This is a genomic window from Paenarthrobacter sp. AMU7 (genome assembly GCF_041200195.1).
GTDB lineage: Bacteria > Actinomycetota > Actinomycetes > Actinomycetales > Micrococcaceae > Arthrobacter.
This window is the reverse complement of the sequence record NZ_CP165735.1, coordinates 2,861,832-3,323,204: the sequence shown is the minus strand read 5'-3', so window position 1 is coordinate 3,323,204 and position 461,373 is coordinate 2,861,832. Positions and strand designations below refer to the sequence as shown.

Annotated in this window: 424 protein-coding genes, 5 tRNA genes, 1 other RNA gene, 1 pseudogene and 2 riboswitches (1 of these 433 cut by a window edge); of the genes and pseudogenes, 297 read left to right on the top strand and 134 right to left on the bottom strand. The window is 62.5% G+C overall.

The window, feature by feature from the left end; translation table 11 throughout:
- Positions 1-14 precede the first annotated feature (14 nt).
- The 3 genes from ABQM86_RS15305 to ABQM86_RS15295 are packed head-to-tail and all read right to left on the bottom strand — an operon-like array spanning position 15 to position 2,209.
- Positions 15-263 carry a PspC domain-containing protein gene (locus ABQM86_RS15305; protein ID WP_207594251.1) on the bottom strand — a complete coding sequence of 83 codons (249 nt, stop codon included), beginning with the start codon at positions 261-263 and terminating at the stop codon, positions 15-17.
- A 31-nt stretch (positions 264-294) separates the two neighbouring features.
- Positions 295-666: a hypothetical protein gene (locus tag ABQM86_RS15300; RefSeq protein ID WP_369744824.1), complete on the bottom strand. Its 372-nt coding sequence runs from the start codon at positions 664-666 to the stop codon at positions 295-297.
- 1 nt (position 667) lies between these two features.
- Positions 668-2,209, bottom strand: a complete 1,542-nt coding sequence (locus ABQM86_RS15295) for a PspC domain-containing protein (protein WP_369744822.1) — start codon at positions 2,207-2,209, stop codon at positions 668-670.
- 125 nt (positions 2,210-2,334) lie between these two features.
- Here ABQM86_RS15295 and ABQM86_RS15290 point away from each other — a divergent pair, with 125 nt between their 5' ends.
- Together ABQM86_RS15290 and ABQM86_RS15285 are read left to right on the top strand one after the other, a co-directional pair.
- The gene (locus ABQM86_RS15290) at positions 2,335-3,921 is read left to right on the top strand and encodes a PspC domain-containing protein (RefSeq protein ID WP_369744820.1); all 1,587 of its coding nucleotides are present in this window, start codon (positions 2,335-2,337) and stop codon (positions 3,919-3,921) included.
- Entirely contained in the window at positions 3,918-4,592 is a 675-nt protein-coding gene (locus ABQM86_RS15285) for a LuxR C-terminal-related transcriptional regulator (RefSeq protein ID WP_369744818.1), read from the top strand. Before ABQM86_RS15290 ends, ABQM86_RS15285 begins: the two co-directional genes overlap by 4 nt.
- Positions 4,593-4,705: 113 nt before the next feature.
- Here the strand turns inward: ABQM86_RS15285 and ABQM86_RS15280 are convergent, their stop codons facing one another.
- Positions 4,706-5,935 carry a pyridoxal phosphate-dependent aminotransferase gene (locus tag ABQM86_RS15280; protein ID WP_369744817.1) on the bottom strand — a complete coding sequence of 410 codons (1,230 nt, stop codon included), beginning with the start codon at positions 5,933-5,935 and terminating at the stop codon, positions 4,706-4,708.
- Between the two features lie 253 nt (positions 5,936-6,188).
- Between ABQM86_RS15280 and ABQM86_RS15275 the strand changes: the two genes are divergently transcribed.
- The 9 genes from ABQM86_RS15275 to rplL all read left to right on the top strand — a co-directional run bounded on the left by ABQM86_RS15275 (position 6,189) and on the right by rplL (position 12,729).
- Positions 6,189-6,261, top strand: a tRNA-Trp gene (locus ABQM86_RS15275).
- An 80-nt stretch (positions 6,262-6,341) separates the two neighbouring features.
- Positions 6,342-6,623: a preprotein translocase subunit SecE gene (secE, locus tag ABQM86_RS15270; RefSeq protein WP_024817604.1), complete on the top strand. Its 282-nt coding sequence runs from the start codon at positions 6,342-6,344 to the stop codon at positions 6,621-6,623.
- A 114-nt stretch (positions 6,624-6,737) separates the two neighbouring features.
- Positions 6,738-7,592, top strand: coding sequence for a transcription termination/antitermination protein NusG (nusG, locus tag ABQM86_RS15265; protein ID WP_089595812.1), 855 nt, complete (start codon positions 6,738-6,740; stop codon positions 7,590-7,592).
- Positions 7,593-7,722: 130 nt separating this feature from the next.
- Positions 7,723-8,154: a 50S ribosomal protein L11 gene (gene rplK / locus ABQM86_RS15260; protein ID WP_011775609.1), complete on the top strand. Its 432-nt coding sequence runs from the start codon at positions 7,723-7,725 to the stop codon at positions 8,152-8,154.
- Positions 8,155-8,301: 147 nt separating this feature from the next.
- Positions 8,302-9,009, top strand: a complete 708-nt coding sequence (gene rplA, locus ABQM86_RS15255) for a 50S ribosomal protein L1 (protein WP_090817733.1) — start codon at positions 8,302-8,304, stop codon at positions 9,007-9,009.
- A 106-nt stretch (positions 9,010-9,115) separates the two neighbouring features.
- A complete protein-coding gene (locus tag ABQM86_RS15250; RefSeq protein WP_369744816.1) occupies positions 9,116-10,222 on the top strand; it encodes a GNAT family N-acetyltransferase in 1,107 nt (368 codons plus the stop codon).
- Complete coding sequence (locus tag ABQM86_RS15245) at positions 10,201-11,370, top strand: GNAT family N-acetyltransferase (RefSeq protein ID WP_280623263.1); 1,170 nt, start codon at positions 10,201-10,203, stop codon at positions 11,368-11,370. Before ABQM86_RS15250 ends, ABQM86_RS15245 begins: the two co-directional genes overlap by 22 nt.
- 302 nt (positions 11,371-11,672) lie before the next feature.
- Entirely contained in the window at positions 11,673-12,275 is a 603-nt protein-coding gene (rplJ, locus tag ABQM86_RS15240; protein ID WP_089595808.1) for a 50S ribosomal protein L10, read from the top strand.
- A gap of 76 nt (positions 12,276-12,351) precedes the next feature.
- Positions 12,352-12,729, top strand: a complete 378-nt coding sequence (gene rplL, locus ABQM86_RS15235; RefSeq protein WP_011775604.1) for a 50S ribosomal protein L7/L12 — start codon at positions 12,352-12,354, stop codon at positions 12,727-12,729.
- A 128-nt stretch (positions 12,730-12,857) separates the two neighbouring features.
- Here the strand turns inward: rplL and ABQM86_RS15230 are convergent, their stop codons facing one another.
- Both ABQM86_RS15230 and ABQM86_RS15225 read right to left on the bottom strand, forming a co-directional pair.
- On the bottom strand, positions 12,858-13,340 hold the full coding sequence (locus ABQM86_RS15230; RefSeq protein ID WP_242703355.1) for an aminoacyl-tRNA deacylase: 483 nt from the start codon (positions 13,338-13,340) through the stop codon (positions 12,858-12,860).
- Positions 13,341-13,374: 34 nt separating this feature from the next.
- Positions 13,375-14,574, bottom strand: a complete 1,200-nt coding sequence (locus ABQM86_RS15225; RefSeq protein ID WP_369744814.1) for an acetyl-CoA C-acetyltransferase — start codon at positions 14,572-14,574, stop codon at positions 13,375-13,377.
- Positions 14,575-15,045: 471 nt separating this feature from the next.
- Between ABQM86_RS15225 and rpoB the strand changes: the two genes are divergently transcribed.
- The 8 genes from rpoB (at position 15,046) to ABQM86_RS15185 (ending at position 32,120) form a co-directional block, all read left to right on the top strand.
- Positions 15,046-18,552: a DNA-directed RNA polymerase subunit beta gene (rpoB, locus tag ABQM86_RS15220; RefSeq protein WP_043471397.1), complete on the top strand. Its 3,507-nt coding sequence runs from the start codon at positions 15,046-15,048 to the stop codon at positions 18,550-18,552.
- A gap of 103 nt (positions 18,553-18,655) precedes the next feature.
- Positions 18,656-22,555 (top strand): DNA-directed RNA polymerase subunit beta', encoded by a 3,900-nt coding sequence (locus ABQM86_RS15215; RefSeq protein ID WP_207594242.1) that lies wholly within the window; start codon positions 18,656-18,658, stop codon positions 22,553-22,555.
- 437 nt (positions 22,556-22,992) lie between these two features.
- Positions 22,993-23,367 (top strand): 30S ribosomal protein S12, encoded by a 375-nt coding sequence (rpsL, locus tag ABQM86_RS15210; RefSeq protein WP_009358312.1) that lies wholly within the window; start codon positions 22,993-22,995, stop codon positions 23,365-23,367.
- A gap of 1 nt (position 23,368) precedes the next feature.
- Positions 23,369-23,839 (top strand): 30S ribosomal protein S7, encoded by a 471-nt coding sequence (gene rpsG, locus ABQM86_RS15205; protein ID WP_003803829.1) that lies wholly within the window; start codon positions 23,369-23,371, stop codon positions 23,837-23,839.
- Positions 23,840-23,908: 69 nt separating this feature from the next.
- The gene (gene fusA, locus ABQM86_RS15200) at positions 23,909-26,023 is read left to right on the top strand and encodes an elongation factor G (RefSeq protein WP_026539805.1); all 2,115 of its coding nucleotides are present in this window, start codon (positions 23,909-23,911) and stop codon (positions 26,021-26,023) included.
- A gap of 231 nt (positions 26,024-26,254) precedes the next feature.
- The gene (gene tuf / locus ABQM86_RS15195) at positions 26,255-27,445 is read left to right on the top strand and encodes an elongation factor Tu (RefSeq protein WP_011775598.1); all 1,191 of its coding nucleotides are present in this window, start codon (positions 26,255-26,257) and stop codon (positions 27,443-27,445) included.
- Between the two features lie 156 nt (positions 27,446-27,601).
- On the top strand, positions 27,602-31,966 hold the full coding sequence (locus ABQM86_RS15190; protein WP_369744812.1) for a hypothetical protein: 4,365 nt from the start codon (positions 27,602-27,604) through the stop codon (positions 31,964-31,966).
- A gap of 28 nt (positions 31,967-31,994) precedes the next feature.
- A complete protein-coding gene (locus ABQM86_RS15185; RefSeq protein ID WP_268825391.1) occupies positions 31,995-32,120 on the top strand; it encodes a hypothetical protein in 126 nt (41 codons plus the stop codon).
- A gap of 36 nt (positions 32,121-32,156) precedes the next feature.
- On the opposite strand, the gene ABQM86_RS15180 is transcribed toward ABQM86_RS15185, so the two are convergent.
- Positions 32,157-33,590, bottom strand: a complete 1,434-nt coding sequence (locus tag ABQM86_RS15180; RefSeq protein ID WP_207594240.1) for a GH1 family beta-glucosidase — start codon at positions 33,588-33,590, stop codon at positions 32,157-32,159.
- A 394-nt stretch (positions 33,591-33,984) separates the two neighbouring features.
- Between ABQM86_RS15180 and rpsJ the strand changes: the two genes are divergently transcribed.
- The 28 genes from rpsJ to map all read left to right on the top strand — a co-directional run bounded on the left by rpsJ (position 33,985) and on the right by map (position 52,507).
- Positions 33,985-34,293: a 30S ribosomal protein S10 gene (rpsJ, locus tag ABQM86_RS15175; protein WP_003803825.1), complete on the top strand. Its 309-nt coding sequence runs from the start codon at positions 33,985-33,987 to the stop codon at positions 34,291-34,293.
- Between the two features lie 17 nt (positions 34,294-34,310).
- Positions 34,311-34,961 carry a 50S ribosomal protein L3 gene (gene rplC / locus ABQM86_RS15170; RefSeq protein ID WP_026539807.1) on the top strand — a complete coding sequence of 217 codons (651 nt, stop codon included), beginning with the start codon at positions 34,311-34,313 and terminating at the stop codon, positions 34,959-34,961.
- Positions 34,962-34,965: 4 nt separating this feature from the next.
- Positions 34,966-35,583: a 50S ribosomal protein L4 gene (rplD, locus tag ABQM86_RS15165; RefSeq protein WP_018776684.1), complete on the top strand. Its 618-nt coding sequence runs from the start codon at positions 34,966-34,968 to the stop codon at positions 35,581-35,583.
- Positions 35,580-35,885, top strand: coding sequence for a 50S ribosomal protein L23 (gene rplW / locus ABQM86_RS15160; RefSeq protein ID WP_011775593.1), 306 nt, complete (start codon positions 35,580-35,582; stop codon positions 35,883-35,885). The genes rplD and rplW overlap by 4 nt, the downstream gene beginning before the upstream one ends.
- 29 nt (positions 35,886-35,914) lie before the next feature.
- Positions 35,915-36,754, top strand: a complete 840-nt coding sequence (gene rplB, locus ABQM86_RS15155) for a 50S ribosomal protein L2 (protein ID WP_207594238.1) — start codon at positions 35,915-35,917, stop codon at positions 36,752-36,754.
- 12 nt (positions 36,755-36,766) lie between these two features.
- Positions 36,767-37,048, top strand: a complete 282-nt coding sequence (gene rpsS, locus ABQM86_RS15150) for a 30S ribosomal protein S19 (RefSeq protein ID WP_011775591.1) — start codon at positions 36,767-36,769, stop codon at positions 37,046-37,048.
- Positions 37,049-37,086: 38 nt separating this feature from the next.
- The gene (rplV, locus tag ABQM86_RS15145; RefSeq protein WP_011775590.1) at positions 37,087-37,452 is read left to right on the top strand and encodes a 50S ribosomal protein L22; all 366 of its coding nucleotides are present in this window, start codon (positions 37,087-37,089) and stop codon (positions 37,450-37,452) included.
- Entirely contained in the window at positions 37,453-38,274 is an 822-nt protein-coding gene (gene rpsC, locus ABQM86_RS15140) for a 30S ribosomal protein S3 (protein ID WP_011775589.1), read from the top strand. It abuts the gene before it with no gap.
- Positions 38,275-38,691, top strand: a complete 417-nt coding sequence (gene rplP, locus ABQM86_RS15135) for a 50S ribosomal protein L16 (RefSeq protein WP_003803795.1) — start codon at positions 38,275-38,277, stop codon at positions 38,689-38,691.
- A 2-nt stretch (positions 38,692-38,693) separates the two neighbouring features.
- Positions 38,694-39,014: a 50S ribosomal protein L29 gene (gene rpmC, locus ABQM86_RS15130; protein WP_014922387.1), complete on the top strand. Its 321-nt coding sequence runs from the start codon at positions 38,694-38,696 to the stop codon at positions 39,012-39,014.
- Positions 39,011-39,307: a 30S ribosomal protein S17 gene (gene rpsQ, locus ABQM86_RS15125; protein WP_011775587.1), complete on the top strand. Its 297-nt coding sequence runs from the start codon at positions 39,011-39,013 to the stop codon at positions 39,305-39,307. The genes rpmC and rpsQ overlap by 4 nt, the downstream gene beginning before the upstream one ends.
- Before the next feature lie 353 nt (positions 39,308-39,660).
- Positions 39,661-40,029, top strand: a complete 369-nt coding sequence (gene rplN / locus ABQM86_RS15120; RefSeq protein ID WP_003803789.1) for a 50S ribosomal protein L14 — start codon at positions 39,661-39,663, stop codon at positions 40,027-40,029.
- Between the two features lie 3 nt (positions 40,030-40,032).
- Entirely contained in the window at positions 40,033-40,392 is a 360-nt protein-coding gene (gene rplX / locus ABQM86_RS15115; protein ID WP_062073171.1) for a 50S ribosomal protein L24, read from the top strand.
- Positions 40,392-40,970: a 50S ribosomal protein L5 gene (gene rplE / locus ABQM86_RS15110; RefSeq protein ID WP_207594237.1), complete on the top strand. Its 579-nt coding sequence runs from the start codon at positions 40,392-40,394 to the stop codon at positions 40,968-40,970. The genes rplX and rplE overlap by 1 nt, the downstream gene beginning before the upstream one ends.
- Before the next feature lie 78 nt (positions 40,971-41,048).
- On the top strand, positions 41,049-41,447 hold the full coding sequence (gene rpsH, locus ABQM86_RS15105) for a 30S ribosomal protein S8 (RefSeq protein ID WP_089595798.1): 399 nt from the start codon (positions 41,049-41,051) through the stop codon (positions 41,445-41,447).
- An 18-nt stretch (positions 41,448-41,465) separates the two neighbouring features.
- On the top strand, positions 41,466-42,002 hold the full coding sequence (gene rplF / locus ABQM86_RS15100) for a 50S ribosomal protein L6 (protein ID WP_089595797.1): 537 nt from the start codon (positions 41,466-41,468) through the stop codon (positions 42,000-42,002).
- A 3-nt stretch (positions 42,003-42,005) separates the two neighbouring features.
- Complete coding sequence (rplR, locus tag ABQM86_RS15095; protein ID WP_089595796.1) at positions 42,006-42,389, top strand: 50S ribosomal protein L18; 384 nt, start codon at positions 42,006-42,008, stop codon at positions 42,387-42,389.
- 29 nt (positions 42,390-42,418) lie between these two features.
- Complete coding sequence (rpsE, locus tag ABQM86_RS15090; RefSeq protein ID WP_198318248.1) at positions 42,419-43,090, top strand: 30S ribosomal protein S5; 672 nt, start codon at positions 42,419-42,421, stop codon at positions 43,088-43,090.
- A 2-nt stretch (positions 43,091-43,092) separates the two neighbouring features.
- Positions 43,093-43,299 (top strand): 50S ribosomal protein L30, encoded by a 207-nt coding sequence (gene rpmD, locus ABQM86_RS15085; protein WP_089595794.1) that lies wholly within the window; start codon positions 43,093-43,095, stop codon positions 43,297-43,299.
- On the top strand, positions 43,299-43,781 hold the full coding sequence (gene rplO, locus ABQM86_RS15080) for a 50S ribosomal protein L15 (protein WP_207594235.1): 483 nt from the start codon (positions 43,299-43,301) through the stop codon (positions 43,779-43,781). The genes rpmD and rplO overlap by 1 nt, the downstream gene beginning before the upstream one ends.
- Before the next feature lie 187 nt (positions 43,782-43,968).
- On the top strand, positions 43,969-45,279 hold the full coding sequence (gene secY, locus ABQM86_RS15075; RefSeq protein WP_207594234.1) for a preprotein translocase subunit SecY: 1,311 nt from the start codon (positions 43,969-43,971) through the stop codon (positions 45,277-45,279).
- 5 nt (positions 45,280-45,284) lie between these two features.
- Positions 45,285-45,854 carry an adenylate kinase gene (locus ABQM86_RS15070; protein WP_172324492.1) on the top strand — a complete coding sequence of 190 codons (570 nt, stop codon included), beginning with the start codon at positions 45,285-45,287 and terminating at the stop codon, positions 45,852-45,854.
- A 112-nt stretch (positions 45,855-45,966) separates the two neighbouring features.
- On the top strand, positions 45,967-47,010 hold the full coding sequence (locus ABQM86_RS15065) for a 3-oxoacyl-ACP synthase III family protein (RefSeq protein WP_369744809.1): 1,044 nt from the start codon (positions 45,967-45,969) through the stop codon (positions 47,008-47,010).
- 5 nt (positions 47,011-47,015) lie between these two features.
- Complete coding sequence (locus ABQM86_RS15060) at positions 47,016-47,819, top strand: glycosyltransferase family 2 protein (RefSeq protein ID WP_369746678.1); 804 nt, start codon at positions 47,016-47,018, stop codon at positions 47,817-47,819.
- On the top strand, positions 47,819-49,000 hold the full coding sequence (locus ABQM86_RS15055; protein WP_369744808.1) for a cytochrome P450: 1,182 nt from the start codon (positions 47,819-47,821) through the stop codon (positions 48,998-49,000). Before ABQM86_RS15060 ends, ABQM86_RS15055 begins: the two co-directional genes overlap by 1 nt.
- Positions 48,993-50,738: a class I adenylate-forming enzyme family protein gene (locus ABQM86_RS15050; RefSeq protein ID WP_369744807.1), complete on the top strand. Its 1,746-nt coding sequence runs from the start codon at positions 48,993-48,995 to the stop codon at positions 50,736-50,738. The genes ABQM86_RS15055 and ABQM86_RS15050 overlap by 8 nt, the downstream gene beginning before the upstream one ends.
- Positions 50,735-51,646 (top strand): NAD-dependent epimerase/dehydratase family protein, encoded by a 912-nt coding sequence (locus ABQM86_RS15045; protein ID WP_369744806.1) that lies wholly within the window; start codon positions 50,735-50,737, stop codon positions 51,644-51,646. Before ABQM86_RS15050 ends, ABQM86_RS15045 begins: the two co-directional genes overlap by 4 nt.
- A gap of 33 nt (positions 51,647-51,679) precedes the next feature.
- Positions 51,680-52,507, top strand: coding sequence for a type I methionyl aminopeptidase (gene map, locus ABQM86_RS15040; RefSeq protein WP_369744805.1), 828 nt, complete (start codon positions 51,680-51,682; stop codon positions 52,505-52,507).
- A 77-nt stretch (positions 52,508-52,584) separates the two neighbouring features.
- Here map and ABQM86_RS15035 read toward each other — a convergent pair whose 3' ends face one another.
- The 3 genes from ABQM86_RS15035 to ABQM86_RS15025 all read right to left on the bottom strand — a co-directional run bounded on the left by ABQM86_RS15035 (position 52,585) and on the right by ABQM86_RS15025 (position 55,908).
- Positions 52,585-53,931: an ABC transporter substrate-binding protein gene (locus tag ABQM86_RS15035; RefSeq protein ID WP_369744804.1), complete on the bottom strand. Its 1,347-nt coding sequence runs from the start codon at positions 53,929-53,931 to the stop codon at positions 52,585-52,587.
- Positions 53,932-53,992: 61 nt separating this feature from the next.
- The gene (locus ABQM86_RS15030; RefSeq protein ID WP_369744803.1) at positions 53,993-54,925 is read right to left on the bottom strand and encodes a carbohydrate ABC transporter permease; all 933 of its coding nucleotides are present in this window, start codon (positions 54,923-54,925) and stop codon (positions 53,993-53,995) included.
- Positions 54,922-55,908: a carbohydrate ABC transporter permease gene (locus ABQM86_RS15025; protein ID WP_207594227.1), complete on the bottom strand. Its 987-nt coding sequence runs from the start codon at positions 55,906-55,908 to the stop codon at positions 54,922-54,924. Before ABQM86_RS15025 ends, ABQM86_RS15030 begins: the two co-directional genes overlap by 4 nt.
- Positions 55,909-56,230: 322 nt before the next feature.
- Between ABQM86_RS15025 and ABQM86_RS15020 the strand changes: the two genes are divergently transcribed.
- From ABQM86_RS15020 to ABQM86_RS14985, 8 genes are all read left to right on the top strand, one after another.
- Entirely contained in the window at positions 56,231-57,181 is a 951-nt protein-coding gene (locus tag ABQM86_RS15020; RefSeq protein WP_369744802.1) for a P1 family peptidase, read from the top strand.
- 194 nt (positions 57,182-57,375) lie between these two features.
- On the top strand, positions 57,376-57,597 hold the full coding sequence (infA, locus tag ABQM86_RS15015) for a translation initiation factor IF-1 (RefSeq protein ID WP_011775571.1): 222 nt from the start codon (positions 57,376-57,378) through the stop codon (positions 57,595-57,597).
- A gap of 72 nt (positions 57,598-57,669) precedes the next feature.
- On the top strand, positions 57,670-57,783 hold the full coding sequence (rpmJ, locus tag ABQM86_RS15010) for a 50S ribosomal protein L36 (protein WP_011775570.1): 114 nt from the start codon (positions 57,670-57,672) through the stop codon (positions 57,781-57,783).
- A gap of 196 nt (positions 57,784-57,979) precedes the next feature.
- Complete coding sequence (rpsM, locus tag ABQM86_RS15005) at positions 57,980-58,357, top strand: 30S ribosomal protein S13 (RefSeq protein ID WP_011775569.1); 378 nt, start codon at positions 57,980-57,982, stop codon at positions 58,355-58,357.
- A gap of 51 nt (positions 58,358-58,408) precedes the next feature.
- The gene (rpsK, locus tag ABQM86_RS15000; RefSeq protein WP_014922380.1) at positions 58,409-58,810 is read left to right on the top strand and encodes a 30S ribosomal protein S11; all 402 of its coding nucleotides are present in this window, start codon (positions 58,409-58,411) and stop codon (positions 58,808-58,810) included.
- A gap of 149 nt (positions 58,811-58,959) precedes the next feature.
- Entirely contained in the window at positions 58,960-59,970 is a 1,011-nt protein-coding gene (locus ABQM86_RS14995) for a DNA-directed RNA polymerase subunit alpha (protein WP_011775567.1), read from the top strand.
- A 66-nt stretch (positions 59,971-60,036) separates the two neighbouring features.
- The gene (gene rplQ / locus ABQM86_RS14990; protein ID WP_089595783.1) at positions 60,037-60,597 is read left to right on the top strand and encodes a 50S ribosomal protein L17; all 561 of its coding nucleotides are present in this window, start codon (positions 60,037-60,039) and stop codon (positions 60,595-60,597) included.
- 32 nt (positions 60,598-60,629) lie between these two features.
- Positions 60,630-61,520, top strand: a complete 891-nt coding sequence (locus ABQM86_RS14985; protein ID WP_207594224.1) for a tRNA pseudouridine(38-40) synthase TruA — start codon at positions 60,630-60,632, stop codon at positions 61,518-61,520.
- 133 nt (positions 61,521-61,653) lie between these two features.
- Here the strand turns inward: ABQM86_RS14985 and ABQM86_RS14980 are convergent, their stop codons facing one another.
- The 9 genes from ABQM86_RS14980 to ABQM86_RS14940 all read right to left on the bottom strand — a co-directional run bounded on the left by ABQM86_RS14980 (position 61,654) and on the right by ABQM86_RS14940 (position 69,650).
- The gene (locus ABQM86_RS14980) at positions 61,654-62,532 is read right to left on the bottom strand and encodes a type II secretion system F family protein (RefSeq protein WP_337339354.1); all 879 of its coding nucleotides are present in this window, start codon (positions 62,530-62,532) and stop codon (positions 61,654-61,656) included.
- Between the two features lie 9 nt (positions 62,533-62,541).
- The gene (locus ABQM86_RS14975) at positions 62,542-63,483 is read right to left on the bottom strand and encodes a type II secretion system F family protein (RefSeq protein ID WP_369744800.1); all 942 of its coding nucleotides are present in this window, start codon (positions 63,481-63,483) and stop codon (positions 62,542-62,544) included.
- Positions 63,484-63,485: 2 nt separating this feature from the next.
- Positions 63,486-64,925 carry a CpaF family protein gene (locus ABQM86_RS14970; RefSeq protein WP_337339356.1) on the bottom strand — a complete coding sequence of 480 codons (1,440 nt, stop codon included), beginning with the start codon at positions 64,923-64,925 and terminating at the stop codon, positions 63,486-63,488.
- Positions 64,922-66,118 (bottom strand): AAA family ATPase, encoded by a 1,197-nt coding sequence (locus ABQM86_RS14965; protein ID WP_337339357.1) that lies wholly within the window; start codon positions 66,116-66,118, stop codon positions 64,922-64,924. The genes ABQM86_RS14970 and ABQM86_RS14965 overlap by 4 nt, the downstream gene beginning before the upstream one ends.
- Complete coding sequence (locus tag ABQM86_RS14960) at positions 66,115-66,882, bottom strand: RcpC/CpaB family pilus assembly protein (protein WP_337339358.1); 768 nt, start codon at positions 66,880-66,882, stop codon at positions 66,115-66,117. Before ABQM86_RS14960 ends, ABQM86_RS14965 begins: the two co-directional genes overlap by 4 nt.
- Positions 66,883-66,933: 51 nt before the next feature.
- The gene (locus ABQM86_RS14955; RefSeq protein ID WP_337339359.1) at positions 66,934-67,977 is read right to left on the bottom strand and encodes a Tad domain-containing protein; all 1,044 of its coding nucleotides are present in this window, start codon (positions 67,975-67,977) and stop codon (positions 66,934-66,936) included.
- On the bottom strand, positions 67,965-68,372 hold the full coding sequence (locus ABQM86_RS14950; protein WP_337339360.1) for a TadE family protein: 408 nt from the start codon (positions 68,370-68,372) through the stop codon (positions 67,965-67,967). The genes ABQM86_RS14955 and ABQM86_RS14950 overlap by 13 nt, the downstream gene beginning before the upstream one ends.
- Before the next feature lie 101 nt (positions 68,373-68,473).
- Positions 68,474-68,680 carry a Flp family type IVb pilin gene (locus ABQM86_RS14945; protein ID WP_337339361.1) on the bottom strand — a complete coding sequence of 69 codons (207 nt, stop codon included), beginning with the start codon at positions 68,678-68,680 and terminating at the stop codon, positions 68,474-68,476.
- A gap of 325 nt (positions 68,681-69,005) precedes the next feature.
- Positions 69,006-69,650, bottom strand: coding sequence for a prepilin peptidase (locus ABQM86_RS14940; RefSeq protein ID WP_280623241.1), 645 nt, complete (start codon positions 69,648-69,650; stop codon positions 69,006-69,008).
- A 287-nt stretch (positions 69,651-69,937) separates the two neighbouring features.
- On the opposite strand from ABQM86_RS14940, the gene rplM reads away from it, so the two are divergent.
- The 3 genes from rplM (at position 69,938) to glmM (ending at position 72,447) form a co-directional block, all read left to right on the top strand.
- Entirely contained in the window at positions 69,938-70,381 is a 444-nt protein-coding gene (rplM, locus tag ABQM86_RS14935) for a 50S ribosomal protein L13 (RefSeq protein ID WP_011775554.1), read from the top strand.
- A gap of 39 nt (positions 70,382-70,420) precedes the next feature.
- A complete protein-coding gene (gene rpsI / locus ABQM86_RS14930; RefSeq protein WP_089595774.1) occupies positions 70,421-70,927 on the top strand; it encodes a 30S ribosomal protein S9 in 507 nt (168 codons plus the stop codon).
- Positions 70,928-71,082: 155 nt separating this feature from the next.
- Positions 71,083-72,447 carry a phosphoglucosamine mutase gene (gene glmM, locus ABQM86_RS14925; RefSeq protein ID WP_280623240.1) on the top strand — a complete coding sequence of 455 codons (1,365 nt, stop codon included), beginning with the start codon at positions 71,083-71,085 and terminating at the stop codon, positions 72,445-72,447.
- Between the two features lie 67 nt (positions 72,448-72,514).
- On the opposite strand, the gene ABQM86_RS14920 is transcribed toward glmM, so the two are convergent.
- Entirely contained in the window at positions 72,515-73,318 is an 804-nt protein-coding gene (locus ABQM86_RS14920) for a D-alanyl-D-alanine carboxypeptidase family protein (RefSeq protein WP_280628022.1), read from the bottom strand.
- A gap of 67 nt (positions 73,319-73,385) precedes the next feature.
- Positions 73,386-74,357, bottom strand: a complete 972-nt coding sequence (gene coaA, locus ABQM86_RS14915; RefSeq protein WP_011775550.1) for a type I pantothenate kinase — start codon at positions 74,355-74,357, stop codon at positions 73,386-73,388.
- A 139-nt stretch (positions 74,358-74,496) separates the two neighbouring features.
- Here coaA and glmS point away from each other — a divergent pair, with 139 nt between their 5' ends.
- The 8 genes from glmS (at position 74,497) to ABQM86_RS14875 (ending at position 87,189) form a co-directional block, all read left to right on the top strand.
- The gene (glmS, locus tag ABQM86_RS14910) at positions 74,497-76,380 is read left to right on the top strand and encodes a glutamine--fructose-6-phosphate transaminase (isomerizing) (RefSeq protein ID WP_207594215.1); all 1,884 of its coding nucleotides are present in this window, start codon (positions 74,497-74,499) and stop codon (positions 76,378-76,380) included.
- A gap of 4 nt (positions 76,381-76,384) precedes the next feature.
- Entirely contained in the window at positions 76,385-76,732 is a 348-nt protein-coding gene (locus ABQM86_RS14905) for a holo-ACP synthase (RefSeq protein ID WP_011775548.1), read from the top strand.
- A 17-nt stretch (positions 76,733-76,749) separates the two neighbouring features.
- Entirely contained in the window at positions 76,750-78,327 is a 1,578-nt protein-coding gene (locus ABQM86_RS14900; RefSeq protein WP_369744797.1) for an NAD(P)H-hydrate epimerase, read from the top strand.
- A 69-nt stretch (positions 78,328-78,396) separates the two neighbouring features.
- Entirely contained in the window at positions 78,397-80,676 is a 2,280-nt protein-coding gene (gene glgX / locus ABQM86_RS14895) for a glycogen debranching protein GlgX (protein ID WP_369744796.1), read from the top strand.
- On the top strand, positions 80,673-82,985 hold the full coding sequence (gene treY / locus ABQM86_RS14890; protein ID WP_369744795.1) for a malto-oligosyltrehalose synthase: 2,313 nt from the start codon (positions 80,673-80,675) through the stop codon (positions 82,983-82,985). The genes glgX and treY overlap by 4 nt, the downstream gene beginning before the upstream one ends.
- A 58-nt stretch (positions 82,986-83,043) precedes the next feature.
- Positions 83,044-84,813, top strand: a complete 1,770-nt coding sequence (gene treZ, locus ABQM86_RS14885; RefSeq protein ID WP_369746677.1) for a malto-oligosyltrehalose trehalohydrolase — start codon at positions 83,044-83,046, stop codon at positions 84,811-84,813.
- 81 nt (positions 84,814-84,894) lie between these two features.
- Complete coding sequence (gene mgrA / locus ABQM86_RS14880; protein ID WP_207594211.1) at positions 84,895-85,932, top strand: L-glyceraldehyde 3-phosphate reductase; 1,038 nt, start codon at positions 84,895-84,897, stop codon at positions 85,930-85,932.
- A 171-nt stretch (positions 85,933-86,103) separates the two neighbouring features.
- Positions 86,104-87,189 (top strand): inositol-3-phosphate synthase, encoded by a 1,086-nt coding sequence (locus ABQM86_RS14875; protein ID WP_207594210.1) that lies wholly within the window; start codon positions 86,104-86,106, stop codon positions 87,187-87,189.
- A 287-nt stretch (positions 87,190-87,476) separates the two neighbouring features.
- Here ABQM86_RS14875 and ABQM86_RS14870 read toward each other — a convergent pair whose 3' ends face one another.
- Both ABQM86_RS14870 and mshA read right to left on the bottom strand, forming a co-directional pair.
- Entirely contained in the window at positions 87,477-89,165 is a 1,689-nt protein-coding gene (locus ABQM86_RS14870) for a formate--tetrahydrofolate ligase (protein WP_369744794.1), read from the bottom strand.
- A 103-nt stretch (positions 89,166-89,268) separates the two neighbouring features.
- Complete coding sequence (mshA, locus tag ABQM86_RS14865; RefSeq protein ID WP_369744793.1) at positions 89,269-90,513, bottom strand: D-inositol-3-phosphate glycosyltransferase; 1,245 nt, start codon at positions 90,511-90,513, stop codon at positions 89,269-89,271.
- A gap of 125 nt (positions 90,514-90,638) precedes the next feature.
- Between mshA and ABQM86_RS14860 the strand changes: the two genes are divergently transcribed.
- Complete coding sequence (locus ABQM86_RS14860) at positions 90,639-91,157, top strand: GNAT family N-acetyltransferase (protein ID WP_207594207.1); 519 nt, start codon at positions 90,639-90,641, stop codon at positions 91,155-91,157.
- Here ABQM86_RS14860 and ABQM86_RS14855 read toward each other — a convergent pair.
- Entirely contained in the window at positions 91,138-92,535 is a 1,398-nt protein-coding gene (locus ABQM86_RS14855) for a 6-phospho-beta-glucosidase (protein WP_369744792.1), read from the bottom strand. The two genes, ABQM86_RS14860 and ABQM86_RS14855, sit on opposite strands and share 20 nt — an antisense overlap.
- A gap of 65 nt (positions 92,536-92,600) precedes the next feature.
- Here ABQM86_RS14855 and ABQM86_RS14850 point away from each other — a divergent pair, with 65 nt between their 5' ends.
- The 6 genes from ABQM86_RS14850 (at position 92,601) to tsaD (ending at position 97,936) form a co-directional block, all read left to right on the top strand.
- The gene (locus ABQM86_RS14850; protein ID WP_242703353.1) at positions 92,601-93,695 is read left to right on the top strand and encodes a carbohydrate kinase family protein; all 1,095 of its coding nucleotides are present in this window, start codon (positions 92,601-92,603) and stop codon (positions 93,693-93,695) included.
- 82 nt (positions 93,696-93,777) lie between these two features.
- Complete coding sequence (gene alr / locus ABQM86_RS14845) at positions 93,778-95,031, top strand: alanine racemase (protein WP_207594204.1); 1,254 nt, start codon at positions 93,778-93,780, stop codon at positions 95,029-95,031.
- The gene (tsaE, locus tag ABQM86_RS14840) at positions 95,028-95,612 is read left to right on the top strand and encodes a tRNA (adenosine(37)-N6)-threonylcarbamoyltransferase complex ATPase subunit type 1 TsaE (protein WP_369744791.1); all 585 of its coding nucleotides are present in this window, start codon (positions 95,028-95,030) and stop codon (positions 95,610-95,612) included. The genes alr and tsaE overlap by 4 nt, the downstream gene beginning before the upstream one ends.
- Positions 95,612-96,283, top strand: coding sequence for a tRNA (adenosine(37)-N6)-threonylcarbamoyltransferase complex dimerization subunit type 1 TsaB (gene tsaB / locus ABQM86_RS14835; RefSeq protein ID WP_369744790.1), 672 nt, complete (start codon positions 95,612-95,614; stop codon positions 96,281-96,283). Before tsaE ends, tsaB begins: the two co-directional genes overlap by 1 nt.
- A 13-nt stretch (positions 96,284-96,296) precedes the next feature.
- The gene (gene rimI, locus ABQM86_RS14830) at positions 96,297-96,794 is read left to right on the top strand and encodes a ribosomal protein S18-alanine N-acetyltransferase (RefSeq protein ID WP_089595758.1); all 498 of its coding nucleotides are present in this window, start codon (positions 96,297-96,299) and stop codon (positions 96,792-96,794) included.
- Positions 96,791-97,936 carry a tRNA (adenosine(37)-N6)-threonylcarbamoyltransferase complex transferase subunit TsaD gene (gene tsaD / locus ABQM86_RS14825; RefSeq protein WP_207594201.1) on the top strand — a complete coding sequence of 382 codons (1,146 nt, stop codon included), beginning with the start codon at positions 96,791-96,793 and terminating at the stop codon, positions 97,934-97,936. Before rimI ends, tsaD begins: the two co-directional genes overlap by 4 nt.
- Before the next feature lie 29 nt (positions 97,937-97,965).
- Here the strand turns inward: tsaD and ABQM86_RS14820 are convergent, their stop codons facing one another.
- Positions 97,966-99,120 (bottom strand): glutamate--cysteine ligase, encoded by a 1,155-nt coding sequence (locus ABQM86_RS14820; protein ID WP_207594200.1) that lies wholly within the window; start codon positions 99,118-99,120, stop codon positions 97,966-97,968.
- Between the two features lie 183 nt (positions 99,121-99,303).
- Here ABQM86_RS14820 and ABQM86_RS14815 point away from each other — a divergent pair, with 183 nt between their 5' ends.
- The 3 genes from ABQM86_RS14815 (at position 99,304) to ABQM86_RS14805 (ending at position 101,487) form a co-directional block, all read left to right on the top strand.
- Positions 99,304-100,452: a GTP-binding protein gene (locus ABQM86_RS14815; protein ID WP_369744789.1), complete on the top strand. Its 1,149-nt coding sequence runs from the start codon at positions 99,304-99,306 to the stop codon at positions 100,450-100,452.
- Positions 100,453-100,488: 36 nt separating this feature from the next.
- Positions 100,489-100,611: a type B 50S ribosomal protein L36 gene (gene ykgO, locus ABQM86_RS14810; RefSeq protein WP_011775528.1), complete on the top strand. Its 123-nt coding sequence runs from the start codon at positions 100,489-100,491 to the stop codon at positions 100,609-100,611.
- Between the two features lie 63 nt (positions 100,612-100,674).
- Positions 100,675-101,487 carry a shikimate 5-dehydrogenase gene (locus ABQM86_RS14805; RefSeq protein WP_337339370.1) on the top strand — a complete coding sequence of 271 codons (813 nt, stop codon included), beginning with the start codon at positions 100,675-100,677 and terminating at the stop codon, positions 101,485-101,487.
- 4 nt (positions 101,488-101,491) lie between these two features.
- On the opposite strand, the gene ABQM86_RS14800 is transcribed toward ABQM86_RS14805, so the two are convergent.
- Entirely contained in the window at positions 101,492-102,721 is a 1,230-nt protein-coding gene (locus tag ABQM86_RS14800) for an SAM-dependent methyltransferase (protein WP_369744788.1), read from the bottom strand.
- A gap of 67 nt (positions 102,722-102,788) precedes the next feature.
- Here ABQM86_RS14800 and ABQM86_RS14795 point away from each other — a divergent pair, with 67 nt between their 5' ends.
- The 6 genes from ABQM86_RS14795 to ABQM86_RS14770 all read left to right on the top strand — a co-directional run bounded on the left by ABQM86_RS14795 (position 102,789) and on the right by ABQM86_RS14770 (position 108,769).
- Positions 102,789-103,151 (top strand): hypothetical protein, encoded by a 363-nt coding sequence (locus ABQM86_RS14795; RefSeq protein WP_369744787.1) that lies wholly within the window; start codon positions 102,789-102,791, stop codon positions 103,149-103,151.
- A 193-nt stretch (positions 103,152-103,344) separates the two neighbouring features.
- Positions 103,345-103,641 carry a co-chaperone GroES gene (gene groES / locus ABQM86_RS14790; RefSeq protein ID WP_011775524.1) on the top strand — a complete coding sequence of 99 codons (297 nt, stop codon included), beginning with the start codon at positions 103,345-103,347 and terminating at the stop codon, positions 103,639-103,641.
- Between the two features lie 86 nt (positions 103,642-103,727).
- Entirely contained in the window at positions 103,728-105,341 is a 1,614-nt protein-coding gene (gene groL / locus ABQM86_RS14785) for a chaperonin GroEL (RefSeq protein WP_089595752.1), read from the top strand.
- A 184-nt stretch (positions 105,342-105,525) separates the two neighbouring features.
- On the top strand, positions 105,526-107,151 hold the full coding sequence (locus tag ABQM86_RS14780) for a LuxR C-terminal-related transcriptional regulator (protein WP_369744785.1): 1,626 nt from the start codon (positions 105,526-105,528) through the stop codon (positions 107,149-107,151).
- A gap of 131 nt (positions 107,152-107,282) precedes the next feature.
- Complete coding sequence (locus ABQM86_RS14775; RefSeq protein ID WP_369744783.1) at positions 107,283-107,570, top strand: hypothetical protein; 288 nt, start codon at positions 107,283-107,285, stop codon at positions 107,568-107,570.
- A gap of 68 nt (positions 107,571-107,638) precedes the next feature.
- Positions 107,639-108,769, top strand: coding sequence for a flavin-containing monooxygenase (locus ABQM86_RS14770; RefSeq protein ID WP_369744781.1), 1,131 nt, complete (start codon positions 107,639-107,641; stop codon positions 108,767-108,769).
- On the opposite strand, the gene ABQM86_RS14765 is transcribed toward ABQM86_RS14770, so the two are convergent.
- Positions 108,682-109,659, bottom strand: coding sequence for a DUF389 domain-containing protein (locus ABQM86_RS14765; protein ID WP_369744780.1), 978 nt, complete (start codon positions 109,657-109,659; stop codon positions 108,682-108,684). The genes ABQM86_RS14770 and ABQM86_RS14765 overlap by 88 nt on opposite strands.
- Before the next feature lie 227 nt (positions 109,660-109,886).
- On the opposite strand from ABQM86_RS14765, the gene ABQM86_RS14760 reads away from it, so the two are divergent.
- The 4 genes from ABQM86_RS14760 to ABQM86_RS14745 all read left to right on the top strand — a co-directional run bounded on the left by ABQM86_RS14760 (position 109,887) and on the right by ABQM86_RS14745 (position 117,702).
- Positions 109,887-111,944: an acyltransferase family protein gene (locus ABQM86_RS14760; RefSeq protein WP_369746676.1), complete on the top strand. Its 2,058-nt coding sequence runs from the start codon at positions 109,887-109,889 to the stop codon at positions 111,942-111,944.
- A complete protein-coding gene (locus ABQM86_RS14755) occupies positions 111,941-114,022 on the top strand; it encodes an acyltransferase family protein (protein WP_369744778.1) in 2,082 nt (693 codons plus the stop codon). Before ABQM86_RS14760 ends, ABQM86_RS14755 begins: the two co-directional genes overlap by 4 nt.
- A 170-nt stretch (positions 114,023-114,192) precedes the next feature.
- Positions 114,193-115,704, top strand: a complete 1,512-nt coding sequence (gene guaB / locus ABQM86_RS14750) for an IMP dehydrogenase (protein ID WP_207594189.1) — start codon at positions 114,193-114,195, stop codon at positions 115,702-115,704.
- A 105-nt stretch (positions 115,705-115,809) separates the two neighbouring features.
- Entirely contained in the window at positions 115,810-117,702 is a 1,893-nt protein-coding gene (locus ABQM86_RS14745; protein ID WP_369744777.1) for an ABC transporter ATP-binding protein, read from the top strand.
- 3 nt (positions 117,703-117,705) lie between these two features.
- Here the strand turns inward: ABQM86_RS14745 and ABQM86_RS14740 are convergent, their stop codons facing one another.
- Complete coding sequence (locus ABQM86_RS14740) at positions 117,706-118,356, bottom strand: hypothetical protein (protein ID WP_369744776.1); 651 nt, start codon at positions 118,354-118,356, stop codon at positions 117,706-117,708.
- A 248-nt stretch (positions 118,357-118,604) separates the two neighbouring features.
- On the opposite strand from ABQM86_RS14740, the gene ABQM86_RS14735 reads away from it, so the two are divergent.
- From ABQM86_RS14735 to ABQM86_RS14705, 7 genes are all read left to right on the top strand, one after another.
- Positions 118,605-119,741 carry a GuaB3 family IMP dehydrogenase-related protein gene (locus ABQM86_RS14735; protein ID WP_207594186.1) on the top strand — a complete coding sequence of 379 codons (1,137 nt, stop codon included), beginning with the start codon at positions 118,605-118,607 and terminating at the stop codon, positions 119,739-119,741.
- A gap of 168 nt (positions 119,742-119,909) precedes the next feature.
- The gene (locus tag ABQM86_RS14730; RefSeq protein WP_207594185.1) at positions 119,910-121,664 is read left to right on the top strand and encodes a glycerol-3-phosphate dehydrogenase/oxidase; all 1,755 of its coding nucleotides are present in this window, start codon (positions 119,910-119,912) and stop codon (positions 121,662-121,664) included.
- Between the two features lie 48 nt (positions 121,665-121,712).
- Positions 121,713-122,201, top strand: a complete 489-nt coding sequence (locus tag ABQM86_RS14725) for a PTS sugar transporter subunit IIA (RefSeq protein ID WP_089595745.1) — start codon at positions 121,713-121,715, stop codon at positions 122,199-122,201.
- A 60-nt stretch (positions 122,202-122,261) separates the two neighbouring features.
- The gene (locus tag ABQM86_RS14720; protein ID WP_369744775.1) at positions 122,262-123,128 is read left to right on the top strand and encodes an SURF1 family protein; all 867 of its coding nucleotides are present in this window, start codon (positions 122,262-122,264) and stop codon (positions 123,126-123,128) included.
- Positions 123,125-123,625 (top strand): DUF3817 domain-containing protein, encoded by a 501-nt coding sequence (locus ABQM86_RS14715; RefSeq protein WP_261609457.1) that lies wholly within the window; start codon positions 123,125-123,127, stop codon positions 123,623-123,625. The genes ABQM86_RS14720 and ABQM86_RS14715 overlap by 4 nt, the downstream gene beginning before the upstream one ends.
- A 132-nt stretch (positions 123,626-123,757) precedes the next feature.
- The gene (guaA, locus tag ABQM86_RS14710; RefSeq protein ID WP_011775506.1) at positions 123,758-125,347 is read left to right on the top strand and encodes a glutamine-hydrolyzing GMP synthase; all 1,590 of its coding nucleotides are present in this window, start codon (positions 123,758-123,760) and stop codon (positions 125,345-125,347) included.
- Positions 125,348-125,511: 164 nt separating this feature from the next.
- Positions 125,512-129,675, top strand: coding sequence for an AAA family ATPase (locus tag ABQM86_RS14705; protein WP_207597608.1), 4,164 nt, complete (start codon positions 125,512-125,514; stop codon positions 129,673-129,675).
- A 26-nt stretch (positions 129,676-129,701) separates the two neighbouring features.
- Here ABQM86_RS14705 and ABQM86_RS14700 read toward each other — a convergent pair whose 3' ends face one another.
- The 3 genes from ABQM86_RS14700 to ABQM86_RS14690 form a co-directional block, all read right to left on the bottom strand.
- Complete coding sequence (locus tag ABQM86_RS14700) at positions 129,702-130,505, bottom strand: Flp pilus assembly protein CpaB (protein ID WP_207594181.1); 804 nt, start codon at positions 130,503-130,505, stop codon at positions 129,702-129,704.
- A 70-nt stretch (positions 130,506-130,575) separates the two neighbouring features.
- Positions 130,576-130,839, bottom strand: a complete 264-nt coding sequence (locus ABQM86_RS14695) for an FmdB family zinc ribbon protein (protein WP_207594180.1) — start codon at positions 130,837-130,839, stop codon at positions 130,576-130,578.
- Between the two features lie 136 nt (positions 130,840-130,975).
- Entirely contained in the window at positions 130,976-131,584 is a 609-nt protein-coding gene (locus tag ABQM86_RS14690; protein WP_207594179.1) for a 5-formyltetrahydrofolate cyclo-ligase, read from the bottom strand.
- Between the two features lie 98 nt (positions 131,585-131,682).
- Between ABQM86_RS14690 and galU the strand changes: the two genes are divergently transcribed.
- From galU to ABQM86_RS14665, 5 genes are all read left to right on the top strand, one after another.
- The gene (gene galU, locus ABQM86_RS14685; protein ID WP_198318245.1) at positions 131,683-132,618 is read left to right on the top strand and encodes a UTP--glucose-1-phosphate uridylyltransferase GalU; all 936 of its coding nucleotides are present in this window, start codon (positions 131,683-131,685) and stop codon (positions 132,616-132,618) included.
- A 7-nt stretch (positions 132,619-132,625) separates the two neighbouring features.
- Positions 132,626-133,237 carry a GNAT family N-acetyltransferase gene (locus ABQM86_RS14680; RefSeq protein ID WP_207594178.1) on the top strand — a complete coding sequence of 204 codons (612 nt, stop codon included), beginning with the start codon at positions 132,626-132,628 and terminating at the stop codon, positions 133,235-133,237.
- Positions 133,238-133,382: 145 nt separating this feature from the next.
- On the top strand, positions 133,383-134,264 hold the full coding sequence (locus tag ABQM86_RS14675) for a hypothetical protein (protein ID WP_369746675.1): 882 nt from the start codon (positions 133,383-133,385) through the stop codon (positions 134,262-134,264).
- A gap of 6 nt (positions 134,265-134,270) precedes the next feature.
- Positions 134,271-135,071, top strand: coding sequence for an SDR family oxidoreductase (locus ABQM86_RS14670; RefSeq protein ID WP_369744774.1), 801 nt, complete (start codon positions 134,271-134,273; stop codon positions 135,069-135,071).
- A gap of 37 nt (positions 135,072-135,108) precedes the next feature.
- Positions 135,109-135,181 (top strand) — tRNA-Ala (locus tag ABQM86_RS14665).
- Positions 135,182-135,286: 105 nt separating this feature from the next.
- Here the strand turns inward: ABQM86_RS14665 and ABQM86_RS14660 are convergent.
- Positions 135,287-135,454, bottom strand: coding sequence for a hypothetical protein (locus tag ABQM86_RS14660; protein ID WP_369744773.1), 168 nt, complete (start codon positions 135,452-135,454; stop codon positions 135,287-135,289).
- Positions 135,455-135,631: 177 nt separating this feature from the next.
- On the opposite strand from ABQM86_RS14660, the gene ABQM86_RS14655 reads away from it, so the two are divergent.
- From ABQM86_RS14655 to ABQM86_RS14630, 6 genes are read left to right on the top strand one after another with little or no spacing between them, the layout of a single operon-like run.
- The gene (locus ABQM86_RS14655; RefSeq protein ID WP_089595737.1) at positions 135,632-136,174 is read left to right on the top strand and encodes a PadR family transcriptional regulator; all 543 of its coding nucleotides are present in this window, start codon (positions 135,632-135,634) and stop codon (positions 136,172-136,174) included.
- A gap of 4 nt (positions 136,175-136,178) precedes the next feature.
- On the top strand, positions 136,179-137,891 hold the full coding sequence (locus tag ABQM86_RS14650; protein WP_369744772.1) for an ABC1 kinase family protein: 1,713 nt from the start codon (positions 136,179-136,181) through the stop codon (positions 137,889-137,891).
- Positions 137,892-137,932: 41 nt separating this feature from the next.
- Positions 137,933-138,457: a universal stress protein gene (locus tag ABQM86_RS14645; protein WP_337339382.1), complete on the top strand. Its 525-nt coding sequence runs from the start codon at positions 137,933-137,935 to the stop codon at positions 138,455-138,457.
- The gene (locus ABQM86_RS14640) at positions 138,444-138,887 is read left to right on the top strand and encodes a CrcB family protein (RefSeq protein ID WP_369744771.1); all 444 of its coding nucleotides are present in this window, start codon (positions 138,444-138,446) and stop codon (positions 138,885-138,887) included. Before ABQM86_RS14645 ends, ABQM86_RS14640 begins: the two co-directional genes overlap by 14 nt.
- Positions 138,884-139,255, top strand: a complete 372-nt coding sequence (gene crcB / locus ABQM86_RS14635) for a fluoride efflux transporter CrcB (RefSeq protein WP_369744769.1) — start codon at positions 138,884-138,886, stop codon at positions 139,253-139,255. Before ABQM86_RS14640 ends, crcB begins: the two co-directional genes overlap by 4 nt.
- A 54-nt stretch (positions 139,256-139,309) precedes the next feature.
- A complete protein-coding gene (locus ABQM86_RS14630; RefSeq protein WP_207594172.1) occupies positions 139,310-139,840 on the top strand; it encodes a ferritin in 531 nt (176 codons plus the stop codon).
- Positions 139,841-139,875: 35 nt separating this feature from the next.
- Here the strand turns inward: ABQM86_RS14630 and zapE are convergent, their stop codons facing one another.
- Genes zapE through ABQM86_RS14610 form a run of 4 tightly spaced genes read right to left on the bottom strand, consistent with a single transcriptional unit; the run spans position 139,876 to position 143,038 of the window.
- Positions 139,876-141,048 (bottom strand): cell division protein ZapE, encoded by a 1,173-nt coding sequence (gene zapE / locus ABQM86_RS14625; RefSeq protein ID WP_369744768.1) that lies wholly within the window; start codon positions 141,046-141,048, stop codon positions 139,876-139,878.
- Positions 141,045-142,040 (bottom strand): magnesium/cobalt transporter CorA, encoded by a 996-nt coding sequence (corA, locus tag ABQM86_RS14620; protein ID WP_207594171.1) that lies wholly within the window; start codon positions 142,038-142,040, stop codon positions 141,045-141,047. The genes zapE and corA overlap by 4 nt, the downstream gene beginning before the upstream one ends.
- A 10-nt stretch (positions 142,041-142,050) precedes the next feature.
- Positions 142,051-142,476 carry a DUF1761 domain-containing protein gene (locus ABQM86_RS14615; RefSeq protein ID WP_207594170.1) on the bottom strand — a complete coding sequence of 142 codons (426 nt, stop codon included), beginning with the start codon at positions 142,474-142,476 and terminating at the stop codon, positions 142,051-142,053.
- 10 nt (positions 142,477-142,486) lie between these two features.
- Positions 142,487-143,038: an Lrp/AsnC family transcriptional regulator gene (locus tag ABQM86_RS14610; protein WP_280623203.1), complete on the bottom strand. Its 552-nt coding sequence runs from the start codon at positions 143,036-143,038 to the stop codon at positions 142,487-142,489.
- A gap of 146 nt (positions 143,039-143,184) precedes the next feature.
- On the opposite strand from ABQM86_RS14610, the gene ABQM86_RS14605 reads away from it, so the two are divergent.
- Positions 143,185-144,420 carry an MFS transporter gene (locus ABQM86_RS14605; RefSeq protein WP_280623202.1) on the top strand — a complete coding sequence of 412 codons (1,236 nt, stop codon included), beginning with the start codon at positions 143,185-143,187 and terminating at the stop codon, positions 144,418-144,420.
- A 19-nt stretch (positions 144,421-144,439) separates the two neighbouring features.
- On the opposite strand, the gene ABQM86_RS14600 is transcribed toward ABQM86_RS14605, so the two are convergent.
- The 3 genes from ABQM86_RS14600 to ABQM86_RS14590 are packed head-to-tail and all read right to left on the bottom strand — an operon-like array spanning position 144,440 to position 146,903.
- Positions 144,440-144,946: an Lrp/AsnC family transcriptional regulator gene (locus ABQM86_RS14600; RefSeq protein ID WP_089595726.1), complete on the bottom strand. Its 507-nt coding sequence runs from the start codon at positions 144,944-144,946 to the stop codon at positions 144,440-144,442.
- Between the two features lie 54 nt (positions 144,947-145,000).
- Positions 145,001-145,642: a TMEM175 family protein gene (locus tag ABQM86_RS14595; protein ID WP_369744767.1), complete on the bottom strand. Its 642-nt coding sequence runs from the start codon at positions 145,640-145,642 to the stop codon at positions 145,001-145,003.
- 31 nt (positions 145,643-145,673) lie between these two features.
- Positions 145,674-146,903: an MFS transporter gene (locus ABQM86_RS14590; protein WP_280623200.1), complete on the bottom strand. Its 1,230-nt coding sequence runs from the start codon at positions 146,901-146,903 to the stop codon at positions 145,674-145,676.
- 130 nt (positions 146,904-147,033) lie between these two features.
- Here ABQM86_RS14590 and ABQM86_RS14585 point away from each other — a divergent pair, with 130 nt between their 5' ends.
- The gene (locus ABQM86_RS14585) at positions 147,034-148,008 is read left to right on the top strand and encodes a LysR substrate-binding domain-containing protein (RefSeq protein WP_369746674.1); all 975 of its coding nucleotides are present in this window, start codon (positions 147,034-147,036) and stop codon (positions 148,006-148,008) included.
- On the opposite strand, the gene ABQM86_RS14580 is transcribed toward ABQM86_RS14585, so the two are convergent.
- On the bottom strand, positions 147,983-149,041 hold the full coding sequence (locus ABQM86_RS14580) for a nitronate monooxygenase (protein WP_369744766.1): 1,059 nt from the start codon (positions 149,039-149,041) through the stop codon (positions 147,983-147,985). The genes ABQM86_RS14585 and ABQM86_RS14580 overlap by 26 nt on opposite strands.
- A 41-nt stretch (positions 149,042-149,082) precedes the next feature.
- Here ABQM86_RS14580 and ABQM86_RS14575 point away from each other — a divergent pair, with 41 nt between their 5' ends.
- On the top strand, positions 149,083-150,018 hold the full coding sequence (locus ABQM86_RS14575) for an N-acetylglucosamine kinase (protein ID WP_369744764.1): 936 nt from the start codon (positions 149,083-149,085) through the stop codon (positions 150,016-150,018).
- A gap of 64 nt (positions 150,019-150,082) precedes the next feature.
- Here the strand turns inward: ABQM86_RS14575 and ABQM86_RS14570 are convergent, their stop codons facing one another.
- Positions 150,083-151,114 (bottom strand): pirin family protein, encoded by a 1,032-nt coding sequence (locus ABQM86_RS14570; protein ID WP_369744763.1) that lies wholly within the window; start codon positions 151,112-151,114, stop codon positions 150,083-150,085.
- A 50-nt stretch (positions 151,115-151,164) separates the two neighbouring features.
- Here ABQM86_RS14570 and ABQM86_RS14565 point away from each other — a divergent pair, with 50 nt between their 5' ends.
- The 9 genes from ABQM86_RS14565 to ABQM86_RS14525 all read left to right on the top strand — a co-directional run bounded on the left by ABQM86_RS14565 (position 151,165) and on the right by ABQM86_RS14525 (position 160,772).
- Positions 151,165-152,961 carry a beta-galactosidase family protein gene (locus tag ABQM86_RS14565; protein WP_369744761.1) on the top strand — a complete coding sequence of 599 codons (1,797 nt, stop codon included), beginning with the start codon at positions 151,165-151,167 and terminating at the stop codon, positions 152,959-152,961.
- Between the two features lie 32 nt (positions 152,962-152,993).
- Complete coding sequence (locus ABQM86_RS14560; RefSeq protein WP_280623195.1) at positions 152,994-153,446, top strand: NUDIX hydrolase; 453 nt, start codon at positions 152,994-152,996, stop codon at positions 153,444-153,446.
- A 224-nt stretch (positions 153,447-153,670) separates the two neighbouring features.
- Complete coding sequence (gene rsgA, locus ABQM86_RS14555; protein ID WP_369744759.1) at positions 153,671-154,840, top strand: ribosome small subunit-dependent GTPase A; 1,170 nt, start codon at positions 153,671-153,673, stop codon at positions 154,838-154,840.
- Positions 154,841-154,994: 154 nt separating this feature from the next.
- Entirely contained in the window at positions 154,995-156,089 is a 1,095-nt protein-coding gene (locus tag ABQM86_RS14550) for an ABC transporter ATP-binding protein (RefSeq protein ID WP_278251932.1), read from the top strand.
- On the top strand, positions 156,089-156,829 hold the full coding sequence (locus ABQM86_RS14545) for an ABC transporter permease (RefSeq protein ID WP_280623191.1): 741 nt from the start codon (positions 156,089-156,091) through the stop codon (positions 156,827-156,829). Before ABQM86_RS14550 ends, ABQM86_RS14545 begins: the two co-directional genes overlap by 1 nt.
- A complete protein-coding gene (locus ABQM86_RS14540) occupies positions 156,826-157,569 on the top strand; it encodes an ABC transporter permease (protein WP_207594158.1) in 744 nt (247 codons plus the stop codon). Before ABQM86_RS14545 ends, ABQM86_RS14540 begins: the two co-directional genes overlap by 4 nt.
- Positions 157,566-158,522, top strand: a complete 957-nt coding sequence (locus ABQM86_RS14535) for an ABC transporter substrate-binding protein (protein WP_207594157.1) — start codon at positions 157,566-157,568, stop codon at positions 158,520-158,522. Before ABQM86_RS14540 ends, ABQM86_RS14535 begins: the two co-directional genes overlap by 4 nt.
- Positions 158,523-158,642: 120 nt before the next feature.
- Entirely contained in the window at positions 158,643-159,863 is a 1,221-nt protein-coding gene (locus tag ABQM86_RS14530; protein ID WP_207594156.1) for a pyridoxal phosphate-dependent aminotransferase, read from the top strand.
- Between the two features lie 54 nt (positions 159,864-159,917).
- Positions 159,918-160,772, top strand: coding sequence for a polyphosphate kinase 2 family protein (locus tag ABQM86_RS14525; RefSeq protein WP_369744756.1), 855 nt, complete (start codon positions 159,918-159,920; stop codon positions 160,770-160,772).
- Between the two features lie 42 nt (positions 160,773-160,814).
- On the opposite strand, the gene ABQM86_RS14520 is transcribed toward ABQM86_RS14525, so the two are convergent.
- Together ABQM86_RS14520 and xseA are read right to left on the bottom strand one after the other, a co-directional pair.
- Complete coding sequence (locus tag ABQM86_RS14520; RefSeq protein WP_207594154.1) at positions 160,815-161,066, bottom strand: exodeoxyribonuclease VII small subunit; 252 nt, start codon at positions 161,064-161,066, stop codon at positions 160,815-160,817.
- A gap of 41 nt (positions 161,067-161,107) precedes the next feature.
- Positions 161,108-162,385 (bottom strand): exodeoxyribonuclease VII large subunit, encoded by a 1,278-nt coding sequence (gene xseA, locus ABQM86_RS14515; protein WP_207594153.1) that lies wholly within the window; start codon positions 162,383-162,385, stop codon positions 161,108-161,110.
- A gap of 185 nt (positions 162,386-162,570) precedes the next feature.
- Here xseA and ABQM86_RS14510 point away from each other — a divergent pair, with 185 nt between their 5' ends.
- Positions 162,571-163,428, top strand: a complete 858-nt coding sequence (locus tag ABQM86_RS14510) for a hypothetical protein (protein ID WP_369744754.1) — start codon at positions 162,571-162,573, stop codon at positions 163,426-163,428.
- A gap of 24 nt (positions 163,429-163,452) precedes the next feature.
- A complete protein-coding gene (locus ABQM86_RS14505; protein ID WP_207594151.1) occupies positions 163,453-164,538 on the top strand; it encodes a 4-hydroxy-3-methylbut-2-enyl diphosphate reductase in 1,086 nt (361 codons plus the stop codon).
- An 87-nt stretch (positions 164,539-164,625) separates the two neighbouring features.
- Here the strand turns inward: ABQM86_RS14505 and ABQM86_RS14500 are convergent, their stop codons facing one another.
- Positions 164,626-165,855 (bottom strand): DNA recombination protein RmuC, encoded by a 1,230-nt coding sequence (locus ABQM86_RS14500; protein WP_280623186.1) that lies wholly within the window; start codon positions 165,853-165,855, stop codon positions 164,626-164,628.
- Positions 165,856-165,966: 111 nt separating this feature from the next.
- Between ABQM86_RS14500 and ychF the strand changes: the two genes are divergently transcribed.
- From ychF to ABQM86_RS14475, 5 genes are all read left to right on the top strand, one after another.
- Complete coding sequence (ychF, locus tag ABQM86_RS14495; RefSeq protein ID WP_280623185.1) at positions 165,967-167,052, top strand: redox-regulated ATPase YchF; 1,086 nt, start codon at positions 165,967-165,969, stop codon at positions 167,050-167,052.
- A 317-nt stretch (positions 167,053-167,369) separates the two neighbouring features.
- Positions 167,370-169,052, top strand: a complete 1,683-nt coding sequence (locus ABQM86_RS14490) for an ABC transporter substrate-binding protein (protein ID WP_280623184.1) — start codon at positions 167,370-167,372, stop codon at positions 169,050-169,052.
- A 124-nt stretch (positions 169,053-169,176) separates the two neighbouring features.
- Positions 169,177-170,106: an ABC transporter permease gene (locus ABQM86_RS14485; RefSeq protein WP_089595705.1), complete on the top strand. Its 930-nt coding sequence runs from the start codon at positions 169,177-169,179 to the stop codon at positions 170,104-170,106.
- Complete coding sequence (locus ABQM86_RS14480) at positions 170,096-171,040, top strand: ABC transporter permease (protein ID WP_089595704.1); 945 nt, start codon at positions 170,096-170,098, stop codon at positions 171,038-171,040. Before ABQM86_RS14485 ends, ABQM86_RS14480 begins: the two co-directional genes overlap by 11 nt.
- A 10-nt stretch (positions 171,041-171,050) precedes the next feature.
- Entirely contained in the window at positions 171,051-172,760 is a 1,710-nt protein-coding gene (locus tag ABQM86_RS14475; RefSeq protein WP_369744751.1) for a dipeptide ABC transporter ATP-binding protein, read from the top strand.
- A 98-nt stretch (positions 172,761-172,858) separates the two neighbouring features.
- On the opposite strand, the gene ABQM86_RS14470 is transcribed toward ABQM86_RS14475, so the two are convergent.
- On the bottom strand, positions 172,859-173,701 hold the full coding sequence (locus ABQM86_RS14470) for an SGNH/GDSL hydrolase family protein (protein WP_369744750.1): 843 nt from the start codon (positions 173,699-173,701) through the stop codon (positions 172,859-172,861).
- A 283-nt stretch (positions 173,702-173,984) separates the two neighbouring features.
- Here ABQM86_RS14470 and typA point away from each other — a divergent pair, with 283 nt between their 5' ends.
- From typA to ABQM86_RS14445, 5 genes are all read left to right on the top strand, one after another.
- Positions 173,985-175,901 carry a translational GTPase TypA gene (typA, locus tag ABQM86_RS14465; RefSeq protein ID WP_089595701.1) on the top strand — a complete coding sequence of 639 codons (1,917 nt, stop codon included), beginning with the start codon at positions 173,985-173,987 and terminating at the stop codon, positions 175,899-175,901.
- Between the two features lie 33 nt (positions 175,902-175,934).
- A complete protein-coding gene (locus ABQM86_RS14460) occupies positions 175,935-176,351 on the top strand; it encodes a hypothetical protein (RefSeq protein WP_207594115.1) in 417 nt (138 codons plus the stop codon).
- Between the two features lie 319 nt (positions 176,352-176,670).
- Complete coding sequence (gene fdxA / locus ABQM86_RS14455) at positions 176,671-176,997, top strand: ferredoxin (RefSeq protein WP_024817464.1); 327 nt, start codon at positions 176,671-176,673, stop codon at positions 176,995-176,997.
- A gap of 14 nt (positions 176,998-177,011) precedes the next feature.
- Complete coding sequence (gene dapC / locus ABQM86_RS14450; RefSeq protein ID WP_207594114.1) at positions 177,012-178,160, top strand: succinyldiaminopimelate transaminase; 1,149 nt, start codon at positions 177,012-177,014, stop codon at positions 178,158-178,160.
- Positions 178,161-178,392: 232 nt separating this feature from the next.
- On the top strand, positions 178,393-179,676 hold the full coding sequence (locus ABQM86_RS14445; protein WP_090818059.1) for a citrate synthase: 1,284 nt from the start codon (positions 178,393-178,395) through the stop codon (positions 179,674-179,676).
- Positions 179,677-179,810: 134 nt separating this feature from the next.
- Here the strand turns inward: ABQM86_RS14445 and galE are convergent, their stop codons facing one another.
- Positions 179,811-180,866 (bottom strand): UDP-glucose 4-epimerase GalE, encoded by a 1,056-nt coding sequence (gene galE, locus ABQM86_RS14440; RefSeq protein WP_207594113.1) that lies wholly within the window; start codon positions 180,864-180,866, stop codon positions 179,811-179,813.
- Between the two features lie 80 nt (positions 180,867-180,946).
- Between galE and ABQM86_RS14435 the strand changes: the two genes are divergently transcribed.
- Complete coding sequence (locus tag ABQM86_RS14435) at positions 180,947-181,573, top strand: TetR/AcrR family transcriptional regulator (RefSeq protein WP_369744749.1); 627 nt, start codon at positions 180,947-180,949, stop codon at positions 181,571-181,573.
- 113 nt (positions 181,574-181,686) lie between these two features.
- On the top strand, positions 181,687-182,298 hold the full coding sequence (locus ABQM86_RS14430) for a hypothetical protein (RefSeq protein WP_207594111.1): 612 nt from the start codon (positions 181,687-181,689) through the stop codon (positions 182,296-182,298).
- Between the two features lie 6 nt (positions 182,299-182,304).
- On the opposite strand, the gene ABQM86_RS14425 is transcribed toward ABQM86_RS14430, so the two are convergent.
- The gene (locus tag ABQM86_RS14425; RefSeq protein ID WP_207594110.1) at positions 182,305-183,147 is read right to left on the bottom strand and encodes a hypothetical protein; all 843 of its coding nucleotides are present in this window, start codon (positions 183,145-183,147) and stop codon (positions 182,305-182,307) included.
- A gap of 13 nt (positions 183,148-183,160) precedes the next feature.
- Positions 183,161-184,186 carry a 2,3,4,5-tetrahydropyridine-2,6-dicarboxylate N-succinyltransferase gene (gene dapD, locus ABQM86_RS14420; RefSeq protein ID WP_089595692.1) on the bottom strand — a complete coding sequence of 342 codons (1,026 nt, stop codon included), beginning with the start codon at positions 184,184-184,186 and terminating at the stop codon, positions 183,161-183,163.
- 85 nt (positions 184,187-184,271) lie between these two features.
- Between dapD and dapE the strand changes: the two genes are divergently transcribed.
- Positions 184,272-185,396, top strand: coding sequence for a succinyl-diaminopimelate desuccinylase (dapE, locus tag ABQM86_RS14415; protein WP_207594108.1), 1,125 nt, complete (start codon positions 184,272-184,274; stop codon positions 185,394-185,396).
- 74 nt (positions 185,397-185,470) lie between these two features.
- Here dapE and ABQM86_RS14410 read toward each other — a convergent pair whose 3' ends face one another.
- The 4 genes from ABQM86_RS14410 to ABQM86_RS14395 all read right to left on the bottom strand — a co-directional run bounded on the left by ABQM86_RS14410 (position 185,471) and on the right by ABQM86_RS14395 (position 188,810).
- Entirely contained in the window at positions 185,471-186,364 is an 894-nt protein-coding gene (locus ABQM86_RS14410; RefSeq protein ID WP_089595690.1) for an amino acid ABC transporter permease, read from the bottom strand.
- Entirely contained in the window at positions 186,361-187,011 is a 651-nt protein-coding gene (locus ABQM86_RS14405) for an amino acid ABC transporter permease (RefSeq protein ID WP_280623179.1), read from the bottom strand. The genes ABQM86_RS14410 and ABQM86_RS14405 overlap by 4 nt, the downstream gene beginning before the upstream one ends.
- Positions 187,012-187,103: 92 nt before the next feature.
- Complete coding sequence (locus ABQM86_RS14400) at positions 187,104-187,979, bottom strand: glutamate ABC transporter substrate-binding protein (RefSeq protein ID WP_207594106.1); 876 nt, start codon at positions 187,977-187,979, stop codon at positions 187,104-187,106.
- A 75-nt stretch (positions 187,980-188,054) separates the two neighbouring features.
- Positions 188,055-188,810, bottom strand: coding sequence for an amino acid ABC transporter ATP-binding protein (locus tag ABQM86_RS14395; protein ID WP_026539964.1), 756 nt, complete (start codon positions 188,808-188,810; stop codon positions 188,055-188,057).
- A gap of 163 nt (positions 188,811-188,973) precedes the next feature.
- On the opposite strand from ABQM86_RS14395, the gene ABQM86_RS14390 reads away from it, so the two are divergent.
- From ABQM86_RS14390 to ABQM86_RS14375, 4 genes are all read left to right on the top strand, one after another.
- Complete coding sequence (locus tag ABQM86_RS14390) at positions 188,974-189,813, top strand: TIGR00730 family Rossman fold protein (RefSeq protein ID WP_207594105.1); 840 nt, start codon at positions 188,974-188,976, stop codon at positions 189,811-189,813.
- A 26-nt stretch (positions 189,814-189,839) separates the two neighbouring features.
- Positions 189,840-190,172: a DivIVA domain-containing protein gene (locus ABQM86_RS14385; RefSeq protein WP_207594104.1), complete on the top strand. Its 333-nt coding sequence runs from the start codon at positions 189,840-189,842 to the stop codon at positions 190,170-190,172.
- 77 nt (positions 190,173-190,249) lie between these two features.
- Positions 190,250-191,467 carry a hypothetical protein gene (locus tag ABQM86_RS14380; RefSeq protein ID WP_280628018.1) on the top strand — a complete coding sequence of 406 codons (1,218 nt, stop codon included), beginning with the start codon at positions 190,250-190,252 and terminating at the stop codon, positions 191,465-191,467.
- Positions 191,468-191,693: 226 nt separating this feature from the next.
- Positions 191,694-191,861: a DUF3117 domain-containing protein gene (locus ABQM86_RS14375; RefSeq protein ID WP_089595685.1), complete on the top strand. Its 168-nt coding sequence runs from the start codon at positions 191,694-191,696 to the stop codon at positions 191,859-191,861.
- Between the two features lie 63 nt (positions 191,862-191,924).
- Here the strand turns inward: ABQM86_RS14375 and ABQM86_RS14370 are convergent, their stop codons facing one another.
- A complete protein-coding gene (locus tag ABQM86_RS14370) occupies positions 191,925-192,557 on the bottom strand; it encodes an O-methyltransferase (protein WP_026539968.1) in 633 nt (210 codons plus the stop codon).
- Positions 192,558-192,795: 238 nt separating this feature from the next.
- On the opposite strand from ABQM86_RS14370, the gene sigE reads away from it, so the two are divergent.
- The 3 genes from sigE to ABQM86_RS14355 are packed head-to-tail and all read left to right on the top strand — an operon-like array spanning position 192,796 to position 194,777.
- Positions 192,796-193,419, top strand: coding sequence for an RNA polymerase sigma factor SigE (gene sigE, locus ABQM86_RS14365; protein ID WP_207594103.1), 624 nt, complete (start codon positions 192,796-192,798; stop codon positions 193,417-193,419).
- A 7-nt stretch (positions 193,420-193,426) separates the two neighbouring features.
- A complete protein-coding gene (locus ABQM86_RS14360; protein ID WP_280623178.1) occupies positions 193,427-194,341 on the top strand; it encodes a hypothetical protein in 915 nt (304 codons plus the stop codon).
- Between the two features lie 31 nt (positions 194,342-194,372).
- Positions 194,373-194,777 carry a Sec-independent protein translocase TatB gene (locus tag ABQM86_RS14355; protein WP_207594102.1) on the top strand — a complete coding sequence of 135 codons (405 nt, stop codon included), beginning with the start codon at positions 194,373-194,375 and terminating at the stop codon, positions 194,775-194,777.
- A gap of 36 nt (positions 194,778-194,813) precedes the next feature.
- Here the strand turns inward: ABQM86_RS14355 and ABQM86_RS14350 are convergent, their stop codons facing one another.
- Genes ABQM86_RS14350 through ABQM86_RS14340 form a run of 3 tightly spaced genes read right to left on the bottom strand, consistent with a single transcriptional unit; the run spans position 194,814 to position 197,941 of the window.
- Complete coding sequence (locus ABQM86_RS14350) at positions 194,814-195,941, bottom strand: Mrp/NBP35 family ATP-binding protein (RefSeq protein ID WP_207594101.1); 1,128 nt, start codon at positions 195,939-195,941, stop codon at positions 194,814-194,816.
- Between the two features lie 4 nt (positions 195,942-195,945).
- Positions 195,946-196,677, bottom strand: a complete 732-nt coding sequence (locus ABQM86_RS14345; RefSeq protein ID WP_207594100.1) for a DUF1003 domain-containing protein — start codon at positions 196,675-196,677, stop codon at positions 195,946-195,948.
- Complete coding sequence (locus tag ABQM86_RS14340; RefSeq protein WP_011775428.1) at positions 196,658-197,941, bottom strand: magnesium transporter MgtE N-terminal domain-containing protein; 1,284 nt, start codon at positions 197,939-197,941, stop codon at positions 196,658-196,660. Before ABQM86_RS14340 ends, ABQM86_RS14345 begins: the two co-directional genes overlap by 20 nt.
- Positions 197,942-198,017: 76 nt before the next feature.
- Between ABQM86_RS14340 and ABQM86_RS14335 the strand changes: the two genes are divergently transcribed.
- A complete protein-coding gene (locus tag ABQM86_RS14335; RefSeq protein ID WP_207594099.1) occupies positions 198,018-198,842 on the top strand; it encodes a general stress protein in 825 nt (274 codons plus the stop codon).
- Between the two features lie 101 nt (positions 198,843-198,943).
- Here the strand turns inward: ABQM86_RS14335 and ABQM86_RS14330 are convergent, their stop codons facing one another.
- Positions 198,944-200,518: an aminopeptidase P family protein gene (locus ABQM86_RS14330; protein WP_369744744.1), complete on the bottom strand. Its 1,575-nt coding sequence runs from the start codon at positions 200,516-200,518 to the stop codon at positions 198,944-198,946.
- Positions 200,519-200,598: 80 nt separating this feature from the next.
- On the opposite strand from ABQM86_RS14330, the gene ABQM86_RS14325 reads away from it, so the two are divergent.
- Entirely contained in the window at positions 200,599-201,444 is an 846-nt protein-coding gene (locus ABQM86_RS14325) for a PHP domain-containing protein (protein ID WP_089595677.1), read from the top strand.
- A gap of 13 nt (positions 201,445-201,457) precedes the next feature.
- Positions 201,458-202,066: a MarC family protein gene (locus ABQM86_RS14320; RefSeq protein ID WP_207594096.1), complete on the top strand. Its 609-nt coding sequence runs from the start codon at positions 201,458-201,460 to the stop codon at positions 202,064-202,066.
- 20 nt (positions 202,067-202,086) lie between these two features.
- On the opposite strand, the gene ABQM86_RS14315 is transcribed toward ABQM86_RS14320, so the two are convergent.
- The 4 genes from ABQM86_RS14315 to ABQM86_RS14300 all read right to left on the bottom strand — a co-directional run bounded on the left by ABQM86_RS14315 (position 202,087) and on the right by ABQM86_RS14300 (position 207,517).
- Positions 202,087-202,965: a site-specific DNA-methyltransferase gene (locus tag ABQM86_RS14315; RefSeq protein ID WP_369744743.1), complete on the bottom strand. Its 879-nt coding sequence runs from the start codon at positions 202,963-202,965 to the stop codon at positions 202,087-202,089.
- A gap of 8 nt (positions 202,966-202,973) precedes the next feature.
- Positions 202,974-204,689, bottom strand: a complete 1,716-nt coding sequence (locus ABQM86_RS14310; RefSeq protein ID WP_369744742.1) for a DEAD/DEAH box helicase — start codon at positions 204,687-204,689, stop codon at positions 202,974-202,976.
- 277 nt (positions 204,690-204,966) lie between these two features.
- Positions 204,967-206,463: an RNB domain-containing ribonuclease gene (locus ABQM86_RS14305; protein ID WP_207594093.1), complete on the bottom strand. Its 1,497-nt coding sequence runs from the start codon at positions 206,461-206,463 to the stop codon at positions 204,967-204,969.
- A gap of 112 nt (positions 206,464-206,575) precedes the next feature.
- The gene (locus tag ABQM86_RS14300) at positions 206,576-207,517 is read right to left on the bottom strand and encodes a TM2 domain-containing protein (RefSeq protein ID WP_369744741.1); all 942 of its coding nucleotides are present in this window, start codon (positions 207,515-207,517) and stop codon (positions 206,576-206,578) included.
- A gap of 155 nt (positions 207,518-207,672) precedes the next feature.
- Between ABQM86_RS14300 and ABQM86_RS14295 the strand changes: the two genes are divergently transcribed.
- Positions 207,673-208,341, top strand: a complete 669-nt coding sequence (locus ABQM86_RS14295; protein ID WP_369744740.1) for a ferritin-like fold-containing protein — start codon at positions 207,673-207,675, stop codon at positions 208,339-208,341.
- A gap of 43 nt (positions 208,342-208,384) precedes the next feature.
- On the opposite strand, the gene thiE is transcribed toward ABQM86_RS14295, so the two are convergent.
- Entirely contained in the window at positions 208,385-209,068 is a 684-nt protein-coding gene (gene thiE, locus ABQM86_RS14290; RefSeq protein WP_369744739.1) for a thiamine phosphate synthase, read from the bottom strand.
- A 27-nt stretch (positions 209,069-209,095) separates the two neighbouring features.
- Positions 209,096-209,214, top strand: a riboswitch (TPP riboswitch).
- Here thiE and thiO point away from each other — a divergent pair.
- From thiO to ABQM86_RS14270, 4 genes are all read left to right on the top strand, one after another.
- Entirely contained in the window at positions 209,210-210,475 is a 1,266-nt protein-coding gene (gene thiO / locus ABQM86_RS14285) for a glycine oxidase ThiO (RefSeq protein ID WP_369744738.1), read from the top strand. It overlaps the preceding riboswitch by 5 nt.
- A complete protein-coding gene (thiS, locus tag ABQM86_RS14280) occupies positions 210,472-210,708 on the top strand; it encodes a sulfur carrier protein ThiS (protein WP_207594088.1) in 237 nt (78 codons plus the stop codon). Before thiO ends, thiS begins: the two co-directional genes overlap by 4 nt.
- 4 nt (positions 210,709-210,712) lie before the next feature.
- Positions 210,713-211,510, top strand: coding sequence for a thiazole synthase (locus ABQM86_RS14275; protein WP_207594087.1), 798 nt, complete (start codon positions 210,713-210,715; stop codon positions 211,508-211,510).
- A gap of 33 nt (positions 211,511-211,543) precedes the next feature.
- The gene (locus tag ABQM86_RS14270) at positions 211,544-211,879 is read left to right on the top strand and encodes a 4a-hydroxytetrahydrobiopterin dehydratase (RefSeq protein ID WP_280623169.1); all 336 of its coding nucleotides are present in this window, start codon (positions 211,544-211,546) and stop codon (positions 211,877-211,879) included.
- Between the two features lie 91 nt (positions 211,880-211,970).
- Here the strand turns inward: ABQM86_RS14270 and ABQM86_RS14265 are convergent, their stop codons facing one another.
- From ABQM86_RS14265 to ABQM86_RS14255, 3 genes are read right to left on the bottom strand one after another with little or no spacing between them, the layout of a single operon-like run.
- The gene (locus tag ABQM86_RS14265) at positions 211,971-212,273 is read right to left on the bottom strand and encodes a hypothetical protein (RefSeq protein WP_207594085.1); all 303 of its coding nucleotides are present in this window, start codon (positions 212,271-212,273) and stop codon (positions 211,971-211,973) included.
- Positions 212,274-212,308: 35 nt separating this feature from the next.
- Positions 212,309-212,533, bottom strand: coding sequence for a DUF3107 domain-containing protein (locus ABQM86_RS14260; protein ID WP_026539987.1), 225 nt, complete (start codon positions 212,531-212,533; stop codon positions 212,309-212,311).
- A gap of 50 nt (positions 212,534-212,583) precedes the next feature.
- A complete protein-coding gene (locus tag ABQM86_RS14255) occupies positions 212,584-213,318 on the bottom strand; it encodes a TetR/AcrR family transcriptional regulator (protein WP_207594084.1) in 735 nt (244 codons plus the stop codon).
- A gap of 6 nt (positions 213,319-213,324) precedes the next feature.
- Between ABQM86_RS14255 and moeB the strand changes: the two genes are divergently transcribed.
- The gene (gene moeB, locus ABQM86_RS14250) at positions 213,325-214,527 is read left to right on the top strand and encodes a molybdopterin-synthase adenylyltransferase MoeB (protein ID WP_369744736.1); all 1,203 of its coding nucleotides are present in this window, start codon (positions 213,325-213,327) and stop codon (positions 214,525-214,527) included.
- A gap of 78 nt (positions 214,528-214,605) precedes the next feature.
- On the opposite strand, the gene ABQM86_RS14245 is transcribed toward moeB, so the two are convergent.
- Positions 214,606-215,928 (bottom strand): glutamyl-tRNA reductase, encoded by a 1,323-nt coding sequence (locus tag ABQM86_RS14245; protein WP_369744735.1) that lies wholly within the window; start codon positions 215,926-215,928, stop codon positions 214,606-214,608.
- Between the two features lie 158 nt (positions 215,929-216,086).
- On the opposite strand from ABQM86_RS14245, the gene hemE reads away from it, so the two are divergent.
- The 9 genes from hemE (at position 216,087) to hemL (ending at position 226,035) form a co-directional block, all read left to right on the top strand.
- On the top strand, positions 216,087-217,202 hold the full coding sequence (hemE, locus tag ABQM86_RS14240; protein ID WP_369744733.1) for a uroporphyrinogen decarboxylase: 1,116 nt from the start codon (positions 216,087-216,089) through the stop codon (positions 217,200-217,202).
- A 5-nt stretch (positions 217,203-217,207) separates the two neighbouring features.
- The gene (gene hemG, locus ABQM86_RS14235; protein ID WP_369744732.1) at positions 217,208-218,677 is read left to right on the top strand and encodes a protoporphyrinogen oxidase; all 1,470 of its coding nucleotides are present in this window, start codon (positions 217,208-217,210) and stop codon (positions 218,675-218,677) included.
- Positions 218,678-218,749: 72 nt separating this feature from the next.
- A complete protein-coding gene (hemQ, locus tag ABQM86_RS14230) occupies positions 218,750-219,451 on the top strand; it encodes a hydrogen peroxide-dependent heme synthase (protein ID WP_207594079.1) in 702 nt (233 codons plus the stop codon).
- Entirely contained in the window at positions 219,448-220,671 is a 1,224-nt protein-coding gene (locus ABQM86_RS14225; protein ID WP_207594078.1) for a ferrochelatase, read from the top strand. The genes hemQ and ABQM86_RS14225 overlap by 4 nt, the downstream gene beginning before the upstream one ends.
- On the top strand, positions 220,668-221,666 hold the full coding sequence (hemC, locus tag ABQM86_RS14220) for a hydroxymethylbilane synthase (RefSeq protein ID WP_207594077.1): 999 nt from the start codon (positions 220,668-220,670) through the stop codon (positions 221,664-221,666). The genes ABQM86_RS14225 and hemC overlap by 4 nt, the downstream gene beginning before the upstream one ends.
- 37 nt (positions 221,667-221,703) lie before the next feature.
- Positions 221,704-222,531: a uroporphyrinogen-III synthase gene (locus ABQM86_RS14215; protein WP_369744731.1), complete on the top strand. Its 828-nt coding sequence runs from the start codon at positions 221,704-221,706 to the stop codon at positions 222,529-222,531.
- Positions 222,528-223,508 (top strand): porphobilinogen synthase, encoded by a 981-nt coding sequence (gene hemB, locus ABQM86_RS14210; protein ID WP_280623161.1) that lies wholly within the window; start codon positions 222,528-222,530, stop codon positions 223,506-223,508. Before ABQM86_RS14215 ends, hemB begins: the two co-directional genes overlap by 4 nt.
- Positions 223,508-224,620 carry an LLM class flavin-dependent oxidoreductase gene (locus ABQM86_RS14205; RefSeq protein ID WP_369744730.1) on the top strand — a complete coding sequence of 371 codons (1,113 nt, stop codon included), beginning with the start codon at positions 223,508-223,510 and terminating at the stop codon, positions 224,618-224,620. Before hemB ends, ABQM86_RS14205 begins: the two co-directional genes overlap by 1 nt.
- Positions 224,621-224,715: 95 nt before the next feature.
- Positions 224,716-226,035 (top strand): glutamate-1-semialdehyde 2,1-aminomutase, encoded by a 1,320-nt coding sequence (gene hemL, locus ABQM86_RS14200; protein WP_207594073.1) that lies wholly within the window; start codon positions 224,716-224,718, stop codon positions 226,033-226,035.
- Between the two features lie 98 nt (positions 226,036-226,133).
- Here hemL and ABQM86_RS14195 read toward each other — a convergent pair whose 3' ends face one another.
- The gene (locus ABQM86_RS14195; RefSeq protein WP_242703346.1) at positions 226,134-226,379 is read right to left on the bottom strand and encodes a hypothetical protein; all 246 of its coding nucleotides are present in this window, start codon (positions 226,377-226,379) and stop codon (positions 226,134-226,136) included.
- Here ABQM86_RS14195 and ABQM86_RS14190 point away from each other — a divergent pair.
- Positions 226,351-227,421 carry a glycoside hydrolase family 3 N-terminal domain-containing protein gene (locus ABQM86_RS14190; protein ID WP_242703345.1) on the top strand — a complete coding sequence of 357 codons (1,071 nt, stop codon included), beginning with the start codon at positions 226,351-226,353 and terminating at the stop codon, positions 227,419-227,421. The two genes, ABQM86_RS14195 and ABQM86_RS14190, sit on opposite strands and share 29 nt — an antisense overlap.
- 66 nt (positions 227,422-227,487) lie before the next feature.
- Here the strand turns inward: ABQM86_RS14190 and ABQM86_RS14185 are convergent, their stop codons facing one another.
- The 4 genes from ABQM86_RS14185 to ABQM86_RS14170 form a co-directional block, all read right to left on the bottom strand.
- Positions 227,488-228,225 (bottom strand): amino acid ABC transporter ATP-binding protein, encoded by a 738-nt coding sequence (locus tag ABQM86_RS14185; protein ID WP_207594071.1) that lies wholly within the window; start codon positions 228,223-228,225, stop codon positions 227,488-227,490.
- Positions 228,222-228,986, bottom strand: coding sequence for an amino acid ABC transporter permease (locus tag ABQM86_RS14180; protein ID WP_089595652.1), 765 nt, complete (start codon positions 228,984-228,986; stop codon positions 228,222-228,224). Before ABQM86_RS14180 ends, ABQM86_RS14185 begins: the two co-directional genes overlap by 4 nt.
- A 12-nt stretch (positions 228,987-228,998) precedes the next feature.
- On the bottom strand, positions 228,999-229,949 hold the full coding sequence (locus ABQM86_RS14175; RefSeq protein ID WP_091468676.1) for an ABC transporter substrate-binding protein: 951 nt from the start codon (positions 229,947-229,949) through the stop codon (positions 228,999-229,001).
- Positions 229,950-230,273: 324 nt separating this feature from the next.
- Entirely contained in the window at positions 230,274-230,984 is a 711-nt protein-coding gene (locus ABQM86_RS14170) for a 3'-5' exonuclease (RefSeq protein WP_207594069.1), read from the bottom strand.
- A 66-nt stretch (positions 230,985-231,050) separates the two neighbouring features.
- On the opposite strand from ABQM86_RS14170, the gene ABQM86_RS14165 reads away from it, so the two are divergent.
- The 3 genes from ABQM86_RS14165 to ABQM86_RS14155 are packed head-to-tail and all read left to right on the top strand — an operon-like array spanning position 231,051 to position 238,344.
- Positions 231,051-231,467 (top strand): MGMT family protein, encoded by a 417-nt coding sequence (locus tag ABQM86_RS14165; RefSeq protein ID WP_369744728.1) that lies wholly within the window; start codon positions 231,051-231,053, stop codon positions 231,465-231,467.
- The gene (locus tag ABQM86_RS14160) at positions 231,464-234,814 is read left to right on the top strand and encodes an ATP-dependent helicase (protein ID WP_369744727.1); all 3,351 of its coding nucleotides are present in this window, start codon (positions 231,464-231,466) and stop codon (positions 234,812-234,814) included. Before ABQM86_RS14165 ends, ABQM86_RS14160 begins: the two co-directional genes overlap by 4 nt.
- The gene (locus ABQM86_RS14155) at positions 234,811-238,344 is read left to right on the top strand and encodes an ATP-dependent helicase (RefSeq protein WP_369744725.1); all 3,534 of its coding nucleotides are present in this window, start codon (positions 234,811-234,813) and stop codon (positions 238,342-238,344) included. Before ABQM86_RS14160 ends, ABQM86_RS14155 begins: the two co-directional genes overlap by 4 nt.
- Before the next feature lie 28 nt (positions 238,345-238,372).
- Here ABQM86_RS14155 and ABQM86_RS14150 read toward each other — a convergent pair whose 3' ends face one another.
- The gene (locus tag ABQM86_RS14150; RefSeq protein WP_369744724.1) at positions 238,373-239,656 is read right to left on the bottom strand and encodes a macrolide 2'-phosphotransferase; all 1,284 of its coding nucleotides are present in this window, start codon (positions 239,654-239,656) and stop codon (positions 238,373-238,375) included.
- Between the two features lie 171 nt (positions 239,657-239,827).
- Between ABQM86_RS14150 and nudC the strand changes: the two genes are divergently transcribed.
- Genes nudC through ABQM86_RS14135 form a run of 3 tightly spaced genes read left to right on the top strand, consistent with a single transcriptional unit; the run spans position 239,828 to position 243,554 of the window.
- Complete coding sequence (nudC, locus tag ABQM86_RS14145; protein ID WP_369744723.1) at positions 239,828-240,817, top strand: NAD(+) diphosphatase; 990 nt, start codon at positions 239,828-239,830, stop codon at positions 240,815-240,817.
- The gene (locus ABQM86_RS14140) at positions 240,814-242,946 is read left to right on the top strand and encodes an ATP-dependent DNA helicase UvrD2 (protein WP_207594064.1); all 2,133 of its coding nucleotides are present in this window, start codon (positions 240,814-240,816) and stop codon (positions 242,944-242,946) included. Before nudC ends, ABQM86_RS14140 begins: the two co-directional genes overlap by 4 nt.
- Positions 242,946-243,554: a YgjP-like metallopeptidase domain-containing protein gene (locus ABQM86_RS14135; RefSeq protein WP_337339773.1), complete on the top strand. Its 609-nt coding sequence runs from the start codon at positions 242,946-242,948 to the stop codon at positions 243,552-243,554. Before ABQM86_RS14140 ends, ABQM86_RS14135 begins: the two co-directional genes overlap by 1 nt.
- 60 nt (positions 243,555-243,614) lie before the next feature.
- Here the strand turns inward: ABQM86_RS14135 and ABQM86_RS14130 are convergent, their stop codons facing one another.
- Positions 243,615-245,078 carry a zinc-dependent metalloprotease gene (locus ABQM86_RS14130; RefSeq protein ID WP_369744721.1) on the bottom strand — a complete coding sequence of 488 codons (1,464 nt, stop codon included), beginning with the start codon at positions 245,076-245,078 and terminating at the stop codon, positions 243,615-243,617.
- A gap of 210 nt (positions 245,079-245,288) precedes the next feature.
- Here ABQM86_RS14130 and ABQM86_RS14125 point away from each other — a divergent pair, with 210 nt between their 5' ends.
- The 5 genes from ABQM86_RS14125 to ABQM86_RS14105 all read left to right on the top strand — a co-directional run bounded on the left by ABQM86_RS14125 (position 245,289) and on the right by ABQM86_RS14105 (position 250,973).
- The gene (locus ABQM86_RS14125) at positions 245,289-246,425 is read left to right on the top strand and encodes a PDZ domain-containing protein (protein ID WP_280623150.1); all 1,137 of its coding nucleotides are present in this window, start codon (positions 245,289-245,291) and stop codon (positions 246,423-246,425) included.
- Positions 246,426-246,551: 126 nt separating this feature from the next.
- Positions 246,552-249,548 (top strand): UPF0182 family protein, encoded by a 2,997-nt coding sequence (locus ABQM86_RS14120; protein ID WP_369744719.1) that lies wholly within the window; start codon positions 246,552-246,554, stop codon positions 249,546-249,548.
- 140 nt (positions 249,549-249,688) lie between these two features.
- Positions 249,689-249,762: transfer RNA gene (locus ABQM86_RS14115), tRNA-Met, on the top strand.
- Positions 249,763-249,974: 212 nt separating this feature from the next.
- Positions 249,975-250,048 (top strand) — tRNA-Met (locus ABQM86_RS14110).
- 124 nt (positions 250,049-250,172) lie between these two features.
- Complete coding sequence (locus tag ABQM86_RS14105) at positions 250,173-250,973, top strand: GntR family transcriptional regulator (protein ID WP_369744718.1); 801 nt, start codon at positions 250,173-250,175, stop codon at positions 250,971-250,973.
- Between the two features lie 95 nt (positions 250,974-251,068).
- On the opposite strand, the gene ABQM86_RS14100 is transcribed toward ABQM86_RS14105, so the two are convergent.
- Together ABQM86_RS14100 and ABQM86_RS14095 are read right to left on the bottom strand one after the other, a co-directional pair.
- A complete protein-coding gene (locus ABQM86_RS14100; protein WP_207594058.1) occupies positions 251,069-251,857 on the bottom strand; it encodes a PspA/IM30 family protein in 789 nt (262 codons plus the stop codon).
- A gap of 98 nt (positions 251,858-251,955) precedes the next feature.
- A complete protein-coding gene (locus ABQM86_RS14095) occupies positions 251,956-254,013 on the bottom strand; it encodes a TPM domain-containing protein (RefSeq protein WP_369744717.1) in 2,058 nt (685 codons plus the stop codon).
- 321 nt (positions 254,014-254,334) lie between these two features.
- On the opposite strand from ABQM86_RS14095, the gene ABQM86_RS14090 reads away from it, so the two are divergent.
- The 6 genes from ABQM86_RS14090 to ABQM86_RS14065 all read left to right on the top strand — a co-directional run bounded on the left by ABQM86_RS14090 (position 254,335) and on the right by ABQM86_RS14065 (position 260,903).
- Complete coding sequence (locus ABQM86_RS14090) at positions 254,335-256,080, top strand: trypsin-like peptidase domain-containing protein (protein WP_337339769.1); 1,746 nt, start codon at positions 254,335-254,337, stop codon at positions 256,078-256,080.
- Positions 256,081-256,326: 246 nt separating this feature from the next.
- Positions 256,327-257,130, top strand: a complete 804-nt coding sequence (locus ABQM86_RS14085; protein ID WP_089597514.1) for an electron transfer flavoprotein subunit beta/FixA family protein — start codon at positions 256,327-256,329, stop codon at positions 257,128-257,130.
- A gap of 14 nt (positions 257,131-257,144) precedes the next feature.
- Positions 257,145-258,098 carry an electron transfer flavoprotein subunit alpha/FixB family protein gene (locus ABQM86_RS14080; protein WP_369744715.1) on the top strand — a complete coding sequence of 318 codons (954 nt, stop codon included), beginning with the start codon at positions 257,145-257,147 and terminating at the stop codon, positions 258,096-258,098.
- Between the two features lie 5 nt (positions 258,099-258,103).
- The gene (locus ABQM86_RS14075) at positions 258,104-258,883 is read left to right on the top strand and encodes a PIG-L deacetylase family protein (RefSeq protein ID WP_369744714.1); all 780 of its coding nucleotides are present in this window, start codon (positions 258,104-258,106) and stop codon (positions 258,881-258,883) included.
- 74 nt (positions 258,884-258,957) lie between these two features.
- A complete protein-coding gene (locus ABQM86_RS14070) occupies positions 258,958-259,503 on the top strand; it encodes a gluconokinase (RefSeq protein WP_369744713.1) in 546 nt (181 codons plus the stop codon).
- On the top strand, positions 259,500-260,903 hold the full coding sequence (locus ABQM86_RS14065; RefSeq protein WP_207594052.1) for a gluconate:H+ symporter: 1,404 nt from the start codon (positions 259,500-259,502) through the stop codon (positions 260,901-260,903). Before ABQM86_RS14070 ends, ABQM86_RS14065 begins: the two co-directional genes overlap by 4 nt.
- 83 nt (positions 260,904-260,986) lie before the next feature.
- Here ABQM86_RS14065 and ABQM86_RS14060 read toward each other — a convergent pair whose 3' ends face one another.
- The 4 genes from ABQM86_RS14060 to ABQM86_RS14045 form a co-directional block, all read right to left on the bottom strand.
- A complete protein-coding gene (locus tag ABQM86_RS14060) occupies positions 260,987-261,820 on the bottom strand; it encodes an anti-sigma factor (protein ID WP_207594051.1) in 834 nt (277 codons plus the stop codon).
- Position 261,821: 1 nt separating this feature from the next.
- Positions 261,822-262,538 carry an ECF RNA polymerase sigma factor SigK gene (sigK, locus tag ABQM86_RS14055; RefSeq protein ID WP_369744711.1) on the bottom strand — a complete coding sequence of 239 codons (717 nt, stop codon included), beginning with the start codon at positions 262,536-262,538 and terminating at the stop codon, positions 261,822-261,824.
- A gap of 79 nt (positions 262,539-262,617) precedes the next feature.
- On the bottom strand, positions 262,618-263,085 hold the full coding sequence (locus ABQM86_RS14050; protein WP_369744710.1) for a tRNA (cytidine(34)-2'-O)-methyltransferase: 468 nt from the start codon (positions 263,083-263,085) through the stop codon (positions 262,618-262,620).
- A 46-nt stretch (positions 263,086-263,131) separates the two neighbouring features.
- Complete coding sequence (locus ABQM86_RS14045; RefSeq protein ID WP_369744709.1) at positions 263,132-264,076, bottom strand: J domain-containing protein; 945 nt, start codon at positions 264,074-264,076, stop codon at positions 263,132-263,134.
- Between the two features lie 120 nt (positions 264,077-264,196).
- On the opposite strand from ABQM86_RS14045, the gene ABQM86_RS14040 reads away from it, so the two are divergent.
- The 5 genes from ABQM86_RS14040 (at position 264,197) to ABQM86_RS14020 (ending at position 270,198) form a co-directional block, all read left to right on the top strand.
- Positions 264,197-265,126, top strand: a complete 930-nt coding sequence (locus ABQM86_RS14040) for a diacylglycerol kinase family protein (protein ID WP_337339766.1) — start codon at positions 264,197-264,199, stop codon at positions 265,124-265,126.
- 70 nt (positions 265,127-265,196) lie between these two features.
- Positions 265,197-265,874 carry a hypothetical protein gene (locus ABQM86_RS14035; RefSeq protein WP_242703341.1) on the top strand — a complete coding sequence of 226 codons (678 nt, stop codon included), beginning with the start codon at positions 265,197-265,199 and terminating at the stop codon, positions 265,872-265,874.
- A 90-nt stretch (positions 265,875-265,964) separates the two neighbouring features.
- Positions 265,965-267,197, top strand: coding sequence for a cysteine desulfurase family protein (locus ABQM86_RS14030; RefSeq protein WP_207594047.1), 1,233 nt, complete (start codon positions 265,965-265,967; stop codon positions 267,195-267,197).
- 126 nt (positions 267,198-267,323) lie between these two features.
- On the top strand, positions 267,324-268,463 hold the full coding sequence (mnmA, locus tag ABQM86_RS14025; RefSeq protein ID WP_207594046.1) for a tRNA 2-thiouridine(34) synthase MnmA: 1,140 nt from the start codon (positions 267,324-267,326) through the stop codon (positions 268,461-268,463).
- A gap of 109 nt (positions 268,464-268,572) precedes the next feature.
- Complete coding sequence (locus tag ABQM86_RS14020) at positions 268,573-270,198, top strand: hypothetical protein (protein WP_337339763.1); 1,626 nt, start codon at positions 268,573-268,575, stop codon at positions 270,196-270,198.
- 37 nt (positions 270,199-270,235) lie between these two features.
- Here ABQM86_RS14020 and ABQM86_RS14015 read toward each other — a convergent pair whose 3' ends face one another.
- Positions 270,236-271,063: a caspase family protein gene (locus ABQM86_RS14015; protein WP_207594044.1), complete on the bottom strand. Its 828-nt coding sequence runs from the start codon at positions 271,061-271,063 to the stop codon at positions 270,236-270,238.
- A gap of 247 nt (positions 271,064-271,310) precedes the next feature.
- Between ABQM86_RS14015 and ABQM86_RS14010 the strand changes: the two genes are divergently transcribed.
- The 6 genes from ABQM86_RS14010 to ABQM86_RS13985 all read left to right on the top strand — a co-directional run bounded on the left by ABQM86_RS14010 (position 271,311) and on the right by ABQM86_RS13985 (position 278,440).
- On the top strand, positions 271,311-272,939 hold the full coding sequence (locus tag ABQM86_RS14010) for an ABC transporter substrate-binding protein (protein WP_207594043.1): 1,629 nt from the start codon (positions 271,311-271,313) through the stop codon (positions 272,937-272,939).
- A gap of 128 nt (positions 272,940-273,067) precedes the next feature.
- Positions 273,068-274,159, top strand: a complete 1,092-nt coding sequence (locus ABQM86_RS14005) for an ABC transporter permease (RefSeq protein ID WP_280623141.1) — start codon at positions 273,068-273,070, stop codon at positions 274,157-274,159.
- A gap of 2 nt (positions 274,160-274,161) precedes the next feature.
- The gene (locus ABQM86_RS14000; RefSeq protein WP_242703340.1) at positions 274,162-275,184 is read left to right on the top strand and encodes an ABC transporter permease; all 1,023 of its coding nucleotides are present in this window, start codon (positions 274,162-274,164) and stop codon (positions 275,182-275,184) included.
- Positions 275,181-276,887 (top strand): ABC transporter ATP-binding protein, encoded by a 1,707-nt coding sequence (locus ABQM86_RS13995; RefSeq protein ID WP_280623139.1) that lies wholly within the window; start codon positions 275,181-275,183, stop codon positions 276,885-276,887. The genes ABQM86_RS14000 and ABQM86_RS13995 overlap by 4 nt, the downstream gene beginning before the upstream one ends.
- Positions 276,888-277,012: 125 nt before the next feature.
- Positions 277,013-277,402 carry a chorismate mutase gene (locus ABQM86_RS13990; RefSeq protein WP_207594040.1) on the top strand — a complete coding sequence of 130 codons (390 nt, stop codon included), beginning with the start codon at positions 277,013-277,015 and terminating at the stop codon, positions 277,400-277,402.
- Between the two features lie 3 nt (positions 277,403-277,405).
- Positions 277,406-278,440 carry a hypothetical protein gene (locus ABQM86_RS13985; RefSeq protein ID WP_369744708.1) on the top strand — a complete coding sequence of 345 codons (1,035 nt, stop codon included), beginning with the start codon at positions 277,406-277,408 and terminating at the stop codon, positions 278,438-278,440.
- 51 nt (positions 278,441-278,491) lie between these two features.
- On the opposite strand, the gene ABQM86_RS13980 is transcribed toward ABQM86_RS13985, so the two are convergent.
- The 6 genes from ABQM86_RS13980 to ABQM86_RS13955 form a co-directional block, all read right to left on the bottom strand.
- Positions 278,492-279,217: a DUF4166 domain-containing protein gene (locus tag ABQM86_RS13980; protein WP_207594038.1), complete on the bottom strand. Its 726-nt coding sequence runs from the start codon at positions 279,215-279,217 to the stop codon at positions 278,492-278,494.
- Positions 279,218-279,241: 24 nt separating this feature from the next.
- Positions 279,242-280,534: a DUF58 domain-containing protein gene (locus ABQM86_RS13975; RefSeq protein WP_369744707.1), complete on the bottom strand. Its 1,293-nt coding sequence runs from the start codon at positions 280,532-280,534 to the stop codon at positions 279,242-279,244.
- A gap of 86 nt (positions 280,535-280,620) precedes the next feature.
- The gene (locus tag ABQM86_RS13970; protein ID WP_280623136.1) at positions 280,621-281,736 is read right to left on the bottom strand and encodes a MoxR family ATPase; all 1,116 of its coding nucleotides are present in this window, start codon (positions 281,734-281,736) and stop codon (positions 280,621-280,623) included.
- Positions 281,733-282,935 (bottom strand): DUF4350 domain-containing protein, encoded by a 1,203-nt coding sequence (locus ABQM86_RS13965; protein WP_280623135.1) that lies wholly within the window; start codon positions 282,933-282,935, stop codon positions 281,733-281,735. Before ABQM86_RS13965 ends, ABQM86_RS13970 begins: the two co-directional genes overlap by 4 nt.
- Positions 282,932-283,624, bottom strand: a complete 693-nt coding sequence (locus ABQM86_RS13960; RefSeq protein ID WP_369744706.1) for a DUF4129 domain-containing protein — start codon at positions 283,622-283,624, stop codon at positions 282,932-282,934. Before ABQM86_RS13960 ends, ABQM86_RS13965 begins: the two co-directional genes overlap by 4 nt.
- Positions 283,621-284,736, bottom strand: a complete 1,116-nt coding sequence (locus ABQM86_RS13955) for a hypothetical protein (protein WP_369744705.1) — start codon at positions 284,734-284,736, stop codon at positions 283,621-283,623. The genes ABQM86_RS13960 and ABQM86_RS13955 overlap by 4 nt, the downstream gene beginning before the upstream one ends.
- Before the next feature lie 449 nt (positions 284,737-285,185).
- On the opposite strand from ABQM86_RS13955, the gene mtrA reads away from it, so the two are divergent.
- From mtrA to secA, 7 genes are all read left to right on the top strand, one after another.
- On the top strand, positions 285,186-285,860 hold the full coding sequence (gene mtrA / locus ABQM86_RS13950; protein WP_014922244.1) for an MtrAB system response regulator MtrA: 675 nt from the start codon (positions 285,186-285,188) through the stop codon (positions 285,858-285,860).
- A gap of 199 nt (positions 285,861-286,059) precedes the next feature.
- Positions 286,060-287,865: an MtrAB system histidine kinase MtrB gene (mtrB, locus tag ABQM86_RS13945; protein WP_242703639.1), complete on the top strand. Its 1,806-nt coding sequence runs from the start codon at positions 286,060-286,062 to the stop codon at positions 287,863-287,865.
- A 2-nt stretch (positions 287,866-287,867) separates the two neighbouring features.
- On the top strand, positions 287,868-289,580 hold the full coding sequence (locus ABQM86_RS13940) for an LpqB family beta-propeller domain-containing protein (RefSeq protein ID WP_280623132.1): 1,713 nt from the start codon (positions 287,868-287,870) through the stop codon (positions 289,578-289,580).
- 81 nt (positions 289,581-289,661) lie between these two features.
- Positions 289,662-290,720 (top strand): ComF family protein, encoded by a 1,059-nt coding sequence (locus ABQM86_RS13935; RefSeq protein WP_369744703.1) that lies wholly within the window; start codon positions 289,662-289,664, stop codon positions 290,718-290,720.
- Positions 290,721-290,908: 188 nt separating this feature from the next.
- Entirely contained in the window at positions 290,909-291,637 is a 729-nt protein-coding gene (gene hpf, locus ABQM86_RS13930; RefSeq protein ID WP_207594029.1) for a ribosome hibernation-promoting factor, HPF/YfiA family, read from the top strand.
- 29 nt (positions 291,638-291,666) lie between these two features.
- Positions 291,667-292,956 carry a winged helix-turn-helix domain-containing protein gene (locus ABQM86_RS13925; RefSeq protein ID WP_369744702.1) on the top strand — a complete coding sequence of 430 codons (1,290 nt, stop codon included), beginning with the start codon at positions 291,667-291,669 and terminating at the stop codon, positions 292,954-292,956.
- A gap of 42 nt (positions 292,957-292,998) precedes the next feature.
- Positions 292,999-295,740, top strand: a complete 2,742-nt coding sequence (gene secA, locus ABQM86_RS13920; protein WP_207594027.1) for a preprotein translocase subunit SecA — start codon at positions 292,999-293,001, stop codon at positions 295,738-295,740.
- A gap of 135 nt (positions 295,741-295,875) precedes the next feature.
- Here secA and ABQM86_RS13915 read toward each other — a convergent pair whose 3' ends face one another.
- Positions 295,876-296,298 (bottom strand): Rv3235 family protein, encoded by a 423-nt coding sequence (locus tag ABQM86_RS13915; RefSeq protein WP_242703338.1) that lies wholly within the window; start codon positions 296,296-296,298, stop codon positions 295,876-295,878.
- Positions 296,299-296,449: 151 nt separating this feature from the next.
- Positions 296,450-297,217, bottom strand: a complete 768-nt coding sequence (locus ABQM86_RS13910; protein ID WP_337339752.1) for a hypothetical protein — start codon at positions 297,215-297,217, stop codon at positions 296,450-296,452.
- Positions 297,218-297,366: 149 nt separating this feature from the next.
- On the opposite strand from ABQM86_RS13910, the gene ABQM86_RS13905 reads away from it, so the two are divergent.
- Positions 297,367-297,933 carry a hypothetical protein gene (locus ABQM86_RS13905; RefSeq protein ID WP_369744701.1) on the top strand — a complete coding sequence of 189 codons (567 nt, stop codon included), beginning with the start codon at positions 297,367-297,369 and terminating at the stop codon, positions 297,931-297,933.
- Positions 297,934-297,950: 17 nt separating this feature from the next.
- On the opposite strand, the gene ABQM86_RS13900 is transcribed toward ABQM86_RS13905, so the two are convergent.
- Complete coding sequence (locus ABQM86_RS13900) at positions 297,951-298,172, bottom strand: helix-turn-helix domain-containing protein (RefSeq protein WP_207594023.1); 222 nt, start codon at positions 298,170-298,172, stop codon at positions 297,951-297,953.
- 156 nt (positions 298,173-298,328) lie between these two features.
- On the opposite strand from ABQM86_RS13900, the gene ABQM86_RS13895 reads away from it, so the two are divergent.
- The 4 genes from ABQM86_RS13895 to ABQM86_RS13880 are packed head-to-tail and all read left to right on the top strand — an operon-like array spanning position 298,329 to position 306,694.
- Complete coding sequence (locus ABQM86_RS13895) at positions 298,329-298,973, top strand: SAF domain-containing protein (RefSeq protein ID WP_207594022.1); 645 nt, start codon at positions 298,329-298,331, stop codon at positions 298,971-298,973.
- Entirely contained in the window at positions 298,970-300,280 is a 1,311-nt protein-coding gene (locus ABQM86_RS13890; RefSeq protein WP_207594021.1) for a chromosome partitioning protein, read from the top strand. Before ABQM86_RS13895 ends, ABQM86_RS13890 begins: the two co-directional genes overlap by 4 nt.
- A 57-nt stretch (positions 300,281-300,337) precedes the next feature.
- Entirely contained in the window at positions 300,338-305,194 is a 4,857-nt protein-coding gene (locus ABQM86_RS13885) for an NAD-glutamate dehydrogenase (protein WP_369744699.1), read from the top strand.
- 30 nt (positions 305,195-305,224) lie between these two features.
- Positions 305,225-306,694, top strand: coding sequence for a sensor histidine kinase (locus tag ABQM86_RS13880; RefSeq protein ID WP_280623127.1), 1,470 nt, complete (start codon positions 305,225-305,227; stop codon positions 306,692-306,694).
- A gap of 107 nt (positions 306,695-306,801) precedes the next feature.
- Here the strand turns inward: ABQM86_RS13880 and ABQM86_RS13875 are convergent, their stop codons facing one another.
- Entirely contained in the window at positions 306,802-307,050 is a 249-nt protein-coding gene (locus ABQM86_RS13875; RefSeq protein WP_003804966.1) for a WhiB family transcriptional regulator, read from the bottom strand.
- Between the two features lie 404 nt (positions 307,051-307,454).
- On the opposite strand from ABQM86_RS13875, the gene ABQM86_RS13870 reads away from it, so the two are divergent.
- Entirely contained in the window at positions 307,455-307,790 is a 336-nt protein-coding gene (locus ABQM86_RS13870; protein ID WP_242703637.1) for a hypothetical protein, read from the top strand.
- On the opposite strand, the gene ABQM86_RS13865 is transcribed toward ABQM86_RS13870, so the two are convergent.
- Positions 307,787-311,917: an FtsK/SpoIIIE domain-containing protein gene (locus ABQM86_RS13865; protein ID WP_369744698.1), complete on the bottom strand. Its 4,131-nt coding sequence runs from the start codon at positions 311,915-311,917 to the stop codon at positions 307,787-307,789. The two genes, ABQM86_RS13870 and ABQM86_RS13865, sit on opposite strands and share 4 nt — an antisense overlap.
- A 190-nt stretch (positions 311,918-312,107) precedes the next feature.
- Between ABQM86_RS13865 and ABQM86_RS13860 the strand changes: the two genes are divergently transcribed.
- The 10 genes from ABQM86_RS13860 (at position 312,108) to ABQM86_RS13815 (ending at position 323,391) form a co-directional block, all read left to right on the top strand.
- On the top strand, positions 312,108-312,725 hold the full coding sequence (locus ABQM86_RS13860) for an acyltransferase (protein WP_026540062.1): 618 nt from the start codon (positions 312,108-312,110) through the stop codon (positions 312,723-312,725).
- Positions 312,722-313,813, top strand: coding sequence for a DegT/DnrJ/EryC1/StrS aminotransferase family protein (locus ABQM86_RS13855; protein ID WP_207594016.1), 1,092 nt, complete (start codon positions 312,722-312,724; stop codon positions 313,811-313,813). Before ABQM86_RS13860 ends, ABQM86_RS13855 begins: the two co-directional genes overlap by 4 nt.
- Positions 313,813-314,799, top strand: a complete 987-nt coding sequence (locus ABQM86_RS13850; RefSeq protein WP_089595601.1) for a Gfo/Idh/MocA family protein — start codon at positions 313,813-313,815, stop codon at positions 314,797-314,799. The genes ABQM86_RS13855 and ABQM86_RS13850 overlap by 1 nt, the downstream gene beginning before the upstream one ends.
- Before the next feature lie 185 nt (positions 314,800-314,984).
- Entirely contained in the window at positions 314,985-316,169 is a 1,185-nt protein-coding gene (gene glf, locus ABQM86_RS13845; RefSeq protein ID WP_207594015.1) for a UDP-galactopyranose mutase, read from the top strand.
- The gene (locus tag ABQM86_RS13840; protein ID WP_369744696.1) at positions 316,166-318,169 is read left to right on the top strand and encodes a glycosyltransferase; all 2,004 of its coding nucleotides are present in this window, start codon (positions 316,166-316,168) and stop codon (positions 318,167-318,169) included. The genes glf and ABQM86_RS13840 overlap by 4 nt, the downstream gene beginning before the upstream one ends.
- A 2-nt stretch (positions 318,170-318,171) precedes the next feature.
- Positions 318,172-319,029: an ABC transporter permease gene (locus ABQM86_RS13835; RefSeq protein ID WP_172324331.1), complete on the top strand. Its 858-nt coding sequence runs from the start codon at positions 318,172-318,174 to the stop codon at positions 319,027-319,029.
- On the top strand, positions 319,030-319,761 hold the full coding sequence (locus ABQM86_RS13830; protein ID WP_089595598.1) for an ABC transporter ATP-binding protein: 732 nt from the start codon (positions 319,030-319,032) through the stop codon (positions 319,759-319,761).
- Positions 319,762-319,834: 73 nt separating this feature from the next.
- On the top strand, positions 319,835-321,943 hold the full coding sequence (locus ABQM86_RS13825; RefSeq protein ID WP_369744694.1) for a DUF6541 family protein: 2,109 nt from the start codon (positions 319,835-319,837) through the stop codon (positions 321,941-321,943).
- A 2-nt stretch (positions 321,944-321,945) separates the two neighbouring features.
- Positions 321,946-322,431 (top strand): GtrA family protein, encoded by a 486-nt coding sequence (locus tag ABQM86_RS13820; protein ID WP_207594012.1) that lies wholly within the window; start codon positions 321,946-321,948, stop codon positions 322,429-322,431.
- A 3-nt stretch (positions 322,432-322,434) separates the two neighbouring features.
- Complete coding sequence (locus ABQM86_RS13815) at positions 322,435-323,391, top strand: glycosyltransferase family 2 protein (protein ID WP_089595595.1); 957 nt, start codon at positions 322,435-322,437, stop codon at positions 323,389-323,391.
- Positions 323,392-323,457: 66 nt separating this feature from the next.
- Here the strand turns inward: ABQM86_RS13815 and ABQM86_RS13810 are convergent, their stop codons facing one another.
- Positions 323,458-326,670 (bottom strand): chitobiase/beta-hexosaminidase C-terminal domain-containing protein, encoded by a 3,213-nt coding sequence (locus tag ABQM86_RS13810; protein WP_369744693.1) that lies wholly within the window; start codon positions 326,668-326,670, stop codon positions 323,458-323,460.
- A 439-nt stretch (positions 326,671-327,109) separates the two neighbouring features.
- Between ABQM86_RS13810 and ABQM86_RS13805 the strand changes: the two genes are divergently transcribed.
- The 3 genes from ABQM86_RS13805 (at position 327,110) to ABQM86_RS13795 (ending at position 330,111) form a co-directional block, all read left to right on the top strand.
- A complete protein-coding gene (locus ABQM86_RS13805) occupies positions 327,110-327,928 on the top strand; it encodes a hypothetical protein (protein WP_369744692.1) in 819 nt (272 codons plus the stop codon).
- 86 nt (positions 327,929-328,014) lie between these two features.
- Entirely contained in the window at positions 328,015-328,557 is a 543-nt protein-coding gene (locus ABQM86_RS13800) for a hypothetical protein (RefSeq protein ID WP_207597596.1), read from the top strand.
- Positions 328,558-328,827: 270 nt separating this feature from the next.
- Entirely contained in the window at positions 328,828-330,111 is a 1,284-nt protein-coding gene (locus ABQM86_RS13795; protein WP_369744691.1) for a hypothetical protein, read from the top strand.
- A 72-nt stretch (positions 330,112-330,183) separates the two neighbouring features.
- Here the strand turns inward: ABQM86_RS13795 and ABQM86_RS13790 are convergent, their stop codons facing one another.
- Positions 330,184-332,757, bottom strand: coding sequence for a GH25 family lysozyme (locus ABQM86_RS13790; protein WP_369744690.1), 2,574 nt, complete (start codon positions 332,755-332,757; stop codon positions 330,184-330,186).
- Between the two features lie 452 nt (positions 332,758-333,209).
- Between ABQM86_RS13790 and ABQM86_RS13785 the strand changes: the two genes are divergently transcribed.
- The 14 genes from ABQM86_RS13785 (at position 333,210) to ABQM86_RS13720 (ending at position 344,761) form a co-directional block, all read left to right on the top strand.
- On the top strand, positions 333,210-334,433 hold the full coding sequence (locus ABQM86_RS13785; RefSeq protein WP_369746673.1) for a CpaF family protein: 1,224 nt from the start codon (positions 333,210-333,212) through the stop codon (positions 334,431-334,433).
- Positions 334,433-335,287 (top strand): type II secretion system F family protein, encoded by an 855-nt coding sequence (locus ABQM86_RS13780; protein ID WP_369744689.1) that lies wholly within the window; start codon positions 334,433-334,435, stop codon positions 335,285-335,287. The genes ABQM86_RS13785 and ABQM86_RS13780 overlap by 1 nt, the downstream gene beginning before the upstream one ends.
- The gene (locus ABQM86_RS13775; RefSeq protein WP_369744688.1) at positions 335,284-336,225 is read left to right on the top strand and encodes a type II secretion system F family protein; all 942 of its coding nucleotides are present in this window, start codon (positions 335,284-335,286) and stop codon (positions 336,223-336,225) included. Before ABQM86_RS13780 ends, ABQM86_RS13775 begins: the two co-directional genes overlap by 4 nt.
- 131 nt (positions 336,226-336,356) lie before the next feature.
- Positions 336,357-336,596, top strand: a complete 240-nt coding sequence (locus tag ABQM86_RS13770) for a hypothetical protein (RefSeq protein WP_337339806.1) — start codon at positions 336,357-336,359, stop codon at positions 336,594-336,596.
- Between the two features lie 38 nt (positions 336,597-336,634).
- On the top strand, positions 336,635-337,018 hold the full coding sequence (locus ABQM86_RS13765) for a TadE/TadG family type IV pilus assembly protein (protein WP_207597594.1): 384 nt from the start codon (positions 336,635-336,637) through the stop codon (positions 337,016-337,018).
- Positions 337,005-337,595 carry a hypothetical protein gene (locus tag ABQM86_RS13760; protein ID WP_369744686.1) on the top strand — a complete coding sequence of 197 codons (591 nt, stop codon included), beginning with the start codon at positions 337,005-337,007 and terminating at the stop codon, positions 337,593-337,595. Before ABQM86_RS13765 ends, ABQM86_RS13760 begins: the two co-directional genes overlap by 14 nt.
- Positions 337,592-338,044 carry a pilus assembly protein TadG-related protein gene (locus ABQM86_RS13755; protein WP_369744685.1) on the top strand — a complete coding sequence of 151 codons (453 nt, stop codon included), beginning with the start codon at positions 337,592-337,594 and terminating at the stop codon, positions 338,042-338,044. The genes ABQM86_RS13760 and ABQM86_RS13755 overlap by 4 nt, the downstream gene beginning before the upstream one ends.
- Positions 338,045-338,120: 76 nt before the next feature.
- On the top strand, positions 338,121-339,239 hold the full coding sequence (prfB, locus tag ABQM86_RS13750) for a peptide chain release factor 2 (protein ID WP_207593945.1): 1,119 nt from the start codon (positions 338,121-338,123) through the stop codon (positions 339,237-339,239).
- Positions 339,240-339,429: 190 nt separating this feature from the next.
- Entirely contained in the window at positions 339,430-340,194 is a 765-nt protein-coding gene (gene ftsE / locus ABQM86_RS13745; protein WP_017198501.1) for a cell division ATP-binding protein FtsE, read from the top strand.
- Positions 340,191-341,105, top strand: coding sequence for a permease-like cell division protein FtsX (ftsX, locus tag ABQM86_RS13740; protein WP_207593944.1), 915 nt, complete (start codon positions 340,191-340,193; stop codon positions 341,103-341,105). The genes ftsE and ftsX overlap by 4 nt, the downstream gene beginning before the upstream one ends.
- Before the next feature lie 55 nt (positions 341,106-341,160).
- A complete protein-coding gene (locus ABQM86_RS13735) occupies positions 341,161-342,576 on the top strand; it encodes a M23 family metallopeptidase (RefSeq protein WP_089595581.1) in 1,416 nt (471 codons plus the stop codon).
- A gap of 76 nt (positions 342,577-342,652) precedes the next feature.
- Positions 342,653-343,123, top strand: coding sequence for an SsrA-binding protein SmpB (gene smpB, locus ABQM86_RS13730; RefSeq protein WP_017198498.1), 471 nt, complete (start codon positions 342,653-342,655; stop codon positions 343,121-343,123).
- Between the two features lie 112 nt (positions 343,124-343,235).
- Positions 343,236-343,604, top strand: a transfer-messenger RNA (tmRNA) gene (gene ssrA, locus ABQM86_RS13725).
- A 173-nt stretch (positions 343,605-343,777) separates the two neighbouring features.
- Entirely contained in the window at positions 343,778-344,761 is a 984-nt protein-coding gene (locus ABQM86_RS13720) for a S1C family serine protease (protein WP_369744683.1), read from the top strand.
- A gap of 7 nt (positions 344,762-344,768) precedes the next feature.
- Here the strand turns inward: ABQM86_RS13720 and ABQM86_RS13715 are convergent, their stop codons facing one another.
- Positions 344,769-345,098, bottom strand: coding sequence for a hypothetical protein (locus tag ABQM86_RS13715; protein WP_280628015.1), 330 nt, complete (start codon positions 345,096-345,098; stop codon positions 344,769-344,771).
- A 76-nt stretch (positions 345,099-345,174) separates the two neighbouring features.
- Between ABQM86_RS13715 and ABQM86_RS13710 the strand changes: the two genes are divergently transcribed.
- Positions 345,175-346,629 carry an MFS transporter gene (locus ABQM86_RS13710; protein ID WP_369744681.1) on the top strand — a complete coding sequence of 485 codons (1,455 nt, stop codon included), beginning with the start codon at positions 345,175-345,177 and terminating at the stop codon, positions 346,627-346,629.
- 18 nt (positions 346,630-346,647) lie between these two features.
- Here ABQM86_RS13710 and ABQM86_RS13705 read toward each other — a convergent pair whose 3' ends face one another.
- The 7 genes from ABQM86_RS13705 to ABQM86_RS13675 form a co-directional block, all read right to left on the bottom strand.
- A complete protein-coding gene (locus ABQM86_RS13705) occupies positions 346,648-347,361 on the bottom strand; it encodes a metal-dependent transcriptional regulator (RefSeq protein ID WP_207593941.1) in 714 nt (237 codons plus the stop codon).
- Between the two features lie 9 nt (positions 347,362-347,370).
- Positions 347,371-348,195, bottom strand: a complete 825-nt coding sequence (locus ABQM86_RS13700; protein ID WP_369746672.1) for a class I SAM-dependent methyltransferase — start codon at positions 348,193-348,195, stop codon at positions 347,371-347,373.
- Positions 348,196-348,268: 73 nt separating this feature from the next.
- Complete coding sequence (locus tag ABQM86_RS13695; protein WP_369744679.1) at positions 348,269-349,678, bottom strand: aminotransferase class V-fold PLP-dependent enzyme; 1,410 nt, start codon at positions 349,676-349,678, stop codon at positions 348,269-348,271.
- A 32-nt stretch (positions 349,679-349,710) separates the two neighbouring features.
- A riboswitch (SAM riboswitch) is annotated at positions 349,711-349,824 on the bottom strand.
- 184 nt (positions 349,825-350,008) lie between these two features.
- Positions 350,009-350,821, bottom strand: coding sequence for a histidinol-phosphatase (gene hisN, locus ABQM86_RS13690; RefSeq protein WP_207593938.1), 813 nt, complete (start codon positions 350,819-350,821; stop codon positions 350,009-350,011).
- A 54-nt stretch (positions 350,822-350,875) separates the two neighbouring features.
- On the bottom strand, positions 350,876-351,991 hold the full coding sequence (locus tag ABQM86_RS13685; RefSeq protein WP_369744678.1) for a ribosome small subunit-dependent GTPase A: 1,116 nt from the start codon (positions 351,989-351,991) through the stop codon (positions 350,876-350,878).
- A 2-nt stretch (positions 351,992-351,993) separates the two neighbouring features.
- Complete coding sequence (aroA, locus tag ABQM86_RS13680) at positions 351,994-353,364, bottom strand: 3-phosphoshikimate 1-carboxyvinyltransferase (RefSeq protein ID WP_369744676.1); 1,371 nt, start codon at positions 353,362-353,364, stop codon at positions 351,994-351,996.
- Positions 353,365-353,370: 6 nt separating this feature from the next.
- Positions 353,371-353,886 (bottom strand): DoxX family membrane protein, encoded by a 516-nt coding sequence (locus tag ABQM86_RS13675; protein ID WP_207593935.1) that lies wholly within the window; start codon positions 353,884-353,886, stop codon positions 353,371-353,373.
- A 181-nt stretch (positions 353,887-354,067) separates the two neighbouring features.
- Between ABQM86_RS13675 and ABQM86_RS13670 the strand changes: the two genes are divergently transcribed.
- Both ABQM86_RS13670 and rsrA read left to right on the top strand, forming a co-directional pair.
- Positions 354,068-354,862 (top strand): sigma-70 family RNA polymerase sigma factor, encoded by a 795-nt coding sequence (locus tag ABQM86_RS13670; protein WP_089597498.1) that lies wholly within the window; start codon positions 354,068-354,070, stop codon positions 354,860-354,862.
- Entirely contained in the window at positions 354,859-355,119 is a 261-nt protein-coding gene (gene rsrA / locus ABQM86_RS13665; RefSeq protein ID WP_159707456.1) for a mycothiol system anti-sigma-R factor, read from the top strand. Before ABQM86_RS13670 ends, rsrA begins: the two co-directional genes overlap by 4 nt.
- Before the next feature lie 87 nt (positions 355,120-355,206).
- Here rsrA and ABQM86_RS13660 read toward each other — a convergent pair whose 3' ends face one another.
- The 5 genes from ABQM86_RS13660 to ABQM86_RS13640 form a co-directional block, all read right to left on the bottom strand.
- Positions 355,207-355,281, bottom strand: coding sequence for a 50S ribosomal protein bL37 (locus ABQM86_RS13660; RefSeq protein WP_369299106.1), 75 nt, complete (start codon positions 355,279-355,281; stop codon positions 355,207-355,209).
- A 113-nt stretch (positions 355,282-355,394) separates the two neighbouring features.
- Positions 355,395-356,009, bottom strand: coding sequence for a PadR family transcriptional regulator (locus ABQM86_RS13655; protein ID WP_369744675.1), 615 nt, complete (start codon positions 356,007-356,009; stop codon positions 355,395-355,397).
- Positions 356,009-356,857, bottom strand: coding sequence for a DUF4097 domain-containing protein (locus tag ABQM86_RS13650; protein WP_369744673.1), 849 nt, complete (start codon positions 356,855-356,857; stop codon positions 356,009-356,011). Before ABQM86_RS13650 ends, ABQM86_RS13655 begins: the two co-directional genes overlap by 1 nt.
- Positions 356,858-356,941: 84 nt before the next feature.
- Positions 356,942-357,541: a GDSL-type esterase/lipase family protein gene (locus ABQM86_RS13645; protein WP_207593932.1), complete on the bottom strand. Its 600-nt coding sequence runs from the start codon at positions 357,539-357,541 to the stop codon at positions 356,942-356,944.
- Positions 357,542-357,680: 139 nt separating this feature from the next.
- Positions 357,681-361,478 carry a multifunctional oxoglutarate decarboxylase/oxoglutarate dehydrogenase thiamine pyrophosphate-binding subunit/dihydrolipoyllysine-residue succinyltransferase subunit gene (locus tag ABQM86_RS13640; RefSeq protein WP_207593931.1) on the bottom strand — a complete coding sequence of 1,266 codons (3,798 nt, stop codon included), beginning with the start codon at positions 361,476-361,478 and terminating at the stop codon, positions 357,681-357,683.
- A gap of 489 nt (positions 361,479-361,967) precedes the next feature.
- Here ABQM86_RS13640 and ABQM86_RS13635 point away from each other — a divergent pair, with 489 nt between their 5' ends.
- From ABQM86_RS13635 to ABQM86_RS13615, 5 genes are all read left to right on the top strand, one after another.
- On the top strand, positions 361,968-363,320 hold the full coding sequence (locus ABQM86_RS13635; RefSeq protein ID WP_207593930.1) for a hemolysin family protein: 1,353 nt from the start codon (positions 361,968-361,970) through the stop codon (positions 363,318-363,320).
- Positions 363,317-364,387, top strand: a complete 1,071-nt coding sequence (locus ABQM86_RS13630; protein ID WP_089595567.1) for a hemolysin family protein — start codon at positions 363,317-363,319, stop codon at positions 364,385-364,387. Before ABQM86_RS13635 ends, ABQM86_RS13630 begins: the two co-directional genes overlap by 4 nt.
- A gap of 106 nt (positions 364,388-364,493) precedes the next feature.
- Positions 364,494-365,495 (top strand): metal ABC transporter solute-binding protein, Zn/Mn family, encoded by a 1,002-nt coding sequence (locus ABQM86_RS13625; RefSeq protein WP_369744672.1) that lies wholly within the window; start codon positions 364,494-364,496, stop codon positions 365,493-365,495.
- A 136-nt stretch (positions 365,496-365,631) separates the two neighbouring features.
- Positions 365,632-366,465 (top strand): metal ABC transporter ATP-binding protein, encoded by an 834-nt coding sequence (locus ABQM86_RS13620; protein ID WP_207593928.1) that lies wholly within the window; start codon positions 365,632-365,634, stop codon positions 366,463-366,465.
- Positions 366,466-367,356 (top strand): metal ABC transporter permease, encoded by an 891-nt coding sequence (locus tag ABQM86_RS13615; RefSeq protein WP_089595564.1) that lies wholly within the window; start codon positions 366,466-366,468, stop codon positions 367,354-367,356. It begins immediately after the preceding gene.
- Here the strand turns inward: ABQM86_RS13615 and ABQM86_RS13610 are convergent.
- On the bottom strand, positions 367,353-367,820 hold the full coding sequence (locus tag ABQM86_RS13610) for a Fur family transcriptional regulator (protein ID WP_207593926.1): 468 nt from the start codon (positions 367,818-367,820) through the stop codon (positions 367,353-367,355). The genes ABQM86_RS13615 and ABQM86_RS13610 overlap by 4 nt on opposite strands.
- A gap of 94 nt (positions 367,821-367,914) precedes the next feature.
- On the opposite strand from ABQM86_RS13610, the gene ABQM86_RS13605 reads away from it, so the two are divergent.
- Positions 367,915-368,568 carry an MBL fold metallo-hydrolase gene (locus ABQM86_RS13605; RefSeq protein ID WP_369744670.1) on the top strand — a complete coding sequence of 218 codons (654 nt, stop codon included), beginning with the start codon at positions 367,915-367,917 and terminating at the stop codon, positions 368,566-368,568.
- Here ABQM86_RS13605 and ABQM86_RS13600 read toward each other — a convergent pair.
- A complete protein-coding gene (locus ABQM86_RS13600) occupies positions 368,565-369,647 on the bottom strand; it encodes a PLP-dependent cysteine synthase family protein (protein WP_337339720.1) in 1,083 nt (360 codons plus the stop codon). The genes ABQM86_RS13605 and ABQM86_RS13600 overlap by 4 nt on opposite strands.
- A gap of 71 nt (positions 369,648-369,718) precedes the next feature.
- Here ABQM86_RS13600 and ABQM86_RS13595 point away from each other — a divergent pair, with 71 nt between their 5' ends.
- From ABQM86_RS13595 to ABQM86_RS13585, 3 genes are read left to right on the top strand one after another with little or no spacing between them, the layout of a single operon-like run.
- On the top strand, positions 369,719-370,627 hold the full coding sequence (locus ABQM86_RS13595; RefSeq protein ID WP_369744668.1) for a sulfurtransferase: 909 nt from the start codon (positions 369,719-369,721) through the stop codon (positions 370,625-370,627).
- Positions 370,624-371,772: an NAD(P)-dependent alcohol dehydrogenase gene (locus ABQM86_RS13590; RefSeq protein ID WP_369744666.1), complete on the top strand. Its 1,149-nt coding sequence runs from the start codon at positions 370,624-370,626 to the stop codon at positions 371,770-371,772. Before ABQM86_RS13595 ends, ABQM86_RS13590 begins: the two co-directional genes overlap by 4 nt.
- A complete protein-coding gene (locus ABQM86_RS13585; RefSeq protein ID WP_280623099.1) occupies positions 371,769-372,197 on the top strand; it encodes an HIT family protein in 429 nt (142 codons plus the stop codon). Before ABQM86_RS13590 ends, ABQM86_RS13585 begins: the two co-directional genes overlap by 4 nt.
- Positions 372,198-372,257: 60 nt before the next feature.
- Here the strand turns inward: ABQM86_RS13585 and hrpA are convergent, their stop codons facing one another.
- From hrpA to ABQM86_RS13570, 3 genes are all read right to left on the bottom strand, one after another.
- Complete coding sequence (gene hrpA, locus ABQM86_RS13580; RefSeq protein WP_369744665.1) at positions 372,258-376,211, bottom strand: ATP-dependent RNA helicase HrpA; 3,954 nt, start codon at positions 376,209-376,211, stop codon at positions 372,258-372,260.
- Positions 376,212-376,224: 13 nt separating this feature from the next.
- Positions 376,225-377,217, bottom strand: a complete 993-nt coding sequence (locus ABQM86_RS13575; RefSeq protein ID WP_207593920.1) for a YafY family protein — start codon at positions 377,215-377,217, stop codon at positions 376,225-376,227.
- A gap of 193 nt (positions 377,218-377,410) precedes the next feature.
- Positions 377,411-377,581 (bottom strand): hypothetical protein, encoded by a 171-nt coding sequence (locus tag ABQM86_RS13570; protein ID WP_198318235.1) that lies wholly within the window; start codon positions 377,579-377,581, stop codon positions 377,411-377,413.
- An 81-nt stretch (positions 377,582-377,662) separates the two neighbouring features.
- On the opposite strand from ABQM86_RS13570, the gene ABQM86_RS13565 reads away from it, so the two are divergent.
- Positions 377,663-378,631 carry a GlxA family transcriptional regulator gene (locus ABQM86_RS13565; RefSeq protein ID WP_369744663.1) on the top strand — a complete coding sequence of 323 codons (969 nt, stop codon included), beginning with the start codon at positions 377,663-377,665 and terminating at the stop codon, positions 378,629-378,631.
- A gap of 29 nt (positions 378,632-378,660) precedes the next feature.
- Here the strand turns inward: ABQM86_RS13565 and ABQM86_RS13560 are convergent, their stop codons facing one another.
- The 6 genes from ABQM86_RS13560 to ABQM86_RS13535 form a co-directional block, all read right to left on the bottom strand.
- Positions 378,661-378,963: a protealysin inhibitor emfourin gene (locus tag ABQM86_RS13560; protein WP_207593918.1), complete on the bottom strand. Its 303-nt coding sequence runs from the start codon at positions 378,961-378,963 to the stop codon at positions 378,661-378,663.
- 78 nt (positions 378,964-379,041) lie between these two features.
- The gene (locus tag ABQM86_RS13555; protein WP_242703335.1) at positions 379,042-380,082 is read right to left on the bottom strand and encodes a M4 family metallopeptidase; all 1,041 of its coding nucleotides are present in this window, start codon (positions 380,080-380,082) and stop codon (positions 379,042-379,044) included.
- Between the two features lie 155 nt (positions 380,083-380,237).
- Positions 380,238-380,310 (bottom strand) — tRNA-Arg (locus ABQM86_RS13550).
- A gap of 121 nt (positions 380,311-380,431) precedes the next feature.
- The gene (locus ABQM86_RS13545) at positions 380,432-381,934 is read right to left on the bottom strand and encodes an FAD-dependent oxidoreductase (protein ID WP_369744662.1); all 1,503 of its coding nucleotides are present in this window, start codon (positions 381,932-381,934) and stop codon (positions 380,432-380,434) included.
- Positions 381,931-382,803 (bottom strand): FAD:protein FMN transferase, encoded by an 873-nt coding sequence (locus ABQM86_RS13540; RefSeq protein WP_369744661.1) that lies wholly within the window; start codon positions 382,801-382,803, stop codon positions 381,931-381,933. Before ABQM86_RS13540 ends, ABQM86_RS13545 begins: the two co-directional genes overlap by 4 nt.
- Positions 382,804-382,807: 4 nt before the next feature.
- Entirely contained in the window at positions 382,808-383,299 is a 492-nt protein-coding gene (locus ABQM86_RS13535; protein ID WP_280623095.1) for a hypothetical protein, read from the bottom strand.
- 217 nt (positions 383,300-383,516) lie between these two features.
- On the opposite strand from ABQM86_RS13535, the gene ABQM86_RS13530 reads away from it, so the two are divergent.
- From ABQM86_RS13530 to ABQM86_RS13410, 25 genes are all read left to right on the top strand, one after another.
- Positions 383,517-385,181, top strand: a complete 1,665-nt coding sequence (locus tag ABQM86_RS13530) for an arginine--tRNA ligase (protein ID WP_280623094.1) — start codon at positions 383,517-383,519, stop codon at positions 385,179-385,181.
- A 4-nt stretch (positions 385,182-385,185) separates the two neighbouring features.
- On the top strand, positions 385,186-386,658 hold the full coding sequence (lysA, locus tag ABQM86_RS13525) for a diaminopimelate decarboxylase (protein WP_280623092.1): 1,473 nt from the start codon (positions 385,186-385,188) through the stop codon (positions 386,656-386,658).
- A complete protein-coding gene (locus ABQM86_RS13520; RefSeq protein WP_207593912.1) occupies positions 386,651-387,967 on the top strand; it encodes a homoserine dehydrogenase in 1,317 nt (438 codons plus the stop codon). Before lysA ends, ABQM86_RS13520 begins: the two co-directional genes overlap by 8 nt.
- A complete protein-coding gene (thrC, locus tag ABQM86_RS13515) occupies positions 387,968-389,071 on the top strand; it encodes a threonine synthase (RefSeq protein ID WP_207593911.1) in 1,104 nt (367 codons plus the stop codon). It begins immediately after the preceding gene.
- 2 nt (positions 389,072-389,073) lie between these two features.
- Positions 389,074-390,048, top strand: coding sequence for a homoserine kinase (gene thrB, locus ABQM86_RS13510; protein ID WP_369744659.1), 975 nt, complete (start codon positions 389,074-389,076; stop codon positions 390,046-390,048).
- A gap of 302 nt (positions 390,049-390,350) precedes the next feature.
- Complete coding sequence (gene rho, locus ABQM86_RS13505; RefSeq protein WP_207593909.1) at positions 390,351-392,519, top strand: transcription termination factor Rho; 2,169 nt, start codon at positions 390,351-390,353, stop codon at positions 392,517-392,519.
- 251 nt (positions 392,520-392,770) lie between these two features.
- Positions 392,771-393,844, top strand: a complete 1,074-nt coding sequence (gene prfA / locus ABQM86_RS13500; RefSeq protein ID WP_369744657.1) for a peptide chain release factor 1 — start codon at positions 392,771-392,773, stop codon at positions 393,842-393,844.
- A 33-nt stretch (positions 393,845-393,877) separates the two neighbouring features.
- Positions 393,878-394,750 carry a peptide chain release factor N(5)-glutamine methyltransferase gene (gene prmC / locus ABQM86_RS13495; protein ID WP_369744656.1) on the top strand — a complete coding sequence of 291 codons (873 nt, stop codon included), beginning with the start codon at positions 393,878-393,880 and terminating at the stop codon, positions 394,748-394,750.
- A gap of 12 nt (positions 394,751-394,762) precedes the next feature.
- Entirely contained in the window at positions 394,763-395,608 is an 846-nt protein-coding gene (locus tag ABQM86_RS13490) for an L-threonylcarbamoyladenylate synthase (RefSeq protein ID WP_280623087.1), read from the top strand.
- Positions 395,605-396,393 carry a WecB/TagA/CpsF family glycosyltransferase gene (locus ABQM86_RS13485; protein WP_369744655.1) on the top strand — a complete coding sequence of 263 codons (789 nt, stop codon included), beginning with the start codon at positions 395,605-395,607 and terminating at the stop codon, positions 396,391-396,393. The genes ABQM86_RS13490 and ABQM86_RS13485 overlap by 4 nt, the downstream gene beginning before the upstream one ends.
- The gene (locus ABQM86_RS13480; protein WP_369744654.1) at positions 396,390-397,346 is read left to right on the top strand and encodes a glycosyltransferase; all 957 of its coding nucleotides are present in this window, start codon (positions 396,390-396,392) and stop codon (positions 397,344-397,346) included. The genes ABQM86_RS13485 and ABQM86_RS13480 overlap by 4 nt, the downstream gene beginning before the upstream one ends.
- Positions 397,347-397,628: 282 nt before the next feature.
- The gene (locus tag ABQM86_RS13475) at positions 397,629-398,741 is read left to right on the top strand and encodes an MraY family glycosyltransferase (RefSeq protein ID WP_089595539.1); all 1,113 of its coding nucleotides are present in this window, start codon (positions 397,629-397,631) and stop codon (positions 398,739-398,741) included.
- Between the two features lie 119 nt (positions 398,742-398,860).
- Positions 398,861-399,355 (top strand): hypothetical protein, encoded by a 495-nt coding sequence (locus ABQM86_RS13470; protein ID WP_280623084.1) that lies wholly within the window; start codon positions 398,861-398,863, stop codon positions 399,353-399,355.
- Entirely contained in the window at positions 399,342-399,677 is a 336-nt protein-coding gene (locus tag ABQM86_RS13465; protein WP_207593903.1) for a hypothetical protein, read from the top strand. The genes ABQM86_RS13470 and ABQM86_RS13465 overlap by 14 nt, the downstream gene beginning before the upstream one ends.
- 81 nt (positions 399,678-399,758) lie before the next feature.
- Positions 399,759-400,559 (top strand): F0F1 ATP synthase subunit A, encoded by an 801-nt coding sequence (atpB, locus tag ABQM86_RS13460; RefSeq protein ID WP_017199729.1) that lies wholly within the window; start codon positions 399,759-399,761, stop codon positions 400,557-400,559.
- Positions 400,560-400,636: 77 nt separating this feature from the next.
- Positions 400,637-400,840 carry an ATP synthase F0 subunit C gene (gene atpE, locus ABQM86_RS13455; RefSeq protein ID WP_009356484.1) on the top strand — a complete coding sequence of 68 codons (204 nt, stop codon included), beginning with the start codon at positions 400,637-400,639 and terminating at the stop codon, positions 400,838-400,840.
- 56 nt (positions 400,841-400,896) lie between these two features.
- A complete protein-coding gene (locus ABQM86_RS13450) occupies positions 400,897-401,448 on the top strand; it encodes a F0F1 ATP synthase subunit B (protein ID WP_280623083.1) in 552 nt (183 codons plus the stop codon).
- Positions 401,448-402,275, top strand: coding sequence for a F0F1 ATP synthase subunit delta (locus ABQM86_RS13445; RefSeq protein ID WP_280623082.1), 828 nt, complete (start codon positions 401,448-401,450; stop codon positions 402,273-402,275). Before ABQM86_RS13450 ends, ABQM86_RS13445 begins: the two co-directional genes overlap by 1 nt.
- An 85-nt stretch (positions 402,276-402,360) precedes the next feature.
- Positions 402,361-403,998: a F0F1 ATP synthase subunit alpha gene (atpA, locus tag ABQM86_RS13440; protein WP_207597589.1), complete on the top strand. Its 1,638-nt coding sequence runs from the start codon at positions 402,361-402,363 to the stop codon at positions 403,996-403,998.
- Between the two features lie 76 nt (positions 403,999-404,074).
- Positions 404,075-404,965 (top strand): F0F1 ATP synthase subunit gamma, encoded by an 891-nt coding sequence (locus tag ABQM86_RS13435; RefSeq protein WP_354514911.1) that lies wholly within the window; start codon positions 404,075-404,077, stop codon positions 404,963-404,965.
- An 84-nt stretch (positions 404,966-405,049) separates the two neighbouring features.
- A complete protein-coding gene (atpD, locus tag ABQM86_RS13430; protein WP_089595532.1) occupies positions 405,050-406,501 on the top strand; it encodes a F0F1 ATP synthase subunit beta in 1,452 nt (483 codons plus the stop codon).
- A gap of 1 nt (position 406,502) precedes the next feature.
- Complete coding sequence (locus tag ABQM86_RS13425) at positions 406,503-406,787, top strand: F0F1 ATP synthase subunit epsilon (RefSeq protein WP_026540143.1); 285 nt, start codon at positions 406,503-406,505, stop codon at positions 406,785-406,787.
- 10 nt (positions 406,788-406,797) lie between these two features.
- Positions 406,798-407,229, top strand: a complete 432-nt coding sequence (locus tag ABQM86_RS13420) for a DUF2550 domain-containing protein (RefSeq protein ID WP_207593900.1) — start codon at positions 406,798-406,800, stop codon at positions 407,227-407,229.
- A 5-nt stretch (positions 407,230-407,234) separates the two neighbouring features.
- Entirely contained in the window at positions 407,235-408,536 is a 1,302-nt protein-coding gene (locus ABQM86_RS13415) for an alpha/beta hydrolase (protein ID WP_369744652.1), read from the top strand.
- Positions 408,533-411,034: a bifunctional lysylphosphatidylglycerol flippase/synthetase MprF gene (locus ABQM86_RS13410; protein WP_369744651.1), complete on the top strand. Its 2,502-nt coding sequence runs from the start codon at positions 408,533-408,535 to the stop codon at positions 411,032-411,034. Before ABQM86_RS13415 ends, ABQM86_RS13410 begins: the two co-directional genes overlap by 4 nt.
- Before the next feature lie 166 nt (positions 411,035-411,200).
- Here the strand turns inward: ABQM86_RS13410 and ABQM86_RS13405 are convergent, their stop codons facing one another.
- From ABQM86_RS13405 to nucS, 3 genes are all read right to left on the bottom strand, one after another.
- Positions 411,201-411,404, bottom strand: coding sequence for a cold-shock protein (locus ABQM86_RS13405; protein WP_018776337.1), 204 nt, complete (start codon positions 411,402-411,404; stop codon positions 411,201-411,203).
- 256 nt (positions 411,405-411,660) lie between these two features.
- Positions 411,661-412,914, bottom strand: coding sequence for an N-acetylglucosamine-6-phosphate deacetylase (gene nagA / locus ABQM86_RS13400; RefSeq protein ID WP_369744649.1), 1,254 nt, complete (start codon positions 412,912-412,914; stop codon positions 411,661-411,663).
- A 44-nt stretch (positions 412,915-412,958) separates the two neighbouring features.
- Positions 412,959-413,654 carry an endonuclease NucS gene (gene nucS, locus ABQM86_RS13395; RefSeq protein ID WP_280623080.1) on the bottom strand — a complete coding sequence of 232 codons (696 nt, stop codon included), beginning with the start codon at positions 413,652-413,654 and terminating at the stop codon, positions 412,959-412,961.
- Between the two features lie 57 nt (positions 413,655-413,711).
- On the opposite strand from nucS, the gene ABQM86_RS13390 reads away from it, so the two are divergent.
- A complete protein-coding gene (locus tag ABQM86_RS13390; RefSeq protein WP_207593897.1) occupies positions 413,712-414,056 on the top strand; it encodes an ATP/GTP-binding protein in 345 nt (114 codons plus the stop codon).
- An 18-nt stretch (positions 414,057-414,074) separates the two neighbouring features.
- Positions 414,075-414,869, top strand: a complete 795-nt coding sequence (locus tag ABQM86_RS13385) for an alpha/beta hydrolase (protein WP_369744647.1) — start codon at positions 414,075-414,077, stop codon at positions 414,867-414,869.
- Positions 414,870-414,984: 115 nt separating this feature from the next.
- Here ABQM86_RS13385 and ABQM86_RS13380 read toward each other — a convergent pair whose 3' ends face one another.
- The gene (locus ABQM86_RS13380; protein WP_337339705.1) at positions 414,985-416,277 is read right to left on the bottom strand and encodes an AI-2E family transporter; all 1,293 of its coding nucleotides are present in this window, start codon (positions 416,275-416,277) and stop codon (positions 414,985-414,987) included.
- 202 nt (positions 416,278-416,479) lie between these two features.
- On the opposite strand from ABQM86_RS13380, the gene ABQM86_RS13375 reads away from it, so the two are divergent.
- The 8 genes from ABQM86_RS13375 (at position 416,480) to ABQM86_RS13340 (ending at position 425,978) form a co-directional block, all read left to right on the top strand.
- Positions 416,480-418,237: a hypothetical protein gene (locus ABQM86_RS13375; protein WP_369744646.1), complete on the top strand. Its 1,758-nt coding sequence runs from the start codon at positions 416,480-416,482 to the stop codon at positions 418,235-418,237.
- 37 nt (positions 418,238-418,274) lie between these two features.
- A complete protein-coding gene (locus tag ABQM86_RS13370; protein WP_280623077.1) occupies positions 418,275-419,288 on the top strand; it encodes a tetratricopeptide repeat protein in 1,014 nt (337 codons plus the stop codon).
- The gene (locus ABQM86_RS13365; RefSeq protein ID WP_369744645.1) at positions 419,288-420,388 is read left to right on the top strand and encodes an NADH:flavin oxidoreductase/NADH oxidase; all 1,101 of its coding nucleotides are present in this window, start codon (positions 419,288-419,290) and stop codon (positions 420,386-420,388) included. Before ABQM86_RS13370 ends, ABQM86_RS13365 begins: the two co-directional genes overlap by 1 nt.
- A 41-nt stretch (positions 420,389-420,429) precedes the next feature.
- Positions 420,430-421,323 carry an ATP-binding cassette domain-containing protein gene (locus tag ABQM86_RS13360; protein WP_369744644.1) on the top strand — a complete coding sequence of 298 codons (894 nt, stop codon included), beginning with the start codon at positions 420,430-420,432 and terminating at the stop codon, positions 421,321-421,323.
- A complete protein-coding gene (locus ABQM86_RS13355) occupies positions 421,305-422,876 on the top strand; it encodes a transporter (RefSeq protein WP_369744643.1) in 1,572 nt (523 codons plus the stop codon). Before ABQM86_RS13360 ends, ABQM86_RS13355 begins: the two co-directional genes overlap by 19 nt.
- Positions 422,877-422,963: 87 nt before the next feature.
- On the top strand, positions 422,964-423,746 hold the full coding sequence (gene nagB, locus ABQM86_RS13350) for a glucosamine-6-phosphate deaminase (protein WP_089595520.1): 783 nt from the start codon (positions 422,964-422,966) through the stop codon (positions 423,744-423,746).
- 8 nt (positions 423,747-423,754) lie between these two features.
- Positions 423,755-424,093 carry a DUF3039 domain-containing protein gene (locus tag ABQM86_RS13345; protein WP_089595519.1) on the top strand — a complete coding sequence of 113 codons (339 nt, stop codon included), beginning with the start codon at positions 423,755-423,757 and terminating at the stop codon, positions 424,091-424,093.
- Positions 424,094-424,202: 109 nt separating this feature from the next.
- Positions 424,203-425,978, top strand: a complete 1,776-nt coding sequence (locus tag ABQM86_RS13340; protein WP_089595518.1) for a DEAD/DEAH box helicase — start codon at positions 424,203-424,205, stop codon at positions 425,976-425,978.
- 84 nt (positions 425,979-426,062) lie between these two features.
- On the opposite strand, the gene ABQM86_RS13335 is transcribed toward ABQM86_RS13340, so the two are convergent.
- Positions 426,063-426,689 (bottom strand): isochorismatase family protein, encoded by a 627-nt coding sequence (locus ABQM86_RS13335; protein WP_207593889.1) that lies wholly within the window; start codon positions 426,687-426,689, stop codon positions 426,063-426,065.
- Positions 426,689-428,017, bottom strand: coding sequence for a nicotinate phosphoribosyltransferase (locus tag ABQM86_RS13330; protein WP_207593888.1), 1,329 nt, complete (start codon positions 428,015-428,017; stop codon positions 426,689-426,691). Before ABQM86_RS13330 ends, ABQM86_RS13335 begins: the two co-directional genes overlap by 1 nt.
- 37 nt (positions 428,018-428,054) lie before the next feature.
- On the opposite strand from ABQM86_RS13330, the gene clpS reads away from it, so the two are divergent.
- The 6 genes from clpS to rdgB all read left to right on the top strand — a co-directional run bounded on the left by clpS (position 428,055) and on the right by rdgB (position 432,371).
- Positions 428,055-428,417: an ATP-dependent Clp protease adapter ClpS gene (gene clpS / locus ABQM86_RS13325; protein WP_026540162.1), complete on the top strand. Its 363-nt coding sequence runs from the start codon at positions 428,055-428,057 to the stop codon at positions 428,415-428,417.
- Entirely contained in the window at positions 428,410-428,976 is a 567-nt protein-coding gene (locus tag ABQM86_RS13320) for a DUF2017 domain-containing protein (protein WP_207593886.1), read from the top strand. The genes clpS and ABQM86_RS13320 overlap by 8 nt, the downstream gene beginning before the upstream one ends.
- A 103-nt stretch (positions 428,977-429,079) precedes the next feature.
- Positions 429,080-430,111: a glutamate racemase gene (gene murI / locus ABQM86_RS13315; protein ID WP_369744642.1), complete on the top strand. Its 1,032-nt coding sequence runs from the start codon at positions 429,080-429,082 to the stop codon at positions 430,109-430,111.
- Positions 430,108-430,905, top strand: a complete 798-nt coding sequence (locus tag ABQM86_RS13310; protein WP_207593884.1) for an MBL fold metallo-hydrolase — start codon at positions 430,108-430,110, stop codon at positions 430,903-430,905. The genes murI and ABQM86_RS13310 overlap by 4 nt, the downstream gene beginning before the upstream one ends.
- 48 nt (positions 430,906-430,953) lie before the next feature.
- Positions 430,954-431,712, top strand: coding sequence for a ribonuclease PH (gene rph / locus ABQM86_RS13305; RefSeq protein WP_011775233.1), 759 nt, complete (start codon positions 430,954-430,956; stop codon positions 431,710-431,712).
- Entirely contained in the window at positions 431,709-432,371 is a 663-nt protein-coding gene (gene rdgB, locus ABQM86_RS13300) for an RdgB/HAM1 family non-canonical purine NTP pyrophosphatase (RefSeq protein WP_369744640.1), read from the top strand. Before rph ends, rdgB begins: the two co-directional genes overlap by 4 nt.
- Before the next feature lie 66 nt (positions 432,372-432,437).
- Here the strand turns inward: rdgB and ABQM86_RS13295 are convergent, their stop codons facing one another.
- Positions 432,438-433,199, bottom strand: a complete 762-nt coding sequence (locus ABQM86_RS13295; RefSeq protein WP_369746671.1) for a DedA family protein — start codon at positions 433,197-433,199, stop codon at positions 432,438-432,440.
- 132 nt (positions 433,200-433,331) lie between these two features.
- Between ABQM86_RS13295 and ABQM86_RS13290 the strand changes: the two genes are divergently transcribed.
- The 5 genes from ABQM86_RS13290 (at position 433,332) to ABQM86_RS13270 (ending at position 437,081) form a co-directional block, all read left to right on the top strand.
- Positions 433,332-433,733, top strand: coding sequence for a GntR family transcriptional regulator (locus tag ABQM86_RS13290; RefSeq protein WP_207593882.1), 402 nt, complete (start codon positions 433,332-433,334; stop codon positions 433,731-433,733).
- The gene (locus ABQM86_RS13285) at positions 433,730-434,662 is read left to right on the top strand and encodes an ABC transporter ATP-binding protein (RefSeq protein ID WP_280623071.1); all 933 of its coding nucleotides are present in this window, start codon (positions 433,730-433,732) and stop codon (positions 434,660-434,662) included. Before ABQM86_RS13290 ends, ABQM86_RS13285 begins: the two co-directional genes overlap by 4 nt.
- On the top strand, positions 434,659-435,345 hold the full coding sequence (locus ABQM86_RS13280) for a hypothetical protein (protein ID WP_207593880.1): 687 nt from the start codon (positions 434,659-434,661) through the stop codon (positions 435,343-435,345). Before ABQM86_RS13285 ends, ABQM86_RS13280 begins: the two co-directional genes overlap by 4 nt.
- Before the next feature lie 95 nt (positions 435,346-435,440).
- Positions 435,441-436,451 (top strand): exonuclease domain-containing protein, encoded by a 1,011-nt coding sequence (locus ABQM86_RS13275; protein ID WP_207593879.1) that lies wholly within the window; start codon positions 435,441-435,443, stop codon positions 436,449-436,451.
- A 66-nt stretch (positions 436,452-436,517) separates the two neighbouring features.
- Positions 436,518-437,081 (top strand): DUF4395 domain-containing protein, encoded by a 564-nt coding sequence (locus ABQM86_RS13270; RefSeq protein WP_369744639.1) that lies wholly within the window; start codon positions 436,518-436,520, stop codon positions 437,079-437,081.
- 6 nt (positions 437,082-437,087) lie between these two features.
- Here the strand turns inward: ABQM86_RS13270 and ABQM86_RS13265 are convergent, their stop codons facing one another.
- Entirely contained in the window at positions 437,088-438,158 is a 1,071-nt protein-coding gene (locus ABQM86_RS13265) for an ADP-ribosylglycohydrolase family protein (RefSeq protein ID WP_369744637.1), read from the bottom strand.
- Between the two features lie 82 nt (positions 438,159-438,240).
- Between ABQM86_RS13265 and ABQM86_RS13260 the strand changes: the two genes are divergently transcribed.
- From ABQM86_RS13260 to ABQM86_RS13235, 6 genes are all read left to right on the top strand, one after another.
- Positions 438,241-438,597, top strand: coding sequence for a YidH family protein (locus ABQM86_RS13260; protein WP_207593876.1), 357 nt, complete (start codon positions 438,241-438,243; stop codon positions 438,595-438,597).
- 13 nt (positions 438,598-438,610) lie between these two features.
- Positions 438,611-438,961, top strand: coding sequence for a DUF202 domain-containing protein (locus ABQM86_RS13255; RefSeq protein WP_242703334.1), 351 nt, complete (start codon positions 438,611-438,613; stop codon positions 438,959-438,961).
- Positions 438,962-439,147: 186 nt separating this feature from the next.
- A complete protein-coding gene (locus ABQM86_RS13250) occupies positions 439,148-440,098 on the top strand; it encodes an aquaporin (protein ID WP_369746670.1) in 951 nt (316 codons plus the stop codon).
- Between the two features lie 71 nt (positions 440,099-440,169).
- A complete protein-coding gene (locus tag ABQM86_RS13245) occupies positions 440,170-441,342 on the top strand; it encodes an exonuclease SbcCD subunit D (RefSeq protein WP_280623067.1) in 1,173 nt (390 codons plus the stop codon).
- Complete coding sequence (locus ABQM86_RS13240; RefSeq protein WP_369744635.1) at positions 441,339-444,368, top strand: AAA family ATPase; 3,030 nt, start codon at positions 441,339-441,341, stop codon at positions 444,366-444,368. The genes ABQM86_RS13245 and ABQM86_RS13240 overlap by 4 nt, the downstream gene beginning before the upstream one ends.
- 104 nt (positions 444,369-444,472) lie before the next feature.
- A complete protein-coding gene (locus ABQM86_RS13235; RefSeq protein WP_280623065.1) occupies positions 444,473-445,834 on the top strand; it encodes an MFS transporter in 1,362 nt (453 codons plus the stop codon).
- Between the two features lie 3 nt (positions 445,835-445,837).
- Here the strand turns inward: ABQM86_RS13235 and ABQM86_RS13230 are convergent.
- A pseudogene (locus tag ABQM86_RS13230) lies at positions 445,838-446,816 on the bottom strand (helix-turn-helix domain-containing protein).
- A gap of 235 nt (positions 446,817-447,051) precedes the next feature.
- Between ABQM86_RS13230 and ABQM86_RS13225 the strand changes: the two are divergent.
- Positions 447,052-448,527, top strand: coding sequence for an APC family permease (locus ABQM86_RS13225; protein ID WP_369744634.1), 1,476 nt, complete (start codon positions 447,052-447,054; stop codon positions 448,525-448,527).
- Positions 448,528-448,612: 85 nt separating this feature from the next.
- Here the strand turns inward: ABQM86_RS13225 and ABQM86_RS13220 are convergent, their stop codons facing one another.
- Both ABQM86_RS13220 and ABQM86_RS13215 read right to left on the bottom strand, forming a co-directional pair.
- The gene (locus tag ABQM86_RS13220; protein ID WP_280623062.1) at positions 448,613-449,413 is read right to left on the bottom strand and encodes a MoaF C-terminal domain-containing protein; all 801 of its coding nucleotides are present in this window, start codon (positions 449,411-449,413) and stop codon (positions 448,613-448,615) included.
- A gap of 141 nt (positions 449,414-449,554) precedes the next feature.
- Complete coding sequence (locus ABQM86_RS13215) at positions 449,555-450,301, bottom strand: IclR family transcriptional regulator (RefSeq protein ID WP_369744632.1); 747 nt, start codon at positions 450,299-450,301, stop codon at positions 449,555-449,557.
- Between the two features lie 131 nt (positions 450,302-450,432).
- On the opposite strand from ABQM86_RS13215, the gene ABQM86_RS13210 reads away from it, so the two are divergent.
- Complete coding sequence (locus ABQM86_RS13210; RefSeq protein ID WP_172326041.1) at positions 450,433-451,767, top strand: MFS transporter; 1,335 nt, start codon at positions 450,433-450,435, stop codon at positions 451,765-451,767.
- A 72-nt stretch (positions 451,768-451,839) separates the two neighbouring features.
- On the opposite strand, the gene ABQM86_RS13205 is transcribed toward ABQM86_RS13210, so the two are convergent.
- A complete protein-coding gene (locus ABQM86_RS13205; RefSeq protein ID WP_369744631.1) occupies positions 451,840-452,523 on the bottom strand; it encodes a phosphoribosyltransferase in 684 nt (227 codons plus the stop codon).
- 71 nt (positions 452,524-452,594) lie between these two features.
- On the opposite strand from ABQM86_RS13205, the gene ABQM86_RS13200 reads away from it, so the two are divergent.
- On the top strand, positions 452,595-453,008 hold the full coding sequence (locus ABQM86_RS13200; protein WP_207593862.1) for a MarR family transcriptional regulator: 414 nt from the start codon (positions 452,595-452,597) through the stop codon (positions 453,006-453,008).
- 37 nt (positions 453,009-453,045) lie between these two features.
- On the opposite strand, the gene ABQM86_RS13195 is transcribed toward ABQM86_RS13200, so the two are convergent.
- The 5 genes from ABQM86_RS13195 to ABQM86_RS13175 form a co-directional block, all read right to left on the bottom strand.
- Complete coding sequence (locus ABQM86_RS13195) at positions 453,046-453,873, bottom strand: alpha/beta fold hydrolase (protein ID WP_369744630.1); 828 nt, start codon at positions 453,871-453,873, stop codon at positions 453,046-453,048.
- Positions 453,874-453,877: 4 nt separating this feature from the next.
- A complete protein-coding gene (locus ABQM86_RS13190; RefSeq protein ID WP_017200407.1) occupies positions 453,878-454,207 on the bottom strand; it encodes a biotin/lipoyl-containing protein in 330 nt (109 codons plus the stop codon).
- Complete coding sequence (locus ABQM86_RS13185) at positions 454,200-455,270, bottom strand: alpha-ketoacid dehydrogenase subunit beta (protein ID WP_369744629.1); 1,071 nt, start codon at positions 455,268-455,270, stop codon at positions 454,200-454,202. The genes ABQM86_RS13190 and ABQM86_RS13185 overlap by 8 nt, the downstream gene beginning before the upstream one ends.
- Positions 455,263-456,315 (bottom strand): thiamine pyrophosphate-dependent enzyme, encoded by a 1,053-nt coding sequence (locus ABQM86_RS13180; RefSeq protein ID WP_369744628.1) that lies wholly within the window; start codon positions 456,313-456,315, stop codon positions 455,263-455,265. Before ABQM86_RS13180 ends, ABQM86_RS13185 begins: the two co-directional genes overlap by 8 nt.
- 138 nt (positions 456,316-456,453) lie before the next feature.
- Positions 456,454-457,839 carry an amino acid permease gene (locus ABQM86_RS13175; RefSeq protein ID WP_280623058.1) on the bottom strand — a complete coding sequence of 462 codons (1,386 nt, stop codon included), beginning with the start codon at positions 457,837-457,839 and terminating at the stop codon, positions 456,454-456,456.
- 174 nt (positions 457,840-458,013) lie between these two features.
- Here ABQM86_RS13175 and ABQM86_RS13170 point away from each other — a divergent pair, with 174 nt between their 5' ends.
- The 4 genes from ABQM86_RS13170 to ABQM86_RS13155 all read left to right on the top strand — a co-directional run.
- The gene (locus tag ABQM86_RS13170) at positions 458,014-458,487 is read left to right on the top strand and encodes an Lrp/AsnC family transcriptional regulator (protein WP_207593857.1); all 474 of its coding nucleotides are present in this window, start codon (positions 458,014-458,016) and stop codon (positions 458,485-458,487) included.
- Positions 458,488-458,599: 112 nt separating this feature from the next.
- Positions 458,600-459,319 (top strand): NUDIX domain-containing protein, encoded by a 720-nt coding sequence (locus tag ABQM86_RS13165; protein ID WP_369744627.1) that lies wholly within the window; start codon positions 458,600-458,602, stop codon positions 459,317-459,319.
- Positions 459,316-460,623: a quinolinate synthase NadA gene (gene nadA / locus ABQM86_RS13160; protein ID WP_207593855.1), complete on the top strand. Its 1,308-nt coding sequence runs from the start codon at positions 459,316-459,318 to the stop codon at positions 460,621-460,623. Before ABQM86_RS13165 ends, nadA begins: the two co-directional genes overlap by 4 nt.
- A gap of 42 nt (positions 460,624-460,665) precedes the next feature.
- Positions 460,666-461,373 carry the 5' portion of an L-aspartate oxidase gene (locus ABQM86_RS13155; RefSeq protein WP_369744626.1) on the top strand. Its footprint extends 1,071 nt past the window's final position, so the window shows 708 of its 1,779 coding nt (coding positions 1-708); its start codon is at positions 460,666-460,668; the stop codon falls past the right edge of the window.

Sequence of the window (461,373 nt, the reverse complement as noted above, 5' to 3'; positions counted from 1 at the left end):
TTTGTGACCGGGACTTACCGGGAACGCTGGCTGATGAACGATTCGAGGGCGATCTTGTTGTTCTGGTCCGGCAGGATCAGCCAGCCAAGGATATAGATCACGAACGCGGGTCCCGGCAGCAGGCAGAAGAGCAGGAATGCCACCCGGACGTATGCCACGTCCACCCTGAGCTTGGCCGCGATTCCTCCGCAGATCCCGCCCAACCAGCGTTGCGGTCCACGCTTCAGGCCGAAGCCCCTGACGATGCTGAAGAACTTGTCCATGGCTACAGACTTCCCTGTTGTGGTTGCTTTGTCACTTCGTAGTGGTCACTTTTTTGGAACCTTTGCGGGCGGAGAGGAGTCCTCCCACTACCAAGGCCGCTCCTGCACCGATCATCAGGCCTATCATGACGTACGTGCCGTTCAGTGTGACCCAACCGAGCGTTGAGATGACGATCAAGGCCGCCAGGGCTATCACGATCAACCCCCACACCACGGTGCCGATCCGGGCTTGCCGGGGCTCGTCGTCGTCCGCGTGCTCCACCTGGAAGCTGCGCTCCAGCGGTGGCGTCAGCGGGATTTCCTGGAGCCGTGGCTTGGGCAGGGCCTCGGTGGGGTTGGTTTCTTTGGGCAGGGGCACTGTGGGCTGGGCTTCGTTGGCCTTGCCGGGCTCGTTGGTGCTCATGTCAGTTTCCTTCCTGGATGGTCACGTTGCTGAACGTGCCGTCGATTTCCACCACGAGGTTGGCTCCGGGCTTCCCGGTGTTGTACAGGGTCCGCTCGTCCTGGAGCCGGCCGCCGCGGTCCGAGCCGCGTTCGTTGAGGTTGCCGAAGGTCATGTCCGCCCTGACTTCCACAGGCACGTCGTCGGGAATGATGACCGTCACGTTGCTGGCGGTCGCATCAACGGGGATCAGGACTTCGGAGATCAGCGGGGGATTCATGGTGATGTCGGTCAGGTCCACCACCCCTTGGGCGCCGGTGACGTCGATCCCTTGCCGCGCTTGCTCCAGGGATGTGGGTGCCCAGTTCACGTCGTGGAAAGTGAAACGGTCTCCGTCCCTGGGGACCACGTTGAAGATCCCGGCGATGATGAGGGCAGCCACTGCAAGGAAACCAAGGAACCCTGAGGTCCGGCCGCGGAGCCCCGCGACCAGGATGCCCAGGCCCAGGACTGCGGCACCGGTGGCCCACACCACGGCGTTGGCGGAGTTGCCCAACTCAATGACGTTCCCGGCGTCGAGCGCTTTCAACGTACCGCCGGCCAGCAACGCAGCTCCGGCAGAGACTGCCACGATCGCAGCCCCGGGTCCCTTACGCTTGGGGGCGGCGGGCTGGGGCTGCCAGTCCTGCGGGGGAATGGGGCCCTGCGGCGGACGGGGGCCGGACGGATTGGACGGGCTGTAAGGACCCGACGGCGTGTACGGGCCCGATGGCGGTACGGCGCCGGCGCTGTGACCATGGAGGTTTGTGCCGTGCTGGCCGACGCCGTAGACAGGGACGCCCGTGTTGCCCGCGGTCGAAGTCCCATACGCGGCAGACGGCCCGTAAGCGGTTGACGGCCCGTGGGCCACTGGCGTCCCCGGTGCGGGGGTTCCGTACGCGGAGGTCTTCCCGGGTGCTGCGGAATAGTTCTGCTGACCCATGGGCGGAGTTCCCTTCGAAGCTTTGTTGCGTTGGACCAGGAAGTAGATGAGGTAGAAGATGCCACCCATCCAGAACAGCGTCCAGAACAGGCCAGGCAATCCGTCCCAGCCCCAACCCCAGAATCCCCGGCCCAGGCTCGGGAGTCCGATGATCGTGGTGATCAACGCGCCGGTCATGCCTCCGGACCAGCGGCCGGCAGCTGCTTCCTGGACGTGGATGCGGCCATCGGGCTCCGGCAGGAGGGCCCAGGCAATGCCGTAAAGCAGCACCCCAACGCCGGCGAAGAGCGCCAGGACAATGAAGATGCCCCGCACAATCAGCGGATCGATGCCGAAGCGGTGGGCCACGCCGCTTGCGACGCCGCCAATCCAGCGGTCCGGTCCGCGGCGGATGCCTTGGTTGCGGATCCAGTCGAAGAAGTTCTCCTGGGAAACGGCCGGAGCGGCGCCGGCCGGCGGGTAGTTGCCATTGTCCGGACCAGTTCCCGCGGAAGTGCCGGCGGTGGGTCCTTGCTGTGCGCCGGAGGTGCCGGCAGTGCCTGGCGTTCCGGGTTCCTCTGGATTGATGCTGTTCGCGTTCATACTTCGATCCTGCCGCCCCGCCCGTCCTTCCCTCTACTGGGGGATACCCTGAATGACCCCTGAGGGACCCCCGAACTACGCTGGTTTCCAGTCCGGGTCACCCTTATCCGTGTTTGGATTGGTACATGACTACCGCTGTACAACGCCCCGTGCTGGTTCGCAGCAGCGACCGCATGATTGCCGGCGTCTGCAGTGGGCTGGCAGATCACTTGGGCTGGCCGGTCAAGTTCGTCCGGCTTGGCATGATCCTGGCGTGTTTCGCCGGCGGCGCCGGCGTGGCTTTCTACGCGTGGCTGTGGACCATGGTTCCCACGGCGGATGAGAGCGCTAAGCGCAATGCCCGCCGTCCGGCGTCGCCCATTGCTCCTGCCGTAAGCCTGCCGCCCAGTGGCGGAACCACGCCTGCCGGATTCACACCAGGCGCTGGAAGTCACCAGGCATCGAAAACGTACGACGCCGGATGCCCACCATCGGCGGCCGGCGCACCCCCTGTCCTTGGTTCCGTCCCGGTGGGCGGGCCGTTTCCCGGGGCAGCTGCTGGCCATCCGGTCCCGGGCGGCAGCGACGCCCCGGGCCGTGGTCAGGTTCCCGCTGCTGAACCTGCAGGGTTTGGCAGTCCCACCGCCCCGTGGGACTGGGCGGGCAGCGGCGGTGGGGGCGGCTTGGCATCCTGGTTCTCCTCACGGCGTATCCAATATGGCAAGGAAATCCTTCTCGGCGCGGCCCTGCTCCTGGTGGCCGCCATCCTGATTGCCCGCCAGTTCGGCGTCGACGTTCCCCTGGGGACCCTCATACCGGCTGCTGCCATCCTGGGCGGTGCGGCTATCGCCTGGATGCAGCTCGACGAAACGCGCAGGGCCGGCCTGGTGGACAAGACGAAAGCCGATCAAGCCGGGGGCTGGGTCCGGCTGGCAGCCGGCCTGGCGCTGGTGGTGGCGGGCGTCCTGGTCATGGTGTCCGGCTCGGGATCGTGGGAACAGACCTGGCTGGCGCTGCTGGCGTCCGTGGCCGTCCTGGGTGGGGTTGCCCTGGTTCTGCTGCCCTGGGGACTCAAGTTTTGGAAGGACCTGGAAACCGAACGGGCAGGACGCATCCGGGAGACAGAACGCGCCGAGATTGCCGCCCATCTGCACGATTCCGTGCTGCAGACCTTGGCGCTGATCCAGCGCAGGGCGGGGTCGGAGCAGGACGTCGTACGGCTTGCCAGGGCACAGGAACGCGAACTCCGGGCCTGGCTTTTCAGTGATGCAGCCAAGGAATCAGGGCTCCTGGCCGAGCGCATCAAGGCTGTCGCAGCGGAGGTTGAAGACTCCCAAGGCCATGCGGTAGAAGTGGTGGCGGTGGGCGATACCGACATGACGGAGCGGCACGAGGCCATGGTGCAGGCAGCCCGTGAAGCGATGCTCAACGCCGCGCGGCATGGCGGCGGAGCGGTGTCCGTGTACGTGGAGAGTACTGCGGGCACTACGGAAATCTTCGTCAAGGACCGCGGTCCCGGCTTCGATCCGGAAGCTGTTCCGGACGACAGGCTGGGCGTCAAGGAATCGATCATTGGCCGGATGAAGCGGCACGGTGGCACAGCGACCATCAACAGCAGCAGCGACGGAACGGAAGTCCGGCTGACCCTGCCGTCCGCCAACGGCGACGCGGGCGAACAACGGAACAGTGAAGCCCGGAACAGTGAAGCCCGGAATGGAGAAGCGAAGCAATGAGCACCAACCCCCAGAATGGTCCAGGACGCACGGTGCGGGTGGTGATCGTGGATGACCACACCATCTTCCGGTCCGGGCTGAAGGCCGATCTCGATGCCCGCATGGACGTCGTGGGCGAAGCCGGAACGGTGGAGCAGGCCATCGCCGTCATTGCCGAAGCCCGCCCCGAGGTGGTGCTCCTGGACGTTCACCTTCCCGGCGGACTGGGCGGTGGCGGCCGTGAGGTCATTGCCGGATCGGCCGCGTTGCTGGGAACCACCAGCTTCCTGGCGCTCAGTGTTTCGGACGCAGCCGAGGACGTGGTTTCCGTCATCCGCGCCGGTGCCCGCGGGTATGTCACCAAGACCATCTCCGGCAGAGAGATTTCCGATGCCGTGATCAGGGTGGCCGATGGCGACGCAGTCTTCTCACCGCGGCTTGCGGGCTTTGTGCTGGATGCGTTCGGTACTGCTCCGGCGGATATCGCAGACGACGAACTGGACAAGCTTTCTGCGCGCGAACTCGAAGTCATGAGGCTCATCGCGCGGGGATACAGCTACAAGGAGGTCGCCAAGGAACTCTTCATTTCCATCAAGACCGTGGAAACCCATGTTTCGGCCGTCCTGAGGAAGCTGCAGCTCTCCAGCCGCCACGAGCTCACCAAGTGGGCGGCCGAGCGCCGCCTCCTCTAACGCCCGTTCACTTCCCGTCGGGTTTTCCCGATCGCTCTCTCAGATCCCGCGCCTTAAACGAAAACGCTCTCCCACCTACCGATGGTGGAAGAGCGTTTGCGTTGGCTGGTTGCTTACTTGGCCTTGCCCAGGAATTCCTGAATGCGGCGGACACCCTCGGCGAGGTCTTCGTCGCCCAAAGCGTAGGACAGGCGGACGTAGCCGGAGGGTCCGAACGCTTCACCCGGAACCACGGCTACCTCAACCTCGTCGAGGATGAGGGTGGCGAGTTCAGCAGAGGCGGAAGGACGGACGGGACCGTTCGAAGTCTCAAATTCCTTACCCAGCAGCCCACGGACGTCCGCGTACACGTAGAAGGCGCCGGTCGGCGTCGGGCATTCAACGCCGTCAATCGCGTTGAGTCCGGCGACGATCGCTTTGCGGCGGCGGTCGAAGGCTACCTTCATTTCGTCGACGGCGGTCAGCGGACCCGTGAGGGCAGCGGCGGCGGCCACCTGCATGATGTTGGAGACGTTGGACGTCGCGTGCGACTGCAGGTTGGTGGCTGCCTTGATGACGTCGGCCGGGCCAATCATCCAGCCAACGCGCCATCCGGTCATGGCATAGGTCTTGGCCACACCGTTGAGGATGACAACTTTGTCGCCCAGTTCCGGAGCGGCAGTGGCGATGGAGGTGAACTCCACACCGTCATAGGTCAGGTGCTCGTAGATTTCGTCCGTGACAACCCACAAGCCCTTGGACGCGGCCCATTTGCCGATCTCCGCAACCTGCTCCGGGCTGTACACGGCACCGGTGGGGTTGGACGGGGAAACGAACAGCAGGATCTTGGTCCGGTCCGTCACGGCTGCTTCCAGCTGCTCGACGGTCACCAGGTATCCCTGTTCCGGACCGGCGAAGACCTCAACGGGAACGCCGCCGGCGAGGCGGATGGCTTCCGGGTAGGTGGTCCAGAACGGGGTGGGAATGATGACCTCGTCGCCCGGATCCACCAATGTAGCGAAGGTGTTGTAGACCGCCTGCTTGCCGCCGTTGGTCACCAGTACCTGGGAGGGGTCAACCTGGTAGCCGGAGTCCCGCAGGGTCTTCTCTGCGATGGCCTTCTTCAGCTCAGGGAGGCCGCCGGCGGGGGAGTAGCGGTGGTACTTCGGCTGGCCCGCAGCTTCAATGGCGGCCTGGACAATGTAATCCGGGGTGGGGAAATCGGGTTCCCCGGCACCGAAACCGATCACGGGACGGCCTGCGGCCTTCAGTGCCTTGGCCTTGGCATCAACGGCAAGGGTGGCGGACTCGGCAATGGCGGAGATTCGCTGTGAAATGCGGGCGGTAGTTGTTCCGGCAGACATCTATGTACCGTTCTTCGCAGGCAGCTCGTGGGCTGGATGATGGGATTCGACGTAAACTACCTTATGCTGTTCTGCGGACCTCCCGCGTGCCTGCCGGGCTTTGTGACTGATAATGCTGATCACAGGGTTTTTAGGGCTGGGGGGACCGGAAACGGGCCGGTTCGACTATCGCGAAATTCTTGCGTAGACTGGTTCACCGGTGTTGAAAAGCACCTCAGGCTGAAGTGCGGCCTGAAACATGGATTCGATCCATAGGGTAGTGGCGCAATTGGTAGCGCAGCGGTCTCCAAAACCGCAGGTTGCAGGTTCGAGTCCTGTCTGCCCTGCGCAAGCTGTCCCGGCGGAAACGCCGGGGCAAGCGCAGCAACCATGGCTCTGATCAGAGTCGGGTCAACGACTTTGCAAGGTGAGTGAGGACCAGGTGACCGAAACAGCTGCCAGCAGCTCGAAGGGCCGTCCCGCCAAGAAAGCCGATCGTGGCTTCTTCGCCCGTATTGCTCTCTTCGTCCGCCAGGTCATTGGTGAACTGAAGAAGGTCGTTGCTCCCACCCGCAAGGAACTGATCAATTACACGCTCGTGGTGCTGGTGTTCGTGGCCATCATGATGCTCATCGTCACCCTTCTGGACCTGGCCTTCGGCACGGGAGTCAGCTGGGTCTTCGGTGGGTCAGGGGCTACGGACCGCTAAGCGGATCTGTCCGCAAACTGTGTGAAATTCCTCGGTAATTCAGGAGTTTTGCGGGGTTTGCGGAATTGAGCCATTTAAATAGGCATGTTAGGCAATGAGGAAGCAGGAGACCAAGTGTCTGAGCAGGAGCTCGAGGTAAACGAGACTGAGCTGGAAGAAACTGAGGGCGCTGCAGTTGAGGCTGCGGAAGAGTCCGAGGTTGATTCTGCTGCGCCCGAATCTGCCGACGCCGATGATTCCGAAGAGGACTTCGAAGCTGACGTCGACGCCGAATCTGATGACGCGTCCGGCGATGTTGCAGACGAGGACGACGCTTCGGAAGAGTCCGACGGCGACGACCTGGCAGCCGCCGCTGCTGCAGCTCCGGCCGATCCGGCCGAAGAATTCAAGGGCAAGCTGCGCCGCCAGGAAGGTGACTGGTACGTCATCCACTCCTACGCAGGTTACGAAAACCGCGTGAAGGCAAACCTTGAGACCCGCATCCAGACCCTGGACATGGAAGATTACATCTTCGAAATCCAGGTCCCCATGGAAGAGGTCGTCGAGATCAAGAACGCGCAGCGCAAGGTCATCAACCGCGTTCGCATTCCCGGCTACGTCCTGGTCCGCATGGACCTGACCGACGCCTCCTGGGGCGCCGTTCGCCACACCCCTGGCGTCACCGGCTTCGTGGGCAACGCCCACAACCCCGTGCCGCTGCGCCTTGACGAGGTCTTCTCCATGCTCGCCCCGGTCTTCGAGGAAGAGCAGGCAGAGCAGGGCAAGCCGGTCAACAAGCAGAACCAGGCTCCCGTGGCCGTCGACTTCGAGGTCGGCGAGTCGGTCATCGTCAAGGAGGGCCCGTTCGAGACCCTTCCGGCAACGATCTCCGAGATCAAGCCCGAGTCCCAGACCCTGGTGGTCCTGGTCTCGATCTTCGAGCGCGAAACCCCGGTGACGCTCGCATTCAACCAGGTCACCAAGATCTAGCTGATTCCAAAATTTCGCTCCAGTCCTGCCTGCTTAGCAGTTCGGGAGCGGCCGGCCGCCTCGCCATGGCGGCCAAAAACCTGGGACGCGCTCCTGTGCCCCAGGAAGCTATTGAGAGAAGGACCCTACATTGGCTCCCAAGAAGAAGGTCACCGGCCTCATCAAGCTGCAGATCCAGGCAGGTGCCGCTAACCCGGCCCCGCCGATCGGTCCTGCGCTTGGCCAGCACGGTGTCAACATCATGGAATTCTGCAAGGCGTACAACGCTGCAACGGAATCCCAGCGCGGAAACGTTATCCCGGTGGAAATCACGGTCTACGAAGACCGTTCCTTCACCTTCATCACCAAGACCCCGCCGGCTGCAGAGCTCATCAAGAAGGCTGCAGGCGTCGCCAAGGGTTCAGCTACCCCGCACACCGTCAAGGTTGCCAAGCTGACCCAGGCACAGGTCGAGGAAATTGCTTCCACCAAGATGGAAGACCTCAACGCCAACGACATCAAGGCTGCTGCCCTGATCATCGCCGGCACCGCCCGCTCCATGGGTATCACCGTAGAAGGCTAGTAGTCTTCGAAGGCCATTGCGGCCTTCACCCGCCGGGCAACCGGCATCTGAAACATTTGAAATGTCGCAGGATCCTTGCCGGATCCACGACTGTGGCAGGGCCCAGCGCGGTCCGCAGACCACAACTGCACAAGGAGAAACAGCAGCATGGCAAAGCGCAGCAAAGCATATGAGGCAGCCGTAGCCAAGATCGAGGCAGACAAGGTCTACGCCCCGATCGAAGCCATCACCCTCGCGAAGGACACCAACCCTTCCAAGTTCGACGCAACCGTTGAGGTAGCTTTCCGTTTGGGCGTTGACCCGCGTAAGGCCGACCAGATGGTTCGTGGCACCGTCAACCTGCCGCACGGCACCGGTAAGACCGCCCGCGTCCTCGTTTTCGCAACCGGCGACAAGGCTGAAGCAGCAATCGCTGCCGGCGCCGACTTCGTTGGTTCCGATGACCTGATCGAAAAGATCGCAGCCGGCTGGACCGATTTCGACGCCGCAGTGGCAACCCCTGACCTCATGGGCAAGGTTGGCCGCCTCGGTAAGGTCCTCGGCCCGCGTAACCTCATGCCGAACCCGAAGACCGGTACGGTTACCCCGGATGTCACCAAGGCTGTCAACGACATCAAGGGTGGCAAGATCGACTTCCGCGTCGACAAGCACTCGAACCTGCACTTCATCATCGGCAAGGTTTCCTTCGACGCCAACAAGCTGGCCGAGAACTACGCAGCTGCACTGGAAGAGGTGCTTCGCTTGAAGCCGTCCGCTTCCAAGGGCCGCTACATCCAGAAGGCTACCGTTGCCACCACGTTCGGTCCGGGCATCACCGTTGACCCGAACGTCACCAAGGTTCTCACCGACGCGTAAGCTTCGCGAGCACTGGCTCTGATAAAGGACCGTCCGGCTATGCCGGGCGGTCCTTTTTTGCCTTGTTCCCTGTTCACCGGCAGTGGTGCGCCGTAGGCTGTGGTGCGTGTCGTCGTCGAACCCTTCCATCCCTGGCGGGCTGTCCGTAGAACGGATCCCCGTGCCTGCGCAGCCTGGTGACGATGAGTCGGAATTCAATGCGTTCCATGGGCTGGACATTTCCCACCAGCTGGAGCTCTGGGGCAACCGGGACCGTTGTCCCACGTTGGCTGAAGCAGCTGTCTTTTGGCGGGGGAGTGAGTACGAGGAGCGGCAGGCGTTCCTGGCCTATCTCGATGGTGCCGTGGTGGGACGGGGAACGCTGACACTGCCACTGAGGGAAAACACGACGACGGCGGGCGTGGACGTCATCGTCGCCGCACCTTTCCGGCGGCGCGGGTTTGGATCCGCCATCCTTGGCGTTGTGGAGGAACTGGCACGCGGAAGAGGCCGCATCTCCCTTGACGGGTACTGCGAGGAGCCACTCGGGCCGGCCACGGAACGGGCCCGGTTGCTGGAGGCCAAGTCCGGCACCGGCGGTGTGCCGCTGGATTCCGCATCCACCCTTTTCGCCCTCCATCATGGGTACTCGCTGGAACAGGTTGAAACAAACAGCACGCTGCCCTTCCCCGTCGGGGAGGAGATTCTGCGGGAGCTCGAGGCTGAGGCTGTGCAGCGGGCTGCCGGGTACAGCGTCATCGCCTGGCAGGACCGTTGCCCGGACCATCTGGTGGACGTCTTCGCGCGACTCAAAAGCCTCATGAGCACGGAAGTGCCCATCGCCGGGTTGGGCTGGGAGGGTGAAGATTGGGATGCCGCCCGGGTACGCCAGGAAGAATCCGCCTGGAGGGCGGGCGGTGTTGACCCGGTGGTGGCGGTTGCCCGGCACGACGCCACTGGTGAGCTGGCTGCCTACACAGTCCTGACACATCGCGCAGCCCTGCCTGCAGTGATCTACCAGGAGGACACGTTGGTGGCCCCTGGACACCGTGGCCACCGCTTGGGGATGCTGGTCAAGATCGCCAATCTTCGTCGCGCAAGGGACCTCTGGCCAGACGCCACGTCGGTGATGACATGGAACGCCAATGAAAACCGGCATATGCTGGCCATAAATAACGCCCTGGGATTCAAGCCCTCCGGCTTTGAAGGCGAATGGCAGAAACGGCTGGGATGACTGTAGACGAGGCAAAGACCGTTCACGTCGAGCAGCTGTGGGTGCCTGACACCCTGGACAGCCCCGACGCCGCTGATTTCCTGGACGCTGTGGAAGTAGGCCGACGGGTACGCATGGAGACCTGGGGGAGCGACGACCTCGCCTACACACCCCTGGAGAAGCTGCTGGAGTTCTCCGATCCCTATGAGCGCCAGATCATCCTGGTGGCCAAGGTCGATGGCGCCATTGTGGGCACCGTGGATATTGCCTTGCCCCTGGCCGACAACATGGACCTGGCCGAATTCACCTTGGATATCCTGCCTGAGTATCAAAGCCAGGGCGTCGGACGGCAATTGCTTGAAGCCGCCGAACAACTGGCGCGGGCAGAGGGCAGGACCATGATCCTGGTGGACACCAACCATCCTGCAACATCACTGACTGAGGTCCCCGAGGACCAGCTGATCCCTGGAAGCGGTGCGGGCTTTATTCCCGTGAGCAGCAGGGAAGTGGATTTTGCCAAACGTGCCGGCTACACCCTGCAGCACATTGAGCAGTTCAGCTCCTGCGTCCTGCCCCTCGACTCCAAACTGGTGGGCGACCTGCAGGTGGAGGCCGAGGAAGCCAATGGCGGCCGCTATGTCCTGCACCACTGGACGGACCGCTGCCCTGAACCGTGGCTTGAAGCCGTGGCGGAGTTGGAAAATGCTGCCGGCGAGGTGGTCCGCGATGAGGGGGAAGAAGATGCCCCCGAGGTCGAGGCAAGCGGCATGGTGTTCGATCCCGTCGTCCTGCGTGAAACAGAAGACGCCGCCCTGGCGCAGGGACGACGCACGGTGGTCACCGCCGTCGAGCATAGCGAAAGCGGACGCTTGGTGGGCCTGACCACCATCAGCGTCCTGGCGCACCGCCAGGACGTGGTTTTCCAAGACGACACCTTGGTCCTCCAGGAACACCGGGGCAACAAGCTGGGCCTGCTGATCAAGGTGGCCAACATGGAACGGCTCAGCGAGCAGTTCCCTGATGCCCGGGTGATCTACACGTGGAACGCGCCCGAGAACCGCTACCTCCTCACAGTGAACAAGCAATTGGGATTTACGACGGCGGGCGTCACCGGACTCTGGCAGAAGGAACTTCCCGGACGGGGCAAGGACACGACGTCGTCGGACTAGTACCGCCGTCGATTTGGTTTGGGGAACACTCTCCCGTAACCTTGAAATACCAAAGACCGTCGGTTGATGGGAATCCACTCTTTCGAGCGAAGCTCAATTCTGCAGCTACGCCCTTGAGGCTAAAGTGAATTCCTTGACGAAGGACCCTGAACATAGGGCGGCCGGCGCAGGTGAACGAAGCAAGTCTCCACGGATTCAGTCTGTGTTGAGCCAAGCCCCGTGCATCTGCGCGGGGCGTTTTTAGTTTTAGCTCTCGTGAGCGGGGACCCGGAAGACCGGCTTTATTCCCCGGAAGGAGGGTTATGACAACGCCTAGCAAGATCTCCGCAGTTGCAGAGATCACCAACGATTTCAAGGAATCGAACGCGGCTGTCCTGACCGAATACCGCGGGCTCACTGTTGCACAGCTCAAGGAACTGCGTGTTGCGCTCGGCCAGGACACCAAGTTCTCGGTCGTCAAGAACACCCTGAGTGCCATTGCAGCCAAGGAAGCTGGAGTTGAAGCATTCAACGATCAGCTCGCCGGCCCTACTGCAATCGCCTTCATCAAGGGTGACGCTGTTGCTGCTGCCAAGAGCCTGACGGACTTTGCCAAGGCCAACAAGCAGCTGGTTATCAAGACCGGCGTCTTCGAAGGCAAGGCATTGGACGCAGCAGGAGTTGCCGCACTGGCAGCCCTCGAGTCCCGCGAACTGCAGCTTGCACGCGTTGCTGGTGTCCTCAAGGCTCCCGCATCCGCTGCTGCTCGTATCATCGACGCCCTGCGCCTCAAGCTTGAAGAAGAGGGCGGCGCATCTGCACCGGCCGCTGAAGAAGCTCCGGCTGAAGAGGCTGCTGTTGAGGCTGCTGCTGAAGAGGTTGCGGCTCCGGCCGAAGCCGCTGAAGCTGCAACCGAAGAGAACTAAGTTCTCCCCCCAATCAAACTCCGGTGCATGGAGCGGCCTGGTCCGCATCTGCACCAACTAATGGAAGGACGCCACCATGGCGAAGCTCAGCAACGAAGAGCTCATTGAAGCTTTCAAGGAACTGACCATCATCGAGCTCTCCGAGTTCGTCAAGCTCTTCGAAGAGACCTTCGAAGTTACGGCTGCTGCTGTTGCAGTTGCCGGCCCCGCTGCCGGCGGTGCTGCTGAAGCTGCTGAAGAGAAGACTGAATTCGACGTCGTTCTCGAAGCTGCTGGCGACAAGAAGATCGCAGTGATCAAGGAAGTTCGCGCCATCACCTCCCTCGGCCTCAAGGAAGCCAAGGACCTGGTTGACAGCGCACCGAAGGCTGTTCTCGAAGGCGCCACCAAGGAAGCTGCCGAGAAGGCAAAGGCTCAGCTCGAAGAAGCTGGCGCAACGGTTACCCTCAAGTAACTCGTCTTGCTTGTGGAAGCCCCGCCCGTTCCGACAAAGGAACCGGGCGGGGCTTCCTGCGTTTAACCGCACCCAAGCAGGTGGCAGTTGAGCGCGTTTTGACGGCTCAAAACGCGCTCAATTGCGAGCTAGTTGGGTTCGCTGATGTCCGCCACTACTGCGCCCAGTGCGGCGGTGAGGGCGTCCGCGTCCACGAAAGCGCTCCGGCCGTGCGCACCTGCGCCCATGGAGATGCGACGCCCGCTGATGGTGGCGTCGGCGTACACGGGCCAGGCCGTGGTGCTGCCCAAGGGCGTGATGGTTCCCCGCTCGTATCCTGTGGCGGCCAGAGCGACGTCGGCGTGGGGGAGCGAGAGCTTGTTGACACCCACCAGTGCCCGCAGTTTCGGCCACGAGATCTGGCGGTCCCCGGGAATCAGTGCGAACAGGAAGCTGCCATCCCGGTGTTTGACCACCAATGACTTCACAATATCCGCAGGGCTGATGCCCAGGATTCCGGCAGCTTCTTCGAGGCTGCGCGCTGCGGGACGCTCGACGACGTCAACGTCCAGTCCGCGCGCGGCGGCATCGGACAGGAACCTCTCAGCGCCGTCCGTCACAGGTTCATTCACAACGTTTCCCATCAGTCCTCGTTCGAAGATCGTATTAGTCGCGGTACAGGAGAAGGGCTTCACCCTGGCCGCCACCGCCGCACAGCGACACTGCGGCTTTACCCATACCCCGGCGTTTGAGTTCGTGGGCTGCATGCAGCGCGAGGCGTGCGCCGGACGCCCCGATGGGGTGGCCCAGGGCAATGGCGCCGCCATGGATATTGCACTTCTCCAGCGGATAACGCAGGTCCTTGAGGGATTGGACCGCCACGGAGCCGAACGCTTCATTGATTTCAATGAAGTCCAGGTCCTCTGCCGTCCAGCCGGCCCGTTTCAGCGCTTGGGCAATGGCGTTGGAAGGCTGGGAATGCAGTGAGTTGTCCGGGCCGGCAACCTGGCCGGGCTTCCCCACAACGGCCAGGTATTCCAGGCCGTTGTCTTCGGCGAAACGGCGGCTGGTCAGTACCAGCGCGGAGGCGCCGTCGGACAGTGGAGAGGAGTTTCCTGCCGTAATGGTGCCGTCGGTAGCAAACGCGGCCTTGAGCGGCGCCAGGGTTTCCACTGTCGTGTTGGGGCGGACGCCTTCATCCGTGCTGAGGACCAGAGGATCGCCCTTGCGCTGCTTGACTTTCACCGGAGCAATTTCGACGTCGAACGTTCCGTCCGCGATGGCGGCAGCGGCACGCTGGTGGGAGGCAGCAGCAACCTCGTCCTGTGCCTTGCGGTCAATGCCAAGGGTGAGGTTCTTGGTTTCTGTGGACAAACCCATGGACTGTCCGTCGAAGGCGTCCGTGAGTCCGTCGTGGGCCGCTGCGTCCAAGGCCTGGATTGCACCGTAGGTCCAGCCCTGCCGGGAGCCGGGAAGGAGGTGCGGTGCCCGGGTCATGGATTCCTGGCCGCCGGCCACCACTACGGTGGCGTCACCGCTGCGGATCATCCGCGCGGCATCAATGACGGCAGTGAGCCCGGAGAGGCATACCTTGTTGATGGTCAGGGCTGGAATATTCCAGCCAACGCCCGCTGCAATAGCGCTCTGACGGGCCGGGTTCTGGCCCGCTCCGGCCTGGAGCACCTGCCCCATGATCACGGCGTCCACTTGTTCGGCTTTCACGCCGCTGGCGGCCAGGGCAGCGGTGATGGCATGTGCACCAAGGTCGACGGCGGTGAAGCCCGCCAGCTGGCCGTTGAGTCGACCCTGTGGGGTACGGGAAGCGGCAAGGATGACAACGTCATTGTCGTCAGCGGAGTTGGTCATGGTCTCTCTTCCGATCCGGGAGTGGTGGTGCAAGGCTATCGCGGGGCGTGCGCCAGCCTACCCTTTCAACGGTTGTGCCTTCCGCTGCATTCCATCTCTTTTGCAGGAGCTCGTTCGCGGTGGATGCCTGCTGAAGCTTCGGTTGCGCGGCTGGTGGATGCCTGTGGCGCGCGCCGCTTAGGTGCCTGCAGCAACGGTGCTTGCAATCACGGACGATCTGGGGTAGACAGAAAGGCTGCTTTGCCGTATCGTAGATATTTGCGTCTTCCCTGTTAACCTTCAGCCTTCATATAGCGGTGGGCTTTACCTCTCAGCTGCGCCATTGACGTGCCGTTCCTTAACGTGCATAGCCAATGAGTGGACTGGGTCCGGGTCATATAGCGGAACCGGAATAAGTATCCTGCGGAGCACTCTGCGGGATGCAAACGGGGGAGATCTGAAAACGCCTGAAGGTCTGTGGAAGGATCCCTCTTGGTCGCCTCGAGCACCTCTAATAACGAAACCGCTAACACGGCAAGCACCGATGGTGCCACCCGCCGCCTCTCATTCGCAAAGATTCATGAACCGCTTGATGTTCCGAATCTTCTCGCCCTGCAGACGGACAGCTTTGACTGGCTCGTCGGAAACGAACGCTGGCAGGCGCGGGTAGCGAAGGCTGTCGAGGAGGGCGACCTCAGCGTCGCCACCACCTCCGGACTTGCCGACATCTTCGAAGAGATCTCCCCCATCGAGGACTTCCAGGGCACCATGTCCCTGAGCTTCTCCGAGCCGGAGTTCGCTGACCCGAAGTACACCATGGCCGAATGCAAAGACCGTGACGCCACTTACTCGGCACCGTTGTACGTCAAGGCCGAGTTCATGAACAACAACACGGGCGAAATCAAGCAGCAGACCGTGTTCATGGGCGACTTCCCCCTCATGACTGAAAAGGGAACGTTCGTCGTCAACGGCACCGAGCGTGTTGTTGTCTCCCAGTTGGTCCGTTCGCCGGGCGCCTACTTCGAGCGCACCGCCGACAAGACCAGTGACAAGGACATCTTCACTGCGAAGATCATCCCGTCCCGTGGTGCATGGTTCGAACTCGAAATCGACAAGCGCGACCAGGTCGGCGTTCGCCTCGACCGCAAGCGCAAGCAGTCGGTCACGGTTCTCCTGAAGGCCCTCGGCTGGACCGAAGGCCAGATCCTGGAAGAGTTCGGCCAGTACGACTCCATGCGTGCAACGCTGGAGAAGGACGCCACCGAGACCCGCGAAGACGCGCTTCTGGACATCTACCGCAAGCTGCGTCCGGGCGAGCCGCCCACAGTCGAGGCTGCCCAGTCCCTGCTGGACAACCTGTACTTCAACGCCAAGCGCTACGATCTTGCGAAGGTTGGCCGTTACAAGATCAACCGCAAGCTCGGCATCGACCGCTCCCTTGGTGACAAGGAAGCCTCGGTCCTGCACGTTGAAGACATCGTTGCCATGATCAAGTTCCTCGTCGCGCTCCACGCCGGCGAGAAGACCCTCATGGGCAAGCGCGACGGCGAAGACCACGAGCTTCGCGTCGACGTCGACGACATCGACCACTTCGGCAACCGTCGCATCCGCGCCGTGGGCGAATTGATCGAGAACCAGGTCCGCACTGGTCTGTCCCGTATGGAACGCGTCGTCCGCGAACGCATGACCACACAGGACGTCGAGGCCATCACGCCGCAGACGCTGATCAACATCCGTCCCGTTGTTGCAGCCATCAAGGAGTTCTTCGGAACTTCCCAGCTGTCGCAGTTCATGGACCAGAACAACCCGCTGTCGGGTCTGACCCACAAGCGCCGCCTGTCGGCACTTGGCCCGGGTGGTCTGTCCCGTGACCGTGCAGGCATGGAAGTCCGAGACGTTCACCCGTCCCACTACGGACGTATGTGCCCCATCGAAACCCCTGAAGGCCCGAACATTGGTCTGATCGGTTCGCTGGCATCCTACGGCCGCATCAACCCGTTCGGCTTCATTGAGACGCCGTACCGCCTGGTCTCCGAAGGCGTCGTATCCGACGAGGTCCAGTACCTGACTGCCGATGACGAAGCCGAGGTCCTGATTGCACAGGCCAACGCTCCGCTGGATGCTGACAAGAAGTTCTCTGAAGAGACCGTCCTTGTTCGTGCCCGTGGTGGTGGAGGCGAGCCTGTTCTGGTTCCCGCCGCTGACGTTCAGTTCATGGACGTTTCCCCGCGCCAGATGGTGTCCGTGGCAACTGCCCTGATTCCGTTCCTCGAGCATGACGATGCAAACCGTGCACTCATGGGTGCCAACATGCAGCGCCAGGCCGTGCCGCTGGTCCGTTCCGAGGCTCCTTTCGTGGGCACCGGCATGGAGCGCGCAGCAGCCGTCGACGCCGGTGATGTTGTCATCGCGAAGAAGGCAGGTGTGGTCACCGAAGTCTCCGCCGAACTGGTTGTCATGATCAACGACGACGGTACTGAGACCAACTACCGCATCAACAAGTTCGCCCGTTCCAACCAGGGCAACTGCTACAACCACCGTGTCCTGGTCAACGAAGGCCAGCGCCTGGAAGTTGGCGGCATCATCGCTGACGGTCCCGCAACGGACCAGGGTGAATTGGCCCTCGGTAAGAACCTGCTCGTGGCATTCATGTCATGGGAAGGCCACAACTTCGAGGACGCCATCATCCTGTCGCAGCGCATTGTTGCTGAGGATGTCCTTTCCTCCATCCACATCGAGGAGCACGAAATTGATGCCCGCGACACCAAGCTTGGTGCCGAGGAAATCACGCGTGACATCCCCAACGTGTCCGAGGAAGTCCTTGCAGGCCTGGACGAGCGTGGCATCATCCACATTGGTGCCGAGGTTGAAGCCGGCGACATCCTGGTTGGAAAGGTCACCCCTAAGGGTGAAACCGAACTGACCCCGGAAGAGCGCCTTCTCCGCGCCATCTTCGGTGAGAAGTCCCGCGAAGTCCGCGACACCTCCCTGAAGGTGCCCCACGGCGAGTCCGGTACGGTCATCGGCGTGCGCGTCTTCGACCGCGACAACGACGACGAACTGCCCCCGGGCGTGAACCAGCTGGTCCGCGTCTACGTAGCAGCCAAGCGTAAGATCACCGACGGCGACAAGCTCGCCGGCCGTCACGGCAACAAGGGTGTTATCTCCAAGATCCTCCCGATCGAGGACATGCCCTTCCTTGCAGACGGTACCCCGGTGGACATCGTCCTGAACCCGCTTGGTGTTCCGGGTCGAATGAACGTTGGACAGGTCCTGGAAACCCACCTCGGTTGGGTCGCCAAGACCGGTTGGAAGATCGAAGGCGAGCCGGAGTGGGTCAAGAACCTGCCCAACCTGCCCCGTGAAACCGGCCAGACCACCGTTGCCACCCCGGTGTTCGATGGCGCCCGTGAAGAAGAAATCACTGGTCTGCTTGACTCCACCAACGTGACCCGCGACGGCGACCGCCTGATCGATTCCTCCGGCAAGACCCGTCTGTTCGACGGCCGCTCCGGCGAGCCGTTCCCGGACCCGATCTCCGTCGGTTACATGTACATCCTGAAGCTCCACCACCTGGTGGACGACAAGATCCACGCGCGTTCCACCGGCCCGTACTCCATGATCACGCAGCAGCCGCTGGGTGGTAAGGCTCAGTTCGGTGGCCAGCGCTTCGGTGAAATGGAAGTCTGGGCGCTCGAAGCTTACGGTGCTGCCTACACGCTTCAGGAACTCCTCACGATCAAGTCGGATGACATCCATGGTCGTGTGAAGGTCTACGAAGCCATCGTCAAGGGCGAGAACATCCCTGAGCCTGGCGTTCCCGAGTCCTTCAAGGTCTTGATCAAGGAAATGCAGTCGTTGTGCCTGAACGTGGAAGTTCTTTCCACGGACGGAACCACGATCGAAATGCGTGACTCTGATGACGCAGTCTTCACGGCTGCGGAAGAACTGGGCATCGATCTGTCTCGTGCAGAGCCCAGTTCCGTAGAAGAGGTCTAGCAGCTGTTCCGGCGGGCAGCCTCAACAACTGTCCGTCGGAACAGCTCCCTCTTCCCGTAACCAAGACTTCAGAATTTAGAGAACAAGAGAGAACAGGGACCCTATGTCCAGCGAATCCTCCTTCGGCCTCATGCAGATCGGCCTCGCCACCGCGGAAGACATCCGCGGATGGTCTTACGGTGAGGTCAAGAAGCCGGAAACCATCAACTACCGCACGCTCAAGCCCGAGAAGGACGGCCTCTTCTGCGAGAAGATCTTCGGCCCGTCCCGCGACTGGGAATGCTACTGCGGCAAGTACAAGCGCGTCCGCTTCAAGGGCATCATTTGCGAGCGTTGTGGCGTTGAAGTCACCCGCGCCAAGGTGCGTCGTGAGCGCATGGGCCACATCGAGCTGGCCGCGCCTGTAACGCACATCTGGTACTTCAAGGGCGTTCCCTCGCGCTTGGGCTACCTTCTGGACCTGGCACCGAAGGACCTCGAGAAGGTCATTTACTTCGCTGCCTACATGATCACCAGCGTTGACACCGAAAGCCGTCACGCCGAACTGCCGAACCTCCAGGTTGAGCACGACCTCGAGAAGAAGCAGATGGTGGACAACCGCGACAGCGACATCGCCACGATCGCCCGCGACCTTGAAGACGAGCTTGCCCGTCTTGAAGGTGAAGGCGCCAAGGCTGCCGATAAAAAGAAGGCCCGCGACTCCGCAGACCGCCAGATGGCGAACGTCCGCAAGCGTGCCGACGCCGACATCGAGCGCCTCGAGCAGGTCTGGGACCGCTTCAAGAACCTCAAGGTCGCTGACCTTGAAGGTGACGAAGGCCTGTACCGCGAACTGCGCGACCGTTACGGTCTGTACTTCGAAGGCTCCATGGGTGCCGAAGCCATCAAGAAGCGTCTTGAGACCTTCGACATGCAGGCTGAGGCTGAGTCGCTGCGCGACACCATCCAGAACGGCAAGGGCCAGCGCAAGACGCGTGCCCTGAAGCGACTGAAGGTTGTCAACGCATTCCTGACCACCAACAACAGCCCGCTCGGCATGGTTCTCGACGCCGTCCCGGTGATCCCGCCGGAACTGCGCCCGATGGTCCAGTTGGACGGTGGCCGCTTCGCGACCTCCGACCTCAACGACCTCTACCGACGTGTGATCAACCGCAACAACCGACTCAAGCGACTGCTTGACCTCGGTGCTCCGGAGATCATCGTCAACAACGAGAAGCGCATGCTTCAGGAAGCCGTTGACAGCCTCTTCGACAACGGTCGTCGTGGCCGTCCCGTCACGGGTCCGGGCAACCGTCCGCTGAAGTCCCTGAGCGACATGCTCAAGGGCAAGCAGGGTCGTTTCCGCCAGAACCTCCTCGGCAAGCGCGTTGACTACTCCGGCCGTTCGGTCATCGTTGTCGGCCCGCAGCTGAAGCTGCACCAGTGTGGTCTGCCCAAGCAGATGGCCCTGGAGCTCTTCAAGCCGTTCGTGATGAAGCGCCTGGTTGACCTCAACCACGCCCAGAACATCAAGTCGGCAAAGCGCATGGTTGAGCGTTACCGTCCGCAGGTCTGGGACGTGCTGGAAGAGATCATCACCGAACACCCGGTGCTGCTCAACCGTGCACCTACCCTGCACCGCCTCGGCATCCAGGCCTTCGAACCGCAGCTTGTGGAAGGCAAGGCAATCCAGCTTCACCCGCTGGTTTGTGGCGCCTTCAACGCTGACTTCGACGGCGACCAGATGGCAGTCCACCTGCCGCTGAGCCCGGAAGCCCAGGCCGAAGCCCGCATCCTGATGCTGTCCTCGAACAACATCCTGAAGCCGTCCGATGGCCGTCCGGTGACCCTGCCTTCGCAGGATATGATCATCGGTCTGTACCACCTGACCACCAAGCGCGTCGGTTCTGCCGGCGAAGGCCGCATCTTCTCCTCGGTTTCGGAAGCCATCATGGCGTACGACGCCCGTGATCTGCACCTGAATTCCCAGGTCAAGATCCGCCTGGATGACTTTGTGCCTTACGCAGGGTGGGAAGCTCCGGAAGGTTGGGAGCCCGGTCAGCCGGCTCTCGTTGAAACCTCCCTGGGCCAGGTCATCTTCAACCAGACGCTGCCTGAGGACTACCCCTGGGTAGAGGCTGTTGCCGACAAGGGCGAACTGTCCCGGATCGTCAACGACCTCGCAGAGCGCTACCCGAAGGTTGTCACGGCTGCAACGCTGGACAACCTGAAGGACGCCGGCTTCTACTGGGCTACCCGTTCGGGTGTCACGGTTGCCATCTCCGACATCGAGGTGCCTACCTCCAAGCCTGCCATCCTGGCCGGTTACGAGGCCATGGCTGCCAAGATCCAGGGCCAGTACGACAAGGGCCTGATCGACGACGACGAGCGTCGCCAGGAACTGATCGAAATCTGGAACAAGGCAACCAACGAAATCGCCCAGGCGATGCGCGACAGCCTGTCTCCGATGAACACCATCAACCGCATGGTGTCCTCCGGTGCACGTGGTAACTGGATGCAGGTCCGCCAGATCGCGGGTATCCGTGGTCTTGTGGCCAACCCGAAGGGTGAGATCATTCCTCGCCCGATCAAGTCCTCCTACCGCGAGGGCCTGTCGGTTCTGGAATACTTCATCGCCACGCACGGTGCCCGTAAGGGTCTGGCCGATACCGCTCTCCGTACCGCCAACTCGGGTTACCTGACCCGTCGTCTGGTGGACGTTTCGCAGGACGTCATCGTCCGCGAAGAGGACTGTGGTACCGAACGCGGTCTGGTTACCCCGATCGCCGTGCCGGATTCCAACGGTGAGCTCGTCCTGGACGAGAACGTCGAGAACAGCGCCTACGCACGTACGCTGGCTGTCGACGTCGTCGATGCCCAGGGCAACGTCCTGGCTGCCGGCGGCACCGACTGCGGCGACGTCGTTATCGACCAGCTGCTGGCTGCAGGCATCACCGAGGTCAAGGTCCGCTCCGTACTCACCTGTGAGTCCAAGGTCGGCACCTGTGCTCTTTGCTACGGTCGTTCATTGGCCACTGGCAAGACCGTTGACATCGGCGAGGCCGTGGGCATTATTGCCGCACAGTCCATCGGTGAGCCCGGTACCCAGCTGACCATGCGTACGTTCCACACCGGTGGTGCTGTTTCCGCCGGCGGTGGCGACGACATCACCCAGGGTCTGCCCCGTATCCAGGAGCTCTTCGAAGCCCGTACTCCGAAGGGTGTCGCACCGATTGCTGAAGCAGCCGGCCGCATCACCATTGAAGAGTCCGAGCGCCAGATGCGCTTGGTCATCACTCCGGACGATGGTTCCGAAGAGATTGCCTACCCGGTACTGCGCCGTTCACGTCTCCTCATCGAAGATGGCGAGCACGTCAGCGTCGGCCAGAAGCTGATCAACGGTCCGGTGGACCCGAAGCAGGTTCTGCGCATCATGGGTCCGCGTGCTGCACAGAAGTTCCTCGTGGACGAAGTACAGGGCGTTTACCGCAGCCAGGGTATCGGTATCCACGACAAGCACGTCGAGGTTATCGTCCGCCAGATGCTGCGTCGCGTGACCGTCATCGAATCCGGCGACTCCGACCTGCTCCCCGGTGAGCTTGCAGAGCGCGCCCGCTTCGAGGACGAGAACCGCCGCGTCGTGTCCGAGGGCAAGTCCCCGGCTTCGGGTCGTCCGGAACTCATGGGTATCACCAAGGCTTCCTTGGCTACCGAGTCCTGGCTGTCGGCAGCTTCCTTCCAGGAAACCACCCGCGTCCTGACGCAGGCGGCCATGGAAGGCAAGAGCGATCCTCTGCTCGGCCTCAAGGAAAACGTCATCATCGGTAAGCTCATCCCGGCTGGTACGGGCCTGCCCCGCTACACAGAGGTCACTGTGGAGCCGACGGAAGAAGCAAAGGCAAGCCTGTTCACGGGCCCCAGCGCTTTTACCGACTTCTCCTATGACGCACTGGGCGGCGACGGAGCTCCCGAGTTCCACGCCATCCCGCTGGATGACTACGACCTCGGTAACGACTTCCGCTGATCCGTTGTTCGCCAGCCGTCAACGTTGAGTTGACGCGGTAAAAGTCCGGCCCCGTACTCCATGAGTGCGGGGCCGGACCTGTTAACGGCGGCAGCTTTCGCGCGGTCAGCCGGGGGAGTGGAGGACGACGGCGGCAGACGGGTTGCGCCGTCGTCCTCCATACACCCGATTAAGGCCCTAGATCAAGCCGTGCTAGACTTTTGGTAATTGTTCTGTGTGGCAGTGGATGAAGGCCGCCGCAGCATCATTTTGGTTTTGTTCTCATGGTGCTGGGTGGAGCCTGTTTCCGGGTTGCGGGCAACATGCGCAACGAATGCCGCACTTTTGCACGCCTACCGGAGTTTCGGCCGGCTGCACGAGCAACGCCAAAGTTCCCACGTTTACCCAGGCTGGCGCCTGTGTGTGGGGGCAGAGATCAAACAACGGAGAACACGAAAGTGCCTACGATTAACCAGCTGGTCCGCAAGGGCCGCACGCCGAAGGTCTCCAAGACCAAGGCTCCCGCGCTGAAGGGCAGCCCGATGCGCCGCGGTGTTTGCACCCGCGTTTACACCACCACCCCCAAGAAGCCGAACTCGGCTCTCCGTAAGGTGGCACGTGTGCGTCTCAACGGTGGCGTAGAAGTAACCGCCTACATCCCCGGTGTTGGCCACAACCTCCAGGAGCACTCCATCGTGCTCGTCCGTGGTGGTCGTGTGAAGGACCTTCCGGGTGTCCGCTACAAGATCGTCCGCGGCGCACTCGACACCCAGGGTGTCAAGAACCGCAAGCAGGCTCGCAGCCGTTACGGCGCAAAGATGGAGAAGAAGTAATATGCCTCGCAAGGGTCCGGCCCCGAAGCGGCCGCTAGTTTCCGATCCCGTTTACGGCTCCCCGTTGGTCACTCAGCTGATCAACAAGGTTCTGGTCGACGGCAAGAAGTCCACCGCAGAGCGCATCGTTTACGGTGCACTTGAAGGTGCACGTGCCAAGTCCGGCGGCGACCCCGTTGCCGCTCTCAAGAAGGCCATGGACAACGTCAAGCCTTCGCTCGAGGTACGTTCACGCCGTGTTGGTGGCGCTACCTACCAGGTTCCGGTTGAGGTCAAGCCGGGTCGCTCCACTGCCCTCGCTCTGCGTTGGCTCGTGGGCTACTCCAAGGCCCGCCGCGAGAAGACCATGACCGAGCGCCTCCAGAACGAAATCCTGGATGCCTCCAATGGTCTTGGTGCCGCTGTGAAGCGTCGCGAAGACACCCACAAGATGGCCGAGTCCAACAAGGCCTTCGCACACTACCGCTGGTAAAAACTTTCCGGACGCCGCCGGCTCACTGAGCCGGCGGCGAACGTGTAGTCCATCCGAAAGGGAGACCCCGTGGCACAGGACGTGCTTACCGACCTTAATAAGGTCCGCAATATCGGCATCATGGCCCACATCGATGCCGGCAAGACCACCACTACCGAGCGCATCCTGTTCTACACGGGTGTGAACCACAAGATCGGCGAGACGCACGACGGCGCTTCGACGACTGACTGGATGGAACAGGAAAAGGAACGCGGCATCACCATCACGTCTGCCGCCGTGACTTGCTTCTGGGACAAGAACCAGATCAACATCATCGACACCCCGGGCCACGTGGACTTCACGGTTGAGGTTGAGCGCTCCTTGCGCGTCCTCGACGGTGCAGTTGCAGTGTTCGACGGCAAGGAAGGCGTGGAGCCGCAGTCCGAGACTGTTTGGCGCCAGGCTGACAAGTACAACGTTCCGCGTATCTGCTTCGTCAACAAGATGGACAAGCTGGGCGCTGACTTCTACTTCACCGTAGACACCATCATCTCCCGCCTTGGTGCCAAGCCGCTGGTTATGCAGCTGCCCATCGGTGCTGAGAACGACTTCATCGGTGTTGTTGACCTCCTCGAAATGCGCGCCCTGGTTTGGCCTGGCGACGCAAAGGGTGACGTCACCATGGGCGCTTCCTACGAAGTGCAGGAAATCCCGGCGGACCTCCAGGCCAAGGCTGAAGAGTACCGTGCACAGCTCGTAGAGACTGTTGCCGAGGCTTCCGAAGAACTCATGGAGAAGTACCTCGAAGGTGAAGAACTCACCCTTGAGGAACTGAAGGCCGGCATCCGCAAGATGACCATCAACTCCGAGCTCTACCCGGTGTTCTGTGGTTCTGCCTTCAAGAACCGCGGTGTCCAGCCGATGCTTGACGCTGTTGTTGACTTCCTGCCGAACCCGCTCGACGTCCCCCCGATGATCGGTCACGATCCTCGCGACGAAGAGAAGGAACTCACCCGCAAGCCCTCTGCTGACGAGCCGTTCTCGGCCCTCGCCTTCAAGATTGCTGCGCACCCGTTCTTCGGTCAGCTGACCTTCGTCCGCGTGTACTCCGGTCACGTTGAGGCAGGCGCCCAGGTGGTCAACTCCACCAAGGGCAAGAAGGAACGTATCGGCAAGCTGTTCCAGATGCACGCCAACAAGGAAATGCCCGTTGAGGGCGCTACCGCCGGCCACATCTACGCAGCCATCGGTCTGAAGGACACCACCACGGGTGACACCCTGTGCGATGCCAACAACCAGATCGTCCTCGAGTCCATGAGCTTCCCGGAGCCCGTGATCTCGGTTGCCATCGAGCCCAACACCAAGGGTGACCAGGAGAAGCTCTCCACGGCCATCCAGAAGCTCTCCGCTGAGGACCCGACCTTCCAGGTTTCCCTCAACGAAGACACGGGCCAGACCATCATCGCCGGCATGGGCGAGCTCCACCTGGACATCCTGGTGGACCGCATGCGCCGCGAATTCAAGGTTGAAGCAAACGTTGGCAAGCCGCAGGTTGCTTACCGCGAAACCATCAAGCGCGCAGTCGAGCGTCATGACTACACGCACAAGAAGCAGACCGGTGGTTCGGGTCAGTTCGCAAAGATCCAGATCGCGATCGAGCCCATGGACACCGCTTCCGGCGAGCTGTACGCATTCGAGAACAAGGTCACTGGTGGCCGCGTTCCGCGTGAATACATCCCGTCCGTTGACGCTGGTATCCAGGATGCACTGAACGACGGCGTCCTGGCTGGTTACCCGGTTGTCGGCATCAAGGCCACGCTTATTGATGGCGCGTCCCACGATGTTGACTCCTCGGAAATGGCGTTCAAGATCGCCGGACGTATGGCTTTCAAGGAAGCTGCACGCAAGGCGAACCCTGTTCTGCTTGAACCGTTGATGGATGTTGAGGTCCGCACACCTGAGGAATACATGGGTGATGTTATCGGTGACCTGAACGCCCGCCGCGGCCAGATGCAGTCCATGGAAGACGCAGCAGGTGTGAAGGTTATCCGTGCACACGTTCCGCTGTCCGGCATGTTCGGCTACATCGGTGACCTCCGGTCCAAGACCCAGGGTCGCGCTGTGTACTCCATGACGTTCAACAGCTACGCGGAGGTCCCGAAGGCAGTTGCCGACGAGATCATCCAGAAAACCCGCGGCGAGTAATCTCCCGGTAACGGATGCAATTCCGGTATCGGGAAGGCATCTAAGCGCATGAGGCGGGGCTGCGGCGAGAGCCGCGGCCCGGTCCCTGCGCAAACAGGCTCGAGGAACTATTATTGGTTCCTGAATCTGCAATTTCACCAAAACCAAGCCCCCAAGTAGACTTGCTAAAGTTTCTGCCGCGAAAAGCGCGGCCGAGGAGCACTTCACTTGAAATCGTTCTAGGAGGAACCTGTGGCAAAGGCAAAGTTCGAGCGGACTAAGCCGCACGTCAACATCGGCACCATTGGTCACGTTGACCACGGTAAGACGACATTGACTGCCGCCATTTCCAAGGTGCTGTACGACCAGTACCCGGATCTCAACGAGCAGCGCGACTTCGCGTCGATTGACTCTGCTCCGGAAGAGCGCCAGCGCGGTATTACCATCAACATCTCCCACGTGGAGTACCAGACCGAGAAGCGCCACTACGCACACGTAGACGCCCCGGGTCACGCTGACTACATCAAGAACATGATCACCGGTGCTGCCCAGATGGACGGCGCAATCCTCGTGGTTGCTGCAACCGATGGTCCGATGGCTCAGACCCGTGAGCACGTTCTGCTCGCCCGCCAGGTTGGCGTTCCCTACCTGCTGGTCGCACTGAACAAGTCCGACATGGTTGATGACGAAGAACTCCTCGACCTCGTCGAAATGGAAGTTCGTGAGCTCCTGAGCTCGCAGGGCTTCGATGGCGATGAGGCTCCGGTTGTTCGCGTTTCCGGCCTCAAGGCTCTGGAAGGCGACCCGGTTTGGGTCAAGTCCGTCCAGGACCTGATGGCAGCAGTCGACGAGTCCGTTCCGGACCCCGTACGTGACCGCGACAAGCCGTTCCTGATGCCGATCGAAGACGTCTTCACGATCACCGGTCGTGGCACCGTTGTTACGGGCCGCGCCGAGCGTGGAACCCTCGCCATCAACTCCGAGGTCGAGATCGTTGGCATCCGCCCGATCCAGAAGACCACGGTTACCGGTATCGAGATGTTCCACAAGCAGCTCGACGAAGCATGGGCCGGCGAGAACTGTGGCCTCCTGCTCCGCGGTCTGAAGCGCGACGATGTCGAGCGTGGCCAGGTTGTCGTCAAGCCGGGTTCAATCACCCCGCACACCGACTTCGAAGCCAACGTCTACATCCTGTCCAAGGACGAAGGCGGACGTCACAACCCGTTCTACTCCAACTACCGCCCGCAGTTCTACTTCCGTACCACGGACGTAACCGGCGTTATCACCCTGCCGGAAGGCACGGAAATGGTTATGCCTGGCGACAACACTGAGATGACCGTTGCGCTCATCCAGCCGATCGCTATGGAAGAGGGCCTCGGCTTCGCTATCCGCGAAGGCGGCCGCACCGTTGGTTCGGGACGTGTCACCAGCATCATCAAGTAGTCACTACTTGTAGATCGGTGACCTTCCGGCTAAACCGGTAGTCATTCAAGAAGAACCCCACCGTTTCGGCGGTGGGGTTCTTTTTGGTACAGTTACTCTATCGATTGGAATAAACGTCGGCGAAATGCCAGATTCCCGTGACATCAAGGAGTAGCCATGGAAGTCCTGCTAGTACTGATACTCCTTGCTGTGACAGCGGGGGTGAGCAGTGCCATCGGTCGAGGCCGGGGCCGGAAAGATGCCGCGGGGACCGCTGCCGCCACAGGCATCGCTGAGCACCGCGCCTACCAGGCAGGCTATCTGGCAGGCCACATGGCCGGCTGGCGCGACGCCGAGGCCAAGATCCACGCTGCAGAGGTGTCGACGCCCCCTCAACCAGCCGATTCGGCTCCGATAACCTACGGGGCCGGGGCCGCCGTGATGCCTGCATCAGCACCACTGCATCCACCGACGCACGTGGCGGCGCCCTTCCCAGCGCAGGCCCCCGCGCACTCAGTGCATCCATCGACGCACGTGGCGGCGCCCTTCCCAGCGCAGGCCCCCAAGCCGCCGTCGGGCGTTCAACCTCCCGCAGTCCCGCAGCGTCCCGTTATGGCCACACAGCCGCAGTGGGCAGCGGGCCAGCAGGTACCGATACATCGGGAAACTCCCGAGGCAGCCGCGGCCCGTAAGGCCAAACGCGACCAACAAAACATCAACGTCACGCTCTATGTAGCCAGTCTTCTCTTGGTCGCCGCGGGTGCCCTCTTTGTGGGGACAAGCCTTCCTGCACTTTTCCGCTTTGCAGGTATCTGCTTCATCACCACCCTGTTCTACGTTGCCGGTTTGGTCATCCATGCCAAAATGCCGCGGTTGCGTCCAGCCGCGGTCGCCTTCGTCGGCACGGGTTTGGCGCTCATTCCCGTGACGGGCCTTGCCATGTACAACTTTGTGCTGCCCAACGGTCCGGCCGCGTGGCTGGTCACCTCACTGCTGGGAACAGCTGTATATGCGTACACCGCGGTTCGCCTGGACAACAAGGTCCTGGCCTTCCTTTCCCTGAGCTTCGTTGTCTCTACCGCGTGGTCCGGAGTTTCCGTGCTGGGCGGCGCTTTGGTCTGGTACTTCACTGCGCTGATCGGAGTCGCCATCGTCCTGACCCTGGGTGCGCTGATTCGTCCGCGGTGGTTGCCACCGCTTTATGTCCGTCCGCTGATGGTGCTCCATCCCTATGTAGTGCCCTTGGTGGCGCTTGCGGTCACGGTCACACCTCACCTCCTGGCCAAGGGTGAGTACCCGCTGGTCATGCTGATGTGCGGCATGTACTTCGCCGTAATGGCCTTCATTCCACAGGCCCGGTACAGACTGCAGCACGCCTACGGAGCGCGCGCAACACTGACGTTGGCGTTGCTGGGAGTGGTGTGGGACGCCACCTCGGACGTCAGTGCAGTGATGCTTGCGGCAGTCATTTGCTGTGGAGTCCAGTCCCTGGGAGTTGCGCTCGGGGGTAAGGGGCTGAAGCTGCGGCACTGGTGGTACGACGCCTTGTCCTGCCTGGGCCTTCAATTGGCGACAGCAGCCATCCTGACAGCGGTTTTGGCCCTCGGGGCTTACGACTTGCCCGCCTACGTTCCACTCAGCGTCACCATGGTGACCGCCATGGTGGTGGGCTGGAAGTTGGGCCACGGCACCGAGTTCGCGCCCGGCGTCGTTCTCGCGGTGTCCCTGCCGTTCATGGGTCTCTTGGGCGCGTGGCCGGTGTCGGCGCTCCTGGCGTCTGCCGCCCTGTACTGGTCAGTGCGGGCGGCTGCTCATCCGGCTTCCTTCCGTCAGCCATTGGTGCTTGCAGCACGACTTGCCGTGACCGTGGCAGCGCCTACCGCGGCTGCCGGCGTCTTTGCCGAAAGCCCGGACAGGATTGCCCTTTCCTTGGTAGCACTTGTGGCTGCGGCTGGAGTGCAGCAACTGGTCAGCGCCTGGCTTGAACGTGCTGGAGTCCACCTTTTGGTTCCGCAGGCGACCCTTGCTGGATTCGGTGGACTCGCAGTAGCGGGCTTGCTCGTCCTGCCGTCTGTGGACCGAGCTGTGGGTCATCCCCTCGTAGGGACCGCGGTGCTGTTGGTGTTGTTCGCAGGTGCAGCCTCGGGTGCTTTGATGTTCCCGCCCACCCGGCAAAGCAAGGCCGTCGTCGGGTCCTGGCGTCCTACCCTGGGCGAGGTCCTGGCCCCGGCTACGGCCGTCGTTGCAGGCGTGGTGGCATCGGCCACGGTGTCGCTGGCGCTGGGTAACGTGGTCCTCCTGGTAGCAGTTGCCTACTTCGCCGCGACCGCCATGCGAATGCCTGTTTCCTCCCACCGCCAGTCCTATTGGTGGCTTGCTCGGGCTGCAGGTACCGTCCTGGCCGGTTCTGCCTACTTTGACGCGAAACGGCATGGCTTCAGCTTCAGCGTGGCTGGCGAGCTACCCACGGTGGCCTTGGTCGTAGCTGCAGCGGGGGCCCTGCAGCTGGTCCTTCCCCTGCGGCAAAGCAGCCGCAGGCGCTTCCCCCGTGCATCCGTGGTCGACGCCGGAGCGGTGGTGACCGTGATGGCGGGAGCCGCCACCGTCCTGACGGTTTCCATGGCCTCAGGGGAGCAATTCCTGCGCGGAGGCTGGCAGCCTGGGGTTGCAGCAATCGCGACGGCACTTGCGGCAATTCTCTGCGGCGTAGTCCTGCGCCGGCATTCGGCAGCATGGCTTTTCGCGCCGGCGGCATTGGTGTTGCTTCTGGCTCTACGGCTCGGAAGTGTGCGGGATGTTGAGATCCTGCTGGGACTCTTCGCGGCCTACAGCGGCTTCATGGTGGCAGCGGCAAAGGGCCGTTTAGTACGGGGCGCCTACATGCTGGGACTCCGTGTTTTGTCTTTGGCCTTCATTGGCGTGCTGGTGGGGGATCTTTCCGGGTCGACCACCACCGTCTCCATGACCTTGGCTGTGGTCCTCGTGCTGCAGCATGCCGTGACCTGGATCCAGAGAAGCCGTGGGGTGGACATCGCCTTCCAGCAGGCCATGGTGTGGGGTACTCTGGCTGCCCAGCTCCTTCTGCCCGCGGCTTACCTGCTGGCAGGGACCTACAACGGCGGCGGCCGTTGGGTGGTCCTTGTCGAGTTGGGACTCTGCGCGGCCTCCGCTGTGATCGCTTGGCGTCTTCTGGGAATCCAGGGAATCCAATACTTCGGTATCCCTGCCGTGGTCGGGGGCGTGATTGCTTCCGGTCCGTCCTTGACGTTCCCGTCGGGCACCTGGTTGTACCAGCCAATGCTGGACAGGGCCCAGGTGCCGGTGGTGCTCCTGGGGCTCGCAGCCGTGCTCGTCGTTGTCCGGGTTGTGCGTGCCACGGTCCGTCCCGGACAAGGTGCCGCCGGCCACGTTGCGGAGCGCTGGTTCTGGTTCATTGCTGCAGTGGCGTTCGTCGTCACCGGTGGTCTGTTGACCCTTGCCGTGTCCTACGCCCTGGCTGGGCTGGCAGTGCTGGTCCTTGCGTCCGTGCTGTTCGCTGCCTCGCACGTTGAGCACTTGCCCGCCCTCTACCTCGGCGCCGCGCCGTCCATGCTGGTTGGTGCCGTTCCCGCCGTCGAAGGTTTGCTGAGGGACATGGCGCCGGGAGTATGGAGCGACTACGCACCATGGCTGGTGGGTGGTGTTGGAACAGCAGTGCTTCTTTACGCCGTGAAGCGGCTCGGAGGAGCAGCAATCAGCGGGGAACCGCTGAGGCGAAACGCCCTGACGGGAACAGCAGCCGTGGCGCTCGCGTCGTCGGCCGCCATTGGTTTGATCAGCGATGAGACATCATGGGTCGGTTTTTTCCTGGTGGTCGCGACCGGTGCGCTGGTAGTTGTTGAGATACCGTACGGCAAGTGGCTTGCTGGAGAAATTGCGGCGCTGGCGTCTTTAGCCGCCCTCCAGCGTGCGGTGCTGTTCGTGGGAGACACTGGGCCGGACTGGTTCTGGACCGTGCAGTGGTACGTCCTGGCCGGGGCTGTTTTAGCAGGGCTGCGCTACATGAGAAAGCAGCGGAGCGAAGGTCTGCTTCGGCTGGTCCTTGCCGCGGGCGCCCTGTCTTTGACATCCTTGGGGACCATCTTTGGCGGAACAGCCCCGCAGCAGTTGTATGTGCTGGTGGGCCACGCGGTGCTTCTGGTCGCCGGGTTGCTGCTGGCCGAACGGGCCATGGTGTGGTGGGGTGCCGTGGGCGTTGCCCTCAGTGTCATGTGGGCGTTGCGCTCGTACGCGTTCGCCATGCTGGCGCTGGTTGCCCTGGCGTTGATTGTCCTGGCAGTGTGGCGCCTGAACCGGAAGCCGCAGCCGCCGGGTGGTGTTCCGCCGCAGAACTTTGCGCCCGGTGGTGTTCCGCCGCAGAATTTTGCGCCGGGCGCCGCCAGTACCGACGGCTTCAACCGGGGCGATGCTTCACCCGACAGTGCTCACCCCGACGGTGTCTACCCGGGCAATGCTTCGCCCGGTAATGCCCCGTGGGGACAGGACAGGGACGGAATCCGATAATCTGGCAGTCTACGAAGAGGAGCGCAGTATGGAATTCCTGATTTTCCTGGCAGTCATTGCCGCCATCGGTGGGGGCGTGCTGTGGGGCCGCAAGAACTTCCGGAGCGAGATTGAACGCGCAAAGCGCATCAGGCGTGCCAACAAGAACAAGTAACCCGTCGTTTTAGCAGGACTGGGCTAGTCAGGCGGCCTACGGTTCTTGGGAGCGGGCCCGCTCCAGTGCACGCAACCAGTAATAGGACTCCTTGGGAGTCCGTTCCTGGGTGTGGAAGTCCACATGGACCAATCCGAAACGCTGTGAGTAGCCAGCCGCCCATTCGAAATTGTCCAGCAGCGTCCAGACGTAGTAGCCGCGCAGATCCACATCCTCGGCAATACCGCCCGGACCTGTCGCTGTCAGGGCGTGGCCGAGGTGCTCAGCCAGGTAGGAAATGCGGTTGGTGTCCTGAACGGGGCCGTCAACGTGGGGCGGCTCCGGAAAACTTGCCCCGCCTTCGGTGATGTACACCGGGGGAAGAGCGTCCCCGTACCGGTCCTTCATTTGACGCAGCAGCAGCGCCAGGTACTCCGGTGCAACGGGCCAGCCGAACCCTGTGGTTTCATACTCCTGGTAGGCGGCCAGGTGGAAGGGAACTTCGCTCATCTCCGGTGACTTTCCGGTGGGGATCTCCGCAGGCCCGGGTCCTGCTGCCACCTTCACGGGGTAGTAGTAGTTGAGCCCGTAGAAGTCCAAAGGTTGGCTGATCAGTTCAAGATCGCCGTCGTGGATGGTGCCGAGTGAGCGGAACCACGGCTTCATGGGCCAGGGTGGCTTGGGGTATTGGCCTAGCAGTATCGCATCGGCATAGATGCGGTTGAGGATCAGGTCCAGCGCCTGCGTCATCAGCCGGTCGCCCAGACTGTTGCTGGCAGACTCGACGGGGCAGTGCATGTTGGACACCCCGATCTGCCCTTTGACGCCGGCGTTCCGCAGGGCCCGGACGGCCATTCCGTGTCCCAGTAATTGATGATGTGCGGCAGGCAGGGAATCGAAAAGCAGTTGCCGGCCCGGGGCGTGCACTCCCAAGGAGTACCCCTGCACGGTGACTGACACGGGTTCGTTCATGGTGACCCAGTGATCAACACGGTCACCGAAGCGGTCTGCAGCGGCGGCGCAATAGACAGCAAAGCGCTCGGCAGTGTCGCGGTTCATCCACCCGCCTGCATGCTCCAGTTCCAATGGGGTATCCCAGTGGAACAGGGTAGCCATGGGGGAGATGCCTGCGGCCAGGAGTTTGTCGATGAGGCGATCATAGAAGTCCAGACCGCGTTGATTGATGGAGCCCTTGCCGCCGGGTTGGATCCGCGGCCAGGACAGCGAGAAGCGGTAGGAGTCCACGCCAAGCTCCTGCATCAACGCGATGTCTTCATCGGCGCGGTTGTAATGGTCGCACGCTACAGTGGGGGAGTCGCCGTCGACTATTGCTCCTGGCTTTTCCGCGAAGGCATCCCAGCCCGACGGACCACGGCCATCAGCGGTCAGTGATCCTTCAATCTGGAAAGCCGCAGACGCCACCCCCAGGGTGAAACCCGGACGCAGGCGCGCGGCAAGATCTTCCACTGAGCCTGAATCCTGGACGGTCATGCACCCATCTTCCTCAGGTGCAGGCGCCCGGGCAATGGTCCTGCAGGGGCCCTTATACCGTCGATTGGCCTTTGCCTCATATTTCCGCCATACTGGATGAGTTGTTCAAGCGCTTCTTCGTGTCCCGATCCGGATAATGCCGGGTGTCAGGGTCCAAGTGGAAGACCAAACATAACCCTGAACCCCATGGAATGCGGTCGAGTCTGCGTGGAAATCGCGACACGCCCGACCGCGGGGGTCGGTGCGCCGGCAGGTTGAGGAACCCGGAATATCCGGATTCAGCTTGTGCGGCGTGTGGTGGTAAATCCTCAAACGCTTCGGCGGCCACATCAACAGGTAAGTAAACAGAGCAGCCCTAACTAGAGCAGCACTAGCTGAAAGAGAGTCAGGCGACATGGCGGGACAAAAAATCCGCATCCGGCTGAAGTCATATGACCACGAGGTCATTGATGTTTCAGCGCGGAAGATCGTTGAGACGGTCACGCGCGCAGGCGCAACGGTAGTCGGCCCGGTGCCGCTGCCCACGGAGAAGAACGTTTACTGCGTAATTCGCTCTCCTCACAAGTACAAGGACAGCCGTGAGCACTTCGAAATGCGTACTCACAAGCGTCTGATCGACATCATCGACCCCACGCCGAAGGCCGTCGACTCGCTTATGCGTCTCGATCTGCCTGCAGACGTGAACATCGAAATCAAGCTCTAGGGAGGTGCTGAGAGACTATGACCGCAACCCGTAACGTAAAGGGCCTGCTGGGCACGAAGCTCGGCATGACCCAGGTCTGGGACGAGAACAACAAGCTCATCCCGGTAACTGTTGTCCAGGCTGACTCCAACGTCATCACCCAGCTGCGCAACGCAGAGGTAGATGGCTACGTCGCCGTACAGATCGGCTACGGCCAGATCGATCCCCGCAAGGTCACCAAGCCGCTGGCTGGTCACTTTGAAAAGGCTGGCGTCACCCCTCGCCGCCATGTAGTCGAACTGCGTACCGCAGACGCCGCATCCTACGAGCTGGGCCAGGAGCTCTCTGTTGAGATCTTCGAAGCCGGCCAGAAGATCGACGTCGTCGGCACCTCAAAGGGTAAGGGCTTCGCCGGTGTTATGAAGCGTCACGGCTTCCACGGCGTTGGCGCTTCCCACGGTGCCCACAAGAACCACCGTAAGCCTGGCTCCATCGGTGGCGCATCCACCCCGAGCCGCGTCTTCAAGGGCCTGAAAATGGCCGGCCGCATGGGCGCCGAACGTCACACCACGCTGAACCTCACGGTTCACGCTGTTGACGTTGAGAAGTCGCTGCTCCTTATCAAGGGTGCCGTCCCCGGCGCCCGCGGCCAGGTCGTACTCGTACGCACCGCCGTGAAGGGAGCCTAGTTCAATGACTAGCACTGTCAAGGTAGACCTGCCTGCAGAGATCTTCGACGTCCAGACCAACGTGCCGCTGCTGCACCAGGTCGTCGTCGCACAGCTCGCTGCTGCACGCCAGGGTACCCACAAGACGAAGACCCGCGCCGAGGTTTCCGGTGCAGGTCGCAAGCCGTTCAAGCAGAAGGGCACCGGCCGCGCCCGTCAGGGTTCAATCCGTGCTCCTCACATGACCGGCGGTGGCGTTGTCCACGGTCCGACCCCTCGTGACTACAGCCAGCGCACCCCCAAGAAGATGAAGGCTGCTGCACTCCGCGGCGCCCTGTCTGACCGCGCCCGCAACGGCCGCATCCACGTCATCGCTGAACTGGTAGCCGGCACCAAGCCGTCCGCCAAGGACGCACTGGCTTCGCTGCGCTCCGTCACTGAGCGCAAGAACCTGCTCGTCGTAATCGAGCGCGCCAACGATGTTGCTGCACTTTCCGTGCGCAACCTCCAGGATGTTCACGTTCTGTACGCAGACCAGCTGAACACCTACGACGTGCTTATCTCCGACGACGTGGTCTTCACCAAGGCTGCTTTCGAGGCGTTCGTCGCTGACAAGGCAAAGAACGAGGAGGCCTCCAAGTGAGCGTAACCACCATCAAGGACCCGCGCGACGTCGTGCTTGCACCCGTCGTTTCGGAAAAGAGCTACGGTCTGATCGACGAAGGCAAGTACACCTTCCTGGTGGACCCTCGCTCGAACAAGACCGAGATCAAATTGGCCGTCGAGAAGATCTTCTCGGTCAAGGTTGACTCGATCAACACCATCAACCGTGCCGGTAAGCGCAAGCGCACCAAATTCGGCTGGGGTCAGCGCAAGAGCACCAAGCGTGCAATTGTCACCCTCAAAGAAGGCACAATCGACATCTTCGGCGGTCCGCTCGCGTAGCGGAGACCACTTTAACGAGGAAATAAATTATGGGAATCCGTAAATACAAGCCGACTACCCCGGGCCGTCGTGGCTCGAGCGTAGCCGACTTTGCTGAAATCACGCGATCGACTCCGGAAAAGTCGTTGCTGCGTCCGCTGCACAAGACTGGCGGCCGTAACAACTCCGGTAAGATCACCACCCGTCACAAGGGTGGTGGGCACAAGCGCCAGTACCGTCTGATCGACTTCCGTCGTCACGACAAGGACGGCGTCAACGCCCGCGTTGCCGAAATCGAGTACGACCCGAACCGCACGGCTCGCATCGCACTCCTGCACTACGTTGATGGCACCAAGCGTTACATCATCGCTCCGAACAAGCTGTCCCAGGGTGACTTCGTCGAGGCTGGTCCCGACGCTGACATCAAGCCGGGCAACAACCTGCCGCTGCGCAACATCCCGGTTGGTACCGTAATCCACGCAGTTGAACTGCGTCCGGGTGGCGGCGCCAAGATGGCTCGTTCCGCAGGTGCTTCGGTACAGCTCGTTGCCAAGGAAGGCCGTTTCGCCCAGCTGCGTCTGCCCTCCGGTGAAATCCGCAACGTTGACGTGCGCTGCCGCGCAACCGTCGGCGAGGTGGGCAACGCCGAGCAGTCGAACATCAACTGGGGCAAGGCCGGCCGCATGCGCTGGAAGGGCGTTCGCCCGACCGTCCGTGGTGTAGCCATGAACCCGGTTGACCACCCGCACGGTGGTGGTGAAGGTAAGACTTCCGGTGGACGTCACCCGGTTAACCCGAACGGCAAGCCCGAGGGCCGTACCCGCCGTCCGAACAAAGAGAGCGACAAGCTTATTGTTCGTCGCCGCCGTACTGGCAAGAACAAGCGATAGGAGCCTGGACACATGCCACGCAGCCTGAAAAAAGGTCCTTTCGTTGACCAGCACCTCTTTGTGAAGGTCGCACGGGAAAACGATAAGGGCACCAAGAACGTCATCAAGACCTGGTCCCGCCGTTCGATGATCATCCCCGACATGCTCGGGCACACGATCGCCGTACACGACGGACGCAAGCACATCCCGGTGTTTGTCACAGAGTCGATGGTCGGGCACAAGCTCGGCGAATTCGCTCCCACGCGGACATTCCGCGGCCATGTTAAGGACGACCGTAAGGGCAAGCGCCGCTAGGCGCCTGACTTTACGTCTTAGACGAGAGAAGGAAAGCAATGGAAGCCAAGGCTATTGCGCGTCACATCCGCGTAACGCCTATGAAGGCCCGGCGCGTCGTCAACCTTGTTCGTGGTAAGCAAGCGAATGAGGCTCTGGCAATTCTGAAGTTTGCCCCCCAGGCAGCTTCGGAGCCGGTATTCAAGGTACTTCAGTCGGCAATGGCCAACGCACGTGTCCTCGCGGACCGTGACGGCGTTGCATTCGACGACAGCGACCTCTTCATCACCGAAGCATTTGTTGATGAAGGCCCGACCATGAAGCGGTTCCAGCCGCGTGCCCAGGGCCGCGCCTACCGCATTAGGAAGCGGACCAGCCACATCACGCTGGTTGTCGCAACCCCGGAGAAAGAGGAGGCTCGCTAAGTGGGACAGAAAGTAAACCCGCACGGGTTCCGACTCGGCATCACCACCGACCACGTTTCGCACTGGTTCGCTGACAGCACCAAGCCCGGACAGCGCTACAAGGACTTCGTCCGCGAGGACATCAAGATCCGTCAGCTCATGTCCACCGGCATGGAGCGCGCCGGCATCGCCAAGGTCGAGATCGAGCGCACCCGTGACCGTGTCCGCGTGGACATCCACACGGCACGCCCGGGTATCGTCATCGGCCGCCGCGGCGCTGAAGCAGACCGCATCCGCGGCGAGCTCGAGAAGCTCACCGGCAAGCAGGTTCAGCTGAACATCCTCGAGGTCAAGAACCCCGAGATGGAAGCACAGCTTGTTGCCCAGGGCATCGCTGAGCAGCTGACTTCCCGCGTGGCTTTCCGCCGTGCGATGAAGAAGGCAATGCAGTCCGCACAGCGTGCGGGTGCCAAGGGCATCCGTGTTGCTTGCTCGGGCCGTCTGGGTGGCGCAGAAATGTCCCGCTCGGAGTTCTACCGCGAAGGCCGTGTGCCCCTGCACACCCTCCGCGCGAACATCGACTACGGCTTCTACGAAGCCAAGACCACCTTCGGCCGCATCGGTGTGAAGGTTTGGATCTACAAGGGTGACGTAACTGCCAAGGAACTGGCTCAGCAGGCAGCTGCTGCTCCGTCCCGTGGCCGTGCAGGAGACCGTCCGGGCCGCCCGGGTGGCGACCGCCGTCGTCGTAACGACCGTCCGGCAGCTGAGGCAGCACCCGCTGCCGTTGAAGCACCGGCCGCTGAAGCTGCTGCTCCCGCAGCAGAAGGAGGACAGGCTTAAATGCTTATCCCACGTCGAGTAAAGCACCGTAAGCAGCACCACCCGGGTCGTTCCGGCGCTGCTACGGGCGGCACCAAGGTCAGCTTCGGTGAGTACGGTATCCAGGCCCTGAGCCCGGCATACGTTACCAACCGTCAGATCGAGTCCGCTCGTATTGCGATGACCCGCCACATCAAGCGTGGCGGCAAGGTCTGGATCAACATCTACCCGGACCGTCCGCTGACGAAGAAGCCTGCTGAAACCCGTATGGGTTCCGGTAAGGGTTCTCCGGAATGGTGGGTCGCAAACGTCAAGCCGGGCCGGGTTCTCTTCGAACTCTCCGGTGTCAATGAAGAGGTAGCTCGCGAGGCCCTGCGCCTGGCAATCCACAAGCTCCCGTTGAAGGCACGCATTGTGCGTCGCGAAGGTGGTGAATAGAAATGGCAGTAGGGTCGAAGGATCTCGCACCCGCACAGCTGGACGGTTTCGACAACGAGCGTCTCGTTGAAGAACTCCGCAAGTCCAAGGAAGAGCTGTTCAACCTGCGTTTCCAGTCCGCCACCGGACAGCTGGAGAACCACGGTCGCCTGCGTGCGGTAAAGAAGGACATCGCACGCATCTACACCGTTCTCCGTGAGCGCGAGCTGGGCATTCGTGCCGAGGTTGCCGCACCGGTTGTGGAAGCCAAGGAAGAAAAGAAGTCCAAGAAGGCTGCCAAGGCTGAAAAGGCCGAGGTTGAAGCTGGAGAGGACGCCAAGTGAGCGAGAAGGAAACTGTGACGGAAGCAGCAGCCAGCGCTGAACAGCGCGGTTACCGTAAGACGCGTCGCGGCTACGTTGTCTCTGACAAGATGGAAAAGACCATCGTTGTTCAGGTTGAAGACCGCGTGAAGCACGCTCTGTACGGCAAGGTTATTCGCCGCACCTCGAAGATCAAGGCTCACGACGAAGAGAACACCGCCGGCATCGGCGACCTCGTTCTCATCTCTGAGACCCGCCCGCTGTCCGCTACCAAGCGGTGGCGTCTGGTGGAGATCCTCGAAAAGGCCAAGTAAATCCGACGCCGGGCATGCCTGGCAGTGATTCACTGGAAAGGCCCGTGTTCCCCAGGGAGCGCGGGCCTTTCCGCATCTCCGGCCGGTTCGGCTTCAGGCCATAAACGTGCTAGGATATTGAGTTTGTATGGCGCCACTTGTGCGCCGTCAACTACCTCGTAAACAATCGTGCCGCTGCATACTGCCCCGCGCAGAGTTTTCTGCAAGGGAAGCTGATGCTTGTGGCACGGGCGTTTAGGCCTGTACTGGCAAAATCCAGGCAGGTCAAGAGACACCCCGATCAACCGTTCCGCAAGGCTCATTCCGTATGCATGATTTCGGTCTGAGAACCGGCGCGACGCAAGGAGTAGAAATTGATTCAGCAGGAGTCGCGACTCAAGGTCGCCGACAACACGGGTGCTAAGGAAATCCTTACCATTCGCGTTCTCGGTGGATCTGGTCGTCGCTACGCAGGCATTGGCGACGTGATCGTCGCTACCGTCAAGGACGCTATCCCTGGCGGCAACGTAAAGAAGGGTGACGTCGTCAAGGCTGTCATCGTTCGTACCAAGAAGGAACGCCGCCGTGCGGATGGTTCCTACATCAAGTTTGACGAAAACGCAGCTGTGATCCTGAAGAATGACGGTGACCCCCGCGGTACCCGTATCTTCGGCCCGGTTGGTCGTGAACTTCGCGACAAGAAGTTCATGAAGATCGTTTCGCTGGCCCCGGAGGTGCTTTAGTCCATGGCTAAGATCAAGAAGGGTGACCTCGTTCAGGTCATCACCGGCGCCAAGCAGGAACGCGGCGGAGACCGCGGCAAGCAGGGCAAGGTTCTGCGCGTATTCCCGGACACCAACCGCGTGCTGGTAGAGGGAATCAACCGCGTCACCAAGCACACCAAGGTCGGTCAGTCGCAGCGCGGCACCAAGACCGGTGGCATTGAGGTCGTTGAGGCCCCGATCCACGTTTCCAACGTTGCTCTGGTTGACCCGTCGACCAAGAAGCCGACCCGTGTTGGTTTCCGTCTCGACACCGTTGAGAAGGATGGCGCTACCAAGACCGTCCGTATCCGCGTGTCCAAGGCCACCGGGAAGGACATCTGATGAGTGAGACACTCGAGACTCCAGTGAAGATCGTTCCGCGTCTGAAGACCAAGTATGCAGAGACCATCAAGAAGTCCCTGCAGGAGGAATTCAGCTACGCGAACGTCAACCAGGTTCCCCGCCTGGTCAAGGTTGTAGTGAACATGGGTGTTGGAGATGCCGCCAAGGACTCCAAGCTGATCGACGGCGCTGTCCGCGACCTCACCCTGATCACCGGCCAGAAGCCGCAGGTAACCAAGGCCCGCAAGTCAATCGCACAGTTCAAGCTGCGCGAAGGCATGCCGATCGGTGCACACGCAACTCTGCGTGGGGACCGCATGTGGGAATTCGTGGATCGTCTGGTTTCGCTGGCTCTGCCGCGTATCCGTGACTTCCGCGGCCTCAACGGCAAGCAGTTCGATGGCAACGGCAACTACACCTTCGGTCTGACCGAGCAGGTTATGTTCCACGAGATCGACCAGGACTCCATCGACCGCGTTCGCGGTATGGACATCACGGTCGTCACCACCGCCAAGACCGATGACGAAGGCCGCGCGCTGCTCAAGGCGCTTGGTTTCCCGTTCAAGACCGAAAACTAACTACGTGACAGGTCCGTCTTCGCAGGCTCTTGAGAGCCGGCGCAGCGGAAACCGGTACGAGGAAGGGCTATAGCCCAAATGACTATGACAGATCCTGTCGCAGACATGCTCACGCGTCTGCGCAATGCAAACTCGGCATACCACGACACCGTGTCCATGCCGTACAGCAAACTGAAGGCACGCGTTGCTGACATCCTGAAGGCAGAAGGCTACATTGCCGGCTGGAAGGAAGAAGACGCCGAGGTTGGCAAGAAGCTGACCATCGACCTTAAGTTCGGTCCGAACCGCGAGCGTTCCATCGCTGGCGTCCGCCGCATCTCCAAGCCGGGTCTCCGCGTTTACGCGAAGTCCACCAACCTGCCGCACGTGCTGGGTGGCCTGGGTGTCGCAATCCTGTCCACCTCTTCCGGCCTCCTGACTGACAAGCAGGCCGGCAAGAAGGGCGTGGGCGGCGAAGTCCTCGCGTACGTCTGGTAACGGGAAAGGAAGAGAATAATGTCACGTATTGGACGTCTCCCCATCACCGTTCCTGCCGGAGTTGAGGTCAAGCTTGATGGCTCCGTCATCAACGTCAAAGGTGCCAAAGGCGAGCTGAGCCACACTGTGGCCAGCCCGATCGAGGTTACCCAGGAAGAGAACACCCTGACGGTCACCCGCCCGAACGACGAGCGCAACTCGCGTTCGCTGCACGGCCTGACCCGCACCCTGATCGCCAACATGATTCAGGGCGTTACCGAGGGCTACGAGAAGAAGCTTGAAATCGTTGGTACTGGTTACCGCGTTCAGGCCAAGGGTTCTGACCTGGAGTTCGCTCTGGGCTACAGCCACCCGGTTAACGTCTCTGCACCCGAAGGCATCACCTTCGTAGTAGAGGGTCCGACCAAGCTCTCTGTTTCGGGTATCAACAAGCAGCAGGTCGGCGAGGTTGCTGCCAACATTCGCAAGCTGCGCAAGCCTGACCCCTACAAGGGCAAGGGTGTCCGTTACGCCGGCGAAGTCATCCGCCGCAAGGTCGGAAAGGCTGGTAAGTAAACCATGGCCATCGCAATTAATAAGAAGCGTACGAACAAGAGCAAGTCTGCTGCACGCAGCCGTCGCCAGCTTCGTATCCGCAAGCGCATCACCGGTACGGCTGTACGTCCTCGTCTGGTCGTCAACCGTTCGGCACGTCACGTATTCGTCCAGGTTGTCGATGACAGCAAGGGTGTAACCGTGGCTTACGCTTCCACCCTGGAAGCTGACCTTCGCGCATTCGACGGAGACAAGACTGCCAAGGCCAAGCGCGTCGGCGAGCTCGTTGCAGAGCGCGCCAAGGCTGCAGGCGTCGAGGCTGTTGTCTTCGACCGTGGCGGTAACAAGTACCACGGCCGCATCGCCGCCGTCGCTGACGGTGCTCGCGAAGGTGGGCTGGCACTGTGACCGTTGAAAATAACGAAAAGGACATTCAGGTGACTGAAGCTGTAGCTGCTGAAGCAACTGAGACCGCACCCGCTGCCGATGACCGCCGCGGCGGACGTCGTGGCGAGCGCGGCGACCGTGGCCAGGGCCGCGGCGACCGTGGTGGCCGTGGTGGCCGCGACGGCGGTCGTGAGGCTGAGAAGAGCCAGTTCGTAGAGCGCGTTGTCACCATCAACCGCGTTGCCAAGGTCGTCAAGGGTGGTCGTCGCTTCAGCTTCACCGCTCTCGTCGTCGTCGGTGACGGCAACGGTATGGTCGGCGTCGGCTACGGCAAGGCCAAGGAAGTTCCCGCTGCTATCGCCAAGGGCGTTGAAGAGGCCAAGAAGTCCTTCTTCCGCGTACCCCGCGTTGGCAGCACCATCCCGCACCGTGTGCAGGGTGAGGCTGCTGCAGGCGTAGTCCTGCTGCGTCCGGCTTCCGCCGGTACCGGTGTTATCGCCGGTGGCCCGGTCCGCGCGGTATTGGAGTGCGTGGGCATCCACGACATCCTCTCCAAGTCGCTCGGTTCTTCCAACGCGATCAACATCGTTCACGCGACCGTTGCCGCTCTGAAGCAGCTCGAAGAGCCCGCTTCCGTGGCTGCCCGCCGTGGCCTGCCGCTGGACGAGGTTGCTCCTGCTGCTCTGGTGCGCGCGCTCCAGAACCAGAAGGCAGGTGTTTAGTCATGGCTAAGAACCTGACTCCCTCCGACGCCAAGTTGGAAATCACCCAGATCAAGGGCGTCATTGGCGCCAAGCAGAACCAGATCGCCACCCTTCGGTCCCTCGGCCTCAAGCGCATCGGACACACTGTTGTCCGCTCCGCTGATGCCGTGACCGTTGGAATGCTGAACACGGTTCCGCACCTCGTGAATGTAGAGGAGGCGAAGTAATGGCAGAGAACAAGACCGCCGCAGAGACTGCTGAGAAGCAGAACGCTCTGAAGGTCCACCACCTGCGTCCCGCCCCGGGTGCCAAGACCGCCAAGACCCGTGTTGGTCGTGGTGAAGGCTCCAAGGGTAAGACCGCTGGTCGCGGTACCAAGGGTACGAAGGCCCGCTACCAGGTAAAGGCTGGCTTTGCCGGCGGCCAGCTGCCGCTGCACATGCGCCTGCCGAAGCTGCGCGGCTTCAAGAACCCGTTCCGGGTTGAGTTCCAGGTTGTCAACCTGGAAAAGCTCAACGAGCTGTTCCCGGAAGGTGGCGCTGTCACCGTTGAGTCCCTGGTTGAGAAGGGTGCCGTTCGCAAGAACCAGCCCGTGAAGGTGCTTGGCACCGGCGACATCACCGTCAAGGTTGATGTTACGGCCCACGCATTCTCCGCCAGTGCTACGGAAAAGATTGCTGCAGCAGGCGGAAGCACCACTGCTCTCTAAGAGCCAGTGGGGCAGATGCCCGTTGTAAAAAAGGATCCCGGTACGCGGGGCTTCGGCCCTGTGTACCGGGATTTTTTTCGTGGTTGAGGACTCTCGATTATTACGACGGCGTCACAAGCAGTTAGACTCGGTTGTTGGGTTTCATTGAGCCCGATCACATCCTTGTACTTTCTACTCAGGAGGACGCTTGCTAAGCGCATTCGGCCGGGCGTTTCGGACGCCTGATTTGCGACGCAAGTTGTTGTTCACGCTGGGAATCATCACAATCTTCCGCTTGGGAGCTTTTATCCCCTCGCCTGGTGTGAACTACCAGAATGTCCAGCAATGCTTGAACACCGGTGACACCTCGCAGGGCATCTACCAGCTGGTTAACTTGTTCAGCGGCGGCGCGTTGCTGCAGGTCTCAGTCTTTGCCTTGGGCATCATGCCCTACATCACGGCGAGCATCATCGTGCAGCTGCTCCGGGTGGTCATTCCCCGGTTCCAGCAGCTCTACGAAGAGGGTTCCTCGGGACAGTCAAAGTTGACCCAGTACACCCGGTACCTCACTATCGCCCTCGGCCTGCTGAACGCCACCACTCTGGTGTCCCTGGCCCGGTCCGGTCAACTGCTCCCGGGCTGCAACCTGCCCATCATCCCCGATGAGAGCATCATGACCACCATCCTCATCATCATCACGTTGACGGCCGGTACCGGCCTCATCATGTGGATGGGCGAGCTGGTGACGGAGAAGGGTGTGGGCAACGGTATGTCGCTGCTCATCTTCACCTCCATCGCTGCAAGCTTCCCGGGTTCGCTGGGTGCCATCTGGGAGAGCAAGGGTCCCGGCACCTTCTTCACCGTGCTGGCTGTCGGTTTGCTGACTGTGGCCTTGGTTGTTTTCGTGGAGCAGTCCCAACGCCGTGTTCCGGTCCAGTATGCGAAGCGCATGATCGGCCGCCGCACAGTGGGCGGTACCAGCACCTACATTCCCATCAAGGTGAACATGGCCGGCGTCGTGCCTGTCATCTTCGCGTCCTCCATGCTCTACCTGCCCGGGCTGATTTCGCAGTTCAACCAGCCGGCGCCAGGGGAGCAGATGGCCCCGTGGGTTGAGTGGATCAACAACAACCTCACCCGTGGCGACCACCCCATCTACATGGCGCTCTATTTCGCCATGATCGTGTTCTTTACGTACTTCTACGTGGCCATCACCTTCAACCCTGAAGAAGTGTCGGACAACATGAAGAAGTACGGCGGGTTCATTCCGGGCATCCGGGCGGGTAAACCGACCGCGGACTACCTGCAGTACGTGCTTTCCAGGATCACCCTGCCTGGAGCCCTCTACCTGGGCTTCGTGGCGTTGATTCCGCTGGTTGCACTCGTCCTGATCAATGCCAACCAGAACTTCCCGTTCGGTGGCACCTCAATCCTGATCATGGTGGGTGTCGGCCTGGAAACCGTCAAGCAGATTGATGCGCAGCTACAACAACGTCACTACGAAGGGCTTTTGCGATGACGAGAATGCTGATCATTGGACCTCCCGGTTCGGGCAAGGGTACGCAGGCTGAACGGATTTCCGAGCGCCTCGGCGTAGTCGCCATTTCCACTGGCGATATCTTCCGTGCCAACGTCAAGGGCGAAACACCCTTGGGCATTGAAGCCAAGAAGTACATGGACGCAGGCGACTTCGTTCCGGACAGCGTTACGAACGACATGGTTCGGGACCGCTTGAGCCAGAGCGACGTGGAGAACGGCTTCCTCCTGGACGGCTACCCGCGTACCACGGCCCAGGTTGATTACCTGGACCAGATCCTCGCCGAAGGCCAGCAGGAGCTCGACGTCGTGCTCCAGCTGACCGCCGATGACGAAGAACTGGTGACCCGTCTCCTTGGCCGTGCCAAAGAGACCGGACGTTCCGATGACAACGAGACCGTGATCCGTCACCGTCTTGATCTGTACCACGAGCAAACCGAAGCCGTTGTGGCCAAGTACGCCGAGCGTGGAATCCTCACGCAGGTTGATGGCATTGGCGGTATCGATGAAGTTACCGATCGTGTCCTCACCGCGATTGAGTCGGCCAAGGCCGTCTAGCTTGTTTTCCACATAGCCGGTTCGCGCGGCTCTGGAGCGAAGGGTGTGTCCCGTACCATTGGTGCGGGACACACCCATTTTTCGTTTCGCGGCAGACTGTTGGGGGAACCGCATGCACACTGCTTTATCTGGGCACAGCCGGATTTCGGGGCTCGAGGTCTACCTGCCACCCGCCCGGCTGGACACGGCCGCCGTCGAGCGCCGTATTGCTGAGCACAGTCCGGGGTTCCGGGTCCCTCAGGGCCTGATCGGTCGCGTCACGGGAATCCGTTCCCGCAGTGTCATGGCTGAAACCGAACAAGCGTCGGACCTGGCGGCCAACGCTGCGGCCAAGGTTATGGCTGAGTGTGGACTGCAGGCTCCGGAAGTAGACCTCTTGATCTTTGCTTCGGCCAGCCAGGACATGGTGGAGCCGGCCACCGGACATATGGTTGCGGCAAAGTTGGGGCTCGCATGTCCGGTCATGGACGTCAAGAACGCCTGCAACAGTTTCCTCAACGGCGTCGAAGTGGGGGACTCCCTGATCGCTGCGGGACGCTATGCCCGCGTGCTGGTGGCCACCGGTGAATCGCCGTCGAGGGCAGTTCGGTGGAAGGTTCCGGACTTTGAGACTTTTGCGTCCAGTTTTCCCGGGTACACCATGAGCGACGGCGGTGCCGCAGTTTTGCTTGAGGCGGCAGACCGGGAGCCGCCAGGTCCCGAAGGGGCGGCCGGAATCCTGTCCATGGCCTTCACGGCGCGGAGCAGCCACTGGTCTGTGGGTACGCTCTCAGCGGGAGGTTCCGCGTTTCCCCGCGATCCGGAAGCCAGCTATTTCAGCATGGACGGTGAAAAGCTGAAGGACGCGTTCCTGGATCTTGGTTCTGAGATTCTTGACCAGACGCTCGAGCGGCTTGACCTGTCATGGACGGACTTCGCAGTGGTGTGTGTTCATCAAGTCAGTGCTCCGTACCGGGCGATCTTCGCTGAGCGTGCCGGTGTTCCCAGTGAGTTGCTGGTCCCTTCCGTGGAGGATTTCGGCAACCTGGCGTCAGTCAGCCTGCCGCTGCAACTGAAACTCGCCATGGACAGCGGACGGTGTGGACCAGGTGACCTCGTCGCGTTGGTGGGATTGGCCGGCGGCGTCAGCCTGGGCATGGCAGTGGTGCGGCTGTGACGGCCATGAACGCACGGCCGGAGCCTGTAAGCCCAGGGCTGGCGAGCAGCGCTCCCACCAGGCCGCTGTGTATCGCTGTTCCGATGCTGAACGAGGAGAAACTGGTACGTCAGACACTGCTGTCCTTGGCGGCCCAAGAGCACAAGGATTTCACGGTTGTTGTGGTAGACAACGGATCCGCTGATAACAGCCGTGGCATCGTGGCTGAGTTCGCCGCGGAACATCCCGGAATGGACATCCGGCTGCTGACCGAAAAGCAGAAGGGTACTGGGGCAGCGGCGGATACGGGCATGCGCTTCGGTGTGGAGCACGGCGCAGTATGGTTGGCCCGCACCGATTCCGATTGCCTTGCAGCTCCGGACTGGACTGCCAGGATCATGGCCGCCTTCGATGACGGGCTGGAACTGATCGCTGGCCAGCTTAATCCGAGGCTTGATGAGGGAATCAGCGCCGGTGAACGGCGGATGATGTTGCTCGCGGTGGAGGTGGCCTCATTCTTTGGTCGTATCCGTCCCGGCAATAAGGGCGAGGGGTACCTGGGGCCGTACCAAATGCTCCCGGGCTGCAACATGGCCATCACCGCAGATATGTACCACCGGTCCGGCGGATTCCCCCGCTCCAGCATCGAAGACCTCCATGAGGACAGGGCACTGTCCAACCGGGTCAGAAAGCTGACCCGGAACTACGCCCTGCGGCGGGATGTTGTGGTATTCGGCTCCTCACGCCGCGTCAAGGCCTGGGGCTTGAAGAACACGCTGGCGTGGTACGCAGACCACCGGTACCGTCCCGAGCACGTGGATATCCGGTGATGGCGGACGTGGCCACGGCCGAGCAATGGGAACGACGCATCCACCTGGGCGCCCACCCTCTGCTGTATCCGATGATTCGAGGTTTGGGCAGCCTCCGTCCGGTGGTCAAGCTGCCAGGGTTGGGGGTGCTGGTCAGTGAAGCCGGCTTGGTTCGTGAGGTCCTCATGGACCAGCAGAGATTTGTCAAGAATGGCCGCTCGGGTTCAGGCGCCCTCTGGACTCCCGTGGTGGGCCCCAAAGCCTTGGTGAACATGGATGGCGAAGACCACAAGAAATTGCGGCAACGCCTCGGTGATCTGTTCACGCCGCGATCGGTGGCCGGGATAGTGGAGCCGGCGGCATCCGCCTTTGAGTCACGAATCGCCAAGGAACTGGACGCGGGACGTTCGGTGGACGTGGTGGAATGCGTGAAGGACCTGGCAGGGGGAGTGATCTCCCGGTTGCTGGGAGTGCCCGACGACGCGCCGGGCAGGCTACCCAACAAGGAACTCTTCAACCTGGGCTCTTCCATTTCCTCGCTTGTCCGCTTGGGGCGTCCCTCCCTGACGGCGCGGCAAATCGCGAAGGGGCGTTCCGCCGTCGGAATCCTGGCAGGACCGGCCAGGGTGGCCTACCGGGAGAGTGACCCCGGGACATTTCCCGGGAGGCTCCGGGAACTCGGCATGAGCGAGGAAGAAGCGATGGGCATCATCAGTGCTTTCGTCATGGTGGGCACCGAAACGCTGGTCTCATTCCTTCCGCGGTTGGTGGCGCTCCTTACGGACAGCGGACGGGTTGAGGAACTGGCCAACCAGCGCTCAACCGTTCCTGCCGTGATCAATGAGGCCCTTCGCTTCACAGTGCCATCGCCCATGATGATCCGGGATGCAGTGGCACCCGGGGTCATTGGAGGGACGGAGGTCCGGGCCGGCGACAGGATACTGCTATCCACCGTCCACGCTGCCAAGAGCCTCCGCGGCTTTGACCCGGCAGAGGCCATACCCCCGCAAGCGCGCCAGCTGTGGTTCGGCGCGGGAGCACACTTCTGTATCGGCATGCCGTTGGCCATGGCCGAGATCAACGCAGCCTTGGACGTACTGCTGGACCGGTATCTTCAGCAACCCTGGACCATCCGGAGCCGCCGTGTCAGCAGAGGTGTTCTCATTCCGGGATACAAGAGTCTGGAACTGGCGAATGTCTGAGGAGACAGTTGAGCAGTCAGCGGGCACTGCCGACCTGATCGCCGCCGTATATGCAGCAGCGGAACGGTTCCCGCAACACCCGGCGATCACAGCCCCAGGCAAAGCACGCCGCATCAGGGGCGTGCGTGGTGCGGAGGCAGTGAAACCCGGACGGACCATCACCTACCGTGAGCTGGTGGACGGGATCGAGGCGACGGCGCTCAGCCTCCAGAAGGACGGATTCGGCTTGGGGGAGCGCATGTTGTTCTCCGTACGTCCCAGCCCTGCGGCGTTTGTCCTGGCCTTGGGCGCTGTGCGGGCGGGTGGCTCGGTGGTGTTTATTGACCCGGGAATCGGTCCTTCCCTCTTTCGGGATCGTGCAGGGCTCGCGTCGCCGCAGTGGGCAGCCTCGGAGTCGCTCCTGTACGCGTTGAGCGCCAAGAGCCCTTTCCGTCCCCTTGCACGGAGGCGGGGCCTGCTTCTCCCCGACTATGGCGCCATGGAGGTCCGCCACTACTACGCGGGACCGTGGTTGCCTGGTGTGCCACGGGGCGCGTCGCCGGTGAGGGCCCTGGCGTCGACGCGGATGGCAACGGGGGATGGCAAAATTGGCGGCGACGCCGTGAATGCGTCCTCGCAGGAAGCCGTCATCATCTTCACATCGGGGACTACCGGTGCTCCCAAAGGCGTGATCCACACCCGGGGATCGCTCGCCGCGGGTTTTGGACAACTCACCACGCGCTGCACCTTCAGGGAAGGCGACAGGGTCCACTCGGAGCAACTCATGATGGGCCTGCCCGCGCTCATTGCCGGTGCGCACTGGACCATGCCGGCGTACGGATTCTCCGCCCACATCGATCCTCTCCGGCTTGCGGGCGAACTTGGGCCTGTGGCCGGCCAAAAAACAGCGTACGACGGCGCCACCCACCTTTTCCTTGTGCCGTCGCAGTTGGCGCCCATCCTGGACTCGATCGAGGAAGGAACGGTCAGGCTGCCGGCATCGCTGAGGACAGTCATGCTTGGGGCGGCGCCGATCCTGGCGCCATTTCTGAAACGGGCCATGCAACTGCTTCCGGGCATCGAGTTCAAACTGATCTATGGCATGACCGAAGCGCTTCCAATCGCCATTGCCGACGGACACGAGAAATTGGCCTTCGCGTCAGGTGCAGAGGCTGAAGTAACGGCCCCCGACGGCACAGGCGAAGGTGACTTCCTGGGGGAGCCGCTGCCCGCCGTCGGAATCCGGGTGGCTGAAGACCACGAACTGTTGGTCCGGGGTCCCAATGTGTGCCACGGCTACCTGGGCGAAGACCCGATGGTGGAGCACGCGACGGGGGACCTCGTCCGGCTGGACCACGGCAGCGCCGGGGCGCCCAGGCTGGTGATGATCGGGCGTAAGAAGGACATGATCATCCGAGGGAAGACCAACATCTACCCGGCACTCTACGAGCCGGTCATTGCTGGGATCCCCGGGGTCCGGCAAGCAGTGATGGTAGGCGTTCCGGATGACGTCGGAGACGAGTCGGTGTGGCTGGCCGTCGTCGCTGCGGCTGGCGAAAGTGCAGCCCTGATGAAGTCGCGGCTTGCCCGAGACCTCCCACGGCTCATCGACGAATCCGCGCTCCCGGACCACATTGAAGTCCTGGAGTCCATCCCGTCCGGTGGCCGGCACCGGAAACCTGACCGTGCAGCATTGCGGCAGGAGTTCGCGTCACGCACCCAGCCAGAGGCAGACTTAGACGCAGCGGGAACACGGTGAAGATTGCAGTCACCGGCGCCACTGGGTTCATCGGGGGAGCCGTGGCCGCAGCTGCGGAGGCCCAGGGATGGGAGGTAGTCCGCTTCGCGAGACAGCACGGACCCGGCCTGAATTACTGGGATCTGACCGGGCTTCCCCCAGGGCGGCTTCCCGGCGTTGACGCTGTGGTGCACGCGGCAGCACACGTTGCCGATTGGGGTCCGTCTGCCCTCTTCCACCGGGCCAACGTCCTGGGCACCCGTGCCGTGGCCGAGGCCTTCGCCGGCACCCGCCTGGTCCACATCTCCAGTTCCAGCGTGTACCCGTGGTGGGAATCATGTGTCAACCGGGCCGAGGATGAGGTAGCCACACGCCACCTGAGTGCCTACGGACGCAGCAAGGCGCTCGCCGACGTCGAAGCCCGTCGCCATGGCAATGCCGTGGCACTGCGTCCGCACGGTGTCTACGGGCCGGGGGACCGGACGCTGCTGCCACGTCTGATCAGCAACATCAGGCGAGGCCATTTGCTGAGTGTCGGACATGCCCAGGTGAAACATCAATTGACGCACGTGGACAATCTGGTGCAAGCAACCCTTGCCGCCTGCCGCTCCGAAATCCGGGGCGCCGTCAACGTGGGGGACGCTGAGCCTGTTGAATTGGGTGGAGTGCTGCGCCAGGTGCTGGACTCCTCTGGATTCCACGGCGTGGACATCAGGTACCTTCCCGAGCCCGCGGCCATGGCTTTAGCCGGCATTTCGGAGGCGGTTTCACGGGCGAGCGGCCGGAATCCGCGGCTCACACGTTACGCGGTGAGCCAACTCGGGAGGGAGCGAACCTACTCCTTGGAACGCCTCCGGCACGAGCTGGGAATCGAGCCAATTTCGACCACAGTCTCGGATGCGGGAAAATGGTTCAAGCACGGAGCCTGATCGGCTCCGTCAGCAAACTTTCCAGAGGAGAACATGGCGTTCGGTCAGCCCCGCATTGAATACAAGACCAACGAGCAGATGCGCAAGATGCAGGAGGCCGGGCTTGTCCTGAGCCGTGCACTTGATGCTGCAGTTGCGGCGGCCAAGCCGGGCGTCACCACCAAAGACCTGGACGATGTTTTTGCCGCGGTCCTCAGCGACGCAGGTGCCAAGTCCAACTTCCTCGGCTACCACGGCTTCCCCGCCACAATTTGCACCTCCGTCAACGAAGAAGTGGTCCATGGCATCCCCGGGACCAAGGTCCTCAATGAGGGTGACATTATTTCCATCGACGGCGGCTGCATCGTGGACGGCTGGCATTCAGACTCTGCGCGGACGGTCATCGTGGGTACGGCGGATCCCGAAGACCAGCGGCTCTCCGACGTCACTGAGGCTGCCATGTGGCGTGGCATCGCCGCCCTTGCCAACGGAAAATTCGTCGGAGACATCGGCAACGCGATCGATGACTACGTCTCCTCCGTCCACGGCAAGCCCTTGGGCATCCTGGAAGACTACGTAGGGCACGGCATTGGCTCCGAAATGCACATGGCCCCGGATGTCCTGAACTACCGGACCGGCCACCGCGGACCGAAGATCCGCCCAGGCCTGTGCCTGGCCATCGAACCCATGCTGGTGCGCGGGGGCATCGAAACCGCCACCCTCGACGACGACTGGACCGTTGTCACCACCGACGGCAAGCGTTCCTGCCAGTGGGAGCATTCTGTCGCCGTCCACGAAAAGGGCATCTGGGTCCTGTCCGCCCCGGATGGAGGCGCCGAGCAGTTGGCGCCGCTCGGCGTCGTGCCTGTACCAATCCCGTAAGACCCGGGCCGTACGCCCCGGAGCACAAGAGCCGGGCTGCTGAAGCAGCCCGGCTCTCTTCATGCCTGGAGGAGAAATCAAGCCTTCAGCTTCGGCTTCACATCCTTGGTGTAAATGCCCTCGAGCGTCTTCTTAAGCTCGGTCATGGTTGCCTGGACGTCGCCCTGCTGCGTGAGGATCTTTGCAGCGGCCTTGGCCATCTCCTGGTCCGCACCCGGCAGGAACACGCGTGCGTTGTCCTGGACCTTGGTCACGGCGAGCTGGTCCATGGCGGTCTTGATTTGCGGTGTCGCGGCGAGGACAGCGGACATGTCGGCCGAGAGACGCGTGGGCATGTACCCGGTGGCAGCGGAGAAAGCGGCGGTGTTCTCCGGTTCGGTCATGAACTTCAGGAACGTGGCCGCAGCAAGCTGTTCCTCCTTGGTGATGCCGCTCGGGATGCCGAGACCGGCACCGCCCGTGGGGCAGACCCCGCTGGGCACTTCGGGCCCGCCCGGAAGGAAACCGACGCCAACGTTGAACTTGGCTGCCTTCAGGACGCCCAGCAAGGAACCAGTGGAGGAAATGGTGGACGAGGTGATGCCCGCGGCGAAGTCGTCTGCGGCTTCCTTGGACGAAACGCCCGCCCAGCCGTCCTTGTAAATGGAATCCTGCGCCCACTGCAATGCAGCGACTGACTCGGTGGAATCACACGTGATGTCCCAGTCCTTGGACCAGCTGCCGCCCCAGCCCCACAGGTTGTTTTGCAAGGTCCAGCCCGCGTAGCCGGCAAGGGCCGGGTAGATGTAGGCATACTGTGCGCCGGACGTGGCCTTAAGCTTCGGGGCCCACTCCGCGAATTCCTGCCACGTGGCCGGTGCGCGATCAGGGAGGCCCGCCGCCTTGAAATGGTCCTTGTTGTAGTAGAACAGCGGGGTGGACCGGCCGTAGGGGAGCGCCCACTGCTTGTCGTCGTACTTGTAGTCGTCCATCAGCGACTTCTGGAAGTCGTCGATCTTGATGTCCAGCTGCTTCACCAGTCCATCGATGGGGATGATGCTGCCATTGGAGAAGTAGCGGAACCACCACACATCAGAGAGGACAACCAGCGCCGGTAGACCCGTCTTGGCTGCCTGCGAGGTCTGGAACTTCTGGGCGATCTCCTCGTAGTTGGCCCCGGCCGTGACGAGGTTGACTTTGATGTCCGGGAACTTGGCGTGGAACTTCTCAATGATCGCCTTCTCCACGTCCTGCGACTTGCCTGGGTGGTTGGTCCAGAAGTCGATGGAGCCAGCCGGCTTCACGCCGCTGAAATCGATCGCTGCGGTCTCGACGGCGTCTGCCGTGCCCGCCGTCGAAGGTCCGCCACAGGCGGCCAGTGCCGCGGCTCCGGCGCCCAGTCCGGCCAGGCCCAGGAAATGTCGGCGGTCAAGGTTGGTACGCATGGTGCTTCCTCTCAATAACTTCACTAGGGTATTTCGATGCGAATGGTGCGGAGGGAGAAAATCAGCCGGTGACGCTTCCTTGGGTCAGGCCGGCCACGATGTAGCGCTGGAGTGCTGCGAACACCAGCAGGATGGGGACGATCACCAGAACGGCGCCGGCCATGAGGATTCCCCAGCCTGCCCCATTGCCTTCCGAGTTCTGCAGCAACGTCAGGCCCACGGGCAGCGTCATGGTTTCGGGGCGGTCCGTGATAATGAGCGGCCAGATGTAGTCGTTCCATTCACTGACCACGGTCACCAACGCCACAGTGGCGATGGACGGGACCGAGACCGGCACAATGATCTGCCACAAGCGCCGCCAGTGGCCGGCACCATCGATTTCGGCCGCTTCGAGGATCGATGGCGGCAGCGTCAGGAAGTGCTGGCGCAGCAGGAACGTCCCAAACGCTGTGCCGAGGCCGGGGAGGATGATGCCCCACAACGTGTTCTTCCCGCCCATTCCTGCAATGAGGATGTAGTTGGGCAGGATGGACACTTGGGCCGGGACCATGAGGGCTACCAGAATCAGCACGAAGATCACGTTCTTGAACGGGAATCGCACGAACACGAGGGCGTAGGCAGTCAGGATGGCCAGGACGACCTTGATGGATGAGCCGATGACGGTCACGATCAGGCTGTTGGCGAAGAACTGCGCAAACGGGACGGTGGTCATCGCCGTGGCGTAATTTTCCAGGTTCAGGGACTCCGGCAGGATCTTCAAATCCATGGTGACGATCTCGCCCGGCTGCTTGAAAGAGCTCAACAGCATCCACAGCAGGGGCAGGAACACCACCAGTGTGGCAATGATCAACGGGACGTACCCGGTTGCGACAGTCTGGAGCAGGTTGGCGCTGGAGAAGGGACGCGGCCGTTGCGGTTGCTGCGACTCTTGCCGGTTGCCCTGCTGTGCGTCCTGTGGGGAAGGCACGACGGCGGCTGGTAACGGTGCGCTCATGAGTAGTGGACCTTTCGCTCAACGAACCGCAGTTGGAGGACCGTGATGATCAGCAGGATGGCGAAGAGGATCACCGAGATCGCGGCGGAATACCCGGCCCGGTTATAGGCGCCGAATGCCTGCAGATACGCCTCATAAATCAACGTGCTGGTGCCGTTGCCCAGCGGAGTCATGATGCGGATGAGGTCGAAGGCCTGCAAAGAGCTGAGCATGGTGGTGATCAAGAGGAAGAACGTAGTGGGGGAAAGAAGCGGCATGGAGATGTTGAAGAACCTCCGCACGCTGTTTGCCCCATCAAGCGCTGCAGCTTCCATGACGTCGCGGGGAAGGGACTGCAACCCGGCGAGGTACACCACGGCGCAATAGCCCAGGTTCTTCCAGATGTAGACGATGATGACCATCACCAGCGACAACTGGGGATCGTTGATCCACTGTGGGCTCTGCTGCCCCATTCCCCGAAGAATCCACGCCAGCACGCCGTAGCCGGGATCGAAGATGAACAGCCACACCAGGCCGACGCCCACCCCGGACAGCACGTAAGGGGCAAACACCGCGGACCTCGCAAAGGTGGTTCCACGGACCTTCGAGTTCAACGCCAGGGCAACCAGCAACCCGAGAACCATCGACCCACCCACCGTCACCAACGTAAAGACGGCTGTGGTCCCCAGAACCTTGGACGCATCCTCGCTGGTGAAGAAGGTGACATAGTTCTGCAGCCCCACCACCGTGGCCGACGCCGAACCCAGCGTCCAATCCAGCGTGGAGTAATAGATGTTGTTGATCAGGGGCCAATACGTGAACGTGCCGATCAACACCAGGTTCGGCAAAGCCATGGCAAGGAAAACCATGAAGTCCTTGCGGCTGCGGCCAGACCAGCCCCTTCTTACCGGAGGGTGCTGGGCGGCATCGACGGGCGGAACCGGCGGCGTGGAGTCCGGCCTGCCTGCAGGCGCGGTGCTGCTGTGAATCTGTCGGGTAGTCATGGGTCACTAACGTTTTTTGGCGAACGTGGGGCAGCCAACTCCCGGAACGGGGCGGCGAAGACAGGCCTAGCTCACCACACGCACAGCGGCTGAATGGGCCGAATACGCGGTCCGTAGCGATAGTTGTCTGACACTTCCCAACCCGTTTACTCGGCGTTACTCGCTTGTTCGTATTCGAGGCCGGGCTCCCACTTTGCCCTTCATCGGTGGCAGCCAATTGGCTGCCACCCTCTGCGCGCTCGGTCGTTCCTCCCTTAGACGCGCGCTGCCGGGTGCCAGTCAATTCGCTGAGTCCGCCTTCGTGCAGGTGGAGAATGGAGCCATGAATTCGATCACCGATGTTGCCGGCATACGGGTTGGGCATGTGCAGAGGGTGGGGGAGGGGTGGCTGTCCGGGGTGACTGTTGTTCTTCCTCCCGTGGGGACCGTGGGGTCTGTGGATGTTCGCGGTGGAGGTCCTGGGACTCATGAGACCGACGCACTGGATCCCACCACGCTGGTATCCACTGTGGATGCCGTGGTGCTGACCGGGGGCAGCGCTTTTGGGTTGGCCTCGGCTGGCGGGGCCCAGTTGTGGTGCGAAGAACAGGGGAGGGGCTTCGCTGTTCCCGGAACTGTGGTGCCGATTGTGCCTGCGGCCGCCATCTTCGACCTCGGGCGGGGCGGTGACGTGAAAGCTCGACCCGGCGCCGACATGGGATACCAGGCAGCCGCTGCAGCGTTCGCCTCAGGTGACCATGCTGTCGTCGAACGTGGAAACGTGGGTGCGGGGACGGGTGCCGTTGTTGCGCGCGGGCAGTACAAAGGTGGCATCGGAACGTCGTCCATCACCCTCGACGGCGGCGTGATTGTGGGGGCCCTTGCGGTAGTTAATGCGCTTGGTTCGCCGGTGTTCAGCGCGACAGGGCCGCAAGCCTCTGCCGATCCGGGAGTTCCACCGCAGGGGCTCAACACGACGTTGGTGGTGATCGCTACGAATGCTGCCCTTGATGTTGCCGAATGCAGGCGGACTGCCAATGCCGGGCATGCGGGGTTGGCCCGGGCCTTGGATCCGTCGCACACCCTTGCGGACGGTGACACCGTGTTCGCTTTGGCGACCGGCGCCGTCGTGCTGGATCGCAGTACTGAACAGGCGCGGCAAGTGTCGCTGATAACGCTTCAAAGTGCCGCGGCGGAAGCCGTTCGGCTCGCGATACTCGACGGCGTCGGGGCTGCGGAAAGTGTCTCGACGGCGGCAGGTGAATTCCCGGCTTTCAGGCCCGCAGGGGAGTGACGGCGGGGGACCCTTGCGCTACCATGGACGGATTTAACTTTCCGGCCTGATTGGCGTAGAGTTATTTGTTGGTTGTCTGTGCAGCCACGCCCTTTTTAGTGTCGTGGTTCAAGAGAGCCAAGCAAACAAAAAACGTCCGCTGGATCTTCGGTGCCTAACTGAAGGACAGCGGCAAACAACAGTTAGCGGAGGATATGGCCAAGAAGGACGGGGTCATTGAGATCGAGGGCGTTGTGACTGAGGCGCTGCCCAATGCGATGTTTCGCGTTGAGCTCACCAACAAGCACGTCGTTCTCGCACACATCTCTGGGAAGATGCGACAGCACTACATTCGAATCCTCCCCGAGGACCGGGTAGTGGTTGAGCTGAGCCCATACGACCTCACACGTGGTCGTATCGTCTACCGCTACAAGTAAATTGCTGGGCGGCCAGGCAATAGTGCCTAAGCCGCTCCAGCAGATCAACTGCAAAACACGCAAAGGAACGCCATGAAGGTCAAGCCGAGCGTCAAGCAGATCTGCGACAAGTGCAAAGTGATCCGCCGTAACGGCCGGGTCATGGTGATCTGCGAGAACCCGCGCCACAAGCAGCGCCAGGGCTAATTCCCCTTCCGGGAATCAGCGCCCGCAAGGGCAAACCTGGGTTGCTAGCCCACGCAAGTAAATAAAGGCAGCACAAGCTGTGCCAGGACTGCAGTATAGAGCCTGGTCAGCGAACCCCCGGTCGGAGGCTGGGGCCACACGGAACGTGTGGGTGTACTGCCTACGACCTCCGGTTTATTCAAGGAGTACCGCCACTATGGCTCGTCTCGCTGGCGTAGACATTCCCCGCGAAAAGCGGTTGGAAATTGCGCTTACTTACATCTACGGCGTGGGCAAGACCCGTGCACACGAAACCCTGGCTGCCACTGGCATCAGCGCCGACGTTCGCGTCAAGGACCTGACTGACGCCGAACTGGTTCAGCTGCGTGACTACATTGAAGGCAACTACAAGGTTGAGGGTGACCTTCGCCGCGAGGTAGCCGCTGACATCCGCCGCAAGGTAGAGATCGGCAGCTACGAAGGCCTGCGCCACCGCAAGGGCCTGCCCGTACGCGGACAGCGTACGAAGACCAACGCTCGTACCCGTAAGGGCCCGAAGCGCACCGTCGCCGGCAAGAAGAAGGCCGGACGTTAATCCCTCGGGATTGATCCGGTTTTCCCCCGATAACTTTCTGTAGGAGAAACAATGCCCCCGAAGACTCGTGGAGCGGTTCGTAAGCCGCGTCGCAAGGATAAGAAGAATATTGCGCTTGGCCAGGCGCACATCAAGAGCACCTTTAACAACACCATCGTGTCCATCACGGACCCGAACGGTGCTGTCATCTCATGGGCTTCCGCCGGTGAGGTTGGCTTCAAGGGCTCCCGTAAGTCCACTCCCTTCGCCGCCCAGATGGCTGCTGAAGCCGCCGCAAAGCGCGCTCAGGAGCACGGTCTGCGCAAGGTTGACGTATTCGTCAAGGGCCCGGGATCCGGACGCGAAACCGCAATCCGTTCGCTTCAGGCCGCTGGCCTCGAGGTTGGCTCCATCCAGGACGTCACCCCCAGCGCCCACAACGGTTGCCGCCCGCCGAAGCGCCGCCGCGTCTAATTAGGTCTTCCCTGCCTGACTGGCCGGGCCTGCTGTGGAGAGTTTCGACCCTTCATAAGCATGGCCCGGCTGGTCAGGCTGGAAACCGAAGCCGATTTCCACCACCTGTGTTGCGTCATATAGCGGATGCTCGCCGAAAGGAAACCTAAGTGCTCATTGCACAGCGCCCCACCCTGTCTGAAGAAGTTGTATCCGAGAACCGCTCCCGTTTCATCATTGAACCGCTGGAGCCGGGCTTCGGCTACACCCTCGGAAACTCCCTCCGCCGTACCCTGCTCTCCTCCATCCCCGGTGCCGCTGTAACCAGCATCCGGATCGATGGCGTGCTGCACGAGTTCACCACGGTTCCGGGTGTCAAGGAAGATGTCACCGAGATCATCCTGAACATCAAGAACCTTTCGGTTTCCTCCGAGCACGATGAGCCGGTTGTTGCGTACCTGCGCAAGCAGGGCCCCGGAGTCGTCACCGCCGCGGACATCGCTCCGCCGGCCGGCGTCGAATTCCACAACCCGGATCTGCACATTGCCACTCTGAACTCGAAGGGCAAGTTCGAACTCGAACTGACCATCGAGCGCGGCCGTGGCTACGTTTCGGCAGCTCAGAACAAGTCCGGCGACTCCGAGATTGGCCGTATTCCGGTTGACTCGATCTACTCGCCGGTCATGAAGGTAACTTTCCGCGTGGAAGCTACCCGTGTTGAGCAGCGCACCGACTTCGACAAGCTCATTGTCGACGTCGAGACCAAGCAGGCAATCGCTCCGCGCGACGCTGTTGCTTCCGCAGGCACCACCTTGGTGGAACTGTTCGGTCTGGCTCGTGAGCTGAACACCGCAGCTGAAGGTATCGAGATTGGCCCGTCGCCGACGGACGCTGCCCTGGCAGCTGACATGGCTCTGCCGATCGAGGATCTGGACCTCACCGTCCGTTCCTACAACTGCCTCAAGCGTGAGGGCATCCACACCGTGGGTGAACTCGTTGCCCGCTCCGAGGCTGACCTGATGGACATTCGTAACTTCGGTGCGAAGTCCATTGACGAGGTCAAGGCAAAGCTCGTGGAACTGGGTCTGTCCCTCAAGGACTCCCCTCCCGGTTTCGATCTCGCAGCCCGCGCCGCAGCCATCGAAGAGGACGACGCCGCGTTCAGCGACGACGAGCTCTAAACAGCAGATCTTGGCCGCTGGGTCCAGCAATGGACCTGAACGGCTTACATAACAGGAGAAATAACTATGCCTACCCCCACTAAGGGTCCGCGCCTCGGAGGCGGCCCGGCTCACGAGCGCCTGATGCTCGCGAACCTGGCAGCTGCTCTGTTTGAGCACAAGCGCATCACCACCACGGTCACCAAGGCCAAGCGCCTTAAGCCGTACGCAGAGCGTCTGGTCACCTTCGCCAAGCGTGGCGACCTCGCTTCCCGCCGCCGCGTTCTCGGCCTGATCAGCGACAAGGGCGTTGTCCACGAGCTGTTCACCGACATCGCCGGCGCCGTTGCCAACCGCGATGGTGGCTACACCCGCATCACCAAGATCGGCAACCGTAAGGGCGACAACGCTCCCATGGCTGTCATCGAGCTCGTTCTTGAGCCGGTCTCCCCGAAGCAGGCCGTTGTTGCTGAAGCAACCGCTGCCGCTGCCAAGGCTGCTCCGGCTGCTGAGGAAGAGGTCGTTGAGACCGAAGCTGTAGAAGCAGAAGCTGCTGAGACGGAAGAGGCTCCGGCCGCTGAAGCCGACGCTGCTGAAGCTGAAGCCGCTGAAACCGAAGAGGCTCCGGCCGCTGAGGACAAGAAGTAATTCACTGAATTCTTCGCAGTAGACTTAAGTCTATGAACGAACGAAAACCCGCTGCCCCCGTTTTGGGGGGCGGCGGGTTTTTGCGTGTAAGGCTTGATCTCTCTTACGACGGCGCACCCTTCAATGGATGGGCCCTGCAGCCCGGGCTTCGTACTGTCCAGGGCTCCGTGGAGGAAGCGCTGGCGCTCCTGCTGCAACGACCTGTCCGCGTGACGGTGGCCGGCAGGACTGACGCGGGAGTCCACGCACGCGGCCAGGTGGTTCACCTGGACCTGACCGAAGCCGAGTGGCTGTCACTGCCGCGTGGGCACGAACTCGATCCCGCCGTCGCGCTGTTGCGGCGCCTCCGCGGAGCTTTGAGCCGGATCCTCGGCGACCTCACCGGTGCTGTGGAAGTGCACGACGCCGGTCTGGCGCCTGAAGGCTTCGACGCCCGCTTTTCAGCGTTGTGGCGCAGGTACAGTTACCGCATTGCCGACGGTCCCGAACGGTGGGACCCCCTGCTGCGGGGAATCACGCTGTGGCACAAAGCGCCGTTGGATGTTTCGCTCATGAACTCCGGGGCCGTGGCGCTGCTGGGACTCCAGGATTTCCGCTCGTACTGCAAGCCGCGCGAAGGCGCCACCACCATCCGGGAACTCCAGAAGTTCTCCTTTACCCGCGACAGCGACGGTGTCATTGTGGCCACCGTTCAGGCCGACGCTTTCTGCCACAACATGGTGCGGTCCTTGGTGGGCTCTGCGCTGCGGGTGGGGGAGAAGTTGGAGGCTCCGGGCTGGCTGCACTCGCGCCTTCTGGAGAGGAAGCGCGATGCCAAATCCGTGCTCGCTGCACCGCATCCCTTGGTGCTGGAGGAAGTTTCTTATCCTTCGGATGCCGAGATGCTGGCCCGGGCTGAGCTGACGCGGGCGCGGCGGGCGTAGTTCTCTTCTTGTTTTGGCGGCTTCCCGGAACGTTGGAGGACCCCCTCCCGGCTCTGGGTACCGGAAGGGGGCCGTTGTGGCACTCCGTGGTCTGGGATCCGCGAAGTGCCGGTCTATTTCCCGAGGATCAAGATCAGCTGAACGCCTGGATGATCTTGATGGCTGCGGGACCCAGAAGGACTATGAACAGCACCGGGAAGATGCAGAACAGCAAGGGGAAGAGCACCTTGACGGGAAGCTTCATCGCCTTCTCTTCTGCATTCTGCCGGCGCTTCACGCGTGCTTGCTTGGCTTGAGCCCGCAGCACGTTGGCAATGCCGATGCCGTACTTATCGGCTTGGATGACCGCGAGGACGAAACTGCGAACGTCCGGAACAGCGCACCTTTCGGCCAAAGCCTCATAGGACTCCTGCCGGGGACGTCCCACTTGGATGTCCTGTAACGTGCGCATGAGCTCCTGGGGCAGCGGGCCGGATCCTTGCATCGCCGCCCTTTCCATGGCTGACTCGAATCCAAGGCCGGCCTCGACAGAGATCAGCATCTGATCGAGGGTGTTGGGGAGTTCCAGCTTTATTGCTTCCTGTCGCTTCAGCCCCGTGTTGTAGACCAAGAGGTCAGGAAGGAAATACAGGAATATGGCCACGAAGAGCCCCAGCACCGCCATTCCTGGTACAGGGCTGAGAAAAAACAGAAGCACTCCTCCGAGTGCGCCAGCCAGCGCAAGGGCAGGTTTCAGGGCTATGAGCTTGGGTAACGGCATCGAGATCGGGCGGCCGGCGAGGGCGAGCCAGTGATCCATTTTGGCTTCGTAACTGCCCGGGGTTAGCTTCCGGGCGACGCCCAGCAGGAGTGGTGGGCGTTGTATGTTCACGCCGGCTCCTTGGGCAAAGCCCGAACCAAGGTTGGTCTGAATGGCAACGATGCCTTTACGGTCGATGCTGATGAGAGACCAAGCGAAGTACGCGAGGGGCAGCACGATGAGGGCGATGATGAGCCACACCATGGGAGTCATTCGGTCCTCCTAGAACTTGATCTTTACTGTGCGGCTCATCCAGAAGCCGCCGACGACGAACAGGATCGCGCTTACCACTACCAGCGCAATCCCGACTGGGTGTTCGGCAAAGAGTTTCATGTAGCCGGGGTTCAACGCCGACATGAAGATTCCGACCGCTGCGGGAAGAATCATCAGAACCACCGCCGACATCTTGCCCTCAGCGCTAAGAGCACGCACATGGCCCTTGATTTCGCTGCGCTCCCGGATGGTACCGGCGACCTGCTCCAGCACTTCGGCCAGGTCGCCGCCTACTTCCCGGTTGATCTGAATGGCTTGGCCAATCCAACGGAAGTCTTCACTGTCCATGCGGATTGCGCAGTCTTCGATGGCTTGCCGTGCGTCCTTGCCGATCCTTACTTCATTGACGATGCGGCCCAGCTCCTCTGATGTAGGAGCTTGGGCCTCCTGGGCTGCAGCTTCCAAGGACCTCATGATGCTGTGCCCAACGCGTAGTCCACCTATCAACATCTGGATGGTGTCCGTGAGCTGTAACTCAAATTTGGCACGACGTTTCTGGGTCCGTGTGACCAGCACCATTTTCGTCAGAAAAGGTGCCGCAAGCGCCAACAGGATCCCGATAAAGATGTTCAAGAGGAGTGTGCCGACGACTGCCGCGACTATAGCGCTGGCGAGAACCATGACGGTGAAGTCGGCCGGCGCCTGTTTGACTCCGGCCTGGTAAAGGACTTCCCGGTTGAAGGGACCTCCCGAGCGGCCGAGCGCGGTGTCCATGAACTGCACGGCTGTCCCGGAGAACCGCCCCACGGCTGAACTGTCATGTGAAGCCTGCAAGCGACGACGCTCGATGGGGATGCTTCCGTTGCGAGGCTTCAGGACAAAAACGAACAAGATGATGATGGCCGCCAGGCAAAGACCAATGGCGATGACGAAGGGTGCTGGAGAGTCCATTGCTACCGCCTTCCGATCGGTTGCGGAACGACTCCAAAGGTCACTGGCGATACTTGGATGCCAAGTTCCGCAAACCTGTCGAGGAAGCGAGGTCGGATCCCCGTTGGAATTGCCTTGCCCAGGAAGCGTCCTTGAGCGTCCAGGCCTGCCGAGTAGTCGAACAAAAAGGCGTCTTGCAGGGTGACGACGTCTCCTTCCATGCCCTGGACTTCAGTCACATGCGTGACTCGTCGGCTGCCATCACGCAAACGCGTTACTTGAACGATGAGATCAACAGCTGAGGAGACCTGCTCCCGAATTGCGCGAAGCGGAAGATCCATCCCAGCCATCAATACCAGCGTTTCCAATCGTGCAATCGCGTCCCTGGGAGAGTTGGCGTGCACCGTGGACAGGGAGCCATCGTGGCCGGTGTTCATCGCCTGCAGCATGTCCAAGGATTCACCGCCACGGACCTCGCCGACGATGATCCGATCCGGCCGCATGCGAAGCGAGTTACGGACCAGGTCACGGATAGTGATGGCGCCCTTTCCCTCAATATTGGGTGGGCGGCTTTCCAGCCTGACGACATGACGCTGTTGAAGTTGTAGCTCCACTGCGTCTTCAATGGTGACGATTCGGTCGGACTCCGGGATAAAGGAAGACAAAACGTTCAGCAATGTCGTCTTTCCTGTGCCTGTACCGCCCGAAACGATGACGTTCAAGCGTGCCCTTACGCAGGCGCTCAGTAATTCAGCCATCTCCTGGCTCATGGAGCCCCACTCAATGAGATTCCTGACCGTCAGTGGAACGTGGCTGAATTTCCTGATGGTGAGGGAGGGGCCGTTGACCGCTAACGGAGGAATGATGGCGTTGACACGCGAGCCGTCTTCCAGTCGGGCATCCACAAGTGGCGAAGACTCGTCAATGCGGCGTCCGACCTTCGAAACGATCCGTTCGATGACCTTCCTCAGATGATCGTCGGAACTGAACGTGAGCTCCGTCAATGCCAGATGCCCATGACGCTCCACGTAGATCTGGTCATATCGGTTGACCATCACTTCGGTGATCGATGGGTCTTCAAGCAAGCGCTGCAGCGGTCCGAAACCCATGACTTCGTCTGAAATCTCCCGGATGAGCCGTCGGCGTTCCTCGGGGGTCAACGGCACTTGCTCGTCGTCAATGACGGCCGAAAGTTCATCGACCGCAAATGACCGCAGGTCCTCTTCCGATGAAGAGGGGTCACCTATGCGGTTTCCGATGCGCTCAAACAGGGCTGAAGCAGCACGTTGTTTGAGGCCGGCCAGTGCGTCCACTGCGGGAGTAAGGGGCGCTCCGCCAAAGAGTGCTGCACTTGAGGCGGCGGTATTCCGGTCGACGCCAGTTGCCGCATTCTCAGGCTCTGAATCAGATGGTCCAACCACAGCCAGCGGGTTGTTCTTCGAAAGCCTTTCGGACAGTTTCATGACACCACCACCCTCCGGTGGAGCTTGTTCTGCGGAGTCGATTCCAGCCGTGGATCGAATCGCTGAACCAACTTCCTTAGTCCCTTGATGGCTGAATCCCGCGCCGTTCCTTGAAGAACTGGAATTCCCCGGTTGGTTGAGTAGGGGAGTGACCGGGAGCGTGGGATCACAGTGTCGATAGGAACTCCTATGGTGGCTTCCACATCCTGGACGGAGAGCCCGCTTTTTCGGTCAGCAAAGTTCAACACTGTGTGCCTGCCCTGCGGCAGCAGCTGAAGCTCCTTCAAGACGCTGAAGCACTTTCGAAGTCCCCGAATGCTCGGCACGTCCATTCCACAGACCCAGACGCCGTCGGTGGCCAACTCCAAGGTTGCCAGGCAATGTTCGCCAAGACCCGGTGCAGTGTCCACGACTACGTACTTGAACTCTGTCGCCAGTTGGTTGAGGAGTCGTGTTACGTGCTCGGCGGTGATGTAGTCCGAATCGGAGGGTTTCTGTGGCGCGCAGAGTGCGTAGATTCCGGCTGGGTGGACGGTCAGAAACGCCTTGAGGACCATGGAGTCTTGGGCCGCCGATCCGTGAACCGCCTCGGTGATGGAGTGTTCCGGTTCAAGCATCAGGCCGGAAGCGACATCCCCGAACTGCAGATCGAGGTCCACAATGACTACACTCATCGGTGCAAGCGACCCCAACCCGATGGCTAGGTTGGTAGCTACTGTTGTCTTGCCCACGCCGCCCTTCGGGGACATGACGGCAATGACCCGTCCCCTCTCCTGGCCGGACTCTGCGGGCTGCATTCCGCGTCGCCTGCTCGCGGCAGCCAGACATGCGCGCTCGAGGAGTACCCGGAGTTCGTTGACATCAGCTTCAGGAGCAACCACGTCACGGACGCCTGCGTGCATGGCCTTGAGGACGATGTCGGTGCTTGGTTCCGCTACCATCAGCAAGCTGATTTCCGGGAACTGAAGATCAATGACGGTGGCCAGCTTGAAGGCGTCATCCGGATTCACCCCGGGGCCGAGAATCAAGACCTCGGGTGGAGCGCCGGTCAGTTGCTTGAACAGCTCGTCTGTGCCTGCTTGCAGCACTGTAGGTGGCAGCGTTTGAAGGTCGCCGTGCAAGGCCCCTGTGATGGCTTGGCGTATGCGGCCTTCAAAGTCACGGACTGCGGTGATGGCTACAAAGCGGCTCATTGGACCAGCCCTCCGAAAGTAGTGGTTGGAGGATCGCTCTTGACCGTCTTATCGGTCTGCTTGGACAGCCACAGCGTGCCGAACTCGGCGCCGAAAACCATCTCGGCAGCGTTCGCGTCGCTCAGGGCTACAGTGACGTATGCCGACCCATTGGGGAGGGCGACGCCCTTCTCCGCTCCGGCAGACTTTTCTGCGTCCGGTGCGGCCTGCTGGACAGCAGTCACCAGGACGTCGTGATACAGGAGTTCCGTAAAATCCTTCCAGCCGGTCAGCGCGGCCGGCAGGTTGGCTCCCGCGGGTACGGCCTCGTCCAGCTTGAAGGAGGCAAAGACTGTTACGGTGTCTCCAGCTTCGATCCGGCCACCCAGCATGCGCTCCGGGGCAAGAACGAACGTTGCTTCCTGCAAACCGTCAGGAACAGGAACAGTACCCGGAGCCAGCTCTTTGGGGCTGACCAGTTTTACCCCCAGCAACTGTTCGCCTGGCTGGAGATCGGCCGAGGTGACTTTTCCTTTTTGGTCGCTCAGCGCGTTGATGGTGCCGGGTGCCACTGCCGACTGCGGCAGGGTTTCGACCTTGACCTTGGACTGGATTTCTTCAGCCTTGGTGCCGGCGGGAATGCGTTCCTTAACCACAAGGACGTTTACGGGATCAAGCCCTTGCTGCGCACGCTTGTCGGCTCCCTGAACATAGGTAACCAGCAAAACCGTGCCGATGACTGCCAAAAGCAGTGCTGCAATGCCTCCCAGTAGGCGTGTTTTCACTTTCTACTCCTTTGAGTTTCGTGAGTTCGAGAGCAGCGACCCTGTGAGTAACTACTCGGTGAGCAAGACGACCGAAGCCCCATAATTAGGAATGCCTCCGGTAACTTGCATGCCCTCTTCGAGGGACACAAAGCGTGAGAAAAACCCCTGGAGTCCACGGCAGTTTCCCGTGCAGCTTGGTGCCAGGGGGTCCAGCACGGCCCCAGAGCCGCTGAACTTGTATCCGGTGACTTGGAATGCTGCAAAACCAACCAAGGTGTATTTCGCATTGCTGCCATTGCCCGTGGCTGTCTTGAAGAGTGGTATCAGTGCAGGCTCGTCCATGATGGTGGAAAGGGCGGCGTCGCAGGCGGCAGCGTTAGGGAAGTGATTACCGGTTTGTCCATTGACAGTCGCGTCCAGATCGATGTCGGTGGAACAACCGGAATCGGTGACGAGCCAACCAAAGCCACCAGGTTGGTAGCCGTTTTGCACCGCACACCCCGGCACGGTTGGTGCGTTGGTGTCGTAGCGCAACAGCAGGTGCGTTGGTGTCGGATCTCCTGTGAAATTCCCCGTCGAATTAAGGGACGCGAGCTGGGCTGGCGAAAGATACTTCTTGAAGACGCATTCGCTCACCGTCCAAGGCAATGTTGTGGCAGACGATGGGGCTCCCCAGGAAGCTTCGGCAACTGCGCCGATCTGAGCCGTCTCATTACCCAGTGCCTGGGCGAAGAAGAGACTAAAACTGTTGGCGCCGGTTTCGGCGTCCCGGGCGTTGGTGACTACCCGCACCGTGTTTGTAGAGGGGAACGAAACTGCCGCGCCACTTGACGCGTCATTGGCATTGTTGTTGGCGAACGAGTCGCCGGTGGCTGAGCTATTCCCGCAATTACCGTTAGCGCAGTCTGTCGCTATAGCCAGTGCTGCAGCATCGGCGCCGTTCTGTAGCTGGGCCTTCTCTGCGTACATCGCTCCGACATCCACCGCTAATGCGGCAAATCCAAGGAGGACCACCATGAGGCCAGCGACGACGACCGTCGTGGCGCCGCGTTCGTCGTTGGAACGCGCCTCAGCGACGTGACCACGCTTGAGGAGTTTAGTTAGCCGCCGCATCTCATCACCCCGACTCCTGACATGTTGATGGGGAAGATTCCGGAGCCACCGAAGAAGCCGGCATCCAGAAAACCAGTCAACGACTGCAGGGAAACGCTGGTGGTGACTTCCACGTTGGCTCCGGGCGCACAGCTCGAAGCGTTGTCCGAGACGGTGACCCCCAGGCCGTCGAGTGCCGGCGCGGCAGCCAGCGCTGCGCCCGATACGTCCAGAGTGCCGTCCTGGTAGTGCACCGCTGCGTGGCGGGCTCCTTCACGCGCAGCTTGAGTCAGGGAAACCTGGACGTTGTAGGCACGCCCAAACTCCATGATTCCGAACAGGATTAGCAGTAAGAGTGGCAGAATGATGGCCATTTCTACGGCCGCGGCGCCACGCTCATTCGTTTTGGATTTCACATCCGTCTCCCGGTCCCAGATACCAACAGAATGTTGCTTTTAAAGCGGTTGGTTGGTCGTGGTGGCTAAATAGCCGCCACGACCAACCGCGGAACCAGGAGTTAGGCAGCTGGTGCGCCACCGAGGTTGATGCCGTCGAAGAGGCCATCGACCCGCACACCGAGTGCGAAGGCTGCAGCACCGACGACGACTGCGATGGCGGCGACCATGATGCCGTATTCAACCATCGTCGCGCCCTTCTCTTCTTTGGTGAAGCGGTCCTTGACGCCGGCGATGTACGAGGTGATGGTGAACATAAGAGTAGACATTGGAGAGTCCTTCCCAGAATGAATGAACAGGTTGTTTTATAGGTCCAGCAAATTATCGGAATTTGCATTTATACGTTTCCCGAACTACCCCCATGTATCCTTTAGCGGTTCGGAATTCGATGAGATAAGAATTCACCCTGGACAGTCGGCTGAACAATGCGTAGTTGTACTCGAATTCCTGATAAGGCCGGCACGTGGGCACCCGTAGGGGGTGGGGGGAGTACTCAGTTTCAGGCGCACGTAAGGTCAGGGACTACTTGGTTTTGACAGTAGCCTTATGAAAATCGCACTAAAGGGGAGTCGTGAAAGACTCACATGAAGGGCGCTACTGGAGTACCAAGATGACGCCGAGGGCCGCAGCGAACATGGCGGGTCCGTGAGCCGTCTCTATGGGCTTTTCCGCTGATCTCAGGCGCAACATCAGTACCGTCAGCACCCCGCCCACCACGAAACCCAGCAGACCGCCGTAGAGTACTTGCCCCCAACCCAAGTACCCCAAGTACATTCCAACGGGTGCCGCAAGCTTCACATCGCCCATTCCAAGGCTCCCTGGCGAAATAAGTCCCAGAATCAGGTAGCCGGCGAACAGGATCGCCCCTCCTGCGAGGGCCCGGACGAGGTCTGGCCAGCCTGGCGCGAAGGCTGCAGGAGCCAGCAAAAGCAGCAGGCCACCCCCTAGCAAAAGCAATACCAAGGGGTTGGGCAGCAAATGCAGGGTGAAATCAATGCGGGAGAGCTGTACGCCGAAAAGAGCCAACAAAAGAAATGCCGGCAGGTCCAAAGAAGGGCCAAACCGCCACGCGAGCAAGCCAAACAGCAGCGAGGTGAGAGCCGCCGTCGTGATCCGGACCCTCGGGGAAGGGGGTCCGCCGAGCCGCGGCAGCCGCACTGAGATGAGCCACTCTGCAGCAGGGCTCAGGAGGAGGCCCGCGAGGGCGATAATGAGTGGAAAGGCTGGCCCGTCGGTCATGTGCTCTCCCTCAATCAGTGCCCAACCCCCAAGGGCGATTACCCCATTTTGACCCGGGCGGCCCGTTGAAGGTATTGTTTAGAGTCGTTGTGCGTGTCCTATCTCGATGACACATGCCTTACGGGGGATCCAGTTGCAGGATCGCCAACTCCTGAGGCATTTCGAGATTCTGGGATGACTGGTACATAGAGCCCTCACCTCTGCTCCGGTAGCGCATACATAGTAGGTACACGCCTTATTGCGTGTCGCCTAAAACATGAACGCCAGAACAAGAACGAGGCAAAACCGTGCGTACGTACACCCCGAAGCCCGGCGATATCAACCGCCAGTGGCACGTCATTGACGCCACCGACGTTGTCCTTGGTCGTCTTGCCAGCCAGACCGCAACACTGCTGCGCGGAAAGCACAAGCCGACCTTTGCGTCCCACATGGACATGGGCGACTTCGTCATCATCATCAACGCTGAAAAGGTTGCCCTCACCGGCGCCAAGCTGGAGCAGAAGCGCGCATACCGCCACTCCGGTTACCCGGGCGGCCTGACCTCCGTCAACTACGCCGAGCTGTTGGAATCCAACCCGGTTCGCGCTGTTGAGAAGGCCATCAAGGGCATGCTCCCCAAGAACTCCCTCGCCGCTCAGCAGCTGGGCAAGCTCAAGGTCTACGCAGGCCCCGAGCACCCCCACGCCGCTCAGCAGCCGAAGACTTTCGAAATCACCCAGGTCGCCCAGTAGTCCTGGCCACCAACTAAACTTTTTATTACAAGGAGAACCGTGGCTCAGAACGAAGAACTGACCGCCGAAGCCGTCGAGGCTGAGGAAACCCTCACCAGCTACACCTCTGAAAGCACATCTGGTGAAGATGCGCCCAAGAAGGAACGCCCGGCACTGACCGTTGCCGGCGCAGCTGTTGGCCGCCGCAAGGAAGCCGTTGCGCGCGTTCGCGTTGTACCGGGTTCCGGCAAGTGGACCATCAACGGCCGCACGCTGGACAACTACTTCCCGAACAAGCTGCACCAGCAGGATGTCAACGAGCCCTTCAAGATCCTTGATCTCGAAGGCGCTTACGACGTCATCGCCCGTATCCACGGCGGTGGCATCTCCGGCCAGGCCGGTGCACTGCGTCTCGGTGTTGCTCGCTCGCTGAACGAGATCGACGTCGACAACAACCGCGCCACCCTCAAGAAGGCCGGTTACCTGCGCCGTGACGCCCGCGTCATCGAGCGTAAGAAGGCTGGTCTCAAGAAGGCACGCAAGGCTCAGCAGTACTCCAAGCGTTAATTCGCTTCGCCCCTGCATTGGGGCATCGAAAGCCCGTTCCGCCACTTCGGCGGGGCGGGCTTTCGCCGTTAAACACGGGCGTCGCACGGCGCGCATGTGACGCTCCGACACGCTCCTGAACTGATGGTGTCCCGGCGTCGTCTAAACTTGAGCCGATGTCTAGATTATTTGGAACAGATGGCGTGCGCGGTCTCGCGAACGGATTGCTCACCGCCGAGCTGGCTATGCAGCTTGCCCAGGCCGCCGCCGTCGTACTCGGCCATGACCGCACAACCAACGGCAAGCGGCCGCGCGCCGTCGTCGCCAGGGACCCCAGAGCGAGTGGCGAGTTCCTCGCCGCCGCCGTGGAAGCCGGGCTTTCCAGCTCCGGAATCGACGTCTATGACGCCGGTGTTCTTCCCACCCCTGCGGCCGCTTACCTGGTGGCAGATCTCGACGCCGATTTCGGCGTGATGCTGTCGGCCTCCCACAACCCCGCGCCGGACAACGGCATCAAGTTCTTTGCCCGCGGCGGCCAGAAGCTCCCGGACCACGTCGAAGACGCCATCGAGGCACAGCTCGGCAAAGAGCCGCAGCGCCCGGTGGGAGCCGACGTCGGACGCATCCAGCGTTTCTCCGACGCTGAGGACCGATACATCGTGCACCTGCTGGGAACGCTTCCCAAGCGCCTTGACGGCCTGAAGGTGGTCCTTGATTGCGCCCACGGTGCTGCGAGCGGTTGTTCACCCCAGGTGTTCAAGGACGCCGGCGCGGACGTCGTAGTGATCGGCGCTGAGCCGGACGGCCTGAACATCAATGAGGGCGTAGGCTCCACCCATCTGGGCCCGCTGAAGGAAGCAGTTCTCCAGCATGGCGCCGACCTTGGCGTAGCCCATGACGGCGACGCCGACCGTTGCCTCGCTGTGGACCACGAGGGCAATGAAGTGGATGGCGACCAGATCATGGCCATCCTTGCACTGGCCCTCAACGAGGCTGGAAAGCTCAAGGACAGCATCCTCGTGGCCACCGTCATGAGCAACCTCGGCCTCAAGATCGCACTCAAGAGTGCCGGTATCACCATCCGCGAAACCGGCGTCGGCGACCGTTACGTCCTCGAAGAAATGCGCAACGGCGGCTACAACCTGGGCGGCGAACAGTCCGGCCACGTGATCTTCTCCGATTACGCCACCACAGGTGACGGTGTCCTGACCGGCCTGCAGCTTGCAGCGCAGGTTGCACTGACAGGCCGCAGCCTCAAGGAACTCTCCACCGCGATGACCAAGCTCCCGCAGCTGATGATCAACGTCAAGGGCGTGGACAAGGCCCGCGCCGGTACCGACGAAGGTGTGGCGGCCGCTGTTGCTGCAGCCGAACTCGAACTGGGCGAAACCGGCCGCGTGCTGCTCCGCCCGTCGGGCACTGAAGCTCTGGTCCGCGTCATGGTGGAAGCCGCTGACATGGAAACGGCTGAGCGCATCTGCAACAGTCTTGCTGCAGTAGTTAAGGAACGCCTCGGCGCTTCCAGCGAGATGGCTGTCTAAAGAAGCCAGAACGAGCTTCGGCCCGCACCTCTGCCTGGCAGGGGAGCGGGCCGAAGCCATTTAAGGACTAAAGGTAATCCGGGGCCGCTTCGAGGCCGAAATACTCTTCGAGCGTCACGATGCCCCGCGTGACCATGTCAGTTGCTGCCTCCACCCCGATGTAACGCAGGTGCCATGACTCGTAAAAGTACCCGGTGATGTCGTGGAACATCCATGGATAGCGGACCACGAAACCGAACTTATGTGCGTTGGCCTTCGCCCACACCGCTGCCGGTTGCTCAGCAAAACATGGCTGGAAGCTGCAGGCCCCACCACCGTCGGCAATGTCGAAGGACCAACCTGTTTGGTGTTCGGAGTGTCCCGGGCGGGCCGAGGCGCGGTCGGCTGCGGCTTGGCCCGTGCTGGCGACATAGCCGCCGTACGTGGCCACTTGGGTCGAGTAGGAGCGGTAGCCCGATGCCAACGCCATAACGACGCCTTCCGTCGCAGCAGCACCGAACATCTTTTCTGCGGCAGCCGCCGTCGTGCTGTTCAGCAGGGCGGCTTCGCCGCTGACGGCGAGGCGGATGTTCGGCTGTACCAGATCGGTTGGGACGAAGTCCTGGGGGTTGAGGGGGCGGTGTTTGTTGACGATGACCCAGGGGCTGGCGGGGTCCGACAGCGAATGCTGCGATGTAACGGCGCTGGAGGGCGCGGCACTGGAAGGCGTGGCGCTGGGCGACGGCGCGGCCGTCTCAGGCGCGACCGTTGCCGGATCCATGGCCGGGGAGCTGGAAGGGGCCGTAGAAGGCGCAGCAGCCCCACTGGCGGCGGTTGCGGCGGCGGGGGAGGGTGCGGCAGCTTCCGGCGTGCACGCGGACAACGCTGCCATTCCAGCGCCAGCGGCGATCAAACCTGCAAAAGCGCGCCGGCTGGGCAGCGGCTGGAGATCGGCCACCTTAGACCTTCCTCAGCAGCATGCGGCGTATGGAGTGGTCGGCGTCCTTGGTGAGAACCAGCTGGGCGCGCCCACGGGTGGGCAGCACGTTTTCTTCAAGGTTGGGTTCGTTGATGCGCTTCCAAATGCCGCGGGCGGTGGATTCGGCGTCGTCGTCGGACAGTGTGGCGTAGCGGTGGAAGTAGGATTCCGGCTGCGCAAAGGCGGTGGTGCGCAGTTTGCGGAAACGGTCCACGTACCATTCCTCGATGTAGGAGGTTTTGGCGTCCACGTAGATGGAGAAATCGAAGAAGTCGCTGACGGCCAGTCCTTGTTTTCCGTCCATCCGGGGGCGGGCGGGGGCGAGGACGTTGAGCCCTTCCACGATCAGGACGTCGGGACGCCGGACCACCACTTCCTTGCCCGGCACGATGTCGTACGTTACGTGGGAATACCAGGGTGCGCGGACTTCCTCGGCGCCGCCTTTGACTTCCGACACAAAGCGGAGGAGCCCCCGCCGGTCATAGGACTCGGGAAAACCCTTGCGTTCAAGAAGGTGCCGGCGCTTCAGCTCGGCCAAGGGATAGAGGAAGCCATCGGTGGTGATGAGTTCCACGTTGGGGGTTCCGGGCCATCGCCGGAGCATTTCCCGGAGCACGCGGGCGATGGTGGACTTGCCGACTGCCACTGAACCGGCGACGCCAATCACGAACGGAGTGCGCTGGGTTTGTTCGCCCAGGAAGGTGGTTGTTGCTGCATGAAGCTGGTGGGAAGCCTCTACATAGAGGTGCAGAAGCCGTGAAAGTGGGAGGTAGACCTCCCTGACTTCCTTCATGTCCAAGGGGTCGCCGAGGCCGCGGAGACGGAAGATGTCCTCTTCGTTGAGGGGCTGCTCCATCTGCGCTGCAAGCCTGGACCACGTTTGACGGTCCAGCTCTACAAACGGGGAAGCGCCGTCGCCATTAGCTTCGGTGCGTTGCAAAGTCACGCTCATGATTCTGCCCTCCACGCGGCGGATCAGGAAATGCGCGACGACGGGAGGGTGAATTGTGGGGGCTGGACATCATAGCGGCAAGGGGAAGAGCTGGGATGTCCCACGTCAGTTGTTTGCGCTAGCCGTTAGGCTTGTACCCATGTGTGGAATCGTAGGCTATGTTGGCAATTCGTCTCGCAAGGCAGCTGGTCACAGCGCCCTTGACGTCGTCGTGGAAGGGCTGCGTCGTCTTGAGTACCGCGGCTATGACTCTGCAGGCGTCGCAGTGGTGGCTGACGGGGCAATCTCGTCCCGTAAAAAGTCCGGCAAACTGAGCAACCTGATCAGTGAACTGGAAGCAAATCCAGTACCTGAATCCCTGACCGGCATCGGCCATACCCGTTGGGCCACCCACGGCGGACCGACCGACCGCAACGCGCACCCGCACCTCTCTGACGGCGGCCGCCTTGCACTTATTCACAACGGCATCATCGAGAACTTCGCAGAGCTCAAGCAGGAACTGCTGGCCAAGGGCGTTACCTTCGAGTCCGAAACCGACACCGAGGTTGCCGCCGCGCTGGTTGGCGACATCTTCCGCACCCAGCTCAACGGCGACGGCGGAAACCTCACCGAAGCGATGCGCCTGGCCTGCCAGCGACTCGAAGGTGCTTTCACCCTTCTTGCAGTCCACGCAGACCAGCCCGACGTCGTCGTAGCTGCCCGCCGCAACTCCCCGCTGGTGGTTGGCCTGGGCGAAGGCGAGAACTTCCTTGGCTCCGACGTCTCCGGCTTCATCGACTACACCCGTCGTGCCGTGGAACTGGGCCAGGACCAGATCGTCACCATCACCGCGGACTCCGTGGAGATCACCGACTTCTTCGGCGCTCCCGCCGAAGGCAAGGAATACCACGTTGACTGGGACCCGGCATCTGCCGAAAAGGGTGGCTTCAACTCCTTCATGGAGAAGGAAATCCACGACCAGCCTGACGCCGTTGCGCAGACCCTCCTGGGCCGCTCGGATCTTGATGGCAAGCTGACCCTGGACGAGGTCCGCATCGATCCGGAGCTCCTCAAGCAGGTTGACAAGATCATCGTGCTCGCTTGCGGCACCGCGGCGTACGCCGGCCTGGTTGCCAAGTACGCAATCGAGAACTGGTGCCGCATCCCCACGGAGGTGGAGCTCGCCCACGAGTTCCGCTACCGCGATCCGATCGTCGACTCCAACACGCTGGTGGTTTCCATCAGCCAGTCCGGTGAGACCATGGACACGCTGATGGCCGTCCGCTACGCCCGTGAACAGGGTGCCAAGACGATCTCAATCTGCAATACCAACGGTTCCACCATCCCGCGCGAATCCGACGCCGTGCTCTACACGCACGCCGGTCCGGAAATCGCGGTGGCCTCCACCAAGGCATTCCTGGCGCAGATTACTGCCGCCTACCTGCTGGGCCTTTACCTGGCTCAGCTGCGCGGCAACATCTTCTCCGGCCAGATCAAGGACGTCCTCGCGGACCTCAACAAGATCCCGGCCAAGATCCAGAAAATCCTGGACAACGCAGGCCCCCTGCGCGAGCTCGCCCGCAGCATGAAGGACGAAAAGTCCGTGCTGTTCCTGGGCCGCCACGTCGGCTACCCGGTTGCCCTCGAAGGTGCTTTGAAGCTCAAGGAAATCGCGTACATCCACGCTGAAGGCTTCGCCGCCGGTGAGCTCAAGCACGGTCCGATCGCCCTGATCGACGACGGCCAGCCGGTCTTCGTTGTGGTGCCGTCTCCGCGCGGCCGCGACTCCCTGCACTCCAAGGTGGTCAGCAACATCCAGGAAGTCCGTGCACGTGGTGCCCGTACCCTGGTGATCGCTGAAGAAGGCGACGAGTCGGTCAAGGACTATGCAGAGCATGTGTTCTACGTACCTGAAACGCCCACGCTGCTGATGCCGTTGCTCACTACCGTTCCGCTGCAGATCTTCGCTGCTGAACTGGCCGGAGCCAAGGGCTATGACGTGGATCAGCCGCGTAACCTCGCCAAGAGCGTGACCGTAGAATAACGCCATGATTGTTGGCATTGGCGTAGACGTCGTAGACATCGAACGGTTCGGCCGGCAGCTGGAACGGACGCCCGGACTCCGGGACCGCCTGTTTGTTCCTGCCGAACGGGAACTCAACACCCGCTCCTTGGCCGCACGTTTTGCGGCCAAGGAAGCCGTGGCCAAGGTCTTGGGTGCTCCCGCGGGCATGAACTGGCAGGACTGCTGGATCGGTCTCGATGAGAACGGTCCTACAGTCCAGGTCAAGGGAACTGTGCTGGCAGTGGCCGAGGCCAAGGGCGTCAAGCGCTGGCACCTGTCCATGAGCCACGACGGCGGCATCGCTACGGCGACTGTCCTCGCCGAGGGCTAGACGGACTCTCAACAGCAATGATCAGCGCCTTCACCGGACAACAGATCAGGGATGCGGAACAACCGCTCCTTGACGCCGGTGAGGGCGCTGTTCTTATGCAACGGGCAGCGTTCGGGCTGGCCCAAGCCGTGGTGCGCGAGGTCAAAACCCGGCGCAGCCTGGCGGGTGCCAGCGTGACTGTCCTGACAGGCCAGGGCAACAACGGCGGGGACGGTCTCTTCGCCGCGGCCCTGCTGGCCCGCCGGGGGATGCGAACGACGGCGGTACTCGCCTCGGCTGAAGTACACCCGGAGGCGTTGGCTGCTTTTGCCGCAGCCAACGGGAGGACCTTGTACCTCGAACCCGGGAATGCTGAAGAACTCGCGGTCCTGTGCGCCGCCGGCGATGTGGTCATCGATGCCCTGCTCGGGACGGGTGCGCGTGGGGGCCTGCGTGGCCCTTCAGCGGAACTGGTTGCGTGCCTCCAGGAACTGCGTCCACGGTTGGTAGTGGCCTGTGATCTCCCCAGCGGCCTGGACGCCAACAGCGGCGAAGTTCACTGGCCGGTGCTGGAAGCAGATGTCACAGTCACCTTTGGAGGCGTGAAGGCAGGGCTGATGACCGATCCCGGTGAGGGCAGTGCCGGGCGGGTGCACGTGGTGGAGATCGGCATCGAAGGATCGCTAACGTCCCAGCAGCCGGAGCTCCGCCGCCTCACCTCCCAGGATGTAGGGGCAGTACTGCCCCATCCTGGCCGCCGGGCACACAAATACTCCCGGGGTGTCCTGGGCGTCGTAGCCGGTTCGGTTCGGTTCCCCGGTGCTGCTGTTCTGGGTGTTCATGCCGCAGCCCTCGCAGGAGCGGGGATGGTGCGCTACGCCGGGCCCCAAACGGTGGGACAGTTGGTGCTCGCCCAAACCCCCGAAGCCCTCTGGGAACCCGATGAACCCGGCCGCGTCCAGGCGTGGTTGCTGGGCTCGGGCGTTGCTGGGGAAGAGCAGCTGGAGCGCGCGAGGGACGCTGCTGCGGCTGCCTTGGCCGCCGATGTGCCGGTGGTGGTGGATGCTGGTGCACTCAGCCTCCTTCCGGAGCGCTGTCCGCCCCATTGGATACTGACGCCACACGCTGGAGAACTGGCTACGCTTCTGGACTCCCTTCCCTCCACGGGGGAGGTAGCTGTGACCCGTGATGACGTGGAGTCGCGTCCGTTGCATTTCGCACGGCAGGCCGCCGAACAAACGGGCGCCACCGTGCTCCTGAAGGGAGCCACCACACTGGTGGCGTCGCCGTCGGGCGTTGTTTTCAGCCAATCCGAGGGCACCGCGTGGATGGCGACTGCGGGAAGCGGGGATGTCCTGGGGGGAGTGCTGGGCGCGTTGCTGGCGCAGAGCGCGGAAACGATCAAGGACGACGACGGCGCCTATGCCGGCTTGGGACTGGACGTTGCCGACCGCTGGGCTGCTGTGGCGGCTGTTGCGGCGAGCGTCCATGGACGCGCGGGAACGGCAGCGTCCGCGGAATTGGCCGGCGGCCCCATTACAGCGTCGGCGATCATGGCAGCGGTACCAGGCGTCATCGGTTCGCTCAACGCGGAATGCGACCGTCCAAGACCCTAAGGTTACTGTCCGTGTCATGGGTCATGAGTAGGCTTGCAGCAGTTGTTCGCATCATCAAGAGGAGAACGCATGGAAGTCTGGCCTGGATCGGCTTATCCGCTGGGTGCCACCTTTGACGGCACCGGCACCAACTTCGCGCTGTTCAGCGAGAAGGCCGAAAGAGTAGAGTTGTGCCTCTTTGACGACGACGGCGGGGAAGTCCGCGTGGAAGTCACCGAGGTGGATGGTTACGTATGGCACTGCTACCTTCCGCAGGTTCAGCCGGGGCAAAAGTACGGTTACCGTGTGCACGGGCCATACGACCCCGACGCCGGTCAGCGCTTCAACCCCAACAAGTTGCTGCTGGATCCTTACGCCAAGGCCATCCACCGGCAGATCGACTGGGACCCGGCGCTGTTCTCGTACAACCTGGGGGACCCGGACTCCCGCAATGATGAGGACTCCGCACCGCACATGATGCTGGGCGTCGTCATCAACCCGTTCTTTGACTGGGACGGAGACAAGCTTCTGCGGATTCCGTACCACAAGTCGGTCATTTACGAGGCCCACGTTAAGGGCTTGACGCAGATGCACCCGGAGGTACCCGAAGAACAGCGTGGTACTTATGCCGGGGTGGCCCACCCTGCGGTCATCTCGCACCTGCAGAAACTGGGAATCACCGCCATTGAACTGATGCCGGTGCACCAGTTCGTCAACGACGGCATTCTGCAGGACAAGGGCCTGAACAACTACTGGGGCTACAACACCATTGGTTTCTTTGCGCCCCACAACAGCTACAGCTCCAAGGGCGATACCGGCCAGCAGGTCCAGGACTTCAAGGCCATGGTGCGTGCCCTGCACACGGCGGGCATCGAAGTCATCCTGGACGTGGTGTACAACCACACGGCAGAGGGCAACCACCTGGGACCCACGTTGTCCTTCAAGGGGATTGACAACTCCGCGTACTACCGCCTGGTGGAAGACGACCAGAAGTACTACATGGACTACACCGGCACGGGAAACTCGCTGAATGTCCGGAGCCCGCACTCCCTTCAACTGCTCATGGACTCCCTGCGGTACTGGGTGACCGAGATGCACGTGGACGGTTTCCGGTTCGACCTCGCGTCCACGCTGGCCCGCGAGTTCTACGACGTCGACAAGCTTTCAACCTTCTTCGAACTCATCCAGCAGGATCCGGTGGTTTCCCAGGTGAAGCTCATCGCCGAGCCGTGGGACGTTGGTCCCGGCGGCTACCAGGTGGGTAACTTCCCGCCGCAGTGGACCGAATGGAACGGCCAGTACCGCGATACTGTCCGCGACTTCTGGCGCGGGGAACCGTCCACCTTGGGTGAATTCGCGTCCCGGTTGACCGGCTCCGCAGATCTTTATGAGCACTCGGGCCGCCGTCCGGTGGCATCGATCAACTTCGTCACGGCCCACGATGGCTTCACCCTGGCCGACCTCGTTTCCTATAACGAAAAACATAATGAGGCCAATGGCGAAGACAACAACGACGGCGAATCCCACAACCGCTCGTGGAACTGCGGCACCGAAGGACCCACCGAGGACCCCACAGTCCTGGGCCTGAGGGCGCGCCAACAGCGCAACTTCATCGCCACGCTGTTCCTCTCGCAAGGTGTACCCATGCTGCTCCACGGCGACGAGCTCGGCAGGACACAGCGCGGCAACAACAACGGCTACTGCCAGGACTCTGAACTGACGTGGATCAACTGGGAGAACGTGGACCAGCCGCTCATCGAGTTCACCGCTGCCGTGTGCGCACTGCGTGCCAAGCACCCCAGCCTTCGACGAAGCCGGTTCTTTGATGGACGCCCGGTGCTCCGAGGCGAAGGCGAACGTCTGCCGGACATCGTATGGTTGGACGCTGACGCGAGCACCATGAGTCCCTCGGATTGGGATGAAGCGCTGGGACGCTCCGTTGGTGTTTTCCTGAACGGCGATGGCATTCATGGCCGTGATAACCAAGGACGGCGCATTACCGACGTCAACTTCCTGCTCTACTTCAACGCGGATCAGGACGAGGTAGGCTTCCGGATTCCCTCGGATGAATACGCACCGGCATGGGATGTCATGATCGACACCGCCGGAGAAGGTGCCGAGGCGGGTGTCGTCAAGCCGGACCAGATCCTCATGGTCGGTGCCAAGTCCCTGGTAGTACTGCGTGCGCACAGCACTCCCGAGATAGAGCCTGACCACTCCGTGGCAGCATCACTGGCTGCGCTGACCCAGACGAGCACTCCGGAAACGGCGTCCATGACGGCTCCTGCTGTGACGTCGCTGCCCTTCGACTACAAGGGAGACGCCCCGGCCGGCGAGGAGTCCGGAGCAACGAAGAAGGCGGATTCATGAGGACTCCCGTCTCGACGTACCGGCTCCAGATCCGGCCAGGACTGACACTTCAGGACGCGGCGGAGCTCACGGGCTACCTGCGGACCCTCGGGGTGGACTGGGTCTATCTCTCGCCCATCCTGACCGCGGAGGAGGGATCGGATCACGGCTATGACGTCACCGATCCCTCCACCGTGGATCCCTCACGCGGTGGTCCCGAGGGGCTCGCTGCACTTTCAAAGGCGGCCCGGGAACAGGGCTTGGGCATTTTGGCCGACATTGTGCCCAACCACATGGGCGTAGCCTCGGCCGGGCAGAATGCCTGGTGGTGGCAGCTCCTGAAGGAAGGACCCGGGTCCAAGTACGCCGAGGCCTTCGACGTCGATTGGGATTTCGGTGGCGGGAAAATCCGTATTCCGGTCCTGGGTAGCGATGAGGACCTGGAGCAACTCACTGTGGTGGACAGTGAACTGCACTATTACGATCACCGTTTTCCCTTGGCCGAGGGCACCTTTGCCCCTGGTGACAGCCCCCAGGACGTCCACGCCCGGCAGCACTATCAGCTCATCGGCTGGCGCAGGGCCGACGCCGAACTGAACTACCGCCGGTTCTTCGCTGTGAATACCCTCGCTGGTGTCCGGGTGGAGATCCCATGGGTCTTCGACGAGTCCCATGAAGAGATCGTCCGGTGGTTCCGTGAGGAACTGGTGGATGGGCTCAGGATCGACCATCCGGACGGCCTGGCGGATCCCGAGGGCTATCTGGCCAGGCTGCGGGAAGCAACGGGCGGCGCGTACCTGCTTGTCGAGAAAATCCTGGAGCCGGGGGAGCAGTTGCCGGACACCTTCGACTGCGAAGGCACCACCGGTTATGACGCCCTCGCTGACGTGGACCGGCTTTTCGTGGACCCCGCAGCGGAGGAATCCCTCGATTCCCTCGACGCCAGGCTTCGGGATGCGGATGCCCCGGCGGACTACGAGGAGATGATCCACGGGACCAAGCGCCGTATTGCGGATGGCATCCTGCGGTCAGAGATTCTGAGGCTCGCACGCCTGGTGCCTCCTTCCATGGACTTGCCGGCGGACAAGGTGGCCGATGCCATCGCGGAAGTCATTTGCTGCTTCCCGATCTACCGCACCTACCTCCCGTACGGTCAGGACGTCCTGGTGGAATCCATCCGCCATGCCGCGGAAAACCGTGCAGACCTCAAGGCGGTATTGGAAGACCTGACGCCGCTGCTGCTCGATTCCACCGGCGCCTTGGCCCGGCGTTTCCAGCAGACCTCCGGCATGGTGATGGCCAAGGGTGTGGAGGACACAGCCTTCTTCCGCTACACCCGTCTGGGTACCCTCACCGAGGTAGGGGCCGATCCCACCGAATTCGCCGTGTCCAGCGGGGTCTTCCATGAGCGCATGGCCCGCCGCCAGCAGGTCCTGCCGTTGTCCATGACCACGCTGAGCACCCATGACACCAAGCGAAGCGAGGACGCCCGGGCGCGTATATCGGTCATTTCCGAGGCCGTCCCGGAGTGGGAACTCTTCTTGGGGACAGTGCAGGAGTTGGCCCCGATTCCGGACGGCCCGTTGGCCGCGCTGGTGTGGCAGTCAATTGTTGGTGCGTGGCCGGCAGACCGCGGACGTCTTCAGTCGTATGCCCTGAAGGCGGCGCGCGAGGCCGGTAACTCGACAAATTGGACCGACCCTAACCAGGACTTCGAGCGCCACTTGGCTGCCGCCGTCGACTCTGTCTTTGATGTGCCGGAGGTTGCAGCGGCGCTGGCCAACTTTGTCGCTGAGCTCGAACCGTACGGGACGTCCAACTCGTTGTCGGCCAAGTTGGTCCAGCTGACCATGCCCGGGGTTCCTGACGTCTACCAGGGCACGGAATTCCGCGACGGCTCCCTGACTGATCCTGACAACAGGCGGCCCGTTGACTTCCAGGCCCGTATGACTGCCTTGGCGGAGCTGGACAACGGCGCTGCGCCACTGTTCACCGATGAGGCAGCCAAGCTGCTGGTAGTGTCCCGTGCGCTGCGGTTGCGGCGCGATCGGCCTGAGCTCTTCGGCGGATACCTGCCGGTGGTCGCACAAGGTGCGGCCGCAGATCACGTAGTGGCCTTCGACCGCGGAGCTGATCGGCGCGGTGCCCTCACCGTTGCCACCCGACTGCCCAAGCGGCTTGCGCGGGAAGGCGGCTGGCGGGACACAATCATCGAATTGTCCGTCAACGCCCGGGACGAACTCACCGGACAGACATACAGTGCCGGCACTGTCCACTTGGCCACGTTGTTGGAGCAGTACCCCGTGGCACTGCTGGTGCCTACGGACTGATCCCCACCACCGCAAACCATCACTGCAACGCACGCTTGAACACGCATAAGGGAGCATGATGCTGGAGCACGCTGCTGGAAAAAACCGCTACGACGTCTGGGCGCCGAACGCCGACTCGGTCCGGCTTGTTGCCGATGGACGTGAGTACCCCATGGAACACCACGACGCCGCCGCCCCGGGCTGGTGGCGGGCGCCGGCTGATGTGGCTGGCCAGGAAAGTGACGGTGTACCGTACGGGTACATCGTGGACGGAGAGGGTCCGTTCCCTGATCCGCGCTCGCGGAGGCAGCCGGACGGAGTGCACGAGTTGTCCGCCACGTTCGATCCCTCCATCCATGAGTGGCAGGACTCGGCTTGGAAGGGACGGCTGCTCAAGGGAGCCGTCATCTATGAACTTCACCTGGGTACCTTTACACCGGAAGGAACGCTGGATGCCGCCGCTGCCAAGCTGGACTACTTGGTGGACCTTGGCGTGGACTTCATCGAGTTGCTTCCGGTCAACGGTTTCAACGGTGTCCACAATTGGGGCTACGACGGAGTGCTTTGGTACGCCGTCCATGAGCCCTACGGCGGCCCGGCGGCGTACCAGCGATTCGTGGACGCCGCGCATGCTGCCGGCTTGGGCGTCATCCAGGATGTCGTCTACAACCACCTTGGACCCAGCGGAAACTACCTGCCCAAGTTCGGCCCCTACCTGAAATCAGGGGAGGGAAATACGTGGGGTGACTCCGTCAACCTGGATGGCCCAGGCTCAGACGACGTCCGGCGCTACATCCTGGAGAACGCGGCGATGTGGCTCCGTGACTACCATGTGGACGGTCTCCGCCTCGATGCCGTCCACGCGCTGCGTGACGAACGGGCCGTCCACATTCTGGAGGAGTTCGGGGCTCTGGGCGATCAGATCGAGGCCGAGACGGGAATTCCCCGGACTTTGATCGCTGAGTCGGACTTGAACAACCCGCGCCTCATATATCCACGCAAGGACAACGGCTACGGACTTGATGGGCAGTGGAGCGACGATTTCCACCACGCCGTTCACGTCAACCTGAGCGGGGAAACCACCGGCTACTACGCGGACTTCGATTCACTGGCGGTCCTGGCCAAGGTGCTGGAGCATGGATTCCTTCACGATGGCAGTTACTCCAGCTTCCGCGGACGGCACCACGGCCGGCCCATCCGCAGGGATCTGGCGCACCCGTCAGCTTTGGTTGTCTGCCTCCAGAACCACGACCAAATCGGCAACCGCGCCATCGGTGACCGCCTCACCGCGTCGCTGTCCTATGGGAAGCTGGCCATCGGTGCTGTGCTGACCATGACATCTCCATTTACGCCCATGCTCTTCATGGGCGAGGAATTCGGTGCGTCTACGCCGTGGCAGTTCTTCACCTCCCATCCGGAGCCCGAGCTCGGGAAGGCTACCGCAGAGGGCCGCATCAAGGAGTTCGAACGCATGGGGTGGGACCCCGCGGTGGTGCCGGACCCACAGGACCCGGAAACCTTCCTCCGGTCCAAACTCAAGTGGGAAGAAGCCGGCGAGGGAAACCATGCACGCCTGCTCCAGCTGTACAAGGATTTAGCACAGCTGCGCCGAAACACCCCCGAGTTGGTGGACGGTGGCTTCGGCAGCACAGTGGTGGAATACGACGACGACGAACACTGGCTGCAGATCTCCCGCGGCACTGTCCGGGTGGTGTGCAACTTCGGTGACGAGGCACTCGGGACACCCCTCAGCGGCTCCATATTGTTGGCCACCGACCATGAAGCAGTCCTCGATGAGGGAACACTGACGCTTCCCGGCGGGAGCGCCGCCGTCGTGCGCGTCAACTAAGCCATACACAATCCGGGGTGACGGCGCCCACATGGCGGACACCGCCGTCACCCTGGATTGTGCAGTGGCAGGATGGTACGTATGACTTATTCGGCCGCGGAAAACCGCTACGAAACCATGCCCTACCGCCGCGTCGGACGCAGTGGACTCAAGCTCCCCGCCATCTCCTTGGGACTCTGGCACAACTTCGGCGATGACAAACGTTTTGACGAACAGCGTGCCATCCTGCGCCGCGCCTTCGATCTCGGTGTCAACCACTTCGACCTCGCCAACAATTACGGACCGCCGGATGGCTCAGCCGAGACCAACTTCGGGCGCCACCTGAAGGATGATTTCAAGCCGTACCGTGACGAACTGGTCATCTCCACCAAAGCCGGTTACTACATGTGGCCCGGCCCGTACGGCGAGTGGGGATCCCGCAAATACCTGATTTCCAGCCTGGACCAGTCGCTGGAGCGCATGGGCCTGGACTATGTGGATATTTTCTACAGCCACCGTCCCGACCCCGAGACTCCGCTGGAAGAAACAATGGGTGCCTTGGACTACGCTGTCCGATCAGGCAAGGCGCTCTACGCCGGCATCTCCTCCTACACCCCGGAGCAGACCCTTGAAGCTGCCCGGATCCTCAAGGAGCTCGGAACCCCGCTGCTCATCCACCAGCCCAGCTACTCCATGCTGAACCGCTGGACGGAGAACGGCACGCCCAATCTCTACGAGGCACTGGACCAAGTAGGCGCCGGTTCCATCGCGTTCTCGCCCCTCGCCCAAGGAATGCTCACCAACCGCTACCTCAACGGCGTACCGGCCGATTCACGGGCCGCCAAGGAGCGGTTCCTGTCCGAAGCACAGCTGACCGAGGAGAAGCTGGACCGGGTCCGGGGATTGAACGCCATCGCCGAAGGTCGCGGGCAGACGCTGGCCCAGATGGCCATCGCCTGGATCCTGCGCGACCAGCCGAAGGGCTCGCCGGTGACCTCCGCATTGGTGGGTGCCTCAAGCGTGGCCCAGTTGGAGGACACGCTCAGTGCCATCAACAACCTGAAGTTCACCACTGATGAGCTGACGGCGATCGACGAGTTCGCTGTGGAGTCGGACATCAACCGGTGGGCCCAGAAGTAGCCTCGGAAGTTTCGCCATAAAACAGCAGGGGCCGGCCGGGAACAAAGCCGGCCCCTGCTGTGTTGGTTACAATGCAAGAGTGCGCCGAATGGCGCCGTGCCAATCAGTCGTGCCCTGGACTCAGTCAGGGCTGCGCCTGGCACATGAGGTTTAGTTCTCAAAAGGAGTTCCGTGTCTTCACATCCGATTCGTGTTGCCATTGTCGGCGTAGGTAACTGCGCCGCATCGCTGGTCCAAGGTGTTCAGTACTATCGCGACGCTGACCCCAAGGCCACGATCCCGGGTCTGATGCACGTCGAGTTCGGCCAGTACCACGTCAACGACGTCCAGTTCGTTGCTGCTTTCGACGTCGACAGCAAGAAGGTTGGACTGGACCTGGCCGACGCCATCGGCGCCAGCGAAAATAACACCATCAAGATCGCCGACGTCCCCGCCACTGGTGTCACCGTCCAGCGCGGCCACACCCTGGACGGCCTGGGCAAGTACTACCGCGAGACTATTGTTGAGGCACCGGACGAAACCGTGGACATCGTCGCAGCGCTGCGCGAGGCCAAGGCTGACGTCATGGTTTGCTACCTGCCCGTCGGTTCGGACCAGGCTGCAAAGTTCTACGCCCAGTGCGCCATCGACGCCGGTGTTGCGTTCGTGAACGCACTCCCGGTCTTCATCGCCGGAACCAAGGAGTGGGCTGACAAGTTCACTGAGGCCGGTGTCCCGATCGTGGGCGATGACATCAAGAGCCAGATCGGTGCCACCATCACGCACCGTGTCATGGCCAAGCTCTTCGAAGACCGCGGCGTTACGCTGGACCGCACGTACCAGCTGAATGTCGGTGGCAACATGGACTTCAAGAACATGCTGGAGCGCGATCGTCTCGAATCCAAGAAGATCTCCAAGACCCAGGCTGTGACCTCCAATGTTGAGGCCGAGCTGCACGCCGATGACGTCCACATTGGGCCGTCCGACTACGTTGCCTGGCTCGATGACCGCAAGTGGGCCTTCGTCCGCCTCGAAGGCCGCAACTTCGGTGATGCCCCGGTGTCCCTCGAATACAAGCTCGAGGTTTGGGATTCCCCGAACTCCGCAGGTGTCATCATCGACGCCATCCGTGCCGCCAAGATCGGCCTGGACCGCGGCATCGGCGGCCCGCTGCTGTCTGCTTCCAGCTACTTCATGAAGTCCCCGCCGGAGCAGTTCAACGACGACCTCGCCCGCGAGAAGGTTGAGGCTTTCATCCGCGGCGACATCGAGCGCTAAACACCTCTGTCACACCAAACGCCCCCGTATCCGATACGGGGGCGTTTGCCATTCTCCGAACCTTCTCTCACATCCCTCGGGTTTCGGGTGGATGCTCGCTCACATCCCTCGGGTTTGGTGCGGACGCTCGCTCACTTTTCTCAAAAGAGTGAGAGAGCGCTGGCCGGAAGGGCGCGGGATGTGAGAGAGCGTTGGCCGGAAGGGCGTGGGATGTGAGAGAGCGTTGGTTGGGAGGGCGTGGGATGTGAGAGAGCGTTGGTCGGAAGGGCGTGGGATGTGAGAGAACGTTAGAAGAGGCCGGTGGGTTGTCCTTCGACGTCCACGTCCATGCGCATCGCGGCCGGCTCCTTGGGCAGTCCGGGCATGGTCATGACAGCGCCGGTCAACGCGACAATGAACCCGGCGCCGGTCTTGGGGATCAGCTCGCGGACGTGCACGGTGAATCCCTTGGGCGCCCCCAGCCGGGAGGCATCGTCCGTGAAGGAATACTGTGTCTTGGCCATGCAGACGGGGAAGTCGGACCAACCGTTCTTTTCGATCTCCGCGAGGCGTTTCAGGGCGGGAACCGAGAACTCGACGCCGTCGGCCCCGTAGATCTCCTGCACGATGGTCCTGATCTTGTTCTCCACAGGGATTTCCAGCGGGTAGAGGTGGTGGAAATCGGAGGGCGCGTCAAGCGCAGCTGCGACCTTGGCAGCGAGGTCGTCACCGCCGTCGCCTCCGCCGCCCCGGCCCCAGACATCGGCGACGGCGGCTTCAACACCTTCCGCGGCGCACCAGGCGAGCAGCCACTCCAGTTCCTCGGGGGTGTCCGTGCCGAACTTGTTGATGGAGACAATGGGGGAGATGCCGAACTTGGCGACGTTCCGGACGTGTCTCCGGAGGTTCTCCACCCCGGCGGCCACGGCTTCGACGTTCGGTCGGCTGAGTTGGTCCTTGGGGACCCCGCCCTGCATCTTGAGGGCCCTGATGGTCGCAACCACCACGACGGCGGATGGCGCCACCGCGGCGATTCTCGCCTTGATGTCCATGTACTTTTCGGCGCCGAGGTCTGCTCCGAATCCCGCTTCGGTGACCACGATGTCTGCGAGTTGCATGGCCGTGCTGGTGGCGATCAACGAGTTGCAGCCGTGGGCGATGTTCGCGAACGGGCCACCATGGACCAAAGCCGGTGTCCCGGCGATGGTCTGGACGAGGTTGGGCTTGATGGCGTCCTTCAACAGCATGGTCAGGGCACCCTCAACGCCGAGGTCGGCAACGGTGACCGGCGCGCGATCGTAGGTGTAGCCGAAGGTGATCCGACCCAGCCGCGAGCGGAGATCGTCCAAGTCCGTGGCCAGGCAGAAGACCGCCATGATTTCGGACGCGACAGTGATGTCGAAGCCATCCTGCCGGGGCACGCCCTGCACAGGCCCGCCGAGGCCGATGACTACTTCCCGCAGGGCACGGTCGTTCATGTCCAGCACGCGTTTGAAGGTCATGCGGCGGGGATCGATACCGAGTTCGTTGCCTTGGAAAATATGGTTGTCCACCAGTGCCATGAGGGCGTTGTTGGCGGAAGTGATCGCATGGAAGTCGCCGGTGAAGTGCAGGTTGATGTCATCCATCGGCAACACCTGCGAGTAACCACCGCCAGTGGCTCCGCCCTTCATGCCCAGGATGGGACCCAAGGATGGCTCGCGCAGGGCGATCATCACTTTGTGTCCCGCGCGTGCCAGCGAGTCTGCGAGCCCCACGGTGGTGGTGGACTTCCCTTCACCCGCCGGGGTGGGGGACATGGCAGACACCAGGACCACCTTGCCAGGTACTGTGCGTGCCGGGAGGACCAGCTTGGCTGGATTGATCTTGGCCTTATAGGGCCCATACAACTCAAGGGCATCCACTGTGATGCCCGCGCGTTGGGCGATGTCCACAATGGGCAGGATGGTGGCGTTGCGGGCAATTTCAAGATCAGACATGACCTTGTTCTCAGACATCGTTGTCCTTCGGCTGGGTGTCCCCGCAGCGGGGTTGGTGCTGCAGGCGTTGGTTCGCTGTGCGCGACAATCTATCAGTCCCGGCGGGGGATCCGGCGAAGGCTCAGCGCCGGGGAACCAGCAGGCCACCTACTGATTCGCGGTAGCTTTCCAAGGTGATGGCTGCCGTCCGTTGCCATCCGAAGGATTCGGCATGGGTGGCCGCCAACCGGCCCATGTCTTCCCGGGTCTGGACGTCATCGTAGAGGTCTTCCAGGGCGTCTGCCCAGTCGGAGGGGTCGTGCCCGTCCACCAGCATGCCCGTGCGCCCGTCGGAAATTGCGCGGGACAGGCCACCCACATTGGTGGCCACCACAGGTGTACCGCACGCCTGTGCTTCCAAGGCCACCAAACCGAAGGATTCGCTGAACGAGGGCATGACAACGACGTCTGCTGAACGGAACCAACTGGCCAGCTCCGGCGCCACGACAGGCGGCCGATGAGTGACGACGTCGGCCAGTCCGGCGTCTTCGATGATGTGTTGAAGGTTGAAATCCTTGGCCCCGCTAAGAGATCCCAGAATGGTCATCTCAAGGTCAATGTCCGGCCTGCGCTTACGCAGGATTCCCGCGGCTTTGACGAACACCTGGGGGCCCTTGAGCCGCTGGATGCGGCCGGCGAAGAGGATATGGAAACTGTCCGGCCTGACACCCCGCAAGGATCGCGACTTCCGCCGGAAAGACGGTGTGAACACTTTGAGGTCCACGCCCGGCGGCGCGACGTCGATCCGGTCAAGATCGGCACCGTAGTGTGACACCAGTTCTTCGGCCTCGGCAGGAGTGTTGGCCACCAGCCGGGCTGCGCCATCCACAATCCGCTGCTCACCCTCCTCGCGGCGCCGGGGCTCGGGGCGTTCGCCGGATTCGAGGACCAGGTTTTTGACCTTGGCCATGGTGTGCATGGTGTGGACCAGCGGAACACCCCAAAGCTGGGCCAACTCAAGCCCTGCCACCCCGGAAACCCAGTAGTGCGAATGGATGGCATCGTAGCGGCCGTGAAGTTGGCTTCCCCGGATCCTGTCGATTTCTTCCACCATCTGATGCAGGAGGGCAGGCAATTCTTCTTTGGGCAGTTTCCGGCGCGGCCCGGCCATGACGTTGTGGACGCAGACGCCGGGACCTGGATGCTCGACGGCGGCTTGGCCCGCTTTGGTGGAACGGGTAAAGATCTCCACCTCCACCCCGGACTCCGCGAGTGCCATGGCCAACGCCCGGACGTAGACGTTCATTCCACCGGCATCACCGGCACCCGGCTGCTCCATGGGGGAGGTGTGCAAGGACAGGAACGCCACACGACGGATCAACGGCACCGCATTCCTCCTGACACTCACAGCAAACAGCAAACAGCCAACACGCCTTTGCCCTGCAGAAAACACTACTCCTGCTGATCAAAGCCACCCCACGGCAACCCGGTGTTCTGGACAAGGCTGCTAGCGTGGCCGCTGTGAGCCAAGAACAGACTTTCGACATCCGCAAAGCCACCCCTGAAGACTGGCCCGGTATCTGGGCCATCCTGGAGCCGGTAATCCGGGCCGGCGAGACCTTCACCTGGGATCGCGACACCTCCGAGGAAGCGGCCAGGAACAAGTGGACCAAGGACGCTCCCGGCCAGACGTTCGTGGCCGTGGGCAAGGACACGGGCCAGATCCTGGGAACAGGAGAGTTCCACGCCAACCAAGCCGGTGGCGGCAACCACATTGCCAACGCCGGGTACATGGTGGGGGCCAACAACTCAGGCCAGGGCATCGCCCGCGCCCTCTGCGCCTATTCGCTGAGTGAGGCCAAGGCGGCGGGCTTCTACGCCATGCAGTACAACGCCGTGGTGGAGAGCAACGTCCGGGCAGTGTGGCTGTGGCAGTCCATGGGCTTCCGGATCCTCGCTACGGTCCCGGAGGCCTTTGACCACCCGGAGATCGGGTACGTCGGCCTGCACGTCATGTATCGGAAGCTCTAGGGCCCCACAACTGCGCCAGTTCGGGAAAGGCTGCCTCGTACCCGGTGAGGAGTAGTTCGCCCAGCTCCGCCGATCCGATCAAGGGATGCGCCGCGAAGGCACCCACGGCAGCGCTGCGCTCTCCATGGGCCACGGCGCGGATGGTCAGTCTTTCCACCTCCTTGACGTGCTGCATCAGCGTGAGGAACTGCCCGCCGGGCCGTGCTTGCGCAAGCGGCAACGCGCCGTCGGGCGTTACCTCGCAGGGAACCTCGACGACGGCGTCCGGCGGCAGCCCGGGCACGGCCACCTCCGGTGTGGCCAGGGCGCCTGACGGCAGCACCGGCGCGTTGGGCACGTTCAAAATCAGCTGGGCAGAACCGCCGCCGGACAGTGCCCGCATCACGGACAACGCCACGCGCTCATAGCCGCCGCCTGCGAGATCAGACTCGTCCCGTTGCTCTCCATGCGTACGGGCCTCGGCCAGGTAACCTTCCTCGCGGGCCCGGCGGGCGCCGTCCCACAGCTCAAAGGCGTGTGGGGCCTTTGCCAGGGCTGGATACAGGGCACTCTGCTGGTGGTGTATCGACGCTCCACGCGTTTCCTGCTGCCGGCGGATGGCGTCGGTAGCCTGCGCCGTTTGGTAGTAGTAGTAAAGGTATTCGTTGGGCAGGCAGCCAAGCTGCAGCAGGGTGTGCTGCCCAAACAGCCTGCCCTCTTCCATGGACTCAAGGGCCGCATGGTCGGAAAGCAGGCCCGGCAGCAGATCCTGCCCGCCGGGTGCCAGCCGATACAGCCAACCGAGGTGGTTCAGGCCGAAGTAGCCCACGCCGTCGAGCGTTCCTTCTGTGAGCGGCGCGCCAACAGCCCGCGCCGCCCGGTGGACCAGGCCACCGGCGGAATCGCAGATACCGATTACTTTGCGCCCCAGCACTGGCTCCAGTGCTTCGGTGACCATGCCGGCGGGGTTGGTGAAATTGATAAGCCATGCCTCGGGGCAGTGGCGTCGCATCGCCTCGGCCAGTTCCAGCATGCGGGGGATCGAACGCAGGGCATAGGAGATGCCGCCGGCGCCTGTGGTTTCCTGGCCAAGCAGACCGAGGTCCAAGGCCACGCGTTCGTCGGCGATCCTGCCGGCGGTGCCACCGGGCCGGATGGCAGCAAAGACCATGTCCGCCCCAGTGAGGGCCTCCCGCAGGTCCGTGGACACCACGACGACGGGAGTGGAACCGCCCGCCGGGGGCATGTCCCCAATCACGGCCTCGATGGCTGCGAGCCGTCCGGCGTCGACGTCGTACAGCACCAACTCGTCCACCAGCCCGGCGAACGGGCCCGCGCATAAAGCCCGGTAGACAAGGGGTACCCGGAAGCCGCCACCACCGGCGATCATGAGCCGCATGACCCGAGTCTATGCAGGCCTCAACATCTATGCAGCCCACTACGGTGCAGCGTAGTCTGCGGTGCATGGACGCTATGCCCCAGCGACGGTTTGATCCCCTTGCCTCCCTAAGGTCCCCTACGGACCAGCAGTGCGACCTCCTCCTGACCGGAACCGTCTTCCAGGACATCATCTTCACGGGTCTTCCGCACTCGCCTGAGCCCGGCACGGAGATCTGGAGCGAAGGCATGGGAAGCTGCCCTGGCGGGGTAGCCAACCAGGCCATCGCCGCTGCGCGCCTGGGCCTGCGCACCAACCTCGCCGCGACCTTTGGGGACGACGGCTACGGCGACTACAACTGGCAGATCCTTGAAAGCCAGGAACACGTGGACCTCTCGCTGTCCAGAAAGATACCGGGCTGGCACTCACCCGTTACCGTGTCGCTCTGCGTCAACCAGGACCGGTCCATGGTCACCCACGGGCACCCCGCCCCCGTGAGTTCCTCCGAGCTGATAGGACAACCGCCCAAGGCGCTCGCAGCCGTCGCTGACCTGGGTGAGGAACTGGAACCGTGGATGCTGGCGGCGAAGGAAGCGGGCACCAGGCTTTTTGGCGTCGTGGGCTGGGATCCCACGGGGGAGTGGTCCGAACGGCGCCTGGATCTTTTGGAGAACTTCCATGCATTCCTGCCCAACGCGCCCGAAGCCATGGCCTTCACCGGTAAGGCGGACCCTTGGGCGGCGCTGTACGCCCTGGCAGACCGGGTCCCCGTTGCCGTGGTGACGCTCGGCCCACAGGGTGCCGTGGCGGTGGACTCCGAGACCGGCGAAGAAGAATGGGTGCCTTCCCTTCCGGTGTCCGCCTACGATCCCACCGGTGCGGGAGATTGTTTTGGGGCGGCCTTCATTGTGGGGTGCCTGGCGGGGTGGAGGTTGGGGGACCGGCTCCGGTTCGCGAACCTCTGTGCCTCCCTGGCCGTCCAGGAAGTAGGCGGTTCCCTGGCCGCCCCCGGGTGGGGAGACATCGCCGACTGGTGGCAGCGGGCCAATGCGCGGAAGGAACGCCAATCCAGCCAGTGGCTTCGGCGTTTCGCGTTCCTGGAACCTATCGTCAAGGACATCCCGGCGGAAGCCCAGCGCCGCGCACGGGCGACGATCGCGCATTTGTCGGACGCGCAGTAATGACGCGCAATCCCGACGCGCAGCAGGGAACCGGCTGGCCGGCAGTTAACCCGAATTCACCGGCACCACTAGAATCTCTAGGGTGACTTACGAAGCAGCTGCAGATATCGGTATCGGGTCGAAAGCCTCCATAACAAAGTCGGCGGTGCTGGAACGCTCCGCCGTGATTGACCTCGAAGCCGTGCGGCACAACGTACGTCAGTTCGTCGCCATTGCGTCCCCTGCTACGGTCATGGCCGTAGTGAAGGCGGATGCTTACGGTCACGGAGCCGTCCAAGTGGCACGTGCAGCACTCGACGCCGGTGCCGCCTGGCTCGGTGTCGCGCATATCTCCGAGGCGCTGGCCTTGCGCGCCGCCGGAGTGGATGCCCCCCTGCTCGCCTGGCTGCACACCCGTGAAAGCAACTTCCAAGCGGCAGTAGCCGCCGGCATCGACGTCGGAATTTCCGGCTGGGAGTTGGACGCCGTGGTCGCCGCAGCCCGCGAACAGGAACGGCCCGCACGCGTCCACCTCAAGGTGGACACCGGCCTGGGACGTAACGGCTGCCCCATCGCCGATTGGGACCAACTGGTTGGCCAGGCCATGGAGTACCAGGATCAAGGCCTGCTGCGTGTGGTGGGTATCTTCTCGCACCTCGCTGTGGCTGACGAGCCGCACAGGCCGGAAACCGATGAGCAACTGGCCGTCTTCCGTGAGGCAATCGCCATGGCCGAGGACGCCGGAGTGGACATGGAAGTCCGGCACATCGCCAACACCCCCGCCACGCTGTCCCGCCCGGACTCGCACTTCGATCTTGTGCGTGTGGGCCTTGGCATCTACGGACTCTCGCCCTTCGAAGGGGCAACCTCCGCCGAGCTTGGCCTGCATCCTGCCATGACGGTCCGGACACTGCTGTCCAACTGCAAGAAGGTACCTGAGGGCCAGGGCGTCTCCTACGGCCTCAACTACCGGACCAGCGGGGAAAGCACGCTGGGCCTGGTGCCGTTGGGCTACGCCGACGGTGTCCCGCGCATTGCCACCGGCGGCCCGGTCCGCGTCAACGGCACCAACTACCCCGTAGTGGGCAGGATCGCGATGGACCAGATGGTCATCGACCTCGGAGCACTGACGCCCGAAGAGGCAGCCTCTTTCAAGGGCGCGGAAGCCGTCATGCTCGGAGACGGTGCAAACGGCGGTCCCACGGCTGACGATTGGGCCGCGGCCGCGGGGACCAACAACTATGAAATTGTTACCCGCATCAGCCCGCGCGTGCCACGCACTTACCTCAACGAGGTAAGTGCGCAGGCAGAGGCCCACAAGGCTGCCGGCCATGCGACAGAGGCGGCAGCACTGTGAGTGAACCCCAATGGGAGCGCACGTTGACGGTCACGACGGCGGAGCGGACGCATGCGCTCGCAGCAGCCGTGGGCGGGGTGCTTGAGGCCGGAGATCTCTTGGTCCTGACCGGCGAACTGGGTGCGGGAAAGACGACGTTCACCCAGGGGCTGGGCGAAGGCCTTGGCGTCCGGGCCGGCATCATTTCCCCCACGTTCGTTTTGGTCCGGATCCACCCCAATCTGGCCGATGGCCCCAGGCCCGGCGGCCCGGATCTGGTCCATGTGGATGCCTACCGGCTGGAATCGGCCGCGGAGATCGACGACATCGATCTGGAAAACACCATGGACACCGCGGTGACCGTGGTGGAATGGGGCAGGGACCGGGTGGAGCACCTCTCGGACAGCCGCCTGGAGGTTGACCTGCACAGGTCAGTTGGTGGGGAAAGCCCGGCAACCGCCACCGCAGCAGCCGGTGAGGTCATGGACTTCGATACCGATGACGACGACGAACCCCGCACCCTGGTTTTCCGTGGATACGGTCCGCGCTGGGCCGAAGCTCCACGGCTTCTTGAAACCCCGGCACCAGAGAAAGGCAACTGATGCTGATCCTGGCCATAGACACCTCCGCGGTGGCCAGTGCCGCACTGATTTCCGACGACGCCATGGAAAGCGTGGTGGATTCCTTCGCGACTGAGGACACCCGCAGCCATGCCGAAGTCCTGGCTCCCGGGATCGAAAAGCTCCTGGCCGGAGCGGGCGTCACGGGTGCCGATATCGATGCAATCGTCACCGGAGTGGGACCGGGCCCGTTCACGGGCCTGCGGTCCGGCATTGCGACCGCCCGAACCTTGGCCTTCGTCTGGAACAAGCCCCTGTATGGCCTGATGAGCCTGGACGCGATCGCCCTTGAGGTGGCCGAGTCCACGTCCGCTGCTCCTGAATTCCTGGTGGCCACCGACGCCAGGCGCAAGGAGGTTTACTGGGCGCGCTATACCTTGGCAGACGGCCAACTGCCGGAGCTTGTTGACGGGCCGCATGTGGGTTTCGCATCCGGGCTTCCGGATTTGCCGGTGTTCGGCGCCGGCGCAGGTTTGTACGCCGAGGTCCTGAAGGCCAACGAGGACTTTGCCCAGACTCAACCTGACGCAGCATCGCTGGGCCAGTTAGCCTTGGCCAGGCTCACTGCCGGGCAGGCGCTGCTGGACTCCACTCCGCTGTACCTGCGGGAATCCGACGCGCAGGTTCCCGGGCCCCGGAAGCGTGCGCTGTGAGGGGAGGCGGACTGTGAAATTGTCACCCAAGCTGGAGCTCGCAGGGGTTTCCCTGCGCGACATGACGGAAGCTGATATCCCGGCCGTAGAGACCCTGGAGCGCCGGTTGTTCCCCGTGGACGCCTGGCCGTTGCAGATGTTCTTCGATGAATTGGCGCAGCCCGAGACCCGCCGTTATGTGGTGGCTGAGGTCGCCGGAGAGATCGTGGCTTATGCAGGGTTGATGTGCATCGAGCCGATCGCGGACGTCCAGACGATCGCCGTCGTGCCTGAGTTTGAAGGCAAGGGCATCGGCTCCGCCGTCTTGACCGAACTCATCGACGAAGCCCGGCGGCGCCGGGCGGCGGACGTCCTGTTGGAGGTCCGGGCAGACAACCCCCGGGCCCAGCAACTCTATGTGAGGTTCGGCTTCGAGCAGATCCACGTCCGACCCCGCTACTACCGGGACGGCACGGATGCACTGATCATGCGTCTTGAACTGAACAAACCCCACGAAGGAGACACAGCGTGAGCGGCGCTCATCCGGAACAGCCCCAGCAACCATTGGTGCTCGGCATTGAGTCCTCGTGCGACGAGACCGGCGTAGGGATCGTGCGGGGCACCACCCTGCTCACCAACACGGTGTCCTCGTCCATGGAAGAGCATGTACGTTTTGGTGGCGTCATCCCGGAGATCGCTTCGCGTGCGCACCTGGACGCGTTTGTCCCCACCTTGCAGGAGTCCCTGCATGAGGCTGGTGTCACGTTGGACGACATTGATGCCATTGCCGTCACGTCGGGACCCGGCCTCGCCGGCGCGCTCATGGTGGGCGTCTGTGCGGCGAAGGCCTTGGCCGTTGCCACGGGTAAGCCGCTGTATGCCATTAACCACTTGGTGGCGCACGTTGGCGTGGGGCTGCTGGATGCGCGGACATCACCGGATGGCAAGCACGACGCCGGTGCTGCCGCCGGACTGGGTGCCGGAACGTTGCCTGAAAATCTCGGAGCCCTGCTGGTATCGGGTGGGCACACGGAAATCCTGCGGATCCGGAGCATCACCGATGACGTTGAGTTGCTGGGCTCAACCATCGACGACGCCGCGGGTGAAGCCTATGACAAGGTGGCCCGCATCCTTGGCCTCGGCTACCCGGGTGGACCTGCCATCGACAAACTGGCACGCCAAGGCAATCCCAAATCCATCCGTTTCCCGCGCGGCCTCTCACAGCCCAAATACATGGGTACGGCGGAGGAGAAGGGCCCGCACCGCTATGACTGGTCTTTCAGCGGCCTGAAAACGGCGGTGGCCCGGTGCGTTGAACAGTTCGAGGCCCGTGGCGAGGAAGTGCCCGTGGCGGATATCGCAGCCGCGTTCCAGGAAGCCGTGGTGGACGTGATCAGCTCCAAGGCGGTCCTGGCCTGCAAAGAGCACGGCATCACCGATGTGTTGCTGGGTGGGGGAGTTGCAGCCAACTCACGGCTTCGGGAACTGACCGGGCAACGCTGTGCGTCGGCCGGGATCACGCTTCACGTTCCGCCGCTGGACCTTTGCACGGACAACGGTGCCATGGTGGCGGCCCTCGGTGCCCAACTGATCATGGCCGGAGTTGGACCGAGCGGAATAGCGTTTGCGCCGGATTCCTCCATGCCGGTAACTACGGTTTCTGTGCCTGCCTAGGTTCGCGCCCAAGCAGGCACAGTCTCCAACTACGAGGCGTCCGGTCCCTTGCGCATTTGCTGAACGAGGTCCATGACCACTGCCTGCAGGTCCCCGTTGTGCTCGGCAGCAACACGCCGTTGGCGCTGGTAGCTGGCTCCACGTTCGATGATCTTCAGGACGTCTGCCAGTTCCTCGGAGCAACCCAGCTTTTCTGCCACAGGTTCAAGCCGCGCAACGGTTTCTGCAAGGTGTTCGGTGACCAGTTGTTCGTTGCCCTCGGCGTCGAGGATGATGATGGCTTCCATGCCATACCGCGCGGCACGCCACTTGTTCTCCTGCACATGCCATGGTGGCATGGTGGGGATGCTCCCGCCGGCGTCCAGGATGGAGGAGAACTCGTCCACGAGGCACTGGGTCAGCGCAGCAATGGCGCCTACTTCTTCAAGTGTGGCCAAGCCATCACAGATGCGCATTTCGATGGTGCCCAGGTTTGAGACGGGGCGGATGTCCCAGCGGATCTCTGACGTTGAGTCGATGACTCCGGTGGTGAACATGTCCTGGACGTAGGACTCGTACGCCTCCCAGGTTTCGAACTGGAAGGGCAGCCCGGCGGTAGGGAGTTGCTGGAACATGAGGGCACGCTGGGAGGCGTACCCGGTTTCTTCCCCTGCCCAGTAAGGGCTGGAGGCGGACAATGCCTGGAAGTGCGGGAAGTAGTTGACCAGGCCGTCGAGGATGGGGAGGACTTTGTCCCGGCGGTCAATGCCTACGTGGACGTGGACGCCGTAGATGACCATTTGGCGTCCCCACCATTGGGTCCGCTCAATAAGTTTGGCGTAGCGCTCTTTGTCCGTGACGGGCTGGAGCAGGGGAGGGCTGAAGGGGTGGCTGCCTGCGCAGAACACTTCAACGCCCATGGGATCGGTGACTTCGCGCACCGCGGCGAGGGAACGGCCAAGGTCCTCTTTGGCGTCCTTGACGGTCTCGCAAATGCCGGTGACAAGTTCAACGGTGTTGAGGAGCAGCTCGCGCTTGATGTGGGGGTGTTCGTCGTCCTCATTGAGGTCCGGGTGGTTGGCGGCGACGCCTTTCAGGACATCGTTCGCCACCGATACCAGTTCCCCGGTACGTGCATTGACGAGCGCCAACTCCCATTCCACACCCAGTGTCGATTGCCTGGATGGCGCAAAATCAATCTGCAAGTAGTCCCCTCAATTTGTACTTTCCGGCCTTGTGTTGTGTCAGCCGGGCACGGTTCCCCGCTGCGGGGCCGCCAGCGGTCGGATCAAGTCTAATGCAGCAGGAACACCGGTGATATCGACAGGAACCGACGTCGCAGCATGCCGTCATTTGCTAATGAGAACTATTCGCATTAGACTCGAGCCATGCACCTCACAGTCGTCAGTTCCCTGGACAGCCAATGCCGGGAGGCAGCCGCCGCAAGGCTCGGCCGAACCCATGAGAACTCCGTGGTTGTCCTCCACGATCTCCTGGACGGTTCGTTGGTCCTTCGACGCGTCTATCGGGGCGGTCAGCTGTTCGAACGCGAAACCACGGTCCTGGAGCATGGTTGCCTCAGCTGCACCGTCCGGCTTGACGTAGTCCCGACGGCGGAACGCCTCGCCGCCTGCGGCTTCGACCACGTGGTCCTGGGCCTCCCGCCGGGAGTTGCCGCAGGCATGGCCGTCGCAGAACTTCGCCGTGGACTCAGCCAGCCGGCTGTCATGGACAATGCGGTGCTGGCCATGGACCCGGCGGATTTGGATGACCACATCTGGGACCGACACACCCTGTTCGAATCCGGGTTCACCTCCATGCCCCAGGATGAGCGCACCAGTGGCGAATTCCTGATTGGTGAGTTCGGCCAGGTGGACACCGTGATGGTTTCCCCGGGTCTGGGAGCGGTATTGACCGGGGATCCGCGGGAAGGATCGGAGGCGTGGCTGGTCGGCTTGGAACTGCTGGGCCAGTTGGCGCCCCATGCCAATGCCGTCGGCTCGGCCGGGGAATTCCGGCCGGGTTGCTTCGACGATGCTGAAGCAGCGGCACGTAACCGGCCCGGCGTCGTGCGTGTGCCCCTGAGTGAAACACCTGGTCCCTTCCGGACCGTGCTGCATAAAGCGGGCCGTCCCCTTCACCCCGGACGCTTCCGGGATGCCCTGCCACAGCTGGCCATCGGTACGCACTGGCTGCGCGGCCGCCTATGGATCGCCTCCGCGCCCACGCGGCGGATCGCCGTCCAGGGTATTGGCCCCAGGGTCTGGCTCGAAAGTACCGGGAACTGGCTGGCCGACTCTGCAGGGTCCGGCCCTGGCGAGGCAACCGCAAAGGCCGGCGCCGACGTCGACGCGTTCCTGGACTGGCACCCACACCACGGCGACCGCGGCACCGTGCTTGCCATCACCGGACGCTCAGAGGACATCGACCCCACGGAAATCCGCGAGCTCCTGGATGGCTGCCAACTGACGGAGGCCGAAATGACGCTGGACTCCGGCGTCTGGGACGACCCCCTGGAACTCAGCGACGCCCTCTAAATCGAAGACCCACACCCACATCAAAGGAGAAACACCATGAAGGTCAGGAATTCACTGCGTGCCCTCAAGAAGATCCCCGGCGCCCAGATCGTGCGCAGGCGGGGGCGTACCTTCGTCATCAACAAGAACAACCCCAGGATGAAGGCGCGCCAGGGCTAACCCGCGGCAGGGTAAAAGGTGCAATGAATACACGGCTCTACCAACAGGGCGTTTAATGGGGGAATGCCAATCCTGAACAAAGACATGTCCCTGTGCATTTCGCTTGCGGCCCGGCCCAGCAATATCGGGACCAGGTTCCACAACTATCTCTACGATCTGCTCGGCCTGAACTTTGTTTACAAGGCATTCGCGCCCACTGACATCACCCTCGCGGTAGCGGGCATCCGCGGCCTCCCCATCCGGGGTGCCGCGGTGTCCATGCCGTACAAGGAAGCTGTGATCCCGCTGGTTGACGTGATGGACCCTTCAGCCAAAGCCATCGATTCGGTGAACACCATCGTGAACAACGACGGCGTCCTCACTGCTTACAACACGGACTACATCGCCATTGCCCGGCTCCTGAAGGACCACCAGGTTCCCAGCAGCCACACTGTCCTTCTCAGGGGTGCCGGAGGCATGGCAAAAGCAGTTGCCGCAGCGCTCCGGGACGCAGGGTTCACCGCCGTGACTATCGTGGCGCGCAATGAAACCACTGGACGAGCACTCGCGGATCTCTACGGATTCGGGTGGCAGGACGACGTCAACGGCTCAACAGCGGACCTGATCATCAACGTCACCCCGCTGGGGATGGCGGGTGCGGATGAGACCGCGCAGTCCTTCGACGACGCCACGGTCGCCGCTGCCCAGGTGGTCTTCGACGTCGTAGCGCTGCCTTCTGAGACGCCGCTCATCACCGCCGCCAGGAACTCCGGCAAGAAGGTCATCACCGGTGCCGAGGTCATCGCCATCCAGGCCGAAGAACAATTTGTGCTGTACACGGGTGTGCGCCCCAGTGCCGGGCAGGTCCGCGAAGCCTCGGAGTTCTCCCGTCGATGAGGTGTTAGCCGGTCACCGGCTCCACCACAACAGCCACTCTTTCCTCACCGATCCTGGTGAGGACCAGGGTGGCTGTTTTTGCGTCCTTGCCCTTTGATGGTTTGGCGGGAAGCAATTGCTTGCGCAGCTCCTCGGGAGTCACGGCCGTGCCGCGCTTCTTGATGTCCAGCACGGTGATGCCGTTGGCCTTTACCCACGTCTTCAAGGCCTTGACGTTGTAGGGCATCACCTCAAGCACCTTGTAGGCCCGGGCAAACGGAGTGTCGTGCAGTTCTGGCGCGCAGATGTAGGCGATGTGCTCATCCACCAGGTGCCCGCCCAGCCTTTCGGCGATGTCGGCTACCAGGCCTGCGCGGATGACTGCGCCGTCCGGTTCGTATAAGAAACCTTCAACAGGCCCGACGGCGGCTGCGGGACCTGCGTCGAAGTCTTCGCCGCTGGTGATTTCAGCGGCGCCCTGGCTGCCGATGACCAGGGCCGCCCGCCGCACGCCGGGGCGGGCTACGCCGTTGAACCACAGGGTCACTTCGGTGACGTCCCCGCCCACCGAGACCCATTGGGCCTCACAGCCTGAGGGTACGGAATCATGGGGGATGCCGGGCCCCATTTTGACGCCAATGGCACGTCCGGTGGCTGCCAGCTTCTCCACGAAGGACAAGGGCGGAGAGAAAGCCTCAGGGTCCCAAATCCGCTTGGTCCCCGACGTGGACGTGGTGCGTCGTGCAGGATCCAGCCACACGCCGTCGATCCCGTCCAGCTCCACGGACGTGGCATCCGAGTGCACCACGGTGGCGTGCGGGAACGGGATGAGGTTGATGGTGGCGCAGGCAGCGGTGGTTTCATCCATTTCAACGGCTGTCACTGAGATGTCCATGGACGCCATCGCCATGGAATCGGCGCCGAGGCCACATCCGAGGTCGGCCACGTGGGAAATGCCGGCCTTGGCGAAGCGTTCGGCATGCCGGGCTGCGACGTTCAACCGTGTGGCCTGCTCCAAGCCTGCTTGGGTGAACAGCATCTGCCGGGCGAACTCGCCGAACTTTGCCTCGGCTCGGGTACGCAACCGTGATTGCGTCAGGACTGCGGCCACCAATTCGGCGGAGTGGCCGGCTTTGCGGAGATCCGCGTTGGTGCTGAAAGCGTCGGCCTCGCGGTAGGGCCTCAAGGAGGCCAGGAGTTCCCATCCTTCAGTGGTCAGCAAGGGTGCGATCTGTTCCTGCGGTGCGTGAGGCATGGAATCAAGCCTAACGGCGCGGCACTTGACAACGTGACGGGCGAATCAGCCGGATAGGGTTGTTTTCATGGAAGACACCGCAGCCCCGCAACCCTCCACCATGATGAAGCTCGCGCGACCCGCCCTCATAGCGGGGGCCGTGATCGCTGTGGTCTGCATCGGCTTGCTGATCATCATCTTCGCGTTGGATTCCTTCAACGCGGCCACCTATTCCGTCGCCGGCAAGAGCGTCAATGATGCTACCGACGAAGCACGGGACATCCGCGAGCTCTACAGCGGCGCCCGCACCGGTGGGATGATCACCTTGGTGATTTCCGGCGTCGTTGCTGTTGCGGCCGCTGTGCTCCTGTACCTGAACCGCGGCAATGCCCCGCTGGACGAGGATGACGACGGCCAGGACTATGACCTGGATGACCTCACGGGACGGTGACCTGCGTTCACCCATGACGAAATGCTGGCACTCACCTTGACCGAGTGCTAACGATTTACATAGAGTCTAGTTAGCACTCTCCCCCGGAGGGTGCTAATAAATGCCAAGCGTCTTCCGGCACCGCGACGGCGGATGTACGCTCCGGCACCCTAGTTCTTAGTCCATGAATCAGCTCATGAAAAGGAGAGTCCGAGTGTCGGTCTCGATTAAGCCTCTTGAGGATCGTATTGTTGTTCGCCCGCTCGAAGCAGAGCAGACCACGGCTTCCGGCCTGGTTATTCCGGACTCCGCACAGGAAAAGCCGCAGGAAGGCGAAGTTGTTGCAATCGGCCCCGGCCGTTTCGATGACAACGGCAACCGCGTACCGGTTGACGTAGCTGTTGGCGACGTCGTCATCTACTCCAAGTACGGTGGAACCGAAGTCAAGACCGGCGGCAACGAGTACCTCGTTCTGTCCGCCCGCGACGTCCTTGCGATCGTCGTAAAGTAACTTCCCGGAGCCCCGCACCGCCGTCGCGTTGGAAATCATTTCCGACCGTCAGCGGTGCGGGTTTTCTGTCTTGAAAGGACACAACCATGGCAAAGCAGCTTGCTTTTAACGATGCTGCCCGCCGGTCTCTTGAGGCCGGTATCGACAAGCTCGCCAACACTGTCAAGGTGACGCTTGGCCCGCGCGGCCGCAACGTCGTGCTGGACAAGAAGTGGGGCGCTCCCACGATCACCAACGATGGCGTCACCATCGCGCGTGAAGTTGAGCTTGACGACCCCTACGAGAACCTTGGCGCCCAGCTGGCCAAGGAAGTAGCCACCAAGACCAACGACGTCGCAGGCGACGGCACCACCACGGCCACCGTGCTGGCACAGGCTTTGGTCAAGGAGGGTCTGCGCAACGTTGCCGCCGGCGCCGCTCCGGGCGAGATCAAGCGCGGCATCGAGGTTTCAGTTGAAGCCGTCGCAGCCCGCCTCCTGGAGAACGCCCGCGAAGTTGAAGGCACCCAGGTTGCCAGCGTCGCAGCCATCTCCGCGCAGAGCGACGAAGTCGGCGAGCTCCTCGCCGAAGCGTTCGGCAAGGTGGGCAAGGACGGTGTCATCACCATTGAAGAGTCCTCCACCACCCAGACCGAGCTGGTCCTCACCGAAGGCATGCAGTTCGACAAGGGCTACCTGTCCCCGTACTTCGTCACCGACGCAGAGCGCCAGGAAGCCGTCCTCGAGGACGCCCTCATCCTGATCAACCAGGGCAAGATCTCATCGCTGCAGGACTTCCTGCCGCTGTTGGAGAAGGCACTGCAGGCCAACAAGCCGCTCTTCATCATCGCCGAAGACATCGAAGGCGAAGCCCTCTCGACGCTGATCGTCAACCGCATCCGCGGCACCCTCAACGTTGTTGCCGTCAAGGCTCCGGGCTTCGGCGACCGCCGCAAGGCCATGCTCCAGGACATCGCCACGCTCACGGGCGCCCAGGTTGTTTCCCCGGACCTTGGCCTGAGCCTGGACACCGTTGGCCTTGAGGTACTCGGTACCGCACGCCGCATCACGGTGACCAAGGACAACACCACCATCGTTGACGGCGCCGGCACGGCTGAGGACGTGGCTGACCGCGTTGCCCAGCTGCGCGCGGAGCTCACCCGGACGGACTCCGACTGGGACAAGGAAAAGCTGCAGGAACGCCTGGCCAAGCTGGCCGGCGGCATCGGCGTGATCAAGGTTGGCGCAGCCACCGAGGTTGAGCTGAAGGAAAAGAAGCACCGTATTGAGGACGCCGTTTCCTCCACGCGTGCAGCCCTCGAAGAAGGCATCGTTTCCGGTGGCGGTTCCGCCCTCATCCACGCACTCAAGGCACTGGACGAGTCCCCGGCCGTCAAGGCGCTGGAAGGTGACGCAGCTGCTGCTGTAGGCATCGTCCGCCGCGCCCTGGTTCAGCCGCTGCGTTGGATCGCCCAGAACGCCGGCTTCGACGGTTTCGTTGTTGTTGCCAAGGTGTCCGAGCTGGAAGCCAACCACGGCTTCAACGCCAAGTCCGGCGAGTACGAGGACCTGATCGCCGCTGGCGTGATCGACCCCGTCAAGGTCACCCGTTCGGCTCTCCGCAACGCCGCTTCCATCGCTGCCCTGGTTCTCACCACCGAGACCCTGGTTGCCGAGAAGCCGGCTGAGGAAGAAGACGCACACGCAGGCCACAGCCACTAGCAGCCTGTTTCACTGGAGCTCCGGTCACGTTCGCGTGGCCGGGGCTTCGTGCGTCTTGGAGGCTGCCGGCAGGCACGCCTTCTCCAGCTATTGTGAGCGTTCGACGACGGCAGTAACCTGACGCTTATACGGCGGCTTGGGTGCGCCAACCGGGCTGTTCCCGGTCGCGGGATGAGTAACGACTATGCCGGCCACAACCTTGGATCTCGGACGCTCGGCGTTCTTCGAGCATCGCTGGAGCGATGCCTTGGACTGCCTCGCCCGGGCGGATACCGAAGGCGGCCTGCCTCCCCAGGACATCGAGCTTGTTGCCTCGGTTGCCATGCTCCTGGGCAAGGAATCGGAAGGTGTGGCCTATCTGACGCGGGCACATGACGAGTACGTGACCATGGGGGACATTGCCGGAGCGGCCCGCTGTGCTGCGTGGCTGGTCCTGTACCTTATGAACCTCGGGGAACCCGCACGTGGTTCCGGCTGGTTATCCAGGGCCAAGCAGTTGGTGGATGGGATGGATGACCCCACCGAAGCGGAGGGCTACCTTTTGATCCCATCGGCGCTGGGCGCGCTGTATGGGGGAAACCCGGAAGCCGGCAACGAGCTTTTTGGCCGTGCCTTGGCTGTGGGGCAGCGCTTCCACGACCGGGACCTGACGGCCTTGGGCCAGCTGGGCGTAGGTACAGCACGGATCGCGTTGGGTTTTCCCGATGAGGGCCTGGAGTTCCTGGACAACGTCATGGTTTCCGTGACCGCCGGCGAAGTGTCGCCCATTCCGTCCGGCATTATCTACTGCGCAGTCATCGGAAGCTGTCGCCTGACCTTGGACGTCAAGCGTGCCCACGAGTGGACAGCTGCACTTGCCCGGTGGTGCGGACAGCAACCGGACATGGTCATGTTCAGCGGGCAGTGCCAGTCGCACAGGGCCGAACTGTTCATCCTGCACGGTGCCTGGGAGGATGCCACGGCCGCACTCCGGATCGCCCAGGACCGTTCCCGCCATGGCGACCCGGAAGCAGTCTGGGGCGCGTGGTACCTCCAGGGCGAGCTGTTTCGCCTGACCGGCCGTGACGATGAAGCCATGGCAGCTTATGCCAAGGCCGCTGAGACCGGATTCGAGGCCCTGCCAGGGCTGGCACTCGTCCTGGCCGGGCAGGGCAAAGAACCACAAGCCCAGTCCATGCTTCGCCGTGCCCTTTCCCTTTCTGACCCAGCCAACCGCCGTCGACTCCTCCCCGCCGTCGTCGACGTCGAACTTGCTGCCGGAGACGTCAAGGCGGCTCGGGCCGCCGCAGACGAGTTCGGGTCCCCGGAAGGCGGCGGCATGCCCCTCGAGCAGGCGCTCGCTGGCCAGGCGGAAGCCACTGTGCTGCTTGCCGAGGGCAAACCGCACGCTTCCCTGTCAGTGGCGAGAAAGGCGTGGCGTCTTTGGTACAGCCTGGAGGCTCCGTACGGCGCGGCCAGTTGCAGGGTCCTGGCGGGGCGTGCTTGCTCGCAGCTGGGAGATCCGGACTCGGCTGCCATGGAGTTTGAAGCTGCCAAAGATGAGTTCGCCGATCTCGGAGCGGCGCCTGCAGTGGCCCATGTTTTGGAGCTCACGGGCGAGAAACGTCAGAACAGTTCTCCGCTGACCAGCCGTGAGCTGGAAGTCTTGCAGCTCGTTGCCAGTGGCCACGCGAACCGTACCATCGCCAGGGAGCTGTATCTCAGCGAAAAGACCGTGGCCAGGCATGTCAGCAACATCCTGTCCAAACTTGCTGTGCCGTCCAGGACCGCCGCCACGGGCTACGCCTTCGAGCATGGCCTGATCCACTGAACCCCCATCACCTCCCGCACCGTTCCACAGGACCCTCTGTCACCTGCTGCGCAGAAATACCCATACCGTGTGGAATCGAATGCGTCATTCTGCCGACGCGACGGGAGGGGCTGGGCTCATAGCTTGGCCCTATGAACATTCCACTGCTTGCCGGCACCGTTTCAACCGTGCTCTTCGCCGCCAGCATGCTGCCCATGCTTCTCAAGGCGGTCCGAACAAAGGATGTGGCGTCCTACAGCCTGGGGAACATTGCCCTGACCAACATCGCCAATGCCGTGCACTCGTTCTATGTCTTTGATCTTCCGGCCGGCCCTGTATGGCTTCTGCACGCCTTCTATGTGGTGGCATCCGCACTGATGCTCGCGTGGTGCCTGCGGTACCGGAAGACGCCCGAGGCCAGGCCGTCTGAGGTGCATTGACCGGTTGGACCAAACAACAAGTTGGACCAAACAACAAAGGATCCACTGCAACACGAAAGGAGCGCATCATGACATCGAACCAACTTCAAGAGGTAGACACCGTCATCGTGGGAGGTGGCCAGGCCGGGCTCGCGCTCGCATACTGGTTGGCCAAGGAAGGCCGTGACTTCCTCATTCTGGATCAGCACGGAAGGCCAGGGGATGCCTGGCGTCAACGCTGGGACTCGCTCAAGCTGTTCACACCCGCCAAATATGACGGGCTTCCGGGTTGGCCTTTCCCAGGAGACCGTCTTGCCTTTCCCACCAAAGATCAACTGGCTGACTATCTGGAGGAGTATGTGCGTCGTTTTGACCTCCCCTTCGTGTCCCATGTCCATGTGGAGGAAATCAGCTCCGAGGATGGGGGGTTTGTTGTCGCGGCAGGGGACCGGCTCTGGCGCACGCGCAACGTGGTGATTGCGACCGGCGGACACCATCTTCCGAAACGGCCCGCTTTCGCAGGAGAGCTTGATCCGGACGTAGTCCAGCTGCATTCCCAGGCCTACAAGAACCCAGGGCAGTTGAGGGACGGAACAGTGCTGGTGGTAGGTCTCGGAAACTCGGGGGCGGAGATCGCCCTTGACGTTTCAGGGTCGCATTCCACCGTTCTTGCAGGGAAGCCAAGCGGCGAAATGCCCATGAAGCACGGCCGTACCGCAGCACGTTTCGCCCTGCCAATAGTGAAGTTCCTGGGCGTCCGGGTCCTAACGCTCAACACACCGATCGGACGCAAGGCCGCCCCGGGCTTCAAATCCATGGCGGCGCCGCTGATCCGGACCAAGACCAAGGACCTGGCCGCAGCGGGTGTGCAGCTGGTTCCAAGGCTGGCAGGGGTTTCGGAAGGCTTGCCGGTCCTGGAAGACGGGACAAAGGTGGAGGCCACGAACGTTATTTGGTGCACGGGGTATCAGGAGGAGTACTCGTGGGTGAAACTGCCGGTCTTTGATGAACAGGGAGAGCCGAGGCAAACCAGGGGAGTGGCCGAGGACGTTCCCGGCGTGTTCTTCATCGGTCAGGAATTCCTCTTCGCGGCAGCCTCGGCAACACTTCCCGGAGTCTGTCGGGACGCCCGCTACCTGGCCCGCCGGTTGGCAACGGAGCGGCGTCCGGAGCCCGACGGTCGCCGGGCCAAGGAGACCCGCATGCCGACGAGCCGGTAGAACACCAAGACCGCAGCCGCAGCTGACACTATGCCCACCAGGTTGAGTGCCAGCTGCATCGCTGATCCGGCCGCCTTGCTGTATTCACCCAGAACCGCCGCAACGGCGACGTATCCTGCAGCCGGAACAGTCGTGACGGAAATAAACACACCCACCAGAGCTGAGGACCGGTCGCTGATCATGGACAGCATTCCCGCCGCTCCAGCGAGTGCGGCCACGATCAGCGAGTAGGGACCCGGATGGTAGATGAACTCCACGGCTGATCCCCGATCCAGTGTGTCCTCGGGAAACAATCCGAGGGGCACTGAGAGCCAGGCTGCAACGGCCGTGACCAGCATCGCGAGGGGAAAACCGACACCCAGGGCGAGCATCGAGGCACGTACCAATCGCCACTTACGTTCCACCAGCCCCACGGCCAACGCAGCGAGCGGTCCGAACTCGGGTCCCACCACCATTGCGCCCACAATCGCGATCGTTGAATCGGTCACAATGCCGATCGCCGCCAACTGGGCCGCTATGACCAAGAATGCCAGGAAGCTCCACGTCAGTTTCGAGTCCTCGCCGGTTTGCCTGGAAACCTCGTCCCAAATGACGGCGTCGGCCGATTCTCCGGGGGCGGCTGCCTCAGCGTCGTCAGCGCGTTTGGACAGGACGAGGTCCGGCGACGATATGGAGATGGAGCCCAGGTCCGGAACCTTGAGCCCATGAAGCCGCTCGATCAGTTCTTCCGCGGATTCCCGGGCCAGCTGAACGGTGATCACGTCGCCAGGTGGCACCACGGAAGCATCTTTGTGGACGGCCACCTCGGCGGCTCCGGTGTTATCGGTGCAACATTTCACGACGGCCTCGGACAACTCCGTTGGCACGCAAAGGCGCAGCTGCACGATCATGGATTTCCTTCCTCCGACCCGGCTCCAGCGTAGTTGCATCACGTGCGCTTGGCTGTGATTCGGGCACAGGCCACGCACAGGCAGGACTGGGAAAATGCATAGCTGGAGCTGGGCTAATTGACCTTCGGAAGACGGTCCACGAGATGGTCCCGACTGGGGTGGGGCCGCTGAACCGCGTATGATTGATGCTTTGTGCCACAGCTTTTGAGGAACTGCCTAACGTGACTATGCCAACGATCCCAGCCCCTGCCCGCGCCGGCAGGCGGTCTTCCGGACCCGTTGCAAAGTCGAAATTCCGCCCCGAGATCCAAGGCCTCAGGTCACTGGCCGTCCTGATGGTGGTCAGCTACCACATCTGGATCGGACGGGTTTCCGGCGGCGTGGATGTGTTCCTCCTGATCTCCGCCTTCCTGATGACGCTGCAGTTCACCGGCCGTTATAAACAGGGCCGGCCCATGGACCTTGTGCGTCACTGGCTGCACCTGTTCCGGCGGCTGCTTCCCGCCGTGGTGGTGGTTCTTCTGGCCACGCTCGCGGCGACGTTTGCCTTCCTTCCGCCCACCCGGTGGGTGGAGGTGGTCCACCAGGCGTGGGCCTCGCTGTTCTACTTCGAAAACTGGCTCCTGCAGGGCCTGGCTGTGAATTACTATGCAACCGACCACAGTCTCGCCAGTCCGCTCCAGCACTTCTGGTCCCTCTCCATCCAGGGCCAGGTGTTCATCCTGTGGCCGGTCATTTTCGCCACCGTCGCAGTTCTTTGCCGCCGATTCAGTTTGAGGTACCGGGCAACTCTCGCGTATGTTTTTGCGATTATTTTTGTCCTCTCCCTCACCTACTCCATCATTTTCACGGCCACCAACCAGGCTGTGGCCTACTTCGATACGTTTGCGCGCCTGTGGGAATTCGCCCTGGGCACATTGCTGGCGCTGATTCTTCCGGGTTTGAATTTCTCCAAGCCAGTCCGGGTCATCATGGGATGGATCGGCGTGGCCGCCATGCTCAGCTGCGGCATCCTGCTGCAGGTACAGACGGCATTCCCCGGTTTTGTTGCCCTGTGGCCCACTCTGGCTGCTGTTGCCGTGATTGCCGCCGGCCAAACCGGGAGCCGTTTGGGCGTGGACAGGATCCTGAGTTCAAAGTTCCTGGTCCGGCTGGGCGACAACTCCTATGCCCTTTACTTGTGGCACTGGCCCATCCTGGTGATCGCCCTGGCATGGAGCGGCAAGGATCATGCTGGCTGGCTGTCTGGAACCGTCATCATCGCCCTGTCGCTGGTGCTGGCATTCCTGACCACCAAGTATGTGGAGAAGCCGTTCCGGGAATGGAAGTGGCCCGAGGTCAAGCGCCGCCGTTCGGCCATCGCCATCGCGGCCTGCCTCGCCGTGGCGTGCACGCCACTCTTGGGGTTCCAGTACAAGCAGGACATGGACCTCAAAGCCGCTCAGGCCCAAGCGTTCAACGACAACCCCGGTGCCCACGCTCTGGTCCCCGGTTACGTGGATCTGGTCAGCGATGGCGCCAAGACGCTGCCCACCGCCGAGCAACTTCCGGAAGATTGGGCAACGCTGTCGGGTCCGTGCGAGGGCGATGGCAAGCCGGAGGACAAGCAACTGCGGGACAAGTGCCAACAGAATGGCGTGGCGGAGGACGCCGACAGGGAGATCCTGGTGTTGGGCGACTCCCACTCCCAGCAGTGGCTGGCCGCGCTTGGCCCCCTTGCCGAGGCTGAACACTGGAAGGTGACTGCCCTCTTGCTGGGCGGATGCCATTTCATGCCGGAGAACCCGGATGCCGATGCCGGTTGCAATGATTTCAACGCCGCCGCTTTCCGCTACGCAGCGGAGAAGGCGCCTGACACTGTTTTCATGGTGGGAACAATGGCGTCCCCGTCGTCACCGGACGAGCAATTGGTGTACGGCTTTGAGCAGACGGTGACCAACTTCAATGACCTCGGAATCGAGGTGGTGGCCATCCGCGACAACCCCCGCTTTGATTACAACGTCACCGAATGTGCGTTGTCCAAAGGCGTGGACAGCGCCGATTGCAGGTCCGACCAACCCGAGGTCCTGGCCGCGGAGAGCCCCTTCGCAGCCGTGCAGGGAACGTTTGGCAACGCAGCCTTCCTGGACATGACCGACCTCCTCTGCGACGGCATCACCTGCCCCAGCGTGGTGGGAAACGTGTTCGTGTATTTGGATGACAACCACCTGTCCAGGACGTACGTGACCAGCATGGCTGAGATGTTTGAGGAAAGGTGGTTTGCCGCGACCGGGTGGCAGCGATGATGGACGCTCCAACTGCGGTGACGGCACCTGTTCAGGAGAAACGCACGACGGCGAAGCCCGGCTTCCGCCCGGAGGTCCAGGGTTTGCGCGCCTTGGCTGTGCTGATGGTGGCCGCCTACCATATTTGGCTTGGCCGGGTCTCCGGCGGTGTTGACGTCTTCCTGCTCATTTCGGCTTTCCTGCTGACCTTGTCCTTCACACTCAAACTCGAGAACGGGAAGCCACTGAGGCTCCTGCGGCACTGGCTGCACGTTTTCAAGCGGCTGCTGCCCGCCGTCGTCGTGGTCCTGTTGGGGGTCCTGACCGCCACTTGGGCCTTCATCCCGCAGAGCCGTTGGCCGGATGTCCTGGCTGAGGCCTGGGCATCGCTGCTCTACCGACAGAACTGGCAGCTGGCGGACACCGCTGTGGATTACTACGCCCAGGACCACTCGGGAGCGAGCCCCCTCCAGCATTTTTGGTCGTTGTCCGTCCAGGGCCAGGTGTTCATCCTGTGGCCCTTGGTCTTTGCCGCTGTTGCCATGATCCAGCCGCAGTTGGCCAAGCTCTTCCCGGACCGGAAGGCCATAGCCCACCGGACGCTCCTCGTCGGGGCCTTCGGGGCCGTCTTCGTGGCATCACTGATGTACTCCATCGAGCAGACCACCAACAACCAGGCAGTGGCGTACTTTGACACCCGTGCCCGCCTCTGGGAGTTCGCATTGGGCTCGTTGCTCGCCCTCGCTCTTCCGTACTTGAAGCCCCAACGCCGGCTCCGCGTCTTCCTAGGGTGGGCCGGTATTACCGCGATGCTCGCTTGCGGTCTGGTCCTCACCGTGGACCGCTCCTTCCCCGGGTTCATCGCGCTCTGGCCAACGCTCGCCGCATCGGCGGTCATCATCGCCGGGCAGAGCACCAGCCGTTTCGGCGTGGACCGTATCCTGAGCTCGCGGCCGCTGGTCCTGGTGGGGGATAACTCCTACGCCCTTTACCTGTGGCACTGGCCGGTCCTGGTGTTCTTCCTGTTGGTCTCCGGGACCACCACGCCCAACCTCCTGCAAGGGCTGGGGATCATGGCCTTCTCCATGGTGCTGGCCGTTGCCACCACCAAATACGTGGAGGTCCCCATGCGCCGCTGGAAGTGGCCCGACGTGCGGTCTTGGCGTGCCGCCGTCGTGATTGCCGCCTGCGGTGCGCTGCTGGCGATCCCCGTTACTGCCTGGCAGGGTGCCATCGCTTCCGAAAGCGCGGCGATCGCCGGCCAGCCCAAGGAGCTGACCCCGGGGGCAGCCGCATTGTCCCCGGAGTTCATGGGGGAACCCACCCAGGAAGCGATGATCATCCCGGCGCCGGCAGCGATGAAGGACGAATGGGCAGACATTGACGGTCTGTGCAGTGGGGACAACGTGCCCACGGACCCTTTGCTGGAGGGCTGCCTCCAAAACGATGAACCCGAGGAAGTGACCAAGGAGATCGTGGTGCTTGGTGATTCACACGCCCAGCAGTACATGGCTGCACTGGGCCCCATCGCCAAGCAGCACGGGTGGGAAGTGGTGACGCTCCTGAAAGGCAGTTGCCGGTTCGGCGCCGAGTCCCCTGAACGGTCCGACGAATGCAACGAGTTCAACAAGGCAAGCGCCGCCTACGTCATGGAACACCAACCGGATGCTGTGTTCACGGTAGCGTCGTTGACCCATGCCACAGCGCCCTTTGAGACCGAAGTCCCTGGCTACCTTGAAGGCATCCAGCCCTTCACCGATGCAGGCATCGACGTTGTGGGCGTCCGAGACAACCCCCGCTTCAGCATCAACATGCCGGAGTGCGTGCAGAAAAAGGGTCCTGATTCGCCGGACTGCAACGCCCCGCTGGAAGAGTCCCTGGCCGCGTCGTCGCCGTTGGACGACTATGTGGGCAAAGTGGACAGGCTCTACCTGATGGATATGAGCGACTTCATCTGCGAACAGGGCACTTGTCCGGCAGTGGTGGGCAATGTCTACGTCTATAAGGACGATAACCACCTCACTAAAACCTACGTGCAGAGCATGATCCCCATGTTCGAGGAGCGGCTCCTTGCTGCCACCGGGTGGTCCGGCGACTAAGTCCAGTGCTCTTGCTCACACTGGGGCGTCGCGGAATATGGCGATCGGCGCGGAGGTTCTAGTATTTATCCAATACCTTCTGCACAGGCCAGTCCCGTAATGACGGGCTGGTCATCAGTTGCAACCCCTACCAGTTAAGCCCCCAGAACCCAGGTAAGAGGCGCACACTCATGACCCAGCCCGAACACAATCCCTTTGGCTTTATTGGCCTGACGTACGACGACGTCCTGTTGCTCCCGGGCCACACGGACGTCATCCCGTCCGACGCCGACACATCTTCCCGTATCTCCAAGCGGATCTCCGTGCAGACCCCGCTGCTGTCTGCAGCGATGGACACTGTGACTGAGTCCCGCATGGCCATCGCCATGGCACGTCAGGGCGGTTTGGGCGTTGTCCACCGCAACCTGTCCATCGACGACCAGGCCGAGCACGTGGACCGCGTCAAGCGCAGCGAATCGGGCATGATCACCAACCCGCTGACCATCGGCCCCCAGGCCACGCTGGAAGAACTCGACGAGCTGTGTTCCCGCTACCGCGTTTCCGGCCTTCCCGTAGTGGACACCGACGGGCGCCTGCTGGGCATCGTGACCAACCGCGACACCCGCTTCATTCCGGAATCAGAATTCCCGCTGCGCAGCGTCAGCGACACCATGACCAAAATGCCGCTCATCACCGGGCATGTGGGCATCAGCCGCGAAGAAGCCTCGCACAAGTTGGCTACCAACAAGATCGAGAAGCTTCCCCTCGTTGACGAGCAGGGACGCCTCAAGGGCCTCATCACCACCAAGGACTTCACCAAGGCGGAGCAGTACCCGTTGGCCACCAAGGACGACGAAGGCCGCCTCCGCGTGGGTGCCGCCATCGGCTTCTTTGGCGATGGCTGGGAACGCGCCATGAAGTTGATCGACGCCGGTGTGGATGCGCTGTTCGTGGACACCGCCAACGGCCACTCCCAAGGTGTGTTGGACATGATCCGCCGCCTCAAATCGGACCCGATTGCTGCCCACGTGGACATCATCGGCGGTCAGGCTGCCACCCGCGAAGGTGCCCAGGCATTGATCGACGCCGGCGCCGACGGCATCAAGGTAGGCGTGGGCCCGGGCTCCATCTGCACCACCCGCGTTGTTGCCGGTGTCGGTGTTCCGCAGATCACCGCCATCTACGAATCCGCCAAGGCCGCCATCCCGGCAGGCGTTCCGCTGATTGCCGACGGCGGCCTGCAGTACTCGGGCGATATCGGCAAGGCACTGGTTGCCGGTGCCGACACCGTGATGCTCGGTTCCCTGCTGGCTGGCTGCGAGGAATCCCCGGGCGATCTCATCTTCGTCAACGGCAAGCAGTTCAAGAGCTACCGCGGCATGGGTTCCCTGGGCGCCATGCAGTCCCGTGGCAAGAACACGTCCTACTCCAAGGACCGCTACTTCCAGGCTGACGTCTCCGGCGATGACAAGCTCATCCCTGAAGGCATCGAAGGCCGGGTGGCCTTCCGCGGGCCGTTGGCTTCAGTGGCCTACCAGTTGGTGGGCGGCCTCCGCCAGACCATGTTCTACACGGGCGCTCCCACCATCCCCGAGCTGAAAGCTCGCGGCAAGTTTGTCCGGATCACGCCGGCAGGCCTGAAGGAGTCGCACCCCCATGACATCCAGATGACGGTGGAAGCACCCAACTACGGTTCACGCTGATCCATCACCTGTCTTAACAGCTGTTCCCCGCGGAGGCACCTCCGCGGGGAACAGCTGTTTAACCGCCCGGGCAGAAATGTCGGCCCGTGAGAATAGGCTGGGGTCATGTCTGAAAAGCCCGCGCAACCGCGGCATCCGGAATCCATCCGGCTGAACCCAGCCCAACCGGGCAAGACGCCGCCCCGAAAGTTGGCGCTGCGGCCGTACGCACGCGCCGTCGGGCAGGTCCTGAAGGTGAGTTTCAAAGCTTCGCCCGTCGCGGTGATCATGAAGGTGCTTGGCTCGCTGATCTCTGCCACGCTTCCGCTGGTCACCACCTACTTTGCTGCCCTGACAACCACCGCCTTGGCGGCCGGGTATGCGGGAGATCCGAACGCCGGTCCGCAGGCAATCCTGTACGTCATCATCACCGCCGCGCTGGGGTTGTTCTGGGGTGCCTTCAGCAGTATTGACCGCTACATCCAACAGCTCATGAGCTTCAAGGTGGGAGCGATTGTGGGCGACATGATGTACCAGCGATTCCTGGCGCTGGAGTTCTGGCGTTATGACGACAAAGAAACGGTGGACCTTTACGACCGTGCGAAGCGGTTCTCGGATAGCTACGCCCGGGTCCTGGACAGGATTGCCGCAATCTTCACCCAGTTGGTCTCTGTGATCCTCGCCATCGGGGCGTTGGTCCTGGTCAGTTGGTGGATCGCCGTCATTGTCCTGGTGGCGATCGTGCCCAGTGTGTACCTGCAGTTCAAACTGTCCCGCGAGCAAATCGCGCATTGGAACACCCAAGTGGATTCGCGCCGCCAACGCCGAATGATTGAACAGAACCTCCTGAGGCCCCAACATATTGCCGAGATGCGTCTTTACGGAATCGTGGGTTACCTCATGGACCTCCGGTCACGGCTCCGGGATGCTGACGAGCGGCGGCGCCTGGATTTCCAGAAGCGGTACATTCCCAAACAGCTGGCTGCCGACTCACTGCAGTACGGCGCCGAGGTGGTGTCCTTGATTTGGGTCGTTGGTCAGATCATCGCCAGGGCACAACCCGTGGGTCAGTTCCTCTACGTGCAGCAGATCGTCAGCCGGGCGCTGTCCACGGCCAACAGCCTCGTATCTTCGCTGAGCTCCATTGACGAGGACCTCGCCAACCTCAAGGACTATGAGCTGTTCATGGCCCTGCCAGTTCCCAGTGGCAACGAAAAGCCCCTCGTTTCCTCGCCCGGAACGGTGGAGCTGCGGGACATCCGGTTCAGCTATACCGGAAGCGACATCGAAGTCATCAAGGGTATCTCCATGACTATCCAGGCTGGCCAGCACATTGCGATCGTTGGCGAGAACGGGGCAGGAAAGTCCACGCTGATCCGTATCCTGGCGGGCTTGTATCGTCCCGATTCTGGCCAAGTGCTGCTGGACGGCGTGGACCTTGCCGGGATCGATGTCACCAGCTGGCACCGGCACCTGGCCGTGCTGAGCCAGGAGTTCCTGAAGTACGAGTTCGCGACTGCCGCGGAGAACATCTACCTCGGCGACGTGGACCAGCCACGCGATGACGACCGTATCCGGCGGGCAGCCTCGGACGCAGAAGCCATGGAGTTCATCAACAAACTGCCCAATGGGTTGGAAAACCATGTGAGCAACTGGATGGAGGACCCTCGCGGACGCAAGGGCAGCGGCCTGTCCGGGGGCCAATGGCAGCGTTTGGCCATGGCACGCAACTTCTATCGCGACGCCTCGTTCATGGTCATGGATGAACCCACCTCGGCCATTGACGCTTTGGCCGAGCACCGCATCTTCACGCGGCTCTTCGCTGACAGGAGCAGTACCATCATCGCCATCAGCCACCGCCTTGCCACCATAGAGAAGGCAGACATCGTGTACATGCTGGAAGACGGCCGGATCGCGGAGCAGGGGACCCACAAGGAATTGGTGGCATTGAGGGGTCGCTACTTCCGGATGTTCGAATCCCAGCTCTCCGCGGACGAAACCAGCCAGAACACACCCTGAGACTTAGAGCGGACCGTATCCGGCCTCGCCATAGGGGTCACGCCAGGTGGCGAGGTCCTGTTCCAGGAGCGCCCTGAAGCGAGGATCATTCGCAGCCTTGCTGCGAAGCGATTCACTGGAACGGCCCACAATGGTTGCCGGGACGATGATCGCGGCCACCAGAAGGCAGACGAGGAATGCAAGAACGGTGACCAGCGTCTGCAGGAGGGCTGGATCCTCCCAGGCCGTTGGTTTCGCCGTGAGGGCAAACAGTCCTATGAAGACGAGCAGGATGAATCCCACGAAGGAAAGTGCACTACGCAAGCTCCCGGGCCCACGATTGACGATCAACCGGCTTGTTCGCGGCAACCGGTCGCGCGCCCGTGCGTAGAAGACGCAGCAGAGTACGGTGATTGCCGCTCCAGGAAGGCCGAGGGAAGGAACCGGCACCAGCGTGCCCCACCGGATGGCGAGGATGACACCCAGGAGGATGAGGACTGCGCCCATGCCAATGCCGGCGGCCCAAGCGCCCATGGAGGAACCTCGCGCATCAGCGATCTCCCGAAGCCGGGAGCGCGCACCGGCCGGCGTTATTGCGGCGAGTTCGGTCGATAGCCAATAGTCGAGGGGCCGGGCGGCGTGGGGGAGAGGCGCGGGGCCTGTCTGGTAGCTCACCTTGTGTACAGCTCCAGGCCTGCGCGGACAGGGGAGCCGAGGGCAATGAGCTCATGTCCGGCGTTCGGTATGCCTTGGAATTCTTCGGTCAGGGCGGTCATTTGTGCCTTCTCTTAGCGGTTCTGCGTCCAGTTTACGAAGTGGCACGATCATGTGAGCCATCCTCGGGTCCTATCGTGCATTGTCTGAAGTGTTCACTTATTTGTGTCGAATCGGGGTTCCGGGAGGGGTCCAGTAAAGTAAGAGCCGTGACTTATGAGATTGAGATTGGCCGTGGCAAGCGTGGGCGTCGTGCCTACTCCCTGGATGACATCGCGATCGTCCCGAACCGCCGGACGCGCGACCCGAAGGACGTCTCTGTCTCTTGGCAGATCGACGCCTATAAGTTCGACACCCCGGTGATCGCTGCCCCCATGGACTCCGTGATGTCCCCTGACACGGCAATTGCTTTTGGTCGGCTCGGTGGTCTCGGTGTCCTGGACCTCGAAGGTCTATGGACCCGTTATGAGGACCCACAGAAGGTGCTCGACGAAATTGCCGCCCTGGCCAATGAGACCAGCAGCACTGCCGTTACCCGCCGCATGCAGGACCTGTACCAAGCACCCATCCAGCCGGAACTCATCAGTTCCCGCCTCGCGGAAATCCGTGCCGCGGGCGTCACTGTGGCCGGCTCCCTGACCCCGCAGCGCACCCAGGAACACTACAAGACAGTGGTGGCTGCCGGCGTCGACATTTTTGTGATCCGTGGAACCACGGTCTCAGCTGAGCATGTGTCCAAGAACCACGAACCGCTGAACCTCAAGCAATTCATCTATGAACTCGACGTCCCCGTGATCGTTGGTGGCGCAGCCGGGTACACTCCTGCCCTGCACCTCATGCGCACTGGCGCGGCTGGCGTCCTGGTGGGCTTCGGCGGCGGCGCGACCACCACCACCCGCCGTGCCCTGGGTATCCATTCGCCCATGGCCTCGGCGATTTCCGACGTCGCCGCGGCGCGCCGCGACTACATGGACGAGTCGGGCGGCCGGTACGTCCACGTCATTGCCGACGGCGGCATGGGCAGCTCGGGCGACATCGTCAAGGCCATCGCCATGGGCGCCGACGCCGTCATGCTCGGTAGTGCCCTGGCCCGCGCGGAAGAGGCACCCGGCCGTGGCTGGCACTGGGGTCCGGAAGCACACCACCTGGAATCACCCCGTGGCGACCGCGTCAACGTGGGAACTGTCGGTCCACTGGAGGAAGTCCTCTTCGGACCCGGCCACCACACCGATGGCACCTCCAACCTCATCGGTGCCCTGCGCCGGTCCATGGCAACCACCGGCTACTCGGACCTCAAGGAGTTCCAGCGGGTCGACGTCGTTGTGTCGCCTTACGCAGGCAACTGACAACTGCCCTGAAAGCCCCTGTTAGCCGCCGATTCCTGTCGGCGCAACAGGGGCTTTCTTCGTTTGGGGCAATTCCCGCGTCATGGCTGCCTGCCATTGCCCTGCCCAATGCGGCGGGCAGCAAGTAGGGTAGGGGACTACCAGCTGTTGCGTTTGAGGAGGGGTCCGATGAGCAATGTCGCAGGCGGTCCACATGCCGGTTCTCCGGGAGCCTTGAGCCCGGAAGCCCGTGCCGCATCGATCGAAGTCCTGAAAGCCACTGCCGAACCTGGCAAAGAGCTCGACATCCTGATTGTTGGTGGCGGCGTGGTGGGGGCCGGAGCTGCCCTTGATGCCGTGACCCGCGGCCTTACCGTAGCCATTGTGGAGGCCCGGGACTGGGCGTCCGGCACCTCATCCAGGTCCTCCAAGCTCATCCACGGAGGTCTTCGATACCTGGAAATGCTTGATTTCGGCCTCGTCCAGGAGGCTCTGCAGGAACGGGGACTGCTGATCCAGCAGATCGCTCCCCACCTGGTCCGCCCTGTGCCCTTCCTGTATCCACTGACGCGCAGGTTCTGGGAACGTCCCTACGTTGGTGCCGGAATCATGCTTTACGACACGTTGGGCCTGACCTCCGGGCACAGCCGCGGCGTTCCCATGCACAAGCACCTTTTCAAGCGCGGAACCCTGCGCGCGGCTCCCAGCCTGAAGGATGACGCGTTCGTGGGGTCCATCCGCTACTACGACGCACAAGTGGATGATGCCCGTCTGGTGGTCAACGTGGTCAGGACCGCGGCCCATTACGGCGCCCATGCCGCCAACCGGCTTCGGGTGGTGGACTTCCTTCGCGAGGGTGAACGCGTGGTGGGGGCAAAGCTTGAGAACCAGGAAGACGGCAGCGTTTTCGAAGTCCGGGCCAAGCAAGTGGTCAATGCAACGGGAGTCTGGACGGACGAAACGCAGGCCATGGTGACGGATCGCGGCCAACTCAAGGTCCGCGCCTCCAAAGGCATTCACTTGGTGGTGCCGCGTGACCGCTTCCAATCGACAGTGGGCCTGATCCTCCGCACGGAAAAATCGGTGCTTTTTGTGATCCCTTGGGGCCGCCACTGGATCATCGGCACCACAGACACCGACTGGACGCTGGACAAGGCGCATCCGGCCGCTTCCAGCAAGGACATCGATTACGTCCTGGAGCACGTAAACAAGGTCCTCAAGCGTCCCCTGACCCGTGAGGATGTGGAAGGCGTCTATGCCGGCCTCCGGCCCTTGCTGGCCGGTGAGAACGACTCCACGGCCAAGCTCTCCCGCGAGCACGTGGTGGCACATCCCGTTCCCGGGCTTGTGGTGGTGGCCGGGGGGAAATACACCACTTACCGGGTCATGGCCAAGGACGCCGTGGATGAGGCCACCAGGGCCATGGACGAGCGTGTTCCCTCCAGCTGCACCGAGACCATTCCGCTCCTGGGAGCCGAAGGTTTCAAGGCTGCCTGGAACCGCCGCGGGCGTTCTGCTGAAGAAGCCGGGGTCCACGTCGCCCGGGTTGAGCACCTGCTGAACCGCTACGGGTCCATGACCCCCGAAGTGCTGGAACTGATCTCCAAGCGACCGGAACTGGGGCAACCACTGCCCGGAGCCGATGACTACCTCGCCGCGGAAGTCGTCTACGCGACAACCCACGAGGGAGCCCGCCATGTCCACGACGTTTTGACGCGTCGGACCCGGATCTCGATCGAATCGTGGGACCGGGGTGTGGCAGCCCTCCCCGTAGTGGCTAAGCTGATGGGAGAAATCCTTGGCTGGAGCGAGACTCAGCGCGAAAGCGAGATCAAGCACTACCTGGCACGCGTGGAAGCTGAACGGCTCAGTCAGCAGCAGCCTGACGATGAATCGGCAGATGCCGCGCGCATGGGAGTGGATGACATCGTTCCCCTTCGCTGACCGGCTCAGGAAAATGCGGCCGGAAGGCCACACTGGAGGGAACACGACTTGGCTGAACCACTTGACCGGTATGACGCGGAACTGACCACCCCGGACACCGTCATCCTTGAACTCGTCGCCGAGGACAAGATCGACGCCGCTGCCCAACTGGCCCATAAGCTCCACGCTGCCGGCAGGATCAGCAACCTTGAAGGATTCCTGGAGCAGGTGCACTCCCGTGAGCACCAGTTGGCTACGGGACTTCCGGGCGGCATCGGCCTCCCGCATGCGCGCAGTGAATACGTGGACAGGATTTCCATCGCGGTGGGTGTGACCAAGTTCGGCCACGCCCTGGACTTCGGGGCAACCGACGGCCCGGCGACGTTGATCCTCCTCATCGCCACTCCTGCCAGTTCCTTCTCCGACCACCTTGAGGTTTTGGCTACCCTGGCCCGTTCATTGTCCAAGGAGTCTTTCCGTGAGTCCCTCCGGCGGGCCCACGATCCCGAGGTCATCTCTGAACTCATCAACTCCAGCTTGGTGTTCTTCGATCACTAGAGGGCGGGGCAGGCCTCAGCCGTTTCGTTGTTCTACAGCCGGACGAAGTACGGTTAAGGGGTGTTGAAAACCGCGTTGAAACCCCGCTGGATCGCAGGACTGGTCTTTGCGCTTCTGTTATCCGGGGTGTTTGTGCTGCTCAGCCAGTGGCAGCTCAGCCGGTCCGCCCAGCACGAGCCCCCGGCGCCGTCCAGCATCGAAGAAGTCAAACCGCTGGTGGACGTCCTCAAACCCGGCCAGTTCTTCCCGGGTTCGGTCTCTGACCAGATGGTCACCGCCACCGGGGCCTATGATCCCGGCAAGCAGGTTCTTGTAGAGGGTCGCCTGTACAACAATCAAAAAGGCTTCTGGATAGTCTCGGCTTTCGCTGTCAACGACGCTCCGACGCTGAACGGTGTTGCTGCCTCGCCCCAGACGTGGATCCCCGTGGCACGCGGCTGGGTGGCAGATGCCGACCAGGCCGGCCCGCCGCCGTCGGGCACCATCACCTTGACTGGTCGCCTTATTCCTTCTGAAGCGCCCGTTCCAAACGTCGACGCCGGTCCAGGCCGTGCGTCCGCTGTGTCTGCCGCGGAGCTCATCAACCTGTGGGAAGTGTCCAGCTACCCGGGTTTTGTCGCCGCGACGTCGGAGGTTTCCGACGGCGTGGCCATTCCCCTTGGCGATGACGTCAAGGCCCTCAACATCCCGCCCCAGCCGCCTGCAGAGCAGATCAACTGGCTGAACCTCTTCTACGCAGTGGAATGGGTGGTCTTCGCCGGGTTCTCGATCTTCATCTGGTGGCGTCTGGTCAAGGACGACTACCGGCGCGACCTCGAAGAGGACGAGGACGACGAATACGGGGATGACCACGAGGCGGAGCCTGCCAATCCCGTGGATGCCCACGAAACTACAAACCCAGAGCCAGAACAAAAGGTGCAGCAATGATTGAGCCAAAACCGGCCATCCAGCCAGAGCAATCCGGATCCAAGCCCAAGAAGCGCCGGTTCGGCGGAACGGAAGCCCAGATCCGTTCGGCGTTGAAGTTCTACAAAGTCATGGCGTACCTGACCGGCGCCATGCTGCTCCTGCTGTGTGCGGAACTGATCGCCCGCTATGGGTTTGGAGTCTCGCTCTTCGCCGGCGGCACGAACGCCGTCACCGGCCAGCCCTTCGGATTTGGTTTCGCTGAGTCCGAGCCCAAAGGCGTGATCGGCGGGTTCAACATCTCCACGTCGGTACTGATCGTGCACGGTTGGATGTACGTGGTGTACCTGGTCTCCAACTTCCGCTTGTGGTCCCTCATGCGCTGGCCGTTCTCCAAGATGGTCCTCCTGGCCCTGGGTGGGGTCATTCCGTTGCTGTCCTTCATCGTGGAGAAGAAATTCCACGCGCAGGTTGAAGCGGAACTGGCAGCCAACCCGCAGGCGTCCAAGCGCTACTAGGACCGCCCACAGTGTCCCGCTGCGGGCTACGCGACCTGACGCACTGTGAGATGCCTAACGACGCGGCCTTTTTGGCCTCTGGCCGCCCTCGTCAACGTGCACCGGGGCGGCCCGGCAAAGTAGTCTTGTCTGGTGACTACTCCCACCGCACCCCAAACTTCCCAGAAGCCGGTGCTGGTTGTTGACTACGGTGCCCAGTACGCGCAGCTGATTGCCCGCCGCGTCCGCGAAGCGAATGTGTATTCGGAAATTGTTCCGCACACCTTCACCACCGAGCAGCTTCTGGCCAAGAACCCGGCAGCCATCATCCTCTCCGGAGGACCCTCCAGCGTGTACGCAGAGGGAGCCCCGAGCGTCGGCGCTGATCTCTTCGAAGCCGGGGTGCCTGTATTTGGCATTTGCTACGGCTTCCAGGCGATGGCCAACGCGTTGGGCGGTAAGGTGGCCCAGACGGGTCTCCGCGAGTACGGCGCTACTGAAGCCCTTGTCGTAGGCGATGCCCGGTCCATCCTGGACGGCGTCCCCTCCTCGCAGAACACCTGGATGAGCCACGGTGACTCCGTTCACGAGGCCCCTGAGGGCTTCGAAGTCCTCGCCTCCACGGCTGGTGCGCCGGTGGCTGCCTTCGCCAACGACGAGAAGCGCCTCTACGGTGTCCAGTGGCACCCCGAAGTCAAGCATTCAGTTCACGGCCAGCACGTCCTGGAGAACTTCCTGTTCAAGGGTGCGGGCCTGAGCCCCAACTGGACTACGGGCAATATCCTCGAAGAGCAGGTGGACCGGATCCGTCAGCAGATCGGGGACTCCAAGGTTATCTGTGGCCTCTCCGGCGGCGTTGATTCCGCTGTTGCTGCGGCTTTGGTCCAGCGCGCCGTTGGCGACCAATTGACCTGTGTCTTCGTCGACCACGGACTCCTGCGTGAAGGCGAAGCCGAACAGGTTGAGCGCGACTTCGTGGCAGCCACGGGCGTCAACCTCTACGTAGCCAATGAGCAGGAACGCTTCCAGTCAGCATTGGCCGGGGTCAGCGATCCCGAAACCAAGCGCAAGATCATTGGCCGCGAATTCATTCGTGCCTTCGAGGAAGCGGAGCGGGCCATCATCGCCCAGGCTGCTGCCGAAGGCGAGAAGATCAAGTTCCTGGTTCAGGGAACTCTGTACCCGGACGTCGTCGAATCCGGTGGCGGCGAAGGTGCTGCCAACATCAAGAGCCACCACAACGTGGGCGGGCTTCCCGAGGACCTGCAGTTCGAGCTGGTTGAGCCGCTGCGGGCACTGTTCAAGGACGAAGTACGCGCAGTCGGCGCCCAGCTTGGGCTGCCGCAGGAAATCGTCGGCCGCCAGCCGTTCCCTGGCCCCGGTTTGGGAATCCGCATCGTGGGCGAAGTGACCAAGGAACGACTGGACCTGCTGCGCAAGGCGGATGCCATTGCCCGTGCGGAGCTCACGGCTGCCGGCTTGGACAACGACGTCTGGCAGATGCCGGTAGTCCTCCTGGCCGATGTCCGAAGCGTTGGTGTCCAGGGTGATGGCCGTACCTACGGCCACCCGATCGTGCTGCGTCCGGTGTCCTCCGAAGACGCCATGACGGCGGACTGGTCGCGACTGCCTTACGACCTCCTTGCCCGGATCTCCAACCGCATCACCAATGAGGTCGACGGCGTGAACCGCGTGGTGCTGGATGTCACCAGCAAGCCACCGGGAACCATCGAGTGGGAATAGCATTCTGAGTGGCCGGCTTCCTCTGGGAGGCCGGCCACTGTGCTTGAACCCACCGGGTGCCGCGGCCTTTGAAATCGGCAGGCACCTGTGAAATGACGGCGAATTTCGCGTCGGAACAGCGTTGCGGAGCGGACTGCCAAGGTATTCCCGCTACCCTCGAAGGTATGCCGGTATGGTCCAAGGCGTCTAAAGCTAGTACAGAAAAGAAGGCAGAAGTTGTGTCATTAGGTCAAGGCCAGGAAGAGGGCTCCGAAGAGCTCCGCAAATGGCTGTCTGGTCTTAAACCCGTCACCGGGGCGGACACGATGCTGCGTTTCGTCAAGACGCCCGAAGGCGCCATCGATTTGAGCAACGCACACCCCTCGGGGTTGGCGCAGTTGCTGGCAGGTCGCAGAACCCGTCTGTCCACGTTGATCCGGGACCGGCAGCAATACTTGGTGGCGGCCCGTGCCGCCCGCAACATCAGGTCCAAGATCTTTGAGCTGAGCAATGATCGCGGCATTGAAGCCGGATATTTGTCTGCGGGCACCGTGGTGTGGACCTCTGCCGTGGGCGGAAAACCGCAGCGTGTGTCGGCCCCTGTGATGCTCGCTTCCATCATCCTGACCATCAGGCCGGGTGAAGACGACTTTGAACTCCAGCTCACCGAGCAGGCACGCATGAACCCTGCCCTGGTGCGCCACCTCAAGTCAGTCCACGGCATAGTCTTTGACGTCAACGCCGTGGCGCGCATGGCCTACAACACGGCCCGGTTCGATCCCCAGCCGGTACTTGACCGCCTGGCCACACTCGTCCAGCCGATTCACGGCGCCGAGGTGGATTTCAACTTGCTGGTCACCACCCTGGCTGACCTCTCGGGAAACCTTGATGATCCCTGGATCAACATGAACAACCCCACCGTGGCAGCGCTTGCTGTTGCGGCAAACGGTGGTGACATTGAGCCTGAGCCCATTAAGGCGGGCCGGTTCCCGAGCCTTGACCTGCGAGATCCGGCAGATGAGCTCCTCCTGCTGGACGCCGACACGGACCAGCAGTACGTGGTGGATGCCGTCCGGGCCGGAGATTCCCTGGTAGTGAGCACCCCGCCGGGAAGCGGACAGACGCAAACGGCCATCAACGCGATCGGTGCGCTGGTCAGCGAAGGCAAATCCGTACTGGTGGTTGGGGACAGGCAGTCCAGCCTGGCGGGACTTTCCGCCCACTTGGAATCGCTCGGCCTCGACTCCATGCTGTTCCGCCCGGGTAACGGGACCACGCCGCAGCAGCTCAAAGGCCAGCTGGTCCGCGCCATCATGCGCAACGAAAAAGCGCTTGAGCCTCAACTGGGCAACTTGCACCAGACGCTCACCGGACACCGCCACGCCTTAATGGACCATGTAGCCTCGCTGCACAACGTCCGTGAGCGGTGGGGTTGCTCGCCGTACCAGGCCATGCAGTCGCTGGCAGAGCTTACGTCCATCCACCCCGCGCCTTCCACTACGGTCCGACTGAAGCGCAGCGTCCTGGACAACATCAAGGACCGTGAAGAACTGGCCGGCCGTCTGCGCCGGGCTGCGGAGCTTGGCAGCTTCAGCAGGGCGTCCACTTCCAGCCCTTGGTATGGAGCGCGACTGGTGACGCGCAAGGAGACCGAGGAAGCCCAACACCTCGCCCGTCTGGCCGAGGAGAAGCTTCCCGTCCTGCGGGACCGGATGAAGCAGGTGTCCGATCACGCTGAAATCCGGCTGGGGGACACCTTCACCGAGTGGGGTGCGCAGCTCGAACTGCTCATCGCCGTCCGGGAGAGCCTGGATAAGTTCACCCCGGACATCTTTGACAGGCCCGTGCACGACCTCATTTCCGCGACTGCCAGTTCCGCCTGGCGCCGTGAGCGCAACTTGGAGATGCCTTCCATGCAGCGTTCCCGCCTGCGCCGTGTAGCCAAGGAATATGTGCGGCCCGGAGTCCACATCGCCGACCTCCACAGCTCCCTCGTCTTGGTTCAGGAGCAGCGGGCTCTGTGGGCCGGATACGCCACCACCCAGCGCCACCCGGCAGTGCCTTCCGGGCTCGCCGATCTTGGTGCGTTGTACCGGGAGTTGGATGGTGAGCTGCACCGCCTCGGTGCTGCCCTCAAGCACACCAGCGCTGGTGGTTCCCTGCACGGGACACCGTACTTGGAACTGATGGAGCGGCTGGAACGGCTTGTTGCTGACACGGCAACACTGGAGACACTTCCCGAACGCACCCTCCTGATCGAGGAAATGCGCGAGCACGGCCTTGGTGAGTTGCTGTCCGACCTGGCTGCCCGCGAGGTTCCTGCCGGCTCCGTGGCCGCCGAATTGGATCTGGCCTGGTGGCAATCCGCTTTGGAAGCCATGATCAGCGGCGACGACTACCTGGCGATGTCCGATGGCGATTCGCTGCGCCGCCTGGAAGCCGAATACCGGCTTGCTGACCAGGCCCACATCGCCAGTGGTGCTGCCCGTCTCCGGTGGCAGTTGGCACAGAAATGGCGCCAAGGCCTGCTTGAGCACCCCCGGCAGGCGGAACTGCTGCGGGCCTTGCTGAAGGATGGCCGGGTTACTTTGCCGGCGCTGAGCGCCCAGGCGCCTGAGCTTGTGCCACTCCTGGTGCCCGTTTGGTCTGTCAGCCCCTACCTCTTGACTGGTGTCCTCCCGGCCGAGCAAAAGTTTGACGCCGTGGTGGTCATCGACGCCGAGTCCACCTCGCTGCAGGCCGTACTTCCTGCCATCGCCCGGGCGAAGCAGGTGGTGGCCTTCGGTGATGCGAAGATTGCGCATGCACGGACCTTCAGCGTTGCTGTGGAACCGCCTGTAGCCGGTGTTGCCAGCCACGAGAATGTTGACAGCGCCTTCAAGGCGCTGGCCAGGGTCCTTCCGACCTGGCAACTGAACTGGGTCTACCGCGCCGTAGACGAGGACTTGATCCTTCAGCTGAGCAAGAATTACTACGACGGTGGCCTGCGCCGCCTGCCCGACGGCAACTCTGTCACGGGACTGGACCGTTCCATCCTGGTGGAGTACATCCCCGATGGCACCGGGCTTCCGGGTGCTGACCATGAGGGCGTCGAGTCCGTCACTGCCGAGGTCAATCGCGTGGTGGACCTTGTGTTCGAACACGCAAGGCTGCGTCCCCGCACGTCCCTGGCGGTGGTAACTGCCAGCTTGCGCCATGCTGCCCGCATCGGCGAGGCCATCAGGCTTCAACTGCCCAACCACCCCCTGCTGTCCACGTTCTTTGGCGCCGGTCCCGAGTCCTTCCGTGTGGTGGATCTGGAGCGGGCCCAAGGCCTGGTACGGGACCACGTGATCTTCTCGCTTGGCTACGGCCGCACACCACATGGCCGGGCACTCCATTCGTTCGGTCCGCTGTCCGCTGAGGGTGGCCGGAACCGTTTCGCTTTGGCCATGACCCGAGCACGGCGTTCCATGCACGTCCTGAGCTGCTTCCGTCCCGAGGACCTTGACCTCGATCGGCTGGCTCATGGTGCAGTGGACTTCTACGAGCTGCTGGACCGGGAACTCTCGGGAAACAGCAACCTCGGTACACCCGCGTCCCGTGCTGTTGCCAGTGAGCAGGCGCTCGGTGAGGATCCCTTGGTTGCTGACCTTGGAGAACGCCTGCGGGCCCGTGGAGCCCGGGTCTGGCATCTCTACGACGGCGTTCTGGATATCGCAGCTGCGGCGGATCCCGTCCACACGATCGGCCGGGAGGGAGCAGAAATCCCCACACCTGTCGCGATCGAATCCGATGGCACTGAACGCTACCGGCGGATGAGCGTCCGGGAACGCAGCCGGCTGCGTCCGCAGCTGCTGGAGCGCATGGGATGGCGCTACATGTCCCTGTGGACCATTGAGGTCTTCACTGATCCTTCGTCCTGCGCGGATCGCATCGGCTCCTACCTTGGGCTGGAGAATCACATTCCGCGGTCGACGTCGCCTGAGCATGGCTTCCTGGACATGGACGTTGAACAATTGAGTGTGGACAAGGGGCAGCAAACGTTCGCTCCAAGTCCGGCACGGCAGGCACCAGACCAGATTGACGACGCTGCCGATGATGCAGACAGCGAAGCAGAGAACGGGAAAGAAGTACCACTGATGGAAGAAGCAACTGGTCCTGAAGGCGGATCCGAGACCGAATCCTCCGCGCCAGGCGCCGACACCACTGAAGAAACTGCGGACGCCACGGCCGCCGCAGCCAAACCAGGCGTGAGTGGCATTCTGCCCACCAAAGCAGCGGAAGACGATCCCCGGCGCTGGGGCGATGAGTCCGGTTACGACCATGAGCAGTGGCTTAAGGAACAAAAGCCGCCGCACTGGGGCTAACCGTCCACCGCCATCTGAACCACCCATCACGGGTTGACCAAAACAAAGAAAAGCTTGCCGTGCGTTGATGCGCCGGCAAGCTTTTCTGCTTGCTGTGGATCCGCAGCAACCACCACCAAGCCTTCGGTGTCGCTGGTGCCCAGCCATTCGCCTGCCTTGCCCCCGTGGGCTGAGGTCCAGAGCACGGGGACGGGACCGGCGAGTACTTGTGTTTCCCTGGATTCGTCATAGGATCCGGCTGCCGTGAGGACCACCGTGACCAACTGGCCGGGGGAGAGGAGCTGGATGGACGACGGGTCGGCCATCCGCAGGGGAACGGCTGCGGTGCCCACGGGTGATCCAGTGAGAAGCCCGGGACCCAGGAGGCTGGACTCAGTGGGGATCTGCCCCCGGCTCAAGGGAGCGGCCAACTGTCTGCCTGTGAGGTCCCCGCCATCTGAGAGGGCTCCGGTGACGGCGAGGTCCTGGGGCACTCCCACCCGGGTGAAATCGGCTTCTGTGAGAGTGGTTCCCGTGGGGAGGTCACGGGCGGCCACCATGACACTGATTCGCAGCTCCGAAGCCGGAGTCAGCTGTTGGACGGCGATGCCGGCGGCCAGGCACAGCAGGAGGGCAACAGTGAGACGGCGGTTGCGGGCGATCCAGGAGCCGATCCTTTGCCTTCTGCCTTGGCGGGCTGAATAATTCAGCTGCCGGTGAAAGCTTGTGGCATTTTTGCGGGGCCGGGACGACTGCCCTCCCGCACCAAACGGGTCCGGGGGCCAAGGGCCGGCAGGCGACGCTGAACGCCGGGCGCGGGCAAGGAGGGCGCTTCGAGACTGTTGTGGCATGCCGCCACGTTAGCCAGCCGGACAGGCCGGATAACAGCGGCCTGAAGCGCTATGTGGAAAAGTGGGGAAGTTAGCTTGCTGCAGCTGCCGGTGCCGGGGCGGCTGCGGGAGCGGACGGCGCGGCGGCGGGTGCGGCTGAAACAGTGCTGCCCTTGGCATCACGGGAATCAGTCCGGTAGAAACCAGAGCCCTTGAAGACGACACCGACGCTGTTGAACTTCTTGCGAAGGGCGCCCTTGCACTCGGGGCACTCCGTCAGGGAGCTGTCAGAGAAGGACTGGACGATGTCAAAGGCATGGTCACAGTCTTTGCAGGCGTATGCGTATGTGGGCACTGAGTTCCTCCTTCAGGACAAAGGTCAGGTCCTGTGCAGCAACGGCGGAGATTTCGCTTCGCATTAGCAGTCGCAGGGCCTGAGTGCCAATTCTATCATCGGTCTACAGTGCATGCGCCAGTGGATGTGCGGGACCTCACGGGGCTCTCTCGTCGAGATGGACCACCCCGGAGGGAGTCAGCACTTCCCGCACGGGGCGGTCGAATGCTTCGGCGGGAATTGAACCTGAAGGCAACAGGTCGGCGTCGTACACCACCGCAATGGTGGGCGGCCGCTGGCCGGAATCGTCGAGCCCATGGAGGAGCCGGTCGTAGTAACCGCCGCCCTGGCCGATCCGGTTGCCATCCCTGTCCACTGCCGTGGCTGGCATGAAGATCCCCGCCGCGCCGGCCACCACCTGGCTTTCCATGCGTTCGCCCTCAGGTTCGTCGATAGGGGCGTAGGAGGAACGGACGAAAACTGTCGACGGGGTCCAATAGACCCAGCTCAGCTGCCGGCCGGGCTCGCACACGGGAAGGAGGATCCTGTGTCCGGCCTCGTGCAGGGAATGGATGAGTGGCATGGTGGGTGGCTCAAACGCGACACCTACATAGACGGCAAAAGTGGCCGCCGTGCCGGAGGAAGCTGCAGCCGCCCATTCCGTTCCATGCTGCGCGATCGACGCACCGGCAGCAGCGATCTGTTCGGGGGAGAGGGCGCGCCTTTGGAGCCGGCGGCTGCTGCGGATGTCTTCCTTCGATGCCATGGATGTCCGATCGTGAGGTTCGTCTGATGCCGGTCCGGCGACAAAAGCTGCGGTTCAGTCCACAGAAATGTTGTCCCGGCGCGGCGAGGGTTTAGCCGATGATGTATTCCTTCCGTTACATTAGTCCGGTGACTCTCGATAACAATGCTGTCCGTAAGGCCGTCATCCCCGCAGCGGGTCTTGGTACCCGTTTCCTGCCTGCAACAAAGGCGATGCCGAAGGAAATGCTGCCCGTGGTTGACAAGCCAGCCATCCAGTACGTCGTCGAAGAAGCGGTCAAGGTTGGCCTGCACGACGTCCTGATGATCACTGGGCGCAGCAAGCGCGCCCTGGAGGATCATTTCGACCGTGTGCCGGCGCTGGAAGCGACGCTGGCCGAAAAGGGCGATACCGCCAAGCTTGAGGCCATCCAATCCGCCACCAACCTCGGTGACATCCACTACGTTCGCCAAGGCGACCCCAACGGCCTGGGCCACGCTGTCCTTCGTGCGAAGCAGCACGTCGGGCACGAGCCTTTTGCCGTACTCCTCGGCGATGACCTGATCGATGCCCGGGATAACCTCCTGAGCGACATGATCGCCGTCCAGCAAAAGACCGGCGGTTCCGTGGTTGCCCTGATCGAGGTGGAGCCCTCCAAGATCAGTGCCTATGGTTGCGCCGACGTCGAGGAGATCGGTGAAGACGGCTACGTCCGCATTAAGCAGCTGGTGGAAAAGCCTTCTCCGGAAGAAGCGCCGTCCAACCTTGCCGTGATCGGGCGCTACGTGCTGCATCCGGCAGTGTTCGATGTTCTCGAAAAGACCGAGCCGGGCCGTGGTGGCGAGATCCAGCTGACCGACGCCCTCGAGGTGCTGGCAGCCGGCGAAGGTGAAGGCTACGGCGTGTACGGCGTTGTTTTCCGGGGCCGTCGCTACGACACCGGTGACAAACTCAGCTACCTCAAGGCCTGCATCGAGTTGGCCTGCGAACGCGAGGACCTCGGTCCTGAACTGCGTGAGTGGCTGCCGACCTTCACTGCTTCGCTTCCCAAGTAACCTCAGGATGTACGGTTCTGCGATCTGGCCGGTGACGCTGGAAAGCGGAGACCTGCTTCTTCGCCCCATCCGATACCGCGACAAGCGGGAGTGGTCTGAAGTCCGTTCGCGGAACAGCGAATGGCTTGCTCCCTGGGAGGCGTCCAACCCGGCACCGGGTGGGCGCCTGCCCAGTTATCGGCAGATGGTGGCCTCGCTGAACAACCAAGCCCGACAGTCCACGGCATTGCCTTTCCTCATTGTCGAGCGGACCCCTGGATTCCGTGAGCCTCTCATCGTCGGGCAGTTGACCGTTTCCTCCATCATTTGGGGATCGGCCATGATGGCCACGTTGGGGTACTGGGTGGATAAGGAGCGGGCCGGGCACGGTATTGCTCCGACGGCGGTGGCCATGGCAACGGACCACTGCTTCAAGGTGTTGGGCCTTCACCGCATGGAGATCAACATCAGGCCCGAAAACGCCCCCAGCCTGAGGGTGGTGGAGAAGCTTGGATTCCGGGATGAGGGGTATCGGGAACGGTACCTGCACATCAACGGCGAATGGGCTGACCACCGGTCCTTTGCCCTGACATCGGACGAGGTTCCTGAGGGTCTGCTGCGTCGGTGGCTCAGAGGATAAATGGGCAGGTCATAGGCCATTTTGTCCGTATATCCAGTCATTTGAGGACTCGACGACGACACACCGGCCGCAATGCCGCCGCGCCCGGTGATTTGCTTCTACGGTTTTGAATGTGGACTTCCCTCTCAGCAGCTCAGTGATACTCGTGGTCACTGTTGCGCTGTGGATGGTCTGGGTGGCGCCCTACGTTCTCCGGAACAGGCGCCAACAAGTCCAAACGGCCGCTGTTCCAGCAGGGGCAATCGACGACGAACCAGACGAACCGCAGGCAGGGGTGGTACTGATTTTGGCACCTCAGCAGGAGAAACCGATGGAGACCATGCACAGCAAAGCACCGGCGTCGCCCCAGGAATCCCGCGCGGCTGAGTCGTCCGTGCGGAAAGCGCCCACCACTCCATTCACCATCCGCTATGCCCGGCTCACTTTGGCCTTGGCAGGCCTTGCCTTGCTGGTGACGGCGGCCGTTTCGGGCATCCTCCTCACCTTTGGCGTCGGGTCATTCTGGTTGCCGCTGGTGTCCTTCATCGGTGCGGTGCTCGCCGTCGTCACCTTGCGGAAGCTCGCTCTCAGGGATCTTCGCGAACGCCGGGCACGCCGTGCGGCGCAGGCAGCGCCCATCCCGACGCCCGCACGCTACTTGCCCAAGGAACCAGCAGTGGAAGCGAAGGAAACCACGGTTTTCGACGCCGAAGCCACCAGCCGTGAAGCTGCGCGCTTGTCCGCTGTTGAGCTTCGCCAGGCTGCTTTGGCGGTTGCCGTTGCCGCAGGAGACACATCAGCGCAAGCAACCGATTCCAAAGGTGCCAGCTGGGAGCCTGTTGCAGTTCCCAAGCCCACGTATGTTGAAGCCGCCAAGGCTTCAAGGCCGGCCCCCGAGCCGCTGGACCTCCCTGAGGCTCCCAAACCCGTGGGCAAGCCCGTCCTGAAGCAAGGTGCTGAGCAGGCCGAGGCATCTGCTGCCGTCTCCGCCAAGGGGCAGAGCGCGCTCAGTAACCTGGACGACGTCCTGCAGCGCCGCCGCGCCTAGCCACGCATGGCCAGTATCTGCGTAGCAGGCGGTACCGGCCAGGTGGGTCGCGAGGTTGTCCGGCTTGCTCTGGATGCGGGTCATGAGGTGACCTCTTTGTCACGCCACGTGCCGCCTCCCGGCTCGGAGAAGCGTCACGACGGCGCCACCTACGTTGCGGGCGACGTCACCACAGGAGAAGGGCTGGCGGGCGCACTGGAGGGCGTCGACGTCGTGATTGACTGCCTTGAAGCTCAGTTCGGCAAAGCCCAACGAGAATTCGCCGACGGCGGTGCCCGCCTTCTTGCCTCGGCTCACCGTGCCGGGGTCGGCCGGGCGGTGGCGTTGTCCATCATTAACTGCGACCTCAGCAGTTATTCGTATTACGTCTCTAAGGTTGGGAAAGAGCGGAAGTACTCTGCTTCTCCGCTTGAGACCGTGGTGGTTCGCGCAACACAGTTTCACGGATTGGTGGCAATGATCTTCGCTGCCGGGGCCAAAGTGCGCCTCATTCCTGTCTTCAAGCGCACAAGATTCCAGACCATCTCGCCAGTTGACGTTGCACGGGCACTGCTGGACGCTGCCATGGAGAGCGCCTCTCCTGAACGTCACCGCCTGCGTACGGTGGGTGGTCCGGAAGTGCTCACCATGCGGCAGATGGCGGAGTCATGGAAGGCGGTTACCGGCGCGCGGGGAACGATTGTGGAGGTGCCGTTGCCTGGGGCGATGGGTGCATTCCTGCGATCCGGCAACAACCTGATCCCCGGGCAAAAGGATGGCGTGGAGACGTTCGTGTCGTGGTTGGAAAAGCGCCGCGAAAGTTTGTAGCCTAGGGACACTGGCCGGACGGTTACGGTCTGGTCCAGGGGCTATAGCTCAGTTGGTAGAGCGCTTCGTTCGCATCGAAGAGGTCAGGAGTTCGAATCTCCTTAGCTCCACACAGCAGAAAGCCCGCCAGCTATCGTGCCCGGCAAGTAGTGGATCTTTCAAGCACAAGTAAAGACGAGTACCAACTACTCGTGTGCCTGAACCCCGACTCATCTTTACTGAACCCAGCGGATCCCACGCAACGGCCAATGATCCCCCTCGTTCGCCGGGGCTGCCCCAAGGTTCCGCGGCTGGGGCCGGACGGCATCACCCAGAAGTGCTGTCCGGCCCTGCGCTAAAGGGTCTTTCCGCGGAGTGGAGTCATCGACGAGGATGGTGGGCATAGCCCATCCTGCGACGAAGGAACTCGATGGCCAAACACCTCATCTCCTTTCCGTCGTTTGTCAGCGCAGCCATACCCGCCAGCATGAACCGGCCATCCCTCCGTTGTTCCCAAGCCGCGTGAAGGTATATCGTTAACTATCGTTTAGTATCGTTCGCGACTGATTGAGGTGAGCTTGATGCACAATTCATTCCCTGCAAACGGATTCATGGGCAACAACCTGGACGGCATGTGGCAAGCCGTTGAGGAGTTCCGTTCCCGGTTCGAAAAGCGCTCCGGAACCCGTGCGGGCCGGGGCGAGCTGCGATCGGCGATCCTTGCCCTGCTTGCTGAGCGTCCCATGCACGGCTACCAGATCATTCATGAAATCGAAGAGCGCAGCGGCGGTAGTTGGAAGCCGAGTGCCGGCTCCGTCTATCCCACCCTGCAGCTGTTGGCGGACGAAGGTTTCGTCAGTGCCGAGGAGTCCAACGGGCGCAAAATCTACTCCCTGACCGAAGCGGGCCGGGAGGACGTGGCTGGTTCCGAAACGTCAGCGCCATGGGATTCCCTGGGAACGTCATCGAGCCCGGGTTTCGCTGCACTGCCCAAGGCCGGTGTGGACCTGGCGCAGGCTGCGGCGCAGGTCGGCCGTACCGGGACACCCAAGCAAGTGCAGGAGGCTGTAACGGTGCTTGAGGAGGCACGCCGCCGCCTGTACTCGATCCTCGCCCAGGACTGAAGGGGTGACGTCGATTCGGCGCGAACGGGCTGATTCCCTGAGGGGAGCTGGGAACCCCCGTGCCCGTTATCGTCGAATCCTGCGATTCGCCGCATGGCATTTGGCGGTGACCTGGTGGTTCGAGCTGTTCCTGCCCAGAGTGGGCCTGCGCAGGCTGACTGAACGGAACCTCGCCAACAGAATGCGGCGCTTCGCCCGGCGTTTTCATGGCCTCGCGGTGGAGCTCGGCGGGCTGATGATCAAGGTGGGCCAGTTCATGTCGTCCCGGCTCGATGTGCTGCCGCCGGAAATAACCTCGGAGCTGGAGGGGCTGCAGGACGAAGTTCCGCCTGTCCCTTTTCACGCCATCCGGGCCTTGGCTGAGGCCGAACTTGGGGCTCCCCTGGAGGCAGTGTTTGCTTCGGTCGAGGAGACTCCCATCGCGGCAGCTTCACTGGGACAAGCACACCGGGCGAAACTGCTCTCCGGTAACGCCGAGGACACCGGTCTCAGCAGTGTCGTGTTCAAGGTGCAGCGGCCTGGCATCGCCGAAATAGTAGACGTCGACCTCGCTGCCTTGCGGAAAGTGGGAGGCTGGCTCAGCCGCATCCGCCTCGTTTCGAACCGTGCAGACGTTCTTGCGCTGATCAAGGAATTCGCGCAGACCAGCCTCGAGGAAATCGACTACTTGAATGAAGCGGCCAATTCAGAGCGGTTTGCTGCTGACTTCGCCGATGACGCCCGGGTGACCGTTCCGGCCGTGGTGTGGGAGCGGACCACCCGCCGCGTGCTCACCCTCGAAGACGTTACGGCCATCAAGATTACGGACGCGGACTCGCTTCGCCTGGCCGGCATAGACCCCACCGAAGTGGCACCGGTCTTCGCCTCGGTGATGTTTGACCAGTTGTTCACCAAGGGTTTCTTCCACGCCGATCCCCATCCCGGCAATATCTTCGTTACTCCGGCCAATGATCCTTCCAGTGAACATCCGTGGAAACTGACCTTCATAGACTTCGGAATGATGGGCGAGGTTCCCGTGGAGACGCGAAGCGGCCTACGGAAGCTCCTGATCGCCGCTGCCTCTCGTGACGGCAAAGGACTGGTCACCGCCATCAGCGATGTAGGGGTGCTGATGCAGTCAGCCGATACCGCAGAGCTTGAGCGGGCGATGACGCAGCTCTTTGCGCGTTTCGGTGGCATGGGCTTCGCCGAGCTTCGCGATGTTGACCCACGGGAGTTCCGTGAATTCGGCACTGAATTCGGCAGCGTGATCCGCTCACTGCCCTTCCAATTACCCGAGAATTTCCTGCTCATTATCAGGGCCATGTCCCTGACGTCGGGTGTGTGCAGCTCTCTGGATGCCCGCTTCAACCTGTGGGACTCGGTGGAACCATATGCGGCCCAACTTCTGCGGGACGAGCGCGGCAACCTGATCAACGATGTCGCGTCCCAAACTCTCGAAGCCGCCGCCATCGCCCTTCGCCTGCCCAAGAGGCTGGACGGGCTGGTCTCGAGACTGGAAGAAGGATCCCTCCAAGTGGGCAACCGGCGCCTGGAGCGGCAGATGGCGAGTCTCATCCTGACGGCGCGGCGTGCAGTGGCGGCGCTGATCTTCGGCGCTCTCCTGATCGCCGGAGCCGTTCTGCGGACGGACGATCCCGGACTGGGCAATGTGCTGATGATCAGCTCAGTGGTCCCGTTGCTCTACGGCCTGTGGTCGGGCCGGCGACTGTCCTGAGAACAACCGCGGGCTCCAGTACCGCGCCGTAGACTTTCCTTGTGACAGAGACTCCCGCCCCGCGTTCCGAGGCTTCCACCAGTGCGGCCGGCCCCATCCTGGTAGGCGTCATGCCGGGGCAGCATCCAGTGGTCCTCCAACAAGCAGCGACTGTGGCGGCCAGTGCCCGGCTGCCGCTGGTGTGCGCCTATGCAGACGTCACGGTGTACCCGGTGGACGGCAGCACCGGAGGGCCGGCAGCGCCGATCGATCCGGACGGCATTGATGCGGATCTTCACAGGATCCCCGAATCACTGGTGCAAACCCTTCATGACCACTTGGACGGCAACGGCGTTGAATGGTCGCTGGTCCATCTGGCCGGGGAACCCGCCCGCGCTTTGGCCCGTGAGGCTGAGGACATTGGAGCCTCCATGATCGTGGTGGGTACCCGGGAGCACAAACTGGCTGCTGCATTGAAAGAACTGACGGCAGGCTCGGTGGCGCGGCACCTGTTCCACCGCCAGGCCCGGCCGGTGCTCGTTGTCCCCGTCAATCCCAGGGTCCCCACTGACGATGACGACGACTGAGGCCAATAACCCCGTCCACCTCCATTGGGGTTTCATCGCGATCGTGGCAGCCGGCGGGGTGTTCGGAGCACTCTCACGGTACGGTTTGGGGCTGGTCATCCCAGCGCCCGGCGCGTGGCCGCTTCCCACCTTGGTCATCAACCTTTCGGGTGCTCTGGTGTTGGGCGCGCTGTTGGAGGGACTTTCACGCCGGGGGCCCGACGTCGGCAATCGCCGGGTCCTGCGGCTCGCCTTGGGCACGGGTTTCCTGGGCGCCTACACCACCTACAGCACGCTGGCCCTGGACGCGGTGCACCTGTTCACAGCTGGAGCTGCTCCAGCCGCTGCGGGGTACCTCGCTGCGAGCTTAATGGGCGGGGCCGCCGCTGCCACCGCTGGAATTTGGCTGGGCGCCTGGCATCACCGGCGGGCAGCCGGACGACGCTCGTGACAGTCATCCTTCTTGCACTGGCCGGTGGGCTGGGTGCGGCAGTGCGGTTTGTGGTGGACGGGTTCGTCCGTGCACGCCTGAAGACTGCCTTACCATGGGGGACCGTCATCATCAATGTCTCGGGCTCCCTGTTGCTGGGTTTCCTGGCGGGCCTGGTCATGCGTGGCCAGGCACCGGAGTCCTTGTTGCTCATCCTCGGTACGGGCTTCCTGGGCGGCTACACCACCTTCAGCACCGCCAGCCTTGAGACCATCCGGCTCGTTCAAAGCGGGCGTACAGCATTGGCGGTCATCAACGGCTTGGGGACCATGGCAGTCAGCGTCGTGGCGGCCGCTGCGGGTGTGTGGATCAGTCTGCTGCTGCCCTGAGCAGTGGCGAATCTCACCACCGGAACCGGTATTGTCCGCCTGTAGGATCGAGCCATGGCTAAGAAGACTTTCAATGAGCTGTTGTCCGCCCAGGTTGCGAATGAGTTTGCAGCCTCCCAGCAATACATCGCAGTGGCTGTGTACTTTGATGGCGAAGACTTGCCTCAGCTCGCCCGGCACTTCTACCGTCAGTCGCTCGAGGAGCGAAACCACGCCATGATGATGGTCCAGTACATGCTGGACCGCAATGTGCACGTTGAGATCCCGGGCATCGCCCCTGTTCGCAACAACTTTTCCAACGCCAAGGAGCCCATCGCGTTGGCGTTGGAGCAGGAAAAGGAAGTCACACGCAACATCGAAGAGATGTTCCGCGTTGCCCGTGCAGAGGGAGATGCTTTGGGCGAGCAGTTCATGCTGTGGTTCCTGAAGGAGCAGGTTGAGGAAGTTGCTTCCATGACCACGCTGCTCAACATCACGGAACGGGCTGAGAACCTCTTCGACATCGAGAACTACGTCGCCCGCGAAACGGTCGGCGATGGCGGCGACGATGCCAGTGCACCGTCCGCAGCCGGCGGTGTCATCTAAGGCCGGACCCTTACCATGCTGTGGCCGTCGGAAGCTTAGCTTCCGGCGGCCTCTTCACTGTGGACAGCACTGTCCACGCCATCGTGGTGCTCTGACCGTCCCAAGAGGGACAAACGACTCGCTATCCGCGCCAGATCCACCGGCAAAACCGAAAGATCACTGCCGGATGCGTCGATGTCCCATTCCATCGGTCCCTCGCCGATCAGGAACAGCGTGATGTCCTGGTCGTGCAGCACGTCCACCACATTGCTGAACCGCTGCCATGAGGGTGCGGATGCCGAATCGTTTCCTGCAGGGGAGGGAACGTCGTCGATCACCCACGTTTTATAGGTCTCCGCCAACACCAGGAAGTCCGCTGTTGAGGTGAGCCCACCGCAGAGCTCCTCGAAACCGACCCAGAGCACATCGGGGTCGGAGTTCCTGACCACAATCGGCTGGGTTGTCGGTTGCAAAACGCGGCCTTGGGATGGTGCTGGCCGGAAGAGACCGAGGCGCCCCAGTTGTGCGGGCGTGCCGGGAGAGACGATCCGACCTGAGCGGAACGCGGCAAACCCTTCGGCAGGGGCAGTTCCAGCGGCGGGAAAACGGCGGAAATCCGTGGGCCCCTCGATCTCCACGATGTCCATCATCTCTTTGATGGCCTCGATGGTGGGCAGGAAATGGTCGTGCCACAGGGGATTGGGCAGGAGGTCGTCCGGGGCGTAGTTCGAGGTCACCACCAGGGGGATACGGCGCTGCGCAGCAGACCGCAACAACCGGGCAATGAACATGCCATCGCCAACGTCATGGACATGGAATTCGTCGAAGAACAGCACGTCGATGCCATCCAGCAATGCATCCACGGACTGCTCAATGGCAGTTCCGCTGTTGGCCTCAAAGACGTGGGTTCCCGCATGGAGCCTGCGGAAGAAGTCGTGGAAGTGGACACGGCGTTTCCGGGCGTCAAGCTGTCCGTAGAAGCTGTCCATCAGCCATGTCTTGCCGCGGCCCACCGGTCCGTGGAAGTACAGGCTCCGCGGCGCCTTGCGGGAAAGCGGACGACGACGGCCCGTCAGTTGGGCGCCGAAGGCCGCCAACCGCTCGGCCGCCTGTCGCTGACTTGGCTCAAGCGCAAAACCCGCCCGTCCGGCGTCGTGCTCCATCCCCGCCAGCAAAGCGCGGACAGTGTCCCGCGCAGTGCGGGGAGCAGGCCTCGACAGTGGCGTCACAGCCAGCCTTTGCGCTTGAAAATGACGTACATGAGCAGGGCTGCACCGAACATGAGCCCCACCGCCAGGGGGTAGCCAAAGTCCCAATGCAGCTCCGGCATATGGTCAAAATTCATCCCATACACGCCGGCCACGAAGGAGGGGGCAAAGAGGATGGCAGCCCAGGAGGAGATCTTTTTGACTTGCTCGTTCTGCGCGGCGCTGGCTTCGTTCTGGCGGTTGGCCGTCAGGGTGCCATCCAGGGTCAGCGCGTTCTGCAACAGATCCCGGAAGGAGTTCACGCGGGAAATGACGCGCTGGACATGGTCCTCGACGTCGCGCAGGGAGCGCTGCAACTCAATGTCCACGCCATATTTTTCGAAGCCCTTTTCCAGCAGGGCCATCATGTCCGGGAGGGGCTGGATGGCCCGTTGGAACTGGATCACTTCACGGGCGAGCTCGTAGATGCGGCGCGACACGGTGCTGTCGCCGCTGAAGAGCTGGTCTTCAATCTCATCGATGTCGTTCTCAAGACCTGCCACTACCGGCGCGTAGTCATCCACCACTTGGTCCAGGAGAGCGTAGAGCACGGCTTCGGGCCCATGGCAGAGAAGGTCCGGTCGTGTCTCCAGCCGGTGGCGGACCCGGGCCACCCCACCGGTCTCAGCGTGCCGGATGGTCACCACAAAGTTTGGTCCGGTGAAGATGTGCAGCTCGCCGAACTCCACTGTCTCGGTTTCATCGAGGTACCTGGCTGGGCGGAGGACAGTAAACAGGTTGTGGTCGTAGCGCTCAAGCTTGGGCCGCTGATGTGCCGAGACGGCGTCCTCCACGGCGAGCTCGTGGAGGCCGAATTCCTGGGCGACGGCCGCCATCTCGTCCTTCGTGGGCCGGTACAAGCCGATCCAGGCCATGCCGCCGTGTTCCGCCAAGGTCTCAAACGTCTGCTCGAGGCTGTGCGGGGTTGCTGTGCGGACGCCGTCTACGTATACGGCGTTATCAATGATTGTCACTGGTTGAACGCTACTGCATGGCTCCGATGATGGCGCCCGCAATGGTCATGGCCGCGATGTCGTGGCCGGAATCGATGACGGTCACCGCGGAGGGGCGCCCCGCGAAGCCGTTGTGGATGACGTGGCCGCCGGCGCGGATCACCAAGGACAGGATCAGCGCGAAGAATCCGCCGGCCCAAAAAGTGTTGAGTTCCAGCGCGCTGATGAGGACCGCCAGGAGAATGCTGGTCAGCGCTGCGGCCACCATCATGGGAACCCAGATGCCGGCGCCGCCCTCAATATTCTTGAGGTCGTCTTCGGTTTTGTTGATCGCTTTCATCCACCTGCGTCCGAAGGCGGCCGGCATGTACCAGACGAAGCCGATGACCATGCTTGAAACGAAGGCCAGAAGTACAGCGAACCAGTTGATCTGGGAGATGTGTGAGAGCCAATCCATTCCTGAAATCCTAGTCGGTTCGGGCCTGTGACCCGGGGCTCTGACTCTCAAGCCTTGGCCGTGTTGGCGCGGCAGACATCCTTTCGATCAGTGGTTCAGTCCGGTACGGGATGTGAGTATGCAGGGCCAACACCGTTTCCGTCCGGATCACGCCTTTGGTGCGGAGGACCGATCGCAGTGCCGACTGCAGGTTGTGGGTGTCGGTTGCCACTACCCGGCACCAGAGATCGCCCCGGCCGGAAATTTCGTGGACCTCCAGGACCTGGGGGATCAAGCGCAGCGCACCAATGACGCCGTCGAGTTCGCGGTGGGTGACTTCGATCGTCACGAAAGCGACGACGTCGTACCCCACCTTTTCGAGGTCTACCTCCCGTCCGGCGGCGTGCAGCACCCCGGACCGGAGGAGGCGCTTGACCCGGCTCTGGGCAGTGTTGCGTGCAATACCCAAGGTGTCGCTCAACTCGGCGATCTGGATCCGGGGATCCTTGATGAGTTCCAGGAGGATCTTCAGGTCCATAGGGTCGAGGGTGTTCAAATGGTCACTCCAGCTCACTTGGGTCATTCGAGTTTGAGTCTTTTGCTCAATTCTCAAACTATTGCAGCATGTTCAGATCAATCCTGCTGCATTCTGTTGCCACCAATACTTAGTCGGACTGCGCTTCCCACAAGGAACCAATCAGCCCGGCCACCGAGCCCGAAGGCATGGAAATGACTGTCTTGAGCGAACTCCGCATGCGTCCGGTTACCGCCGACCGCTGGGGATGGGATGCCTCCACCACCGCCAGGTTGGTGTTGACCGGCGTCGTCATCTTTACGCTGCTGGTAGGCGCCAACCTGGCCACTCCGTTGTATCCCTTGCTGCAGGCCAGGCTTGGTATGACATCGCTGGACGTGACAGTTGCTTTCTCCAGCTACGTCCTTGCACTGGTGGGTGTCCTCATGGTGGCAGGACATTGGTCGGACCACATCGGGCGTCGTGCGGCGTTGGTGTTGGCTGTCCTGGTCGGTTTGGTGGGTGGTGTGATTTTTGCAAACGCGGACACACTGGTTGCCTTGTCCATGGGGAGGGCACTCCAGGGAGTGGCAGTGGGGCTGGCGACCGGAGCCAGCTCAGCTGCCTTGCGTGAACTGTTGCCCCAGCGGCCTGAGTGGGCCTCCCGATTCACTTTGCTCTCCTCGGCAGGTGGTGTGGCGGCAGGCCCCGCAATCGGTGGCCTCCTGTCACTTTTGCCGGACCCCACGCGCACCCCGTACTACGTCCATTCGGCGGTGCTGATAGCTGCCCTTATTCCCCTGTGGCTCCTCAAAGCCAGGCCTGCCATCGCTCCGGCGGAGGGCCCGAAACCCCTCAAGGTCCTGGCGCCACGGAAGCCTTCCATCTCCCGTGATGCCCGCGGAGCCTTCTGGATGGCAGCTGCCACCGGGTTCCTGAGCTTCGCAGTGTTCGGCTTCTGCCTGTCATTGGCGCCGGGGTACTTCGCCGGTGTGGTCCATGCAGATTCGCGGCCGCTGATCGGCTTGCTGGCAGGAGTCACGTTGGGCGCCTCGGCGCTGAGCCAGCTTTTGGGTACCCGTGGCCGTTGGGTTGTGCCCGTGGCGTTGGCGGTCCTGGGGGTCTCGGTTGTCCTGGTGGGCGCTGCGGCCGCATGGTCAAGCCCGTGGTTGCTGGTGGCTGCGAGCGTCACGGCGGGCATGGGTCAAGGCATTGCTTTCCGGCAGGTCTTCAACGAAGTTGCCGGAAAGGTTGAGGCTTCCCGCCACGCCCAGGTCATCAGTACCGTCTACGTCATCACGTACCTGGGTAGTGCCGTTCCGGTGATCGGGCTGGGACTGGCTGTCTCGGCACTGGGGCTCCAGGCCGCCGTCGTGGGTTTCACGGCCCTGTGCGGCGTTGCGGCGCTGACGCTGGCGGCAATCTCGCTGCGGAGCGCAGTGCGTTCCTGACCTGCGCCGCCTGGTCGTTCTACTCCGGCAGCGGTCCGCGATTGCCCGGGATGTGCTGGAAGACCATGGTGGTTTCCGTGTGGCCCACTACGGGATCCGTGGCGAGGTTGTCCAGGAGCCAGTTGCGGAGGTCATCGGTATTGGCGACGGCGATGTGCAGCAAGTAGTCAACGGAACCGGTGGTGTGGAAAGTGGAGATCACCGCCGGAAGCTTGGGAACGCGGGCCGTAAAACGGTCGATCTGATCGCGGTCGTGGGCGCGGAGACGGACGGCGATGAGGGCTTGGACGGAGCGGCCGATGGCCGGCAGGCTCAACACGGCCTCAAAGCCTTCGATGATTCCGCGTTCGGAAAGAGCCCTGGTCCGCATGAGGGCCGTGGAGGGGGCGATCCCCACAAGCTCTGCCAATTGCTTGTTCGAGATCCGGGCGTCATCCACCAACGCGGCGAGGATTCGTTCATCAATCGCGTCCAGCGGCTCAGCGCTGCCCGTGCCTGACCGAACATTCTTCGTGGGGTTGCTCACGGATCCTCCTGAAATTGCCTTCCATCCATCCTAATCGGTGAATTCTTCAGGTGACTATTGCTTTACCCGTGCGCGGCGGGCCCGTCGCCGATCCAGCCGTTGGAGTGGCTCACTGAGCAGCATCAGGAGCAGGGGCCAGTTGCCTGCACCCGGAATGGCTACGGCCAGAACCAGGGCTGCCAGGAAGAGCCCGGAAATGATGCCACTCGCTCGAATTCCTGACGCCGATTCCGCATCTCCCATGGTGTGGAGGTCGGGGTGTGACCGCAAGTACGCGCGGGCCAGGAGGAGCATGAGGCTGGTGGCAAACAGGGTGCCGATGTAGATCAGCGGTTGGGCCCAGTCGGAGGGCATCTGGGTGGAGAGGGATGTGGCGACCGGCATCACCACGATGGTGAACATCCAGGCCACAGTCAGCCACAGCAGGCCCGGGTCAACGTGCTTGACGCTGCGGAAGAGCTTGTGGTGGTGCACCCAGAACACGGCAATGAGGACAAAGCTCAGCACGAATCCGAGCAATGCGTACTGTTCTTCGGCCAACCATTCGGCCGTGGTGCCGTTGTGGTCTGCAAGCTCACCCACGCTCTCCATCAGCGGGAGGATCAACAACGTCAAAGCAATCGCCACCACGGCATCCGTAAACGCCTGCAAACGCTCCGGTGACGACAGTTCCCGGCTTTTCGTGACCTGTGTCATGCCTCTGATTCTAGGGGCAGGCGGCTGGAAATCAGCGGGCTTGGTTTGGTGTGCGGTGCACTATCAAGGTGACTGCCGCCGTCGTGCACGAAAGGACGATGACGCTCAACGCCAAGGCCGGCCAGCCAAACGCCTGGAAGGCCAGGCCGCCGGCCCAGCCGATCACGCTGGAGCCCAGGTAGTAGGACAGGTTGTACAGGGATGCCGCCTGCGCCCTGCCCGTCGTGGCGATGGCCCCCGTCCAGCCTGAACCAACACTGTGGGCGGCGAAGAAGCCGCCTGTGAAAATCACCAGCCCGGCGAGGGTGGCTGCCAGGTTCTCCACCAAGGTCAGCGCCAGCCCCGCGGACATGATGGCAATTCCGGCCACCAGGACGTTGCGCCTGCCAAACCTCGTGGTCAGTCCAGCGGCCCACCGTGAGCTGACAGTGCCGGACAGATACGCAAGGAAGATCAGGCTCACTACAGTTGCAGGGAGCCGGAACGGATCTGCGTGCAGTCGAAACCCCAGGTAGTTGTAAACCGCTACGAAGCCACCCATGAGCAGGAAGGCCTGAAGGTACAAAGACACCAGTTTGGGATTGCTCGAGTGGCCTTTCAACGTCTTGAGTGCACCCCGGAATCCCAGCGCCGGGGCTGGACTAAAGCGTCGCTGCCTGGGCACGAGGACCAGGAACAAGACAGCGGACACAGTGGCCAGCAAGGAGACGGCAAGGGTCGCGGCACGCCAGCCCCAGAGCTCGCCCACTGGGCCGGCCACCAGGCGCCCGGCCAAGCCGCCCAACGTAGTTCCGGCTACATAGGTCCCGGCCGCCAACGCCGTGTGGACCTTGGTCACCTCCTCGTTGAGGTACGCGATGGCAATGGCGGGGATGCCGCCCAAAGCCATGCCTTCCAACGTGCGCAGCGTCATCAACATCGGCACGGTGGGCGCCAGGGGAACCAGCAGCCCCAGCAGCGTTGCCACGGCGATGCCAATGGCCATGGCGCGCACGCGGCCGATCCTGTCCGCCACGAACGACCACGGCAGCACGGTGATGGCAAGACCTGCGGTGGCAAGGGAAATGCTGAGTGCGGCCTCGGCTGCAGTGATCTTGAGGTCGTGGGCCATGAGGGGCAGGACAGCCTGTGTCGAGTACAGCTGGGCAAAGGTTGCAACTCCGGCAAGAGCCAGCGCTGCGAGAATCCGGCTGTATCCGCGGGAACCCCTGGCATGGCCGTCCCACGTTTCTGTGCTGCCGCTGGCAATGGTGTTGGTCACCCGGCAAGGGTAGGGCGCCAGAGACTCAGCTTTCCAATGCATGGGTTGCCTATAATTGATGCATCACAGCATGAATCCGGGACCGGCACCTTGGCGGCGGGCTGCTGCGGAAGGCGGAAGGGAGAACACCATGGAGCCGGACCACCACCAGCTCATTCAGCTTCTTCCGCTCCTGCCTGTCCTGGCGGAACTTGGCCGCACGGAACACATGACCGAAACAGCGGAGATCCTGGGCGTTCCACAGTCGACAGTGAGCCGTGCAGTGGCCAGGGCCAGTGCAATCGTAGGAGCGGACCTGCTGATCCGCGACGGCCGCGGCATCCGGCTCACCCCCGAGGCCAGAACACTTCTGCCCTACATCGAAGCAGCGCTGGAGAGTTTCCAGGCCGGCCTGGACAGGGTCAGGCACGAGTCTGACGTGGTGCGGGGCCGGATCGGTGTGTCCTTCCAACACACGTTCGGAGAGGCGACGCTTCCACTGCTCATCAGCGCGTTCCGCGGGCTCCACCCCTATGCGGTGTTCGAACTCTGGCAAGGCCCCCGCGACGATTGCCTGCAGCAGTTGGCCAGCGGCGAGATGGACTTCGCACTGACCGCACCCATTGCGCCCGAAGGCAAAGGCATCCGTTCCCTTCCGCTCTACCGGGAGCCACTCAGGGTGGTCCTGCACTATCGGCACCCCCTTGCCGCGCGGGCCAGCGTGCACCTTTCAGAGCTGCGCCACGACCCCTACATCACGCTTCCAGCCGGAGTTGGCCTGCGGGCACTCGGCGAGGCACTCCTGCGGGAGGCGGGCTTCCGCCCGCGGATCGCCTTTGAAGTCCAGGAATCCACCTCGGCCCGCGGGCTGGTTTCGGCCGGACTGGGGTTCAGCATCCTTCCGCCCGCCGGTCCCGGTTCAGGCACGGGACAGTTCCTGCCCAAAGCCGAACTTGGACTGGTTGAAGTGGCCATCGAATCCGACCTGGCGTTTCGGCAGATCGGCCTCGCCTGGCGGGAGAGAAGCTTCGAACCGGACGCTGTGCGGCTCTTCCGTGAACTGGTGGTCGCCGAGGGCGGAGAGTTGCTCGCGGAACTCGTCAGAGCCCGCTCAGGAACTCCCTGACCACATCCTTCGCTGACCCTTCCCGGGCCCGTTGCCAACCCGTCCCTGCCCAGAGGTTGAGCCGCTGCGGATCGCCGGCCGCGGAGGAGGCCGCCCTGACCGGTGCCGTGAGGTGATGGATGGCAGGGTAGCCCTCCGGTGCGTCCTGATGGTCGCGGACGAAATCGTTGACCAGGGCTCGGGCCATGCGCCCGGTGAAGGCCCGGGTCATGGCGGTTTGTGTGAACACGTGGTCGCCCAAGGCATCCTTGTGCGCCTGCCGGGCACCGCTCTCGTCAGTCCGAACCAGGGCGGTCCCGATTTGGGCCGCTGACGCCCCAGCCGCCAGCACCTCCCGTAGGCCGCGGCCGTCCATGACGGCCCCTGCCGCGATCAGGGGAACTCCGACGGCGGCACGCACCTGGGCGACCAGTTCCGCCGTCGTCCGGGCTGCCGGGGTTCCGGCTCCCGGGGCTCCCGCTGTTTCCGGAGTGCCCGGCAGGAAGGCAGCCGTGTGTCCGCCCGCGGAAGTGTGCTGGACGGCGAGGGCGTCCGGACCCTCTTCGGCGGCAGCCAAGGCCTCAGCGACGCTGGTCACGCTGGAAATGACGGTCGTTCCGGCCTTTTGGAGCGCGGTCACCACCTGTTTGCCAGGAAGACCGAAGGCGAAGCTGACGAACTCCACCGGGTCCGCGAGGAGGGCGTCGATTTTGTCCTGCCAGGCGTCGTCGTCATCAAGGCGCAAGGGAGGCAAGGCCACGCCGTACCGGGCGGCCTCAGGCTCAAGCTCTGCCCGGTAGGCCTCAAGCCTTTCCACTGCCTCCGGGCCGGGAGGGAGCTGGCGTGGGTCGGGTACAAAGACGTTCATGCCGAAGGGAATGCCGAGGGACCTGGCCGCTGCGATCTCGGCGCACATGGCCTCGGCGCTCTTGTAGCCGGCAGCGAGGAAACCCAGACCACCACCCTCGTGAACGGCCCGAGCCAAATCCGGTGTGGAGGTTCCGCCCGCCATGGGGGCAGCAATAAACGGTGTGTTGAACAGGGGATGTGGCATTGACAGTTTCTCCTCCGGGCGCTCCAAGCTAGTCTTTCACGGTGAACAATCTTGACTCTGCCCAGCATTCCCCTGCCCCATCGGAGGCCTTGAGTGGAACGGTCATCGGGCTCGATATCGGCGGCACCAAGACCCGTGGCGTACGGTTCCAAAATGGCGCGCCGGTCCGTGATGAAAGCGCCGGAAGTTCCAACGTGCAAAACGTCAGCAGGGAACAGGCAGCAGCGAACCTCGCCGAACTGTTCGGCAAAATCGGTGGCGGTGAAATTGACGAAGTCTATGCAGGCGCCGGCGGGATCGACACTGAGGAAGACGCGCAGGCGCTCGCGGACCTGATCGCCCCCCATGCGCCCGGGGCCCACATCACCGTGGTTCATGATTCCCGCCTGCTGTTGGCGGCCGGCGGCGCGAGTGCGGGCGTTGCCGTCATTGCCGGTACGGGCTCAGCTGCGTGGGGAAAGAATGACGCCGGGGAAGAGGCCCGGGCGGGTGGCTGGGGCTACCTTCTGGGCGACGAAGGAAGCGGCTATTGGCTGGGGCGTGAAGCCGTCCGACACAGTCTGAGGCGAATGAACCAAGGCTTGGAGCCGGATGCGCTCAGCCGTGCGCTGCTGGACTCCTGCGGAGTGGATGAACCGGGAAAGCTGATTGCCATGTTCCACTCACCGGACACCGGCCGCCGCTATTGGGCACAGCAGGCGAAGCTGGTTGTTGAAGCCGCCGACGCCGGAGACGACATCAGCCAAGCGATGGTGGAACAGGCCGGCAGGGACCTCGCTGACCTCGCCCGGCAAGCCGTTCGCCAGCTGGGAATGGATGGTCCGGTAATCCTCGGAAGCGGACTTGGCATGAACGTCCCCCGGCTGCAGGAGGCCTTCAAGGCCAAACTGGCAGAGGACGGGATTGTGGACGTCCGCATCCTGCAACAGGATCCGGTGTTTGGCGTACCGCGATTGGTGGCCGAGCAGCGGTCCTAGCGGGGGATTTTGTACAGCTGACGTCCCTGGAACGTCTCAGCGAGGGCATCAGCTGTACAAAAACTCAGCCCCGGGTTCTCGGGCGCAGCTTGACTCCGGGGAGCGGTGGAGCGGGTATGCGGCCTGCTTCCGGCCCGGCGTCGGGGCCGTGGCCTTGGACGAAGCCGAAGCGTGAGGCGGCGGCAGCAGCGTCGTCGAGCAATCCCTCCGCCTCCCATTCCTCGCGGGCCTTTTCCACTTCTTCGTGGGTCCGCCCCACAAAGTTCCACCACATCAGCAGGTCTTCGCCGAACGGCTCGCCGCCAAGGAGCATGAAGCGCGTGTCCGGCTCTGCTTCCACAGCAAGGCTGGTCCTGCCGGCACCGAGGTAAGCCAGGGGCCCGGCCTCAATGTCCTGACCGTCAATCACCAGGTGACCGTCCAGGACCAACACGGCGTGCTCGAAGTCCGGTCGCAAAGGGAGGTCCAGGGAGCCCGTGCCCGTGATGTCAACCCCAACAATCGGGCTGAACATGGTGGCAGGGGAGCGGTGGCCGGCAAATTCGCCCACCATGACGGTGGCGGTGAAGCCTTCGCCCACGGCTACCGGCAGGTCCCGGACCTGTTCGAAGGATGGCGCGCGGTGGCGGTGTTCGTCGGGCAGTGCGACCCACAATTGCAGGCCCCGCGACACCGGGAGTTCTTCCACTACGGGGCTCGATCCCGTACCGGTGGTCGCGGGGAGCACGGAGAATTCGGAGTGTGAGATGCCGTGGCCTGCTGTCATGATGTTCAGCTCGCCCGGCCGGACCACCACATCGCTGCCCACGCTGTCACGGTGCCGGACGGCTCCTTCGAGTGGCCACGTCACTGTTTGGAGTCCGCAGTGCGGGTGGGGGAGGACGCTCATGGCCACTCTGTCCGGACCGAAACTATCCAGGAAACACCACGCTCCCACGGTGGGCAGGCCACGCTGGGGCAGCGTCCGGAGGACGTTCATGGCCCGGACACCGCCTAGGGGGACTTCGCGTTCGGGCCACAACTGAACGCAAGGCCCTTGACCTTCGTGGGCGGCCGGGCAGACTTCCTGAGCCGGAGAAGTATCAAGATTGGTCATGTGTTCATCACCTGTGCATAAATGTTGGAAATTGAGCTAATCTGTTCCGTGTGAACAACGCCCTTTTGAGCTACCACGACGCCATCCTTTACCGTTCGGGTGAACCGTATCGTATCCTCGCCGGAGCCATCCACTACTTTCGGATCCATCCGGATCTCTGGCAGGACCGTCTGCGTCGGCTGAAGGCGATGGGCGCCAATACCGTCGACACCTACGTCGCCTGGAACTTCCACCAGCCTAAGCGCGATCGGGCCCCCGACTTCAGCGGATGGCGTGACCTCGGGAGGTTCATCGACCTCGCTTCGGAAGAGGGACTGGACGTCATCGTCCGCCCCGGTCCCTACATTTGTGCCGAGTGGGACAACGGCGGCTTTCCCGCCTGGCTGACCGGTATCCCCGGCATTGGCCTGCGATGCATGGATCCGGTCTTCACGGCGGCCGTTGAGGAGTGGTTCGACCACCTCCTGCCGGTCGTCGCATCGCGTCAAGCATCAGCAGGCGGGCCCGTGGTCGCCGTGCAGATCGAGAACGAATACGGCAGCTACGGCGACGACCACGAGTACATCCGTTGGAACCGGCGCGTCCTGGAAGAGCGCGGCATCACGGAGATGCTCTTCACAGCCGACGGCGGCAACGACTACTTCCTCGACGGCGGTTCGATCGAAGGAACGTGGGCGACTGCTACGTTGGGAAGCCGGGGCGACGAAGCCGTAGCGACGTGGCAGCGACGCCGGCCCGGCGAGCCGTTTTTTAATGTTGAGTTCTGGGGCGGCTGGTTCGACCACTGGGGCGAACTGCACCACCGACGAGACGCTGATGATGCCGCACGGGAAGCACGCAAGATGCTGGACCTGGGCGGTTCGCTCTGCGCCTATATGGCCCACGGCGGGACCAACTTTGGGCTGACCTCCGGCAGCAACCACGATGGCACCATGCTCCAGCCCACGGTCACCAGCTACGATTCCGACGCGCCCATCGCAGAGAACGGCGCCCTGACACCCAAGTTCCACGCCTTCCGCCGGGAATTCTTCCGCGCCCAAGGCATTCAAGAGCTGCCGGAACTCCCTGCGGAGTTGCTGGCCGACGCCCCGGTACTTCCGGCCCGGTCCCTGACCCTATCCGAGGGGCCGGCGCTGCTCGGTCTGGTCAGGAAAGCAAGCGGAGCCGTCAGCAGCGTCAAGCCGCTGAGCTTCGAGCAGCTTGGACTCGACGCCGGGATGGTCCTCTACGCTGCCGAAGCCATCCTGCCCGGACGAACCGGCGATCCCACCGAGAGCCGGCTAAAGATTACCGGACTGAACGACCGCGCCTACGTGTGGGTAGACGGTGACTTCGTCGGTGTGCTCGACGATGTCACCGGTGCTGAGGGGCTCGTCGTCACCGGCACCGGAGTTCCCGCCAAGCTGGAGATCCTCGTGGAGAACCTGGGCCGCATCAACTACGGCCCATTGACAGGCCGCGGCAAAGGCATCCTGGGCGGTGTCCTCATCAACCAGCGGTACACGTTCCATTGGACGCAGACACCGGTGCCCCTGGCCGACTGGAAGCAGGAAGACCTGGAAGGACTGGCCGGAGCCGACTTCGAGATTGGCGAACCGGCCGACACCTACCTCGCCCTGCCTGATTCCGGGAAGGGCTTCGTCTGGCTCAACGGCTTCCTGCTCGGCAGGTACTGGGAGAAGGGGCCACAAGTGACCCTCTACGCGCCCGCTCCGTTGCTGAGGCCCGGCAAAAACAGCATCAAGGTGCTGGAGCTTGGGAAGCCGGGGACCGTCGTCGAACTTCGCGAAATACCTGATCTGGGCCCCGTCGAAGCCGGGCCCATCGCGGCGGCCGAACTTCCCTAAGGGGATCTGGTCCAAGGAATTATGCTGGCTCCATGACCCTGCAGTTCGATACCCGCCCAGCCGCTTACGCCGTTATTGTCCGGGACGGGAAAATCCTGCTGGCCTATTGGAAGCAGGACGGAAAGGAAGGGTGGACGCTGCCAGGCGGAGGCCTGGATCTTGCCGAACACCCCGTTGACGGCTGCAAGCGGGAAGTTTTCGAGGAAACCGGCTACGAAGCGCGTATCGATGGCATGCTGGGGATCGACGTCGGCCACTGGCCCGGCGATATCCGCCCGGATGGTTCGGTGAAGGACTTCCAAGCACTGCGGCTGGTCTACGAGGCCACGGTGGTAGGCGGCGAATTGACCCACGAGGTGGATGGAAGCACCACCCATGCTGCCTGGATCGCCCTTGAAGACATACCCAAACTCAACCGGGTCTCCTTGGTCGACACTGCGCTGCGCCTCTACAGGGAGCGCCCGGCAGACGGGAAACCCAGCTAAATCAGTTTGCCGCAAGGCCTAGCCAAATCCCCGGTTGCTTGGTTACGCTGTACAACGTTGTCGGCTATTCAGTTGCCGGCCAGGATGCCGAGGGGGTGGATTTGATGATTGCAGCGATCTTGCGCGCCCCGCTCCCAGTTGCGGTGCGCCGTCATCAGCCCATCATTCCTGTCCCGGCATCAGCCTGCCAGAGCTAGGTGGCCGGGCCTCAGCAGAGGCTTCCATTGAACACTTTCGCTTCTTCAAGCAACCCCTTAAGCAGTTCCACCCTGCACCTTCGTGGTCCCGTCGACTACGGCTTCACCGAGGAAACTGCCGGATTTTTCCGCGCCAACGCCTCTTCCCACCTCCAACAAAACGCCAGACCGGGCCGCGTGGTCCGCTTGGACAGGAACCGGGTGCTGGTCGCTTCGGACGACGGCCTGCTCCACCTGCCCTATCCATCCCACGGGCTGGTGCCGGCTACCGGAGACTGGGTGTGGCTCGGCCACAACGCAGCGGGTGAGCCCGCCGTCGTCGAGGTTTTGCCGCGTCGTTCGGCGCTGAGCCGCAAGCGTGCCTTCGAAGCCTCTTCCGAGGAGCAGATCCTGGGCAGCAACATCGACATCGTCGCCGTAGTGGTTCCGGTGGACCGCCCTCTGACCCACAACCGCTTGGAACGGACCTTGGTTGCCGCTTGGGATTCCGGCGCCACGCCACTGGTGGTCATCACCAAAGCCGATCTTGCCCGGTTGGCGGACGACGTCGTGGGGGAGGTCATCCTGCAGGCAGCCGGTGTGGATGTCGTGACTACCTCGGCGGAGCAAGGCGACGGGCTGGACGAACTCAGGCAGCACATCCCCGCAGGGGCCACCCTGGTTTTCCTGGGGCCCTCCGGGGCAGGGAAATCAACCCTGATCAACGCGCTCGCCGGACGTGAGGTCCAACAGACAGGAGAGGTGCGGGCCGGTGACGGCAAAGGTAAGCACACCACCACGTCCCGGGAGCTGGTGCCGTTGGCCGATGGTGCTGTGCTGATGGACACCCCCGGGGTCCGCGGGTTCGGCCTGTTCGACGCAGACGAGGGGATGGAGGAGATGTTCGGCGACCTTGAAGAACTCTTCGCCGAGTGCCGGTTCGCGGACTGCGCCCACCAGGCCGAGCCGGGATGTGCGGTCCAGGAGGCGCTCGCGGAAGAAACACTCGATCCCCGGCGGTGGGCAAGCTACCTGAAACTGCAACGTGAGCTGGCTGCCCTGGCCAGGAAACATGACGCCGCTGCCCGCCGCGCCTACCAGCGTGAGTGGCATCAAAAGGTGGTGTCGGCCGAAAGGGGCCAACGCGCGGCGGAACGGTACAGGCACGACCAAGCTGAGGAGCGGGCCGGGAAAGGCAACAAGCGACGGAAACGCTGAACATTGCCGATTCATTACGGAAAACGTGGCGGCGCTGACATCGCCCGTGGTGCTGGCTAGGCTGGGTGAAGATTGCTTTGCAGCCAAGTAATAAGAGTGCATATGATCGTGTGGCTCTGCCGATGTTCTCGACCACAGATAGGTAAGCCCGGGTATGGCCGAAGCCATGATTGAGTTCCAGAGCGTCACCAAGCAATACCAGGGCGGGCAGCCGGCGGTGGACGCCCTCAGTATGTCCATCGATAAAGGCTCCATCACGGTGTTCGTTGGGCCTTCGGGCTGCGGCAAGACCACATCCCTGCGCATGATCAACCGGATGGTGGAGCCCACCAGCGGGACCATCACTGTGGCGGGCAGGGACGTTTCACAGGTTCCTGCGCCTGAGCTCCGCCGCTCCATGGGCTACGTCATGCAGTCGTCCGGCCTCCTGCCGCACCGCTCCGTCCTGGACAACATCGCCACCGTCCCGCGCCTCAACGGTGTTTCCAAAGCGGATGCGCGGAAGCGCGCAGTGGAACTCCTGGACGTCGTCGGATTGGCTTCGGCCCTCGGCAAGCGGTATCCGTCGCAACTCTCAGGTGGTCAGCAGCAGCGCGTCGGGGTGGCCCGGGCGCTCGCTGCTGATCCGCCCGTCCTGCTGATGGATGAACCCTTCAGCGCGGTGGATCCGGTGGTCCGTGACGAACTGCAACAGGAACTCCTGCGCCTCCAGCGTGAACTGGCCAAGACCATTGTTTTCGTCACGCACGACATCGACGAAGCAACGGTTCTTGGCGATAAGGTTGCGGTCTTCGCCGTTGGAGGGAAACTGGCCCAGTATGCTGCGCCGGAAGAAATCCTGAGGGCACCGGCCAACGATTTCGTGGCCTCCTTCGTGGGACGCGACCGCGGATTCAGGCACCTGGCTTTCACCGCAGCTGACGCAGTGACCCTGCACCCTGTCGCCATGGTCAGTCCTTCCGACGGTCATCATGCGGGCCGGGCATCGGGGGAGTGGGCCTTGGTGGTCGACGCCGACTCCCGCCCGTTGGGATGGTCCTCGCCGCGCGACGGTGCAGGTTTGATCCCGGGCGGATCGCTGTTCCGCAAGGGAGACACCCTGCGCCGCGCCCTGGACGCGGCGTTGTCGTCGCCGTCGGGTCTTGGCGTGGCAGTAGACGACGACGGCCGCGTGGCCGGAGTCTTGAAGGCGCCGGAAGTCCTGGCACTCATCGAAGAAGTCCGCCACCACAGGGAGGACGCCACCTGATGGAGTGGTTCCTCGACAACAGTGGCATGGTCCTGGGATTGGCTGGCCAGCACATGGTGCTCGCCATCATTCCCATGATCCTGGGCCTGCTGATTTCCATCCCGCTGGCCCAGCTCGCCAGGCGCAACAGCACGCTCAGGTCGATAGTGACCACCGCTACCTCTTTGCTGTACACCATTCCTTCGCTGGCACTTTTCATCATTCTCCCCACCATCCTTGGCACCAGGATCCTGGATCCGCTGAACGTCGTGGTGGCGCTGACCATTTATGCGGTGGCGCTGCTGGTCCGCGCGGCCATTGATGCGTTCGATTCCGTGGACGACGACCTCCGCAATGCTGCCGTTGCCATGGGGTTCAAGCCCCTGGCCCGTTTCTTCCAGGTTGACCTGCCCTTGTCCTTGCCGGTGTTGTTCGCAGGCTTGCGCGTGGTGTCGGTCAGCAACATCTCGTTGGTCAGCGTCGCCGCACTCCTTGGGGTGGGAAACCTCGGAGTTCTGTTCACTGACGGCCTGCAGCGTACCTTCATTACCGTTGTGGTGGTTGGAATCATCGCCATTCTTATCCTGGCTTTGCTGATGGACGCTGTCCTGGTGGTTCTTGAGCGGCTCCTGACTCCGTGGACCCGTGCCGCCGGCGGGAAGACTCCACGGCAGGACGGAACTGCGCTTCTCACCGAACCCAAGTCCGGGCCGGCCACTCCACACGCTGCTCTTCGCCCGGGCCCGGGGGCCTCTGCATGAACATCTTCGCCGAGACCATCGCCTGGCTGACGAGCCCCAAGAACTGGACCGGAAGCGGTGGCATCCCCACCCGCTTGATGGAACACCTGCAATACAGCGGACTCGTTCTCCTGATCGCCGCGGCCATCGCCGTACCCATTGGTCTTTACATCGGGCACACCGGCCGTGGCAGGGTGGTTGCGGTCGCCGTCGCCGGTGCGCTGCGTGCACTCCCGACCCTTGGTTTGCTGGTGCTGTTCGCCTTGCTCGCAGGCAGCGGCTTGATGCCGCCCGTCTGGGCTCTGGTCATTCTCACGGTGCCGCCATTGCTGGCCGGTACGTACGCCGGGATCTCCAGCGTCGATTCCACCGTGGTAGATGCTGCCCGCGCCATGGGCATGACCGAACTTCAGATCCTCTTCCGGGTGGAAGTCCCCAACGGACTGCAGGTGATGTTTGGTGGCATCCGCACCGCGGTCCTGCAAGTCATCGCCACCGTCTCGGTGGTGGCCTACCTGCCTCTGGGCGGACTGGGGCGCTACCTGTTTGACGGCCTCGTCCTGCAGGATTTCCCCCGGATGCTGGGTGGTTCCCTGCTCATTGCCGGGCTCGCCATCGCCGTAGACCTGATCCTGGCCGGGGTACAGCGGCTCGTCATCTCACCAGGCCTGACCCTCGACTCAAGCGGCCGCCAGAAGGCGTCCGACGATCCCACAGCCACAGCTCCCGCCGGGGCTGCCGTTCAAGGAGGTACACCATGAAGAACCCCGTCCCCATGACCCTTACACGCCGTGGTCTCGGCGGCCTCGCAGCCGGACTTGGTGTGGCCCTCGCGTTGAGCGCGTGTGGCGGAAGCCCCTTGGCCACGCCGTCCACCTCGGCACCCAGCGGATCCGCTGCCAGTGGCTCGCTGGTTGTCGGTTCGGCCGACTTCCCCGAGAGCCAGGTCATTGCCGAGATCTACGTTGGCGCGCTCAACGCCGCGGGTCTGACCGCCACCTCCAAGCCGAACATCGGTTCGCGCGAAATCTACTTCAAGGCAGTCCAGGACGGCTCCATCGACCTCGTCCCGGACTACTCCGGCAACCTCCTGTCCTACGTGGACACCGAAGCCAAGGAAGTTTCCGCGGAGGACGTCTACAAAGCGCTCCCGGGCAAGCTTCCGGATGGCCTCGCGGTTTTGGAACCGGCAAAGGCCGAGTCCAAGGACGCCATGGTGGTCACCAAAGCGACTGCGGAGAAGTACCAGCTGAAATCCATCGAGGACCTGGCCAAGGTCTGCAAGGACTTCACCATGGCAGCTCCGGCCACGTTTGAGACGCGGGCCTACGGCTTCCCGGGCCTGAAGGCCAACTACAACTGCGAGCTCAAAGGCCTCCAGCCCTTCAGCGACGGCGGCGGCAACCTGACGCTCCAGGCTCTGCTGGAGGACAAGGTGCAGGTAGCGGACATTTACACCACTACGCCGTCCATCGCAGATAACGACCTCGTGGTCCTGGAAGACCCGAAGAACAACTTCAAGGCCCAGCAGGTACTTCCGCTGGTCAAGGAGGCCAAGATGACGGACAAGGCCAAGGAAGCGCTCAACAACGTCTCCAAGATCCTGACCACGGATGACCTCATCAACCTGAACCGTGCGGTCAGCGGCGACCAGAAGCAGGCACCCAAGGACGCAGCAGCCGCCTGGCTGAAGGACAAGGGCATCGTTAAGTAACGCCTGACCAGAGCTGCGTACGACGGCGGTGACGGCCCCACGCGGGACCGTCACCGCCGTCGTCGTTTCTGTGAGTTAAGTCTCAGCTGAAGTCCATCACCCGTGTGGCATATTTGAGGGATGGCGAAATTCAAGCAGTCCACCAAGCTTCATAATGTCCTTTACGACATCCGTGGACCGATTCTTCAGGCCGCCCAACAGATGGAGGCAGAGGGTCACAGGATCCTCAAACTGAATATCGGAAACCCGGCTCCCTTCGGTTTTGAAGCGCCCGACGCCATTTTGGTGGACATGATCCGCCACCTGCCCAACGCCCAGGGTTACAGCGATTCGCGCGGGATTTTCTCGGCACGAACCGCTGTATCGCAGTACTACCAGACCCGTGGCATCCAGAACATCCACGTTGATGACATCTACCTTGGCAACGGCGTCAGCGAGCTCATCACCATGTCCCTCATGGCGCTCCTGGAAGACGGCGATGAGGTCTTGATTCCCACACCGGACTATCCGCTGTGGACTGCTTCTGTTGCTTTGGCCGGCGGGCGACCCGTGCATTACCTCTGCGACGAGGATTCCGGCTGGCAGCCCGATCTTGAGGACATGGAAGCCAAGATCACTCCGCGCACCAAGGGGATTGTGGTCATCAACCCCAACAATCCCACCGGCGCGGTGTACCCGGAAGAAACGCTCAAGAAAATCGTTGCTCTCGCCGAGAAACACGGCCTGGTGCTCTTTGCCGATGAGATCTACGAGAAAATCCTCTACGAGGACGCCGTCCACACCAACCTCGCCGGGCTCACCGGTGACGACGTCCTGTGCCTGACGTTCAGTGGCCTGTCCAAGGCCTACCGGGTCTGTGGATACCGCGCCGGTTGGATGGCTATCTCGGGGCCCAAGAAGGACGCCGCCGACTATCTCGAAGGCATCAACCTCCTGGCCAACATGCGTTTGTGTGCCAACGTTCCCGCGCAACATGCCATCCAAACAGCCCTCGGTGGATACCAGAGCATCAACGACCTCATCCTGCCCGGCGGCAGGCTCCTGGAACAGCGAAACAAGGCCTACGACCTGTTGAACGCCATTCCCGGTGTCAGCACCCAGCAGGCCAGGGGCGCACTGTACTTGTTCCCGAAACTGGACCCCGAGGTCTACCACATCCGGGACGACGAAAAGTTTGTCCTCGATTTGTTGAAGGAACAGAAAATCCTGGTTTCCCACGGCCGGGCTTTTAACTGGGTGCGCCCGGACCACTTCCGGATGGTCACCCTGCCCAACGTCAAAGACATTGAAGAGGCCATTGGCCGCATGGCGGACTTCCTGTCGAGGTACCCGGGCAACTAGCCTGAGGTCCATGGTCGTTCCATGAGGGCGCGGCCCTGCGGAAAGGCACACCCCATGGCTGTTGCAGTTGAATTTGCCAAGAGTCCCGCTGAGGTATTGAGGGTCGGGCCCGGGTTCACGCTGGCCGGCGTGGACCCGGACTCAACCCCCGGGTATCCCGGCGCAAAAGCTGACGGCAAGGCGTTGCTGGAAGCCCAGGACGCACAGATGGCAGAACTGCAGGAGAAGCTCTTTGCCCAAGGCCGTTTTGGCAGCCCCAAGAGGCTCCTGCTGATCCTGCAGGCGATGGATACCGCCGGCAAGGGTGGCATTGTCAGCCATGTGGTGGGTGCCATGGACGTGCAAGGCGTTCAAGTGTCGGCGTTCAAGGCGCCCACGGACGAGGAAAAGTCGCACGACTTCCTGTGGCGGATCGAGAAACAATCTCCCGCAGCCGGAATGGTGGGGGTTTTTGACCGCTCACACTACGAGGACGTCCTGATCCATCGCGTGCATGGTTGGGCGGACGATTCGGAGTTGGAACGCCGTTACGCAGCCATTAACGACTTCGAAGCCCGCCTCGCAGACCAGGGCACCACCATCGTCAAAGTCATGCTCAATATCAGCAAGGACGAGCAGAAAGAACGGCTTGTCGCCCGCTTGGACGATCCCAGCAAACACTGGAAGTACAGCAGCGGCGACCTTGCCGAACGTGCGTTCTGGGACGACTATATGGACGCCTACGGTGTTGCTTTCGAGAAAACGTCAACAGATACAGCACCCTGGCACGTGGTTCCGGCGAACAAGAAGTGGTACGCGCGCATCGCAGTGCAACAGCTGCTGCTGGATGCCCTTGAAGGCCTCCAGTTGGACTGGCCCAAGGCCGAGTTCGACGTCGCTGCGGAACGCGCTTTGGTGGTGGCTTCCTAGGAATCCGCACCCTGGGCTGCTCGATGCTGTCCTGCTTGGGCGTTACTGCGCGGCAGCACCGGCGTCGTTGCTTGCGTCCCGGGCGGTAGCCAGGCGTTTGCGGGCGCCCTCCAGCCAGTCCTCGCAGCGTTTGGCCAGTGCTTCGCCCCGTTCCCACAGGGCCAAGGATTCTTCCAGGCTGGCACCCCCTGCCTCCAAGCGGCTGACGACGCCCATGAGTTGCTCCCGGGCTTCCTCGTAGCTCAACGAGTCGAGGGATTCCGGTGAAGCTGCGGATGAGTTGTTCTCGGTCATGATGTCCTTTGTGTTCGGTGATGATGATGGTGACCGGTTCATCAACGGTCCACTATGTGTCCTTGGCCCGTGGAAACTGCCCTGAAGCGACCTTCGGCTACTCGAATCGCCAGTGCGGTTCCGTCGGGGGCTTCCTCTGGACTGCTCACTACTGTGTGCCCGGCCTGGTCCTCACCAACAATCTGGACCACGGCGTAGCCGCGGTCCAGTGTTTTTTGCGGAGACAGGGCCCTGACCTGTGCGCGCAAGTGGTGGACCTGATCCAGGGCCCGGACGACGGCCGTGTTGACTGCCGAATGGGAGCGCCGTTGCAGCCGATGGATGTCATCCGCCCGGGCGTCCACCATGGAAGCCGGCGTCGCCAGGACCGGCCGTGACTTCAAGGCATGGAGGCGGTCCGTCTCCCGGTCCACCATCCTGCCGATGCTTCTGCGGAGGTGGTCCCTGGCCTGACGGACCATGGCCAGTTCCTCGGCTACGTCAGGAACTATCCGCTTGGCGGCATCGGTGGGCGTTGACGCGCGAAGGTCCGCCACGTCGTCAAGGATGGGTCGGTCGGCTTCGTGCCCGATCGCACTGACAACCGGAGTGGTGGCGGCAGATACCGCGCGGATGAGGTCCTCGTTGCTGAACGGGAGGAGGTCTTCCAACGCCCCACCTCCGCGTGCCATGACAATGACGTCTACCTGAGGGTCTGCGTCGAGCTTCTTCAATGCTGCGATGATCTGAGAGACAGCGGTGTTGCCTTGGACAGCGACTTCGTGGACGTCGAACTCAACCGCCGGCCAGCGCAACGCAGCATTACGCAGGACGTCTTTCTTGGCGTCCGAGTCCCGGCCGGTGATGAGGCCGATGCGGTGGGGGAGCAGCGGCAGCTTGCGTTTCCGGGAGTCAGCGAACAGGCCTTCGGCCGCGAGGGCTTGCCTCAGCCGTTCAATCCGCGCCAGCAGGTCACCGAGGCCCACCGGACGGATGTCCTTGACGGACATGTTCAGGCGCCCTGTTTTGACCCAGAAATCCGCCTTGACCAGGGCAACCACGCGGGATCCGCGTTCAAGGGGTATTTTTTGACGGTCCAACACCGTGGACCACACCGACGCCGGCAGGGAAATCTCGGCGTCAACATCACGCAGTGTCAGGAAGGCGTTGCCGCCCCGGCGGTTCAGCTCAATAACCTGGCCTTCGATCCACGCCGCCGGCGCACGCTCGATGTGGGCTTTCAGCTTGCGGGACAGCAGTTGGAGCGGCCAGGGGTTATCGGGGCTGGTTTCGGCCGCCGTCCCGGGCAGTGTTGATTCCGGAGTCGCTTCAGCGGACATGGGCGGTCCGTGCCTGTTCCAGTCTCCGTGATTGCTGCTGCATGATGTGTCCTCGCTCCGGGATGCGGTCTTGGTTGCCGGCCGCCTTCCAACTCTATCCATAGCTTCCATGCCGACCCCGACATTTTTCCTCTCATGTGGACAGACCTAGGATGGTGGCACAGCCCACGACCCCGAGGACGACGTTGCGTACTTTTGTTTCAGCACTGGGAGTGATCCTCGCCCTTCTGCTCACAGCCGTCGCTGTTCCTGCGGCGTGGGTGGACCAGAACATTGTCAAAGAAGAGGGATTCGTTCGGATCGCCGGCTCGCTGGGCAGCGATCCCGAATTCCAGAACCGTTTGGCTAAGGCCGCAGTGGGCACCTTTGAGTCCTCCGTGGATCTGCCCGGCCCCATCCAATCCCTGGCGGCCGACGCGCTCCGGAACGCGGCCACGGGCATGCAGTCGTGGAGTGACTATCCGCAAGCCTGGGAGGAAACCGTACGGAACAGCCACAGGCTGAACTTTGGGACGGTCGCCCGGGCGGAAGAATCGGCGGCGTCCACAGCACTCGTGTTGGACATAGGGCCCCTTGTGCGGCTGATCCGTGATCATTTTGCCGAGGCTACGCGGATCAGGCTCAATGTCCCCGCGGAGAGCCTTGTCTCTCTGGGGGAGCCTTCGCACCGGCAACTCGTGGAACGCGTGGCAGCCTTCGCGCCGCTGTGGTGGATAGCCGCTGCCGGGGCGCTGGTGTCTGCCCTTCTGGCATTGGCGGCGGCACGACGACGGTCGCTGGCTTTGGTCTTCCTTGGGCTGGGGGGATTGGCGCTGGCAGCCCTCTGGACGGCGGGAGCAGACCTCGCTGGTGGAATGGTCGGAAGCCTTGCCAGCGCCAACGGCGTGGCAGAACTGTTCAAGAACGAGTTCCTCACCACGGCCCGCAACGGTTTTGGCCAGTGGGTATGGATCGCAGCGTTGGTGTCCGGGGCCGTCCTGGTGGTGGGCGTCATAGCGGGAGTGGTCTCAGGGCGACGAGGGTCACGTTCGGCCCGAAGTTAAAGGCCGGGCCGGTAGCATGGAGACATGACCAGCACAGCAGTTTCCATTCCTATGCCCACGGTGCCGCGCAGACGGCGATCTCCGGAAGAGGTACAGGCAGCGGCACCCGTCACGGGTCCCAAGAAGGTTCTGCTGGCGGCGCCGCGCGGCTATTGCGCCGGAGTGGACAGGGCAGTCATTGCTGTAGAAAAAGCCCTTGAGCACTATGGGCCTCCGGTCTACGTCCGCAAACAGATCGTGCACAACGTCCATGTGGTCAGCTCCCTTGAGGAACAGGGAGCCATTTTCGTCGAGGAAACAGATGAGGTCCCCGAGGGCGCCTTGGTCATTTTCTCCGCGCACGGTGTATCTCCGGCTGTGGTCCAGTCTGCTGAAGACCGCGGTCTCCGTACCATCGACGCCACCTGCCCGCTGGTCACTAAAGTTCACAAGGAGGCTGTGCGCTTCGCCAAGGATGACTACGACATCCTCCTGATCGGCCACGAAGGCCACGAGGAAGTCGAAGGAACAGCCGGTGAAGCACCGGATCACATCCAGATCATCAACGGCCCGCACGAGGTGGACAAGGTCACCGTGCGCGACCCCGAGAAGACCATCTGGCTCTCCCAAACGACGCTGAGCGTGGACGAAACCATGGAGACGGTCCGTCTCCTCAAGGACCGGTTCCCGACCCTCCAGGACCCGCCCAGCGACGATATTTGCTATGCCACCACCAACCGCCAGGTGGCCATCAAGAAGATTGCTCCCCAAGCTGACCTCGTGATCGTGGTGGGTTCAGCGAACTCGTCCAACTCCGTGCGCCTGGTTGAGGTTGCCTTGGAGTACGGCGCCAAGAGCTCATACCGCGTGGACTTCGCCAACGAAGTGGACGAAGCCTGGTTCGAGGGCGTCGCCACGGTCGGTGTGACCTCGGGTGCCTCTGTCCCTGAAGTACTCGTCAAGGATGTCCTGCGGCTGCTGGCTGACTACGGCTACGGCGAAGTGCAGGAAATCGTGACGGCGGAGGAAGATCTCCTCTTCTCACTTCCCAAGGAGCTGAGGGCCACGTTGAAGAAAGCCGGCGATGTGACGCGTGCACTCGGCGGCCGCGGGAACCGGGCAACGTCCTAACGCCCCTCGCTCCACACTACGAACTCAAAGAAACCGGCCCGCAGCCATCGGCTTCCACAGGGGAAGCGGTGCTGCGGGCCGGTTTCGCTATGCCGCGGACTCTTCGTCCTCCTCAGCCAGAAGCTCAGGAGCTGCCAAAGCGCGGGGGACAACCTCAACGGACATCGGCGCCGCAAGGCCGGCATCGTCCATGGTGTTGAGCTTGCGCGCGGTCGGCAGGACCCGGGCTTCCAACGTGCCCACCATCGCGTTGTAGCGGTCCACGGACGTCTTCAGGGAACTGCCCAGCTTGCCGACATTTTCACCCAAAGTACCCATGCGCTCGTACAGCTGCTTGGCGAGCTCGAACAGTTCGTGGGCGCTGTCCGTGAGCACATCCTGACGCCACGTGAAGGCCACCGACTTGAGGACCGCCAGCAGGGTCCCGGGCGAGGCCAGCACGACGTTCCTTGACAGGGCATACTCAAGAAGGCCCGGGTCAGCTTCCAGGGCAGATGCCAGGATGGACTCAGCCGGGAGGAAACAGATCACCAGCTCGGGGGAGTTCCCCGGAATGTCCCAGTACTTCTTGCCCGCCAAGGCATCGATGTGGGACTTCAGCGCTTTGGCGTGCTGGGACAGCAAGGTCTTTGAATCATGGTTGCTGGCAGGTGCCACCGATTCCCCAAAGGAACCGTCTCCGTGCAATTGTTCCTGGGCGGAGAGGTAGGAGGCGAGCGGGACCTTGGCGTCCACCACCAATTGCTTGCCACCTGGCAATTGGACTACGAGGTCCGGGCGAAGTGTGTTCTCGGTCCGGCCTGAATGCACCTGCTCATGGAAGTCCACGTGCCTCAGCATCCCGGACGCCTCCACCACCCTGCGGAGCTGCACTTCACCCCATTGGCCGCGGGCGCTGTTGGAGCGCAGGGCCGAGGCCAGGGCGTGTGTGGACCGCAGGAGCTGCTCGTCGGACAACCGGGCATCCTGCAGTTGCTGGGCAAGCTGGCCGTATTGCTCTACCCGGTCACGCTCCAGAAGCGATACCTGCTGCTGTACCGCGGTGAGTTTCTCAGCCACAGGAGCGAGCGCGCGCAGGACACTGCCATCTCCGTTCCTCGAAGCCGTCAACTCCCGGTTCTGTGTGAACAAAAGGCGCCGTTCGGCGTCGGCCGCTGCCAGCTGTGCGGTCACCTCCGAGAGGCGCGCCGATACGGCGTCGAAGTCTTCTTCCAAGCCGGCGCCCCGGCGTCGAAAGACGACGTAGCCTGCCGCCAGGCCCACGGCGGCGCCGATCAACAGCATGAGCAGGGCCAAAACCAATCCAAATCCATCCATGAGGCAACCCTGTCACAGGGGTACGACAGTTTTAGTGAAGGGACCGCCCGGGGCGGCTGACACAGGGACGAACAAGCACTGGCAAGGTTCCAGCGGGTAGAATCAATGCTCGTGGCTCTTACTATTGGCATCGTCGGACTGCCCAACGTCGGCAAATCAACCCTTTTCAACGCACTGACCCGTAATCAGGTGCTCGCAGCGAACTATCCGTTCGCGACGATCGAGCCCAACGTCGGTGTGGTCAACCTGCCGGATCCGCGTCTGGCGAAGCTGGCCGAGATCTTCGGTTCGCAGAAACTGCTGCCAGCACCCGTGTCCTTCGTGGATATAGCCGGTATCGTGAAGGGCGCCTCGGAGGGCGAAGGACTTGGCAACAAGTTCCTCGCCAATATCCGCGAGGCAGAGGCCATCGCCCAGGTAGTCCGCGTGTTCGATGACCCTGATGTCATCCACGTCGACGGCAAAGTTGATCCGCGCTCAGACATGGAGACCATCAACACCGAGCTGATCCTGGCCGACCTTCAGACCATCGAAAACGCCATCCCGCGTATCGAAAAAGAAGTCAAGATCAAGAAGCGCGAAGCTGCCGAGCTGGCGGCCATCAAAGCGGCCCAGGCAGTGTTGGAACGCGGCGACACCATCTTCTCCTCGATCAAGAGCGACAAGCTGGAGATGGGGCACCTCAAGGAGCTCGGACTTCTCACCGCCAAGCCTTTCATCTATGTCTTCAACGCGGATGAGGGCATTCTTGGCGACCCGGCAAAGCAAGAAGAACTGCGGGCGATGGTTGCCCCCGCAGATGCAGTCTTCCTGGACGCAAAGCTTGAGTCCGACCTCGTGGAACTCGACGAGGAAGAAGCCCGCGAGATGCTGGAAATGAACGGCCAGAGCGAGTCCGGCCTCGACCAGTTGGCCCGCGTTGGTTTCCACACCCTTGGCCTGCAGACATACCTGACGGCCGGCCCCAAGGAAACCCGTGCGTGGACCATCCGCCAGGGTGACACCGCTCCCCAGGCCGCAGGTGTGATCCACTCCGACTTCCAGCGTGGCTTCATCAAGGCCGAGGTTGTCTCCTTCGACGACCTCATCGACGCCGGTTCCATGGCGGAGGCAAAGTCCCGCGGCAAGGTACGGATCGAAGGCAAAGAATACGTGATGGCCGACGGCGACGTGGTGGAGTTCCGCTTCAACGTCTAAGTCGTTGCGCACGCCGCAGAATTTCGGAAGGGCCCTGGTTCGACAGAACCGGGGTCCTTTTTTGCCCAAAAATCGTCCTGTCCTGCTGTCAGACAGCGAATGCTACCACCGAGTAGTGTTTGACTTGAAATTCCCGCCAATTTAGGCATGTGTAGGTTGCGGAACGGTTACAGTTTGGCCAGCATGTCCCAACATCCGGACGCAATGTGGGTAGGCTTACACACACATGTAGGCAACGTCACAGTAGGAAACTGTGCCTGTGCCTGGGGGAAATCACGAATTTCTCCTGCTCAACTCCACGACTCATAGGAGGCGGAATGCGTTTCTCGCGCACTTCCAAAGCTCTAGGCGTAGCGGCGATCATCGCCCTCGCAGTGACCGGTTGCGGCGGCGGTGGCGGCACCAGCACAAACAGCTCTGCCGCAGCTGACCCGAACAAGGTCATTTCCGCATACAGCAACGAACCGCAGAACCCGCTGCTTCCGGCCAACACCAACGAGGTGTACGGTGGCCGCGTCGTCGAGCTGCTGTTCGAAGGCCTTCGCGCCTACGACTCGGACGGCAAGCCCGTCAACGCTCTGGCGGAGTCGATTGAGACAACCGACTCGCAGAACTGGACCATCAAGGTCAAGTCCGGCGCCAAGTTCACCAACGGTGAAGCCATCACGGCCAAGACGTTCGTTGATTCCTGGAACTTCGCCGCGCTGAGCACCAACCTCCAGAACAATGGCTTCTTCTTCGAGTCCATCGAGGGCTACGCCGACGTCAGTGCAGTCACCGAGACCACCGGCGCCGATGGCAAGAAGACCTCCACGCCGGCACCGACGGCCCAGACCATGTCCGGCCTGGCTGCCACTGACGACCAGACCATCACGGTCAAGCTCGGCCAGCCTGAGGCTGACTGGTCGCTGCGCCTCGGTTACTCCGCCTTCTACCCGCTGCCTTCCGAGGCTCTGAAGGACCCGAAGAAGTTCGGCGAGAACCCCATCGGCAACGGCCCGTACAAGTTCGAGAAGGAAGGTGCCTGGGTACACGACCAGTCCATCTCCCTGGTCAAGAACCCTGACTACACCGGCCCGCGTGCTGCCAAGAACGGTGGCGTGACCTTCAAGTTCTACACCGATCCGGGCCCCGCATACACGGATCTCCAGGCCGACAACCTCGACATCACGGACGTTGTTCCGTCGAACGCGTTGAAGACCTACACCACGGACTTCCCGGACCGTAACTCCACGCGCCCGAACGCCAACAACGCCACCCTGAACATCCCGGGCTACAACCCGAACTTCCAGGGTGAAGCCGGCCTCCTGCGTCGCCAGGCACTGTCCCACGCCATCAACCGTGAAGAGATCACCAAGGTCATCTTCAACGGCACGCGTACCCCGGCCACCGAGTTCACGGCTCCCGTGCTCGACGGCTACAACGACGCCATTCCCGGCAGCGACGTCCTGAAGTTCGACGCGCAGAAGGCCAAGGATCTCTGGGCTGAGGCCGAGAAGATCAAGCCGTACGACGGTTCCAAGCCGCTCCTGATCGCCTCCAACACTGACGGTGGCAACAAGGAATGGATCGACGCCGTTGCCAACGGTTTCAAGAACAACCTCGGCATCGAGGCTGAAATCCAGCCGTTCGCTAAGTTCGCTGAAGTTCTGGACCTCCGCAAGTCGCAGTCCCTCCCGGGCCTGACCCGCGCTGGCTGGCAGGGTGACTACCCGTCGCTCTACAACTTCCTCGGACCGGTATGGGCAACCAACGCCTCGTCCAACTACGAGAAGTACTCGAACGCTGAGTTCGACAAGCTCCTCAAGGAAGGCCTGGCTGCCAAGACGCCTGAAGATGCCAACAAGAAGTTCAACGAGGCACAGGAGATCCTGTTCAAGGAACTCCCGGGCTTGCCCCTGTGGTACCGGGCGACCCCGATCGTATGGAGCAACAACGTTGTGTCAGCTGAAACCGGCTGGAATGGCGGCGTCCGCTACTTCGACATCGAGGCCAAGTAGTCTCCAGGATCTGAACTTGCCTTAGGGCAAAGGGGGTCCGGCCAACGTGCCGGGCCCCCCTTGCTTGCTTGGCAGGAAGGCACACATGACACACCAATGCCCCACCACCGGAGAGGGGTGACCCATGGTTCGCTTCATTTTCCGTAGACTCCTCCAGGTCATCCCGGTATTCCTGGGGACCACGCTCCTCGTCTACTACATGGTCTTCGCACTACCCGGCGACCCGATTGCCGCCCTCTTCGGAGATCGTCAGCCGCCGCAGAGCGTCATCGACGCCCTGCGGGCCCAGTACAACCTGGACCAGCCGTTCTGGGTTCAGTACGGGCTCTTCATCAAAAACTTGTTTACATTCAACCTCGGCGTTGACTTCACCCAGCAGCCCATCGCTGACTCCCTGGCCAGGGCGTTCCCTGTGACGGCAATGCTCGCCATCGAAGCCCTCATTATCCAGGCCGTGTTCGGCATCGCCTTCGGTGTTTTCGCCGGGCTGAAGAAGGGCAAGCTCTTCGACTCCACCGTTCTGGTCGTTTCGCTCCTGGTGATCGCAGTTCCCACCTTCGTTTTGGGCTTCGTCTTCCAGCTGGTGTTTGGTGTCCAGCTTGGCTGGGCCAAACCTACCGTGGGCGCCAACGCCGACTGGGGCAACCTGATTCTTCCGGCAATTGTGCTGGGGCTCGTCTCCTTCGCCTATGTCCTCCGGCTGACCCGCGCCTCTGTCAGCGAGAACATGAACGCGGACTATGTCCGCACAGCGACAGCCAAGGGCTTGTCCCGGCCCCGCGTCGTCATGGCCCACATCCTCAGGAACTCGTTGATCCCGGTGGTCACCTACCTGGGTGCCAACCTTGGCGGGCTCATGGGCGGCGCCATCGTTACCGAAGGTATCTTCAACGTCCCCGGAGTGGGTAACAAACTCTTCCAGGCCATCCAGCGCAGCGAAGGCCCCACCATCGTTGCCATTGTGAGTGTCCTGGTCCTGGTTTTTGTTATCACCAACCTCTTGGTTGACCTCCTGTACGCCTGGCTTGACCCGAGGATCCGCTATGACCAGTAATAATGAACACTTTGTGGCTCCCGTCGAGGAGACACCGCTTCTGGCCACTGACGCTGTCAAGACAGATCAGGCGCCCCTGAGCCTTTGGGCAGATGCGTGGCGCAAGCTTCGCCGTCGGCCCATGTTCATCGTCTCCTCGCTGTTGATCCTTCTTCTTGTGATCGTTGCCGTGTTCCCGGGGCTGTTCACCAGCGTCGAACCCAACAATGACTGCCAGTTGGCCAACTCCGAGGGCGCACCCACTGCCGGCCACCCTCTGGGCTTCACCCTGCAGGGTTGCGACGTCTATTCCCGCGTGATCCACGGTACGCAGGCTTCCCTGTCTGTGGGTGTCCTGTCCGTACTTGCCGTTGTCATCATCGGCGTCACCCTCGGTGCGCTGGCCGGTTACTACGGTGGCTGGCTGGACTCCGTCCTTGCACGACTCGGCGATATCTTCTTCGCGTTGCCGATCATCCTGGGCGCCTTGGTCATTACGCAGCTGCCGTTGTTCCGTGAGAACAGGAGCGTCTGGACAGTGGTCCTGACAATATCCCTGCTTGCCTGGCCCCAAATGGCGCGTATCACCAGAGGTGCCGTCATTGAGGTCCGTAACGCGGACTTCGTTACGGCGGCCCGGTCACTGGGCGTGTCCAAATTCGGCGCCTTGGTGAAGCACGCCCTTCCGAATGCCTTGGCGCCCGTGATTGTGCTGGCCACGTTGGAATTGGGCGTTTTCATCGTCTTGGAAGCCACGTTGTCCTTCCTTGGTGTCGGGTTGCCCGGGAGCGTGATGTCGTGGGGTAACGACATTTCCGCGGCCAACGCATCCATCCGCACCAACCCGGGAATCCTGCTCTACCCGGCAGCCGCCCTGTCCATCACCGTCCTGAGCTTCATCATGCTTGGCGACGCCGTCCGCGATGCTCTTGATCCCAAGAGCCGTCAGCGCTAAGGAGGCGAACATGACTTCTGCGAACATCAGAATTGATGAAGCCACGGCATCAGTACGGCCCATCCTGGAGATCAAGGACCTGGCCATCACTTTCAAGACCGGTTCCGGTGAGGTCAAGGCGGTAAAGAACGCCCACTTGACCATCATGCCGGGCGAAACGGTCGCCATTGTGGGGGAGTCGGGCTCCGGAAAGTCGACGACGGCGCTGGCCGCCATCGGCCTCTTGCCCAACAACGGCCGAGTCTCCGCAGGCCAGATCCTGCTCGACGGCGAAGACATCGCCCACGCGTCGGAAAAGCGCATGATCGAGCTCCGCGGCAGCCATATCGGCATGGTTCCCCAGGACCCCATGTCCAACCTGAACCCGGTCTGGAAGATCGGTTACCAGGTTCGGGAAACCCTGAAGGCCAATGGCCGCCCGGACGGTCCTGAGGACGTTGCCCGCGTCCTTGCGGAAGCCGGACTCCCCGACGCTGCACGGCGTGCCAAGCAATATCCGCATGAGTTCTCCGGCGGCATGCGCCAGCGTGCGCTGATCGCCATCGGCCTGAGCTGCCAACCCAAGCTCCTCATTGCCGATGAACCGACGTCGGCCTTGGATGTCACGGTGCAACGCAGGATCCTGGACCACTTGGACACCATGACCACTGAACTCGGCACCTCGGTGTTGCTGATCACGCACGACCTCGGCCTTGCCGCCGAACGTGCTGACAAAGTGATCGTCATGTACCAGGGCAACGTGGTGGAGGCCGGTCCCTCGCTGGAACTGCTCCGCAACCCCCAGCACCCCTACACCCGTCGCCTGGTCGAATCGGCGCCGTCCCTGGCATCGCGTCGTATCCAGGTGGCCAAGGAGCAGGGTGTGGAAGCCGGCGATCTTTTGGCGCCCGTAGCTGCCGCACAAAGCCGGGTCCAGGACGAGGTCCTCCAGATCAAGAACCTGCGCAAGATCTACAAACTGCGTCAGGGACTGGGGCAGACGTCCGATTTCGCTGCTGTTGACGATGTCAGCTTCAGCGTCAAGCGTGGGACCACGACGGCGATCGTGGGCGAGTCCGGCTCGGGCAAGTCCACTGTTGCCAAGATGGTTCTCCAGCTTGAGAAGCCCACTGAGGGCCAGATCATCTTCGACGGCGTGGATACTGCGGGGTTGAAAGGCAAGGAGCTCTTCAAGTTCCGTCGCCGCGTGCAGCCCATCTTCCAGGATCCGTACGGATCCCTGGACCCCATGTACAACATCTTCAGGACCATCGAAGAGCCGCTGCGAGTGCACAAGATCGGGAATGCAGCCAGCCGCGAGAAGAAGGTCCGCGAGTTGTTGGACCAGGTGGCTTTGCCACAGTCCATGATGCAGAGGTACCCTAACGAGCTCTCAGGCGGCCAACGGCAGCGTATCGCCATTGCGCGTGCTCTGGCGTTGGACCCAGAAGTCATCATTTGCGATGAGGCTGTGTCTGCGCTTGACGTCCTGGTGCAAGCACAGGTCCTGAACCTGCTGGCAGACCTTCAGGACAACCTTGGCTTGACCTACCTGTTCATTACCCACGACCTCGCCGTTGTACGCCAGATTGCGGACCACGTCTGCGTCATGGAAAAGGGCAAGCTGGTGGAGACGGGCAGTACTGACGACGTCTTCGACAACCCCCGTGAGGCGTACACCCAGGCACTCCTGGACGCCATCCCGGGTGGGTCGCTCCTGCTGCCGCCCGCGGTGGCCTGACCGGCGTCGAACGTTTGATCGCTGGATAGCAGAAGAGCCGGTGGTTCCCGAAAGGAAACCACCGGCTCTCGCTGTTTAACGTGCCCGCTACGGAACCGCTACGGCACCGCGGCGATGCTGTCCGGGCGGGCCGTGAGGCCCAGGGCTGTGAGTTCGCGGGCCAGGACGGCGCCAAGCTTGACGTGCCCGGACGGCTTGAGATGCACGCCGTCCTGGAGATCGCCAACTGCGTTGAAACGGGTGAGCCAGTCGCCAGTGCTGACGAAGGGAACACCGTGCTTCGCGGCAACGCGTCCCAGCAGCGCATCCACTTCGGTACGGCGGCCGCCTCCGTGGTCAGCGCCGCGTGCCAAGGTTCCGATCATGGCCACGGTGGCCCCGGGGTAGCGCTTCTTCAGGGCCGCGAGCAGACGCTCGGCATTGCTGGTGATCTGCGCATCCGTAGCCTTCTGCGAGGCATCGTTGCCGCCGCCTTGCACCACAATCAGGGGCGGATCTCCGTAGGGGAGTATCCAGTCTCCACGCTGCAACGCATCGATGTAGTTGCCTGTCTTGCCGTTGGCGGCCACGAAGCCGGTGCCACCCATGCCCACCACGTGCAACTTGTATCCCAGGGCAGCGATGCCCTGCTGGGGCCAGGAGTCTTTGGGCATGGCCTGGGAATCACCGATCAGGACAGCCGTGTGGCGTACATCGGCCAGCACCAGTTCATTGCGGTTGTTCGCCGGGTTCTTGAAGAGGGAACCAACCGGCAGGTCCAGGGCGCTGGGAGTCGGGGCCGTCCTCAGCGGCGGAGCTGCAGCCGTTTGGGCGGGCCCGGGCGCGGCGGAGCGCGTGGGGGTGGAAACAGGGGTAGCTGGGCTGGGTCCGCAGCCTACTGCCAGAACGCCGACGGCGATCAATGGTGCGAGCAAGCGGAACGCGGCCGAAGATTGTCGCATCGATGGTTCTCCGTGTGGCACTGGTTCTGCAGCAATCATGGGGCACGAAGCCAGGAAAATCCAGCATCTGGAGTAGCGGTTGTTAAAGCGTGACACGATGTGAGCCGGGCCACATTCAGGCGGCGAATGGCTTGCTTTTTAGGCTGGGAAATGCAACTGCGTTTAGACTGGATGCAGGTGCCCTGTGTCCCGGGGTCTTTTCGCTGTGTGTTCCGATCAAGTCGATCAGGTATGCGCGCGGATACAAACAGCTGACTTCACCACTGAAACGAGTCATTAACGCATGTCTGAAACCATCACCAACACTGCGTCGCGGAGCGATCTGCGCAACGTCGCGATCGTCGCACACGTTGACCACGGCAAGACCACGCTGGTCGACGCCATGCTCAAGCAGACCAACTCCTTCGCTTCCCATGGTGAGGTTGAGGACCGTGTCATGGACTCCGGTGACCTGGAGCGCGAAAAGGGCATCACCATCCTCGCGAAGAACACCACGGTTGCCTACAACGGCCCGTCGTCCAACGGCGAGACCATCACCATCAACGTCATCGACACCCCCGGCCACGCCGACTTCGGTGGCGAGGTAGAACGCGGTCTGTCCATGGTTGACGGTGTCGTCCTTCTGGTCGACTCCTCCGAAGGCCCGCTGCCCCAGACCCGCTTCGTGCTCCGCAAGGCCCTTGCTGCGCACCTGCCGGTCATCCTCCTGGTCAACAAGACCGACCGTCCCGACGCCCGCATCGACGAAGTTGTCCACGAGTCCATGGACCTGCTCCTGGGCCTCGCTTCGGACCTCGCCGACGAAGTACCGGACCTGGACCTGGACAAGGTCCTCGAAGTTCCCGTCGTCTACGCCGCCGCCAAGGTTGGCCGTGCGTCACTGGACCAGCCGGCCAACGGCTCGGCCCCGGAGAACGAGGACCTCGAGCCTCTCTTCAAGACCATCATTGAGCACATCCCGGCTCCGACCTACAACCCGGACGGCGTGCTGCAGGCACACGTGACCAACTTGGACGCTTCGCCGTTCCTTGGCCGCCTCGCCCTGCTCCGCATCTACAACGGAACCCTCCGCAAGGGCCAGACCGTTGCCTGGGCACGCGCCAACGGTGAGCTCAAGAACGTCAAGATCACCGAACTGCTCGCCACCAAGGCTCTCACGCGTGTTCCTGCCGAATCCGCAGGCCCGGGCGAAATCGTCGCAGTGGCCGGTATCGAGGAAATCACCATTGGTGAAACCCTCACCGATGCCGAGAACCCGCAGCCGCTGCCGCTGATCACTGTGGATGATCCCGCGATCTCCATGACGATCGGTATCAACACCTCGCCGCTGGCCGGCAAGGTCAAGGGCGCCAAGGTCACGGCCCGCCAGGTGAAGGATCGCCTGGACAAGGAACTGATCGGTAACGTCTCCATCAAGGTCCTACCCACCGAGCGTCCCGACGCCTGGGAAGTCCAGGGCCGTGGCGAGCTCGCGCTGGCCATCCTGGTTGAGCAGATGCGTCGCGAAGGCTTTGAGCTGACCGTGGGCAAGCCACAGGTTGTCACCAAGACCATCGACGGCAAGCTGCACGAGCCGATGGAACACATGACCATCGATGTGCCCGAGGAATACCTTGGTGCCGTCACCCAGCTCATGGCTGCCCGCAAGGGCCGCATGACCAACATGGCCAACCACGGCACCGGCTGGTGCCGCATGGAGTTCATCGTCCCTGCGCGTGGCCTGATTGGTTTCCGTACCCGGTTCCTGACGGACACCCGTGGCGCCGGTATCGCTGCCTCCATCTCCGAAGGCTACGAGCCGTGGGCCGGACCGATCGAATACCGTACCAACGGTTCGATGATCGCCGACCGCGCCGGCGTTGTGACCCCCTTTGCCATGATCAACCTGCAGGAGCGCGGTTCCTTCTTCGTGAAGCCCACCTCCGAGGTTTACGAAGGCATGATTGTTGGCGAGAACTCCCGCGCTGATGACATGGACGTCAACATCACCAAGGAAAAGAAGCTCACCAACATGCGTGCCGCTTCCTCCGACACCTTCGAAAACCTGACGCCGCCGCGCGATCTCACCCTCGAAGAGTCTCTCGAATTCGCCCGCGAAGACGAGTGCGTCGAGGTAACCCCGGATGCCATCCGTATCCGCAAGGTCATCCTGGACTCCAACGAGCGCGCCAAGGCCAACCGCGCCCGCGCCAAGTCCTAGCCTGCACTGACTGAAACAGTCAGGAACAGCTGAATGAAGAGAGGAGCCGCCGGTACGGTTCGTGGCATTGCTGCGGCCGTGCTGGCGGCTCTTTTCGTTGCTGCAGCAGGGACGGCCCTGCACCGCCAAGCAGGGCCGGTGGCCGGCGTCGAGGTTCCGTGGGGCGTTGCGGCGGCACTGTTGCTGTTGGCCTCAGTGCAGCTGTGGCTTGCAGCGTGGTCTCGCTCGATCATCCCGACGGCGGTAGCGGGCGTGGTGACCTATGCCGCCGTCGGCGTCTTCTCATCAGCCGGAGCCGCCAAGCAGTTGGTCCTGGGCGACGCGGCCGGCAACGTGTGGGTCTTCGGCATCGCTGCAGTCACTCTGGTCATGCTGGTGGCAGCGAGCCGCCTGCGCGCCGGACGGCCTGCCGCCGCGGCGGTGGCGGTGGAACCTCTTTCGCCGCGATGACCATCGCCAAGGGAATTTCGACGTCGGACGTGCGGGTCCGTACAGTGCAACTGTTGTCGCTGGTGTCCAGGAGGTAGCCGAGAGCGTCTGTCAGGCCGTCGTCAATCCTGTAGCGGACCACCACCCGGATGCCTGGCTCTGCGGTGAGTAGGAATTCTCTGGGCGGCAAATGCGGGGGAGTCACCGTTTCATACTAAGACGCGGGCTAGGTTGGCGTCATTGCACTGTTGGATAATAGGCTCGGAAGTTGAGTGCCCGGCATGATGCCGGCCGTATTACCCCGGCCATCGCCGGGACAAACCGTGGAGAGGTCTGGGACGTGACGTACGTAATCGCGCAGCCGTGTGTGGATGTCAAGGACAAGGCATGTATTGAAGAGTGCCCTGTCGACTGCATTTACGAAGGTGAGCGTTCCCTCTATATCCACCCCGATGAATGTGTCGACTGTGGCGCCTGTGAACCTGTGTGCCCGGTTGAGGCCATTTACTACGAGGATGACACCCCGGAGGAATGGGCCGACTACTACAAGGCCAACGTTGAGTTCTTCGATGACCTCGGTTCCCCGGGCGGAGCGGCCAAGATCGGCAACACGGGTAAGGATCACCCGTTCATCTCCGCACTGCCCCCGCAGAACCAAGACCACTAAGGGCGGTAGTTTCTTTGATTTCCGCGGCACCGGCTTTCGGCCTGAACCTGCCTGACTACCCCTGGGAGGCCATGGCACCGTATGTTGCCACGGCGGCGAAGCATCCCGGTGGCGCAGTGAATCTTTCCATCGGAACGCCGGTGGATCCGACTCCAGGACTGATCCGCGACGCCCTGTCGGCCGCGGCGGATGCCCACGGCTATCCCACGGTTCATGGAACCGAGGCCCTGCGGCAGGCTGTGGTGGATTGGTTCGCCAGCCGACGCGGCGTGCCCGGCCTTGACCCCAGGGACGTCATGCCGACGGTGGGTTCCAAGGAGCTTGTCGCTTGGTTGCCCTTCTTGCTCGGCCTCAGCGCCGGGGACGTCGTGGTGCGGCCTACCGTTGCCTACCCGACGTATGACATCGGCGCCTCATTGGCAGGGGCCACAGCTGTTGCTGCTGATGACCTGGACGAACTTGATCCGGCCACCCGCGCCAAAGTCCGGTTGATCTGGATCAACTCGCCGGGTAATCCCACAGGCAGCGTTCGCGATGTGGAGTCGCTCCGCAGGATCGTAGGCCAGGCCCGCGAGCTCGGCGCCGTGGTGGCCTCGGACGAATGTTATGCCGAGCTGGGCTGGGGCGAATGGGATGCCCAACGCGGGGGAGAAGCTGTCCCCAGCATCCTGGATCCCCGCGTTACCGGCGGTTCCACCGACGGACTGCTGTGCGTGTACTCGTTGAGCAAACAGTCCAACCTGGCCGGCTACCGTGCCGCATTCGTGGCCGGAGACTCCGCCATCATGGCCAATCTGGTCAACAGCCGGAAGCATGCGGGCATGATCGTGCCCTACCCCGTGCAGGAAGCGATGCGCGTTGCTTTGGGTGATGCCGGCCACGTGTTGACACAGAAGGACCTCTACCGCGGCCGGCGCGAAAAGATGGTTCCGGCGCTGGAGAAGTTCGGACTGCAGATCCACCAATCCAAGGCCGGGCTGTACCTGTGGTCCACGGCAGGCGAAGCCACCTGGGACACGGTGGCACGCTTCGCCGACCTCGGAATTGTGGTGGGTCCCGGCGTCTTCTACGGGGATGCCGGCAACGGTTTCATCCGCGTAGCCCTCACCGGCAGCGACGAACGCATCGACGCTGCAGTTGAGCGGCTTGCCACAGCCTCATAACAATGCTGTGACTTGCACCACTAACAGCGTCATTCCGCCAGTAACCGGACGGTACGGATTAGTTCCGGGAGGTTACTGGCGGTAGCTTTTTAACTGACTATCAATGGTGGCCTTCTCTAAGAAAGCACTTCGGCCGTTGGAGCCCTGCAACAGTAGGGCCGAAGGCGGCGGCACCAGAAGTTGGTTGGACAAGCGTTCGATAGAGGCCCAAAGGCCTCATGAAGGGGACTCCATGACTGAGACCACCAGCGCAACACTGCGCCATGCCGGCGGCGAACTCGAACTGCCGCGCATCCAGGTTGTAGAAGGAAACGAAGGCTACGACGTTTCCAAGCTGCTGAAGCAGACGGGCGCCGTTGCCTATGACCCCGGCTTCATGAACACAGCGGCCACCACCTCGGCCATTACCTACATCGACGGCGACGCAGGCATCCTGCGCTACCGCGGTTACCCGATTGAGCAGCTCGCGCAGCACTCGAGCTTCCTCGAAGTTTCCTACCTGCTGATCTACGGCAACCTTCCCACCCCCACGGAGTTGGAAGAATTCGATCAGAAGATCCGGCGCCACACGCTCCTGCACGAAGAGCTCAAGGGCTTCTTCGGTGGGTTCCCGCGCGACGCCCACCCCATGCCGGTGCTCTCCTCTGCTGTTTCGGCGCTGTCCACGTTCTACCAGGACTCGCTGGATCCGTTCAACGCGGAGCACGTGGAAGTTTCCACCATCCGCCTCATGGCCAAGCTGCCTGTCATCGCCGCTTACGCCCACAAGAAGTCCATCGGCCAGCCGATGCTCTACCCGGACAACTCCATGAACCTGGTGGAGAACTTCCTTCGACTGAGCTTCGGCCTTCCCGCCGAGCAGTACGAAATGGATCCGGTAGTGGTCAAGGCACTGGACCTCCTGCTCATCCTGCACGCGGATCACGAACAGAACTGTTCCACGTCCACCGTTCGCCTGGTGGGTTCGTCCAACGCGAACCTCTTCGCTTCCGTGTCCGCAGGCATCAACGCCCTCTTCGGCCCTGCCCACGGTGGCGCCAACGAGGCCGTGCTGAAGATGCTCCGCCAGATCCAGGCCGACGGCATCAAGCCCGAGGACTACATGGAGAAGGTCAAGAACAAGGAAGACGGCGTCCGCCTCATGGGCTTCGGACACCGTGTCTACAAGAACTACGATCCCCGCGCCAAGATCATCAAGGCAACGGCCCACGAAGTTCTCGGCAAGCTCGGCGGCAACGACGAACTGCTGGACATCGCCATGCGCCTCGAAGAGAAGGCCCTGGCTGATGACTACTTCATCCAGCGCAAGCTCTACCCGAACGTTGACTTCTACACCGGCCTCATCTACAAGGCCATGGGTTTCCCGGAGAAGATGTTCACCGTTCTGTTCGCCATCGGACGCCTCCCGGGCTGGATTGCCCAGTGGCGCGAAATGATCAACGACCCCCAGACCAAGATCGGCCGCCCGCGGCAGCTCTACACAGGGGAGCCGGAGCGTAACTACCCGGCCAACTGATACGGCAATATCGTCAATAACGACGGCGGCCGCCCACCTCGCGCGAGGTGGGCGGCCGCCGTCGTTGGTTACCGAGGCGTTGGTTACCGAGGCGTTGGTCGCCTCCGCGGTGGGTCGCCTCAGCGGTTGGTCGCCTAAGCGCCGGACGCCTGGGCGTTGCCGGCTGCGGCAGGCTCGGCGGCGTTGTACCCGTAGGGGTTGTTCTTCTGCCAGCGCCAGTGGTCCTCGCACATTTGGTCCACGTTCTTGGTGGTGGACCAGCCGAGGTCGGCCAGGGCGGAGGAAGCGTCGGCCCAGAATGCGGGGAGGTCGCCGGCACGGCGGCCAGTGATCTCGTACGGAATCGGCTGGCCGACGGCCTTCTCAAAGGAGCGCAGCACTTCCAGTACTGAGGAGCCGCGGCCGGAGCCAAGGTTCCAGCGCCGGACGCCCGGGCGCCCAGCGATATAGTTCAGGGCTGCTACGTGGCCGTCGGCCAGGTCCACCACGTGGATGTAGTCGCGCTGTGCCGTGCCGTCGGGGGTGTCATAGTCCCCGCCGAAGACCATGAGCTTCTCGCGGCGTCCCACGGCCACCTGGGCGATGAACGGCACGAGGTTGTTGGGAATCCCCTGGGGGTCCTCGCCGATGCGGCCTGACGGGTGTGCGCCCACAGGGTTGAAATAGCGCAGCAGTGCGATATGCCAGCGGTCGTCCGCGTTGCCCAGGTCCGAGAGGATGTCCTCGATCTGTTCCTTGGTGCGGCCGTACGGGTTGTTGGCACCGATTTCCATCTTCTCGATGTACGGAATGGGGTTGTGCTCGCCGTACACCGTGGCTGAAGAGCTGAAGACGATGGAGCGCACATTGTGCTTGTCCATGGCGCGGAGCAGGTTCAGGGTGCCAACGATGTTGTTGTAGTAGTAGGCGAGGGGCTCCTGGACGGACTCTCCTACTGCCTTCAAGCCAGCGAAGTGGATCACGGCGTCGATCTGGTGCTGGTCGAACACGGCCTCAACTGCGGGCTCATCCACCAGGTCAACCTTGTGGAACGCCGCGGTCTTGCCGGTAAGCTCCGAAACCCGGCGGAGGGATTCCTCGCTGGAGTTCACGAGGTTATCAAGCACGACGACGTCGTGGCCGGCTTCCTGAAGGGACAAAACGGTGTGGGAACCGATGTAGCCGGTGCCACCCGTGACAAGAATTTTCATGGTCTCTACGCTAGCGGAAATTGGAGCCACGCCGCTCTGTGTTGAGTGGTGTTGAAGCACGTTCGTGCTAAAAACTACTGGTGCCCAAAATTGTTGATGCCGAAGCCCGGCGCCAGGAAGTTGTCCAAGCTGTGTTCCGGATCATTGCCAGCGATGGCTTGGAACGGGCATCGCTCAGGGAAGTAGCGGATGAGGCCGGACTGGCAGTGGGCTCTGTCCGGCACTATTTTGCCAGCAGCGACGACCTCCTGGTGTTTTCCTTTGGTGCTGTGATTGACCGGATCGCGGGGCGGCTTGAATCATCAATGGCAGCTGTCGAGCAAGAGGCGCCGGGCAGTCCGGAACAGCAAGCTGCAGTATTGAACCTACTGGGCCAATTCCTGCCTCTGGACGAGGAACTCGCGGTGGATGCGTGCGTATGGATGGCGTTCAGGCACGCAGCCCGTATCAAGCCCGTCCTCGCAGCCGAAGCCGGGCGCAGCCACCGCACTGTAGCGGCCGTCGTCGGGCGTTTGATCATGCACCTGAGCCCCGGGGGAGCCGAGGCCCAACAAACCCTCGTCACGGAGGCGGAGCGGCTCCTGGCAACCATGGACGGCTTGTGCATGCACGCGCTGTTGCAGCCCGAATGGATGACGGCCGAGATGTGCAGCGACGTCCTCACCGCCCATCTGGGATCCCTGGCCGGGATGCCCGCTGCCCACTAAGGGCTTCTCCGGCAACCAGTGCCGCCACAAGGCAAATGCCCCACGCCCCTACCGTCCAGACCCAACGGGAATAGACTGGGAGATGTCGGGAACCTGCCAAGGGAGGAATTCGGATGCACGAGTCAGGCGGCCCGGGATGGCGCATCACCATGGACACGTCCGGGCCGATGCTCATCGCCCTGTACCTGCGGGACGTCGCCGGACTGGATGGTGCCGGCAAACCCAGCCTGTCCCACGCAGCCCCCAAAGTCCGGCATGCCGACCACAGCCACCTGACCTCCGACGTCGGGGGTATCCACGCCCTCAAGACCGAGTGGGAAGCCTGGTGGGAAAGCCTGGTGAAGTCCTACCCCAAGCCCGCCTCGGAACTGGCGCCACCCAGCTTTAAGGCCTTCGGCAACTCGCCGGCACTTCAACGTGTCCTGCAGGCCCACTTCGGCTCGGCTTTGGGATGGGCCACTGACAGGATCGACGAGTACGCCGACCTCGAAGCTGCCCGTGAGGCCAACGGTGTGACCCAGGTCCTCAACGAGATGGTGGAAGACAGGCTGCTGGAAGTCGGGCGCAGTTCCCGCGACTTCGAATTGACCATCATTGAGCTCCCCTTGAACGAACCACGTGCGTGGTATCTGGAACCCAGCACGATGATTATGAGCCACAGGCTGTTGGCCGAGCCCGACGTCTTCCGGAGCTACGTCCAGCCGGTGGTGGAGATCCTCGCCTGAGAAAACTCAGGTGGCAGGGGCTGAGACAGTGATGGTGACCGCTCCGGAGGGAGCCGGTGAGGCCTGCCATCCGTCACGCTTCTCCCGGTTCCAGGCCCGGCCGCCCACATCCACCTGGGTGATGGACAGCGTCTTGGCGTTCGCCACGGCCCAGTGGGCGACGGCCCATGCCTGCGTCCCCGTGATGTCCAGCTGCACCGAGCGCCCCTGAACGGTGGCCGCTTGGGTGCCGAACGCCGTCGTGAGTTCATCGACGACGGCGGCAGGGTCACCGGCCGCTTCGGGCATGCGCAGTTCGCAGTTCAGCGCCGCCTCGGAATGTCCTGTAAGTGCAGAAGCGAAGGCCCTGCCCATGCCTTCGTGCTGCGCGTAGGCGCGGGGGAAGGCCGATCGTTGGACCGCTTGGGCGGCCTGGGTGATCTCCATTGACTCGTAGCCGGGGACTTTGACCAAGCCGTCAAAGAACGCATTGGCGGCATAGACGGGGTCCATGACTTGAGCCTCAGTGCCCCAGCCCTGCGAGGGCCGCTGCTGGAAAAGCCCGCGGGAGTCGGGACCGGCGTCGTCGCCGTAGTTGATGTTCCGCATCCGGGATTCCTGCATGGCTGTGGCGAGGGCAATGCTCGCAGCCCGGGGAGGCAGCCCACGCTGGACGGAAATGGCGGTGATGAGGGAAGCATTCGCTGCCTGGTCCGTGGCGAGCTCGTGGCTTTCAGAGCCGACGACTGCGACGCAGCGCTCCGTGACCAAGGTCTCGGAGCGCTGCAGCACAGCAACGATCGCGTAGATGGCACCTGCTACGAGGGCCAAAGCCAGCACCGCAACGATGGCGCGGCGGAACCGGCGCACGGATGTCCTCCTGCTAGTTGGCGTGAAGGGCCTCGTTGAGCTCCACCGTCTGGCCCTTGCGCGGAAGAACTTCCACGCCGCCCGTGGTGGAGTTGCGGCGGAACAGCAGGTTGGGGACCCCGGAGAGCTCCACGGCCTTGATGATCTTGCTGGTGTCCTCGCCGTTCTCGTCCTTGGGACCCGGAACGCGGACGCGGGTACCGGCGGTGACGTACAGCCCGGCCTCCACCACGGAGTCATCACCGATGCTGATGCCAACGCCGGAGTTGGCACCGAGGAGGACACGCTCGCCCAGGGCGATCTTTTCCTTGCCGCCACCGGAGAGCGTTCCCATGATGGACGCTCCACCGCCAACATCAGTGCCGTCACCGGCCACGACGCCGGCAGAGATACGGCCTTCCACCATGGAAGTGCCCAGGGTGCCGGCGTTGAAGTTCACGAAGCCCTCGTGCATCACGGTGGTGCCTTCTGCCAGGTGTGCACCCAAGCGGACGCGGTCGGCGTCGGCAATGCGCACACCGGTGGGGACAACGTAGTCAACCATCCGCGGGAACTTGTCCACGCCGTAAACCACAACGTTGCCGCGCTTGCGAAGACGGGCGCGGGTCAGTTCGAAGCCGTCCACGGCTGCCGGACCGAAGTTGGTCCACACCACGTTGGGAAGCTTGCCGAAGACGCCGTCCAGGTTGATGCTGTTCGGCTTGACCAGGCGGTGCGAGAGGAGGTGCAGGCGGAGGTACGCGTCGGCGGTGTCTGCCGGGGCGGCGTCGAGGTCGATCTGGGCGAAAACCACTTTCTGTTCCGTACCGCGGTCGGCGTCCTTGCCGTCGTTGGCCAGTGCAGTGAGCGCGGGATCGGCGTTCTCAACGTCGCGCAGGGTCTCGGCGGCAACGCCCAATGCGGGAGCCGGGTACCAGACATCCAGCACGGTTGCTTCCCCGGAAGCCGAGGTAGCGATGGTGGCGAGGCCGAATCCGTAGGCTGATCGGAGGTTGGCGGGCGCGTCGGTGGGCACAGCAGAGGAAGCAGTTTCAGTCATGGGGCAAGTGTATCCAGCACCCGGAGGTCGGTTAAAACCCGTCTCATGCCATAAAGGTCGCATTTGCGGGCATTAGGCTGGACGGGTGACCCTGAATCCAGCCCCCGCCCTCCTCGACCTGCGCCAGGACGTTGCCCTGCTGACCGCCGCGATCATCGACTTCAACAGCGTGTCCGGCAATGAGACCGAGCTCGCCGACGCCGTCGAGTCCGCCTTGCGGGCCATACCCGCCTATACGGTGGTCCGCGACGGCGACGCCATCATTGCCCGGACCGAGCTTGGCCGTCCCGAACGGGTCATCCTGGCAGGACATCTGGACACCGTGCCCCTGCCCACCGTGGAGGGTTCGCTGGGCACCGTTCCAGCCACGTGGGAATCCGGCGTTCCGGGCGAAGGTGTGCTGTACGGCCGTGGGACGACGGACATGAAGGGTGGCGTCGCTGTGCAGCTGGCGCTCGCGGCGACCATGTTCGACGACGGCCGGGAACCGGACAAGGATGTCACCTTCGTTTTCTACGACCACGAGGAAGTCGAAGCCGTGAAGAGCGGCTTGGGCAGGTTGGTCCGCAACCACGGTGACCTGCTGCAGGGCGACTTCGCCATCCTGCTTGAGCCGACCCACGGCACGGTGGAAGGTGGATGCAACGGGACCAGCCGTTTTGAGGCCACTACCATCGGCGAAACGGCGCACTCAGCCCGCGCCTGGATGGGCATCAATGCCATCCACGGTGCTGCCCCCATTCTGGCGCGGCTCGCCGCCTACGAGCCGCAGACCATCAACGTGGACGGCCTCGATTACCGCGAGAGCCTGAACGCAGTAAAGATCAACGGCGGGACAGCCGGCAACGTCATCCCGGACCGGTGCGTGGTGGAGATCAACTACCGCTTCGCCCCGGACAAGTCGCCGGACCAGGCCGAGGCCCATGTCCGGGAACTCCTGGAAGGATTCGACGTCGTCCGCACCGACGCTGCTGCCGGCGCCAGGCCCGGTCTGAACCATCCCGCGGCCGCATCCTTCGTGGCCGCAGTCGGTGCCGAGCCCAAACCCAAATACGGCTGGACCGACGTCGCGCGTTTCAGCGAGCTGGGAATCCCGGCGGTGAACTTCGGACCCGGCGACCCGCTGCTGGCACATAAGGACAACGAACACGTCGACGCCGATGCCATCCGTGAGTGCCTGCGGGCACTCAGGACGTGGCTGGCGCCGTAGTTTAGGAGCTTCCCCGCAGCATAAAGAAGGTCCGCAGCCTGGTGGCTGCGGACCTTCTTTGAGTTGGTGCAGGACTACGCCTTGTTGGGGCCTTCGATGGAATCCTTGGCGATGGGGTCGTTACCGCCCACCACGAGCCCGGTCCGGAGACTGGGCGGAGCCACGCCGCCGGCGGCCTTCTTGGAACCGCGGCGCTCAATCATGATCGCAATCCGTGACACGGTCAGGTTGATCAGGATGTAGATGGCCGCGCCGACGAAGAAGGCCGGGAACAGGAAGTCCGGACCCAGGAAGTCGGCCATGATCTGGATCTTCCGCAGCAGTTCCTCATAGCCCACGATGTAGCCAAGCGAGGTGTCCTTGAGCAGGACCACCAGCTGGGCGACCAGCGATGGCAGCATCCGGCGGACAGCTTGCGGGAACTCGATGGACATCCGCGACTGGAAGCTCCGCAGGCCAATGGCCAGTCCGGCCTCGCGTTGACCCTTGGGCAGCGACTGGATGCCCGCACGGAGGATTTCGGCAAAGATGGCGGCGTTGTAGAGGACCAGGCCCACGACGACGGCCTGGAACTGTCCCGTGGCGAAGACCAGCAGGACAAACAACATCATGAGGACCACGGGCATGCCGCGGAGGAACTCAAGGACCACCTGGGTGGGGATGCGGATCCAGGCGATCAGGGAGATCCTCAGCAGGCAGAGAGCAATGCCCAGAGGGAAGGCGATGATTGCCGCGACCGCGGCTGCCGCCAGCGTCGAGAGGATGCCTTGGCCGATCAGGCTCCAGACATCCGGGGCCAGGGGACCGTAGAAGATTTCCCAGCGGTCTGCATCGAAGATGCCCTGCTGTGCCAGCGTGGTGACGGCGATGGCAAGGACACCAAGGATGATCAGGATTCCGGCTGCGGATCCCAGGAGCGAGTAGAGGCGGGCCTTGGGCCCGGGGACGTCGTACAGGACCGAGGTCATCGGGCAATCGCCACCTTTCGTTCAACAAAGTGCGCCAGAAGGCCCAAGGGCACCGTGATCAGGAGGTAGAAGAAGGCCACCCCGAGCAGGATCCACAGGACTTGGTCACCGTAGTCGTTGGAGAGCTGGCGGCCGTAACCGAAAAGCTCGAGGACGAAGAACGCGCCGGCCACCGAAGAGTTTTTGACCAAGGCGATCAGGATGTTGATCAACGGGGGGACGACGGTACGGACGGCCTGGGGAAGGACAATGAAGCCCAGGACCTGGGTAAAGGTCATGCCGATGCTCCGGGCAGCTTCTGCTTGGCCCACGGGCACGCTGTTGACACCGGAACGGACTGCTTCGGCGATGAAGGCTGCCGTGTAGCTGCTCAGCGCGATGATGGCGGCCACTTCGAATTGCTCGAACTTGACGCCCAGCCGGGGGAGAACGATGGCTGCGAAGAAGAAAATGATGGTCAACGGGGTGTTACGCGCGACTTCAACATAGAACATGCTGAAACCGCGGAGTGCAGCCACGGGGGAGACCCTCATGGCCGCCAGGAGTGTGCCGACAACGAGGGCAATGATTCCTGAAATGACGGAAAGATAAAGGGTCCGGAGAAATCCGTCCCAGTATTCGGGGAGGCTTGCTATGACGGCGTCCATGGCTTCCTTTGGCTGCAGCTAATCAGGGAACAGGGTCCTGGAGTCGTCAACTGCCGCCGTCCGGTTGGGCGGCGGCAGTCAACGGATCCCGACTAGTAGCGGTTGATCGCAGGAAGTTCAGGAGTGGTCTTGATGACCTTGCCTGCAGTGGCTTCCCAAGCCTTCTTGTAGTCGCCGTCCTTCTGGAATGCCTCGAGCTGGTCGTTGATCCAGTTGCGGAAAACGGTGTCGTCCTTCTTCAGGCCGATGCCGTAAGGCTCCTTGGTGAAGGTCTCATCCGAAGCGAGCTTGAAGGCATCCGGTTCCTTGTCCACGTAACCGGCGAGGATCACGTTGTCCGTGGTTACTGCAACAACCTGCTTGTTGCGCAGCGGCTCCAGGCAAGCGGTGTACGTGGCAGCCGGAACAACCTCGGCGTTGTACTTTTCGGCGATGGTCTTTGCCGGGGTGGAGCCCGTGACGGAGCAGACCTTCTTGCCGGCGACATCTTCAGGCTTGGTGATGGAGGTGTCGTCCTTGTTCACCAGGAGTGCCTGGCCCGCTTCGTAGTAAGGTCCGGCGAAGGCAACCTTTTCCTTCCGGGCATCGTTGATGGTGTAGGTGGCGATGACCAAGTCAACGCGGCCCTGCTCGATGAACGATTCGCGGTTCTGGGAGACAGTCTCTACCCATTCGATCTTGTCAGCGGGAATACCCAGCTTGGCAGCGATCGCCTTGCCCATTTCGACGTCGAAACCGACAGGCTTGCCATCCAGGCCCTTCTGGCCGAACAGCGGCTGGTCAAACTTGGTGCCGATGGTGATCTTCTGGGCCTTGTTCAGCTTCTCCATGGTGGTGCCGGCCTCGAAGGTCGCCGAAGCAACCGGGGGAGTGGTGGTGGTGCCGCCGCCACATGCGCTCAGCGACAGGGCGAGGGCTGCGGAAGCGGCCACCAGGAGTGATTTCCTCCGGGTAATGAAAGCCTTCATGACATTCCTTTCATAGATTGGCCGTCTTACGGCCTGGGTGCGGTCTCTAACGGCCTGGGTGCGGGCGGTCAAGAGCTAGTGGGTCAAAAGCTTGGACAGGAAGTCCTTGGCTCGGGTGCTCTTCGGGTTGGTGAAGAATTCCTCGGGAGTAGCGTCTTCCACAATCTGGCCGTCAGCCATGAACACCACACGATCGGCAGCCTTGCGGGCAAAGCCCATCTCGTGGGTGACCACGATCATGGTCATGCCTTCTTTTGCCAACTGGATCATGACGTCAAGGACTTCGTTGATCATTTCGGGGTCCAACGCGGACGTCGGCTCGTCGAACAACATGACCTTAGGCTTCATGGCGAGAGCACGTGCGATGGCAACACGCTGTTGCTGGCCACCGGAGAGCTGGGCAGGAAGCTTGGGAGCCTGGTGCCCAACGCCAACGCGCTCAAGGAGAGCCATGGCTTCCTTGTCGGCCGTGCCCTTGGCCACACCCTTGACCTTGATGGGACCCAACGTGACGTTCTCAAGAATCGTCTTGTGGGCGAACAGGTTGAAGGACTGGAAGACCATTCCGACGTCGGCACGCAGGTGTGCGAGGTCCTTGCCTTCTTCGGGAAGCTTCTTCCCGTCGATGGCGATGTCACCGTCGTCGATGGTTTCCAAACGGTTGATGGCACGGCAGAGTGTGGACTTACCGGAACCTGAGGGGCCGATTACCACTACCACCTCACCCTTCTTGACCTGAAGGTTGATGTCCTTGAGGACGTGCAGTTGACCGTAATGCTTGTTGACGCCATTCAGGGAGACGAGGGCATCGCCGGACGCTTGAGTAGTCATACGACGAATCTAGCGAACAAAGAAGCAAATATGACCACGGTCACGGCAACTTCCCCAAGATCGTGACTGAACAGAAACCTGCCCCACAGCGATATACCAGACTGCAATGCAAGAACCGGGTCGCAGCGACGGAGCAGGCAGCTGTAAGCGCTAGCCTTGGGCAATGAGCATCAGCCAGCACCCAGTACCCCACCCGGATGCCAACGGCCAGGTCAGGGCCAGTCATGTTCCCCTGCCCTCGGAGATCGCGCCGGCCAAGCACAAGGGCTCCTTGGAGCTTCGCCGTAAACAAGCGGATACGGGGATGTCTGACCAACATTTGCTGGATACGAGTGGCGCCGGACAGTTCATCCACACTGATCCCTGGCGTGTCCTGAGGATTCAGAGCGAATTCGTGGAGGGCTTCGGAGCGCTCGCTGACCTGGGCCCGGCCGTCAGCGTGTTCGGTTCCGCACGGACAAAGCCTGGGACCGAGTACTACGAAATGGCCGTGGACGTCGGACGCAAGCTCGCCGAAGCCGGCGTCGCAGTGATCACCGGTGGAGGTCCCGGTTCCATGGAAGCGGCCAACAAAGGTGCCGTGGAAGGCAACGGGGTCTCCGTAGGCCTGGGCATCGAACTGCCGTTCGAGCAAGGACTCAACCAGTGGGTGGACCTGGGCATCAACTTCCGGTATTTCTTCGCCCGTAAAACCATGTTCGTCAAGTACGCGCAGGGCTTCGTCGTCCTGCCCGGCGGCCTCGGGACTCTCGATGAGCTGTTCGAAGCCATGGTGTTGGTCCAGACCCGCAAGGTGACATCGTTCCCCATCGTGCTTCTGGGGGTCAGGTTCTGGGGGCCCATGATTGAGTGGATCCGGGAGACCCTGGTGGCGGAGGGAATGGTGTCCGAAAAGGACCTTGACCTGATCCAACTGGTGGATGACCCCGCGGACGCCGTTCACCGCGTTTTGCACGGGGCGCCGCTCCCTCCCACTCCCAACGGCAACCAGCGCCCGGAATAGCCGGCAGTTTCTGGCACGATGGACCTGTGAGCTTTTTCCTGGTGTTTCTCGCGATTGTCCTCATCGGCGCTGTGTTGTACCTCGGAGCCGGGATGGTCCGGGGACGCTCGATCGGCGCTGGCCTTGACGACCCCGTAGCCGGCCTGCCTCCGGTGGTGCTGCCGTCCAAGGCCAAGCCGTCCGACGTCGATTCCCTGCGTTTCGCCTTGGGGTTGAGGGGATACCGCATGGACCAGGTTGACCAGGTCCTTGATGACCTTCGGGACCAGTTGCATGCCAAAGACCAGGAGATCGAACGGCTCAGCGCGCAGGCGCAGCCGCGACTTGAGGACGGCGAACCCGGCCGGATCAAGCCGTGAGTCCACAGACCGGGAGCAAGGCCGGGCAAGGGCCCACGGAACGGATTTCGAACTCTGCCTCAGCCCTGGCCGCACGGATGTCGGTGTGGCCATGGTGGCTCCAGGTTTCATTGCTCTTCGTGGTGGCCAGGCTCGTCAGCGCGTGTATCTTCATGGCCGCAGCCATCCACCAAGGCACCAACCCGTGGTTTCCGCCGGCGCCGGATTACTGGAACTTCATCACCATTTGGGACGGGCGCTGGTACCAGGAGGCGGCGGACAAGGGCTATCCTGCAGAGCTCCCCGTGGACGCCAACGGCGTCGTCAAGGAGAATGCCTGGGCCTTCTACGCACTGTTTCCCTTCCTGGGCCGGGGCTTGTCCGCCATCACCGGGATGGGGACTTTGCCCGCCCTCACGGCCATTGCAATGCTGGCGGGCCTCGGTGCGGCGCTGGTCATTTACCTGCTCTTCCGGGAGTTCGCGGGCCGGCGTACCGCCATGTGGGGCGTCATTTTCGTTTCCACGTTCCCTGTGTCTCCCATCCTGCAGGTCCCCTATGCCGAATCGCTGAACCTGCTGCTTCTGGCATCGTCAATGCTCCTTGTGGTCAGGCGCCACTACTTTACGGCCATTCCCGTGGTGCTCCTGATGTGCCTGTCCAGGCCCACCGGCGTGCCGTTTGCCGCCATGCTGGGGCTGCTGTTCCTGTGGCGGTTGTGGCAACGGTTCCGGGAGGCACCTATGGCGCTGCCGGCGGTTGGCACTGCTGGACATGCCGGCAAGGCAACGGACCCGACGTCGACGCGCAGCCTGGTATCACTGGCAGTCCTCGTGTTCGCCACGGGTCTTGCGGCCTTGGCATGGCCTGCCATTGCCTGGGCCGTGACAGGGGATCCGGCGGCCTACACCCGTACTGAAACGGCGTGGCGTGGTCACGACCTTGTTCCCTTCAAGCCCTGGTTTGATACTGGCCGGATGTTGTTCGGGCCGGTGCTGGGAGTGCTGGCTCCCTTCGTTTTCACCGGAGTGTTTGTGCTGGTGATGATGTCCAGGCCGGTCCGGGCAATTGGAATGGAGTTGCGGCTGTGGTGTGCCTGTTACATGGGCTATCTGCTGGTTTTCCTGCACCCGCAAACCAGCACCTTCCGTATGCTCCTGCCGCTGTTTCCGCTGGCGCTCGGTGCAGCCCTGCTGTCCAAATCCAAGGCGTACCGGGGAACCGTGGTGGCCATGTTCATCCTGCTCCAGATTGTCTGGGTGGTATGGCTGTGGGCGTGGGCCCAGCTGCCCGGGGGAGGCGACTATCCGCCCTGACGTGCAGCTTTGCCGGGAATGGCAATATGTACAAAGGCCGGACAAATGGCGTGCTGATTCGCTACGGACGGTTAAGTACGGGATAATGGACCAAGAGCAAGGATAAAGCACCTAAAAGTGCCCGGCCAAGGCGGCCTCCCAAGCGTTGCCGCCGGCTGCAATTGCGACGCGGATCCAGCCCGGCCGGGTTGGGCGTGACTTGGGACAAATGGAGGGGATTTTCCTAATGGCGGCGATGAAACCACGTACTGGCGACGGCCCGATGGAAGTGACCAAAGAGGGACGCAGCCTGATCATGCGTGTGCCGCTCGAAGGCGGGGGACGGCTTGTGGTCGAGCTCAACGCCGCTGAGGCGGAGAACCTCAAGGAATGCCTCGTAGGCGTGACTGGATAGATTTACCAAGCAGGGCCCGGCTGAGCCGGGGCCCTGCTTTTTGGTTTAAGGAAGGCTTGCGCCCTACCTCTTGACGGCCACCAGCAGTCCATCACCGGTGGGCAGCATCGCCGACGCCAGCCGATCGTCGTCGCGGATTGCCTTGCCGATCTGGCGGAGCACCACAGTGGTGGAATCGCGTGCGGCCGGGTTGGCCACCCGGTCCTTGTCCAGGGCGTCGTTGATCACCAGCGTGCCGCCGGACTTGAGGAGGCGGATGGCCTGTTCCACGTACTTGGGGAAGTTGGGCTTGTCGGCGTCGATAAAGACGAGGTCATAGGCCGAGTCCGTCAATCGCGGCAAGACGTCGGCCGCACGCCCTGAAATGGTACGGGTGCGGTTGGCAGGGCTGCCGGATTCCAGGAACGCTTCCCTGGCCGCTTTGAGGTGTTCAACGTCAACGTCGATGGTGGTCAGGACTGCCTGGGGGCTCAGTCCGCGGAGCAGGCAGACGCCGGACACTCCGGCTCCCGAGCCAACTTCGACCACTGTCTGTGCCTTGGAGGCGGCAGCGAGGACCGTGAGCACCGCGCCCACACCGGGGCTGATGGGTGTGACTCCCAGCTCGAAAGACCGCTCCCTGGCGCGCAACAAGACGTCATCCTCAGCAGGCAGATCTTCTGCATAGGACCAGCTGCTTGACTTGTCGGCACTCATGAAGGGTTTCGCTTTCCGCGGGTAGGGGTGTTTGTACCAAGACTACTGTGTAAGCACGCGCAAACCCGCTGTTGGGCAGCCGTCCTGCAGCTGTGTCCAGCCCCCTCTTCAGCCCTGCGGGAAAAACCTGCCCCAGTCAGGAAATTCCCAGACAACCTTGGGATGATAATGGTCCGATCATCCATGAGGTGGCCGGCGCCGAAGGATTCGGTGAACCACAGTTTGAGGGGAGTGGACGATGCCGGCATTGCATGCTGCGCCAGTCCAAACATCGGAAAGCATTGACGGCGTTGCCGACTGGGTCATGCCCAGCTGGGAGGAAGTGGTGGCCAACCACTCCGCCAAGGTATATCGCCTCGCCTATCGCCTGACAGGCAACAAGTTCGACGCCGAGGACCTCACCCAGGAGGTCTTTGTCCGGGTGTTCCGGTCGTTGGAGAATTTCAAGCCGGGAACATTGGACGGCTGGTTGCACCGCATTACCACCAACCTGTTCCTGGACCAGGCCCGGCGCAAGAGCAGGATCCGTTTCGATGCCCTGGCTGAGGATGCCGAGTCCCGCCTGCCCGGCCGCGAGCCCGGTCCGGAGCAGAGCTTCGAACACAACAACCTTGACCTGGATGTCCAGCGTGCATTGGAAGAACTGCCGCCGGACTTCCGCGCCGCCGTCGTGCTGTGCGATCTCGAAGGCCTTTCCTATGACGAGGTTGCAGAGGCGCTGGGCGTCAAGTTGGGAACCGTCAGGTCCCGTATCCACCGTGGCAGGACCATGCTGCGGGAGAAACTCGCCCACCGCGATCCCCGTCCGGCCGAGGCCCGCAAGCCGCGCCTGAAGATGCCGCGCATCGCAAGCATCCTTTAGGACGTCGATGCCTCGACATCCTCGTCGTCCGGGACTGTTGTCCCGGCGCAAACTGGCTGCCCTGCGCCATACCCGCAACCCGGACCATGTTCAGGTATGCGCCGATTGCAGTAACGCCCTTCGCCGGGAACGGCAGTACCTGGAACGTCTTCGGGGTGCTTCAGTGCCCGAAGCCAGCCAGGACCTTGCCGCACGGCTGATCCAGCATACTGAGCGCCTTGCCAACGAGACGGGCCAGGAATTTGCCGCCCGGACTTCCTCCAACGGCCTCCGCCGGGGACTTCGCGTCGCGGGCGTCGCAGCCGGCACCTTGGCTGTCAGCGCCGGTGCCCTGGGGGTGTCGGCGTACGTGGTGGCCGGTGACGACATCCCGCAGGTCCGTGCCGGAACCAGCGACGTCGGCGCCCTTGCCGGAGCGTGGACAGGGAACCCGGTGGAAAGCATGGCGGGACCTGTATTCCGGGCCGGCAGCACTGTCAGCTTGAGCTCTGCCCAGCTGGACGCTCTGCGGGAAGAAGGGTGGGCGTGCCCTGAGTTGGCGGGAATGGGCTTCACCGTGGTCTCGGCCCACGGCACTATGCACAACGGGCACCCGGCGGTGGAAATGAGGCTGGAAAGCAACGGCCACTACGCCATCATTGTGGAGGAGCATCTGCCGGCTGACCAGCCGGCCCAGGGACCAACGACGTCGGCACGGCTTTCTGTCACGCAGGGGAGCCCGTGGAAGGCCGTGTACACCATGCCCGCTGCAGTGATCAGTTATGCTTCGGACCTTCCCGCAGACACTGCGGATGACGCGGTACCTGAAATCGTCCGGGCAGGCGAATCCATGGCGGCTGATCAGCCCAGCGAAGGGGCCGAAGCCTGGTACGCGAGGCTGCTGCGCGGGCTCCAGACCCTTCTCCGACCCGCCGGTTTATGAGCGGCACCACAGACAAGGTAATCTTCGTAGCGTGCTTGGAATCAACGGCCCGGAGTTCGTACTCCTTCTGATTATCGGCGTACTCGTCATCGGTCCCAGCCGTTTGCCCGAATACACTCAAAAGCTTGCCAACCTGGTCAAGGAAGTCCGCCGGATGGCGTCGGGTGCCCGGGAGCAGATCAAGGAAGAAGTCGGCATCGATATCGATGACGTCGACTGGAAGAAATATGATCCCCGGCAATATGATCCCCGGCGCATCATCAAGGATGCACTGCTGGATGATGAGACCAAGCCCGTGAGCGCTGGAGCACCTGCCGTTGCCGCAACAGCTGCTGCTGCGGCTGCATCGGTGGAGACCAAGCCAAAGGCCCCCGCCCGGGTCATCGAGCGGCTGGCTGAGGGCGAAGCTGCCCCCTTCGATTCCGAAGCCACCTGACCCGATTGATAGTGCCGCGCCCGCAAGCGCTAAGCGTCAGCGCGGTTCGATCCCCAGTGACAGGCCTGACAGTCCGCGGGGTCGTGAGGCCAAAGCCGAGGCCACGTCCTGCATAGCCTTCGCGGCCGCAGTTTCGGGGGCAGCCAGGACCACGGGTTTCCCGGCGTCACCGCCTTCCCGCAGCCGGATATCCAAGGGAATCTGGCCCAACAAAGGAACCTCGCTGCCAACGGCAGCGCTCAGCCGCCCGGCCAGGATAGCGCCGCCGCCACTTCCGAATAATTCCATCCTGCCGCCGTCGGGCATTTCCAGGAATGACATGTTCTCGATGACGCCGGCCACTTTCTGGCCCGTCTGGGTGGCGATCGTTCCAGCGCGCTCGGCGACGTCCGCGGCAGCAGCTTGCGGCGTGGTTACCACCAAAATCTCGGCATTGGGGAGCAGCTGGGCCACGGAAATGGCGATGTCGCCTGTGCCGGGTGGCAGATCGAGGAACAGGGCATCGAGGTCGCCAAAATAGACGTCCGTGAGGAATTGTTCCAAGGCCCTGTGCAGCATGGGACCGCGCCAGGCTACCGGCTGGTTGCCTGCTACGAACATGCCAATGGAGATGACCTTCACGCCGTAGGCCACCGGCGGCAGGATCATGTCATCCACCTGGGTGGGCTTTTGGGTGATACCCATCAAAGCGGGCACTGAGAAGCCGTGGACATCGGCATCAACGATGCCTACCCGAAGACCCTGCGCGGCCAATGCGCAGGCCAAATTGACGGTGACCGAGGACTTCCCCACACCGCCTTTTCCGCTGGCTACGGCGTAGACCTTGGTCAGGGAGCCCGGCTTGGTGAAGGGTATGCCGCGCTGGCCGCCTGGACCGCGGAGCTGTTCCTTGAGCGCTTCACGCTGTGCCGGGGACATGACTTTCAGCTCCACGTCCACGGACGTGACGCCCTCCACCTGCGACAAAGCCGCAGAGGCGTCCTGAGTGATGGTTTCGCGAAGGGGGCAGCCGGCAATAGTCAAAAGGACGGCGACACGGACTGTGCCGGCGTCGTCGCAAGACACCGATTCCACCATTCCGAGCTCCGTGATGGGGCGGCGGAGTTCGGGATCGATGACTGTAGCCAGGGCAGCATGCAGCGCCTCGGCAGATGCGGTGCTCATAGGGTCAGGCTCGGCTTTCAGGGGTTTCAGGCGACGGTTTTGCAGTGGAGTGCTGCGGTCCTGTGGCCCGCGGCTGGCGGACCTTGGGTATCTGCTGTGTGCGGGGGCTACGGGACTTGTCGCGTTTCTCCTTCAGCTTCTCCTTGACCTTCTCGCCAGGAGACTCAGTGCCGTCCGCGGCGGATTCGCTTTCGCGGAGCTCTTCCTGGGCATCGATGATGTCCTCCAGGAGGCTCCGGAGTTCAGTCCGGACATAATCACGGGTGGCTACCTCACGCAGGGCGATGCGGAGAGACGCCAGCTCCCGTGTCAGGTACTCGGTGTCGGAGAGATTGCGTTCGGCACGCTGGCGGTCCTGCTGGAGTGAGACACGGTCCCGGTCATCCTGCCGGTTCTGGGCCAGCAGCAGGAGTGGTGCCGCATACGAGGCTTGGAGAGACAACATCAGCGTCAGCAGGGTGAAGCCCAGCTCCATGCGGTCGAATTGCCAGTCCGTGGGGGCGAAAGAGTTCCACGCAAGCCAGAACACACAGAACACCGTCATGTAGACGAGGAACGTCGGCGTGCCCATAAACCGCGCGAAGCCTTCGGTTGCGTTGCCGAAAGCATCCGGGTTGGGAGAGAACTTTGGCAGGATCCGTTGCCGGCCACTCAGTGGGGTGTCGAGGCTGCTGGTTGCGCGTCCTGCCGACTTGGGGGATCGTGCGGCGTTGTTATCAGCCAATGCGGCCTCCAAGTTTCCTTATAGGGGCGTCGTCCTCGTGGGCGCGCCAGTCATCCGGCAACAGGTGATCCAGCACGTCATCAACAGTCACCGCCCCCACAAGGCGGCCGTCGTCGTCTACGACTGGAAGGGAATTAAGGTTGTACGTGGCAAGAGTCCGGGCGACTTCGCTGATGTGGGCTTGGTCCGAAAGGGGTTCAAGATTCTTGTCAACGAGGTTGCCCAGCGGTTCGGGCGGCGGGAAACGCAGGAGCTGCTGGATGTGCACGACCCCCAGGAAACGCCCCGTGGGTGTCTCCAAGGGAGGCCGCGCGATGAAGATTGATGATGCCAGGGCGGGGGAGAGCTCCTCGCGGCGGACGTGGGCCAACGCTTCGGCCACGGTTGCTTCCGGGGGCAGGATGACCGGGACTGGAGTCATGAGGCCGCCGGCGGTGTCTTCGTCGTACTCCAGGAGGCGTCGGACGTCTTCGGCTTCCTGGGGTTCCATGAGTTGCAGCAACTCTTCCGCCTGGGCCGAGGGAAGCTCGGCGAGGAGGTCGGCGGCGTCATCAGGGTCCATCTCTTCGAGGACGTCTGCGGCCCTCTCCACGTCGAGGGCGGAGAGAATCTCCACCTGGTCATCCTCCGGCAGTTCCTGGAGGACGTCTGCCAAACGCTCATCCTGGAGCTCGCTGGCCACTTCAAAACGCCGCTTATCGCTCATCTCCTGAAGGGCTTCGGCAAAGTCGGCGGGTTTAAGGTCTTCGTGCGTGGCAACGAACTGGGTGGCAGCCTGGGGCTCATTGTGGGCGCCGGTTTGGGCGTCGGCCCAATCGATGATCAACGTCTCGTTGCGGCGGAGCCTGCCAAACGGTGAGAGTGAGTGTCCACGGCGGACGAACAGCTTGCTGACAAACCAGTCCTTGGACCGGTGCTGGTCCATGGCGATGTCCTCGATGGTGGCATCGCCGCTGCCGTCGGCAAGGGTCACACGGCGGTCGAACATCTCGGCAACCACCAGCGTTTCGGCGCCCCGCTGCTCGAAGCGGCGCAAATTAACCAGGCCGGTGCAAATAATCTGCGTCTGGTCAATGGACGTAATCCGGGTCATGGGGACAAAGACACGCTTTTTCCCCGGCACCTCCACCACGATGCCCACCACGTGCGGCGCCCCGCGGGTCCCGCGGGAGAGCACCACGACGTCGCGCAACCGGCCCAGACGATCGCCCAAGGGGTCGAAGACGTCCAAACCGAGCAGGCGCGCGACAAAGACGCGTGAAGGATGTGTGCTCATGTTTACAGGCTACCGAGTCTGCTCTCTTTTAGCTGAATTCCAGCCTGTTCACATGTCCATGAGACACAATGGGGCTATGTCTAACATTTTTGGTGCCCCCAAAGCCGTTGAGGAAGCCCGCAGCGTCCCGCAAGGTGACACGGTGGGCTCATACACCTCGTATTTGGATGCCCAAAAGGCGGTGGATTACCTCGCGGACCAGCAGTTCCCTGTGCAGCTTGTGTCGATCGTGGGCAACGACCTCAAGATGGTAGAGCGGGTGACTGGCCGGCTGAGTTATCCGAGGGTGGCATTGTCCGGTGCTTTGAGCGGCATGTGGTTTGGCCTCTTTGTCGGCGTGATGCTCTCCTTCTTCACACCGGCAGGTGGGCCGTTCTCCATCATCACTTCAGTGCTGATGGGTGCTGCGTTTTTCATGCTGTTCGGGATCGTCACGTACGCCACCCAACGCGGAAAGCGTGACTTCACCTCCACCAGCCAGGTGGTGGCCACCAACTATGACGTCATTGTTGCCGTTGAAGCTGCCCACGAAGCCCGCCGGCTGCTCCAGCAACTTCCCATGAACCCGTCGCAGGCAGCCACGGCGCAGCCCGCCAACTACAACCCACAGAACGCCCCGCTTCACCAGCCCGGCCAGGCGCCTGAGCGGCCTTCCACCTGGAACGACCCCTATGGCCAGCGCGGACCCGAATCCACCGCGGGCGTTCCGGAGGGCCAGAACGCGCCCGCCGGAAACCCGGCGCCTGCTCCCCAGCCGGCACCGGCGGCCGTTCGCTACCCGGACCTCCCTGACGGCCGTCCGCAGTACGGCGTTCGCGTCACCGATGGCCAGAACGCACCGCAGAACGCGCCGCAGGAGGACGGACAACAGCCCGGCTCCGAGGGTTCGTCCAAGCAGTAGGCTCCCTGCGAGTGATTTCAGCTGACCAGCAAAAAGGGAAGGCCACCGGATCCCCGGTGGCCTTCCCTTTTTGCTGTGGTCGTGGTTGACAGCGGAGCCGCTTAGCCCTGCGCGTCCTGGTAGATGCCGGCCATCCATGACTCGACGTCCTCTGCCTTGCGCGGCAAAGCGGCGCTGAGGTTCACGGGGCCGTCTGCGGTCATGAGGATGTCGTCTTCGATCCGGACGCCGATCCCGCGGTACTCCTCCGGAATGGCAAGGTCCTCGTTCTTGAAGTAGAGGCCCGGTTCGATGGTGAACACCATGCCCTCGGTGAGGATCCCATCGAGGTAGAGCTCGCGCTTGGCTTGGGCGCAGTCGTGGACGTCAAGGCCAAGGTGGTGGCTGGTACCGTGCGGCATCCAACGGCGGTGCTGCTGGCCTTCGGGGCTGATGGCCTCTTCCACGGAAACGGGCAACAGGCCCCACTCAGCGAGGCGCTCGGCCAGGACCGTGGTGGCGGCCGTATGGATGTCGCGGAACTTCACGCCCGGCTGGGCTGCTGCGAATCCGGCGTCGGCGGCGTCCAGCACGGCTTCGTAGATCTTGCGCTGGACATCGGTGAACGTTCCGGTGGCAGGCAGGGTGCGGGTGACATCTGCGGTGTACAGGGAATCGGCTTCCACCCCGGCATCCAGGAGCAGGAGTTCGCCGGCGTTGACGGTGCCGGAGTTGCGGTTCCAGTGGAGGACCGTGGCGTTGTTGCCGGACGCTGCAATGGTGTCATAGCCGAGCTCGTTGCCTTCCTCACGGGCGCGGGCAAAGAAAGCACCTTCCACAACACGCTCACCGCGGTTGTGTGTCAGGGCGCGGGGGAGGGCACGGACGACGTCGGCGAACCCCTCCACGGTTGCAGCGACGGCGATCTTCATCTGATCGATTTCCCACTCGTCCTTGATCAGGCGCAGTTCGGAGAGTGCTTCGCTGAGCTTTTCATCCAAGGCATCCAGTTCACCGAGGTCAAGCGTTTCGGGATCTTTGGCAGTGTTGTACCGGGCGGTGTCCACCAGGGCGTCGATGTTCTCGTCCACCTTGCGGACCAAACGAATGGAAATGCCGCCGATTTCGGGTGCACCCACGTTCTTGGTGATGGCCATTTCCAGTTCGGAGATGTGCGCGGTGGGCAGGCCAAGCCGGGCTTCGAACTCGGCCAGGGTGGGGCGGGCGCCGATCCAGAACTCGCCTGCGCGGGAGTCCGCATAAAACTGTTCGGTATCGCGGCCGGCCAAGGGGCGGAAGTACAGCGTGGCGGTATGGTGACCGCCGTCGTCGCCCTTTCCTTCAGCCACCGGCTCCAGGATGAGGACGGCGTCAGGCTCGTGGTCCAAACCCAAACCGGTGAGGTGGGCGAATCCCGAGTGCGGGCGGAAACGGTAGTCGCAGTCGTTGGACCGGACCTTCAAAGGACCTGCCGGGATGACCAGACGTTCGCCTTTGAACTGTTCTGAAATAGTACGACGGCGGCGGGCGGCGTGGTCTGCGACGGCGTCACGCGCAGGGGTCACCTGCGGGGCGGGCGCCCAGTTGCTGGCCATGAATGCCTTGAAGGCATCGGATGTGGGCCGTTGCGAGCGGTTGTTGACACGCTCCTGCAGCGGCTGGGAGGACGAGTTTTGGGTGTTTTCGGCATCGTTCACCGTTACATCGTCCCACCAGTTCGTTGAGGAGGCCAACGGCGCAACCCGCCAAGCCCGCCCGCATCCCCTAGGCTGGGAAAGTGAGGATAGACCTGCATGCGCACTCCAATGTTTCCGACGGAACCGAGACACCCGCCGGGGTGATCATTTCCGCTGTGGCGGCAGGCTTGGATGCGGTGGCGCTGACCGACCATGACTCCACGGATGGCTGGGATCCGGCCGCAGCAGCCGCCCGCGACCATGGCATCGCCTTTGTTCCGGGAATGGAGATCTCCTGCCGGACGGAACAGGGCATCAGTGTCCACTTGCTGAGCTACCTGCATGACCCCGCCCATGCGGGTCTGTTGGAGGAAATCACCAAGTCCAAGGATGCCCGCCTTACCCGTGCGGAGCATATGGTCACCCTGTTGTCCGAGGACTACCCCTTGACCTGGGACGACGTCATTCATCACGTAGCTCCGGGCGCCACCGTGGGGCGTCCCCACATTGCGGATGCCTTGGTCGCTGCCGGCGTAGTGGCCGACCGTTCGGAGGCCTTCACTTCCATCCTCACCTCACACTCGCGATACTTCGTTCAGCACTACGCACCCAACCCGGCGGTCGCCGTCGAGCTTGTCCGTGCCGCAGGCGGCGTTCCCGTATTCGCCCATCCCGTGGCGTCGTCGAGAGGACGCATCGTGGGGGAGCGGACCTACCGGGAGATGATTGATGCCGGCCTGATGGGCCTTGAGGTTGAACATCGTGACAACCCCGAGGAGGGGCGCGACTTCCTGCGCATGTTGGCTGCAGAGCATGGCCTGCTCATCACTGGATCTTCCGATTACCACGGAGCGGGGAAACCGAACCTGTTGGGTGAGAACACCACCTCGCCCGCGGTGTTGGCCCGGATTGAGGAGATGGCAACAGGCAGCACGGTGGTTCGTTGAGAGGGGTCCTTTAGTGGATTTGCAGCTGCTCGCCTCGGTGATCGTCACCTTGTTCGTGATTATGGACCCACCGGGTACCGTCCCGATCTTTATGTCCTTGACGGCCCAGATGACGGCGAGGGACCGGAACCGCTCCGCTTTCCAAGCACTGCTGGTGGCCACCGGCGTCATTGTGGTGTTCGCCATCTTCGGCCAGTCAATCCTCAATTACATGCATATCTCGCTGGCGGCCTTGCAGGGCGCGGGTGGCCTGCTGCTGGTGCTCATTGCCCTGCAGCTGCTGACCGGTTCCACCAGCGGCGAGGAAAATGCGGCCAAGTACAAAAATGTGGCGTTTGTTCCTTTGGGGACGCCACTCATGGCTGGACCTGGTGCGATCGTTGCCGTGATGGTCTTCGTTCAGCAGTCCAGCCAACTGTCAGAGTATTTGGCTGTGGGGCTGGGCATTGCCGTGGTACTGGGCTCGTTGTACCTGGCGATGCGCTTCGCGGGCGTCGTGCAGCGCGTGCTGGGTGAAAACGGCGTCGAGCTTGTCACCCGGATTGCCGGCCTGCTTCTGTCGGCCATTGCCGTGCAGATGATCGCGGACTCCGTGACGGCCTTCGTGAAGGGCGTCGCCTGAGCACGCTTTGGCATTGCGGGCTAAAGGCCGGTTGGCTGGATCTGGTGGAACACAGCCTTGCTGCCCAGCCGTTTCCGCATGACCTCGATGGCCTGTTCGTTCTGGTCGACACACACAAAGTTGCGGCCGAGCTTCGCTGCAACGGCTCCGAGGGTCCCTGATCCGGCAAAGAAATCGAGGCACCAGTCACCTTCGCGGCTGGATGCGGAAACGATCCTCCGGACCAGGCCTTCGGGTTTCTGGGTAGGGTAGCCGGTCTTCTCACGGCCGGTAGGGGAAACGATGGTGTGCCACCAAACATCAGTGGGCAGCTTGCCGAGCTCGCGCTTGGCAGGAGTCACCAGGCCGGGGGCCATGTACGGTTCCCGGTCCACCTCTGCGTTGTCGAAGTGGTACTTGGTGGGGTTCTTTACATACACCAGAATGTTGTCGTGCTTGGTGGGCCAGCGGTTCTTGGCGCGCGCGCCGTAGTCGTAGGCCCAGATGATCTCGTTGAGGAAACACTCCCTGCCGAAGATGGCGTCCAGCATCACTTTGGCGTAGTGCACCTCCCGGTAATCGAGGTGCAGGTACAGGGTGCCGTCGTCTGACAAGAGCCGCCACGCCTCGACGAGTTTGGGCTCCAGGAAGGACCAGTAATCGCTGAAGGCGTCGTCGTAGCTGTGAAGGGCACCCTTGATGGTGTCGTAGGAACGTCCCTTGAAACCGACGCGATCGCCGTCGCCGTCCGCGTTCCGGACCATGCGGGTTTCCTGGCGGCGCTGTACCCGGCCTGTGTTGAAGGGCGGGTCGACGTAAATGAGTGTGAAGGCGCCGTCCGGCAGCGTAGGGAGGAATTCCGCGTTGTCCGCGTGCACCACCACATTGCCGCCGTCCGGCGCCCAAACAGTTTTAGTCATTGAGGGTTTTAGCCCTCGGTGCTGCCGGACTGGGCAGCTGCGGTCTCACCGGAAACCACTTCGCCGTTGCGGCGGCGCGTGCGGGTACGACGCGTCCGGGCAGGCTTGTCTGCGTTGTCGGCAGTGGCAGTGCGGGTTTCCGACGCACCGGCAGCCGGGGCTGCTTCGGTGTCGGAGGTACGATGGCGGCGCGTACGGTTGCGGCCGCCGTCGCCCTTGGATTCGCTGGAGTCCGAGTCGTTGGATTTGGCTTGCCGTCCGCGGCCGCTGTCTCGTCCGCCGTCGCGACCCCGTCCGCTGTCTCGACCGCCATCGCGGCCTGAACCGGAACGTGCGTTCTTCTTGCCGGTCTCGCCGAGATCCTCAAGGACCTCCGCGTCGACGCCGGCGAGGACCCGCTTGTTGCGGGGCAACCTGCCCTTGGTGCCCTCGGGGATGTCGAGATCCGCGTACAAGTGCGGCGAGGACGAGTACGTCTCCACCGGTTCCGGAACGCTCAGTCCGAGAGCCTTGTTGATCAGGCCCCAGCGCGGCATATCGTCCCAGTCGACGAACGTGACAGCGGTGCCCTTGTTACCCGCGCGGCCGGTACGCCCAACGCGGTGCAGGTAGATCTTTTCGTCTTCAACACACTGGTAGTTGATCACGTGCGTGACGTCATCAACGTCGATGCCGCGGGCGGCAACGTCAGTGGCCACCAGGACATCGACCTTGTTGTTGCGGAAAGCACGGAGAGCCTGCTCGCGGGCACCCTGGCCGAGGTCTCCGTGGATGGCGGCAGCGGCAAAACCGCGGTCGACGAGTTCCTCGGCAACCTTGGCAGCAGTGCGCTTGGTCTTGGTGAAGATAATGGTCCGTCCGCGGCCGCGAGCCTGGAGGATGCGGGCCACTACTTCAGACTTGTCCATGCTGTGCGCACGGTAGATCAGCTGACGGATGTCGCGCTTGGTCAGGCCTTCGTCGTCCGGATCCGCAGCACGGATGTGGGTGGGCTGCGTCATGTAACGGCGTGCCATCGCGATCACCGGGCCGGGCATCGTCGCGGAGAAGAGCAGCGTCTGCCGAACGGCGGGGGTGCCGGCGATCAGGGTCTCAACGTCCGGAAGGAAGCCGAGGTCCAGCATTTCGTCAGCCTCATCAAGGATCACCATCTTGACGTTCTTCAAGCTCAGGTGCTTCTGCTTGTAAAGGTCGATCAGACGCCCGGGGGTACCGACCACGATCTCGACGCCCTTCTGCAGGGCATCGACCTGGGGCTCGTAAGCGCGGCCACCATAAATGGTGGCGATGCGGGCGTTGCGCTTGCGTGACGCGGTCTGGAGGTCGTTGGCAACCTGCACCGCGAGTTCACGCGTGGGAACGATCACCAAGGCCTGGGGTGCACCCGGGACGGCAAGCTTCTCATAGCCGGCATCGTCGCGGCCGGCTACACGCTGGAGCGCAGGAATGCCAAAGCCCAACGTCTTACCGGTACCCGTCTTGGCCTGGCCGATGATGTCGTGGCCGCTCAGGGCCACTGGCAGGGTCATCGCCTGGATGGGGAAGGGGTGCGTGATCCCGGCATCGGCCAAGGACTCAACAATGTCAGCGCGGACGTTGTAGTCGGCGAAGGACTTTTCTTCGATCTCGTGGGGCTTTTCATCCGAGACGATCGTTTCCTCGGGTTCAAGAATTTCGGTTCCGGTGGGGTCGGTCAGGACTTCATGGGTGTGCAATTCACTCACAGGGAGTTTCCTTATTCATTTAGGCATTGGCGCTGCGTGCTCAACGGGGGCGGCGAAGCCGTACCGGAGCACGAACTGGCGCGCAAGCATATCCAGTGGAAGCCGATCGCGGGCTATCTAAGTACTGGCACTGGTGACCAGTTGGTACATCTCAAGATCGCGTAGGGGCGGGCTTGTTGACTTCAAAAATTAACTGAATCAACGACCGGGCATCCATTACTACAGGCCCAGTCTATCCTCTGGGAGCCATAAAGCCCGGATCATGGGTTCACCGGGGTCAGTGCTGCAGCTCGAACCTGATTTCCCGGCTGGCAATATCCGCCGTGACAAGGCGTACCCGCACTTTGGTTCCGGACTCCAATTCGCCGTCGCAGCGTGCGGTGACGGCCGGTTCCGCGATCTGGACGACCCCATACGGACCGCTCCCGTTTCCGTTGGCTTTATTGCCATTGCCTCGGTTGCCGTTGCTGTTTCCATTGGCAGGCTTGGACCCTGAAATCACCACGGCATCGAACTCCTGGCCCACGTGGTTGGCTACCAGTGCTGCTTCCACCGTGTCCAGAGCCGCACGCTCAAGCCGACCGGCCACTTGGTCCGAGGCTGCCATGATCTCCGGCAACGAGGGCAGTGCGTCACGGGCCCACCGCGGAATGTCCTTGTGGTTACTGAGGGCCTCGCAGATGACCAGGACGAATCTGTCAATCAGGCGTCGCAGCGGTGCTGTGGTGTGGGCATAGGGAGCCCCGATGGCCGCTTGGATCACTGTGTCAGGCACCTCGCCGTCGAAGGGCGTGTAACCGGCGCCCCTGAACAGCGTCCCGGCCGAGTGCAGGATGGCCAGCTGTTGGGGGTCGGACGCATCCAAGGTGCGCAAGTACTCGCCGTAGCTGACCTGGCCATCCCACGGTTTGCCCAGCGCAGTGGTTTGCCGCTTGAAATGCTGCAGTGAGCGTTCGTCCGGGGCGGGCATCGTGCGGAGGATGCCAACTTTGCCTTCCAGCATCAGTTGTGCGGCAGCCATTCCGGTCATCAGAGAGATCTGTGCGTTCCAGTCTTCCACCGGCAAAGACGGGGCTGCAACGATCCTGTACCCGCCGCCGTCGGTCGCCTGGACGATTTCCTGTTCCGGCATGTTGAGGCTTGCGCCGCCGCGCAACCGTTCCAGCTCGACGCGCTTCAGTCCCACTTCCTTGAGGAGCTGAAGAACAGGCGGGGCGGTGCCGTCGTCGATCTGCTGTTGGGCGCCTTTGTAGCTCAGCTTGGCCCGGCTGCGGACAGCAGCCCGGGCAACGGTCACGGACATGACCTCTGCATCAGCGCCGAGTTCGAAGTTCCACACAAAGGCACTGCAGTCCTGTTCGGCCAGCAGGCTTCCGGCGTTTTCACTGATGACCTCGGGGTGCAGTGGGATCCGGCCGTCAGGTGCATAGAACGTTTGTCCGCGTAGCCGGGTCTCGGCATCCAAGGCTCCTCCGGGAGCCACAAAGGACGGCACGTCGGCGATGGCGTAGAGGACCTTGTAGCCGTCTCCGGAACGTTCAATGAACAGGGCCTGGTCCAAGTCAGTCGAGGTAGCGGGATCAATGGTGACGAAGGGGATCTCCCGCAGGTCCTGATCCGGCAGCCTGAGGTTTTCCACGGCCCGCTCTGCCTCTTGTACTGCCTCGGCAGGGTACGCGGTGGGGAGTTCCAGTTCCGTCCTCAAGGCCGCAAGTGCTTCAGCGAGCTGGTCCGACGAATCGTCGACGTTGGGTGCTATCCGATGATGTGACACGAAAATCAGGGTAGCCCGAAACCGGCGGATAGTCTTGGCAGCCGCACGCAAAAGCCCGCTGCCCCAAGGGGCAACGGGCTTTCGGTAAAGCTGGTTCTGACCAAACAGGCGGTTAGCTTGCCGGTGTCAAAGTGAAGGTGGCTGCCTTGTCTCCGAAGTCATTGTTGATCACCACTGTGGTGGGACCATTCTTGATGTCGAAGGCGATGACGCCCTGCTGTACGTCTCCGGCTGCGACATCGCCGGAGACGAGACCGCCCAGACCGTTGTCAAGGAAGATCCGGTCGCCCTCGTTGCCGTCAGCATCGAAGGCATCGAAGTTGCTGGGCGCGGCGAAGCTGGATCCGGCGATGGTCTCCCAGGAAACCTCCAGCAGGAGGAACCCGCCGTTGAGCGGCTTCATGTAAGCCATCTCCGGGATTTCGGTAGCGTATCCGGAGTTAAGGACGGTGACCTTAACGGTGTTGCCCTCGGACACCGTGACCTCGAAAGCGTTGCCATCGGTGGCAGTGCCTTGGGAAGGGGCAGTGGCCTCCTGTGAAGCTGACGGTGCGGCAGGGACAGGCGTGGCCTGTCCCTGGACCGCGGCAGCCACCAGCGTCAAAGACAACACCGTGGACACGATCCCAACAACCAGGCCGGCGAGCCAGACAACGAGCGTGATGATCCAGGCCTTCTTCTTGTTTTCCGGATAACCCTGCAGCGGGCGGCCTTCCTTATCACGTGCGTTGCCGGTCAGCGTGATGATGAGGTCCACGATGGACCAGATGCCGAGTCCGCCCGCAGTGAGCAGTTTGGCAATGCCGGTCCCGATCTTTCCCAAGTAAAAGCGGTCAACACCGAGGCCACCAAGGAGCAAGGAGAGGATCCACGTGACCATGAAGGACTTGGCCGGAGTACCCGTGCCGGGAACACCATAAGGGCTGGAATCCGGGCCGGACTGGTACGTCTGGGGTCCGCCTTGGTACTGGGCGTCGAAAGCACCGGGTGCAGGGGGAACTGGTGGGGCACCGTTCCTGTTGTGGGGCGCGGGCGGGTAGCTCGGATTAGTCATTGATCATCCTTCGGGGGAGTGGGTGCGAGGAGGAGGACACGCGGCCTGCGGGCACGCCAGACAGTCAACTCACTTCCAGTCAGCCTAGTGGGACCAACGCTGCTGAAGGCAATCTCCGCGGGCGGGGTGTGGAGAGCCGGGGATAGTCTTGGATTATGGGCATTTCGACGGACGTCGCACCTTCTGCCGGACAACTCGCCGCGGAACTCCTGGGCGCCATGGCCTACGGCGAGTTGTCGGCTTTCGGCCGGCTTTCGTTCGATTCCCGATACGCCCCCTCACTCCATGACCGTTCAGTGCTGGCAAAAATTGCCGTCGGTGCGTACGGAAACTTCGCGCTGCTGAGCGATCGGCTCGCTGAAATGGGCCTCGATCCGGAGGAAGCCATGCTGCCGTTCCAGCGTTCCTTTGACCACTTCCATGAACGCACCAAGCCCGGGGACTGGTTCGAATCCGTGATGAAGGCTTACGTCATCGACACCGTTTCCTCGGACTTCTACCGGGCTGTCGCCACTTTCCTCGATGGAACAACGCAGCAGTTCGTGGACCGGGTTGCCTCCCCCGACCAGGCAACCGAGGTACTTCGTGTCCTGCTGCGGCGGGCCTTGGCCGATGACCCACGACTGGCCTCACGGCTGGCGTTGTGGGGCCGCCGGCTGGTGGGGGAAGCGCTGACACAGGCGCAGAGGGTAGGGACTGAGCACCCACAGTTGGGGCCGGCACTAAAAAGTGGTGGCGATGCCCGCGCCGCAATTAAAAGACTGACAGGCGAGCTCGCCGGGCGTCATGCCCGCCGGATGACGGCGCTGGGCCTCACTGCCTAGCGGTATGACCGGGCTTATGCCTGAAAGGCTCCAACGGCCAGGCTCAGGCTGCGTCCAGCGCCTCCAGCAGCGACTTGGCTGCCGTCGTCGGATCCGAAGCCTCGGTGATGGCGCGGACCACGACGATCCGGGTGGCTCCTGCGGCCCGCACCTGCTCTACGTTGCTGAGATCGATCCCTCCGATGGCGAACCATGGCAGGTTCACGGCGCCGTCGGTGGTCTCGACTGCACGCTTGCTCGCTTCTGCGGCATATGTGACCAGGTCCAGTCCCACGGCTTCGCGGCCGGGTTTGGTGGGTGTCGCCCAGACGGGTCCTACACAGAAATAGTCCAGGCCCCCCTGTCCCGGTGATGCCGCGATGGCGGCATTCACCTGCTCGGGGGAGTGGGTGGAAAGACCGATCGTGACGGACTCCGGAAGCAATGTCCGGGCCACCTTCAACGGGAGGTCCTTTTGCCCGATGTGGAACACCGGAGCCCCGGAAACACTGGCAACGTCGGCTCGATCGTTGACAGCCCACAGCCGTCCATGACGTTGCGCAACTCCCTGCAGGACCGCCAGCAACTCCAATTCCTCGGCAGCTTCGAGGGTCTTGTCGCGCAGCTGGATGATGTCCACGCCGCCCTCGAACGCGGCGTCCACAAAGTCTTCAAAATCGCCTTGCCGTTTCCGCGCATCGGTGCACAGATACAAGCGGGCGGTGGCGAGGGCATCAGTCTGGGTCATGGAACCCAGAGTAGTTCCTCTAAACTGGGCACGTACTGCGGGAGCCGCGACGTTCGTCATATGACTGTCCGGCTGAGAGGGCTTAAGAGCCGACCGCTTGACCTGATCCGGCTAGTACCGGCGTAGGGAAGGAAACGCGCAATGGCAGTTCCCCGCCAAACCCCGCTCCAGGCCGACGTGGCCGTCATTGGCGGCGGCGTCATCGGGCTGGGCATCGCCCGCGAAGCGCGGCGACTTGGCCGCTCCGTGGTGGTGATCGACCCCGCACCGGCTTCGGGGGCTACGTTTGCTGCCGCCGGAATGCTTGCCCCCGTGAGCGAATTTCACTACCAGGAGGAAGATCTCCTGGAGTTGATGCTCGAATCGTCCCGGCTGTGGCCGTCTTTCGCGGCAAGCCTGCCCCGCGGAGGGGAAGACACCGGATACCGCACGACGCCGACACTTGCCGTGGGTGCCGATGCCGCGGACCGCAGGGCACTGGCAGACCTCCGTGCGGTACAGCTTGCTGCGGGCCTGGGGGTCGAGCCGTTGTCCCTGCGCGACGCCCGGGATCGCGAACCCCTCCTCAGCCCCCAAATTTCCAGTGCCTTCGACGTTCCCGCCGACCATCAGGTCGATCCCCGCAAGCTGGCGGCATGCCTGCTCTCGGGACTGGCACGCCACGCGGCCAGCGACTACACGTGGGTTTCGGGCGCCGACGATGGGTTTGCCATGACTTCCACGGCGCGCCGCTTGCTCTGGGACGGAGGGCGGGTCTCAGGAGTGGAACTCGAGTCCGGCGCCGCTGTCCACTCCACCGAAACGGTGGTCGCCAACGGACTGGGTGCGGCAGACCTGGAAGGGCTCCCCGACGGGCTCAGCCTTCCCCTGCGGCCGGTATATGGCGACATCCTCAGGCTTCGGGTGCCTGAACACCTCCGGCCCCTGCTCACCTCCACCGTCCGTGGGATGGTCCGTGGAGTGCCCGTCTACATCGTGCCCCGGGACGACGGCACTGTAGTCATCGGGGCCACCCAGCGCGAGGACGGACTGTCGGCAGCGTCCAACGCGGTCTCAGCCGGGGGCGTCTACCAGTTATTGCGGGACGCCCAGGCCCTGGTCCCCGCAGTGGCGGAACTTGAGCTGCTCGAAGCAACGGCCCGGGCCCGCCCCGGCACTCCGGACAACGCACCGCTGCTTGGACGGGTCGTTGGCCCCCGGGGGGATGTTGATGGTCTGGTGATCGCCACAGGATTCTTCCGGCATGGTGTCCTCCTGACGCCCGCGGCCGCACGGATCGTGGGCGGGCTGATCAACGGCACGTCGGACCCCCGGTGGGCATCATTTTCCCCGGACCGCTTCGCGGCCACTTCATCCACAGCGCTGGCGCTTACGCCGGCACACGCTCCCAGCAAGGAAACAACATGAACATCAAACTCAACGGATCCGATCACGCCGTGCCGGAGGATGCTTCAGTCAGCACCCTGGTCACGGCCGTCACCGGCCGCGCTCTGGACCACCGCGGACAGGCAGCCGACGGTGGCAAGCTGGGCGTCGCCGTCGCCCGCAATTCCGAGGTGGTGCCACGCAGCCAATGGTCCGCAACGGCGCTCGCCGACGGGGATGAACTCGAACTTGTTACCGCAGTCCAAGGAGGCTGACTTCATGACGACAGCAAACACAGAGGTCATTACTGACGCCCTGGTGATCGACGGCGTCCACTTCGGATCCCGCCTGATCATGGGGACGGGAGGTGCCCCGAGCCTGGACGGTCTGGGCGCTGCGCTCCTGGCGTCCGGGACAGAGCTCACCACAGTAGCCATGAGGCGCTACTCACCCGCTGAAACAGGATCCCTCTTCCAACTCCTGGTGGACCACGGAATCCGGGTGCTGCCCAACACCGCCGGTTGCTTTACTGCCAGAGACGCCGTGATGACCGCTGAACTGGCACGCGAGGCACTGGAAACCGACTGGGTGAAGCTGGAAGTCATCGCCGATGAACACACGCTCCTTCCAGACGCAGTGGAACTCGTCGAGGCAACGGAACAGCTGGTGAACCGTGGATTCAAGGTCTTCGCCTATACCAACGATGATCCCGTCCTGGCACTGCGCCTCGAAAACCTGGGTGCCACCGCAGTGATGCCCCTGGGCTCGCCGATCGGAACCGGTCTGGGGATCCTGAACCCGCACAACATTGAACTCATCGTGTCCCGGGCCTCAGTACCCGTGGTGCTCGATGCCGGAATAGGAACCGCCTCCGATGCTGCCCTCGCCATGGAATTGGGCTGCGACGCCGTGCTTCTGGCCACCGCTGTCACCCGGGCGCAGAACCCGGTGCAAATGGGTGAGGCCTTCAAGCACGCCGTGATCGCCGGTAGGCTGGCCAAGCAGGCAGGACGGATTCCGCGGCGTGAGCACGCTTTGGCGTCGTCGGCCATGGAGGGCCGGGCAGAGTTCCTCTAAGTGTCCGCCGGGTCTTCGGGAGAAGGAGCAGCAGTGGCAGGGAACCATGACCATCTGACCCAGGCGGATGTCGACGATGCCCTCCGGGAGCTACGCGACTGGAAGTACCAGGGCGGCCTGGTAACCGTCTATAAAACTCCGACGGCGGCCGAAGCGCTGGCCCTCATTGCAGCGATCGGACAGATCGCCGAACACCAAAACCACCATCCGGATCTGGAATGGCGCTACAACAAGGTCCACCTGCGGTACCTGTCCCACGACGCAGGCGGAGAAGTCACCCAACGCGACATCACCGCTGCTGCTTCCGTGAGTGAAGCCGCAGCGGCGCTGGGTGCAATCGCCCAGCCGGAGCGGTATCCGGAACCCTGAACCAGCTGACCCCGAACCATTGCGACAAGGCGTTAAACGACAGTGACCGCCGCCCGAGGGCGGCGGTCACTGTCGTGTGTTCTTGTTGCTGCTAGAGCTTGAGCGCCTTGGTGAGCGCCGCAGTATCGTGCCGGGTGCGGGTTCGGCCCAGGAAGACCACCACCGCTGCGGCGGCGGCAGTTCCCAGGACGATCGGCAAGACCCAGGGAATCCAGGTTGCCCCGGGCTGGTAGCCCAGGCCGGCACTGATGAACGCAATCCAGCCCAGGGTGCCCACAGCCACCGAAACACCGGCCGGCAAAGCGATGCCGTACTTGCCGTGCCTCTTGTCGTTGGCCCACACGATGAAACCGGTGGCTATGGTGGCCAGAACCACCACGACGAGTGAAAGCATGAAGACTCCTTTGCGGACTGCGTTATGTGGAGGGCCTAGAGGGCACCGAAGCCGACGCGGCGGACTTCCTCTGCGCCGATCTCCACGTAGCCCAGGACGCTGCCGGGAACAATGATCTGGCGGCCCTTTTCATCGGTCAGGCGCAATTCCGAGCCCTTGGACACGGCCTCTGCCACGATCTTGGCCACCGCGTCCGCATCCAAAGCGGATTCGAGCACGATTTCACGGCCAACGTTCTGAATGCCGATCTTTACTTCCACAGCAAGGCCTCCAAGCCAATCAAGTATTAAGTCAGTCCTCTATTTGTAGCCTAGGACTCTTTGGGGAATCGACTGATTCCGCGCCAAGCTAAACGATAGATCAGATCACTGGCCACATCGAGGTCAAGGTTTCCGTCCGTTTCAAGCCAGTAGCGTGCGCTGACCTGCGCCATTCCGGCCAGACCACGGCCCAGGAGCTGCGCCTCCAAGGGAGGCAACTTGGTGTCCTCGGCAATAACATGGGCCACCGCATCAGCGAATGTTTTGTTGAACGTCTCCAAACGGGAACTTACATCGGGATCGTTGATGAGGTCAGATTCGAAGACGAGACGGTGGGCTTGGTCGTCATCAGCGATGAACCGGTAGTAGGCCCGCATCACGGCCTTCACGCGTTCCTTGTTGTCCGAGGTGGAGTTCAAAGCGCTGAGCATCAGTTCAGTCAGCGCGGCCAGGTGGCTGTCCAAGAGGGCCATGTAGAGCTCACGCTTGGACGGAAAGTGCTGGTACAGCACCGGCTTGCTCACGTGGGCAGCCTCGGCGATCTCGTCCATGGCGGCACCATGGAATCCGTTGGAGACAAAAACTTCCAACGCCGCATTCAGCAACTGCGCCCGGCGCTCGTCGCGCGGCAACCTTGGTGAACGCGTTGAAACAGCCCGTTCCTGCTTGGCCGGTGCCCCATCGTGTGCCCTTGTGCCGTCAGCCACAGTCTGCCGCCTTTCCTTTGCAGTTATGACCACTCTACCGGTGGGTAATATGACCGGGCGGCATCGGCAGGCATACATTGGGGTATGGCCTCAATTGTTGCTGCCCGCCCTGCTGCGCCCGCTGTCCTGCCGCCCCTTGTTGAACCGGCCGCCGAACTCACGCCGGCCGAAGTGGAGCGATACTCCCGGCATCTCATCATTCCCGAAATCGGTGCCTTGGGCCAACGCAGGCTTAAGAATGCCAAAGTGCTGGTCATAGGCGCCGGCGGACTTGGTTCTCCGGCATTGTTGTACTTGGCTGCGGCCGGCGTTGGCACACTCGGAATCGTTGACGACGACGTAGTGGACCTCAGCAACCTGCAACGCCAGGTCATCCATGGCGTGAAGGACGTGGGCATCCCCAAGATCGAGTCGGCCCGCAACGCCATCAACGAACTTAATCCGCTGGTCAACGTCGTCCTGCACGACATCCGGCTGGACTCATCCAACGCCTTGGAGTTGTTTGCGCAGTACGACCTCATCCTCGATGGCGCGGACAACTTCGCCACGCGTTACCTGGTCAACGACGCCGCCGCCATCCTCGGCAAGCCCTATGTCTGGGGCTCCATCTTCCGCTTCGACGGCCAGGTCAGCGTGTTTTGGGCCGAGCACGGACCCACTTACCGGGACCTCTACCCTGAAGCTCCTCCCGCCGGTTCGGTGCCTTCCTGCGGCGAGGGCGGAGTGTTCGGCATGTTATGCGCAGCGGTTGGTTCGCTCATGGTGACCGAAGCCGTGAAGCTGATCACCGGCGTCGGGCGTTCACTGCTGGGACGGGTAGCGCTCTTTGACGCACTTGGCGGCAGCTGGCGCGAGATCAGGGTATCCAAGGACCCGGAAGCCGAACCCATCACGGAGCTGACGGACTACGAAGCTTTCTGCGGTGTGACGCCTTTGGCAGCAACCGACCAGGAACACACTGTGTCCGCGAAGGACCTTGCAGCGATGCTCGCAGAGCGGGAGGCGGGGGAGCGGGACTTCGACTTGGTGGATGTCCGGGAATCGGGGGAGCACAGCATCGTCAGTATTGACGGTTCAGTCCTCATCCCGCAGGGCCGTATTCTCTCGGGTGAAGCGTGGGTGGAGTTGCCCCAGGACAAGGACATCGTTTTCCACTGCAAGGCCGGCACGCGCTCGGCTGCTGTGTTGGAGGCTGCGCGGAAAGCGGGTTACACGCGGGTCAGCCACCTCGACGGCGGTATCCTCGCCTGGGTGCGCGACGTCGAGCCGGCGAAACCCGTTTACTAGGTCGTTTTTCGCCCCCAGCCGTGCCTGGCAGTCCCACATGAGCGGATGCCTGGGGCTCGAGGGCACGGCCCCGTCTGCTCAGGCGCTCTCTGAGCGGAGCTGCTGGTGGTCCACGGGGCATTCGGCGGCCGGGGTTGCAGCCTGGGGCTGTTCCACCTGGATTCCGTAGAGTGCCTCGAGGGCTGCGACGTAGTCATCCTGCTGTCCGTTGGCGGCAAGTTCGCGTGCACGGACTGTGGGGATGTGGAGGAGCTGCTTGACCATGCGGCGGAGTGCGAACTCCACTTCTTCGGCGGCGGCCGTGCAACCGTGACGGGCGCGGACCTTTTCCATCTCGGCGTCCAGGACGTTCATGGTGTGGCGGCGAAGCGCCACGATGGCCGTGTCCACGGAACGCGCTTCGCGTTCGGATTCAAAGGACGCGGCAGCGCCGGTGACAATTGCACTTGCCTGGGACAGCGACTCTGCTTGTTCCTGGGGTGCGGCGAGCCGAACGGACTCAAGCGTCAAGAGCTCAACGCCGTCGAGTTCGCCCACGGCGGGATCGAAATCATGGGTGAGGGCAAGGTCGATGGCGATCAACGGCTTGCCCGACTGTGCACGGACACGGGCGAGGTCTGCGGCCTCCACACGGTTGTCCGATCCGCTGCAGCCGATCATGACGTCAGCTGTGGCAACAGCGGCTGGGAGAGTGTCGGCGTCGAGCGCTGTCCCACCGCGGGTGGCGACGAAACCTTCGGCGCGGCCGGACGACGAGTAGACGGAGATATCAGTACAGCCGCGTTCCCGGAGAAGGGACATCGTGGCGCCTGCGTATGCCCCGGTACCGAAGACCACGACCTTCTTGGTGGACCAGTCATCGTTCTCGGCAAGGTCGGTTGCGAGGTCCAAGGCGACGGACACGATCGAGAGGCCCCGGGAACCGAGGGCGGTTTGCGCGCCAACATCCTTGGCGGTCTTGGAAGCCGCCTGGAAAAGCCGGACGAGGCCGGAGCTCGCGGTGCCTTCCTGCTGGGCTGTAATCAGTGCCCGGCGGACCTGCCCGGCGATTTCGCGTTCGCCCACGACGGCGGAGTCCAGCCCGGCGCTCACGGCAAAGAGGTGGCGGGTGACGTCAGGGCCGGTGTGGGTAGCAAAGGAACGGGAGACGAGTTGCTCGTTCAGGCCGCTCAGTTCACTGATCTGGGAAACGAGGGCGGAGCGCGCTGCTTCGAGGTCCGCCCCGTTGGCCGTTTCGCCGTAAACCTCATAGCGGTTGCACGTCGCCAGGACCACGGCACCGGAAACCACCGGGGAGTCCGTCAGGGCTGCCGAGGCAAGCTCAGAGGAACCGTTGCTCAACTGAGCGACAGTTTCGAGGTCGATGTCGGCGTGTGTAGCCACCAATGAGAAAAGAACCACAGCACCCCAATCATAGCTTTTTCGTAGCCCGGTAGAACAATATGGCACCGTGGCGATCCACACGCAGGGGAGTGATCGCCGCCACAAAGGCCCGGGAGGCGCTCAACGTGACAGCTTGTCGTTATCTTTTGCACCGGATTTTCGGCACAATCGAAGGCATGACTTCTAGCTCGGCAGCATCCAAGAGTACGGCCTCCAACGCCCCGGCGGGAACCCTCGACGCCAACCACCCGCTGAAGGACGGCCGGACCTCGGACTCGCCATTGATTACCGCCTACCGCGGCGGCACGCCGTCCCGCAGGCCAGTGTGGTTCATGCGTCAAGCAGGCCGTTCCCTGCCCGAGTACCTGAAGGTACGCGAAGGCGTGGCGATGCTGGACTCCTGCCTGCGGCCGGAACTTGCGGCGGAAATCACCCTCCAGCCGGTTCGCCGCCATGATGTTGATGCGGCCATTTTCTTCTCCGACATCGTGATTCCGCTGAAGCTGGCCGGTGTGGGCGTGGACATCGTCCCCGGTGTTGGACCGGTCCTGGACAAACCTGTCCGCACCGCCGCTGATGTAGCGGCCCTGCCCACGCTGACGTGGGAGGCGCTGGAACCCATCCGCGAAGCCGTCCGCCTGACTGTTGCTGAACTCGGGAAAACCCCGCTTATTGGGTTCGCCGGCGCCCCCTTCACTTTGGCGGCCTACATGGTTGAAGGCAAGCCGTCCCGGGACCACCTCGGACCCCGGACCATGATGCACGCAGATCCTGAAACCTGGGCGGCACTGGCCAACTGGGCCGCCGACACCTCCGGAATGTTCCTCCAGGCCCAGCTCGAAGCGGGTGCTTCGGCTGCGCAGCTCTTCGACTCGTGGGCAGGCTCACTGGGCCTGGCTGATTACACCAAGTACGTCGCGCCGGCGTCCGCCCGGGCGCTGGATCATGTCCGTGGCCTGGGTGCTCCGTTGATTCATTTCGGCACGGGGACGTCCGAGCTCCTGGTCGCGATGCGCGACGTCGGAGTGGACGTGGTGGGCGTGGACTACCGACTCCCCTTGGATGAGGCCAACCGCCGCTTGGGTGGCACCGTTCCGCTGCAGGGAAACATCGATCCCGCACTTCTCTCCGCTCCGTGGGAGGTCCTTGAAGCCCATGTCCGTGAGGTCATTGCGGCCGGAGCCCAAGCGCCGGGCCATGTGCTGAACCTGGGCCACGGAGTGCCTCCGGAAACGGATCCCACCGTCCTGACCCGCGTCGTGGAACTCATCCACTCCATCCCTTCGGAGTAGTGCCGATGCGCGGGGGACACCCAACGCCAAAGCCACCGGCCGACAGGCCGTCCGCCGTTGTGGTGGGCGGCGGCGTCTCAGGCCTGATTGCTGCCCGTGAACTTGCCATGGGCGGCTTTGCCGTCACCATCCTGGAAGCGGGCGACGCCTGGGGCGGCTGCGTGGGAAGCCATGTCGTTGCCGGGCTGCAGCTTGACAGTGGGGCGGAATCGTTTGCCACCCGGTCGCCGGCTGTTGCCAATCTCGCCGGAGAGCTGGGCCTGGCGGACAAAATCGTTTCCCCGCACCCCGGAGGTGCCTGGGTGCAATTACCCGACGGGCCGCAGGAACTACCCAAAACGGGAATCCTGGGCATCCCCGCCAATCCCTGGGATCCGGAAGTCCGCCGTTCCTTGGGACTCGCCGGAGCCATCCGTGCCTCGTTGGACACCTGGCTTCCGGCGGCCTTTGGTACGTCCTCGGAGGTCACCAGTGTTTCCGCGCTTGTGCGGAGCCGTATGGGCAAGAGGGTCCTTGACCGGCTGGTTTCCCCGGTGGTGGGCGGTGTCCATTCGGCCGACCCCGGTCTTCTGGATGTGGACATGGTTGCGCCAGGCCTGCGGGCGGGCATTCGTCAGCATGGCTCACTGGCCGCCGCTGTGGCGGCCCAGCGCAGGGCCGCCGCTGGCTCCGCATCCGGCCCGGCCAAGGCTGGATCCGCCGTCGCCGGTTTGCAAGGTGGCATGCATTCGCTGGTGACTGCGCTCGTGGCGGACCTGCGCGGACGCGGCGTCGGGCTGATGACCGGAAAGCGCGCCGACGCAGTGGCCAAGACCCCGGACGGCTGGCGGGTCACCGCCGGAGGTTCCACGTACGACGCCGGCCGGTTGGTGGTTGCGCTCGACGGCCCGGCCGCCGTCGGGCTTCTTGAGCAGTCCTTGCCGGAACTGTCCGGTTTGCGTCCGGCACCCGGACCGCTGGTAAGCCTCGTGACCATGGTGGTGGACCTTCCCGAGCTTGACAGCAGGCCCCGCGGGACCGGAATTTTGGTGGCACCACAAACTCCCGGAATCAAGGCGAAGGCGTTGACCCACGCGACAGCCAAATGGGACTGGTTGGCGGGCGAAGCCGGGCCGGGGACGCATGTCCTGCGCCTGTCCTATGGCCGGCGTGAAGAAGCTGCCGGGGGAGCGGACATCATCCTGGATGATGAGGCACTCCTTGCCGCGGCGCTGATGGATGCCTCCGCGTTGTTGACGGTGCCGGTCTCCCGGGCGGACATCGTGGATTGGGATGTGGTGCGGTGGGCCGGAGCCTTGCCGTTCGCCGCCGTCGGTCATAAACAGCGGGTCGGGCACGTGCGCGCTGTGTGTGCCGCGGCCTCCGGTTTGACGGTGGTTGGAGGCTGGTTGGCGGGGAATGGCCTGGCTGCCGTGGTGGCCGACACCCGGACACAGCTCGCCGCAGCCGTAGCCGAGAATGCCTCAAAACTGTGATTTGCATCACTTCTACGTGTTGTAGAACTGATCCGTTTCGACTTAGGGGCTGGCACGGGGCAAACTTGAACCATGAGCCACACTTCTGCCGAATCTGTCACTAAAACTGCTGAAACCGAAGAACAGTTCTACACGCTGTGGACGGTCTTCAAGCGATCGGCCGACGTCCTGCGCAGCGGCGATGCTGCCCAGGAATTCGACGCCCTTGCGGAGAAGCTCGCTGAGGGTGGAGTAATCCTCCGCGGCAGCTACGACGTCTCGGCGATGCGCTCGGATGCGGACATCATGGTGTGGCTCCACGGGCCCAAGCCGGAGGACCTGCAGGCCGCCGTCCGCTCCATCCGCCGCAGCAAGCTTTTCGCCGGCACCGACATCGTTTGGTCTGCCATGGGCGTGCACCGCGAAGCCGAGTTCTCCAAGAGCCACGTGCCGGCATACGCCCGCGGCGTTGAACCGAGCACCTGGCTCTGCGTCTACCCGTTCGTCCGCTCCTACGAGTGGTACCTGCTTCCGACGGACGAACGCGGCAAGATGCTCCGCGACCACGGCCTGCTGGGACGCGAATTCCCGCAGGTCATCTCCAATACTGTGTCCTCCTTCGCGCTGGGTGACTGGGAATGGATCCTTGGCCTCGAAGCACCTGAACTGGTGGACCTGGTGGACCTGATGCGCCACCTGCGGGCCACCGAAGCCCGCCACCATGTTCGCGAAGAAATCCCCTTCTACACCGGCCGCCGGGTCACGGCTGCCGAGATTGCCGAGGTTCTCGCATGACCAGCCCCGCTGTCTCCACCGCAACGAACGCCGTCACTGAGCGTGGGCGCCAGGAAGCCAAGCACTATGATGCCGTGCTGCTCGCTTCCTTTGGCGGACCTGAAGGGCAGGATGACGTCATCCCGTTCCTGCGCAACGTCACCCGTGGCCGTGGCATCCCGGATGAGCGACTGGAAGAGGTATCCCACCACTACCGCGCCTTCGGCGGCATCAGCCCCATCAACCAGCAGAACCGTGAGCTGAAGGCCGCCATTGAGGCCGAGCTGGCCCGCCGCGACATCGAACTGCCGGTCCTTTGGGGTAACCGCAACTGGGATCCTTACATCGCTCCTGTACTCCAGGACGCTTACGACGCCGGACATCGCCGGCTCCTGATGCTCACCACCAGCATCTACTCCTGTTACTCCAGCTGCCGCCAGTACCGCGAAGACATCGGCGTTGCACTGACGGAAACAGGATTGGACGGCAAGCTCCAGGTGGACAAGATCCGCCAGTACTTCGACCACCCCGGCGTCGTCCAGCCCTTCCTGGAGGGTACGTCTGCGGGCTTGGAAGAGATCCGTGGCAAGCTTGCCGCTGCCGGTGAGTCAGATCCCGATTCAAAGATCCGCGTATTGTTCGCTACGCACTCCATCCCTACGCGGGATGCCGAAGCCGCTGGCAGGTCGGAGGACGAGCCCCGCGAATTCGCCGAAGGTTCGGCTTATGCTGCGCAGCACCTGGCCAATGCCAAGGCCATCATGGATGTCGTGGCCCCCCACGTCGCCTGGGACTTGGTGTACCAGTCCCGGTCCGGCGCCCCGCACATCCCGTGGCTTGAGCCGGACATCAACGACCACCTTGAGGAAATCGCCCCCGATGGCGTCCGCGGCGTTGTCATTGTTCCCCTCGGCTTCGTCAGCGATCACATGGAAGTTGCCTGGGACCTCGACACCGAAGCCCTGGAAACCTGCAAGAACCTGGGCATTGAAGCAACCCGTGTTCCCACCCCGGGTACGCACGCGGCGTTCGTGTCCGGCCTGGTGGACCTGATCTGCGAACGCACGGTGGAGAACAACATCGCCGAGCGCCCCCACGTCACGGACCTCGGACCGTGGTACGACGTTTGCCGCCCCAACTGCTGCGAGAACTTCCGTGGAGCGAAGCCCGCTATTTCAGAAGTTGGCACCACGGTGGGCATCGGCCACGACGCCTACCCGGCTGCGGAGGCTGCCAAGTGACCGTTCGCATCGGCACCAGGGCCAGCAAGCTGGCGCTGACGCAGACGCAGCAGACGGCGGACAAGTTGTCCGCGGTTGGCGGCTTCCCGGTAGAGCTGGTTCACATCAAGACCGAGGGCGACGTCAAAACCGGTTCCCTTTCCCAGATGGGCGGAACAGGTGTGTTCGTCGCCGCCTTGCGTGACGCGCTGCTGGCTGACACGTGCGATGTCGCGGTGCACTCCCTCAAGGACCTGCCCACCGGCGCAGCCCTTGGCCTGAGCATCGCTGCAACACCCAAGCGGGTGGATGTCCGTGATGTTCTCTGCGCACGGGACGGGATGACGCTCTCTGAGCTGCCGGGCGGTGCCAAAGTAGGTACAGGCTCACCACGCCGCGCTGCCCAACTCCGGGCAGCCCGGCCCGATATCGAGGTCTTGGACATCCGCGGCAACGTCGATACCCGCCTCGGCCGGGTTCCCGGCCTCCCGGGCAACATCACGGATGAGGTTGTGCCGGGTAAGTCCTGCGACCTCGACGCAGTGGTGTTGGCCGCCGCTGGATTGGAACGAATGGACCGGCTGGACACCGTCAGTGAGTTCTTCGAAACCAACGTCATGTTGCCCGCACCCGGGCAAGGTGCGTTGGCCATCGAATGCCGAACTGGGGATGCTCCGCGCCAGCCAGGGTCCACCGCGGGTTCAAACGGCGTGCTGGCCCAGGCCTTGGCGGCATTAAACGACGACGACACCCGGCTGGCGGTGACAGCCGAGCGTGCCGTGTTGGCCAGGCTCGAAGCCGGCTGCGCTGCTCCGGTGGGTGCCTACGCCTTCCGCAAGGGCAGCATGCTGCACCTGGAGGCAGTGGTCTGCGCTGTGGATGGCACCAAGACCGTTCGTGAGAAAAAAGCCACCGATGGCCTCACGGAAGTCGGCGCCACGTTGCTCGGCATCGAGGTGGCTGAGTTGTTGCTCGCTGCCGGTGCCGCGGAGATCGCGGACCTTGCCGCGTCCTGAACCGCATGATCCACGAGGGCTAACCGGTCGGCGCATCTTGATCACCAGGAGCGCCGACCGTGCCAAGCCGCTGGCGTCGTTGCTGACCAGCCTCGGCGCCGCACCCTTGGTGCTGCCCCTGATTGATTTTGAACGGGCAAAAGACCAGGCACCCCTGGACGATTCCCTCGACCGCCTGGCTGCCGGTGAATTCGATTGGTTGGTGATCAGCAGCATCACCAGTGCCCGAGTCCTTCTTGAGAAGGCTGCAGAGCGGGGCACAACCCCGGCAGCCCTGGTTCCGGCAGCCACCCGGGTGGCGACCATCGGGCCGTCCTCGTTGCGGGTCTTGGAATCCATTGGCCTCTCCGTCCACCTGGCGCCGACGGAGCGTCAGTCTGCTGACGGCCTGGTGGAACTGTGGGAGCCCGCGCCGGCCCGGGTGCTCCTGCCCCAAGCAGATATCGCGGCACCCGGCCTTCGGGAAGGCCTGGCGTCAAAAGGTGCTGACGTGACCTCCGTGGTTGCCTACCACACCGTGGACTACCCGGCCGGGACGGGACGTCGCCTGACGGCGGAACTGCCGCCCGCCGTCGAGGTTTCCGAGGACAGCGTGCTGCCAATGCTCAGCCCGGAAGAAGCACGGGCCGGCCTCAAGGCAGGCACTGTGGACGCCGTGGTGGCTGCTTCGCCCAGCGCCGCACGCCGCATCGCCCAAACCTTGCCGCCGCTGGGCAGGTGCCACTTGATTGCCATCGGGCGTCCGACGGCGGGTGAGGCCTCGCGTCTTGGCCTCACCGTGGCCGCCACAGCCAAAGAACCAACCCCGGACGGCATTGTGGCCGCCTTGGAATCTGTTTTCGCCAACGAAGGGAACCCGCAATGAGCTTTCCAAACCATCGTCCCCGCCGTCTGCGCACCACTCCCGCCATGCGCAGGCTCACCGCAGAGAACCGGCTGGCACCTGCAGACCTGATCCTCCCGGCGTTCATCCGGGAGGGCCTCACCGAACCGAGCCCCATCAGCTCCATGCCGGGTGTGGTCCAGCACACCACTGATTCCCTGAAGCGCGCTGCATCCGAAGCTGTGGAGCTTGGAGTGGGCGGCATCATGCTGTTTGGCGTCCCCTCCGTGCGCGATGCGCAGGGCACGGCCTCACTCGACCCGGAAGGCGTCCTGAACAAGGCCATCCGCGACGTCAAGGCTGAGGTGGGGGATGACTTGGTCATCATGGGCGACGTTTGCCTGGACGAGTTCACGGACCATGGCCACTGCGGGGTCCTCGATGCCGATGGCTATGTGGACAACGACGCCACCCTGGAGATCTACGGACAGATGGCTGTAGCCCAGGCCGATGCGGGGGCCCACGTACTGGGACCCTCAGGCATGATGGATGGCCAGATCGCTGTCATTCGTCAGGCGTTGGAGGAATCCGGCCACAAGAACACCGCGGTCCTTGCCTACGCAGCCAAGTATGCGTCGGCGTTCTACGGCCCGTTCCGTGAAGCAGTCGATTCCCAGCTCAAGGGCGATCGTCGGACCTACCAGATGGACGCAGCAAACCGCCGGGAAGCCATCCTGGAGGTGGAACTGGACCTTGAAGAGGGTGCCGACATGGTGATGGTAAAGCCGGCCATGAGCTACCTGGATATCCTGGCCGACGTCGCAGCCATGAGCCCGGTACCTGTCTCGGCCTACCAAATCTCCGGCGAGTACGCCATGATCGAAGCTGCTGCGGCCAACGGCTGGATCGACAGGCGCGGTGCCATCACCGAATCCGTCCTGGGAATCAAGCGTGCCGGAGCCGATACCGTGCTGACCTATTGGGCCTCCGAACTGGCAGGCTGGCTGAAGGAGTCCTGATGACATCCGTTCCCTCCGACCCCGGCGCCTCCCCGGATCGCGGCGGGCCGTCCGACCCCGCCGCGCCGGTAGCTGCCAACCACATCCTTCTGGGGCTGAACACTTTTGGCGATGCCGGCGTCGACGCTGACGGGAACCCCAAAGAACATGCCCGCGTCCTCCGCGAGTTGCTCGAAGAAGCGAAGTTGGCCGATGCCGTCGGGATCCATGCCTTCGGGGTAGGGGAACACCATCGCCGGGACTTCGCAGTCTCCGCACCCGAGGTCTTCCTTGCAGCCGCCGCCGCAGTGACATCCCGGATTCGTCTCGGCTCGGCTGTTACGGTGCTGAGCTCGGATGATCCCATTCGAGTTTTCCAGCGCTTCTCCACTGTGGATGCGCTGTCCAACGGCAGGGCTGAAGTGATGCTGGGCCGGGGCTCGTTCATTGAATCCTTCCCGCTCTTCGGCCTCGACCTGGCTGACTACGAGGTCCTTTTCGAGGAGAAGCTGGAGCTCTTCGACAAGGTTCGTGCCCAGAAGCCGGTCCACTGGGAGGGCCGTACCCGGCCCAATGTCAATGGACTCCAGGTGTACCCGAAATTGCAGCACCATTTGCTGCCGGCCTGGATTGGCGTAGGCGGAACACCCGAGTCCGTGCTGCGCTGTGCCGAATACGGCTACCCGATCATTTTCGCCATCATCGGGGGAGAACCCCGCCGCTTTGCCCCGCTGGTGAACCTCTACCGCGATGCGATGGCGAAGTACGGACACCCGATGCGCCAGATCGCAACGCACTCGCCGGGCTTCATTGCCGATACGGATGAGGACGCCCGGGAGGAGCTCTTCCCGCATTGGCTGGACCAGCGCAACAGGATCGGCGCTGAGCGCGGCTGGGGTCCTGGAAACCGCGGTGAATTCGAGGCCATGTGCGGCCCCGAAGGCGCCCTCTACGTGGGTTCGCCGGAAACCGTTGCGCAGAAGATCGTCCTCCTCAAACGCACCCTGGGTGTGGACCGCTTCGACCTGAAGTACAGCAACGGGACCCTGCCCCACCAATCCATGATGCGTTGCATTGAGCTCTATGGCACCGAGGTGGCCCCGCGGGTTGCCCGGCTGCTTGCTTCCGAATAGGCGCACACGACGCAGACCGGCTGCCCCTGAATCACAGACCGGCTGCTCCTGAATCACAGACCGGCTGCTCCTGAATCACTGAAAGAATAGGAACCATGACTTCCAACACCCCTGTGTCCGATCAGCTCTTCGACCGCGCCCGGTCCCTCATGCCTGGTGGCGTGAACTCCCCGGTCCGTGCCTTTGGATCCGTCGGTGGCAACCCGAAGTTCATGGTTTCGGCCAAGGGCGCCTACCTCACGGACGCCGACGGCAAGGAGTACGTGGACCTTGTCTGCTCCTGGGGCCCTGCGCTGCTGGGCCATGCCCACCCTGCCGTACTCGACGCCGTGCACGCCGCCGTGGACCGCGGCCTGTCCTTCGGTGCTTCCACTCCGGATGAGGCCAACCTGGCCGAGATCGTCAAGGACCGCGTATCCGCCGTTGAGCGCCTGCGCATGGTGTCCACCGGCACCGAGGCGACCATGACCGCCGTACGCCTCGCCCGTGGCTTCACCGGCCGCAACCTGGTCATCAAGTTCGCTGGCTGCTACCACGGCCACTTGGACGGTTTGCTGGCCGCCGCAGGTTCCGGTGTTGCCACCCTGGCCCTTCCAGGCTCGGCCGGCGTCACCGAGGCAACAGCAGCTGAAACCTTGGTCCTGCCTTACAACGATCTCGCCGCAGTTGAGGCTGCCTTCGCCACGCACGGTAACAACATTGCCGCAGTGATCACGGAAGCGGCTCCCGCCAACATGGGCGTTGTCACACCGGGAGAGGGGTTCAACGCAGGGCTGTCACGCATCACCAAGGAGCATGGGGCCCTCCTGATCGTGGATGAAGTCCTGACCGGGTTCCGCACTGGCTACTCCGGCTACTGGGGCCTGACAGGCCGCCAGGAAGGGTGGGCGCCTGACCTGCTCACCTTCGGCAAAGTCATCGGCGGCGGAATGCCGACGGCGGCACTCGGCGGCCGTGCCGACGTCATGGACTACCTTGCTCCCGTTGGCCCGGTCTACCAGGCCGGCACGCTGTCCGGAAACCCCGTGGCCATGGCGGCCGGCGTAGCCACGCTGACCCATGCAACACCGGAGGTCTACGCCTACGTTGATGCCCGCTCGCTGGAACTCTCCGCGGCACTTTCGTCAGCGCTGGATGCTGCAGGCGTTGACCACTCCATCCAGCGGGCAGGGAACCTGTTCTCGGTCGCCTTTGGTACCTCGGCCCACGGCGTGCACAATTACGACGACGCGCAGGCTCAGGAGAGCTTCCGCTACGCACCGTTCTTCCACTCCATGCTGGACTCGGGCGTTTACCTGCCGCCGTCCGTCTTCGAGGCATGGTTCCTGTCTGCTGCCCATGACGACGCAGCAATGAACCGTATTTTCGAGGCGCTTCCCGCAGCTGCACAGGCTGCTGCCGGCGCCACGGCCTGACCCTGCTGATGCCCCGGGCTGGTGCGGAAGGCACTTGCCCGGGGCATTGCTGTGTCCGCAAGGGGTAGGCTCGTAGGTGGAAACCCACCCCCAACGAACTAACGGTTTACCATGCGCAAGACCCAGACAATTGCATCCTTCGGTGTAAGCATCGCGACGGCTGGAGCTTTGGTCGCCATGGCGTCCGGCTGCTCAAGCGGCAGCGGAGGCACCGTCCCACCCGCAACGGAAGCGACGCCGTCGGCTTCTGCCTCTTCACCGCCGGGCACTCCGCAGCCAGCCACCACATCAGCGGCGCCAACAAAGCCATCCACGGTGCCTCCGCCTTCCGCTGCGCCTGCCACCAGCGCTCCTACGGCCGCGGAGCAACAGTTGGCGGCGCTCAGTCTTGAACAAAGGGTAGGCCAACTGTTCATGGTGGCGGCCAAGGCCACCGGCGCCGAGCCAGGAACCATGCAGGCGTTGAAGGAATACCACGCGGGCAACGTCTACTTGAGCGGGCGCAGCAAGGCAGGCAGTGCTGCCACCGCTGCCGTCGTGTCGTCGTTGACGGGAACGGTTTCCACCGCCACCACCGGCGGTTTGCCCCTCTTCGTAGCGACCGACCAGGAGGGCGGGTATGTCCAGGTTCTTTCGGGTCCGGGGTTCTCAACAATTCCCACAGCGTTGGTGCAGGCAGGGGCAGGGGAGTCAAAGCTCCGCGCCGATGCTGCAACCTGGGGCAAGGAGCTGCGAAGCGCCGGCGTCAACGTCAATCTTGCGCCCGTGCTGGACACAGTCACCAGCCCGGAGTTTGCGCCGTCCAATGCTCCGATTGGCCACTTCCAACGTGAGTACGGCTATGCACCGGGCACAGTGTCGACCCTGGGCAATGCCTTTGCCGATGGCATGAAGGACGCGGGCGTCGCCCCTGTAGTGAAGCACTTCCCCGGCCTGGGCAGGGTAGTCCCCAACACGGATGTCACCAGCGATGTCAGGGATACCTCCACCACCCGGAACGATCCCGCCCTGGAACCGTTCCACGCTGCCATCGCATCAGGCACGCAGTGGGTCATGGTATCGAATGCCTACTACGACAAGATTGACCCCTCGAACATCGCACCCTTCTCGCCTACGGTGATGGAGACGATGCTGCGTTCAGACGCCGGCTTCACGGGGATTGTCCTATCCGACGACCTCTGCAGTGCCGCGCAATTGGGCGCCTGGTCCGATGCGGACCGCGCCCTGAACTTCTTCGCGGCCGGTGGAACCATGCTGGTGTGTGCAGATCCTGCGAGCATTCCTGCCATGCACCAGGCCGTGGTGAAGAAAGCCACAGCAGATGCCTCCTTCCGCGCCAAGGTGGATGCTGCCGCCCTGACAGTGCTGCGGGTCAAAGCAGGGTAATGATCACAGCAAAGAACCCCGCCTTCGAAACGAAGGCGGGGTTCTCAAGACTTGTGGTTGTCTTGGCTAAAGGACATCCGAAAGGAAGCCCTGCAGGCGTTCCGTTTGCGGATTGGTGAAAAGCTGCTCCGGGGGGCCGGACTCCACCACTACACCAGCGTCCATAAAGGTCACTACGTCGGAGACATTGCGGGAGAAGCCCATCTCGTGGGTCACCACCACCATGGTCATGCCGCCTTGGGCCAGATCCGTCATCAGGGCAAGGACGCCCTTGACGAGCTCCGGGTCCAGTGCGGAGGTGGCTTCATCGAAGAACATGACCTCGGGCTTCATGGCCAGCGCGCGGGCAATCGCTACACGTTGCTGCTGTCCACCTGAGAGGTTGGCTGGCCGCGCGTCTGCCTTGTGCTTCAAGCCCACCAGGTCCAACTGGGCCAGTGCTTCATCGCGGGCCTGTTCCTTGGACATGCCACGGAGCTTGCGCAGGGCCAGCGAAATGTTCTCCGCCACCGTCTTGTGGGGGAAAAGGTTGAACTGCTGGAAGACCATGCCAATGCGGCGCCGCAATTCGTCCGGGTTGTCCTTGAGGACAGAGCGTCCATCCAGCAGGATGTCCCCCTGGTCCGGCTCGATGAGCCGGTTCATTACGCGCAGGAGCGTTGACTTGCCCGAGCCCGAGGGGCCGATCACGGAGGCCGTTGTGCCCTTCTCGACGTGCAGGTCAATGCCCCGCAACACGTGGTTGCTGCCGAAGGACAAATGGATGTTCTTCGCCGTTAACGTTCCTGAAGCGAATTCACTCATGCCTGGGCTCCCTTTCCTACCACTGCTGCTGCCTCGTCCGGTTCCTTCTTCTCCGGCCGGCCGGAGCGCATGCGGGCATCAATCCAGTTCACGAAGTGCGTGAGCGGGATGGTCAGCGCGAGGTAGAAGATGGCTGCAGCGACATACGGGGAAAGGTTGCCGCTGTTGGCGGCGGCATCCTTGCCGATCTGGAAGATCTCACGCTCTGTGGCAAGAAGACCCAGCATGAACACCAACGAGGATTCTTTGATCAATGCGATGAACTGGTTGACCAAGGCAGGAAGGACCCTGCGGATTCCCTGGGGCACCACTACGAGGCGCATGGATGAGCCGTAACTGAACCCGAGGGCGCGGGTCGCTTCGAGTTGTCCCTTGTCCACGCTCTGGATGCCGGAACGGAAGATCTCGCCGATGTACGCGCCGGACATCAAGGACAACGCCGCGATGGCCATGGGGTACGGGCTGGTGGAGCCCGTCAGTTCACGAATGATGGGGCCGAAACCGAACCCGATCACCAGAATGGTCAGCACCGGAGGAAGCCCGCGGAGAATATCCGTGTAAATGCGGGCTACCCACCGTGCTGCTGCGTTCCGGGAAATCCCCATCAGGGCGAGCAGCATCCCCAGCGCGGTCCCGATGATGCCTGAGACGACGGCCAGGACAATGGTATTGGGCAGGCCGACGGCGAACATCTTGGGGAGGACTTCGCCCATTGCCTCCCAGTCAAAGAAGGTCTCGGCCAGTTGATTGAGGATATCCATGGAACGCCCTGGTTACTTGGCGGGGAGCTGGACGGCCTTGCTGCCCGGCTTCCAGCCCTGGGGGGTCTGCTCGGCAGCAGTCGGACGGTCCTTGTACCACTCGGCCGTGAGCTTGGCCCACGTGCCGTCAGCGATGACAGCATCCAGGCCCGAGTTCAAGGCGTCGATCAGAGGCTGGTTGTCCTTGTTCACGGCGTAGGCCGTGAAGTTCTGGGTGTTGACAACCTTCTCGGCGATCTTGGTGTTGTCGCCTTCCTTGACCTGGCCCTCTGCCTGCTGGGAAGGAGCAACCCAAGCATCGATCTGGCCGTTCTTCACGTTGCCGTAGACCGTGTTGTAGTCAGGGAAGCGGACCGGCTCGATCTTGAGCGTGTTCGTCATGTAGTCATCCTGGACGGTGCCCTGGACAACGCCGATGCGGAGGCCTTCCTTGACGTCGGCGAAGCCGGTGACCTTGGAGTCGCTCTTGGTGACGATGGCCATGTAGCCGAAGTCGTAGCCGTTGGTGAAACCGACCGTCTTGCGGCGGGCGTCCGTGGTGGAGATCGAGGAGGATCCGACGTCGAACTGCTTGTTGCCTACCTGGGACAGGAGTGCTGAGAAGTCAGTGGAGGCGAACTCAACCTTGAGGCCCAGCTTGTCGCCAATGGCGCGCAAGAGCTCATTGTCGTAGCCGGTGAACTTGCCCGAAGGGTCAATGAAGATGTTCGGCGGGGCGTCGGAGAGGGTGCCCACCCGCAGGGTGCCGTCGGTGATGAGGCCCAGCTTGGACTTGTCGATCTTGTCCAGCGGCGTCACCTCAGCCGTCGTGAACGTGTCGAGCGATTTCTGGTCGCTGCCGGCCAGTGCATCGGTGGGCGAACCGCTGGGCTCGGAAGTTCCACCGCCGCATGCTGCCAGGGAAATCACCAGGGCTGCGGCCACGGGGGCAACAGACAGCCACTTAGGGGCTTTGAATTTCATAAAGAAATCACTTTCATCGGGTCACGGAGACGATTCACGGTGGGCGGGGAATGTGGCAACCGAAAGAAGGTTTGCTGCCTTAGCAGACTTCAACCCGCCAAACTTAATTATGTCACCAGCCCACCGGAGCATAGTGAATCGAAGAAATGGTGGCTCACACTCGATTACGCCGAATATTGTTCCCACCCGGGCATCATCGACCGCCGTACTATTCCGACGCTGCTCTGGCTCGTGGAATCCGCGCGCAACTGAGGCTAAAACGCGGGTTCCCGAGAATCATGTGACATGCGTCGCAGGGCGAAGCCTCGAAGGGATCTCCCCGGCTTAGAAACCGCCGCGGCTGGCGTCCTCGGGCGGCAGAACCGGCCACTCGCCCTCAATGACCGCAGTGGGTTTGCTGCGCCGCAAATACTGCTGGAAATCGGCGGCCTGCGATGCCGCCCAGTCTACTTGCAGTTGGTGGAGGGTGGTTGCCGGCATGTGCAGCTTGGGGAACTTGCCGGCCATCGCGTCCAGGACACGGAGAGTGGCAAGTGCATCCGCGGCAGAGGTGTGCGCGTTGGTCAGGTCCACGCCGTATTCCTCGCACAGGGCAGTAAGGGTGCGCTTGCCCTTGCGGTAGCGGTCCACTTGCTTGTTCATCACGTAGGGGTCCAGCACCGGGAACCGGCTCAGTTGCGGTACGCCATAACGCGCGGACTCGGCCGCCAGTACCGTGAAGTCGTAACTGGCGTTGAAAGCGATGACGGGAGTGCCGGCGTCGAAAAGTTCCTGGAGAACCGCAGCAACCTCACGCGTAACCTCCGCTGCGGGGCGGCCTTCCGCGCGGGCCCTCTCGGTGGTCACGCCATGCACTTCACTGGCCTCGAGGGGAATCTCAACGCCCGGATCCGCCAGCCATTCGTGTTCGGCAATGAGCTCTCCGTGGGCATCCACAACGGTGATCGAAGCCGTGACTATCCGTGCCGACCGCGAGTTCTTCCCGGTGGTCTCGAGGTCGAATGCGGCACGGGAGAGGGTGTTCCAGGAGCTCATGATTTCAAGTTACCGGCTGGGTCCGACAGTCTTTGGGCGCGACACTCCTGCCGTTACCCTGAACACATGCGGATGGAGTATGTGACGGCGGTTCTTGCGGTGGTGGACCTCGTGCCGTCGGGATCGGCGGTCTCCTACGGCGACGTGGCAGAGCTCCTGGGTGCCGGCGGACCGCGTCAGGTCGGCGCAGTCATGAGCCACTACGGAAGCTCCGTGGCTTGGTGGCGTGTCCTTCGGGCCAGCGGGGAAGCGCCTCCCGGCCACGAGGTCGATGCCTTGAAGCATTACCTGCAGGAAGCCACGCCGCTGCATGGCGCCTACGAGGCCTTCCTCAGGACCGGGGAAGGCCGTTGGCGGGTTGACCTGACCACGGCGCGATGGGCGCCTTCGGACGCCGACTTCGATCAACTTGATGTGATCTCTGACCAGTTGGAGCGTCAACTCCATAAATTGTCGGTGCCCGATGATGAAATGACTGTGTGACCGCCACTCCCGCCAGAACCCGCCAATCACCGGCCGCTCTTCGCCTGCTGCCTCCGCGCGAGACCCACTATGCGGCACCTGTCTTGTCCCCGGACCAACAGGCGGTTGTTTCCCTCCGGCAGGGGAGCGGCCCCGTGCTTGTGCCCGGAGGTCCGGGCACGGGCAAGTCAACAGTGCTTGTGGAATCCGCAGTGCGCCGCGTCCGTGAAGACGGGCTGAATTCGGAGCAGATCCTCATACTCGCCCCGGGGCGCCACGCCGCCGCAGCTTTGCGCGACACCTTCACCGGACGGCTGGACCGCAGTCTCAGTACGACGCCGGCGCGCACCTGGGCGTCGTACGCCTTCGACGTCATTCGGCGGGCGAAGGCCGAAGGCGTCATACCCCTGGCCAGGCCCCCAAAGCTCCTCTCAGGTCCGGAGCAGGACCTCATCATCAAAGAACTCCTTGAAGGCCATGCGCGGCCGGGTTTCCAGCTGCCCTGGCCGGAGGATCTCAGTGCTGCCCTTCCCACCCGGGGCTTCCGCCACGAGATCCGCCAGTTGTTCGACCGCATCATTGAGTCCGGCCGTACCGCAGAGGATTTGGTGGGTCTCGCCTACGAATGCGGTCGTCCCGATTGGATGGCCGCAGCCGAGTTGTACAGCGAATACCGGGACGTTCTGGACCTCCGCATGCCCGAGGCTTTTGACCCCGCAGGAATCATCACTACGGCGCGCCAGATCTTCCAGGATTCGCCGGCATTCCTGGCCGCGGAACGTGAACGCCTTCAGCTGATCCTCGTGGACGACGCCCAGGAATCCAATCCTGCGATTTTTGAACTCCTCGCCGATATATCGGAGGGCAAGGACGTCGTGGTCACCTACTCCCCGGATACCGTAGTGCAGGGCTTCCGCGGTGCCCGTCCTGACCTTGTGGCCGAGTTGCCTTCGCTGCTGGGAGGCACCCAGGGCGCGGTCACTGAACGTCCTTTGTGGTTCACCCACCGGCACCTCCCCGTGGTAGCAGAGGCCTGGACGCGCGTCGCGGCACGTATTTCACAGCGTTCCGGCGGTCAGCTGGCCAGGCGGCTTGAGCAACTGCCAGGTCCGGACAATGCAGGTGAGCCGCCTTCCCGTGATGGCAGGGTGGAAGGGCATGTGCTGCCATCCGCTGTGCATGAGCTGCGTTACGTAGCCCAGCGGATTCTGGAAGCCCAACTGAGGGAGAACCGGGAGTTCAGTGACATCGCCGTGATCGTGCGGAACGGTGGACAAATTTCACAGATGCAGCGCTACCTTAGTGGCCAGGGAATACCGGTGCGGGTTCCAGTGGCAGACTCGGCCGTCCGGGACGAAGTAGCTGTGCGTCCTCTTCTGGAGGCCTTCGCGGTTGTCCTGGACCCGGCCAAGTTGACGCCGGAGATGGCTGTTTCGCTGTTGACATCCCGCGTCGGCGGAGCCACTGCCATCGAATTGCGCAGGCTTAGGCAGTCACTCAGGCGCGAGGAACTCCTGGGTGGAGGCGGCAGGTCCAGCGATGCCCTCCTGGTGGAAGCGCTGCTTGAACCAGGAGCGCTGGCGTCATTGGGCATTGAAGGCAGCGCCGCCCGCCGTCTTGCCCGCATGATCGCGGCGGGTGCCACGGCCGCTGCCGAGCCCGGTGCCAATGCGGAGTCAGTCTTGTGGGCTTTGTGGCAGGCCACCGGTTTGTCGTCGCGCTGGGCGGAAATGGCGCTGGAGGGTGGCAACGCCGGCGCACGTGCGGATCGCGACCTCGACGCCATGATGGCCCTGTTCCATACGGCCGAACGCTTCGTGGACCAATTACCCGGATCCGGTCCCGAGCAGTTCCTGGACTATCTGTTGAACCAGGAACTTCCCATGGACACTCTTGCGGCACGTGCCCAGCTTGAGGCGTGCGTGGAGATCATGACGCCCGCCAGCGCAGCGGGACGGGAATGGCCAGTGGTGATAGTCGCCGGACTCCAGGAAGGCGTCTGGCCGAATACGCGCCTGCGTGGTGAATTGCTTGGCAGCACCGTCTACGCCGACGCCGTGGAGCATGGAGTGGACTACGCCGTGCGGCGGGGACCACTGAGCAAACTCCGCGATATTCGGTACGACGAACTCAGGAGCTTTTCAACGGCGGTTTCCCGGGCTCGTGAAGTCTTGATCTGCACGGCCGTCTCCTCTGAAGACGACCAGCCCTCGGCGTTCTTGGACTACGTAGCACCATTGGAGTCCGGGCAGTACAAACGCGACTACACTCCCGTGGACCGCCCCATGACACTCAGGGCGCTTGTCGCGGAGCTGAGGCAGCACGCGCAGTCGGAGGAGTCCGTTGCCGACGCCGCCAACGTTGCCGCCACAGGGCTGGAAGCAGCGCGGATACTGGCCCGGCTTGCCAGCACGGATCCACCCGTTCCGGGGGCCCACCCGGACACATGGTGGGGTTTGGCACCGCTGAGTTCCAGCGGGCCTGTTGTCCCTCCGGGGGGAACAGTCTCCGTCTCACCTTCCAAAGTTGAAGCTGTCCATAAGTCACCGCTGGACTGGTTCGTCCAAGCCGCTGGTGGTGAGGCCGCCACTGATTTTGCGCGAAGCCTTGGCACGTTGGTCCACAGCATTGCCCAGGAACTGCCCGAGGCCTCGGGGTCAGAATATGTGGCTGAACTCGTCCGCCGGTGGCCAACCTTGGGCATGAAGGATAACTGGGAAGGGAAGCTCGATTTCCAACGCGCAGAACAGATGGTGCGCAAATTGGCCCAGTACATCCTCATTATGCGCAGCGAGGGAAGGAGCCTGCTGGCCGTAGAGCACGACTTCGAAGTAGAGCTTCCCGATGTCAGCCTCGATGCCTCGGATCCGGCAGATCCCGAAGCGGTTGCCACCCGGCAGGCAGTGCTCCGGGGCCAGGTGGACCGCCTGGAGGTTGATTCGCAAGGCCGGCTTGTGGTGGTGGACCTCAAGACCGGCAAGCGTCAACCGGGCAAGGCCGAAGTTGCCAGGCACCCGCAATTGGGTGCTTACCAGGCGGCGGTGCTCAAAGGTGCCTTCCGGGACGCTGGAACCGGCGAAGAAACGCTCGACGCCGGGTCCCGCACCGGTGCTGGTGGTTTCGCACCTGGCGGCGCGGTGCTGGCCCACCTTGGAACCAAGACGAAGACGCCGGCAGTGCAGCAGCAGGATCCCCTGGATCCTTCAGTGAACTGGGCGGAGGAGCTGGTCAACGACGCTGCTGCGCTCATGGCAGGAGCCTCATTCGAAGCACGGCACGATCCCGGCAAGAGCGGGCATGGCGGCCACGGGTGCCGCCTCCCGGATGTTTGCCCGTTGTGCGCCAGAGGAAAGCAGGTCACCGAATGACAACAGAGCTCCTGGACGGATTTGCCGGCGCCCTGCCCGGCACCCGTGACGGCATACATGTTCCCGAACCCCGGTTCTCTCCGTCTGAGCTGGCCGGCATCCTTGGCGAGAAGAACCTGCCCACTGCCGAACAGTCGGACATCATTGCCTCTTCACTGTCACCCCGGCTGGTGATCGCCGGGGCTGGCTCCGGCAAGACAGCCACCATGGCGGACAGGGTGGTGTGGCTCGTTGCCAATGGGTGGGTCCGTCCGGAGGAAGTGCTTGGCGTGACGTTCACGCGTAAAGCTGCCGGCGAACTGGCCAGCCGGATCCGAAGCAAACTGGCCACCCTCCAGCGCATCGCGGCAGAGGATGACGGCAGCATTGGGTTCCCCGAAGGGCTCCTGGGGGCTGACGACCTCGAACCCAAGGTTTCCACCTACCACTCCTATGCAAGTGGCATTGTGACCGATTATGGGCTCCGGCTGGGCATTGAGCGCGATGTCGTCCTGCTGGGTGGGGCACAGTCCTGGCAGCTGGCCAGCGAAGTAGTAGAGGCCTACGACGGCGACTACGAGCATTTCACGGCGGCCAAGTCCACGTTGGTCAACGCCGTCATACAGTTGGCGGGGGAGTGCGCCGAGCACCTTCAGGACCCGGGTTCAGTACGCAACTGGGTGCTGGAGCGCGTGGAGACGTTCGAGCAGCTTCCCTATGTAGCTGGTGCCAGCAAAAACCCCACCCAGGCAGCAGCATCATTGGCAGCCATGCTCCGGACCCGCGCCAGCGTGGCAGACATGGTGGTGCGCTACCAGGAAGCGAAGCGGCAACGCGGAGTCCTTGATTTTGGGGACCTCGTGGCCCTTGCTGCCCGGATCGCCAGCGACATCCCGCTCGCAGCGTCCACGGAGCGGGCACGGTACAAGGTGGTACTCCTGGACGAATTCCAGGACACCTCCCATGCCCAGTTGGTGCTCTTCTCCCGCCTCTTCGGGCAAGGTCACGCAGTGACAGCCGTAGGGGACCCCAACCAGTCGATTTATGGATTCAGGGGTGCCTCTGCCGGGCAGCTCTTCCATTTTGTCCAGGAGTTCCCTGTCCGGCACACGGACACCATAGGCGGCGCAGAGACGTATTCAGTGGCTCCGACCTCATACCTGACCACCGCTTGGCGGAACGGCAGGAACATCCTTGAGGCAGCCAACACCATTGCCGCGCCGTTGAACAAGACTGCGGCCATGGACGGCCCGGCAGGGGGCAGGGATACAGCCGGCAATGTCTCAGTCCCGGCGCTGGCCCCGAGCCCGGCCGCCGTGGACGGAAGTGTGGTAGTCGGTCGTTTCAGCACCGATGAGGACGAAGCTGCAGTCATTGCCCGTGATATCCGGCGCTACAAACGGACAGTCTTCGAGGAAGAGAAGGACGGGACGCCGGTCAAACCGACCATGGCTGTCCTGTGCCGGAGGCGGGCGCAGATGGAATGCCTCCGCCGGGAATTCGAGCTGCAGGGAATCGCCTACGAGATCGTGGGTCTTGGCGGCCTGTTGGACACCCCGGAAATCGTGGATCTGGTGGCCACCTTGCGGGTGTTGGCTGATCCCGGGCGTTCCGATGCCCTGATGAGGCTGCTGGCCGGGGCGCGATGGCGTATTGGCCCGGCAGACTTGATGGCGTTCAACGACTGGTCGCGTTTCCTGGCTCGCCGCCGGGCAAATCCGGGCACCGCTTCCGAACCCATGGATGACAACGAGGAACCGGCCGCAGTGGTGGTTGAAAGTGACATTACCGATGCCTCCAGCCTGGTGGAGGCCCTTGATTTCCTACCCAAGCCCGGCTGGACGTCGGGGCATGGTCGCACCCTTAGTCCCGCTGCCCTGGAACGACTGACCCGCCTTGCCTCGGAACTTCGTTCCCTCCGGAGCTACATCGGGGATGATCTCACCACGCTCCTTGGTGAGGTTGAACGCGCCATGCTCCTGGATATCGAGGTGGCCGCCAAGCCTGGAATCAGCATCCACCAGGCCCGCCGGAACCTTGATGCGTTCCAGGATGCCGCGGCCGGATTCCTGCAGACGTCCCAACGGATTGATCTGCTGGCCTTCTTGTCGTGGTTGGAGGCAGCGGCCTCCGAAGAAGGCGGATTGGATCTGGCCCCTGTGGAGACCAACCGGGAAGCTGTGCAGTTGCTGACGGTTCACGCCTCGAAGGGGCTGGAGTGGGATGTCGTCTTCGTCCCTGGCCTCAATGCCGGATCATTCCCCAGCACCAGGGATTCACGATGGAGCAGTGGGGCTGCGGCGCTGCCTTGGCCGTTGCGTGGCGACCGCGCCGACCTTCCCCAGTGGGACCTGGACCAGCCAGACCAAAAGGGGTGGCTGGACGCGGAGAAGGTTTTCAAGGCCGAGGTCCAGCATCACGGTGAGGCCGAGGAGCGGCGGCTGGCCTATGTGGCCTACACCCGGGCAAAGTTCGTCTTATGGGCGTCCAGTGCTGCCTGGAACGGTTCGCGCTCCGGAATGGCCGGTATGTCCGCCTTTCTCTCCGACTTGGCGCCTCTTGCTGGAGTTCCGGGTGTTGCCACAGGCGACGGTACTGGGTTGCCTGCAGGCCGGACAGGCTCAGCGGTGGTTCATCCCGAATCCGTGGCTGAGGAAACACTCCCGGAGGAAAGCCCACTGACCACCACCCTTGAAGTTGCCGGGTTCCCCTACGACCCCCTGGAAGGTCCGTCTGATCCCAGGACTGGCGCCCGTCTTAGGCTGGCTCCCGGACGCAGGCTAGCCATGGACCAGGCGGCGGCCAACGTCCGCGCGTTCCTCGCCGGCGCACCGTACCAAACTCCGGCTCCTGAGCTCACGGGCCCGGCGGCGAAATGGGCCCAGGAGGCGGACCTGCTCCTTGACCGTCAACAGCAACGCAAGACCACCCAGGATGTCCACCTCCCGAGCCACATCTCTGCCTCACTCTTCGTGGATCTTGGCGCGGACCCGGCTGCTGTGCTTGCGCAGCTCCGCAGGCCGGTGCCACGCGAACCGGGTATTTCGGCGCGTAAAGGCACGGCCTTCCATGCGTGGGTTGAAGAGTACTTCGGGACGACGGGCATGCTTGACCTCGATGAGGCTCCGGGCTCGGATTCGCACATCGACGAGGCATACGGCTTGGACGAGATGGTGGCGGCGTTCAAAAAGTCCGAGTGGGCCCAACGCGCGCCTGCCTTCGTCGAGGTGCCGGTGGAGACACGGATTGGCGACGTCGTAGTCCGGGGACGCATCGATGCCGTCTTCCGCGACGCGGACGGCCGCTGGCAGTTGATCGACTGGAAAACCGGCCGACGACCAGCGGGTCAACAGTTGGCAACACGTGCCGTGCAGTTGGCCGTTTACCGGTTGGCCTGGGCCAGGCTCAAGGGTGTGCCCCTGGAAGAGGTCAGCGCGGCGTTCTATTACGTGGCGGATGACTCAGTGGTCCGGCCACACGATCTGGGAACCGCCGACGAACTGGAACAAATCGTTGCCAAGGCGTTGGAAGCCGGCGGCCAAGGACGCTAGGGCCGACCGGTGCTGGGGCCAATTGGTGCTAGGACCGGTTTGCTGTATGGAGCGGCGTCACCTTGACCACGCTGATGGCGGCAGTGGATGTGTCGTCCGGATCGTTGGTGCCGTTGGAATCGCCGCCCCCGGCCTGGACGGGCTTCTCCGTTTCCTCTGCGTCGGCAGTTGATCCCGGGGCAGTTGTTCCCGCCTGCGCCGACTCCAGAGACCGCTCCGGGGACGTGGCAGACGTCCCGGGGATGGCTGCCACCGTAACCGTTGGTTCGGCGTTGGGAATCGCTACGACACTGACGGGAGGGTTTTGGCCTGCTGAAGTGGCGGCAGCCTGCGCATCGGCAGCCAGGATTTCAGCGGCCTCATTCTCGGCGGCCTGCGCTGCTTCTTCGTCACGCCGCGCTTGCTCGTCAATGTCAGCGGAGAGTGTCTGAAGCATTGACTCTGCCTCCGCCGTCATGCTCTGGTGCCCGGCAGCCATAGCCTTGACCAGGTACTGGGCCAAGGCGAATTCGGCCAACAAAGCTGCCCGCCGGAGCAAATGAACGTCGGGCTTCTCACGGCGTGCCTGGGTGTAGTGGTTCAGGACGGCCTCAACGAACGACGCTTCGTTCGATGCCACCAGCCATGCGAAGTCGTCGGCGGGATCACCAATCCGGAGATCGGTCCACCCCGTCAGGGCAGTCACGGAGTCATCCTGCACCATGAGGTTGTCTTCGTGGAGGTCACCGTGGACCACCGAGGTATTGAACCGCCACAGTGCAACGTCTTCCAGGGCGTGCTCCCAGCGCCGGAGCAGGGTGGCAGGAATCTTGCCAGTGGTTGCCGCCTGGTCCAGTTCATTGAGCTTCCGCTGCCGGAACTCGTTGGCAGAGTAGCTGGGCAGGTCCGCGTTGGTCACCAAGGTCAACGGGAGGTCATGGATGGCAGCCAGCGCTGAGCCGATCTCCCTGGCAAGGGCGGGACTGCCGGCAGATAGCTCGTCAATGGAGAGCATCGCACCGTGCAGGTGGGTGTAGACAAAAGTGGTGAGGTCGCCCTGGCGCACAGTGCCGGCAATGGTTGGCACGTGGAAGGGCAACTCTGCGCGAATGGACGGAGCGAAGGCGCGCAGCACCATGAATTCGGTTTCCAGCCGGGTGCTGGCCTCCGGATGGCGCGGTGAACGGACGCGCCAGCGTTTGCCATCCGCGTCGAGCAGCAACGCCGAGTCGAAGTCGGCGTCGTCGTCGGGGGAAAAGGCTGTAGCCGTCGGCGCCAGGCCAGGCACCGCCGCGGTTGCTATAGCGGCCAGTTCGAGCGGTGTTCTTCTCACCTTCTCAACGGTAGATTGAGTGGGGCCTGTGGCCATGATGCAGTGCGGCGAGTCTTCAGATCCGCCGTAAAACAGGGCATTTTTGCAGGCGATGGACGCCCGGCGGGGTGCATCCACAAGGGGGGACCCTCCCAAATGTTATTTGTCGGTACGAATCAGTACGGTAGATACATGAGCTATACGGAGTCACCGGCGCTGGCCAACCACCTGATGGAGACCGTTCTTCCAGTGCGCCCTGCCATGGTGGATCGTGGCTCCGGGGTCCGGGTTAAGCCCGGCATGGTGGAGGACCTCCTGGCTTCCGGCACGGCCCAAGCCATGGTTATTTCCCAGCGCAAGGCACTCGTGACCGCTGATGGACTGTGGTTCGGGGACGCCACGTCCCTGTGGAATGCCCTCAAGGGAGCAAATCCCGGTTCCACCGCGGCTGTTTACCTGGGCATCACATTGGAATCGTCTTCGTTGCCTGAAGGAACGCCTGTCCTGTTGTTCACGGTGGCGGAACCACCGGTGCCGGGCACCGCTACGGTGCCCGCGGATGCCCAATGGGCGGGTTTCAGGGAAGTCGCCGGGCGATTGGACGCCAGCGATACTGCGCTGTTCATCGAGGCCAGCGCAATCTCCAACTGGCACGCGACGCACACGCACTGCCCGCAATGTGGCCATCCCACGGACATCGAGGCCGGCGGATGGGTACGTCGGTGCCCCAAGGACAATTCAGAGCATTACCCCCGGACGGATCCCGCGATTATTGTCACGGTAGTGGGTCCGGACGGCCGCCTTCTCCTAGGCGGTGGGGGCCCCACAGACGCCAGGAATTACTCGACGCTCGCGGGCTTCGTGGAACCTGGAGAATCGCTGGAGCAGGCGGTTGTCCGGGAAATCGGGGAAGAAGTAGGTGTGCGCGTGTCGGCATGCCAATACCTCGGTTCACAGTCCTGGCCATTTCCCGCATCGCTGATGCTGGGCTTCACCGCCACCACTGAAGACTCGGTGGCCCGGCCGGATGGCATTGAAGTCACCAGGGCGCGCTGGTTCAGCCGTGAAGAGCTGCAGGCAGCCGTTTCCAGCGGAGAGATCACCATTTCCTCGCGCCTCTCCATTGCGCGTTCACTGATTGAACATTGGTATGGCGGCATTATCGAAGACCTCCAGCCGTGACCGAAGACGTTTTCGACGCCGGTGGTTCACTGGAGGAACGCATCCTCGGTGGCTTGGATGAAGAACAGCGCGAAGTAGCAAGTACCTTGACGGGGCCCCTGTGCGTTCTCGCGGGAGCGGGCACAGGTAAGACGCGTGCCATCACCCACCGCATCGCGTACGGGGTCCACTCCGGCGTTTACAGTCCGCAGCGGTTGCTCGCCGTAACTTTTACAGCGCGTGCCGCTGCGGAGATGCGCAGCAGGCTTCGGGACCTTGGTGTGGCGAATGTCCAAGCCCGCACGTTCCACGCAGCCGCCCTGAGGCAGTTGCAGTTCTTCTGGCCCCAGGCCATCGGCGGTACGTTGCCGAATCTGTTGGACCACAAGGCCAATATGATCGCGGAGGCTTCCCGCAGGCTTCGGCTCAGCACCGACCGCGCAACCATCAGGGATCTGGCCGCAGAAATCGAGTGGGCCAAAGTGTCCATGCTCACTCCCGCCAACTACCTTGAAAACGCCCAGGACCGCGGAACGCCCGGCGGTTTTGACCTGACGGCGGTATCCAGGGTTTTCCAGGCATACGAGGACATCAAGACTGACCGGAACGTCATCGACTTCGAAGACGTCCTCCTGATCACAGTAGGTATCCTCCAAGAGGATCCAAAAGTGGCGGCAACGGTCCGGGAACAGTACCGCCACTTCGTAGTGGACGAATACCAGGACGTCTCCCCGCTGCAACAGCGACTCCTGGACCTGTGGCTCGGAGGCCGGAACGAGTTATGCGTGGTGGGCGATGCCAGCCAGACTATCTACTCCTTCACGGGTGCCTCACCCAAGCACCTGTTGGGGTTCAAAGCGCAATTCCCGGACGCTACTGTCGTTAAGCTGATCCGCGACTACCGGTCCACCCCGCAAGTGGTGAAGTTGGCCAACGACCTCCTCGGGTCCCGGCGAAGTGGTGGGCCCGTCGCGGATGCTGCCTGGGCGCCGCCGCTTAAACTTGTGGCCCAGAGGCCGGCCGGTCCCGAACCGCGCTTCATGGAATGCCCGGATGACGAGGCTGAGGCTGCAGTGGTGGCCGGCCGGATCCAGGAACTGCTTGATACCGGAATCAAGGCCAGCGAGATCGCGATTCTGTTCCGCACAAACGGCCAGTCCGAAGCGTATGAACAAGCACTCGCTTCAGCCGGCATCGGATACCAGCTTCGTGGCGGAGAGCGATTCTTCGCACGCAAGGAAGTCCGCGATGCCATCCTCCAACTGCGCGCCGCAACCCGGGCCGTCGCCGAGGGGCCGCAGGAGCCGCTGGGGCAGATCGTTCGGGACATCGTCGCGTCGCTCGGTTATACCGACGCCGCGCCGCACAACGGGGGTGCGCTCCGTGAACGATGGGAATCCTTGGCAGCATTGGTCGCTTTGGCAGATGAACTGGCCGTCAGCCGTGGCGAGGCTTTCACGCTGGCCGAATTCGTCAACGAACTCCAGGAACGCTCGGTAGCCCAGCACGCACCCACCGTCCAAGGGGTCACCCTTGCTTCTCTTCACGCCGCCAAGGGACTGGAATGGGATGCCGTGTTCCTGGTGGGCCTGAGCGAAGGACTAATGCCCATCTCCTTCGCAGACACCCCGGAAGACGTTGATGAGGAGCGACGACTGCTCTACGTCGGTATAACCCGGGCACGGGAACATCTGAACTTGTCCTGGTCAACGGCCCGCACACCGGGCGGCCGTGCCAACCGCAAGCCATCGAGGTTCCTTGACGGACTTCGCCCCAACTCAGTGGCGTCCGCAAACGCCCGCAGCAAGACAGGTCCCACTCGCCGGAAAGCCGCCGCACCGGCGTCGTGCAGGGTGTGCGGAACCATGCTCGCCAGCGGTGCCGAACGTAAGGTGGGACGTTGCAACCAGTGCCCGCCGTCCTATGAGGAACAAACCTTTGATGCGCTCAGGCAATGGCGCAAGGATGAAGCGAAGTCCGCCGATGTCCCTGCCTATGTTGTTTTCACTGATGCAACTCTCACTGCCATCGCCGAGGCCAAGCCATCGTCATTGGAGGAGTTGGCCGGTTTGGCAGGAATTGGGCCGTCCAAACTCGAACGCTACGGCGAAGCGGTCCTGGCGGTCCTGACCGAGAGCACCGAGCTCTGATGGTGCGCCGATCGGCTGCGGATGCTGACGTTCCCCTGGTCACCGACGACGGCGCTCCCGTGGTCGTGCGCCGATCAGCCAGGCGGCGCAGGACGGTCGCTGCTTTTTGGGAGGATGGCAAAGCCGTTGTTGCCATCCCGGCCAGCTTCACCAAATCCCAGGAACGGGAGTGGGTCCACCGCATGCTGGCCAAGCTGAAGAAGCAGGGCGAGCGACGGTCAGGCCAGGGCAGTCGCCGCCCGGCGACAGACGAAGTCCTCGCGGAGCATGCCGCGCATCTTTCGCGGACCTATTTGGGCGGGCGGGCCGTCCCGACATCCGTTCGTTGGGTCAGCAACCAGAATTCGCGATGGGGTTCTGCCACTCCGGCGGACGGCACCATCAGGCTTTCCAACAAGCTTCAGTCCATGCCGCAGTGGGTTATCGACTACGTTCTGGTGCACGAGCTTGCGCACTTGCTGGTGGCGGGGCACAACGCCGACTTCTGGAAGCTGGTGGAGTCGTATCCTGAGACGCAGCGCGCAAAGGCCTTTCTGGAAGGTGTTGCCTTTGCCACCTCAAGGGGTCTTCCGCCGGATTCGAACCCGGCACCGGATTCAGGGGCTTAACGCAGCAACGGCCACCAGGTAGGTGGCGGCCGTTGCTACGTAAAGCTCCCGGGGGCTCGCCTACTTAACCGGGCCCTCAGTGTCCGTGTCATCTTCTTCGGTTTCCTTGTCAGGGGTCTTCCCCGCAGCATCGCCCTTTTCCGGGGCATCCGGGGCATCAGCATCCCCGGCCTCGTTGGTGTCATAGCCGCCGCTGAGCAGCTTCTGCAGGGCATCGTCAACTTCGCTGTCGCTGGCTTCGGCCAAACGGCGGCGTTCGGAGAAGCCCTTGGGATCGTCCAGGTCTTCACCGGTGGGCAGCAGATCCGGGTGGTGCCAGATAGCGTCACGGCCGGCAATGCCGCGTTCTTCCTTCAGCGTTGCCCACAGCGTGGCGGCCTCCCTGAGCCTGCGGGGACGCAGCTCCAGGCCAACAAGGGATGAGAACGCGTGTTCGGCCGGGCCACCCGTGGCGCGACGACGACGTACGGTCTCGCGGAGGGCGGTGGCAGAAGGAAGGACCTTGTCCGTGGCCTCCGCGGTGAGCTCGTCCACCCAGCCTTCAACCAAGGCGAGGGCGGTTTCGAGCTTCTCCAGGGCGGCCGTCTGCACCGGGGTCCGTTCCGGGGTGAATACACCCTGCGAGAGCGCTTCCTGGATTCCCTCAGGGTTGCTGGGATCAAGGTCGCGGGCGAGGTCTTCAATACGGGACATATCTATGTGGATCCCTCGGGCGTAAGCCTCAATGGCGCCCAGAAGGTGGCCACGCAACCACGGAACCTGGACGAAAAGCCTGGCGTGCGCCGCTTCACGGACGGCAAGGAACAGACGGACGTCGTTCTCCGGGAGGCTGAGGCCTTCACCGAATTTGGCGACGTTGGCTGGCAACAGCGCCATTTCCAGGTCAGCCAGAGGAACACCGATGTCGGTGGAGCTGACAACCTCGGCCGAGAGCGCACCGATGGCCTGCCCCAGCTGCATGCCGAAGATTGCGCCACCCATGTTCTGCAGCATCGACGAGGCACCGCCCATCATGGACTTCATTTCCTCGGGCATTTGCTGGGTGAGGGCAGTGGACAGGGCGTTGGCGACGCTGTTGGCAACGGGTTCGGTCAGGCGCTTCCACGTACCGAGAGTCGCCTCCACCCACTCTGCCCGCGACCACGCGCGGCCGATCAGGCCGGTTGCTGAAAGATCGGTCACGGGGTCCAGCCAGAGTTCCGCAAGCCTGAGGGCTTCGTCGATCTCACGGGCCTGCACGGCGTTCACTGAGGGATCGGTGCTTGCCGCTGCAACCCGTCGCGCATTCTCATGGGCAAGCTGCCAGTTCACGGGGCCCTCGGAGGTGGAGCTCATCATGGCCTGGACTTGCGCAAACATCTGCTGGAGCAGTTGGGGATCGTTGGGCAGGCCGGCTGCCTTGGCAAGCTCGGCGGGATCGATGTTGCCCATGCCCTGGCCGCCCATCAGGTTCTGCAGCATTTCTGCCAACGGATCCTTGGGAGTGTCGTCGTCGTTGGACGGGTTGTTGGGGTTGGATGTCATGGTGCCGCCGATCGTCGAACTGGCTGGTGATCTCTTTCACCGTACCCCGCGGCCGTAGCGCTGTCTGCCCGGATGCGGCGTCGTTCGCTGTAGGCAAAGCAGCCCGCCAACGCCGGACCGCGTAGTGTTGATGTTTGGTATGTGCAGCTGCCGTCTTCGGTGGCAACAGCCATGTAACCGGTCACGCAATGCCGGCATAGAGAGGCCTCAATGCTAACTTCGCCCAGCCCCGAGGGCTCATTGGATCCGCGTCAAACGTCCGACGCCGATCCCTCCTCAGTGCCTTCGGCACCGCCCCGCGACACCAGGTACATGATCATGGTGATCTCAGGCCTTTTGGCACTGGGACTCGGCATTGGCGCTGCCGCCCTGCCGGTTCCTTACGTGATTGAGTCAGCGGGGCCTACGTTCAACACTTTGGGCAAAGACGGCGATAAACCCGTTATCAAGATCTCCGGACGCGAATCCTTTCCCGCCAATGGCAACCTGGATCTCACCACCGTGGTCATGACCGGCGGTCCAAAGAGCCCGGCCACTATCTTTGACGTGTTCCGTGCTTGGTTGGACAGTTCCAAAGCTATTTATCCCGAGGAACTGATCTACCCCAAGGGCACCACCGCTGAACAAACGGTTCAAGAGGGTGAGATCGCCATGGAGACCTCCCAGGAGAATGCGTTCGCCGCCGCATTGCGGGAGCTGGATATCCCGTTTGAGCAACGGCTGAATGTCGCCGGACTCTCGGAAGCTTCACCCTCAGCCGGGAAAATCCAGGAGGGCGACCTCCTGAAGTCCATCAACGGCAAAGCCATTACGTCCATGAGCGTGATCCAGGCCGAGTTGGCTGCTGGTGCAGGGGCGCCGGCCGAGGTGGTGGTCGAGCGGAAGGGGGCTCTGGTGACGGAAACCATTACGCCCACCAGGAATTCGGCCGACCGCTATGTCCTGGGTGTGCTCCTGGCCAGTGACTTCACATTCCCGTTCGATGTCAGTATTTCCTTGGAGAACGTGGGTGGACCAAGCGCCGGAATGATGTTTGCCTTGGGAATCATCGACAACCTCGCCCCGGGAGACCTGACTGGCGGCAAACACGTCGCCGGCACCGGAACCATCACAGCCGATGGCGCCGTGGGTCCCATCGGTGGGATAGCCCAGAAGATGATCGGAGCACGGCAGCAGGGGGCCACCATGTTCCTGGCTCCGGCCGCCAATTGTGCTGACGTCGTGGGCCATGTTCCCGATGGTTTGCAGGTGGTCAAGGTCGAAACCCTGGCCGATGCCACCGCCGCTGTGGAACGGCTCGGTTCGGGAGACGACACGACGGGCCTTCCCACCTGCACAAACAACTAGACTGGCGGTGGAACTTAGCTCCACCGCCACTCGTGGCATATATGACGGCCTCCGCCATATCCCAGCGGCAGAGAATGTCAACCACTCGCATACCGACTGTTCACTGACACCAATGAGGTACAGAGTTTGTCCCGTCCCGCCAGCTCCAACCCGCCCGGAAGATCACCGCTGAGACGAGGTGCCCTGACGCCGACGCTCATTGTCGTGGCAGTGGCCGTCGTCGGGTTCATTTTCTTCGCCAATGTGTGGACCGACGTCCTCTGGTACCAGCAGCTTGGTTTCTTCGAAGTGTACATACGCGAAAACCTGGCCAGGATCATCACGTTCCTGATCGGTTTCGCCATGATGTTCGCTGCTGTGTTCTTCGCCATCAGGATCGCGTACCGCTCCCGCCCCGTTTATGCCCCGGATGCCGAGTCGCGGGATAACCTCAACCGCTACCAGGCCCAGCTTGAGCCTGTACGCCGGGTTGTCATGATCGGCCTGCCCATCCTGTTTGGCCTGTTTGCCGGCAGCGCGGCGGCCAGCCAGTGGCAGAAGGCCTTGCTGTTCTTCAACCAGGAGCCATTCGGGCAGACAGATCCGCTGTTCAACCTCGACATCAGCTTCTACCTGATGTCGCTTCCCTTCCTGGGCTTCGTCACGGGCTTCCTGATCAGCATCGCCGTAGTGGCCGGTGTCGCCGGAATCCTGACCCACTACCTTTACGGCAGCATCCGCCTGATGGAGCGCGGTATTTTCACCAGCCGCGCAGCCCAGATCCACATCGCTGTGACCGGTGCACTTTTCCTGATCCTGCTGGGTGTCAACTTTTGGTTGGACCGTTACACCACGGTGCAGAGCAATTCCGGCCGCTGGGCCGGTGCACTGTACACGGATGTCAATGCGGTAGTTCCCACCAAAGCGATCCTCGCGGTTGCCGCGGGACTTGTGGCCATTCTGTTCATCATCGCCGCGGTCATCGGACGCTGGCGCCTGCCGGTCATCGGTACCGCCATGTTGGTCATTACAGCCATCCTGGCCGGCGGTGTCTATCCGTGGGTTATCCAGCAGTTCCAAGTACGTCCCTCGGAAAACACGTTGGAGAAGGAATTCATAGACCGAAACATCAAGATGACCCGGGCCGCGTATGGCCTGGACCAGATTGATGTCTCGGCCTACAACGCCACCACCACAGCCACGACTGGGGCGCTCGCTGCAGATGCGCAAACCACTGCGAACATCCGCCTTCTGGACCCGAACCTCATTTCTTCAGCGTTCGCGCAGCTGGAACAGTATCGCCCGTATTACCAGTTCCCCCAGACCTTGAATGTTGACCGCTACATGGTTGACGGCAAGGTTCAGGACACAGTCATCGCAGTTCGCGAGCTGAACCCGGATGGCCTGAGCGCCAACCAGCAGACGTGGGTCAACAGGCACATTGTCTACACGCACGGTTACGGTGTTGTGGCTGCCAAGGGCAACAAGTTCACCGCTGATGGAAAGCCGGAGTTCCTGCAGTCCGGCATTCCGTCAAATGGTGTCCTCGGCAATGACACCACCTACGAGCCCCGCATCTACTTTGGCGAGAACTCTCCCGAGTACTCCATCGTGGGAGCGCCTGATGGTGCGCCGAACCGTGAGCAGGACCGGCCAGCAGGCAGGGAAGGCGGGGGAGAGACCCAGTACACCTTCAGCGGCAATGGCGGTCCCAACGTTGGAAACTGGCTCAACCGGATCCTCTACTCCATCAAGTTCCAGTCTTCGGACCTGTTGCTTTCCGATGGTGTCAACGCTGAGTCCCAGATCCTGTACGAACGCAATCCCCGTGAACGTGTCGAGAAGCTCGCCCCGTACCTGACTGTTGACGGCAATGCGTACCCGGCCGTTGTCGATGGTCGAGTGAAGTGGATTGTTGACGGTTACACCACCAGCCAGTACTTCCCGTATTCGCAGCCGCAGCAGTTGCAGAACGCCACTGCCGACTCGCAGACCAGCGCTGGCCGCACGGTTGCCTTGCCGAACAGCTCGGTCAACTACATCCGCAACTCGGTCAAGGCCACTGTGGATGCCTACGACGGTTCAGTAAACCTCTATGCATGGGATGATCAGGACCCCATCCTGAAGGCTTGGCAGAAGGTCTTCCCGACCGTTATCAAGCCCTACTCGGAGATGTCGGGCGACCTCATGAGCCACGTTCGGTACCCGGAGGATCTCTTCAAGGTCCAGCGTGAGCTTCTCGGCCGGTACCACGTGACGGATCCGGACAGCTTCTACCAGAACAATGATGCTTGGAGCGTTCCGAACGATCCCACTGTTTCCGAAGCCGTCAAGCAGCCGCCGTTCTACATGTCGCTGCAGATGCCTGACCAGGAGAAGCCTGCCTTCCAGCTGACATCGTCCTTTATTCCACAGACGGTCAACGGCAGCGCGAGGAACATCCTGTACGGCTTCCTTGCTGCGGACTCTGATGCCGGAAACGTCAAGGGCGTCAAGGGGGAGAGCTATGGAAAACTGCGGCTCCTGGAGCTCCCTACCGATACCCAAGTCCCTGGGCCCGGCCAGGCACAGAACAAGTTCAACTCCGATCCCACCGTGTCACAGGCGCTGAACCTCCTGCGGCAGGGAGCCTCGGACGTTCTGAACGGCAACCTGTTGACGCTGCCCGTGGGTGGCGGTTTGCTGTACGTGCAGCCCGTCTACCTGAAGTCCACCGGTGAGACGTCCTACCCGACGTTGCAGCGCGTGCTGGTGGCGTTCGGTGACAAGATCGGCTTTGCGCCAACCTTGGACGAGGCCTTGGACCAACTGTTCGGTGGCAACTCCGGCGCTACCGCCGGCGATGCCGACAACAACGGCCAAACGCCCACCTCACCTCCGGGCACCACGCCGCCGCCGGCTGGTCCCACTGATGCCAAGGCTGACCTCAAGGCAGCGCTGGACGAGGCCAATAAGGCGATCGCGGACGGCCAGGCCGCCTTGGCGAAGGGCGACTTTGCCGCTTACGGCGCCCAGCAGACCAAGCTGTCCGAGGCACTGAAGAAGGCCCTGGATGCGGAAACCCGTCTGGGCGCCACGGCGACTCCTTCGGCAACACCAGAAGCCAGCCCCAGTGCCACACCGTCGCCTTCTCCGAGCAGCTAGGCCTGGCGAAAAAGGCGACTGATATGGGCCGGTGCCCGCTCCTTTCGGAGCGGTCACCGGCCCTTTCAGTTTGGGGAGACGCACATCACGCAGCCTGGATTTGGTCTCCCATTCACCGGACGGTAATGTTGTTCTTGCGACGCGGGGTGGAGCAGTTCGGTAGCTCGCTGGGCTCATAACCCAGAGGTCACAGGTTCAAATCCTGTCCCCGCAACTGGAGAAAGGATCCGGATCAGTACTTACTGATCCGGATCTTTTGTTTCCCCGGAATCCTGTGAAATCCACTGTGCCGACGTGTCCTCTGGGAGGGGTAGCGGTGGTCAACGCAGATCGACTGGAGCCCTAAGGCGCGGAAGTGATCTGCGGCACCATTGCCGCCATATGGTCAGAAGCACCCTGAAGGGTGCGGTAGAGTTGATCTTGCGACGCGGGGTGGAGCAGTTCGGTAGCTCGCTGGGCTCATAACCCAGAGGTCACAGGTTCAAATCCTGTCCCCGCAACTGGAGAAAAGATCCGGATCAGTTTTTACTGATCCGGATCTTTTGTTTAAGCGAAGTGCGTGATGACGGGTGCTAGCATCAGATCCGGATTTGCTGAGGCAGGAAAGGGGATGGGACGGACCCAATGGTCAATGAAGACGTCAAGCCGGGCCTCACCCGTGAAGTCCTTCAGAGGGACGGTCCCGTTGCTGTCTACCAGCAGGTGGCTGACGTTTTGGTGGACCAAGTCAGCCGGCTGGAGCCAGGATCCCGGATACCTACGGAAGAGTCCCTGATGGACGAGTACGGCATCAGCCGCACCACAGTCCGGAAGGCGATAGAAACGCTCGTGGTCAAAGGACTGTTGGTTCGCAGGCAGGGCAAGGGAACGTTCGTAATGGCCCAACGCCCGGTAAAAATGCTGAACCGCCTGGCTCCTTTCATGGAGACGTTCACGGCGGCGGGGATGAAGACCGTCAAAGGTCTTATCGAATACAAATGGATGGAAAAGGACAAGTCAGTGCCGGCAAAGCTGGTTTCTGATGACAACCTTGTCCTGGTGATCCGCCGATCGTATTCAAGTGCCGGCTGGCCGTATGCCATTGCGGAGATCTTCATCCCTTCGCACATCGGGCGCCATATCAGCCTTGCGGATGCCGAACGAAATTCCATCTATCAGGTTATTCAGGACAGGACACTGAAGCCGCTCCAGCGGGCGGAAATCACCGTGACCATGCATGAGCCCCCGGAGCACCTCGCAGACGCGCTCAACGTCCGTGGCTTCCCCATGGTGCCCCGACTGGAGCGGACCACGTTGGGCCCACACGGCGAGGTGCTGGAATGCACGGTGACCTACTTCCACCCGAAAGGGTTCGAGATCCGTGCTGAAGTGGCTACCGACGTAAGCCCTGGGCAGGATTCCGTGGTTCAAACTGCGGCGGGTTAGGTAAATGCCATCAGAGAAAATGGGCCGGATCCTTTGGAGGATCCGGCCCATTGGCTTGGTTCAGCGGTACATCACGGGCACGTGCCCGATGCGAGCTAGAGCTTGTCGAAGTCAGCTTCGTCGACGGTGGAGCCAGTTGTAGCGGCAGCACCGGCGCCGATGGCCGGCTTGGAACCGCCGGACTTCAATGCTGCAAGGCGAGCCTCGATCTCCGTCTGCTCTCCAAGGTCTTCCAGCTGGTTGAACTGGGCGTCGAGGCTGGAGCTGGCGAGCTCCTGCTGGCCCAGGACCTTGGCCTCTTCGCGGCGGATCTTCTCTTCGAAGCGGCCTACCTCGCTGGTGGGATCCATGATGTCAATGCTCTTGAGGGCATCGTGTACCTGGGACTGCGCGGCTGCGGTCTTGGAGCGTGCCACAAGTTCGTTGCGCTTGGCAGTGAGCTGGTTCAGCTTGCCCTTCATCTGGTCGAGCCCGGTCTTGAGCTTGTCCACTACCTCAGTCTGGGATGCGATGCTCGGCTCAGCTGCCTTGGCCTCGGACTCCGCGGTCATCTGGCGCTGGATGGCCACCTTGGCAAGGTTGTCGAACTTCTGGGCATCCACGGTGTCGCCGGCGGCGCGGTACTCGTCGGCCTTCCGGGATGCCGCAAGGGCCTTGTTGCCCCAGTCCTGGGCGTTCTTGATGTCCTCGTTGTAGTCCGCCTGCAACATCCGGAGATTACCGATGGTCTGGGCCACGGCTGATTCGGCCTCGGCAATGTTGTTCGTGTAGTCGCGGACCATTTGGTCCAGCATCTTCTGCGGGTCCTCAGCCTGGTCCAGCAAAGCATTGATGTTTGCCTTGGCGAGCTGTGAGATCCGACCGAAAATGGACTGCTTAACCATGGTGTTGCCTTTCGTCCTGCTCAGTGGTGCCACTGAAATCAGTGATCAGTTGTTGTACCGCTTCTATGCGGGGCATGGACCCCACCTAGTCTGTCGGGCTAGAAGTCGCCTCCACCGCCGCCGTCGCCGCCCCAGCCGCCGCCGTCGAATCCACCACCGGAATCGCCGCCGCCACCGAAGATGCCGCCGTCGCCTCCGCCGTCATTCCCGCCGCCCCAGCCGCCTCCGCCGCCGTTGAGGATGGAGTTGATGAGAATGCCGCCGAGGATGGCGCCGCCGAGGCCGCCGCCGCCACCGCCACCGAACATGCCACCGCGTCCGTATCCTTGCCCCTGGTCTGCGTAGCCAAACTGGTCTACGTCGGACTGTGCGAGCTGGGCAGCCTGGGCAGCGAGTGAATGGGCCTGCTGTGCGTAGGTCAGAGCTGTTACGGGGTCATTGCGCGAAATGGACAGGGCGTAGTCGAGGTTGCGCTGAGCTTCGGCCAACCGGGTCCGTGCCTCCGTACCCACGCCACCGCGACGGGCCGTAATGTAATCGGACGTCGCGCTGATCTGGGCCTGGGCAGCCATGATGGTCTGCTGCAACGATGCTTGTGCGCGGCGGGCCTGCTCCTGCTGGTTACGAATCCCGGAGAGGGACTGGTCCAGTGCCTGATGGGCGGACTCCACGCGGCCAAGGGTGGCAATGGGGTCGATTTTTCCGCCCTGAATCTCCGTTTTGACCTGCGCAAGTGCGGCTTCCACACCAGCCACAGGGCCGGCAAGTTCCGGATGTTCGCCGGATAGGATCATGGCCCGGGCTTGGGCAAGGTCCTGGCTGGTTTCAGCCACCGCGCCTTCCAGTGAAGCGCGGGCCTCATCGAGGCTTCCGGCCGTCTTGGAGATGGCATCGATCAACACGGTGGTCTGGTGCAGGCTTTCCTCGGCAGCACGAACAGCCACGGCCGCAAGGCTGCTCTCACCGGCGGACAACTTCTCCTGTGCTGCGGTGACGGCATTCTGCACGAACGCAAGACGCTCTTTAGCCTGCAGGATGTTGTCGGAGACCTGGGTCAACGCCGACTCGGCGTATTTGGCGCGCAACCCCTCAAGCGATTGCTCGGCGCTGGCGATTCTCGAGTCCGCGTCCTTGGCTCCTGCGGACACCGCTGCAAGGGCCTGGGGGGCGTTTTTCTCGAGCTCCCGCAAGGAGTCGAAATCAGCTTTCTGATCACGCAGTGAAGCCAGCGCTGCTTCCGACCGGCGGATGATCTCCCCGAGCCAGCTCCGCTGCTGTTCTTCGGTGTCAGGGATGTGGTCATCCAGTTGCTGCTGGAGTTTGAAGGACTCCGTCATGTGGGCCTTGGCTTCTTCCAAAGCCTTGGTGAAGTTGCCGATGGCGGAGTCCCCGTACTGTGCCTGGGCAAATCCGAGTTCCTGCTCACTGGACTTGATGGCGTCATCCGCCTCGATCAACAGCGAGCCGCTCTTCTGCCGCAGTTCCGGGATACTCAATCCGGCGAGCGGATCAAGCTGTTCACCTTGCGGTCCATAGCTGGCGCTGACGGCCTTGGTGCCGCCCTTCTTGCGTCGGTTCCGCAGGTAGAGGTACGTACCAGCGCCGCCAGCCGCTACAACGCCCACCCCGACGAGCACGCCGACTCCCGCGTTACCGTTTGGCACTGTTCCGCTGCCGCCACCAGCGGCATCTCCGATTGCGGCAGCTGCGTCGATGGCAGCCTGGGCATAATTGCCTGCACGCAACTGCGGGTCGATTGCCTTACTGGTAATCGTGTCCCGCTGGGCATTGGTGATCTTGCTGTTGCTGGGTTTGCTCAGCTGGTACTGACGCGTTTCGGTTGCGACGGCGAGAACAAGGGCGTTGGGCCCGAGCTGCGCTTTTTCTGCGACCTCGGCAGCCCATGCAACCCGGTCCGTAGGATTCTCAAAGCGCTTGACGAACACAGCGTGCAGCGTCATGGCGTGGTCTGTACCCAGCTTCTGGATGGCCTCTTGGACCTTGGCTTTGTCTCCGCCGAGAACGCCGGCCGAGTCCACAATCTTGGTTGTGGGATCGAGCGTCACCGGACTTTCGGCCCAGGCAGCTGTGGCCGGGAAGGCCAACATTCCAGCCAGGCCGATCACGGCGAGTACGCGTTTAACTATTGACCGCATGTGCAACCCTTCAGCACGTCTGCGACTGGAACAAGGCGTACCAATCGTCACAGAATGCTCAGCGCCCCCACGCATGGTGTAAAGCCGCAGGTCGCTGTGGCAATTCCTCTTGATTCTATGGTGCACCCCATGGCCCGTCCACAGGAGTGAATATGCCACCAGCGAAATATAGAATTGAGCTGGATTGTCCAGCCGTTGAGAGTAATCCAGCAGGAGTTCCGAGAGGCGGTGAGGGCCTTTCAGGAAGCTCCCAGCGAACGTCCGCTTTTGATCCAGTTACAGGGTCCATAGTTGTTGGAGACGAGGACGAAAGGAAGACCCATGACGGAGAACCCAGCGCAGGGCACAGCACCGGAGGATCGCGAGCCATCAGAGCCGCGGGACACCACCAGCGGCCACAGTGATGCCACCGCAACCCAGCAGCAGCCTGCCTGGACGTCAGGACAAGGGGCAGGTGCGGAGAACTCTGCACAGCCCACTACGCCGCTGCCGGCCTTCAAGTCGAATGCCGCCCCGGAGTCCCAACCAGGTCAGGAGCGCCAGCCCGGACAGGCTCAGCCCGGCCAGGAGAGCGCCCCGGCGCCGCACGCCAGCCAGCACGCGGCCCCGGCCCAGCACACACCCCAGCAGTACACCGCACAGCACGGAGGGCAGCACGCCAGCCAGCACGCGGCCCCGGCCCAGCCGTCCGCCCAGCCCAACGCCAACACGCAGCAGCCGCAGTACTACGGCGTGCCACAGCAGGACCCGGCCCACCGCCCCAGCTACCCCCAGCACCAGCCGTTCTACGGCGGAGGAGCCAGCCCTCAGGGCCAGCATGGTCCTGGAATGCCGCACGCTCCCGCCAACGCCAATGGCGCCACCAAGCGCAAGCCGGCGTTCGGCGTCGGCACCCTCGTGGCAAGCATGCTGGCGGCGGGCTTGATCGGTGGCGGCGTCGTGGCCGGAAGCAACGTGCTGTGGGACCAACCGGCCCCGGCAGCGTCAAGCAGCGGACAGTCGAGCACTGTCATCGTGAACAACAAGGATGACGTCAACGTCATCACCGCAGCGGCCGCCAAGGCCTCACCCAGTGTCGTTACCATTAAGGCGACCAGCGGCAACGAGGGCGGAACAGGTTCCGGCATCATCCTTGATGACCAGGGCCACATCCTGACGAACACACACGTCGTGACGCTCGATGGCGCAACGGCCAACGCAGCAATTGAGGTACGGACCAACGACGGCAAGGTTCTCAAGGCCACCGTGGTGGGCACTGACCCGTTGTCAGACCTCGCCGTGATCAAAGTCAGCGACGCTTCCGGGCTGGTTCCGGCAACACTCGGTGACTCGTCCAAGATCAACGTGGGGGACACCGCCGTCGCCATCGGTTCGCCGCTGGGCCTCACCGGTACGGTGACGGATGGCATTGTCTCTACGCTCAACCGGACCATCAGTGTCGCTTCGTCGGCTGTGCCGGAGGGAACGCCTGACGAGAGCCAAGGCGACGACGAGGGCTTCCAGTTCGCGCCTCCCAACGGCGGCCAGAGCCAGCGCTCGGCCAATGAAGGATCCATTGCCATCAATGTCATCCAGACTGATGCTGCCATCAACCCGGGCAACTCCGGTGGTGCGCTTGTGAACAACAAGGGTGAAGTCATTGGTGTCAACGTTGCCATCGCCTCCGCGGGCAGCGGAACCTCCGATTCCTCCACCGGCAACATCGGCGTTGGCTTCAGCGTGCCGATCAATCACGCCAAGCGCGTGGCCCAGGAAATCATCGAGTCCGGCAAGGCCAGTCACGGACAGTTCGGCGTGTCGGTTCGCTCCAAGTCGTCTACGGGCAGCGATTCCGGGTTCTCCGTGGGTGCAGAGGTCGCCGCGGTGACCACTGGTTCGGCCGCAGCGAAGGCCGGTATCAAGGTTGGCGACGTCGTGACCAAGTTCGGAGATTACACGGTCAGCGACCCGAACCAGCTGACCGCCGCTGTGCGCGAGCAGCCGGCCGGTGCCAAGGTCAAGGTCACCATTCAGCGAGGTGGACAGTCCCAGGAGGTCGAGGTCACCCTCGACGCCGCCCAGCAATAGGCGGCAGGAACAGCGTACGACGACGGGCGTCACCTGACGGGTGGCGCCCGCCGTCGTGGCGTTCCCGACACCCACACGACAACGTCGGCCAAAGGAATCTGAAACAGGGGTTAACGCTGGGAGTGGTTTTCTGCGGGCAATATGCTTAGCTAGGACGAGCCCACGCGCTGGGCTATTCACGGCCACGCTGCTGCGGTTGGCCGTCCACAAGCATGGAAGGCTGCTTCGAAGACAGTGGAAGAGACATTGAAGATTGTCGTTCTGGTCAAGCACGTCCCGGACGCGCAGTTCGACCGGCACATCACCGGACCTGGCAACACAACCGACCGTGACGAGAGCATCTTGTCCGAGCTGGATGAGTACGCACTTGAGGCAGCCCTGCAGCTGGCCGAGGAACGCGGCGGACCGAAGGCCGGCAATGAGGTCATCGCCTTGAGCATGGGTCCGTCCGGCGCCGTTAACGCGGTGAAGAAGTCGCTCCAGATCGGTGCGTACTCGGGCGTGCACCTGAGCGATGACGCTTTGGCCGGATCGGATGCCGCGGCCACCTCACTGGCCCTCGCGGCCGCCATCCGCTACCTTTCGGCAGACGGCCGCCCAGTGGACCTGGTCCTGACCGGCATGGCATCCACTGATGGTGAGACGTCGCTGATCCCGGCCCAGCTGGCCGAGCGCTTGCAGTTCCCGCAGGTCACCTTTGCTTCCAGCCTGGACGTTGCCGGCAGCCAGGTCACGGCCCGCCGTGATGCCGGCGCCTTCTCTGAGACCGTTGAAGCGCAGCTTCCTGCCGTTGTTTCGGTGACAGACCAGATCAACGAGCCGCGCTATCCCAACTTCAAGGGCATCCTTGCGGCCAAGAAGAAGAAAATTGCCTCCCTGTCGCTTGCCGACATCGGTGTGGACGCCTCGCAGGTGGGCTTGGCTGGCTCCTGGACCGTGGTGGAGTCTGCGGAGGCCCGCCCGCCGCGGACAGCCGGCACCATCATCACCGACGACGGCGACGCCGGCATCAAGCTGGTCGACTTCCTCGCCGCACAGAAGCTGCTCTAAAGGGGATCGCAACCATGGCAAATGCACTTGTTTTCATTGATAACCCGGGAGCAGCTCTTAAGAAGAGCAGCCTGGAACTCCTGACCATCGCCCGTTCGCTGGGCGAGACCGCCGTCGCGTTCTCCGGTGAGCTGCACGACGACGTCGCCGCCACCTTGGGTGCCTATGGCGTCGCCACCGTTTACCAGCCGTCGGCGGACGACCTCGACAACTACCTGGTGGGCCCGAAGGCCGCTTACCTTGCCGCTGCAGTGCACGCTTCGGGAGCAACAGCAGTTCTCCTGGACAACTCGCCGGAGGGCAAGGAAATCGCGGGCAGGCTTGGTATCAAGCTCAACGCCGGCGTTATCACCGACGTTGTGGGCGTGGAGGCTGACGGCACCGCGCATAAGTCGGTTCTCGCAGGCTCTTACAACACCACGGCGAAGGCCACCACTTCGGTGACGGTTCTTTCGGTCAAGGCCAACAACGTTGAGCCTGCACCGGCCGGCGCAGCGGGAATTCCCGCATCTGTCACGGTTGATGTCCCGGCGGACGCCTTGGCGAACTCTGCACGCATCGCGGCGCGGTCCGAAAAACCGGTCAGTGGCCGTCCGGACCTCAGCGAAGCCCGGATCGTCGTGGCCGGCGGCCGCGGCGTTGACGGCGACTTCGGTCCGGTGGAAGATCTTGCAGATGCATTGGGTGCTGCAGTGGGTGCATCCCGCGCTGCTACCGACGCCGGCTGGATCGCGCACGATGCCCAGGTGGGCCAGACCGGTGTCACGGTTTCGCCCCAGCTGTACATCTCGGCAGGCATCTCCGGAGCCATCCAGCAGAAGGCCGGCATGCAGACCTCCAAGGTCATTGTGGCCATCAACAAGGACGCAGAATCGCCGGTCTTCGAAATTGCCGACTACGGCATCATCGGCGACCTCTTCAAGGTTCTCCCGCAGGCTACAGCCGAGATCAAGAAGCGGAAAGGCTGATCCCTTTGTCTCCTGGCGTTTCGTCAGCAAAGAGCCCGTTCGACGCCTCCTTGGAGCGCGTTGAGCGGGTGCTTTGTTTTACTGCCCATCCTGACGACATCGACTTCGGGGCCGCCGGCACCATTGCGGCATGGACGGCGGCCGGCGTCGAGGTCAGCTACTGCATCATGACTGACGGCGACGCCGGAGGCTTTGATCCGGTGGACAGGGAACGGATCATCGAGCTCCGCGCGGAGGAGCAGAAGCAGGCAGCCGCACTGGTGGGCGTCAGCGACATCCACTATCTGCACGAGCGTGATGGCTATCTTGAACCGACGCATAGCGTCATCAAGCAGGTGGTGAAACTGATCCGGGAAATCCGACCGGACATCGTGCTGACCATGCACCCGGAACGTAACTGGGATCGGCTCCAGAAGAGCCATCCGGACCACCTCGCGGCCGGCGAGGCCGTCACCCGGGCTGTTTATCCCGCGGTGGAGAATCCCTTTGCCTACCCGGAACTGGCCGAGGCCGGCCTGGGCGCGTACAAGTTGCCGTGGTTGTGGTTTATTTCCAGTCCGGAGGCCCGGGAGAACCACTTTGTGGATGTCTCAAGCCAGGTCGATGCCAAGCTGGAAGCCATCCGCGTCCATGCCAGCCAGCATCCCGATATTGACGGCATGGAGCGTGTTGTCAGGGACTTGATGCTGGCCAATGGAGAACGTGCCGGGCTGCCTGCCGGGACCAGCGCTGAGGGCTTCCACGTGGTGTCAGTCAACGGATCGAGCACCATCGCCGGCTTCTGACGTTGCCGTGGTGTTACCCGTGTCATATGCTTGATCTCGGTTAAATCATATTTATTCGAGGAAGGCAGACTTTGATGGCGAAGACTGCGCAACAACCCGTACTGGTGATTATGGGAGTCTCCGGTTCCGGGAAATCGACCGTAGCCGGCGTTCTGGCCGGCAAATTGGGATGGGACCTGGCCGAGGGCGACGACCTTCATCCCGCAGCGAACGTGGCAAAAATGCAGGCTGGTCAAGCCCTCAGTGATGAGGACCGCTGGCCGTGGCTGGGTATCATTTCGGACTGGATCCGGGAACACGTGGAGGCTGGAACGCCGGCCATTATCACGTGCTCGGCGCTGAAGAAAAAGTATCGTGATGTTCTCCGCGGAGAAGGCGTAGTGTTCGTCTTCCTGCAGGGCAGCAAAGACAAGATCTCTGATCGCCTTGCGTCCAGGCATGGACACTTCATGCCGCCGTCGCTCCTTGAATCCCAATTCGACGCCCTGGAGGAGCCGACGGAAGACGAGAACCACATCTCGCTGTGCGTCTCCGCATCGCCGGCCGAAGAAGCCGACGAGGTCATTGACCGGCTGGGTCTTCGGCCTGCTGGTGCCAGTACCGAATCGACCGTCTCGTGAAGGTCCTGGATACCGCGATGCAAGTGCAGGAATGGAGCGGGCACGACACCCAACTCCTTGTGGTCGCTGCACTGGGCATTGCGCTGATCGTCGTACTGATCGCGAAATTGAAGCTCCACCCGTTCCTGGCGCTTGTCCTGGGATCTGCCTTCGTGGGCCTGGCCTCCGGAGTAGAACTGGGCAAGGTCATCACCAACTTCGAAGACGGGGTTGGCAGTGTCCTCAAGGAAGTCGGGCTGCTGATCGCGCTCGGAGCCATGCTCGGCAAGCTGCTGGCCGATTCCGGTGGCGCCAACCGTGTGGTGGACACCTTGTTGGCCAAAGCCAGCGGCAACAAGCTGGTCTGGATGATCACCCTGGTAGCCGTGATCATTGGCTTGCCCATGTTCTTCGAAATCGGACTCGTGCTGCTGCTTCCGGTGATCGTCCTGGTCACCCAGCGGTCCAAGATGAAGCTGATGCGCATCGCCATCCCTGCGCTGGCCGGCTTGTCCGTACTGCACGGACTGGTACCGCCGCACCCGGGGCCGCTGATTGCCATCAGCGCCGTTAAGGCCGAGCTGGGAACAACACTCGGTCTTGGCATCCTCGTGGCGATTCCCACCGTCATCATCTGTGGTCCGCTCTTCTCCCGACTCGCAGCGCGGTGGGTGCCTGTTGACGCGCCGGCCGTAGCCGGTGGCATCGACACCCAGCACGCGGCTGACCTGAGTGAGGTCAAGCGCCAGCCATCGTTCCTGGTAACGCTGCTGACCATCATCTTCCCGGTGGTGCTGATGCTGCTGAAGGCTTTGGGCGGCATCATCTGGCCGAACCCTGAGACGGCACCTGCCATTCGGATCTTCTTTGACTTTGTGGGCCAGCCTTTGGTGGCCATGACACTGGCCGTGCTGCTGGCCATAGTTACCTTCGGCTACGCCGTGGGCTTCACTGGCAGCAGGATCACGGCCAAGCTCGGCGAGAGCCTGGGTCCCATCGCGGCGATCCTCCTCATTGTCGGTGCCGGTGGCGGTTTCAAGCAGACCTTGATCGGCGCCGGCGTGGGGGACTCCGTCAAGAAATGGGCGGAGGGCGCCAATATGTCGGTCTTGGTCCTCGGCTTCATCGTTGCTGTGGCGCTCCGCCTCGCCACAGGGTCTGCGACGGTTGCCACTGTAACGGCCGCCGGCATCGTGGCACCCCTTGCCAGCAGCCTGAGCCCGACGCACGCGGCCTTGCTGGCCCTGGCCATCGGGGCAGGCTCGCTGTTCCTGTCCCACGTCAACGACGCCGGATTCTGGTTGGTCAAAGAACTGTTCGGGCTCACCGTTGGGCAGACGTTCAAGACCTGGTCCGTCATGGAGACACTGATTTCCGTGGTCGGCTTCGGCTTCGTGATGCTTCTGTCGCTCGTGCTATAGCTGCGAAAGCGACTCCATAAAGCTCGACGGCGGCCGTCCCCATGGTGGGACGGCCGCCGTCGTGTGTTAATTCCCGTTCAGGGTCAGGCGCTCAACGCGACCACCAGGACAGGGTCTGTGGTGGGGGCGCTTGATCCGCCCGTGGGTTCCACGGTGATGGCAACGGACGAAGCTGAGGACAGTCCCTTGACAACGGCTGGCTTGGAGAGTGTTTGGGCGTCCATGGTGCCTTGTGGCACCGGGGCGGAGCCGTCCTTGGGCAGGGTCCACAGCTGGTAGACCTTGCCCTCCGGGGCGGGTGCAACGCCATCCATCAGAACCACGAAGGAGTCCTTGGCCGAGGACGCGGAGATGGTTGCCGTACCGCCGCCGGGAACGGGCGCGGACTTCTGCTGGACATCCTGTGCCTGCAGCACCTGGTTTACGGGGTCGTTCTGCACCGAGACGTAGGCGCCCACACCGATGCCTCCAAGCGCGATCACGGCCGCTGCGGCCGCACCGATGATCCATCTGCGTGCGCCACCGGTGCGCTGGCGTTCCTCGCGCTTGGCCCTGGCGGCCGCGAGGTCGTCGACGGCGGGACGCAGGGCAGGCGGCGCCACTGGCTCAGAAGGCGCTTGGGCGGCAGCATCCGTGGTGATGCGTTCCATGATGTTATCGAAGAGCCTGGCTGGTGGCGCTTCCTCCGGGGCAAAGCTGACTGCGAGGGTCTCGCGGGCTTCGCGGACCCGCTCCAGGAATTCGGGACCTTCGGGAGCATCCTTGACGTAGTCATCGATCATGGCCCGTTCATCGTCACTGACGGCGTCCAAGGCATAGATCTCAGCCAGCTCGAGGACGCGTCCCTCGGCGAGGTCGGTAGCGATGTCATTGGCAAACATTCTGCGGATAAAGCCTCCACTGGTGTTCTCAGTCATATCAAGCCACCCCCAAGCAGGTCTTGAGGCGCAGCAAACCGTCACGGATGCGGGACTTGATGGTGGGGACGGCGGCGCCCAGGTGCTCGGCGACTTCCCGGTACGTCAGGCCGCCGTAGTAAGCAAGGCGGACGGATTCGCGCTGGGTGTCTGTCAACGTGCCGAGGCATCGGCTGACTGCTTCAGCTTCGAGGTTGGTGTCGGCTTCCTCTGCCACCAGGTCCCGATCGGGGTCCTGGCTCGCTGCGCCGTATCTGGCCTCGCGGTCGGTGGCGGCCTGCACGGCACGGACGCGGTCGATGGCGCGGCGATGGGCGATGGTCATAAGCCACGCCAGCGGGGTTCCGGCCGCGCGATCGAATTTGCTTGCGCCCTGCCACACCTGGAGGAAAACTTCCTGGGTGGCATCCTCGCTCAGGTCCGGGTCGATCAGGACGCGCTTGGCCATGCCAAACACGCGCCGTGAGGTCAGGCGGTAGAACTCGGCAAAAGCCGGCTGATCACCGGCAGCCACGAGCTCGAGCAAGGCAGTCAACTGCGTATTCAAGTCAGTTGCAGTGCCTGTGTCCTCGAAGACCGGGGGGCCGGGGTTGTTGGGGATGTCCATTACTGTCCAGCATATGTCGTCCCGTTTGAAACCGGCAGCACGGCCATATGGTGTTGCGGGCGTGGCGGCACAGCGGACTACCGTTGTCACCCTGGTCTGCAGCGCGCTCACGAATACTCCCTCAACGAATGTCCTGATGCAGGAACTGTGCCTGCATAAGGTATTCGGTGCCGTGGCGCGCTTGGATGGGCTACACCTTGGCGCCTGCGAACCCGTTCTGGCGCCAGGCCTCGAACACAGCGATGGAGGCAGCGTTGGCCAAGTTGAGCGAACGGATTGAGGGCTTCATGGGCAGGCGGACTCGAGCCGTGACGTGCGGGTCCTGTTTCAGCCAGTCCGGCAGGCCAACCGACTCCGGCCCGAACATCAGGACGTCGCCCTCACGGTAGCTGATATCCGTATAGGATGTTTCGCCGTCGGACGTGTACGCGAAGACGCGTTCGGGGTGCAGTGCCTCCCACGCGGCGTCGATGTCCTTATGGACGGTGACCACCGCAAGGTCGTGGTAATCCAGGCCGGCGCGACGAAGCTTGGCATCGGAAAAGTCGAAGCCGAGGGGCTCCACCAAATGGAGCTCGGCTCCCGTGATGGCGGCCAGGCGGATGGCGTTGCCCGTGTTGCCCGGGATTTCAGGGGTGTGGAAGAGGATGCGGAACACTGTTCCATCTTAGCCAGCCCAAACCAGCCTCCCGCGGCACGATCGCCTAGTGCATCCCGCGCAGCAGCCGCGCCAGAACCGGAACCACCACGGTGTTGGGCGCCGGCCCCGAGCCCAGGAACTGCTTCAGGCCCCTGACCAGCCCTGCCGCGTTGACTACTTCCACGGCACTGTTGCTGGACTGGCCCTTGCCATACTGGTCGATCACCGGTTCGTGCAGGTTGCCATCGGGACTGTGCAGGACAACCCATCCTGTGACGTTGAGTTCGGGGAAGATGTCCTGCATATGCCGGACAATATGGACAAGCTGTGGGGGAGCGACGGATCGGCCACCGTGCCGCAGTGAGTGGCCATCCCAAGCGTAGGCACCCTTGGGAAGGAGCATGGAACCCACCAGTGCCAGCCGGTATCCGGACAGGACAGCGTGGTCGATGTGGTTGTTGTCCGACGGCGAGCGAAGACCATTGATGAGCCGGGCCGCAGGAATGGCAGGCAGGACCTGCCTGCTGATGAGCTGGACGGTACGCATTTCCCGTTGAATCCGCGCTTCGGCACCAAAGATGCCGCGCTTGCGCGGTAACCCATGGACCTGCTGTGCTGCGTCCGCAGCAGAAATGAGCGGCACTTCATGGGGATCGTCGAAGGCCGGGACGTAGACAGGGGGATCACCGGCGGTGTTGCGCTGGGCCTGGGGTCGCCTGACGCTGCCTGTGGCGAAAGGCCCCGGCGCCGTGGCGCCCGTGTAGTCCCCGGGCTGCGGCTGGCCGCGGCCCGGGGAGCCGCTGGCGTACCTGCGATCGTACTCAGCCCTTCGCTGCGGGTCGATCAGGGTTTCGTAGGCGAGAGTCACGCGCCGGAACATCTCTGCTTCTCCGCCATGGTCTGGGTGCGCCTTTCGGGCAGCCTTGCGGTAGGCGACCTTGATCTCCTTGTCCGTAGCTGTGACGGACACACGGAGAACCTGATAGTGCGAACTGCTGCCCTCGGCCAAGCACGGGCCCTTCTCTCAAGGTGGTGCGCTCCAGGGAGGCGCGGTAGTGGCCAGTTTATCCAGCCACTATGTGAACGTTGGTATCGGGGCGTGTGGTTCCCGACTGGCATAATTCACGCTGTGACCCCACCGGCAGCCATAAACCCCTCCAGCAAGGCGGGGACGATCGCCGTGGCGATAAATCCTGCGGCGTCCTTTGGCCGGACCCGCAATGCCGGGGACCACGCTGCAGCGCAGTTCCGCGCCGCCGGACGGGACGTCGTCGTGCTCGAAGCGGATAGTTACGACGCCCTGCAGCGGCTTGTAGCCCGAACCCTTTCCGGCCCTGCAGTAGACGCCCTGGTGGTGGTGGGAGGCGACGGCATGGTCCATCTGGGGGTCAACGCGCTTACCGGAGGGGACGTTGCCCTGGGTATTGTTCCCAGCGGGACAGGTAACGATGTTGCCCGGCTCCTGGGTTTGCCGCTGCATGACACACCCGCTGCCTGCCGCCGGATCCTGGCCGCAATGGTTTCAGGCGGGCGGACCATCGATGCCGGACGGGTCGCTGCGGATGGCCGGACCGTCTATTTTGCCGGGGTTCTCTCGGCCGGGTTCGATGCCGCAGTCAACGAACGGGCCAACTCGTGGCGGTGGCCGCGCGGAAAGAGCCGCTACAACCTGGCGATGCTCATGGAGCTGGGTTCGTTCCGACGGATCGACTATACGGTGACTGCCGATGACGTGACCTGGCGCCAGCCGGCGTTGCTGATTTCGGTGGCTAACGGGCAGTACATCGGCGGCGGCATGCGGATCACCCCCGAGGCTTCGCCCGATGACGGCTTCTTGGACCTCTTTGTGGTCAAACCATTGTCACGGCTCCGATTCCTCGCAGTCTTCCCCAAAGTATTTGCCGGCAGGCACGTCAGCCACCCCGCTGTGGAGACCAGGCGTGTCCGGAAGGTGCGGTTGGACGCGAAGGGTGTGGTGGCATATGCGGACGGCGAACGCATCGGCGCGTTGCCTGTGGAGGTCGATATTGTTCCAGGTGCTCTACGGGTCCTCGCCTAGGCGGGCCTGACGGCTAGACTCGATCGCGGCAGATGCCATGCCCTCCGGCATGGCAGGGGGATAAGGAGCGATGGTGGCGCGAAACGTTCGACGACGGGTGGCTGGGATTGCTGCCTTGGCAGCCGCTGGCGCCGTGATGGCGGGCTGCACCGTTAACGTTCCGGATCCAGCGGCGCCGAAACCGTCGCCGTCGGAGTCCACGCTGGCAACGCCGCGCATCACGCCCGGGCATGATGCGGCAGCGGTTGCGGCGAAGGACTTGCCGTTGGGAGCTGGGAACACGTTGGCTCCGGGGGATCCGGTGACGGTATCTACGCGGCTGGAAGAAGTTCCGGGGTGGACTGTGGTGCATTCCGGCCTCCAAGGCGAAGTCCGGTATCGGAAGACTGATGGCTGCACCCTGGCAGCCCGCGTCAGCGTCAACCAGGGTCCCTTGACCGTCGCGGATGATGACGCAGCCTCCACCAAGGAACTCTTCCGTTACCTTGATCCCGGCATTGCGGTGGAAAGCCTGAAGCCGGTGTCGCTGCGGTGGGGACAGGACTCGGATGAGCCGCAGCACAACGTGGAGTTCCTTGCTTTGGAATCGTCAGCCGCAACGGGCGGGAACGCCGCTGTAGTGATGGCCCGGTTGTTCAGTGTTCCGGCGTCGTCGGTGTATATTTCGGTGGCTTGCCCGGATGACGGTTCCTTGGACAAGGCGCGTGCTGAAGCGGCGGCCCAGCTTGTGGTGGTCCCGCCAGGTTAAGCTGGGTCCCGCCAGGTTGCTGCCTGTCTTGCACGGTCGTGGCCGCGGAAGAGACCACTGCGTCCCAGGTCCCATCGGTAGAATGGCAAGGTGCCTGTATACCTCGATCACGCTGCCACCACGCCCCTGTCGGCAGAAGCGCTCGCCGTCATGACGCGGGAGTTGGCGCGAACCGGCAATCCGTCCTCGCTGCACGGAGCGGGTCGACGCGCCCGGCGCGCCGTCGAGGATGCCCGTGAAATGTTGGCCGCAGCAGCTGGCGCCCATCCTTCGGAGGTCATTTTCACCTCGGGAGGAACCGAAGCAGACAACTTGGCCGTCAAGGGCTTGTTCTGGGCCCGCCGGGACGAGGACCCCCGCCGGACGCGGGTCTTGTGCTCCGCCGTCGAACATCATGCGGTCCTTGACACTGTGGAGTGGCTCGAGCGGCATGAAGGTGCGGACGTTGTGTGGCTACCTGTCGATGAGTCCGGCACCGTGCGGCTCGAGGTCCTTCAACGGGAGATCGAGCGGGATCCCGGATCCATTGCGCTCGTCACTGTCATGTGGGCCAACAATGAAGTGGGCACCATCCAACCAGTCGCGGAGATCGTTGACCTCGCAAAGCCCCATGGAATCCCGGTCCACTCCGACGCTGTGCAGGCCTTCGGTTCGGTCCCCGTGGATTTCCGGGCAAGCGGCCTAGCCGCGATGTCGGTGTCGGGGCACAAGCTGGGCGGCCCAGTGGGCGTTGGCGCGCTCTTCCTGGGGAGGGCTGTGAAATTGACACCGGTACAGCACGGTGGCGGCCAGGAACGTGATGTCCGCTCGGGAACCCTGGACACCCCGGCCATTGCTGCCTTCGCCGCCGCGGCTGAAGCAGTCACTGGGAATCTCGCGGAAGAGCGGGAACGGCTCAGCGCGTTGCGCGACCGTCTGATCGATGGCGTCGGCGCTGCCGTGCCCGACGCAGTGCTGCGGGGTGCCGCGGGAGAGCGGCGGCTGCCGGGCAATGCCCATTTCACGTTCCCGGGGTGTGAAGGCGATTCGCTCCTCTTCCTCCTGGACCTGGCAGGCGTTGAATCGTCTACTGGCTCTGCCTGCACGGCAGGAGTCCCGCGCCCGTCGCACGTGCTGTTGGCCATGGGCCTCGACGAGGATACTGCCCGCGGCGCCCAGCGCTTCACTCTGGGCCACAGCTCTACGGAAGCGGATGTGGATGCGCTGCTGAAGGCTCTTCCCGAGGCATGCTCACGGGCGCGGCAGGCAGGAATGGCAGGCCACGAGTCCAGCATCCAGACGGCTGCAACAGTGGCGCGGCAGGGATCGCCAACGTCCTTGTAACGGTGGCCTTGGTGGGGAGGGGCCAAGGAATTTAGTGCAGTCGTGGTATTGCAAGCTAGAATGGACGGGCACGCCGGCTGGTCTGAGCCGGAACAGTTGCCACAGCCCCCAACACAGAAAGCCAGCATGCGAGTACTTGCAGCAATGAGCGGCGGAGTTGACTCTGCCGTGGCCGCCGCCCGCGCCGTCGAGGCAGGACACGACGTCGTCGGAGTCCACCTCGCGTTGTCGCGCATGCCCGGCACCCTGCGCACCGGAAGCCGGGGATGCTGCACCATCGAGGACTCCCGTGACGCCTGGCGTGCCTGCGACGTCCTGGGGATCCCTTACTACGTGTGGGATTTCTCGGAGCGCTTCAAGGAAGACGTCGTCCAGGACTTCATTGACGAATATGCTGCAGGGCGGACGCCAAACCCGTGCATGCGCTGCAACGAACGCATCAAGTTTGCTGCCCTGCTGGAGAAGGCCATTGCGCTGGGCTTCGACGCCGTATGCACCGGGCACTACGCCAAGGTGATCGAAGACGCCGACGGCAACCGGGAACTCCACCGCGCGGCGGATTGGGCCAAGGACCAGAGCTACGTCCTGGGTGTCCTGACCCATGAGCAGCTTAAGCACTCCATGTTCCCGCTGGCGGACACGCCGTCCAAGGCAGAAGTGCGCGCGGAAGCTGAGCGGCGGGGCCTGTCCGTGGCCAACAAGCCGGACAGCCACGACATCTGCTTCATCTCCGACGGCGACACCCGTGGCTGGCTGGCCGAAAAGATTGACATGACCACCGGCGACATCGTTGACGAGACCGGGGTCAAAGTAGGCGAACATCCTGGTGCCAACGCCTTCACAGTGGGACAGCGCCGCGGATTGAAGCTGGGAACTCCGGCCGCTGATGGCAAGCCCCGGTTTGTCCTGGAGATCCGTCCCAAGGAAAACAAAGTGGTGGTGGGACCCGAAGCTTTGCTTGCCATCGACGAGATCCGTGGAATCAAGGTTTCGTGGGCAGGCTTGCCCATCGCCGAAGTTGCGACGGGTGCGGAGTTCGACTGCCATGCCCAGGTACGGGCGCACGGGGATCCCGTTCCGGCGAAAGCACACGTGGAAACCGTTGTCGACGATTCAGGGGTTCAGCGGGCCGAACTCGTTGTCACCTTGACCGATCCGCTCCGTGGTGTGGCTCCTGGGCAAACAGTTGTCCTTTACCAGGGCAGCCGGGTTTTGGGGCAGGCAACCATCGATGCCGCCCGTTCCCTTCAGCGCGTGGCCCTCTAGGAGCTCTAGCCCGCCACACCCATTGCCTCCGCCATGGGGCGCCTCCATACTGGGCTAAGCAGCGCTTCCGCTGCGGTGTTTGGGGTCCGCATTCGGGACGGCGATGACTGTGGCATATCCAAAAAAGAGCCCGGGGGACATCAAAGCCGGGCAGATGGTCTCGGTGACGGTCCTGGCCGAGGGGCCTATCGGCGCCCCGGGAGCACCTCCACTGACGGCACAGGTCCGTATCCCGGTTGAACGCCTCAGGCGTGGTCCCACCGGCCACCGCTACGCCGTCCATATCAGGAAGTGGCGTGGAACCACTGTGTCCCCGGTGACGCTGACGCAGCAAGGTGATCCCTGGCAGCTGATCTCGGAACCTCCGGCAGCGGGTTTGCGTGAACTCCTGGATGACACACGTTTCCTGGCACAGCACGTCTACGGTGTGGCCATGAGTACCTTGGATATCTTCGAAACGACGCTCGGCAGGCGCATGCCCTGGAACCCGGAAGGGCGTGTGGTTCTCAAAGCGCGGGATCTGATCACTGCCACTGACACCGGCTACGAACGGGGAACCAACATCATCCGCTTCGGTTCGGTGGATCGGATGGGATACAAAGTCCCCACAGCCCTCTACCGGGACATCGTCGCCCACGAAGTGACACATGCCATCCTGGACGGGTTCCGGCCGGCGTGGGCCGACCACATGGCCACCACGGAGCAGCTGGCCATGCACGAGGCCTTGGCCGACATCGTGGCCATCCTTTCCGTCTTTTCTTCCCGCGACGTGGTGGCGCGGCAGCTTGAAGCGGCCGGCGGTGGGTTTGAGGCCGGGCAAGCAGTTGATGATGCCATCCTGATGCGTTCCCTTTTTGATTTTGCGCGTGACCTCTTCGCCCGCGGGCCACTGCGCGAGCCCTTCGTTGGCGCTGTGCCCGAAGGTTGGCAGTCACTGCTGGAGCCGCATGCACGGGGTGCCGTGGTGGTGGGGGCGGTGCTCCGGGCCGTCCAACGTCTGTGGTCGGAGCGGAACGCGCGGTTCGGGGACAGCCAAGGTCTGCAACAGAAAGCCGAATCAGGCTCGATTGTGGCCACCCGGGTCCTGCGGATGGTGATCCGCGGACTCTCCTACATGCCACCTGTGGACGTCTCGTGGCGGGATCTCCTCCGCGGCATCATTGCAGCCGACCTCGACATGGTTCCCGAAGACAATCACGGATACCGCGAGGCGATCCAAAACGAGTTCTCCGCCATCGGAATACGTCGGGTCTCCTTGAACAACATCAGCGGCGTGGACAACTACCAGGGCCTCCGCTACCCCATCAGGCTTTCGGCCCTCGGCTCCGACCCCCAGGAGGTGCAGCGCTTTGTCTGGGAAAATCCCCGACTCCTGGAGGCGGCGCGGCTTGAGCGGCGTACACCCCTCAGTTCCACGCGCGTACGTACCTCTGAGCGTGTGTCCCCGGATGGATTCATTATTTCCGAGATAGGAGCCTCGTTCATCCAGACGGTCCGGATGAGCCGGCGGGAAGCATACGTCCGCCTCGGGTTGAAAACCCGGAGGGACTTCGTGGACATCCGCGGGGGAGGGCTGTTGCGTTTCGACGCCGGTGGCCGGCTGGTGTATGCGGCCCTCAAACCAGTGATGGACAGGGAACGCCAAGGGCAGATGTTCGGTTCGGACCAGCACCACGACGCTGAGGAGGCCGCCTCATCGGGGGTCCGGGACAAGTTCCATGGCACCGGGGACTAAGCTTTCGGCAGCCGGCGGACTTCCCCAGGCACCCAAGTCAGGCGCCCCACGCGGCCCTGCGTGCCGCCGTCGAGCCTTCCAGTTGGGCGATCTGATCGAAGCCGCCGGACTTGAGGCCCTTGCTGACCTGCTTCAGGATGTCGGCCCGCGCCACGGTACCGTCACCCATGAGGGCCTTCACAAAGTTGTAGGTAAAGGCGCCGTTGTACCGGCCCTCTATGAAGGCGTCGGCTGCAGTCTGGTCTGAGCGGCAGGCTGCCATCAGAACCGGTGCGGAGAGCTTGGCCGCCTTGACCATGTCCCGCAAGCTGCGGGTGTCCTTGGATTCATTGGCGATGGCTGCCCGGGGGCTGGGCGCCGGCAGGAAACGGGGACGGCGTCCGGGGAGGAGGTCCAATGACTTCAGGCCCGTTCCGCTGTGGCAGGTATCAAGCACAACATCCATCAGGACTCCCTTCGGCAGCCGGGCAAACAAGGATGCGAGTTCGTCGTCGGTGATCACCGTGCCGGGATCCCAGCGATCACCGGAGTTGTTGATGTCGTAGCACGCAAAGGCCTCATCCAAGCGGTCGCTTTCATCGCCGCTGGTGTCCGGCACTTGGGTTCCATGGCTTGAAAAGGTGAACACAATGTGGGTCACGGTACCCGCCACGGCAGCGTCCACCAAGGCATTGAGAGCAGCCATGACTGACTTTTTCACCGCTTTGGCGTCCCGCAGGACAGTGATGTTGGAACCTTCGAAGCCATAGTTTTTTTCGAGCATCGCTGCGAGGTCTTCGGCATCGTTGACGCAGCCGTTGAGCCAGCTGGCCTGGGGCAGAAATTTGAACTTGTTGATCCCTACACAAAGTGCTGCCTTGCTCATGTGCGTGTCCTTCGGGCGGTCTTTCAGTGAGTGGGGACTCGGAACCTACGATATTCCGGCGCATCCGTCGGAGCAATGGCCGGGAGGCGTTCGAAGAAAGCTACTGGAAAGTAAATTTTGTGTCTCAAATCACTAAAATGACGGTTCGCGGCCTGCGAAGTCTGGTTGAATCGAGGCACTAAGAGTGTGCGCCGTCACAAATATCCCACGGCGGCGCGCCGAATCCATCGAACAGAAGGTTCATCAGATGGCACTGAATAAGAAGGCCCTGCACGGCGCTATCGCGCTGGCGGGCATTTCCGCGCTCGCCCTGACGGCATGCACGGGACCCTCCGGCGGCGGCTCATCGTCCGCACCGGCTGCTGCAGGCCCCATCGCCTACGGCACCACAGACAAGGTCACGTCACTGGACCCCGCTGGATCCTATGACAACGGTTCGTTCATGGTGATGAACCAGATCTATTCCTTCCTCTTGAATTCCAAGCCCGGCGGCGCGGAACCCGTGCCCGACCTCGCGGAATCGTCGTCGTTCACGACGCCGTCCGAGTACACGGTCAAGCTCAAGTCCGGATTGAAGTGGGCCAATGGCCACACCTTGGACTCCAAGGACGTCAAGTTCTCGTTTGACCGCCAGGTGGCGATCAATGACCCCGCTGGTCCGGCGTCGTTGCTGACCAACATCGAGAGCGTCACGGCGCCCGACGCCACCACCGTGGTGTTCAAGCTCAAGAACGCCAACGACCAAACGTTCAGCCAGATCCTCAGCAGCCCTGCCGCGCCGATCGTCGACGACGAAGTCTTCCCGGCGGACAAAGTGCTTTCTGACGACGAGATCATCAAGGCCAACGCGTTCCACGGCCAGTACACCATTGACAGCTACAAGAAGAATGAGCTCGTCAGTTTCAAGGCCTTCGCCGACTACCAAGGCGTCCTGGGCAAGCCCGCAAACGACGCAGCCACCATCAAGTACTACGCAAGCCCCACCAACCTGAAGCTGGAAATCCAACAGGGAGCCATTGACGTTGCCTTCCGCAGCCTGAGCGCGACGGACATCGACGATCTCCGCAAGGACTCCAAGGTCAAGGTACTCACGGGCCCGGGTGGCGAAATCCGCTACATCACGTTCAACTTCGACACCATGCCGTACGGAACCAAGGCTGCGGGGGCGGACCCGGCCAAGGCGCTCGCAGTACGCCAGGCCGTGGCCAACCTCGTTGACCGCCAGGCCATTGCCGACCAGGTTTACAAGGGCACCTACCTGCCGTTGTACTCCAACGTTCCGAGTGGATTCCTCGGTGCCAACGAGTCGTTCAAGGACGCTTATGGTGATGCCGGCAAGCCCAGCCTGGACAAGGCCAAGAAAGTCCTGGCCGATGCCGGGATCACCGAACCCGTGGCCCTGAACCTCCAGTACAACCCGGACCACTACGGCGGATCCTCAGGTGACGAGTACGCCATGGTCAAGGAGCAGTTGGAGAAGTCCGGCCTCTTCACAGTGAACCTGCAGTCCACCGAGTGGGTCACCTACAGCAAGGCCAGCCGTGCCGATGAATACCCGTTGTTCCAATTCGGCTGGTTCCCGGACTTCAGCGATGCCGATAACTACCTGACGCCGTTCTTCCCTGAGGGTGGCTTCCTGAAGAACCACTACAACAACGCCACGGTGAACGAACTGATCAGCAAGCAGCTCACTGATGCGGACAAGACCAGCCGCGAGTCGACCATCAAGGAAGTCCAGAATGCGCTCGCCAAGGACATTTCCACGCTGCCCCTGCTCCAGGGTGCACAGGTGGCTGTGGTCGGAAGTGGCGTGAACGGCGTCGACAAGACGCTGGATCCGTCCTTCAAGTTCCGTCTGGGTGTCATTTCCAAGTAACTGCACCACTGAGACCAGAAGGCAGGCGGGACACTGATCCGGTGTCCCGCCTCCTTTGCTGACCACCACCTTGGCCGGCACGCATGAGCCAATCCCGCGCAATCCACGGGCAGGAAATACAGGTAATAATGACAACACTTATTGAAGTACCCGAGGCCGATCCCGGGATCGTCGCTCCGAAGAGCAAGTCGAAAGCCGGGGGAGGGCTGGGCAGGTACATCGTGATCCGGTTCTTCCTGATCATCCCCACTGTCTTCATCCTCGTGACACTGGTGTTCTTCCTGATGAGGGTCATTGGAGATCCCATCACGGCATCACAAGGTGGCCGGCTTCCTCCGGATGTCCTGGCCCAGCGCATCCACGATGCCGGCTACGACCGCCCCATTCTGATCCAGTACTTCGAATACATCGGCCAACTCCTCACGGGCAATTTCGGCACCACCATTACGGACCGGCGTCCCGTGGTGGAAGTATTGACCACTTTCGGGGCAGCCACCCTTGAACTTTCCATCAACGCATTGATCGTGGCGCTCCTGGTGGGTATCCCCCTCGGTCTTATCGCGGCCCAGCACCGGGATAAGACTCCGGATGCGCTGCTGAGGTTCTTTGCGATCCTTTGTTATGCCACGCCGGTCTTTTTCGCAGGCCTGCTCCTCAAGCTCACGTTCTCAGTGTGGCTCGGATGGTTCCCGGTGGCAGGCCGTGCCTCCACCCGAACGGAATTGACCATGAGCGGCCTGGCCGCACCATCAGGTATCTACTGGCTGGACGCGCTCCGCAGCGGCAACTTCACGGCCCTGGGCGACATCGCTTCCCATGCGGTCCTCCCTGCCCTTGCCCTCGGCCTGCTCACCGCAGGCGTCTTCCTGCGCCTGGTACGCACCAACGTCATCGGCACACTGGGTAAGGACTACGTCGAGGCCGGGCGTTCCAGGGGTGTCAGCGAGTTCCGGTTGGTGACCAAGCACGCTTACAAGCCGGCGTTGATTCCCATCATTACCGTGATGGGCCTGCAGATTGCCCTCATGCTGGGCGGCGCCATCCTGACGGAAACCACCTTTGAATGGAAGGGGCTGGGGTACCAGTTGGTGCAGTACCTCAATGCCCGCGACTTTGTGGCCGTCCAGGGAATAGTTGTGCTGTTGGCCATCATTGTGGCCGTCACCAACTTCATCGTGGACATCATTGCCGCGCTCATTGACCCCCGAGTGAGGTACTGACCATGAGCATTCCTGCACTGACCGCACCCAAGCAGCCGTTCTTCTCCAGGCTGCCCGTCGTGTCCCATTACAAGAAGAGCGTTGGCCTCCAACGCGGCATGTTGATAGTGGGCCTCGTCCTGACCGGACTACTGATCTTCACCAGTATCTTCGCGCCACTGCTTGCCCCCTACGGCTACTCGCAGCTCAGCGATGCTTCCGGTTCCTTCCCCACCCAGGAAGCTCCAGGAGCCAAGCACCTGCTCGGGACCACCGTCAGCGGCTATGACGTCCTGTCCCGTGTTGTCTGGGGATCCCAGACCGCTGTCACAGTCATTGTTGTGTCAGTCGCCATGTCGATTTTCCTCGGCGTTGCCCTGGGCTTGCTCAGCGGCTACTTCGGCGGCTGGCTGGACCGGATCCTGGTGGTGGTGGCAGATGCCATCTATGCGTTCCCCACCTTGCTCCTTGCCATCGTCATCTCGATCGTCATCAGCCGGGGCCAGTCCAGCTTCTGGGGTGGCATCTTCTCCTGCGCTTTCTCCATCACGGTGGTCTTCGTGCCGCAATACTTCAGGGTGATCCGGGCTGAGACCATCCGTCTGAAAGCTGAACCGTTCGTCGAGTCGGCCAAGGTGCTGGGAGCTTCCAGCATGCGCATCATCGGGCGTCACATCTTCAAGAACGCCACGCGGACCCTGCCGCTCATGTTCACCCTCAACGCATCCGAGGCGATCCTCACCCTCGCGGGGCTGGGCTTCCTGGGCTTCGGCATTGAACCAACCTCTGCTGCTGAATGGGGGTTTGACCTGAATAAGGCGCTGGCTGATACCTCGTCCGGGATTTGGTGGACCGGTGTCTTCCCGGGCATCGCCATTGTGCTCACCGTCTTGGGCCTGACGTTGGTTGGCGAAAGCATTAACGACCTCAACGACCCCCGGATCCGTGGACGCAAGCGTGCGGGCGGGACGCCGGCAGCACCAACCCCGGCAACCCCCGCAGCACCAACAGCGGCGTCTGCGCCGGCAGAAACAGGTAAGCCATGACAACCAACCTTGGACACGTTTCGGACCAGGCCGGCAGCGGCCAGCCCGTCCTCACCATCGACCGGCTCCAGGTCACCTTCGCCACCGACGGTGGGGACGTCCACGCCGTCAAGGATGTCAGCCTTGACGTGAAAGCCGGCGAGGTAGTTGCGATCGTGGGGGAGTCGGGATCCGGCAAGACCGTGACCGCTAAGACCATACTGGGCCTGCTTCCTGAAACGGCCATCAGTTCCGGGGCTGTGTTGATCAACGGCAACAATGTAATCAGCGTCAGCAAATCCACGCTTCGCAAGATCCGTGGCCGCGATGTGGCCATGGTGTTCCAGGAGCCGTCCACCGCGTTGAATCCGGTCTTTACTGTCGGCTGGCAGATCGCCGAAGGCATCCGGGCACACGCGACGGACGGTAAACACGTCACGGCCAAGGAGGCCAAACAGCGGGCCACCGAGGCCTTGCGCAAGGTGGGCATCCCGGACCCTGAAACACGGGTCAACTATTATCCGCATCAGTTCTCCGGCGGCCAGAAACAACGTGTTGTCATCGCGGCCGCCCTTGCCCTGAACCCGGGCCTGATCGTGGCCGACGAGCCGACCACTGCCCTGGACGTCACCGTGCAGGCGGAAATCCTGCAACTCCTCCGGGAGTTGCGGGACAACTATGGCACCTCGATTGTCCTGATCACCCACAACATGGGCGTGGTGGCCGACCTGGCGGACCGGGTCGTGGTCATGTACCAGGGAGACGTAGTGGAGGAGGCCCCTTCCAGGGTCCTCTTTGCGGAACCCCGGGAGGACTACACCAAGAAGCTGCTGGCCGCCGTTCCGCATCTGGGACGCCATTCAGCCTCCGAAGGTGCCCGGGCCCGGCTTCATCAGGACGGCAAGGTCCTGGTGGAGGCGAAGAACCTCACCATCGAGTATCCCGGCCGTTTCGGCAGGCATGGATTCAAGGCAGTGGACAACGTCAGCTTTACGGTCTCGGAGAACGAGGTCTTTGGCCTGGTAGGCGAATCCGGTTCCGGCAAGTCCACCATCGGCCGGGCCATTGCGGGCCTGAACCGCGTGACGGGTGGCAGCTTGAAGGTACTTGGCTACGAGATGCTGGACTTCAAGGAACGCTCCTTCCGCCCTCTCCGAAAAGAGATCGGCTTCGTCTTCCAGGACCCGGCTGCCTCGTTCAACCCACATCTCACCATCGGTGAGTGCGTCGCCGAGCCCTTGATGATCCACACCAAACCGAGCGCGGCTGAGGCGAGGAAAAAGGTCGGCGAGCTGCTCGAGTCAGTCCAGCTGCCGGCGTCGTACGCGCAACGCTATCCGCACGAGCTGTCCGGCGGACAGCGGCAGCGCGCTTCCCTGGCGAGGTCGCTGGCGCTGAACCCGCGTCTCCTGATCGCCGACGAACCGACTTCCGCCCTGGACGTTTCGGTGCAGGCGAAAGTCCTGGACCTGTTCAAGGACATCCAGGAGCAGTTCGGCTTTGCGGCGCTCTTCATCAGCCACGACCTCGCCGTCGTGGATATGTTGTCGCACTGGGTCGGCGTGCTCTACAAGGGCCAACTGGTGGAACAGGGGATCGGCAACCACGTGATGGGATCACCGCAGCACGATTACACCAAGAGGCTCATCGCGTCCCTGCCGGTGCCGGACCCGGACGAACAAGCACGACGGCGGGAAGCCCACCGGGCGCTGCTGGGCGGCTAGGCCAGGCAACTGAATTCCGGAAGGAAGGAAAGGCACGTTCCGTGGCCAGGGGCGTGCCTTTCCTGGTGTCCGGACGGGAAGGTAACACCCGCGGCGCTACCGGCAAGCACCATAGACTGGGGTGCATGACCGAGCAGAACAATGCCCTTCCCGATGACGCCGATTCCTTCAACCCGGCAGCGAGTTCCCTGGCCGGCCAAGTGGACCGCGCCGTCATGGATGAGTTGCTGTCCATCCGGTCCAGCATCGACAACATCGACGCCACCCTTGTCTTCCTGCTCGCTGAGCGTTTCAAAGCCACCCAAAAGGTAGGCATCCTCAAAGCAACGCACAAGCTTCCAGCCGGAGACCCGGGCCGGGAGTCGGCACAGATTGCCCGCCTCCGCCGTCTCGCCGAAGATGCCCACCTGGATCCAGCGTTCGCAGAGAAATTCCTGAACTTCATCATCAGCGAAGTGATCCGCCACCACGAGGCAATTGCCGAGGATCACCAGATTTCCAGCCGGCAGGCTTGATCCATGGCGTCAGTGAATGACCTGCGCGCCAGCGCAACTGCTCTGGGGCCGTGGCCAGGCACCGATCCCGCCGAGGCAAGCCGGATCATCCGCGGCGAGCTCGGTGACCCCCACCTTCCATTCCTGCCCGAACTTCCGGACCGCGGAGTAGGCTCGGACGCCGTGGGCCGTTCGGGCTCCCTGCTGCTGGACCTGGCCCTCGACGTCCAGCCACACGGGTGGCGGCTTGTGGACCGGCCCGGGAAGGACGCCCAGCGTGCACGATCTGCACTGTCCACGGACATCAATATCCTGGCCGACGTAGCCGGAGCCGAGGACGTCTCCGCGTCTGAGTTCAAGATCCGGATATTGGGTCCCCTGACACTTGCTGCCAATCTGTACCTGCACAATGGAGAACGCGCGCTGCTTGACTACGGCGCCCGCCGCGACATTGCTGAGTCCCTGGCCGCCGGCGTGGGAGAGCACATCCGCCGGGTCTCCGGAGCAGTGCCGGGCGCTGGCATTGTGGTCCAGGTGGACGAGCCGGACATCGCCTCTGTCATGGCCGGGACCATCCCCACTGCAAGCGGTTACAGAACGCTGCGGTCGGTTTCCGGTGAAGAGGTCACAGGGGCCTGGCGGTTGGTGATCGAGGCACTTAAGGCGGCTGGCGTCGTCGAGGCCGTGGTGTCCGTGCCGGAGATCGAAGCGCCGATCGAACGGATTCTGGCTGCTGGAGCAGACGGCCTGGCCGTCCCCCTGAGGGCGCTGACCATGCGCCAGTGGGAACAGCTGGCCGCCGCCGTGGAAAGCGGCAAGCGTGTTTGGGCCGGTGCGCTGCCCACCCACGATCCGCAGGCCCAGCTGCCGCGGACTTCGGACATCGTGGAGAGTATCTGGAAGCCGTGGCGCCAGCTTGGCCTGCCCGCAGCGGGCCTGGCTGGACTGCGCGTCACCCCGTCCACGGGACTTGCCGGTTACACGCCTTCGGCGGCCATGGACGTATTGACGAAACTCACCCAAGTGGCCGACGGACTGGACCAAATGGCGCAAGGCTGACGGGCATCACTTGGCAGAGGCCTGAGGGGCCGCCCGGCGCTGGGCGGCCCGTCAGATCCGCTGTTGCCAGCGCTCCGGTTCTGCGTAGCGCGGGAGGGTCGTACCAGGGGCGGCTCCCGGCAGATACGGAGCCAACCGGTAATCGAAGCGTCCGGCATAGACCAGTACCAACCCAATCTGCGGCTGGATGACCTTGACCTGGATACGGTGTTTGCCCTCGGAGCTGTCCCACCATTGCTCGGCGTAAGCACGTGCGTCCAAGGCAGCCGGCAATGGAATCCGCAAAGGCCCCAGAAGCAGTCGGCTCGCTTTGGAAACACCACGAAGCCTGCCCTCGGCGGTGACGCTGACATCCAGATCCGTCACCAGCCGCCGATACCGTCCCACGTGGTCCACCAGGCGGGCCCGCTGCTTGTTGCTGCCCTGTCCGGGACCGGACACTATGGCACTCGTCGTATCGTGGAACAGCCGCGTCTTTGAGGGGAAGTAGATCTCCCGCCGTGCTGTAAGGGCTGGGCGTCCAAAGGGATCCACATGAGCGTGGTTCTCGATCCGGAACCGGATGCCTTCGCCGTATTCAGGAAAGAATGCTTCCTCACTGCCCGTGAGGGCAAGCAGGGGCCGCAACCATTTTTGCCGGCAGCCCACCACATCAAAGACGCCTTCGCCTATCCCGTAGAATCCGGAACCTGCTGACAGCGAAAAGTAATCCTGAAGCTCGGGAGCCAGCTTGGTGAAGTCATCGCCGAGTGCCAGCTGGTAAATGGGCGCATTCATGGCAATCCTTTCTGGAGGTGGGAACTAGAGTCTGCCAGCCGCTTTGAGCCGGATATAGGTGTCAGCAAGCAGGGGTGGGACGTCAAGTGGTTCGGCATCCACCACTTCGGCGCCCAGCTGCCGGAGCTGGGCCGTGACCGCAGCACGTTCCAACAGGGCGCGCTCAGCCGCCGCGGCCCGGAATACCTGGCTTGCCGTAGTCCTTTCCTCCTTCATGGCCGCGAGCAGGGGATCCCTGACCGATGCCACCACCACCACATGTTGGCGGGACAATTGCGCCACCGTGGGGAGGAGGCCCTCTTCGGGGGCGCCGCCGTCGAGCGCTGTCAACAGCACCACCAGCGATCGGTGCGCCGAGACCGCCCTCACCTGTCCAGGAATCTGCTGCCAGTCCAGCTCGATCAGTTCTGCCTCCAACGGGGCCATGGCCTGGACCAGCTGGCCCAGCAAGTTGCTTTTGGATGCCGACTCGACCCTGGCACGCAACCTGCGGTCGTACGCGAGGAAGTCAACGCGGTCCCCTCCGCGTTCGGCCAGCACGGAAAGGAGCAACGCCGCTTCAATGCCGGTATCGAGGCGGGGTTCGTCCTCGATTCGGGCGGCAGCGGTGCGGGATGTATCCAGGACAATGACCACACGCCTGTCGCGTTCGGGGCGCCAGGTGCGCACCACCACGGAGGTGCGGCGCGCTGTAGCCCGCCAGTCGATGGAGCGGACGTCATCACCCCGCACGTAATCGCGAAGGGAATCGAATTCCGTTCCGGCTCCACGGATCTGTACGGCGGCCCTGCCGTCCAGTTCCCGGAGCTTTCGGAGCTTGGACGGCAGATGGCGCTTGGAGTGGAAAGGGGGCAGGACCCTCAGATGTCCGGGAAGCACACGCGTGCGCTGCCTGGCTGCCAGGCCGAGTGGCCCTTGGGACCTGATGGTGACATGAGGGCTGTCCAGGTCACCGCGGCGCCGGGGAACCAAGGCCACCCTCATGCGTCGCCGCTCGCCCGGGGGGACAACCACGGATTGAACATTGTCGATGGCGCCGGCAGAAGGCTGCCATGCATCCCTGACTTTCGCCCGCAGCGTCCGCCGGGTGGGGTTGGCAACTGTCACCACAGTCTCCACCTGGCCCTGCAGCGTCACGTTTCCCGGGTGCTGGCGCTCCAAGCCGAGACGTGCCGGTGACGCAGCCAGGAGCAGGTCAAGGACCAGCAACAGCAACAAACCCACGGTAACGAACAGGACTGTGCTCCAAGTCGGAAACAGCACCAGCGGAATGAGGCCGGCCAAGGCAACGACCACGAATCGACCCGTAATGGCCATTCAGGCCGCCTCGGTCAGGCCCGCGTCGGAAGTCATCCGTGCGCCCGAACCCACCTGCAAGCCCGAACCCACCTGCAAGCCCGAACTCACCGCGGCACCGGAACGGACGCCAGGATGCTGCCGAGGACATCATCCACCTGGATGCCGTCCATCTGGGCTTCCGGTCGAAGGCCAACGCGGTGCCGCAGGCATGGCAAAGACAAAGCCTTGACGTCGTCCGGGGTGACAAAAGTCCGGCCGGACAACCAGGCCCAGGCCTTGGACGTATTGAGCAGCGCTGTGGCACCACGGGGGGAGACCCCGAGGTGGAAGGACGGCGCGGACCTGGTGGCACGGACAACGTCAACGATGTACGCCAGGATTTCCGGGGCCACTGCTACGTGGGCTACTGCGGCCTGGGCGGCGGAAAGCTCAGCGGCGCCGGCCACCGGACGCACACCGGCTGCGGCAAGGTTCCTCGGATCGAAGCCGCTTGCGTGGCGCCGGATGACCTCGATTTCCTCGGCCCTTCCGGGCAAAGGCATGGTCAGTTTGAGGAGGAACCGGTCAAGTTGAGCCTCGGGGAGGGGATATGTGCCTTCATACTCCACTGGGTTCTGCGTCGCCGCCACGATGAACGGGCTCGGTAGCGGACGGGAGACGCCATCCACGGAAACCTGACGCTCTTCCATGGCTTCCAAGAGGGACGCCTGGGTCTTCGGAGGGGTGCGGTTGATTTCATCCGCGAGCATGATGTTGGTGAAGACGGGGCCTTCACGGAACGTGAACTCCGACGTGTGGGAATCATAGACCAACGATCCTGTGACGTCACCCGGCATGAGGTCGGGGGTGAACTGGACACGTTTGGTATCCAGGCTCAAAGCCGTGGACAACGCCCTCACCAACAGGGTCTTGGCCACGCCTGGGACACCCTCCAAGAGGACGTGGCCCCCGCAGAGCAGCGCAATGAGCATACCGGTGACGGTAGGATCCTGGCCTACTACGGCTTTGCCCACTTCGGCGCGGACGTTCAGCAGCGACTGCCGGGCGGGGTCCTCCGGCGCAGAGCGGTGCCCGTTCCCTGAGGGATCGCCTCCTTGCGGCACAGCCTGCTGCGGCAAGCCCTGGTGGGGCACATCCTGGTGGCGGACATCCTGCTGGGGCGGGACACCACCGGTGGGTTGGCTGTTGCTGTCTGTGTAGCTGTTCGGCTGGCTGCTCATCGGGCGGTCGCCTCCTGTTCGATTCGTTCGATCTGTTGTGCCCATTGCACCAGTTGTCCTTCGTTCTCCGGCCGGATATCGAGCAGCACCGACCTGACTTCTGAAGCGGGCCGCTCCACATGTCTGGCTGAGGCGTCCACAATTGCCTCCGGGGTGGCATCCGCCCCGAGGTTGAAGTGCCGCGCCAAGCGGGCCAACGTGCCCGCCCGGAGGTTCTCGGCCGCGCGCCCCACTGCCCGTGAGTCCTGATAGAGACGCGCCCTGCCTTCTGCGGTCTCAGCAGCCTTCACCACAACGGGAAGCGGCTCAAAAACCAGCGGGCCAAGGCGTCGACCCCGCCAAACGATGGCCAGGAGCGCCACGATTCCCAGCCACGGCCCCACAAACGCCAACCACCGGGGCGCCAACTCGTTCAGGGTAGGTGTTGAATCCGTCGCGCTGAGGTCACCAACTCCGGGCAAGTACCAGACAAGGTTTTGATCCTTGCCCAAGGTGCGGAGCGCGAGGGCTGCGTTGCCCTCTGAGGCGAGGTGCTGGTTGTCAACCACATCCGTACTGCCAAGGACCACCACCCGGCCGTCGCCGGATGCCGCATAGAGACCCGAGGCCGTCCCCGCGGCTGGGTAGCAAACTACGGGTCCTGAATAGATGAAGCCCTGGGCCGAGACCGTGCCCGCCGCTGCGGCATCGTCCTGGTCGCAGCGGGGTTCGAGACTCTTCGCTGATTCAGGAACCACGCCGCCGGGCCTGAAGTCCTGCTCCAGTGCGTTGAGGGTCCTGAGGCGCGGACTGACCAGCACCACGTGGTCCGCGGCATCGGTGATGCCTTCCAACTGTGCCCGGTCGAGGAAGCCGCGGGGGTCGTAGAGGAGGACCGTGGCGTTATCCCGGTCGGCCAAGGCATCCATGGTCTCCGCCAGGGTGTCCGTAGCTGTCACTGCCACGCCGTGGCGCCCCAGTATTTCGGCCAAGGCCATGGCGCCATCCGGGGCCGGATTCCGGGAGGACAGCGGCCGCGGATCCTTGGCGCCCGAGACACTCGAGACGACCAAGTAGGTCACTAAGCCGGCCAAGAGTGCGCCAATGAGGATCCATGCCAGATGTTTCCGGAACCAGACGCGAAAACCTTTGCCGGCGGGCTGCTGGAGGGCAGCGGCTTCGCCTTGGACCATGGTGTCCTTCGCCATGGATGTGGTCATTTCGGCATCGCGAATCCGGTGTGTGCCTGTCCGGAAAAGTCTGGCTTCATCTCCAGCAGGTCGGCATCGAGTCCGCGAACATCCTCGTAGTCAGTCGCTGTTGCACCCTGCTCGCCATAGCGCACAGCGTCAAAAAGGCGGGCGGCTGCATCCAGCCGGAACTGCGCGGCGCCGAACACCTGTCCAAGCTGGCCTGCCGCTTCGTCAGCTGTCCGCCCGGCGCGCGGGTCAATGATGTCACGCTCCTCCGCGGAACGGACCAGCGCCCGGAACTGGTCGACGACGGCGGCCGGCCAGTTGCCGTGGTCGGCCGCGGTTGCCGCACGCCTCCGGTAGCCTTCCGAATCCACACTGTCGTCATCCCCATAGATGTCCACTGCAGCGGCTTTTCGGCGAGCATTCAACCTGGGCCGGACCACAACAACCGCAGCGATGATGATCGCAATCGCCACAGCGATCATCAGTGGAACAGCAAGGTCTGGTCCCTGGCCCATGCCGTCGCCATCCAGAGACGACAACCAGTCGAGGAAATCGCGCCACAACTGCTCCAGCCAAGGAGGTTGGGCGTCCGGATATTGGGGTTTGGAGAGTTCTTCGGCCGCCCAGCGCCGACCTTCCTCGCGGTCCGGCGTTACGGGCGGTTCCATGGCAGCCACGGTGGTGGATGCATCCAACAGCCTCAGGGTCATGCCGGCGGCCGTGGCCCGGACGGAGGCGCAGACGGGAACTGCCCGCCGTTCGGTGGCCACATGGGGGCTTGGGGCTGGGTCGGCGGATTTTGGAGGGGGGCCGACGGGTATCCGGGTTGCGCCGGGTTTGCGGGTTGCGCCGGGTTTCCGGCTTGGGCTGGCGGGCCGCCCGGCACGCCATCAGGATCGGCGCCGGTTTCCATCAGTCGCATCAGCTCAACGTCCAAACCATCCCGGCGCATCCGCAGATCCATATAGATCAAGGCGAACACCGAGGCTTGGAAAGCGAACGTCACGGACCCCACCAGAGCGCCGATCGCTGAAGAAATCACAGTGGTGATCACCAGGGTGGAAGCAACCGACTCAGCGTCCGGGTGGGGAGTAACCACCTCGCCAATGGCCGCCGCTGCCAGGGAAGCCGGGATCTGGACAATCTGGGCGATGACGCCCACCATGATGGCGACCACAAGGGTGATCCCGAAGATCCGCCACCAGTTGTTCCTGGTCAGCTGCCAGGACCTGAGAAGTCCGCCGAAGACACCTGTCCGCTCAACCACGATCGCGGCGGGCGCCAGCATCACCTTCAGTCCGATCCACACGAAGGCCACTACCGATCCAAGGCCCAGAGGCAAGACAAGGAGCAGGGCTCCGGGACCCATGGCAGTGAACAACAGCACCGCAATCCCCACCACCGCAGTTGCTGCCAAAAGCCCGCCGAGTGTCAGCAGGAGTGCAACGCCCAGCAGCGGCCAGATCTTTCGGCCGGCAAGTTTCCACATCTGCTTGAAGCCTGTGCGCCGGTTGAGGACCGAGCGCGCCACCGGCACCACCAGGACACCTTGAAGGACCGAACCAAGGAAACCGATCAGGACCGAGACACCCAAAGTGCCGGCCATGATGGCCAGGAAGGGACCCATGGCTTCGGTGAATTCCGCCTCAGTGCTGACGGATTCAAAGGACATTGACAGCTGGAACATGCCCACTGTGACGATCCCGATGAACACCGCACCGAGTGCTTGTACGATCAGTGCTGATCCAAACATGGAAGCGGCATTGCGACGGATTGTCTGGAACGAACCATCCAGGATCTCGCCGAATTGCAGTGGACGCAAGGGAATTATGCCCGGCTTGGGGGGAGCGACGTAGAGGGGTTGTCCATAAGGAGGCACCGGTGGCCAACCGGGTGCCGGTTGACCCTGGCCATATGGTCCACCGCTCTGGGGAGCTGCCCATGCCGGGGGACCGCCCCACTGCGGCTGGTTGCCCCACTGCGGCTGGTTGCCCCACCCGGGCTGATTGCCCGGCGATGGATGGTGGCCATGCTCTGGCTGTGACACGATATCCTCCCCATAAGACCCGGCGCGCCGGCATCCGACGTCCCCCATACGGACCTTGGCACCCAGCCTATAGTCCCGCCGTCGTCCCTCATAGCCTGACGCCCGGCCAGCCATGGCAGATGGGCCGCCACTGTTGTGCAGTACGGTGGAAGTTGCCCTTGGGGCGCCATGCCGTGCGCCGTGCCCAACGGGACAAAGACTTGGTGATAAGGGAATATATAACTATGAAGGCACGCATTCTGGTAGTTGACGACGACGAAGCGCTCGCAGAGATGATTGGCATCGTCTTGCGCAATGATGGCTTCGAGCCGGTGTTCTGCGCAGATGGCGGCCAGGCCCTGGAGGTCTTCCGTTCTTCCAAGCCGGACTTGGTGCTCCTGGACCTCATGCTGCCGGGCTCCGACGGCATCGAGGTGTGCCGGCAAATCCGCGGCGAGTCCGACGTCCCCATCGTTATGCTCACGGCAAAGTCCGATACTTCCGACGTGGTCCGAGGGCTTGAATCCGGTGCCGACGATTACGTGCCCAAGCCCTTTAAGCCCGCCGAGCTTGTGGCGCGTGTTCGTGCGCGGCTCCGCCCGGGTGATCAGAAGGCCCCCGAAACCCTGCGCATTGCCGACGTGACCATCGACGTCGCCGGCCACTTGGTCACCCGCGGCGGCGAGCGGATTTCCCTGACTCCCCTGGAGTTCGATCTCCTGGTGGCACTGGCGCGGAAGCCTTGGCAGGTCTTTACCCGCGAACTCCTCCTTGAGCAGGTTTGGGGCTACCGCCATGCCGCGGACACGCGGTTGGTCAATGTCCACGTCCAGCGTCTGCGCTCCAAGATTGAACGCGACCCGGAGGCGCCCGAGGTCGTTTTGACGGTGCGTGGTGTCGGATATAAAGCAGGTTCCTGAGTCCCCGGTCGGCAAGACCGGCGCGGCAGGAGAGGGCCCTGATACTCAGGGGCAGGACGGGGCCGGTGTCCACCAGATGACACCGGCTGAGTCAACGACCTCCGAACCGGCGCTTGCCCCGTCCCCCGATCCGTCCGGTGGGGAGTCCGCCTCACGCTCCCCGGAGCAAACGGCGTCCTCCGGGCCACCGGTACGGAGCATGCGGACCCTGCCGTGGATTATTACCCGGGCGAGGATCTGGACGCGGCGCGGACTCATCCTGGTTCTTCGGGTTTCCCGGCTGGTATCCCTCGGCATCCGGCAGATCAGGCCGGGAATTCGCTACCTCTGGCGCTCAGTGCTCCGGCGCTGGCGGCGCTCACTGGAGTTCCGGACAGTCCTCACCACCTTGCTGCTGGCGGTGACATCCTTCGCAATCGTGGGCGCCTACCTGTCCAACCAGATCGCGAACAACCTTTTCCAGGAACGTCTGGCCCAAGCGGAATCCGAGTCGCGCTACAACGTCAAGCAGGTTCAAGACACGTTCGACGGCGCGCAGGTCACCGATCAGTCCAGCGTCATCACCCTGGTTTACGACACCTTGACCGCCGTTGAAGGTCGCGGTTCGGTCATCCAACGCCGCTACGTCTTTGAAGCGAAACCTGAACAGACCAAGCCCCGCAACCGCTGGGTCGAGTCACGTGCATCCGATCAACTGACGGTCCGGGTTATCCCGCCGGAGTTGCGGAAGGCCGTCCAGGAAGGCGGCAAGCAGCAGTTCTGGGCCTCCACCCAGTTCCCCGTCGGTAATGAGGACCGCCCCGGCATAGCGGTCGGAAACATGGTGACGTTCAATGGCACGTCCTATGAGCTGTACCTCATCTACGACCTCAATACCGCCCAGCAGACGTTGGACGAAATCCAGAACGTCCTCTGGGCAGGCGGGGCAGCGCTGGTCCTCATGATCGGGGCGATCGCCTGGTACGTCACACGCAATGTGGTCAGTCCTGTCAGCCACGCCGCCGTGGTCTCCGAAAAGCTTGCGGCAGGACAGCTCCAGGAGCGCATGGTGGTCAAGGGCGAGGACGAGGTCGCGAGATTGGGCGCCTCGTTCAACCATATGGCTGCCAGCCTCCAAGAGCAGATCACCCAACTGGCCACTTTGTCGCAGATGCAGCAGCGGTTTGTCTCCGATGTCTCGCATGAACTGCGGACGCCGCTCACCACTGTCCGAATGGCTGCCGAGGTCCTCTTCGACGCCCGTGACGACTTTGACCCCATGAACAAACGGTCTGCTGAGCTGCTTTACCACCAGGTTGAGCGCTTTCAGTCGTTGCTTTCCGACCTGCTGGAGATTTCCCGCTTCGACGCCGGGGCAGCTGTTTTGGATGCAGAACCCCAGGACATTTTCCAAGTCATCTCCCACGTCATGGACGGCGCCGCGCCTGTCGCCGCAGAGTACGGCTCAGAGGTTAGGCTGAACGCCCGGCAAAAGAGCATCGTGGTGGAAATGGACTCCCGGAGGATTGACCGGATCCTCCGTAATTTGCTGCTCAACGCCCTGGAACATGGAGAAGGCAAACCGATTCACATATCCGTGGCGGCCAACCACGACGCTGTGGCAGTCTCCGTGAGGGACCACGGCATCGGAATGACCCAGGCAGAGGCTGCGAGGGTTTTCGACCGATTCTGGCGTGCAGATCCTGCACGCGCCCGGACCACCGGCGGCAGCGGCTTGGGCCTCTCCATCGCCGCCGAGGACACCAAACTGCACAACGGCTGGCTTCAGGCTTGGGGGCGCAAGGGGGCCGGTTCCAATTTCCGGTTGACCCTGCCCCTTCGCCAAGGTGGCACCATCGTGAAATCACCGCTTCAGCTTGAACCTGCTGACATCGAATTCCCCGGCACCGCAAGTGAGCGGCACATGCTCATCCTGGGTACAGAGTCCGGAAGTGCCCCGCAATCGTCCCACTCCGCTGCAGGAAAAGCTGCGGCTGATGACGGCTCATTCGGGGAGGGGGACTGAACATGGTAAGTCTCCGGCGTTCACGGGCGGTTGTGGCAGTGCTGGCGGTGCTGATGGTGTTGCTGGCTTCCTGTGCGCAGATTCCACGGTCCGGTCCTGTAGGCAAGAGCAAGGATGAGGGAGCAGGCAATCCCAATGCGCCGGTCTTCTTTCCGGCGGCCCCGCGCGCGGGTTCGAGTCCGGAGACTGTGATCGAGGACTTCTACATGGCAGGCAGCGGTTATGAGGACGATTACCCTGTTGCCCGCCAGTACCTGACGCAGGCACAGTCCGTCACCTGGAAACCAGACAAGCGAGCCATCGTTTTTCGCGAGGCGCAGGTAGTCAAGGCAGCGGGGGAGAACGAGTACCTCTACGAATTGGACCTCGCCTATTCGGTGGATGCCGATGGCGTGGCAACGCAATTCCCGCCGGGTACCAAGGAGACCATTCCGCTGACTCTTGAGCAGGTGGAAGGCCAATGGCGGATTTCCAAGGTGCCCGACGGGACGGCCATACCGGAAGAGACGTTCAAGGTGATTTATGGGGCCTTCCCCATCTACTTCTACGACCCCACATTTACCTACGCCGTGCCCGACTACCGTTGGTTCATCAAGAAGAACACGGTCAAGTCCATGACTTCTGCCGTGCTGGCCGGCCCTGCTCCGTACCTCCGGGGGGCAGTTGTCAGCGCCTTTCCTTCCGGCATGAAACTCGCACGGGAATCCGTTCCGGTCGTGTCCGGATCTGCACAGGTGGACCTCTCTGCCAAAGAACTGTTTGATGCCTCGGCGGAGGACCGCCAAAGGATGCAGAACCAATTGGCATTGACTTTCCGTGACCAGCCCGATGTCATCAACGTCCAACTGCGGGCGGATCAGGACCTGGTACGGGTTGAGGACAACGGCACCGTGTTGCCTCCCGTAGTGGACAAGAGCGTTCCGGCACGCCAGATTGCCGTGAGCAACGGCGACTTGGTGCGGTATGAGAACAACCGGATGACTCCGCTTCCGGACATACAACCCGTGTCCGGATTGGGTCCCCACTCGCCGGCTGAGTCCCCCGTGTCCCAAACGGCCGCGTTCCTCAATGGTGACAAGACAACTCTGTACGCAATCGAACCCGGGCAGCCCGCGCGCCAGCTGACTACCAGGAGCACGCTCACGGGGCCATCATTCAGCCCACACGACTGGGTATGGACCGCAGGGCCGGGCGCCAACGGGGCTGCCGAAGTGGTGGCCTTCAAACCGACGGGCATTGCACCTGGCATGGCCGTTCCCAATGTCACCATCACCCCTGCCTGGCTGTCCGGGCGGACCGTGAAGGACTTCAGGGTTTCCAGGGAAGGGACCAGGGCGCTGGTCATTTCTGCAGCAAACGGAAAGTCAACGGTGCAGATCACCGGAATAGTCCGGAATGCCGACGGCGTGCCCAAGGACCTCACATCGCCCATCACATTGGTCAGCACCGGATCCGCTGACCAGGGAGTCTGGGTCAACAGTTCCACAGTGGCTGTGATGTCCGGATCGGCGACAGGAACCGTGGTTCCTGAGCTGCTTTCGCTCGAATCGGGCGAGCCGCAGCAATTGGCCCCTTGGGACGGCCTGACCAGTCTCAGTGCCGGGAACGGCTCCGAGCAGATTTATGGGCAGTCCGAGGCCGGGGTGTTCCAACGGGTCGGGAACGGATGGGAGCTCCAACTCAAAGGGCCCACGGAACCCGCATTCCCCGGATAGGCTGCCGTCAAATCGTGCCGGATGTCCACATAGGGTGCAACGTGGCTTCCGGCCTGGCCTGCGTCCGCGCAGGCTTGCAACATGATCAGAGCAGATACGGGGACAGCGCCAGGCATTGGGACTGGGACTGACTCTGTCGTTGGGGCAGGCGCCGTCGTCGGGAGAGGCTCTGACCAGGGTGCTGCTCCCGAACCCAATATCGGGACACGCGGGCGGCCGCCTCTGCGGGTACGCGACCCGGACCTCCACCCGGTGGATCCCGTACGGGCCCGTCGTCGTGGTCCGGACCGACGGGGGCTCGGCCGGTTGCTGGTGGTGCTCCAGGGTACGGCTGTCGATCTGCTGGGACTGCTGGTCCCGGTGGATTGTGTCTGCTGTTCAGCGGAGGACACCGTGTTATGTGGCGGCTGCGCCAAGCACGTCCGCCAACTCTGCAGCCAACCCTTCCGCGCAGAACGGGAATCGCCCGCATTGGTGGAGACGGATGGCACAGCGAGGATCGGGGTGGTGGCCGCGGGCCCATACCGTGATGAGCTGGCACAGTGCCTCCTGTCCTTCAAACGCTTCGGCCAGTGGCGCTTGGCCGGGGTCTTGGCGCCATGTCTGGGCAAAGCGGTCGAACGGGCCATCGGAGGCAAATCCGGATTATGCCTTGTACCAATTCCTACCAGCGGCCGGGCGTACCGAATGCGGGGATTCAGTCCGCTGCACCTGTTGCTTTTCTGCCTGCGGATGCGGGGCATGGTGCCGGAATGCCCAAGCTTTGACGCGCTTGAGAAGAGGCGCGGTTCGCCGGCAGCCTACATCAGCAGGGATTCCATCAAGACCCTGCTTGCCCGGGCCGCCGATTCTCTCGCCGGTAAGGGGACAGGGGGCTCCGGCGCAGGGCAAAAAGGACTGGGACGAGGTGCGCGGGCCAGCAGGGTCCGTGGATCCATGCGCGTGAGAAGCCGATTTCGCAAAGAGATCAGTGGCAGGAGATGCATTCTCGTGGACGATGTCCTCACTACCGGGGCCACCCTTGCAGAAGCGATGAGGGCGGTGGAAACCGCGGGGGGAGTGGTCTGCGGGGCTGTTGTCCTCGCGGCCACGAGGCCACCAGCCTATGCTTTCAACAGTGCAAGGCGCGATCCCTGTTAAGTCCTTAAGACTCAATCAAAAAATAAGTGACTAAAGGATGAATAACGCGTGGCGATGAACTAACGTCGGTTGTGGGTACCAAGAACAGATGTACCTGTCGATAGCGGCTCGGAAAGGGGCTCGACTGTCCGTCAGACTAGCCCCCACCAGCGTCGTTGTCGTGTCACCTGAGTTATTTGGAGGGCACCATGGAGTTCATGATCAGCGGACGAAATCTCACAGTTTCTGACCGCTTTCGCGAATACGCCGGCGAGAAAATCTCAAAGATTGAATCGCTGGGGGATAAGGTCCAGCGAGTCGACGCAAAGGTTTCCAAGGAAACCAACCCGCGCCAGACGCCAGGCCAGCTCACCGTAGAAGTGACAGTCCTGGGCCGCGGCCCCGTCATCCGTGCCGAGGCGACAGCCGCTGACAAATTCGCTGCCTTCGATCTCGCGTACAACAAGCTTCTTGAGAGGCTTCGCCGTGCGAAAGACCGGAAAAAGGTGCACCACGGACGCCACACGCCGAAAGCCGTGCGGGAGGCCACCGCAACACTCGAGCCAGCCAGCGCGAGCGAACCACTCTACGTCGAGGCGAGCAACCACCAGGAATCCGTTCCCACCGCAGACGAGCGTTCTCCTTATGAGATCGAGAACGATATTCCGGCAGGCGATTCACCCGTCCTGATCCGCCGGAAAGTCTTCCCCGCAGCTTCCCTGACACTGGATGACGCTGTGGACAATATGGAACTCGTTGGCCACAACTTCTACCTTTTCCTGGACAAGGAAACCAACGCGCCGTCGGTTGTCTACAGGCGCAATGGCTGGACCTACGGAGTAATCACCCTCGACTCCACCTGCGAACCGGGCGAGGAGGCTGTGGAAGAGAAGATCCACGCTTACCGTTCCGATGATGAGGCGTCCACCGCCAAGTAGGCCCACTTTTCCTGCATGAAGGGACTTCCATGACCGCTTCGCTGAGCCTGTCACAGGCACGGCGGATCGCATTGGCAGCTCAAGGATTGGCAAAGACCCGGCCCGCCGGCCCCGTGACATCACGGGCGGTGGGCCGGACCTTTGCCCAACTCCAGCTTGTCCAAATCGACTCCGTGAACGTGGTGGCACGAAGCCACTACCTGCCGTTCTTCTCCCGTCTGGGTGACTACGACCCCCGCATCCTCCATGCCATGGCCGGGCGGAAACCCCGCAGGATGATGGAGTACTGGGCACACGAGGCAAGCTTTATCCGCCCGGAGCACTTTCATGACCTCCTGGTGTGGCAAAAGCGGGGCTGGGTGGGCGCCCACAACCTTGAGCCCCTTGTCCGTCAGGACATGGAAGGCCGTATTCTTGCTGCACTCACAGCCGGACGACCCATGACGGCCTCCGAACTGACGGCCGAGCTCGGACACAATGAGGAAGCTGACCGTGGCAACTGGGGATGGAATTGGAACATCGTTAAGCGGGTCCTTGAACATCTGTTTGAACAGGGACGGATTTCTGCCGCCTCACGCACACAGCAATTCGAACGCAAGTACACCCTGACCTCCAAGGTTGTTCCTGCCATGGCACAGCCCGGGGGCACTCCCGAAGAAGCGCTCGACCGCCTGATGGACGCGGCCGCCCAGGCACATGGCATCGGCACTGTACGCTGCTTTTCCGACTACTTCCGTACGCCCCTGAAAGCCGGAGCGGACTCGGTCCAGCGATTGGTCCGTGCAGGGCGCCTCCATCCGGTCTCTGTGCGTGGTTGGGACAGGGAAACCTACAAACACGTCAATGCCAGGATTCCACGCAGGGCCGTCGGGCGCGCACTGCTGAGCCCGTTCGACTCGCTGGTCTTTGAGCGACGGCGTCTTGAGGAACTGTTCGGCTTCCACTACCGGATTGAGATCTACACCCCCGCGGCCAAGCGTAAGTTCGGCTACTACGTTCTCCCATTCCTCCTCAGGGATGGTGTCGTGGCAAGAGTGGACTTGAAGGCTGACCGTGCGTCCGGCCAGCTCCTGGTGCGTTCGGCGTTCGCGGAGGTTGGCGCTCCGGCGGATACCGCCGTCGAGCTTGCTGCCGAACTGGAACTCATGTGCGCCTGGCTCAGGCTGCAGGAGGTAGTGGTGTGGCCCGTGGGGGACCTCGCCGGCGTTCTTACCCAGGCTGTCGCGGACCGCGCTGATGGCCGGGGCGGGCCGCTGCATGCGGACAGTCCGCTCAGAGGGGAACGCGGCCACGTGGCGCTGGTCTCTCCCGTAGACTGAAACAGCCAGAATTCGGCAGCATGAGACTGGGAGCAATTTCACGTGGCATCACTAATCGAAAAACTTCTCCGCACGGGTGACAAAAAGACACTCAAGCAATTGCGGAACTATGCCGATTCCATCAATGCCCTGGAAGACTCCTTCAAGTCCTTCACGGACGCCGAACTCCGTGAGGAGACGGACCATCTCCGGTCCCGTCACCAGGACGGCGAGACTCTGGAAGCTCTCCTCCCGGAAGCATTCGCCGCTGTCCGGGAAGCCTCCTCCCGCACCTTGGGCATGCGCCATTTCGATGTCCAGCTGATGGGCGGTGCCGCACTCCACCTGGGCAACATCGCAGAAATGAAAACCGGTGAGGGTAAGACCCTCGTAGCTACTGCCCCCGCGTACCTGAACGCGCTGGCGGGCAAGGGTGTCCACGTCGTCACCGTCAACGACTACCTCGCCGAATACCAGTCCGAGCTGATGGGCCGGGTTTACAGGTTCCTGGGACTTACCAGCGGTTGCATTCTTTCGAATCAGGATCCTGCGGTCCGCCGACAGCAGTACGCTGCGGACATCACCTACGGAACCAACAACGAGTTCGGCTTCGACTACCTGCGCGACAACATGGCCTGGGATGGCAGCGAACTGGTTCAGCGCGGCCACAATTTCGCGATCGTGGATGAGGTCGACTCCATCCTGATCGATGAAGCCCGTACGCCGCTCATCATTTCCGGTCCTGCCCAAGGCGACACGAACCGCTGGTACAGCGAATTCGCCAAAGTCGTGCTCCGCCTGCAGCCCGAAGTCGACTACGAGGTGGATGAAAAGAAGCGCACGGTAGGCGTTCTCGAAGCCGGTATCGAAAAGGTGGAGGACTACCTCGGAATCCAAAACCTCTACGAATCCGCCAACACGCCTTTGATCGGCTTCCTCAACAACGCCATTAAGGCGAAGGAACTGTTCAAGCGGGACAAGGATTACGTCATCCTCGACGGCGAGGTGCTGATTGTTGACGAACACACTGGCCGTATCCTGGCCGGCCGCCGCTACAACGAAGGCATGCACCAGGCCATTGAGGCCAAGGAAAATGTCGAGATCAAGGCGGAGAACCAGACTCTCGCCACCGTGACCTTGCAGAACTACTTCCGCATGTACTCGAAGCTTGCCGGCATGACCGGCACGGCCGAGACTGAGGCCGCGGAGTTCATGAGCACCTACAAGCTGGGTGTCGTCCCGATCCCCACCAACCGTGACATGCAGCGCATCGACCAGCCGGACCTTGTCTACAAGAACGAAGTCGTGAAGTTCGACGCCGTGGTCCAGGACATCGCCGAAAGGCACGAGAAGGGCCAACCTGTGCTGGTCGGCACCACCAGCGTTGAGAAGAGCGAGTATCTCTCCAAGCTGCTGGCCAAGGAAGGTATCCGGCACGAAGTACTGAACGCCAAGAACCACGCACGTGAAGCGTCCATCGTGGCGCAGGCCGGACGAAAAGGTGCCGTCACTGTTGCCACCAACATGGCCGGTCGTGGTACTGACATCATGCTTGGCGGAAACGCCGAGTTCACCGCCATTGCAGAGCTGGCAAAGCGAGGGCTCGATCCCGAGGAGAACTCGGAAGAGTACGAGGCCGCTTGGCCCGAGGCCCTTTCGGCAGCCAAGCAGGCGGTCAAAGATGAACACGAAGAGGTCTTGGACCTTGGCGGGCTATACGTCCTGGGTACCGAGCGACACGAGTCCCGCCGGATCGACAACCAGTTGCGAGGCCGTTCAGGGCGCCAGGGTGACCCGGGCGAATCGCGCTTCTACCTGTCGCTGACGGACGACCTCATGAGGTTGTTCAACTCAGGTGCGGCCGAACGTCTCATGAACAGTTCGGTCCCGGATGATGTTGCCCTTGAATCCAAGCTCGTCTCCCGCGCCATCGCGTCGGCGCAGGGCCAGGTGGAAGGGCGCAACGCCGAACAGCGTAAGAACGTTCTCAAGTACGACGACGTCCTTAACCGGCAGCGTGAAGCGATCTATGGCGACCGCCGTCGCATCCTTGAAGGCGACGACCTTCACGAGAAGGTCCAGTACTTCCTTGAAGACACCATCAACGCCCTCATCGAGGCTGCCACTGCAGAGGGAACGGGCGACGATTGGGACTTCAACCAGCTCTGGGCCAATCTGAAGACGTTGTACCCGGCAACCGTGACGCCCGATGAAATCATTGAGGAAGCCGGCGGAAAGTCACGCGTCACTGCCGAGTTCCTGAAAGAGGAGATCCTCTCGGATGCCCGGCTGGTGTACCAGGCCCGCGAGGAGGCCATTGGCTCTGAGAGCATGCGCGAGCTCGAACGTCGTGTTGTGCTTTCTGTTCTGGGGCGGAAATGGCAGGAACATCTCTATGAGATGGATTACCTCAAGGAGGGTATTGGTCTCCGGGCGATGGCCCAGCGCGATCCCCTGGTGGAGTACCAGCGCGAGGGTTTTGTGATGTTCCAGAGCATGATGGAAGCCATCCGTGAAGAGAGCATCGGCTTCCTCTACAACCTGGAGGTGGAGGTAACACCCGCCGAAGACGTTGTTGTGGCCGACGATACCGCCGCTGGGGCGCATACCGAACATCATGAACCCCAGATCCGGGCGGCGGGTCTGCAGGCACCGGAAAAGCCGGCCCAGTTGCAGTACACGGCCCCTGGCGAAGATGGTGCTACCCAAACACGCATCGAAGGCCGCGCTTCCGGTCGATCCGGCAACCCAGCGAAGGCAGCGGCCCAGGAGCAGCGTAAGCCGGCTAAAAAGAAGCGTCGCTGACCCAACACCGTACGGCGGGCCGATAGCCATTTCAGTGGTCTGCCAGGCACGAATATCTGTAACTCAAAAGGGTGGACTCCGGACTAAAAGTCCGGAGTCCACCCTTTTTGTTGTGTGCAGATGGATTCGCCAGGTCTAGCCGATCTCCAGGGCCGTAACCCGCCACACGCCGTCCAAGCGTTCCAACCTCATGGCGACAGCCCGGCACCTGAGTTCTTCCGCAACCACAATGCTTGCCTCGCAAATGTCCTCGGAGATGGAGCAGGCTCGAACGGAGCGGACCATGGGGCTGCGGTGGGGTTGCAGGTTCCCCCGGACTCTGGCGGCGTGCTTGCGGGTGAGGGCCGCCCTATGTTGAAGAGCGACATAGCAGTCAGGGTCGAGGGAACGGGAAAGCTGGCTCACAGCACGCGTTCCGGCCAGGACTTCCAAAGCTGCCTGCGCAATACTGCGCGCAACCAGCCGAACATCGATGTCCGAACCGCTCGAACCGTAGCCGGACAATGTTCGTTGGGTGCTCTGTCGGCCCGCGGGCCGGCTTGCAGTCGCAACGGTCATGGTCATACACCTCAGGCATTCACTACATGAACAGGAGCGTGGGGACACTCTGTTCTGGTGGCTTCTGCTGGGATGACGCTGAACTTGGTTTGGTGCGGTGATACGGCCCCTGAGTGGGCCGACAAATCGGAGGGTCGGGTGACCCGTACTGTCAGTCAGGTGCGGGTGGCCGCAAGACCTGACCAGGAGTCAACACTGAAGGGTCGCCGCCGATGACGGTGAGGTTTGCGGCATACCACTTAGGCCACATCAGCGCGACCTCCACGTCCGTGGCAAAGGGACCAAGCCGCGATGCTGCAAGCGACCACAGGGAGTCTCCTGCCTTCACGACGACGCCGGCGTCGCCATGGGAGATCTCTTGCCTGGACGAAGGGCGACTTAGAAGCCCAGGTTCAGGTGCGGGTGCTTGAGGCTTCCAGCGCGGATCGCCCCTACCTGTTGTGGTGTCGGCCATGGACGTCTGTGATGAAGACACAGGCCCGGCAGCGGGCTCCGGGGTCCACTCCGGGTGGGGAGAGGTTTCCACACCCGCAGATGTCGGTGCCCAGCCGGGGGCGGGTGGAGGCGATGCTTGCGCCATGGTGACGCCCAGGAGATTCACACTCACCACTGCTACAGCAAGCCGCAGCATAAAGGCAGGGCTGAACTTGGCAAGGGTGTTGGCCCCTCTCTCCCGCCCGCTCCGATGCAACAGCGACGCGAAGACGGCAAGCAGTAAGGAAAGGACCCACCATGCCACCAGCGCTATGCCGGCGCCGTTCGCGACAATACCGAGGAGGTCCTCAAATGAGAAGTTCTGATGATGGTGATCGGCTGACCGCCACTGGGCAAGGAGCATGCCACCCACCTGGACGAGCAGTATCCCCAGCCCCAGAATCGTTGCAGCGAGGCAGGCGTCGCCCCGTAACGTTCTTCCCATTCAAAGCCCCCAAAGCTTCGTTTGATGCATTTTGATGCGTTTTGACATCTTTAGGCCTATTGTGGGCACGTCCCGGGCTTCCTGTCCAATTCGGGTGCCGGATCACGCATTATTCGCCCTGCCTACATGTTGCAGCCTAGCCTGCTTACATGAGATGGGACTCTCTCTTTGACGACTTGGAAGCACAATTTTCTGCCGAGCGTGCCCTGGAGGCGGAATCGGAGATCACCGAGCGGGCCAGGATGGAGCTTGCGGGGATCGAACTGGGTGATCGCCTCCGTGGTGCAGCCGGCTCCGGGCTCAAGCTTTTCCTCGCTGACGGCAACATTATTCACGGAGTGCTGGGCCGCGTGGGTGCCGGGTGGCTGGTGTTGTCCGAGGGCTCGCGGCAATGGCTGGTGCCCTTGGCTGCTGTGCTTACCTTCCAAGGCCTGGGGAGGCTGGCCCTTAAGCCTGTGTCCACGGTCCGGCAGTTGCCGGGGATCGCCTCAGTCCTGCGGGCATTGGCCAGGGACAGGTCCGCCGTGGTTGTTCATTTGAGCACGCGGGCCGGAGGCGGCGCCAAGGTCAACGGCGTCATCGACAGGGTCGGAAGGGACCACTTCGATATTGCTGTGGTCCGCGACGGTGAAGTGCGGCGGGCTGGCAACGTGGCGTCAGTCATGACCGTCCCGTTCAGTGCTGTTGCAGCCCTTTGTTCGGCAGGCGGAGAATAATCCCTCCGGGGCAGCCCCTAGGGCTGGTTCGCCTTGGTTTTTGCTTCCTGGATCATGCGGCTTGCTTCTGCGTAGCGCTCCTGGATGTACTGCTCAAGCATCGTCTCCTCGATGCGCCATTGTCCACGCCCTCCTACCTGAATGGCTTTCAACTCGCCGCTTCGCACCAAGGCGTAGGCCTGTGGTGAGTTGATTTGGAGTTGTTCGGCGACATCCGCCAGAGTCAGGAATCGGGGCATGGCACCATTTTGCCACCGTTGGCTCCCCTTTGGTGTGTTTATCCACAGTTTCGACCCCTTTGAGGTCGATGGCTTTTGTCCCGCAGAAACGGCCGGTAAGAATGAGGGGGCGGGTCCATCGACCATGCCTTTAGCTCATCGGGGGGTAGCAGAAACATGGCTCAAGTTACAGTGGTCGCTGCAGCAAGACTGAAGAAGCCATCGTGGAAGGACCCGCGGCTTCTCATCGGCATTCTGCTGGTGCTTGTGTCCATTGCCGGCGTCATCGCCTTGGTTGGATCGGCTGACAGGACTACGCAGGTCTACACTGCACGCGAAGACATCGCAGTCGGCCAGGTGGTCGCCGTGGCCGACCTCTCAATTGTCAGTGTGCGCCTGGATGATGTCGAGTCCGGGTACGTCACTGTGGAGGGTGGCTTGCCTGAGGGTCGGGTAGCCCTGCAGCGGGTGGCGAAAAACCAGCTCGTTCCAAAGGAAAGCCTGGGAAAAGCTGATGCCCTGAACAGGAAGCCGGTGGCTATTTCCGTGGAAGGGGAACTTCCTGCCCAGGCGGTCGGGGGAGCGCGCGTGGATGTTTGGGTTGCCTTGCCCGGTGCGAGCAGAGCCTTCGATGAGCCGCAACTGCTTCTGCCCGGTGCGGAGATCGCCCAGGTGGTCTCAGGCGCCGCTGCCTTGGGGGCATCGAAGACCACTCAAGTGCTGGTTCTTGTGACGGATGAGCAGATGCCCAAATTGTTGGGGGCTCAAGCAAACAAGGCCAGTATCTCCGTCGTGTGGAACCCTGCGGGCCTCAACCCATGAGTATTCCAGTAGTCACTGTGGGTCCTGCCCAGGAGGCCGTAGTGGGCGGGCTGGAGGGCCTGCATGGTCCGGTAACGGTGGTTCGCCGTTGTTCAGAGCTTGCTGAGCTGATGGCTGCCTGCCAAAGCGGCCTTGCCATGGCTGCCGTCGTCGCCGAGGGCTGCGAGGAATTGACCACGACTTTGGTGGATCGGCTTGGCGCTGTTGGAGTTACGATCGTGGCCCTGACGGATGACCCGGCCGAAGTACGGCGATTGGACTCCATCGGAGTCGTTGTGGCGGCTTCCGGAATAGAACCGTCTGCACTCGCGGAAAAAATATCAGAGGCTGTGGGTCGTGAGCACGCGCGCGGCCGCCTGGGCGCGGGCCAGGACGCAGGTTTCGCTGATGCGGGAGGCGGACCACTTTTGATGCCCGCTCCGGAAACTGTGGAGGACTCCCCGGAGGGTTCAGGCCTGGTATTTGCTGTGTGGGGTCCCATAGGGTCACCCGGCAGGACATTGCTGGCGGTCAACATCGCTGCCGAATTGGCAGCAGAGGGTAAATCCGTCATCCTCGTCGATGCTGACAGTTATGGTGCCAGTGTTTCTGCTGTGCTGGGGTTGTTGGACGAAGCCGCAGGACTGGCCCAGGCCTGCAGGCTTGCGGACCAGGGGATGCTCGACCCCAGTGCTTTGAAGGCCGTGGCGACCCCGGTCTACACCAAAGAGGGCTCCTTTCGGGTGCTGACTGGGACGACACGCGCGGATCGATGGACGGAACTGAGGGCAGCTGCGCTGTCGCAGGTCCTTGAACGAGCCAAACATGTATCTGATGTTGTGGTGGTTGATACCGGATTCTGCCTCGAATCAGATGAGGAACTGAGCTTTGACACCATGGCCCCGCGGCGGAACGCAGCCACTCTCAGGAGTTTGGAAATGGCTGACGTTGTGTTCGCGGTGGGAGCAGCCGACGCAATCGGAGTACCGAGGCTGGTCCGGGGCCTGGCGGACCTTCAAGCAGCCGTTCCACAAGCATCCCTCCGTGTGGTGCTGAACAAGGTGAAGAGATCGGCCGTTGGGCACGCACCCAAGCAGCAACTGGCGGAAGCCTGGGACCGGTACGGGCCCGGCATGGCGATTGATGCCTACCTCCCGGCAGATCCAGTGGCCTGCGACGCCGCTTTGCTCTCCGGCTCGGTCCTCCTTGAAACTTCGCCTGAATCTGCGCTGCGGATCGCGATAGCAGACTTGGTCTGTGCGCCTGTCCAGCAAAAACGAAATTCCTTTGGCCGAAGTACCAGAGCCGTCCGCTTGCTTAAGCGCTAGGCTCAAAATGTGGGCTGCAGAGTCGCAGCAATCAACATGTGATGGAGGCGTTTGTAGATGTCGTCAGGATCCAGCGTGGAGGATCGGTCCGATGCAGCAGTTGTCCGTGAAGGGTTCTTCGGTGACTACTATGAACACCTCGCAGAGGAGGATGCCCGTGCGTATTCGCCTGAGCTGCTGATCTCGCGGGCAACGAATCACAAGAAAGTCGCGCAGTCCCGGACGCCGGGGAACGCCGTCGTCGAAATCGCCGGTGAAGCGGACCGAAGCGTCGTGTACATCGTCACGGACGATATGCCGTTCCTCGTGGACTCGGTAAATGCAGAACTCGTTCGCCAGAACTGCGCGATCCGGCTTGTCATGCACCCCTTGTTTGTGATCACCCGCGACCGCGTATCCGGGGAGCTCCGTAACATCTCCCGGGTTCCTTCCAACGTCGGGATCTCCAGCGGTGATACTGCGGCCCTGCCAAGCGTGGCGCACCTCCTGGGCGACGGCGACAACTCGTCGCACATGGAGTCGTGGATTGCGGTGGAGATTGACCGTGTCAACGACGACGCCCGTGCAGAACTGATCGAAGGACTGCACCGTGTCCTCGGCGATGTCAGGGCAGCAGTCGAGGACTGGCCCAAGATGCGCAGCAAAGCACTGGAACTGGCAGAAGCCCTTGGGGGAATATCCCACCCCGAGCAGATCGCCGAACTCCGGCAGGCACAGGATCTTCTGCGCTGGCTGGACAACGGCAACTTCACCTTCCTCGGATACCGCGAGTACGACCTCGTAGACCAGGACGGCGAGGACGTCCTTCAACTGCGTGAAGACAGCGGTCTTGGGCTTCTGCGCGCAGGGGACACCACGCGTCAGGTCCAGCACCTTACGGACGCCGGGCGGAAGCGCGCCCGGGAAAAGCGGGCACTGGTAATCACCAAAGCCAATTCCCGATCGACTGTCCACCGGCCTGCCTACCTCGACTACATCGGCGTCAAGAGCTTCGACGCCCAGGGCAACGTCAATGGGGAACGGCGATTCATCGGGCTTTTTGCAACAAGTGCCTACACCGGTTCTGTGCGCAACATCCCTATTGTCCGGGACAAGGTGGACGCCGTCCTGCGGAACGCTGGGTTCCCTATTGACTCCCACTCCGGCAAGGACCTCCTGGGTATCCTCGAGACGTACCCGCGAGACGAACTGTTCCAGATCGAGATTCCGGACCTGGCTGCTACTGCCACGGGTATCCAGCGGTTGCAGGAACGTCGCCGTACAAAGTTGTTCCTCCGGCCTGACATTTATGGTCGCTTCATGTCTGCGGTGGTGTACCTGCCCCGTGATCGTTACACCACCAGCGTTCGCCTTCGGATCGAACAGGAACTCCGGGAAACGTTCCAGGCCGAGAGCATCGACTACGAGGCGCGGATCACTGAGTCTGCCTTGGCACGTGTCTTCTTCAGGATCCGCCTCCCACGCACCGCTGAGCTGGCGGAAGTCAATGTTGCTGAGCTAGAACACCGGCTGATGAGGGCGTCCCGCTCCTGGAGCGAAGGAGTCGCCGAGGTCCTCCGTGAGCACCGCCCGGCAGAAAGTGCCGATGTGCTGTCTGCCCTGTGGGCAGAGGCATTCCCCGCAGGCTACCGGGTGGACTATGAAGTTGAAGACGCCTTGGAGGACATCGAACGCTTCGAAAAGTATGGGGCACAGGCCGAGCGAGCCGGTGAAGCAACCAGGCATGTCAAACCTGGGGTTCACGTGTATCTTCCAGAAGGTGCCGGAGAAGCTCTGGAGGAGGACGCCCGCGTCAAGCTCTACCTCATGGAGCCCAAGAGCCTGAGCCAGATCCTCCCTTACTTCCACAATCTTGGTCTTGAAGTTCTGGATGAACGTCCCTTCGAGATCGAAACCGCAGATCACCGCGACTTCTTCCTCTACGACCTCGGGCTTAAATACCCCGCCGGCGTCGATCCGCTCGCTACGGGGGAACTTCTGGGCGATTCCTTTGGAGCAGCCGTCACAGGATCCGTCGAGTCGGACAACTTTGACCGGCTGGTGCTGCGTGAGGGCATGCACTGGCGCCAAGTTGTGGTCCTCCGTGCCTACGCCAAATACATGCGGCAAATGGGCAACACCAATTCGTTCGGTTTCATCGCGGACACTCTTCTGGGCAACCCCGACGTTGCCCGCGGACTTAACGCACTCTTCTCTGCGCGCTTCGACCCCAGTGTTCCGGAGGATCTTCGGCCGGAACGCCAGGCTGCAGCACGGGTAGCCCTCGCCGAGTCCATTGAACAGGTGGCAACACTGGACGCTGACCGCGTGCTGCGTACCTTCGTGAACCTGATTGAGTCCACCCTGCGGACCAACTACTTCCAAAACAAGGAATACCTCAGCTTCAAGCTGGATCCAACGTCGATCGACGGATTGCCCTTCCCCCGCCCCATGTACGAGATCTGGGTTTACTCACCCAGGGTTGAGGGCGTGCATCTGCGCTTTGGGAAGGTAGCCCGCGGCGGTCTCCGCTGGTCGGACCGGCGGGAAGACTTCCGCACGGAAATCCTGGGCTTGGTGAAGGCCCAGACAGTCAAGAACGCCGTGATCGTTCCTACGGGTGCCAAGGGTGGGTTCTTCGCGAAGAAGCTGCCCAACCCGGCAGTTGACCGGGCAGCATGGATGGCCGAAGGTATTGAGAGCTACAAGACCTTCATCCGGGGTTTGCTGGACATCACCGACAACCTCGTGACGTCAGCGGACGGCGAAAGGCTTGTCCCGCCGTCGGACGTTGTTCGCCACGATGGCGATGATTCCTACCTGGTGGTGGCAGCCGACAAGGGAACCGCCACCTTCTCCGACACGGCCAACGGACTCGCGGCCGAGTACGGATTCTGGTTGGGCGATGCCTTTGCCTCCGGCGGGTCGGTGGGCTACGACCACAAGGCCATGGGTATTACGGCACGCGGGGCGTGGGAATCAGTCAAGAGGCACTTCAGTGAACTCGATCTGGATACCCAGACCGAAGAGTTCACGGTAGTTGGCGTCGGCGACATGTCCGGCGACGTCTTCGGCAATGGGATGCTGCTGTCCCGGCACATCCGTCTGCTGGCCGCATTCGACCATCGCCATATCTTCCTTGATCCCACACCCGACGCCGCGGCATCCTTCGCGGAACGGCAGCGGCTATTTGAACTGCCCCGGTCTTCCTGGGATGACTATGACCGGTCACTGATCAGTGAAGGTGGAGGCGTCTACGCGCGCCATGCGAAGACCATCCCCGTCTCTGACCAGGTCCGAAAAGCACTGGGCCTCCCCGAAGGCACCACGCAGCTGAGCCCGCCGGAGCTGCTTCGCGCGATCTTGCTGGCGCCCGCTGATCTCCTCTATAACGGCGGCATCGGCACCTACGTCAAGGCCAGCACGGAGACCCACGCGGCCGTTGGCGACAAAGCCAACGACGCCATCCGTGTGGATGGGCGCGACCTGCGGGTCAAGGTTGTGGGAGAAGGTGGAAACCTGGGATTGACGCAGCGTGGGCGTATTGAAGCCGCACTGCAAGGAGTCATCCTCAATACGGATGCCATCGACAACTCAGCCGGGGTGGACTGCTCCGACCATGAAGTGAACATCAAGATTTTTGTGGATCGAATGGTGGCCGCCGGCAAGCTTGAGGCCGATGAACGGGCTGCTTTCCTGGCAGATATGACCGATGAGGTGGGGCGACTCGTCCTTCAGGACAACATCGACCAAAATATCCTGCTGCTGAATGACCGGACCCGGGTTGCCGAGTGGAGTCCAAGCTACGAGCGGCTGATGGACTGGTTGGAGAAGTCCGCCGATCTCAAGCGTGATCTCGAAGCCTTGCCCACCACGGAGACACTTCGTTCAAGGTTGGAGCAGGGCCAAGGTTTGACGTCCCCGGAACTGGCAGTTCTGGCGGCCTACGCCAAGATCGAACTCGGTGCAGCACTGCGGGACAGCAACCTTGCTGACGATCCCTGGTTTGCGGACACCATCCGTAACTACTTCCCGAAGCAATTGCGCGAGAAGTTCGACGCCGAGCTGGACACCCACCCGCTGCGCCGCGAAATCATCGCCACCGTCGTGGCCAACGACATCATCAACCTGGGTGGTATCACGTTCGCCTTCCGGGCCATCGAAGAAACATCGGCAAATGAGGTAGCAGTTGCCAAGGCATTTGTGGCGCTGCGCGAAATTTACGACCTCGATCCCATGGTGGCGGAGTTGAACGCGCTCCCAGCCTCCTTCCCGACAGAACACTGGAGTGAAGTCCACCTGGACATCCGCCGTCTGCTGGACAGGGCTGTGCGATGGGTTCTTGGGCAAGGGATCGCATCCCAACCGATCTCAACCGTGGTGGAATCGTTCAAGCCGATGATGGCCCCGTTGCGGGCCAAGCTGCTGGACTACCTCCGGGGCGAGGACAAAACCCGCATCTCAGGGTGGCTTGAGAAGGCACGTGGCTGGGACTTGCCCGAACACCTTGCCCACAGGTGGGCGGAGTTGTTCGAGAGTTACGCGCTGTTGGATATCGCGCGGATTGCCCAGACCGGTGGCGGCAGTGTCGAAGACGTGGCTCACGTCTACTACACCGTGTTCAACCGCTTCCATGTCGATTCGCTGCTGGAACGGATCAGTTCCCTGCCGCGTGATGACCGCTGGCAGGCGTTGGCCAGGGCCGCCCTTCGTGATGACCTGTACTCAACGGTCGCGGATATGACAACGTCGGTCCTTGAGTCGACGGAGGCCGGCACCTCGGCTGAAGATCGCCTGAAGGCGTGGGAAGGACAGAATGCCGAGCAACTGGGCCGGGCCAAGACCATGTTTGACGAGGTCAACGCGCTCGAAGCCGACGACATGGCTTCACTGTCGGTAGCATTAAGGCTCTTGAGGTCAATCGTTCGACGCTAGGGGAATCCCGGCGTTGCAAATGGAGGTGCAGTGGCAATCTTTACAGACCCCATCAGGGAACACGCTGATTTCGGGCCTGGAGATGCCGAATGGCTGCACCTCCTCGTCGGTGACTGGCAGATGGTCGCCGACTTGGCATTCGCGGACCTCGCATTGTGGTTCCCGCACCCGGAGTTCGGTTACATTGCCCTCGCCCACGTCCGTCCGTCGACATCACATACGGTGTTTCACGCGGACTTCGTGGGGGAGGGCATTCGTTCCGATCTTCGCCCGCTGGTGGAAAAGGCATGGAACAGCCGCGCGATCGAACGTTCCAGCGAAACGAGCTGGAGCAGCGAGATGGCACTGCGTGTCGAAGCTGTTCCCATGGTGCGAAACGGCAGGACGCTGGCCGTAGTGACATCCCACATGGATCTCTCCAGCTCCCGGATGCCCTCAAGGCTGGAGTTGACGTATCGTCAGTGTGCCTATGACCTTCTGCGCATGGGAACTCTGGGACTGTGGCCCGACTTCGCTTCGCCCACTGGATCCCGCCGTGGGGCGCCACGTGTGGGGGATGGACTCATCAGGCTGGACGCCGAAGGCATCGTGCAGTACGCGAGCCCCAACGGGGTGTCAGCCTTCAGGCGACTCGGGGAAGTTGAATCGCTGGAGGGTCGGTCCTTGGCGGAAGTGACTGCCGGGCTCCTCAAAGACCGCCGGATGGTGGATGAGACACTGCCCTTGGTTGTCACTGGTCGGATGCCTTGGCGCAGTGAGATTGAGTCGCGTGGCGTCAGCCTTTCCCTCCGGGCCATTCCTTTGCGCGACGAGCAACACCGTTTCGGTGCCCTCGTCCTGTGCCGCGATGTCTCGGAACTGCGGCGCAGGGAGATGGAACTCGTCACCAAAGATGCCACCATCCGGGAAATCCATCACCGGGTGAAAAACAATCTTCAGACTGTGGCAGCACTGCTGCGAATGCAATCCCGCCGTATGGTCAGTGACGAAGCGAAGCAGGGCTTGGAGCAAGCGATGCGGCGCGTGGCCACCATCGCACTTGTCCACGAAACCCTGTCCCAGGGGCTGACGCAGAGCGTTGATTTTGATGAGTTGATCGGACGGCAGTTCCGGTTGTCTGCCGAGGTGGCATCTCCGTCCCAGCAAGTACGAACGGAACGTTCAGGGATGTTTGGCGAGTTGCCCAGCGACTTCGCGACTCCTTTGGCCCTGGTTATTAACGAGTTGGTCACCAATGCCGTGGAGCACGGTCTTGAAGGGCGCACAGGAACGGTATGGCTCTTGGCTGATCGGGCTGATGGAGACGGAAATGACGAATTTTTGACCGTGACCATTGCCGACGACGGCGTTGGTCTGCCGGACGGTCAATACACCGAAGGCTTGGGCTTACAGATTGTGCGCACACTGGTGACGAGCGAACTCGGTGGATCAATCCAGTGGAGCCCTCGCGACGGTGGGGGAACCGCCGTCGAGATCGTGTTGAATTTGGCCCGCACTTAAGGGGTCGGCGCGCTCCCCAGTGACGCTGGGGAGTGCGCCGACAGCCATGCTTAAATAAGGAAGGCCGCGGACCAATGGTCCTCGGCCTTCCATATTTTTTTTGAGGTCTAGGAAGCGCGGCGCGCGCGGGCAGCGCGACGCTTGAGAGCCCGACGCTCGTCTTCACTCATACCGCCCCAAACGCCGGCGTCTTGTCCGGACTCCAGCGCCCACTGCAGGCAGGTGTCCACTACGGGGCAGCGGCGGCAGACGCTTTTGGCTTCCTCGATTTGCAGAAGTGCTGGTCCCGTGTTGCCGACTGGGAAGAAGAGCTCCGGGTCCTTGTCGAGGCAGGCTGCGCGATTACGCCAATCCATGCTGATCAGTCACTCCATTCGTGAGAACTAGATAGGGCCTTTTGTGAAAACATTCACGAGAGGCTCCAAAGGAAAGGGGCCCGCATGGGCCCCCTTGGTCGTCTGAGTCAAGCGTTTCATGTTAACGCCTTGTAAACAAGGGGTGTTAGTGGTCGAAATGCCCGGAATCTGTGAGCGATGCATCACATCAGCCGCCAGTGCCCTCACTGCTAGATGACTATGTCCGGTAGTGTGCCAGTGTGTCAAGACCTCCCGTAAACCCTGCCCAACCCGCCTCCGGACCGGAGCCGGGAGAAGATTCCGATGCGCAGGCGCACCAAGAAAAGAGCGGCCCGACCGGCAGCCGCCGGCCAAGGGGTGTGGCAGTGATTTCTGCTGTTGTCCTGTTGGAAGCCCTCGCGCTCATGGGCGCCGCCGCCTGGTACGCGTACGAATTGCTGACTGGCGCCCCTGTCCTGACTTTTTGGGGAGCCGTTTTTACACTGGGGCTGCTCCTTGCCTTCTCGGTGTGGTTGTTCGCGGTGGGCCATTACTTGTTCCGTGGATACCGATGGACCCGGGCCGCTGCATTGGTGGCCCAGTTGTTTGTTCTCACCATCGGCTTCCCCACTATGACCGGTGGGCTGGTTCTGCCGGGCCTGGCTATGATCATCCCGGCCGTTGCGGCCATTGTCTTTCTTTTCCATAGGGACGTGATTGCCTACGTGTCGCGCACAGGCGGTACCTCTGGAGTCCTCTAGCCCGCCTCCGTGGGGGAACAATGGGTGGCAATGGGTGGGAAGTCCGTTGTGAGGACTGCTTGAAACGGCTGCACTTCTCCTCCGTCCACCACATAGCCACGCCCTGGGCGGGCTGGGCGGTCTGTTTCCAGCCGTACTCCCAGGAGTTCGCCATCGTGTGGCGATCCCGGCGCCAGGACCACACCCATTCGGAAGGTCTGGACTTGCCGGGCCAGTGGCAGTTGTTGCGTCAGTGCGGGCCCGGGAGTGGCTGTCATCACGATGCCTCGGACTTTACCCACCAAAGCAGTGAGGGCTTGGCGCCCTTGGGTGTCAAGAGAGTCCGCGTCGTCCACCAACACGACGCTCTCCGGGTCCAGCTCAAAGTTTTCTTGTGTGGCCGAGGCCCGGAAAGAGTCCGCGGATGTTCCAAGTGCCGGAACAACCCAGGCAACTGAAGGATTCAGGCGACGGAGTGATGCCAAAGCCGTGCTCTTCCCTGATCGATGGCCGCCGAGGATGATGCTGACACCGTGCAGCCGGAGAGGCAGGGAAACGGGCATCGCTTCGTCCCCTCCAACGCCGATCCATAGAGCGTTCCCCGATTCCTGCCCGGCAGTCATCAACAGGGCAGACGAGGACTTGAGCCCAACACGAAATTCCTGTTCGTCCAGGCGATCGGGAAGCGGCCGCAGACGGAAGGGCGGTTTCCCTTGTGGGGGAGGGGCGAACGGCCAGTGCCCCTCGTCGGGAGCCTCGCGAAACTGGGTAACCACTGTATCTCCGTCGACGAAGTTGCCCGTGGCGACGGCGCGCCCTGGAATTGGCTCCACCTCTGGAAGACGGGGCCAGTGAAACCGGGCTTCCTCCGTGGAGCCCGACGGAAAATAAGCCCGGTTTTGTATCGCGGCAAAGAAACGTGAACTGACCAATTCCCGCTCGCCACAAATCATCACCGTGATGCCGAGAGGACGGCCGTCCCTCACAATGTCCTGCAGGAGGCTCTCTGCCCAGGCTGAGGTCCCGGCCCGGAAGGCGGTGGCCCATGAGCACCACCCCGTGATGATCAAAGTCAGAGGCTTGGCGGTCCTCCCGGCGTCGCTGCTGGTGCGTCGACAGTCCATTTCCTCGACAAGACGCTGTAGCACACGCGCTGCAAGCGGCAGTTGGTGCAGACCGACGAGCGCACCTACCCGTTCCTGGCCAACGAGGTCGGCCATTATTCCCGCCGCATCCAGAACAAAGGGATAAGGCTGGGGTCCTTGCATGGCCAGCATGGCCGAGACTGCCCTGAAGCAGGCGTGCATGCCGCTCGAAGCACTTCCGATCATGGCCAGATGTCCGTGCTCGGCCGGCAACCATTGCAAAGGCTCCACAACCTGCCGTGTGGGTCTGTCAACCAACGCCAGCGGCCCAACACACCATGGCACTGCTTCAGCAGTTTCGGGAACATAAGAGGCATCCGCCAGGGAAAGTCCACCACTCCACGCAATCGCGGACGGCAGGGGTGCCGCCACGGGATGTCGCGGGAGTGAACTCCCTTGGCGGCGCCAGGCGTCCTGGACAGCCAAAACAAGCCGTCCGACACCGGCATCCGGGAGGGCATCCCGATGTCCGGCCAAGGGCCGGGACGGTAGGACCTCATGGCGTGCGCCGTTGTTGAGTATCTGGGAGGCTGAGTGGACCAGCTGAGGAGATCCATCAACAGGGCCATCGGAAGCTCTGGCATCGCGGGAAACCGAGAGGGACGCGGCCTGGAATTCTTCCGGCTTGCCTGAGGCCCGGACCAGGTAGGCCCTTCCCGGAGTGTCTGCCCTGATGGAGGCGGCCACCTTCGAATTGATGATATCCACGGACTCCGCCTCTGACTGAACTCGAAGGGCGATACTCGACGCGACGTTCGCCCGGATGTCGGCGGTCAATGCTCCTTGAGGCCTCTGGGTTGCCATCACCAGATGGACACCAAGGGACCGGCCGATGGTGGCGACCCGCATGAGCTCGCGGAGGGCGCCGGGAGCTTCGTCAATCAGCATGCGGAACTCGTCGATGACCAAAATCAAATGCGGAACAGCATGACACGTGCTCGACGCAGCAAGGTGGTATTGGTCCAGGTCCGTGACGTCAGCCGCAGCGAACAATTCCTCGCGGTACCTGATTTCTCCCCGGAGCGAAGCAAGTGCGCGATCCAACTGACGCCCACCCAGATCGGTCAAGAGGCCTACGCAGTGAGGCAAGCCGGCGAGCGGCCGTAATCCTGAGCCGCCTTTAAAATCGACAAAGAGGAATGTTGTGTGATCGGGGGAGTACGTCAACGCCATGGAAGCGACGAGGGTCCTCAGGAGCTCGGATTTTCCTGAGCCCGTGGTACCCGCCACCAGAAGGTGTGGTCCGTCGCGCTTAAAGTCAAAAGTCATGGGTCCCTGACGTCCCTGGCCCAACACTGCCCTTAGTCCAGGCAATCGTGCAGTGTCTTCCCAGCGAAGAAGAACTCTTCGGGTTCCGAAGGGAAGAAAGGTAGCCAATGTGCACTGCTCAGGAACGGGCTGCCGCGCGTCGACACGTTCCTGGTGGACCCGCGAAGCAATAGTGCGGCAGAACGTATCGAAAACGCTGATTGGGACGAGGTCTGGGACGAATGACCGGCGCTCGCCGGCCACGGTCAGTGTCCCGGTGGTCCCTGACGTGGAAAGCTCGACAAAGGGGTCGGGGTGATCAGCAGATGGGCCGCAATGGACCACTTGCCACCCGTTCCGGCGTCCGGCAACCAGGAGAGACGACAACGCGCCCTTGTCCCAACCTGCCGGTTCATCGATGATGACCAGCCTTCCATGGGCGCTGCCGCTTAGTTGCTGCATGGCAGTGAGGGCCACCTCGTGCTGGGTCGTAAGAGTTACCTTCGCGAGGAACCTGGCGCTTAGGGGCAGCCTTCCGACCGTCCCAACGATAATGACCGGTGACTCCGCAGCCCGGGGGTAGCCGGCCATCTGCATCAGCATGAATCGGAGCAGGGAATCAACGTGGTCAGGAGGTCCGTCAAGTGCCACCGTAGGAAGTCCAGGGTCCAATGTCACTGCGGCTGATCCGATGTCTGGTGCGCTGAACATCGGATCGTCAGGTACCAACCGGATGTTTGCCTGTGCATTGGCTGTGCCCAGCCGGATCCAGCTGCCGGAATCTGCGCCTACGGTTTTCCCGTGGGTATTTGTGGGCGATGGGGACAACGATGAACCGGCTTGGCCTCGTGCTTCGTCCTGAACCTGCAGGGCGGCCGTGCCGCAGACAGCCAGCACCAGTTCCGCCGCGGAGGGAGAGCAACGTTGCCGGCGGCCGAGATCCTCCTGAGCAGCGCGGGCCACAGCCAATCCACATTCCCGGCGGCTCTTCCGTCCGGTGATGAACGGGATCAGGAGACTGACCGCGGAGATGGCGGTGAATCCCAGATACATCCACATTCCTGTGGCAATGGCCAGTCCAACGCCTGCGATCAACGGCAGCCCGGCGGCCAGGATGATCGCCGTGCGGCTTCCCTGCCGTCCGGCATGCGGCACCTCAAGTGGTTCCTCCACGGACCGTCCGGCATCGTTGGAAATTTCGGGGAGGCGACCTCTCTCCGTGGAGACAGAGAACACGCTGTTGCCGCACAGGATGGTTGATTCCGACGTCACGGACGTGCGCCGCGACGGGCGTCCATCCACGAGGACCGGGTTGACGGCTGCGACGCCACTCAGGGTCAGTGCAGTACTGGAAACATCCAGCACGGCGTGCTCCCTGGACATGCCTGGATCCGGCACGGAAATCTCCGTGGCTCCGCGGCCTATCCGGAAGCGGCCGCGATGAATACGGAAGACAGCTCCGGCGCTGGGGCCAGAATGAGCAAGCAGCATGAGCGGCAGGGACGCTGGCTCGGAGGCGTGGTGCGGTGCGGGGCCGTCGACGAGTATTGCACCCGACACCAGTGGAGGCCGGCCGACCGTCAGGTCGGCTATATCCCTTCCATCCACTGCCAATCGACCAGTCCCGCGCTCCTCCCCAAGAATCGACTGAAGTTGGGCTCCGGGGGTGCCTGGAGGGACCCGGATGGTCAATTCCTCCGGAGCCGAGAGCTCCGCGGCCGCCGGGCCCCTCACCAACGTGCATTCCAAAGTCATGGTTTTCCGTCTTCCCGTGATCAGTCACGCGCCTGCCCAAACAGAGATAGGCCGCTGCCCTTGACGCTAGAGGCCTTCACGCCGTACTGCAGCCTCGGATAAGGCGTATGTGGACAAACCCGGGCGATCTTCACGGAGCCCTTGACGCCGCGGCATGGTGTCTCAGCTAAGATGAATCTCGTTGTCGCGTGTGCTCAATGAGGAAGGACCTTCACCGGTGATAGTGGTTGCGGAGAGCGCCGATGTTTCAGACAAGGCGGTAATTGGTGATGGATCAAAGATTTGGCATCTTGCCCAAGTCCGCGAGCAGGCCGAGTTAGGCGTCAATTGCATCGTGGGACGAGGTGCCTATATCGGCACCGGGGTAAAGATGGGGGACAACTGCAAAGTCCAGAACTACGCACTTGTTTACGAGCCCGCGGAACTTGAAGCCGGTGTGTTCATTGGCCCGGCTGTTGTGCTGACCAACGACACCTACCCCCGTGCTGTCGGCCCAGACGGCAGCTTGAAGAGCGCTCACGATTGGGAGCCCGTTGGCGTCACCATTCGCGAAGGCGCATCAATCGGTGCCCGTGCCGTGTGCGTTGCTCCCGTGACCATTGGACGGTGGGCCACAGTTGCCGCCGGCGCGGTCGTGGCTAAAGATGTCCCGGATTTTGCCCTGATGGTCGGAGTTCCGGCCAAGCGTCACGGGTGGGTCGGCAAAGCCGGTTTCCCGCTGCAGCGCAGCGGAGAGAACTGGGTGTGTCCGGAAACCGGCGCAACGTATGTTGAACAGAACGAGACCCTTCGAGAGGTAGAGGCATGAGCCCCGAATTCATTCCCCCGGCCAAACCCATCATCGGCGATGAAGAGCGCAAGGCCGTTGATGCCGTGTTGGCTTCCGGCCAACTCGCCCAGGGTGCGGAGGTAGCCTCTTTCGAGGAGGAATTCTCCCAGGTCCTCCTCGATGGCAGGGCCGCCGTCGCCGTCAACTCCGGCACCTCGGGTCTTCACCTGGGCCTGCTGGCTGCCGGCATCGGCGCTGGAGACGAGGTCATCGTTCCGTCGTTTACTTTCGCGGCGACGGCCAACTCGGTGGCACTGACTGGTGCCACCCCGGTTTTCGCTGACGTTGATCCCGACCACTACACGCTGGACCCGGCTTCGGTCGAAGCAAAAATCACAGACCGTACAGCGGCCATCATGCCTGTGCACCTTTACGGACACCCATTCAACGTCGACGCAATTGGCGCGCTTGCTTCAAAGCACGGCGTCAAGGTCTTCGAGGACGCTGCCCAGGCCCATGGCGCAGCAGTTAACGGACGCAAGGTCGGCACGTTCGGCGACTTCGCCATGTTCAGCCTTTACCCCACCAAGAACATGACGTCGGGTGAGGGTGGCATGGTCAGCACCGGTCTGGCCGACGTGGAGCGCCGCCTCCGGTTGCTCCGCAACCAGGGCATGGAACGCCAGTACGAGAACGAACTGGTTGGCTTCAACTGCCGTATGACCAACATCCATGCCGCCATCGGCCGCGTCCAGCTGACCAAGGTCAACGGTTGGACCAAGACCCGCCAGGAAAATGCTGCCTTCTTTGACGCGAACATCGAAGGCGTTGTCACGCCTAAGGTCGCTGAAGGTTACGAACACGTTTACCACCAGTACACGATCCGCATCGCTGAGGACCGTGACGGTTTTGCCAAGGCACTGCGCGAGGAATACAACGTTGGCTGCGGGGTCTACTACCCGATTCCCAACCACCGTCTTGCGCCTTTCCAGACCTCGGATGACCTCCCCGTCACCGAAGAGGCGGCAGCAAGCGTGCTCTCCCTTCCGGTGCACCCGTCATTGAGCCAGGATGACCTTGACCGGATTGTTGCCGCCGTCAACGCTGTCGCCAAGGCGGGTAGCTAGTGGCGAATCTGCGCGCAGGCCTCATTGGACTGGGAATGATGGGGCGTCACCACGCCCGTGTCATTCGTGAACTTGAAGGTGTTGACCTTGTTGCTGTTGCCGATTCCTTCGGCGACCCCCACAACGTCGCCGACGGCCTGACGGTTTTCAACACCGTTGAGGAACTCATCGCACAGGGCATTGACATGGCTGTGGCAGCAGTGCCCACCATCCTGCACGAGGAAGTGGCGCTGCAGCTCGCAGAGGCAGGTGTCCACTGCCTCGTAGAGAAGCCGATCGCGAACGATTCCGAGTCGGGACGACGCATCGCGGAAGCCTTTGAATCCAAGGGGCTCATCGGTGCCGTCGGGCACATTGAACGGTTCAATCCCTCGCTGCAGAGCCTGCGGGACCGGTTGGAGAACGGTGATCTGGGCGATGTCTACCAGATCAGCACGAGGCGGCAGGGGCCTTTCCCGGCCCGTATCGCCGATGTCGGGGTGGTCAAGGACCTGGCCACCCATGACATCGACCTCACAGCCTGGCTGGCCCAGAGCAACTTCGTCAACGTCGTTGCCCACACCACATCGCGCAGTGGCCGCGAGCATGAAGATATGGTGACGGCCATCGGTCACCTTAAGAGTGGCGTTGTGACGAACCACATTGTCAACTGGTTGTCGCCCATGAAGGAACGCACCACCGTGGTTCTTGGTGAACGTGGCGCGTTCATTGCCGACACCATTTCCGCGGACCTAACATTCGTGGAGAACGGTACGTTCCAAACGGACTGGGATTCCGTGGCGGCGTTCCGCGGTGTTTCGGAGGGTTCATCGACACGCTTTGCCTTGGCGAAGCGTGAACCCCTCAAAATGGAGCACGAGGCCTTCCGTGATGCAGTTCTCGGAAAGTCGTTGAACATTGTCACCATGGCGGAAGGGCTCGAGACACTGAGGGTCGCGGAGGCTGTTTTGGAATCCGCGAAATCCGGCTCAGTCATCACTCTCTGAGCACTTCAGATCAAGCAAGGCACCAAGGGGAGGTTGGCCGCGGGCCAACCTCCCCTTGCCGTTTCCTGGCGTGGCACCTCACCGCCGTGCACCGCCCCGGATACGGGAACCCGCGTCATGTCGGGTAGCCTTGACCAGTAGACGTGGGCATTTCTGTGCCCGCACGCCAATACACAGGAGAGTTTGTGAACGCTGATCTCGTCGTCGTCGGCTCGGGTTTCTTTGGCCTGACCATTGCAGAACGCGCCGCTACCGAGTTGGGGCTGAAGGTCGCGGTGCTTGATCGCCGCCACCATATTGGAGGAAACGCCTACAGCGAGAACGAAGCGCAGACGGGAATCGAGGTCCACCGCTACGGTGCTCACCTCTTCCACACGTCGAATGAACGCGTTTGGGAATATGTGAACCGCTTCACCAAGTTCACGAGCTACCAGCACAAGGTGTACACCAGCCACAAGGGCGAGGTTTACCCGATGCCCATCAACCTGGGCACCATCAACCAGTTCTTCCGTTCGGCTATGAGCCCGACCGAAGCGAAGGCCCTCATCGCGGAACAGGCCGGTGAATTGGCCGGGACCGATCCGCAGAACCTCAATGACAAAGGCATCCAGCTGATTGGCCGCCCGCTGTACGAGGCGTTCATCAAGCACTACACAGGCAAGCAGTGGCAGACGGATCCCAAGGACCTGCCGGCCGAGATTATTTCCCGGCTCCCTGTGCGCTACAACTACGACAACCGGTACTTCAATGACACTTACGAGGGTCTTCCGGTTGACGGCTACACAGCCTGGATCGAGCGTATGGCCGATCACCCCAACGTCGAGGTTGTCCTGAATACGGACTTCTTCGACGACGGCGAGTTCGGCAGGTCTTCTGTTCTGGGCCAGGTGCCGGTCATCTACACCGGCCCGGTGGACCGCTACTTCGACTACGCCGAAGGCGACCTGTCGTGGCGCACCATCGACCTTGAAGAAGAAGTACTTCCCATTGAGGACTTCCAGGGCTGTTCCGTGATGAACTACCCGGACGCCGATGCCGCCTACACGCGCATCCACGAATTCCGGCACTTCCACCCTGAGCGTGACTACACCAAGGACGCAACGGTCATCATGCGTGAGTTCTCGCGCTTTGCGGAAAAGGGCGACGAGCCGTACTACCCGGTCAACACCTCTGACGACCGCCAGAAACTGCTCGCATACCGCGACCTCGCCCGGGGCGAGAAGTCCGTCCTCTTCGGCGGGCGTTTGGGAACCTACAAGTACCTCGACATGCATATGGCCATTGGCTCCGCCTTGTCCATGTTCGATAACAAGATCAAGCCGCACTTCACTGGCGGCGCCAAGCTTGAAAGCGGGGGAGTGGACGCATGACGGCTACTACGAACGAAAGTCAGATGACGGCGATGACCACCACGGATGACCTGGCACCGTCCAAAGAAAGCCTGCGAATCGTTCAGCGTGTGGTTTTCCCCGCTAACCGCGACCTCGACACTCTTCCGCTGTATGTCGACCCGGACACCAGCAAGGTGAAAAAGGACGACGGCGACAGCGGCGCCGTCGTGCAGGCTGTTGGCATGACACGGAAGCTGCACCCGGAGGACATCCTGGACCGCGGTTCCGTGCAGGTTCGCCGTGGTGAGCGGCTTTCCTTCGGTTCCTATTTCAATGCTTTTCCTGCCAGCTACTGGCGGAAGTGGACCGTTGCCACGAAGACAGTCCTGCATCTTGAGACTGAGGGCGAAGGAACAGTCATTGTCTACCGTTCCAACGCCCGTGGTGCCTCGCAGCGAGTTGATTCCATTCTCGTGGAAGGCGCAGCCAGCAACGACTTTGAGTTGACCCTGGCGCCGTTCGGCGACGGTGGCTGGTACTGGTTCGACCTCATTGCCGGTGGCGACGGAATGACGCTGAAGAGCGCCCACTGGGCAGTCCCGGATGAAGGCCGCCCCCAGGGCCGCGTCACGCTCGGTGTTACGACGTTCAACCGCGCTGACTACTGCCTTGAAACCATCAAGTCGATTGATGCCGACGCCGGCCTGAGGGAGATCCTCGCCGAGCTGATCATTGTGGACCAAGGCAACAAAAAGGTCGCCGACGAAGCCGGATTCGACGCAGTCGCAGAGTCGATGGGTGACCAGCTCCGCGTCATCAACCAGGGCAACCTGGGCGGTTCAGGCGGCTTCGCCCGCAACATGTACGAGATGGTCGTTTCCGATAAGAGCGACTACGTGATGCTGCTGGACGACGACATTGAGCTTGAGACGGAGGGCGTCATGCGGGCAGTGGCGTTCGCTGACCTCTGCCGCAAGCCAACCATTGTCGGCGGGCACATGTTCGACATGTACAACAAGTCGGTCCTGCATGCCTACTCGGAGGTCGTCAACTTCTACCGCTTCCTTTGGGGTCCGGTGGAAGGCCTCGGCAACCACGACTTCTCTTCTGCGGGCTTGCGGTCCACCCCTCAGCTGCACAGGCGCTGGGATGCTGACTACAACGGTTGGTGGATGTGCCTTATCCCGAAGACCGTGGTGGAAAGCATTGGACTTTCCCTTCCCGTCTTCATCAAGTGGGATGACGCGGAGTATTCACTTCGCGCCCGTGCGGCCGGATTCCCGACTGTCACTCTTCCCGGGGCGGCTGTATGGCACGTCTCCTGGGCCGACAAGGACGACTCTGTTGACTGGCAGGCCTACTACCATGAGCGCAACCGGCTTATCGCCACGCTCCTGCACTCGCCGTTCCCCAAGGGCGGACGCATCCTGCGCGAAAGCCTGAACACGGATGTCAAGCACTTGGTGTCCATGCAGTACTACCCCGAGCAGGCGCGGATCATGGCCCTCAGGGATGTCCTTGCGGGGCCGGGTAACCTGCACCAGCAGCTGCCCACCACCATGCCCAAGCTCCGTGCAATGCGCGAGGAATTCCAGGACTCCCAGGTGAAGACGGATCCCGGGGCCTTCCCGGAGGTCTTCCGGAAGCGTCCCCCCAAGAAGCCGCAGTCATACAAGCAGCCCGGTGCACTTGGTCTGCTTCCTTGGGCCGTGAAGACCGTCCTGAAGCAAACCCTTGCCCCCGTGCGCGACTCCGCCAAGGAGAACCCCGAGGCACAGGTGGCGCACCAGGATGGCAAATGGTGGAGCCTTGCGCACTTGGACAGTGCAGTCGTCTCCAATGCAGATGGCACAGGAGCTTCCTGGCACTTGCGCGACCCCAAGCTGGCGCGCCAGCTTGTGGTGGAATCAGCAAAACTCCACGCCCAGCTCTTCTCGAACTGGGAAACCCTGCGGACCCAGTATCAGGAAGCCCTTCCAGAGATCACTTCGATGGACTCCTGGCGGGAAACCTTTGAAGCGTCGGAGCCCAGCAAGTAGCGATGTCGAACTCCACTGATACGTATGCTGTTCCGGGGGTGGGCGCCGGGTTGTTGGACGTCTACCGCCGGCGGTACCTCCTTAAGCTGATTGTCCGCAAGGAACTCCGGGTCCGCTACCGTGGCTCGGTCCTGGGTTTGGCGTGGTCCTACGTTAAGCCGCTGGTCCAGTATGTGGTCCTGTTTTTTGCCTTGGGCATCGTGTTGCGGGTTGGGGATCAAATTCCCAACTACGCGCTTTACATGTTCTCCGGTGTCATTGTCATCAACTTCTTCTCGGAGGCATTTTCGAATGCCACCCGATCCATCGTCTCGAATGCTGCGCTGGTAAAGAAGATCTACCTTCCGCGTGAGCTGTTCCCAGTGGCATCCGTATGGGTGGCTGCGGTCCACTTCCTGCCGCAATTGATTGTCCTGCTGGCTGCAGCACTTCTGAGCGGGTGGCATCCGGACATCATGCAGCTCTTCGGTGCCCTTCTTGGTTTTGTCATTGTGGCCGTTACGGCAACAGGCCTTGGCCTGTTGGCCGGTGCCATCAATGTGTTCTTCCGGGATGCCGAGAACATCGTGGACATGCTGATGATGATCGTGACATGGACTTCGCCGGTCTTGTACGACTGGACCATGATCCGCCGCCTGGCTGCGCCTTGGGTATTGACGATCTACCAGCTCAACCCCATTACCGTTGCGGTGGAACTGTTTCACTGGGCGTTTTGGTACCCAACAGTCAATCAGCCTGTCGAATTGCCTCCGCACCTCCTGGTGACCGGCTTCATCGGGTTGGGCATGGCGGCACTGTTCCTTGTTATTGGCCAGATCGTCTTCCGACGGCTCGAGGGCCACTTTGCGCAGGAGGTCTAAATGGGTGCAGCAGTAATCGTCAAGGGCCTGAAGAAAACTTTCAACCTCCGCCACTCGCACTCCATGAAGGAAACGCTGGTGTGGCTCGCCAAGGGGCGAAAAGGGGATCTCACCAAGAAATTCGACGCCCTGCACGACGTCAGTTTTGAGATCCAGCCGGGGGAGACCGTGGCATTGTTGGGCTTCAACGGCTCCGGCAAGTCCACGCTTCTGAAGCTGATCTCGGGTGTCATCCTGCCCGACCAAGGGACCGTTCGCACCAAGGGCCGGGTCGCGGGCCTGATCGAGGTGGGAGCAGGCTTTCACCCGGATCTATCAGGTCGTGAAAACGTCTACCTCAATGCAGCCATCCTGGGGATGACGGAGCAGGAGATCCAGGAAAAGTTCGACGACATCGTTGCCTTCTCCGAGATCGAACAGTTCATTGACACCGAGGTCAAGTTTTATTCCTCGGGTATGTTCCTCAGGCTTGCGTTTGCGGTAGCTGTCCATACCCAACCGGATATTTTCCTCGTTGACGAAATCCTTGCCGTGGGCGACGAGCCTTTCCAGAGGAAGTGCCTGGCCAAGATCAAGCAGCTCTCTGATGAAGGCCGCACTTTGGTGGTGGTCAGTCACGACCTCGACATGATTTCGCGGATCTGCGACCGGGGAGTGGTGTTGTCTTCGGGCACGGTCCAGTTCGAGGGTCCGGCTGACCAAGCTGTGGCGTGGCTGCGGGAACGCAACTAACCCGCATCCAATTGCAAAGAGTCGTCTGTCAACGGATGGCTGGTGGAAGCATCTAAGAAAGGCGATCGTAGGAATGGGTATCGGCCCGCTGCTGTTGTGTGTACTCCTGATCGTTGTGTTGTGGTGGGGCCCGGGTTGGATCCTGGGAGAAGCGTTGGGCGTCCGCCGGGTTCTCCTGCCCGTTGTAGCGCCCTTGCTCGGAATGGGCGTCCTGACTGTCATCGGCGTCATGGGAAATGCGCTGGGTCTCAGCTGGCAGTTGCTCCCGGTGACTGCCGTCCTGCTGGTACTTTGTGCGCTCCTGTTTGCCCTGCGCCTGACTCTGCGGCGCTATTTCCCGGATAAGTTCGGATCCGTTGACCAGCCGTCTGTCTTTGGCAAGCAGCTTTTTAAGGGATCGTGGTGGATCCTCCTGGCCGGTTTGGTTGCTGGCGGTGCGGTTGCCGCTGTCTCTTGGATCGTGGGCACCGAAGGTCTCCAAGGCATCAACCAGGACTGGGACATTCCCTGGCACGCCAACATGATCCGACTGATCTCCGTGAACCACGAGTGGGATCCGAGTATCGCAGGCAACTTTGCCTATTACGACACCACCATTCCTGAGGCTCCCATCCGGAGCTACCCGATTGCCTTCCACGCAGTGTTGTCGCTGTTCTGGCCGATGAGCAGTGTCAGCATCCCGGTGTTTCTGAACGTCTTTGTCCTGGTGATGATGGCAGTTCAACTGCCGTTGAGCACCATGGCCTTGACCATGCTGGTCACCCGCCGCCCGATTGCTCTGGCGGCCGCGGCGGCCGTTGCCGGTTGGTTCACGGTCTACCCTTACGACCTCCTGTGGCGTGGCCCGCTGATTCCTTTCTTTGCCGGAATGCTGCTGGTTGGGCCGTTCGCCCTGCTGGCAGTGAAGGGGGCCCTGGAGCGGCAGAAGTTCTGGATCCCCGGCATCGCTTTTGGCGCAGTCGGACTCATAGCAGTCCATCCCTCACTGGCCTTCGTCGTCCTGCCCGTTCTGATCTTCTGGTTCCTTTCCGCCCTGATCCGCCGCAAGGGCAGGATCCTCGGCATCACGGTCTACCTTGCGGTCTCCGGTGCTCTGGCAGTCGTTCTCGGGTGGCCGATCATCGCCCAGATGCTGAAGGAATCCGAGCGCGTCTCCAAACAGGTTTGGGCCGCGGACACTGACCGCAACGGCGCTATCCAGAACATCATTTTCCTGAACCACGGTTCAATGGCAATGCCGATCCTGACGGCCCTTGTGGCCCTTGGCTGCCTGGCCGTGGTCCTCAGGATCCGCATGTGGTGGTACTTCGGACCGGTCCTCGCTTTCGCCTTCCTCTCGGTCTACACCATGGGTACCGACAACCCACGCTTCATGACTCTGACGGCACCGTTCTACGACGACCAGTGGCGTATCTTCGGAATCTTGGTGATGCTCCTTGTGCCCCTTGCGGGTTTGGGAGTGGCGCAGTTGGCTGAAGCCATCGCCTGGCTGGTGGCGAAGGTACGCAGCCGCTCGGCCAACTCCACTACGGACGGAATCAAAGCCGGGCGCAGGCCCAGCCACGTGGTGACCGCAGTTGCCGCGGCAGCGGTACTCCTTGTCAGTGGTATTGCGGCCATTCCGTACTTCAAGCAAAACGCCCAACGCATCAACATCAATACCAAGGTGGATGGGGCTACGTTGAGTGCATCCGAGGTTGGACTCCTCAGCAAAATCGATCAGTATGTGCCAGAGGATGCCACGGTTCTGAACGATTCCTGCGACGGGTCAGTCTGGATGTACGCGCTGGGTAACCGGATGCCGATGATCCGCCACTTCGAGATCCTTCCGACCAACCGCCAGTTGCTGGTTCTCCAAAAGCTCCCCGAGCTTGCCACCGACTCCGAGGTCCGCGACGCAGCTGCTGAACTGGGTATCGAATGGGTCTACATTGCTGATGGCAGGATCCGGGCGTGGGACGAACCCAAGGCCGGGCTGACGCAGCCTGACTCGATTCCGTATCTTCAGCTGGTAGTGCGTGAAGGTAATGCTGCGTTGTACAAGATTGATTGGTCGCAGCTGCCTGGCGGTAAGGAAGCATTCGACGCCGCAGCGAAGGACCGGCTCCAGCTCGACGGCGTATCGGGAATCCTTGAGAACCGGAACCCTGATGGAATAGCACCGCTAGGAAGGATCTGCTGATCATGAAGGCATTCATCTCCAAGTTCCTGGCGTCCAGTTTGTTCAAATTCCTGCTGATCGGCGGCCTGAGCTTCCTCTTGGATCTGGGGCTGCTGGCCCTGTGCTTCCAGGTCTTCGGCTGGCCGCTGTGGCTGGCGACCGGTGCGGGCTTCTGGGGCAGCTTCTTCTTCAACTATTTCCTGCAGCGGCATTTTGCGTTCAACGGCGGTGGAACAGCCTTGGGCGGCGTACTTCGTTACTCAGGGCTCCTGGTTTTCAACACGCTTGCCGTGATGGGCATCGTTGAGCTTTTCCAGTTCATCGGCGCCGGCTACGTGATAGGCAAGGTGGTTGCGACCATTGTGACCATGGGGTGGAACTACTTCATTTACAAGCACTGGGTCTTCCCGCAAAAGAAGCAACCGACCAGCGGCAGCGAACAGTCAGATGGCCAGTCGGGCACCGACGCGCCAACACAGAAACTCACACCAAACAGCAGCGAAGGATAATCGATGTATCGAGGCGTTCGAATTGCCGCGGTAGTACCGGCCTACAAAGAAGAAAACCACATCGCACAGGTCATCGAAACGATGCCTGATTTTGTTGATGACATTGTCATTGTTGATGACTGCAGCCCGGACGACACGTCGGGGGCAGCACGTCGGGCCGACGACGGCCGGGTCACCTTGATTCGCCATGAAGTCAACCAAGGCGTGGGAGGCGCAGTCCTCACGGCCCACAAAGCCGCGATGGAACTGGGCGCCGACATCAACGTGGTCATGGCTGGCGATGCCCAGATGGATCCCGACTACCTGCCGCAGCTTCTTGATCCGGTGGTCGATGGCTACGGATTCGCCAAGGCCAACCGTTTCTTTTCGGGTGAGTCATTCGCGGGCATGCCCGGCTACAGGATTTTCGGCAACATCGTGTTGTCCTTCATGACGAAGCTCGCTTCCGGTTACTGGCACATCTTCGATCCGCAGAACGGCTACACCGCCATTCGCACGGAGGTCCTCCGCCGTCTTCCCATGAACAAGGTGGCGGCGCGCTACAGCTTCGAAAACGACCTCCTGATCCACCTCAACATTCTTGACGTTCCGATCGTTGATGTGCCGATTCCAGCTGTTTACGGCAACGAGGTCTCCAGCATCAAGCTCCGCAAGGTCATTCCTGAACTTCTTGCCATGCTCTTTGGCGGCTTCTGGCGCCGTGTGTGGTGGAAGTACATGGTGTGGTCCTTCTCCGCTGTTGCCCTCCTGCTGATCGCAGGCATTGCCTTGATCGTCATGGGCCTCGTGGCCGGAATCTGGGTACTTGCCGCAAGCGTGGGTTCGCCGACGGCGGGTTCGGTGATGCTCGCTGTGGTTCCCTTTGTGCTGGGCGTCCAGATGCTGCTGGTATCCCTGCAATTGGATATCCAGGCGAGCCCCAACAGGCCCACTATGCATCCCATGAAGGAACGTACCTAGGCATTCGTTGAAACAGGGGAGGGGCCCGGACGCGTTGGCGTCCGGGCCCCTCCCTGTTTTGCCTTCCTACGGCAGGGACGTGAATCCTCCCCAGCCCCAGCCGACCTGGCTCCGGGAGAGCCATCCAGAAGTCCCGTTGCCGGGATACAGGAACAAGTTGCCGCCGGCATCACGGGCGAGGACGTCATTTTTGCCGTCGCCGTTGAAGTCGCCCGGCCCGAGGATGGCGGTCATGCCACTCCATCCGCTTCCCACCTGGACCCGGCTAAGCCAGCCTCCGGTACCGTTGCCGGGGTAGAGCCAGAGAATGCCTGACGTGTCCCGGGCAAGGACATCGGTCTTGCTGTCGCCGTTGAAGTCCCCGGTACTGAGGATGGCATTCATGGAGTTCCACCCGGTACCCACCTGGGCGCTTGAGGCGAAGCCGCCAGTGCCGTTCCCCCGGTAGAGCCACAGTATTCCGGCGGTGTCCCTCGCGAGGACGTCTGCCTTCCCGTCGCCGTTGAAGTCGCCCGGCGCCAGGATCAGCGTCATGCCGGACCAGCCTGTGCCTGCTTGAACGCGGGTCTGGAGGCCTCCTGATCCATTTCCAGGGTAGAGCCACAGGACGCCGTTGGTATCCCTGGCCAGGACGTCGCTGCGTCCGTCCCCGTTGAAGTCCTTGGTGGGGACAATGGCATTCAACGAGTTCCACCCGGTGCCGAGCGAGCGTTGGGCCAACCAACCTCCGGCTCCATTCCCCGGGTACAGCCAGAGCGTGCCGGCGTTGTCGCGCGCCACGACGTCGTTCTTTGCATCTCCGGTGTAGTCCTTCCAGGTGTTCGCCGGTGGCGCTGTCACGGTGTAGGCCTGGGTGACGATTGCCGAACTGTTGTTGGATGTGTCCACTGCAAAGTACTTCAGAGTCATCGCTGCTGTGAGGGTGATGGCCGTGGAGTACTTGTTGGCGGCTGTAGCGGTCGGATTCGTGCCATTGGTGGTGAAGTAGATACTCGCACCAACCTCATTCGCCGCCAGCGTGATCTGCTGGTTGGCGGGATAGCTGCCCGCAGGCGGGGTCACCGTAACCACGGGAGGTGTCGTATCCAGTACGGTGTAGGCCCGTGTGGTCACCGCAGAGGCGTTTCCATAGGCGTCAACAGCAAGGGCCTTCACGGTGGTGTTGCCCGTGAGGGCAAAGGGCGCTGTGTAGGCCTTGGTGCTTCCCGAGGCGGCCGTGGCAGGGGTGGTGCCATCGGTAGTGTAGAAGATGTTGCCCGGTTCGCTCGAGGACATGGTGACAAGTTGTCCCGAGGCATATCCTCCGGCTGCTGGTGCCACGGTCAGGGTTGGAGCGGTGTTGTCGAGTATGTACGTCTGCGTGGCCACAGCCGAGGAATTTCCTGCAGTGTCCCGCGCGAAGTACTTCAGGGTCAGCGACGTCAACGGAATCGGGCCCGAGTACACGGGACTCGACGTCGTAGGCACTGTGCCATCCTTGGTGACGTAGATGGTGGCTGCTTCGTTGGCCGACAATGTGATGGACTTCCCGGCTCCATAGGTGCCTCCAGCCGGGTCCACGGAAACCACTGGTGGTGCTGTGTCCGCAGCAAACACCGTCACATTCCTGCTGGCAGTGGACGTGTTTCCAGCGTTGTCCCTTGCTTCCACCGTGAAGGTGACGGGACCACTGGGAACGTTGGTGTAAGGCTTGGGCGAGGTGCATGCAGTGTAGGCGTTGGAGCCGAGCTTGCACCGGAACCCCGCAATATCCGTGGCCGTTGACGCGAAGGTGAACGACGGCGAGATGCCCACCGTCGCTCCCTCTGCCGGCGAACTGATGGAGACCTGTGGTGGAGTCAGGTCGGCGGTGACTGTCACCGACGCCACCGGGCTGACGTTGCCGGCCATGTCCGTGGCCCTGACGCGCAGCACGTGCTGACCTGCAGTTGCCAAGGTGAGCACCTGGCCGTTGGTGCAGGCTGTGTACGTCGTGGTGGAATCCACCGAGCAGGACAGGGCCGAATCAGGGTCGGAGGTGACACCCAGGACAGGCGAGCCGTTGACGGTTGCACCGGCCGTGGGTGAGGTAATGACCGGAGCGGCGGGTGCGGTGACATCGACCGTGAAGGCCCGTGAAACAGGAAGGCCTGTTGGTGCGGCCCTCACCGAGAACGTGTAGGCGCCGTTGGCCAGAGCAGTTGACGGTGTAAAGGTTCCGCCGGTACATACCTGCCAAACCGGCGTCGCTGTGCTTAGTTGAAGACTGCATTCAAGGGCCCCGCCCGGAGGCGTAGAGGCGACAGTGAAGGTTGGCGTGGAGTCGTTGGTGAACGCCGGGTTTGCTGCCTGGGTTCCGTTGGCCGCAGTCGGACCGCTGACGATGGAGGGAACAACACCACCCAAGGTGAGCAGCCTTCCTCGCTCAGCGGGTTTGGCAGGATCCAGTTGTCCCGGATCTTCCATCACCAGGAGTTTGCCGTCACGCATGGCCAGGCCGCCGACCTTGCTGAAGCCGAGGGCCCACTGGTTGTTGACCGTGTCCGTGCTCAGATCGATGCGGGTGATGGTGTCCTTGCCGACGTCGGCTGTGGTGGTTCCGCCGCCGGTTCCTGTGTAGAGGACCAGGGGCGACTGCCAGTCATAGTAGATGGCCGTCGGCTTGCCGACGTTATAGAGGGGTGCTGGGACATAGTTGGTCAGGACGCCGTCGTCGGGGGCGGTAAAGACTGTCAGGCCAGAGGTTTCGGCAACGTACACCACGACGTTGCCCGCGCTGTTGCGGTGCGTCGCCGCAAGGCTGAGGGAACTGGAATTGACGGACGCGATGGACTCGATGCTCGGGTGCAGTGCCGTAGGATTCACGATCTTGACGATCGACCGCGCGTTGGCGAACGACAGGTAGATATTGCCGTCCGGGCCGTCGCTGACGGCGTTCGGGCGCAGGTCCCCGTCGAAGATGGTCAGCGCGCCGTCGTATTCGAAGACGCCACCATCAGGGTTCCAGAGCGCGCGTACGACGTCGGAACTTCCGACGGCGGCATCCGGAATGAAGGCGATTTCATCACCATCGCCGTGGCTGGCAGGCGACGGATCGATCATGGCGGGTGTACCGGCCAAGGCCGGACCGCTGTCGTGACCGGGCAGCGTCCCGCCCAGGCAAGTGCTGGTTTCGAGGCTACCGGCGGTGGCGCCGGACGCCTCTGTTATGCGGCAGAATCCTGCGCGTGCATCGGAAACCCATAAGCGTCCGTCCGGGTCTACAACGGTGCCGGCAGCTTTGGTGAGACCGGTAGCCACGGTTTGACGTGCCTGATCAGCAAAAGCCGGGCCTGCAGTCAGCACACCGGTAAGTGCCGCCGTTGCGAGGCTGGCTGTGGCCAGGACTGCCGTGAGTTTGTGGTGTTGCCGACTGCCGGCCGCCCTGCGGGATGCAAGGTGACGGGGAGTTTTGGAAAAGGTTCTTGAGCGACCGGCGAAGGCAAGACATGCCAAACCAAGCTGAAGAACACTGCGTTTGCGCGTGTCCACCGAGGGATCCCCACTTCATTCGGATGCTCCCCAGCTCCGCATGCATTGGTTATTCGCCCCACGCCGTTTCCGGCTGCGTCTACGTCCATCTTCCACCAATTTTCACATTTGTCACTACCAAAGTCCGGAAGAGGTCCACCTTGGGCCCCGCGAGCCGTCCGTCTTGACCGCACAACGGCTGCACCGCACGATTGAGGTGGAGGTCACAATGCGCAGACTGTTCCTGATGGCGGTGCCGATAGTGATAGCGCTGGCCGCCTGCACTGTGCCGTCGTCCGAGCCACCCGCTGGAACCGGTTCGCCGGCGACCAGCAATGCCAGCGCCACCGCCGGGCCCGGCCAGCCGCCGTCGTCCGCTCCGGGAAGCAGCGAAACTGCTCCGGGAAGCAGCGAACCGAGCGGCGTTGCCCCGGCAGCGGGCGACGACGAACCGGGCCGCTTTTCCTACCTCTGCACGAGCCTTGACGCATCGCCCGAAGTCCAATTGTCGAGCTTGGCGGAGGTTTGGGCTGCCACCAATTACACCCGCATGGATTCGTGTGGCGTCACGTTCGAGGGGGACGGGCAGTTTGAGCCCACGCCCCGGGAAGCTGAAGCCATTTCGACAGCTGCGCCGCAAGGCGTGGCAGCTGATGACGGGCTGGAAACCATGCTGGATATCCTTCGCCTCTGCACAAGGATCAGTGATGAAACCGGGCCAGGCGGATTTGCCGAAGCAAGTAGGGGGACGTTGGTGGCAGCGGCGGAATTCTGTCCGGACGCTCCACAGGGAAAGATCATTGCCGCTTGGGCAGGGGGCGCCAGGGTGGGAGATGGGACCCACGTGGCGGGCGAGAACCAAGAGCCGGGGCGATGGCAGTTGATTAAACCGGCCGGCGAGACGGGCGGTTGCGCATGGTCCATCACGAGCCAGGACGGCTCCGTTGTTGCCAACGGTGGCCTTGCAGAGGCGGGTAACGCAGTGGAACTGAAGCCGGGCCAGAAGTTTACTAGTGACAAATGCGGAATTTGGGGGAAGATGTACTAAGACGCAGCCGGAAACGGCTTGGGGCGAATAACCAATGCATGCGGAGCTGGGGAGCATCCGAATGAAGTGGGGATCCCTCGGTGAACATGCGCAGGCGCAGTGTTCTTCAACTCGGTGTGGCAGGTCTTGCCCTGGCCGGTTGTTCAGGAACCAAAGTAGATACTTCCCAACCAGCCGCACTCGATATGGCACCGGTTATCGCGAGCGACGACAAGGTCCCCATTGAGCGTCCGGAACCTCTGATCCGGTACCAGTTCACGTGTACAGCGGCAGATGGCAGCCTCATTGGCAAATTTTCGAGCCTCGAGGAAGTCTGGGCTTCCACCCGGTACATGCACGTCACTGACTGCCAAGTGGTCTACGTCGGAAACGGCCCGCACCTCCTGACTCCGGAAGAACGGGCAGCCGTCAACGCGGCTGTTGCGGCCGGGGCGGCTCCTGGACAGGACTCCGCTTTGTGCCTGCTCATTATCAGGGCCTGCACACGCACGGATCACAGGACACTTGCAGCTTCACTCGCCGCGTACGGCATACCCGTAGTCAAGGGCGCTTTGACGCTGGCTCCGTTGGCTCCGCAGGCTGCCCAGCTCACCAGGTGGCTGAAGACGGCAGTACCCCTGCAAAGCTGAATATGGGTGGCCCCCGGCAGGATTTACAAGGCCGGGACGCCACTTATAGAGGCCGATATCCATCCCTTCCAACCACACAAAATTGCGGGATCACATGGTCTAATGAAAGTGGTCTCACGTATTGGCTGTTCAGCGTATCCGGGAAACGGACTTTGTTGCAGAGAAAACAAAGATCACCCGTTGCGCACAATCAAGGAGTGATCTTTTATGGCGTTCAGAATTGGAACTGCAAGCGCTGACATAACGCCGTCGCTGAGCACCAATCCCTACATGGCCGGATATGGTTCGACTGACGGTGGACGCGAGGCCACCAGCAGCTCACCGTTTGAGCCGTTGTATGCACGGGCGATTCTTATCTGGGAAGACGCCCACCCCCACATCATTATCAGCCTGGACGTCCTGGCTTTGCCGCGGGCCATGCATCAAAGGATCCGTGACAGGATCATTGACCTTACCTCGTGGTCCAGCAGCGACATCCTGATCCAGGCAACCCATACGCATAATGGACCCGCATTGATTGATACCCTTCACCCCTTCATGGCGTATGGGCTCGCGGACCTGGGTTTGGTGCGTTCCTACAGTGCCGATCTTGAAGACACCATAGTCAACCTTGCCCAGGAAGCGCTGGATGCGGATGAAACGGCGGTGACTTTCGACTATAAAGTTTCGACCCAGAATTTTTCCGCCAACCGGGTTGGGTTGCCATACACCGAGACTGCCGTGCCGATTCTGGTGGCCAGGCGGGGCAATGGTACGCCGGCTGCAGTGATTTTCAGCTATGGATGCCACCCCATCAGTGCTGGGCTTCGGACACTTTTTGATGGTGATTTCGCCGCAGGTGCCTGCAATTATATTGAGAACCGGAACCCGAATTGTTTTGCAATGTTCGTTCAGGGGCCGGCCGGTGACCAGGACCCGGGTGGAGTCCGCAGTTGGCAACTCAGGGATCAGCACGGGGACGCGTTGGGTGCCACGGTGCACTCAAACATGCAATCGGCCGGGCGTGCGCTGAGCGGCCCCATGGTCACGCGGTACCAGGAGGTCCAGTTGCCGCTGGATATAACCCCAACAGCAGGAAACCTGGCCGCAGTCCGCGCTTCCTATGTAGCCCGGCTCGCCAACCCCAACGGCCAACCCCAGTGGTACCAGCGCCATGCGCAGGTCATGATCGGGCGGATCGACAGCAACAGTATTGAAACGGCTGTGCCGTCACCCTTCCAGGTATGGAAATTCAACGGAAGCCCGCAATTAAAAATTGCCATGATTGGTGGGGAGCTCGTCAGCGGGTACGCAGCCTACTTCCGGAGCAGGAATGGCGGGAACAACGGAATTATTGTTGGAGGTTATGCAAATGAATCATGCTGCTATATCCCAAGCAATGAATTCTTTCCACCGTTCATGCCGCTGGGCAGCTATGAGGGTGGATGGGAGCCTGATTTCCCGGGAATTGCCGGTGGCTCAATGACGGTGTATGGACATTTGGCCCATTTCAAAGCGGGTACCAATGGTGTGGAGACGACGCTTGTCAATGCGATGAATGCCTTGCTTGCCTAAAGTATGCGAAAGTTGGCGGGCCCGCCCGAGGAATCCTTGGGCAGGCCCGCCATCACTTTATGAGCCCGGCCGCTACCTGGCAGCCGGTGCCAGAATTGTCAGGTTGCTCCAGCCCGTACCAATCTTGGTTGGTGTTCCCCACGACCTGTTGGCGCCCACGGGGTAGTATCGCAGGTCCCCGACGGTGGTCTTCCCGATGATGCCCAGCGAACCGGCACCTGCGAAACCACGGATCGCTGCAAAATCTGACATTACATTCCAGCCCGTGCCCACAACGCCGGCGGATTCCTGGATAAAGTTGCCGGACCCGTTGGATCGGTACAGCTTGAGATCGCCGGTGCCCGTTTTGACGAGGAGGTCGGCATTGGAATCCTTGTCGAAGTCCACCTGTGTGATCTCCAGGCCCGTCCAGCCGACGCCAATGGATACACCGGTGGAAACGGTTCTTCCGGTGGGATTGTTGAAGTAGTACAACCGGCCCGTGGCGTCATATCCCACAATTCCGGGATGTGCGTCAGCTTTCTTCCACGTGCCGACACTCAGCGTCCAGTCTTTCCAGTTGCTCCCCAGTGAGATCGCGGCTCCAAAGCCGCTGCCGTTCCTGCCGGGATAGACGTTCAAGCGCCCGTCGGACCACTGCGCCACGATGTCCAAGGCGCCGTCGCCGTTCCAGTCCGTGACGAAGCCCGCCTTCAACCCCGCCCAGCCAGTGCCAATGAGGTCTTCGGGCAACAATGCAGTGGTGCCGGTTCCCGGGTAGCGGTAGAGATTGGCATCGGGGCGGACTGCCACGATGTCCTCTTGGTCAATCCCAAGGGTGGACTCCACGTCCAGTGCTGCACCGCTGATGAGGCTTGCATCGTTCCACCCCACGCCGATAAGGCTGCGGTTACCCCACGATCCGGAACCGGCGGGGTAATAGTAGAGGTCTCCGTTCGAGGCCCAGGCGTGGAGTCCCTGCGAGTCCGCTCCATTGAAGTTGATTGCTGAGCTCACTGCCGTCATGCCACCCCAGCCCGAACCAATGACCCGACCCGGCTCGCTGATGAAGCTGCCCACACCGTTGGAGCGGAAAAGCCGCAGGGTGCCGTCCGTTGTGCGTGTGACAATGTCCTGGTTGCCGTCGCCGTCGAAGTCGATCTGGTTCAGTTGGTGTCCGCTGAACCCGGTTCCTATCAGGACACCGTTCCCGAGTCCGCCGCCACCACTGTTCGAGTATCTGTACAGGTTCCCCCGATAGTCCTGGCCGATCACTCCGGGATAGGCATCCTTGACGTTCCACCAGCCTACGGTCAGGGACATTTCCTGCCAGCCGGAACCCACTTGGATGGGCGCGTAGAAAGAACCCCCGGGAGCTCCCCGGAAGACCTTCAGCGTCCCGTCGGACCACTGGGAGAGGATGTCCTGGACTCCGTCCTGGTTCCAGTCCACCACGTAGAGCGCCTTCGCGCCGGACCATCCCGAGCCGATGGCCACAGGGCCGGTGATTCTGCCGGCCCCATTCGCCGGGAAAGCGTCCAAACGTCCTGCCGCGCTGGTGGTCAGGATGTCTGCGGCTGACTTAATGGACGGATTGGAAGGATATGAAACCCCGCGGGCAAAGGTCCGCAGCTGGTCGTAGCTGCCGTTGAAGATGTTTGAATCGCCTTCGAAGGGGCCGGTGCTGCTGTACTGCCACATGGTGTAGTTGCCCCAACTCACCGGCATGGAGCCGGGTGAGTTGGTGGGATTGTTCCAATAGGAAGCAATCCAGAGTGGATAGCTGCCGAACGTCGTGTTGCCAACGCAGGTGTTCCACCAATCGGTGGTGCTGTAGATGACCGGGAAGCGGCCGGTCAGGGCCTTTACGGTGTTCCCAAAGTCAGCTGCCCATTGCCCCAACTGCGCCTTGGACATGTCATAGCAGGTGTTCCCGAAGTAGAACCCGTTGATGGTTCGCCCGGCATAGGGGTTGTATTCGATGTCCAGGACCGGCGGGAGGGTGTACCCGTCAGCCGTCCAGCCACCACCGTTCGCTACGAAGTACCGTGCTTGATCAGCACCTGATGACCAGTTGGGGATGGCGAAGTGATAGGCACCCCGCACCATGCCCACATTGCGGGATCCGTTGTACTGCTGTGTGTAGTTCTCGTTGAGGTAGTAATTGCCTTCGGATGCCTTGACGTACGCCCAACGGGATCCTTGGTTCCACTGGCTTTGCCAGTTCACGTTTCCTTGGTGGGCACTGACATCCTGTCCTGCAATGCCGATAGTGGGCCGCCAATGGCCCGGATCGGCGGCCAAGGGGACGGCGGCGTTGACTGTGCCTCCTACTGCCCGTGACCCCGACGCTCCCGAAGCGTCTTTGCCCTGCTTGGCTGCCAGCACCCGGGGAGACCGTTGGCCCATTTCTGCGCCGCCCGCCGGGATGGCTGCCAGCATAGCCGCCTTCATCGCTTCAGCGTTCGGGGCGTTGCCGGGCATGGCCATCGTTGAGGGCGGCTGCGCTTGGGAATCGTTCGTTGACCCGGCTGCCGGCAGCGGCACTGTTGCAGGTGAAGGCCCGACGGCGGGCAACGGCTGCTGCTGCCCGGGCACCTGGGTCTCCGCGGGAGTCGAGCTGCCGGGGGATGGTGCCGGGGCACCGGTACCTGCTGGTTCCGGCACTGGGGTTGCTGACTGGGTCTCCGGTAGAGGAGCTGGGCGTGGTCCGGTCGTTTCCGCCCAGGCGGGAGATCCAAGGCAACTGCCCGCTGCCAGGGCGATCGTCAGCGCCAGGCCGACCCGGGCCAGCGGAGTCCGGCGGGACGGGTCACTTGAACGTCTTTTCATCTTTATATCCGGCCCTGTACCGCGGCTCAGCGGCGCATGGGGTGGCTTGCGGCCAAGCTCCGGGGCGGGCGCTTGCGCATGAGACCAAAGGCCAGCTCCTAACGGGCTTTACCATAACATCCTGAAACTGGAGTGACTAGTGGGATTTGGGTTGCTGACGTGACTGCTGATCCACAGTTATCCACATGCCCGCTCCTCTGGGTTGAAGGGGTGTGGGGGCTCCCTTAGCGTGAATGAGGCGAGATGTTCCTCTCGTTTATCAAACTTCGTGGGCGGTGGGGGAAGAAGTGGATGCTGTAAGGATCGTCGAGGGAGAAGTCAGGGAGCTCATCCGGCGCAGAGGATTGGATCCCCTCGAGCAGGCTTCGGATGTCAGGCTTCTGGTGGAAGCGGCAGTGAACGACTACGACGAACGTGCGCTTTTGGGCCCCCTGCCTTCCCTCGGCCACCTTGAGACTGCCCGGCGGCACATCTTCGATGCGGTGGCAGGCTTCGGGCCATTGCAGCCACTCCTGGACGATGCCGCGATTGAAGAGGTCTGGATCAATGCACCGCACGAAATCTATGTTGCCCGCAACGGTGAATCGGAACTGACGGGCATCAGCCTTACCGAGCAGCAGGTCAGGGACCTTGTAGAACGAATGCTCAAGAGTTCGGGGCGCAGGCTGGATCTTTCATCGCCGTTCGTCGATGCCGCCCTTCCTGATGGTTCGCGGTTGCACGTCGCCATCCCGGACATCACCCGGAAGCACTGGGCCGTCAACATTCGGAAGTTCATTGCCCGGGCAAGCCGCCTGGAGCATTTGGTCGAGCTGGGAAGCCTTACGCCGCAGGCGGCCCGGTTCCTTGGAGCAGCTGTGGCCAGCGGTCTCAATATCCTCGTATCGGGTGCCACCCAGGCCGGGAAGACCACAATGTTGAACTGCCTTGCCGCACACATTGGTTCCCGTGAACGTGTCATTACGGTGGAAGAGATCTTCGAACTGCAACTCCCGCTGCGCGACGTCGTGGGACTTCAGTGCCGGCAACCCAACCTGGAAGGAGGAGGCGAAATTCCGCTGCGGCGGTTGGTCAAGGAAGCCTTGAGGATGCGCCCGGACAGGCTGGTCGTGGGGGAGGTTCGTGAAGCGGAGAGCCTCGACATGCTGATTGCGCTTAACTCCGGCTTGCCAGGCATGTGCACCGTCCATGCGAATTCCGCACACGACGCAGTGACCAAGATTTGCACGCTCCCGCTTCTGGCAGGAGCAAATATTTCCAGTGCTTTCGTAGTGCCCACAGTCGCATCCTGCATCGACCTCGTGGTGCACTGCAGCCGCCACTCCAAGGGCAGGAGGCAGGTGACTGAGATCCTCTCCCTTGGACGGAGGGTCGAAAACGGAATCATCGAATCCTCGGGTGTGTTCGGCATGGTCGGCGCGCAACTGCTGCCACGGGCCAACTCCATGCCTGCCGCGGAGAAGTTCGCCCGGGCAGGATTCGACGTCGCCGCCCTATTGGAGCTGAACTGATGGCGCCCCTTCTTGGCATCCTCTGCGGCCTTGGGGTGTTCCTCATCTGGTGGTCCTCGTGGGTACAACCGCAGGTAGAAGTGAAGGAGACAGGCCCCGGGCGCCTTGAGCTGCTGCTCACCTCAGCCGGAATCGAGAAAGTCACGGGTGGAGGTCTTCTTCTCACGTGCGCAGGCTTCGGTCTCTTCGCCTTGCTGGTGTTCTACGTCGTCACGGGATCGCCTCCGGTTGCAGCCTGCTTTTCCCTCTTTGCTTCGTGGGTTCCTTTCGCAGCGGTCCGTTGGCGGGCACGCAAACGTCGGGCCGCACTTCGACTCCTGTGGCCGGACATCGTGGACCACTTACGCTCAGCCATACGTGCCGGTCTCGCCCTGCCGGAAGCGCTGATCCAATTGGGGTACAAGGGACCGGAAGAACTTCGCATGCTGTTCCTGGACTTTGGGGCGGACTACAGATCCGGCGGACAGTTTGAGGCTGCCCTGAACAGGCTGAAGGCACGGCTGGCCGATCCTGTGGCGGATCGTATTATCGAGGCACTCAGAATGACCCGCGAGGTTGGTGGTTCGGATCTCGGCCGGATGCTTGGCACTCTTTCCGAGTTCCTGAGAGACAGCGCGCGCACGCGAAGTGAGCTTGAAGCCCGACAGTCATGGACCATCAATGCAGCACGGCTTGCGGTAGCGGCGCCTTGGGTGGTCCTGGTTGTCATGGCCAGCCGGCCTGAAGCGATGCTGGCCTACAACTCGGCCACAGGAGCCATGGTCTTGCTCGGTGGGCTGCTGGTATCCGTTGTCAGCTACTCCGTGATGCTGCGGGTTGGGGCGTTGCCTGAGGATCAGCGGGTGCTTCGATGACCACTACCACCGCGTTCGCCGTGCTCTACGGGCTGCTTCTAGGGGCGGGTTGCTGGCTGATCCTGGTGCGGCTCCCCTTCATGCGCGGAAACACCTTTTCGGACCGTATAGAGGCCCAGTTGAGATCACGGAACCTGGAATCCCGGCTCCTGCGCACACCAACCTATAACCTCACACCGTTCGGCCCGCTGGAGAGGATAGTGCGTCCCATCATTGGTGACGCCATCACGTATATGTCCCGGTTCAATATCGGGTCTGCGGCGCTGGGAAAGAGGTTGGCGCGTGCTGGCTCTTCCAAATCCACCCTGGACTTCCGGGCCGAGCAGCTCCTGTGGGCCGGCGCAGGTTTCGTAGTGGCGGTACTTGTCGTCGTGATAAGCGCCGCCGCAGGGCAGTTCAGCCCGGCTTTCCTTGTTGTTTGTGTCGTCACTGGTGCAGCAGGGGGGTACTTGCTCCGTGACTATGTTCTGGGACAACGGATCAAAAAGCGGGAATCGGCGATGCTGTCCGAATTTCCCAGTCTCGCGGAGTTGATGGCGCTCGCCGTTGCTGCAGGCGAGAGCGCCATGGGCGCCATGGACAGGGTAAGCCGCAGTTCCAGTGGGGAACTTTCTGCAGAGTTTGGTCTGGTCCTCGCTGATGCCAGGTCCGGCAAGTCACTTTCGGAGGCACTCCACGCGTTCTCCATGAGGTCGGAGCTGCCGCCCTTGGTCAGGTTTTTTGACGGGCTGGTGGTCGCGGTGGAACGGGGGACGCCCTTGGCCGATGTCCTCCGGGCGCAGGCCGCGGACGTCCGCGACGCCGCAAAACGCGAGCTCATGGAGTCCGCAGGCAGGAAAGAAATTGCCATGATGGTTCCCCTCGTTTTCGGGGTGCTCCCGCTGACAGTCGTCTTCGCTGCCTTCCCGGCCATGGCTGCGCTGGAAATCAGCCTGTAAGCCAGCCGTCAAGAACGCCCAGGTTTTATCCGTCGAGGCAGTCCAGTCCATGGATGCAGCACGGTCCACCGAATCCACCGCATCACTTCACGCCATATCCGTCCGCCGATCCATTCATCCTGGGGAGAACAATGAACCGCATTACAAGAAGACTGTCCGCCACCTCCTTCCTGAGCGTCGTCAGCAGCTCGTGGGTTATGGCGGTCGCGTTCAGGGGACTGTCCTGTGCCGAGGACCGGGATCGAGGGGATGTGCCTGGCTGGGTCATGATTACTCTGATGTCGGCTGTCCTGGTCGCTGGCCTTCTTGCCCTGGCTGCTCCTGCTTTGGAGGGCTTGTTCGATCAGGCGATTGAGAAAGTGGGCCAGTAGGAGTGCGGCCGGACACCGCCGTTGTTCCAGGGCTTCGGATAAAGCAACGGCGGAACGCCTCCGATGAGTGCGGGTCCGCCGTTGTCGACTTTGTTTTGGTCGGCGCGCTGTTGACGCTGTTCTTCATGGCGATCATCCAGCTCACCTTGGTGTTGCACGTCCGCAACACCCTGATTGATGCCGCGGCCTCCGGTGCGCGTTACGGGGCCTTGGCGGATCGGACACCGGCAGATGCACGGGCACGGACCGCGGAGTTGATTCGCTCCGCCTTGAACAGTGACTTTTCCGGGGACATCGTTTGCAGCGACGTCATGGTGGACGGAGCCCGCACCTTGGAGGTGACGGTGACGGCGCCCTTGCCGGTTGTCGGGCTGGTTGGTCCCCGTGGCTTGCTGGAGGTGAAGGGTCATGCAGCACACTGAGCCACGCCTGAACCTGCTCAAAGCCTTCAGGCAAAGGATGCACCAGGCACTATGCCTCTCTGCCGGGCCGGCCGGGGTGCCCGCTGACGGTTCCTTTGGGGTGCCCGCCGGGGATCGAGTCGGGGTGCCCGCCAGGAGGTTCGGGCCAGGCGCGGGGGCGCTTGGGGGCGAACAGGGAAGTGCCGTAGTGGAATTTACGTTCCTGGCTGTACTGCTCATGGTCCCCGTGGTCTATTTCGTGGTGACGGTGGGACAGATCCAAGGGGGGTCTTTTGCGGTGGTCGGGGCCGCCGACCAAGCCGCGAAGGTGTTTGTGGCGCGGGATGAGCTTGCCGATGCCGGGGCGGCGGCGGAACGGGCAGTCTTCCTTGCCCTGGGGGACTACGGGCATACCCCGGACAACGCCAGGGTTGAGGTGTCGTGTGACAGAGCGGACTGTCTGTCGGCTGGAGCAAAGGTGACGGTGACGGTCACCCTCGATGTTCCCTTGCCCCTGATGCCCTTTGGAGACACAGTGGGCATGAGTGCCGCCAGGTTGAGTGCATCGGCCACTCAAGCAGTGGGGCGCTTCCTGTGACGACGCTGCTCAACGGAAAAACCCGCGAAGACGGCGAGATCGCCGTTCTCATTATTGGCTTCGTTGTGCTTGCGCTCCTTCTGGCAACAGTGGTCATGGCCGTCTCGGCGGTCTATTTGGAGCACAAGAAACTGTTGTCGCTGGCGGACGGAGCAGCGCTTGCCGCTGCCGACTCCTTCATGGTGGGGGATATAGGGGCCGGGAGCCGCCCTGAACCGTCGTTGGTGGATGAGCGCGTGCGGTCCGGGGCAGCCTCCTACCTCTCCGGCACTGGCGCCTCTTCCCATCATGACCGCCTTGCCCTGGCGGCCGGCACTGGCAGCGAGCCCGGCGGCACAGCCGTAGTGGTCCTTACCGCTGTGGCCCATCCTCCGGTCATCAGCTTCCTCCTGCCGGACGGGATCCTGGTTGAGGCTCGATCGGTAGCCCGCTCATCTTTAACGCAGTAACGGTCCGGGTCATGGTCCGGCAGGAAAGAACGGAGCCGTCGGGGGAGCGTGACGGATAGCGTACGCTGGGAGGACCATGGCTGAGATAGATTTTCCCGCAGAAATCCGCGCACTTCGCGCAACTTACAGCTCCATCGAGAACGTTACCGATGTTGATGCACTAAAGGCTGAGATCGCTGAACTGAGCGAGCAAGCCGGAGCCCCGGACCTTTGGGATGACCCGGCTTCTGCCCAGGTGATAACTTCGCGGTTGTCACACCGGCAGTCCGAAGTTGAGCGTCTTTCCAAGCTGGACTCCCGGATCGACGACCTTGAAGTCCTGGTGGAACTCGGCCAGGACGAGGGCGACGAAGACTCCATGGCGGAGGCTGCCAAGGAGTTGGCGTCCATTCGCAAGGCTCTGGCGGAACTCGAAATCACCACGCTGTTGGCAGGCGAGTACGACGAACGCGAAGCGGTGGTTACCATCCGTGCGGGTGCCGGTGGAGTTGACGCGGCAGATTTCGCCGAGATGCTGATGCGGATGTACCTGCGCTGGGCAGAACGCCACGGGTACCCCACCACCGTGATGGATACGTCCTATGCCGAGGAGGCGGGACTGAAATCCGCCACCTTTGAGGTCAAGGCGCCGTACGCGTTCGGCACGTTGAGCGTCGAAGCAGGAACACACCGGTTGGTCCGCATCAGCCCCTTCGACAACCAAGGCCGCCGACAGACGTCCTTTGCGGCAGTGGAAGTTATTCCGTTGATCGAACAGACGGACTCCATCGAAATTCCGGATAACGAAATTCGTGTTGACGTCTTCCGTTCCTCGGGGCCCGGAGGCCAGTCGGTCAACACCACCGACTCGGCAGTGCGGTTGACTCACATCCCCACGGGCATTGTGGTCTCGATGCAGAACGAAAAGTCACAGCTTCAGAACCGTGCCGCTGCCATGCGCGTGCTTCAGTCCCGATTGCTGCTGGTCAAGAAGGAACAGGAGGACGCGGAAAAGAAGGCCTTGGCCGGAGACGTCAAGGCGTCCTGGGGTGACCAGATGCGCTCCTACGTCCTCAACCCGTACCAGATGGTCAAAGATCTGCGAACGGAACATGAAGTAGGCAACACCTCAGCAGTCCTGGACGGCGACATCGATGACTTCATTGACGCCGGCATCCGTTGGCGTACAGGCAACCGCAACGCGGCAGCCGGCTAGGACGGAGAAGGGCGGAGTCCGGTTCGCGCCAACGCTCTGGATTCCGCGACACACCCTCCAAAGCCCGGTAAATCCGGGCTGCCCGTGCGTATAGTCGAGTGGCCGGTGCTCTCACTTCCCCCATCGAAAGCCCGCGCTCCGGCTGTTGGACTGGGCGACTATGTCATGTCCGGCGGGGTTCTAAAGGGCCATGATCAGATTTGAGAATGTCACCAAGGTCTACGAGCAGAATGCCCGACCGGCGCTCGACTCTGTCAGCCTTGAGATCAACCGCGGCGAATTCACCTTCCTCGTAGGTGCTTCGGGCTCAGGCAAGTCCACTTTTCTTCGCTTGATCCTGAAGGAAGACAAAGCCTCGTCCGGGTCTGTGTATGTTGCCGGGCAGAACGTTGCCAACATTTCGAGCTGGCGTGTACCCAAGCTTCGTCGCGGCATCGGCGTGGTGTTCCAGGACTTCCGCCTGCTCCCGCAGAAGAATGTCTTCGCCAACGTTGCCTTCGCGATGCAGGTGATTGGCAAGAGCCGTTCAATAATCCGCGAAACCGTTCCTGAGGTCCTGAAGACTGTTGGCCTGGAGGGCAAGGAGCGGCGCATGCCCCACGAACTTTCAGGTGGCGAGCAGCAACGTGTGGCCATCGCCCGCGCCGTCGTAAACCGTCCCGGCATCCTGCTGGCTGACGAACCGACCGGCAACCTGGACCCCATCACCTCGATGGGAATCATGGGAGTCCTGGACAAGATCAACCAGAACGGCACCACAGTAGTCATGGCAACCCACGACGACGACATCGTCAATGAAATGCGCCGCCGGGTGGTGGAGCTCAAGAACGGCAAGGTTATTCGGGACGAAGCCAAGGCGCTCTACACCTCGATGATTCCGGTGGTTGGCGAATCGCGCCGCCTGCGGGATGCCAGCGGCGAGGAACTCAACCGTGCACAGGGGGCGCAGCTGTGAGGCTCCTGTTCATCCTGGGGGAAATCGGCAGTGGCTTGCGCCGGAACCTTTCCATGGTCATTTCAGTGGTCCTGGTAACGTTCGTTTCCCTGACATTCGTCGGTGCGGCCGGCATGCTGCAGATGCAGATCAACCAGATGAAGGGCTACTGGTACGACAAAGTCCAGGTGGCGGTCTTCCTTTGCAACGACGGTTCGACGGCGGTGGGCTGCGCTTCGGGTCCGGCCACCCAGGAGCAGCAGGAAAACCTGCAGGCCATGCTTGAGTCGCCGGCGGTCAAGCAATACATCAACGATTTCCAGTTCGAATCCCAGGCTGAGGCTTACACGCACTTTAAGGAACAGTTCTCCAATTCACCGATTGTGGATTCGGTGTCCGAGGACCAGCTGCCGGCTTCCTTCCGGATCAACATGAAGAACCCGGAAAAGTACCAGATCATCAGCGAGACGTTCTCCTCCCAGCCGGGAGTCGAGACGGTCAGCGACCAGCGGCAGGTTTTGGAGCGCATCTTCTCCTGGATGAACGGTGCGTCGGTTGCTGCGATGGGCGTAGCCGTGGTCATGATCTTCTGCGCAGTGCTTCTCATTACCACCACCATCCGGCTTTCTGCCTTCAGCCGACGCCGGGAAACCGGGATCATGCGGCTCGTTGGAGCATCCAAAACGGTCATCCAACTCCCGTTCATCCTGGAGGGTGTTATCGCTGCCGTTGTGGGGGCAGTCCTAGCCTCGGTCACGCTCTGGTTGATGGCGCACTTCTGGCTTAATGGTGAGCTGTCGACACAGTTCCTCAACACCCCCTTTATTTCCTCCACCCAGGTGCTGGTGATCGCGCCCGTGCTGATTGCCTTGGGTGCGGGTTTGGCTGGGATATCCTCGCTTTTGACCCTCCGCAAGTATTTGAAGGTCTAGCGATGACCGCCCAAGCCCGATCACCCTTCATGCTGACAACCGAAAAGGACTCCTGATGACCGCGTTGGACCCGATCTCCCTGCGCCGGCGCTTTGCGTCGGGCAATGCTCGGATCATGGGTGCCGTGCTTGCTGTGGGTCTGGCTGTCAGCCTCCTGTCGGGCGCGCCCGCTGCCCAGGCCGACAACCTTGAAGACCAGCAGGCCGCACTTGAAGCTGAAGCCGCCAGGGTTCAGGCATCCCTGGAGTTTGTCGATGCCAACATCGCCAAGGCTGCCGGCGACCTGGTGATCTACCAGGGCCGCCTTCCCGGAGCCCAGCAGGCGCTGCTTGAGGCGCAGGGCCGGGTGGCGAGTGCGGTCAAGGAAGTTGAAGCTCTGGCGGCCAGGGTTGAACTTGCCCAGCAAAACAAGGCCAAGATCACCGAGCAGTTGGAAAGTGATAAACAGAAGATCACTGATACCAAGAAACTGATCGGTCAGATCGCCTCCCAGGCTTACAAGTCCGGTGGTGTTCCCACCAACATCGCCCTTCTGTTCGGGTCCAGTGAGTCCGGCAACCTGACCGAGTCCATGGACTTGGCTGACCAGGCCATGCGCAGCCAGAACGCCGCCATGACCAAGCTGACCCAGCAGAACGCCACGAACGTGAATTCCCAGGCACGGCTGGTAGCCGTCGAAGAAGAGATCCAAGATCTCAAAGCAAAAGCAGACGCTGCGCTTGACCGGGAGAAATCGGCAAGGGACGAGGCTGCGAACAAGAAAGCCGAAGTCGACAAGCTCATTGAAGACACCACGCGCCTGAATGGGCAGCTTCAGGCTGCCAAACCGGGTATCGAAGCCAATCTGGCCCGCGTCAAGGCTGAGCAGAACACCGTGGCCGCTGAAATCGTAGAGCGCGACCGGAAACTCAGGGAAGCCTGGGAAGCGGAGCAGCGCCGTCTTGCTGAAGAGGCTGCCGCAGCGGCCGCAGCCGCAGCAGCGGCCCAAGGCCGTCCGGCCCCACCAGAGCAGCCGTACGTTCCACCGGCAGCAGGATCGCCGTCCGCCTTCGGACTGCGTCACCCCTTTGCCAGTTATGTTCCCATCACCTCCGGATTCGGCTGGCGCGCAACGCCCCCGGGTACCATCGACTTCTACGGTACGGGTGGCTACATGCACACCGGCATCGACTTTGGCGCGGCATGTGGCACTCCGGTCTACGCGGCGGCTGCAGGCGAGGTCTTCAACTCAGGATGGAACTCAGCCGACGGCGGTGGATGGCGTGTGAAGCTGTCCCATGGCGTAGTCCAGGGCAATTCGCTGACCACCATCTACTACCACAACAGCAGCATTGTGGTGTCGAACGGCCAACGCGTTTCTGCCGGCCAACTGATCGCCTACTCGGGAAGCACCGGTAACTCGACCGGTTGCCATGCGCACTTCGAAACGTGGTTGAACGGTTCCGCTGTGGATCCCATGAACCTCCTCTAGTGTGTGGGGAGTGCTCGGGAGGCCCCCGGCACTGGCGTACACTAGTTGAAATCCGCATCTAACAAGGAGTTCTACCGTGCCCAAGGAAAGTGGCCGTAAGGTAGTGGCCACCAATCGGAAGGCCCGGCATAACTACCATGTCCTGGACACCTATGAGGCCGGCATCGCCCTCATGGGAACAGAAGTGAAGTCCCTTCGTGAAGGCCATGCCTCCATGGTGGACGGCTTCTGCACCTTCTACAACGACGAGTTGTGGATGGAAGGTATCCATATCCCTGAGTATCACCAAGGGAGCTGGACCAACCACGCCGCGCGCCGGCGTCGTAAGCTCTTGCTTCATCGCGATGAACTGGACAAAATCTCGCAGAAGATCCGCGAGTCCGGCTTCACCGTGGTGCCGCTCCAGTTGTACTTCCTGGATGGCCGCGCCAAGGTGGAAATCGCCATTGCCCGAGGCAAAAAGGATTACGACAAGCGCCAAACGCTGCGTGAGCAGCAGGACAAGCGCGAATCGCTGCGTGAGTTGCGGGAGCGCAACCGCCGGTAGCGCCACGCCCACCGCGCCCGTGGAATGTTCCACCGGATGCATGCGTTATGATGAGTAGTCCGAAGGGAATTCGACAAGGTCGATGTTCCAGTCGGGTTTGGTAACAAAATACGGGGATGATCGGTTTCGACGATGTTAGTCGCGACAGGTGAAGCGGGCCGAGGATGCAGAATTATCTCGTAAACGCTGTCTGCAAACCAATAAGTGCCGAATCTAAGCGCACTGACTTCGCTCTCGCTGCCTAAGCAGTAAGACAGTCCGTCAGCCCGGGGTTGCTATCGCCCCGGTTCCTGGCGTCATTTAGATAGCCACTGCTGTTTGCCTTCGTCATTGAGGTAAACGGGACTTTTAGATGACTGGGCCCGGATCAGCCACCTGTTCGCAGGATGGCTGGGGCCGAGAAAATCCGACGCGAACTGCGCCCGGAGAAGCCCTGACAAAACGACATCGGACGGGGGTTCAATTCCCCCCATCTCCACCCACGGAAAGCCCTCGGATCATCGTGATCCGGGGGTTTTTCCATGCCCGAACGCACCAAGGCAGGACACTTCCACGTTCACCCACGGCGTACTGTCCGCAGGACTATCAGCCAAGGGCCGGCGGTTGAACTGGATAAGCGCCGAACCACGGCGGAGCGGTGGCAGGAGGCATGTGATGAGCACTGAACCGGACTTCGAACTGCAAGTCCCTGACGACGACGAGCAGGCCATGGATGCGTACTCGAAGATCGTGGTCCGGGTTGCGGAATCTGTGACACCCCACGTCGCCGCCATCGAGATGACCAGCACCGGCCGGAGGGGCCAGATCCGCAAGGGCAGTGGCTCGGCCGTGGTCTTCACCGGCGATGGATACATGCTGACGAACGCCCATGTAGTGGCTGGTATCCGGTCCGGCCGGGCTGTGTTCGCCGACGGGAGACACACGGACGTGGAGTTGGTGGGCGCGGATCCTTTATCCGATCTCGCCGTGGTCCGTGGCGTGAAGTCCACGCCGCCTCCGGCAGTGCTGGGCAATGCCGAAATCCTGAAGGTGGGCCAGTTGGTGATCGCCGTGGGAAACCCGCTGGGTCTGGCCGGCTCGGTGACTGCGGGCGTCGTCAGTGGGTTGGGCAGGTCCATTCCCGTCAGGGCGGGCGAACACCAGCGGGTCATCGAGGATGTGATCCAAACCGACGCTGCCCTGAATCCGGGGAATTCCGGCGGAGCCTTGGCCGATACTCGCGGCCGCATCGTGGGCATCAACACCGCGGTAGCAGGATTGGGCCTGGGTTTGGCCGTGCCCATCAACACCACCACTCAGCGCATTATCGCGTCCCTGCTGAGGGATGGCCGGGTGCACCGTGCGTATTTGGGCTTGGTGAGCACGCCAATTCCCCTGGATGCAAGTGCCGTTGTACGGACGGGGCAGAAGGAAGGCTTGCGGGTGGTAGAGGTGATTCCACAGTCTCCAGCGGAGCTGTCCGGACTTCAACCCGGGGACATCGTGCTCCGCGCCCAGGGACGGGCTGTGTCCAGTGCCGAGAGCCTGCAGAAGTTGTTGTTCGAAGAGGCCATTGGCCAACCCTTCCCCCTGACCGTGCTGCGGGAGGGGAAACCAGTGCAGATTCTTGCGGTGCCCTCCGAGATGGTCCAGCCGTGAACGGAGGCTAGGCCTTGCTCTCCGGAACATCGACGACGCCCACGAAGCGGCTGCCGACCCCCTCGTATTCGCTGCGTACTTCCCCGAGGAAGAGCTTGGGAAGGTCACTGCTCCGGTGGGTACCGCAATAGACGAAGGAAAAGTCCGGCCACCACTTTTTGGGCCTAATGGCCTCGGAATAGCCGCACACGGCACAGGTCAGATGGACCCAGACGGGGCGTTTGCCGGTACGGTTGGCGCGCGACTGCACCAACCAAGCGGGGGGATTGTCTTGCATGTCGCGGAGTTCGGCTTCGGAAAGCCTGGACGGAATACCGTGGCGCTGTGCCATTTCCATCGAAATATCAAGGGCCAATGCGGCATCACGTCTGCTGATCACCACTCAACGATACGGGACTTCACGGGCGTAGGCTGTGCTCATGACTGACGCTGCCGCGCTTCTGCCGAGTACTCCGCTACAGAAACGCGTGCTGGTGGTGGCGATCGTGGCGTCGTTCATCGCCATCCTCGATGGTTTTGTGGTCAATCTCGCACTGCCTGCCATCGGCAGGGAGCTCGGTGGCGGCCTGGTCATCCAACAATGGGTAGTAGACGCGTACCTGCTGACCTTGGGTGCGTTGATCCTGGTGGCCGGCTCGTTGTCCGACCATTTCGGCAGGGCGCGAATCCTCGAATGGGGCCTGGCGGGTTTCGCGGTGACCTCGGTCTTGTGTGGGCTGGCGTGGTCCGGCGAAGTCCTGGTGGTGTCGCGGGCACTGCAGGGTATTGCAGGGGCCCTCCTGGTCCCCAGTTCGCTGGCCATGATTATTACGTCGTTCACCGGTCCGGCCCAATCCAAAGCAATCGGCCAGTGGTCCGGCTGGACCAGCGCTGCGGCCATCGTGGGTCCGGTGATTGGCGGCATGGCGGTGGACCTGCTTTCCTGGCGGGTCATCTTCTTCATCAATGTCATTCCCGCCGTTGCCATTTGGCCCATGCTCGCAGGTCTCCGGGCATCCGACGCCGCGAGGGACAAGAGCAAACATATTGACTACCTCGGAGCCGTCCTGGCCATGGTGGGCCTCGGTGGCCCTGTGTTTGCGTTCATCGAACAGAGCCGCATGGGCTGGGGGAGCGTGCAGGTGTGGTTGCCTCTGGTGGCCGGCATCGCAGCCATGGTGCTTTTCCTGCTCCATGAGGCAAGGACTGCCGAGCCCATGCTGCCACTCAGGCTCTTCGCGATCCGCAACTTTGGGTGGGGCAACCTGGCAACGCTGGCCATTTACGGTGGAATTTCCCTGGGGTTCTTTGTTTTGGGCATCTATCTTCAGCAAGTTGGGGGGATGGCTGCCACTATGGCGGGCATCGCCCTGCTGCCTGGCACCGTCATCCTCATGCTGTGTGCCTCGTATTTTGGTGGCTTGGCAGGGAAGTACGGGCCCCGATGGTTCATGACCGTGGGTCCGCTGCTGTGTGGTGTGGGCTTCCTGATGTCGTTGTCGGTCCAGGAGCCGTTGAATTATTGGACACAGGTACTGCCGGGCCAGATTGTTTTCGGAGTGGGATTGGCTACCTTGGTGGCGCCCCTGACAGCCGCCATTCTTGGTGCTGTCCCGCCCGAGGAGGCGGGAATTGGTTCGGCGGTCAACAACGCCGTTGCCCGCATTGCCGGCTTGATCACCATTGCCTTCGCGGGACTGATCGTGGGGCCGATCTTCAGCCGCGATGGTTTGTACAACGCCCTGTTGGTCACAGCCGCACTGTTCCTGACCGGGGCAGTAGCTTCCGCCGTCGGGATAAGAAATCCGCCCAAGGGGGCGGCGATTGCCGCTGACGGGCAACCTGATGCAGCGTCCGACGACGGCGGGGCGGCCGGGCATCCCGGCTGAGCTCCGGCCGGGGTTGGGTCAGCGGGCGGGAAGGACGCAGCCCTCGTGGGCTTCAGCGCTCTGGACCCAGAGTGCGGACGTGACTTCGTCGGCGAGATCGAACTCGCGGCCTGAGGTGCCGCTCCCAATCCGCACCACCAGTGCTCCGCCGAAAGGTTTGCGGCCGACCACTTCAACCGGGGCGTCGAGGGTGATCTCTTCCGCTGCCAGGTATCTGAGGAGATCCGGGTTTTCGTCGCTGATCCTGGTGATACGCCCGGAGTGGCCTTGGTCCAGTTCAATCATGCGGTAGGCGTGCGGCAGTTCAACGGAGCCATCCGCCGAAGGGATCGGATCACCGTGCGGGTCCCTGACGGGGTGGCCAAGTTTGTCGGACATGCGCTCGATGAAGGTATCCGACACTGCATGCTCCAGCATCTCAGCTTCGTCGTGGACCTCATCCCAGCTGTACCCGAGTTCTTCCACCAGATAGGTCTCAATGAGGCGATGCCGGCGCACCATGGCCAATGCCAGGCGCATGCCCGCCGGTGTCAGGCGAATGGCGCTGTAGGGCTGGTGGTCCACCAGTCCCTGGTCCTTGAGCTTGCGGACCATTTCAGACACGGAGGAATTAGCCACACCCAGGCGCTGGGCAAGCTGGGAGGACGTTATCGGCTTGTCTTGCCACTCTGTGTACGAGTAGATGACCTTGACGTAGTCCTCAATCGAGGAGGAGGGCGTACTGGTCTTCACACCTCAAGCCTACCGTGGCCGCGCAGCGCGCACCTTGAACGCCCGCCAGGTCTGCGTCACGTACGGCAGTGGAACGCTGTCTCCCGGTGCGTGCCCCAGATGCTCGTAGAGGTACCACTCCAGGTTGCCCATGACTTTCGCCCTGGTGGCGTCGTTGGCGCGGAGATAATAGCTCCGCGACTTGGTCAGCTCCATGATGTCTTCGGGCGTCAAGGCATCCGACCAGCGGGTGAAGTGGCTTTCCGCGCCGGAAAATTCCGGGCCGATCAGTGGACGGAACCCTGGCTTGTGGACGTCTCCGGCATGCATGATGCGCGAGAGCCGATGAACCCAGGGCACGTCGGTATCCAGCTGGTTCCAGACCAGTCCCAAGGTCCCGTGCGGCCGGAGGATACGGGCTATCTCGGTGCTCGCGGCCAGTGGGTCGCACCAATGCCAGGCCTGGGCAACACTGACGACGTCGAATGCTGAGTCCGTCAGTCCTGTTGCTTCAGCTGTTCCCTCCAGCGCGGTGACGTGCGGCTGGGACTTGCGCAGCTGCTCCAGCATGTCGGTGGAAGGGTCGACGGCGGCAACGTCCAGTCCGCGCTCCACGAGGAGGGCCGTGAACTTGCCAGTACCCGCTCCGAGATCCGCAGCAGTCGTGGCCCCCTGGGGAACAAGCCATTCGACGGACTCCCGGGGATAACCGGGCCGCACTCGATCGTAGTGCTCGCCACCGTCCTGGAAGCTCTGGCCGAACTCGTTCCGACGGTCAGCGTGGAGCTTGGGACCATGCGGTCCGGCGGGTCCGGGAACGCCGGGCCGTCCGCTGGAGGCGGCCGGAGAGGGCAATGCCACCAAAAACTCCTTCACAGGGTCGCCAAAAGATACCCTACGAATTTACCGCAGCCGCGGTAAAGCGCGTTTAGTCAACAGTGCAAGGAGCAGCGCCTGCAGTGCCGGGCGTGTTGGGCGCCCATTCCGGGTAGGTCCGGTGGTCGTTGGCAGGTACCCAGCGGCCCTCGTCCACCACATAGTCCCAGCCCAACCCGTTGCGCTTAAGCCCCTCGATGCCTGCGAGCAGCCTCGTGGCGTCCTCCAACCGGGAGCCGACGCCAAAGCTGGCACGCAAGGAGCCTGAGGGAAGTCCGAGTCGCTTGAGCAGTGGGTGGGCGCAGAAGCGTCCATCCCGGAGGCCAACTCCGTGCTCGGCGGCCAGATACGCCGCCACCAGTCCGGCGTCGAATCCTTCCACGGAGAAGTTGACCACACCGATGGTGTCATCTGAGTCAGTGAAGATCTGGTGCACGGTCACGCCGTCGATGGCCTCCAAGCCATCCACCAGGTACCTGCGGATGGCGGCTTCATGGGCGTGCCACGCCTCCTGGTCCAGCCCGGCGAGGACCTGGGTGGCCCGGGCGAGGGTTGCGGCACCCAGGACATTGGGGGAGCCGCCTTCGTGGCGGGCAGGGCCCGTTGCCCAGCTCACCGAGTCGAGGCGGGCTTCACGGACGGCGCCGCCACCAGCCAGGTGGGGGATCCCGGCGTCGAGCCAGTCCGGGCGGCCCACTACGACGCCTGCGCCGAAGGGGGCATACAGCTTGTGACCGGAGAACACCACGTAGTCAACGTCGTCCTCCGTGATGTTGATCCGGCGGTGGGGTGCCAATTGGGCGGCATCCACGACGATCCTGGCACCGTATTCGTGCGCCAGTGCAGCGAGTTCTGCGATCGGCAGGATTTCACCTGTCACGTTGGAGGCGCCAGTGACGGCGAGCAGGCTGACCCCGCCTTGGGCCAATTCATCGCGGAGCTTGTCCACCGTGGCGGTCAACGTGGAGGCCGCTACGACGCTGCGGTGCGGGACACCCTGCCAAGGAAGAAGGTTGGCGTGGTGTTCGATGTCCAGATAAACGACTTCCCCGGAGAAACGGCCGTCAATCTGCGGAAGGCAGCCTGCCAGGAGATTCAGGGAGTCTGTGGTGTTTCGCGTGAAAATCACGGAATCGTCGGGACGCCCGCCGACGAACTCACGGACAATACTGCGCGAATTCTCATAGACCGAGGTGCTGATCTGGGACGCAAAGCCCGCGCCGCGGTGAACGCTGGCGTAGTAAGGAAGGACCTCGTTGAGGTAGGCCGAGACGATGGTCAGGGCCGGAGCCGATGCGCCGTAGTCCAGATTCGCATAGCGGACGTGGCCGCCCTGGATCAGCGGTGCCTGCAGCTCAGCGCCAGTGACGGCGGCGAGTGGCCGTGCAGCGGGAGCTGCCTGAGACGGGGTTTCACCGGCGAAAGCCGGGATGATGTTTGAGTCGAACGTAACTGTGCTCATGGGACCTCACTCAAGAGGGATCCCCGGAGGGGGATCCGCGCTTGCCGCATCCGTTCCGGACCGGCCGGGTCGTCACCCGGGGCACCCCGCCGCGAATGGAGGGTTGCCGGCCAGCAAACCGGGGTTTAGCGCTGGCACTCGTGACCTGTAAAAAAGGTTAGGGCACCTCCAGTGGCCCCTCCAAAGTCGCTTCGCTTTGTTAAGCACTTTGTTACGCCGGGTTGTAAATCGCCGATCTGGCGAAGAAAAAACGGCGGACGCCTCCAAAAGGAGGCTTCCGCCTTCGAATATTCGGTGAAAAGCAGCGTGCGTGCCCTGAAACGAACCTGCCTAGAGCAGGTCGTCCAGGCCCGGGTTGAGCCGCTTGAGGACTTCCGAGTGAAGGATGGAGTTGGTGGCCAGCGCGTTGCCGCCGAACGGACCGTCGTCGCCTTCCAGGGAGGTGAAACGGCCACCGGCCTCCGTAACGATCGGGACGAGGGCTGCCATGTCGTACAGGTTCAGCTCAGGCTCGCACGCGATGTCCACTGCACCCTCGGCCACCAGGCAGTATGACCAAAAATCGCCGTAGGCCCGGGTTCGCCATACATCCTCTGTGAGCCCCAGGAACTCATCCAGGTTTCCGCGGTCCTTCCACCCGGACAGGCTTGAGTAGGACAAGGAGGCATCGGACAGGCGGGAAACGTTGGAGACCTTCAAACGGGTGGCCGCGGCAAGGGACCGGCCCATGTAGGCGCCCATGTCCTTGGCAGCCCACCAGCGTTTTCCCAAGGCGGGTGCACTGACGACGCCAACCACGGGTTCACCCTCATCAACCAATGCGATCAATGTTGCCCACACCGGTACGCCCCGGACAAAGTTCTTGGTCCCGTCGATGGGATCAATGATCCAACGCCGTGAGCCGTGTCCGCTGCTGCCAAACTCCTCGCCAAGGACAGCATCCCGGGGGCGGGACCGGGAGAGCTGACCCCGGATGGCTTCCTCCGCTGCTTTGTCGGCGTCAGTGACAGGTGTGAGGTCTGGCTTGGTTTCGATCTTCAGGTCCAGGGCCTTGAAGCGGTCCATGGTCTGGGCATCGACTGAGTCAGCGAGGACGTGGGCAAGGCGCAGGTCATCGTTGTAGGTGGAAACGGGATGGGTCATGCCACCAAACTATCCTGAAACGTTCGCTGCAGCGGGGACGTGAAGCCGCAACGATCAGTTGACGGTGCCCAGTTCCTTGGTCTCTTTTGCTTCCATCCGGGGGTCGGCACCGAGCAACCGGCGCAACGAGGCCAACCGTGCTGCTCCTGAAGGTCCTGCATGGCCGTTGTTCACCCACGGATCCAGGCCGCAGTTGATGGCCGTGGCGTCGTGCTTGCATCCCCGCTCACAGGCTTCGGTTCCTGGTTCAAGATCCGGGAAGGAATGCAGAATCCGGTCAGGGTCCACATGGGCCAGGCCAAAGGACCGGATGCCCGGGGTATCGATGATCCAACTGCCGGCCGGGGCGTCGGCGAGTTTCAGGGCCAAAGCGGAGGAGGACGTATGCCGGCCACGGCCTGTCACGGCGTTAACGCCGCCGGTGGCCCTCTCCGCCCCTGTCAGCGCATTGACCATGGTGGACTTGCCCACGCCCGAGTGGCCGAGCATCACGGTGACCTTGCCGCCGAGGTGGGAGCGCAACTGGGCTACGGCGTCGCGGTCCAACCGTGCGGACAGGCCGTCATCGGAGCGGGCGTCGATGCCGCCTGCTTCGGAGTCCGCCGTGCGGCTGATGATGACGGGGAAGTCCAGGCTGAGGTAGTTGGCAAGCAATTCTGCCGGATCCTTGACGTCCGCCTTGGTGATGAGCAGCAACGGCTCAATGCCGGCGTCGTAGGCTGCCACCAAGGCGCGGTCGATGAATCCGGTGCGCGGTTCAGGGTTGGCGGCTGCAACAACAATGACCAACTGGTGGGCGTTGGCCACCACTACGCGTTCGATGGGGTCGGTGTCGTCCGCGCTGCGTCGCAGGAGGGTTCGTCGTTCTTCCACCCGGACCAGCCGCGCCAGCGTGTCCGGCGAACCGGAGACGTCCCCCACTAAAGCGACGAAGTCCCCGGGTACTACCGGGTTACGCCGCAGTTCGCGGGCGCGCGCAGCGATGACGACGCGTGCGTTCGCGGAATCCTCGTCCACAATCGCCCTGTACCGTCCGCGGTCAACGGTGATGATCCGCCCGATAACGGCGTCGTCATGGCTGGGCCTGTCCTTGGTCCGTGGCCTGGACCCTTTTTTGTTGGGTCGGATCCGGACGTCGGATTCGTCCCAGGAGCGTGCATCGCGGCCCATGGTCAGTTTTGTGCCCCATCCGTGCTGGAGATGGTCCCCACCATTCGGGCCCAGATTTCCGGGAACTCCGGCATGGTCTTGGACGTGGTGGCGATGTCTTCCACTTGGACGCCTTCCACGGCGAGGCCCAGGATGGCGCCGGCAGTGGCCATGCGGTGGTCGGCATAGCTGTGGACCACTCCGGCGTGCAGAGCCGCGGGGCGGATGATGAGGCCATCGGCGGTCTCTTCGGCGTCACCGCCCAGGGAGTTGATTTCAGCAACGAGTGCCGCAAGCCGGTCCGTTTCATGGCCACGGAGATGGGCAATCCCCGTCAACCGCGAGGGGCCGGCAGCCAGAGCGCACAAGGCGGCAACGGTGGGCGCGAGTTCGCTGGTTTCGTCGAAGTCGGCGCCCTTGATGACCGGTCCGCCGGTCACGGAGAGGGTTCCGTCCTCCATAGTGACGCTGGCTCCCATGGTGGCCAGGATGGTCCGCCACATATCGCCAACCTGGGTGGTGCCTTCCGGCCAATTGGTGACCCGTACTGTGCCCTGTGTTGCCAAGGCTGCGGCCAGGAAGGGGCCGGCGTTGGAAAGGTCCTGCTCGATCCTCTGGTCAAAGGCGTGGATGGGCCCGGGGGAGACCCGCCAGTGGTTGGGTACGGAGTCATCCACGGTGACGCCCACGCTGCGGAGGACCTCCACGGTCATGGTGATGTGGTCCAGGCTGGGTACAGGCTTGCCGACGTGCTCCAAGTGGAGGCCATCGGTAAAACGGGCGCCGACCAACAGCAGGGCGGACACAAACTGCGATGACGCGCTGGCATCGATCACTAAGTGGCCGCCCCGGACTTCGCCGGTGCCGTCCACCATGAAGGGAAGGGCCGACGGCGTCCTGCCGCCTTCGGCTGCCACGGAAACGCCGAGGGCGGTCAACGCCTCGATGATGGTGCCCATCGGCCTGTTGCGGGCGTGGGGGTCGCCGTCGAAGACGGTAGTTCCCTTGCGCAGGGCCGCCAGCGGAGGTACGAACCGCATGACCGTGCCGGCGAGGCCGCAGTCAATGGCTGTCCCGGCGCTTGGGGCGGCGGGATCCATCGGGGTGATCTCAAGGTCAGGGCCGTAGTCGCCGTCGCCGGGAACCTCCGTGACCGTGGCCCCCAACTGCCGCAAAGCCTGGATCATGAGTGCGGAATCACGGGAATGCAGCGGAGCCCGCAGCCGTGAGGGACCATCCGCCAAAGCCGCCAACACCAGGAACCGGTTGGTCAACGACTTTGAACCAGGTACCGTCACCGTGGCATCCACGGGCCCTTTGGCGTAGGGCGCCGGCCAGAGAGGCAGCGCAGCGGCTTTGCTTGGTCCGGTATTTGCGGCGGTGGTCCCCGTCATGCTTCCTTATGCTCCAACTGCGTTGTCTACGGCCTTGCGTACTGCTTTGTCTGCCCGCTTGATCTGCTTGCCCGTCACCTTTTTGGCGTCGGCAGCCAAGTGCTCCGCGCGCCAGGCAATGCTGGGGCGTCCCTCGGTATCAACCGAGGCAAGAAGGACCCCGCCTGTCAGGGAAATATTCTTCAGCAACTGGGCCTTGCGTGCGCTCCGCCCTTCCTTGGTGCTGATATCCGCTGATCGCCATTCGACGTAGGAGTTCAACGCCGATGTGACAGCCAGCACCGTTGCGGCAAAACGGGTGAGCTTCCCAAGCCCGAGCAATGCGCCGGCCCCCAACTGGGCGCCTCCAAGGACGCGCGCGAGGGTCTTCTCATCGGCTTTGAAGGGCAGCGATTCCGAGGCCCGTCGAAGGACGGGCGAGAGCTGCTTGGCGGTATCGTCTGCGTTCCTGAGCTTGTCAAGGCCTGCGACGACGAAGCTGGACGCGAGCATGGGCCGCGCGAGAAAACGGATAACAGACATGTCTTGCCTCCTGGATGGCTTGCCACACTATGTCAATGGGTCTTGTGTTCAAGGGGTGCAGTCTGCTCTAGTCTTGCACCTTTGCGGAATATTTACCCACCGGCGGCCGTTGTGAACTAGTGGTGCGGTGGAGACCGGACTGCGGCACGGTGTTGCCGCCTTGGTGAACGGAGTTGATTTTTTGACTTTGGTTAAGGACCGTGTGGTTCTACCGGAGCGCGGGTACGGCACACAGCCGGATTCCCCGCAGCTGACAGTAGACTTGGCAACGATGAGCACCACGGAACCGGCCGCAGCGGCCATGTACCAGGCGGCCGGCGCGGAAGACGCAGTGGCCGCACCCGACGTCGATGTCGCTTCGGAGACTCCCGAGCAGCGGCGTGCGCGTTTCGAGCGCGACGCCATGCAGTATGTGGACCAGTTGTATTCGGCAGCCATGAGGATGGCACGAAACCCTTCGGATGCGGAGGATCTGGTTCAGGAGGCCTATACCAAGGCATTTTCGGCTTTCCACCAGTACAAGCCAGGGACCAACCTCAAAGCGTGGCTGTACCGCATCCTGACCAACACCTATATCAACCTCTACCGGAAGCGGCAGCGTGAGCCGCTGCAGTCCAACTCGGACACGATCGAGGACTGGCAGTTGGCCAAGGCTGAGTCGCATACTTCTGCGGGGTTGAGGTCCGCGGAAACTGAGGCGCTGGACCACTTGCCGGACTCCGACGTCAAGAACGCATTGCAATCCATCCCGGAGGAATTCCGGCTGGCTGTCTACTTCGCGGACGTCGAGGGCTACGCGTACAAGCAGATATCTGAAATTATGAACACTCCCATCGGCACGGTCATGTCACGGTTGCACCGCGGCAGGAAGATGCTGCGGGACATGCTGGCGGACTACGCCACCGAACGGGGCTTCAGGGCCCACACCGAAGACCAGGCCGCGGCCGGAAGCAACAATCAGGAGAAAGAGAAATGAGCGACTGCCAGGGATTGGGCGATTGCGACGATACGCGAATGCAGCGGATCTACGAATACCTCGACGGCGCGTTGACCCGCGAGGACCTCACTGAGATCAAGCAGCACCTGGACACCTGTGAGGAGTGCTCCGAGCAGTATGACCTCGAGTGCCTCATCCGTACCATGGTCAAACGGTCGTGCACCGAGTCAGCCCCGGAGAACCTTAAGAACTCGATTCTGGACAGGATTCACTCCATCAAGCCGGTAGAAGCCTGATCCCAGCGGACGCAAACGCCAAGGGCCCCGGAAACCGCATGGTTTCCGGGGCCCTCGCTCTTAAGCCTGTGACACTAAGCCGCTGGCTTAGGTGTTGGGACGCTTGCCGTGGTTCGCGCCGCCGCGCTTACGGTCACGACGCTTACGTGCACGCTTGCTCATAGCTGGCCTCCTTCAATGATTGATACTCAATAGAGCTGCCCTCCAGTTTCGCACATCCGGGTGCCGGGTCGCGAACCGGGAACGTTGTTGCGCCGGCAGAAGCCAACTCCACGTCAATTGCGCAGCGAGTTCCTGATCGAGATGCGCGCCTGGTCCAGTACCGTACGCACTGTTTCCAGTGCCAAAGGCGTCAGCGGTTGTGAGGCACCGTGCAGGCGCAGCTCCACCCGGATATCGTCCCTGAACGACTGGACCATGAGCTCGGCTTCCTTCACCAGGCGCTGGCCCTCAGGGGTGTAGCCGCCGGGCCGGCTCCGGAAAGGTGGTGAGGTTGCGGTGGTGCGGGCCGCTTCAGCAGTGGCCGCAAGGTCCGCCCGCAGGCCCCGCATATTGGTCCGGATATCTTCGCGCAAGTTGTCGGCGAGCCGCCTGACGGAGGCGGAAATGGTGTTTTCGACGTCGGCCAACTCGTCCCTGCGGCCATCAAGTTCGGCGAGGCCCGCGTCGGTGATGAAGTATTTGGTGCGGCGGCCCTCGGTCTCGGTGGCTACCAAGCCCTCTTCCTCCAGCTTGCCCAGGCGCGGATAGATGGTCCCTGCGCTGGGGGAGTACGTCCCGCCAAACCGGTCGCCCAAGGCCTTGATCAATTCATAGCCGTGCTTGGGGCCTGCTTCGAGCAACGCCAACAGGTACAGGCGCAGGGCTCCGTGTGCAAAGACGGGAGGCATCAGAGGCCCGCTTCCCCGGGGATCGGGTGGTTGTTGTCCTGTGCCGGTGCTGACCCGTGCATGATGTAGGTCTTGCCGGAGACCGTGTTGGTGCGCACCAGCATGAGCTTTTCGTCCGGGCCTACAATCGTGTGCACGTTGCTGCCGGGTTGGGCATACATCTGGTCGTCGATCACTACGGTTCCGCTGGCTGACTTGGCCACAATGTCCAGGCCGACGTCGTGGGGAAGCCTGATGGTCAGGTCGCCGGAGACGGAGTTCGCCCCGAGGTCGTTGGTATAGTCCTGGAGATCGAAGCTGAGGTCACCGCTGACAGTGCTGGCCCGGACGTTCTTGAACTTGCCCGAAGCGGTCACTTCGCCTGAGACGCTCTTGGCGGTCAGAACGCCGTCGTGGTTCCTGACGATGACCTCGCCGCTGACGGTGTTCACGTGCAACTCGCCCCTGGTTCCATCTGCCATAACGGAGCCTGAGACGGTGTTCAGGCGTGTCCGGCCGCTGATCCCGGATACCAGGCCGTCGCCGCTGACCGTTCCCGCCTCGACATCCACACCGGGCGGAAGGGCGATGCCGACAACCACTGAGTTGGTACTGGTGTTGTTGACGGTGCCCATCAGGTTGCGAAACCACCCTTGCGGCCCTTGCAGTTGGTGGCGGACTTCCAAACGGCCGTCCACGAGCGTTACCGTGAGGGGGTCGCCGGTGATTTCGCTGATTTCAATGCGGACAGAAGGCTGGTCGTGGGTCATAACGTCAAAGCGGCCCTTGACGATTCCCAGTTTCAGAGAGCGGACATCTTCCACATCAATGGTTTGAGGGCCGGTGACGGTCCATAGTTCCTCAGACATAATCCCTCCAAATTGCGATATATCGCGTTTGATAAAATCACGATATATCGCGAATAGCCTGGAGGCAATGGTCTGCTGTCGTGGCTACTCCGGTTGAGCGATGTTAAGCCATTGGAACCAGCCGCGGTGCAGGACGAGCCACGCAATCAATCCGTAGCCGGCCTGGCCCGGTGTTCCCCCATTGGCTGCAAGGTCCGTCCTCCACTGCTCATGATTGAGCAAGGGAGAGAACGTGTCAACGTAGTGGTGGTTGCGCCGCGTGGTGACATCGGCGAAAGCTGTGTTGAGTTCCGCGAGCCGTTTGTTTCGTGCCGGGTCCAGCGTAGGCGGGGGTCCCACCACGAAGACCTCCACGCTGCTGTGCGAGGCTCCGTCGAGGATGTTGGCCAGGTTCAATCGACTGCGCGCCGTGGACAGGCCGAACTCGAGGTCGCGGCCCGAAAGTCCGATCACCAGGCGGTTCTCGTGGGTGTCGCTGAAGCGCCTTCCGGCTTCATCCTGCCACCGGGCGGCCAAGCCCTCAGTGCCTTCCATGGGGCAGGGGAGCGGGAAACTCTCCACTACGACGGCGTCCTGGGGCGTTCGGGCCAGCACTCGTCCGAGCCAGCCCAAGGCGCGGGGATCCCCCAGGCCCGCGAGCAGTTCATCTCCTACAGCTGCGATACGCAGCTTCCTGTCTTCCACGGTTACCTCTTCACACTCGTTACGGTCCTTGCACGGTTTGCCGGATCATCGGCCGGTTCCGGAACCGGATACCTGTTCCATTAAACAGAACTGCCCGGCCTGAGGGGCGCATTCACTCCTCAGACCGGGCAGTTTCGCTCTACTTGCGTTCGAACGCCTGCTTGATCAGGGCATCCTGCTCAGCGGCGTGGCGCTTCATGGAACCGGCAGCCGTGGAGGCAGAGGCCGGACGCGAGACCAAGCGGAGCTTGCGGTCCAGGTCCGGTGCCAGGTTCAGGCCCATGAACGGCCACGGACCCTGGTTGGCAGGTTCGTCCTGTGCCCAAACGATGTCGGCGTTCGGGTACTTGGCCAATTCTGCATCAATCTCAGCCTTGGGCAGCGGGTAAAGCTGCTCAACGCGGATGATGGCAGTGGAGGTATCGCCGGACTTCTGCCGGTTGGACAGGAGGTCGTAGTACAACCTGCCCGAGACCAGGATGACGCGGTCCACGTTGGCCGGCTGAACCTCGGGATCGGCAATGACCGGCCGGAAGCCACCCGTGGTGAAGTCTTCGACGGCGGATGCGGCGCCCTTGAGGCGGAGCAGCTGCTTCGGCGTGAAGATGATCAACGGCTTGCGCGGACGGCTGTAGGCCTGGCGACGCAACAGGTGGAAGTGCGAGGCAGCGGTGGTGGGGTTGGCCACGATCATGTTGTCCTCGGCGCACATCTGCAGGAAACGCTCAATGCGTGCAGAGGAGTGGTCCGGACCCTGGCCTTCATATCCATGCGGAAGCATGAGCACCAGCGATGAGCGCTGGCCCCACTTCTGTTCAGCCGAGGAAATGAACTCGTCAATGATGGTCTGGGCGCCGTTGACGAAGTCACCGAACTGCGCTTCCCACAGGACCAGGGCATCAGGGCGCTCCACCGAGTAGCCGTATTCGAAGCCCATGGCTGCGTATTCGGACAGCAGGGAGTCGTAGATCCACAGCTTGGCCTGGTCATCGGAAAGGTTGCCCAGCGGCAGCCACTCGTTGCCGTTGGCGCGGTCGTGGAAGACGGCGTGACGCTGCACGAACGTACCGCGGCGGGAGTCCTGTCCGGCCAGCCGGACCGGCACGCCCTCCATGATCAGCGAGCCAAAGGCCGCAATCTCGCCGAAGCCCCAGTCGATGCCGCCTTCACGGGACATCTGCTCACGCTTCTCCAGCAGCTGCTTCAGCTTGGAGTGGACCGTGAAGCCATCCGGAATTTCCAGGTGGGCCTTGCCGATGCGGGCAAGGGTTTCAGCGGAAATGGCGGTGGACGCCGGGGAGTTGGTCCCGAAGTCGGCCTGCTGGGCGATGGGACGCTCGATGTCCGAGACAGCTGCGGAATCCGCCGTGATGATCGGAATCGGCGAGGTCTGCGCTGCGTGTGTCTCAGCGAAGACACGCTCCAGGCGCTCCTGGTAGTCGCGGAGCAACTGCTCTGCTTCTTCCTCGGTGATATCACCACGGCCGATGAGCGACTCGGTGTACAGCTTGCGGACGGAGCGCTTGGCTTCGATCAGGTTGTACATGAGCGGCTGCGTCATCGAGGGGTCGTCGCCCTCGTTGTGGCCGCGACGGCGGTAGCAGACCATGTCGATGACAACGTCCTTGTGGAAACGCTGACGGAACTCGTAGGCCAGTTGGGCAACACGCACCACGGCCTCGGGGTCGTCGCCGTTCACGTGGAAGACCGGTGCCTGGATCATCTTGGCAACGTCCGTGGAGTACGTGGACGAGCGCGATGACGACGGCGCCGTGGTGAAGCCAACCTGGTTGTTGACGATCACGTGGATGGTGCCGCCGGTGCGGTAACCACGCAGCTGCGAGAGGTTGAGGGTTTCAGCCACAACACCCTGGCCGGCGAATGCGGCGTCACCGTGGACCATGATGGGCAGGACGGGGAACGACTCGCCCTGATCCAGCCTGTCCTGCTTGGCGCGGACAATGCCTTCGAGGACGGAGTCCACAGCTTCGAGGTGGGACGGGTTGGCGGCGAGGTAGACCTTGGTCTGCTTGCCGTTGTCCGAGGTGAAGGTGCCTTCCGTACCGAGGTGGTACTTGACGTCACCGGAGCCCTGCACGGAGCGGGGGTCCTGGGTGCCTTCGAATTCGCGGAAGACCTGTGCGTAGGTCTTGCCGGCGATGTTGGTCAGCACGTTGAGGCGGCCGCGGTGGGCCATGCCGATGGCAACCTCGTCCAGGCCGTCGTCGGCAGCGTCCGAGATCACGGCGTCGAGCAACGGAATCAGCGACTCGCCACCCTCCAGGGAGAAGCGCTTCTGACCAACGAACTTGGTCTGCAGGAACGTTTCGAAAGCTTCTGCTGCGTTGAGCTTGGAAACGATGCGCAGCTGCTCTTCACGGCTCGGCTTGGAGTAGGGGTGCTCCAGCTGGTCCTGGAACCACTTGCGTTCTGCAGGTTCCTGGATGTGCATGTACTCGATGCCCGTGGTGCGGCAGTAGGCGTCACGCAGGACCCCGAGGATGTCGCGGAACTTGAGCTGCGGCTTGCCGCCGAACCCGCCGGTAGGCCATTCGCGGTCCAGGTCCCACAGCGTGAGGCCGTAGGTGAGGACGTCAAGGTCCGGGTGCTTGCGCTGGACGTACTCCAGGGGATCGGTGTCCGCCATCAGGTGACCGCGGACGCGGTAGGAGTGGATCAGCTGCTGGATGCGGGCAACCTTGTTGATCTCGTCGGCAGGATCCACCTGGAGGTCCGGGCTCCAGCGGACGGGTTCGTAGGGAATACGCAGGGCTTCAAAGATCTCGTCATAGAAGTTCTGCGCACCGAGCAGGAGCTGGTGGACAAGCTTGAGGAACTCGCCGCTGCCGGCGCCCTGGATGACACGGTGGTCATAGGTGGACGTCAGCGTGAGGATCTTGCTGATGGCGTTCTGGGCGATGATCTTCTCGCTGGCGCCCTGGAACTCCGCGGGGTAGTCAAGGGCACCGACGCCGATGATGGCGGCCTGGCCCTTGGAGAGGCGTGGCACGGAGTGCACGGTGCCGATGCCACCGGGGTTGGTCAAGGAGACCGTGGTGCCGGCGTGGTCGTCTGCCGTCAGCTTGCCGTTACGGGCGCGCTTGATCAGGTCCTCATAGGTGTGCCAGAACTCAGCGAAGTCCATGGTCTCGGCCTTCTTGATGTTGGGAACCATCAGGAGGCGGGTGCCATCGGGCTTGGGCATGTCAATGGCGATGCCGAAGTTGACGTGTGCGGGCTGCACAGCACTGGGCTTGCCGTCGATTTCGTCGTAGTAGACGTTCATCGACGGGAACTGGGACAACGCCCGGACAACGGCGTAGCCGATGAGATGCGTAAAGGAGACCTTGCCACCGCGGGCACGGGCAAGGTTGGAGTTGATGACCACCCGGTTGTCAATGAGCAGCTTGGCGGGAACTGCGCGGACACTCGTGGCGGTAGGTACTTCAAGGCTTGTCACCATGTTGGTGGCGATGGCCTTGGCCGGACCCCGGAGGACGGAAACGACATCTTCCTCAGGTGCCGTAGGCGCCTTGGTGCTCTTGGGCAGCTGGGCAGGAATGGGCTGTGCCGTGGTTCCGGCTGCGGGCTTCTTTGCTCCGTCCCGGGCAACGGTGGCCGGTGCTTTTTTCGCCGGGGCGGGTGCCGCCGGTGCAGCCGGTTCCGCGGCAGCGGCAGGAGCGGCCGGCGCCGGTGCCGGAGCCGCTGCAGCCGGGGCTACCACGGGAAGTACTTGGGTGGGTGGATTGGCAGCTGAAGGAGCTGCGGAGTTTCCGTTGGAAGAAGTGCCGTCAGCAGAAGCAAAGGATTCAAAGAGCGGCCACCACTTGGTGTCGACCGAATTCTTGTCCTGTTGGTACCGCTCGTACAGTTCGTCAACGAGCCACTCGTTTCCGCCAAATTCCTCTGGTAGACGGTGGCTGGGCTGCTCTGGCACTTGAAATACGCCTCTTCCATGAGTGTTGTTTTCCCGCTGGCCAAAGTTGCTTTTCCGCAACGATGGGACAGGGTCCGGGTCCCGCGAACTCAGACCCCTGACAGTCTAGTTAGGATCGTTGGTTAACTGCCAATAGTGGTGACCTAAATCATGTTGCGGCTGACTTAGTAGGGTGACACTCCTTTTTTGTCGCGGAGCCAGGCCTGCTGTTGGAGGTGCCCGGCGGCTGGACTGTAGACTGAAAGTCTTATGGACAGTAAATCTAGGTGCCGGCCTGGGAACTGTCGGGGGAGCCAATCTGGCAACTCCGCACAGCGTGCCCGTCGAGCCGGCAATACCCGTTCAGATGCCCATCACGCGCCGGCGCCCACAGCCGGTGGTTCTCCGGACCATGCGTCCGTGGGACCCGACCAGCCTCCGCCGGGGCGAATCCCCCCGCTGAAGGCGCCCTCCCCACTGCACGCGCCCACTCATGGAGTGATGCGCTAAGTGGAATGGATTCTTCTCCTCGCCGGCTTTGCCTTGATCCTGGGTACCGGCTTCTTTGTAGCAGTTGAGTTTTCCCTGGTTGCGTTGGACCAAGCCAGCGTTCAGCGTGCGGTTGATAACGGCGATCATGGTGCTGCGCCGCTGCTGAAGTGCCTCAAATCGCTGTCCACGCAGCTTTCCAGTTGCCAGCTCGGGATCACCCTGACCACGCTGCTGACCGGCTTCGTCATGGAACCTTCCTTGGGGCAACTTCTTGGGGGTCCGCTTGCGTCCCTGGGGCTTGGTCCGGAGGCAGCACATTCAGTGGCCTTGATCCTGGCGATGGCTGTCGCCACCCTCTTGTCGATGCTGATCGGCGAACTGGTTCCCAAGAACATGGCCATCGCCCTTGCGTTCCCTTTGGGTAAGCGCCTTGCCCGCCCGCAGCTGATGTTCACGGCCGTTTTCAAGCCGGCCATCGTGGTTCTTAACGGGTTCTCGAACAAGGTGCTGAATCTGTTCGGCCTTGAGGCCAAGGAAGAGATCTCCGGGGCAAGGACCCCCGCAGAGCTGGCCTCCTTGGTGAGGCGCTCCGCTGAGCTGGGGACTTTGGACGCCGGGACCGCCAACTTTGTTGCCCGCACCCTGAACTTCTCCGGGCGTACGGCGGCAGATGTCATGACACCGCGCATCCGCATGGAAACCATCGACGCCGACCAGCCTGTGTCCGACATCCTCGACGCCGCACGGCGCACCGGATATTCACGTTTCCCTGTTATTGGTGATTCCACGGACGATATCCGCGGCGTGGTGCACGTCAAGAAAGCCGTGGCTGTCCCGGCAGAGCGCCGGGCCAAGCTTGAGGCCGGTGCGATCATGACCGATGTCCTGCAGGTTCCCGAAACCATCCACCTGGATGCACTGCTGTCCGAATTGCGCGAGGGTAACCTGCAGTTGGCCGTCGTACTGGACGAGTACGGCGGAACCGCAGGAATCACCACCCTGGAAGACCTGGTGGAAGAGATCGTCGGTGAGGTCGCTGACGAGCACGATAAGGTCCGCCCCGGAGTGCTGCAGAGCGCGTCCGGCGACTGGTACTTCCCGGGGCTCTTGCGGCCGGATGAGGTTTCCGAGCAGATACCCAACCTCACAGTGCCCGACGAGTCCGCGTATGAGACTGTGGGCGGCTATGTCATGAGCCAGCTTGGTCGTATTGCCAGGACGGGAGACGTCGTGGACACGGGCGGCGGGACGCTCACGGTGACCAGGATGGATGGCCGAAGGATAGACCGGATCTGTTTCCATCATGTTGAGTCGGATGAGTCCACTCCGGAGAGCGCAGAGAATCCGCGTCATGAAGCGGGGGCCGTATGAGCGACTGGGTAGGAATTGTCTGGCTCGTTGTTCTCCTGATCGGCAACGCCTTCTTCGTCGGTGCCGAGTTTGCCGTCATGTCTGCACGCCGCAGCCAGATCGAGCCCTTGGCCGAAGCCGGATCAAAGCGCGCGCAGACAACACTGCGCGCCATGGAAAACGTGTCGTTGATGCTTGCCTGTGCACAACTGGGCATCACCGTCTGTTCCCTGTTGATCCTTCAGGTTGCCGAACCGGCCATCCACCACTTGTTGGCCGAGCCCCTTGAGCTGGTGGGCGTTCCGGTTGAACTGGCGGACATCATCGCCTTTGCGATCGCCTTGCTGTTCGTCACGTTCCTGCATGTCACTTTCGGCGAGATGGTTCCGAAGAACATCTCGGTTTCCGTAGCCGACAAGGCGGCACTGTTGTTGGCCCCGCCGTTGATGTTCATTGCACGCCTGGTGAACCCCATCATCTGGACCCTGAACTGGCTGGCCAACCACATCCTGCGGCTGATGAAGATTGAGCCTAAGGACGAGGTGTCCTCCTCGTTCACCCTGGAGGAAGTGCAGTCGATCGTCCAGGAGTCCACACGCCATGGTTTGGTGGACGACGAAACTGGCTTGTTGAGCGGCGCACTGGAGTTCTCGGAACATACGGCTTCGCACATCATGGTTCCCTTGGACAAATTGGTGGTGCTTAAGACTGCCTCTACTCCGGTGGACCTGGAAAAGGCGGTCAGCCGCACGGGATTCTCCCGTTTCCCCATGGTGGACGACGACGGCGAACTCGCCGGATACCTGCACGTGAAGGACATCCTGTCCATCCCGGACGAGGGCCGGCGGCATCCCATCGCCGAGGGGCGCATCCGTTCTTTTGCAAACCTTGCGCCGGACGACGAAATCGAGCAGGCCATGTCCGTCATGCAGCGGACGGGATCGCACCTGGCCCGTGTCATCGGCGCCGACGGAGAGACCCAGGGTGTCCTCTTCCTGGAGGACGTCATTGAACAGTTGGTTGGTGAGATCCGCGACGCCACCCAGGCGACCGGTATCCGCCGCTATGGAGATCAACAGGTCAAGTAGCACCACGGAAAAGGCCGGCGCCGATCGCACCCCGATCGGCGCCGGCCGGCTCTAAATAGGAATCATTCCCATTTAGAGTTACACTTGAATCTGCCAGTAATTGTGTTTGATTCTCATTTTGAGTAGATCCGAGGTTCTCGTGCGTCGTTCCGCCGCCCGCCTGTCCATGGCCGCTTCCGCAGCCCTTGCCGCCCTGTTTCTCTCTTCCTGCGCGGGGACAGCAGGGGCAAGCGATTCATCGTCGCCAGGTGCCATTGAAGTAGTCACCTCGACGAATGTCTACGGGGATGTTGTGAAGGCCATTGGCGGGGACAAAGTCAACGTGAACGCCATCATCACCAAGACCAGCCAGGACCCGCACTCCTATGAGGCAAGTGCCCAGGACAAGCTGGTCATCTCCAAGGCCAAGCTCGTGGTGGAGAACGGCGGAGGCTATGACGAGTTCCTCCACAAAATTGCTGATGAGACCAAAGTCGGCCATGAAAACATGATCAGCGCCGTGGAAATCTCCGGGCTCGCCCCGGAAGAAGAAGCCCACAGCGGGGAATCCCACAGCGAAGAAGGCCACACCCACAACCACGGCGAGTTCAATGAGCACGTCTGGTACAGCTTGGACACCATGGGCAAGCTCGCCGATGCAGTTGCTGCCAAGCTCGGCAGCCTGGATGCGGGATCGGCCGCGACCTTCACAGCCAATGCCGAAGCCTTCAAAACCAAACTCGCCGACCTCACCGGAAAACTCGACGCCGTCAAGGCCGCAAACGACCATGCGCCGGTAGCTGTCACCGAGCCCGTGCCCCTGTACCTCCTTGAAGCTGCCGGCCTGGAAAACAAGACTCCGGAGGCTTACAGCGCTGCCATTGAAGAGGAAACAGATGTCCCGGCCGCGGTATTGAAGGAAACCACGGACCTGGTCTCTGCCAAATCCGTGCGGTTCCTGGCGTACAACGAGCAGACCGAAGGACCGCAGACTGAATCCGTCAAGCGGGCCGCGGAAGCTGCGGGCGTGCCAGTGGTGAACTTCACCGAGACGCTGCCTGATGGCAAGGATTACCTCCAGTGGATGTCCGACAACGTGGAATCGGTCTCCTCCGCACTCAAGAAGTAGCATTTCCCGACACCCGCTATGCGGTGAAGGGCCCTGCCAACGTCCTAAGATATTCAGGATGGCTGCGGGGCCTTTTGCCTGCCACCAGCACGGCCGCGAATACCAGCGGCACCACTGACTGCGTTCCCAGCGACGCATGGATCGAGGACAACTTTTGACACCGGTAGTGAGCCTCCGCGGAGCGAGCCTTCAGTTCGGCAAGAGGGCGCTCTGGCGGGATCTCGACCTCGACATCAATCCCGGCGAGTTCTTCGCTGTGCTGGGTCCCAACGGCAGCGGCAAGACCAGCTTCCTGAAGGTACTCCTTGGGCTGCAGGAACTGCATTCAGGGACTGTCTCCCTGGGCGGCCATCCGGTGGAACGAGGCAGCAAGCGGATCGGCTACATCCCGCAGCAAAAGTCGTTTGCTCCAGACACACCCTTGCGCGCACGGGACCTGGTGGGCTTGGGAATCGACGGGCACAGGTGGGGCATGCGGTTCTCGGCCGGTAAGGTCAACCCGAGGATAGATGAATTACTCGAGCTGGTGGGGGCTTCCGACTATGCGAAGGTGCCCGTGGGGCAACTCTCCGGGGGTGAGCAGCAACGGCTCAGGGTGGCACAAGCACTGGCCACGGAGCCGCAGGTGCTGCTGTGCGACGAGCCGCTCCTTTCCCTGGATCTGCACCACCAGCAGGGCGTCAGCTCGCTGATCAACAAGCAATGCCACGAGCGGAACAGTGCAGTGGTTTTCGTGACCCACGAGATCAACCCGGTGATCGACTATGTTGACCGGGTCCTCTACCTTGCCGGCGGCCAGTTCCGTGTGGGAACGCCCCAGGAAGTCATGACCACGGAAGTCCTTTCGGAGCTGTACAACAGCCATGTGGAGGTCATCCACGCCAACGGAAGGATCGTCGTCGTCGGTCTCCCTGACGCAACCACGCACTTCCATGACGATGCCCATGCAACCGCCGGGGAGGAGTTCTAGATGGACCTCGACACGATTCTGCAGACCATTTTCAACTTCGAGAACTACGGCGAGTTGCTGGTCCTCGTCCAGAACTCCATTTGGGCTGGAGCCGTACTGGGTCTGCTGGGCGGGTTGGTGGGCACGTTCGTGATGAAGCGGGACCTGGCTTTCGCTGTCCACGGTATTTCGGAACTGTCCTTCGCCGGAGCTGCGTTTGCCTTGCTGATCGGTGCGGACATCATCTTTGGCTCCTTGGTCGGCTCAGTGGCGGCCGCTGTGCTGCTGGGCTTCATGGGCGTCCGGGCGCGGGACAAGAACTCGATCATCGGTGTCATCATGCCGTTCGGCCTGGGGCTGGGCATCCTTTTCCTGGCCCTTTATGAGGGCCGCGCGGCCAACAAGTTCGGACTGCTCACCGGTCAGATTGTTTCCGTGGACACCGTGCAGCTGCAGGTTCTTGCAGGAACTGCAGTGGTGGTGATGATCGCCTTGGCGGCAATCTGGCGGCCGCTGAGCTTTGCCAGCGTAGACCCTGAAATGGCGGAAGCCAGGGGGGTTCCGGTTCGCGGCCTGGCCATTGGCTTCATGGTGCTGCTGGGTGTCAGTGTGGCGCTGTCCATCCAGATCGTTGGCGCCCTGCTGGTCCTCGCGTTGCTGATTACGCCGGCAGCAGCTGCGCTTCGGGTGACCACCTCACCCAGGTTGGTGGTAGTGCTGAGCGTGGTTTTCGCGATGACGGCTACCGTTGGCGGAATCCTGCTGGCACTCGGCAGCCGGATTCCCATCAGCCCGTACGTCACCACGCTGTCGTTCCTGATCTACGTGGTGTGCAGGGTGATCGGACGGGTCAGGGCCAACAGGGGCCTCAACGGACGGGTGTCGCGGGACCAGCCGGCAGGCGCCCTCTAGAGAGTCCCGGCTGCCTTCTTGGCAGTGCACTCAGGGCACAGGCCGAAGATTTCCACGGTGTGGGCCACTTCAGTAAAGCCATGTTCCGCAGCCGTCCGTGCTGCCCAGGTCTCGACGGCGGGTGCCTCCACTTCAACTGCCTTGCCGCAGTTGCGGCACAGCAGGTGGTGGTGGTGGCCGGTGACGTTGCAGCGTCGGTAAACCGCTTCGCCTTCACCGTTGCGGAGGACATCAATGAGTCCGTCGTCGGCCAACGACTGAAGGATGCGGTATGCGGTGGCCAGGGACACTGAAATGCCCTTGTTTTGCAGCAGGCGGTACAGCTCCTGGGTGCTGACGAAGTCATCCAATTCGTCCAGTGCGGCGCTGACGGCCAAGCGCTGCTTGGTAACGCGCTGCTCCTTGACGCCGCTGGTGGCCGGCGCCGAGGGGCCGGTCGTGGCGGAATTGGTGCCGTGTGGCATTGAAGGACTCACTTCCCTGGGGATGCTGGCAAACCCCAATTTTACCAGCAGGGCAGGCTTGGAAACTCTCAGCCGGTGGTCCTAGGCTTTGGTCATGTTGCTCACCAAATACACCCACGCCTGTGTCCGGTTGGAGAAGGACGGGAACGTTCTAGTCATCGATCCCGGGACCTTCTCCGAGTCCGGGGAAGCGTTGACCGGCGCCCACGCCGTCCTTATTACGCACGAGCACAATGACCATTTTGACCGGCCCGCCCTGGTGTCCGCGCTCCGGAGCAACGCAGGGCTTGAGGTCCATGCTCCAGCCGGGGTTGCCGCAGCCCTGCGTGAGGAATCCGACGTCGCAGTCCGCGTCCACACGGCTGAGCCGGACTCCGGTTTCGACGCCGCAGGGTTCAGCGTGCGCACGTTCGGCGGCCAGCATGCAGTGATCCACGCCCAGATCCCGGTGGTGGCCAACATAGGGTACCTGATCGATGACAACGTGTTTCACCCTGGGGACTCTTTCGTGGTCCCGGACGGAATTGACGTCAAGACCCTCCTGGTGCCCATCCATGCTCCATGGTCCAAGGTGGGGGAGGTTGTCGATTTTGTCATCTCGGTCCGTGCTCCCCGGGCGTTCCCGGTGCACGACGCCCTGCTTAACGAACTGGGGCGGGGCATTGTTGAAGGCCACGTGACCCGTATCGGTGCCCGCTACGGGACCAGCTACCGGCGTCTTGCCCCACGCGACTCTGTAGAGGTCTAGCCGGTCCACACCCCTGTGCGGTGGAACCGCTCCAGTACTGCCTCGTGCGGTGCGGGGTCCAGTCCCTTCGCCGCAAGCCATCCGGCGTCGTAGTAGCTGCCCGCGTAGCGGTCCCCGCCGTCACACATCAGCGACACGATGCTGCCCCGTCTGCCTTCGGCGACCATCCCGGCCACCAACTGCCACACGCCCCACAGGTTGGTCCCCGTGGAGGGACCGGCATGCAGGCCCGTGAGTTTCCGGAGGTGGCGCATGGCTGCCACCGAGGCGGCGTCCGGCACTTGGATCATGTGGTCGATAACCGCGGGCACGAAACTCGGCTCGGATCGTGGCCGGCCAATGCCTTCGATCCTGGATGGCTGGCCCGTTGCCGTGGCGGCGTCTCCGTCGCGCCATGCGGGGTAGAAGGCCGAGTTTTCCGGGTCCACCACGGCGAGGCGGGTGGAGTAGCGGTTGTACCGAAGATAGCGGCCTATGGTGGCGCTGGTACCGCCGGTGCCCGCTCCCACGACGATCCACTCCGGGACGGGGTGTTCCTCAAGCGCGAGTTGGTCGAAAATCGACTCGGCGATGTTGTTGTTGCCGCGCCAGTCCGTGGCGCGTTCTGCGTGCGTGAATTGGTCCATGTAGTAGCCGCCGGAGGTTTTCGCGGTCTCTTCGGCCACCGCGTACACCTCGGAGGCGTGGTCCACCAGCAGGCACGCACCGCCGAATTCCTCGATGAGGGCGATCTTTTCCGGGCTGGTGGTTTTGGTCATCACGGCGATGAACGGCAGTCCGATGAGCCGGGCAAAATAGGCCTCGGAGACTGCCGTGCTGCCGCTCGAGGCCTCAACAATGGTGGTGCCCTCGGTGATCCAGCCGTTGACCAATCCGTAGAGGAACAAGGACCGGGCAAGGCGGTGCTTGAGGCTGCCGGAGCGGTGCGTCGATTCGTCCTTCAGGTACAGCTGGACGCCCCAATGGTCCGGGAGGGGGACTGCATAAAGGTGCGTATCCGCTGATCGGTTGTTCTCGGCCTCGATTTTGCGGATGGCCTCGCTGGCCCATGCCCTGTCCTGAATGCACGAATTGCTCACCGGATAAGCCTAGGCTGGAAATCGGGCGCCGGCAGCAACGGAGCCCGTGCCGCAGGAATGAAGGAGAAAAGATGTCCACGCTGATAAGTCCCCCCGAACTGCGCAATCGCCTCGATTCAGGGGAGCGGACCGTGCTTCTCGATGTCCGCTGGGTGCTCGGCCGGACGGACGGGCACAGCGAGTACCTGGCCGGGCACCTGCCCGGCGCCGTGTTCGTGGACCTCCCCACAGAGCTTGCCGACCATGCGCAGCCAGGCCGTGGCCGGCATCCGTTGCCATCGACCGAACGGTTCCAGGATGCGGCGCGGCAATGGGGCATCAACGACGGCGATACCGTGGTTGCTTACGACAACAGCGGAAGCATGGCCGCGGCCCGCGTTTGGTGGATGCTGCGAAATGCGGGCTTGGAATCTGTCTACCTGCTCGACGGCGGCCTCGCCGCCTGGCGCGCCGGCGGTCACCCGGAGGAGACAGGTGAGGCAAGGCCCGTGGCCGGAAGTGTTTCCCTCGGCGAAGGACGCCTGCCGGTCATCAACGAAGCCGAAGCCGCGCAGTGGCACCAGGGCGGAGTCCTGCTCGATGCCCGGGCGGGGGAGCGCTACCGGGGCGAAGTAGAGCCGATTGATCCGCGGGCAGGGCACATCCCCGGCGCCGTGAGCGCCCCCACCACAGGGAACCTCGCACCCGACGGAACATTCCTGCCGGCCCAAGAGCTCCGCCGTCGTTTCGAAGCATTGGGCGTGGATGGCTCGTCCCCTGTGGCGGTCTATTGCGGATCCGGCGTCACAGCGAGCCATGAAATCGCGGCACTGCACATCGCCGGATACAAAGCCGCCCTGTACCCGGGATCCTTCTCGCAGTGGTCCAACAACCCCGGCAACCCGGTGGCCGTGGGCAGTGAGCCGTTGAAGGAAGGCTCCGGGGACGGCGTGGGGCCGAGTGGCAGAAGCACAGCTGCCGGGAGTAGCGTCGGAGCATGACTCCAGGACGCCCCGTTCCCCCGCCCCTTGCCAAACCCATCACCCTGGACACCGGTGACACCGGAAGCACCACCCTGGCTGCTGCGTACGGTGCCACGTCCCCGGACAGCGGCTTGGTGCCCCTGACCCTTGCGAGGCGGGCACCCACCGCAGATGACGTAGAGATTGGGATTGAGTTTTGCGGACTGTGCCACTCCGACGTCCATGCGACGCGCGGTGAATGGCGGGTTCCTCCATACCCACTGGTTCCAGGCCATGAAATTGTTGGCCGGGTAACCCGCGTGGGCTCCGCCGTGAAGGAATTCACGCCGGGCGACTACGTCGGCGTCGGCTGTCTGGTGGACTCCTGCCGTGAATGCGAGAGCTGCCTTGACGGCCTGGAGCAATACTGCGAGCGGGGCAACATCGGTACCTATGGGGCCGCAGACCCCCGGCACGGTGACGCCATCACCCAAGGCGGCTACTCGACGTCGGTAGTGGTGGACCGTCGCTTCGTGCTGCGTGTTCCCGAAGCCCTTGATCCGGCAGCGGCAGCCCCTTTGCTGTGTGCCGGGATCACCACATACTCTCCGCTGCGGTATTTCGATGTGGAAGAAGGCGACGCCGTGGGCGTGGTGGGCTTGGGTGGCCTGGGACATATGGCCGTGAAGATTGCCAAGGCCATGGGGGCGGAAGTGACAGTTTTTACCACCTCTGAATCCAAGTTTGACGCTGCCCGGGAGCTGGGCGCCGACCACGTGGTCCTGTCCAAGGATGCCGATGCCATGGAAGCGGCCAACAGGAGCATCGACGTCATTATTGACACTGTTGCTGCACCGCACGATCTCAACCCCTACTTCCGCACGCTTCGCCTGGACGGGGCGCTCTTCCAGCTGGGCCTTCCCGCGGATGAGATGCCGCCGGTCAGCCCCGGACTGCTCATCCGTCGCCGGCTCGCCTATGCCGGCTCGTTGATTGGCGGCATCGAGGAAACTCAGGAAATGCTGGACTTCTGTGCGGAACACGGTGTTGCCAGCGACATCGAAATGGTACGGGCCGACCAGCTGAACGAGGCCTACGACCGCATGGTGGCCGGTGATGTGAAGTACCGTTTCGTGCTGGACACCTCAACACTCCAGGACCCATCCGAAAGGGCAGACGCATGAGCACACTGTTCACCAAGATCATCAACGGGGAGATTCCGGGCCGCTTCGTCTGGAAGGACGCCGAAGTGGTGGCTTTCCTGACTATTGCACCGCTGACGCAAGGGCACACGCTGGTGGTGCCGCGTGAAGAAGTTGATTCATGGACCCACGCGCGTCCCGAGCTGCTGGCCAAGGTCATGGATGTTGCGCAAAGCATCGGAAAGGTCCAGGAGGACCTGTTTGACGCCAAAAGAGTAGGCGTTCTGATGGAAGGCTTTGAGGTGGACCACTTGCATGTCCACGTGTGGCCGGCTTATTCCACTGCAGACTTCGAGATCCACAACGTGGACCACAATCCGGATCCCGCCATCATGGATGCCACGGCCGTGAAGCTTCGTGCTGCCTTGCGTTCGGCCGGGCATGGGGATGCCGTCCCGCAGGACTGAGACCTTCGACAAAGTTAACCCGGCGGTGCTGAATCAGCGCCGCCGGGTTTTTGACCGATGCTAGGCCGGGGCGAGCGCCTGGTTCAGCACCGTACGGATGCGTTTCTCCGAGACGGAGTAGGCGGTTCCGAGTTCTACGGCGAAGAGGCTGACCCGCAGTTCTTCGATCATCCAGCGCACCCGGGTTAACTCAGTGCCTGCGCGTCGTCCGGGCAGAAGGGCGGACACCGCATCGTCATAGTCATCCTCCAGCGCTTGCACGATCGCCATGTTCAAGCTGTCCCGCTGCACGTTGCCGGGGAGCTTTTCGAGCCGCTTTTCGATCGCCTGCAAGTATCGCGGCAACTGGCTGAGCTGTGCGTAGCCCGTCTGTGCCACAAAGCCAGGAAAGACCAACTGCTCCAGCTGGGACTTCATGTCGTTGAGGGCGCTGATCAGCGGCAGGCTGGCGTTGGACTTCAGCGCCTTTTGGATGCGCCGCGTACTTGCCAGAACGCGTTCGACGACGGCAGTCACCGTAAACACGGTGTCGATCAGTTCCGCACGGACTACTTCATACAACGCATCGAAGGACTTCCTGTCCCACGGCAGGTCCTGGGGCGTCAGTTTGTCGATGGCGGCCAGGGCGCAGTCCGCGATCAGGGCACTGACAGATCCGTGCGGATTCTGGCTGAAGGTCAGCTTTTCCATATTGCTGAGATGCTCCAGCACGTAGCGGTCAGGAGGCGGAATCCGCAGTGCCAGAAGCCTGATGACGCCGCCACGCATGGCGGCCTCCTGTTCGGCCTTGGTCTGGAAGACCCGAAGGGCCACGGACTTGCCTTCATCGACCACCGCCGGGAAGCCGGTGACGGCGTGGCCCTTGACGGTACGTGTTACCTGCCGTTCCACGGTGCCGAAGTCCCACTCAGTGATTCCGCTGCGTTCGGCTACTACGCCGTCGGGATTGCCGGTGGACGAAGCCTTGGCCGCAGCCCCTTGACCGTTCGCCAGGCCAGAGGCTCCCGCTCCCTTACCGGCCTTGGCCGGTGCCGTGGTGGCTGGGGTGGCGCCGAGCGATTCGGCGATGGCGCGGCGAGTGGCGGGGGCAAGCTTTTCCTGGAGTTCAGCGAGGTCCTTGCCTTCGTCCAGGATTTTGCCCTTGCTGTCCACCACCTTGAAACTCACGCGCAGGTGCGGCGGTACGGCGTTCCAGTTCCAGGAACCGGGCGGTATGACGTGTCCGCGGAGCCGGCGGAGCACCAGTTCCAAGGAAGGCTCCAGCTCATCGGTTGCGGGGTCGAAGTCCGTTTCCAGTGCCGCGGTTGCCTGCCGGGCCACATCCGGGGCCGGGACGAAGTTCTTCCGCACCTGTTTGGGCAGCGACTTGATCAGGGCAGTGACAAGCTCTACCCGCTGGCCCGGAATCTGCCAACGGAACGGGGCGTCGTCCAGCTGGTTGAGGAACAACACGGGAACCTCGGCAGTGACGCCGTCCGATGGGTTGGGCGCCGACCCTGGCGCCACGGGATGGAACTCGTAGCTCAAGGGGAGCTCGAAGCCCTTGTGCACCCAGGTCTTCGGATAGGCGGAGTCGTCCAAGCCATCTGCATCTTCGCTCATCAGCAGGGATTGGTCGAAGTCCAACAGCGTGGGATCGGCCTGACGGGCGTCCTTCCACCACTTATCAAAGTGCCTCTCGGAGACCACTTCCTTGCCCACGCGTGCGTCGTAGAACTCGAAGAGCGTTTGGTCGTCCACCAGGATGTCGCGGCGCCGCATGCGGGTCTCGAGCTCTTCGATTTCCTGGAGCAGGGCACGGTTGCGGTGGAAGAACTTGTGATGGGTCTTCCACTCGCCCTCCACCAGCGCGTGCCGGATAAACAGTTCGCGGGAGAGCTCCGGATCAACCCGTCCGTAGTTGACCCTGCGGTTGGGAATGATCGGGACACCGTAAAGGGTGACCTTCTCGTGGGCCATGACGGCGCCTTGCCGTGAGGACCAGTGAGGTTCGCTGTAGGACCGCTTCACCAGGTCGGGAGCTACCTGTTCAGCCCACAGGGGATCGAACTTGGCGGCGACCCTGGCCCACAGTCTGCTGGTTTCCACCAGTTCCGCTGCCATGACAAAAGCCGGAGACTTCTTGAACAAGGCCGAACCGGGGAAGATGGCGAAGCGGCTGCCACGCGCACCGGCGTATTCGCGCTTGCGCTCATCGAGGAGCCCAATGTGGCTCAGCAACCCCGAGAGCAGGCTGATGTGGATGCCCTCGTAGTTGCCCACAGGATCGGCTTCACGCTTGTTGTCCAGCGCGATGCCCAGTGGCTTGGCCAGCTGCCGGAGCTGGGTGAAGAGGTCCTGCCACTCGCGGACCCGCAGATAGTTGATGAACTCGTTGCGGCAGAGCTTGCGGAACTGGGTGGAGGACAGCTCGCGTTGCTTTTCCTGGATGTAGTTCCACAGGTTGAGGAAGCCCGTAAAATCCGAGATCTCATCGCGGAAGCGTGCGTGCTTTTCCGAGGCCAGCTGCTGCTTGTCCGTCGGCCTTTCGCGGGGGTCCTGGATGGTGAGCGCAGCGGCCAGAATCATGACTTCGCGGACGCAGCCACGCTTGCCTGCCTCAACGATCATGCGGCCAAGCCGGGGATCAACGGGCAGTTGGGCCAGTTTCTGTCCCACGGCGGTGAGGCCGCTGCCGCCGCGGCCACCCGCTCCTGCGTCTCCTGACTTGGGCGAACTCAACGCACCGAGTTCGCGCAGGAGCGTCACGCCGTCGTTGATTGCCCTGGAATCCGGTGGCTCCACAAAGGGGAAGTTCTCCACGTCCTTGGGACTGCGGGCAACGCCCATGGCGGTCATCTGGAGGATGACCGCGGCGAGGTTGGTTCGAAGGATTTCCGGGTCCGTAAACAGCGGACGCGACTCAAAGTCCTCCTCTGAGTACAAACGGATGGCGATGCCTTCGGACACGCGCCCGCAACGGCCTGAGCGTTGGTTGGCCGACGCCTGGGAGACGCGCTCGATCGGCAGGCGCTGGACTTTGGTCCGGTGGGAGTAGCGCGAAATACGTGCGGTGCCGGTGTCGATCACGTACTTGATGCCCGGGACGGTCAGCGACGTCTCAGCAACGTTGGTAGCCAGGATGATGCGCCGTTTGCCCCCCGGATTGAAGACCCGGTGCTGCTCCTGCAGGCTCAGCCGCGCAAAAAGCGGCAGTACTTCGGTCCCGGCGAGGCGGCGGTTGCTCTGGATGCGGCCGTTGATGGCCTCGGCGGCGTCGCGGATTTCGCGTTCACCGGAGAAGAAGATCAGGATGTCGCCGGGAGCTTCCTTGGCGAGCTCGTCCACTGCGTCGCACACCGCATCCAGGGGATCCCGGTCTTCTTCGAGTTCATCGTCAGAGGTGTCCTCATCCCCACCGGCAGGCTGGGACAGCGGCCGGTAGCGGATCTCCACCGGATACGTCCGGCCGGAAACTTCAATGATGGGCGCTGGGGCTTCCTCACTCCCGAAGTGCTTGGCAAAGCGCTGGGGATCGATGGTGGCCGAGGTGATGATGATCTTGAGGTCCGGGCGCTGGGGGAGGATGCGCTTGATGTAACCCAGGATGAAGTCGATGTTGAGGCTGCGCTCATGGGCTTCGTCGATGATGATGGTGCTGTATTTGCGCAGCAGCTTGTCCCTTTGGATCTCCGCGAGGAGGATGCCGTCGGTCATCAGCTTGATCTTGGTTGACGCACTGACCTCACCGGTGAAGCGGACCTGGAAGCCCACCTCCTGGCCGATCTCAACGTCCAGTTCCGAGGCAATGCGTTCTGCGACAGTACGGGCTGCCAGGCGGCGCGGCTGGGTATGCCCGATCAGGCCCTTGTCTCCAAGGCCAAGTTCGAGGCACATCTTGGGGATCTGGGTGGTCTTACCGGAACCGGTCTCGCCGGCGATGATGGTCACCTGGTTTGCGGCAATGGCCGCCATCAGATCCTCGCGGCGCTCGGATACGGGCAGCTCAGCGGGGTAGGAAATATGAAGTGTCATGGCTGCTGCCAGTCTACTGTGGCCGCGGTTCCCCGTCCGCTGTGTCCGTCACAGTCCCCGCCGCCGCGGTGAGCCGGTGGGAGAGATGGCGGGCGAATGACCTGAACTCCTCCGGTTCCAGGATCTCGAAGTCCATGTCCAGTGCGGCAAGGTAAGCGGCCGGTGCAGCAAGGTTGTCCCACCCGGAACGGAGGATGGTTGCTGCCGGACCGTCAGCGGCCAGCGTCGCGTACTGTGAACTGACGACGGCGGCCACCTCCGCGAGCGGCGCGCGGAGCCGCACCACGACGTCGAACCTGTAGGGGGAACGGGTGATGGACTGCTGCACGTAGGCTGCAAGGTCTTCGGCAGGCAAGGGGCGGGGCAGGTACTTTTTGCGTTCGGACGGCAGGGAAGCAAAACGATCCGCGCGGAAGGTCCGCCAGTCGTCCCGTTCCACATCCCAGGCGACCAGGTACCAACGGCGGCCGGTGTCCACCAGCCGGTAGGGTTCCACGAGGCGGCGTGCCGATTCGCCGTCGGACTTGACGTAGTCAAAAGAGATCTGGCGCCTGTCCGATATCGCGGCTGAAACCACCGTCAGCTGTTGCGGGTCAACCGTGGCCGCGTTGCTGGGAAGGGTGGTGACTGCTGCTTTCAGCATGGCGAACTTCGGGCGCAGCCGGGAAGGCAATACTTGTTCCAGTTTTGCCAGGGCACGAACGGAGGCCTCGCCAATGCCGGCGACGGGTCCCGCAGCTACGGAGTTCAACCCCAGTGCAACTGCCAGGGCTTCGTTGTCGTCCAGCAGCAGGGGCGGCAGCTGCGCACCGGCCCCCAGTTGGTAACCGCCTGCGATCCCCGGGGACGCATGGATGGGGTATCCCAGGTTACGGAGCTTGTCGACATCGCGGCGCACGGTCCGTTCGGTGACGCCCATGCGGTCCGCCAGGGCCGGACCTGTCCATTCCCGGCGCACCTGCAACAGTGACAACAGCTGGAGGAGGCGGGCAGAGGTTTGGATCATGCAAGTGAATCTAGTCCATGTCGCTTCGGCACGGACGACAGTTCCACTACCTGTGGCAGGCAGAAAGACGCCCGCCGTTCGGGGAATCTGCGCAAAATTCCGTGAACGGGCGGGCGTCGGGTGGACAATGTGGGTTGCCGGCTTTGGCTGGTGGGGTTGGTTTTGACGAAGGTGTGCAGTGAGCCTGCATGTCCTAGTAGATGCGGGGGTTCCAGTACGGGGTGCTGGGAGCGTCGAAAGCGCTCCAGGGCTCCTTGGACTGGATGGGCGGGTTATGGCCGCGGCCATCCTTCAGCAAGGCTGAAACAGTGGCCGCGACGGCGGTGATGAGGACTATGAAGAGGATGATTCCGAAGATTTCCATGCCTCCAGCCTGCTCCTGTGGAAGGTCAAGAAACAGTGGCAGAAATGCCCCATTTAGATAATTTTCTGCCACACTGGAGATATGTTGAAATCAGTGGCGGTGATCGTTGTTCCCGACTTCTCGATCTTCGAATTTGGCACGGCTTTCGAAGTTTTCGGCATTGACAGATCGGATCGGGGCGTCGGAGTTCCGGCCTTCGACTTCCGGGTATGCGCGCCGGAGCCAGGGGATATCCGCATGAAGTCCGGGCTGTCCCTCCACGTCAACCTGGGCTTGGAAGCAGCCGCCGATGCGGACCTCGTCATCATGGCGCCTTTCGGCCGGGACCTGGACGTCCCCGAATCGGTCCTGGACGCTCTGCGGGCAGCCCACGCACGGGGCGCATGGGTGATGTCCATCTGCTCCGGGGCCTACGCCCTGGCCCGTGCTGGATTGCTGGAAGGGCGTCGGTGCACCACGCATTGGCACTATTCACAGGATCTGTCCAGCCGATACCCCGGGGCCATCGTGGACGAGAACGTCCTTTATGTGCAGGATGGAACCATCATCACCAGCGCAGGCACGGCGGCCGGCATCGACGCCTGCCTCCACTTGGTTCGGGTCGAGTTGGGAGCCAACGTAGCTGCCGCCATTGCCCGGGACATGGTGGTTCCGCCGCACCGCGATGGCGGCCAGGCCCAGTTCATTGACCGGCCCATGCCGCGATGCGGATCCGCGCCCATGGAGGAACTCCTCCGGTGGATGGTTGAGCACCTCGACGAGGAACACAGCGTGAACGAGTTGGCGGCCCGCCTCCACATGTCACCGAGGACCTTCGCCCGCCGCTTCAGGGCAGAGACGGGAACTACTCCGGCTGCCTGGCTGAACTCGCAGCGGGTGCTCAGGGCCCAGGAACTCCTGGAGACCACAGAGCTGAACATCGACGAAATTGCCAGGGAAGCGGGGTTCGGACATTCTGTGCTGCTCCGCCACCATTTCACCAAGGTGCTGGATACCAGCCCGCAGAGTTATCGCCGTGCTTTCCGTGGGCAGTTGGCGGAGGCTATTTAGGGACGCGCTGCGTTCTACGCCCTTGGCTGTCAGCGTCTGCCTCCCAGGCGGCCGCGGGACTCAGAGCCCTCGGCTTTGGCACATTCCACCAGTTCCTGCCAAGGCCCGGTGACGGCGCGGTCCGGGAGGGTGGCCCGGCGTTGGCCTGCCCTGATGGAGTACATGAACCTGTCCGGTTGGTTGGCCGCCCGTGACTGGCTCTTGGCTTCCTCCCATGGGCAAGCCTCAACCATGGGAACCCACCGTTCCTTGTCATCGGGGGAGACTGCGTCCACGCTCCAGACGCGCGTCATCGCTGCAATTCCCCCACTGCGTTGGACGGTGATCTTCATGGCCGGCTGCTTCTCGTTCGACTTTTCCTCGTCAGCCAGCCAGCGGGACCGCACCAAGCTGTCCGGTCCGCCGACCGACTAAACCTTGACCTTCACAGTCTCCCACGCCTTGAGGACGGCGTCATGCTCCGCGGAACCGGATCCGAAAAGTTCCCCGGCGGTGGCCACGGTGGTCTTCGCGAACTTTCCAAAGGTGCAGGTCGCGGGGAGGGAGCCGCTGGTCAATGTACCGTACCAAATCTGGCCGGGCGCCTCCCACGCATTGCCACCGAGTTCCGAGGCCACGACGTAGAAAGCCTTGTTGGGGATGCCGGAGTTGATGTGCACCCCACCGTTGTCCGCGCTGGTGCGCACGTATGTGTCCATGGAGTCCGGCTGGGGATCCTTGCCGAGGACGTCGTCGTCGTAAGCGGTGCCCGGCGCCTTCATGGAGCGCAGGGCAGCGCCTTGGACCTGGTCCGTGAAGAGACCCTCACCGATGAGCCAGCTGGCTTTCGACGCAGTCTCCTGCTTCAGGTACTGCTCCACGAGGACACCGAAGACGTCAGACATGGACTCGTTGAGTGCACCGGCCTGGTTCCGGTAGGCAAGATTGGCCGTGTATTGGGTCACCCCGTGGGCGAGTTCGTGGCCGATGACACTGACGGACTTGGTGAAGCGTTGGAAGATCTGGCCGTCGCCATCGCCAAAGACCATTTGCGATCCGTCCCAAAAGGCGTTGTCGTAGAGCTTTCCGTAGTGGACAGTGGCATCGAGGGCGAGGCCCGCATCATCGATGGAGTCCCTGCCGAAGATTTCCCCATACAGGCGGTGTGTGCTGCCAAGGCCGTCGTAGGCCTCATCCGCCGCCATGTCCCCGACAGGCCCGGCGCCTTCCTTACGGACAACACGGCCGGGCAAGGTCTCCGTGGATTCGGCATCGAAAATGGTCCGCTTGGGCGGGCCCGGCTTTGCCTGGCGGGCACTGGGCGGCGCCGCAGGGATGGGCGCTGTGCGGATGGCCTGCAGGTCTTTGATGTGCAGCAGCGACTCCTTTGCTGCCCTGGCCACGGCCCGCAGCCGTGGCTCGCTCTGGGCGGCAATCCTGCGAAGCATGTACGGAGGAACGATCGAACACATCACGGCAAACCCCTTTGGCTATCGGAAAGACCAACTGGATTCAGCCTAAAAGCAGCCTCCGACAATATCGCGGTGAACGTCCGGCAAGCCCCGAACTGATAGCCGGCACCGGAACACAAAAATACCCCGCCAGTTCACTGGCGGGGTATTCGTTGTGCCCTCGATAGGATTCGAACCTACGGCCTTCTGCTCCGGAGGCAGACGCTCTATCCCCTGAGCTACGAGGGCATCCAGGGTTCCCTCCGTTGCCGGTGGGACGTCCTAGAGCTTAGCAGTCACTGCGCCGCAAATGAAAACCCGACCCACCGGCGGCAATCCCCGCCTTGGACCACCGGACCGGCCCTTCGCATCAGTACCCGGCGAACGAATCGACGTGGATACGGCGCGCCCCTGCAGTGCGGGCAGCGGCACGCAGCGAATCAACGCTTGCTGGTGAGCCGGAAACGAAAACTTCGCGATCGGCAATGTCGGGGACCAACTCCTTGAGGCGTTCCGCGTCGATTCTGGCGGCACCGGCGTCGACCATGAACGCCGGGGGAGCGGAACCGTCCGCCAGCCTGGCGATCACCCTGGCCCCGGAGGCTTCCAGCTGCTCCACGCCGGCCAACTCATCGCGACCTTTGGCGAGGTACATCACCACGGTGTCGCGGGGCGCGGCGTCAGCGGACAGGTGCGAGAGGAACGGCGTAATGCCGATTCCTGCAGCGATCAGCAGGACCGGTTTGCCGGCGTCGTGCGGTAGAACAAAGTCCCCGCCTACGGCCGTGGCAGAGAGTTTGTCGCCGGGTTTCAAAGCCAGCAACGCCTTCTTTGCCGTGGACAGCGGCTCGGCCGTGCCAACTCCAAAGGTCACTTCCGGGGCGCCCGGGGCACTGGTGATACTGAAGACCCGCCGGCGGCCCTTGCCGTCGGAAGCCCGGTGCGGCAGGTTGAGCTCCATGTACTGGCCTGCAGCAAACCGCACCGGGCGCTGTGGCTCAAACCTGAACTCCGTGCTGCCCGGGGTCAGGGCACGCGAACCTTTGAACGTCAGTTCCACCCCGCCACGCTGGCCCAGGAAGAAGGCCAGGAGGTTGCCCAGCAACAAAGCGAGTTCGGGGGAGTTGGCAACAAAGCCGAAGTTATATGGAACCGCAAACACAACACCCACCACACCGGCAAGCGCCAACTGCTGCCATCGGCGGGGAGGGAGGGTGAGCGGCTCCGAGAGCATGAAGCCCACGAAAAACAGCAGAGGCCTCTGCGCCAAGGACTGCCACAGTGCCTGTCCGAAGCTCATGCTGCGGCTCAGGAGCTCCACGGTGATGATGCCGGCAGCCACCACCAGGAAGACCGTCGCCATCAACATTTTTCGCGTGCGGTACAGCACAACCAGCACGCCGGGAACCAGGAGCCACAGCATTGCCGGGGTCGCAGCCCACCACGTGGCGATGTTCAACCCGGTCAGGCCAGTGACGAACGCCCCGGCCGCGGCCGGATTAAAGATGTGACGCCCACGGAAGGCCAGCGCATATTTGGAGACGCTGGCCACCACGCAGGCCAGGGCCACGCCTGTCATGTCAGTGACTCCGAAGGCGGGCCAGAACAGGAAATAGAGCAGCAATCCCGTAATCAGGGAGGACTCCGTGTGCGGCTGGAGGCGGAAGATCAACGCCAGCAGTCGGTTGGACGCGTACGTTACCGTCAGGCAGAGCGCCAGATGCACCAGCATCTCGGGGAGGCCGAACGTCAGCCAGCCCAGAATGTTGAGGAGCATGCTGTAGGCCACGAGCGCACCCAGCACCCACAGAATCAAGCGGTACATCGTGAAGCGGCCCAACCAGGTGTCTACGCGGGACTTAGCGGCAATCATGTGAACAGTCTCCCCTCGAAACGGTGCGAAAATGTGGCGGCACCACTGGAGGACACCCTGAGCCAGGAGAAATAGAACTCCTCCTGCAACTGGGCCGGTTCAAGCATGAACAAGGCAGTGGCCAACGCATCCGCCACCAATGCGCTCGCAGCCATGGTCCAGGTAGCCACCATGGTGTGGATGGGCCGGCCTGTAGTCCCGTCCAGGACGTGGTGCAGGCCATCGCCCCAGGCGCGCCGGTTGGAAGCCGAAGCGCAGAGGGCTGAATTATGGAGCTCAACAGTGCCTATGGCCTGGCCGGGATTATAGGGATGTTCCAAGGCGACCATCACAGGGTGGGTGCCCGCATGGAGCATGTCGCCGCTCCCATCCACCAGGAATTCAGAATGGCCGGTTGACTGCAGGATCCCGCCCAGCAGGTCCACCAACTGCCCCTTCCCCGCAGCCCCAATGTCCAGGACCACTGCTTCGGTGACGGTCAGTGCCGTATCCGTCCACTCAAGGACGTCTTCCCAGCGTGGCGGGGCCAGGGGATCTCCGGAGGGGGCCAACGTGTAACCCGGATCGTAGCCAAGCCTTTCCAGACTGCTGCCGATGAGGGGGGTCATGGCGCCCCCGCTGAGCCGATACAGGGCGGCGTAGACCTCATGGAGGGCTACGGCATGCCCGGGCAAGGTAATCCTGCCGGGTTCGCGGGACAGGCCTGACACCAGGGAGTCCGGCCTGAACCGCGAATACGTCGCGTCATAGTCACCGACTGTTTCCAGCAGTTGGTGCCGCACCGCGGGTGCCAGCGCCTCCGGCGTCGAAATCTCCCACCGCGTCCCGATGCCGTCAAAACTGAAGGAGCTCCAGTCCGCGTGCGGCATGGTGCTACTTGGCCTGGGACTTGATCTGCTTCACGGCATCGTTGAACCCGCCGGACGTCAAGGAGGAACCAGCCACCTTGGAGACATTGAGTTCGTCGATGTTCTTGCCAACAATCTGCGCCGAAATGCCGCTGGCGAACTCGCCTTGGAACTTCTTGGTGTTGGGGTTCGAAGGGTGCGTGGTGATGTTGACCGCGGACACCCTGTCACCGGCAAGCGTCAATTCCACGCCCACGGTCTCCTGGCCATTGGGCGAGGTGTACGTGCCGTCGGCGCTGTAGGTTCCGTCCTTGTATACCGAAGCGCCCGCGGCAGTGGAGCCGGACGCGGTAGAGGAAGAGGTGGGGCTGGACGTGCTGGCCTGGCCGCCATTCTCGGCAGCCGGCGTGGATTCAGCGGACGGGGACTGCGCAGACGGCGCGCAGCCCGCCACGGCACCAATGAGTGAAAGGCCGGCAATTCCGGAGTAAATGCTCTTGCGGAGTGGCGTAGTCATGGTTCTGCTCGTTTCAACTGGACAAGAAATGGTCATGGGATTGGTACTCGCGGGATGACGGACGAGGCCACCTCCTACGTCTTCACAACGTTGAATTCAGCGTAATGGTTCAGTCTGTGGCGCCCGATATACGTTCCTGTGCGTTGGCTGTGTCCACATTGTCCACATAAGCGACCCTCAATTCCGCGACTTTGCGGGCCCCCGGTAGGCTAGATGCGTGACTCCCGAAGAACTCTCTGCTGCCATATCCGCCTGCCTTAAGGACGCCGTCTCTACCGGCGAAATTACCTTGACGGAATCTGCCGTGCCCGATTCCGTGCGAGTGGAGCGACCAAAGAACCGGGATCATGGAGACTGGGCCACCAACATCGCGCTGCAACTCTCCAAGCAGGCCGGGATGAATCCGCGCGAATTTGCCGGGATCCTCAGCAACCACCTCCAGGGCATCCCCGGTGTCACAGGGGTGGAAATAGCCGGTCCCGGCTTCCTGAACATCACAGTGGACGCCGCCACCGCCGGTGCCCTGGCAAAGGCCATCGTTGAGGCCGGATCCAGCTACGGCACCAACCAGGCGCTCGCGGGACGCGTGGTCAACATGGAATTCGTGTCCGCGAACCCCACAGGACCGTTGCACATTGGGCACACCCGTTGGGCAGCCTTGGGCGATGCGATCGCCAGGGTCCTGCGCGCCTCCGGTGCAAACGTCACCGCTGAGTACTACATCAACGACGCCGGCTCGCAGATGAATGTCTTTGCCAACTCTGTCCTTTCCCGGCTGCACGGCCGCGGCGTCCCTGAGGGCGGCTATCCGGGTGAATACATCCGAGAGCTCGGCGACGAAGTCCTGAAGGCCCACCCCGGCATCCGGGAACTGACGGACGAGGCCGCCCTCCCTGTGATCCGTTCGGCTGCCTATGAGGCACAGATGGCGGACATCAAAACGACCCTGGCGGACTTCGGCGTGGAGTTCGACGTCTTCTTCTCGGAGAAGGAACTGCACGACGCCGGTGCGATCGAATCCGCTGTTGCCCGCCTTCGCGAGCAGGGCCACGTCTTTGACGACGGTGGTGCCGTGTGGCTGCGCACCACCGACTTCGGTGACGACAAAGACCGCGTGATGATCCGCGCCAATGGCGAACCGACCTACTTCGCCGCGGACGCTGCCTACTACCTTTCCAAGAAGGACCGTGGTTTCACTGAGAAGATCTACCTGCTCGGCGCCGACCATCACGGCTACATCAACCGTCTGAAGGCCATTGCGGCCTGCGCGGGCGATGATCCCGAGGCCAACATCGAGGTTCTCATCGGCCAACTGGTCTCGGTAAACGGCGCAAAGCTGTCCAAGCGTGCGGGCAACATCATTGAGCTCAAGGACCTCATTTCCTGGCTGGGCAAGGATGCCGTGCGCTACTCCCTGGCCCGTTTCCCGGCCGACTCGCCGCTGACGCTGGATCCGGAGTTGCTGAAGAAGCACAGCAACGAGAACCCGGTATTTTACGTGCAGTATGCCCACGCGCGGTCCCGCGGCACGGCACGCAACGCTGCCGAAGCCGGTGTAGAACGCCAGGTTGATGGAGTGGATGCATTCGACGCATCGCTCCTGGACCACGCCACGGAAAACGAGCTGCTGTCCTATCTGGGCAGCTACCCGTCCATCGTGGCCAAGGCTGCTGAGCTGCGCGAGCCGCACCGTGTGGCCCGCCACCTTGAAGTCATTGCCGGGGCCTACCACCGCTGGTATGACGCCTGCCGGGTGTCGCCGCAGGGTGACGATCCCGTCCTTGATGTGAACCGCACGCGCCTGTGGCTCAATGACGCCACCAGCCAGGTACTTGCCAACGGACTCGAACTGCTGGGCGTTTCGGCGCCGGAACGGATGTAGGGCAATGAACACAGCAGCTGATCACGCTTCTCCGCTCGCTCCCGAATGGTTGGCCGTACCTGAGGACCTCAACGCACTGCAGGAACCCCTGTGGGCCGCCGGAGTTGGAAAGAACGACGCCGGTGAAGTCACAGTTGACGGTTTTTCCGTCAGTGAGCTCAAGGAACAGTTCGGAACTCCACTGTTTGTCATGAGCGAATCGGACTTCCGCTCCCGTGCAAGGGCATTCAAGGATGCCTTCGACGCCGCCTTCGCCGATATTTGCGGGGGAGTGGACGTCTACTACGCAGGGAAGTCCTTCCTGTGCACCGCCGTGGCAAGCTGGGTAGCAGAAGAGGGCCTGCGCCTGGATACCTGTTCCGGCGGCGAACTAGCTGTCGCTGCACGTGCGGGAATTGACGGCTCCAATCTGGGGTTGCATGGCAACAACAAGTCGGACGCGGAGATCAACCGCGCCCTGGACATGAAGCTGGGCAGGATCGTGGTGGACAGCCTCGATGAACTCGAGCGGGTTGCCAAAATAGCTTCCGGCCGCGGCGAAGTTGCCAAGGTCATGCTGCGCCTGACACCTGGTGTGCACGCGCATACCCACGAGTTCATCGCCACCGCACACGAGGACCAGAAATTTGGCCTCTCCATGGCGGAAGACTCCACCGAGGAAGCTGGTCTTTCGGCAGCCGAGGAAGCTGTGGCAGCAGCCACCTCCTACTCAAGCGTCGAACTGCTCGGCCTGCACTGCCACATCGGCTCGCAGATCTTTGAGCCGGATGGTTTTGCCGTCGCTGCGGAGAAGCTTCTGGGTTTCCTCGCGGCCATGCAGACCAAGTACTCCATTGTCCTGCCGGAACTGGACCTCGGGGGTGGCTATGGCATCGCGTACACCCCGGTGGACACACCCCGCCCACCGGCCGAGATCGCGGAGGCGATGGCCGCCGTCGTGCGTTCCACATGCGCCAGGTTGGACATCACGCCGCCGCGCATCTCCATCGAACCCGGACGGGCGATCGTAGGCAGCACCACGTTCACGCTTTATGAAGTAGGCACCCTCAAAACCGTGCGGGTTGACGCCCCTGATGGTGAGGACGGTCAAAAGAACGTTACGTATCCACGCCGTTATGTGTCAGTGGACGGCGGCATGAGCGATAACGCCCGTCCGGTGCTGTACGACGCGGATTATTCGGCGATTCTGGCTTCCCGTGACTCCTCTGCGGCTCCCCAGCTGTCCCGCGTAGTGGGCAAACATTGCGAGAGCGGCGACATAGTTGTTAGAGATGTATATCTGCCCGCGGATGTGGCAGCCGGTGATTTGCTCGCAGTACCGGGTACCGGCGCCTACTGCTGGGCCCTCTCCAGCAACTACAACTACCTGGCACGGCCTGGCGTTGTCGCTGTACGCGACGGAGCTGCCCGGCTGATTGTCCGCGGGGAAACCGAAGAAGATCTCTTGAACCGCGACATGGGAGTGGCGAATGTCTGAAGTGCGAACCTTGAAGGTGGCCCTGCTGGGCTGTGGCAACGTTGGGGCCCAGGTCGCGCGGATTCTGATTGACGACGCCGACGCCCTGGCCGCCCGCAGCGGCGCCCGCCTCGAACTTTCGGGCATCGCCGTACGCACCATCGATGCCCCGCGTGACGTCGAACTGCCGCGTGAACTTTTCACCACGGATGCCGACACCCTGGTCAAGGATGCAGACCTGGTCATCGAACTCATGGGAGGCATTGAGCCAGCACGTTCGTTGATCCTTACGGCCATCCAGAACGGCGCATGTGTTGTCACCGGCAACAAGGCCCTGCTCGCGCAGGACGGCCCCACCCTGTACGAAGAGGCTGACAAAGCCGGTGTCCAGTTGTCTTACGAAGCCGCGGTAGCAGGTGCCATCCCCATCCTGCGCCCCATCCGCGACAGCCTGTCCGGCGATCGCATCACCAGGGTCCTGGGCATCGTCAACGGCACCACCAACTTCATCCTTGACCAGATGGACACCACCGGTGCCCAGTTCTCTGACGCACTGGCCGAAGCCCAGCGGCTCGGATACGCCGAAGCGGATCCCACTGCCGACATCGAAGGACACGACGCCGCGGCGAAGGCAGCCATTCTGGCCTCCCTGTCCTTCCACACACGCTTTTCCCTGGACGATGTCTACTGCGAAGGCATCACCAAGGTCAGCGCGGCGGACATCGCCTCTGCCAAGGAAGCCGGATTCGTCATCAAGCTCTTGGCGATTGCCGAGAAGATCGACTCAGCAGAAAACGGCGGCGGCATCTCAGTGCGGGTCCACCCCACACTGCTGCCGCGGGAACACCCGTTGGCCGCCGTCCGCGGCGCCTTCAACGCAGTCTTCATCGAGGCGGAGAACGCCGGCGAACTGATGTTCTACGGGCAGGGTGCAGGCGGAACTCCTACCGCCTCTGCCGTACTTGGTGACCTCGTCTCCGCAGCGCGGCGCCTGGTCCTTGGTGGCCCGGGCCGCACGGAAACCACCACGGGGCACGTCCCGGCGCTGGCCATCGACGCATCCAACACCAGCTACTACATCGGATTGGACGTAGCTGACCAAGCCGGCGTATTGGCGCGGATTGCGCACATCTTTGCGGAAAACGGTGTCTCCATCGAGATCATGCGGCAGACGATCCACCGCGACGCAGAGTCGAACGTTGAATCGGCTGAGCTGAAGATCGTGACGCACCGTGCATCCGAAGCTGCACTCGCAGCAACCGTCGAGGCCGTCAAGGGCCTGGACGTCATCAATTCTGTGACATCCGTACTGCGGGTAGAAGGGGTCTAAGTGGCTCACCAATGGCGCGGAGTAATCCGCGAATACGCTGATCGTTTGCCCGTAACGGAAGCCACCAAGGTCATTACCCTCGGCGAGGGCGGCACGCCCCTGGTCCATGCACGGCAGCTCTCCGAGCTCACCGGTTCAGAGGTGTACCTGAAGGTTGAAGGCATGAACCCCACGGGTTCCTTCAAGGACCGTGGCATGACCATGGCCATGACGGCAGCAGTTGAAGCCGGGGCCAAGGCAGTGGTCTGTGCGTCCACCGGTAACACCTCTGCCTCGGCAGCTGCCTACGCCACTGCGGCCGGGCTGAAGTGTGCCGTTTTGGTTCCCGAAGGCAAGATCTCCATGGGCAAATTGAGCCAGGCGATCGCGCACGGCGCCACCTTGCTGCAGGTTGACGGCAACTTCGACAACTGCCTGGACATTGCCCGCAAACTGGGTGAGTCCTACCCGGTGTTCCTGGTGAACTCCGTCAACCCCGCCCGTATCCAGGGCCAGAAGACCGGTGCCTTCGAAATCGTCGACTCACTCGGCGATGCTCCTGACATCCATGTTCTGCCTGTCGGTAATGCCGGCAACATCAGCGCCTACTGGAAGGGCTACAAGGAATATTCCGCGCCCTTCGAGACCGCCAACGGGACCTTGGCGGCTGTCGCCACCAAGACGCCCATCATGTGGGGCTTCCAGGCTGCAGGGGCGGCGCCATTTGTTGCCGGACACCCGATCACTGAGCCGGACACCATCGCGACTGCCATCCGCATCGGCAACCCGGCGTCCTGGGACACCGCTGTTGCCGCCCGCGACGAATCCGGTGGCCTGATTGAGGCCGTTACGGATGATGAGATCCTGGCTGCCCACCGCTGGCTGTCCGCCAAGGAGGGCGTCTTCGTGGAACCCGGCTCCGCTGCCGGCGTCGCAGGCCTCATCAAGAAGCACGCTGCAGGCGAGGTTCCCTCCGGGAAGACCATCGTCATCACGGTTACCGGTCACGGACTCAAGGACCCGCAGTGGGCCCTCCGCACTGACGATGGCAGTGATGTTCAACCCGTCAAGGTGCCGAACGACGTCGTCACCGTTGCCGCAGAACTGGGACTGGAAGAAAAGTAAGAGTGGAATCAACGCAGCCCACCGCGACTGATCGTGCGCTCGTCGCGGCAGGCCAGCGGCTGACCGTCAAGGTCCCCGGTACAAGCGCCAACCTGGGCCCCGGCTACGACAGCCTCGGCTTGGCCTTGTCGATTTACGACACCTTGACGGTGGAAACCCTCAGCACCGGAGAGCTCGAGTTTGAGCTCTCCGGTGAAGGGGCCGAAACCCTTCCCCGGGATTCCAGCCACCTCGTGGTGCGCGCCATTGATCTTGCGCTGGATCGCCTTGGCTACCAGCACTCCGGGCTGAAAATTACTGCGGACAACGTCAATCCGCACGGACGTGGCCTCGGATCCTCAGCTTCTGCCGTGGTGGCAGCGGTGACCGCAGCCAATGCCTTGGTACCGGAGGAATCGCGGAAGGATCGCGATTGGATCCTGCAGCTGACCAGCGAGATGGAGGGCCACCCGGACAACGTCGCACCCGCCATTTTCGGCGGACTGGCGCTGTCCTGGCAGGACAGCGAGCAGTACAGCAGTACCAGGGCAGACGTTGCGCCTTCAGTCATTCCGGTAGTCGCCGTCCCCGACTTTGAGTTGTCCACGGAGACGGCACGCGGTTTGCTCCCTGCCTCCGTGGGCCATCATGCGGCGGCCATGAATTCCGGACGCGCCGCCCTGCTGATCCACGCCCTCACGGCGCAGCCAGCCTTCCTGTTGCCTGCTACCGAGGACTACCTCCACCAGAGCTACCGTGCACAGGCTATGCTTCCCAGCGCCGACCTCATCGCGGCGCTTCGGGCCGCAGGCCACGCGGCCGTTGTTTCCGGTGCGGGCCCCACTGTGATGGTGCTGGCCAACGGGGAACGTGAAGCCTCCACTGTTGCGGATTTCATTGAGTCCTACACGGCGTCCAACACACCAGACATTGGCTGGCGTGTGATGACACTGGCTGTGGACGTTCAAGGTGCTAGAGTGGAAGTGCACCGCCGGTAAAGCCGCGGGCAGTTCCCTGATTTCGGATCTCGGTGTTTCGCCGTACCTTTCGTCAACTGTGCCAACGTTGGTGGTGTCGTCTCTTTCCGGCCAGTCTCAGGTGCCGAGATCTCTCTGTTCCCTGAACCTACAGCCGGCAGTCCGGGCAACCGGATCCAGTGATGACGATCAGTATCCGGCCCTGTTGGCCACAATCCATCAGGCACGGCCCAAATCACCGGCTGCAGATCTGAACTGCAGCCCAGAACAAATCATCGCGTCCAGCTCTCGCTCTGGACGCCGTCGAGGGGGAAGGATCCTTCGTGACAGAAACCACTGAGCTGGCTTCAGCTGTGGACACAACATCTTCTGCTGCTGAGTCGTCAACAGCAGCAACCACCAAGAGCAGCGGCCTTGCAGGCCTTAAGCTCGCCCAGCTTCAGGCTCTCGCGAGCCAGTTGGGCATCTCCGGGGGATCGCGTATGCGTAAGGGGGATCTGGTGACCGCCATTTCCGCCCATCGCGCCGGCACCTCCACTACCAAGGCACCCGCCAAGGCCAGTGCCCCGGCAAAGGGAACCACTGCTGTGGCCAAGGAAGCTCCGGCCGTGGATGCCAAGGCTGCAGGGGAGACCAAGGTTAAGGCTGCCGAAAACGGTGCTGTTGCCGATGCTGCCTCCGAGGCTCCGGCCCAGGAAGCCCCCCGCGGTCGAGGCCGTGGCCGTAGCCGCCGCGCCACCAGTGATGGTGTAGTAGCTGCTGTTGAGGCCGCTGCTGCGCCCGCTGAAACCGCAGTTGCGCCGGTTGCTGAAGCACCGGCAGCATCTGAAGCGGCTGAGTCCGGTACCGAGCGTCGCCAGCCGCGCACCCGCAACCGCCGCCGTGGCGAAGCTGCTGCAGCACCTGCTGAAGCGGCAGAAGCCCCCGCGGCCGAGCAGCGTGAGCAGCGCGCTGACCGCACGGAGCAGCGTGCTGACCGCACGGAACAGCGTGAGCAGCGTGCCGACCGCACCGAGCAGCGTGAGCAGCGCGCCGACCGCAACGAACAGCGTGAGCAGCGTGAACAGTCGGATTCGGGCGAGCAGCGCGAACGCCGTGACAACACCCGCGGCCGCCGTGAAGACACCAACGATGGCGATGACACCGGCAACCGCCGCAACCGCCGCAACCGTCGTGACCGCAACGACCAGAACGACCGCAGCGACCGTCGGGGAGGTCAGGACAGCCGTGACGGAAACACCCGCAGCGACCGCTTCCGCGACCGCAACGAACGTCGTCGCGGCCGCGCCCAGGGACCGGACGTCGACGACGTCGAGGTCACCGAGGATGACGTCCTGCTTCCCGTAGCCGGCATTCTGGACGTCCTGGAGAACTACGCGTTCATCCGTACGTCCGGCTACCTCCCCGGGGCGAACGACGTTTACGTCTCCCTGGCACAGGTCAAGAAGTACAACCTCCGCAAGGGCGACGCCGTTGTCGGCGCCATCCGTGCACCGCGTGACGGCGAAGACCGCAGCCAGCAGTCGGCCCGACAGAAGTTCAACGCGTTGGTTCGCGTCACATCCGTCAACGGCAAGACTCCGGAAGAGCTCAAGGACCGCGTCGAGTTCGCCAAGCTCGTACCGCTGTACCCGTCCGAGCGCCTCCGCCTTGAGACTGATCCCAAGAAGATCGGCCCGCGTGTCATTGACCTCGTGGCCCCGATCGGCAAGGGCCAGCGTGGCCTGATCGTGTCGCCGCCGAAGGCCGGCAAGACGCTCATCCTGCAGTCCATCGCGAATGCAATCACCACCAACAACCCTGAGGTCCACCTCATGATGGTGCTGGTTGACGAACGTCCCGAAGAAGTTACGGACATGCAGCGCACCGTCAAGGGTGAGGTCATTGCCTCAACCTTCGACCGTCCCGCCGACGATCACACCACGGTTGCCGAACTTTCCATCGAACGCGCCAAGCGCCTCGTGGAAATGGGTATGGACGTTGTAGTCCTCCTGGACTCCATGACCCGCCTGGGCCGCGCCTACAACCTGGCAGCACCGGCCTCCGGCCGTATCCTGTCCGGTGGTGTGGACTCCGCAGCCCTGTACCCGCCCAAGCGCTTCTTCGGTGCTGCACGCAACATCGAAAACGGCGGTTCGCTGACCATCCTGGCAACGGCCCTCGTGGAGACCGGCTCCAAGATGGATGAAGTCATCTTCGAAGAGTTCAAGGGCACCGGCAACATGGAGCTCCGCCTGTCCCGCCAGCTGGCAGACAAGCGCATCTTCCCGGCCGTGGACGTCAACGCGTCCGGCACACGCCGCGAAGAGAACCTCCTCTCGCCTGAAGAAGTCAAGATCATGTGGAAGCTGCGCCGCGTCCTTTCCGGCCTGGAGCAGCAGCAGAGCCTTGAGCTGCTGACCAACAAGATCCGGGAGACGCAGAGCAACGTCGAGTTCCTCATGCAGGTTCAGAAGACGACACTCGGAGCGAAGTCCGACAACGACAAATAGCTGTGCTCTAACCGCTCAAAATATGCCGGCCCCGCCCCTACGCCGGGTAGCTTCCGATCTACGATCGGAAGCTACCCGGCTCCGGCAGGCCGAAGCCACTCCGTGGCCGGCATATTTTGAGCGGTCTTTGTTTAAGGAATCCTTGGCCCGACACCACGTGAGGTCAGAAACGGCCCAGCGGGCCCCAGATGGGCTGTGCGTGACCCCACGGTGCAGTTATTAGACTTGTAGAAGTCGAAAGAGGTTTGAAAATGTTTGAGTCCGTACAGGGATTGCTTGATGAGCACACTGCTATTCAGGCGCAGTTGAGTGATCCTGCTGTTTATGCCGATCAGTCCGCGGCCCGGAAGTTGGGGCGGCGGTCTGCCCAGCTCCAGGGCATTGTGGAGGCGTACAACAAGTGGCGCGGGCTCAATGATGATCTGGAAGCGGCCAAAGAGATGGCTGATGAGGATCCTGAATTCGCTGCCGAGGTTGTGCAGTTGGAGGAGCAGATTCCCGCGGCGCAGGAGCGCCTGCGCCGTCTGCTGATCCCTCGTGATCCTGACGATGCCCGCAACGTCATCCTTGAAGTCAAGGGTGGCGAAGGTGGTGACGAAGCTGCCTTGTTCGCCGGTGACCTTCTGCGAATGTACATGCGCTACGCCGAGTCGCGGGGATGGAAGACCGAAATGATTTCGGCCACCGAATCCGATCTTGGTGGCTACAAGGACGTTGCCGTGGCCATCAAGGGCAACTCGAACGATCCTGCGCAGGGAGTCTTCGCGCGGTTGAAATTCGAAGGTGGGGTGCACCGTGTGCAGCGCGTGCCCGTGACCGAATCCCAGGGCCGCATCCACACCTCGGCTGCCGGCGTGCTGGTACTCCCTGAAGTGGATGAGCCCGAAGAGCTTGAGATCAACCAGAACGATCTCAAGATCGACGTTTACCGTTCCTCTGGTCCGGGTGGACAGTCCGTGAACACCACCGACTCCGCTGTGCGCATCACCCACTTGCCCACGGGCATCGTGGTGGCCATGCAGAACGAGAAGTCCCAGCTGCAGAACCGCGAAGCCGGCATGCGGGTTCTCCGCGCCCGCCTCCTGGCCCACCAGCAGGAACAGATCGACGCCGCCAACTCGGAGCAGCGGAAGTCACAGATCCGCACTATGGACCGTTCGGAGCGCATCCGCACGTACAACTTCCCTGAAAACCGCATTGCGGACCACCGCACAGGGTACAAGGCGTACAACCTTGACGCCGTCATGAACGGCGACTTGGAGCCCGTGATCCAGTCGGCCATTGAGGCGGACGAGCAAGCACGCCTGGATGCCATCGGCGAATAGCACCCTGCCGCATATCAACAGCAGAGTAGATCCATGACGTTTTACCCAGGCCAGAGCCTCGCGGACGCGGTTCGCGAGGCTACTGCCGTTCTCACCGACGCCGGTGTCCCCTCGCCGCGCGTGGACGCGGAGTTGCTGGCCGAACACCTGCTGGGTGTGGGGCTGGGACGCTTGCGGGCCATGCTGTTGGGCGATGCTCCCGCACCTGATGGTTATGGGGAACTGGTGCAGGAGCGGGCCGGCCGCGTTCCCCTGCAGCACATCACCGGCGTCGCCTATTTCCGGTACTTGGAGTTGCGTGTGGGTCCGGGTGTCTTCATACCCCGGCCGGAAACGGAATCGGTAGTCCAGTTGGTGATTGACCACGTGGCAGGAATCCCGAACCCCAAAGTGGTGGATCTTGGCACCGGATCCGGTGCGATCGCCGGCTCGATCGCCCACGAAGTACCGGGCTCTGACGTCCACGCCGTGGAATACAGTACTTTCGCGCATGCCTGGGCTGCGAAAAACCTGGAGCCGCTGGGCGTCACCCTCATCCAGGGCGACCTTAGGGACGCGCTTCCCGAACATAACGGAACCTTCGACGTCGTCGTCTCCAACCCGCCGTATATCCCGGCTGAGGCGATACCCACAGAACCTGAAGTCGCGCTCCACGATCCTCCCGAGGCACTGTACGGTGGGGGAGCGGACGGCATGGAACTCCCGACGGCGGCAGCGGCCTCCGCGGCCCGGCTCCTGAAGCCCGGCGGCTACTTCGTAATGGAACACGCCGAAGTCCAGGCCGGCTGGATCGCCGGGATGCTGCGACGCTCCGGACGTTGGAACAACGTCACCACGCATTGTGACCTGAACGGCAAGGAACGTGCCACCAGCGCGGTGCTGGCAAGCACTGACCCTGATGAGTGAAAGAATAGCGCTGTGACCACAACCTACAACTGCACTTCCGATGACCAGCGTGCCGAAGGACTTCAGCACGCCCAGCGTGCCATCAGCGAAAAGAAGTGCATCGTGCTGCCGACGGACACTGTGTACGGCATTGCCGCGGATGCCTTTTCGCCCCTGGCTGTGACGATGTTGCTGGCTTCCAAGGGACGCAGCCGGCAGATGCCGCCTCCGGTGCTGATTCCCCGGATCAACGCCCTTGATGGCCTGGCCACGGACGTACCGGCCGATGCCCGCGCGCTGGCGCAGGCATTTTGGCCCGGTGGACTGACCCTGATCCTCCATGCCCAGCCGTCGTTGGACTGGGATTTGGGCGAGACAAAGGGCACCGTTGCCCTGCGTATGCCCGATGACCAGATTGCCTTGGAACTCCTCGGCCTCACGGGCCCGCTGGCCGTATCATCGGCCAACCGCACCGGCCAGGAAGCAGCCCAGACCGCTGCGGAAGCGCGCATGCAACTGGCCGAATCCGTAGAGGTGTACCTTGAGGGCGGATTCCGGCCCGTGGAAGGTACTGCCGCGCTGCCGTCCACGATCGTGGACGCAACTGCCACCCCGTTCCGGGTAGTGCGCCAAGGAGCCATCTCCTTGGAAAGCCTCCGTGCGATCGTTCCGACCCTCCTCGGCTTTGGCGAGTCTGTTCCCGCCGCTGTTGAAGAACCTGAAGAGGCAGTTGCTGTCGCGGCGACCCCCACGGCGGATGACGCGCCGGTTGAGGTGACCGAGGCCGCCGTCGTCGACGTCGAAGCCACGCCTGATGAGCAATCGGTACCTGACGACCATGTGGAGCCGCCGGCCCCACGAGAAGCCAAGTCCGAATGATTCCGGACCGCCAGCGCGTCCCCGTCCTCGACGTCGACGCTACTCCGTTGCGCGTCCATGAACTCATTGACGCCGTGGGCGGGCTGATTGCTGCCGGGACCACAAGCACTGTGCTCGGCCACAACCTGCACAGCATCACGCTTTTTCATTCATGTCCGGATGTCCGCGCCCTGTACGAAGCAAGCTCCATAGTCCTTCTGGATGGAGCCCCCGCCACGTTGCTGTGGGGAGTTTCCCGGAAGCGGCAAGGTCTGCCCTTGGGTGAAGGGGCCATGGCGTACCGTCTGGGTTCCATGGACTGGATCCCTGAACTCGGCAAGGTTCCCGGATTGCAGCGGGTCGCAGTGGTCGGAGCCGGCAGGGAGGCCAATACCGAAGCGGTGGCCCGCCTGCGGTCCATCATTCCCGGCGCCACGGTGGACGGCATGCCCGGCGAAGGTTGGGATGACGCCCTTGAAGACGCCGTAGTGGGCTGGCTGAACACGTTCCGGCCGCAACTGGTGCTGTTGGGTCTGGGGATGCCGCTCCAGGAGCATGTCCTGCATCGCAGGCTGGGGGAACTGCCGCCGGCCGCCTACTGCGCCGTTGGAGGCGCGATCGAGCAGGTTGCCGGTATCCAGAAACTGGCACCGCGCTGGCTGGGGCGCCTGGGGCTCGAATGGGCCTGGCGTCTGGTCCTCCACCCGGGCCGGGTTGCCTACAGAGTTTTCATTGAGCCGTGGAAGCTTGCCGGCCTGCTGGTCCGGCGCCGTTTCAATCACCCAAGACCAAAGGCAAGTAAATGACGTCCCAAGCTGTTGTGGTCGCCGTCGTGGTGACTTATAACCGGCGTGAACTCCTCCAGACCACACTGGCGGGCATCGCAGCCGGCACCCGGGTTCCGGACGCCGTCGTCGTGGTGGACAACGCTTCCACTGATGGGACCGCAGAGTACTTGCGGGAGTATGAAGGGCCGCTGGCTACGGACATCGTCACGCTCACCGCCAATGTGGGCGGTGCAGGTGGATTTGTGGTCGGCATGGAACGCGCCCTGCTGGATCACGGTGCGGACCACGTCTGGATCATGGACGACGACACCGAGCCGCAACCAGGCGCGCTTGCCGAAGCACTGGATGTTTCCACGGCGTATCAGCAGGAAACAGGAGATACGCCGGCCTTCATCGCCAGCCGCGTTGTCTGGACCGATGGCCGTGAGCACCCCATGAACCGCATGCGGCCCCGGATGGGTGCCAGCGAAAACGCACGCAATGCTGCTGCGCGTGTGGGTGCCACCCAGATCCGCAGCGCTTCCTTCGTGTCAGTCCTGATCCGAGCCGAAGAAATCAGGAAATACGGCCTTCCCATCGCGGACTATTTCATCTGGAACGACGACCTTGAGTACACCGCCAGGGTTTCGCGCAGGGGAACAGCACTGACCACGGAAGCATCGGTGGCCAATCACCACACCAAGGTCTTTGGTGACGCCGGTGCTGACCCCGGACCGCGCTTCTACTACGAGGTTCGGAACAAGCTGTGGGTCTACACCCGTTCCAGTGCCTTGGCGCCGTGGGAAAAGGTACTTTTCACCGGTGCGTCGTTGCGCAACTGGACCCGCACCATTGCTGCATCGCCCAACCGCAAAGTACTGCTGGGCGGGCTTCTCAAGGGCCTGCGCCACAGCCTCAAAGCACCGCGTTCCAATGCGCAGGTGCTTGAGGGAATCTATGCGTTGCGGAACGTCCAAGAGCCTGCCAGCTGACAGCGGCGCAGCTAAAACCCGGTCAAACAGGCGTGGGTCTTGCGGCTGCGTCACAGGGTGGTCACGTCCATTGGCATTAGTATCGTGACTAGAGTCCACAGAAATCCCGCAACATTCGGCACAGCCGGTGCAGGCATGGCGACGGAGTAGTTCCATTTATCCACACACAGAATTCCACACCTCAAGGTGCCCGGAAACCACCGGCTTTCACCCGACGCGTCGGCAGCGTCAGTACATTGCCATTTCCGGAACAGTGGGCGGGCTGCTCCCGGGAGCCGCATCATGATCATGTATCTGCTGATGGCACTCACGGCTGCCGTGGTGTCCTACGCGGGAACGTGGGGTGCCCGCGTGGCCGGAAACAAACTGCGCCTGTACCGTCCCATCCGCAGCCGCGACATGCACTCTGCCCTGATTTCCAAGCTCGGCGGGCTGGGCATCTTTGCGGGTTTCTTCGTCGCCCTGGTAGTTGCCAGCAACTCATTCTTCGTGAAGGACATTTTCAGGCACAACGATGCGCCCTGGGGGATCCTGGCCGGTGCTGTGGTGATCGTCGCCGTGGGGGTGGCAGATGACATCCTGGACATCCGATGGTGGATCAAGCTGCTGGGCCAGGGCGCTGCCGCTCTCATCGTGGCACTGTGGGGCGTCCGGATGTCGGTGGTGCCCTTCATCCCGGAGCCGATATTCCTCGAGTCTGAGATCCTTCAGATTGTGCTTACGGCGGGACTCATTGTCACCACCATGAACGCCGTCAACTTCATTGACGGACTGGACGGTTTGGCAGCGGGAGTGGCCATCATTGGTGGCGGCGCCTTCTTCCTCACGGCTTATTGGGTCCACAGGAACAATCCGTCCACCGACAACTCAGACCTTGCCACACTCCTGATGGCCATCCTCGTGGGTAGTTGCATCGGGTTCCTGCCGCACAACTGGTTCCCGGCAAAAATCTTCATGGGTGACTCGGGGGCCATGCTCATCGGCCTGCTCATGGCGTCAGCCGGTGTCGTAGCCACGGGACAGATCGGCTCGGGCCTTTATGACCGTGCCAACGGCATCCCCACGATCGTTCCAATTTTGCTGCCCTTTGCGGTTCTGTCCCTGCCCCTCCTGGATCTGGGGATGGCCGTGGTCCGCAGGACTGCGAGGGGTCAGTCGCCATGGTCGGCTGACCGCGGACACCTCCACCATAAGCTGGTGGACCTCGGCTACTCGCACCGTGCCGCCGTCGTCATGCTCTATGTCTGGACGTGCATCCTGGCGTTCGGTGGCGTCGCTTTCGCCGTCTTCCCATGGCAGATTGTGCTCATCGTGGTTGTGGTCGCGGCTCTCGTCATGGCCGCCGTGACTGCGTGGCCCTACTTCACCCGGAACTCGACGCGACCGGGGGAGTAGTTGTGGCGGCTGGTTATCGTCACAGTTCTATCTCATGTAGAATTCTTTCTGCGGACAGTCACTCGCCCGTAACCCCACTTTGAGAATATGGCACCTGTGCCACGAGGATTGGTATCCCCATGACATCCAACGCCGAAACCGGACGCCCGTCCGGTAAACGTGGTGTTGGAGTTTCCAGTGAGACATCGAATCTCTGGCTCCGGCTGCTCTCTCTTAGCGCTGCAGCAGCAGTGGCCGCAGTTGTGGTCACCTGCATCATCGCGGCCTTCATGGATGGCGGACAAGGAGCGCTTTCAGTAGCGTTCGGTGCTGCCGTGGTCATGCTCTTTTTCAGCATCAGCCTTCTCATCGGCCACTTCGTCGGCCGGAACAACCCCTCCGGTGCAGTGGGACTCTTTGTTGCCTCATATTTCATCAAGGTTGTCGGATTTGCCGTTGTGCTGTTCGTGATCGGCGCGCCGGACTGGCTGAATGACCGCTGGTTCATCATCGGGGCCGTGGTCACCGTGGTGGTCTGGCAAGCTGCGGAAATCTACGGTTTCAGCAAGGCCCGCTTCCAGATCTACAACGATCCTGTTGAAGAGAAGAAGGGTGGCCCGGATGTCTCCGCGTAAGCGATATTCACGCCCGGCCGCACCAGCCCAGCAACGTGGAAAAGCCAATGAAGCCGCAGAAGCCGGAAACGACGGCGGATACAACGCCGGCATCGCCGTCTTCAGCTACATCATTGGCGGGATCATTGTCTGGAGTTTGATAGGCTGGGGTCTGGATAATCTGTGGGGGACCCGCTGGATTGTGCTCCTTGGCGCTCTGCTGGGAGCCGCAGGAGGGTTCTATCTTTCCCATATGCACGGCCTCACCAGGCAAAGCTCCTCTGCTGGCGAGAGCAACGCAGACAGCGGTCCGTCCACGGACGGGGACAGTAATGCCAAATAATTTCACATGGATTGTGGATGCGTCCAACGCTTCCGGATTCCAACCAATGCCCAATGATGGACACAGCAGAGAGGAAACGCGTTGATCGCGCTTGCGCTCCCCGCCCAGGATTCGGGGTCCTTCACCCCACCCGGAATCGACGAAATGCACCTGCCGGCAATCCTGCCTTGGGGTGCGCACGACGGATTCTCCAAGCAGATGCTGCTGGTGATCCTTTCGGTCGTCATTATCGCTACATTCTTCATCCTCGCTGCACGTAAGCAGCAGCTGGTTCCCGGCAAGCTGCAGTTCGCAGGCGAGATGGCTTACGGCTTCGTCCGGAACAGCATTGCCAAGGACATCATCGGCGGCAAGGACTTTATCAAATACGTCCCGCTGCTGTTCAGCTTGTTCTTCTTCATTCTGGTGAACAACATCTACGGTGCCATTCCGGTCATCCAGCTCCCCAGCTTCTCGCACGTTGGTGGAGCCTATGTCCTCGCAGGCATCGTGTACTTCACCTGGATCATCATCGGCATCAAGAAGAACGGCCTGAAGTACTTCAAGCTCGCGACCGTTCCTTCGGGCGTGCCCTGGTACATCCTGCCGATCGTTGTTCCGATCGAAATCATCTCCAACTTCCTGGTCCGCCCCGTCACGCACAGCCTCCGTTTGTTCGCGACCATGCTGGCCGGCCACCTGATCGTGATGCTCGCCGGCTCCGGCATCGAGTACCTGGTCATGCAGGAGAACGTCCTCCTCAAGGGCACCTCCGTCCTGGTACTGGTCGGCGCCATCGCCATGTACATGCTCGAAGCACTGATCATGGCCCTGCAGGCCTACGTGTTCACGCTGTTGACCGCGATCTACATTGAAGGCGCCCTGCACGCCGACAGCCACTAGGCTCCAAAACTTCCCCTTGTGGGGATTGAAGTAAACCAAACAACCTGCCACATGGGTGGCATCTTGAAAGGAAAAAAATGGAAGGCAATCTCAACCTCGTAGGTTACGGTCTGTCCGCAATCGGCGGTGGTATCGGTGTGGGTCTCGTATTCGCGGCTTACATCAACGGTGTTGCTCGTCAGCCGGAAGCTCAGCGTGTGCTGCAGCCGATCGCGTTCCTTGGTCTGGCACTGACCGAAGCTCTCGCCATCCTCGGCCTCGTTTTCGCCTTCGTTCTCTAGTCTTCGGCTTCAGAACCAAGCGAATTCCGCAACCGAGTAGATAGGACGGGTGAAATATGAATCAGCTGATCATCTCAGCCGCCACTGAAGGCGAGACCAACCCTCTCGTTCCCAATGTTTGGGAAATGGGTGTCGTCCTCGTCGGCTTTGCTGTCCTCCTGTACATCGTGGTCAAGTTCATTGTCCCGATGTTCGAGAAGACCTTCGCAGAGCGCGCCGAAGCAATTGAAGGTGGCATTGCAAAGGCCGAAGCGGCCCAGGCGGAAGCTTCTGCAGCTCTTGAAGAGTACAAGCAGCAGCTCACCGACGCCCGCGCCGAGGCCAACCGCATCCGCGAAGAAGCACGCGCCGAAGGCGCCCAGATCCTCGCGGACCTGAAGGCCAAAGCAGCTGCGGAGTCCGCACGGATCACCGAGCAGGCACACGCTGCCATCGAATCGGAGCGCCAGGCAGCTGTTGTCTCGCTTCGTTCCGAGGTTGGCACCCTGGCCACCACGCTGGCCGGCCGCATTGTTGGTGAGTCACTCACTGACGATCAGCGCGCCGCACGCGTTGTGGACCGCTTCCTTGCAGATCTGGAGACCCAGAGCGCAGGTGCAGCTAAGTAATGGCAGGTATATCGAGCGAATCGCTGACCACAGCGCTGGCGCAGTTGGAAGCCAAGCTTCCCTTTGCCTCGCTGCAGTTGGCTAAGGACCTCTTCGGAATCCTGGGAACGGTGGACAGCTCGGCTGGCTTGCGCCGCGCCCTGACTGACCCGTCCCGTAATGGAGACGAAAAGTCGGCGCTGGTCAAGCAGCTGGTTGGCGGAAAAGTCTCCGCTGATGCTGCTGAAATTGCGGGCGGACTGGCCAGCTCACGCTGGGCATCGGCTCGCGATATCGGCGATGCACTCGAGACGCTTGCCGCCACGGTGGTCATTGCCGTAGCTGAAAACAAGTCGGCCGTTTCTGCCTCCGGTATCACGGGGCTGGAAGAGCTGGAAAACGATCTGTTTGCTTTCAATCAGGCCGTCGCCTCCAGCCACGAAGTACAACGTGCTCTGTCTGAGCCGCAGGCGTCGCCCGCGGCGAAGATTGCACTGGCCGAGAAGCTTGTTCCTGGCAGCAGCGAGGAAGCCAAGGTTCTCATCAGCCAGGCAGTGACGCAGCCGCGCGGCGTCAAGCCGAGCAAGCTCGTCGATTCTTTCGCAAAGCTTGCCGCCAAGCGCCAGCAGCGCTGGATTGCAACTGTCAGCGTTACCCGTCCGTTGACGGAAACGCAGGCCAGCCGTCTGCAGGCCGGGCTGGATGCCCTGTACGGCCGCGAACTGAAGGTCAACGTCAATGTTGACCCCGCACTGATCGGTGGAATCCGTGTCCAGGTGGGTGACGAAGTGCTCGACGCTTCGGTAGTTGCCCGCCTCAGCGAACTCCGCCGTCAGCTTGCTGGCTAGCGAAGACAAAGCACAACTTAACTGATATAAAACCCGGTCATCGTGAGCAACGATGATCACGAAAACAGGAGAGCAGGGACTGCAGATGGCCGAATTGACCATCAACGCCGACGACGTCCGTAATGCGTTGAACGAGTTCGCGGCGTCCTACGAACCCGGTAACGCAGAGCGCGTAGAGGTTGGTCGTGTGACCACCGCAAGTGACGGCATCGCCCGTGTTGAGGGTCTTCCCTCGGTCATGGCGAACGAGCTGCTTCGCTTCGAAGATGGCACGCTGGGCCTGGCCCAGAACCTTGACGTCCGCGAGATCGGTGTCATTATCCTCGGTGACTTCACCGGTATTGAAGAAGGCCAGGAAGTTCACCGCACCGGTGAGATTCTGTCCGTTCCGGTTGGCGACGCCTTCCTGGGTCGCGTTGTCGACCCGCTGGGCCAGCCGATTGATGACCTTGGCGAAATCAAGGCCGAAGGCACCCGCGCACTGGAACTCCAGGCTCCGGGCGTTACCGAACGCAAGTCGGTTCACGAACCGATGCAGACCGGCCTCAAGGCTATCGACGCCATGATCCCGATCGGCCGTGGCCAGCGTCAGCTGATCATTGGTGACCGCCAGACCGGTAAGACGGCCATCGCCGTGGACACCATCATCAACCAGAAGGCCAACTGGGCTTCGGGAGATGTCACCAAGCAGGTTCGCTGCGTTTACGTTGGTGTTGGCCAGAAGGCTTCCACCATCGCAGCCGTCCGCCAGACCCTTGAGGACCACGGCGCACTGGAGTACACCACCATCGTGGCCTCCCCGGCATCTGACCCCGCTGGCTTCAAGTACCTGGCACCGTATGCAGGTTCGGCCATCGGCCAGCACTGGATGTACGGCGGCAAGCACGTTCTGGTGATCTTCGATGACCTGTCCAAGCAGGCCGAAGCCTACCGCGCCGTGTCCCTTCTGCTGCGCCGTCCGCCGGGACGCGAAGCATACCCGGGTGACGTGTTCTACTTGCACTCCCGCCTGCTGGAGCGTTGTGCCAAGCTCTCCGACGAGCTCGGTGCAGGTTCGATGACCGGTCTTCCGATCGTCGAGACCAAGGCAAACGACGTCTCCGCGTACATCCCGACCAACGTGATCTCCATCACCGATGGCCAGATCTTCCTCCAGTCGGACCTCTTCAACGCCAACCAGCGCCCCGCTGTTGACGTCGGTGTGTCCGTCTCCCGCGTTGGTGGCGCTGCACAGGTCAAGTCCATGAAGAAGGTCTCCGGTACCTTGAAGCTGGACCTGGCCCAGTACCGCGACATGCAGGCATTCGCCATGTTCGCCTCGGACCTGGATGCTGCATCGCGTCAGCAGCTGACCCGTGGTGCACGCCTGATGGAACTGCTGAAGCAGGGCCAGTACTCACCGTTCCCGGTTGAGAACCAGGTTGTTTCCATCTGGGCCGGCACCAAGGGTCATCTGGACGACGTTCCGGTTGAGGACATCAGCCGCTTCGAGTCCGAGTTCCTGGAGCACCTCACGCACAAGTCCTCCATCCTGACCACGCTGGCGCAGACCAACGTCCTGGATGACGACACCGCTGCAGCCTTGGAGGAAGCGATCGTTTCCTTCAAGAAGGGCTTCTTCGGAGAAGGCGACAACCACCTGGTTGGCGCCGGCCACGAAGAGCACGCAGCGATCTCCGGCGGCGACGTCGACCAGGAAAAGATCGTCAAGCAGAAGCGCTAGTTCCGATCACCTGCCCTGCCGGGGTCCGCAAGGGCCCCGGCAGGGCAGCACATCGGGAACTTAGGAAAGGATAAGTATGGGAGCCCAGATTCGGGTCTACCGTCAGAAGATCAGCTCGACGACGTCGATGCGCAAGATCTTCAAGGCGATGGAACTGATCGCTACCTCGCGCATCGGTAAGGCCCGCGCCCGCGTAGCAGCTTCACTGCCCTACGCGAACGCGATTACCCGCGCCGTTTCTGCTGTCGCAACTCAGAGCGAAATCGACCACCCGCTGACCACCGAGCCGGAGCAGATCCGTCGTGCCGCAGTCCTGATTATTACATCGGACCGTGGCCTTGCAGGATCGTACTCCGCGAGCGTGCTCAAGCAGGCTGAAGGTCTCACCGAGCTTCTTCACGCAGAAGGCAAGGAAGTCAAGGCGTACCTGGTTGGCCGCAAGGCGCAGGCGTACTTCGATTTCCGCAACCGGCCATACGCCCGCGTATGGACCGGTGGCACGGACGCGCCGGAATTCGAAACAGCACAGGAAGTCGGAGCTGCACTTCTCGAAGACTTCTCCACTGACTTCGAAGAGGGTGGCGTGGATGAGATCCACGTCGTCTACACCCGCTTCAAGTCGATGGTGACGCAGGAGCCTACGGTTATCCGTTTGCTTCCGCTGGAGGTCGTCGAAGAGGAAGCAACCTCGGAATCCGAGCTGTTGCCGTTGTACGAGTTTGAACCGGAAACAGAGCAGGTGCTTGACGCACTGCTTCCGCGTTACATCGAGTCCCGCATCTTCGCAGCCATGCTGCAGGCCGCTGCTTCCGAGCTCGCAGCCCGCCAGCGTGCCATGAAGTCGGCCGGTGACAACGCTACGGATTTGATCAAGAAGTACACGCGCCTTCGCAACACGGCCCGTCAGGCCGAGATTACGCAGGAGCTTTCCGAAATCGTTGCCGGCGCCGACGCCCTCGCGTCTTAGCCTGCACCGGATTCGGTTCCAAGCCGCACCTGCAACAAACAGATAAACTTAACCCCACGCCATCTACTGAGTGAAGTGAGAGAGATGACTGCCACTGCTACCGAACACGTAGCAACGGCCGGTGCCACCGGCCGCATTGCCCGTGTTATTGGTCCGGTTGTCGACGTCGAATTCCCGGCTGACGCAATCCCCTCGATTTACAACGCTCTGACCACTGAGATCACTCTCAACGGCCAGACGAAGACCATCACGTTCGAGACCTCCCAGCACCTGGGTGACAACCTCGTCCGCGCCATCTCCCTGCAGGCAACCGACGGACTTGTCCGCGGCACCACCGTGCAGGACTCCGGCGCTCCGATCTCGGTGCCCGTCGGCGACGGCGTCAAGGGCCACATCTTCAACGTTCTCGGCAAGCCGTTGGACGTCGAAGAGTCCGAGATCAAGGCTGACGCCTACTGGCCGATCCACCGCAAGGCTCCGGCCTTCGCATCCCTCGAGGGCTCCACGGAGATGCTCGAGACCGGTATCAAGGTCATCGACCTTCTCACTCCGTACATCAAGGGTGGAAAGATCGGCCTGTTCGGTGGCGCCGGTGTTGGCAAGACCGTTCTGATCCAGGAAATGATCACCCGTGTTGCCCGCAACTTCGGTGGTACTTCCGTATTCGCCGGCGTCGGCGAGCGTACCCGTGAAGGTAACGACCTCTGGGTTGAAATGGAAGAGGCAGGCGTCCTCAAGGACACCGCTCTTGTGTTCGGCCAGATGGATGAGCCGCCGGGAACGCGTCTGCGCGTGGCCCTGTCGGCCCTGACCATGGCGGAGTACTTCCGCGATGTCCAGAACCAGGACGTGTTGCTCTTCATCGACAACATCTTCCGCTTCACCCAGGCAGGCTCGGAAGTTTCCACGCTGCTCGGCCGTATGCCGTCCGCTGTGGGCTACCAGCCCAACCTTGCTGACGAGATGGGCCTCCTCCAGGAGCGCATCACCTCCACCAAGGGTCACTCCATCACGTCGATGCAGGCCATCTACGTGCCGGCTGATGACTACACCGACCCGGCCCCGGCCACGACCTTCGCACACCTCGACGCAACCACGGAACTTTCCCGTGAAATCGCATCCCGTGGTCTGTACCCGGCCGTTGACCCGCTGACGTCGACTTCCCGCATCCTGGATCCCCAGTACATCGGCAAGGACCACTACAACACGGCTGTCCGTGTTAAGCAGATCCTGCAGAAGAACAAGGAACTTCAGGACATCATCGCCATCCTTGGTGTTGACGAACTGTCTGAAGAGGACAAGATCGTCGTGTCGCGTGCACGTCGCATCCAGCAGTTCCTCTCCCAGAACACCTACACCGCCAAGCAGTTCACCGGCGTCGAGGGTTCCACCGTGTCCATCAAGGACACCGTGGAAGGCTTCACGGCCATCTGCGACGGCGAGCTGGACCACATTGCAGAGCAGGCGTTCTTCAACGTCGGTGGCCTGGATGACGTCGAGCGTCAGTGGGCCAAGATCCAGGAACAGACCAAGTAGTATGGCTGAGCTCGAGGTTGAGATTGTCGCAGCGGACCACTTCGTGTGGTCCGGCGCGGCCAAGATGGTGAAGGCCCGCACCAGCGATGGTGAAATCGGAATCCTACCGGGCCACTCGCCCCTTCTGGCCATCCTGGCTGAGGGCGAGCTGGCAATCCAGCCGGTTTCCGGTGACCGTATTGCGGTAGTGGTCGACGGCGGATTCTTCTCCGTTGACAACGATCGCGTGGTCATTGTTGCTGACAACGCCAAATTGGGCGAAGCGGCTACAGCGGGGATCCGATAGCACGACCTTGATGGACGATTCCCTTATTCCGTTCATCGCCCTGGCAACAGCGTTTACGTTGCTGATCATTTCACTGTGCCTGTTCGGGGTGCGCCGCTTCAACCTGCGGCGTGCCCTGGGCACGGTAGACGCCTCCATTTGCACGGCTGGAAACAGCTGGCAGATGGGGGTTTGTCGTTATCAGGACAATGAGCTGGAGTGGTTCCGCTTGATGTCCTTGAGCGTGATCCCCAAGCACAGATTTACGCGCAGTTCGCTCGAACTGCTGGGCCGCCGCCAACCCACGGAAGATGAACTCGTCAGGGTGCAGCCCGGCGTTGTGGTTGTTGAATTGCAGTACGAAGGCCAAAAGTTCATGCTCGCCATGAATTTCGACGCTTACGCAGGGTTGTCCTCCTGGTTGGAGGCCGGTCCGGTCATCGGCGTCGGTACCTGGCGCTAGGCGTTATGGATTTTCTTTCCGACGTCAGCCTGGTTGGTGGTCCGTTCCTCTGGTTCAGCATTGCTTGCGGTGCTGCCGGTGGAATGTACCTGCTCTGGCGACGACGACGTTCCTGGCCCCTGGTCGTTGTGGGCTCTCTCGCCGTTTCTGCCGGCATCGTGGCGTTGATCCACTGGATCCTGGTGGATCTCATGGCCACTTTTTCAGAGAACCTGCCCTTTGAGACGCTGGCATGGTCTGTGCCGGCTGTTGCAGCTGTCCTTCTCTGCGCGGCCCGCCTTCCACGCAACTCCGTTAAAGGCCGCTCCCTCAGCGTCCTGGCGATGCTGGGAGTCGTCCTTCTGAGTGCTGTCCAAGTGAATCTCTACTTCGGGCTCAACAACTCGGTAGGAGATTTGCTGGGTACTGCAGTGGCCCGCATTCAGCCGCTGGAGGCCGGCCTTCAACGGAGTCCGGACAGTAGTAAGCCCGGCCCCGCCCTCCCGGAGTGGAAAGCCCCCGCGGCCATGCCGGCGCACGGAATTCTGCGCAAGGCCGACGTCCCCGGCACCACTTCCGGTTTCACTGCACGGGAAGCGTACATTTATCTTCCCCCCGCATATCAAACCGAACCCCGCCCCAAACTGCCTGTGCTGGTGCTCTTCTCAGGACAGCCCGGTGGCCCGGCCGACTGGTTGACGGGCGGCCAGCTCCGCTCCCAACTCGACCGCTTCGCCGAAGCCCACCACGGAGTGGCTCCGGTGACGGTGGTGGTGGATCCGAACGGCTCAAGCGGCGCCAACACCATGTGCATGGACAGCATGATTGCCCCTGCGGACACATATCTCTCCAGGGATGTTCCGGCCTGGATCACCTCCACGCTGGACGTCTCGGATGACCCCCGGCTGTGGGCCGTGGGCGGTTTCTCGTTTGGGGGAACATGCGCCATGCAGATGGGCACAGCCCACCCGGAGCTCTTCCCCACCGTGCTGGCGTTCGCGGCGGAACGGGAACCTGCATTGGCCAAGGATCGAAACAAGACCATTCAGGACTCGTTCGACGGCGACACAGCGGCTTTCGAGTCGAGGACGCCTTTGGCCTTGATGCAGCAACGCACTTATGCGGGAAGCGCTGCCTACTTCACGGCCGGCGAAACTGACCACGAATTCACCGACTACATGCATGAGCTCGCTGACGCTGCCCGGCGCGCAGGCTTCGCAGCAGAAGAACATACCATCCCGCACGCAGGACACTCTTGGGACGCTGTTGTCCGGGGAATGCCCGGAGCCTTGGGTTTCCTTGCCGACCGCTGGGAGCTGTCCCGGTGAGCCGTGCCCTCAAGGGTGTGATCAAGCCGGCCGTGCTGCAGGCGGGCAGGCACGTGCGGGCCACGCCGATTACCCTGCTGGTACTGGGCTTGTTTGTGTTGTTGTCCGTGGTTTCGGACAGTTTCCTGTCCGGTCCGCCGGAGCCGTGGCTTGCTTTCGCCGGCGTATCACTTGATGGTCTGCGGTCTGGAGAATGGTGGTCCATTTGGACGTCGCTGTTCTTCACCACCAATCCCTTGGCTTATGCCACAGCGATCCTGATGATCGTGTTCCTTCTGGGCCTTGCCGAGCGGCACCTGGGGTCACTCAAGACTGCTTGTGTCTTCTTGGGCGCCCAGTTCGCGTGCGTGTCGGCATTCCTCCTGGTCACCCAAGTGGCGCAGTACTCAGATGACGGCTGGCTGTCGCGAATGGTGGATAGCCGGCTGATTGGGCCCTACGGGGCAGCGATGGCTACTGCGTTGGCAGCCAGCGCCCTGCTCCCTACGCTGTGGCAACGGCGCCTGCGCACGGTGGCCCTTTCGGTTTCCTTGCTCCTGGTTCTCTACGTTGGGCACGCTGAGACGGTGGTGGGTTTCCTGGGGGCCCTGATCGGATTGGCCGCAGGGTGGTGGATGCAAAGCAGCCAGGGACATCTCCATCTGCACCGCTCGACGGGCAGGGAAGTACGGAACCTTCTGTCCTTGACGATGGCAATCTTCGCGGTGGGTCCCATCGTTACTGCTGCAGCGAAGAGTCCGTCCGGTCCCCTCGCATTGCTGCGGGACGTCATCCTGAATCCTTTGCCCACTCTCAGCCAGTTGGAAAGCAACTGCGGGGGAACCATTGATGTTGCCTGTTTGGAGGTGGGGCGCCAAGGTTACACGGGCCCGTTCGGTTTGGCGCTGGCAGTGGTACCCGTTGTCCTGCTGCTCATTTGTGCCGATGGCATGAGACGTGGACGCCGGCTGGCCTTGGGGATCGCGATCGGGGTCCAACTGGTAGTGGTGGCGTTGTCAACGATTTACCTTAGCCTCTTTGCCGGCATGCCCAGGCTGCAGGGGCGTCCCCACATCCCCATGCTGAACTCGGCAGTGGTGCACCTGATACCGCTCGTCTTGGTGCCGCTGGTGCTGGCTGTGCTGCTTTTTGTCTACCGTGGCCACTTCCGGGTGGTGTCGTCGGATCGACTCCGGCGCAGAATCTTCTGGTTGGTAGGCCTGACCGGGGCGGGCCTTAGCCTCGCTTACACCGCGGTGTGGTTTGCGTCCGGCGGCATGGACCGCGACGGCGGCTTGCTGGGGTTGGCTGCAGAATTGGCCAGGCAGTATCTTCCCGTTCCACTGCCGGGCGTCTACCGAAAGGTCTTCGCCGAACGTGATGTCGTGGAGGTGTTCCTCTTCTCGTATTCCGGAACGGTGTTCTGGTTGGTGGCGCTGGTGGGCGTATGGATCCTGCTCATCCGTGGACACCATTCCGGCGGACTCGACCACCAGGCCCGCCAGAGAGCCCGTACCCTGGTCAAATCCGGGGGTGACTCATTGTCTTGGATGGCGCTCTGGGAACCCAACAAGTATTGGTTCAACGTTGACGGCACTGGGGGAGTGGCCTACCAGCACCATGGTCACGTGGCCTTGACGTTGGCTGGCCCGTTTGGGTCTGCCCGATATCGTCTGGAAACGGCCAGGGGCTTCCTCGAGTTCTGCACCCAGCAGGCGTTGATACCGTGCTTCTACTCCTGCACGGATGAGCTGTGGCCCATGCTTCAAGCGCGGGGTTTCCGTCGGGTGGCTGTTGCCCAGGAAACCCGCCTGCGGATCAGGGACCTGGAATTCCGGGGTAAGGAGTGGCAGAACGTCAGGACATCGCTGAACCGTGCCAAAAAACTGGGGATAACAGCCAGCTGGGGCCGCTACTCGGAGCTATCGCACGCCGTGCGCGCCCAAGTCACTGAGGTCTCGGAGGAGTGGGCGGCCCAGAAGAAAATTCCGGAGATGGGCTTCACTCTGGGCGGCTTGGACGAGTTGGAGGACGACGACGTGCTGTGCTGCGTTGCCGTTGATGAGGCGGGGTTCGTCTACGGGGTCACCAGTTGGCTTCCGGTCTACGAGGAGGGCCAGGTTGTCAGTTGGACGTTGGACTTCATGAGGCGACGCGGGGACACCTTCCCGGGAGTCATGGAATTCCTGGTTGCCTCGGCCATCCTGCACCTGCGTGGCTCCGTAGAGGTCATCTCATTGTCAGGTTCTCCCTTGGCCAGGGAGAAGGGCGAGATCGAACAGCAGGCTGAGGGCCTGGCGGGAATTCTGGATGCCGTCGGGCAGGCACTGGAACCGGTTTATGGATTCAGGTCATTGGCTTCTTTTAAGTCGAGGTTCCAGCCCGAGTACCGAACGTTGTACATGTATTACCAAGACCCGTTGCACCTTCCGGCAATGGGGCGGGCACTAAGCCGCGCCTATCTGCCCGGATTGTCGGTACGGCATTCAGCCCGGCTGCTCCGGACCCTCGTTGCTTGAATAGTCAACCCCATTCACCGGGGCCAGTTCGTCTTTCTTCATGGTTAGTAACAGATGTTGTCGAAATATCAGACATTATTGGCCCCTTAAACACATTGACCCCGACGCGAAAGCCGGGGTCAATGTGTTTGTTGAATCTGCAACCAGCAGAATTCAGCAGGTAAGGCTAGACGACGGTAACGCCGGTTGCCTGGGGGCCCTTGGCGCCCTGACCGATCTCGAACTGAACGCGCTGGTTCTCATCGAGGGTCTTGAAGCCACCGGTCTGGATCTCAGAGTAGTGAACAAAAACGTCCCCATCCGAGTCATCCGGGGTGATAAAGCCGAAGCCCTTTTCAGCGTTGAACCACTTGACGGTTCCCAGTGCCATGTATTTCTCCTCATTATGGAACTTCAGTCCGATACACCTCGTACCGGCTTTGTTACTCCGCGAGAAGATCTTGGATTCCGTCCGGGGATGCCGGTTGGATTCGCAGGAGCTTCACGCTCGCAACTCGTCTTGCGAGCATGAAAACCACCTACACAAAGACTGCTACAACACTTTCATGTGCCCTGCCGGAGGTCAACGGTCTTTTGGGCAATTCTGGAAAATTTTCGGTAAAAAGAAGGTAACGCGGCTCATTCAATTAGCGCTGTGACAGCCACTGGCCGTTGCGCATCACGCCAGTGAGTTCAAGATCTTCGTTAGTAACAACGATGTCGGCACGCAGGCCACGGCGCAGTCCGCCTATTTCGTCGGAAAGTCCAAGGACAGCCGCAGGTACCGCCGTCGCGGAACAAATGGCGTCGGGAAGATCGACGCCGGCAGCTACGGTTTTGCGGACAACCTCCAGGAGGGTGGCGGTGCCGCCTGCGATTGACCCCGTGGCATCGAGCGTGGCGACACCATCACTGACGGTCACAGGGGAGGGGCCCAGCATGTAGCTGCCGTCCGAAAGCCCTGCGGCGGCCATGGAGTCCGTCACCAGGACAATATTGGCAGCTCCTACAAGTTGGAAGACAGTGGCTACCGTGCTGGGATCCAGATGTGTGCCGTCGGCGATGAGCTCCACCACAGCCTTTCCTTCCTGCGCCATCCGCAGGCAGGCAGCAACGGGACCCGGCGCGCGGTGGTGCAGTGGAGGCATCCCATTAAAAAGGTGGGTCACGGTGGGAAGTGAGCTGACGCCGTCGAACCCTGCTGATTCCAGCCCTTCACGGGCGGCGGCCAGTGACGCCGTTGCCGTGGCGTCATCGCAATCTGTGTGGCCCAGCGAAGGAGTGACGCCGTGGGAGGTCATCAGGTCCACCAGCGCGGCCGCGCCAGGAAGCTCGGGGGCATAGGTCATGGTGGCCAGCTTGCCGGCGGCAGCGCCAACGAGCTCCTCCATGAGGTCCAGGTCCGGTTCCAGCAAGTAGTCCGGGTTCTGGGCTCCGCAGCGGGCATGGGACAGGAACGGGCCTTCAAGGTGGATTCCGGCTACGAGGCCTTCATCCGCGAGCTTTACATACAGCTGGATGCCACGGAGGAGGTCCTCGGGGGGAGCGGTCACCATGCTGGCCAGGAACGTTGTTGTTCCCGAACGGTGCAGGAAGTCGACGGCTTTGCGCGCCGATGCCTCTTCACCGCCAGGGAAGTCGCCGCCATTGCCACCGTGGCAGTGAACATCCACCAGTCCGGGAATCAGGTAGCTGCCGCTGGGGACTCCCAAACGGACAGCGCTCCGGAAACCTTCAAATGATTCCGGATCAAAGCCACCCGCAGCTCCGGCGTAGGCGATTCTGTCGCCTTCGATGGCAACAAGGCCGTCCTCCACCACCTCGCCGTCACTGACAATCGTGCCTTTGATGATCTGGTGGCTTGGCGCGGAAGAAGTGGACAAATGATCTGCGGCAGTCATGATGTCGATTCTAGTGGCCTGCGGCACATGAGCCCGGGGAAGTGCTAGAAGAGCCGGGACTCGCTGTCATCCACGCCCCGCATGGCGTCATAATCCAGCGTCACGCAGGCGATCCCGCGATCGTTGGCCAGGACCTTTGCCTGGGGCTTAATCTGTTGCGCGGCGAAGATGCCGCGCACTGGTGCCAGGAGGGGATCGCGGTTGAGCAGCTCAAGGTACCGTGTCAGCTGTTCGACGCCGTCAATGTCGCCGCGGCGTTTGAGTTCAACGGCCACTGTAGCGCCGTCGGCATCCCGGGCCAGGATGTCTACCGGACCAATTGCGGTGAAGTATTCGCGTCGGATCAGGGAGAAGCCGGTCCCGAGGGTCTCGATCTGCTCCGCAAGGAGCCGCTGAAGATCCGCTTCCACCCCATCCTTGATCAGGCCGGGGTCGGTACCGAGCTCGTGCGAGGTGTCATGCAGTTGCTCGTAGATGTTGATGATCAGGCGGTCATCGGTCTTGGCAGACTGGACAGTCCACTGTTCCACTACGCCTTCCTCCACGTCCGTCTCCTCCGGCGTGGTCACCCGGAGTGTGGCTGGCGGGCTCATCCAGTTCAGCGGCTTGTAGGAGCCGCCGTCCGAGTGCACCAATACCGAGCCGTCGGCCTTGACCAGCAGAAGCCGGGTGGCGAGGGGGAGGTGGGCCTTGAGGCGGCCAACGTAATCAACAGAACAACGGGCTATGACGAGTCGCACCCGCCCCACATTACCGTCTCAGCATCTGCAACAGTGTGGCTGGGGCAGAATGGAAGCATGCCCCGCTCCAACCGCCCTCGTCGCAACGCGTCCAGCACACGCTCCGGCAATGCCGGCGGCAAATGGGCCGAGCCGGTACCTGAGCTTGACCTTGAAAGGGCACGGGGTGGAATTGCCCGGCGGGAAAGTGCTCCGGATGGTGACTGGATGGTCCGGACCATGACAGCCAAAAAAGCGGAGAAGCAGTACATCTGCCCCGGATGCTCCACGGCCATCGTTCCCGGCATCGCGCATCTGGTGGTGTGGTCCGACAGCCACCTGTTCGGGCAAGCGGCCGGGTTGGCCGAACGCAGGCACTGGCACACCAATTGTTGGACGGGCAGGACGTACCGCTACCGCTGATTCGCTAGGCTGGGAACCATGACTTTCGACCCCGCCTCGTTCGTGTTTACCCCGCAGGCTGTCCCCTCGGAGATCCGCGCTTCCACGGTCCTTCCCGCCCGCCGCGAGAATGTGGAGTTCACCACTGAGGACGGCAAGGTGCTGCTGGGCGAGCTGGCGTTGCCGGAATCAGGGGAGGTCACCGCGACGTTGATTACCCTCCACCCGCTGCCCACGCACGGTGGGTTCATGGATTCCCACGTCTACCGGAAGGCCTCCTACAGGCTCCCGGCGCTGGCCGGTGTGGCTGTGCTCAGGTTCAACACGCGCGGCACCCAGTCGCCGCGCGGTACCAGCGATGGCCACTTCGAAGAAGGTATCGGAGAGCGTTACGACGTAGAAGCGGCAGTTCGCTTTGCTGTCGAGCGGGGATTGCCTAACCGTTGGCTCGTCGGTTGGTCCTTCGGCACCGAACTTGCCTTGATGTATGGCGCTGTGGAGCCGGTGGCCCCGGAGATCGAAGGTGCAGTGCTGCTTTCCCCGCCCTTGCACCGCGCCACCGATGTCCACCTCAAGGAGTGGGCCGTCTCCGGCAAGCCGCTCACGGTCCTGGTACCGGAGCACGATGACTACCTGCAGCCTGCCGAAGCAGCACAGCGGTTCAGCTTGGTGCCGCAGGCCCGGATTGTCGGCGTCGATGGCGCCAAGCACCTGTGGGTGGGCGAGAAGTACGCGGCGCGGGTCTTGAATGAAATCGTCGACGACGTCACTCCCGCAGGTGCCGGCGTTGACGGACTGCCCCGCGAGTGGGCGGGGTCGGTAGCGAACGGGTAGTCCGGTAGCGAACGGGTAGGCCGTTCGCCGCAGCGAAGAGTTCTTGTACGGATAATGCCCCCCAACCTCGCGGTTGGGGGGCATTATCTGTACAAGAACCAGGCAGGGGACGAGGTCAGTGCCGGTCTTGGCGGATGATGAACACTTCCTTGATGAGCAGCATGATGGCGGCCGCCGTGGGAATGGCGATCAGCGCGCCCAGGACGCCGAGCAGGCTGCCACCAGCGATCACCGAGATCACAGCCACGGCGCCCGGAACGGCCACGGCACGTTGCATGATGCGTGGCGAGATGAAGTACGCCTCGAACTGCAGATAGGCGAAGTAGGCGATCGCGTAGACAACGGCGGTCTGCCACCCGGCGGTGAGGGCTACCAGGATGACCACCACGGCGGCGATCATGCCGCCCACCAGCGGAATGAAGGCGAGCAGGGCCACCACAAAGGCAAGCAGGACGCTGAAGGGGATGCCCAGGATGGTCATCACAATGAAAGCGAAGATCGCATTCAGGAGAGCAACGCAGGCCTGGCCGATCACGTAGTTGCCCACGGAATCGGTGATCGCCTCTGAAAGAGCTTCAACACGGGGTCGGCGGGACCGGGGAGCGAGGCGGTAGGCCCACTTCTTCATGGACGGCAGGGCCGCCAGGAAGTAGAGGCTCAGGACCAGCACGATCAGCGAGCCGAACAGGCCGTTGGCAACAGTGGAGCCGAAGCCGACCACGCCGCCGAAGATGCCGCCCATGGCCTCGGGATCCTTGACGAATTTATCCAGCTCGGTGGTGATCCGGTCACGGACGCCGAACTGGCTGTCGGCGTTGCGGAAGAAGTCCGAGTCGAGGAAGCCCCGGATCCATTCGGGGGCCTGGCGAACGATTTCCGAAACCTGTTCAACGATGGTGGGGATCAGGGTTGCGAAGAACCCTGCCACGGCCAGGACGAGGGCTGAAACGGAGATCAGGATGCCGGCGGGCCGGGGGACCCTTCGGGACTCCAGCCAGCGGACTACGGGGTCCAGGCCCAGAGCTATGAAGAGTGCGGCGACGATCCACAGGATGAGCTGGGTGGTGTTGCTGGCGATGTAGAAGACTGCAAGGGCAATGCCGACGCCGGCGGTCCCCATGAAGCCCACATAGAGGGGATGCTGGGATGACATCCGAGGCCCCGGGGCTCCGAAGCCGTGGTCGTCCTCGGGCCGGAGGCTGCCTGCCCCCTCATCTGTTTCGTCTTCGGGGGGCATTTCGAACCGTACGCGGTTGCGGGCTCCGGGAATGGGCTGCTTCAACCTGCGCCCGAGGGCGGCGAGGCGTCCGGTGCGGACCGGAACCGTTGCGGCGGTGCCGTCCGAGGAAGCATCCACCGCACTTGACCCGGGCTCATCGGTGGGACGGGGCTCCAAGTGGTCTTTCACGCGGTTTTGCTGCCTTTTCATTAGTGGTAAAGGGCTGATTCAGGCGCTGAAAGGCCCGTTTATCATGATCATCGCCACACTATCAGGAGCTCGGAATGCCGCGGGGGCGGCGCGATGGCGGGGTTTTCCCGATGTTGGGGAGATCACCCCGATCTGACTCTCTGATAACAAAACGGTTACCCTTGAAGTTCAACGACCGCTGATGATAGGTGATCCTGTGCGTTTGAAGACTGCAGCCTTGCTGGTGCTGCTGGGCCTGCTGACGATGCTGGCCGGCATTGGCCAGCTGACTTTCTGGGCCCCCTCCGAGACCGTAACCGCCTCGGTTCCCAGCGATACCAAAGCTGCCCCGTTGACGGTGATCGACCCCAAGTTGATTGCCCTTCATGAGGGGCCAGTGAAGATCAAGATCCAGGGCGAAGGCAATTTCATGGTCGCCACCGGACGTCCGGACGACGTTGAAGCCTGGGTGGGTGGGACTGCCCACACCACGCTGACCGGCGTGTCAGCAGACCAGAAGTCATTGGAAGCCTCCTCGGTGGACGGCGAAGCAACGGCCCCCTCCCCGGCGGGATCCGATCTGTGGGTCAGCACCGAAGACGCCAGCGGAGAGCTGGACTACACCTGGAACCCTCCTGCTGATGGCGAGTGGTCCCTGCTGGTAGCCGCAGACGGAACCCAGCCTGCGCCGTCGTCGATTTCCATGACCTTCCCGAACAACGCCACCACCCCTTGGGCCGTGCCGCTGATCGTACTGGGCATCATCATCATCCTGGTGGGAGCGGCTTTGCCCTTCATCGCCAAAGCCCTGTCCAACCGCCGCAAGGACGGCCAGGACGACGAGCCGCATGATGGCGGGGAGACTACCACGCTGCCCGTCCAGTCGACGTCAGGTGACGCCGGCCGTCGTCGTGGTCCGGAGACCGAGGGCCCTGCGCTCCGGGTGACCGCCATTGCTGCCGCTTTGGCCGCGGTCATGGTAGGCGGCACGGCTGTCGCCGCCCAGGCAACCACCACGCCTGAGGCGACCCCCACCTCTTCTGCCGCAGCTCCTGCCGAAGGTGAAGGCGGCACCCCCGTGCTGCTGGAATCCCAGTTGCAGCGGATCCTGGAACAGGTTGCCAGCACGGTTGATGCTGCTGACGCTGCCAAGGATGCAGCCAAGCTGGCTCCCCGCGTTGACAAGATGGAACTGCAGATCCGTACGCAGAACTACAAGGTCCGCACCGCTGTGTCGGCTTACGAAGCCCGTATGCCCGTCCGGGCCACCAAGCTCCAGAGCAGTGTCATCAGCACCAAGCGCGAGTGGCCGCGTACAGTCTTTGCCCTGACCCAGGGCGAGGGCAACGTTGTGCCGCAGGTCCTGACGCTGGTTCAGCTCTCGCCGCGCGAAAACTACAAGCTCTGGGGCAGTGCCCCGCTCCAGCCGGGCACCAACTTCCCGTCGTTCCCGGTTCCCCGTGAAGGAACCGAACCTGTGCCTGCCGCCGACAAGACCGGCTTGGCGTACAGCGGCAACGAGGCCTTGGGCATTCTGGCTGAAATGCTGACCACGCCTGATTCCCCGAACCGGAGCAAGCTGGCCGACGGCCAGGCGTCCCCGTACATCGCCGGTGCCCTTGCCTACCAGACAGACACCGTGAAGAACGGGACCAGCGCCAAATTCAAGTTCACCCACACACCCGTGCCCAACCAGACCGTAGTGCTGCGCACTGCCGACGGCGGTGCGCTGGTGGTGGGTCGCCTGGACTTCGCCTTCGAGGGCACGCCCAAGGCGGCAGGAGACAAACTCCTGCTTGAAGACGATTCCGCCGTCTTTGCCGGGGGTAAGGAGACTACTACCGGCATGGTGCTGAACTTCGCCGAGTCCGTGGCGGTGTACATTCCGCCGGCAGGATCTGCTGACCCCATGAAGCTCGTAGCTGCCACCCGTGGCTTGGTAGGGGCAAGCTTCAAATAGGCAATTCCGCTGCAGGGCAGCGGCTAGAGTGGATGGTATGAGTTCGCCCGGATACCGACCCACTCCAGCCGCTGCCAGCCAGCTCAACCTTCGCGGCGCCGTTGACCTCTCGTCACTGCGCCGCCCGGCCGCACCTCCCGCGCCGCCAGCCTCCGCTTCCGCGGACGGTGCTGCGCGCGACGGCGGCACCCCCAACGGTGATGAAACCAATGGTGGCGCCGGCAGGGCACCCCTTCGCGTGGATGCCACCGAAACAAACTTCCAGGATCTGGTGCAGCTGTCTGCGCAGGTTCCTGTTCTCTTCCTTCTCTGGTCGCGCTATGCACCGGAATCACCCGCAGTCCTTGACTCCGCTGAGCGCGTGGTGGCGAGTTACGCCGGGCGGTTGGTTCTTGCCGCGGCCGACGTCGACGCCTTCCCGCAGCTGGCCCAGGCTTTCCAGGTGCAGGCTGTCCCCACGGCGGTGGCCGTGGTGAAAGGCCAGCCGGTTCCTCTTTTCCAAGGTCCTGCCGATGACGCGCAGATCAAGGACCTGGTGGACGAACTCCTCAAGGTAGCTGCCGCCAACGGGGTCACCGGTAGCATCGGGGACGCCGCAGCCCAGGGTGAAGACGCCGGGCCTGAGCCCCTCCCGCCCCTGCACCAGGCCGCCATCGACGCGATCGAGGCCGGTGACTACGCCGGAGCAGCTGCGTCCTACAAGCAAGCCCTCCTTGAACAGCCAGCCGACGCTGACGCCAAAGCCGGACTTGCCCAGGTTGAACTCATGGCCCGGTTGGAGAACCTTTCCGCTCCGGAGGCAGAGAGCCTCCGTGACCTTGCCGCCCGGGAACCGGACAACCTGGACGCCCAGTTGGGCGTTGCAGACCTTGACGTTTCCGGGGGACACATCGAGGACGCCTTCAGCCGCATCATTACGTTCATCGGCAGGAATTTCGGTCCTGAACGCGAGACCGCGCGCGTACGGCTCCTCGAGCTTTTCGAGGTCGTCGGAACATCGGACGAGAGGGTAGCCAAGGCCCGTCAGGGACTCGCGAGGGTTCTTTTCTAGTGCCTTCCGCGCTGTTTTCCCCGCTGCAGCTGCGTTCACTGACCATCCCGCACCGGGGATGGGTCTCGCCCATGTGCCAGTACAGCTGTCATCCCGGGACCGGAGAAGGCGTCCCCAACGACTGGCATTTGATGCACCTCGGTTCTTTCGCCGCAGGTGGAGCCGCCTTGATCATGAGTGAGGCCGCGGCGGTGAACGCTGTGGGCAGGATCAGCCCGTTGGACGCCGGACTTTACTCCGATGAGCAGGCTGCGGGCTGGGAACGCATTGTCGATTTTGTCCACCGGCATGGCGCAGTGGAGTGCCGGATCGGCGCGCAGCTGGCCCATGCAGGGCGCAAGGCTTCGACGTACTGGCCGTTCGCTCATCAGTCAGGTTCCGTGCCGTCGTCCGACGGCGGGTGGGGCACCGTTGGACCTGCCACCCAGCCGTTTGACGGTTATGCCGCGCCTGCTGCCATGAGCGAAGAGGACATCCTTGCCGTGGTGGACGACTTTGCCGCCGCGGCCTCACGGGCCGTTGCTGCCGGTTTCGACACCGTGGAGATCCACGGCGCCCACGGATATCTGTTGCACCAGTTCCAAAGCCCCCTCATCAACACCCGGACGGACAGGTGGGGTGGAAACGAGGAGGGGCGGAACAAGCTCATGCTCACTGTGGTGGACGCGGTCCGCGACGTCATCCCGGACTCCATGCCGCTCCTGTTGAGGATCTCCGCTACCGATTGGGCTGACGGGGGAGTGGACGTTGAGGCATCAGTCCGCCTGGCGCGCGCTGCTGCCGGTCGCGGCGTCGACCTCGTGGATGTCTCTTCCGGCGGCGCTGTGGCGCACCAGAAAATCAGGGCCGTGCCTGGCTACCAGGCCGGGTTCGCCGAACAGATAAGGCGCGACGCCGGTGTCCCCACTGGTGCGGTGGGGCTCCTCACCAGTGCTGCACAGGCCGAGGACATCGTTGCCAACGGCAGGGCGGATGCCGTGTTCATGGCACGGGCGGCCCTGCGCGATCCCCATTGGTGGCTGAGGGCTGCGTACGAACTCGGCCATGACATTCCCTGGGTTCCGCAATACCAGCGGGCCGTACCCCGCCACGGCTTCTAGAACCGGATCCGGCTCCGCTGCGACGAGGTTAGGCTGGTCACATGACGGAACCACGCCATGAACCCACGCCCACGTCCGCTCCACCTCAGGATGCCCCGACTCCACAATTCCCCGCACCGCCACAGGTCCCTGGACAGACCCCCGCAACCCAGGCCTCCGGCGCGCCTAATGCTTCAGCGCCCCGGGCTGCTTTGTCCATCCGTGGCCTGGCCAAGCGCTTCGGCGACAAGATCGCCGTGGATGGCGTCAGCCTGGAAGTACCTGCCGGATCCTTTTACGGGATGGTCGGTCCCAACGGTGCAGGCAAGACCACCACGTTGTCCATGGCCACCGGTCTGCTGAGGCCGGATTTTGGCACAGCCTTGATCCATGGGGTCGACGTATGGGCCCGCCCGTTGGAGGCCAAGAAGCTCATGGGGGTCCTGCCTGATGGTGTGCGCCTTTTTGACAGGCTGACGGGCGAGCAACTGGTGACGTATTCCGGTCTCCTTCGCGGCATGGACCGCGACGTTGTTGGTGCACGGGTTCCTGAGTTGCTGGCGGCCCTTGACCTTGAAGCCGACGCCGGTTCGTTGGTGGTGGATTACTCCGCCGGCATGACCAAGAAGATCGCCTTGGCCTCCGCTCTCATCCATGCACCGCGTCTCCTTGTCCTTGACGAGCCGTTTGAGTCGGTGGACCCTGTGTCGGCTGCCAACATCCGCGGCATCCTGGAGGGATACGTCGCCTCCGGAGGTACGGTTATTGTTTCCAGCCATGTGATGGACCTCGTGCAGCGCATGTGCAGCCACGTTGCAGTGGTGGCTGGTGGACGAGTTCTGGCAGCGGGCTCCGTGGACGAGGTCCGCGATGGCTCGACGTTGGAGGAACGCTTCGTCCAGTTGGTGGGCGGCGGACACCGGACGGAGGGCCTGGAATGGTTGCGCACCTTCTAAGCCTCAAGTGGCGCCTGCTCCTTAATGGGTTCAAGCGCAGCCCGTGGCAGCTGGTGGGCATGGCCCTGGGGCTCCTGTATGCGTTGGGATTGCTGGTCCTCCTGGTTGGAGGCCTCATAGCACTGCGGTTGGCTGATCCGGAGATCGCCCACACCGTAGTGGTATTGGGTGGAGCGGCGACAATCCTTGGGTGGGCCATCATCCCGCTTGTTGCTTCGGCGGCGGACATGACCCTGGACCCCGCGCGGTTCACCACCTTCGCCATACCTTCCAAACAACTGTTGACGGGCCTTGCCCTTGCGGGCTTCATCGGCATTCCCGGCCTGGCTACCTTGATTGCTGCTCTGGGAACCGTCGGAACCTGGTGGCGCAGTGTTCCGGCGGTCACCGGCGCCTTGCTGGGGGCCGTCCTCGGTGCGCTGACGTGCATCGTGCTGTCCAAAGTGGTCACGACGGCGACAGCCGGCCTGGCGGCTTCGAGGCGTTTCAAGGACGTCAGCAGCATCATTGTCTTCATCCCCTTAATCCTGTTGGGCCCCATGATGGTGGGCTTGGTGGATGGTGTCCGCGGGAGCGCCGACTACCTTCCGGTGCTCGCCCGAACGGTGTCGTGGACGCCCCTGGGTGCGGCCTGGTCCCTTGGCGGCGAGATCGACTCTGGTAATCCCGCTGCGGCTGGACTGAAGTTCCTGATCGCGGCGGCCACCATTGCCGTGCTCCTCCTTTGCTGGCATGTGCTCCTGAAGCGTGCGCTGGTGACGCCGGCATACTCGGGAGGCACTGCAAGGAAGGGCGGAAAGCTGGGCTTGTTCGGCCTGCTCCCGGGGACGCCGGCGGGCGCGGTTGCTGCCAGGGCGCTGATCTACTGGTTGAAGGATCCGAGGTATGCGGCTTCCCTGGTGATTGTTCCCATGTTTCCTGTGTTGTTCTACTTCGGCGGCGTACAGAGCGGCAGCTATGGCTTGCTCATGATTCTGGGTCCGCTGACCGCTTTCGTTATGGCATGGTCCATCTGCGCTGATGTCTCTTACGACAACACTGCTTTTGCCCTCCACCTCGCGTCGGGCGTCAGGGGAGTCGACGACAGGCTGGGGCGGGCTTTGGCCTGTCTGGCCATATCGCTTCCGATAGTTCTGCTCTTCACTGTGGGGCCGCTCTTCGTGACGGGGGATTGGCAGTGGCTGCCCAACCTCCTGGGATTGTCCCTCGGGACTCTCTTCACCGGACTGGGGCTTTCTTCAGTCATTTCGGCCCGCTACAACATTGCCGTTCCCTTGCCGGGCGACAGCCCGTTCAAGAAGCCGCCGGGAAACGTTGCCCAGACTTTGGCCGTCCAAGCGGTGGGGATGGGCCTTCTGGCCCTCCTGCTGGTTCCGGAACTTGCGCTGGTGGCAGTCCAGGCTTTCACCGGCGGGCCGGAGGCTGGCTGGATCAATTTGGTGGCAGGTCCTGTTCTGGGTGTCATCCTTTTCATCGTGGGCATCCGACTCGGTGGAAAATGGTTGGACGCGCGGGGTCCGGAAATGTTCGCGCAGCTCAGTGTGAACCGTTAGCCGCGTAACAACCATGCCCATAGATGGGACATGGGATAACGTCTCTGTCAGATAGCTCAAAGTCCCTTACCAAGAAAGGCCGTGACGATGGAAGTTGTCATTCTCCCTGGCACCAAGCAGATCGGTGCGCTTGCAGCCGATGCCATTGAAGCATTGGTCCGTCGTAAGCCGAATGCTGTGCTGGGCCTGGCTACTGGGTCCTCACCGCTGCCTGTCTATGACGAACTCGCGCGCCGCTACGATGCCGGAGGGCTGGACTTCAGCCAGGCTCACGGGTTCGCGTTGGACGAGTATGTTGGCCTCGAGGCCGGACACCCCGAGTCCTATCGCGAGGTGATCCGGCGCGAATTCACCAACCGGGTGAACATCAAGCCGGAGAACGTGCACGGTCCGGACGGTGCCGCCAAAGATCTGGAGGCAGCCTGCCAGGACTACGAGGATGCCATCAAGGCCGTTGGGGGTGTGGACCTCCAGATCCTGGGCGTTGGCACCGACGGTCACATCGGTTTCAACGAGCCGGGATCATCCTTGGCCTCCCGGACCCGGATCAAAACACTGATTGAGCAGACCCGGAAGGACAACGCCCGCTTCTTCGACAGCATCGATGATGTTCCCCACCACGTAGTGACCCAGGGGCTGGGGACCATTATGGATGCCCGGCATGTGGTGCTGGTCGCAACCGGTGCCCAAAAGGCACAGGCGGTGCGTGATTTCGTGGAAGGACCCGTGGCCGCGATTTGTGCCGCGTCCATCCTCCAGATGCACCCCCACGCAACAATCCTGGTGGATGAGGCTGCCGCGTCATCGTTGAAGTTGGCTGATTACTATCGGCACACGTACGACAACAAGCCGGAGTGGCAGGGGATCTAGACGGTAAGATGTTTGGCATGACTACGCTTCCTCCGGATCCATTCGAAAACGACCCCATGCGCGAGCTTTCCGGAGCCGGAACGTCCACTGCCACCATTGAGCGCGAGGAAACGCGCCAGGAAGTGGAACCCGGCGACCGCGAGCGTTTTTCCCACTATGTCCGCAAGGAAAAGATCATGGAGTCGGCGTTGACCGGCGAGCCGGTCATTGCCTTGTGCGGCAAGGTTTGGACGCCCGGACGGGACCCCCAGAAGTTCCCGGTCTGCCCGGAGTGCAAGGAAATCTATGAAGGTCTCCGCCCCGGCAACGACGGTGGAAAAAACGGCGGCCCGGGCAACTCCAAGTAGTGGGTGGGAAGCGAACACAGGTCCCTTCTGATCGTTACCGTGTCCTCCAGCCCGGCGTTCCCGCCGGGCTGGAGGTAATGGTCTTTGCCATCAGGCCGGGGGAGCCAGCATGACAGAAACACTTTTCGGCGGTCCATCCCTTCCTCCGGCGTACCCGGAACGGGCCGCCTGGGGAACTGCGCCCAAGCTCCGTGCCTGGCAGCAGGAGGCCCTTGACCTCTACATGACCCGGAACCCCAAGGACTTCCTCGCCGTGGCGACGCCCGGTGCCGGTAAGACCACCTTCGCGTTGCGCATTGCCACCACACTGCTGGACAGCGGCGTGGTCAACCGGATCACAATCGTTGCCCCGACGGACCATTTGAAGCGGCAGTGGGCTGATGCCGCCGCCAAGGTGGGCATTGCGATCGATCCCAACTTCAAGAACTCCGACGGCCAGCACGGTCGCGGTTTCGTTGGCGTGGCCGTCACGTACGCGCAAGTGGCGAGCAAGCCCATGCTGCATCGGGCCAAGACTGAAGCGGCGCGCACGTTGGTGATCCTGGACGAAATCCACCACGGCGGTGAAGCGCTCTCTTGGGGCGACGGCCTCCGTGAGGCATTTGATCCGGCCGCAAGGCGCCTGTCACTGACAGGTACTCCGTTCCGCTCGGATACCTCACCCATTCCGTTTGTTGAATACGCTGAGGACAGGGACGGCATCCGGCGTTCCAAGGCCGATTACACCTACGGCTACGGCAATGCCCTGCGGGATCACGTGGTCCGCCCCGTGCTCTTCATGGCCTACTCGGGCCAGATGCGGTGGCGCACCAGTGCCGGCGACGAAATGGCGGCCTCGCTGGGTGAAGCGGCGGTCACCAAGGACATCACGTCGCAGGCATGGCGCACGGCGTTGAACCCTACCGGTGAATGGATCCCCGCCGTCCTGGCTGCTGCTGACAAACGCCTCAGCGAAGTCAGGCGGACGGTGCCGGACGCCGGCGGCCTGGTCATCGCGACGGACCACGACGACGCACGGGCCTACGCGGGCCAACTCAAGAAAATCACGGGTCAGTCGCCCACGGTGATTCTCTCGGATGACTCCAAAGCCTCCAGCAAGATCGAGGAATTCTCCGCAGGAGAACAGCGCTGGATGGTGGCCGTCCGCATGGTGTCCGAAGGCGTTGACGTCCCGCGCCTGTCGGTCGGCGTCTACGCCACCTCCACCTCCACGCCGTTGTTCTTCGCGCAGGCCGTGGGACGTTTTGTGCGTGCCCGCAAGAGGGGCGAGACGGCGTCGGTTTTCCTTCCGTCCGTGCCGCCGCTGATGATCCTCGCCAACACCATGGAGGCAGAGCGTGATCACGCTTTGGACCGCCCGGAGAAGGACGAGGACGGTCTCTTCAATCCCGAAGAGAACCTCATGGCCGAGGCCAACCGTGAGGACAAAGCATCAGACGAGCTCACCAAGGGCAAGTTCGAAGCACTGGACTCCCAAGCGTCGTTTGACCGCGTCCTCTTCGATGGCGGCGAGTTCGGCACGGGAGCGGATATCGGTTCCGATGATGAATTGGACTTCCTGGGTATTCCCGGGCTCCTCGACGCCGAGCAAGTGGGAACACTTCTGCGTCAACGCCAGCACGATCAGCAGTCGCGTAAGAAACGCCAGTCACCTCTGGCGGCTGCGGCTGCACCCGCTGTGCCTGACCACCGGATGCTCATGGATCTCCGGAACGAGCTGGCCAAGAACGTCGCTGCGTGGGCTGCCCGTACCGGGACCCCGCACGGAGTAGTGCACACCAAACTTCGTGAGGTGTGTGGTGGCCCGGCGGTGGCGCAGGCCAATGAGGAGCAGCTGCAGGCCCGCCTGCGCAAGCTCCAGGATTGGTTCATCGGCAGGAAATAGGCGGACCATCATCTGCAGAAAAGCCAGGGGGCGCCGCGGTTGCGGCGCCCCCTGGCTTTCTGCTGTCAGGCTGTCAGGTCAGTTTCAGTCGCGTTCGACGTCGACGCCGGCTGCTTCCATTTCGTCCAGCGCCTCGGTGAGGTCGTCGGCTATTCCGGCGGTAAGCCCGGCGATGACGGTGGTGTTGTAGCCGGCCTGCACAGCATCGAGCGCTGTTGACTTGACGCAGTAATCGGTGGCGAGGCCCACCACCACCACGTCTTCGACGTCGTGGCTTTGCAGCCAGTCATCGAGGCCGATGGCATCCTCGTCGAGGACTTCGGCAACGGCTGCCCCGGCTTTCAGGTCCCCGGTAGGAACGTCGTCTTCGGGGGCGAGGACACCTTCAAAGCCGGAGTAGGCCGCCGTGTATTGCCCTTTGCGGAAATAGGCCTGGATGTACTCGGGGTCCAGGTCTTCGTGAAGCTCCGCACCTTTGGTCCGGGCGCGGCAGTGCGGAGGCCAGGACTCCACCATGTCGGGGTCATCGGAGAAGTGGTCTCCCGGTTCAATATGCCAATCCTGGGTGGCCACGATGTGGTCGAAGTGCTGCTGGTTGGCGTCCACGTATTCGGTGATGGCTCCGGCGACGGCGGCACCGCCTTCGACGGCCAGCGTGCCGCCCTCGCAGAAGTCGTTCTGGACATCGACGATGATCAGGGCGCGGGACATCAGTTCTCCTCGTAGACGGTGGGGATGGCGGCCTCGCCGCGCTGGAGGCGGTTTACGACGGCGGGCAGTTCGGCCATGGTGGCCGCGTGCTGTTCCTTGGCACGAATGACGCCCTCCGGGCCGGTCCACCCCGGCAATACCTCGCCGTTCTTGACAAATTGGTGAAGCAGCACGCGGTCGTTGCCGTCGTCTTCGGGGCGGTGTCCGATGCCCACGACCTCCTGGGTGGCGCGGCCTCGCTCATTGAGCTTGCGGAGGGCGTATTTACGTCCGCCCACGCTGGTTTTGTTCTTGGCGGCCTTGGCCACGGAGATGAAATCACCGGAATCGTTGGTGCGGCTCACCAGCTTGTAGACCATGCTGGCCGTGGGGGCGCCGGAGCCTGTCACCAACGAGGTGCCGACGCCGTAGGAGTCCACTGGGGCGGACTGCAGTGCGGCTATGGCGAACTCGTCGAGGTCCGAAGTCACCACGATCCTGGTGTTGACGTTGCCGAGGTCATCGAGCAACTGCCGTACCCACTGGGCCTGTGCAATCAGGTCACCCGAGTCCAGGCGCACGGCGCCGAGTTTGTCGCCGGCGAGTTCCACCGCAGTGCGGACCGCTGCCTCGACGTCGTAGGTGTCCACCAACAATGAGGTCCCGGGGCCGAAAGCCGCAATCTGCGCTTCGAAGGCCTCCCGCTCGGTGTCGTGCAGGAGGGTGAAGGAGTGCGCCGCGGTGCCCACGGTCTTGATGCCGTAGCGTCGTCCGGCCTCCAGGTTGGAGGTGCTGGCGAAGCCGGCTATCACAGCGGCGCGGGCGGCCGCCGTCGCCGATTCCTCCTGGGTCCGCCGGGAGCCCATCTCGATGCACGGGCGGGTGCCCGCAGCCGAGGTCATGCGTGAAGCGGCGGATGCAATGGCGCTGTCGTGGTTGAGGACGGACAGGATGTAGGTCTCCAGGATGCAGGCTTCTGCGAAGGTGGATTCCACGATCAGGATGGGGGAGTTGGGGAAGTAGGCGTCACCTTCGGCGTAACCCCAGATGTCGCCGCTGAACTTGTAGTCGGCCAGATAGTCCAGGGTTTCCTGGTTGACCACCTTGTTTTGCTCAAGGAATGCGAGCTCGGCGTCGCCGAAGCGGAAGTCGGCGATCCCCTCCAGCAGGCGGCCGGTGCCGCCCACCACGCCATAGCGCCGCCCGTCCGGCAGCCGCCGGGCGAAGGCTTCGAAGACTGAACGGCGATGCGCGGCGCCTGAATGCAAAGCGGCCTGAAGCATCGTCAGTTCGTAGTGGTCTGTGTACAAGGAAGTTGCGGGATGATCCCAGGACGTGGCTCTACTCACGAATTCACTCTAGTGCGAGCCGCCATAGAATGGACAGATGAGCCCTAGCGTTGCGTATGGCACGGACATTGATGAGCGGACCAAAGCTGCAGAGCAGTCCGCCACCGATGTCCTGACAGCCCCTGATATCCCGTGGAACCTTGTGATCTGGAATGATCCCGTGAATCTGATGAGCTACGTGAGCTTTGTTTTCCAGAGTTACTTCGGCTATTCCGAGTCCAAAGCCCACAAGCTCATGATGGAGGTCCACAAGAAGGGCCGGTCCATCGTGGCCCACGGCAGCAAGGAACAAGTGGAGCAGCACGCGGTGGCCATGCACGGTTTTGGTCTGTGGGCCACGGTGGAGAAGGCTGCGAGCGGCAACGAAACACCCGGAAAGGGCGGCCGACAGCGTGGCTAAGGCATTCAAGTACGGGCTCAAGGGCATCACCGGATTCCTCGAGCCCGCCGAGCGGGACCTCCTGCGCGGATTGCTGGACGACGTCATTTCCATGCTGGAGCAGGACGTACGCCAGAACGAAGACCCGTTGGCGGCACTTATCGGGCTGGACATGGACGTCAAACAGCCCAGCGACCGCGCCCTGCTGCGGCTTCTGCCCAACGTCATGAAGGACGACGACGGCGGCTCGCTGGAGTTCCGGCAACTCACCGAACGCTCTGTGCGGGAGAACAAGATCGGCGCCCTCAGGGCCGCGGCCATGGGGCTGGACAGAGACGAGCTGGTCCTGACCCCGGAAGACGCCACCCGATGGTCCATGGCGTTGAACGATGTCCGCCTGGTCCTGGCCGAACGCCTGGACATTCGGGACGAAGCGGACGCGGAACACATCCACAGCATGCAGGACTGGAGCCAGGCCGAGGACGTAGAGAGCTACTTGGCCTTGGTCTACAACTTCACTACGTGGCTGCAGGAGTCCCTGGTGCAGGCCATGATGGCCGCAAGGCAGGCGAAATCCTGATCCGGACGGCCGGGCCTTGCTCCCGCCTTGTGACACATCAGACACGAGGCGGAGGCCACAGGTAATGGCCGCACACCAAGGGAAGCCTTATTCTCGAATAATTATGACTTCAGCATCGGGTTCACCAAACGGCGCCCTGGGCAGTGACGCCCCCATCACTACGGGGGAACTTGTCGGGACGCGCCCGATCGGCATTTTCGACTCCGGAGTGGGCGGGTTGACCGTCGCGCGGTCCATCATCGATCAGCTCCCCAATGAATCGATCCTTTACGTCGGTGACACGGCCAACGGACCCTATGGTCCACTTCCCATCGCCGAGGTGCGTGCCAACGCCCTGGGCGTCATGGATGAATTGGTGGACTCGGGGGTGAAGTTGCTGACCATCGCGTGCAATTCAGCATCGGCGGCGGTGCTGCGGGACGCGCGGGAACGCTACACGGCCCGCTATGGCATTCCGGTCATCGAGGTGATCCAGCCTGCAGTACGGCGGGCTGTCTCGGCTACGCGTTCAGGCCGGATCGGTGTCATCGGAACCTCGGCCACCGTGGGATCGCGTGCCTACGAGGACACTTTTGCTGCAGCCCCGGACCTCACCATCACTTCAGTGGCATGCCCGGCGTTCGTGAACTTTGTGGAGGCCGGGATCACCACCGGCCCTGACCTGCTCGCCGCCGCCAACGAATACTTGGAACCGCTCAAGGACGCCGGCGTGGACACCGTGGTTCTGGGATGTACCCACTACCCGCTGCTGACCGGTGTCATCTCCTATGTGATGGGTGAGGACGTCACCTTGGTCTCCAGCGCCGAGGAGACCGCCAAGGACGTTTATCGCGCCTTGGCTACCCATGGCATCCAGCGCACGGAGTCCACCACGCCGAGCCACGAGTTCATTGCCACCGGGGATGCCGCCCAATTCGAGACATTGGCCCGGCGTTTCCTGGGGCCGGAAGTGCTCTCCGTGAAGCATGTGGACCATGTAGCGGCGCAGTACCCCACAGGCAGCCTGGCCCGCATCACGCCCGAGATGCTGGAAGCCGCACGGTCAGGGACAGGGTTGTCCCGTCGCTCGTATTTCGTACAACCGGACCGCGCCCTTAACGGCACTGCAAGCACACCCCTGGGGCGTGGACTGTGAAGCTGACCATCGTGGGCTGCACTGGTTCCTTCCCCGGCCCCGGCTCGCCGGCGTCGTGCTATTTGGTGACGGCGCACGACGGCGAACGCGAGTGGAAGATCGTCATGGACCTCGGCAGTGGAGCACTGGGAGCGATCCAGCGGTACACCGACCTTGAGGACATCGACGCGATATTCCTCACCCACCTTCATCCGGACCATTGCATGGACCTTTGCGGACTCCACGTAGCTGTCCGGTGGAAGCCCGGCGGATGGGGACGGGACCGGTTGCCGGTGTGGGGGCCTGCTGCTACGGCGGACCGGATGGCTACGGCATATGGCCTGGACCTGGATCCCGGCATGCATGAGGAATTCGACTTCACTCACTGGGCCGAGCGCCGGCCTGTCACTGTGGGTCCTTTCACGGTGACACCGTATGCCGTCAACCATCCGGTGGAAGAGGCGTACGCGTTGCGCGTGACGGCCACCGAACCTGGCAAGGACGGCGTCTCCGTGACCAAAATCCTGACGTACTCCGGTGACACCGACTCGTGCCAGGGGCTGGAAGATGCTGCCCAAGGCTCGGATCTGTTCCTGTGTGAAGCAGCGTTCGAGGAAGGCCGGGACGACGACATCAAGGACGTCCACCTCACCGGCAAGCGGGCAGGCGAGGCAGCAACCAACGCGGCCGCCAAGAGGCTGCTTCTCACCCACATTCCCGTGTGGACGTCCCAAACCAAAGTGCTGTCCGAAGCAAAACCCGTGTTTGCCGGTGACGTGGCCGTCGCCGTCGCTGGAGTCCACTACACGATCTAGCACGTGAGCGGCGTCGGGAGGTGTCCCCGGCTTGGCTAAGCTTGAACCATGACTTCTGAAGCTACAGCCACACCCGTCATCCGCGCCGATGGCCGGACACCTGACCAACTGCGTCCCATCAGCATCACCCGCGGCTGGTCCAAGCAGGCCGAAGGTTCGGCACTGATCGAGTTCGGCAACACCCGGGTCCTGTGCACAGCTTCGCTGACGGAGGGCGTGCCGCGTTGGCTCAAGGGTGAAGGCCGCGGCTGGGTCACCGCAGAGTACGCCATGCTTCCCCGTGCCACGAACACCCGCTCGGACCGTGAGTCCGTCAAGGGCAAGATCGGCGGACGCACCCATGAGATTTCACGCCTGATCGGCCGTTCCCTTCGCTCCATCATTGACACCAAGGCGCTCGGCGAAAACACGATCGTCCTGGACTGTGACGTCCTGCAGGCCGACGGTGGAACCCGCACCGCTGCGATCACCGGCGCCTACGTTGCCCTCGCAGAAGCCATACGTTTCGCCCGCGAGAACAAGCTCATCGCCCGCAACGCCGAGCCGCTGGTGGACACTATTGCAGCTGTGTCCGTGGGGATCATCGACGGCGTTCCCATGCTTGACCTGCCCTATGTGGAGGACGTCCGCGCTGAGACCGACATGAACGTGGTGGTCACCGGATCAGGGAAGTTCGTTGAAGTCCAGGGTACGGCTGAAGGTGCCCCCTTCGATCGCGACGAGCTCAACGCATTGCTTGACCTCGCCTTGCTGGGCACCACGCAACTGTCCGCCATCCAGCGCGAAACCCTGGCTGAGGCCCCGTGAGCGCCACAGGGTCCTCGGCGGAGCCCCGGCTTGTCCTGGCAACCCACAACAAGGGCAAGCTGAAGGAACTCCGCGAACTGCTGAGGGGCCAGGTTCCAGGGCTCGACGTCGATACCCAGGTGGTGGACGCTGCTGCGGCTGGTGCCCCGGATGTTGCGGAAACCGGCGTCACGTTTGCCGAGAACTCACTCCTCAAGGCCCGGGCCGTGGCTGAGGCGACAGGTCTGATAGCCATTGCCGATGATTCCGGGCTGGCTGTTGATGTCCTGGGCGGCGCTCCCGGTATCTTCTCGGCCCGATGGTCCGGAACCCACGGGGACGATGCCGCCAACCTGAACCTGCTGCTGGCCCAGCTCTCCGATGTTCCTGATTCGTTCAGGGGAGCGGCCTTCGTCTGTGCTGCCGCTTTGGCTGTGCCGGGTCCCGATGGCATCGCCCGCGAGACCGTGGAGTATGGCCAGCTGGAGGGCACGCTCCTTCGTGAACCCCGCGGCGAAGGCGGCTTCGGCTACGACCCCGTACTGCAGCCGGCCGGGATGGACCGCAGCTGTGCCGAGCTGAGCTCTGGGGAGAAGAACGCCATCAGCCACCGCGGACAGGCATTCCGTGCTTTGCTTCCCGCAATTGTGGAGGCGTTGTCCGAGTCCGGCTCAAACTAGTGTTTTCCTGACGCAAAAGGCACCCCGCGATGCGGGGTGCCTTTTGCAGTACTTGAGCGGTGAGCCTCAGTGCTCGCCGTGCTTGCCGCCCTCGTGTTCCTCGATGAACTCTTCCACGGGGTCGGTGCCTGCTGCTGCCGCCTTGCGCTTGGCCACGAATCCACGCCCGATTTCAATGAAGATCGGGATGACCGAGACCAAGACAATGACAATGAAGATGATGTCGATGTTGTTTCCGACCCACTCGAACTGGCCAAGCCATGCGCCGAGCAGTGTAACGCCGCCGCCCCAGAGGACGGCACCGATGACGTTGAAGAGGAAGAACTTGCGCTTATCCATCTGTGCAACGCCCACGATCACCGGCACGAAAGTGCGGATGATGGGAACGAAGCGCGCGAGGATCAGCGCCTTGCCACCGTGCTTTTCGAAGAACGCATGGGCGCTCTCCACATTTTCCTTCTTGAAAAGCCGTGAATCCGGCTTGTTGAAGATGGCCGGGCCGGCCTTCGATCCAATGAGATAGCCGGTCTGGTTGCCAATGATGGCAGCCACGATGATCATGCCGCACATGGCCCACAGGTTGAATTCGATGGCGCCGGTGGAGACCAGCAGTCCCGCCGTGAACAGCATCGAATCACCCGGCAGGAAGAAGCCCACCAGGAGGCCTGTTTCTGCAAAAACAATGGCGCAGACCAGGAGGACCACCCACGGTCCCAGCGGTGAGTCGCGGAGGAACACGTCGGGGTTCAACCAGTCCGGCAGGAACGAAGCCATGGAGGGCTGAACCGGTCCCGCGCCCCCGAAAGTGGATACGGCAAGGTCGTTTATCGCAGAAAAGATCACCCATCAAGCCTACTTGACGGCCGTCGTCGTGATTTTCGGGGGGAGAACCCTTGACTCTTGCTTCGCTGCTTGTATGGTTAGTTACATGAGTAATGAACCAGTGAGGCGGAGGTGCTCGTGATCGATGACACCAAGCCGATCTTCCTGCAAATCGCCGAACTCATCGAGAACGGAATCGTGGACGGCACCATGGCCGAGGAATCCCAGGTGCCCTCCACTAATGAGTTTGCCGCTTTCCATCGCATCAACCCGGCTACCGCTGCCAAGGGTGTCAATGTGCTGGTGGATTCAGGAATTCTCTACAAACGCAGGGGGATAGGGATGTTTGTTGCCACGGGAGCCCGCGCCCAGTTGATCGCGCGCCGCACCGAAGAGTTTGTGGAGCAGTACGTCAAGCCGCTGGTGCTGGAAGCCCGGAAGTTGGGCATTTCGGCGGAGCAGCTGAACACCATGATTGAACGCAGCTCCGGGCTTGCCCCGGAATCCGGGACAGACAAGGAAAGGAGCGCGGCCCTGTGAACGACACCATCGTCGAGGCCCGTAACCTGATCAAGCACTACAAAGACCTCAACGCGCTGGACAACGTCAACCTCCGACTCTCCGCAAACCGCATCTACGGATTGCTCGGACGCAACGGCGCGGGCAAGACCACATTGATGTCCATCCTCACCGCCCAGGCTTTCGCGACCTCAGGCGAAGCGCTGGTCTTTGGGGCCAGCGCTTATGAGAACGATGCCGTGCTGTCCCGGCTCTGTTTCATCCGGGAGTCACAGAAATATCCGGATGACTTCCAGCCCCAGCACGCCTTCCGATCCGCAGCCCTGTTTTACAAGAACTGGGACCAGGACTTCGCCGACCGGTTGGCCGGGGACTTCCAACTTCCCGTCAAGCGTCGGATCAAGAAGCTCTCGCGGGGTCAGTTGTCCGCCGTCGGCGTCATCATAGGCCTGGCCTCGCGCGCGGAACTGACGTTCTTCGACGAGCCATACCTGGGGCTCGACGCCGTCGCCCGCCAGTTGTTCTACGACCGCCTGGTGGAGGACTACGCAGAGCACCCGCGCACCATCATCCTGTCCTCCCACCTGATCGACGAGGTGGCCAACCTGCTGGAGCATGTGGTGGTCATCGACCGGGGCCGGATCATCATGGACGCAGATGCCGACGAGATCCGTGGTTCGGCCGTCACCGTTTCGGGATCAGCGGACAAGGTGGACGCATTTTTGGCCGGCCGCAGGATCCTGCACCGCGAGACGCTGGGGTCCCTGGCTTCCGTGACGGTGGATGAGGCCCTCAGCAGCCGCGAGCGAACCGAAGCGCAGGAGTTGGGCCTGGAACTGTCGCCCGTTTCCCTGCAGCAACTGGTGGTCCGCAAGACCATGGCCGGGGCGGGAGCAACAGGAACAGGCAGTGCAGACTTCGCCGATAATACGATGGAGGCAAGGCGATGAGCAGGACAGCAGCAGTTGCCCGGATGCAGCTGATCAATAAGTGGACGTATATCGGCTGGCCGCTGACGATCCTTGCGGCCTCCTTCCTGATGTCGCTGGCCATCTTTGCCCTGATCCCGGTCCAGGAAGGCAAGTACGGCGGGGGAAGCCAGGCCCCCCTGTGGTACTTCCTGGTCCTGGGGATCCAAAGCATGACCTTGGTGTTCCCCTTCTCCCAGGGCCTGAGCATCAGCCGCAAGGCCTTCTACCTGGGAACGTTGGGGCTCTTTTCCCTCATTGCCCTCGGGATGACGGGGCTGTACCTTCTGGGCGGCGTCATTGAAGCGGCCACCAACGGTTGGGGTGTGTACGGATACTTCTTCAAGATCCCGTGGGTTACGGACGGGCCGTGGTACTCCACCGCAGCGTTCTTCTTCATAGTGATGATGTTCATGTTCATCATCGGATTCTGGTTCGCCACCATCTTCAAGCGCTGGGGGACAACCGGGACCTTGATCTCAACCCTCGGAACCGGGCTGGTCCTGATTGGTATAGCCGCCTTGTCCACCTTGCTTCAGTGGTGGGGAGTGATAGGAAACTGGTTCGCCCAGCAGACGCCGCTCACCATCAGCGGATGGGCTGCGCTCCTGTGCGTCGTCCTCGCGGCAGGTTCCTACACAACCCTGCGCAGGGCCACTCCGTAGGCACCGAATGTAGCGTTGACCACAATGCAGGCCGGAAGGGCCGCCCCACCGCGGAAATCGGAAAGGGCGGCCTTTTTCGGCTGTAACCTTGTCCAGTGGCATTGGACTTTACGGCGATCGACTTTGAAACAGCCAACGGCTTCCGGGGATCGCCCTGTTCGGTAGGCCTCAGCAAAGTCCGTGGCGGGGTTGTAGTGGAGGAAGCGTCCTGGCTGATGCGCCCACCGGAGAACCACGACCACTTCGAGTTCCACAACACCCGCATCCACGGCATCCGCGCCGAGGACGTTGCCGGCCGCCCGCGGTTCGGTGAACTCTTCCCGGAAATCGGCGCCTTCATAGGTGGCGACGTCCTGGCCGCGCACAACGCAGCCTTCGACCTCGGGGTCATACGTTCCGGTCTTGAAGTATCAGGCCTGGCCGGACCGGCATATGACTACGTCTGCACGGTGATGCTGTCCCGGCGCTGCTACTCGCTGGTGTCAAACTCCTTACCGTATGCCGCGGAGGAGGCCGGCGTGCCCCTGGTCAACCATCACGATGCCGCCGAGGACGCCCGGGCCTGCGCCGGTATCCTGGTGGACATCGCCCGGCGGAACAACGCCAACAGCATCGCCGAGCTCTACCTTTCCCTGGGTCTTAACCTCCCCCAGCAGCCGGCGTTCGACCCAGCGCAGGGCCTTTCCAAAGCGACCCTCTCCGCGCTCGCGGCCACAACGCGAGGTGCGGCAGAGGGTGCCCTGGAACGAGCCGTTGGCGGCCCCAGTGGATGGTCGGCCTGGCCTGAGGAAGGGCCCAACCCCCTGCCCAATCCCGCCGCGGAGCCGGGGCATCCTTTGTTCGGGCAGACAGTGGTTTTCACGGGTGATCTCGCGATCACGCGGCCGGAAGCCAAATCGCGGGCCGCGGACATGGGAGCACGCCCCGAAAGCCGGGTGACGGCAAGGACCACCGTGCTTATAGTTGGCGATGGCTTTGTGGCAGGCGACCTTCGCGCCGGACGACTCACTGGCAAAGCCAAGCGGGTCCTGGAACTGCATGCCAAAGGCCAGCAGATCGAGGTTGTGTCCGAGGGCGAGTTCCTGCAAATGGTGGGCGGTGCCTGACCCGCAAAGGGTCATACTGCGCAACAATGCTTCCCGCTGGGGGAGATGCGCTCCTAGCCTTGGGGCATGGCCAAGCCCGCACTTCCTCCAGCACCGGTTCGCCAGCAAGCCGATGTTCATGATCGTCCTGCGCGCCCTGCGGTTGCTTGGCGGGCCGTTTTCGCGTTTCCCAACCCCGTGAACGAATACGCCGCCCGCATCACGGCCGGGTTGGTAGTGGTCCTGGCCGTCGCAACCCTGCTGACCGGCTGGGGCTGGGGTTTGGTGATTATTGCCGCCGGCTTCTGGCTCCGCGTCCTGTTTGGTCCCCGGATCTCTCCGTTGGCGCTGCTGTCTGTCAAGGTTCTGGCACCACGGATCGGACACGCCAAGCTGGTGGCCGGTCCGCCCAAGCGTTTCGCGCAAGGCATCGGTGCCGCTTTGTCGAGTGCCGCCGTCGTTCTCTTCTTCATCGGCTACGAGCCGGCCGCGTGGCTCCTTCTGGCGCTTCTGATCGTAGCGGCGTCCTTGGAAGCGTTCGTCGGATTTTGCCTCGGCTGCGCGATCTTCGGCTTACTGCAGCGCCGTGGCCTCATTCCGGCCGAAATTTGCGAGGCCTGCAACAACATCACGCTGCGCAGCACCACGTAGTACCCGTCAGCCAGTGGTGACGGCGAGGAGCCTTCCCGCCATGCCGCGGATGACCTCGGGTGCTTCCAAAGCCTCAAGCCAGGCGCCTGGGAGGCATTCTTCACCGTAGAAGGCACCCAGGATGTTGCCGGCGATGGATCCAGTGGAGTCACTGTCGCCGCTGTGGTTGATGGCAACTGCGATCGCGTTGCGGAAATGGTCCGCCGGCGAACTGCCGCTCGTGGCCAAAACGGAGTAGAGCCCGACGGCGAGTGCCTCCTCTGCGATCCAGCCCTCGCCGAGCGCTGCGGTCAGGTCTTCAGGGCTCAGGGCGTTGGACTGCTGAGACAACTGCAAGGCGGCTTCCAGCCTTTCGCCGAGTTCCGGGGCCTTGGTGGGAACACCGTTCACGTAGGCGAGTGCCTCGTTGGCAGCGCTGCGGACGTCGTGTCCGGCCACGATGTGATGGATCAGCAAACTGAAAGCCGCCGCACTGAGGCGGGCCGAAGGGTGCCCATGCGTCAGGGACGCGGCATCGGAGCTCAGCTTGTAGACGGCCTCCCGTGAGATGTGCGGAATCAGTCCGAAGGGAGCCGAGCGCATCACCGTACCGCATCCCTTGGAGTCGGGATTGACCGGGCGAGCGACCGTGCCCATCTGACCGGTTGCCAGGCCGCTCAGGCACGCGTTTCCCGGTGCCCTGCGGTGCCGGAGCACTTCCTGGGCGTCGATCCACCGGGGCTGGGGTACAGGGGCGGAAGAGGCGACAGCGACGTCCTGGGTTTTGAGCCACCGCAGGTAGGCGAGCCACAGGCAGGCGATCTCGTCAGCTGCCACACCGTCGTTCGCCCATTCGAGAGCTTCCACCAGACCGTCAACGGTGTACAGCGTCATCTGGGTGTCGTCTGAAAAGTGGCTCGCGTCCCCGAGCTGGCCAAACCCGGTCAGCCCGGCAGCACCATAGTGCGCGCGGATCGCTGCGATGGAATCGAACTCCACGGCGTAACCAAGGGAATCGCCCAGTGCTCCACCCAAAAGTGAGCCGTGGACACGGGATTCGAAGGATGGCGCAACAGGGGAAGAAGGTTCAACACTCATGCCAGTAACTTACCGTGCCCGCGAACGCCCGCTGGTATGGTGGGGAAGCTGCCCGGCACCGATGAAACCCTGGAGAGACTGCGTGCGTGAACCTGCTTGGCGACGGACCGGCAAGACACCTGATTATAGGTTCTCGCTTGCCAACGAACGTACCTTCCTTGCGTGGATCCGCACCTCCCTGGCCCTGCTTGCCGGGGCGGTGGCTGTTGACCAGTTGGCTCCCAACATCGCGCCGACCCCCGTTCGACTGGTCCTCTGCGTCTTGCTGGCGCTGGTTGGAGCGGGTTTGGCCGCCTTGTCCTACCGCAGGTGGGGGCAGATGGAAGCGGCAATGCGCAACGACCAAGCCCTTCCGTTCTCCCGCGTGATGATGTTCATGACCATCGTGGTGGCTTTGGCAGCCTTCGCCTTCGCGGTGCTGATCCTGGTTGCCCGGTGAATAAGGACATCTTGTGAGTGTGGAAGTCCGCGATCCCGGTCTCCAACCGGAGCGAACAACCCTGGCCTGGCGCAGGACCTTGATTTCGTTGGTGGTCGTTGACCTGTTCATTTGGCGGAGTTGGCTGACGTCCGAGCCATCCACCGCCAGCGCCGCCGCCGGGCTCCCGGGACTTGACTACCAAGGCATCTGCGCCCTCGTGGCGGCCGCCGCCACCATCGTCCTGGCCTCGGCGGTGTGGGTTCGCTCACGCCAGCTCCAGGCCGGAACCAACGCTGCTTCCGCGCGGCTGGTACTGGTCAGCACCGTGGCCGTGATGGGCCTTGGCGGTACGGCGATCGCGGCCATAGCCTTGGGCGGATAAGCTCGGAGGCGGGATTCAGCAACTGCCCAGACTCGGCTGGGACAATGCTCAAGGGCCATCGGCTTCCGGCCAGGCTTGCCAACGCCCTTGACGCTCCGGGCAGTCGTCAGCAGTACATCAGAGCCTGCAGCACGCTGCGGGGCCAGCAAGGCCAGCATCCAGATCAACCGTAAGGACACCTTCGACATGACCTCTCCTGTACAGGCCACACCCGAACACCAGCCGGGGCTCACTGCCCGGTTGTCGGCTGAAGCTTTGGGATCGATGTTCATTGTGGTCGTGGCGGTGGGTGTCGGGATTTTCTCCAACCCCAGCGGGGCGCCCGTACCCGTGGCCCTCGCCGCCGGGCTCACCGTGACAGTGGCCATGCTGGCGTTCGGGCATGTGTCCGGTGGGCACTTCAACCCGGCCATCACCCTGGGCAACCTGATTGCCGGTCGGATCCGGGCAGTAGCCGCCGTGGCCTACCTGACGGCGCAGCTCATCGGCAGCGTTGTTGGTGCCGCGCTGATCTACTTTGTGGTTACCACAGTCCCCGTGCTGAAGGACGCCCGCGCGGCCTTTGACGTTGTGGCGCCGGGCTACGGTGAACATGCTGCAGCCCAAACGCAGATGGCTGGTGTCCTGATGGTTGAAATCCTTGGTGCTGCCCTGCTCGTTGCAGTCTTCCTGGGGGCGACGGCCGGCCGCAGGGCGGTTCCCGCCCTGGCTCCCTTCGCTGTGGGCCTGGCCATGGTTGTGCTGCTTCAGTTCGGCCAGGTTCTGGGCAACCTTCCCTTCAACCCTGCGCGGGCAACGGCACAGGCATTCTTCAGCTCTTCCTGGGCCATCGAAGGACTGTGGCTCTTCTGGGTGGCACCGCTGTTGGGCGCTGCGCTGGCCGGGCTGGTCTTCCGTGGCTTCCAGGGTCTTGCGGAAGGCAACGGTGCCGGGTCGGCGGACTTCCAGGCCGCCCATGATGACGACGTCAATGCTGCCTTCGACGCCGATCACGACCTCACTGAGGTCGGCGCCGGAACCAGTGGCGCCAAGGAGCAGCAGGCTTCTGCGAAGAAGGACACCGTCAACCCTGCACCAGCACCTGCTGCGGCCGCCGACGATGACGCCCGCGACTTCTTCGACGGCAAAAAGGGCTAGCAACCAGACAGGATCGACGGCGGTCGGCTTGCCTGCGCTTTATTGTCGGTACACCCGGTTAACTTGGGAATATGCGGTTACTTCACACTTCGGATTGGCACCTTGGCCGATCATTTCACGGCGTAGGCATGCTCGAAGCCCAGCGCGATTTCGTGGACCAGTTGGTATCGGTTGTCGAAGCCAGGTCCGTTGACGTCGTCCTGATAGCCGGCGACGTGTATGACCGCGCTTTGCCGGGTTTGGACGTGGTGAAACTCCTCGATGATGCGCTTGTCCGGATCACCCAGGCAGGCGCCGCCGTTGTCTTGACCAGCGGCAACCACGACTCCGCCATCCGGCTGGGCTTTGCCTCCCGGCTGTTGGAGCGCGGGGGAGTGCACTTACGGACCCGGGTGGAGGACCTGGACGAACCTGTGGTTTTCCCGCTGGGATCGGACCGCAGCCATGGGGATGTCGCCATCTACGGCATTCCCTATCTTGAGCCCCGGCTGGTGGCCGAGCGCATGGGCGTCGATACCGCCAACCACTTCGACGTCACTTTGGCGGCTGTGGAACGGATTCGGCGCGATGTCGGGCACCGTCGGGAAGCCGGACCTGTTTACCCAGTAGTCCTTGCGCACACTTTCGCCAGCGGAGGCATTTCCTCGGACAGTGAGAGAGACCTCAGTATCGGTGGACTGGGAGCCGTACCGTTGGATCTCTTCGAGGACTTCGCCTACACCGCATTGGGCCACCTCCACGGGCGCCAGGAGCTGGCTCCCAACGTCCGCTACTCCGGCTCGCCGCTGGCCTATTCCTTCTCCGAAGCCAAGCACCATAAGGGTGCCTGGCTCGTGGACATCGGCCCAGGCGGCGCCGTCGGAGTCGAAGAGGTCCTGTGGGGGTCGCCTAAACCACTGGCCATGCTGCGCGGCCCGCTGGAGGAACTGCTGGCATCCGGGGAACATGCCTGGGCGGAAGGTGCTTACTGCCAGATCACGTTGACGGATGCCGTGCGGCCTGCCCAGGCGATGGACAGGGTGCGCAGCCGCTTCCCCGACACACTGGTCCTTGCCTTCGACCCCGAAGGCGGTGAGTCCCGGGCCGGGACGAGCTACAGCAGCCGGCTCGCCGAGGCCGAAGATGACCTCGACGTTTGCTGCGGCTTCCTGGAACATGTCCGGGGCCGCGGTTCCGGAGATGCAGAAGAAGCCGCATTGAAAGAGGCCCTTGAAGCTGTCCGGTTGGAAGAGGCGGAGCTGTGAGAATCCACCGTTTGGACATCGAAGCGTTTGGCCCGTTCGCCACGCCCCAGCACATCGACTTCGACCAACTCAGTGCGCAGGGACTGTTCCTCCTCAACGGCGCCACCGGGGCCGGGAAGACCAGCATCCTGGATGCCATCTGCTTTGCCCTGTACGGGGCCGTTCCAGGCGCCCGTCAGGAAGGCAAACGACTCCGCAGCGATCACGCGGCGCCCGGTGCTGAACCACGCGTGGTGTGCGAGTTCTCTGCCCGGGGACGTCGTTTCGAAGTGACGCGCTCGCCCGCGTGGGATCGTCCCAGTGCCCGTGGGCGCAATGGCTTCACCACGCAGCAGGCCAAGACCCTCCTCCGGGAACGGGTGAATGGAACCTGGGAAGAGAAGTCCTCCAGGAATGACGAGGTAGGAGCTGAACTTTCCGACGTCCTGGGAATGGACCGGGAGCAATTCACAAGGGTGGTTATGCTGCCACAGGGTGACTTTGCCGCCTTCCTCAGATCCAAGGCAGGCGACCGCCTGGAACTCCTGCAGAAACTCTTCGGCACGCAACGTTTCGAATCCGTCGAACGCCACCTCGCCCAGCAAGCTGCCGTCGCGGCCGGCGCAGTGCAGGAGAATACGGCGGAACTGACCATGCTGCTGGACAGGGTTGCCGCGGAGCGTCAACAACTGGACGATCACCAAGCCGCACCAGGGGATTCAGCAGGCACCGCGGCCACCATCACGGCAGGACAAGAGCCCGAGGAATGGCTTGCCGAGGCGGAAGCCGAGGTAGTTGCCGTTTGGCAGCGTCGTCAGGACGAGGCCACGGAAGCGGAGTCCGCGGCGGCCCGACTCGCCGGGAAATTCCAGGAAGCCCAGGAGAAAGCGTTGCGTCACGGGCGTCTTGGCGCCGCAATGCAGCGGCGGATCCTGCTGGAGTTGGCTGCCCCCCGTGCACATGAGAACAGGGAGAGGCTCAGCCGGCATCGCCGCGCCGCCGTGCTCAGCGGCCAACTGGAAGCCGTTGATGCCGCAGCGCGCAAGCTCCAGGCCGCTACAGCCCTCGCAGCCGGGATTCGCTCGACAATGGACGAAGCAGGCGTGAACCCTGTGAACCCCACCGCTTCCCTGGAGGTCGTCAAGGCAAGCTGCGCTGTGCTGGAGGCTCGTCTCCCCGATGAGCAGCGATTGGACGGATTGGCAACACGCATGGTGGCCAAACGCGCCGAGTCGGCTGAACATGCCGCAGCATCGGAAGCGGCGCGCTCCGCGTTGGAAAAGCTCCGTGAAGAGGTTGCCACAGTGGAGTCGCACATCGGGCCCCTGGAACCCGTTGCTGAGAAGCTGTCGGAGCTTGAAAGGGAGGCTGCCGCGGCCACCGAGTTGGTAGGGATCGTGGGTCGGTATGCGGCTGCCGCCGATGACCTGGAGGACATCACCGGAAAGCATCTCCAAGCACGGTCGGCGTCGCAGGACGTCCGCCAGCAGTGGCTCGACATCCGGGAGCTGCGCCTCGCCAATGCAGCTGGGGAACTGGCTGCGGCCTTGGAAGACGGCGTACCGTGTGCGGTGTGTGGCAGCGAAGACCACCCGAATCCAGCTGCCGCAGTACGATCAGCCCTCTCCCTTGCCCAGGAAGAGGAAGAGCTGAAGGAGCGTTTCGACGCCACTGAGAGAGCCGTGGGAGAGCTCGCAGGGCAAGTCTCCGAGGCGGCCCAGGTTCTCGCCGGGCTGAAGGCCCAAGGAGGGTCTGCGGATGCGGCTGAGGCTGAGTCCAAGCGTGCGGATGCCCAGCAGGCTCTCTCTGCGGCCCGCAAGACAGCAGCGTCCTTGGAGACGCTGCGCAGCCGGCAGCAATCCCTTGCCCAACGCATCGACCTCGTGGAGGAAGAACTGTCCGGGTCCCTGGCCAATGCAGCCCAGGCGTCTTCGGAGGTGTCCCTGCTGGAGGAACAGCATGCTGACCTGGAGAAGGAACTGGCTGGTTTGAGGGGCGGCTTTCCGAGCCTGCGTGAAAGGTTGGACGCCTTGTCCGCCGAGCGCACACTGCTGCAGGCAGCAACTGATGCCGAACGCAACGTCGAAAGTGCCGTGCAGGCACAGGAAGATGCCATCGCCTCTCTCGGCCGGGTCCTGCCGGAATCCGGATTCGGATCTGCCGAAGAAGCGCGTCGTGAACTCCTGCCGCCCGCCGATGTTGTAGGTCTTGAGAAGGACCTGGCCGATTTCGACGCTGAATCTTCCCGCCTCGATGAACTGTTTGCCGGCGAGGACCTGGTTCTGGCAGCCAAGGAAGTGAGTATTGGCGAGCTTCCGCTGCCGGATACCGAACTTGCCGGGGTAAAACTGCTGGCAGCGGATGCTGCGGACAAGGCCCGTGCCGCAGCTCTGGCTGCGGGCCTGGCTGGAAAGTCGTCCGAAGCTGTGTCTCGTTTTCGGAAGGCCTACATTGAACTCGCTGACGCCGGCAAGGAGCCGCGGAACAAGGCACGGCTTCTGGCAGAGTTGGCGGACACCGTGAGGGGATCCGGTGATAACAGTTACCGGATGAGCCTGAACACATACGTTTTGGCCGGCCGGCTGGAACAGGTAGCCATCGCCGCCTCCGAGCGGCTCGTTGCCATGAGTGATGGCCGCTATACCTTGCAGCATACGGATGCCAAGGCAGCGCGGGGTGCAAAGTCGGGGCTGGGGCTGGAAGTGGTGGACGAGTGGACCGGCCAGCGCCGGGATACCTCCACCTTGTCCGGTGGCGAATCCTTCATGGCCTCGTTGTCCCTGGCGCTTGGCCTGGCCGATGTTGTCCAGCAAGAGGCTGGTGGCGTGGACATCGAGACACTGTTCGTCGACGAGGGTTTTGGAAGTCTCGACGAGCAAGCACTGGAGCAAGTGATGGATGCTCTGGAAGGACTGCGCGACGGCGGCAGGGTAGTTGGCTTGGTCAGCCATGTTGCCGAGATGAAACAACGGATCACCAGCCAGGTGCAGGTGGTAAAGGGTCGCCACGGATCCACCGTGCGAATCGCCGAATTGGTTCCTGCCTAGGCCATAGTTCCTGCTGGGAACATATCCGATAGACTTAACCCGTTACACCGGGTCGCGCGCATCGGGAGGAGGGACGATGCGCATCCTTTAGCGAACCCGGATTAATGGAAAAATCTTCTGTGGCTTCCCAGCCTCTGTCTTCTGCACCATCACGCCCCTCCCGCCTGCCCGGCCGTTTTGCGCGGCTCCCGGAACTTGCAGGGCCCGGGTTCCTGCCCTTGGGCCTCTTCGCCCGCCTTCCGCTGGCCATGCTCACCGTCGGAACCCTCACCCTCGTCACGGCCGTCAGCCAGTCCTACGCCATCGGTGGCATGGCTGCCGGAGCTGTAGGCATTGGTTCGGCCCTGGGTGCCCCTGTCCTCGGCTCCCTGGCCGACCGCGCAGGGCAGCGGATCGTGCTCCTGGTCGCCGCTGTCATGAACGCTTTGGCGGTCGCCGGACTTCTTGCGGCGGCCTACCTGACGCCGGCCTACGGTTCCGCAAGCGACGCTGTCGGTGTCCTCATCGCGTCATTCCTTGCCGGTGCCAGCTGCCCGCAAGTCGGCCCGATGGCCCGGGTGCGGTGGATGGCTTTGACTACCCGGAACCTTGCCCCCTCGGCAGCCAACGGCAGCAGGAGCGTGGCAGCAAACCGCGCAGACCTCGATACCGCGCTGTCCTACGAGGGCACCGCGGACGAGGTCACCTTTGTCCTTGGCCCGGCGCTGGTGGGTGTCCTGGCCAGCATGGTGGCCCCATGGTTGCCGCTTGCCCTGGCTGCGGTCATGACCATCACGTTGGTGCCGGCTTTCGCCGTCCACCCCAGCCAGCATGCTGTGGTTCCAGCGCCTCGCAAGGCGGCTTCCGGCGTCGTGCCTTCCGAGGAGCAGCCCGCGCAGGCTGGTCCGCAGCGCCGCAATCGTTGGGCCGGTGCTGTGGTTGCCGTACCTGTGCTGGCAATGGTCTGCATGGGTACCTTCTTTGGGGCGACGCAAAATGCGTTGAGTGCTTTCTCTGCCCAGTACGCCACCGCCGAAATCGCGGGGATCCTCTACGCGGTGATGGGCTTGAGCTCTGCGGTGGCTGCGTTGTCGGTCGCGTTCTGGCCACAGCGGTTCAGCCTGGCCTCCCGCTGGGTTGCGGCCGCGCTGGCGATGTCGGCCTTGTCGCTTTTGCTGCTCTTGCCCGGCGGTATTTGGCCGATGGTCTTTGTCTTGCTGATTTTGGGTATTCCGGTGGGGCCTGTGATGGTCACGGTCTTCAGCATTGGCGGCGTCGTGGCACCGGCCGGCCGTATGGCAACGGTCATGACAGCCCTCGCCAGCGGAATTGTCGCTGGTACGGCACTGGGCGCGTACCTGGCTGGGCAACTGGCCGAGACGCAGGGGCCGGGTGCAGCCTTCGTCGTTTCCATGGCCGCCGCGGCTGGCCTGCTGCTGCTGGGCGTTGTGACGTCCCTGGTGATGAAGCGCCGGCCTCAGTCGTAGTTGCTACACGGCCTCGTTGCGGTAGCCGGTGGGGGAGTTCCCGAAGGCTGCCCGGAAGATGCGGCTGAAATGGGCGGCGTCGGTAAACCCCCACCGTGCTGCAATGGCGGTGACGGGGCGATCCGGTCAGCACAGGGTCCCTCAGGTCGCGCCGGCACCGTTCGAGCCGCCGTTGCCGGATGGAAGAGGCCACGGTGGTACCGATTTCCTGGAAGAGATCGTGCAAGTGCCGGGTCGAGATGTAATGGGCAGCGGCAATGGTTCCGGGGGAGAGTTCGGGATCACCGAGGTTCGCCTCGATGTAGTCGTGGATACGCCCCAGCAGCAGCAGATGCGGATCCCGTCCGGTCTCGATCAGCTGGTCTAGCTCGCCATTGAAGAGTGTGGTCACGAGGTCCAGCGCGTTATGCACCAGCCGGAGACCATTGGTGCCCGACAGGGCTTCAAGGTTGTCGGCCAGTCTTACCAGGAAGGGGCTGATGAGTTGGCCTAGGCCCTCATCGCCCGGAATGCGCAAGGCAGTGACATGGCCCATGGCCTCGGCCGGCAGGTCCAGCAAAACGTGCGGGAACATCAGCACCAAGGTGCGGAAGTCGTCGTCGAACGTCAATTGATAAGGGCGGGAGGTGTCATAAATGGAGAGATCACCAGGGTGCAGCACGGCCTCGCGTTCGTCCTGAACCAGGCGGCCCGATCCAGCGAGCTGGATGCTGAGTTTGAAGAAGCGGCCCGTGGACCTGGCAATCAGCTCGGGTGTGCGCTGGACGGTGTGGGGTCCGGCGGTAACCTCCACCACGGAGATCTGCCCCAGCACGCGTGCACGCATAGTGCCGTGGAAGGCTGAGCCTTGGAAGGACGAATTGGTGGGACCCGTTGCCAACAAGGGCACGAATGAGGTGGAGATTGCCTTGCTCCACTCCTGGAACGACTCCGCCACGATGGTTTCCACGGTTGCGGGGCCCGTATCAGCCGCGACGGTCATCAAACTCCCTTTCAGTGGCCCGCGGCGCCGCTGCCACTGGGGCGGGAATGTCGGTTGGGCGGACGTGAGCTTGCCCACGATTCTACACCGGGGACCAGGCCGGGACCGTGCATGCGTGGACCGACAAACACCCTGCCGTGTGAGACAAGTCACGCCATGCTTCTGCGGTGGAAGATTGCGGAATGACAGACACCGTGCCGCGCATTCTCCCGCGGCACCGAGGCAGGAGCACACTATGAGCGTGGACAACCCCGTCAAGGGCAGGGCGGCCGGAGCCGTAGGCACCAAAAGGCGGCTCGGCGTACCAGCAGTAACTTTCATGATCATCGCGGCCTCGGCGCCGCTGACCGTGCTCGCAGGCGGCGTCACCACCACTTTCGCGGTCACCGGTGTCACCGGGGTGCCACTGTCCTTCCTGATTCTGGGTGGAATTTTGGCGCTTTTCGCTGTGGGGTATGCCGCCATGAGCCGGTACGTCACCAACGCAGGGGCGTTCTACGCCTACATTGCGCAGGGCATCTCAAGGCCGGCCGGCGTGGGAGCATCACTGATGGCCCTCATGGCTTACAACCTCATGCAAGTGGGTATCTATGGCTTGTTCGGTTTCACCGTGTCCTCGCTCCTGTCTGCGCGGCTTGGCATCAGTGCTCCCTGGTGGGTCCCTGTGCTGGTCTGCATCGCCATTGTTGGGTGGCTGGGAGTCAACCGGGTAGACCTGTCCGCCAAGGTGCTGGGCGTTTTGGTGGCCTTGGAGTTCCTGGTGGTCATTGTGTATGACGTCATCAGCCTTGCTGTGGCCCCCGAAGGCATAAGTGCAGCAACGTTCAGCCCCGAAAGCCTGTTCGTTCCCGGGATCGGAGCAGTCCTGTCCTTCGGTATCGCTGCCTTCATGGGCTTCGAGTCCGCTGCCATTTACGGTGAGGAATCCAAGGACCCCAAGCGCACCGTTGCCAGGGCGACGTTCGCAGCCGTGGGAATCATCGCAGTGTTCTACGCCGTATCAGCCTGGGCCATGACCGTGGGCGCCGGCCCCTCTGCTGTGGTCGAATCAGCGGCGGCCAGCGGGCCGGACATGATGTTCGCGTTCCTTGGTGCCAACGGAGGCGTACTGCTCAGCGACATCGCCCAGGTCCTCTTCGTGACCAGCCTCTTCGCAGCACTCGTCAGCTTCCACAACGCAGTAGCCCGCTATTTCTTCTCCCTCGGCCGCGAGCGTGTCCTGCCGCCGGTGCTGGCCAAGGTGCGGACAGAAAGCGGGGCGCCCTTCGCCGGTTCGCTGGCGCAGACGGTGATTGCCGTCGTCGTGACCATCGCTTTCGCCATTGCCGGCGCCGGGTCCGAACTGGGCGGGCTGTACCCCGTCTTGACCATGTTCACCTGGCTCACCAACAGCGGCGCGATGGGCCTCGTCCTGCTGATGACCGTAGTGTCGGTGGCTGTGATCGGCTTCTTCCGCCGGCAGCAGCACGGGGCAAGCTTGTGGGTCAGGGTGATCGCTCCTGGGCTGGGGTTCGTGCTTCTGTCCATCGTCTTCGTGCTCATCATGACCAACTTCAACGTCTTGCTGGGACAGGCCGAGTCCACGGCCGCTACGTTTGTCCTTCCGATGCTGGTGTTGCTGCCCGGAGTTGTTGGTGTCATCTGGGGCTTGCGCCTGCGGCGCTCGCAGCCGGCACTGTACGCCCGGATTGGCCACGGCGCCGAGGACTGAATCCCGGCGAAACTTACGGAAGCCCCGGCGAGTGTTCCTCTCGCCGGGGCTTCCGTGTCTTCCGTTGATGTTCTGTTCCGGTGGGCTACATCTCCGCAGCAGGGTCGAGTTCCGGGCTGTGGCGGCTGATGCTGATCAGGCGTCCGCGGGCGCCGAAGGTGAAGTGCACGGGTTCCGTGCCTGCCTCGTCCCACCCGAAGAGGCTGCCGTGGGACCTGATGGCGTGGGGATCGCGGTGGTCGGCGATGGTGACCGAGCCGCACGGTATGACTTTCTCGCGCCAGGTGAACACAAAAATTCCCGGGCGGATCTGTAGCACGGTGTTGGAATCCGTGTCTGCCAATCCGCGCTCCGGTCCGGCCAGGCACTGCCATGTGTACCAAGTGGGGCTGAGGTAGATGTGCTCATAAGCGTGGGATTCGCTGTACGCCCATTCAACGCGGCGACCAATGAGGGCGTTGCTTTCTGAGATTGCCGCCCCCGTGGTGTCGTGACCGTCGAGCGTTCCTGGGCGGAAATCGTGGTGGACGGCGACGCTGGAGGCTGTTGCCCTGCCGAGTGCGGCGCCAATGTAGAGCGCCCTGCCATGCAGCAGGTCCAGGACCAGGGAAACGGCGAGATCGGGAGCGTCCTGACTCTGCCATTGGGCGTAGAACAGGCCCTCGGCTACGAGGAAGGCCTCATAAGGGGCGGTTCCTGAGTGGCCGGCCGCAGCCCATTGGACCTCTTCGTCGTCGAAGCTGAACGTCATGGGGCCGCCGTCATTGCGGACGGAGAACTGTTTTCCTGCCAGGTCCTGCACTGTGGGTGCCTTGTAGGCGTCGAAGCCGGGGGCCAGTCCGTCCAGTGGCAGCCAGTTGGAGGTGTCGAGGAGATTCAGGCTCATGGGTTCCTTCTTGGACTCGAATGAAGGACCGGACGGCGTGTCCGGTCCTTCTTTCGAGTATTCGCTTCGTCGCGGCCATCGTCTTGTGCTGTGGGGCACGTCACTTGACCTGCAAAGAAAGGTTCAGCCCTGGGGAAAAGTTCAGGCCAGCTGGCTTTCTATCCGGGCCGCACTGGCTGCGAGCGCTTTACCGACGGCGTCGGCGTCCTGATCGAGCCGGATGTAGACGACGGCGATCGCGGCCGGCCGTCCACCCGGAACCTGGATGGGGGCGGCGATGGAGGACAGGCCGGCGATGACCTCGTCATGGCTGGTGGCGTAGCCGAGTCGGCGCGCCTCATGGGCTTCGGGGCGGTAGGGGTTCCCTGAGCCGACTTGCTGCCAGCGTTCCTCGGTCATGGTGGATTGGATGGCTATTCCGGGAGCTCCTGTGCTGACCGGATGGCGGCTTCCGGGGTGTTGGGCGAGCGCAGCGCCTGAGTGTCGTGGCTCAACGGTGACCAGGGTGACGCATTCCTGGTGGTCCCATACGGCGACGAAGGCTGTCATGTGAAAGGCGTTGGCGAGTTGGGTCAGTTCGGGCAGTGCCGCGGTTTGAAGGTTCCGTGAGACGCCGCTGGCCAGGACGGCCAATCCGGGTCCGGGCTGCAGCCGTCCTGAGTCGTCGCGTACCAGCAGGGAATGGTCTTCCAGCGTCCGGAGGATTCTGTAGGCCACGGAGCGGTGAACGCCCAGAGCTTCGGTGAGTTCGGCAATACTGAGCGGCTTGTCTGCCGCAGCGAGGATCTCGAGGGCGCGGATTCCCCGGGAGAGGGTTTGAGACGGCGGAGCTGGTATCGCCGCTTCCGTTGGAGGGTGGACATCGCTGCGGGGATTCATGCGACCCATCCTATGTTGGCGCGAACTTCCAGGGGGCTGTGCTTTGGGTCACAGACTGTAGTATTCTTTCCTAACTGACCGTTCTGTCGGTTAATGCAAGTCAAGCACCGACCAGTCACCCTCACCCCCATGGAGTTCCAATGACCGCAACTTCCACTGTCGACTCTCCGTCAGGACCCAGCAGCAAGCGCGAAGAGCGCCGGGTTCTGGCCGGGACACTGGTGGGCACCACCATTGAGTGGTACGACTTCTTTATCTTCGCCCAGCTCACGGCGACCCTTCTGGCGCCGCTGTTCCTCTCTCCTTTGGAGAAGTCCAACCCGGGAGTCGCCCAGCTTTTGTCCTTCGCCACGATCGGCATCAGCTTCCTCTTCCGTCCCCTGGGGGCTTTCGTTGCCGGGCACCTCGGCGACAGGATGGGCCGCAAGGCCGTCCTGGTCATGACGCTGGTCATGATGGGTGCAGCTACTGCGCTGATCGGCATGCTGCCCACCTACGCAACCATCGGCGTCTGGGCTCCCATCCTGCTGATTACCTTGCGCGTAGTCCAAGGGTTCTCCGCCGGTGGTGAGTGGGGCGGTGCTGCACTCATGGCTGTGGAGCATGCGCCGCTCAAGAAGCGCGGGCTCTTCGGCGCCTACCCACAGATCGGTGTTCCCATCGGCATGATCCTGGCCACCGGCCTGTTGTTCCTGCTCCAGTCGGGAATGTCCAAGGAAGATTTCGCCTCATGGGGATGGCGCGTGCCATTCCTGTTGTCGGTGGTCCTGATTGTGGTGGGCTACCTCATCCGCCGGGCCGTGGGTGAAAGCCCTGTCTTCAAGGAAATCGCCCAGCGCAAGGCCGAAAGCAAGGCGCCCTTGGGCGAACTCTTCCGCAAGAACAAAAAGGAAGTTCTCCTTGCTGCGTTGATCTTCATCGCCAACAATGCCGCCGGGTATCTGCTGATCGCCTTCTTCATCTCCTACGCCACGCGTACATTGAAGATGCCCACTCCGCAGGTCCTGCTTGCCACCACCATCGCCTCGTTCGGCTGGCTGATCTTCACCATGGTGGGCGGTTGGTTGTCGGACAAGATCGGACGCGTCAAGACGTTCTTGATCGGTTATGGTTTGGTCTTTGCCTGGATGATCCCCATGTTCGTGCTGATCGATTCCAAGGACATCGTGCTCTACGGAACCGCTTTGTTCGTCCTGACCATCGGCTTGGGACTGTCCTACGGTCCGATGTCCGCCATGTACGCAGAAATGTTCCCGGCCCAGGTCCGCTACTCCGGAATCTCCATTGGATACGCACTGGGGGCCATCCTGGGTGGTGCCTTTGCCCCGCTTATCGCCCAGGCACTCCTGGACACCACCAAATGGTCCGGCTCGGTGGGCATCTACATCATGGTTCTGTGCGTCATCTCTGCAATTGGCGTGATCCTCGCCAAGGAAACCCGTGGACGGCCGCTGGGTTACAGCGTTCACCACTAGAAGCTGCAACAAGAAAAAGCGGGTGCGGTCCATAGCGGACCGCACCCGCTTTTGCGTGAGGTGCGACGCCGGCTACTTGCGGCCGCCAGCGGCAGCACCTGCCAACTGGCCCACCACATCAGGGTCGGAGAGTTGTTCGAACCGCTCATAGAAAGCGCCGACAGCATGGAATTTACCGGGCGTGTGAAGGACTATCACCGCGTCACACACCCGCGCCAACGACGTAGAGGCCTCCAGCGATGCAACCGGCACTGCGGCTATGACAGTGCGCGCCCCTGCAGAACGAACCGCTTCCACAGCCGCCCGCATGGTTGCACCTGTGGCGAGTCCGTCATCGGCCAGGACCACAGTCTTTCCGCGAAGGTCGTGGCCAGTGCCAGGGTATTCCTGCGCCCGCCGGAGAAGCTCGGCGCGTTCATGGGCTTCCACAGCATCAAGCGCGGACTGGGAGATTCCGTGGGTGAGGATGAGTTCCCTCAACGGTTTGTTGACGATACGGAGGACATCCCCCTGCGACCAGGCCAAGGCACCGAAGGCGGTTTCGTCGCGGCCCGGGATGCCGAGCTTGCGTACCAGGACAGCGCCGAAAGGCAGGTACAGCTCTGCTGCTGCTGCTGCGGCCACGGGAACTCCACCGCGGGCAAGGCCCAACACGATGGTGTCCGGCTGCTCCCTTAGCTGGGGGAGGGCTTCAGCCAGGCGTCGACCGGCTTCCGCGCGGTCCTTGAAACGCATGCCCATCTGCTCCACTTCCACGAAATCCGTTGCAGTTCCAAGCCTACCGTCCAGACCTTGCCCGGCAGGGTCTCCGCTGAAAGCATGGGCTTGTGAACAAGCCCATCGGATATTGGATCAAGAGGCTGGATGCCGCGCTGGAAGCCCAACTGGACAGCATCCTGGCCAGGATTAAGCTCAGCCGCCGTCAATGGCAGACCCTCAGTGTCCTGTCCGAGGGCGCCATGCTTCCGGACCAACTGGAGGAATCCCTGCACCCGTTGTGGGGTAACGATATCCGGATGCGGGAGAGGGAACTCGCGGCACTGGTTGGTCGGGGGATGATCACCATGGTCGATGACCGGCTGGTCCTGAGTGACCGGGGACGGGAAAAATACCACGAAGCCCAGCGGTTGGTGGAAGCAGCGCGGCAGGACCTGTCCATGGGGATTGGCATTGACGAGTACGCAATGGCCCTCAGCGTACTGGAGCGCATGAGCCTTAACGCGGAGCGGCTGGCCCGCTGACTGCTGTCAGCCGGACCAGCCGCCGCGGGCTGCAGCACTAGACGCCAAGGAACTCCAGCGCAGCGTCCTTGAAGGCCCGGCTGGTGATGACATTCGTATGCGTCCGTCCGGGAATGACCAAGGTTTCCACCATGCCGCCACGCTTGCCGGCAATGGAGGCCAGTTCCGGCATGCTCGCCGCGCGCTCGTCCCTCTCGCCGGCAACCAGCAACAGGGGCATGTTCGGGGCAGCCTCGGCGGGATCGAAAGGTTCTCCCTTGATGGCCTCAATGAGGGACAACATGGCGAACAGGTTGTTGCTGGGCAGCATCTGCGCCATCTTCAACAGTCCGGCCGTGGAGGAGTCCTCGATGGGTGTGCCGTCGGCCAGGTAGCGTTGTGCGGCAACGAGGTCGAAAGCTGCCAAGGGATCGGCGGAGCTTGGTCCGCCCAGGACGATCCTGTGCACCAGGTCTGGCTGGGTGGCTCCGAATTCCCACGCAAGCCGCGAGCCCAGCGAGTATCCGATCACATCCAGTCCCGTTGAAGGGTCGCCATCGCGCAACGGCCGCGCTCCGGCGTCGGTGACGATTTGGAGGAGATCCGCGCGGATGCGGCTGGGCGTGTAGGAGTCCAGGTCCTCGGGGGAGTGGCTCCGCCCATGGCCCGGCAAGTCCACGGTGATGACCCGGCGGCCGGCGTCCTGGAGCGTGGTGATCCAGCCGCTGTCCTGCCAGTTGAGTTTGCTGGACGAGGAGAAACCGTGGATCAACAGGACAGGCCGCAGCCCGGCATCGGCAGCCGGCTCATGGACTTCGACGAACAGTCCGGGATCGGTGCCCTCCACTGTGTGCCGCTGCTGTTCCACGGTGTGCCTGCCGGTCATGGTGTCAGTCCTCATCGAGTACGGCGCTCAGGCGGACCCGGCGCTTGGGTGCTTCGTCCTTCGGAACAGTGCCCACGATCCCGGCGGTGTCGTCCGGGACCTCGAACACGATCAGCGGTTCGCCAACGTTGATCGTGTCACCTGGCGCACCGTGAATACGCACCACTTTACCCGCCTGTGGGCTGGGCAATTCGAGGGCGGACTTGGTGGTTTCCAGCTCCACGATGGGCTGGTTGCGTTCCACCTGCTGGCCCGGTTCCACCAGCCAGTCCAGCACGGTCGCTTCGATGAGGCCTTCGCCCAAATCGGGAAGCGGGAAGGAAATTTCAGCCACGGCGGTACTCCAGTACGCGTTGGATCCCAAAGAGGATGCGGTCAATGTTCGGAATGTATTCGTCTTCGAGGTCGCCGGAGGGGTAGGGGACATCGAAGCCGGTGACCCGTTCCACCGGCGCCTTGAGTGTTGCGAAACAGCTCTGCGTGATGAGCTGGGCAACTTCTGCGCCGAGGCCGGAAGTCAGTGGCGCTTCATGAACGACGACGGCGCGCCGCGTCTTTCCGACGGACCGCGCCAATGCTTCGGCGTCAATCGGTTTCAACCAGCGCAGGTCCAGGACCTCGACGTCGATGCCGTCCTCTGCTGCCAGTTCAGCAACCTGCAGGCACCGCGAAACCATGGCACCCCACGCTATGAGTGTCAGGTGCCGGCCCTCCCTGGCCACGCGGGCGCCGGTGAGGCCGCCGTCGACGTGCGCTGCTGTGCCTGGGGTGGGATTGGTGACGTCCAAAGGCCCTTTTTGCCAGTAACGGGATTTCGGCTCCATGAAGATCACCGGGTCCGGACGCGTGGCAGCGTACTTGAGCAGGTGGTACGCGTCGTGCGGGGTGGAAGGGGAGACCACCTTGAGGCCGGGTACATGGGCGAACAGGGCTTCCAGGCTTTCACCATGGTGCTCGGGTGCGCGGATGCCACCGAAGCTGGGGACGCGCAGCGTGATGGGCATCGGCAGGGTCCCACGGCTCCGGTAGTTCATCCGGGCGATCTGGCACACGATCTGGTTGATGGCCGGGTAGGCGAAGCCATCGAACTGGACCTCGGGGATGGGGTGGAAGCCGGCCATGGCGAGGCCAACCGACATGCCCAGGATGCCGGACTCAGCCAAGGGAGTGTCGAAGACGCGTGCCTCGCCGTGCTTGGCCTGCAGCCCATCGGTGATGCGGAACACGCCGCCCAACCGTCCGCAGTCCTCGCCAAAGATGACGGCCTTGGGGTTCTCGGCCAGGATCTCATCCAGTGCACGGTTGAGCGCCTGCTGCATGGACACTTGCTGTACGCCGGCTGCAGCCGTTTCCGTGCTGTTGTCTTTTAGTCGCAGATCGGTGATGGTCTCAGGCATGTTCTGACTCCTCGCGCCACGCGGTGGCCTGGGATTGAAGGGCTGGCGTTGGTTCCTGGAAGACCAGGCTGAACATTTCGGCGCCGGGCCTTGGACCCAGGTCCGCTATGCCCGCCCGGACGGCCTCTTCTTCTTCTGCGGCCAATCGCTGCGCGTCCGCGAAGAAGGCCTCGTCGGCCACGCCGTCCGTGAGCAGCCGCTGTTTGAACCGCTCCAGCGGATCTTCGCCGGCATCCAGGCGTTCTTCCTCCAGCGTGCGGTACCGTCCCGGGTCATCAGCGGTGGAATGAGGGCCGCGCCGGTAGGTCATGGCTTCAATCACCACGGGGCCGTTTCCTGCCCGGCAGTGCGCGAAGGCAGAACGGGTCGCTTCGAAGACAGCCACCACGTCGTTGCCGTCCACCTGCAGGGACGGAATGCCGTATCCGGCCGCGCGCGCCGCGACGGAGCCGCCGGCCACCTGGCGTTCCGTGGGGACTGAGATGGCCCAGCCGTTGTTCTGGATGAAAAACACTACGGGTGCCTTCATGACGGCGGCGAAGTTCATGGCTTCGTGGACGTCACCCTGTGAGGAGGCGCCGTCGCCGAAGTACGTCATGGCGACACCCAGGTCACCCTCGGCGTTGCCGGCGAGGGTTTGGCCGTGCGCCCATCCCACAGCGTGCAGGACGGAGCCTGCCACGACAGCCTGGATGGGAGCGAACCTGGACTCCAAGGGGTTGTACATGCCGCCATGCCAGGTGGCTTTGTGGGTGGCCATGTAGCCCACCATGTCCAGGCCCATGGCCCGGGCTACACCCATTTCGCGGTAGGTGGGGAACACAAAATCGCGGGTCCGGTCCACGGCGTAGCCGCTGCCTACCTGCGCGGCTTCCTGGCCGAGCCCGGGGGCATAACCGGGAATGATGCCTTGGCGCTGCCAGGCCACGGCTGAGGTGTCCAGGTGCCGGACTGCTGCCATCAGCGTGTACAGCTCACGGAGTTGATGGTGGGTGAGCGGGGCCGCGTCGTCATCGACGGCGGCCAGCACAGATTTGGTCGTCATGCTGTGACCCTAGTCACCCAGTAGAGCTGTGCGCAAACAGCACAGCTGATAGGAAACACTTTGCACAATTTGGGCACATAAAGAAGCCCTGCATAGTACAAACTGTGCAGGGCTTCTTGATAGTGATGAACAGTCGGTTTACTCCACGAGTGTGGGCTGCTTGGCGGCCTTGGACTTGGCGTTGATGAAGCAGCCGGCGGCGATGACCAGGATCAGGATGAACGTTCCGATCAGTTGTCCGGCACTTTCCGGGTTGGCGAAGCCCACCACCAGGATGATGCCCAGCAGGATGAGGCCAATGATGGTGAGTACGGGGAAGCCCTTCATGCGCAGCGGCAGTTCTGTGCCTTCCCTGTCAGCCCTGCGGCGCAGGATGAGCTGCGACACCAAGGCGGTGCCCCAGACCACCAGGCAGGTCGAACCCACGAGGTTCAGCAGTGCGGGCAGGATTTTCTCGGGGAACAGCAGTTCCAGGACTGTTGCGATGAAGCCGAAAGCGACGGAAATTCCGACGGCGGCGACCGGAACCTTGGAAGCGCTCAGGCGGGACAGGAACCGGGGAGCTTCCCCGCGTTCGGAGAGGGAGAAGATCATCCGGGAAGCGCCGTAAAGGTTGGCGTTCAGTGCAGAGAGCAAGGCGACGACGGCCACCAGGGTGATGGCAGCGCCGGCGCCCGGGATGCCGGCCAGGTCCAGGACTCCGGCGAACGGAGACTTCAGTCCGTCCGAACCGACCGGGAGAACAGCTGCGATGACAAAGACGGAGCCAATGTAGAAGACCAGGATGCGCCAGACCACGGTGCGAATGGCTTTGCCCACGCTGTGGGCGGGGTTCTCGGTTTCGGCGGCAGCAACGCTGACGATTTCGGTTCCGCCGAAGGCGAAGATCACGACGAACAGTGCTGCAGCAATGCCACCGATGCCGTTGGGGGCAAAGTCACCGAAGGTCGAGAGCCCGGGGGAGGGGACGTTCGGCAGCCATCCGAAGAGCAGCGCTGCGCCGATCAGCAGGAAGATGACGATAGCGGCGACCTTGAGGATGGCAAACCAAAACTCGAACTCACCGAAGTTGCGGACGCCCACGAGGTTGATGCCGGTGAAGACCACCATGAACACCAGGGCGAGGATCCATACGGGAATCACGGGCCAGATCGAGAACAACAGTCCGGCCGCGCCGATGGCTTCTGCGGCAATGACCACCACCAGTTGGAGCCACCACAGCCAGCCGATGGTTCCGCCGGCGGTCTTGCCCATGGCCTTCTCTGCGTACACGGAGAACGCGCCGCTGTTGGGGTTGGCAGCCGCCATCTCACCGAGGGCCCACATGACCAGGATGATCAGCGTGCCGGCGACGAGGTAGGAAATGAGCACGGCCGGACCTGCAGCTTGGACCCCGGCGCCCGAGCCGAGGAAGAGGCCTGCTCCGATCGCACTGCCGAGCCCCATCATGGTGAGCTGGCGCGGTTTGAGCGAATGGCCGAGGCCGGATGTTGGGGCAGGAGCCGCGATGGACTTCGTTGTCATACGTGTCTACCTTCTATGGATTGCATGCTGGTTTGGCGTGTGGGCCTCATGGGCTTGGCACGCGGGCGTCGACGACGCAGCAAGAGCCGTGGAATAATTCTCGCAGTTTGTAAGATACATCACTTTTTGCTGTGGCGATGTGATGGGTATGGATCCCCGGGGACAGGAACTTTGATGCTGGTCGATGCGCTTGATGCAAAAATTGTACGTTTCTTCACGGATTCACCGCGATCTTCCGTGCTGGAGGCCTCCCGCGTGCTCAGGGTTGCCAGGGCTACCGTGCAGTCCCGGATTGATCGAATGATTGAGAACGGGGTCATCGGCTCGTGGGTACCGCAGCCCGACCCGGCCAATTTTGGTTTTCCGGTGGTGGCGTTCTGTTCGGTCACCATCACACAGGAGATCGGCCACGACGCCATCATTGAAAGCCTGAGCGCCATTCCCGAGATCATCGAGGTCCATACCGTCACGGGGAACTCGGACCTCATGGTGCGGATTGCGGCACGTTCCAACCCGGACATGCAGCGCGTCCTTGATGCCATGATCGCCACAAAGTCGGTGGTCCGGTGTTCGTCGGTCATCGTGCTCAACAGTCACATCCAGGGCCGCACCCTGCCGCTGATGGAGGCCGCAGCCAAGACAGTGTGACGTCAGGCATTTTGCCAAGCGCCTGTTGAGTCGTACCATTAGTTCTAGTCAACATGACTTTAACTAGTTCTCCAAGTTACTGGTGGAGCGCTCCAGGCGGCGATGAAGCGAGGTGAACGCCGTGAACACCAACTCAGCGAACGTCGCCGAAAGGCGGCTTGCACCGCCGTCGTTGGCTATTTCTACGGTGATTTTCGCCCTTCGCCCCAGCGAGAAGTCCGGCCGCCCTACGCTGTGGCTGCCGTTGGTCCGGCGCATCCGCGAGCCCTGCAAGGACATGTGGGCCCTCCCGGGCGGCCCGTTGGCCCACGACGAGTCCCTCCAGGACGCGGCGTCGCGAAACCTCCGTGAGACCACTGGGCTGACCCCGCAGTACCTTGAGCAGCTTTACGCTTTCGGTGGTCTTCACAGGTCGCCCACCCAGCGTGTTGTCTCCATCGTGTACTGGGCTTTGGTGCAACCCACCGAAGCTGCTTTGGCCGACGAGTCAGAGAATGTGCGGTGGTTCCGGGCCGACCGGCTCGGTGAACTCGCCTTCGATCACAACGCAATCGTGGACTACGCCTTATGGCGGCTCCGCAACAAGATGGCCTATGGGTCCATCGCCTACCACCTGCTGGGCGAATTCTTCACCCTCGCCCAGGTCCGCGAAGTCTATGAGGCCGTTCTGGACCGTCAGCTCGATCCCGCAAACTTCCGCCGACACGTCAAGGCAACACCGGAAATCGAAGAAACCGGTGAATACCTTCAAGGCGGCAAACACCGCCCACCCCGCCTCTACCGCTTCACCGGCACGCCCGGCCTCGGGCCAGATAACAGGAGTACACCATGAGCAGCGTCAACACTGCCGTCCAGCTGATCACTCGCGAGGAAGCCGAGAAGGGACTTTCCCGCGCAGGGTCCACGTGCAGCCCGGCCTTGGCCAGGGGCCCATGGGAATACGACCTTGCCGAAGCCCTCGCCGGCGAGCCCGCGTATGGGCCCGGTGCCTCCAGCAGCGACGTCGCCCCCAAGGCCACGCCACGCCAGGGCCAGTTGCCGGAGGAGTACAAAAAAGCCTCCGACGCCGAACTGGACGCCCGGATTCGGGCCGCCAAGGCAACACTCGGGGACCGCGCCGTCATCCTGGGGCACTTCTACCAGCGCGATGAGGTCATTCAGTATGCCGACTTCGTCGGCGATTCCTTCCAGCTTGCCAATGCGGCCCTCACCAGGCCGGACGCCGAAGCCATCATCTTCTGCGGCGTGCACTTCATGGCGGAAACCGCCGACATCCTTTCCACGCCGGAGCAAGCTGTCATCCTGCCCAACCTCGCAGCGGGTTGCTCCATGGCCGATATGGCGGACGAAGACTCCGTGGAGGAGTGCTGGGAACAGCTGGAGGAGATCTTCGGCACCGAGCCGGACGCATCAGGCCGCGTGCCGGTCATCCCCGTCACCTACATGAACTCTTCTGCTGCGCTGAAGGCTTTCTGTGGCCGCAACGGTGGCATCGTCTGCACCTCCTCCAACGCCAAGGTGGTCCTTGAATGGGCCTTCGAGCGTGGTCAGCGCGTCCTGTTCTTCCCCGACCAGCACCTGGGCCGCAACACTGCCAAGGCGCTCGGAGTCCCGCTGGAACAGATGCCCATGTGGAACCCGCGTAAGGAACTGGGCGGCAACGATGAACAGCAACTGCTCGACTCCAGGGTGATCCTGTGGCATGGCTTCTGCTCGGTCCACAAGCGCTTCAACGTGGGCCAGATCGAAAAAGCCCGCCAGGACTTCCCCGGCGTCAACGTGATCGTCCACCCCGAATGCCCTATGGAGGTAGTGGACGCAGCCGACTCCGCCGGATCCACGGACTTCATCAAGAAGGCCATAGCAGCTGCCACGGAACCCACCACTTTCGCCATCGGCACCGAGATCAACATGGTGAACCGGCTCGCTGCGGAAAACCCGCAGCACACCATCTTCTGCCTGGATCCGGTCATCTGCCCGTGCTCCACCATGTACCGCATCCACCCGGGCTACCTCGCCTGGGTCCTTGAGGAGCTGGTGGAAGGACGAGTGGTCAACCGCATTACCGTGGACGACTCCGTGCAGGACAACGCCAAGATTGCGCTGGAGCGCATGCTGGCAGCCAAGCCTGCCTAATGGCCGGGCATACCCCAACGGACTAGCCGAATCGAGCCCCACATGACTACAGAGAGCCTTGCTCGCGGCCCCGGGCCCCAGCGGCTGATCGTCGTCGGAAGCGGCATCGCAGGACTGTACTCAGCCCTGCTGGCCGCGGAAGCCGGGGCGGAAGTGGTGTTGCTGACCAAGGGAGCCCTTGCGGACAGCAACACCTACTACGCCCAAGGTGGCATCTCGGCTGTGCTGGACGAGCCTGCTCCCGGAGACACTGTTGCCGCCCACATTGCCGATACCCTCACAGCCGGTGCTGGGCACTGCAATGAAGAGGCAGTGCGGGTGTTGTGCACCGAGGCGCGGCTGGACATCGCCGGGCTGGGGCGGTTCGGCGTCGAGTTCGACCTTGACGACGACGGCGACCCCGCCTTGGGTCTTGAAGCCGCCCACTCCGCTCCACGGATCCTGCACGCCGGCGGCGATGCCACCGGCGCCGGGGTGGCGGCCGCACTGATCCGCACTGTCCTGGACTTTCAGGCAGCCGGCAAAATCCAGGTCATCGGGCACGCCCACGTCACGTCGCTCTCGCTGGGCGGACAGCATGGTGGCCGTGTGGTGGGGGCCAATTTCCTCCACGAAGGGCGCCACCTCGGCGTCCATGGCGACTCCGTGTTGCTGGCCACCGGGGGCGCCGGACAACTTTTCGCCCAGACCACCAACCCCTCCGTCGCCACAGCGGATGGACTGGCGCTCGCCTGGCGCGTCGGCGCGGCC

What these genes read in the sequence shown, in the direction of transcription:
- ABQM86_RS13345 (WP_089595519.1), top strand. Translation starts at nt 423,755, where the DNA reads ATGTTTGGCATGACTACGCTTCCTCCGGATCCATTCGAAAACGACCCC.
- ABQM86_RS13270 (WP_369744639.1), top strand. Translation starts at nt 436,518, where the DNA reads ATGGCCAAGCCCGCACTTCCTCCAGCACCGGTTCGCCAGCAAGCCGAT.
- ABQM86_RS14300 (WP_369744741.1), bottom strand. Translation starts at nt 207,517, where the DNA reads ATGACTAATCCGAGCTACCCGCCCGCGCCCCACAACAGGAACGGTGCC.
- ABQM86_RS14010 (WP_207594043.1), top strand. Translation starts at nt 271,311, where the DNA reads ATGGCACTGAATAAGAAGGCCCTGCACGGCGCTATCGCGCTGGCGGGC.
- glmS (WP_207594215.1), top strand. Translation starts at nt 74,497, where the DNA reads ATGTGTGGAATCGTAGGCTATGTTGGCAATTCGTCTCGCAAGGCAGCT.
- ABQM86_RS13475 (WP_089595539.1), top strand. Translation starts at nt 397,629, where the DNA reads ATGATCATGTATCTGCTGATGGCACTCACGGCTGCCGTGGTGTCCTAC.
- ABQM86_RS13420 (WP_207593900.1), top strand. Translation starts at nt 406,798, where the DNA reads ATGGACGATTCCCTTATTCCGTTCATCGCCCTGGCAACAGCGTTTACG.
- prfA (WP_369744657.1), top strand. Translation starts at nt 392,771, where the DNA reads ATGTTTGAGTCCGTACAGGGATTGCTTGATGAGCACACTGCTATTCAG.
- ABQM86_RS15295 (WP_369744822.1), bottom strand. Translation starts at nt 2,209, where the DNA reads ATGAACGCGAACAGCATCAATCCAGAGGAACCCGGAACGCCAGGCACT.
- ABQM86_RS13235 (WP_280623065.1), top strand. Translation starts at nt 444,473, where the DNA reads ATGGAAAAATCTTCTGTGGCTTCCCAGCCTCTGTCTTCTGCACCATCA.
- ABQM86_RS13870 (WP_242703637.1), top strand. Translation starts at nt 307,455, where the DNA reads ATGGGCGCCGCCGCCTGGTACGCGTACGAATTGCTGACTGGCGCCCCT.
- rsrA (WP_159707456.1), top strand. Translation starts at nt 354,859, where the DNA reads ATGAGCGACTGCCAGGGATTGGGCGATTGCGACGATACGCGAATGCAG.
- ABQM86_RS15285 (WP_369744818.1), top strand. Translation starts at nt 3,918, where the DNA reads ATGAGCACCAACCCCCAGAATGGTCCAGGACGCACGGTGCGGGTGGTG.
- ABQM86_RS13590 (WP_369744666.1), top strand. Translation starts at nt 370,624, where the DNA reads ATGACTCCAGGACGCCCCGTTCCCCCGCCCCTTGCCAAACCCATCACC.
- ABQM86_RS14940 (WP_280623241.1), bottom strand. Translation starts at nt 69,650, where the DNA reads ATGACCGACGGGCCAGCCTTTCCACTCATTATCGCCCTCGCGGGCCTC.
- ABQM86_RS15215 (WP_207594242.1), top strand. Translation starts at nt 18,656, where the DNA reads ATGTCCAGCGAATCCTCCTTCGGCCTCATGCAGATCGGCCTCGCCACC.
- ABQM86_RS14135 (WP_337339773.1), top strand. Translation starts at nt 242,946, where the DNA reads ATGGTGCGCCGATCGGCTGCGGATGCTGACGTTCCCCTGGTCACCGAC.
- clpS (WP_026540162.1), top strand. Translation starts at nt 428,055, where the DNA reads ATGAGCCCTAGCGTTGCGTATGGCACGGACATTGATGAGCGGACCAAA.
- ABQM86_RS13170 (WP_207593857.1), top strand. Translation starts at nt 458,014, where the DNA reads ATGCTGGTCGATGCGCTTGATGCAAAAATTGTACGTTTCTTCACGGAT.
- ABQM86_RS13585 (WP_280623099.1), top strand. Translation starts at nt 371,769, where the DNA reads ATGAGCACACTGTTCACCAAGATCATCAACGGGGAGATTCCGGGCCGC.
- ABQM86_RS13370 (WP_280623077.1), top strand. Translation starts at nt 418,275, where the DNA reads ATGAGTTCGCCCGGATACCGACCCACTCCAGCCGCTGCCAGCCAGCTC.
- ABQM86_RS15070 (WP_172324492.1), top strand. Translation starts at nt 45,285, where the DNA reads ATGCTGATCATTGGACCTCCCGGTTCGGGCAAGGGTACGCAGGCTGAA.
- ABQM86_RS14070 (WP_369744713.1), top strand. Translation starts at nt 258,958, where the DNA reads ATGGCGAAGACTGCGCAACAACCCGTACTGGTGATTATGGGAGTCTCC.
- ABQM86_RS13210 (WP_172326041.1), top strand. Translation starts at nt 450,433, where the DNA reads ATGACCGCAACTTCCACTGTCGACTCTCCGTCAGGACCCAGCAGCAAG.
- ABQM86_RS14430 (WP_207594111.1), top strand. Translation starts at nt 181,687, where the DNA reads ATGCACGAGTCAGGCGGCCCGGGATGGCGCATCACCATGGACACGTCC.
- ABQM86_RS15245 (WP_280623263.1), top strand. Translation starts at nt 10,201, where the DNA reads ATGGCAGAAACGGCTGGGATGACTGTAGACGAGGCAAAGACCGTTCAC.
- ABQM86_RS14760 (WP_369746676.1), top strand. Translation starts at nt 109,887, where the DNA reads ATGCCAACGATCCCAGCCCCTGCCCGCGCCGGCAGGCGGTCTTCCGGA.
- ABQM86_RS13610 (WP_207593926.1), bottom strand. Translation starts at nt 367,820, where the DNA reads ATGCCACACGGCACCAATTCCGCCACGACCGGCCCCTCGGCGCCGGCC.
- ABQM86_RS14335 (WP_207594099.1), top strand. Translation starts at nt 198,018, where the DNA reads ATGTCTAACATTTTTGGTGCCCCCAAAGCCGTTGAGGAAGCCCGCAGC.
- ABQM86_RS14595 (WP_369744767.1), bottom strand. Translation starts at nt 145,642, where the DNA reads ATGACACAGGTCACGAAAAGCCGGGAACTGTCGTCACCGGAGCGTTTG.
- ftsE (WP_017198501.1), top strand. Translation starts at nt 339,430, where the DNA reads ATGATCAGATTTGAGAATGTCACCAAGGTCTACGAGCAGAATGCCCGA.
- ykgO (WP_011775528.1), top strand. Translation starts at nt 100,489, where the DNA reads ATGAAGGTCAGGAATTCACTGCGTGCCCTCAAGAAGATCCCCGGCGCC.
- ABQM86_RS14130 (WP_369744721.1), bottom strand. Translation starts at nt 245,078, where the DNA reads ATGACATCCAACCCCAACAACCCGTCCAACGACGACGACACTCCCAAG.
- coaA (WP_011775550.1), bottom strand. Translation starts at nt 74,357, where the DNA reads ATGAGCGTGACTTTGCAACGCACCGAAGCTAATGGCGACGGCGCTTCC.
- ABQM86_RS14480 (WP_089595704.1), top strand. Translation starts at nt 170,096, where the DNA reads ATGACCAGTAATAATGAACACTTTGTGGCTCCCGTCGAGGAGACACCG.
- ABQM86_RS13195 (WP_369744630.1), bottom strand. Translation starts at nt 453,873, where the DNA reads ATGACCGGCAGGCACACCGTGGAACAGCAGCGGCACACAGTGGAGGGC.
- ABQM86_RS13685 (WP_369744678.1), bottom strand. Translation starts at nt 351,991, where the DNA reads ATGGGCCGCGATGCACGCTCCTGGGACGAATCCGACGTCCGGATCCGA.
- ABQM86_RS15300 (WP_369744824.1), bottom strand. Translation starts at nt 666, where the DNA reads ATGAGCACCAACGAGCCCGGCAAGGCCAACGAAGCCCAGCCCACAGTG.
- rplR (WP_089595796.1), top strand. Translation starts at nt 42,006, where the DNA reads ATGGCCATCGCAATTAATAAGAAGCGTACGAACAAGAGCAAGTCTGCT.
- ABQM86_RS13250 (WP_369746670.1), top strand. Translation starts at nt 439,148, where the DNA reads ATGACCTCTCCTGTACAGGCCACACCCGAACACCAGCCGGGGCTCACT.
- rpsH (WP_089595798.1), top strand. Translation starts at nt 41,049, where the DNA reads ATGACTATGACAGATCCTGTCGCAGACATGCTCACGCGTCTGCGCAAT.
- ABQM86_RS14255 (WP_207594084.1), bottom strand. Translation starts at nt 213,318, where the DNA reads ATGTATGCCTGCCGATGCCGCCCGGTCATATTACCCACCGGTAGAGTG.
- ABQM86_RS14315 (WP_369744743.1), bottom strand. Translation starts at nt 202,965, where the DNA reads ATGACTAAAACTGTTTGGGCGCCGGACGGCGGCAATGTGGTGGTGCAC.
- ABQM86_RS13980 (WP_207594038.1), bottom strand. Translation starts at nt 279,217, where the DNA reads ATGAATGCGCCCATTTACCAGCTGGCACTCGGCGATGACTTCACCAAG.
- ABQM86_RS14570 (WP_369744763.1), bottom strand. Translation starts at nt 151,114, where the DNA reads ATGACCAATCTTGATACTTCTCCGGCTCAGGAAGTCTGCCCGGCCGCC.
- ABQM86_RS14165 (WP_369744728.1), top strand. Translation starts at nt 231,051, where the DNA reads ATGCGGATGGAGTATGTGACGGCGGTTCTTGCGGTGGTGGACCTCGTG.
- rpsM (WP_011775569.1), top strand. Translation starts at nt 57,980, where the DNA reads ATGGCTCGTCTCGCTGGCGTAGACATTCCCCGCGAAAAGCGGTTGGAA.
- mnmA (WP_207594046.1), top strand. Translation starts at nt 267,324, where the DNA reads ATGCGAGTACTTGCAGCAATGAGCGGCGGAGTTGACTCTGCCGTGGCC.
- ABQM86_RS13450 (WP_280623083.1), top strand. Translation starts at nt 400,897, where the DNA reads ATGAATCAGCTGATCATCTCAGCCGCCACTGAAGGCGAGACCAACCCT.
- ABQM86_RS14340 (WP_011775428.1), bottom strand. Translation starts at nt 197,941, where the DNA reads ATGAGCACACATCCTTCACGCGTCTTTGTCGCGCGCCTGCTCGGTTTG.
- prfB (WP_207593945.1), top strand. Translation starts at nt 338,121, where the DNA reads ATGGCTGAGATAGATTTTCCCGCAGAAATCCGCGCACTTCGCGCAACT.
- hrpA (WP_369744665.1), bottom strand. Translation starts at nt 376,211, where the DNA reads ATGACACTTCATATTTCCTACCCCGCTGAGCTGCCCGTATCCGAGCGC.
- ABQM86_RS13855 (WP_207594016.1), top strand. Translation starts at nt 312,722, where the DNA reads ATGAGCCCCGAATTCATTCCCCCGGCCAAACCCATCATCGGCGATGAA.
- ABQM86_RS14975 (WP_369744800.1), bottom strand. Translation starts at nt 63,483, where the DNA reads ATGGACTCTCCAGCACCCTTCGTCATCGCCATTGGTCTTTGCCTGGCG.
- ABQM86_RS13465 (WP_207593903.1), top strand. Translation starts at nt 399,342, where the DNA reads ATGTCTCCGCGTAAGCGATATTCACGCCCGGCCGCACCAGCCCAGCAA.
- ABQM86_RS14005 (WP_280623141.1), top strand. Translation starts at nt 273,068, where the DNA reads ATGACAACACTTATTGAAGTACCCGAGGCCGATCCCGGGATCGTCGCT.
- rph (WP_011775233.1), top strand. Translation starts at nt 430,954, where the DNA reads ATGACTTCTGAAGCTACAGCCACACCCGTCATCCGCGCCGATGGCCGG.
- ABQM86_RS13915 (WP_242703338.1), bottom strand. Translation starts at nt 296,298, where the DNA reads ATGACCGTTGCGACTGCAAGCCGGCCCGCGGGCCGACAGAGCACCCAA.
- rplF (WP_089595797.1), top strand. Translation starts at nt 41,466, where the DNA reads ATGTCACGTATTGGACGTCTCCCCATCACCGTTCCTGCCGGAGTTGAG.
- ABQM86_RS14350 (WP_207594101.1), bottom strand. Translation starts at nt 195,941, where the DNA reads ATGAGCACCGCATCTGCCGAGGCGCTGCATGCTGCCCTGGCTACAGTC.
- ABQM86_RS14955 (WP_337339359.1), bottom strand. Translation starts at nt 67,977, where the DNA reads ATGCGGCGGCTAACTAAACTCCTCAAGCGTGGTCACGTCGCTGAGGCG.
- ABQM86_RS13595 (WP_369744668.1), top strand. Translation starts at nt 369,719, where the DNA reads ATGTCCACGCTGATAAGTCCCCCCGAACTGCGCAATCGCCTCGATTCA.
- ABQM86_RS13615 (WP_089595564.1), top strand. Translation starts at nt 366,466, where the DNA reads ATGGACCTCGACACGATTCTGCAGACCATTTTCAACTTCGAGAACTAC.
- ABQM86_RS14445 (WP_090818059.1), top strand. Translation starts at nt 178,393, where the DNA reads ATGACTGAGACCACCAGCGCAACACTGCGCCATGCCGGCGGCGAACTC.
- ABQM86_RS13990 (WP_207594040.1), top strand. Translation starts at nt 277,013, where the DNA reads ATGACCGAGCAGAACAATGCCCTTCCCGATGACGCCGATTCCTTCAAC.
- ABQM86_RS14815 (WP_369744789.1), top strand. Translation starts at nt 99,304, where the DNA reads ATGCACCTCACAGTCGTCAGTTCCCTGGACAGCCAATGCCGGGAGGCA.
- typA (WP_089595701.1), top strand. Translation starts at nt 173,985, where the DNA reads ATGTCTGAAACCATCACCAACACTGCGTCGCGGAGCGATCTGCGCAAC.
- treZ (WP_369746677.1), top strand. Translation starts at nt 83,044, where the DNA reads ATGCTGGAGCACGCTGCTGGAAAAAACCGCTACGACGTCTGGGCGCCG.
- sigE (WP_207594103.1), top strand. Translation starts at nt 192,796, where the DNA reads ATGCCGGCATTGCATGCTGCGCCAGTCCAAACATCGGAAAGCATTGAC.
- ABQM86_RS13835 (WP_172324331.1), top strand. Translation starts at nt 318,172, where the DNA reads ATGTCGAACTCCACTGATACGTATGCTGTTCCGGGGGTGGGCGCCGGG.
- rplX (WP_062073171.1), top strand. Translation starts at nt 40,033, where the DNA reads ATGGCTAAGATCAAGAAGGGTGACCTCGTTCAGGTCATCACCGGCGCC.
- ABQM86_RS14640 (WP_369744771.1), top strand. Translation starts at nt 138,444, where the DNA reads ATGACGACGACTGAGGCCAATAACCCCGTCCACCTCCATTGGGGTTTC.
- aroA (WP_369744676.1), bottom strand. Translation starts at nt 353,364, where the DNA reads ATGACGGGGACCACCGCCGCAAATACCGGACCAAGCAAAGCCGCTGCG.
- ABQM86_RS13565 (WP_369744663.1), top strand. Translation starts at nt 377,663, where the DNA reads ATGTTGAAATCAGTGGCGGTGATCGTTGTTCCCGACTTCTCGATCTTC.
- ABQM86_RS13360 (WP_369744644.1), top strand. Translation starts at nt 420,430, where the DNA reads ATGACGGAACCACGCCATGAACCCACGCCCACGTCCGCTCCACCTCAG.
- ABQM86_RS14475 (WP_369744751.1), top strand. Translation starts at nt 171,051, where the DNA reads ATGACTTCTGCGAACATCAGAATTGATGAAGCCACGGCATCAGTACGG.
- ABQM86_RS13995 (WP_280623139.1), top strand. Translation starts at nt 275,181, where the DNA reads ATGACAACCAACCTTGGACACGTTTCGGACCAGGCCGGCAGCGGCCAG.
- ABQM86_RS13695 (WP_369744679.1), bottom strand. Translation starts at nt 349,678, where the DNA reads ATGAGCACAGTTACGTTCGACTCAAACATCATCCCGGCTTTCGCCGGT.
- ABQM86_RS13960 (WP_369744706.1), bottom strand. Translation starts at nt 283,624, where the DNA reads ATGACCCTGAGGCTGTTGGATGCATCCACCACCGTGGCTGCCATGGAA.
- ABQM86_RS14540 (WP_207594158.1), top strand. Translation starts at nt 156,826, where the DNA reads ATGAACATCTTCGCCGAGACCATCGCCTGGCTGACGAGCCCCAAGAAC.
- ABQM86_RS13340 (WP_089595518.1), top strand. Translation starts at nt 424,203, where the DNA reads ATGACAGAAACACTTTTCGGCGGTCCATCCCTTCCTCCGGCGTACCCG.
- ABQM86_RS13970 (WP_280623136.1), bottom strand. Translation starts at nt 281,736, where the DNA reads ATGAGCAGCCAGCCGAACAGCTACACAGACAGCAACAGCCAACCCACC.
- ABQM86_RS13575 (WP_207593920.1), bottom strand. Translation starts at nt 377,217, where the DNA reads ATGATCCAAACCTCTGCCCGCCTCCTCCAGCTGTTGTCACTGTTGCAG.
- ABQM86_RS14615 (WP_207594170.1), bottom strand. Translation starts at nt 142,476, where the DNA reads ATGGATTGGCTCTCACACATCTCCCAGATCAACTGGTTCGCTGTACTT.
- rpmD (WP_089595794.1), top strand. Translation starts at nt 43,093, where the DNA reads ATGGCTAAGAACCTGACTCCCTCCGACGCCAAGTTGGAAATCACCCAG.
- ABQM86_RS14700 (WP_207594181.1), bottom strand. Translation starts at nt 130,505, where the DNA reads ATGCCACAACAGTCTCGAAGCGCCCTCCTTGCCCGCGCCCGGCGTTCA.
- ABQM86_RS14405 (WP_280623179.1), bottom strand. Translation starts at nt 187,011, where the DNA reads ATGGACGCCGTCATAGCAAGCCTCCCCGAATACTGGGACGGATTTCTC.
- ABQM86_RS14205 (WP_369744730.1), top strand. Translation starts at nt 223,508, where the DNA reads ATGACATCCGTTCCCTCCGACCCCGGCGCCTCCCCGGATCGCGGCGGG.
- ABQM86_RS14035 (WP_242703341.1), top strand. Translation starts at nt 265,197, where the DNA reads ATGGTGGCGCGAAACGTTCGACGACGGGTGGCTGGGATTGCTGCCTTG.
- ABQM86_RS14585 (WP_369746674.1), top strand. Translation starts at nt 147,034, where the DNA reads ATGGAGCCGGACCACCACCAGCTCATTCAGCTTCTTCCGCTCCTGCCT.
- ABQM86_RS14900 (WP_369744797.1), top strand. Translation starts at nt 76,750, where the DNA reads ATGATCAGCGCCTTCACCGGACAACAGATCAGGGATGCGGAACAACCG.
- ABQM86_RS14275 (WP_207594087.1), top strand. Translation starts at nt 210,713, where the DNA reads ATGACGACAGCAAACACAGAGGTCATTACTGACGCCCTGGTGATCGAC.
- ABQM86_RS15030 (WP_369744803.1), bottom strand. Translation starts at nt 54,925, where the DNA reads ATGAGCGCACCGTTACCAGCCGCCGTCGTGCCTTCCCCACAGGACGCA.
- ABQM86_RS13220 (WP_280623062.1), bottom strand. Translation starts at nt 449,413, where the DNA reads ATGAGCCTGAATCTCCTCGACACCTCCAACTGGCTGCCACTGGACGGA.
- rpsS (WP_011775591.1), top strand. Translation starts at nt 36,767, where the DNA reads ATGCCACGCAGCCTGAAAAAAGGTCCTTTCGTTGACCAGCACCTCTTT.
- ABQM86_RS14765 (WP_369744780.1), bottom strand. Translation starts at nt 109,659, where the DNA reads ATGATCGTGCAGCTGCGCCTTTGCGTGCCAACGGAGTTGTCCGAGGCC.
- ABQM86_RS14800 (WP_369744788.1), bottom strand. Translation starts at nt 102,721, where the DNA reads ATGCCTCACGCACCGCAGGAACAGATCGCACCCTTGCTGACCACTGAA.
- ABQM86_RS13180 (WP_369744628.1), bottom strand. Translation starts at nt 456,315, where the DNA reads ATGACGACCAAATCTGTGCTGGCCGCCGTCGATGACGACGCGGCCCCG.
- ABQM86_RS14370 (WP_026539968.1), bottom strand. Translation starts at nt 192,557, where the DNA reads ATGAGTGCCGACAAGTCAAGCAGCTGGTCCTATGCAGAAGATCTGCCT.
- hemG (WP_369744732.1), top strand. Translation starts at nt 217,208, where the DNA reads ATGCGCGGGGGACACCCAACGCCAAAGCCACCGGCCGACAGGCCGTCC.
- ABQM86_RS15035 (WP_369744804.1), bottom strand. Translation starts at nt 53,931, where the DNA reads ATGCGTACCAACCTTGACCGCCGACATTTCCTGGGCCTGGCCGGACTG.
- ABQM86_RS14780 (WP_369744785.1), top strand. Translation starts at nt 105,526, where the DNA reads ATGCCGGCCACAACCTTGGATCTCGGACGCTCGGCGTTCTTCGAGCAT.
- thiE (WP_369744739.1), bottom strand. Translation starts at nt 209,068, where the DNA reads ATGACCCAGACTGATGCCCTCGCCACCGCCCGCTTGTATCTGTGCACC.
- ABQM86_RS14265 (WP_207594085.1), bottom strand. Translation starts at nt 212,273, where the DNA reads ATGCTTTCACTCGTCGTGGTGGTTCTGGCCACCATAGCCACCGGTTTC.
- ABQM86_RS14870 (WP_369744794.1), bottom strand. Translation starts at nt 89,165, where the DNA reads ATGTCTGAGAACAAGGTCATGTCTGATCTTGAAATTGCCCGCAACGCC.
- ABQM86_RS13885 (WP_369744699.1), top strand. Translation starts at nt 300,338, where the DNA reads ATGTCGTCAGGATCCAGCGTGGAGGATCGGTCCGATGCAGCAGTTGTC.
- rplA (WP_090817733.1), top strand. Translation starts at nt 8,302, where the DNA reads ATGGCAAAGCGCAGCAAAGCATATGAGGCAGCCGTAGCCAAGATCGAG.
- ABQM86_RS13820 (WP_207594012.1), top strand. Translation starts at nt 321,946, where the DNA reads ATGAAGGCATTCATCTCCAAGTTCCTGGCGTCCAGTTTGTTCAAATTC.
- thiS (WP_207594088.1), top strand. Translation starts at nt 210,472, where the DNA reads ATGAACATCAAACTCAACGGATCCGATCACGCCGTGCCGGAGGATGCT.
- rpmJ (WP_011775570.1), top strand. Translation starts at nt 57,670, where the DNA reads ATGAAGGTCAAGCCGAGCGTCAAGCAGATCTGCGACAAGTGCAAAGTG.
- rplJ (WP_089595808.1), top strand. Translation starts at nt 11,673, where the DNA reads ATGACAACGCCTAGCAAGATCTCCGCAGTTGCAGAGATCACCAACGAT.
- ABQM86_RS13895 (WP_207594022.1), top strand. Translation starts at nt 298,329, where the DNA reads ATGGCTCAAGTTACAGTGGTCGCTGCAGCAAGACTGAAGAAGCCATCG.
- rplB (WP_207594238.1), top strand. Translation starts at nt 35,915, where the DNA reads ATGGGAATCCGTAAATACAAGCCGACTACCCCGGGCCGTCGTGGCTCG.
- ABQM86_RS14805 (WP_337339370.1), top strand. Translation starts at nt 100,675, where the DNA reads ATGCCAATCCTGAACAAAGACATGTCCCTGTGCATTTCGCTTGCGGCC.
- ABQM86_RS14795 (WP_369744787.1), top strand. Translation starts at nt 102,789, where the DNA reads ATGGAAGACACCGCAGCCCCGCAACCCTCCACCATGATGAAGCTCGCG.
- ABQM86_RS15180 (WP_207594240.1), bottom strand. Translation starts at nt 33,590, where the DNA reads ATGACCGTCCAGGATTCAGGCTCAGTGGAAGATCTTGCCGCGCGCCTG.
- atpA (WP_207597589.1), top strand. Translation starts at nt 402,361, where the DNA reads ATGGCCGAATTGACCATCAACGCCGACGACGTCCGTAATGCGTTGAAC.
- ABQM86_RS14080 (WP_369744715.1), top strand. Translation starts at nt 257,145, where the DNA reads ATGGCAAATGCACTTGTTTTCATTGATAACCCGGGAGCAGCTCTTAAG.
- nadA (WP_207593855.1), top strand. Translation starts at nt 459,316, where the DNA reads ATGAGCAGCGTCAACACTGCCGTCCAGCTGATCACTCGCGAGGAAGCC.
- mtrA (WP_014922244.1), top strand. Translation starts at nt 285,186, where the DNA reads ATGAAGGCACGCATTCTGGTAGTTGACGACGACGAAGCGCTCGCAGAG.
- ABQM86_RS14690 (WP_207594179.1), bottom strand. Translation starts at nt 131,584, where the DNA reads ATGGCATCGAAGGAAGACATCCGCAGCAGCCGCCGGCTCCAAAGGCGC.
- ABQM86_RS14655 (WP_089595737.1), top strand. Translation starts at nt 135,632, where the DNA reads ATGCACAATTCATTCCCTGCAAACGGATTCATGGGCAACAACCTGGAC.
- ABQM86_RS14095 (WP_369744717.1), bottom strand. Translation starts at nt 254,013, where the DNA reads ATGCGGTCAATAGTTAAACGCGTACTCGCCGTGATCGGCCTGGCTGGA.
- ABQM86_RS13975 (WP_369744707.1), bottom strand. Translation starts at nt 280,534, where the DNA reads ATGGCCATTACGGGTCGATTCGTGGTCGTTGCCTTGGCCGGCCTCATT.
- ABQM86_RS15025 (WP_207594227.1), bottom strand. Translation starts at nt 55,908, where the DNA reads ATGACTACCCGACAGATTCACAGCAGCACCGCGCCTGCAGGCAGGCCG.
- ABQM86_RS13815 (WP_089595595.1), top strand. Translation starts at nt 322,435, where the DNA reads ATGTATCGAGGCGTTCGAATTGCCGCGGTAGTACCGGCCTACAAAGAA.
- xseA (WP_207594153.1), bottom strand. Translation starts at nt 162,385, where the DNA reads ATGTCCGCTGAAGCGACTCCGGAATCAACACTGCCCGGGACGGCGGCC.
- nudC (WP_369744723.1), top strand. Translation starts at nt 239,828, where the DNA reads ATGAGCTATACGGAGTCACCGGCGCTGGCCAACCACCTGATGGAGACC.
- ABQM86_RS14125 (WP_280623150.1), top strand. Translation starts at nt 245,289, where the DNA reads ATGCTAACTTCGCCCAGCCCCGAGGGCTCATTGGATCCGCGTCAAACG.
- hemL (WP_207594073.1), top strand. Translation starts at nt 224,716, where the DNA reads ATGACTTCCAACACCCCTGTGTCCGATCAGCTCTTCGACCGCGCCCGG.
- ABQM86_RS14545 (WP_280623191.1), top strand. Translation starts at nt 156,089, where the DNA reads ATGGAGTGGTTCCTCGACAACAGTGGCATGGTCCTGGGATTGGCTGGC.
- hpf (WP_207594029.1), top strand. Translation starts at nt 290,909, where the DNA reads ATGGAGTTCATGATCAGCGGACGAAATCTCACAGTTTCTGACCGCTTT.
- ABQM86_RS14155 (WP_369744725.1), top strand. Translation starts at nt 234,811, where the DNA reads ATGACAACAGAGCTCCTGGACGGATTTGCCGGCGCCCTGCCCGGCACC.
- ABQM86_RS14755 (WP_369744778.1), top strand. Translation starts at nt 111,941, where the DNA reads ATGATGGACGCTCCAACTGCGGTGACGGCACCTGTTCAGGAGAAACGC.
- ABQM86_RS13385 (WP_369744647.1), top strand. Translation starts at nt 414,075, where the DNA reads ATGACTTTCGACCCCGCCTCGTTCGTGTTTACCCCGCAGGCTGTCCCC.
- ABQM86_RS14850 (WP_242703353.1), top strand. Translation starts at nt 92,601, where the DNA reads ATGGACGCTATGCCCCAGCGACGGTTTGATCCCCTTGCCTCCCTAAGG.
- rpsG (WP_003803829.1), top strand. Translation starts at nt 23,369, where the DNA reads ATGCCTCGCAAGGGTCCGGCCCCGAAGCGGCCGCTAGTTTCCGATCCC.
- rplC (WP_026539807.1), top strand. Translation starts at nt 34,311, where the DNA reads ATGACCGCAACCCGTAACGTAAAGGGCCTGCTGGGCACGAAGCTCGGC.
- tsaB (WP_369744790.1), top strand. Translation starts at nt 95,612, where the DNA reads ATGCTGATCCTGGCCATAGACACCTCCGCGGTGGCCAGTGCCGCACTG.
- ABQM86_RS14530 (WP_207594156.1), top strand. Translation starts at nt 158,643, where the DNA reads ATGGCGAAATTCAAGCAGTCCACCAAGCTTCATAATGTCCTTTACGAC.
- atpD (WP_089595532.1), top strand. Translation starts at nt 405,050, where the DNA reads ATGACTGCCACTGCTACCGAACACGTAGCAACGGCCGGTGCCACCGGC.
- map (WP_369744805.1), top strand. Translation starts at nt 51,680, where the DNA reads ATGGCGTTCGGTCAGCCCCGCATTGAATACAAGACCAACGAGCAGATG.
- guaB (WP_207594189.1), top strand. Translation starts at nt 114,193, where the DNA reads ATGACCCAGCCCGAACACAATCCCTTTGGCTTTATTGGCCTGACGTAC.
- rplD (WP_018776684.1), top strand. Translation starts at nt 34,966, where the DNA reads ATGACTAGCACTGTCAAGGTAGACCTGCCTGCAGAGATCTTCGACGTC.
- ABQM86_RS14920 (WP_280628022.1), bottom strand. Translation starts at nt 73,318, where the DNA reads ATGGCAGCGTTGTCCGCGTGCACGCCGGAAGCTGCCGCACCCTCCCCC.
- mgrA (WP_207594211.1), top strand. Translation starts at nt 84,895, where the DNA reads ATGACTTATTCGGCCGCGGAAAACCGCTACGAAACCATGCCCTACCGC.
- groL (WP_089595752.1), top strand. Translation starts at nt 103,728, where the DNA reads ATGGCAAAGCAGCTTGCTTTTAACGATGCTGCCCGCCGGTCTCTTGAG.
- ABQM86_RS13485 (WP_369744655.1), top strand. Translation starts at nt 395,605, where the DNA reads ATGATTCCGGACCGCCAGCGCGTCCCCGTCCTCGACGTCGACGCTACT.
- galE (WP_207594113.1), bottom strand. Translation starts at nt 180,866, where the DNA reads ATGAAAATTCTTGTCACGGGTGGCACCGGCTACATCGGTTCCCACACC.
- ABQM86_RS14500 (WP_280623186.1), bottom strand. Translation starts at nt 165,855, where the DNA reads ATGGATGGATTTGGATTGGTTTTGGCCCTGCTCATGCTGTTGATCGGC.
- ABQM86_RS14380 (WP_280628018.1), top strand. Translation starts at nt 190,250, where the DNA reads ATGTCGGTGTGGCCATGGTGGCTCCAGGTTTCATTGCTCTTCGTGGTG.
- ABQM86_RS13840 (WP_369744696.1), top strand. Translation starts at nt 316,166, where the DNA reads ATGACGGCTACTACGAACGAAAGTCAGATGACGGCGATGACCACCACG.
- ABQM86_RS13535 (WP_280623095.1), bottom strand. Translation starts at nt 383,299, where the DNA reads ATGACTACGCCACTCCGCAAGAGCATTTACTCCGGAATTGCCGGCCTT.
- ABQM86_RS13545 (WP_369744662.1), bottom strand. Translation starts at nt 381,934, where the DNA reads ATGATTGCCGCTAAGTCCCGCGTAGACACCTGGTTGGGCCGCTTCACG.
- ABQM86_RS14855 (WP_369744792.1), bottom strand. Translation starts at nt 92,535, where the DNA reads ATGCGGCTCATGATCGCCGGTGGTGGCGGCTTCCGGGTACCCCTTGTC.
- ABQM86_RS14360 (WP_280623178.1), top strand. Translation starts at nt 193,427, where the DNA reads ATGCCTCGACATCCTCGTCGTCCGGGACTGTTGTCCCGGCGCAAACTG.
- treY (WP_369744795.1), top strand. Translation starts at nt 80,673, where the DNA reads ATGAGGACTCCCGTCTCGACGTACCGGCTCCAGATCCGGCCAGGACTG.
- rplO (WP_207594235.1), top strand. Translation starts at nt 43,299, where the DNA reads ATGGCAGAGAACAAGACCGCCGCAGAGACTGCTGAGAAGCAGAACGCT.
- prmC (WP_369744656.1), top strand. Translation starts at nt 393,878, where the DNA reads ATGACGTTTTACCCAGGCCAGAGCCTCGCGGACGCGGTTCGCGAGGCT.
- ABQM86_RS13905 (WP_369744701.1), top strand. Translation starts at nt 297,367, where the DNA reads ATGAGATGGGACTCTCTCTTTGACGACTTGGAAGCACAATTTTCTGCC.
- ABQM86_RS14390 (WP_207594105.1), top strand. Translation starts at nt 188,974, where the DNA reads ATGAGCATCAGCCAGCACCCAGTACCCCACCCGGATGCCAACGGCCAG.
- ABQM86_RS13620 (WP_207593928.1), top strand. Translation starts at nt 365,632, where the DNA reads ATGGATCGAGGACAACTTTTGACACCGGTAGTGAGCCTCCGCGGAGCG.
- ABQM86_RS14180 (WP_089595652.1), bottom strand. Translation starts at nt 228,986, where the DNA reads ATGGATATCCTCAATCAACTGGCCGAGACCTTCTTTGACTGGGAGGCA.
- atpE (WP_009356484.1), top strand. Translation starts at nt 400,637, where the DNA reads ATGGAAGGCAATCTCAACCTCGTAGGTTACGGTCTGTCCGCAATCGGC.
- ABQM86_RS14460 (WP_207594115.1), top strand. Translation starts at nt 175,935, where the DNA reads ATGAAGAGAGGAGCCGCCGGTACGGTTCGTGGCATTGCTGCGGCCGTG.
- ABQM86_RS13795 (WP_369744691.1), top strand. Translation starts at nt 328,828, where the DNA reads ATGGCCGGATATGGTTCGACTGACGGTGGACGCGAGGCCACCAGCAGC.
- ABQM86_RS15055 (WP_369744808.1), top strand. Translation starts at nt 47,819, where the DNA reads ATGGCGGACGTGGCCACGGCCGAGCAATGGGAACGACGCATCCACCTG.
- ABQM86_RS13245 (WP_280623067.1), top strand. Translation starts at nt 440,170, where the DNA reads ATGCGGTTACTTCACACTTCGGATTGGCACCTTGGCCGATCATTTCAC.
- hemQ (WP_207594079.1), top strand. Translation starts at nt 218,750, where the DNA reads ATGAGCCACACTTCTGCCGAATCTGTCACTAAAACTGCTGAAACCGAA.
- infA (WP_011775571.1), top strand. Translation starts at nt 57,376, where the DNA reads ATGGCCAAGAAGGACGGGGTCATTGAGATCGAGGGCGTTGTGACTGAG.
- ABQM86_RS14980 (WP_337339354.1), bottom strand. Translation starts at nt 62,532, where the DNA reads ATGACTCCCATGGTGTGGCTCATCATCGCCCTCATCGTGCTGCCCCTC.
- ABQM86_RS13215 (WP_369744632.1), bottom strand. Translation starts at nt 450,301, where the DNA reads ATGGGTCGCATGAATCCCCGCAGCGATGTCCACCCTCCAACGGAAGCG.
- ABQM86_RS13940 (WP_280623132.1), top strand. Translation starts at nt 287,868, where the DNA reads ATGGTAAGTCTCCGGCGTTCACGGGCGGTTGTGGCAGTGCTGGCGGTG.
- ABQM86_RS13375 (WP_369744646.1), top strand. Translation starts at nt 416,480, where the DNA reads ATGATAGGTGATCCTGTGCGTTTGAAGACTGCAGCCTTGCTGGTGCTG.
- dapD (WP_089595692.1), bottom strand. Translation starts at nt 184,186, where the DNA reads ATGACTGAAACTGCTTCCTCTGCTGTGCCCACCGACGCGCCCGCCAAC.
- rplL (WP_011775604.1), top strand. Translation starts at nt 12,352, where the DNA reads ATGGCGAAGCTCAGCAACGAAGAGCTCATTGAAGCTTTCAAGGAACTG.
- hisN (WP_207593938.1), bottom strand. Translation starts at nt 350,821, where the DNA reads ATGACCCATCCCGTTTCCACCTACAACGATGACCTGCGCCTTGCCCAC.
- ABQM86_RS13435 (WP_354514911.1), top strand. Translation starts at nt 404,075, where the DNA reads ATGGGAGCCCAGATTCGGGTCTACCGTCAGAAGATCAGCTCGACGACG.
- ABQM86_RS13720 (WP_369744683.1), top strand. Translation starts at nt 343,778, where the DNA reads ATGAGCACTGAACCGGACTTCGAACTGCAAGTCCCTGACGACGACGAG.
- galU (WP_198318245.1), top strand. Translation starts at nt 131,683, where the DNA reads ATGATGTATTCCTTCCGTTACATTAGTCCGGTGACTCTCGATAACAAT.
- rplV (WP_011775590.1), top strand. Translation starts at nt 37,087, where the DNA reads ATGGAAGCCAAGGCTATTGCGCGTCACATCCGCGTAACGCCTATGAAG.
- hemE (WP_369744733.1), top strand. Translation starts at nt 216,087, where the DNA reads ATGACTTCTAGCTCGGCAGCATCCAAGAGTACGGCCTCCAACGCCCCG.
- ABQM86_RS13735 (WP_089595581.1), top strand. Translation starts at nt 341,161, where the DNA reads ATGACCGCGTTGGACCCGATCTCCCTGCGCCGGCGCTTTGCGTCGGGC.
- ABQM86_RS14000 (WP_242703340.1), top strand. Translation starts at nt 274,162, where the DNA reads ATGAGCATTCCTGCACTGACCGCACCCAAGCAGCCGTTCTTCTCCAGG.
- ABQM86_RS14490 (WP_280623184.1), top strand. Translation starts at nt 167,370, where the DNA reads ATGCGTTTCTCGCGCACTTCCAAAGCTCTAGGCGTAGCGGCGATCATC.
- ABQM86_RS14970 (WP_337339356.1), bottom strand. Translation starts at nt 64,925, where the DNA reads ATGAAACTGTCCGAAAGGCTTTCGAAGAACAACCCGCTGGCTGTGGTT.
- ABQM86_RS14525 (WP_369744756.1), top strand. Translation starts at nt 159,918, where the DNA reads ATGGCTGTTGCAGTTGAATTTGCCAAGAGTCCCGCTGAGGTATTGAGG.
- glmM (WP_280623240.1), top strand. Translation starts at nt 71,083, where the DNA reads ATGTCTAGATTATTTGGAACAGATGGCGTGCGCGGTCTCGCGAACGGA.
- ABQM86_RS13935 (WP_369744703.1), top strand. Translation starts at nt 289,662, where the DNA reads ATGATCAGAGCAGATACGGGGACAGCGCCAGGCATTGGGACTGGGACT.
- mtrB (WP_242703639.1), top strand. Translation starts at nt 286,060, where the DNA reads ATGCGGACCCTGCCGTGGATTATTACCCGGGCGAGGATCTGGACGCGG.
- ABQM86_RS13985 (WP_369744708.1), top strand. Translation starts at nt 277,406, where the DNA reads ATGGCGTCAGTGAATGACCTGCGCGCCAGCGCAACTGCTCTGGGGCCG.
- ABQM86_RS13910 (WP_337339752.1), bottom strand. Translation starts at nt 297,217, where the DNA reads ATGGGAAGAACGTTACGGGGCGACGCCTGCCTCGCTGCAACGATTCTG.
- ABQM86_RS14105 (WP_369744718.1), top strand. Translation starts at nt 250,173, where the DNA reads ATGGTCAATGAAGACGTCAAGCCGGGCCTCACCCGTGAAGTCCTTCAG.
- thiO (WP_369744738.1), top strand. Translation starts at nt 209,210, where the DNA reads ATGGCAGTTCCCCGCCAAACCCCGCTCCAGGCCGACGTGGCCGTCATT.
- ABQM86_RS15020 (WP_369744802.1), top strand. Translation starts at nt 56,231, where the DNA reads ATGAATTCGATCACCGATGTTGCCGGCATACGGGTTGGGCATGTGCAG.
- ABQM86_RS15060 (WP_369746678.1), top strand. Translation starts at nt 47,016, where the DNA reads ATGAACGCACGGCCGGAGCCTGTAAGCCCAGGGCTGGCGAGCAGCGCT.
- ABQM86_RS13425 (WP_026540143.1), top strand. Translation starts at nt 406,503, where the DNA reads ATGGCTGAGCTCGAGGTTGAGATTGTCGCAGCGGACCACTTCGTGTGG.
- ABQM86_RS14715 (WP_261609457.1), top strand. Translation starts at nt 123,125, where the DNA reads ATGATTGAGCCAAAACCGGCCATCCAGCCAGAGCAATCCGGATCCAAG.
- ABQM86_RS15190 (WP_369744812.1), top strand. Translation starts at nt 27,602, where the DNA reads ATGGAAGTCCTGCTAGTACTGATACTCCTTGCTGTGACAGCGGGGGTG.
- ABQM86_RS13175 (WP_280623058.1), bottom strand. Translation starts at nt 457,839, where the DNA reads ATGACAACGAAGTCCATCGCGGCTCCTGCCCCAACATCCGGCCTCGGC.
- moeB (WP_369744736.1), top strand. Translation starts at nt 213,325, where the DNA reads ATGGCCTCAATTGTTGCTGCCCGCCCTGCTGCGCCCGCTGTCCTGCCG.
- ABQM86_RS13770 (WP_337339806.1), top strand. Translation starts at nt 336,357, where the DNA reads ATGAACCGCATTACAAGAAGACTGTCCGCCACCTCCTTCCTGAGCGTC.
- ABQM86_RS13570 (WP_198318235.1), bottom strand. Translation starts at nt 377,581, where the DNA reads ATGGAAATCTTCGGAATCATCCTCTTCATAGTCCTCATCACCGCCGTC.
- ABQM86_RS13715 (WP_280628015.1), bottom strand. Translation starts at nt 345,098, where the DNA reads ATGGAAATGGCACAGCGCCACGGTATTCCGTCCAGGCTTTCCGAAGCC.
- ABQM86_RS13445 (WP_280623082.1), top strand. Translation starts at nt 401,448, where the DNA reads ATGGCAGGTATATCGAGCGAATCGCTGACCACAGCGCTGGCGCAGTTG.
- ABQM86_RS14400 (WP_207594106.1), bottom strand. Translation starts at nt 187,979, where the DNA reads ATGAAGGCTTTCATTACCCGGAGGAAATCACTCCTGGTGGCCGCTTCC.
- nagB (WP_089595520.1), top strand. Translation starts at nt 422,964, where the DNA reads ATGGAAGTTGTCATTCTCCCTGGCACCAAGCAGATCGGTGCGCTTGCA.
- ABQM86_RS14225 (WP_207594078.1), top strand. Translation starts at nt 219,448, where the DNA reads ATGACCAGCCCCGCTGTCTCCACCGCAACGAACGCCGTCACTGAGCGT.
- ABQM86_RS13480 (WP_369744654.1), top strand. Translation starts at nt 396,390, where the DNA reads ATGACGTCCCAAGCTGTTGTGGTCGCCGTCGTGGTGACTTATAACCGG.
- ABQM86_RS14395 (WP_026539964.1), bottom strand. Translation starts at nt 188,810, where the DNA reads ATGACTACTCAAGCGTCCGGCGATGCCCTCGTCTCCCTGAATGGCGTC.
- ABQM86_RS14100 (WP_207594058.1), bottom strand. Translation starts at nt 251,857, where the DNA reads ATGGTTAAGCAGTCCATTTTCGGTCGGATCTCACAGCTCGCCAAGGCA.
- ABQM86_RS13760 (WP_369744686.1), top strand. Translation starts at nt 337,005, where the DNA reads ATGCAGCACACTGAGCCACGCCTGAACCTGCTCAAAGCCTTCAGGCAA.
- ABQM86_RS13560 (WP_207593918.1), bottom strand. Translation starts at nt 378,963, where the DNA reads ATGAAGATCACCGTCCAACGCAGTGGGGGAATTGCAGCGATGACGCGC.
- lysA (WP_280623092.1), top strand. Translation starts at nt 385,186, where the DNA reads ATGAACACAGCAGCTGATCACGCTTCTCCGCTCGCTCCCGAATGGTTG.
- ABQM86_RS15185 (WP_268825391.1), top strand. Translation starts at nt 31,995, where the DNA reads ATGGAATTCCTGATTTTCCTGGCAGTCATTGCCGCCATCGGTGGGGGC.
- ABQM86_RS13405 (WP_018776337.1), bottom strand. Translation starts at nt 411,404, where the DNA reads ATGGCACTGGGAACCGTCAAGTGGTTCAACGCTGAAAAGGGCTTCGGC.
- ABQM86_RS14485 (WP_089595705.1), top strand. Translation starts at nt 169,177, where the DNA reads ATGGTTCGCTTCATTTTCCGTAGACTCCTCCAGGTCATCCCGGTATTC.
- ABQM86_RS14470 (WP_369744750.1), bottom strand. Translation starts at nt 173,701, where the DNA reads ATGCGACAATCTTCGGCCGCGTTCCGCTTGCTCGCACCATTGATCGCC.
- ABQM86_RS13355 (WP_369744643.1), top strand. Translation starts at nt 421,305, where the DNA reads ATGGTTGCGCACCTTCTAAGCCTCAAGTGGCGCCTGCTCCTTAATGGG.
- ABQM86_RS13470 (WP_280623084.1), top strand. Translation starts at nt 398,861, where the DNA reads ATGACATCCAACGCCGAAACCGGACGCCCGTCCGGTAAACGTGGTGTT.
- ABQM86_RS13865 (WP_369744698.1), bottom strand. Translation starts at nt 311,917, where the DNA reads ATGACTTTGGAATGCACGTTGGTGAGGGGCCCGGCGGCCGCGGAGCTC.
- ABQM86_RS14680 (WP_207594178.1), top strand. Translation starts at nt 132,626, where the DNA reads ATGTACGGTTCTGCGATCTGGCCGGTGACGCTGGAAAGCGGAGACCTG.
- ABQM86_RS13775 (WP_369744688.1), top strand. Translation starts at nt 335,284, where the DNA reads ATGACCACTACCACCGCGTTCGCCGTGCTCTACGGGCTGCTTCTAGGG.
- ABQM86_RS13780 (WP_369744689.1), top strand. Translation starts at nt 334,433, where the DNA reads ATGGCGCCCCTTCTTGGCATCCTCTGCGGCCTTGGGGTGTTCCTCATC.
- ABQM86_RS13605 (WP_369744670.1), top strand. Translation starts at nt 367,915, where the DNA reads ATGTTGCTCACCAAATACACCCACGCCTGTGTCCGGTTGGAGAAGGAC.
- ABQM86_RS13675 (WP_207593935.1), bottom strand. Translation starts at nt 353,886, where the DNA reads ATGTCTGTTATCCGTTTTCTCGCGCGGCCCATGCTCGCGTCCAGCTTC.
- ABQM86_RS13280 (WP_207593880.1), top strand. Translation starts at nt 434,659, where the DNA reads ATGAGCAGGACAGCAGCAGTTGCCCGGATGCAGCTGATCAATAAGTGG.
- rpmC (WP_014922387.1), top strand. Translation starts at nt 38,694, where the DNA reads ATGGCAGTAGGGTCGAAGGATCTCGCACCCGCACAGCTGGACGGTTTC.
- ABQM86_RS13520 (WP_207593912.1), top strand. Translation starts at nt 386,651, where the DNA reads ATGTCTGAAGTGCGAACCTTGAAGGTGGCCCTGCTGGGCTGTGGCAAC.
- ABQM86_RS14770 (WP_369744781.1), top strand. Translation starts at nt 107,639, where the DNA reads ATGACATCGAACCAACTTCAAGAGGTAGACACCGTCATCGTGGGAGGT.
- ABQM86_RS13185 (WP_369744629.1), bottom strand. Translation starts at nt 455,270, where the DNA reads ATGCCTGAGACCATCACCGATCTGCGACTAAAAGACAACAGCACGGAA.
- ABQM86_RS14015 (WP_207594044.1), bottom strand. Translation starts at nt 271,063, where the DNA reads ATGAGCAAGGCAGCACTTTGTGTAGGGATCAACAAGTTCAAATTTCTG.
- ABQM86_RS14520 (WP_207594154.1), bottom strand. Translation starts at nt 161,066, where the DNA reads ATGACCGAGAACAACTCATCCGCAGCTTCACCGGAATCCCTCGACTCG.
- ABQM86_RS14945 (WP_337339361.1), bottom strand. Translation starts at nt 68,680, where the DNA reads ATGTCTACTCTTATGTTCACCATCACCTCGTACATCGCCGGCGTCAAG.
- ABQM86_RS15225 (WP_369744814.1), bottom strand. Translation starts at nt 14,574, where the DNA reads ATGACCAACTCCGCTGACGACAATGACGTTGTCATCCTTGCCGCTTCC.
- ABQM86_RS14775 (WP_369744783.1), top strand. Translation starts at nt 107,283, where the DNA reads ATGAACATTCCACTGCTTGCCGGCACCGTTTCAACCGTGCTCTTCGCC.
- ABQM86_RS13225 (WP_369744634.1), top strand. Translation starts at nt 447,052, where the DNA reads ATGAGCGTGGACAACCCCGTCAAGGGCAGGGCGGCCGGAGCCGTAGGC.
- ABQM86_RS13830 (WP_089595598.1), top strand. Translation starts at nt 319,030, where the DNA reads ATGGGTGCAGCAGTAATCGTCAAGGGCCTGAAGAAAACTTTCAACCTC.
- ABQM86_RS13335 (WP_207593889.1), bottom strand. Translation starts at nt 426,689, where the DNA reads ATGTCCCGCGCCCTGATCATCGTCGATGTCCAGAACGACTTCTGCGAG.
- ABQM86_RS14060 (WP_207594051.1), bottom strand. Translation starts at nt 261,820, where the DNA reads ATGACTGAGAACACCAGTGGAGGCTTTATCCGCAGAATGTTTGCCAAT.
- murI (WP_369744642.1), top strand. Translation starts at nt 429,080, where the DNA reads ATGACTTCAGCATCGGGTTCACCAAACGGCGCCCTGGGCAGTGACGCC.
- ABQM86_RS13805 (WP_369744692.1), top strand. Translation starts at nt 327,110, where the DNA reads ATGCGCAGACTGTTCCTGATGGCGGTGCCGATAGTGATAGCGCTGGCC.
- ABQM86_RS14580 (WP_369744766.1), bottom strand. Translation starts at nt 149,041, where the DNA reads ATGCCACATCCCCTGTTCAACACACCGTTTATTGCTGCCCCCATGGCG.
- ABQM86_RS15290 (WP_369744820.1), top strand. Translation starts at nt 2,335, where the DNA reads ATGACTACCGCTGTACAACGCCCCGTGCTGGTTCGCAGCAGCGACCGC.
- ABQM86_RS14965 (WP_337339357.1), bottom strand. Translation starts at nt 66,118, where the DNA reads ATGAGCCGCTTTGTAGCCATCACCGCAGTCCGTGACTTTGAAGGCCGC.
- rplQ (WP_089595783.1), top strand. Translation starts at nt 60,037, where the DNA reads ATGCCTACCCCCACTAAGGGTCCGCGCCTCGGAGGCGGCCCGGCTCAC.
- ABQM86_RS14550 (WP_278251932.1), top strand. Translation starts at nt 154,995, where the DNA reads ATGGCCGAAGCCATGATTGAGTTCCAGAGCGTCACCAAGCAATACCAG.
- rplE (WP_207594237.1), top strand. Translation starts at nt 40,392, where the DNA reads ATGAGTGAGACACTCGAGACTCCAGTGAAGATCGTTCCGCGTCTGAAG.
- ABQM86_RS13925 (WP_369744702.1), top strand. Translation starts at nt 291,667, where the DNA reads ATGACCGCTTCGCTGAGCCTGTCACAGGCACGGCGGATCGCATTGGCA.
- ABQM86_RS13965 (WP_280623135.1), bottom strand. Translation starts at nt 282,935, where the DNA reads ATGACCACATCCATGGCGAAGGACACCATGGTCCAAGGCGAAGCCGCT.
- ABQM86_RS14410 (WP_089595690.1), bottom strand. Translation starts at nt 186,364, where the DNA reads ATGACCTCGGTCCTGTACGACGTCCCCGGGCCCAAGGCCCGCCTCTAC.
- ABQM86_RS14905 (WP_011775548.1), top strand. Translation starts at nt 76,385, where the DNA reads ATGATTGTTGGCATTGGCGTAGACGTCGTAGACATCGAACGGTTCGGC.
- hemB (WP_280623161.1), top strand. Translation starts at nt 222,528, where the DNA reads ATGAGCTTTCCAAACCATCGTCCCCGCCGTCTGCGCACCACTCCCGCC.
- ABQM86_RS14660 (WP_369744773.1), bottom strand. Translation starts at nt 135,454, where the DNA reads ATGCCCACCATCCTCGTCGATGACTCCACTCCGCGGAAAGACCCTTTA.
- rpsJ (WP_003803825.1), top strand. Translation starts at nt 33,985, where the DNA reads ATGGCGGGACAAAAAATCCGCATCCGGCTGAAGTCATATGACCACGAG.
- ABQM86_RS13390 (WP_207593897.1), top strand. Translation starts at nt 413,712, where the DNA reads ATGCCCCGCTCCAACCGCCCTCGTCGCAACGCGTCCAGCACACGCTCC.
- ABQM86_RS14185 (WP_207594071.1), bottom strand. Translation starts at nt 228,225, where the DNA reads ATGAGTGAATTCGCTTCAGGAACGTTAACGGCGAAGAACATCCATTTG.
- ABQM86_RS15280 (WP_369744817.1), bottom strand. Translation starts at nt 5,935, where the DNA reads ATGTCTGCCGGAACAACTACCGCCCGCATTTCACAGCGAATCTCCGCC.
- ABQM86_RS13900 (WP_207594023.1), bottom strand. Translation starts at nt 298,172, where the DNA reads ATGCCCCGATTCCTGACTCTGGCGGATGTCGCCGAACAACTCCAAATC.
- ABQM86_RS14630 (WP_207594172.1), top strand. Translation starts at nt 139,310, where the DNA reads ATGGCTAAGAAGACTTTCAATGAGCTGTTGTCCGCCCAGGTTGCGAAT.
- ABQM86_RS14175 (WP_091468676.1), bottom strand. Translation starts at nt 229,949, where the DNA reads ATGAAATTCAAAGCCCCTAAGTGGCTGTCTGTTGCCCCCGTGGCCGCA.
- ABQM86_RS13555 (WP_242703335.1), bottom strand. Translation starts at nt 380,082, where the DNA reads ATGTGTTCGATCGTTCCTCCGTACATGCTTCGCAGGATTGCCGCCCAG.
- ABQM86_RS15065 (WP_369744809.1), top strand. Translation starts at nt 45,967, where the DNA reads ATGCACACTGCTTTATCTGGGCACAGCCGGATTTCGGGGCTCGAGGTC.
- ABQM86_RS14705 (WP_207597608.1), top strand. Translation starts at nt 125,512, where the DNA reads ATGCCGGTATGGTCCAAGGCGTCTAAAGCTAGTACAGAAAAGAAGGCA.
- ABQM86_RS14505 (WP_207594151.1), top strand. Translation starts at nt 163,453, where the DNA reads ATGACCAGCACAGCAGTTTCCATTCCTATGCCCACGGTGCCGCGCAGA.
- ABQM86_RS14535 (WP_207594157.1), top strand. Translation starts at nt 157,566, where the DNA reads ATGAAGAACCCCGTCCCCATGACCCTTACACGCCGTGGTCTCGGCGGC.
- ABQM86_RS14090 (WP_337339769.1), top strand. Translation starts at nt 254,335, where the DNA reads ATGACGGAGAACCCAGCGCAGGGCACAGCACCGGAGGATCGCGAGCCA.
- ABQM86_RS14610 (WP_280623203.1), bottom strand. Translation starts at nt 143,038, where the DNA reads ATGACCCAAGTGAGCTGGAGTGACCATTTGAACACCCTCGACCCTATG.
- ABQM86_RS13415 (WP_369744652.1), top strand. Translation starts at nt 407,235, where the DNA reads ATGGATTTTCTTTCCGACGTCAGCCTGGTTGGTGGTCCGTTCCTCTGG.
- ABQM86_RS14295 (WP_369744740.1), top strand. Translation starts at nt 207,673, where the DNA reads ATGGGCATTTCGACGGACGTCGCACCTTCTGCCGGACAACTCGCCGCG.
- ABQM86_RS13890 (WP_207594021.1), top strand. Translation starts at nt 298,970, where the DNA reads ATGAGTATTCCAGTAGTCACTGTGGGTCCTGCCCAGGAGGCCGTAGTG.
- nagA (WP_369744649.1), bottom strand. Translation starts at nt 412,914, where the DNA reads ATGACTGCCGCAGATCATTTGTCCACTTCTTCCGCGCCAAGCCACCAG.
- ABQM86_RS14605 (WP_280623202.1), top strand. Translation starts at nt 143,185, where the DNA reads ATGACTGTCTTGAGCGAACTCCGCATGCGTCCGGTTACCGCCGACCGC.
- ABQM86_RS14985 (WP_207594224.1), top strand. Translation starts at nt 60,630, where the DNA reads ATGAACGAACGAAAACCCGCTGCCCCCGTTTTGGGGGGCGGCGGGTTT.
- ABQM86_RS14670 (WP_369744774.1), top strand. Translation starts at nt 134,271, where the DNA reads ATGGCCAGTATCTGCGTAGCAGGCGGTACCGGCCAGGTGGGTCGCGAG.
- ABQM86_RS13875 (WP_003804966.1), bottom strand. Translation starts at nt 307,050, where the DNA reads ATGGATTGGCGTAATCGCGCAGCCTGCCTCGACAAGGACCCGGAGCTC.
- ABQM86_RS13540 (WP_369744661.1), bottom strand. Translation starts at nt 382,803, where the DNA reads ATGCCGCACGCGGACTGGAGCTCCTTCAGTTTTGACGGCATCGGGACG.
- ABQM86_RS13825 (WP_369744694.1), top strand. Translation starts at nt 319,835, where the DNA reads ATGGGTATCGGCCCGCTGCTGTTGTGTGTACTCCTGATCGTTGTGTTG.
- ABQM86_RS14730 (WP_207594185.1), top strand. Translation starts at nt 119,910, where the DNA reads ATGAGCAATGTCGCAGGCGGTCCACATGCCGGTTCTCCGGGAGCCTTG.
- rplP (WP_003803795.1), top strand. Translation starts at nt 38,275, where the DNA reads ATGCTTATCCCACGTCGAGTAAAGCACCGTAAGCAGCACCACCCGGGT.
- ABQM86_RS15305 (WP_207594251.1), bottom strand. Translation starts at nt 263, where the DNA reads ATGGACAAGTTCTTCAGCATCGTCAGGGGCTTCGGCCTGAAGCGTGGA.
- rpsK (WP_014922380.1), top strand. Translation starts at nt 58,409, where the DNA reads ATGCCCCCGAAGACTCGTGGAGCGGTTCGTAAGCCGCGTCGCAAGGAT.
- ABQM86_RS13655 (WP_369744675.1), bottom strand. Translation starts at nt 356,009, where the DNA reads ATGCCTCCCGTCTTTGCACACGGAGCCCTGCGCCTGTACCTGTTGGCG.
- ABQM86_RS13265 (WP_369744637.1), bottom strand. Translation starts at nt 438,158, where the DNA reads ATGAGTGTTGAACCTTCTTCCCCTGTTGCGCCATCCTTCGAATCCCGT.
- ABQM86_RS14170 (WP_207594069.1), bottom strand. Translation starts at nt 230,984, where the DNA reads ATGAGCTCCTGGAACACCCTCTCCCGTGCCGCATTCGACCTCGAGACC.
- ABQM86_RS14745 (WP_369744777.1), top strand. Translation starts at nt 115,810, where the DNA reads ATGTCTGAAAAGCCCGCGCAACCGCGGCATCCGGAATCCATCCGGCTG.
- ABQM86_RS14375 (WP_089595685.1), top strand. Translation starts at nt 191,694, where the DNA reads ATGGCGGCGATGAAACCACGTACTGGCGACGGCCCGATGGAAGTGACC.
- ABQM86_RS13800 (WP_207597596.1), top strand. Translation starts at nt 328,015, where the DNA reads ATGCGCAGGCGCAGTGTTCTTCAACTCGGTGTGGCAGGTCTTGCCCTG.
- ABQM86_RS13650 (WP_369744673.1), bottom strand. Translation starts at nt 356,857, where the DNA reads ATGTCTGAGGAACTATGGACCGTCACCGGCCCTCAAACCATTGATGTG.
- ABQM86_RS14560 (WP_280623195.1), top strand. Translation starts at nt 152,994, where the DNA reads ATGACCCTGCAGTTCGATACCCGCCCAGCCGCTTACGCCGTTATTGTC.
- ABQM86_RS15050 (WP_369744807.1), top strand. Translation starts at nt 48,993, where the DNA reads ATGTCTGAGGAGACAGTTGAGCAGTCAGCGGGCACTGCCGACCTGATC.
- ABQM86_RS13630 (WP_089595567.1), top strand. Translation starts at nt 363,317, where the DNA reads ATGAGCGACTGGGTAGGAATTGTCTGGCTCGTTGTTCTCCTGATCGGC.
- glgX (WP_369744796.1), top strand. Translation starts at nt 78,397, where the DNA reads ATGGAAGTCTGGCCTGGATCGGCTTATCCGCTGGGTGCCACCTTTGAC.